The sequence below is a fragment of the Qiania dongpingensis genome, from assembly GCF_014337195.1.
Lineage (GTDB): Bacteria > Bacillota > Clostridia > Lachnospirales > Lachnospiraceae > Lientehia > Lientehia dongpingensis.
The window spans coordinates 1,038,090-1,499,462 of record NZ_CP060634.1 but is presented as its reverse complement, the minus strand read 5'-3'; the positions used below and the strand labels follow the sequence as shown (position 1 = coordinate 1,499,462).

Here is a 461,373-nt window from a genome sequence, read left to right as displayed (position 1 = left end):
TTTTATGGCATCATGAGAGCCGTGAGCGGAACTGGAAATTTTGAATGGATAGGCATGACATATGCCTTAGACTATTTGGATATGTCGGTTACTCCCGGGGAGTCGTATGATTACAAAGTATATGCGACTAATTTTATAGATGGCCAATGGTTTAACGGAGAAATGTCATCTCCTGTTTCGGGAAGAGCGAGATCCGAGTCGGACGGGCCGGTCATCAGCAATGTTACCGTGGTGGATGTATCCGGGCGGGGATATACCGTGGTGTGTAATGTTGCTTCCAGCAGTCCTATAACACAAGTTATATTCCCTTCCTGGACAGATAAAAACGGACAGGATGATATCGTCTGGTCCGCTGGATATGTGAGCGGAAATACGGCCATCTTTCAGGTTTGGACAAAAGACCATAATTATGAGATCGGCAAGTATCTGACATGTATATATGCATATGACAGTACAGGAAAAATGACGGGAGTTTCGTGCGAAGTAAACGTTCCGGTATTTAGCAAAGGCAGCGGAACAGGCTGGTATGATACGGATGGAGAAAACGGAGAGAGATATTATCTGCTGAATGGCACTGCAGTTACAGGATGGCAATATGTCGGAGGATTGAAATATTATTTTTATTCAAATGGCGCTTTGTGCCAGGATGTTGATAATTTGATCGGAGTCCAGAGCAATTATGTAATTAAAGTAAACAAACAGATGAACTGTGTTACCATATATGCTTCCGACGGAGCCCATGGTTATGTAATACCTGTGAAATCTATGTTATGTTCCACCGGCGATGATACTCCTCTGGGAACCTTCTATACTCCACAAAAATACCGGTGGAAAGCAATGTTTAATGGGACCTGGGCGCAGTTTGCCACACGTCTGACGGCCGGGGAGGGATTTTTATTCCACTCTATTACTTATGAAACGACTAATAACAGAACATTATTGACAGATGGATACAATGGCCTTGGCGTTACAAGGTCAGCAGGATGTATCAGGCTTTTATGTAAAAACGCTTATTGGATTTATAGCCGCTGCTCTTTGGGAACTAAGGTTATTGTATATAACAGTAGTACCTCCGGCCCGTTTTACCGGCCCGTATTAGTTCCCATCCCTTCTACACAGAGATATGATCCTACCGACCCGTTTTTATGATGCGACAGATCAATTCAGAGGACACCCAGGATATGGGTGTCCTCATTTTATTTAATAATTGTTTTATTTATAAAGAATTGGAATATTGATTGTAAAAAAAGTTGCTTATGCTAGAATATTTATAGAATGGTTTGGCCTAAAAAACGCGTGGAGGAGGATTCGTTATGGTTAGAAAAAGTAAAGTAATTGTGTCGTGTTTTATTGCCTGCTTTGTTTTTTTAATGTTGCCATGTTCTGTAATGGCACAGCCGGAGGAAGGAGACCAGCAGTTTGAGTGGAAGCTTGAGATTGAAGTTCCTGCTGCGGATGAGGCGGATGGAGGAATTACCCCGACGGCAATGGACCAGGCTTATTTTGATTATGATGCAGACCGGCCTGTATATTATGATATGCTGCCGGCTCAATTTGATTTAAGAAAGACAGGAGCATCTACGGTCATTAAGAATCAGAGTATCTGGGGCAGCTGTTGGGCATTTGGAGCATTGTCATCACTCGAGAGCAGTGCATTGAACGAGCATGGAACATCAGGGACAGCGGAGGCAGCTAAACCGGATTATTCGGAACATCAGCTGGCGTGGTTTTCCTATGAGCCACAGTCGGAGTATACGCAAGATTCAGGTCAGGCCGGAGAAGGTTCTCAATATACCGGAATGTACCGAATGGACGCGGGCGGTAATATGCTTATGGCGATTGCCGAGCTGGCTGCGTGGCATGGGTCTGCCTCGGAGGAAAATATCCCGTATTCGAACAGTGCGGGACAGGTGACAAGAAGCGGAGACTGGAGCTTGGAGCAGGGCGCACGCAGCTGGTCCGATGTTCATCTTCAAAATGCGGACGAATTGCCCAGCCCTGTTAATGAAACCTCCAGTTTGAATGGCTATGTCTATAATCAGGCTGCTGTAAACGCGATAAAACAGGCGGTCATGAATCACGGCGCAGTAGCGATAGCCTATTATGCCGATCAGTCTTCGTCTGGGGGAGGGCAGGATGGAACCTATTTTAATTATTCTAATTGGGCCCAGTATGTGGATGAGTACATTAATCCCAACCATGGTGTCTCAATTGTTGGATGGGATGATACGTATGCAGTCGAAAATTTTAACGAAGGAAAACAGCCTCCTGGACCAGGCGCTTGGTTGGTGAAGAATAGTTGGGGAACTAATTGGGGAATTGATAACACTGGATACTTTTATTTATCTTATTATGACCGCACGGTAAAACAAGTGACCAGTTTCCAGGCAGATGTTCCGGACGCGAATGGCGGCTATAAGTATGATAATATTTACCAATATGATTATCTGGGATTGTCCAGCAATTCTTATATGAAGCCGATGAACCAAGCGGTATCGTTGGCCAATGTTTTTACTGCGCAGGCAGGAGAACAGCTGGAAGCAGTTTCTGCTGTTACATTGACACCGGATTCTACAGTGTCTATAAAAGTATATAAGCTTGATGAGAATGCGGATGGACCGTTTGGAACAAAAATAGCATGTGAAAAAACAATGTATATTCCGTATGCCGGTTATCATACAGTCGAATTAGATCAGCCTGTATTATTGCATAAGGGGGAACGGTTTTCTATTATCGAAACAATCCAGTGTGATGATGGAACCTTTTATCTTCCACTGGAGGTTGCTTCTAACAGCAGATCGGTATATCAGACGGCTGTCTGCAATAATCAGGAAAGCTATCTGATTGCAGAGGGTTCCTATACAGATGTGGCGGAAATGAGGCCGTCTTATTCAAATAAGCTTGGAAATGCAATGATTAAGGCTTTTACTACAAATTTGTCAGAAGATGCGGCTCCGGTGCTTCAGAGCTTTTCCTATGAAGCGTACGACAAGGCGGATTCTAAGCTAGGTGGAACTTTAAAGCTGGAGGTGGTTTCAGAAGAAGGTGTACCCAATATTGCACTGCCTCAGTATACCTCTTATATCAGAATTACTAATATTGAGCTGTCCGGAGGTGCTCAAGAGTCCCAAGTTTTAATTCAAATAAATGGAAAAACATATAGGATAGGTGAAAATATAAGCAGAGAATTTTTAACTGCAGACAGCAATGGAAATATGCCGATGAGAATTATCACAAATTCATTGCCTTTGGGAGTTAATATAAAGACATATGCCTTTAGTTTTGCAGTGCCAGACACCAGAATCGTAAGCGCAGACGGCAATGTGTCAGTGATAGATAAGCATAGCTTCTTGACTTCTAGGGTGAGGATGGAATGTAATCAGATAACAAATAGCAGCGATATAAAAGCGATGGATGAACTCATGAGGCAATATGGGGCGGACAGAGAATTTGTCATTTATGATGTGAGTTTATCTGAATATAGTGAAGCTGGAGAGACGTTCAGTATTGAGGTGAAAATTCCGGACGAATTTGCAAAGAATGAAGAAACAAAATTGTTTATGGTTTCAAATGGGGCGCTGGTTGAGATAGCTAAATGTATTGGTGATTCAGATATGCTAAGCGCAGAAGTGAGTCAATTTGGAAGATTTGTGGTTTCTGCTGTGAATAGAGAAAAGCTGAAATCTGCCGGTATTTATTTGGCCCAGTATGGTGGGAGCACTGTGGTGGCCGGCCTAGTGGCCGATGCGGAGGCACCTCAGGGTCTGTGGTACAGATGGCAGGTGTATTCCTATGAGACGCAGAGCTGGTATCTGCTTTCTGACTGGAATGCCAGCGAGTGGGTAAACTGGAAGCCCGGAAAAACGGGAGCATATCTTTTATATGGGGAAATAAAGGACAGAAAAGGAAATATTGTTTACGATTGCATCGGATATAATCACAAGGAAGCTTACATTACTGGTATCTGTCAGATGCCGAATCCGTACGGGCCGGGTTTCATGCTGGGAGTCAGCAGCAATGTGAATCCCAATAATGAATTATATTACGAACTTTCGATTCTGGACTGTACCTTATATGCCCAAGGGAAGCCCGCATGGATCTGGACTACGGGGAGAACACAGATAAAGGGGGACACCTTCTGGGCTGTATGGCAGCCGAAATATGGATATTACTGGACATATTTCCGTGTGTATGATAAATATGGAAATATGCTGGATGATAAGTGCTTTGGATTTTCCAATATTTAAAATCTTTTGTTTGATTTAAAAAGAAATAATAAGTCTTATATTTTACAAAGTAAAAAAATAATTACGATGTATACAAAGAAGGATGAAAATTTAAGAGGGAAATTATGAATTGCGGGACAAAATATTGACAAATTAATTGAAAAATGTTATAAAAAATATATGTAAATTTATTTTATAGTTAGGAGGGGGTAAGATGAAAAAAGTAACGAGCGTTGTTTTAGCAATGATTATGGTAGTATTTTGCGGGATTGAGGCATTCGCAATGCCTGAGCAGGAGGGAACGCCGGCGCTAGAAACGGAAGAAAGTACGGCTCCTCAGTTAGGAGAGGCATTGCCATCGGATGACGAACAAGAGGAATTCGTCTCTGCAGTGCCTGAGCAAGTAGAGGAAATACCGGATGCACTGAAGCAGAAAATAGACTCAGCTGAGACCTTGGAATACGGAAATGATTTGTATGCAGAACAGGGGAACCAGGATTATTTGACGGCATTGCCTGAGACGGGTGAAAATGATTTTTCAACTTTAAACACTATTCTATATGAAATAGAACCCAATGATACAAGGGAAACGGCACAACGAATAGAAGACAGCGTGGGAGTATTAGGAGTGGCGAATAACAGCAGAGAACACTTTGATGACGACTGGTATGCCATAGAACTTGATGTCGGAGGATATTTTGCGACAGCATTGACATTAACTCCATGTGCCAGAAAAATGTATGTGACGGAATCAGGATCGTATTTTTATAATGACTGGCATCTTGCTCTTTATACATCTGATGGGGATTACAAGGGAGGTTTAAATGCAGTTAGCAGTGCCAGTTCAGTTCGCTCCAATGTTATATATTTAAGTGCGGGGACCTACTATGTAAACGTATTTAATTTGGGTCTCGACCGAATGGACTATGGGTTTATAAATACCTTTAACGGAGTGGGCCTGGCATCGGCTGGCATTTATCTGGCTCAGTATGGCGGGGACACGGTAGTGGCTGGTCTGGTAGCGAATAAGCATGCTCCGAAAAATCTGACTTATAGATGGCAGGTATATTCGTACGAAACCCAGAGCTGGTATCTGCTCTCTGACTGGAATACTAGTGAATGGGTAAACTGGCAGCCGGGAAAAACAGGAGCGTACCTTTTATACGGAGAGATAAAAGACTTGAATGGCAATACGGTTCAGGCGTGCATTGGCTATAATCATAAGGAGGCATCTATAACGGGAATTTGTCAGATGCCGAATCCATACGGGCCGGGCTTCATGCTGGGAGTCAGCAGTAATGTGAACCCTAATAATGAATTATATTATGAGCTTTCGATTTTGGATTGTACCCTGTATGCTCAGGGAAAGCCTGCATGGATTTGGACTACGGGAAAGAACAGGATAGACGGTAATACTTTTTGGGCCGTATGGCAGCCAAAATACGGTTATTATTGGACATACTTTAGGGTGTACAGTAAAGATGGAAGATTACTGGATGACAAATGCTTTGGATTTTCTAATATCTGAGAGATGGTTTGCGCAGAATAGGTAAGAATACTAAAAGGGTCCTCTGACTCATATGGGCAGAGGACTCTTAAAATTATTATTCTATACTTTTGGCGTTACGGAAGGATGCCAGATTTTGAATGGTTTTCATAATACGGGCATGCAGATGATAAAGAGTCCAGGAGGCAATTATTGTCAAACAGCAGCAGACAAGGAATAAGATGTAACTGTCGAAGGTGCTGATTTCAGCCATGGGAAAACGATTTGCCATTTCATCAATGATAATATGGTGTGTCAAAAAAATTGCATATGAATATTTACTGATACTCTTGCAGATGGATTGAAGTATGGCTGTATCAGCCAGATAAGAAATCAAAACCAGGATTAAGAAAACACTTATGCCAATATAGGTGGTTTGAAAACTGACAGGAAGTTCAGGTTTGAATATGGTATTTAAGATAAGTATCAAAATACCAGCGGCTGCCATCCATATCCTGGATCTTTTAATGTATAGAACAAAAAGCATACCGAATACAAACTCTGGAAAACGTACAAATAATATTTTAGAAGAAGGAAACATTGGAACAATATTATAAAATGTAAAAGGAATATATAATAGTACAATGCCTATGCAAAAAGTTTTAGGATAGGTGGTCAGTAATTTACGCAATAGCGGAAAGATTAGATATAGAAGAATAATACAGCCTAAGAACCATTCACCTAGAATATAGAAGTTTGGAAAGACTCCTGACAGATAACCGTCCATTCCAAAAATAGTGAGTAATATATTTATTTTAGGAACATCTGGATTCACAATATGCTTCAGCTGACAAAAGAGGTATAAAAAAGCAACGAAATACGCAATCCAAAACATAGGATATATGGAAAGAAAACGTTTGGTATAGAATTCTTTAATGCTGCATTTCTTTTGATATACATACATTAAGGCGGCGCCTGAAATAATAAAAAATAGAGAGACTCCTAAATCTCCAATATAAAGATTAAAAGGATATAACCCTAGAATGGCTTTTTCCGGCATTGCCGGCAGCATATACCATTCTGTAAAGCGGGCATTATAATGTGTTAATAATATTATGATGACTGCTATAGCACGTATAAAGTCCAAATAGAATAGTCTTTCTTTTTTCATGATGACCTCTTTCCAAATGAATTCCTGAAAAATTTGTTTAAAAACCGAATTGGTTTCGTTATCTTCCAGCTGGCTGAACTATACAGTTTTGAAAGTTGAGCTTTTAAATGTTCAGACTCTGTTACTGTTTGGTTTAAAGTGTCTTGTAAAATATTTACATGGGCAAACAAAGCGGCGATTTCTTCCCTAGCCCTACTCTCTTTCTGCTTGAAAGAGTCAATTTGTGAAGAAATAATTTTGTCTTGTTTTTCTATATGAACTTGCTGAATTAATAGTTCATCCCGCTGAGAGTTAATAATATTTTCTAATTCTGAGATACGATCTTTACTATAAAATAATACGGTTTTATTTAATTCATAATAATCCTTTGGTGTGAAGTTATATCCTGTTTTTAATGCCTGAAAGGTGGCTGGTACTTGAAGAAGTTCTGCCAGTTTATAAAGTCCCCATATCGGATATGCTTCGGTGCCATGAACACATTTTTGAAGCAAAAATGCTTTTTCGCATTCCAATTCTTCTTTAGAAGATGCAGATTTATTTATGAAACAGCATTGAAAGGCCCTGGTAAATAACTCTTGTGGCATGTTATCAAAAAAATGGGCTCGAATCATCATATACTCATTAAAAAATCGGGTATCTTGTGCAGGACTTTCGCCAGAGGCATTACGGTCAGGGTTTTTGAAGCGTCTCATTTGTATTAGCGGTTCTTCTATTACGGCAAATGAATGATTCATAGTTAAGCGGATCCACCAGTCAAAGTCATGGGCCTGTACATAGGCTAGTGTATGACAGCCAGTTTCTTTGGCGGCATTTATTTCGACTAATGCGGAAGGCTTACTAAGGCGATTGCCTTCAAAGAAAAAATATCGCAGCCATTCTTCGCGGCTGGATGTCGTGCTTGCATACAAATCATGCAAAGCTTTTTCCGATGAATTAATACATTGCCCCTGTTCATCGATTAAGTCGACCCAGGTAAAACAGGCTTTGTAATGAGGATTTTTTTGCAGAAAAGTAAGCTGTTTTTCTAATTTATCGACAGACCATATGTCATCGCTGTCCATATATGCTAAATAGTCTCCCGCCAGTTTTTGCAGTCCATAATTGGTAGCATAGCTGATGTGATGATTTTCCTTAAGTTTATAAAAATGTATCCGGGAGTCATGATATTTATCTATAACAGAGACAGAATTGTCAGAGGAGCCATCATCAATTATAACAAATTCCAAATTGCGATAAGTTTGATTTAAAACACTTTCTATACAATATGGAAGATATTGTTCCCGATTATAATTGGTAAGCAATACAGAAATCAAAGGTTGTTCTGGCAATATTACTGCCCCCTTTCATTATTTTTATTATTATTGGACACGGCAGGCTAATTATACCATGCAGGCAATGATAAGTAAATATTTTGAGCTGGAACTTGGTTTCGGCAGGATTTGTTCTGAGCATCGGTTGTGCTGGGCTGGAAGCAATGGTATAATAAAATATGATTTGTTTTAATGTATGGAATGTTGGTGTGGCCAGAAGGGACAGAAATGATGAGAAAGAAGTACATGAAGTGCTTTTTATTCTTTTTTTTACTTTCTTTTATAAGATGGGGCGGAATGGCCGCCGCGGCTTCTGAAGAAGAAAAAAGTGCAGCACAAGAGGCGGCGTATTATTCAGGAGACATATATCTGCCGCCTTATACAGATGGAGGAGATATCGTAGCCGGTATGGTGGCAGAGCCGAAAACAGAAGGAATGAAATATCAGTGGCTTTACTTTGACTTTGATATCAACACCTGGAATGTAATACAAGACTGGAACAGCAGCGAGCTTGTACGCTGGATACCGCCAAAAACAGGAAATTATATGCTGCATTGCTATGCAATGGCACCGTCGGGAGAATTGATAGAAGCAAATACTTTGCTATATTATTCAAACGAGCAATTGCATGCCGCAGGTATATATATGCCTCCCTACGGCGAGGGAGAGGATATAATCGCCGGTATGGTGATTGAACCGGAGCTAAAAGGGATTCAGTTTCAATGGCTGTTTTACGATTTTCAGACCGGGAGCTGGAATATGATACAGGATTGGAAAGAGATGAATTGTCTGCGCTGGACGCCTCCCCATAGCGGAGATTACATGCTGCATTGCTATGCGAAAGGGCCCTCTGAAGATATAGTTTCGAGTACTACATTGTTAAATTATCGCTATCCTGGATTTTCTTCTGCCAATTTGCAAGTTTTGTCAGTGACTGCATCTTCTGTAAAAGCAGAAATGGAGGCTGAGCCTCTTTTTGATGGAGTCCAATATCAATGGCTATATTATGATTTTGCTGAAGAGGGATGGCATTCTCTGACGGATTGGGGAAGCTTTAAAAATATAGAATGGATACCAGAATATACGGGAGATTATTTATTATTTTGTTATGCAAGATCAGCAACAGGGGATATAATATCAGATGCAAAGCTGCTGCATGCGGATACAGATATGATTAGTAAGATGGAAGCCGCAAAGTATACGGATCAAATAATTACAGTGGTTGGAAACGGAACAACGTCTGGTGCGGATCTGCACTTTTTTGAGAAATCAGAAACAGGATGGACAGAGATTATCAAAACAGAAGCTCAATTGGGAGAAAACGGTTTTTCTGTTCACACATTAGAGGGGGATAAGACTACGCCGCTTGGTTGTTATGATCTTGGAATTGCTTTTGGTAATAAAGAAAATCCTGGAACGGCACTGGAATGGATAGATATAAACCCATATATGTATTGGATAGATGATCTGAACAGTGTTTATTACAATCTGCTGATTGATTCTCGGAGGGTCCCGGATGGCTGGTTGTCAGGTGAACATCTGTTTGATTATGTTCCATCGTATAACTACGCTGTAAATATAGACGTGAATCCCGAATGCAGAAAAGATTCTACATCAGCAATATTCCTGCATTGTAAAGGGAGCAGTAACACAACGCTTGGATGCGTTGCTATAAATGAAGATAAGATGAGGTATTTGCTTCAATTATTAAATCCAGGGGCCAAAATTGTGATGGTCAAATCTGAAAGAGAACTTATGAACTATTGAACAGATAACAAAGATAGGAAATAAATGGGAAAATTTATTGAGGGACTGAGCTGATTATGAAATATTATATTGACAATATTAAGGTACAGGGTTCTACAATGGTGGTTTTAGGATGGGCCGCCAGCTCCAGGCCGGATGTTGCGGTTAAAATCAGAGTTATAGATCAGAAGGGGGCACCTGTATCAATAAACAGAACAGACACGAGCCGCTATGACGTAAACCAGGATGTTTTTCATGGGGAAAGTAAGCTTAAGCTGGGTTTTTGTATTCTGATAGATTACCTGCCGGATAATACGTACTATATGATTTTTGAGGCGGATGAAAAGAAAAAAAAGGAAAAATTAGTACCAGGAGACAAACAAAAGGATAAGAGAGACAGAATTTTAAAAATACAGGAAATCTTTAGGGCCGATACAGTCGAGCGAGGATTCTCCTTTTTGAAGCAATACGGGCTTAAAGCGTTTATGAAGAAGCTGAACAGAAAAATCAAGGGTAATAAAATTGATTATAATGGATGGAGAAAACTTGTACTGCCCCCTGCCGATCAATTGGAAGTGCAGAGGCAGAAAAAATTTGATTTAATGCCGTGTTTTAGCATAATAGTGCCACTTTACCGGACGCCTCAGAAATTTTTGTGTGATATGATTGAATCTGTGATGTCACAGACTTATCAAAACTGGGAGTTATGTATGGCGGACGGGAGCGGAGACAGAGGGGAAACTGACTTTGATAGTTACGGCATCACGGAAGTTCTCAAAAACTATCAGAAAGAGGATGCGAGGATCCGGTTTCTCACTTTACAGGAAAACGAGGGGATAGCAGGAAATACGAATGCAGCCCTGTCTATCGCCACAGGAGATTATATTGTCCTTTTGGATCATGACGATTTGCTGACAGAAGACGCTTTGTTTGAATGTGCCCGGAGAATCAACCAAGAAGCGGCAGCAGGAAAAAATGCAGACGTGTTATATTCTGATGAGGATAAGCTCACTTATAAGAATAAAAAGGAGTTTTATATTGATCCACATTTTAAGCCGGATTTTAATCCTGACTTGCTCAGGAGTATGAATTATATCTCTCATTTGTTTGTAGCAAAACGAGATTTGATAGAGGGAGTAGGAGGATTCCGGCAGGAATTTGACGGGGCTCAAGATTATGATTTTATTTTTCGCTGTGTGGAGCAGGCTTCAAATGTTTGCCATATTCCCCGCGTACTTTATCATTGGAGAATCAGCGCCCAGTCTACTGCGGAAGACCCCCAAAAAAAGATGTATGCCTTTGAGGCCGGAGCCAGGGCTATCAAAGCGCATTGCCTGAGAGTGGGGATAGGTGAGGTAAAGGTAAAGCAAAATGAAGTTTTAGGGGCTTACCGTGTAGTTTATCCGGTAAAAGGAAGGCCAAAGGTATCTGTAATAATACCAAACAAAGATCATTCAGATGATCTGCGGGTCTGCGTTCAATCGGTTTTGGAAAAAGCTTCCTATAAAAATGTAGAAGTGATCGTAGCGGAGAACAACAGTACAGAGGAAAAAACATTTCAGTGTTACCGGGAGTTTGAAACACGTTATGATAATATAAAGATAGTGATCTGGAAGAGTGATAAGGGTTTTAATTTTTCCGCAATTAATAATTATGCAGCCTCCTTTGCCGAAGGAGAATATCTTCTGTTTCTTAATAACGATACGGAATTTATTAATGAAGACTGCATAGAAGAAATGCTCGGATTCTGCCAGCGGGATGATGTAGGAATTGTCGGCGCAAAGCTGTTTTATGCAGATGATACGATTCAGCATGCGGGAGTAGTTGTTGGATATGGAGGCATTGCCGGTCATACCTTCATAGGATTTCATAAGAGCGAGAAAACCTATTTCCTGCGCGCTTTTTGTGCACAAGATTATAGTGCGGTCACGGCGGCTTGCATGATGACAAAAAGAAGTATATTTGAAGAGGTGGGGGGCTTTTACGAAGGCCTTGCCGTTGCCTTTAATGATATTGATTATTGTATGAAGGTAAGAAGCCTGGACAAGCTGGTGGTTTTCAATCCCTTTGCACAACTATATCACTATGAGTCGAAATCCAGAGGTATAGAAGATACGCCGGAAAAGGTTATTCGTTTCGAACATGAGGTTGAGACGTTCAGAGAGAGATGGGCTGAAATATTGGAGAAAGGAGATCCTTATTATAATCCTAACCTGACTCTTTTGAATTCAGACTTCTCATTGAGGAATTTTGAAAAAGAGCCTGATGAAGGAATTACGAGAAAAGTTCAGAATGGTTGCTAAATTAAAAGAAGTATATTTTAGCTTATCTGGTGAAGTATCGGGGAATTCATTTGTTGATATAAGCATTAAACTATGCTAGAATGGTGAAGAATTTATAGATAATTAAAAGTTAACGCTGATTACATTGGTATAACCATGTATGTGAGTTAGTTAAGGAGACAAAAGAGTATGATAAGCTTTAATGTACCGCCTTGTGTGGGAAAAGAAAATCAGTATGTTGGGGAAGCAATTCAGAATCACAAAATCTGCGGGGATGGAGAATTCACTAAACGTTGTAATCAATGGCTGGAAAAGAAGACGGGGACGGCAAAGGCACTTCTTACTACTTCTTGTACCCATGCGACAGAGCTGGCTGCTCTTTTGGCAGATATAAAACCTGGTGATGAAGTGATAATGCCATCTTATACTTTTGTATCAACGGCCAATGCTTTTGTACTCCGTGGAGCAATTCCGGTGTTTGTGGATATCAGACCGGATACGATGAATATAGATGAAACACTAATTGAAGATGCGATTACGGAAAAAACACGTGCGATAGCACCGGTGCATTACGCAGGTGTCGGGTGTGAGATGGACGTGATTTGTGACATCGCCAAAAGATATAATTTGATAATCATAGAAGATGCTGCACAGGGAATAATGGCCACATATAAAGGAAAGGCCCTGGGAACATTTGGGGATTATGGATGCTATAGCTTTCATGAGACGAAGAATTATAGTATGGGTGAGGGCGGTGCTCTTTTAATTAATAAACCGGATGCAGTTGAGAGAGCTGAAATATTACGGGAGAAAGGAACTAACAGGAGCCAGTTTTTTCGGGGACAGATAGATAAATATACATGGATGGATTACGGGTCCTCCTATTTGCCGAGTGATATTAATGCGGCTTATTTATGGGCTCAACTGGAAATGGCGGATGAGGTGAATGAATCCCGTTTAAAGATTTGGAGACGGTATCATAAAGAATTTGATGTTCTGGAAAAATCGGGTTATATTCAAAGGCCGACTGTTCCAGAAGGGTGCATACATAATGGTCATATGTATTATATTAAAGCGAAAAATTTAGCTGATAGAACAAATCTGATTCTGAGTTTAAAAGAACAGGATGTCAATGCGGTTTTTCATTATATTCCTTTACATAGTGCACCTGCGGGGAAGGCTTATGGGAGATTTCACGGACAGGACAAGTTTACAACGAGAGAAAGCGAACGCCTGTTAAGACTGCCGATGTATTATGGATTGGCAGAGGAAGATCAAACAAAGGTAATTGAAGCAGTTTTTAAATATTATTACGGTAAATGCTAATAGCTCGGGAGGAACTGATGAAGAAGATTATGTCATTGGGCGGTAATTATTATCAGATGACGGCGGTAAAAGCGGCAAAGAGATTGGGATATCATGTTATTGATGTTGACTATTTACCAGACAATCCGGCCCATAAATATGCGGATGAATATTATAATATCAGCACCCTGGATAAAAAGGCTGTGCTTGAATTGGCGAGAAAACTTCAAATAGATGGTATTATGTCATATGGTTCAGATGTATCTGCTCCTACGGCGGCATATGTAGCGGAAATATTAGGCCTTCCGACGAATCCGCTGACTTCGGTTGAAATCCTTACTCGAAAAGACCGATTTAGGGATTTTTTGAAAGAAAACGATTTTAGAGTGCCGAAGTCAATGGATATTATAGATGTTAAAGAAGCAAAAGACTTTTTATGTGAGCTTGGCAGACCGATTATGATTAAACCGGTGGATGCTTCAGGAAGTAAAGGCGTCAGTAAAGTTATTTCAATAGGTGAAGTTGAGGATGCCTTTAGAGAGGCGAAGTCTTATTCAAAATGTGGAAATATTATAGCAGAGGAGTTTGTACAGAGAAGCAATTATCAGATTGCGGGAGATGCGTTTCTAGTTGATGGTGAAATTAGAATTTTTGGTCTTGCCAATGAGCATTTTGACAGATTATGTAATCCATTAGTACCAATTGGTGAAAGTTTTCCTGCTAAGATTTCGACAAAGAAGACAGAGATTGCAAGATCAGAGATACAAAGAGTAATGTCTTTGTTGAATATGAAACAAGGCGCTATAAATCTTGATTTTATGTTTGATGAAAATGGGGAATTATTTATATTAGAGTTGGGTCCACGTAATGGTGGGAATTTAATTACAGATGCCATTAAAGAAGCATGTGGTGTGGACTTGGGTGAATATACGGTTAAAGCTGCTGTTGGAGAGAATATCAGTGATTTGATGGAGAAACCATATCATAATTTTATTACATCATATGTAATTCATAGCCAGAAATCTGGAAATTTTACAGGTTTAAAGTATAGCAACGGAATACAATCCAAAATTATCAGAAATGATTTATTTATTTCACCAGGTGATCATGTGGAGCGTTTTAATAATGGAGGATTTGGAATTGGTGCAATGCTGATAAAGTTTGACTCACAAGAGGAAATGATGCAGACTATGGATCATATGGAAGACTTTATAACAGTTTGTGTAGAATGATCATGTTTGGAGATGGTAATGGAAAAAGTTAATATCATTTTGTCTACCTATAATGGAGGCAAGTATTTGTCCGAACAGCTGGACAGCTTATTTGGCCAGACGTATCACAATATAGATATTTATATCAGGGATGACGGATCTGTTGATAATACAAAGGAAATTATAAAAACGTATGAAAAGAAAGAAGTTCAGGGTATTAAGATTTACTATTTGGAAGACGAAGAAGGAAATTTGGGCTATGTAAAGAGTTTTCTAAAGATTATTCGCGCTTCTGGTAAGGCGGATTTCTATGCTTTTTGTGATCAAGATGATATATGGTGTCCGGATAAAATAGAAAGAGCAGTCTGCTGTTTGAGCAGATACGACAATCAGAAATGTTTGTTGTATTCCTCTGCATATGATGTTTGCGACAGCAGGATGAATGTTATAAAAAGCGGACATATACCAAGTATGTTTGAAAAATTGAATGTTGGAAAGGCCCTATCATTGTATGATGGAGGATGCCTGTTAGGATTTACTTGTGTTTTTAATTATACTTTAAAAAAGATTGCTTTTGATAATGATGCTGATGACATGTACAGTCATGATATATGGGTTCAGGCAGTGGCAGTTGGTATGGGCGGGAAATTTTACTATGATGAAAAAGTAACAGCTCATTTTAGAAGACATGATAATACGACCTCAATTGCGGAATCAGAAGTTGACAGTTCTTTTGTCAATGCCTGGAAATATCGTTGGAATGAGATGTTTGGAAATGGACAGGTGTTCAACAGGATACGCGGGAGTATAGATTCATATTTTAGGTTGTTTTATGAAAGCGTTTCCGGCAAGGAGGATAAAGAGTTTCTTTTAAAATTTGGTCAGAATAAGAAAGGAGCAGCTTCTGTATTTGGCAAGCTGTTTTATAGATATAGATTAAAGCAAAGTTTATTAACAGAAATAGCCTGGCGGATTGCTATTTTGTTCGGGAAAATATAGTCAGGAGCTTTAAACAAATGAGACAAGATATCAAGAAACTGAATGAAGAAAGCTTGAAAAATAATCTGGCGTTAAAATCCGGGATTGTATATTTAATAGCCGAACTGATAACAAGAGGCATTTCTTTTTTTGTAACTCCGATTTTTACTCGTTTATTGCCGACTTCTGTTTACGCCGATGTGAAAATATTTGAGTCGTGGGCATATCTGTTTGCTCCAATCATATCACTCAGCTTATATCAGAGCGTGGCGAGAGCAAAGTTTGATTTTAAGAATAATTATTCTTCTTATATATCATCAATTATCGGCTTGATGTCTTTGATATCATTAGCCGTTGGCGCGTTGCTCTTTCCGTTTAGAAGTCCTATATCGAATTTATTAGGGTTCTCTAAATGGATGATGTTGCTGATGCTGTTATATTGCTTGGCGTATAATAGTATTCAATGTTTTCAAATGGGAGAACGGCAGTTAATGCATTATAAAAGCAATATTGCGTTGACTGTGCTGGCTGTAGTACCAGGCGTTATAATTTCTGTGATCTGCGTAATTAAATACAGGGCTGTAGTGTCACCAGAAGAATTGACGAGTATTAGATTATTAAGTTTTTATGGCCCTACTACAGTTATTGGATTTGGGGTAATGATAATTTCCTTTTTGAAAGGAAAGCTTTTTTATAGCAGAAAAATGTGGAAGTATGGAGTTTTGTATTCCGTTCCGATGATGATTTTTTCTGTTTCAACTCAAATTTTATATCAATCGGATAAAATCATGGTCAAGTGGCTGTGTGGTGCAGAGGTAACCGCCATAATAGCTTTAGCCACTACGGTTGGATATATATTGGACATATTGATTCATGCTGTAGATAATGCATGGAGGCCATGGCTTTTTGAAAAATTGTATTCCGAAGATTATACTCAAATTAAAAAAGTATGGTTGGTCTTGGTTGGATTATTGAGTGTGCTGACATGGATTATGGTAATATTAGCTCCAGAGTTAGTGCTTTTTTTAGGAGGTAGAAAGTACGAAACAGCTATTTGGCTTATGTGTCCGATTATATGCGGCGTTCTTGCCAATTTTGTAATGATTGGTTATACGGCGGTCGAGCAGTTTTATAAGAAGACACGTTATTCTGGATATGCTAGCGCTTTAATAGCTGTGTTGAATTTATTGCTGAATTATATATTTATAAAACGGTTTGGATACATGGCCGCAGCCTACACGACAGCAGCATCTTATTTATTAGCAGCTTTGTTGCATTGTTATTTTGCCAAGCGTTTTGATAAGACGGATGTTTTATCCTATAAAAAAACTTTTTTTATATGGGGGATTACATTTATTGTTTGTCTGGTTTCTATGACTTTGTATAGTGTTTCATTTTGGATAAGGTGGATAATAAGTTTAGGAATTTTATTTCTCTTAATGTGTTTTTTCAGACAACAGTTAAAGCATTTGATAAAGTCGATATTTCAAAAATGATTCAAGATAAAATCTGGAGGTGTGAAGGGTGACTTGCAAAGACAAAAACTATTTGATTATTGGGGGATCTTCGGGTATTGGCTATGCAGTTGCAGAAGCCATAACTCAAAGCGGTGGGAATGTGATTATTGTCTCAAAAAACATGGATAAACTCACATCTGCAGTAAAAAAATTAAAGAATGGAAATAATTTGTGCTATTCGTATGACCTTAATGACATAGAAAACATAAAGGATATTTTTGAATTTTGCAGCTCCAAACATATTATGTTAGATGGTATGATATACTGTGCCGGTATTTCTCCTTTATGTCTAATAAAAGAAAATTCCGCGGAATTGATGCGAAAAGTATTTAATATAAATTATTTTTCTTTTGTAGAGGCAGTTAAATACTTTCAAATTGAAGCATATTCAAAAGAAAAGAGTAAAATAGTCGCCATCTCATCTATTACTTCAAAGGGGGCTGGATATAGGCAAGTCTTATATGGCTCTTCAAAAGCGGCAATCAGTTCGTCAATTAAATTGATGGCTAAAGAGCTGCTTAATCGGGGAATCTGCATAAATGCCGTTTCTCCTGGAGTAGTGGAAACAGATATGCTGACTGAACTGAGAAGGGAATCAATGAATTTGGATGATAAGATCAAACAAAACCAGCCATTGGGAATTATCCCGGCTGCTAAAGTGGCAAAAATCATATTATTTCTTTTATCGGATACTGCCGATTATATAACGGGTACAGAATTACTGTATGATGCAGGCGCTAAACTCAAATAAGGAGAGAGCAGAGAGATGAAAGTATCAGATTATATTGCCGGGTTTTTAAGAGAAAAAGGCGTCGATACTGTTTTTGGGTATCAAGGCTCTTCTATATCTCATACGATTGACTCTATTTCCAGGCAGCCGAATATACATTACATTCAGACTATACACGAACAAGGAGCGGCGTTTGCTGCAAATGGATACGCGCTTGCTAAAAAAAGGTTTGGAGTGGCAGTTGCCTGCAGCGGACCTGGTGCGATTAATTTGATCACGGGTATAGCAAATGCCTATTATGATTCTATTCCCTGCATGTTTATTGTGGGACAGGTAAGTACACCGGAGATTCGGAAGAATAAGTCCATGAGACAGCTAGGCTTTCAAGAAACGGATATTACAGAAATGGTAGAACCTATTACGAAGTATGCGGCGACTGTAATGGAACCGTTACAGATAGCCTATCATCTGGAAAAAGCGTATTTTGAAATGTTAGACGGAAGAAAAGGACCGGTTTTATTAAATGTTCCGCATAATATACAAACGGGAATGATTGAAGAAGATACTGTCAGGCATTTTACTGCGTTGCAAAAAAAGATAGAAGGAGATTTTGAAAAGATTTCAGAAAGCTGGAAAATTATCAGTAAAAGTAAACGGCCTCTGATTTTACTAGGTGGAGGGGCGGAAGGAATAAATGAAGTAAAAGAGTTTATTGAATTTTGCAGTGAGAGCAAAATACCGGTAGTTTCATCCTATAGAGGAAAAGATGTTTTAGATAATACGTTTGATAATTATGTGGGCACTATAGGGGCCTATGGCAATCGCTGTGCAAATTTAGCCGTTAAATATTGTGACGTGTTGCTTGTTCTTGGATCACGGATTGATGGCAGGCAGACAGGCGGAGATTTTAAGCGCTTTGCACCAAATGCATCAGTAATATGTGTGGATATTGATGAAATAGAATTAACGGAAAAACCTGAGGAGTACTGTAAGGTACTTTGTGAAGCGCATGAATATGTTAGGAAGATTTATTCGTTTTTTAGCAAGGAAGGAATGAGAACGGGCTGGTTATTAAATATTAAAGAATGGGAACAACGATACAAAATTGAAGAGGAGTATGAAATAAATGAATTTGTCAATCCCAATAAGCTGATATATGAGTTGACAATCTCATTAGACAATGCGGTCATAAGTACAGATGTTGGGCAGAATCAAATTTGGACAAACGCTTCTTCTATTATTAAGAAAAATTGCCTGTTGATACAGTCCGCCGGTTTGGGTTCGATGGGGTATGCTCTTCCTGCTTCTATCGGAGCATATTTTGCAAACCAGAACAGACAAATAATCTGTATATGCGGAGACGGCGGTTTTCAAATGAATATACAAGAGCTGCAAACGATAGTTACGAACAAAATACCTGTAAAGATATTTTTAATGAATAACAAGTCTCTTGGACTGATACGCATATATCAAGATAAAGCTTTAGGAGCTAATTATGAAGGATCAGTGAGAGGATTTGAATCACCAGACTATAATATGATTGCGCAAGCTTATGGTATGCGTTATATTAAAATTTCGGATAATGAGTATAAAGATAGTTTAAAGGAGATTTTAGATTTAAAAACCTCTTGTATTGTTGAAATAATAATAAGTGATAAATCGACATGTTTTCCAGAACCTACTTATCGTTCAACGGTAGATAAGCAGTCACCTGTCTTGAGTGATGCAGAGATTATGAGAATTGAGGAAGAGATATATGGTAGATAGAAAATATAATATTCTTGTTACAGGTGTTGGAGCGATTATTGGATATGGAATTATCAAATCCTTACGTTCCTCCGGAATTTCGGCAAATATAGTAGGCATGGATATTTATGATGACGCTGTGGGCCAGGCATGGTGTGATAAATTCATTCAGGCAAAGTATGCAAAGGACCCCCTTTATTTGGATTTTCTAAAAGGGATAATCGATGAGCACCAAATAGATTTAGTCTTTTTTGGCACAGAACAAGAAATATATAGAGTTGGATTGAGCGGAGATGAATTCAAGGGGTATAGAAATAAATTTGTACTCAACAAGAAAGAGCTCTTGATTTTATCTCAGGATAAATGGAAGACCTATCAATTTTTGCTGGAACATGGGGGAACCCAATTTGCAATACCCAGCAGGATAGAAGGAGAGTATGATGAGCTGGCGAAAAAATTTGGTGTTCCTTTTATGTTAAAGCCTCGTTCTTCTTATGCTTCTAAAGGAATTAATGTTGTGAAAAATAAGGAGGAATTTGATTTTTATAAAGTTAGGATGAGAGGCAATTTTATGGCACAGCCGGTGATCGGCGATTCTGAACATGAATATACAGTCGGCGTGTTTGGACTGGGTGATGGTACATATTCAGGTATGATTGCGATGCGAAGGAAATTGAGCCAAGAGGGAGCTACTGCGAAAGCAGAAGTGGTTTTAGACACAAAACTGGAGAATACGGTGCAGGCTTTGGTTTCTGTTTTTAAACCAAATGGGCCGACAAATTTACAGTTCAGATATCACGAGGGCAGATATTTGTTATTGGAGATAAATCCAAGAATTTCTTCTTCTACCTCTATGCGGATGGCTTTAGGGTATAACGAGGCTGAAATGTGTATTAGATATTACCTGGAGAGTCAAATAATGGTGCCACAAATCAGTAAAGGAAAAGCGATACGTTACATAGATGAGGTGGTAGTCATATCATGATAGGAATCATATCAGATATACATGGCAATTATCCTGCACTAGAGGCTGTTATAGAAGAACTGGACAAATACGGATGTGATGAAATTTATTGTCTTGGGGACGTGTGCGGTTATTACTGTATGGTAAACGAATGTATAGACTTACTAAGAGAGAGAAACATAACTACCATTAGGGGAAATCATGACAGTTATTTATTAGGAGAGAGTCTATGCCCCCGATCGAACACAGTAAATTTGTGCATAAAATATCAGAAATCTGTTATTAAAGAAGAAAATTATCAATGGATAAAGGGACTTCCTTTATATTTGAATGAAAACAAATTTTGCGCAGTCCATGGCGGATGGGACGATTACTTGGATGAGTATATAGAGGATTTTAATTTTAATGATGAAAAAATAATGAAATTCAATAAAAATATATTTTTTTCTGGTCATACTCATATTCAAAAGTTGCAGTTCCAGAATCAGATGACATACTGTAATCCGGGTTCTGTGGGCCAACCCAGAGATTATATATCATCTGCAGCTTTTGCGGTTTTAGATCATGAAAAAATCCGGATGAAAAGGAAGGAGTATGACATTGACAGAATCAAATATGCAATGATTCAAGAAGGATTTGATGAATATTTTTACTCAAATCTGTACCGAGGATGTAGAATAGGGGAAAAGAGCGGAGCGGAGAAAAGCGTATGAAAAAAATAAAATTGTCCTTTGTGATTCCATGCTATAATTCCGAAAAAACTATTTCTTATGTGGTAGATCGTATTAAGAATGCATTTGTTAACCATAATGAATATTTTTATGAAATTATTTTAGTAAATGATGGATCTAAGGATAATACATTCCATGTTATTAAAAATTTAGCCAAAGAAAATTATAATGTTACAGCGATTGATTTGTCTAAAAATTTTGGCCAGCATTCTGCTCTAATGGCGGGATATGCCAGTGTATCCGGAGATTATATTATCGGCATGGATGATGATGGAGAGCACGATCCACAAGACCTGTTTAAGTTGGTTGAGAAATTAGAAGAAGGTTATGATTATGTTTGCGCAGATTTTGAAAATGATAATAGGTCCAAATTGAAGCATTTGGGTTCAAAGATAAATGATTGGATGGCAACGAAATTAGTTGGAAAGCCACCAAAAGCAATTTTTTCAAGTTATTATATCATGAAAAGATTTATTATTGATGAAATTATAAAATGTAAAAATCCTTTTCCTTATGTAGGAGGTATGATTGTTTCTATAACGAAGAGATTATCTAGTGTTCCTATGGAACGACATACCAGAAAAGCCGGCCGAAGTGGATATAATTTGAGAAATTCTTTTTCCCTGTGGTTGAATGGAGTCACTGCGTTTTCAATAAAGCCGTTAAGATTTGCGGCATTAACCGGAAGTGTGATGGCTATTTGGGGCTTTTTATATGGTTTATATCTAGTTATAAAAAAGCTGTTTTTTCCTGATTTGTTAGTTGGATATGCTTCACTTATGGTCGCTTTATTGGTCATTGGAGGTATATTAATGATAACCTTAGGAATGATTGGTGAATACATTGGAAGGATTTATATTTCATTGAATAATATACCTCAGTATGTTGTGAGAGAAATAATTACAAAGGAAAGTGAAGAAAAAGGGAAAAATGAAGGGGAATAAAATTAAAGATAAACTATATTCCATATTGAAAAGACCAATTAGTACAGCATTAATATCCAGTATTTTTTTTATGATTGTAATGATATTTTTAAAACCGGCTTTTGAGAGTTCAAATGATTGGAATATTATGGTCCAATTGGCTAGGGGAGACAATGCGGTTACTCTTTTTTTATCTCCATTACTTGTGCCTGTTTTTAATCAGTTGTTTGTTTTGAATTCTTCCATACCCTGGTGGACAGTTTTTACATTGTCCGGAATATGGATGTTTTTAATAGCCATTCTTTTTGTGACAGCAAAAAGATATAAAGGGAAGCAAAGGGTGATTTTTTTCATCTTTTGGTTTTTTGCCGTATGGCTGGGATGCGCTCGGAGAATAGATATAGTCCGTACTGCCGCGGCTTTTAGTTCTGCAGGATGGATAAGCATATTATATTCTATATATGAGGAACGGCGGAAGGGTAAAAAAATATTTGAATTTTTATTAGGAGAGGTAATAATTATTTTAGGAGCAATGTTGAATCTAAAGGCTTCTTTATATGTATTACCTTTTATTGTTTTTTGCTTTATATATAAAATATGCAGAAAAAAAATATCAGAAGATAAAAAAAAGAATGGTATCCGCCTCATATTTCTGCTTATTCCTTTATTAAGTGTCGGTGGGCTGCATTTAATGGACAACTATATGATGCCGGATTCGGCAGAGTGGAAAACGTACAGTGAAAAAGCCGCGTTGCTGGATACTATTTGGAGTTGTTCACAAAGCTCTTTGACTTGGGATAACATGGAGGAAATATACCGTGATTTAGGATGGGAAAAGGGAGATGAAGAATTATTAGTATATAAAAAGATTTCAACGGATTCTAATATCTATACGGAAGAGAATTTAGAAAGATTAGCTTCGATAAGTACTTATAATAAATCAGATCAGTTTATGAATGAATTATTTAATTATCTTAAAACAAGTAATATATTGCTACTGTTTATTCTGGAATCCGTTATTTTTTTGTGGCTGGTGGGAAAGGATAGTTGGCTAGCAGCATTTATAACATTTATTGAAGGTGTTATTTTAACCGCTGTTTTGGCAGGTGGAAATACAGCAAATCTTTATAACAGTGAAATTACATTATTATACGGGCTGGTTTTTCTTTTCTTAATTTTGTGTCACGAGGAGAAAAGAAGATCAAGCATATTTGAAGATTTATATCTTTCTGTAAAAATAAAACGCGGAGTAAACAAAGTTAAAAAAGTTTCATTTGCGGTAATTTTGATGGTTCTAGTTTTTATTACATTTTTTTCCGGGTTGATAAAACATAAAGTTTATCAAGGGATTGAGGTTCCCAATAAAGCGGCGGGCGTAGAGACAGTATCGAGAAATCGGCTGAATTATATAAATGATAATAAAGATAAGGTTTACTTGTTACCGTCTTCAGAAGATGAATGGTACAGGACCTTTAGTATATGGGAAACCCCGGATTCAGACTATTGCATCAATTTGTTTTTATTGGGAGGAAAATATTCCGAAACACCATTTAATGTCAATAGACTAAAACAATATGGCTACAGTGACCCATTGAGGAATCTAGTACAGAAATCTAATGCGTATTCTTTATTTGATACAGCAGTATTAAACTTTTTGAAGCGCAACTATGGAGATGATATTACTTGCAGCGGGATAGACTTTTTTCCTGGAGAGGAAAGTACTTATATTGTGAAGTATCTTCTTCCTATTGATGAGCCGATAGACAGATTGGATACCAGTATTGAAATTGATACGAAATCTTTTCAAAATTTAGGAATGTATGGGGAAAGAACCATGTCTGGATCGGTCTCCGGCTTAGGACTGGATGAGATTCAAACGGTTTTTTGCAATGTTGAGTCCGATGAAAAGATATATACTTATCAATTGTCAATGGATGATGAGGGAGAACTGTTCGGCGTGCTATATGGCTTTGCTGATCTGGAGAAAGAGATAACAGACTGCTACTTAGTAGGAGAAAAGACAACGGGAGAAAAAATCTATTTGGGAAATATTATGGATGACATAGCAGCAGAAAAAGAAAGCACTAATGGAGAGTGAAATGCAGAAACGAGAAATTGAAACGCTGAAAAGTGATAAATTGAAGAAAACTGTAATACCTCTTGGACTTGCAACACTTTTTGTTTTTGTCATGATCTTAATGGGGCCTTCTCAGGATACGGGGGATGATGCTTTTATTGCATGGCAATTATCAAGGGGATTTGGATCCATTGCGTCTTTTATCTCGCCATATTTATCTTTGGCTATCAGCACATTATATTCTACTATACCCCAATTGGCATGGTGGAGTATATTTCATGTTTTCAGCGCATGGGTATTACTCTGGGTATGCCTATATATTATTATTAAAAAGTTCAAAGGAATACAGCGGTGGGGAATAAGTATAATAATTATTGCCGCAACGTGGATTGGTATAGTCAAAAATGTGAATTTTACAAGAACTGCGGCAGCCTTTGCAATGGCGGGCGGAATGCTGATTTTGGATTTCTTGCTGGAGAACAGAGTATCATTGAAAATTAATAAAGTGGGCAGTTTTATTTTAGGGCTTATTTTAATTTGCTTAGGTTCTATGACTAGATTTCAGGCGGCATTGCTGGTATTTCCATTTCTTGGGATATGCATTGTTTGGATTGAATTTTATGAAAAGGATTATTGCTTTAAAAGTCTCATAAATAAAAAACTAGTTAAAACTTTAGGATGGTTAGCGGTTCCGGTCATTTCAATTTTTGTTCTGGCATTATTAAACGTTTTGTTTTGGAATACCCATGCTGAATGGAAGGAATATAATGAGTATAATAAAGCGCGGTCAGAAATTTTGGATTATGTAGACTTGTATCCAGCTTGGGAAGAGGCGGAAGAACAGTACAAACAATGTGGATTAAACGATAAAAATGATTTGAATTTATTATTTATGACGGCATTTATAGGGGACAGTGATGTTTATAGTTTAGAAACGCTGCAAAATATTGGAAAGTTGAAAGATGAAAACATACCTCTTTCAGAAAAAATTCAGGGGATGAAAACGCGAGTGGCCTCTATGCTTAAGGAAGGTAAGGTCTTGATATGTGTCTTCTTTTTGGCGTTCATTTTGTATTATGGTTTTAATAAGAAAGCGTTTTTGCCCATAGGTATAAATCTGTTCTGTGCATTTGGATTTTTAATTGTATTCTCTTATTTGGGAAGAATGATGCTGAGAGTTTGGGAGCCTACTTTGTTATGCATGATGGGAGCAATCATAGTATTATTTGGAAATATGAGAGCAAATGATATAGAGCGTGAATATGAAATACAACTCATATATAATCCAAGGGATCGTAAAAAAACGAGATATCGGTCATTTCTCAAATTCACAGTTTCGGATTTATTCTTAGGATTACTGTGCTGTATTATTTTCCTGGGTTCAATAAATGTTTTTAGCGATTTAAAATCATTGAGTTTGCCCACATATGATGTTGACAGGGATGAGATAACGAGAGCAAGAGCGGAATTTATTGATGCTTCTCGAGACGAAATTTATCTTCTGTTTTTCCCCTTGATTCATCATCCGCCTCAGCCAGGAACATTTGGCTTATGGGAGCCGCTGCCTGCGGATTATTGTCCGAATTATTTTGCATTGACTAACTGGGATGCTACAACTCCGACAAATATAAATAGATTAAAAGCGTATGGAATCGGCAATCCGGTAAAAGCACTTTTTGAGAGGGATGATACTTACAGTGATTATGATAGAAATGTCTTTGATTTCATAAGACACCATTATGGAGAGAACATTACCTGCAGCAAGGTGAAAAACTTTAAAGATGAAGGCCTTATTGTACAATATTCGCAGCCAATTCTAAAAGAGAATATAAAAGAGAATGTAAAAAGCAAAGTCGAAATAGTAAAAGATGAATATCTTGTTTACGGGGGTGAGAATGGTTTTCATATTAAGGGCTCATTAGATGTAAAAGAGGATATGGATATAAAAGCGCTTTATTGTAATGTGCAATCAGAAGATGGTATACTATCATATAGACTGAATTGGTCTGAGGAACGATTCGAGGGTATATTTCTCGATGTTGAGGATGGCTCTTTGGATAACCAAGAATTATATTTAGTTGGAAAAACGGAGAACGGCGAATATTTTCAACTTGGAGATATAGAATTAGAAAGTCGCGAGTAAGGTCTGAAATATTTAGGTACTTGTTCAGGAATAGTTTTGGGGGCGTTCTATTTTGGACTGATTGAGTATAGTGATTTGCACTTTCTAATATGTTTAAGCGTATTTAGGATGAGAAGTTTCACATAGCCTTTCTCCATCTCATCGCACCCTTCCAGCAGCTCCGGAATTCCGCTTCTGTATATAGGCGGAATTTGTTCCGGAGCTTCTGATTTGAGCCGGGTGCCCAATATGAGCTCATCCAGGGAAACATGGAATTCTAAACAAAATTTTATCAGGACGCTTGTGGAAAGTGTTTCCTTTCCGCGCTCTGCTTTTCCCATATGTCCCACCCCAACGCTCAGTATCTCACTGAGCTTTTCTTGTGTCAGTCCCTCTGACTTTCGGACCGCGCGGATTCTCCGGCCAATCGCCTCCGCGTCTTCTTTTGTATTGTACGGCTTCATGAAACATCCTCCCTGATTATTGCTTCGGCTTTATGTAAACAGTGATAAGCTTTTGCAACGTAGTGTTCAACTGTTCAATAATCTGATAGAGCTGTTCGTTTTCTGCTTCCAGTGTAGATACTCTTAACCGCAGTGACTTGTCAGTCCTGGGAACCTTTTTCATTATATTACTACCCCCGTTTTTATTATCATTCTGGATGCAAAGGTCCACTCCCAGTATAATGGAAAAAGCTGAGAATGTATAGATTAAATGGTCGACAAATTGTAACAAAGAGAGGGGAAAGCCGGCAGAATTTGCAGAACTTGCATTTTTCCCTCTTTTCCGCTATAATAGATGAGCTGCGTAATTGACGGTCCTTTCTATAAGCGTTTGATACTGAAATGGAGATGCGGTTTTATATGGAAAAAGTGACGATTATCATCCCCAATTACAATGGAAAAAAGTTTATGGAAGGCTGTATGGCGGCATTGGAGGGACAGGCTGGTCTGGACTTTAAGGTGCTGCTGGTAGATAATGGGTCCGCTGACGGAAGCCTGGAGTATATCAGGGAACACTATCCGGAGCTTGAGGTGATTGCTTTGGATAAGAACTATGGGTTCAGCCGGGCGGTGAACGAAGGGATACGGGCGGCGGAGACTCCGTATGTGATTTTGCTGAATAATGATACAAAGGTCAGGCCTGGATATGTGGCGGCTTTAGTCCGGATGATGGACGAGCATCCGGAAGCTTTTTCGGCCAGTGCAAGAATGATCCAGATGCATCACCCAGAACTTTTAGATGATGCCGGGGATCAATACACCATTTTGGGCTGGGCCTTTCAGCGCGGAGTGGCACATTCCACAAAGCGGTACCGGAAACCGGCGAGGGTGTTTTCCGCCTGCGCGGGAGCAGCGATTTATCGGCGCAGTGTGTTTGAAAAAATCGGTTATTTTGATGAAAAACATTTTGCGTATTTGGAAGATTTGGATGTGGGATATAGAGCGAGGATACATGGCTGGCAGAATCTGTACTGCCCGGATGCTGAAGTGGAGCATGTGGGGAGCGGGACCAGCGGTTCCAAATATAATAAATTCAAGGTCAGGCTGGCAGCACGCAACAATGTATATCTGAATTATAAAAATATGCCGGTCCTTCAGTTCGCGCTTAATTTTCCGACACTTCTTATCGGCTGTCTGATAAAAATGCGGTTCTTTAAAAAAAGAGGATTTGGAGAAGACTATAAAGAGGGCCTCCTTGAAGGCTGGTCAACCAGAAAGGAATGCAGAAAAGTGCCGTTTTCTTTCAGGCATTTATGGAATTATTTTTGCATTCAGGCAAGGCTGGCCGCGGGGACCTTTATATATGCCTATGAGTTTCTCCATAGGAAGCTTATAAAACCTGCTGAGAAATGACCGGTACATGCCGCCGGTTAAGAAAACATTAAGAATAGTTCTTAATTTTTCTGTTGCCCTTTGACGACAGATAATGTATGATATAAAACGATAAATACCAATGTCTTTTTCTTTGTTTTATGGGAGATTTTGGCGGGTGACACTGTATTATCGGGGAAGGTCATATAGGTGAAGCGCCTTGATTAAAGACAATCAGAAGCATCTGAACCGCATCCATGTGGTGATCGATGCTGTTATCATAGTTATTTCCTATCTCATAGCGTATTGGCTGATATTCGGATATATGGGAAAGTATCCGGGAATCCCCAAGGGGGTTTATTTCAGCGCTTTGTTCTTTATCGTGCCTGGAGGTCTGGGGTTATATTGGTTCTTTCATTTATATGAACCGATGAGGGTTATGGGCAGACGCCTTGAGCTTTTCAATGTATTAAAAGCGAATCTGGTGGGGCTTTTGACGATCACTTTGGTCCTGTATTTGGCAAAGGAACGGCTTCAGCATTTTTCGCGGCCGATGGTTTTCTTATTTATCGGGTTTAATTTTGTTTTTGAGGCAGTTTTCCGTCTGACACTGAGAAGTATTTTACGTTCGTTCCGAAGAAAAGGATATAATCAAAAACATGTATTGCTGATCGGTTACAGCCGGGCGGCACAGGGCTATATTGACAGAGTTCTTGCAAACCCCGACTGGGGCTATATCATCCGCGGTATTCTGGACGATCATGCAGAACGCGGGACGGAATACAAAGGGGTCCGCGTGCTGGGGCATATCGCGAATCTGGATGAGATTCTTCCGATGAACCGTTTAGACGAAATAGCGATTACGCTCAGTATCAATGAATACGATAAACTGGAGCGGATCGTGAATGCCTGTGAGAAATCGGGCGTGCATACGAAATTCATTCCGGATTACAATAAGGTTATACCGACTAAGCCGTATACAGAAGATTTGCTGGGACTTCCTGTGATCAATATCCGCAATGTTCCGCTTACAGATTCTTTCAATGCGGCGCTTAAGCGGACCATGGACATTCTGGGAGGGACTTTCGCTTTGATCTTATTTTCGCCGGTCATGCTGGTGGTAGCGATAGCTGTAAAGCTGACGTCCCCCGGACCGGTCATCTTCAGCCAAGAGCGGGTTGGCCTTCATAATCGGTCTTTTAAAATGTATAAATTCCGTTCCATGGAGGTACAAAAGCCTACGGATGAGAAGACGGCCTGGACGACGAAAGGCGATCCCCGCGTTACCTCCATAGGAAGATTCATCAGGAAAACGAGTATTGATGAGCTGCCGCAGCTTTGGAATATCGTCAAAGGTGATATGAGCCTTGTGGGACCGAGGCCGGAGCGCCCTCACTTTGTGGAAAAGTTCCGTGAAGAGATTCCCAGATATATGGTCAAGCATCAGGTGCGGCCGGGCTTGACCGGCTGGGCGCAGGTAAATGGGTACCGTGGCGACACATCGATTACTAAGCGGATTGAATATGATTTATATTATATAGAGAACTGGAGCCTAGGACTGGATTTTAAGATTATTTTTCTGACGTTTTTTAGAGGGTTCGTCAACAAGAACGCATATTAAGGGTGGTTACACGTGCGGAAAGGAAATAAAGGATGAAGTACAGAGACGAAGATTATGAATATGAAAAACGCAGACGGGAGCTGGAGCAAAGGAAAAGGACCCGTCCCGATGCGGAGATGACCTCCCAGAGAAGAAGAAATTCTTCACAGCAGGCGGGGAGCCGTTCCGCGGGAGGGCAGGACAGCTATGCCAGGAGATGTTCCCAGTCCTATGGAACCAGCCCCAAAAGGACTGGACAGAGTTACAGCAGTGCGGAGTCTTATGGAGGCCGCCGTCCGTCTGGGACAGCGAACTCGTCTGCCAGGCGCGCTCCTCAGGGAAGCAGCGCGGGGAGGAACGCATCCGTCTCCGGTGTGAGACAGCCGTCCAGGACCGCCAGGCCCATAGGAGTTGATCCTTATGACAGAAGTTATTCGTCATCTAATAGGAGTGGGGGAGACGGTTATTATTCTGATATGTCAGCCCGAAAGCGCCAGAGACCGGTGGAGGAGCCGGTTGAAAGGAGAGGGAAAAAACAGCTTTCAGCCAAGGCCAAGAAAAGGAAACGTACCAGGAAGGTCTTGTTTGCGGTAGAGGGCGTTTTGCTCTGTTTAGTATTGGCGTGTCTGTTTGTATTGTCCAAATGGGATTTGATCCAGAAGGCGTCTTTTGGGAAAAAAGATGTCCACGTCAATGATCTGTCGCAGAATGTAATAGAGAGTATGGAAGGCTTTTCCACGATTGCTGTGTTTGGCGTAGATACCAGAACTCTGGAGACGGGGCGGAGCGACGTCATCATGATAATCAACGTGAACAATGCCACGAAAGAGGTAAAGCTGGCATCGGTTCTCCGTGACACGTATTGGAATGTTCCGGATGCCACAACAGGCAATGAGGATAAATATGCCAAGGCAAATAACGCCTATCATACAGGCGGCGCGGAGAATGCACTCAAAGCGCTGAATAAAAACCTGGATCTACAGATCACCGATTATGTGACGGTGAACTGGTACGCGGTCTCTTTGGCTATCGATCATCTGGGAGGTATTGATATTGATGTGCCGGAGAGTATGATGGGAGAAATCAACGGTTATATTACAGAGACGGTGGAGTCCACCGGGAGAGGTTCCCATCATTTGACGGAGTCCGGATATCAGCATCTGGATGGCATCCAGGCTGTGGCGTTTTGCCGAATCCGGCACAATAATGGCGGTGATGACGGACGAGCAGACCGCCAGCGCCAGGTGGTCGGACTGATGCTGGAGCAGGCTAAGAAAGCCGGGCCTACTACTTTATTGAAAATTTGCGAGACGGTATTCCCTGAGGTGAGTACAAACCTTACATTGGCCCAGGTGATTTCTCTGGCAGGCAGTGCCAATGACTACCAGATCACCCAGAATATCGCGTTCCCTTATCACCAGGTCGACGCTTTGGTGGGAAGCGCGTCGGTCAAAGTTCCGCTGGGGCTGGCAGAGGATGTGACGCAGCTTCATAACGACTTGTTTGGAGATACCGGTTATACGCCTTCTGAGACTGTAAAGCAGATCAGCAATAAGATTGAATCCCAGACGGGATATGGCCTGAGTGACAGAAATGATTGATTAAAAATGATATAGGCGTATGTTAAAGCGGGCGCAGGAATGCGGCCGCTTTTATACTGTGTGAAATACAAAGTTTTTTCACGGGGATGACACAGTTTTATCACAATTAACTGTTATTCTATGGTCATAAAAGAAATCAAGACAGGATCAAGATAAAATAATTAAGAAGAAAGGAAATGATAGTATGAGTGAATATTATGAAAACGGTGGTTTTCAGTATGGAGATGGCTCAGACGAGAATCAGCAGTCTTCTGTTTACACATATATTCCCACAGAGCCAATTGAACCGGAGACCATAAAAAAACCGGAAAAAAAGAAAAAGAAAAAAGGCGGAAACGTCTGGAAGAAGCTGGGGGTATTTCTTCTCTGCGGCATCATGCTCGGCGGAGCAGGTGCGGGAACCTTCATCGGTGTGATGAAAGCGAGCGGATATGAAGCTAAAATGCAGAAAGCCATTGACGCGGCAAATCAGACTAACACGCCTAAGGTGGCGACAGCGGAGACGACTCCTACCAGCGCCAACAACGGGGGAGAAAGTTCTTCCGGTTCGGTGGCGGATGTGGCGGAAAGTGCCATGCCTTCCATTGTTGCCATTACCAATACGCAGATTTATCAGAACAATAACTGGAATTATTTCTTTGGGGGAGGCAGCCAGGAAGTGACCGGCAGCGGATCCGGTATCATAATCGGACAGAATGATAAAGAGCTGCTCGTGCTGACGAATTATCATGTGATCGATGGAGCCAGCTCCCTTAAAGTTACTTTTATTGATGACAGCGTGGTGGATGCCAATATCAAGGGCACAGCAGAAAGCAATGATCTGGCTGTGATCTCAATTCCTCTTGAGTCTCTGAGCAGTGACACTCTGAATGCGATAAAGATCGCAAAGATGGGAGATTCCAACAGTCTCAGAGTCGGCGATGAAGTGATCGCCATCGGGAATGCCCTTGGATATGGACAGTCACTGACCTACGGACATGTCAGCGCCCTGAGCCGTGATGTGACAATCGACAACAAGACTCTGACCCTTCTCCAGACAGACGCGGCGATCAACCCCGGCAACAGCGGAGGCGCGCTTCTGAATATGAATGGTGAAGTGATCGGCATCAATTCCGCGAAATATTCCAGTGAAGATGTGGAAGGAATGGGATTTGCTATCCCGATTTCTGAGGCAGAGGATATCATAAACGACCTGATGTCTAAGGAAACAAGAACAGCGGTGGGAGAGGACGAGGCTTCCTATCTGGGCATCGAGGGAGTAGCGATGGACGCTTCCAATGCTAAAGTCTATAATATGCCGCAGGGTATATACGTATATGGCCTCGTGGAAAATGGTCCGGCCTACGTCTCAGGCCTGAAGGAAAAGGATATCATAACTGCTATTGAAGGAACCAATGTTACTACGATGGATGAACTGAAGGAGCAGCTCACCTATTATGCTGGAGGAACCACTGTTGAACTGACCGTTCAGAGGCTGGTGGATGGAGAATATCAGGAACAGAAAATTTCTGTTACCTTAGGATATAAGAAAGATTATCAGAATCAGAACAGCCAGCAGTCGAATACACAGCAGCCGGGTATTCAGATACCAGGGCAGAATCAGTAAATAAGCCCTTTCTGGCTTTAAGATGCCGGAACGAAAATAAGACTGCAAGACAATGCCCCAGGGACTGCGCGGAGTAAACTCCGCATAGTTCCCGGGGCGTTTTTATCTTTTAAGAAAATCTTGGAAGCCAGAGCTAATCAACGCGCACTGCCTTCAGGCGTATACGGACGTAATCTGCGTGCCAGATACCGCCACGGAAAAGGGCTGGCCGTGTTTCCTCAGCAGCTTCTTTGATAATATCCAGAGATGTTTCCGGAGAAAGGCTGCTGAATGGTTCTTTTATAAACATCCGTATCCAGTCGGCGACGCCGTCCGGTCCCTCCAAAGGCGTGAAACGGTCAAAAAGAGAAGCATACACAGTCCGGAGGCCGTGGCGTTCCAGTATGGGCGTATATTCTCCGATGGTGGGAAAATAAAAGGTGTTTGCGTAAGGGATGCCACGGCGGGAAAAGGCCTTTGCCAGAGCGTCATGAATAATCCCGGCGCACCCATGCCCTCCGAATTCACAGACCAGCTGTCCGCCGGGTTTTAAAGACTTACGGATACAGGAAAGCAGGGCATCCTGATCGTCGATCCAATGGAATACGGCGTTGGAGAAGACTGCATCCGCCGGTTCCTCCAGGGAAAAGTCAGTGGCATCCGCCTGTAAGAAAGTCAGATCAGGATGAAGTGCTCTGGCGGTCTTTAACATTTCTGCAGAAGCGTCCATTCCGATGACCTTTGCGCCTGCCAAATCAAGCTTTTCCGTGAGGGCGCCGTTGCCGCAGCCGAGATCCAGGACTGTCTGTCCGGGAGTCAGATCCAGGAGCTTCAGGACGTCTTCTCCATAGTGATGGACAAATCCGAACTGTTCCGTGTATTTGTCGGCATTCCAGTTTATGTTCATGGCCATATCCTCCGGTTTCAATATATTTTCTTGTGTTTTTTATTATACTGCGGTATGATGACAGCGTCCAGAATAATAGGATTTATTCATATTTGGTTAATAAAAAGTTTACTTGTCCGTGCCATTGTTCTCATATATAATGGAGAAAGAGAAAAGAGGAGAGATATATGTCAGAAGAATATAATAAAAACGATAAGAATGATAATATAGAAACAGAATTTACGGAAGAGAACCATACGGATATTCAAAAAGAGGATGTGTCTGACACGGCGGCGGCAGAAGAAGCCGCGCAGGACAGCGACGACGATGACGATTATGAGATGATATGCTGTATGTGCCACAGGCCGGAGAGTAAAGCCGGGAAAATGATCACCATGCCCGGCGGCATCGTCATTTGTTCTGATTGCATGCAGAAAGCCTTTGATACCTTTGACAAAAATGGTTCCCCGTACGGCGTAAATGTCAATATTCCCGGCAATGGACAGGGCGGTCTCGACCTTTCCGGCCTTTCCAATATGCCGGGGGTGGGCGTCATAAATCTGGCGGATCTTGGCCTGGGTGAGAGGGAAATTCCCAAAAACCAGAAGGTGAAGAAAAAGAAGGCCAAAGATGAGAAACCGAAGTTTGACCGTCGGGTGATTCCCGCGCCTCATAAAATCAAAAAGATGCTGGATGAGTATGTGGTCGGGCAGGAAAAGGCGAAGAAAGCCATATCCGTGGCGGTGTACAATCACTATAAGCGGGTCGGCTCTGATAACGCCGACGGCGTAGAGATTGAAAAGTCCAACATGCTGCTCCTGGGGCCCACGGGCAGCGGAAAAACGTACCTGGTAAAGACGCTGGCGAGGCTTTTGGATGTGCCCCTGGCCATTGCGGATGCCACCTCTCTTACGGAGGCAGGATATATCGGGGATGACATTGAGAGCGTGGTCTCCAAGCTCCTGGCGGCGGCCGGGAACGATGTGGAGAAGGCAGAGCGCGGAATCATCTATATTGATGAGATCGATAAGATCGCCAAGAAACGTAACACGAATACGAGGGATGTCAGCGGAGAATCCGTTCAGCAGGAGCTTCTGAAGATGCTGGAGGGAAGCGAGGTTGAAGTACCGGTGGGGGCCAACAGCAAGAATGCGATGGTTCCTATGACAACGGTGAATACGACGAACATCCTGTTCATCTGCGGCGGAGCGTTTCCGGACCTGGAGGAGATCATCAAGGAGCGGCTGACGAAAGAATCCTCCATAGGCTTTAAGGCGGAGCTGAAGGATAAATACGATAAAGAAGAGAACCTGCTCTGCAAGGCAGAGATCGACGATCTGAGAAAATTCGGAATGATCCCGGAGTTCTTGGGACGGCTTCCTGTTCTGGTATCTTTGGAGGCACTGACGAAGGAATTCATGGTACGTATCCTGAAGGAGCCGAGGAACGCCATCCTGAAGCAGTATGAAAAGCTCCTTCAGATGGATGAGGTACAGCTTTTGTTTGAAGATGAGGCGCTGGAAGCCATTGCGGAAAAGGCGATGGAGAAGCATACCGGCGCCAGAGCGCTCCGGGCAATCCTGGAGGAGTACATGCTGGACATCATGTACGAGATACCGAAAGATGACAACATCGGCCGCGTGACGATCACGAGAGCCTATATTGAAAAGACCGGCGGTCCCATAATCGATATGAGAGGAGTCATGAGACTGGGAGTTCATGCATAGCATAATACGATGAATAGAGTGGGAATGTGTCAGCCATATGGAAGACGGCCGAAAGATAGACACCCGAATAGTTGGATTGGAAGGACAAGAGCTGCCGGAGGATGAAAGTCCTTTAAATGATACCGCCGAGGCGTGCCGAGAGCGTATACTGTCGGATGATTATGAAGATTTCATCTATCCTCTGGATCAGTGGAATCCCATTGATGAGCTGGGCAGTTCCTTTTGTGTGGAGAGAGCTTCAGAGTATCAGGGAATCTTACATATAAGCAAAAGATACCTGCCTCCTTTGTCGGTTCAGTTTTATGATTACGCGACGATCCCCAAGCTCTATGGGCTCACGGATACGACCAGCATGGAAGCGTCGGGAATCCTGCGTACAAAGAATCAGCCGGTCCTGAACCTGACGGGGAGAGGGGTGCTGGTGGGGCTGATCGACACCGGGATCGATTATCAGAACCAGGTATTCCGGAATGCGTCGGGAAGGACCAGGATACTTCGGATCTGGGATCAGACCATTCAGACGGGAAAGCTGCCTGCCGGAATCCAGTACGGTTCCGAATATACAGAGGACGATATCAATGAGGCTCTGGCATCCGGCGACGCCCTTTCCATCGTCCCCTCTGTGGACCAGGAAGGGCACGGAACTTTTTTGGCTTCCATAGCGGCGGGGAGCGAGCTCCGGGAAGAAGAGTTCACAGGAGCCGCTTCCGCAGCGTCCATAGCTATGGTGAAGCTGAAGCCGGCCAAAGCGTATCTCCGGCAGTATTATTTGGTCAAAGAGTCGGCAGAAGCCTATCAGGAAACGGATCTTATGATGGGGGTGCGGTATCTGCTGGAAATCAGCCGGGAGCTTGGGATGCCCCTCGTGATCCTCATTGGCGTGGGGACTAACTGGGGGGATCACGCAGGAAACGCGCCTCTCAGCCAGACTCTGAATAATGCGGCGGTCCAGCTTGGCACGGCGGTGGCGATAGCGGCCGGGAATGAGTCCAACAGATCGCATCATTATTTCGGAACGATTGCAACCAGAGGCGGAAATGACTTTGTAGAGATCCGAGTGCCTCAGAATGAAAATGGGATAACCATGGAGCTTTGGGCGGAGGCGCCGGAGGTCTATGGGATACAGATTCTTTCTCCCACGGGTGAAGGCACCGCGCGGGTGGTGCCGAGGCTCAACCAGAACAGTGTGTTCCAGTTTACCATGGAAAGAACAGTGATCTATGTGGACTATCAGCTGATCGAGAAGGGCTCAGGCAGCAGTGTGATCCGGATACGAATGGCAGACCCGACGCCTGGAATCTGGACGCTGGCTGTATACAATGAGCAGTTTTCCAATGGGCAGTTCCACATCTGGCTGCCGATGGAGGAGTTCGTAGAGGAGGATACCGTATTCTTGAGGCCGAATCCTGATACGACACTGACGGTCCCGTCGGGGGCACAGTACCCGATAACCTTCGGGGCGTATAACCACAGGCTGAACAGCCTCTATATCCATTCCGGGCGCGGTTACAGCAGGACGGGGGACGTCAAGCCGGATCTGGTGGCGCCGGGAGTTGATGTATACGGAGCTTTTCCGGGCGGCAGATTCGGGACAAAAAGCGGTACCAGCATAGCCGCCGCCCATGGGGCAGGAGCCGCTGCTCTTCTTCTGGAATGGGGGATCATACAGGGGAATTATCCGGCGATGAGGACCCGGGATATTAAAAGCCTGATGATCAGAGGGGCCGACCGTTCGGCCAATGTGTCCTACCCCAACAGGGCAACCGGTTACGGAGGGCTGAACCTGTTCCGGGTATTTCAGACGATATCTTTGTGAAAAACATTTATATATGATCTATTGTGAATTATCTTATGATAAGGAGGCTTGCCTATGGGAAACGAAAAATATGTGCCTGTCATTGAAGGAAACCTTAGGAAACATATGGTGCTGCTGCCGGAGATCGTGGAAGAAGCCAGCGGCATACGGATTTTTGGAAAACTGATCAAGTCACTGGTGTTCACCACAGATATCGCAATCATCCGAAACTGCAACGCCAATGCGGTCATGGCGGTTTATCCGTTCACGCCCCAGCCCATCATCACCCACGCCTTGATCACGGCTTCTGATCTGCCGGTACTCTGCGGGGTCGGAGGGGGAACAACAACGGGAAAACGTGTGACAAATCTGGCGGAAGATGCGGAATTTCAGGGAGCCCAGGGTGTGGTGGTGAATGCGCCGACCCCCAATGAGACACTGGAATATCTGCGGAAAAAAGTGGAGATCCCAATCGTCATAACGGTAGTATCGGAAAAGACGGATATCGCGAAGCGTCTGGAGAGCGGCGCTTCCATCCTGAATGTGTCAGGAGCAGAAAAGACACCGGAGATTGTGGCGAAGATACGGGAAGAATTCCCCCATGTGCCGATCATCGCTACGGGAGGCAATACGAGCGACAGCATCCGACGCACCATTAACGCGGGCGCCAACGCTATCACCTATACTCCTCCTTCCAACGGCGAGATTTTTAAAGAAATGATGAACAAATACAGAATGGAAAAATATATCATTTAGAGAATAAACCATAGACAGCCGACAGGGCGGCGCCTAAAAAGAGGAAGAAATCCGCGATATTGAATATGATATGGCGGATTTTTTTAATGGGAAGACGAATGTAATCCACCACATAGCCGCGGAACAGACGGTCGCAGAGGTTGGAAGCGGCTCCTCCGAGTAAAAAGGAGGCGCCGACCTTACCGAGGCTTCCAGCTTTTTTAGCAAAAAGCCAGAGAGTCCACAGGAGGAGCGGGATCAAGGTAAGGACGGAAACCTTCTTTACCAGCTCCGGCTTGTCTTCCAGCTTATTTAAGAGGAAGCCTCTGTTGTGATGCTTTTCCAGACGGATCCCGTTGTCAAGGCGGATGGGGAAAGCGTCATCCTGCTGGGCCTCGATTCGGTTTTTGAGAAATTGATCCAGGCCGAAGATGAACGCGGCCAGAATGAGGTATACCATGAACAGCTCCTCCTTTTCTTATGAAAAGCCGGTCTATAATCGTTCAGCCAGCTCTTTGATATATGCCGCCACGGGCTCCTGAAGCTCCTCTCTTTTCAGAGCGAAATCCAGGGTGGCCTGAATGAAGCCGAATTTGTCGCCTACATCATAACGGTGTCCTTCAAAATCGTAGGCATAAACCGCCTGGGTATACATGAGTCTTTTGATGGCGTCGGTCAGCTGGATTTCTCCTCCCGCCCCGACTCCCTGAGTCTCCAGGTAATCAAAGATTTCCGGCTTCAGGACATAACGTCCCAGGACGGCCAGATTACTGGGAGCATCCTCCAGCTTGGGCTTTTCTACCATATCATAGAGCTTTTTAAGGCGGGAATCACAGGCGGGCTGATGAACCGACGGCGCGACAATGCCATATTTATGGACCTGGCTGTCCGCTACCTGCTGGACGCCTACCACGGAAGCGCCGATGAGGTTATAGGCGTCTATCAGCTGCTGAAGCGCCGGCCGGCCCTCTTCGTTGATGACGACGTCGTCCCCCAAAAGCACGGCAAAGGGATCGTTTCCAATGAAGGATTTGGCGCATAAAATGGCATGTCCCAGCCCGCGGGGCTCCTTTTGACGGACATAGTAGATATTGGCCAGTCCGGCGATACTGTTGATCAGGTCAGCCTCACACTGCTTGCCGGATTCCAGAAGCCGGGCCTCCAGCTCGTAATTTTTATCAAAATGATTTTCCATACAGTGCTTGTTGGAATTGGTGATGATGAGGATCTCTTCAATTCCGCTCTGTACGGCTTCTTCGACGATATACTGAATGGTGGGAATGTCTACGATAGGCAGCATTTCCTTGGGGATCGCCTTGGTGGCGGGGAGGAAACGCGTGCCCAGGCCGGCGGCCGGAATGACAGCTTTTTTCACAGGTTTTTTCTGCATAATGAATTCTCCTTCTGTCCATGATAAAATCAGGACTTTAATAACTTTATCATATCAGCACCGGCCGAAAAAGTAAAGATATCTTCGCATTACGGTCCATTGCAGCATTGCAAAAGAAGGTGGATTATGATATATTATAAATACTTGTGCAATGATATGATCTTTGCAAATCTTACCAATTCAGGAGGTTTCCCATGAAAGGTATTATTCTTGCCGGAGGAAGCGGCACACGTCTGTATCCCCTGACAAAAGTGACATCGAAACAGCTGCTGCCCATTTATGATAAACCGATGATCTATTATCCGTTATCTGTACTGATGAATGCCGGGATCCGGGAGATCCTCATCATCTCCACGCCGGATGATACGCCGCGTTTTGAGTCCCTGTTGGGGGACGGGAATCAGTTCGGCATCGAGCTGTCTTATGCGGTACAGCCCAGTCCTGACGGATTGGCTCAGGCATTTATCATCGGCGAGGAGTTTATCGGCAGTGATTCGGTCGCCATGGTGCTCGGAGACAATATTTTTCATGGACATGGCCTTACGAAGCGCCTGCAGGAAGCGGCGGCAAAGGATAAGGGAGCGACTGTGTTCGGATATTATGTGGACGATCCGGAGCGGTTCGGCATTGTGGAATTCGACGAGGACGGGAAAGCAATCTCCCTGGAGGAGAAGCCGGCCCATCCCAAATCCAACTATTGTGTGACTGGACTTTATTTTTACGACAACCGGGTCGTGGAATACGCAAAGAATCTGAAACCTTCCGCCCGGGGAGAGCTGGAGATCACCGATCTGAATAAGATTTATCTGGAAGCCGGCGAACTGGAAGTGACTCTTTTAGGACAGGGCTTCACCTGGCTGGATACGGGGACTCATGAATCCCTGGTGGACGCTACCAATTTCGTGAAGACGGTGGAGACTCATCAGCACCGCAAAATAGCCTGCCTGGAGGAGATTGCGTATCTGCGCGGATGGATCAGCAAGGGTGAGCTTATGAAGACCTATGAGGTCCTAAAGAAGAACCAGTATGGAGCCTATCTGAAGGATGTCATGGATGGGAAATATATTGATAAGAAATTTGACTGACGGCAGTTCCAATGCGGAAAGCAAGATAGAAAAAGTGAGGAAATGACATGAAGATTTTAGTGACGGGTGGAGCCGGCTTCATCGGCGGGAATTTTGTGCATTACATGGTTAATAAATATCCGGAGGATCAGATCGTGAATCTGGACCTTCTGACTTACGCCGGAAATTTGGAGACGCTTAAGCCGGTGGAGGACAAGCCCAATTATTCGTTTGTCAAGGGTGACATTGCCGACAGGCCTTTTATCATGGATCTGTTCGAAAAAGAAAAATTTGATGTGGTGGTGAACTTTGCGGCGGAGAGCCACGTGGACCGGTCCATCACGAATCCGGGGCTTTTTGTGCAGACCAATGTGCTCGGTACCCAGGTACTGCTGGATGCTTCCAGGGCATATGGAGTGAAGCGGTATCATCAGGTGTCCACCGATGAAGTATACGGAGATCTGCCCCTGGACAGGCCGGACCTCTTCTTTACGGAGGAGACTCCGATACACACCTCCAGTCCCTATTCAGCCAGCAAGGCGAGCGCCGATCTTTTTGTCCTTGCGTATTACAGGACCTTCGGAATGCCGGTGACGGTATCGAGATGTTCCAATAACTATGGCCCGTACCATTTCCCGGAGAAGCTGATTCCCCTGATGATCAGCCGGGCTCTGGCAGATGAAAGTCTTCCGGTATATGGAAAAGGAGAAAATGTCCGCGACTGGCTTCATGTTTCCGATCACTGCGCGGCCATCGACCTGATTATCCGGAAGGGGACGGTAGGAGAAGTCTATAATATCGGCGGGCACAATGAACGCACGAATCTGGAAGTAGTGAAGACCATCTTAAAAGCCCTTGGCAAGCCTGAAAGCCTCATTCAATATGTGACGGACAGGCCCGGCCATGACCGCCGCTATGCCATCGATCCCACGAAGATTGAATCGCAGCTCGGTTGGAAGCCCCAGTATACCTTTGATACGGGAATTGAAATGACCATTCAGTGGTATCTGGACAATCAGGACTGGTGGAAGCACATCCTGAGCGGAGAATACAGCAATTATTTTGAAAAAATGTACGGCGGCCGCCTGCAAGGCGGAGAACGCGGATAATAGGGGAGGCAGGAACATGAAGGTTCTGGTAACAGGCGTAAAGGGTCAGCTGGGTTATGATGTGATGAATGAGCTGGCCAAAAGGAATATAGAAGCGGTTGGAGTGGACATTGAAGAGATGGACATTACCGACGCGGAAGCAGTGAGGCGCGTCATCACGGCAGCCGGAGTGGACGCGGTGATTCACTGCGCTGCTTATACGGCGGTGGATGCGGCGGAGGACAATATGGAACTCTGCCGGAGAATCAATGCCGGAGGTACGGAAAATATTGCCGTGGTCTGCAGAGAGCTGGATATAAAGATGATATATATCAGCACGGACTACGTGTTTGACGGCCAGGGCACCAGGCCCTGGGAGCCGGACGACAGCAGGAACCCGCTCAATGCATACGGCGTAGCGAAATACGAGGGCGAGCTGGCGGTGGAGAAGCATCTGACAAAATATTTCATCGTCCGCATAGCTTGGGTATTTGGAGTGAACGGTAAGAACTTCATTAAGACCATGCTGCGCCTCGGCGAAGAAAAAGGAGCCGTGAGCGTAGTGGACGACCAGATCGGTTCTCCCACCTACACCTATGATCTGGCCCGGCTGCTGGTGGACATGGTGCAGACAGAGAAATACGGGAGATACCATGCCACCAATGAGGGACTTTGCAGCTGGTATGAGTTCGCCTGTGAGATATTCAGGCAGGCAGGCATGGACGTGAAAGTAACCCCGGTCAGCAGCAGCGAATTCCCGGCGAAGGCGAAAAGGCCTCAGAACAGCCGGATGTCGAAGGATAAACTGGAGGAAAATGGATTTGAAAGGCTTCCTTCCTGGCAGGATGCCCTGAAAAGATACCTGAAGGTTCTCGGAAAATAAGCATGAGGAGCCGGACGGCGGCCATAGAATATATGGAGAAGAGGTTTCGAGACAGCTGTCCTGGAACCTTTTCCTGCTCTAAGAAAGGCCTTTTTCGCTGAGGATGGGCCTGGGGACTTGGAAACTCCGGCCGTTAAAGGCCGGGAGAATCAAATGACTGGAAGATAGGAGAATGATATGGGTAAGTATTTTGGCACGGATGGCTTCCGCGGAGAGGCCAATAAAGTACTGACGGTGGAACACGCATATAAGGTAGGACGGTTTCTTGGCTGGTATTACAGTCAGGAAAACGGCAGAAAATGCCGGGTGGTGATCGGCAAGGATACCAGGAGAAGCAGCTATATGTTTGAATATTCTCTCGTGGCGGGCCTGACTGCCTCAGGGGCAGACGCTTATCTGCTTCATGTGACTACCACTCCCAGCGTGTCTTATGTGGTGCGGACCGAGGACTTCGACTGCGGCATCATGATCTCCGCCAGTCACAATCCTTTTTATGACAACGGGATCAAGGTCTTAAACGGCAGAGGAGAAAAACTGGAAGAAGAAGTGAGCGATAAGATCGAGGCATATATAGACGGGGAGACAGGCGAGATCCCGTTTGCTGTCCGGGAGGAAATCGGAAGGGCTGAGGACTATTCTCAAGGAAGAAACCGGTATGTCGGATATTTGATCTCTCTTGCCACACGCTCCTATAAAGGCATGAAGGTGGGCCTGGACTGTTCCAACGGCAGCGCATTTTCCATAGCCAAGAACGTTTTTGACGCGCTGGGCGCCAAGACGTATGTGATAAACAATGAGCCGGACGGCACGAACATTAACCTGAACTGCGGTTCCACTCATATTGAGGTCCTGCAGGAGTATGTGGTGGAGAACCAGCTGGATGTGGGATTTGCCTATGACGGAGATGCCGACCGGTGTATCGCGGTGGATGAAAACGGACGCGTAGTGGACGGAGACCTGATCCTTTATATCTGCGGCCTGTATATGAAGGAGAGGGGAATGCTGGATACGAATACGGTGGTGACGACGGTCATGTCCAACATTGGCCTTTATAAAGCGCTGGATATTGCGGGTATCCGTTATGAGAAGACGAATGTGGGCGACCGGTTCGTATACGAAAATATGGTGAGCAACGGGCACCGTCTGGGCGGCGAACAGTCCGGACATATCATTTTCAGCAAGTATGCTTCTACGGGAGACGGCATTCTGACCTCTCTGAAGTTAATGGAAGTGATGCTGGAAAAAAAGGAGAAGCTCGGAAAGCTGACCTCACCGGTGGACATCTATCCTCAGCTCCTTAAAAATATCCGGGTGAAGAGTAAGCCGGAAGCAAGGGAAGATGCCGATGTGAAGAAAGCGGTGGAAAAAGTGGCGGACGCTCTTGGAAATGACGGTAGGATATTGGTCCGGGAGAGTGGGACAGAGCCGTTAATTCGTGTCATGGTGGAAGCGAAGACAGATGAACTGTGCGAAAAATATGTTTCGGATGTACTCGAAGTCATAAAGGCAAAGGGACATGAAGCATAGGAGAAGCTCATCCGGCAGGCGCTGGATCTTTCTGGCGCTGTCGATACTTTGGATGCTGGTTATTTTTACGTTTTCCGTTCAGGACGGAGAAGCCTCCGGGTCGATCAGCATTACCGTGTCGTCGGCTCTTCATCTGCCGGAATGGCTGATACGAAAAGGGGCCCATATGGCGGAATATGCAGTCCTGGCCGTTCTTTTGTCCGGGCTCTTTTCCACATTTCCATCCATGGGGAGGCGAAAGCAGGGAGTAGCAGCATGGCTTTTTTCTATTCTGTATGCAGCGACCGATGAATTTCATCAGATGTTCTCCGGAGGCCGGACGCCGGCAGTCCGCGACGTGCTGATAGACGGAGCGGGGGCGGCCCTGGGAGCAGCTTTGTTTTTCTGGGCTGTCTGGATGAAAGAGAAGCGGCGGAGAAAGACACAGGAGCAGATTGACTGGAAGGATCTAACGAAAAAAGGAAGAGGATAACATGAGACCCTGGGAAGCAAATATCAGAAAAGTAGTACCATATGTGCCCGGTGAACAGCCGAAAAAAGAGCGGATGATCAAGCTGAACACCAATGAGAACCCTTATGACCCGGCTCCGGCAGTGCGGAGGGCGGCGAGGAGCTTCGAAACGGGGGAGCTTCGGCTTTATCCAGACCCATCGGCGGCTGTCTTGGCGGATGCCCTGGCGGAGAGGTACGGTCTGGATTCCGACCAGGTATTTGTGGGAGTCGGTTCCGATGACGTTCTGGCAATGGCGTTTCTTACTTTTTTTAATTCTGAGAAACCGATCCTGTTTCCCGACATTTCCTATTCTTTTTACAGTGTGTGGGCAGATCTGTACAGAATTCCATATGAGAGGCCGGCCTTGGATGAAGAATTCCGGATCCGGAAGGAAGATTATTATAAGGAGAACGGCGGAGTGATCTTCCCGAATCCCAATGCTCCTACGTCCCTTGCCATGGAAATCGGCGACGTGGAGGACATCATTGCCCACAACCAGGATGTGGTTGTGATCGTGGATGAGGCGTATATAGATTTTGGCGGAGAATCTGCTCTCGGGCTGCTCTCCAAATATGAGAACCTTCTGGTCGTCCAGACCTTTTCCAAATCCCGTTCCATGGCCGGCATGCGGATTGGCTATGCGATGGGGAACAAGACGCTGATAAAGGCGCTGAACGACGTAAAGTATTCCTTTAACTCTTATACGATGAACCAGACCTCCCTCTGCCTGGGGACGGAAGCCGTTAAAGCGGAGGATTATTTTCAGGAGGTCATCGGTAAGATTAAGGCCACGAGAGAACGGTCAAAGGAACGCCTGTCCCGCCTGGGGTTCGTCTATCCCGAGCCGAGCGCAAACTTTATATTTGCCAGACATCCTGGCGCCGATGCGAGGAAGTTATTTGAGGCATTGAAAAAGGAAGACATCTATGTAAGGTATTTTGACGCGCCGAGGATCGACCAGTATCTGCGGATCACCATCGGTACGGATGAACAGATGGACATACTTTTTGATTTCCTTGAAAGATATCTGCAGCGTTGACAAATAGGAAATGCCCTGTTATCATTTAAGGAGAACAAGGGCGTTTCTTCTATATGAAGGAGTACGCCCGTTTTTAGTATAAAAAAGGAGCGGTGTCATATGAGTGAAAACAGATATAGCAAAGAGGATATCCTCCGCATGGCAGAGGAAGAGGATGTGGAGTTTGTCCGCCTTCAGTTCCCGGATATCTTCGGCGTACTGAAAAATATGGCGATCACAGCCAGCCAGCTGGAGAAGGCCCTGAACAATGAATGCAGCTTTGACGGCGTATCAATAAACGGATATGGAGAGCTGTCAAAAACAGATCTGTTCCTTTCACCGGATCTGAACACATTTGAGATTTTTCCCTGGCGTCCTCAGCAGGGGAAGGTAGCCCGCCTGATCTGCAATGTCTACAATGCCGACGGTACCCCATATGCGGCGGATACCCGTATGGTCCTTAAGCGGGTCGTGGAAAAGGCGAGGAAGATGGGGTATGTCTTTAAGGTGGAGCCGGAGTGTGAATTCTTTTTGTTCCACATTGACGACGGAGGGATGCCGACTACCGTCACTCATGAGCACGCCGGATATTTCGACGTCGGCCCGGTGGATTTTGCCGAAAATGTGCGGCGCGATATTGTACTAAATCTGGAGGAGATGGGATTTGAAGTGAAATCTTCCCATCATGAGAAAGCGCCCGGCCAGCATGAGGTGGACTTTAAATACAGCGATGTCCTGAATACGGCGGACAATCTGCTCACCTTTAAGATGACGGTAAAGTCCATAGCAAAGCGGCACGGTCTTCATGCCACCTTCATGCCGAAGCCGAAATCAGATGTGGACGGGTCGGGGATGCATATCAACATGTCCCTCTGGGATGAAAAAGGAAATGATGTATTTTATGATGAGGACGATGCATATAAAATCAGTGGGACCGCACGCTGTTTCATGGCAGGCATCCTGAGACACATCGGCGCCATTACGGCGCTTACCAATCCTCTTGTCAACTCTTATAAACGTCTTACCCCCGGATTTGAGGCGCCGGTATACGCCACCTGGTCCGCTGAGACCACCTTTGCCCTTCTCCGTGTGCCGTCGGTCATCGGAACACATGCGAAGCTGGAGCTGCGCTCCCCTGACCCGACCGCCAATCCGTATCTGGCGTTTGCCGCCTGTCTGGCGGCAGGGCTTCAGGGAATCGAGGAGAAGCTGGAGCTTGCTCCAAGCGTGGATACCAACGTATCCGCCTGGACGGATGAAGAGCGAAGGAATCTGGACATCGAACGGCTTCCTAAAAACATGTGCGATGCGATAAACGCGCTGGAGGATGACAAGTTTATTGTAGAAGTGATAGGAGAGGCAGTCGCAGGACAGTATATCCGTGCCAAGAGACAGGAATGGAACACATATCGCAGACAAGTGACTGAATGGGAGATCAAGGAGTACCTGAACCGTTATTAGATCAGATCAGACCCATAAGTTGACTTGGAGGTGACAGCGTGGCTAATATTATAGTGGTCTTTCCCAAGGCGGAGGATGCGAAGAACGTCCGGAATATCCTGACCCGGAATGGTTTCAACGTCACGGCTGTCTGTACCACGGGCGCTCAGGTCCTGAACTATGCGGACAGCCTGGATGACGGGGTAGTGGTATGCGGATACCGGTTTGCGGACATGAGATATGCAGAGCTTCACGATTATCTCCCGGATGGTTTTCAGATGCTATTGGTGGCGTCCCAGCAGTACTGGGGAGAATGCACAGCCGACAATCTGGTGTGTGTCAGCATGCCGCTCCGCCTTCATGATCTCATTGACACCCTGGCCATGATGGAGGAAGCACTGGTAAGAAGGCGCAGAAAACTGAAAGAGCGCCCGAGGCAGAGAAGCGCAGAAGACAAAGAGGCTATCCTGAAAGCAAAAGAGGTCCTGATGGAGCGCAATAATATGACAGAAACGGAAGCGCATCGCTACATACAAAAATGCAGCATGGACAGCGGCACCAATATGGCGGAAACCGCTCAGATGATCCTAAGCATTATGAAACAGTGATGGGCTGGAAAGGTGGTATGGATTGCGGTTTACGAAGATGCACGGTCTTGGCAATGACTATGTATATGTAAACTGTTATGAGGAAAGCATTGAGGCGCCTGCTCTGGTGGCGAAAGCGGTCAGCGACAGGCACTTTGGCATCGGGGCCGACGGGCTGATCTTGATTCAGCCGTCGGAAAAGGCCGACTGCCGGATGGTGATGTACAATGCGGACGGTTCCAGAGGCGCGATGTGCGGCAATGGAATCCGGTGCGTGGCAAAATATGTGTACGAGAGCGGACGGGTGCAGTCCCCCCGTATGAACATTGAGACTGACAGCGGGATACGGAGGCTTTTTTGCAGGACCAGAAATGGAAAAATAAATCTGGTGGATGTGGAGATGGGAATTCCTGTGGTGGAGAAACGAGAGGTGCTGGAAGCCGGAGGCAGGAGTTTTTCTTTCACTCCGGTGAACATGGGAAATCCCCATGCGGTCCTTTTCTATACAGACGTGGAAAGCCTGGACCTTATGGATCTGGGACCGCTCCTGGAACGACATGAGAGGTTTCCTGACCGGACAAATGTGGAATTTGCCCAGGTGCTGGACGCCCAGAATATCAGGCTGAGGGTTTGGGAACGAGGCACCGGCGAGACCATGGCATGCGGTACAGGGGCCTGTGCGGCCTGTGCGGCCGCCATATCCATGGGGCTTGTGAAGCGGAAGGTCGTGATGCACCTGACGGGAGGCCGCCTGGATATCACCTGGGCGAACCCGGGAGGGCCGATGGTCATGACAGGCCCCGCGGCGGAGGTGTTCCGCGGCGAGATCTCACTTAAAGACTTTTTGAAAAACTAGGACAGAATAAACGGAGGATGTGAATTATGTACAAGATCAATGAAAATTATCTGAAGCTGCCGGGGAGCTATCTGTTCTCCACCATTGGAAAGAAGGTCAGAGAGTATTCGGAGGCCAATCCGGACAGAGAGATCATCCGGCTGGGGATCGGCGATGTCACGCAGCCGATCGCGCCTGCCATCATTCAGGCTATGCATAAAGCTGTGGATGAGATGGGGGTTCAGGAGAGCTTTCGCGGATATGCTCCGGATCTCGGATATGAATTCCTGCGGAATGCGATTTCGGAATGCGATTATAAAGCCAGAGGATGTGAGATCGCGGCAGATGAGATATTCGTCAGCGACGGCGCAAAATGTGATTCCGGGAATATCCAGGAAATTTTCAGCGTGGACAATAAGATTGCGGTCTGCGATCCGGTATATCCTGTTTATGTGGATACCAATGTCATGGCAGGACGGACAGGGACCTATAATCCGGACACTGGAATGTGGAGCGATGTGATCTACATGCCCTGTACGATGGAGAACGGCTTTTCTCCCGATCTGCCCGCTGAGACACCGGACATCATCTACCTTTGCTTTCCCAATAACCCTACCGGTTCCACGATCACGAAGGACCGGCTTCAGGAATGGGTGGACTATGCCAATCAATCCGGCGCTGTGATCATTTACGATGCGGCATATGAGGCCTATATCGCAGAAGACGACGTGCCTCATTCGATATATGAATGTGAAGGCGCCAGGACCTGTGCCATTGAGCTGAAAAGCTTTTCTAAAAACGCCGGCTTTACAGGTGTCCGCCTCGGGTATACCGTGATTCCGAAAGAGCTTAAATGCGGGGATGTTTCCCTTCATGCCCTGTGGGCCAGACGGCATGGGACTAAATATAATGGCGCTCCTTATATCGTACAAAGAGCGGGGGAGGCCGTGTATTCAGCGGAAGGAAAGAAGCAGCTGAAAGCGCAGGTGGCTTATTACATGAACAACGCGAAGGTCATCTACGAAGGGCTTAAATCCGCCGGCTATACGGTATCAGGAGGTGTGAACGCTCCTTATATCTGGCTTAAGACTCCAGAGAAGATGACATCCTGGGAGTTTTTTGATTTCCTGCTGGAGAGAGCAAACGTGGTGGGGACGCCAGGATCCGGCTTTGGACCCAGCGGAGAAGGATACTTCCGGCTGACTGCGTTTGGCACTTATGAGAACACGGCGAAAGCCATTGAACGGATAAAAGCTCTGTAAAGGGGCCGCCGGTGTTCCGGATCCGTTCTGCATCATGAGGCTGTACTTGACGGTCTCCTCTGATTCTGGAGGAGAAGTTAAGTATAGCCTTTTATATTAGTTCTGTAAGAATTCGACAGTTTTTTACATGCGCTTTACTCGGTTAAATGTTTAAAGTGTACAAAGGAATTTGCTGTTATTATAAGCTAAAATAATTTAAAAGTGTGAAAGTTTTTTTCAGGGCGGTGGTGAATTTCCATAAAAATGTCGACAATATTTGGTAATAAAGCACGAAATCCAAAGGAAATCCGGAAAATTATTAAAAAAAATTTCACGGGAGGGTTATTTTACATGTATATCCGATTGACAAAGCTGTGCAATTATCCTATAATCAGTATCATAAAGTTAATGAAATTGTTCAATAGGACGAACAGATTATCGGCATGGCTTTGGGGGAAATGAGATGGGGATGAATGATTTGGTAATTGATACAATTAAAGAAAACTACCAGCAGATGTTCTCCGCAGAAAAAAAGGTGGCCGATTTTATCCTTCAGAATCCGGAGCGGACAGTTTCTGCCAATGTCTCTGAACTGGCGGAATTGAGCGGAGTCAGCGACGCTACGGTCATCCGTATGTGCAAGCATCTGGGATACCAGGGGTTCTACCAGATGAAACTGAATCTGGCCAGGGATCTGGGACAGCATCAGCTGGTGGGCTACTGCGGCGATCAGGATAACCCTGACACGGCGAAAGCCATTCTGCAGGGAATTGCCCGGAATCTTCTGAATACGGCTTCTAAGCTCGATATGAATGTGATACTTGGCTGTGCAAAAATGATTCGGGAGAGCGAGATGGTGCATGCGGTTGCGGTCGGAAATACGAGTCCGGTCGCTATTGACCTGGGATTCCGGCTTGGCCGTCTGGGGATTCGTACCAGCAGCGCATTGGTGCCGGAATATTTTTTGAGCAATATCAGCCTGGGAAGCAAAAAAGACGTCATAGTGGCGATCTCCCATTCCGGGAGCTCCAGACAAGTAATACAAGCTTTGGAGCTGGGACGGGATAAGGGGATGAAGAGCATCGCGATAACGGGATCCGCCAGGAGTCCGGTTTCCCAGATTGCGGATTATACGCTCAATATACCCGTGGAAGATCCTTTGTTCAGCGAGTTCGGAGCGATTTCCCACGTATACGCCATGGCGGTCATTGATGCCCTTTTGTATTTTGTGGCCAACGCGGAAAGAGGGCCGAGGGATGTGGACAGGCTGGAGATGCTGCTCGCGGAATATAAGCTTTGACGGGCAGAAAAAGAAAGTTATCATATTTTAAATTTATATAAAAAGGTGGAAAAAATGGCATATCAGGATAAATACGAGGAGTATCTGAACCAGATCCCGGCCGATATCGAGAAGTGCAGGGCAGATGGAAAGCGTCATGTGTTCGGGTATACCAGCAATTATGATGTGGTCCTTAAATGGGATGTGGCTGTTTACAATCAGATTCTGAAAGAATATCTGAAAGATGAACCCAGCGCCAAAGCAGGCGACACGATGGATACTATGGAGGATTTTGCCAGGATCAGCAGCTATTGTCTGATGAAAGGGATCGGGGCGAATTTCGATATAACGAGTGTGGAGATCTGCGAATACCTGCAGAGCCATTTTGAATCGGAACCGGCTCTGGGAGGAACCTGCGCACAGGGGGCCGCGGCTCTGGCGGCGATGGGATTTCCCATGGTTGCGCAGCTCACAGATAAATGCAAAGAGGTTTGTAAGATGATGGACGCTTCTGATATGAGGGTCGTGAAGGGCGAAAACCTGGTGCCCATCATGGAAGGCGCATCCGACGAACCGCCTGTGTATCATATGATCCTTCAGTTCTCGAAGGATGACAAGATCGTCGTTCATGGAAAGGAATATGCGGTGCCTCTGTCGAACCGCCTGATTCTGTTCTATGATAAGATACATAAAACGGTGCCGATCGATCAGTGCTTTTTTGACTATTGGAATGCCCATGCGGATGACATTTCATCTTATCTGGCTGCCGGCTTTGATGCGGTGATCGATAAGGGGATCATGGAAGAGCGGCTGGATCAGCTCTGCAGGCACTTTGAGATTATGAGGGAGAAGAATCCGGATTTCATCTTTTACTTCGAGGGGGCGTTTTACATGAACCCTGAGGTAAAGGAGATGATCTTCAGGCGTCTGGCTCCGTATGCGAATATCTTTGGGAGCAATGAAGAAGAGCTGGTCGCACAGAATGAGAAATATGGAATAGAGACAGATATCACGGATATAGAATCGGTGATCGATGGAATCGAGGCTCTCCTTACACGCTACGGTATAAGGGGCATGGTGCTTCACACAAAGGACTATTCTCTGTATTATGGAGAAGAACTTGCCGGAATCGATATTGAAAAAGGGCTGACCATTGGAAATCTGATGTCAGGCACCAGAGCGCGGATCGGTAAATATGGCAGTCAGGATGAATGCCGTGAGAGCCTGGCACTTGGACTCAGTCCCACAGGCCTTGCTTTCCACGAGAGGTTGAGGGAACTGAAGCCTGCAAAGCAGGCGGTACTCGTACCGTCCAGATATCTGGAGCATCCGAAATACACCATTGGCCTGGGAGATACTTTTGTGGCAGGGGTGCATACTTGCTTTGAATAATAAAAAAGATAAAGTGAGGAAAAGCCATGGCATATTTAATGGGAATTGATCTGGGGACATCCAGCCTGAAAACGATTATCATCGATGAAGCTGGAAATGTAAAGGCAGTGAGCGCCAGACCGTATCAATTTGCTTCTCCCTGCGGCGGGTATGCGGAACATGACCCGAGGGAATGGTGGAAGGCCTGCTGCGAAACGGTAAAAGAGGCACTGGCAGCGTGTGGTGCGCCGGCCTCTTCGGTGAAAGGAGTGAGCTTCTCCGGCCAGATGCACGGAGCAGTGCTCCTGGATAAGGACTATCAGGTGATTCGTCCTGCGATTCTTCACTGTGACGCCCGTTCTGCCGTACAGGTGGAAGAGATCAAGGCTGCTCTCGGCATGGATAGGGTTCGGGAGCTCATCATGAATCCGGTGTATACGGGATTCCTGCTTCCGTCTTTGATGTGGGTGCGGGATAATGAACCGGAGAATTATGAAAAAGTCCGGCATGTGTTTTTGCCTAAGGATTATCTTAAGTTCAGGATGACAGGAGAGGTTTCCTCGGACTATTCCGATGCTTCTGCCACTCTGGCATTTGACATAAAGAGAAACTGCTGGTCGGAAGAGATCCTGAGCGCGGTGGACGTACCGATGGACTTCTTCCCCAGATGCTACGGGACCGATGAGGCTGCGGGAACTGTCTGTGAAGCGGCTTCCAGAGAAACGGGGCTTTCAACATCAACGGTAGTGGTGGCCGGAGGCGGCGACCAGGTGATGCAGGGGATCGGAAACGGGATCACCCAGGCGGGCTCCGCGACATCCAACATCGGGACCAGCGGACAAGTTTCTTTTCAGAGCGATGTGCCGATCATGAATCCGGCGCTCAGTACCAATACATTCTGCGGATATAAAAAAGGCAGATGGTTCACGATGGGAGCCATCATGAACGCAGGATTATCCCTTAAGTGGTTTAACAGCCTCTTTGAGACGGCTGATTTCAACCAGATAAATGAACAAGTTGCAAAAGTGAGACCGGGAAGCGGAGGCGTTATTTTCCTTCCATACCTCAATGGAGAGAGAACCCCTCACGTAAATCCCAACCTGAGCGGGATGTTCTTGGGCGTGAACCTGAATACGGGGCGTCCGGAAATGACCCGGGCGGTTATGGAAGGCGTGGCCTTTGCACTTTATCAGTGTATTGAGGTCTGCGGCAATCTGGGGCTGAAGGCTGATAATATGGTGGCCTCCGGCGGAGGCGCCAGAAGCGGTCCATGGCTGCAGATTCAGGCAGACATTTTCAACATCCCCCTGAAGGTGGCCGATACGGAAGAGCAGGCAGGACTTGGCTCCGCCATTGCGGCCGGAGTCGGGGCAGGCGTCTACCGCGATATTGAGGAAGGATGCAGAGCAGTGGTGAAATACAAGGATATGCTTGTAGTTCCCAATGCTGCGGCTCATGAGGCTTACGAAGAGTATTATCAGCTTTATAAGGATACTTATGAGGCCGGCAGGGATGTTTTGCAGCGAGTAACATTGATGGGGCGGAGACAGTGATGTCGTGCCAAAAAAGAAAGCATAGAGGTGAGAAAAGTTGGGAGAAAACATGAATAACAAAGAAGGGTACATCTTTGAATGTGAAGGCATTTATAAAGCATTCGGCGGTACTCAGGCGTTGGCGGACGTCCAGCTTCATGTCAAGAAAGGCGAGGTTCTTGCACTGCTGGGTGAAAACGGCGCTGGAAAATCCACCCTGATGAAAGCCGTGATCGGCCTCCATCAGCCCGATGCAGGGACCATGACCTTCGAGGGCAGGCCTTATACGGCGAAAGGCCCTGTAGACGCCATGCGTGCAGGTATTTCCATGATTCACCAGGAGCTGAATCCCGAACCGCATCTGACCATTGCGGAGAGTATCTTCCTTAACAGGGAAGACGTACACGGGGGCATTTTCCTGAATAAGAAGCTTCAGAATAAGAGAGCTCAGGAAATTCTGGACCAGTTTGATTTCCCTTATCCTGCGACGACTGTGATGGGGAAACTTACATTGGCTCAGATGCAGATGATAGAGATCATCAAGGCCGTTTCCTGTGACGCGCGTATGATCATCATGGATGAGCCTACCTCCTCTCTGGACAGTGAGGAGACCAACCATCTGTTCCGGGTAATCCGTGATCTGAAGAAAAAAGGTGTGGCGATCATTTATATCTCGCACCGTATGGACGAGATTTTTGAGATCTGCGACAGCGTGGCCGTGTTCCGAGACGGTACGTATGTAGGGGCCCGTTCCATGGACGGCGTAACAAAGGATGAGCTGATTTCCATGATGGTCGGCCGGGAAGTGAAGAACGTATTCCCGAAGGTTGACTGCGAGATCGGTGAAACGGTATTTAAAGTAGAGGGTCTGACCGGCGATGGTTTTGAGAACATCAGCTTTGAAGTCCATAAGGGAGAGATCCTGGGTCTGACCGGGCTGGTAGGTTCCGGACGAAGTGAGACTATGAGGGCGATTTTTGGCCTGGATAAGCTGAAAAGCGGTAAAATATATTTGAACGGAGAAGAGATTGCCATCAAAAGTCCCAGATCTGCGATAAAAAAGGGAATCTGTATGGTGAATGAAGACAGAAAGAACTATGGTCTCTGTCTGTTCCGTTCCATCAGAGAGAACATCTCTCTTCCGAATCTTCCTGAAAAACAGAGCGGCATTCTTATCAACCAGAGGCGGGAGAAAAAAGAATGTGCCGAGGTCGCAAAAAAACTGACGGTCAAGGCGGCCAGCATTGAACATAACGCGTTTTCCCTTTCCGGCGGCAATCAGCAGAAGGTCGTAATCGCAAAATGGGTCATGGCGAATCCGAAGGTCCTTATCCTGGATGAACCTACCCGAGGCGTGGACGTAGGCGCGAAATCGGAAATTCATACATTAATGTGTGAGTTCGCGGCGAAGGGAATGGCGATTATCATGATTTCCTCCGAGCTTCCGGAAGTCATGGGCATGAGTGACAGGGTGCTGATTTACCATGAAGGTAAGCTGAATGGTGAAGTTAGCCGTGAGGAGATTCAGAGTGGTGTGGCAACTCAGGAAGTCATCCTGGCAAAAGAGTTTGGTGGAAAATAGGAGGAGAGAAAAATGGCTGCAAAAAGCGAAAAGAAGATTTTAGGAATGGAGCGGGAAACGTTCCGTCAGTTCATGGGTAAATACGGCATCAGTGTCATCATGGTCATCATGATCATCGCGATCGCGATTTACCGGCCCGTATTCTTAAGCGGTACTAATATCGTAAACATTATCACACAGATTTCCATTAACGGTATGCTGGCATTCGGTATGTGCCTTGCCATCACCACCGGCGGTATCGACCTGACTGTAGGCGCGCAGCTGGCAGTCGTGGGCGTTATCATGGGACAGATGATCACCAATAACGGGCTGCCGATCGCTGTCGGTATTCTGATCGGTGTTGCAGTGTCCACGTTGTTTGGATTTATCAACGGTTTCCTGATCGCCAGATTCAATATGTTCCCCTTCGTTGTTACCTTGTCCATGCAGCTGATCATCCGAGGCGCTGCTCAGGTCATCAGCGGCGGTAAGGCGATCACCTTCGGCGCCGGTGTGAAGAATCTTTACTACGGCAAGCTTTTCGGAGTGATTCCTTATCCCATCGTTGCCCTGTTTGTAGTCTTTGTCATCATGTACATCATGTTCCATTGGACGAAGCTCGGCCGTTATATCCTGGCTGTCGGCGGCAATGCCAATGCGGCTGTTGCTTCTGGTGTCAGTGAGTTCCGGATTAAGGTCATCTGCTATACCATCAGTGGTTTCCTGGCTGGTATCGCAGCTGTGATCATGGCGGCAAAGACAGGGTCCGGCCAGTCCAACCTGGGTGTTGGCTATGAGACGGATGCCGTTGCCGCCAGCGTAATCGGCGGCACCTCTTTCGCGGGCGGTATCGCCACGATGCCCGGTGTGCTCATGGGTATCTTTATCGTAGGCTTTATCTATAACGGCATCAACCTGATCGGTATCAATGCGAACTGGCAGTCCATCATCCGAGGCGCCATCATCATCGGCACGGTTATGCTGGATATGGCCATCAACGGAAGAAACCGTAAATAAGAATCATTTTAGCAGCAGAAAAATGAAGATTTTGCCGCGGCGGAGATATTTCTTCTGCCGCGGCGGAATTATAGGATTCCATGAAATAAAACAACACGAAATTGACGGATTGCGCACAAGCATGGCGAAATAATTGGTAATTGTGCTGGTTTTGGAAAAAATTCTCGATAATATCGGGAAAAATGTCTGGAATCCATTGGTAATAAGTTATAAAACCACGTTGACTTAATAGGATAAATGTGGTAATATAAACAAAGAGCCTGATATGTTCAGGCGAACAAAAAAGGAGGAAAAAGAAATGAAAAAAGTGTTGGCAGTACTTTTAGCGTCAATGATGGTACTCAGTCTGGCGGCTTGTGGAGACAAGAAGACAGAAGAGACCACGAAGGCAGCTGAGAAGACGACCGCTGCAAAGGAAGAGACGACAAAAGCAGCAGAAGAGAAAACGACCGCTGCAAAGGAAGAGACAACAAAAGCGGCAGAAGGAAAAGCAGTGGCTGATGTGAACGGCGACGGCAAGATCATCGTTGGTTATATCTCAAAGAACCTGACTGACCCCTTCCATGGCCCCATCAATGAATATGCAAAAACAACCTTCGATGGCCTGGTAGCAGATGGAACCATTGATGAGTGGACAGGCATCCTGGACGGCAATACCGATGCTCCTACACAGATTAACTGTGCACAGGACTGTATCGCTAAGAAATGTGACTTTGTTATCATCCTGCCCGCAGAGGCAGAAGCTTCTGACCCCGCTGTAGTTCAGATGTCTGAAGCAGGAATCAACGTAGTAGTTGTAAACTCCAAGACCACGAGCACCGACGACCTTGCTCTTGCATACTGCGGTTCTGATGACGTATATGCAGGTACTCTGCTTGGACAGTGGGTACTGGATAACTGCCCCGAAGGCGGCAAGTACATTCACTGCAACGGTATCTTAGGAAACTCCGCACAGATTCAGCGTACAGAAGGTATGCACAAGGTTCTGGATCCTCATCCGGAATTCGAGATGGTTGCTGATGAAGATACGCAGTGGAAGGGCGACCTGGCTGCAAACGCTGCAACTAATGCAATTGCTAAATACGGCGATGAGCTGGTAGCTGTTATCTGCGATAATGATGATATGTCTTCCGCTGCACAGTCTGCTTGTAACGCAGCTGGCAGAAGCGACATCATCTGCGTAGGTGTAGATGGAAACCAGACTCCTCTTGAAATGATCAAAGCTGGTGAGCTTGGCGCTACCGTTCTTCAGGACGGCGTTGGCCAGATGACAGCAGCTGTTAAGGTTATCACAGACATGGTTGCAGGAACTGCTCCCGCAAGCAAAGAAGTTATGGTTGACTTCGTTCTGGTAACCAAGGACAATGTAGACGAATTCCTGAAATAATCCTGAGGGTTGTTCGGTATCTGAATACATAAAGTTAGGGCATGTGCTTTCCGCACATGCCCTTCTTGTTTCAATGCAAGATAATTTAGAGATTTGTCATAGAATATAATATAAAGGAGCGGGTCCTTGTGGATGAGGACCCGCTCCCTATGCGTATTCATCTTATAAAATATGGTTCAATATTATTTCATCAGCGCCTGCATGGAATCTGCCAGCGAAGTCAGCATCAGGTATGAGCTGGTAGCGCCGGCATCCAGAACACCGCGGCTTCTTTCGCCCAGACGGCTGGCGCGGCCAATCTTGGCGATCATGCCTTCGGTTGACTGCCATCCTTCTTTAGCGGCCACTTTCAGATCATCCAGAGCGGCGCTGAAATCCTTGCCGGCTTCCAGAGCGGCACAGAATGCGTCTCTTGCGGGGACCATGGCATCCAATAGGCATTTATCGCCGGGCTTTGCTCCGCCGATGTCCATTACGCCATCCACGGCGTTGCAGATCATATCCTTGAATACATCTGCGTCGATCTCTTCTTTATCTTCACATGCCATGGACATCTCATCAAAGAATACGCCGTACAGAGGGCCCATGGAACCGCCGATATCCTCCAGAAGGGTAGCGCCCAGTATGCTTAAACCTTCGGACATGTTAAACTCTTTGCCGGCTAATTTTTCTCCGGTCATCGTGAAGCCTTTGTTCATATTGATGCCGTGATCGCCATCGCCGATCTTGCCGTCTACTTCACTTAAAAAATCTTTGTTGTCCTGAATCGTCTTGATCAGTCCAAGGACTACAGAACCAGCCTCGCTGTTTTTGAAATTCATGATGATTTCTCCTTTTTATCATTGTATCGTGGAATCTTAACGGAAGGATTATAACTGCTTAAGGCCTACGGAATCAGCGGGCATATCAATGCATTCCTTCAGTTCATCGTCCAGCTTCATAACGGTTAATGTGACTCCCATCATCTCCAGGGAAGTAAAGTAGTTGCCTACATACGCTTTATATACCTTGATGCCTTTTTCAGCCAGCACTTCTTCTACCTTGTTGTATACGATGTACTGCTCCATGACGGGAGTAGCGCCAAGGCCTGAGAGGAGAACGACAACTTCATCTCCGGAAGCGAAAGGCAGGTCGGGAAGGATGATATCCAGCATCTCAACTGCCATTTCATCTGCTGTTTTGATGGGCTCAACCTTAATGCCGGGTTCGCCGTGATGGCCGATGCCGACTTCCATAGTTCCGTCTTCAATCGTGAAGTTGGGATGTCCAACGGCGGGGATGGTACAAGGAGCTGTGCCGATGCCCACAGAACGCGTGTTATCAATGGCTTTCTGAGCAGCTGCTATAACCTCATCCAGGTCTGCTCCCATGGAAGCCTTTGCGCCGCCGACTTTCCACATCAATACCTCGCCGGCAACACCGCGGCGCTTTTCCAGCTCTGTCTTAGGAGCGGATGCACAGTCGTCGTTGGCCACGACGGTCTTAACGGTGATTCCTTCTTTTTTGGCGCTTCTCACGGCCATCTTTACGTTCATATTGTCGCCGGCGTAATTGCCGTAAAGGCAGGCAACGCCTTTTCCGGAATCAGCGGCTCTCATCGCGTCCAGAAACGCTTTTGCGGTAGGTGAGGAGAAAATCTCCCCGGCAGCTACGGCATCGCACATATTCTTTCCGATATAACCGATGAAAGCGGGCTTATGGCCGGAACCGCCTCCGGTCACGATACCTACCTTGCCTTCTACCGGCGCGTTTACGTATTTTAACACACGGGAATTTTCAGTTGCTGCGACGATGTCGGAATTGGCTTTTACAAAGCCCTTTAACATGTCCTCTACTACATAATTCGGATCATTGACGATTCTATTCATGGAATGATTCTCCCTTCAAAAATTAAGTGAGTTGTAATCCGGATGAAGCCGGAATTTATTTACGATAGGAGGCTTCGACCTCCATAATGCGTTCTACTTTAGGGGTGGAGCCGCCGCCGGAAAAATCGCATTTCAGCCAGATATCCACCAGGTATTTCGCCAGTTCAACACCGATGACACGTTCGCCCATGCACATGATCTGAGCGTTGTTGCTCTTTCTGGAGCGTTCGGTGGAGAAGGGATCGTGGCATACAGCAGCGCGGATGCCAGGTACCTTGTTAGCGGTGATGCACATTCCGATGCCGGTGCCGCAGACCAGGATGCCTCTGTCGAATTCTCCCCTTGCCACAGCTTCAGCTACTTTCTGGGCCACATCGGGATAGAGGATCACTTCGCCGGCCTCGGCGCCGAAATCTTTATACTCCACATCCTCTTTTGTGTCCAGATGTTTCATGACGGCTACTTTTAAAGAATAAGCAGCTTCATCACAACCAATCGCAATCTTCATAACATTTACCTCTTTCTTTAAAATAGCCCGCAGGACAGGTTACATTCTGCGGGCCATATTACCTTGATCGGGAATATAAGGAACCCCTACTTTTCCATATTGGTATTAGCTCAGTTTACAGTTCGGCAGCGATGGCCTTTAAATTTGCCAGGCCGTCGCGGGCCAGGTCCTCGCCTGTAGGAGCGAAGGAACGCCAGATCGCGCAGTTGCCGGACAGTTCTTCAAAGCTGGGGTCAAAGGATTCGATGACCAGCGGTCCGTCATATCCAACTTCGTGTACGGCCTGGAAGAATTCCTTAAACGGTACAAGGCCGGTTCCGGGGATGCCCCTGTCGTTTTCATTCACATGAATATAACCCAGATATTCCTTGCCGCAGGTCTTTACGGCTCCGGCAAAGCTCTTCTCCTCGCGGATCATGTGGAAGCAGTCGAGATGGACCTTCATGTTGCCGGTTCCCACATCCTTGCAGAATTTAACAGCGTCTTCCGCGATGTTCAGGAAATGAGTCTCAAAACGGTTTACACACTCTACGCAAATGGTCACATTGCCGGTAGCTTTGGCGTATTCCGCATTTTCTTTCATGCATTCCACAGCCCAGGACCATTCCTGTTCGGTGCGGGGTTTCTTAGTCAGATATCCCCACCCGGCGTAGTTTACGCCGCCCAGGATGGGAGCTCCCAGGTAATTGCAGATGTCGATGCATTTTTTCATGGCTGCTACGGAAGCCTTGCGAATCTCCGGATCGGGGGAGATCGGGTTGGTCTCCGGAGTCAGGGTCGTCGTGCATACGCAGTCGATGCCGACCTTGTCGAGCTCTTTCTTTACGGCCTCTGTCGGGAACGTAAAAGGGTTGGAGATAGCGAAGTCGATGACCTCAAATCCCATCTCTTTTGCTTTGGGGATGATCCATAAATCTTTTTCACTGAAGCTTTCAGCCCAAATAAAGCTGTCTACGCCAAATTTAAAATACATTGGTTGCCCTCCAAATATCATTTTTCACAGTTTAGATTAAACGGTTTCCGGTACTTCGGGGTTGTTGTTTGCGAAGTTCTGAAGGATCACAAGGGGCTCATAGGAGCTTCCGTTTGTGATTTTGATTCCCTTTTTCGCAGCAGCTTCCGATACGAAGAATTCATCCGCGGTCAGGTCCTCATAACGTACCAGCTCAGGAGCCTGGCATTCGAATTTGCCGAAGGTACCGTGACCCTGGGATACCAGCGCGCAGTAGCAGGCGGCATCTTTCAACACATAGCTCTGGCCGGGAAGTACGGTGACTTCTTTGGCAGCAACCCATTCGTTCGCATAAGCGACCCACTTTTCAACGGCTTCATCAGATTCACATCTTGTCTTAGGCGCGCGGAAATAAGTTTCTTTATAGTCGGGACGAGTACTCTCTTCCCAGTCGATCTGAGCGAAGATTGCATCCAGATCGTCTTTTTCTTCTTCAGGAGCGCAGTCTGTCAGGAGGTTATGAGGATTTACCTCACCCATGGTGACATTCTCCATGATGGTGTTTACATCGCTGTTCCACTGAGGCTCATATGTAACAAGAGACGCGGGTGCGTGGATAACGCCTGCGGGGGTATACCAGCCGGTTCCGAGCTGAATCCGGTATGCGCGGGAAAGCTCCGTGATCCTTGTGTCCTTCACGTCATAATTCTTCAGGCATTCCATAACCTCTTCCTTTGTGGTGGAAGGATCGAAACCGAAATAGGTGAGAGGGAATCTGCCAAGATAAGAGCAGTTATACTGAGGCGGGAAATAATATGCCTCGGGCTTGCCGTGCATACCAATTTTATTCGCCTTCTCCTCGGTCAGATGCAGATGATGGAACAAGGGCTTGTCATAATCATACAGTTTAGCAAACGTAGGCCATGTGCCGTACTTGTCCATGAGACTGTCGCCGATCAGATCAGCTCCCAGCTCGTCCACAAAATCCTTGAAAAGTTCAGTGGCTTTGGAAGCTTTATCCGTCAGGACATAACTCATGCCTTCTGTTTCACCGGTCTTGGGACCGTTCAGAGCCTTAGCCAGGGAACCCAGCCATCTTTCACAAATGCCGCCGCGGTCCATGCCGAGTGCATAATAATCATCGGGATGCAGTCTTAATCTGCGGCCGGGTTCGTTGAATCCCCTCGGCACCCAGGTAGGTGTTAACTGTAAAACGCCCTCACCGTCTTCAAATACTTTTCTGATCATTTCTTTTGACAAAACAATACGCCTCCTTAAAATAAGTTTTATATCAGTTTAATCATTGCCGACAAAAACAGGTCTACTGTGCAATATGACAATACTTCCCAGTAACCTAACTATAGATTACACGCAAGAACGGAAATTGTCAAGAGAAAACGGTCATTTTTCACATGAAAGACATAATAAATTTGTTAATAATTACTAATGAGTTTTAAAGTACAATAAGAAAACCCCTGTAAATTATGATGAATAAGAAAAACGAATAAAAATTTTAGACGTTTCTGTGAAAATATTATAAAAAGATTGCCTTTTCCCTATACTTAATGATAAAATAAATAACTATGATGCAGTGATATAAAATGTGCCCCCGGCAGGAATTCCCCGGGAGGATATTTGGGAAGGCGGTATGATTTGGAAGAAGAAAAGAAAACAGAAGAAACAATAGAGGCAGCGGAAACGGAGGAGCTGGAACAAGCGTCTCTGTCCGGAGGAGAAGAAGCCCCGGAGGAAGAAGAAAAAGAGGAGAAGAGAGGACTCTTCGGCAGAAAGAAAAGGGAACGAAATGAAAAGATGGTCCTCATGTTCCGGGTCGTGGCGGCTTTCTATCTGCTCTATACCTCGTATTCCATTGGAAAAGAATTGACCTACGACGGTGTGGTGGTGGGAGTCCATCGGATAATCAGCATCGTGTGTATTGTGATTTTCGCAGTCACGGCTATTTGGGTGCTTTATACTTCTTATAAGGGATACAAGATTTTGAATGAAAAAGAAAAGGAAGAGGCGGAGAAGGCGGCTCTTGAGAATGGAGAAGAGGCTCCCGCTCCCAGAAGAGGACTGTTCGGCGCGGCCGTACAGCAGGAACAGCCCAGGATGTCCATTGCGTCAAAAGCGGCGGTTTATAAGAATCCTGCCGACGATGAAGACGCAGATGAGGAGGAAACAGACACCGCGGATTCCGATGAAGAAAAGGCAGGGGAAGAAGGGGAAGAATCGTGAAACTCCCCCTTGTCATATGAGAAAAACTGTGGTACGATAAGAGCAATTTCCGGGAACCGGAAATGCTGTATATAATAGGAAGACAGAGAAAGACAAAGAACGGGACTTTATCCTTTGGAACATGACAGGAAGGCAGCGCCGCCGACTGAGAGCGCCGTCAGGTGGAATGAGGATGAGGAACACCCGGGAGCCGGTATTCTGAACAGAGTAGGTTTACCCGTGACACGCGTTAAGTGAAGAGTGAGAGCGGCAGCATGCAGACTGTGCTTTAATTCGGGTGGTACCACGGAGTCAATTCGTCCCGGAATATACATTACGTATGTTCCGGGATTTTTTACGCGAAGGCAACGAGCCATGCGCCGGAGCTGCTCTTTCCGGCCGTGCTTGCACGAGGACGAAAAGAGCGGCTCCGGCATAGGGCGACGCCCGCGACCGACAGGGCGAAGCCCTGGAGGAAAAGGGAGTCGGCATGGCGAGAGAGCCTAAGGCGCCGGAAGCGTAGGCAGAAGAATCCCGCGACCGACAGGGCGAAGCCCTGGAGGAAAAGGGAGTCGGCATGGCGAGAGAGTCTAAGGCGCCGGAAATTTTTAGAATAATTGAGTGAGAATAAATGCAGGACAGTGGAAAGAAAGGAGTATGGTATGGCAAAGAACGTGATTACGGACGAGACGATTGAATATGTGGGGATTTTGGCCAAGCTGGAGCTTTCCGAGGAGGAAAAGGAAAATGCCAAAAAGGATATGGCGAATATGCTGGACTATATCGATATGCTGAACGAGCTGGATACGGAGGGCGTGGAGCCGATGTCCCATGTGTTTCCGGTCAATAATGTGTTCCGGGAAGACGTTGTGACGAACGGCGACGACAGGGAGCAGATGCTGGCCAACGCGCCCGACAAAAAAGACGGCTGCTATAAGGTGCCGAAGACTGTGGAATGAGTCTGCGGCCTTGTGCAGTGGCACTGAAGCCGGATGAAATAGATTCGGGAGTCATGAGGATGCCGGGAAAGATTGGGATAAAGGAGGAAATATTGTGAATCTGATGAGTCTGACAGCCGTTGAGCTGGGAAAAAAGATAAAGGCGAAGGAAGTCACCGTAAGAGAAGCGGCGGAAGCCTCTTTGGCGGCCATTGAGGCGAGGGAAGGGGAAATCCACAGCTTCGTGACTGTGGCGGATAAAGAAGCTGTTCTCAAACGTGCCGATGAGGTGCAAAAACAGATTGACGGCGGAATACTTGACGGCCCCTTGGCCGGGGTGCCCGTTGCCATTAAGGACAATATGTGCACGGAGGGGCTTCTCACCACCTGCAGCTCTAAAATACTGGGAAATTTCAAGCCGACCTATTCGGCAGAAGCAGTCTTAAATCTGGAAAAAGCCGGCGCGGTGATCGTTGGGAAGACAAACATGGATGAGTTTGCCATGGGGAGTACTACGGAGACTTCGCATTTTGGAGTCACCAAAAATCCCTGGAATACGGAGCATGTACCCGGCGGTTCTTCCGGCGGTTCCTGCGCGGCTGTGGCGGCGGAAGAATGTCCGTATGCGCTGGGATCGGATACCGGCGGATCCATCCGGCAGCCCAGTTCTTTCTGCGGCGTGACCGGGATCAAACCCACCTACGGCACAGTATCCCGTTACGGATTGATTGCTTATGGTTCTTCCTTGGACCAGATCGGACCGATAGCGAAGGATGTATCGGATTGTGCGGCAATCCTGGAAGTGATTGCATCCCATGATAAAAAAGACAGCACCAGTGTGGCGAGGGAGGATTATCATTTCTCGGAGGCCCTGGTGGACGATGTGAAAGGTATGAAGATCGGCATTCCGAAGGACTATTTTGGAGAAGGACTGGACAGCGAAGTGAAGGAAGCAGTCCTGAAAGCGGCAAAGGCGCTGGAAGCAAAGGGAGCGGTCCTGGAGGAATTCGACCTGAGCCTGGTGGAATATGCGATCCCTGCCTATTATATCATTGCTTCCGCGGAGGCCAGCTCCAATCTGGCGCGGTTTGACGGGGTAAAGTATGCTTACCGCACAGAAGACTATGCGGGACTCCATCAGATGTACAAAAAGACCCGTTCCGAAGGGTTCGGAGAAGAAGTGAAGCGGAGGATCATGCTCGGATCCTTCGTCCTGAGCAGCGGATACTATGATGCGTATTATCTGAAAGCGCTCCGCACAAAAGCGCTGATCAAGAAAGCCTTTGATAAGGCTTTTGAAAAATATGATCTGATCCTGGGACCGGCGGCGCCCACCGCGGCTCCGCGGCTGGGAGAAAGCCTGAGCGACCCCATCAAAATGTATTTGGGAGATATCTATACTATATCGGTAAATCTGGCGGGCCTGCCCGGCATCAGCGTGCCCTGCGGCGCCGGCAGAAATGGACTGCCTATAGGAATGCAGCTGATCGGAGACTGCTTCCAGGAGAAGAAGCTTTTCCGGGCGGCGTACGCGTATGAATGTACGAGGAATTATGAAAGATGCCCGCTGGCGCAGAAAGGAGCTGGAAAAGATGAGTAAACAGTACGAAACAGTCATCGGACTGGAAGTCCATGTAGAACTGGCCACTAAGACGAAGATTTTCTGCTCCTGCAGTACCGAGTTCGGCGGCGAACCAAACACTCATACGTGTCCGGTATGCACAGGTATGCCCGGCTCCCTGCCGGTTCTGAATAAACAGGTGGTGGAATATGCTGCCGCGGTAGGGCTGGCGACCAACTGCGCCATTACCCAATATTGTAAATTTGACCGAAAGAACTATTTTTACCCGGACAATCCCCAGAACTACCAGATTTCTCAGCTGTACCTGCCGATATGCAGAGACGGCGGCATAGAGATTGAGACGGCGGAAGGAAAGAAAACCATCCGGATCCATGAGATCCATATGGAAGAGGATGCCGGAAAGCTCATTCATGACGAGTGGGAGGACTGCACTCTGGTCGATTTCAACAGAAGCGGGGTACCGCTGATCGAGATCGTGTCCGAGCCGGATATGCGCTCCGCGGAGGAAGTGATCGCATATCTGGATAAACTGAGGCTGATCATCCAGTATTTGGGAGCCTCCGACTGTAAGCTCCAGGAGGGCTCCATGAGGGCGGATGTAAACCTGTCGGTCCGCGAGGCGGGAACAGAGGAATTTGGCACCAGGACAGAGATGAAGAACCTGAATTCATTTAAGGCCATTGCAAGGGCCATAGAAGGAGAGCGAAGCCGCCAGATCGATATACTGGAGGACGGGGGTAAAGTGATCCAGGAAACCAGGAGATGGGACGACAGCAAAGAATGCTCTTATGCCATGCGCTCCAAGGAGGACGCCCAGGACTACCGGTATTTTCCGGAGCCGGATCTGGTGCCGGTGGTCATAAGTGATGAGTGGCTGGCGGAAATTAGAGCAAAGCAGCCGGAGCTTCGGGACGAAAAACGGAAACGCTACAAGGAGGAGTATGGAATTCCGGAATACGATATCGATATCCTGACCTCCTCCAAACGAATGGCAGATATCTTTGAGGAGACTATCGCACTGGGCTGTAAGCCGAAGGAAGTCTCCAACTGGCTCATGGTTGAGACCATGAGACTGCTGAAGGAGACAGATACGGAGCCTGAGGATATCTGTTTCAGCCCGTCCCATCTGGCCGCACTTATCGGTCTGGTGGAACAGGGGAAGATCAACCGCACCGTGGCGAAAGAAGTATTCGAGATCATGTTTGGGGAAGATATCGATCCTGTCAGCTATGTGGAAGAAAAAGGGCTGTCCATGGTACAGGATGAGGGCGCGCTCAGGATGACCATTGAAGAGATCGTGAAAGGCAACCCCCAGTCCGTGGAAGATTATCGGAATGGCAAGAAAAAAGCCATAGGGTTCCTCGTGGGACAGACGATGAAAGCCATGAAGGGGAAAGCGGATCCTGCCATGGTGAATAAGATCCTTCTGGAAATTTTAAAATAATATTCATAGAAAAGCTATGGTAAAACAGAACGAAGTATGGTAAAGTGGGTAATGCAATGAAGAAACTATAAAGATTCTTAAAAAAGTCTAAAGAGAGGAGCTCATTTATGTGGGATGCCCCGTTTTTGACAACTGATTTTTACCACTTTGCCAACTGGTTTCTGATCTACAGTGTCCTCGGATGGATCGTGGAGTCCATCTATATGTCCCTCTGTAACCGGAAGCTGACCAACCGCGGATTTGTAAGGGGGCCGATCTGCCCGATCTATGGAGTGGGAGCGCTGGCCGCATACTTCATCCTCAGTCCGGTATCCGGGAACTACGTAGCCGTATATTTTCTGGGAACCCTGATGGCGACGACTCTGGAGTTCATCACCGCTCATGTTATGCTGAAGGTGTTTGGCGCGGTCTGGTGGGACTACAAGGAAAAACCCTTCAATTATAAGGGAATCATCTGCCTGGAGAGCACGATCGCGTGGGGATTTTATGCGGTGTTCCTGTTCGCATTCCTCCACAAGGCTGTGGTACGCCTGGCTGACAGCTACAGCATGGCGTTGGGTAAGGTCCTGATCGTAGCAGCGCTTCTGTATTACGTATCGGACTTTGTGTACTGTATCATGAGAGCCAGGCGGAATGAAGGCCTGGATAAAGACGGAATTTTAGTGAAAACTGAATAAAGGATAAAAAAGCCCCTGCGCTGCCGGTTTTACAGTCAGCACAGGGGCTTTTATCGTATCATAAGGTCTCTTCTTTATCGTCAGTGGGTTCTGTATGATCTTCTTCATCTTCTGTTTTTTCGGGAAGATACATCTTCACCCATTCAATTCTGTTTTTGTCCATGGTTTCCACCACAAAGCGGATGCCGTCTTCGGTGATGCTTTCACCGGCCACAGGAACATGATCCAATCCTCCGATGATGAGGCCTCCCACGGAATCATAGTCTTCAGAAGATAAGTCAAGCCCCAGGGCTTCATTGATGTCGTCCAGCTTCATGGAACCTTCCACCCGGTATTCCAGGTCGTTGATCTTCTGGAGACTTTCAAGCTCGTCCTCGTCGTATTCATCACGAATCTCCCCGACTATCTCCTCCAGGAGGTCTTCCAGTGTCACCAGACCTGCGGTAGCGCCGTATTCATCCAGAACAATGGCCAGGCTCACGGAATTCTGACGCATTTCAATGAAAAGCTCAGAGGTCTTTTTAAATTCATAGGTAAAGTAGGCTTCCCTAAGGTAATCCTGTACGTTGAAGGGCGTATCTTCTTTATAAAACAGCAAGTCCTTCATGTTGATGATGCCGATGACATTGTCGGTGGTGTCCCGATAGATCGGGACACGGGTGAACATATTTTCACGGAAGATTTCCAGGAGCTCCTGGTAAGTGGCGTCTTCACTGGCGAACACCATGTCGATGCGCGGTACCATGATATCCTTGGCCTGGGCGTCGCCGAAATCCACCACATTGTTTATCATCCACCGCTCTTCACTCTCGATGACGCCCTCCTCGTGGCTTACATCCACGATGGTACGCAGCTCATTTTCGGTGATGGTGTCAGATTTGGCGTTTGGATCTATGCCCATGAGGCGGAGAAAGCCGCCTGCCAGCAGGTTCACGATAAAGATTACAGGTGTCAGAATCTTCATTAATACAGAAATGATCCCGGCAAATTTAAGCGCGATATTCTCTGCCTTTAAAGTAGCCATAGTCTTCGGTGATATTTCTCCGAAGATCAGAATCAGCAGGGTGATCACGCCGGTGGCAGCGCCGACATAAGCATTGCCGAATTTTTTGATCACCAGCGAGGTGATCAAGGAAGAGGCGCTCAGGTTCACCACATTATTGCCGATCAGGATGGCACTCAGCATCTTGCCTTTGTTATGCACTACTTTTTCCAGGGTCACTGCCTTCTGATTTCCTTCATCGACCAGAGTACGGATCCGTACATTGCTCATGGACAGAAGGGCTGTTTCCGCAGAAGAAAAAAACGCAGACAGAAACAACAGCACGAGAAGAACGACAATCTGTATGACGTCACTTGGGTCCAAAAATCATCACTCCATTTTCTATAAATAATGTATTGCCAGGCACAGAGGGAAAATATTCCCAGTCTATGGATGGTAAGGATGATTTTACACTAAGGACGTCCATATGTCAAGACAGGTCAGCTGAACATGCCCCCCAGTGTGCCGCAGCCGGCGCAGAGGCAGAAACAGATGAGAATTCCGGGAATCCCTGTCTGGATGCCCCGATGAAGGACCAGAGAGATCAGGAACAATACGGCGAAATAGAGGATGCCGGAGAGGCCTCCCCACATGAAACGCCTGGCCTTTGTCTGTTTTCCGGCCAGGAAGCCTCCGAACAGACAGGAAAGGACATAGATGACGTAGATTCCTATGTGGATTTGGTTTTTGGAAAGCTTCATCTTATAAAGCAGAAAGGACAGGAGCAGTAAAAGGACTCCTGTGAGCACATAGGAAGACAGCAGGGAACGGATGAGAGACAGAGGTTTGCTCTTGGGAACGGAAGCCATGGGATTACCTTCTTTCTGATAGAATTTATAGTGGATTTAAGACAAGATATGAAGGAATATTTGGAAAAAGACCTTTTCTTATGGAAGATTATATGCTATAATGACTCAAATCAGGTTTAGATAGGAGGATAGGACAATGAAGAGAATCAAGACATTAACTTCCAGTACGTTAAAGGAGTCCATGAAAAAAGGCGGCTGCGGCGAATGCCAGACATCCTGCCAGTCTGCATGCAAGACATCCTGTACGGTAGGGAACCAGTCCTGCGAAAATCATAAATAATGTTAGGATGGGAGCGGTCGCGCTCCCTCATTATCGTAATACGGCATGTAGGGGGCACTTTGCATATGCGAAGTGTCTTTCTTCTGTCAACAGGAAAGCACAGCCCGCGGACAAGGCCTTCTGGAAACAGGGAGTAGCGCGAGAGGGCTGTTTTGCGGTACAACGTATACAGAGAGGGGAAATCCGGCAGTGATTCACCAGTATAAAAGCAATGGATACAATATTGTTATGGATGTGTGCAGCGGCGCCGTCCATGTAGTGGATGACGTGGTATATGATGCCATTGCCGTTTATGAAAAAGAAAATCCGGAGGCTGCGGCGGAAAAGCTTCGGGGGAAGTATCCGGAGGAGGATATTCGGGAAGCGGTCAGTGAGATCAAGGAGCTCTCGGAAGAAGGGCTTTTGTTCACGGAGGACATCTATGAGCAGTATGTAACAGACTTTAAAAGCAGAAAGACTGTGGTCAAGGCTCTGTGTCTGCATGTGGCCCATGACTGCAATCTTGGCTGCAAGTACTGCTTTGCAGAGGAAGGAGAATATCACGGGCGCCGGGCTATCATGAGCTATGAGGTGGGTCGGAAGGCTTTGGACTTCCTCATAGAGAATTCCGGGAACCGGAAGAACCTGGAAGTGGACTTTTTCGGCGGCGAGCCGCTGATGAACTGGGAAGTGGTCAAGAAGCTGGTGTCATACGGCCGTTCCAAGGAGAAAGAATTTAATAAGAACTTCCGATTTACGATGACGACCAACGGAATGCTTCTCGACGACGAAGTCACGGAATTCCTGAATAAGGAAATGGCAAACGTGGTTCTGAGCGTTGATGGGCGCAAGGAAGTCAACGACAGGATGCGTCCCACAAGAAACGGAAAAGGGAGCAGCTACGACATCATCATGCCCAAGTTTAAAAAATTTGCCAAAGCCCGCGGCAGCAAAAGTTATTATATCAGAGGGACTTTTACAAGGCATAATCTGGACTTTTCGGAGGACGTGCTTCATTTTGCCGATGAAGGGTTTGACCAGATTTCCGTGGAACCGGTGGTGGCGCCTCCTGAGGCAGATTATTCCATACGAGAAGAGGACCTGCCCAGGATACTTTCTGAATATGATAAGCTGGCCGGGGAATACATAAAAAGGAAACAAGATGGGAGAGGCTTCAATTTCTTTCATTTCATGATAGATTTGAGCCAGGGGCCCTGTGTGGCAAAGCGTCTTTCCGGATGCGGATCAGGGACAGAATACCTGGCTGTCACTCCATGGGGAGACCTGTACCCGTGCCACCAGTTCGTCGGGCAGGAGGAATTCCTTCTGGGAAATGTGGATACTGGAGTGGTGAACACGGAGGTCCGGGATGAATTTAAGCTCTGCAATGTGTATGCAAAAGAAAAGTGCAGGAATTGTTTTGCCAGATTTTATTGCAGCGGGGGCTGCGCCGCCAATTCCTACAATTTTCACGGCTCCATCACAGACGCTTATGATATCGGCTGTGAGATGCAGAAAAAACGCATCGAATGTGCGATCATGATAAAGGCCGCTCTGGCGGATGAGAATTAGAAGGAGATTGACCATGAAGAATGCAAGGAAAAATTCAACTCGCGGAAAGGGCATTGCCTGCCTGATCGTTCTGCTGGCCGTGATCGGTGGATTCATCTATACGGCGGTAATGGGACTTGGCAAGGACGGTTCCGGAAGCATGAGTGACATCAAGCTGGGCCTTGATCTGGCGGGCGGCGTCAGCATCACATATCAGACAGTGGATGAGAATCCCTCTGATACGGACATGAAAGATACCATTTATAAGCTCAAATTGAGGGTGGATACTTACAGCCCTGAGGCGGAAGTATACCAGGAGGGCTCCAACCGGATCAATGTGGACATCCCCGGCGTATCCGATGCTAACGCGATCCTGGAAGAACTCGGCCAGCCCGGATCTTTGTCCTTTCAGGACGCGGACGGCAATGTGGTGCTTACGGGCGACGACGTGAAGACGGCCCAGCCGGCGAGCAAGAAAAATTCGACCACAGGTGTTACAGAATATTACGTATCCCTTCAGCTGACCGATGAAGGCAGTGGAAAGTTCGCGACCGCTACGGAAAATATGATCGGCAAGACGATTTCCATCGTATATGACGGCAAGACCGTGAGCAGCCCCAGCGTGAAAGAGAAAATTACAGGAGGACAATGCAGCATTGACGGGATGAGCTCTTACGAAGCGGCCAATAATCTGGCCTCCACCATCCGGATCGGTTCTCTTCCTCTGGAGCTTAAAGAGCTGCGGTCCAACGTGGTTGGAGCGAAGCTGGGAGAAGAAGCGATTTCCACAAGCTTAAAAGCCGGGCTTATCGGCTTTATCATAGTGGCCGCGCTTATGGTGTTCCTCTACTGGATTCCCGGTGTGGCGGCAGCCATTGCCCTGGCGTTTTATGTGGCTCTGGTCATCGTGTTCCTGAGCGCTTTTGATATCACCCTTACTCTTCCGGGAATCGCAGGTATCATTTTGTCCATCGGTATGGCGGTGGATGCCAATGTCATCATCTTTGCCAGAATCCGTGAGGAGCTGGCGGCCGGGCGTAAAGTCCAGGCGGCCATCAAGGAAGGCTTTTCCAAAGCGCTGTCTGCTATCATCGACGGCAATGTCACCACGCTGATCGCGGCGGCGGTGCTTCTGTGGAGAGGCTCCGGTACGGTAAAAGGCTTTGCCCAGACGCTGGCGCTCGGTATCGTACTTTCGATGTTCACGGCCCTGGTCGTGACGAAGTTCGCGCTGAGGTCCCTGTATAATATAGGCTTCCAGTCGGAGAAGCTGTATGGCAAGGCAAAAGCGCCTAGGAAGATTAATTTTGTCAAGAAAAAATATATATGCATCATCTGTTCATTGGTGGTGATCGCTGCCGGTTTTGTGGCCATGGGCGTTTACGCGGGAGGAGAACAGGGAAGCATCCTCAACTACAGCCTGGAGTTCCAGGGCGGCACTTCCACTAACGTTACCTTTAATGAAGATTTATCCATGGAGACCATCCACAGCGATGTGGTTCCTCTTGTGGAGGAAGTGACCGGCGATGCCAATGTTGAGACGCAGAAGGTGAGCGGCACCAATGAGGTCATCATAAAGACCAGGACCTTGTCGGTGGATGAAAGAGAGCAGCTGAACAGCAAGCTGGAGGAAGCGTACGGGGTTGATACGGAGAGCATCAAGGCGGACAGCATCAGCGCGACTGTAAGTTCAGAGATGAAACGAGACGCGATTCTCTCTGTGGTGGTAGCTACCATATTCATGCTGATCTATATCTGGTTCCGGTTTAAGGATATCCGGTTCGCGACCAGCGCAGTCCTGGCACTGGTCCATGACGTGCTGATCGTCCTGGCCTTTTATGCCATCACCAAGTGGAGCGTCGGCAATACCTTTATCGCTTGTATGCTGACCATTGTGGGATACTCCATCAATGCCACCATCGTGATCTTTGACCGTATCCGTGAGAACCAGAAGGCCATGGGCGCCAGGGCTGAACTGAGCGAGGTGGTGAACTTGAGCATCAACCAGACGCTGACCAGGAGTATTTATACTTCCCTGACCACCTTTATCATGGTATTCGTGCTATTTCTGATGGGCGTGTCCTCGATCCGGGAATTTGCACTGCCGCTGATCGTGGGCATTGTGTGCGGAGCGTATTCTTCCGTATTCCTGACGGGCCCTATCTGGTACTTAATGAAGACTAAGATGAGAAAAAAAGAAACGAAATAACAGGCGGTATTTATGTATAAAATATTGACGAAGGACGGAAGGGCCAAAAGAGCCCGGCTCGAAACGGTGCACGGTGTGATAGAGACTCCGGTCTTTATGAATGTCGGGACTGCGGCTGCCATTAAGGGAGCCGTGGCCACCTCGGATCTGGAGCAGATCGGCACACAGGTGGAGCTGTCCAATACCTATCATCTGCATGTCCGGCCCGGAGATGAGACGGTGAAAAAGCTGGGCGGTCTTCATAAGTTCATGTCCTGGGACAAGCCGATCCTGACGGATTCCGGCGGATTTCAGGTGTTTTCCCTGGCAGGGCTTCGGAAGATCAAAGAAGAGGGCGTGTATTTCAACTCTCATGTGGACGGACGGAAGATTTTTATGGGACCGGAGGAAAGCATGAGGATCCAGTCCAATCTGGCTTCTACCATCGCCATGGCGTTTGATGAATGTGCGCCGGCCAAGGCGGAGAGGGAATATATTCAGAACTCTGTGGAGAGGACTACCAGATGGCTGGCCAGATGTAAGGCGGAGATGGAGAGGCTGAACGGCCTGCCGGATACCATAAACCGCCATCAGCTTTTATTCGGGATCAATCAGGGGGGAACTCTGGAGGACATACGGATCCGGCACGCGGATATCATTTCCGAAATGGATCTGGACGGGTATGCCGTAGGAGGACTGGCTGTGGGAGAGACTCATGAAGAGATGTACCGGATACTGGATGTAACGGTGCCGCATCTTCCGGAGGACAAGCCCACGTATTTAATGGGAGTCGGCACTCCTGCCAATATCCTGGAAGCGGTGGAACGGGGCGTGGACTTCTTTGACTGCGTATATCCTACGAGAAACGGGCGTCACGGCCATGTCTATACTGACCATGGAAAGATGAATCTGTTCAACGCCAAATACGAGCTGGATGACAGACCCATAGAAGAAGGATGCGGCTGCCCGGTGTGCCGGCGGTACAGCAGGGCTTATATCCGCCATCTTTTGAAAGCCAAAGAAATGCTGGGGATGCGTTTTTGCGTCTTGCATAATCTATATTTTTATAATACAATGATGAAAGAGATTCGGGAAGCGATTGAAGAGCATCGTTTTGCGGAATATAAAAAAGAAAAACTGGGGCGCATGAGCCGTCCTGAAATGGAAAAAGGAGAATGAATATGAATTTTGTGACAGCCAGCGGTATGGGCGGTGTAGGTTTTTGGGTTATTTATATTGTGGTCATCATCGGTTTCATGTATTTTATCGCGATCAGGCCCCAGAAAAAACAGCAGAAAAAACTGCAGTCCCTGATTTCCAGCCTGGAGATTGGAGACAGTGTGGTGACAACAAGCGGTTTCTACGGCGTTATCATCGATATCACAGATGATGTGGTGATCGTAGAGTTCGGAAGCAACAAGAACTGCCGTATCCCCATGGAGAAGACTGCGATTGCCAATGTGGAAAAAGCAGAAGTTGCAGAATAATCGGTAAAAGAGGTTGACGTATTTTGGAAGGTGTGTTATATTATTAACATAGAACGAAGGTTTCGATTGCTGACGGGCAAACGTGAGAAACACGGTGCAGTCGAAGCCCATATGAGCCGACCGTCTGGGCAGCATTTGTAGATCACGGATGCTGTCCTTTTTTGTATCCTGGAGGGATATGCAGGCCTTTGGCAGACGGAGTTTCCGGAGTGGAGGCAGAGGGGGCGGGGGCTGGACAAAGTGGGTGCCCACATCACACAGGCCATGTGCGGAAGGTATAAAATGGGGTTTCTGCAGGATGGCGCGTTTAAAGGAGGAGCAGTATTATGTTTAAAGACGAGTTTCAAGCAGTGGCGAATGCGGGAAAGAACAAGCTGAATTTTATGAAAAATAACCCGCTCGGTTATTTCATCTCTGCCATGGTGGCCGGTATGTTCATTGGTCTTGGCGGTCTCATAAGCTTTACCATGGGCGGTATCATGACGGCGGCAGGGGCCACCGGCGCGGTGAAGATCACCACCAGTTTCCTGTTTGCATCCGCACTGAGCCTTGTTATCATGGCCGGTGCCGAGCTTTTTACCGGCAATAACTTTGTGATGTCTTCCGCGGCCATGAAAAAAGAGATCAGCTGGGGCGGAGCCATCAAACTCTGGATATTCTGCTATATCGGAAACCTGGTGGGTTCTGTTTTGATTTCCGTCTTGTTTCATTTTACGAAGGTTCCTACCGGTGATGTCGGTACATATTTCGCAACAGCTGCCGCGGCAAAAGCTTCTGCGCCGGCGCTTGTGCTTTTCTTTAAAGGAATCATCTGCAACATCTGCGTATGTCTGGCTGTATGGTGCGGGATCAAAATGAAATCCGAATCCGGCAAGCTGATCATGACCGTATGGTGTATCATGATCTTCATGGTGTGCAGCTGTGAGCATAGTGTTGCAAACATGACATTCTTCAGCGTTGGACTCCTTGACCCCAACGGCGTGGCGATCTCCATTGGCGGCGTTTTGAATAATCTGCTGTTCGTTACCCTGGGCAATATGGTAGGAGGCATCGTATTCACCGCACTTCCTTACTACCTGATCAGCAGAAAATAAACGATAATAGATATAGAAGGTATCAAAAAAAGAGCAGCGTGCCGTGGGTAGACGGCACGCTGTTTTGCATCCGTACACCACATAAATCTTTAAAAGTGGACTTCTCTCTGCTTTTTCAGCTCTTTTGTGAGCAGGACTCCGGCATATACGGCTGTGAGCGCTTCTGATACAGGCAGGGCAGTCCAGACGCCGTCCAGGCCGAATGCCCGGGAAAGAAGGAAAGCCAGAGGAAGAACAAAGACCAGCTGGCGAAGCAGCGTGACACTCAGGCTGGGCAGGCCTTTTCCGATGGACTCAAATACCGCTGAGGTAATGATTCCGAGGGCCGAGGGGATAAAACCGATGCTGATGATCCGGAGGGCTGTTTCTCCCATGGACAGCATGCTTTTATCCGAGTTGAAGATCTGCAGAATGGGGACCGGTATGGCCTGCGACAGGAGAGTGCCGGCAGCCATCACTGCTACGGAGATCATCAGAGAGATCCGGATGGCGTCCGTTTCCCGTTTGATGTTTCCGGCTCCGTAATTGAATGATATGACCGGGCGTATGCCCTGCACCAGGCCGTTGGCCGGCATATAGACAAAGGTCTGCAGTTTATAATAGACGCCGAATACGGTGACTGCCATCTGAGAGAAGCCGGAAAGAATCCGGTTCAGGCCGGCGACCAGAACAGAGGGCAGCGCCATGATCATGGTGGAGGGAATGGCCACACTATAGATCTGCTTCAGGATGTTTCTGGTGATCATGCCCCGGTGGGGGCGGCGCAGGGGAAGCCCTGCCTTTCCCTTGGCTACCATGAGAAGGCCGATGGCTCCGGAGATGATCTGACCGGTCACGGTGGCGATGGCGGCGCCTGCCACCCCGAGGGCAGGGAAGCCCAGGAGGCCGAAGATCATGATCGGGTCCAAAATGATATTGATGATGCAGCCGATTCCCACAAGGACGAGAGGAGCTGTCATGTTTCCGGTGGACTGCAGGATCTTTTCTGCCGTGATATGGAACAGCTGGCCGAAGGAAAAGATCATGACGATATATCCGTAAGAATAGCACATGGACCGGATGGAGGCATCCTGCGTATACATGCCGACAAAGGGGCGGATGAGAAGGCTTGCCAGAAGGGCCAGGATCACATAGTGGATGCCGGTCAGAACCATGCCGACAGCGGGAGCGTCTTCTGCGGCAGAGGTGCGGCCGGCCCCCATATTCCGGGCAATGTAGGAATTGAGGCCGACCCCGGTCCCGACGGCCAGCGCCAGGGAAAGATTCTGTATGGGGTAAATAATGGAAACGGCGGAAAGGGCATCGCTGCTCAGACGGGCCACAAAGATGCTGTCCACGATATTGTATAGAGACTGGATGAGCATGGACAGCATGGGAGGGACGGCCATCTTGAGGAGGAGCGGGAACATGTTCGCGCTGCCGAGTGGATTGGAAGAGGGAGTATTCCCAGTGGTAGCTGAAGCTTTCATTGGTATTTTCCTTTCTGTATTTAAAGTAATAGAAAGAGGCTATATATCCCTTTGTTTTGAATCAGAAAACAAAGAAAATATATAGCCCCTTGAGCAATCTTTTTAAGTTGCAGTCTGTCAATGTTCGTGTTCTTCGGCTCACTTTTTCCGGAAACGGGCAAACAAGCCTTTCTTCTTGGGCGGCGCCACGATAGAACCGCGCACGCTTTTGACACTGGTGATGTAAATGCCGCTGATGACTACTTTGGCTTCCTGTTTAATAGGAAGAACGGCGAACGCCTGCTCGTCGCACATCAGAGTCATGATCTTCGGCCCGACCTTTGCCTTGACCACAGGGACCTTCGCCCTTCGTAAGTATTTCGGGGTCTGTTCATACACCATTTTCGGGAATCCGGCATCCTTGATCTTCAGCCGCTTCTTGTCAATGACGAGCATGGACACCGTCTGGGCCATGGCTTCCATCATGGACTGCTGTTCAGCCTGCTTCTTCTGCATTTTGGTTCCCAGGATGTAAAGAGCGACCAGAGCGGCAACGACAATCACCAGAACGATGATTACGATCTTTAACCACAAAGCCATAAAGGGTACCTCCTGAAATTTTTTCGCGCACCTTGCATTATACCATTAATTTGGACGAGTTGCAAGCAAATAAGGCAGGAAAAACGCATAAACCATGTAAAATATGGCAATTATTAAGAAAAAATCAATTGACAGCTTGACTTCGAGATGTTAAGATGGAATGTGCACTATTGTGGTCTCATGTGCCCTGAGATTGGAATGGTTAAATGATTACTTGTAGTTGATTATAAAGAAAACAGGGGTGAAACGTCAATGGAAAATTGCAGAATACGCCCGGTGAAAGCCGGTAAAGGCGTAAGAATGAGTTACTCAAGACAGAAAGAAGTCCTTGAGATGCCGAACCTGATCGAGATCCAGAAGGATTCTTATCAGTGGTTTCTCGATGAGGGGCTGAAGGAAGTCTTTGAGGATATTTCTCCCATCGCAGACTTCGGCGGACACTTGAGTTTGGAGTTTGTCGATTTTACCTTATGTAAGGACGACATTAAATATACCATCGAAGAGTGTAAGGAAAGGGATGCCACATATGCGGCCCCGCTGAAGGTACGTGTCAGATTGATGAATAAAGAAACTGATGAAATCAGTGAGCATGAGATCTTCATGGGCGATCTGCCCCTCATGACCGACACCGGTTCTTTTGTGATAAACGGCGCGGAGCGGGTCATCGTCAGCCAGCTGGTACGTTCCCCTGGTATCTATTACGGAATTGCCCATGATAAAGTAGGTAAGACCCTGTACTCCTGTACTGTTATCCCCAACCGAGGCGCATGGCTTGAATATGAGACGGATTCCAATGATGTGTTCTTTGCCCGTGTTGACAGAACAAGAAAGGTGCCGGTGACAGTCCTCATCCGTGCGCTGGGTATCGGAACCAATGCAGAGATCCGCGAGCTTTTCGGCGACGAACCGAAGATTGAAGCGAGTATTATGAAGGACACTTCAGACAATTATGAAGATGGCCTTTTGGAATTGTACAAAAAAATCCGTCCCGGTGAACCGCTGTCCGTTGACAGTGCGGAGAGCCTGCTTAATAGTATGTTCTTTGACCCCAGAAGATACGATTTGGCGAAGGTCGGACGTTATAAATTTAATAAGAAGCTCCATTTTAAAAATCGGATCGCGGGCCATATCCTGGCGGAGGATGTGGTGAATCAGGAGACTGGTGAGATCATAGCGGAAGCAGGAGTCAAGGTATCCAAGGCCCTGGCCGTGGAGATTCAGGACGCCGCGGTTCCCTCTGTCTATATCCAGACGGAAGCCAGGAAGGTGAAAGTCCTTTCCAACCTGATGGTGGACCTTTCCAAATATGTGGATTTCGATCCCAGGGAAGCCGGTATTACAGAATCAGTATTCTACCCTGTGCTGAAACCTATACTGGAAGAATATGCCGAAGCGCCGGCAGAGGATTTAAAAGAGGCTCTTCACAAACATGTGCATGAGCTGATTCCCAAGCATATCACAAAAGAAGACATCATTGCTTCTATTAATTATAATATGCATCTGGAAGAAGGCATCGGAAACGACGACGATATCGATCATTTGGGCAACCGAAGGATACGCGCCGTGGGAGAGCTTCTTCAGAATCAATACCGCATCGGCCTTTCCAGAATGGAACGTGTCGTTCGTGAGAGGATGACGACTCAGGATATTGAGGGGATCACCCCCCAGTCGCTGATCAATATCAAGCCCGTGACGGCGGCGGTGAAGGAATTCTTCGGAAGCTCCCAGCTGTCCCAGTTCATGGACCAGAACAATCCTCTGGCTGAGCTGACTCATAAGCGCCGTCTGTCTGCGCTGGGGCCCGGCGGATTGTCCAGAGACCGCGCCGGCTTCGAAGTCCGTGACGTACATTATTCCCACTATGGAAGAATGTGCCCCATCGAGACTCCAGAAGGTCCCAACATCGGTCTGATCAACTCCCTGGCCACTTACGCCAGAGTAAATCAGTACGGTTTCGTGGAAGCCCCCTACCGGGTGGTGGACAAAACCACAAATCCGAAGAATCCTGTGGTAACGGATGACGTGGTCTATCTGACTGCCGATGAAGAGGACAATTATATTGTTGCACAGGCGAATGAAGCCCTTGATGATGAGGGCCATTTTGTGCGTAATAATGTTTCCGGACGTTTTCGTGAGGAAACTTCCGAATTTGAGAAGAGAAAAATAGATTTGATGGACGTTTCGCCTAAAATGGTATTTTCCGTGGCGACGGCCATGATTCCGTTCCTGGAGAACGACGATGCCAACCGTGCCCTGATGGGGTCCAACATGCAGAGACAGGCCGTGCCGCTTTTGAGCACCGAGGCCCCGGCTGTGGGAACCGGTATGGAAGGCAAGGCTGCGGTCGATTCCGGCGTATGTATGGTGGCAAAAAATGCAGGCGTGGTAGAGCGCTCCGCATCCAATGAGATCGTCATCCGGAATGAGAACGGAGGACGGGATGTTTATCATCTGACGAAATTCAAGAGAAGCAACCAGAGCAACTGCTACAATCAGAAGCCGATCGTGTTTAAAGGCGACAAGGTTGCCGCCGGGGAAGTGATCGCGGACGGTCCTTCCACCAGCAACGGAGAAATTGCCCTGGGCAAAAACCCGCTGATCGGGTTCATGACCTGGGAAGGTTATAATTATGAGGATGCAGTTCTCCTCAGTGAGCGTCTCGTACAGGATGATGTCTATACTTCTGTCCATATTGAGGAATATGAGGCAGAGGCCAGGGACACTAAGCTCGGGCCGGAAGAGATCACAAGAGATGTCCCCGGCGTTGGCGAGGATGCTCTCAAGGATCTGGATGAGAGAGGTATCATACGTATCGGCGCGGAGGTGCGCGCGGGAGACATCCTGGTGGGCAAAGTCACTCCAAAGGGCGAGACAGAGCTGACCGCGGAGGAGAGACTGCTCCGGGCTATTTTCGGTGAGAAAGCCAGAGAAGTCCGTGACACATCCCTCAAGGTGCCCCACGGCGCGTATGGGATCGTGGTGGATGCCAAGGTATTTACCAGAGAAAATGGAGATGAGCTGTCTCCGGGCGTGAACCAGACCGTGCGTATTTATATTGCCCAGAAGAGGAAAATTTCCGTGGGCGATAAGATGGCGGGCCGTCACGGAAACAAGGGTGTTGTTTCCCGCGTGCTTCCCGTGGAGGATATGCCGTTCCTGCCCAACGGACGTCCCTTGGATATTGTTTTGAATCCTCTGGGCGTACCTTCCCGTATGAACATCGGGCAGGTGCTGGAGATCCATCTTTCTCTCGCGGCAAAGGCTCTCGGCTTTAATATTTCCACGCCGGTATTCGACGGCGCCAATGAAGACGACATCATGGACACCCTGGATCTGGCGAATGATTACGTCAATATGGAGTGGGATGAATTTAAGAAGAAATATACAGATGAACTGAATCCGGGCGTGATGGAATTCCTGGAAGAGAACAAAGACCACAGAGAACTGTGGAAGGGTGTTCCGATACGGCGAGACGGTAAGGTGAGACTGCGTGACGGACGTACCGGTGAATTTTTTGACAGCCCTGTTACCATCGGCCACATGCACTATCTGAAGCTGCATCATCTGGTAGACGATAAGATTCATGCACGTTCTACCGGCCCCTATTCCCTGGTCACCCAGCAGCCCCTCGGCGGCAAAGCCCAGTTCGGCGGACAGCGTTTCGGCGAGATGGAGGTTTGGGCGCTGGAGGCATATGGCGCCGCCTATACGCTGCAGGAAATTCTGACAGTGAAGTCCGATGATGTGGTAGGGCGTGTGAAGACTTACGAGGCCATCATAAAAGGGGAGAATATCCCGGAGCCGGGCGTACCGGAATCCTTCAAGGTGCTTTTGAAAGAGCTCCAGTCCCTGGGGCTTGACGTGAAGCTTCTCCGCGATGACAACACGGAGGTAGAGATCACTGAGAGCACTGATTATGGGAATACAGACATCAACGCACTGCTCAACAGCGACCGGGTGTTCAATGACTATGAAGAGTCTTATAGCTCCATGGGTTATCAGAAGCAGGAGTTTGAAGGCGGCGAGCTGGTAAGCGTGAAAGCGAATGTGGATGAGAAGGATGATTATGCCGAGGATTCCGTAGAGGATTCTTCCGAAGAATCGGAAGAATAAATCCTTAATAATTCGTGGATGTATACCGAGACATGGATATAGATAGAAGGGAGAACCACTCATGCCTGAAACAACGAATGAAACCTATCAGCCGTTGACTTTTGACGCGATCAAAATCGGCCTGGCATCTCCGGAGAAGATCCTGGAATGGTCAAGAGGCGAAGTGAAAAAGCCGGAGACCATCAATTACAGGACGCTGAAACCGGAAAAGGACGGCCTGTTCTGTGAGCGTATTTTCGGGCCCAGCAAGGACTGGGAGTGCCACTGCGGTAAATATAAGAAAATCAGATACAAAGGAGTCATCTGCGACCGATGCGGCGTGGAGGTGACGAAAGCCAGCGTCCGGAGGGAGCGTATGGGCCATATCGCCCTGGCGGCTCCGGTGTCCCACATTTGGTATTTTAAGGGAATCCCCAGCCGTATGGGACTGATTCTGGACCTGTCGCCCCGTACTTTGGAGAAGGTGCTGTATTTCGCATCTTATATCGTTCTGGATAAAGGCGAGACAGATTTACAGTATAAGCAGGTGCTTTCGGAAAAAGAATTCCGGGAGGCTTATGATAAATGGGGTAATACGTTCCGGGTGGGAATGGGAGCCGAAGCGATACAGGAGCTTCTGCGTTCCATCGACCTGGAGAAGGATTCCGCTGAACTGCGGAAGGGCCTCAAGGAATCCAGCGGACAGAAACGGGCCAGGATCATCAAGCGTCTGGAAGTTGTGGAGGCGTTCCGCGCATCCGGAAACAAGCCGGAATGGATGATCATGGATGTGATTCCGGTGATTCCACCCGATCTGCGTCCCATGGTACAGCTGGACGGAGGCCGGTTCGCTACGTCTGACCTGAATGACCTGTACAGAAGGATCATCAATAGAAACAATCGTCTGGCAAGGCTTCTGGAGCTGGGCGCGCCGGATATCATTGTGCGTAATGAAAAGCGTATGCTGCAGGAAGCGGTAGACGCTTTGATCGATAACGGCAGAAGAGGCCGCCCCGTGACTGGGCCGGGGAACCGCCCGTTAAAGTCTCTTTCTGATATGCTAAAGGGAAAACAGGGGCGTTTCCGTCAGAATCTGCTCGGCAAGCGTGTTGACTATTCCGGCCGTTCCGTTATCGTGGTAGGCCCGGAACTTAAGATTTATCAGTGCGGTCTTCCCAAGGAGATGGCAATTGAGCTTTTCAAACCCTTCGTGATGAAGGAGCTGGTGGCCAACGGCACCACTCATAATATAAAAAGCGCGAAGAAAATGGTAGAGAGACTTCAGCCGGAGGTTTGGGACGTTCTGGAAGATGTCATCAAGGAACATCCGGTCATGCTGAACCGTGCTCCTACCCTTCATAGACTGGGAATCCAGGCATTTGAGCCGATTCTCGTGGAAGGGAAAGCGATTAAGCTTCATCCCTTGGTTTGTACGGCGTTCAACGCTGACTTCGACGGGGATCAGATGGCGGTCCATCTTCCTCTTTCCGTAGAGGCTCAGGCAGAATGCCGGTTCATGCTTTTGTCGCCTAACAACCTTCTTAAGCCCTCCGACGGCGGCCCTGTGGCGGTTCCGTCTCAGGATATGGTGCTGGGAATTTATTACCTGACCCAGGAGCGTCCCGGCTCCACAGGCGAAGGGATGATATTCAAGAATATCAACGAGGCGATTCTCGCCTATGAGAATAAAGCAGTTACACTTCATTCCCGTGTTAAGGTCCGCGTGAGCAAGACCATGGAGGATGGAAGCGTAAAGAGCGGGATCGTGGAGTCCACTGTGGGCCGTTTTATCTTCAATGAGATTATTCCTCAGGATCTGGGCTTTGTAGACAGAAGCGTGCCGGAAAATGAGCTGAGCCTGGAAATTGATTTCCATGTGGGAAAGAAGGGGCTGAAGCAGATTCTTGAGAAGGTCATCAATACGCATGGCCCCATCAAGACGGCGGAGACCCTGGACAGCATCAAGGCGATGGGCTACAAGTATTCCACCAGAGCGGCCATGACCGTATCCATTTCCGATATGACCGTGCCGGAGACGAAGAAGAAGCTGGTGGCTGACGCACAGGCTACGGTAGACCGGATTGCCATGAACTTCCGGCGTGGTCTGATCACCGAGGAAGAGCGTTATAAAGAGGTTATCGAGACCTGGAAGAATACCGATGACATCCTGACTCACGACCTGCTGTCCGGCCTGGATAAATATAATAACATCTATATGATGGCTGACTCCGGGGCCCGTGGTTCTGATAAGCAGATCAAACAGCTGGCCGGAATGCGTGGTCTGATGGCGGATACGACGGGACGTACCATTGAGCTGCCCATCAAGTCCAACTTCCGTGAGGGACTGGACGTTTTGGAGTATTTCATTTCCGCCCACGGCGCTCGTAAGGGACTTTCTGATACGGCGCTCCGTACAGCCGACTCCGGTTATCTGACAAGGCGTCTTGTAGACGTGTCCCAGGACCTGATCATCCGTGAGATCGACTGCTGTGAAGGCAAGGCGATTCCCTGCATGGAGATCCGCGCATTTACGGACGGACGGGAAGTGATCGAGGGCCTGGAGGAACGTTTGACAGGCAGATATATCGCAGAGACCATTACAGATCCGGATACAGGAGAAGTGGTAGTAAAAGAAAATCACATTTGTACGCCCAGGCGTGCGGCGGCAGTTGTAAAGGTGCTGGAAAAACTGGGACGGGATTCTGTGAAGATCCGTACCATACTCACCTGCAAATCCCATCTGGGAATCTGTGCGAAGTGCTACGGCGCCAACATGGCTACCGGACAGCCGGTGCAGGTAGGCGAAGCGGTCGGCATCATTGCGGCACAGTCCATCGGAGAACCTGGTACTCAGCTGACGATGAGAACATTCCATACCGGCGGTGTGGCAGGAAACGATATTACACAAGGTCTTCCTCGTGTGGAGGAGCTTTTTGAGGCGAGAAAGCCCAAAGGACTTGCGATTATTGCAGAGTTCGGCGGCGTTGCCACGATCAAGGATACGAAAAAGAAACGTGAGATCATCATCACGGATAATGAAACTGGAAATTCGAAAACCTATCTGATTCCTTACGGTTCCAGAATCAAGATTCAGGATGGCCAGGTGCTGGAAGCAGGCGACGAGCTGACGGAAGGCAGTGTGAATCCTCATGATATCCTGAAGATCAAAGGCGTTCGCGCCGTGCAGGATTATATGATCCAGGAAGTACAGAGAGTTTACCGCCTGCAGGGTGTGGAAATCAACGATAAGCACGTGGAGGTAATCGTCCGCCAGATGCTTAAGAAGGTGCGGATAGAGAACAGCGGTGACAGCGATGTGCTGCCGGGCGCTTCCATGGAGGTTCTGGATTTTGACGACATGAACGAACAGCTGATCGCGGAGGATAAAAAGCCGGCTGAGGGCAAGCAGGTCCTTCTGGGTATCACCAAAGCTTCCCTGGCTACCAATTCCTTCTTGTCGGCGGCATCTTTCCAGGAGACAACAAAGGTGTTGACGGAGGCGGCTATCAATGGTAAGGTCGATCCGCTTATCGGCCTGAAGGAAAACGTCATCATCGGTAAGCTGATACCGGCAGGCACCGGTATGAAGCGGTATCGTTCTGTGAAGCTGAATACAGATATAGAAGAAAATGATGAAATTGTATTGTCCGAGGATTTTGGAGGAGACTTTGGAGAAGAGATGACCTTCGCCGAGGAGCCGGATGATGAGGTCTTAGACGACATAGACGCAGAGGAAGAAGGCGGCTATGATGAGGATTTCGATGATTTTGTGGAAGAAGACGAAGTATTGGAAGTGTCTTTGGACGAAGAATAAAAACCGCGTCAGGTGCGGAATATGAAAAAAGGGCTGGATTCCAGGGGAGAATCCGGCCCTTTTTTCATTCTTAAGGGAAGTTCTTTGGACTTCCTGCAGAATAAATACCTCCGGAAAGTTGAGGAATTGTATATGAAAAAATGGATGAGATATGCGGCTGGGGCTGCAGGGATACTGACGGCGGCGGATCTTTTGAGTTCCTGGTTTATTTTCCAGGGGCTTTTGGGGAGCCAAAAGTCAGGCGGCCTGCGGGACAGCTGCGATAGGCAGACCAATGGCTGTCTTTTAAGAGAGGTGGAGATACATGCCTTTGACGGGACAAAACTCCGCGGGCTTCTGACCGGCCGGGAGGCATCAGATAAGACGGTGATTTTTGTCCACGGCTACAGAGGAGACGGCATGCGGGACGGATGTGCGTTTGTGCCCATGTATGAGAGACTTGGTTTTCAGGTTCTTCTCGTGGATGACAGGTGTCATGGCAAGAGTGAGGGAACCTACATGGGCTTTGGATGCCTGGACAGGCTCGACTGCCAGAGCTGGTGCCGTTATCTGGCGGGACGGTTTGGTGAGAATCATAAAATCATCCTTCATGGAGTCTCCATGGGTGCGGCTGCAGTCCTTTCATCCTTGGGAGAGAAGCTGCCTTCCCAGGTGAAATGCGCGGTATCGGACTGCAGCTTTGCCAGCGGCTGGGAAGAACTGCGGCATCAGCTTAGAAAACGCTATCACCTGCCGGCATTTCCGATTCTTTATACGGTTGAACTGTTTTGCAGGTGGAAAGCAGGATACAGCCTGAAGGGATACAGTCCTGTGACCCAGGTGGAGAAATCTGAGATTCCGGTTCTGTTCATACATGGCGATGCCGATGAGCTGGTCCCGGTCTCTATGGTATATCAGCTTTATCACGCATGCGCCTCAGAAAAGCGTATATATATTGCCAGCGGTGCGGCACATGCCAAGAGTTACGAATCGGATGAGGCGGTGTATGAGAAGATGGTACGGCAGTTCTTGAAAGACAGTGGAGTTATGTGAAGGTCCTTTTTTATTCTAATATTTTCTTACTGATATGATTAATCATAATGGATTTATCCTATTAAATAAGAGATATTGAATTTCTCTTTTCGTTTTGTACAATATGTGATATGATTAGTTTGGCTGAAACAGACCGTCTGTTTTCGGACAAACGAAAGCTGATTGGATAAGAGACGGAGAATCTTTGTACAGATGAAAAGAGGAAAGTGGGATGAAGGGAGCAGAGATGGAAGAGCAGCTGGCAAAGGGGAAGATATTGCCGCTGCTCCTTAAATTGGCAATACCGAGCACGATCGCGCAAGTCGTGAATGCGCTTTACAGCATGGTGGACCGAATCTATATCGGGCATATGGAAGGTGTTGGAACCATCGCTTTGACGGGCCTTGGGCTGACCCTGCCTATCATACTGATCATTACGGCATTCAGCTATCTGGTCGGGATGGGCGGAGCTCCTCTGCTTTCCATCAGGCTTGGAGAGAAGGATTATGAAGGTGCGGCGGTGCTGCAGGGGAATTCCTTTTCCATGCTGCTGGCGCTGGGAGTGCTGCTGACCGTCTTGTTTTACTTTTTCTGCGGTCCGATACTCCGGATATTCGGCGCCAGCGAGGAAGCGCTTCCCTATGCCGCGTCCTACCTGCGCATTTATGTTCTGGGGACGATTCCTGTCATGATCAGCATGGGGATGAATTCCTTCCTGAATGCCCAGGGATATACTACGCTGGGGACTCTGACCGTGGTGATCGGCGCAGTCCTCAATCTGATACTGGACCCTATCTTCATCTATACGTTCCATATGGGAATCGCGGGAGCGGCGATTGCAACTGTCATCGCACAGCTGGTGTCAGCAGTCTGGGTCCTTATCTTACTCCTTTTTTCTAAGAAGATCATTATCCGTATCCGCCTGAAGGATATGGCGGTAAAATGGTACAATGTGAAAAAGATCTGTGCACTTGGAGTGTCAAATTTTGCGTTTTTGGCAAATGACAGCCTGGTTCAGATTCTCATGAACCTGCTTTTGAGAAAATGGTGTGTGGATATTGCCACAGGTGATATGTATATTGGATGCCTGACCATCATTTACAGCATGTATCAGATATTCTTTATGCCTTTAAAGGGCATCACCCAGGGAACGCAGCCCATCGCGGGCTATTGCTTTGGGGCCGGAGATTACGGCAGACTGAAGAAAACGGTCCACTATGCCAGGATCTGTTCCATGGTCTGCGCGACCACCATGTGGGCGTTTTTTATGCTGTTTCCGAAACAGGTGGCGGGCCTGTTCACGACGGACGCTACCCTGCTTGATACTTGTACGTCGTCCATAAGGATTGCCTTCTGCTTTAACTTTGTGCTTGGAATGCAGATGGTGAATCAGCATATGTTCGTGGCCATGGGAAATGCAAAGCTTTCCCTGATCTTTGCCCTGATGAGGAAGGTATTCGTGATGATTCCGCTGGTACTCTTGTTTCCGTACTTTATGGGAGCGTATGGTGTATTCCTGGCAGAACCGGTGTCCAATATCATCACAGTCGTTGTTACGTATATATGCTTCAGCAGATATATGAAAGGGCTGCTGCAGGGCCAGAGCAGAAGAGAAAGAGTCGTATAGAAGAATAGAAGAGAGGAAGTCCGGCGGCGATGCGCCGGATTTTTTTTGTTAAAAGCATTCTGCGATCACTTTCAGCAAATTTCGATTAAGTTCTAGTCTGGCGCCGGCAGACCGCCCCAATAGCTTTTGAGGCAAACGGAAGATACGTTGGTGCGGGAGGAGGAACAGGAGGAACAATCTGATTCCATCGTAAGGTGAGCGCCGCAGAGCCGTTAGCAGGATCTTCCCGGCCGCAGGGAGGTAAAAACCGAATTTCATGCAGGTTTTTATTGGAATCTGACATGGAAAAATATCGATTTATCCATGTCAGTTGGAAAGGACCGATCGGAGGCCGCAAAGATCGTGGTTACGGCTGCCAGCGAGCCGCCTGGATGGAAGCGGATTTCCTCCTGCTTTGCAATCACACAAAAAAAGTTTGTTTGAAAGATGTTTAAAGGTATACTTTCCAAAAGATACTAGTAAAAACCTATTGACATCATAATGTAAATATTGTATATATTATATATATACAATATTGTAAGCCCATGGGAGAAATCATATGAACATTTACATAAGCAATGCCAGCGGCGAGCCGATCTATAACCAGATTGTGACGCAGATCAAAACGCAGATAATAGCCGGAGAGCTGAAGGAAGGAGATCCGCTTCCTTCCATGAGACTTTTGGCGAAGGAGCTCCGCATCAGTGTGATCACCACGAAGCGGGCATATGAAGAGCTGGAGAGGGAAGGATTCATCGTCTCCTATACCGGGAAAGGCAGCTTTGTGGCCGCGCCGAACAGAGAATTCATCAAGGAACAGAAACTGCGGGAGGTGGAAGAATATCTTGAGAAAGCGGTGAAGGCCTCCAAGGACTGCGGGCTGAGCGGCAGAGAACTGGCGGAGATGCTTCGTCTGATGATGGAATAACAGGCCAGAAAAGAGGAGAATGATTATGCAGGATGCATTGAGATTAGAACAAGTATCGAAACAGTATAATGGCTTTAAGCTGGAGGATGTGAACATCACTTTACCTTCAGGGTGTATCATGGGATTCATCGGAGAGAATGGGGCAGGAAAGACGACCACGATCAAACTGATCCTGGATTTGATCAAACGGGACAGCGGAAGCATTCAGATACTAGGCCAGGAATGCCGGGATATGCCGAGGGCGCTGAAGGATTCCATAGGCGTGGTCATGGACACCTGCTGCTTTTCCGAAGAACTTACGGCAAAGCATGTGGGGAAGATTATGAAAGGATTTTATGCAAGCTGGAATCAGGAGAAATACGAAGGACTGCTCCGGCAGTACCGCATAGATTCGATGAAGAAGGTCAAGGAGTGCTCCAGGGGGATGAAGATGAAGTTGTCCATGGCTGTGGCGCTCTCCCATGATACCAGGATTCTGATTCTGGATGAGGCGACCAGCGGGCTGGACCCGGTGGCAAGAGAAGAGCTTCTGGAGACTTTCCAGGACTTTATTCAGGATGAGGAGCATAGTATTTTTATTTCTTCCCATATCATAAGTGACCTGGAAAAAATATGTGATTATATCACATTTATACACAAAGGTAAAATCCTGTTTTCGGAAGAAAAGGACGCACTTTTGGAGAGCTATGGAATATTGCACTGTTCCAGACGGGAACTGGAAGAATTGAGCAAAAGCGCTGTAGCAGGCGTGCGGGAAGGCGCTTTTGGTGTGGAAGCTTTAGTGAAAAGAAAAAAGATACCGGGCGGGATGCACGTGGACCCGGCGAACCTGGAAGACATCATGCTCTATTACAGCAGGGAGGAATAATGCCATGAAAGGACTTTTATTAAATGAGTTTTTGACCATGCGGAAAGTCATTGCGATGTATTTAGGAATCCTGATATTATATTATGCCTTTGGAGTATTTGGAAGAGGAATGGCGGGAGTTCAGATATTTGCGGTTTTTTTCAGCGCCATGCTGGTGATCTATTCTTTTTCTTACGAGGAAAAAAGCGGCTGGATCAGTTATGTGAACGTGCTGCCTGTATCGAGGGCGCAGGTGGTCCTAAGTAAATATATCCTGTCTCTGATTGCCATGGGGGCGGCGGCCGGAGGCGGGGCCCTGATTCAGACGATCATGAATCTGAAAAGCCATGTACGGCTGGATAACGGATTGTGGGTATCCATAATGGCTTTTTGTGTGGCATCCTTTTTTCTGTCCCTCATTATCCCGATCCTTTTTAAAATGGGAGCTGAAAAATGCCGAATCATCCTGGTGGTTATTTTCCTGATTCCTTTCATGACAATTATGTTAATTGAAAAGACAGGAGTGGAGCCGGCCTTTACCATACAGGACTTGATAGCGATGACCCCGCTTATAGTATTATGCGCCGTGATATTTATGATTCTGTCTTGTATGCTGACTCTGCGGATATACAGTAAAAAAGAATTTTAAATTTTATGCTTAGAACAACAGGGCTGCCGGACGCCACGGCGGCCTTGTCTCTTATTTCATAATGTATTTTTTAGTTAACAGAATTGTAATTGACTTTGCAATATCGGGGTGGTAGTATCTAGATAATATCAAAATGATATCAACTTATAAGTGAAAAAGCTTGAAAGCGTTTAAAGGGCGCGGATAGGAGGGTAATGATGAAAGGTGATTTTTCGAAGGAGAAGGAACTGGCTCCGGTGAGCGGTATGGTCGGGCTTTTGCTGGCATTCCTTTTTCTGGCCGGAGGTACGGCTGCTATCATATGCAGCGCGTTATTCTTGAAAGGTCCGGCATTCGGTATTCTGCTCGTGGTGGGTATCCTGCTCGTCTGCGCGGTGTCTCTTCCAGTGATGGGACTCAAAGTGGTGGCGCCGAAGGAAGCGCTGGTGCTGGTACTGTTCGGCACTTACTACGGTACAATCCGGCAGGAAGGATTTTATCTTGTAAATCCATTTTGTACGGGAGTGAATCCGTCAGTAAAATCCACTCCGACCACGATTGCCGGCGGCAACATCCAGCTGTGCACTACCTTCAGCAAAAAGGTTTCCTTAAAGACCATGACTCTGAATAATGAGAAGCAGAAGGTCAATGATCAGCTGGGGAATCCGGTTATCGTAGGAGCCGTAGTCATTTGGAGGGTGGTAAATCCGACGAAAGCGGTATTTAATGTCAATAATTATAAGACCTTTCTGTCCATCCAATGTGATTCTGTTATCCGGAACGTAGCCCGCCTGTATCCTTATGATATAGGGGACGATGGGAGCGGAAGCAGCGACGCGGATGAAAAGACGCTCCGAGGGAGCACCCGGGAAGTCGCTGACAAAATGTGCTACGAGCTTCAGGAGAGGGTAAAGGATGCCGGTCTGGAGGTCAGCGACGTACAGATCACCCACTTATCCTATGCGCCGGAAATCGCATCGGCCATGCTCCAGAGACAGCAGGCGGTGGCCATCATTGCGGCACGGCAGAAGATTGTAGAAGGCGCAGTGGGAATGGTCGAGATGGCGTTGGAGAAATTAAACGAAAACGATGTGGTGGAACTGGACGAAGAGAGAAAAGCGGCCATGGTCAGCAATCTCCTGGTGGTACTCTGCGGAAACAAAGATGCCCAGCCAATCGTGAACAGCGGAAGTATTTACTAAAAATAGATTAGGAGAGGACTGCCCGGGGACGGGACAGCAAGAGGTGAAAGACAATGATTCAATTGGAGCACGTATCAAAGGTTTACAACGGGATGCACAAAGCGGTGGATGATTGTTCCTTTTCCGTGGAGGATGGAAAGATCACCGGTTTTATCGGGCCCAACGGCGCGGGAAAAACGACTACGCTCAAGATGATCACAGGGATCCTGGAAGCGACGGAAGGGAGCATTACCCTGGATGGCGTCGATATCAAAAGGAATGGAGTAGAGGCTAAGAAAAAGATTGGGTTTGTATCTGACAATCCGGACAGCTTCCTGCGGCTCAAGGGGCTGGAGTATCTGAATTTCATGGCGGATATCTATGACGTCCCCACGGAAGGAAGAAGTGAGAAGATAAAGGAGATGGCGGAGCGGTTCGAGATGGCGGACGCGCTGGGAGATAAAATCCTCAGCTATTCCCATGGCATGAGGCAGAAGATCATGGTAATGGGCGCTCTGCTCCACAGCCCGTCTCTGTGGATATTGGATGAGCCTCTGACCGGACTGGATCCTAAGGCGGCTTTTGAGCTGAAGGATATGATGCGGGAGCATGCGGACAGCGGATGTGCGGTTCTGTTTTCCACCCATGTTCTGGAGGTGGCGGAGAAACTTTGTGACAAGGTAGTGATCATCAACAAGGGCCGAATCGTATTCCAGGGTACGCTGGACCAGCTGAGACATGGCTACCCGGAGGGAACGAGTCTTGAGGAAATATTCCTGGCGGTGACGGAACATGCGTAAATATCTGATACTGACAAGGAAGCTGTTAAAATCCGGCCTGGGAGGATTCGCTGCTTCCGGAAAAAATAAAAAGAAAAAACGCAATCTCAGCCAGGGAGCCATGTGGCTCATACTCCTCGTCTGTCTGATTCCCATGATCGGTATGTTATATAAGGCAGGAGGAGGTGCGTACGGACTTCTGGCCCCCATAGGACAGGAAGGAGTGGCGCTGGAGCTGGCTTTCTTCGCAGGCTCGATCATGAACCTGATGCTGGGATTTCCGATGATCATCTCCGTATTTTATATGACAGGAGATATTGAAAAGCTGCTTTATCTGCCGCTCCATCCCTGGCAGATAGTGGGAGCGAAATTTACCGTTTCGCTTTTGTATACGTACCTGACATCCTTGTACTTTCTCTGTCCGTTCCTGGTGGGATATGGAATCGCGTCAGGGGCCGGGGCGATGTTTTGGATCTTCATTGTGATAGCCGTAATCCTGCTCCCCGTTATGCCGCTGGTATACAGCGCCATACTCTCCATGATTATCATGAGAGTGTTTAAAAAGGCAAAAAACAAGGACTTTCTCAGCGTTATCAGTGTGATCCTGAGCCTTGTCCTTGCGTTTGGGATCAGCAGCTTCACCTCCAGCATGGGCAATATGGGAAATCAACAGCTGATGGATATGCTGATGAAGGGAAGGAATTCTCTGATGGGGCTTATGAACGGGATTTTTCCGTCCCTTCGTTTCCTGGAAAAGGGGGTGGCGGAGGGAAGTATCCTGTCCATGCTGATATTTCTGGGGATCACGGCTCTTGCGCTGGTGGTTTTCTTCCTGATAGCCCAAAGACTGTATTTTGCGGGCGCCATGGGAATGCGGGAGACGACAGCCAGGAGGAAAGCGGTTTCTTCCAAAGAAAGCAATAAGCTGAACAGGAGGCGCAGCCCGAGACAGGCATATCTGTTAAAGGAGCTGAGGCTTTTGATACGGACGCCCATTTATTTTATGAATTGTGTGATGCTGGTATTTTTATGGCCGCTCTTTTTCCTGATCCCGCTTGTACTGCAGTTCAGTAAATCGGGAGGAATCGATATCGGCGGTCTGCTTTCCGCATTGAATTTGGGAAGCACAGGAGCCAGCGCTGTTGTCCTGTTTGGTGTCCTGTGTATATCGCTGGGAGCGGGTCTCTTCAATTATGTGGCTGGCACCGCGATTTCCAGGGAGGGAAAGAACTTCCAGTTTATGAAAGCGATTCCCGTATCTTTCCGTACACAGCTTCAGGCGAAGCTGCTCTCAGGCCTTTATATCGGGGTCGGCGGTACGACCTTATACTGCCTGATCATCCTCCTTGTGCTGATGGGAGGCTTTGGGCTTCCCGTATGGATTCTGCCGTTTGCCTTAATTGGGAGTGTCCTAGCCAATCTGATCCAGTGCCTGATCCAGCTGTTTATGGATCTGTTCCATCCCAAGCTGACCTGGGAGAGCGAGCAGCAGGCCGTGAAACAGAATATGAACGTTATGGTCGGAATGCTTCTGAACCTGATCGCAGGGGTTGGCATAGGAATGTTGATCTTCTGGCTGTATAAAATCCTCAGTATACCTCTGATTGCGTATGCCGCTGCGGCATGTGTGCTTTTGGCGGCAATCTCCTTCGCTTTGTACAAGGGAGTCATGGCCTATGGGATCAGGCGGATCGAAAATTTGGAATAAAGGAATACCGGAAAACATCGGCGGCTCTTGTAAACAGGGCGGGATTCCGTTAGAATGGTAGGTGAGAAGATGCCCGTACAGAACAACGAAAAGGATAAAAATAAAAAACAAGTGCTCCTCCGGCTGTCGCCGGCTCTCTGGAATGAGCTGGCTCAGTGGGCAGAGGACGATTTTCGTTCCATCAACGGGCAGATTGAATACCTTTTGACGGAAGCCGTGAGGGGGCGGAAAAAGGGGAGTAAAGGGGAGGAGCTGTGATGAAACCATATCGCAGTATCAATTACAGGATTGCAACCTGGCTCATTCATCTGAGCGTCTGGTTTACCACTATTTTTCTGTTCGTGTTCTGGAGCAGGATTCCAGATCAGATTCCCAGCCACTATAATGGCGCGGGAGCGGTGGACAAATGGGGAGGGAAAGAAGTCCTGTTCATGCTGATCTTTGTGATGTTCTTTGTCTATGGATGCCATTTTATCGCGGTTCTTATCTGTAAGAACGGTACGACCAGAGAAGGTCTCTATTCAAAGAAGCTCAAAGATTTTGTGACAGATGAGGATGTACAGACCGCGGTCAGGATCACCCTGGATTTTCTGGCGTGGATGGACGCGTCCCTGATGGCAATGTTTGTGTATATCACCGTCTGCTCGGCTTCCTGTGTTCCCATAGGCCCCTGGTTTGTAGCGGCGGTCTTCCTGGTGATGGGCTTGGAACTCACTTGGTACACGGTCCGGATGCTGAAGCAGAGAAAGATCATACGGATCAGGGCGGCCGGGGGGCTTGAGGCATGGAACGAGGAAGCCGGAAAGGGCTCACGGAAGCGGATATACGGAGATGTGGAAAACGTGCCGGAGGAGAAGTGCGTAGGAGATATAACCGGAGGACAGGAAGAATTTACCTATGACGACGTGACCGGAAGTTTTGGAGCGAAGACTCTCGGCGACATCGGCTGTGCTCCGGAAGAAAAGACCTATGGCGATATTTCCGGCGAGTATGGCAGTGAAAAAGAAGATGATATGTAGGAAAATGTCCGGAAACGGCGGCTGCCCCTTTACAAATGAAGCCGGATATAGTATAATCTGGGCATGATTTTTAAGAGAACACTTTAAATGAGCAGCAGATACAGGCTGTGAAGAAGAGGAGTACCCCAACGGCACATCCAGAGAGGACGGTTCACCGGCTGAAAGGCTGTCCATGAACGCATTGGAGGAAGGTAGCTTCTGAGCTGGGCCGCTGAAAACGTCCGATATTGGACGGAAAAAGTAAGCAGCCGCGGTTTGCCCCCGTTACCGGGCCAGAGATGACTGCGGCAGTTTTCCGCAGCCAACCAGAGGTGGTACCGCGATGATTCGCCCTCTGCCGTCGGAAGACGGCGGAGGGTATTTTTTTGTTTCATAGGAAAGTGGGTCCTATGAGACAGAAAACTCTCCGGGTTTGAAGTGGGCTTGCCCACTTTGTTCTTCTACAATAAGAAAGGATAATTACGACTATGAGCAAGGAACTGGAAAAAACCTATAATCCCCAATCCATTGAGGAGAGGCTGTATGAAAAGTGGATGGATAAGAAATATTTCCACGCGGAGGTGGATAAGAGCAAAAAACCGTTTACCATTGTCATGCCTCCGCCCAATATCACAGGGCAGCTGCATATGGGACATGCCCTCGACAATACCATGCAGGATATTTTGATCCGTTATAAGAGAATGCAGGGATATTCGGCCCTGTGGCAGCCGGGCACCGACCATGCGGCGATCGCCACGGAAGTCAAGGTCATCGACAAGCTCCGCAGCGAGGGGATTCAGAAGGAAGACCTCACCCGGGAAGAATTCATGAAATATGCCTGGGAATGGAAAGAGGAATACGGCGGCAGGATTGTCAACCAGCTGAAAAAGCTGGGTTCTTCGGCAGACTGGGACAGAGAACGCTTTACCATGGATGAAGGCTGCTCCGAGGCCGTTCTGGAAGTTTTTATCCGCCTGTATGAAAAGGGATATATTTATAAAGGCTCGAGGATCATCAATTGGTGCCCCGAATGTCAGACCTCCATTTCGGATGCAGAGGTAGTGCATGAGGAGCAGGCAGGCCATTTCTGGCACATCAACTATCCGGTGAAGGATGAACCCGGACGCTTCGTGGAGATCGCTACGACCAGGCCGGAAACGATGCTGGGAGACACTGCCGTAGCCGTTCATCCCGATGATGAACGGTACAAGGATCTGGTGGGGAAGATGCTGATCCTGCCCATTGTGAACCGGGAGATCCCAGTCGTCGCCGACTCCTATGTAGACAAGGAATTCGGTACAGGCTGTGTGAAGATCACTCCCGCCCATGACCCCAACGATTTCGAAGTGGGAAAACGCTGCGGGCTGAACGAAATCAATATATTGAATGACGACGCCACCATCAATGAAAACGGCGGAAAATATGAAGGCATGGACCGTTATGAGGCACGGAAAGCCATTGTGAAAGAGCTGGAAGAGCTGGGGCTTCTCGTGAAGGTGGCGGATCATTCTCATAATGTGGGGACACATGACCGGTGCAAGACTACCATTGAGCCCATGGTGAAGCAGCAGTGGTTTGTAAAGATGGATGAGATGGCGAAGCCGGCCATCGAAGCGCTTAAATCCGGACGTCTTAAATTTGTGCCGGAAAGCTTTGGAAAGACGTACCTCCACTGGCTGGAGAACATCAGGGACTGGTGTATTTCCAGACAGCTTTGGTGGGGACATCGTATTCCCGCGTATTACTGCGAGAAATGCGGAGAGATGGTCGTAGCGAAGGAGGCTCCCCATACCTGTCCGAAATGCGGATGTACGCATATGGTTCAGGATGAGGATACGCTGGATACCTGGTTCAGTTCGGCCCTGTGGCCTTTTTCAACCCTTGGATGGCCGGAAAAGACGCCGGAGATGGATTATTTTTATCCTACGGACGTATTGGTTACCGGTTATGACATTATCTTCTTTTGGGTGATCCGTATGGTGTTCTCGGGCATCGAGCAGACCGGGAAGGAACCCTTCCACACGGTGCTGATTCACGGGCTGGTGAGGGATTCCCAGGGAAGGAAGATGAGCAAATCCCTTGGAAACGGCATTGATCCTCTGGAGGTTGTTGAGAAATTCGGAGCTGATGCCCTCCGCATGACGCTGATCACAGGAAACGCTCCCGGGAACGATATGCGGTTTTACTGGGAGCGCGTGGAAGCCAGCAGGAATTTTGCCAACAAGGTCTGGAATGCCTCACGGTTTATCATGATGAACCTGGAAAAGGCGGAGGACCAGCAGGCTGAGGTGAAGAATCTGACCAGCGCCGACAAGTGGATCTTGTCCAAGGTGAACACCCTGACGAAGGATGTGACGGAGAACCTGGATAAATATGAGCTGGGAATCGCCCTCCAGAAGGTATACGATTTTATCTGGGAGGAATTCTGCGACTGGTATATCGAGATGGTGAAGCCCAGGCTTTACAGCGATACAGATGAAACAAAAGCGGCGGCGATCTGGACTCTTAAGACGGTGCTGATTCAGTCTCTGAAGCTTCTGCATCCCTATATGCCGTTTATCACAGAGGAGATTTTCTGCAACCTGCAGGAGGAAGAGGAGTCTATCATGATCTCCAAATGGCCGGAATATAAGCCGGAATGGAATTTCGCCGGCGAGGAGAATTCGGTGGAGACCATTAAAGAAGCGGTGCGCAGCATCCGGAATGTCCGTACCTCTATGAATGTGCCGCCCAGCAAAAAGGCAAAGGTGATCGTGGTATCAGAGGACGCTTCTGTCCGCGAGATTTTTGAAAACGGCAGGATCTTCTTTGCAACGTTAGGTTATGCCAGCGAAGTGTCCGTCCGGGCGGATAAAGCGGGAATCGCAGAGGATGCAGTGTCGGCGGTGACGGCCAAAGCGGTCATCTATATGCCTTTTGCGGAGCTGGTGGATATCTCCAAGGAGATGGAACGCCTTGAGAAAGAGAAAGAACGGCTTGAAAAGGAACTGAGCCGCTCCAGAGGCATGCTGAATAATGAGAAGTTCGTAAGCCGTGCGCCGGAGGACAAAATCCAGGCGGAAAAAGAGAAGCTGGCGAAATACGAGCAGATGATGGAACAGGTGCAGGAGCGCCTGAGCCAGCTGAAAAAACAGTGATACGGTCATAAGAATACGGCGGGGAGTTTTCTGGCGGGCCTATAACGGCTCCGCCAGCAGCTCCAGAAACTGCATTCCGGCCAGGGAGACCGGATGGGAGCTGTCGCTCACCACACAGATGTGTCGGGGCGGCAGTTCTTCTTTTATGGGGATCTGAAAGACGGAACCGTCTGCCAGGGCCTCTGCGGCAAAGCCCTCAGGCACGATGCCGATGCCGAGATCGTGGATGACAAACGGCGTGACCAGATCGGTGGTGGCGGGTTCCACATCCGGATCCAGCACTGCCCCGCAGCTTAGGAAATGCTGCTCCAGGAAGCGGCGGGTGGCGGTTCCCTGGCTGGTACAGATCAAAGGATACTGTACCAGTTCATGAATGCTTAAGACGCGGCCCTTAAGCTCCTGGAAGCTTTTGCCGGCGATCACGATATCCTGAAAGGAAGTCAGAGGTGTCATTTCCAGTCCCTCGGCGTTTTCCAGAGGAGAAATGACGATAGCAAAGTCGGTAGTGCCGTCCCGGAGAGAAGCCAGTGTCCCGGGAGTGGTGCTGCAGGAAATCTTAAGCTTTAGAGTTGGGTAGAGATTCCGGAATTTTTCCAGATAGGGCAGCAGGAAATTGTGGAGAGTCATTTCACTGGCCCCGATTCGGACAGCGCCGGCAGCGAGAGACTTGCTGGCGGCCAGAGCCTCTTCTGCTTCCCAAAGATGGCAGCAGGCTTTTTCCACATGATTAAAAAGCAGCTCCGCCTCCGGCGTCAGAGTCACGCCTTTTTTGGAGCGGAGAAACAGGGAGCAGTCCAGCTCCGTTTCCAGGCAGCGGATATAGTGGCTGACGGTGGGCTGGGACAGGAAAAGGGCTTTTGCGGCTCTTGTAATGCTTTTATATTTGGCGACAAAGTAGAAGATTCTGTAATATTCAAAATTTACGGACATATCGGCTCCTGTAGTCAGATGAGTTATCAATAGAAATTTTCTATGGATTAGCGATAAAAAAAGAATTATTCAAATGGATGCAAAAGTAGTATAATTCCATGCGGGTTTAAAATCAAGAGGAAAGCAGAGGAGTTTGAGATGATAAAAGACCTGACAGAAGGAAAACCGTCATCGGTGCTGTGGAGATTTTCCATTCCGATGTTCGTCAGTGTGATTTTCCAGCAGCTTTATAATATAGCAGACAGCGCCATAGCGGGGAAATTCGCTGGGGAGTCCGCTCTTGCGGCAGTGGGCGCTTCCTATCCGATCACGATGATCTTTATGGCCATTGCGGTGGGCAGCAACATTGGATGTTCTGTGGTCATATCCCAGCTGTTCGGCGCCAAGAAATTCGAAGAGATGAAGACGGCGGTTTATACGACCTTAATCGCTTCCGTGGTCCTGTCCGCGGTCCTGACGGTGTTCGGACTCTGGGGCACGGGGCTTTTGATGAAGATGATCAACACGCCGGCGAATGTGTTTGACGACGGCGCTTTGTATCTGAGAATTTACATAGGCGGTTTTCTGTTCTTATTTTTATATAATATCTGCACCGGCATTTTCACCTCCCTGGGAGATTCCAAGACGCCGCTGTACTTTTTGATCGGTTCTTCCTTAAGCAATATTTTCCTGGACTACTGGTTTGTGACCGGATTCCATATGGGAGTGGCGGGAGTGGCCTGGGCGACCTTTTTAGCCCAGGGAGCGGCCTGTATCCTGGCATTTTTTACCCTGCTCTTTCGCCTTAAGAAAGTAAAGACAGAAAAAAGGCCGGCGATGTTCTCTGCCAATATGCTGAAACACGTCGGGGCGATCGCGGTCCCCAGTATTTTGCAGCAGAGCTTTATTTCCATAGGGAATATTTTCATACAGTGGAGGGTAAACGGGTTTGGATCTTCGGTCATCGCCGGATATTCGGCGGCGATCAAATTGAATACCTTTACCATTACGTCCTTCACGACGCTCGCCAATGGACTGTCCAGCTATACGGCGCAGAATATGGGAGCCGGGAAGGAAGAGCGGGTCAGCCAGGGATTCCGGGCGGGAACGGCCATGGCGTTTCTGGTTGCTGTGCCGTTCGCGGCGGTATTTTTTCTGTTCGGAAAGGAAATGATCTTTTTATTCCTTCCTTCAGGCGCAGATGTGGGAACCGCACTTTCCACCGGCACGACGTTTTTGAAAATTGTTTCGCCCTTCTATTTTGTGGTTTCGCTGAAGCTTATGGCCGACGGAGTGCTGCGGGGGGCTGGGGCAATGAGTTACTTTATGGTGGCGACGTTTACGGATCTTTTACTCCGGGTGATACTTTCGTTCCTGCTTTCCGTGCCTTTTCGTTCCACGGGGATCTGGCTGTCCTGGCCCATCGGCTGGACGATCTCCACGATTCTTTCTTATCTGTTCTACCGGCAGGGAAAATGGAAGAGAGAGGTTTTGTAGTGTGTTTTTATGGTTTCCTTGGATAAAATGTTTGCATATCGAGAAATCTGTATTATAATCAAAGAAAAATAATGCAGACAGAGGAAACGATCATGGGATATAGAATGAATATAAAAGAAGCGGAGGATTATCTGAATGATATCCCCCGCTTTTCTAAGAAGACCACAATGGAGAATGAAAGACGAATCCTGGAGCTTCTCGGGCACCCGGAAAGAGGGCAGAAGTTCATCCATGTGGCGGGGACCAATGGGAAGGGCTCCGTTTGTGCGTTTATAAGCAGTATCCTGAGGGAAAACAAGTACCGGGTGGGGACATTCACCTCTCCCCATCTGGTGGACATTACAGAGCGTTTTTTGATTGACGGGGAACAGGTCGGCGAAGAGCTGTTTCTGGACGCCTTTCACCGCCTTTATGATCTGTGTGAGGAAAGAAAGGATGAGATTGTCCATCCTTCTTATTTTGAATATCTGTTTCTGATCGGCATGCTGATCTTCCGGGAAATGAAGGTGGATATCACGGTGCTGGAGGTGGGGCTCGGCGGGCGGCTGGATGCCACCAATGTAATCGATTCTCCCCTGGTCTGTGTGATCGCGTCGATCGGGCTGGATCATACGGAGATCCTTGGTGATACGATCTCCCAGATTGCCTGGGAAAAAGCCGGCATCATAAAAGAGGGAAGGCCTGTAGTCTATGACGACAGCAGGGAAGAGGCTTCTCACGTGATAAGAAAAGCCGCGGCGGAGAAGCAGGCACCGGCCTGGCCTGTGAATCCTGAGGATTTTGAGATTACAAAGAGAGACAAGACGGGGATTGAATTCCGGATGACAAAAGGAGCGCTGGCCGGAAGTGTGTTCCGCGTGCCTTTTGTGGCGGATTATCAGGCGATGAACGCGTCGCTGGCCTTGACTGCCGTTCATATTCTGGAGGGGAAGAAGCCGGACAGGCTGGAAGAAGCCCTCCTTCATACCTCCTGGCCCGGACGGATGGAACCGGTGCTTCCCGGCGTTTATATGGACGGCGCCCACAACGACGACGGGATTCGGGTGTTTATTGAGACTGTGACGAAAATCCCGTGCGCCGGGAAAAAGTATCTGCTTTTTTCGGCGGTGGCGGATAAGGATTATGAGACAATGATCGATGAGATCTGCCGGGGCGCCGACTTTGACGGGTTTATCCTGACAGAGCTTAACAGCTACAGGGCTCTGCCGTTAAAGAATATCCTGGAGACGTTCCAGAAAAAGACGGACAGGCGGGTTTGGAGCTTCGGAAATATCCAGGAGGCGTTTGCTTTTGCTATGGAAAAGAAATCGGAGGAGGATCTTGTCTTTATCGCGGGCTCCCTGTATTTGGCGGGAAGTATCAAAGAGCTTCTGAGGGAAAAGTCCGGCTCATAATCGTGAAAAGGTCCGGAGAACTGAAAAGTATGGCGATTTCTGTCGGCCTTTTCCAATTGTAAAAAATGGTAATTTGTAGTAGAATACTTCTTGCACATATAGAAAATTTTAAGAATTTTGAAGGTGTGCATTCATGGAAACTATGATATACTTTTTGTATCTGTGATTTTAGAGAGGATGAGTCTGTATGCTGAATTTTGAGGAAGAGCTGGCCAAATTCAAGCCCAGTCGGGATATTGACCAGGTGGAGGATACCATCGTGAACCGGGACATCACAGATGTGACGGATATCATGGTGGAGTTTTTGAAAGAACAGTACGAACAGGACGGCAGAGAGTAGGAATTTTATGGAATGTTTATATTGCCATCATCAGATGGGCACCGGAAAATACTGCCCTGTCTGCGGACGAGATGTGTCCCTGTACAGGAAAGTGGTCAAGGCCTCCAACACGTACTATAATGTGGGGCTGGAAAAGGCGAAGGTGCGGGATTTGAGCGGCGCGGCCGTTTATCTCAGAAAAAGTCTTGATCTATATAAAAAGAATACGGATGCCAGGAACCTCCTGGGCCTCATTTATTATGAAATGGGTGAGACGGTGGATGCGCTGGCAGAATGGGTCATCAGCAAGAATCTCCAGCCGGATGACAATCTGGCGGCAGAGTATCTTAGAAAGCTCCAGTCCAGGCAGTCCAGGCTGAATCAGATGAATCAGACCTTGAAGAAGTTCAACCAGGCCTTGTACTATGCCCGCCATGACAGTGAGGATCTGGCGCTCCTGCAGGCCAAAAAGGTCATCAGTATGAATCCCAGGTTTGTGAAAGCGTATCAGCTTCTGGGGCTCCTCTACCTGAAAAAGGAGGAGTATGCAAAAGCTGAAAAGACCATCCGGGCGATTCTGACCATCGACGTGAACAACACGGCGGCTCTTTCTTATTTGGACGAGCTCAAGGATATCGCGAAAAATAAAAAGGCGATCGCAAAGGAAAAGAGCAGGAAGCAGGCCAAAAAGAATGTGGAGCGGGATCTGTTCGAGGATGCGGTCCGGGATGAGGCTATTGTGCCCACCTACCGGGAGGGTACAGGGAGCTGGGCCACGGTGCTTTTGCTGGCGGTGGGGCTTGTAGTCGGTGTGCTGTTTACGTATTTCCTGATTCTGCCAGTAAAGGAAAAGGCGTTAAATACCAGCTTCAATGAGAACATCCTGACTTATAATGAAAAGATCGCGGAGCGGGATACGAACATCACCGGTCTCCAGGGGCAGATTGACAGCCTGAATGAGGAAAAGGGCAATCTGCAGAATGAGCTGGCCGCTTATACCGGGGAGGGCGGCATCATCAACGAATACAATAAGCTTCTGAATGTGCTGACGCTGAAAGCCAGCGGGGATTATATCGGGGCCATGGACTCCATTTCCTCCATAGATCCCAGCCTGGTGACCAACGAAATCTTCCAGAATGTATACAATTCCCTGAATTCAGAGTTCAAGGACAGCGGTGTGCAGAACCTGTTTAACCTGGGAAAAGCGGCATATGACGCCAGGAACTGGGAGACGGCCAGGGTGTATTTTGCAAAGTGTCTGGAGCTTCAGCCGGACTATCCGGAGGTGATCTTCTATATAGGCGTATGCTATCAGAACCTCAGTGACTGGGGAACGGCCGTGAGTTATTATAACCAGCTCATTGACAATCCTGCGTATTCGGGGACGGCATGGGGCGCTCAGGCGCTCCAGCAGAGAGGCTATTAGGAAAAAAGACGGACATGCTGTCTGCCGTGCAGGCGGACAGGGCCGGAAAACAGAAAGTATAAGGAACACATACAAAGGAAAAATGATTTGTATGTGTTCCTTTTTTTGCAGAAAATCTGAGGAATTCCGGCATAAAACGCCGGCAGTCGGTGAGAAATGTAAAAACAATGTGAAATATCTGCAGAGCAGGAGGTATAGAAAAGTGGAAAATGGGGCAAACTATAAGGTCAGAGGTACGGTGCTCTATGCGCTGATGCCGAAGGAGGTAGACCATCACAGCAGCCAGGAGATGAAATTGGGAATTGCCGAAGCGCGGGGGAAGCGAAAGGTCACAAGACTGGTCTTTGATTTTTCCAAAACGGATTTCATGGACAGTTCAGGAATTGGGATGATCCTGGGCCGCTATAAAGAAATGGCGGCTGTGGGCGGGGAGGTATTTGTGAAAGACGCAAGTCCCAGGGTAAAGAAGATTCTGGAGATGTCAGGAATCTACCGCATCGTTCAGAGCTGGGACGGCCAGAATGAGGAAAGGGGAAGATAAAATGAAGAACGCTGTGGAAACAGAAAGGACAGAAGCTGCGAAAACGGAAAGAGACCGGAAGGAGGATGAGGGGCCGGATATGGACAGAAAACTAGAGGGAAATAGGAATATGGAATCTAAAAAGAAAGACAGAGCCGGTGAGACCGTCCATCTGGAATTTGAAAGTCATTCCCACAATGAGCAGTTTGCCAGAGTGGTGTCGGCGGTGTTCGCGGCCAGACTGGATCCCACGGTAGAGGAAATAGAGGACATCAAGACGGCAGTTTCCGAGGCGGTGACCAATGCCATCATTCATGGATACGAGAAGGAGATAGGGGTGGTCCATTTGGATCTTACCATAGAGGACAAGAGCCTGACCATTGTTGTAAGAGACGAAGGAGCAGGCATTGCCAATGTGAAGCAGGCGATGGAGCCGCTCTATACATCCAAGCCTTCTAAGGAACGGTCGGGCATGGGATTTTCATTCATGGAGGCCTTCATGGATGAGGTAACGGTAGAATCGGAGCTGGGAAAAGGGACAGAGGTCCGGATGGTAAAACGAATAGGCTCGATTTTTCCGCTGTGATACATAAGGAGGCGTGTATGGACGAGACAATGGAATTGATCCAATCGGCACACGCAGGGGATAAAGAAGCGAGAGACAGGCTGGTATCGGAAAACATGGGGCTTATCTGGAGTGTCGTACGGAGATTTCTGGGCCGCGGCCATGAACCGGAGGACTTGTTCCAGATAGGAAGCATAGGGCTTATAAAGGCCATTGATAAATTCGATATGTCGTTTGATGTCAGGTTCTCCACTTATGCGATACCAATGATAACTGGGGAGATCAAGCGTTTCCTCCGGGATGACGGAATGATTAAGATCAGCCGGTCACTGAAAGAAATGGCGACAAAGGCAAGGGCAGAAAAGGAAAAGCTGGGAGTGTCCCTGGGAAGGGAGCCTACGCTGGACGAGCTGGCTGGAGCGCTTCAAGTGGAGCCGACGGAGCTGGCTGCGGCCATGGAGTCCGGCGCTGAGGTAGAATCTCTCTACAAGACCATTTATCACGGCGACGGAAACGCTATATATCTGATAGACAAGCTGGAGGATGGAAGAGAAGAGGACGAAGGTGTCTTAAATAAAATTGTGATCACGAGGCTGCTAAAGGAACTGGCGCCGCAGGAGCAGCGGCTCATTGTCATGCGTTATTATATGGATAAGACACAGACACAGGTGGCGGAGGAGCTGGGGATATCTCAGGTGCAGGTGTCCCGCCTGGAAAAGAAGATTCTGCAGTCCATGAGGAGGCGTCTGTGAACATGAGGGTATATGGACGTATAAAACACCCCCTGAGAAGTGTACTCTTCTCCGGAGGTGTAGATTTTCCATTATCGAAACCGGTCTTTTTCTTCACCTAGACTGTTTACAAACCGTTCCATATCCTGCCTTGTGTGCATCTGACGGCTTTTTTCCACGGCGTTCTCTTTTTCCGCGTCTGACATGTTGGCAAAAGCCTTCATGGATTTTGAATTTGCCGCCAGGGACAGGCCAAAACCGATGGGCATGTCTCCGCCCTCGCCGATATTCCATTTGTTTTCCAAATCGTCCGCTCCCTTCCTGTTGCTTTGTATAGGATTTATTAATGCTGTTTCCGTTTCTTGACCTTTTATGCCCAGTACACTCCGGCCAGGTTTAGAATCCAGTACAGGATTCCGGCGATCCAGGAGGCAAATATTCCATAGAGGATCACAGGACCCGCGATCGTGAATATTTTACATCCAATACCGAAAACATGTCCTTCTTTTTTGTATTCGATTGCCGGCGCAACCACGGAGTTGGCAAACCCGGTTATCGGTACGAGGGCTCCCGCGCCGCCGAAGGTGACGATTTTGGGGAAAATATTAAGCCCGGTTAAAATGATCGCGCTTCCGATCAGGATAAGAAGCGTCCATGCGTTTGCCGCGTCTTTTTCCAGTCCATTGTTCAGGAAAATGTTGGTGAACCATTGGCCGATCGTGCAGATGATCCCGCCGGTCAGAAATGCCTTGCACATATTGAGCGGAGTATTGTGCGTCGGCGTCACCTTTTTCACATACTGCTCATACTCCTTTGGCTGCATTGTCTCATCGGGAAGGGGGATTTCCCCATTTTCCGCATTTCCCCGGTTCTTTACACCCTGTTCTTCTTTCATAATTCCAGTTCCTCTCTGTCAATGAATATTTAAGATAAAATAGACGGCAGCTCCAAGCCCTTTTCCGACCGCGATACTCAGTATCACATATTGCAGTCCTGTGGTCAGGTGGATTCTCCTGCTTAGTACAGGAAGCGCGTTGAGCGTTTCCGCCAGGGACATGATCAGGCATCCTACAAATACTCCGGCTCCGATGCCGAACAGCAGAAGGACCGGATAACCGCCTGGAACCGCGATCTCATAAAGATTCACGATATTGCCCAGTGTCCCTCCGGCCACGATAAAGTCCTCGATCAGCCGGATATGCTTGCCGGTGTGCGTCTTGCCGATCAGGCGGATCACTACGCCTATGGTGACGATAAAGGCGAAGATACCGGCCGCGATCACTCCGCCGGCACATAGGCCCACCAGGCCTAAAAACAGATATTTAAGAAACATCAATGCCTGATTCCTCCCTGCTCGCATTTTGGATCAAGGTAGTATTTACATCCGTCTCATAAGTTCGCATCTGAACCTCGATGGGAGTCGGATCCTTGGAAAGCGCCGCTTTGGAAAAGTGATTGAAGAATACGATGATTCCCAGAGGCAGGCCGATGGAATAGGTGAATTCCAATATCGTCGGCCCGCCGGCCTGTACTCCCATGACCTGATAATAGAGATGGCCGAATACATTGGAAACATCTCCGTCATTATTAAAGGTCATGATGGCAAAAGCCGCTCCGAAAAACGCGACAATACATACTGCCGCCGCCTTCAGCCAGTCCCAGACGGGGCTTGGCTTGACATTCGGCTGGTAATCGATGATGCAGTCTGTTTCACCTATATTATTGATTTCTACCCGGCTGTCCAGCTTTTCCATCTGTTTGATCAGGTCCATTACGGACAAAACATACCGCTCTTTCTTGTCTGCCTGAATGTTTATTACCTTGATGGCCTTGCATTTACTTTCGATTGCCTTGTCCCTGCACCAGATGCTTCCCAGCTGTCCTAAGAATACATCTCTTTCGTGGACCTCTGTGTTCTGATTCAGTTTCAGATAGAGGACTTCGCTCATATCTTTCTCGCCGCCTTACTGATCTTTTCGCACAGGAACATGCTCCCGTCTTTGAGCTTTTCCTGAAGAAGCTCGCCGCCGTCCTTTACTGACTGGACCAGCGTTCCTTTATTCTGGCTGGTTCCTTCCTTCATGGAAACCACATAGCAGATTACCGCAACGACAGCCGCCAGAAGAAGCAGTCCTATAATCCATTTCTTTGTTTTTGAGCAACACATATCATCAGCTCCTTTTCTGTCATTATCTGGTGATAGTATGATTGAAATGTTCCGTTTTTATTCCTTTAAAGTTTAGAAACAGATTTTATTTTAAACGTGGAGCGGCTGTGCGGATTGACGCTTTTTTCAAAGAATGGTATGATATAAAAAATTGTATTTTTATAAGTACAATGTGACGGATGAACGTACACGGTTATCCATCACTTTGTCGGATACAGGATTCCTTAGGGGAAGGGGGAGGGGTATCATGAAGCTCAATGCAGATATTCTTTATCAGAGTCTGTCCGAATATTTTGAGGTGATATGCTGCGGAAAGGAAATTTATTCCCTGACTCTGGAGCCCCCGGTCTTTTTTCGGGAGGGAATGGAGTACCGGACCGGAATGATCTGTGTAGGGAGGGCAGGGGAACTGCCGGAGCCGCAGAAGGTATCTGGATGCCTTCTGATCTGCGTAGGAGGGCGGATGCCCGCTTCTTGGAATCCGCGGGGATGCCGTCTGTTTTCCATTCCAGAGGAGGCAGATCTTCTCCTGGTGTTCAATGTACTTCAGGATACGTTTGCCAAATATGAAAGCTGGCGGGACAAATTGCGGCGGATTTTAGATAAGACGGCGGATATCGGGGAAATGATACGGATTACAGCTCCTTTGTTGAACGATTCCATCTCTTTTTGCAATAAACATTTGGAAATTGTGGCTCAGGCAGATCCGGATGGGGGAAACTCCCAACTCATTGGCGCTGCCTTAAGCGCCGACCGGGTCAGGAGTTTTTCAGATTCTCATGCCAGGAATGTCGCCATGAGAGAACCGTTTATTTATCATTCAGGTGAAAACGATATTTATTGTATCAACATTTATAAGCAGGGCAGTTATCAGGGGCTGCTCACACTGTCCAATGCCCATTCTCCTCATACGCGTGGGCAGCTGGAGTTATTTAAATTTTTTTTCCAGTATGCGAGCGCAGCTGTAGGCAAGCAGGCGGAAAGCGGAAAGAGCAGCCTTGTCACGCTGAAAACAGTTTTCCGGGATCTTTTGAGCTGTATGCCGGTCAGTGACTCCCGCCTTCTAAAAGCTCTCAGTATGGTCCCGAGGGAAAGAAGCAGCTGGGTATGCCTGGCGGCGAAGCCTTCCGGCATCATGGAAAGTCTTCCGATTGAATACCTCTGCGAGCAGGTGGAGACTTCATTTCCCGGAAGTCTGGCACTTCATGCTGAGCCCTACGTGGCGATGCTCATTCCGATGGAGTCCGCAGGTGTTCTTATGGGAGGACTGCCGGAGAGTCTGGAGCAGACCGCGGAGAAATTATTCTGTCATGCGGGGGTGAGCGGCCGGTTCACCAATATGCGGAAGGCAAGATTCTATTTTCGACAGGCTGTGGCCGCGCTTGAGACGGCAGACAATATGGAGCGGAAAGAGGTCCTGTATCTGTTTACAGATTACGCATTGTACTATGGGCTCAATAACAGCGTCGGGGAATTTCCATTGGAATACATGATGCCGGAGGGCCTGCTGCATTTGCGGAATGAGGAAGGGCAGGGAGAGTATGACGGCTGGAAAACGCTTAAGGTCTATCTGGACAATGAAATGAACGGCACACAGACAGCCAGAGACCTGTTCATCCACAGGACGACGCTTCAAAACAGGCTGCGGCGGATTGAACAATTGGTAGATTTAGCCACAGCAGAGAAGAGAATGTATATCAGGTATTGCATGTATTTACAGGAGATGTATGAGGAGATGCAAAAATAAGAATAGAAGAAAAACACCGGGCTGAGAAGTCCGGTGTTTTTTTATTTCACACCTTTCAGTATCATTCAAACAAATTTTTTTGCCTTATTTAAAAGGCATGAGGAAATCCGATTCCATCCAGGCGGCCCGCTGCCATAAGGCGCTTAACTGGAGCTTAATCGGAGGTTTCTAAAAATGATCTCAAAAAATATTTTGTCAGCTATTATGCCACACAAAGTGCTGAATTTTCTGCTTAAATATAGATTCAGTTTGTCGGATTTACAATTATAGGGGTATTCAGATAAGATAAAAGAAAGATTTTGCGAGAATTATGAGTTTTCTGAAAGGAGAGGGTATTATGAGCAAAAAAATTGATGAACGGATACCGAGGGAAGTCGGGAAGGGGGCGCTGCCGGATCATCCGGCCATCAAGACACCTTGGGAGAAACTGATCTCATACCATGATGCGGCACACTTTTGTTCCCGATATGGGGCGACGGTGGCGGCCAGTATGATGCAGGTGTACAGAATATTAGTCCCGGATTATGAGAAACGGTGCGAAGCGATCTGTAAAAATGCGTATGCGAGGTTATATCCTCTATTTTCGGGTCCGTATGGTCCGGTGATCGGAATCGATAAGCACAACGCACATCCGTTCTGCCGAGGTAATTTTACAGGTTCTTTGAACGGCGATTCCGGGGACGACCGGTATCTCATGTGCGGGCGCGTGACGGATTTTGGTACCTATCGTGTGGAAAAAGAACTGGATGTCTGTGACTGGGATATCGTCGGATCCGAGCTTTGCCGCGCCACGACTCAATCTCTGCAGGGGGTAGCAGACGGATATGCGGTTCATATGAAAGAAGGTCCCAGAGTGGAGTTTCATATGGTCGAGGCCAGAGGCTGCGGTGACCGGCATTGTCGTATCGTGGCGGAAAGCCGCGAGAAGTTTCCGATGCCGGAACATAAACAGTGGGAATGCTTCGGCCCTATCGCTACCTCCGACCAGATTAAAGATACGGCGGAGGAATATACCGTAAAGGAATCTATGATCTTCCGTGAAGAGACCAATTATAAATTCTGTAACGGGACCTGCATGGAAGAAGATCCCAATACGGCTCTGGCAGGCTGCGCGTCGGCGACAGGTACGGATTATCTGATTCCTGTCCTTGAGGAGCTGATCAAAGACGGTACACTGGACGAAAAATTCGTAGATCATGTCATCCGCTGCGTATTTGAAGCGGCCGGAAAGACAGCCTTTGGCGATTTTTATACAAAGGACGCGGTGCGAAGCTGGCTGGGAGCGCCGGCAGACGTAAATGACGGACGCCTGATGGGAGCCTATCTGGAAACGGTAATGCAGTGTCTTACGGTTCCTTATGAGATTGAAGCATTTAATAAAGAGGAAGTCATTTATCTTGTTGACCGCGCAAAACTTCAGAGAAGGATGCCCAGGCTGGTCACTGCATATCTGGCCCTGTGGGGCGGCGAGGTAAGGACACTGGCAGGCGCACAATGGTTTTTATGGGAGGAGCCTGGTGATGCAGGTGATGACAAGGTACGCATCGTGATCAAAAAGAAGATTGATAAGTACTGTTGATCTCGCAGTCAAGGATAGGAAAGGAGCATTCGGATATGTATCAAAATGTATATAAATATGACGAAATGAAGCGGTCGGAGCACATGGCCGTGAGGCAGACTGCCGGCTGGTATTATTGGACCCATCAGCTCCTTGAGGTGACGGGTAAAGATGCAGCCGCGTTCTTAGATAGGATGTTTGCCAATCCTGTTGCCAATCTGAAGGTTGGAAGAGACCGTTATACTGCCATGCTGAATGAAAAAGCGGAGATTATCGACGATGTAGTCGTCCTGAGGCTGGAAGAGGATAAATTCTGGGTATCTACTCTGTTTGTAAAAAAACTGACAGCCTGGTTCGACGCCCATCGTAACGGGGAAGAAACCGCTTATGAGGATGTGACCAAGAAATGGGATATGTACGCCGTTCAGGGCCCCAGGTCCAGAGATCTGGTGAATGCCTTGACGGATACTCCTGTGGATGAGCAGAAATTCTTCTCCATAGCGGATAATTCCATAGAGGGAATCCCTGTAAAGATCAATCGCGGCGGTTTTACCGGTGAGAAGCTTGGCTATGAGATATATGTGTCCCCGGAGCAGGGCGCGGCCATTGAGGAAAAATTAAGAGAAAAAGGGGAAGCCTTTGACGCAAAAGAGGTGACAGATTTTCAGATCATGGCGATCTCCCTTCCTACAGAGGCAGGCTTTTATTATATGCGCGATCTGATGTATACCAATCCTTTTGAGGTCGGCCTGGAACGGGGAATCGGCTGGGATAGAGATTTCATCGGAAGAGAGGCGCTGGAGAAGATCCGGGAGCAGGGACCGGCCCGTGAAATGCTGGGATTTACCGTAGAAGAAGCCGATGTCCATATTCAGCATAAAGGATTTGGCGGCCCCGGCGACCCTGTGCTCTTGGGCGGGAGAGAGGTTGGACGCGTTTCAAAGTTTACATACAGCTTTGTAAAGGATATCAATATCGGCTATATACTGGCGGAAAAGGGAACGCTGAAAGTCGGCGACCATGTGAGCGTCCATGGCTTTGACGGTGTGATCACGGAAAAACCGTTTATTTAGATGAGGGAGGAAATGATATGGCATTTGATCCAAAAGCGGCGGCAGCCGCTATGCTGAACAGCTATCTTGAAGATACATTATCTCTGGAAGAAATGCTTTCTGTAAAGGGGCAGGCGGCCATTGTAACAGGCGGCACCTCCGGACTCGGATTCTGCGCCGCCCAGCGCCTGTGCCAGGGCGGAGCGAAGGTGGTTATCGCCGGCTCTACGCAGGAAAAGGGCGATGTGGCCGTCGAGCTGCTCAGAACCAAGGGTTATGAAGTCTCATTCTGCAGGACAGACGTGCGGATTGAATCAGATGTGGAACGTCTGGTGGCATTTACGGCAGAAACCTATGGAAGCGTGGATATCCTTGTAACATCGGCGGGCGTGTGGAGCTTTGCCCATGTCTATGATATGCCGGAAGAGGAATTCCAGAGGATTATTGATGTCAATCTGGTCGGCGCGTTCCGTTGCGCAAAGCATGTGAGCAGATATATGACAGAGCATCAGGTCCGGGGCAAAATGGTATTGGTTTCTTCCAACAGCGCGTATTTGAGCCAGCCTCTTTTTGGCGGCTACTGCCATTATACTGCCTCTAAGGGCGGCGTAATAGCCATGACCCAGGAACTGGGAAAGGAACTGAAGCGTTTTGGCATCATGGTAAACACCGTGGCGCCCGGCGGCATGAAGACGCCCGGCTGTCTCACAAACGGGCCGGTTCGAACTCTTTCTCCTGAAAAGCAGAAAGAGATAGGGATTGAAATGCGTGCGGCTACTTTGGCGGAGGTTCCGACGGCGGACAGTGTCGCGATCGTGATCTATGGTTTCTGCACAAAGATGGCAGACGGCGTGACCGGAGAATGTATTGTTGCGGACAGCGGCATGCTGCGGAATATCGTGACTCACCAGCCGAAATGTGCGGAGTATCCTCCCCGTCAGGAATAAAGGCAGGCGTAGGGGGTATTGAGTATGAAAGGAGGAAATATGACGGAAAATAAAGCAGCTACCGGAAATGGATTTACCGGAAAGAAAAGATTGCTGTTGATCGTTGGCGTGCTTCTGACAACTGTAACATCTCAGGCGGCCAACTATGGAAACAATCTGGTCCTGCCGAGCAAATTGGTCCAGTTCAATATTACGGAAATGTACTCTCTGTATGCGACGCTGGGCGGCATGGGCATGATGATCTCGCTGCCCCTGGTGGGCATGCTCTGCAGCAAGTTCAGTGTGAAGAGAGTGACTCTGGCCGGTGTGATCTCCCATTTTGCAATCCGCTTCCTTTTGATGTTCGCGCCGAATGTGGGGATCTTTACAGCGCTCTGGGCAATGATGGGACTGGCGGCAGGATTGTACATATCGGCGCCGTACACCATGATGGCGACTATCGTTTCGCCGGAGGAGCGGCCGAAATTCTACGGTTTTATCGCTACGGCCTCAGCGGTCGGCTCGCTGGTCGGGCCGGGGCTTACAGGCGCTGTTATCGATGCCGTGTCCTCCAACGCGGGGCTGATCATCTATGGCGTTTTTGCGGTGATTCCTCTGATTACTCTGGGCCTGTTGTATCCATACCAAAAACGGCCTGGAAATGGAAAGAAGTTTGATTTTGGGGGCATTGCTCTTTTAATCGTCTTCGTATGCTGCCTGATCTTGTGGCTTTGTATGGTGGGATCGTATTTTGCGCTTCTCAGCGTGCCGGGAATCATTTTGCCTCTGGCGGCAGTCATAGCTCTTGTACTTTTAATAAAACTGGAACTGAGATCAGACAATCCTTCGGTGCCGGTGGAAATGTTCATAAAGAAGCGGTTCCGCGCCACATTCAGCGTGCAGGCTCTGATGGTCGCATATTCCACTTGTATAACGGCTTATGCGGTCCGTTACGTGACATATGTGATGCAGGGAACTTCATTTCAGAGCTCGACTGTGACCATGCCGCAGACCATCGTCCAGGCGATTGTCGGCCTGGCTATCGGGACTATTATCGGAAAGAACTTTAAAAAGCGGTTCCGTCCCATGGCCCTTTTGGCTCTCAGCATTTACGTGATAGCGCTGGTGATCCTTTCCACACTAAAGCCGGATTCCTCCATGCTGGTGATCTATGTGGCGACGGCGATCGGAGGTATCAGCCAGGCGATCACTCAGTCCATCCACGCTCCGTTTTTCCAGTCAGAGCTTAAACCGGATGAAATCCCGAAAGCGCAGGGGATGTATCAGTTCAGCAGCACCGGCGGCGCCAGTATTTTTGGAGCTATCTGCGGCGCGTGTATCAACTTTGGAGCGACCTTTAATCAGGTATTTCTGGTGGGGGCAGGGTTTGTTGCAGTGGCGCTGATCATTGCCATCTTTACATTCCGCTTCCCGAAGGAAGAACTGACAGAGGAATAGGAGGTTTATGTGGAAAAACGATTAGACGGAAAAGTGTTTCTGATCACAGGAGCCAGCAGCGGCATGGGTAAGGCTGTCACGGCCCGGTTCCTGGAGGAGGGGGCGAGGGCCGTCGCTGTAGGCAGAGATGAAAAGCGGATGGAACAGTGGAAAAAGGATCCCAGAGTGCGTCCGGTGATAGGGGATATCACGGAAAACGGAATGGCGGAAAGGATGGCAGGAGCTGCCAAAGAGACTTTCGGCCGCCTGGATGGAATCTGCAATGCCGCAGGAATCAATGACCTGAGCTATCCCCTTCTGGAGACGGATGATGAACGGTGGGACAGAGTCTTGGAGACGGATCTAAAGGCTCCCTTCCGTATTATCCGGGCCGCAGTCCCGCTTCTCGTGGAGAGCGGCGGAGGGAGCATTGTCAATATTGGTTCTTACGCAGCTCTCAGGGGGAATCACGGGCCCAGCTATACGGCGGCCAAGGCCGGTCTGGAGGGGCTGACTAAAAGCGTCGCGTTCGGCTTTGCGAAACAGAATATCAGATGTAATATCATCCATCCGGGAGGGACGAGGACAAATATCGGAGTGACCTCCGGAGGAAAATATCACGAGGCTCAGGGAGCGCTGTCCAAGCTTATTATGGATATGCCGGTCAACTGGTTTGGTTATCCTGAGGATATCGCAAATGTGTGTTTATTTTTATGCAGTGAGGAGGCAAAGTGGATCAACGGCGCCGTGATCTCTGTGGACGGCGGCATGTCTGTCTGCTGACGATGAAGAAAGAGAGGAAAGAAATGAGGAAAAAGCTTTCAGTGATCACTGGAGGAAGCAGCGGGCTCGGCCTTGCGGCAGCCAGATGTCTGGCATCCGAAACATCAGTCCTGCTCTGTGCCCGCGGGGCGGCAGGACTTGAAAAAGCGAAGGCCGGATTGCTGACCTTTGGCGCTGATGTCCATATATTCCAAATGGACGCCGCAGATGCAGAGGCGGCAAAGGCCTGTGCGGAGTACGCGGCGGGCCTGGGAGACGTGGTAAATGTCATCCATACGGCCGGAGTCTCGCCTGCCAATACAAAGGCAGAGGATATTTTGAGGATCAATACTCTTGGGCCTATCAACATTGTGCAGGCATTTTATCCGGTCATGGAAGAGGGCGGAGTGGTGATCTGCTTCGGATCGACGGCCGGTTATGTGATGGATACCAACGAGAAGATGGCCCCTTTGGCGCCGCTTGCCAAGCAGGTCTATGAAAAATGGAAGGAGCCTGGATTTCCCGCCCTGATGATGGATTTTTTGGCGGATGTGATGCATCTTCCGGAAAATGCCAGGGCCGGTTCTGCGTATTGCCTGTCCAAAAATTTTGTTAAATATTTTGTCTATGCCAATACATGGCGGTTTGCGAAAAAAGGCTGCCGGATTCTTTCCGTATCTCCCGGTTCTTATCTGACCCCGATGCATCAGGCTCTGATCGACAACGCGCCGGAGTCTGCCGAAAGGAATCTGCAGGGTATCCCTCTGCAGAGATGGGGACACCCTTATGAAATGGGGAAGCTGGTGGCGTTCCTTTGCAGTAAAGGCGCCGGATACATCACCGGAGTGGATATTCTTGCCGACGGAGGCTGTACCTTCGCAGGCACAGTCAACCAGATCGGAGAGTAAAAAAACAGGACCAGATCTATTTCTCAATTCGAAATTCCCATAAAAGAAAGCAGGGGCAAATGCAGTCGGCCCCTGCTTTCTTTATGATTTTTTTCCTTTTTTAATGCCGGGATTTCTTACAGAATAGCCGGGAAGAAAAATGCACATACTGAAAATAAAAACCGGCGCTGCATGGAAATGGCTTGCTATCGGCAAAAATGGAGACGCGGCGTGAAGAAGTGGAAAGGATGGATGACAGGATGCAGAGTGGAGGACAACAGGTAGGAAAAGCCAGTATTCAATTTAAGGAAGGGCCCAGGATCATAGGAGCGGCTTCCGTAGTGGGACAAAAGGAGGGGGAAGGCCCGCTGGGTTCCTTTTTTGACGTGATAGAGCCGGATCCCATGCTGGGATGTGACAACTGGGAGGAGGCAGAAAGCGCTCTTCAAAAGGAAGCGGCGGATTTGGCCATCGAACATTCGGGGATCGTAAGAAATCAGATCCGTTATCTTTTTGCAGGAGATCTGCTCGGGCAGCTGATCGCCACGTCATTTGGCACCGTAGATCTGGAGATTCCATTGTTTGGGCTTTACGGAGCCTGTTCCACCATGGGAGAAGCCCTGTGCCTTGGTGCGATGGCGGTGGATGCGGGGTATGCGGATTATGTCATGTCCATGGCCTCCAGCCACTTTGCCAGTGCGGAAAAGCAGTTTCGTTTTCCGCTTGAATATGGTAACCAGAGACCGCTGTCCACCACCTGGACGGTCACCGGATGCGGCTCTTTTGTTCTGGGGAAGAAGGGCGGAAATGTCCGTGTGGCGGGGATCACCCCGGGAAAGATCGTGGATATGGGGCTTAAGGATTCCATGAACATGGGAGCGTGTATGGCGCCGGCAGCCAGCGATACCATCTGCCGTCATCTGGAGGATTTTGGAAGACGGCCGGAGGAATATGACAAAATCATCACGGGAGATCTGGGTGAGGTCGGGCATACCATCCTGGTCGATTTTATGAAGAGCAACGGATATGATATCAACAGTCTCCATATGGACTGCGGTATGGAGATTTTTGACAATGAGTCTCAGGACACTCATTCCGGAGGAAGCGGATGCGGATGTTCCGCGGTGGTATTGGCAGGATATATTCTGCCCAAGCTCCAGTCCGGAGAATGGAAGCGGGTCCTGTTCGTGCCGACAGGTGCGCTCCTTTCCAGCACCAGCTATAATGAAGGACAGAGCGTGCCTGGAATAGCCCACGGGGTAGTTCTGGAACACTGCTAAAAAAACAAAAAACAGCCGGCTGCGGCCTCCTCGAATTAGGTATCCTTTCTGGAGAAGCCGCAGCTTATACATAAAATGGTTGACATAAGTCATACCGGGACCTAAACTGATGTCAGGTGACGAAAAGCGGCCGGTAAATTTAAAGCAGGCAGACTAACGGAGGATATCATGGCAATTTCGAATATTAAAGCGACATTTTCTTGTGATGCTGAGAAGGTATGGAACCTGGTGGTTTCATTAAAGGATGTTTCCTGGCGCAGCGACCTGGACAGGATCGAGGTAGAGGAAGAAGGAAAGCGGTTTGTGGAGTATACAAAGGAAGGATATGCCACCACCTTTACCATAACAGACTTCCGGCCCTTTGAACGATATGAGTTTGATATGGAAAACAGTAATATGAAGGGACATTGGACCGGCTTGTTTACCCACGAGAACGGTGTGACCACGATTGACTTCACGGAAGACGTGACAGCTAAAAAATGGGTGATGAAGCCATTCGTGAGCATGTATTTGAAAAAGCAGCAGGCGTCTTACATAGAGGACCTGAAGAAAGCTCTGGATAAATAAGGCTGTCACTCCCAGCGGAAGAATTTCAAAGAAATACCGGTGCAGACCACGGTGAGAGTCAGCAAAAGAATGATAGGCATAATGATTTTATCCACGGGAAGCCCAAGGGAAGCTGCTTTCAGAAGCTTGATCCCCTGAGTGAGCGGCAAAACGTCCGCAGCTCTGGCAAATGCAGGCGGTATGATCTCGTATGGCAGTGTGGCGCCGGAAAATATCAGCATCGGAAAATACAGGATTGTTCTGGTTTGGGTATCAGTTCCAGCTCCTCGTAGAGCCGGACCGTATTGGGATGTATGCCGATGGCGGCGGCGATCTCGGACGTTCTGTATGTGTTCATGGGTGCCTCCTGTCTGTTGGAATAGAAGCCGGCGGCGTTACCATTGCATTATATCCGCTGCAGATGTACAGGGCAAGTTTTAAACATAATATTTTTTAGTTGACATCTGATGAGAAGTGTTATACAATCTTGTTACCGTCGATTCCGGCGGTGATTCTTACAGGGATATCCCCTGGAAATTTTCCATATAAGTGATCAACAGAATATGAGGAGGCATGTGTATGTCGTGTTCACCCGGTACGGTTCTGGGCGGAACATATCGAATTTTAGACGTACTCGGGAGAGGCGGAAGCGCTGCCGTTTATTTGGCGCGCCATGAAAGGACCGGGAGACTTTGGGCTGTAAAGGAAATCCCGGAGAAAAGGAACAGTCTGGTCATGGAGGCGGAGCTGCTAAAGAAGCTGAGCCATCCCGGCCTTCCGTCCATCGGTGATATCCTGAAGGAAAAAGGAATGTTTTATCTCGTGATGGATTATATCGAAGGGCGTTCCCTTTCCAGACTTCTGAAAGAAGAAGGGGCCCAACCTCAGGAGAAGGTGGCCGACTGGGGCAGGCAGCTGTGCGAGGTTCTGGAATACCTCCATACGAGGACACCGCCGGTCATATACCGGGACATGAAGCCTTCCAATGTGATGCTGAAGGAGGACGGAGCCGTTGTACTGGTAGATTTCGGGACGGCGAGGGAAAGAAAAGAAGAGGGAAATGAAGATACGGTATGCCTGGGAACGAGAGGGTATGCCGCACCGGAGCAGTACGGAGGAAGAGGACAGACGGGGCCGGAAACAGACATTTACGGGCTGGGCGCGGTGATGTATCATCTGCTGACGGGCCGCAGCCCGGCAGAGCCTCCCTATGGCTGCCGGCCTGTCCGGGATTTCCGGCCGGATCTGTCTGGGGGATTGGAAAAGATCCTGTTGATCTGTACAAAAAATGATCCGAAAGAACGGTATGGCTCCTGCAGAGAGCTCGCCTTTGCCCTGGAACGCTATCGGGAGCTTGACGATGCGGAAATCAAGAGGAGGAACCGACGGCTTCGGTCTTTTGCGGGAATCTGTATGCTTACGGCAGCCACCGGATTGGGAAGCCTGTTTCTGCACAGAGCAGAATGCCGGGCCATATCCGGCACTTATAAAGCATATCTGGAGGAAGCGGCAGGAAGCGTAGAAAAGGAAAGAAAATTGGACTTCTGCCGGAAAGCAGTTGACCTGGAACCGGGCAGGGCGGAAGCTTACCTGCTTTTGGTGCAGACATTTCTGGAGGATGACGGGAAGTTTACTGACGAAGAAGAGCGCCTGCTACGCGGGATTTTAGATAAGAAGAACCAAGGAGGGAAAAGCAACCGGGAGCAGCTTGGGCGGAACAAGGGGGAGCAGGTACGGGCCGCGTACGAAATTGGACAAGCGTATTTTTATTACTATGAGGGAAGCGGCGGAAAGGGAGCATCGGCCATATGGCTGTCCCTTGCAGCCGGCGCAGAGCCTGGAAAAGAGCTGCCGGAAAAAGCCGTCACACGCGCAGGATGTCTGAGCCGGATCGCGGGGTATTATGATAAGCTTAGTATCCAGAGGAAGACTGGCGATATGGAAATATCATATGCAGAGTATTGGGAGGACCTGACGGCGCTTATGGAGGGAGGGATGGAAGAAGACAACCGGGTAACGGCCTTGATCATGTATAGGGAAATCATTTCCCAGATCATTTTTCACGCAGGGACGTTCCGTCAGGCAGGAGTGGGAATGGAGGAGATGAGGGGACAGCTGGAACAGATCAGGAAGAAGCTGACAGGATGGGACGGAGGCAGAGAGACAGATTATGTGCGGACGCTCATGGAAGAGGCGGAGGAAGGGCTAATCACGGCGGAGACTGCGGTGGAAGCGGCATTTCAGACGATACCGGACAGCCAAGAAGTGAGGAAGACGGATAAACGTTTAAGAAGGGGGTATGAAGATGGAACAGGGACAGCAGAAGATTATGGAGTACCATAGATGGTCCTGGATTTTGGGAGTCATATTTCTGTGCGGGATGCTGATGTCCGCGGTCTTGTTTCGCAGGCTTTCCATTCGAAAGGCATGGAGGGAAAAGAAACGGTGGACAAAGCGAAGGGGAGGAACACGGAAACGGGCAGCATTCCTGATAACGGCCGGGCTGCTCGCATCGGGAACTTTTGATGACGGGACGTTGATACAGGCGCGGGAAACAGAAGCGCCAGTGCCGGAGATCACCGTTTCGGTCATAGGGGCGGCAGGACAGAACAACTGTTATCAGGATACGGCAGAGGCTGTAATAACGTTTCATGAACGGAATTTTGATCCGGGGCAGGTATCCGTCACCGTTCAGGACGAGACCGGAAGGGAAACACAAATTACATATGATACCGGGCGAGAACAATGGAACGGGCTGGACGGATTGGGCGCCGGAGTACTGGCAGCGGTGCCGTATGGGACGGAAGGAGAAAAGGAACGTTGGTTTTACGACAGCGAAGAGGAGAGGACGGAACACACGCAGGATCGGGAGGTGGAGATGCGCCTTCGTTTTCAGGCGGAACGAAAATATGAGATGCGGAAGATTGTCTGCGGAGACTTGGCGGGAAATCAGACGGTCTTGGAGAACGCTGCTGTCATAGAGGTCGACAGAACGGATCCGGAGTTCATGATGGTATTTCCGGAGGAAGATGAGAGCGCGGTGCATGAAGGATATTACAGCCGTCCTGTCACGGCCTGGCTCTATCTGAAGGAGCACAATTTCGACCCAGAGGAGGAAGCAGGCTGGCCGCAGATAATCGTCAGCGAGGAGCCGAGGGGCGAAAAGGCTTCTTATACCATGGGAAGCCGCTGGACAAAAGCTCCGGAAAAAGGGACGGATTGGTATAAGGCTTCCTTTTGCTTTGCCGGCGACGCCTTGTATCATCTGGAGGCATCTTACCAGGATCCTTCAGGGAGGAATCTTACAGAACGAAGTGAAAAGGAGAAAAATTTCACCGTGGACACGACGCCGCCGGAATATGGGAGTATCACGATTTTGAGACAGACCTGGACAGAATTTATGGATTATGTGACCTTTGGACTCTTTTCAAATGAAAAAGAACTGGTGCTTTTGGACGGAAGGGACAGCGTATCCCCGATAGAGCCTTTGCAGTATCTGTGTGCAGGGGAGGGGCTGCCCAGGGAATACCTGGAGCAGGCAGATGATGCCGCGTGGGATACGGGCAGCAGCTTCTTTTTGACGCCGGACTCCAGGAATGTCGTCTATATGAAGACGACCAATTATGCCGGGCTCTCGGAATATTACAGCTCCAATGGCATTCTCGTTGAGGACAAAGGCCCGCGGCTGGCATTGAATATCCAAAACAAAGAAGAGCCGGTAAATGGGATATACAGGCGGACCGTGAAAGTCGGTATATCGGCAGAGGAACCGTCGGAGAGCGGCATTTACTCAGGACTTAAAAGAATCACATACCGTATGGAGGGAAAAAGTCCGGGGGAAGAGGATCAGATTTTGGAAGGAGTATTAATGGAAGAAGCAGAAGGGAATTCTTCCATGCGGAGGGAGTGGCAGGGAGAGCTGGAGATATCACCGGAGAAATATGACGGCAGAAAAGTATGCCTGACTGTACAGGCAGAGGATTTTGCCGGAAACCGGTCCGAGGAATCCCTCTGGACGGCCGTCGACACGTCAGCTCCGGAGATTTCCATACAATACAACGATGTCCGGCCCGCCAATGAAATCTATTATAATCAAATCCGGACGGCAGTGGTGAGCATACGGGAAAGAAATTTCTCGGCAGAACAGGTACAATTTCAAATTTCCAATACGGATGGTCCTATGCCGGCCGTCAGCGAATGGAGCCATGACGGTGATTTGCATCGGTGCCATATGGAATTTACGGAGGACGGGGAATATACGGTGCTCTTGGGTTGTGAGGATATGGCGGGAAACGTTTCATGGAGCAAAACGGAAAAATTTATCATAGACCGGACGCCGCCGGAGATATTTGTGACCTTTGAAGATATTGAAGCTGGGAGAGGAAAACTCTGGAAGAATCCCAGAAAAGCAGAGATCACAGTCGTAGAGCACAATTTTTACAGGGAGGGAGTGAAAGGAGATGTGACAGCTTTCCTGGAAGGGCGCCAGAGCAGGGCTGATCTAGGAGAGTTTATTCATAACGGCGATGTCCATACCGCAATGTGTACGTTTGAGAAGGACGGCGACTATTTGCTTCAGGTGAGCTGTACAGATCTGGCTGCAAACGACTGCGGGGAGGAAAACCACATTTTAGAGGAATTCACTATAGACCGCACCCCTCCTGAAATTCTGATCACAGGAGTGGCGGACGCTACGGGCAACCGCGGAACAGTGGCTCCGGCTGTCACCGTCCGGGACATTCATCTGCTCAAGGAGAGCGTATCCGTGGAAATCTGGCGGGAAGAGGGAAAACAGGCGGAGGGAGAAAGGAAGAGGGCGGCTGCTGAAAAGAAGGAAGAAGAAATGGCGGCGGGAGAAAGACGTTTTGTATTTGAAGACTTTTCTTATGATGCCGAAACTGACGGTTTATATTCTTTACAGGTATCCTGTGAAGATGGAGCGGGTAACCGGACAGAAAAGCAGATCAGGTTTTCTGTAAACCGTTTTGGCTCCGTCTATGTTGTGGATGAAGGGACCGCCGCCTGGCTGTATCCGGCGTCGGGATCGTATCCGTATCTGAAGGAGGAGAAGCCTGTAATAGTATGGGAATATAATGTAGACCCGGTGGTAAGCCACCAGGTCATCCTGAGCTGCGATGGAGAAGTCAGAAGTCTTTTGGAAAAGGAAGACTATACAAGAGAAGAGAAGGAAGAGTCAGAGGTCGCAAAAGAAAAGCCTCTCGGAAAGGAACCAGGAGATCAGTGGAGGGTTTACAAGTATACCATTGCAAAGGAAAATTTTGAGGCAGAAGGAAATTATGAGGTTGTCCTGTACTCTGAGGACATGGCGGGGAACCAGATGGGGAATGTACTGATGAAAAGAATGGGAGGAGTGGGTTCCATTGAATTTGCCATCGACAAGACAGGGCCGGATGCCGTTTTATCAGGCGCGGAGGACGGCGGACATTATAAAATGGATGAGCTGCGTCTGTTTCTTTCCGTCTGGGACAATATGGCGCTTAAGCAGGTAGAGATTCAAAGCGGGGATGAAAAGAAGATTTATGTGGGAAACAGCCTGCAGGATGAACTGAGAAAAAACGGAGGAATCCTTGCCATATGTCTGAAGGAAGACGATGACTGGCAGTATTTGAGCATTACGGCTGAAGATGAGGCGGGGAACCGGATGGGGACATCAAAGGAAGGAGGAGGGAAAGAAGAGAGAATTGAGTGGAAGCTTCTGGTGACTTCTGATCCGTGGATACAGCTTTGGCGGAATCCGGTCCGAATGGCGGGATATTTGGCAGGGACAGGGACCAGCGCAGTGTTTATGGCGTACTTTTTCCGGCGGAGGAGGAGAAGACTTGTGAAAAAGGGAAAGCGCTGATATGATGAGAGAAAGAATCGGCAAAAGACAGGAGGAAAGTATATGATCGTCAGTGCCAGCCGCCGGACGGATATTCCGGCATATTATCTCCCGTGGTTTCTGGAACGGCTGAAAAAGGGGGAGGTGCTGGTGAGGAATCCAATGAATTTTCACCAGGTCAGCCGGGTGCTTTTAAACAGGGAGTCGGTGGACGGAATTGTGTTTTGGAGCAAATATCCTGCTCCGATGCTTAAACGTCTGCCCGAGCTGGATCCTTATCCTTATTATATTCAGTATACTCTGAACGGCTATGGAAAGGAGATGGAAGGCGGGCTTCCGGATTTCCGACAGAGGATTGGCGTCTTTCATGCCCTGACAGAACGTCTGGGAGCAGAACGGATAATATGGCGTTATGATCCGATTCTTTTTAGCCGGGATTACACGCCTGCGTGGCACAGAGAGAAATTTAAAATTCTGGCAGATGCCCTGGCCGGCTCCGCGGTCCGCTGCGTGATCAGCTTTATGGATATGTACCGGAGAATCCAAAAGAAGATGGAAGAATTGGAAGTCCGTGTCCCCACGCAGGAGGAAATGCTGTGGATAGGAGAAGAGTTTGGACGGATAGCGGCGGAAAACGGAATGGAAATTCAGACATGTGCGGAGGAGACCAGACTGGAGCAGTTCGGGATTCAGAAGGGAGCGTGCATAGACCAGGAGCTGCTGTCGCGGCTGGCAGGCAGACCGCTGCGGTTCAAAAAGGATAAAAATCAGAGAAAAGCCTGCGGCTGCGCGGCCAGTGTGGATATTGGATGCTATGATACCTGCCGGTCCCAATGTGCGTACTGTTATGCCGTATGCGGAAAAAAGGCAAGGACGGGGAGACTTCTTTTGTACGATAAGGACAGCCCTTTCCTGTGCGGCAGGAAGGCGCCGGAAGATGTGGTCAAAACCAGACTTTTATGATAAAATCAGATTAAATTCAGGTGTAAGAAGCCTGCGGTAAAAGAATCATAAATTTGGAGGAAATGTGATGAATTATTTGATTGGAATTGATTTGGGTACTTCTGCGACGAAGACAGTGCTGTTTGATGAAGACGGCAATGTGATCGCTTCCGCGTCGAAGGAGTACCCCATGTATCAGCCTCAGAACGGATGGGCGGAGCAGAAGCCGGAGGACTGGAAGGACGCGGCGCTGGAAACCATCACGAAGGTTGTGAAGGAGTCTGGCGTGTCCGGTGAGGACATCAAGGGGTTAGGCATTTCCGGACAGATGCACGGCCTGGTCATGCTGGATGAGGACAACAGGGTAATCCGTCCGTCCATAATCTGGTGTGACCAGAGGACGGCCAAGGAATGTGAAGAAATGACGCAGAAGGTGGGAGCGGAGCGCATGATCGAGATCACGGCGAATCCTGCGCTGACCGGTTTTACTGCTTCGAAGATTCTGTGGGTGAGGAACCATGAGCCGGAGAACTATGCAAAATGCCGGCATATCTTGCTTCCCAAAGATTATGTTCGTCTGATTCTTACCGGTGAATACGCGACAGAGGTTTCCGATGCTTCAGGAATGCAGCTCCTGGATGTGCCCAATCGCTGCTGGTCCGACGAAGTCCTGGAAAAACTGGAAATCGACAAGGCCCTGCTGGCAAAGGTCTGTGAGTCGCCGGAGGTGACGGGGACTATTCTGCCTGAAATCGCGGAGATGACGGGACTTTCGGAAAAAACGGTCGTAGTCGGCGGAGCGGGAGACAACGCCGCGGCGGCTGTGGGAACAGGAGTGGTCAAGGATGGCAAGGCGTTTACTACCATTGGAACCAGCGGCGTAGTGTTCGCGCACAGCAAGAATGTGACCATTGATCCAAAGGGCAGAGTCCATACCTTCTGCTGCGCCGTCCCCGGCTGCTGGCATGTAATGGGAGTGACTCAGGGCGCGGGTCTTTCCCTGCAGTGGTTCCGGAATAATTTCTGCCAGGACTATATGAAAAAGGCGGAGGAAGAGGGCTGTGATGCTTACGATTATATCAACCAGGATGTTGAAAGTGTGCCTCTGGGAGCGAACAGGCTGATTTATCTGCCGTATCTGATGGGAGAGAGGACCCCTCATCTGGATCCTGATTGCAGAGGCGTTTTCTTTGGTCTGTCTGCCATCCATACAAGAAAGGATATGCTCCGCGCGGTGATGGAGGGAGTATCCTATTCCATGAAGGACTGCAATGATATCCTGCAGGAAATGGGAGTCACCGTGGATGACATGATGGCCTGCGGAGGCGGTGGAAGGAGCGCCGTTTGGAGACAGATGCTGGCTGATATGTACGGGTGTACCGTTAAGACAGTAGCTGCGAAGGAAGGACCGGCTCTTGGGGTTGCCATATTGGCCGGGGTAGGAGCAGGCATCTATGAGAGCGTGGAAGCGGCCTGCGAGAAAATGATCCATACGGACAAGTCCTGTGATCCGATTCCCGGAAACACAGAACAGTATGAAAAATATCATGAGATTTATAAGAGTCTCTATGGATGCCTGAAAGAGCAGTATAAAGAACTGGCCAAATTATAAAAGGCGGCCTGACATTCGGGCAATATGCAGATAAAGTGATTCGGAGGGCTGTGATGGCGTTCCACCGCAGCCCTCCGGACCATTGCTCATCTTTCTATTTTTCTGTAAGTATTTTTTGATAGCTCTCGATGACCTGTTCCATGACAGACGGGCCGGGCGCTCCCAATGTGGTCCGCTTTTCCACGCAGGTCCTCAGGCTGATGGCGTCATAAATATCTTTTTCAAAGACAGGGCTGATTGCCTTGTATTCTTCCAGACTCATATCATCCAGAGAAATTCCCTTATCCAGACAATATAAGACCAATCGGCCTACAATTCCGTGGGCATCCCGAAAGGGTATCCCGTGGTTCACCAGATAATCGGCGGCGTCCGTGGCGTTGGTAAAGCCTTTTACAGCGCTTTTTTTCATGATGTCTTTGTGGAATTTCATCGTGGAGATCATACCCGTGAAGAGGCCCAGACAGCCCTTTGTGGTATCGATCGCATCGAAGATCATTTCCTTGTCTTCCTGCATGTCTTTGTTATAAGCGAGGGGAATCCCCTTCATCGTGGTCAGGATGGATGTCAGCGCGCCGTACACGCGGCCGGTTTTCCCCCGGACCAGTTCGGCGATGTCCGGATTTTTTTTCTGCGGCATTATGCTGCTTCCGGTGCTGTATGCGTCATCCAGTTCTACAAACTGATATTCATTGGAATTCCAGAGGATAATCTCCTCAGAGAAACGGCTCAGATGCATCATGACGGTCGCCATGGCGCTGGCCAGCTCAATGAGATAATCCCGGTCTGATACAGAATCCATACTGTTTCTGGTGGCGCAGTCAAAGTCCAGAAGAGCTGCGGTGTATTCCCGGTCCAGAGGATAAGTGGTGCCCGCCAGGGCTCCGGCGCCGAGGGGGCAGGTGTTCATCCGTTTCCGTATATCGGAAAGGCGGCTTCTGTCACGGAGGAACATTTCAAAATATGCTCCGAAGTGATGGGCTATGGTCACAGGCTGCGCTTTCTGAAGATGGGTGAAGCCGGGCATGTAGGTTGTGAGATTCTCCTCCATGATCTTAAGGATGGCTTGAAGAAGCTCTTTTACCAGAAGGTCCAGTTCTTCAATCTCGTCCCGTACATAGAGCTTCATGTCCAGAGCAACCTGGTCATTGCGACTTCGGCCTGTGTGGAGTTTTTTTCCCACGTCGCCGATTCTTTCAATGAGAGTGGCTTCTACGAAGCTGTGAATATCTTCAGCGGCAGGGTCAATGGAGAGGAGCCCGTTTTCCACATCAGAGAGGATTTGCTCAAGCCCCTCCACAATCTGCGCTTTCTCTTCGTCCGTCAGAATTTTCTGTTTAGCCAGCATGGTCACGTGAGCGATGCTGCCGCGGATATCCTGCCTATAGAATCTTTGGTCAAATGAGATAGATGCGTTGAAGTGATTGACCAATTCATTTTCTTCTTTCGTGAAACGTCCTCCCCATAACTTCATGGTGAAATCCATCCTTTCTTACTTTTCCGGGGTATCTCCCGTATCTTTTGTCTCTTTCTTTTTATTTTCCGTTTCTGTCACGAGATCTGCTGCCTTTTCGGCTGCCGCACGGTGCATTTCCTGCTTCACCGGTATTTGTGCAGCGGCAGATGCGGCCCGCTTTCTCCTTACCGCGTAGGTTCCGGCGGTCAAAATGCATAGGAGGATCAAGGATACAAGAGAAATCAGGATTCCCTTTGTCAGACCGTCCGGCTCATAGGTAAATTCCAGAGAATGAGTGCCCTCCGTCAGAGGTACCGCGATCATGGTATCGGCAAACAGCTGCGGCTCCACTTCCACACCGTCCACCTTTACGGTCCATCCCTTTTCATATGCGATGGAAGTATAGAGAAGACCGTCCTCCTTAGCCGTTACCCGGCCGGACAGATAGGTATCCGTGTATTGGTCGGTGATGAAGGGCTGGCTGTTCAGCGCATTCATACAGTTATTCAGCTGATTGATATCCAGACGGTATGCTGCCGCGGTAAAATTCTGCTCATCCTGTTCTGTGGTCAGCGTGATGGTGGTCCCTGCCGTGCATTTTCCGAGATCCAGCAGATAGCCTCTGTCCACATTGGAAAAGTCTTTGGTATTCGTGCCCACTGTAACGCTTACGTCTTTAATGGAAGAGTTGGTCACGTCAATATAATAGAAACCGCTCTCTTCGACGGTCAGGGTGTATTGCCCGATGGAGGAGGAACCGCCCTGGGCCGAGACAAAGATGCTGCCGCACCTGGTGGCGGCGGTTGCAAAGGAATTTTGCACCTCCACCGGATTCAGGATCTTGTAATCCCAGCGGTCCAGCATGTCGGACGGAAGCATAAAGCCGATGGGAAGAGAATACCGGTTTTTATAGAGATTTACATTTCCGTCCTCGTCCTGAAGAGTATATAAGTCACTGTCAAGCTCTTTGAGGGACAGCGTGTATTTGATACCCAAAAGCGACGAAGAAAGAGGGGTGGCGCCGGTATAGCTGTATGCGTTGGTGTTTCCTTCCAGACCAAGGGCTTTATACAGATCGCTGATGTGGGCATTGGCCGTGGAGGAAAACAAGGAAGCCGAATGATAGTCCGCCAGCGCGGCATCATTTTTTGTCTTCCTACTGTCTTTTTCAATGCGGAACAGGCTGGTATCTTCTTTTTCTATCTTTTGCGCCAACGTCCGGAAAGAATCCTGGTTCTCCAGATAAGAGACCCGGCTTGTGGTGGTGACGCTGGTGAGAGCGGTATTCATGCTGGCTTCCACCGAAATGACGGCAACCGCTAAAATTGCGAGAGTAGGTGCCCACGATTTGCCTTTTTTGTAGTAATATAGAAGTAAGGCATAGAGACATATGAAAAATAAGGTCACATAGTATTCTTTGAAGGAGAAGGTCTCCTCCGTGATGATGGCTTCGCAGAGAAAAATGAAGATGACTACTCCCCAGAAGCTCCCGAAAAACTGAGCTGAGGTATTTGCTTTGATGTTCCGATAGCCTTCATAGCACATTGTCAGCAGTATGGCGATATACAGGAAGGACTGGCGGGCGGGCAGGCTGTTGGGGAAATGGAAGCCATGCCATATGAAGTTCGGAATGTTGAGGGAGAAGCCGATGAGCATGATGAACAGCAGTACGCCTTTTACCGCTTTTTCCTTTTTGGGAATCTTTTTGTTCATCATGTACAGCGGGAAAAATAAGAGCACGGCGACTCCGCAGTATATATTAGGCCAGTGATCGAGGCCGATCTCTACCTTTACATTGACAAAATGGCGGGCTATCATCTCAAAACAGGAGAAATAAGACGTCAGTGTCTTTGGGATATTTATATCTCCGGATGCCGTCATCTTCAGCGCGAACAGGACGGGTATCAGGAGAAAAGCGGCCAGCCCTCCTGCCAGCAGAGAATATACGCCGAAGTTGACGCACTTCTTTAAATAGGGCGTCCTCTTCTTTACCATGGTCACAGAGCCGTCGGCAGCCACGGATCTCACATCCTGACGAGCCGGTTCCATGATCATCAAGGCGATGAAATAAAGAACCATGAAAATGCATATCATAATTGAAATATAGTAGTTAGAAATGATAGACAGTCCCAGTGTAATGCAGTACAATAAGCAATTATCTTCTTTTACCAGACGTTCCAGCCCCAGGAGTACAAGAGGGGCGAGTATCAGACAGTCCAGCCACATGATATTCCAGCTGTAGGCGGCCATATAGGCGGATAACGCGTAAAAGATAGAAAAAAAGGAAATGCCCAGATCTCTTGTCTTAAAATGCCTGCTCAGATAATAGCAGAAGGTGAAGCCACAGAGACCAATCTTCAAAACAATCATATAGGACATGAATTCGATCATCAGGCTTTGCGGCACTAAGATGGCAAGCCAATTGACGGGACTGGCCAGGTAGTAAGCATAAAGGGCCGTGAAATTGGAGCCCATGCCGATGTTCCAGGAATAGCTCAGGCTGCCGCCCGTTTTCAGCTTTTCCATGAATTCATTCATGAAGGGGGCATATTGATGATACATATCCGTTCGAAGAAAACTGTTGTCTCCGAAAGGGAAGATCTGCCTCTGGATGAAAATCCCCAGCATGATCAGAACCGGAATGAAAAAGGAAAGGAGAAAAGGAGCTTTCTCCAGCATTGTGGTCTTTTGGCGGGATTTACGTCTTGTCATGTCGAAACTGCCTTTCTTTCATTATGAGAATGCGGAAGGGACGGGGTCACTGGCCGTTTCCGCGTTCCTTGCTGTCTTCTATGTTGCTCTGTTTGACGATGTATATGGGCCTGTCCTTGGCTTCCATATAAATGTGGGCGATATATTCGCCCAGAATGCCGATAGACAGCTCGATGATGCCGCCTAAAAACAAGACGGCGCACAAGGTCGTCACATAGCCCGGCACATCAATTCCAAAGATGAGGGTTTGGATCAGGGTAACGATGATATAAACGAACGCAACGATGGAAATCAGAAACCCCATTCCGGAAACCAGACGGAGAGGAGAAATAGAAAAGGAGGTGATTCCGTCGATGGCATATTTGAAAAGGCCCTTGAAGCTCCATTTGGTAGTCCCCATGGTCCGTTCCACATTTTCATATGGATACCATTTGGTCTCATAACCGACCCAGGCAAAAATCCCCTTGGAAAACCGTTCCACTTCTGACAGCTTCAAAATGGAATTGACCATCTGCCTGGTCATGATACGGAAGTCCACGGCAGCCTGAGGCATTTTGACATCGGACATCTTGTTGCTTATTTTATAGAAGAGATTAGAAAAGACACTTCGAAACCGCGATTCTCCCTGTCTGGTGGAGCGCATAGCGGCAGCGCAGTCATATCCCTCCTCGATGCCCTTCATCATTTCCGGGATCATGGCGGGAGGATGCTGCAGGTCGGCATCCATGACGATGACCAGGTCTCCGAAAGAGTGCTGAAGACCGGCAAACATAGCGGCTTCCTTTCCAAAATTCCTGGAAAAAGAGAGATAGCGGACATTGGCGTGTGCCTTTGCCAAACTGTGTATTTTGGCCAGTGTAGTGTCCCGGCTGCCGTCATCCACAAAGATATAAGTAAACTGGTACCCTGCCATGGCAGAAACGGTCTCTTCGGTGACTTTGTAAAAGGTCTCCAATACCTCTTCTTCGTTATAACAGGGAACAATGATATCGACAGAAATCATAAGTTCTCCTCAATTAAAACAGATAGTTTGAAATTTTCCAAAACGCTACCATATATTGTAGTATACCCAGTGATAAAAGTAAATGAAGAAAAATTTAAAAATTTATGTATAAAATCCCCAGTTAAGGAATACACATAATATTAGCCTGAATTACCAGGTAATCAAAAGGACGAAACAGTGTTGAAAGGAGAAATACTAATGCCAGAGAAAATCATGGAGAACAACAAAGTCACCGTAATCGGAGAGATCATATCGGGGTTCACCTTCAGCCACGAAGTGTTTGGTGAGGGCTTTTACCTGACGGAGATCTCGATCAACCGTCTGAGCGATCAGACAGATGTCATCCCGCTTCTTATTTCGGAACGCCTGATCGACATCACGGGGGACTACGCTGGGATGCTGGTGGAGGCCACCGGGCAGTTCCGTTCCTATAACAGACATGAGGGAACAAAGAACCGTCTGGTCTTATCCGTATTTGTAAGAGAGATCGCTTTTTTGGAAGAATTCAACGATTATACGAAAACGAATCAGATTTTTCTCGATGGATACATATGCAAGGCGCCGATTTATAGAAAAACGCCTTTGGGACGTGAAATAGCAGATCTTTTGGTGGCTGTGAACCGTCCGTATGGAAAATCCGATTATATTCCCTGCATTGCCTGGGGACGGAATGCGAGATATGCGTCAGGCTTTGAAGTCGGAAGCCGGATCTGCGTATGGGGCCGTGTACAGAGCCGGGAGTACGTAAAACGGATCAATGAAACGGAAAGCGAGAAGAGGGTGGCTTATGAGGTATCCGTCAGCAAGCTGGAATGGGTAGAATAAAGTTGCAATATCTGGCAAACGGTGGTAAAATATAAGGGATATACGACGAGTGGAACCTGGAGGGGGACCCATGAAAAAAGGAATCGTTCATGTTTTATGCGGGGAAGGAAGCGGAAAAAGCGCCTGTGCCATAGGTCTGGCAGTGAAAGCCGCCGGACGCAATAAGAATATCGTGATTATTCAGTTCCTGAAAGGCAGGAACGAGGAAAATGAGATGAGCAAGCGCCTGGAACCGGAGATCAAGGTCTTTTCCTTTGAGAAATCCGATAAGCCTTTTTCTGAACTTTCTTCGGAAGAGAGAAAAGAGGAAGCGACAAACATGCGCAATGGCGTGAACTTTGCCAAAAAGGTGCTTTCCACCAGGGATTGTGATGTGCTCATCCTGGATGAGATTCTGGGGTTGGTGGATTACGGTATTATTGAGGCGGCCGATATCGCGAAGCTTCTGGAGGCGAAGGATGACGATGTGGATGTCATTATGACGGGAATCGTATTCCCCGATGAGCTTTATGGCTGCGTGGACAGCATTTCCAGGATTGATTCAGAGGATATTAAGAAATCCTGCTGCTGACAGGTTGACAATGCCATATTTTGGTGTTATGATGACCAAAACCAATAAATTGAATAACAAATGTAGAGGTTGCGTTTTTCATCAGTATGCTGGCTGATATGTACAGGCATAGAAGAGGCCGGGAGAAAGGGAAGAACGCCGAAGGAACGAATAGCCTGAATAGGAGTTCCTGGGCGTATGGTTAAGAGCTATATGACTGTCATCCAGCCGGATGGAGCGCTACTTAAAGGATTTCAGCATGGAATATTTTACGTGCTGGTCATAGAATCTTTAGAGCTGGCCTTCTGGTCAGCTCTGTTTTGTGCTATGGGGAAATTCATTAATGTGAAGGAGGAAATGAGATGGCAATATTCAAAGGAGCAGGTGTAGCGATTGTAACCCCTTTTCATGAAGACGGAAGTGTGAATTATGAAAAACTGACAGAACTTTTGGAAGAACAGATCGCAGGCGGCGTGGACAGTATCATAATCTGCGGGACGACAGGCGAGGCATCCACTTTGAGCCACGAGGAGCATTTGGATGTAGTCGGACATACGGTAAAGGTGGTAGACGGACGGGTGCCGGTAGTCGCGGGCACCGGTTCCAACTGCACGGAGACTGCGATCTACCTGTCTGTGGAGGCCGAGAAACTGGGGGCTGACGGGCTTCTGCAGGTAACCCCTTATTACAATAAGGCGACACAGAAAGGGCTGATCGCTCATTTCACCGCAGTGGCGGAGGCAGTGAAGATTCCGATCATCCTTTATAACGTACCCAGCCGCACCGGCTGCAATATTCTGCCGGAGACTGCGGTTTACCTGGCGAAACATGTGCCGAACATCGTAGGGATCAAAGAGGCCTGCGGAAATATTTCCCAGATCGCGAAGCTGGCTCATCTGGCAGACGGCTGTCTGGATATTTATTCGGGAAATGACGATCAGATCGTGCCGCTTCTGTCACTGGGAGGAATCGGCGTGATTTCAGTCCTGGCCAATGTCGCTCCCAGGCAGACTCATGATATTGTCATGAACTTTTTGGAAGGGCGGGTAATGGAAAGTGCGAAAATGCAGCTGGAGGCCCTTCCTCTGATTGACGCGCTTTTCTGCGAGGTGAATCCGATTCCGGTGAAAACGGCCATGAATCTGATGGGAAAAGAATGCGGGCCGCTCCGCGGACCTTTGTCCCCCATGGAGCCGGAGAACGTGGAGAAACTGAAGAAAGCCATGACGGATTATGGCCTTTTGCTGAAAGCATAAGACAGACAGGAAGACAAACGCCGGCAGACCTTAAGATATGGTGGGATGCCGGCGCATCCGTTCATAAAGGAGAGAGAATATGATAAGAATCATCATGCATGGCTGCAACGGCCATATGGGACAAGTGATCACCGGACTTTTGGCCGCGGATGCGGATGCACAGATCGTCGCCGGTGTCGATCTGTCGGATCATATACAGAATACTTATCCTGTATATGCTTCTTTGGAAGCGTGCAGGGAAGAAGCAGATGTCATCATTGATTTCTGTTCCGCGAAAGCAATCGAGAGTCTTTTGGATTACAGTGTGAAAAGGCAGATTCCTGTGGTGATCTGTACTACGGGGATATCCGAGGAACAGATGGAGAAAATCCGGGAGGCGGGCAGGTCGGTGGCCGTTCTTAAATCGGCGAATATGTCCCTGGGGGTCAACATGCTTTTGAAGCTTTTAAAAGAGGCGGCCCAGACGCTGGCTCCGGCAGGCTTTGACATTGAAATTGTGGAAAAGCATCACAACCAGAAAGTGGATGCGCCCAGCGGCACAGCGCTTGCGCTGGCGGATTCCATAAATGAGGCTTTGGACAATGAATATGCTTATAAGTATGACCGTTCAAATGAACGGGTAAAGCGTCCGAAAAAAGAGATTGGGATCAGCGCTGTACGGGGCGGGAACATTGTTGGAGAGCATGAGGTGATATTTGCCGGTACCGACGAGGTAGTCGAATTTAAGCATACGGCTTATTCCAAGGCCGTATTTGCGAAGGGGGCCATAGAAGCCGCAAAATTTCTGGCGGGAAAACCGGCCGGATTTTACGATATGAGCGATGTTATCGGGTGACCGGCAAAGCTTTTTTGACTGATTATAAAATTGGAAATTTTTAACGTAGTATTTTTCTCCAAGATGCGCATATTAACAGTAGAAAATGCGTAAAAAGGAGAAATAGTTATGAAGACAAAACGATTTTTCATGATGACGGCGCTGGTTCTTCTGTCTGCTTTTTTAGCGGTCGGATGTGGTACCAAGAAAAACGATAATAAGGAGACGACCAACGGGGCAGAGACCCACGGCTCCGAAAGCGCCGGGGAGAACAGTTCCGACAAAAACAGCGGTACGAGCGAGGGAAGTACAGATAAGACTGGTACGAGCCCTGCAGAAACAAGCGGCACAAACGGTACGGATACCACGGGCGGCACCACCTCCGGAACAAAGAGCTCAGAAGGTCTTTTGGACGATGTGGGCGACGATGTGAAGGATGCCCTGGATGACATGAGCTCAGACGCAAGCAGTGATGTATCACGCGCCACGGAATAATTGAAAGAATACCACACCAATTGAAATAAAGAGTCCTGAAATCAGGATTCTTTATTTCTTTTTTGGTGAATTTTGCGGTTGCGTTATTAATAGCGTTATATTATAATTTGCTTGATAGTGGGCGTTTTTGTTGATTAAACTTTAGAAGAGGAGACAAAGAATGGAAAAACTGGATTTACTGTATGAAGGAAAAGCAAAAAAGGTTTATGCTACCAATGAGCCGGATGTCCTGATCGTAGACTACAAAGATGATGCGACAGCCTTCAACGGTCTGAAAAAGGGTACTATCGTAGGAAAGGGCGTCATCAACAACCGCATGACTAACCATGTGTTCAAGATGTTTGAAAAAGAAGGTATCCCTACCCATTACATCGAAGAGCTCAGCGATAGGGAGACAGCAGTAAAGAAGGTTGAGATCGTTCCCCTGGAAGTGATCATCAGGAATGTGGCCGCAGGAAGCTTTTCTAAGAAGCTGGGAATCGAAGAGGGACGTGTCCTTGCGTGCCCTACCCTGGAGTTCAGCTATAAGAACGATGATCTGGGAGATCCCTTCATTAATAAATACTATGCCTTGGCTTTGGAGCTGGCAACGGAAGAAGAGATTGAAAAGATCACCAAAATGGCGTTCCGGATCAATGAGATCATGGTGGATTTCTTCAAAAAAGCCGATATCCAGCTGGTCGATTTTAAGATTGAATTCGGCAGATATAAAGGCGACATCATCCTGGCGGACGAAGTATCTCCCGATACCTGCAGGCTGTGGGACATCAATACCCATGCGAAGCTTGACAAGGACCGCTTCAGAAGAGACATGGGCGGCGTAGAGGATGCTTATCAGGAAGTCTTCCGTCGTCTGGGCCTGTAAAGCCGGCCTGGTCATCCCGGATATACAGACGGCCGTTTTGGATTGGAAAGGACAGGATTCATGCAGGAGCAGCCATATATGACATGCGATGATTCAGATGGGCTTCATGAGGAATGTGGAGTCTTTGGAGTTTATGATTTTGACGGAAACGATGTTGCGCCTACAATTTATTATGGCCTTCTGGCCCTCCAGCACCGCGGGCAGGAAAGCTGCGGCATTGCAGTGAGCGATACGGAGGGCCCGAAGGGCAAAGTAAAGGTTTATAAGGGAATGGGCCTTGCCGGCGAGGTCTTTACTCCGGACGTCTTGGAGGAACTGCGCCAGGGGGATATCGGTGTGGGACATGTCCGTTATTCGACCGCAGGAGGAAGCACCAGGGAAAACGCACAGCCTCTGGTGCTGAATTACATTAAGGGCACTTTGGCGCTGGCTCATAACGGAAACCTGGTGAACGCGCCGGAGCTTCGGCGGGAACTGGAGTACGGCGGCGCGATTTTTCAGACGACGATAGATTCTGAAGTGGTGGCCTATCATATTGCGAGAGAGCGTGTGAAGTCTGGAACTGTGGAAGAGGCCGTCAGGCTGGCCATGAAAAAGATCGCAGGCGCTTATTCCCTGGTGGTTATGAGCCCCAGAAAGCTGATCGGAGCCCGCGATCCCTTTGGATTTAAGCCCCTTTGTATCGGAAAACGGGATAACGCTTATATTTTGGCGTCGGAAACCTGTGCTCTGGATACGGTCGGAGCCGAATTTGTACGGGATGTGAAGCCCGGTGAGATCGTGACAATCACAAAAGAAGGGATCAAGTCTGACAGGAGTCTCTGTCTTGCGCCCGAAAAAGAAGCAAGATGTATTTTTGAATATATTTATTTTGCGAGGCCAGATACAAGGATTGACGGCGTGAGCGTATACCATGCCAGGCTCGCAGCGGGCCGTTTCTTGGCTGAGGACCATCCGGTGGAGGCTGATTTGGTAGTCGGAGTTCCGGAGTCAGGTAACGCGGCGGCTCAGGGCTATGCCCAGGAGTCCGGCATCCCCTATGGGACGGCCTTTGTGAAGAACAGCTATGTGGGACGAACGTTCATAAAGCCCAAGCAGAAAAACAGGGAGTCCAGCGTACAGGTGAAGCTGAATGTCCTGAAAGAGTCTGTGGCGGGAAAAAGGATCGTCATGGTGGACGATTCTATCGTACGCGGTACTACCTGCGGCAGAATTGTCGGCATGCTGAGAGAAGCTGGGGCAAAAGAAGTTCATGTGAGGATTTCCGCGCCGCCTTTTCTTTATCCATGCTATTTCGGCACGGATATCCCTTCAGAAGACCAGCTGATCGCCCATGGCCGGACGACAGAGGAAATCTGCAGGGAGATTGGCGCCGACAGCTTGGGATATCTGGGATTGGAGCGGCTGCCGCAGATGGCAGAGGGGCTGCCCATATGCTCGGCCTGTTTCAGCGGCAGATATCCCATTGCCCCGCCCGCGGAGGACATCCGCGGCGAATATATACGATGAATATATACGATAAATGAGCGGTTTAGGAAAGGAATACGGATATGTACGATAGATACCAGAGCCCTTTGTCAGAGCGTTATGCCAGCAGGGAGATGCAGTATATTTTTTCTCCGGACAAGAAGTTCCGGACCTGGAGGAGGCTGTGGATCGCGCTGGCGGAAACGGAGCGTGAGCTGGGACTTAATATCACCAAGGAGCAGATAGAAGAGCTGAAAGAGCACCAGGATGATATTAATTATGAGGTGGCAAAGCAGAGAGAAAAGGAAGTGCGCCACGATGTGATGTCCCATGTGTACGCGTATGGAGTACAGTGCCCCAAAGCAAAGGGGATCATTCACCTTGGGGCTACCTCTTGCTATGTGGGAGACAATACGGATATCATCATCATGACGGAGGCTCTTAAACTGGTACGCAGGAAGCTCATCAATGTGATAGATGAGCTGGCCGGATTCGCGGATAAGTATAAGGCGCAGCCCACTCTTGCCTTTACTCATTTCCAGCCGGCGCAGCCGACGACTGTAGGGAAGCGCGCCACGCTGTGGCTTCAGGATCTGATCTTGGATCTGGAGGATGTGGAATATGTGATCGGCACCATGAAGCTTCTTGGCTCCAAAGGGACCACGGGTACCCAGGCCAGCTTCCTGGAACTGTTTGACGGGGACCACGAAAAGGTGAAGCAGGTCGATAAAAGGATAGCGGAGAAAATGGGATTTGCCGGCTGCTATGCTGTTTCAGGCCAGACATATTCCAGAAAGGTGGACAGCCGCGTGGTGAACGTCCTCGCGGGGATTGCCCAAAGCGCGCATAAATTTTCAAATGATATCCGCCTGCTCCAGCATCTGAAAGAGGTGGAAGAACCCTTTGAAAAGAGTCAGATCGGCTCATCGGCGATGGCATATAAAAGAAATCCCATGCGAAGCGAGCGTATGGCTTCTCTGGCGGACTACGTGATGGCAGATGCCATGAATCCCATGCTGGTGGCTTCTACCCAGTGGTTTGAGCGTACTTTGGATGATTCCGCCAACAAACGGCTGAGCGTGCCGGAAGGTTTCCTGGCTGTGGACGGTATTCTGGATCTGTATCTGAATGTGGTGGACGGCCTGGTGGTATATCCCAAGGTGATTGAGAAACGCCTGATGTCTGAGCTTCCTTTTATGGCGACGGAGAATATCATGATGGACGCGGTGAAAGCCGGAGGAGACAGACAGGAACTTCATGAAAGGATTCGGACGCTTTCCATGGAGGCCGGCAGAAACGTGAAGGAGAACGGCGGAGATAATAACCTTCTGGAACTGATCGCTGCCGATCCTGCTTTCAATATGACGCTTGAAGAACTGAAAACTACCATGGAGCCGTCCCGATATGTCGGAAGGTCCAGGGAACAGGTGGAAGAGTTCCTGCAGGAAGTCATTAAGCCGGTACTGGATGCAAATGCAGAGCTTCTGGGCGTAAAAGCGGAGATCAACGTTTAAAAATAGATGATAACCTCTTATTGATTTTACAATGGTTTTCATATATACTGTATGAGGCGGCAGTTTTGTCTGCCGCCTGTTTCATGCTATCAGGAAGTATTGTTTTGAGAGTGACCTAATCTCAGGTTCTTAGGAGGACAAAAGAATGGTAAGAGCGATTGTAGGAGCCAACTGGGGCGACGAAGGAAAGGGTAAAATAACAGATATGCTGGCTGAAAAATCGGATATCATCATCCGGTTCCAGGGCGGCAGCAACGCGGGCCATACCATTATCAACAATTATGGAAAATTTGCGCTGCACCTGCTTCCTTCCGGTGTATTCTATGACCATACCACCAGCATCATCGGAAACGGCGTGGCTCTGAATATTCCCTATCTGCTTAAAGAAATCAAGGCGTTGGAGGAGAAGGGCGTGCCCACTCCGAAAATTTTGGTTTCCGACAGGGCCCAGATCATGATGCCCTATCATATGCTGCTGGATGCCTGCGAGGAGGCCCGCCTTGCGGGTAAATCCTTCGGTTCCACCAAATCCGGCATCGCGCCGTTCTATTCCGATAAATATGCGAAGATCGGCTTCCAGGTCAGCGAGCTGTTCGGCTGCCCCGATGAGCTGATGGATAAAGTAAAGAATGTCTGTGTTTTGAAAAATGTGCTTCTGGAGAACCTGTATCATCAGCCGCCGCTGGTACCGGAAGAGGTATTTGCGACTCTGATGGAATATAAGGACATGATTGCACCATACGTATGCGACACTTCCGCGTATCTCCATGAAGCTCTGAAGGAAGGAAAGAATATCCTGCTGGAGGGCCAGCTTGGCTCTCTCAAGGATCCTGATCACGGAATCTATCCCATGGTCACTTCGTCTTCTACCCTGGCTGCCTATGGAGCCATCGGCGCCGGTATTCCTCCATATGAGATCAAGAATATCACCACGGTGGTGAAGGCATATTCCAGCGCGGTAGGCGCGGGAGCCTTTGTCAGCGAGATTTTTGGAGATGAAGCAGATGAACTCCGCAACAGAGGCGGTGATGGCGGTGAATACGGTGCGACCACAGGCCGCCCCAGGAGAATGGGATGGTTCGATGCGGTGGCCAGCCGTTACGGATGCCGGGTACAGGGAGCTACTGAAGTCGCCCTGACGGTCCTGGATGTGCTGGGATATCTGGATGAGATTCCCATCTGCGTAGGATATGAATATGACGGAAAAGTGGAAAAAGAATTCCCCACCACGGCCAAACTCGAGCATGCGAAGCCAATCTACAAAAAGCTTCCCGGATGGAAATGTGATATCCGCGGTATTCGTGATTATGAGAAGCTGCCGGAGAACTGCAGGAATTATATAGACGAGATCGAAAAAGAGATCGGCGTACCGATCACCCTTGTTTCCAATGGACCCGGCAGGAGTGAGGTGATCGAGAGAAAACCTCTCATATAGGAGGCGGATCATGATTCGTTCATTGATCTTTGATATTGGAAATGTTCTCGCCGATTTCAACTGGCGGGATTACCTGGACGGTTTTTCCCTTTCGAAGGAAGAGGACCAAGCCGTGACGGAAGCCCTTTTCCTGAGCCCTAAATGGAAAGAGGTGGACAGAGGGAGGCTTCCCGACGAGGAGCTGCTGGCTTCTATTTGTGAAGATGCGCCCGGGTATGTAGAGCAGGTCCGCAGAGTGTATGCGGAAGCAGCGGCGGCGGTGGAGCAGAACAGCTACGCGGCAGGTCTTTTAAAAGGGCTGAAAGAACAGGGATACCGGATTTATATCCTGTCCAATTATGGAAAGACCTTTTTTGAAGAACGATTGTCGCGCTTTGAGTTCCTTCAGTATGCGGATGGTCAGGTGATTTCCTATCAGGTACAGTCTGTCAAGCCGGAGCCGGAAATTTATGAGGCCTTGATATCCAGATATCAGATATGTCCGGAGGAAGCAGTGTTTTTCGATGACCTGCCTCAGAATCTGGAAACGGCCAGGCAGTTTGGCCTGCATACCGTTCTCGTGACGGGCTACGAATCAATCGTCGAAGGGCTTAAGAAATTTGATATAGAAATATAAATAGTAAAAGACTGTATTCACCGGTTCAAACGAATCGGAGGATACAGTCTTTTTTGTTATGCAAGCAATTGTGACAGCTCGGAACTTTTGCCGGTATTAGAGAAGTTTTACTTTGCGGCTTCCCAGTCGGCCTCTTTGTCAAAGAACTCCACTTCCAGTTCAAAGCTGCGGATTTCTCCCGGCTTGATGAACTGCAGGGCGCCGTTTTTGCGAAGCTCCGCACGGCCTTCCAGCTTGCTGATGGTGGGTTCAAGACCGAGGACATAGTCTCTCTCGCCCATCATCTTCCATTCTGTCATATAAGGAATCTGCTTTTGATCCCAGCGGATGGCGAGGCCGACGCCGGCATCGGGATTAAAGATTTTCGCGCAGGGTTTATTCTCCTCAAATTCATGGTAATAGCACTGTTCCTGGAAGTTGGGCGTGGGCGCGAGCATCTTATCCCAGGTATCGAGATCCTTCGCTGCGTGGTCGTCCCGGGGGATGACGTTCTTGGAAGAGACGGCTACCCTGGAAGTTTCACTGAGCAGCGGATATCCCATATTCATGTGGTACAGGAGCATGAAAGGCTCATCTGCGGAACCGGCGTTTTTCACACTGTCGGTTATCTTCAGTTTGTTGACGCCGTATTCACAGGAAATCGTCCTCGTGAGGATCAGCTTCTGCTTGAAGATTTCTGTATCACTGACCTTGGCATGGATCTCAATCTTGCCGTCCTCTTCCGTATAATAAATATGATCCGTCGGAATGTTGGAAATGGTTCCATGGAGTGGGCAGGGGATATCGCCGTCCACACTGGGAGTTCCGATGGCCTGGAGTCCGCAGGTGGTGAGAAAGCCACAGGTGAAGGATTTCAGGAAACCGAATCCGGGTTCGTCGTAATAGGCAGGAGCCACGTATCCGGCGGGCCCCATATAATTTAAATTTACGCCATTGAAAGAGATTCGGGAGATGTCTGCGGCGCGGTCCGCGGAAACCGTGAACTCCAGGCCGCTTCCGTTCCGAACCTGGAACAGGCGCATGCCGTTTCCCTTCCCTCCTGCCAGCCGGTGTTCTTCTACACCATAAAACTGCGTGTCGTGTCCGTAATAGCTTCTGTTTACCATAGTGTAAACCCCTCCTTGCCTTTTATAAAAGCCTTTATGATACTGCTATTATAATGCTGGAAGGAGGACAGGTCAATAACATTCTGGGTTGGCATCACGGGGCAGGCCTGCCTGGGAGGCGCTCAGATGAATCCGAACAGCCGGACAACGGCGGTGAACAGCATACAGGCCAGCACACCGAATACAGTGGGCAATAGGAAAGCGGTGACTGTCCATTTGATGCTGCCGGTTTCTTTTTTTATGGTCAGGCAGGTGGTGGAACAGGGCCAGTGCATCAAAGAGAACAGTATCATGGATACAGATGTGGCCCAGGTCCATCCGTGGGAGACCAGGAGAGCATGTAGCTCTGCCAAATTTCCGGATTCCACGAGAGTTCCCGTGGAGAGGTAGCTCATGAGGATGATGGGAATCACGATCTCATTTGCAGGAAAGCCCAGGATGAACGCCAGGAGGATCACACCATCCAGACCCATCAGGAGCCCCAGCGGATTCAGGAAGGAAGAGGTCCACTGGAGCAGGGACAGACCTTCCAGGCGGACATTGGCGATGAGCCAGATGACCAGCCCTGCCGGGATGGCTACGATTACCGCGCGGCCCAGAACGAATAAGGTGCGGTCCAGGACAGAGCGGATGAGCACTTTTTTAATCTGCGGTTTTCGGTACGGCGGCATTTCCAATATAAACGAAGAAGGTTCCCCTTTTAATATGGTAACAGACAGCAGCCGGGACGCGGCGAAGGTCATCAGGATGGAAAACGCGATAACTCCCGTGAGGATGAGCGCGGCCTGGAGGCTGCCAAGAAGCCCGTTTCCCGTGCCGACGAAAAACATGGTGATCAGGGCGATCAACGTGGGAAACCGTCCGTTGCAGGGAATGAAGGCGTTTGTCAGGATGGCGATGAGCCGTTCTCTGGGAGAATGGATGATCCGGCATCCGGTGACGCCTGCAGCGTTACACCCGAGCCCCATGCACATGGGCAGTTGGTATTTGGATGCAAAGAATATAGATTTGTTAATTGCATTTTTATATATGCGAATCAGAATAAATAATAGAATAACACAATATGAATAAATATCTAAAATAAATAGATAAAATACCCGCAAACAATTGAATATTTAATGATTATATAGTATTATAGTAAGTGAGATTATAAAATTTGTACAGATTAAGGATGATTATAATAATGTTAAGTGAAATCTTGCAAATAAATGATAAAATTGCAGAAAAAGAGTGAATTAGCAAATAATACAGGGGGGGGGAGGGCGCGGGTTATGAAATTAAAAAAATATTTGTTCAGTATAATGGTAGCGTCACTGCTGTTTTCTATTTCCTGCGCTAAAACAGAGAAAAGTACAAATCAGGCCGAGGGGAGCCAAGAGGAGCCCTTAATTTCCGATAGATCTATTTGTGTGGCAGAAAAAGGAGTTTTATTATCAGGAGCCGGAGGTATGCTGCAGTTTTATGATTATCAAGCCGATACAACTTACCCGCTTTGTGCCCGGCCAAATTGTACCCACGAATCGGATGACTGTACGGCAAATTTATTCCGAAATGGGGCGGCGTTTCCTGTGATTTACCGTGACAGGCTTTACTATATCAGATCGGCAATAGAGGAGAAGCCGGTTACTTTTTGTCAGGCGGATGTTACTGGAGAGCAGGAAAAGGAGCTGGCTATTCTGGGGGATGTACAGTTAACTGCGTCTAGGATGCTATATTACGGGGAAAAGGCATATTTTTCTGTGATTCAGGTGGAGACAGAAGAATACGGGGGTGCTGTTGAGGTCTTGAAACAAAGTACCAGTATTTTATCCATTGACTTGGAAGATGGAAAAATAGAGGTGCTCCTAAGGAAAGAATACGGAACGGATGAGAGTCTGTTTTACGATTTGCTGTACATATATGAGGATCAGATGTATTTGGATTTAATGGGAGTGCAGGACCTAAGTCAAAACACTTATTTTGTCATGAGGCTGGACACAGGGGAAGTAACACAGCTTGAAGATGGTGCAGGTGTTTCCCTTACAGATTGGAGTCATGGGAAAGTTGTTTGTCAAAGGGGAGGAACAGATCAGGACAACAAAGAGGTAGAGGGAAGGTTTTCGATATGGGATTTGAAGACTGGGGAGAAAAAACAAGTCGGCAGCTTCATCGGAGGCCCCATGGCCATTTTAAAAGATGGATTGGTTTATGTAAACTGGGAGGAAGGCTTTAAGGAAGGAGAATGGAAGTATTATAAGTTTGACAGTGGGGAGACAGAAACATTTTTGAAGATCCAGGACGGCATAATGAATTTCAATCCCCAGAATTCGTTCAATAAAGATGGTAAGGAGATGATCGTTGGACATCGAACGGTCGTTAAAGATGGCAAAAGTGTGGATGGCTGGTATACTATTTCCACAGAAGATTTCCTGGAGAGAAAGGAAAACTACAAATTTTTGTGCTGGTCAAAAGAATAGTGCTGAGCAAGGGGGCATCCTCATGAGGACTGCCCTTTTCCTGTATATCGTACAAGCTCTTCCACATAGAGTGAATCAAAGAAAAATCGAAGAAAGGGCAGCTCTATGAAGGGAGAAAATAAGGAAAAAGTCAAATATGAAGTGGAACTTTTCTATTCCGACAAATGGGATTTAAAGGAACTACTGGAGGAAATAACAGATCAGGCGGCATTGCCATTATCAGAGTCCGATGCTGCTTCGGCGGAATGAGGGGATAGCATGGCGGTTCGGGAAAAATATTCAGCAGCCCTGTATATGCGTCTTTCAAAGGATGACAGCGGCTTCGGGGAAAGTGCCAGCATCTCCTCTCAGAGGAAAATACTCAGAAGATATGCGTTGGAGAACGGGTTCTGTGTCCATAAAGAATATGTGGATGACGGAATCTCCGGATTGACCTTTAACCGCCCCGGTTTTAAACGTATGATACAGGATATTGAGAATAAACAAATAAACCTGGTCATTACGAAAGATTTGTCCCGTCTGGGCCGCAATTATATTATGACCGGGCGGTATACGGAGTTCTATTTTCCTTCTAAAAAAGTGCGATGTATAGCGGTCAATGACAATTACGATTCTGATGATCTGTATTCTGATATGGTTCCATTCCGGAATGTGATCAATGAGATGTATGCCCGGGATACCAGCCGAAAAATTCGTTCCGCTTTATTGGCGCGGATGCAGGAGGGGGCCTTTATGGGCGCGCATGCACCGTATGGTTATGAGCGGGACGCCGGGGATAAACATCATTTAGTCGTCGATGAAGTGACCGGAACTATCGTAAAAGGGATATTTCAAAAAGCCGCTGCGGGAGTCCTGCCGATACAGATAGCCAGGGAACTGAATGAATGTAAAATACCGACGCCGTCGGAATACCGCTGCATGAGCAACCCTTCCCTCCGCATAGAAAACTTTTCCAAACGGCGGGAATGGACGTCTGCTACCATAATCAAGATATTGAGAAATCCAGTTTATCTAGGGCATATGGCACAGAGAAAGACGTCAAAATTGTCATTCAAATGTCCTGCGGCCATATCCCTGCCTGCGTCTGACTGGATAATTGTGGAGAATACCCACGCCCCCCTGGTGACGAATTTGACGTTTGAGCTTGCCGCACGCCGGAGCCGGCAGCGGACCTGTATCCAAGGAAACGGGTTCAACAACTTATTTTCAGGGATTGCCAGATGCGGGGACTGCGGGAGAAGGATGTCGGCGGTCAGTTCCCGGAAAAAGGGGGCGGAGGCGAATCTGGCCTGCGGCGCGTATAAGCAGAAGGGAACCCGGGGATGCTCCAATCATTTTATTGCCTATGATGATTTATATGAGGTGGTACTTTGCAGAATACAATCGCTCATGCGGCGGTGCGGATTTTCAGAACCGGAAAAACTCACGCAGGATCTCCTTTTTCATTTGGTAGACCATATTGAGATCTGCCAGGGGCATTTTGGTAAAACGCCGAGCGGCAGAGTAAAATTCCAGACCATAAAGATCTTTTTTCGTTTCAGACCGCCGGAATAAGAATGAAGCATTTGAGCCGTCTGCTCCCAAATACTGTTTATTTATATGAAGAAGGTCTGCCGTCTTGTTCTGCGGCGGCGGTGGATCTTCTGGAATCCAGGAAAACGCCTGCCTGTAAAAAGATGTCGGCGGACACCAGGGCCTGATGGGTGTTTTCCACCCGTATCCAGGCTTCCGGAGGGTTTTTCACGGTGAGAGTGGATTTGAAGGAAATCTTCCTGGAGCGCCCTTGGGCCATATGTCCTAAATATACAGGGTTTCGCAGAAGCTTCGTAATGGTCCTGGCAGACCATGAGCTCACAGGCGAAGCTTCTTTGGAACTGGCGCTTCTGGAATCGCGGTAGGCCTTTGGAGAGAGGATTCCCCGGCGGTTCAGATCGGCGGCAATGGAAGCTGGCCGCATACCGCCGGCCGCCATGGAGAAGATGTCTTTTACCACGCCGGATACTTCATCGTCTGGGAGCAGATGATGCTTATCCTCCGGGTCCTTCCGATAGCCGTAAGGAGCCAGGCTGCCCACATAGCTGCCTTCCTGCATCCGTACCAGGAAGGCAGAACGGATTTTGCGGCTGGTGTCCCGGGCATACATTTCATTGACCACATTTTTAAAAGGCGCGATGTCTGAGTCGGGAGAGTCGGAATCAAAGTTATCGTTGACGGCGATGAAACGCACCCGTCTGGAAGGAAAATAGACCTCCGTATATTGTCCGGTCATGATATAGTCACGGCCCAGTCGGGACAAGTCTTTGGCAAGGATCATATTGATCTTTCTGGCCTCAATGTCTTTAAGCATACGGCGGAAAGCGGGCCGGTTGAAGTTTGTGCCGCTGAATCCATCATCCACATATTCATCAAAGACGGAAAGCCCATGGCTTTTGGCAAACGAAAGAAGAAGCTTCCTTTGATTTGTAATGCTGGAGCTCTCTAAGGATTCTCCGTCATCTTTGGAAAGCCGCATATATAATCCGACAGAATAATTTTTATTCCGCTCTTTTCTGTCGTTGTCTGCTAAAAATTTCCATTTATTTCCACATGTAGACAAATCACTCTCATAAATCATATATAATCCCCCATAAAATCAGAATATAGCCTTCCAAATGAAATATATGATTGCTTTTACTGGCGAAAAAAGGTATAAATATAAGTGGACAATAATGCGAAAGGGGGCCAGAGACTTTGAATATGGAGAGTAAGGGACATCGGTTTCCGTTGTCTCTGAGCCAGCGTAATATTTGGGATTTGGAACGTACCTTTGACGGTACCTCTGTGAATAATATAAGTACGACAATACGCCTGCAGGGTCGAATGGATTTTGTAATACTGCAGGAAAGTATCCGCATGGTGCTGAAAGCGGATCCGTCTCTTCGGACTCGAATCCTTTGGGAAGACGGGGAGCTGGTCCAATACCATGCCCCTTTTTCTGAAGAAGATTTTCCTGTCTTTGATTTTTCCCACACCAGCAGCGAAGGCATAGAGAGCTGGGAGGCCGCTATGACCAGAGAGACGATTCCGCTGACCGGCGGGCCGTTGTACCGTTTTATGCTGTTTCGGGCCGGTGAGAACGCGGGAGGCGTGCTGGTGAAAATTCACCATATGATTTCGGACGGATGGTCGCAGGTCCTCATTTGTAACCGGATTGGCCAGACTTATCTGGATCTCCTGGCCGGTAAGGAACCGCTCCTTGAAGAGGCGCCTAGCTATGAGCTCCATGTGGAGGAGGAACGGGATTACCTGACTTCCAAAGCGTATGGCAGAGATGAGAGATATTGGAGAGACATTCTGGAAAAGTCAGGCGAACCTTCTGTTTTAAAGAGTGTGAAAAGCGCGGCGGTCAGCCCTGTTGGCAGGAGGCTCAGCTGCGATCTGCCCCAAGTGCTGAATCATGCGATCTATTCCTACTGCCTGGAAAAAAGAGTGGCTCCTTTTGCCGTATTCTATATGGCGCTGGCAATCTATTTCAAGCGGATAGGAGGGGCCGACCGGTTCACGATCGGCGTGCCGATATTCAATCGGACGAATTTCCTGTTTAAGCAGAGCACGGGTATGTTTGTGACGACTCTGCCTTTCTATAATAAAATAAATGATGAGTGGACTCTTGACCAGTTCAATGAGGAGCTGGCGGAGGCCTGGTTCGAGATGCTTCGCCACCAGCGTTTTCCCTTTTCTCATATTGAAAAGCTGGCGGGAGAGAACAAAGGGCAGGAAGGCCGCCTGTTCCACATTGCTTTATCCTATCAGGACAGCAAGATAGTGGAGAGCAGGGATGCGTCGGTAATGTTATCAGGGCGGTGGCATTACAGCGGCTATCAGTCGGAGCAGCTCTGCATCCATCTTACGAATCTTCTGGATAATAAATGCTATTCGGTAGACTATGATTATTTGACACAGTTTTTTGCGGAGGCGGAGATTGTACAGCTCCACAAAAGCCTGTGCAATATCCTCATGGAAGCTCTTTCCAATCCGGGGAAACCCATATACCAGCTGGCGGTTCTGACAGCGGAGGAAAGAGAGCGCGTATTGTATACATTTAACAGAACGGACCGGCTTTTGGAGGAACGTTCTGTCTACAAGGCTTTGGAGGAATCGGCGTCGGATTATCCGTCAAGGGCCGCAGCCATATATGGAGGTGAGCGGATGACTTACGAGGCTCTGCTTGGCCGCGCCTCTGATATCGCCTGCGCTGTGAAGAACCGTATGGGAGAGGGCAGAGAGCTGGCAGCTGTTCTGCTGCCGAGGGGGTTCACTCTTCTGGAGTCCATGGCGGCGATTTTGAAAGCCGGATTTGGATATCTGCTGCTGTCACCGGAGCTTCCCGAGGGGAGAATCCGAAACATATTGGAGCGGAGCGGAGCAGGAATCCTTTTGACAGACAGAGAAAACAGGGAGAATTTTGGACAGCCGGAAAGTCCCGTGCCGGTAATCTGTGTGGAAGATATCGGAAGAGGGACAGTGAGCTGTTCAGATCCGTCGCTTAAAGAAGAACTGAGAGATCCGGATAGGCTGGCCTATGTAGTCTATACCTCCGGGAGCACTGGAGAACCCAAGGGGGTGGAGATCACCCAGAGGAACCTGCTGAATCTTTCCCAGGCGATGCGCCATGTCTACGGAAAAGGGGCGGTTCTTTCCGTGTGCAATGTGGGATTTGACGCCTTTATGCTGGAAAGCATTGTGGCGCTGTTAAACGGAAAAACCATTGTGCTTCCGGAAGAAGAGGAGCTTGAGTCGCCCCGCCGCCTGGCCGGCTTGATAACAGGCTATGCAGTGGGATTCTTTTCCATGACACCGTCCCGCCTTTCCGTGCTTTTAAAGGATTCTGCGTTCTGCGGAGCCATGCGCCGCATGGAAAGTATCGTCTGTGGCGGAGAAGCGTTTCCCGCGGATTTATTGAAGAAACTTAAAAATGTCAGTCACGCCAGGATATATAACCAATACGGTCCTTCTGAAACCACAGTGGGAGTGAGCATCAAGGAACTGTCCCATGCGGCACGGATCACAGCAGGGCGTCCTATGGACAACTGTAGACTATATGTGCTGGATAAGTGGATGAATCCTCTTCCCGCGGGAGTATACGGGCAGCTCTATGTCGGCGGGACATGCGTGGGCCGCGGATACCGGAATCAGCCGGAGCTGACAAAAGAGAGTTTTTTGGACAATCCCTTTGAGAATGGGGAGAAGATGTATTATACCGGAGATTCGGCCTGCTGGACGGCGGACGGGGAGATCGTCCTGTCCGGAAGGCTGGATAAACAGGTGAAGCTGCGGGGACTCCGAATCGAGCCGCAGGAAGTGGCGGCGTGCATCGCGTCCTATCCTGGGGTGAAGACGGCGGCCTCCCGTGTATGTGAGATAAACGGGCAGATGGTGCTGCTGGCATATTATTGTTCAGAAGAGCGGATTCCGGAGACGGAGCTGCTGGCATTTGCTGCGACGTACCTTCCCCGATACATGATACCTTCTTATGTTATGCGTCTGGAGGAGATACCCACGAATGGGAATGGGAAGGTGGAGGAAGAAAAACTGCCGCTTCCGGGGGAGAGAGGGGAGGAGAGCTTTACGGCTCCGGTTTCTGCTGCTCTTCTCCAGGATATTGTGGATATATTCAGGGAGGTCCTGTCTCGGGAGGAGATGGGGCCTGACAGTGATTATTTCTTATCAGGAGGAAATTCCTTAAATGCCATGGAGACCATTACTGCCATGGAGGATAAAACCGGATTTACAATACGCGTTGCGGATCTTTACGCGTGCAGGACAGCCAGACGTCTGACGGCATATCTGAATAAGACAGACGGACGCAGTGAAGGATACATTCTTCCGGCCGAGGGAAAACGGATTGAAAAGGCGCCGGACAGGGAATGGTATCCGCTGTCTCCGATGCAGCAAGGGATTTATGTCCAGTCTTATCTGGATTCCACTGGTCTGTCTTATAATATGCCCGGGGCGTTCCGCCTGTCTGAGAAGCCGGATCTGGAACGGCTGGAAAAAGCGTTCCGGCAGCTGATCCGGCAGGATGCGGTCTTTCGCACTTCCTTTATACAGGAGGCCGGAGGAGTCCATGCGCACATAGAAAAGGAAGTGCCCTTTTCTCTGACAAAAATAGAAGCTCTCTGTTTTGAGGAAGCCTGCGGGGGATTTTTAAAGCCTTTTGACCTGAGCCGCGCTCCTCTCCTTCGTGCCGGCGTCTGGAAAAGTCAGGAACAGGAGTGGTTTCTTTTGCTGGACAGCCATCATATCATCGGAGACGGGCTTAGCACGCCGCTTGTGCTGAAGCGTCTGAATGAAGCTTATTGCGGGAAAGAAACGAAGATGTCTCTCAGCTATCACGATTATGCTTATGCTCTCTCGGCTGAAACGGAAGAAGAGAGTCGGGAGGAACAGGAATACTGGAAGGAACATCTGCAAAACCTGCCGGAGCCGCTCACGCTGCCTGCCGATTTTGTCCGTTCCCGTGAGTTTGATTTCCGGGGCAGAGAATATCAGATGGAAATGCCGGAGCCGGACAGTCTTGCCTGTGAGAACTATTGTATGCGGCACGGGATTTCCGTGTTTACTCTGTTTCTTGCGGCCTATGGGCTGCTGTTGTCGCGGATATCCGGACGTGAGGATTTCACGGTGGGAGCGCCGGTGGCAGGCCGGGTCCGTCCTGGCACACAGGATATCTGCGGACCGTTTATCAATACGCTTCCCCTGCGGCTCAGGCCGGAGAAGAAGAAGGCAGTATCGACTTATCTGGAGGAGATACGGACAGAGGTGGCCGGGATGCTGGATCACCAGCAGATTTCTCTGGAAGAGATCATCACGATGCTCGGCCTGCCCCGCGGTACTCAGAATCCCCTTTATCAGCTGATGCTCACGCAAAGCCCTGTGGATGAATCCGCCTTTGTGCTGGACGGGAAGTCTATGGAATTCCGGCCCATTTCTACTGGAGCGGTGAAAATGGACATGGTGGTGGAACTGTCGAAAAAGAGAGATGCCTATATCCTCCGGTTTTCCTATGCTTCCAGTCTGTTTCTGGAGGAAACTGTCCGGTATTATGGAAGGTGTTTGAAGCGGATACTGCAGGAACTTTGTTCGGAACGGGATCTGCCTCTGGGAGAGGTGCCGGTGCTGTCAGCGGAGGATTATGAGAAGTATGTGGAGACCCCCAACTATTTGGCGACCCCCTTTGTGAACCTGCCGATTCACCGAATGATAGAAAACAAAATAAAGACCATGCCCGATTCGCCTGCCGTATGGTATCACGGGACCGCAGTCACGATGCGGGAGATAGAACGCCGCGCCTGCGGCCTGGCGGCCATGCTGCGGGAAGAAGGAGCAGAGCCGGGGCAGCGAATTGGACTTTGTATGGGACGGACGCCGGATATGATCGCGGCGATGTTTGGCATCCTGAAAGCGGGATGTGCGTATGTGCCGATGCTTCCTTCTTTTCCGGAAGCCAGATTGGTTTATATGCTGGAGACTTCCGGCGCCGTCTGTGTGCTCTGCGATGAAGAAGCCCTTCGCTGTCTGCCCGGACAGCTTCCGTGCCGGAAGCTGCTGGCTTCGGAGAGAACCGAAGAGCAGTTTACGGATGCTCCTGTGAGCAGCGAGGATCTGGTCAATGTTCTGTTCACCTCCGGATCCACAGGAAAGCCAAAAGGCGTGATGCTCCGGCACCGTTCTATTTCCAACTTATATGGTCAAATGAGAGAGCTTCTGGAACCGATCACCGGACCGGTGCTCTGTTCGACGAATTCTATATTTGACTGTTTTATTGTGGAGACTCTGTTCCCGCTGGCGATGGGGAAGCTGGTAGTTCTTGCCGATGAGGAGGAAATGATGCTTCCCTGGAAGCTGGCAGAGCTGATTAACAGGAACGGAGTAGAAATATTTGAAATGACTCCTTCCCGGCTTCAGATGTGTCTCGGCAACGAGGCGTTCTGCCGCGCCGCTTCCGGGCTTCGGATCGTGCTCCTGGGCGGTGAGGTCCTTACGAAGCGGCTCCTTGCGAAGTTCTATGAGGTCAGTGAGGGAACCCTCATGAATATGTACGGTCCGACGGAGGCGACAGTTTTCACTACCATGGCGGCTGTGAGGCCGGGAGATACGATTACCGTGGGACGCCCCCTTAACAATACAAGGGTATACGTGCTGGATGAGGATATGCGGCCGGTCATGCCCACTGGGTGCGGAGAATTATATATTGCCGGTGAATGTCTCGCAGGAGGCTATATTTCCAGACCGGATCTTACGGAAGCGTCTTTCCTGCCGGATTTGTATTTTCCGGGAGAAAGGATGTATCGGAGCGGAGATATTGTACGGCTTCGTCTGGACGGTACTTATGATTTCATCGGAAGGGCGGATGCCCAGGTGAAGCTTAACGGACAGCGGGTGGAGCTGGACGAGATCACAGGAGCGCTTTTGGATTCCGGCTTTGCCGGACAGGCGGCGACCGTCGCGGTGCGGAAAGACGACGGTTCCATGGAGCTTTGTTCCTTTTACCAGCCGGCTGCGGGGAAAACGGACGTCCACGGCCCGCTGATGGAATATCTGCGGCATATGCTGCCGTCTTATATGGTGCCTTCCAGGGTGATCCCTCTGGAAACGCTGCCCATGACCGCTACCAGCAAGACAGACATGCAGACTCTTAAGAAAATGGCTTTGGAGGGACTGGAGCACGTACAGGCGGACGTTCCGGAGGCCCCGAAAGCTTTTGAGGCACGCGGGGAAAAAACGCCTCCTTCACCGGAGATCAATGAAGAATTTGTGCTGGCTATCTGGAACCAGGTGCTGAGTAAAAAAGCGGAGGAGCCGGATGTGTCTTTCTTTGAACAGGGAGGGACTTCCCTGGCGGCACTTAGCGTGCTCAGCAGTTATTTTAACTGTCATTTGGAAATGTCCCTGGCGGAGTTCTATGCGAATCCCACAGCGCGCCAGCAGGCCGAGCTGTTAAGGGGAAGCGTGGGCGGAGGCAAAGAAAGAACGCAGCTCTCTTCGGAGGCGGAAGCATCCGATCAGGAGGCTGAATTTGCAAGGGTAGTGTTCCCTGTTCGAGAACCGGAAAAACGTTTTGCGCTAATTACCGGCGCAACGGGTTTCTTTGGCGTACATCTTTTAAAGGCCCTTCTGGACAGAGGAGAAGAGGAAATCATCTGCCTGATGCGGGACGGAGACAAGGAGCGGCTCCTGGAATGTCTTTCCTGGTATTTTGGGAGAGGCGTGATCATGCGGGAGCGCAGGCGGATTTCTGTTGTAAAGGGAGATTTGTCCAAGGAGAGGCTGGGCCTTTCGGACAGGGATTACCGGGAACTGGCGGGAAGAGTCGGCGAGATTTTTCATGGAGCGGCAGATGTGCGCCATTATGCGGCGGATGCAGAGGCGTTCCTTAAAACGAATGTGGGAGGCACAGAGCAGATGCTGGCTCTTGCCAGAGAAGCCGGAGCCAGATTTTATCATATGTCCACCTGCAGCGTGAGCGGTGAATATCTGAAGGATGGACGGAAAGAGGCGGTCTTTACAGAAAATGATTATGACATCGGCCAGATCTGGGAAGATAATATCTATGTGAAGAGTAAATTCCTGGCGGAAGGACTGGTCCTGGAGGCCATCCATCATGGGCTTCCGGCCAAGATATTCCGGCTGGGCCGCCTGGTGGGACGGGCATCGGACGGTGTATTTCAGAGAAATCCTGACACCAACGCCTTTTATCTGCTGATGCGTGCGTTCCATCTGGTGGGAGCGATTCCGAGAACTGTGGCAAAGACGGAAGTGGACCTTACTCCCATTGATTATTGCGCGGAAGCGGTGCTGGCCCTTCTGGACAGTGAAGGAAGCATTTTTCATATCATGAATCCGGATCCGCCTTTGGTAGAAGCGGCCGCGAAGGCGCTGGAGGAAGAAATCTACATAGTTCCTGACGAGACTTTTACCCATATGCTGGCGGAGACCGTAAAGGGACCTTACCGGGAATTGGTTTCCACGCTCATCGATTTCTGGCATCATGTCCGGCTTGAACCGCCGGTCATCCAGGTTTCTAATAAGAAAACGAAGGAACAGCTTGATAAGGCCGGTTTCCGCTTTGAGATACCGGAGCCGGGCCGGCTGCTCAGCGGTTTTACGCTGCAGGATTCCTGGGTGGGGAAAGGGGAATAATCCATGGTATCAAATTTATCAATGGTTATTTTCATATGTGCCCTTGTGGCGATCATAGCTTTTGTGATCTGGAGCGTCCGTTCCAAGCGGATGCACCTGCTCCACAAGCTGTATTTATGCCTGGCTGTCTGCTATGCCATATGGATTATTCCGCTGATTGGGATACGGTTTACAAGTCCGGATAATAAAGCCATGATGTTCTTCTGGGACTGCCTGATGCAGCCTGGAGGGGTGCTCTCCCCGCCCATTTATCTGTGTATCGCCATCGTCTTTATATACGGATATGAAAAAATGACGAGGGGATTAAAGGCGCTGTTCATCGTGCCGGTTCTGACGATACTGATCTCATGGACGAATCCACTGCACCATTTACAGTATCAGGTGTTTTCCACGGTCAGAAGTGAGATTGTCTTCGGCCCTTATGTGATCGTGGGGGGCATCTGCAGTTATGCGTGTCTGATGGCAGCGATCATAGTCGTGGCCCGGTTCGCGCTTAAAAACCGAAGTGTCTTGTATTTGAAACAGAGTTTATTGCTGGCAGTGAGCGGCCTTTGTCCTCTGGTGGTCAGCATCATCGCCACCTTCAGCCGGATGGAGATTCCCATAACGGCGACGCCCATGAGCTTTATGATACCGCTGATACTGAACGGGATCGCGATCTACCAGCTGCACCTGCTGGATATCCGTCCCATAGCAAACCGCCATATTCTGGACTGGATCTCGGACGGGTATCTGGTGGTGAGCGACAAGGGTCTTGTGATCAGCTATAACAGGCGATTTGCTTCCTTATTCGCGTCTGAATACGGTATTGCGGAAAACAGGTATCTGGGCGACTGTGTGAGAGAGGAAGATATTTCCAAAAAAACAGCGATTTATAATATGATCACGGCAATAGAAGCGAGTCGGGAAGCGAATTCCACCATATCCTATGAACAGGCTGTGACATCCCAGGAAGAAGACGGAGTGCAGAAAAGCTATTATGTTACCGATGTGTCGCCATTGGTGCTGAATGATAAGATTGCCGGTTTTGTGGTACTTTTTAAGGATGTGACACAGCTTAAAAAGAGCATGAGACAGCTGCAGGACAGCCAGGAACGGATGATGGAACAGGAACGGCTGGCTTTTCTGGGGCAGATGATAGGCGGGCTGGCGCACAACCTAAAGACTCCCATTATGGGCATCTCCGGATGCATTTCCGCCGTGGAGGCTCTTGTGGACGAGTGCGAGGAGAGTCTGACGGACAGCCAGGTGACCGAGGAAGACTATCGGGAAATCTATGGCGAGATGAGAGAATGGTTCCAGAAAATGAGGGAATCGTCGGCCTATATGTCGGATATCATCACTGCCATCAAAGGCCAGGCGGCCAATGTGAATACCGATGAGGACTCTACCTTTACCATAGATGAAATGCTGAAGCGGAGTATGCTCCTGATGCGCCATGAGCTCTTGAGCGGAGGATGCCGTATGGTCACGGAATACGACCAAACGAAGGAAATCACCCTCCGGGGCGATATCAATAACCTGATCCAGGTGCTGGACAACCTGTTATCCAACGCTATTTATGCCCAGAAGCAGGCAGGAGGCGGAGATATAACGGTAAAGATAGATTACGACGAAGAAAGTCTGCATATATCCGTGAAGGACAGGGGGCCAGGCGTCAGTCCCAATGTGAAGGACCGTCTGTTCAAGGCCATGGTCACGAGCAAGGGGACCATGGGGACCGGACTGGGGCTGTACATTTCCAGCGCCGTAGTGCGCGGGAAATTTGGAGGAATTATGTGGCATGAAGATAACCCGGAGGGGGGAGCCGTATTCGGCATCTCCATCCCGCGGAATCTGGTTCATATCAGCAATGTAGTAAAGAAAAAAGAGGGGGGCGCCAATTGAGAAGGAACAGAGAAACAGCTCAGAAGCAGATTTCCATATTGACTTTAGATGATGACTCCATTATGACGTCTACCATTCAGGCATATTTTCAGCGTTCCGGCTATCAGGTGGATGTGGAGAATGATCCGTATGCCGCCATTGAACGCGTCAGGAAAAACGGATATGATATCCTTCTTCTGGATTTTCTCATGAGCCCCATCTGCGGGGATCAGGTCGTAGAGGAGATCCGCAAGTTCAATCCGGAGATATTTATCGTTCTGCTCACCGGACATAAAAGTATGGCTCCGCCCATCAAGACCATCCGGCAGCTGGACATCCAGGGATATTACGAAAAGAGCGACCGGTTTGATCAGCTGGAGCTTTTGGTGGAATCCTGCGTTAAATCCATCCGTCAGATGCGGACCATCCGGGGTTATCAGAAAGGCCTGTCGGTAGTGGTGGACGCACTGCCGAGAATCTACAATCTCCAGAGCATGGAGCATATATCGGACGGGATTCTGGAGATGGCGGAGGAGCTTCTTCCGGCAAAAGGAAGCTTCCTGGCCTTTGAGACGGAACAGAAAGGAAAACGGGTTCCTTTTTTGCGGACGCGGGGAGAGCTTCCTGACTGTGATCATTATCGGCTGCTTTCGGATGTGGAATGGGGAGGAGCAGACGCGGTTCAGAAGGACGGCTATCTTCTGCTTCCCGTCAGCGATGAAACCCACAGGGCTGTGGGAGGGATTGGGATCCTTCCGAAGTCAGAGCCCCAAAAGGAGCAGATCCAACTCGTAAAGATCTTTTCCAGACAAGCTTCGGCAGCCATTTATAACAGCCAGCTCCACCAGCGGGTGAATGAACAGAATGAAGAGCTGACACAGGCTTATCAGTATTTGGAGGACGGATATATACAGACCATCGATACCCTCCGTTTTGTGGTTGAGACCAGAGACATTGAGACAAAAGGACACTCGGAACGGGTATCCTGCCTTGCCGCAACTTTGGCTGGGGAGATGGGATTGGGAAAAGAGGATGTGGAGAGGATACGTGTGGCAGGTCTTTTCCATGATATTGGCAAGGTCGGGGTACCGGACGGAATCCTCTTAAAGCCGGGGAAATTGACAGACAGTGAGTACGATGAGATAAAGAAGCATCCAGACGCCGGAGCCAAGATTCTTTCGGTTTTCCGCCCGTTTTCGGATATGATCCCCATCGTGCGCGGGCACCATGAACGGATAGACGGCCGGGGATATCCCGACGGGCTGCAGGGGGAAGAGATTCCTCTGGGGGCCCGCATCATAGCGGTGGCAGATTCCTTTGACGCGATGATCTCAAACCGGCAGTACAGGAGCGGGCTTGGAATTGACAGAGCCATAGCAGAGATTCAGGCCGGCCGTGAGACGCAGTTTGACGGCCGGGTGGTTGACAGCTTCCTATCTCTGGTGGAACGGGAAGGAAAAGAGGGATTTTTGAAACGGTTCAGTTCTCATGTATAGAGGCAGAGCTTATAATTCAAGATCGGGAGGACGTGTAGATGAAGAAATATCCGCTGTATCCCATAGATTATTATACGGATTTTGCAGGTTTTATAGAGGGGATCCGGGAAAAATTCGGGGATAAGCCGGCTGTGTCCTGGTTTACCAGGAAGCAGGAAGAGAAAGGAGTATCCTACAGGGAAATGTGCGGCCATGTGGAGGCGCTCCGTGAAGTGATGAGAGAGATGGGACTTCCCGGCAGACATGTAGCCATCATTGGAGAAAATTGCTACGAATGGCTTTTGGTTTATTTCGCGGCGGCTTCCTGCGGAGCCGTGGCAGTCTGTATTGATACAGAGCAGTCGGAGGAGACGATCCGGCAGATGCTGGATATGTCCGATGCGGAGGCGGTATTTGCGTCTTACGCCTGCCTGGAGATCTGCCAGAGGGCGGCGGACGAAAGCGGCCGGCTGAAAACCGTGGCGTTATTGAATGGGAAGCCGGCCACGGATATTCCAAACGTATTGCAGCTTCTGGAAAAGGGGGAAGAGATAAAAAGGAGCGGAAGGTCAGAGAAACGAGAGACGATTTCCCCCGGCCAGACGGCGGCCATTGTTTTTACCTCCGGGACTACCAGCATATCAAAGCCGGTCATGCTGAGCCATGAAGCGCTTCTCACAAATGCCAGCGATGCCGATGCCTGCGTATTGGTGGGGGAACGGGTATTTACCGGACTTCCCTTTTATCACACCTACGGAATGACTTGCTCGGTCCTGGCTATGCTCATAAAAGGGGTCCATCTGTATATAAACGGAAATCTGCGGACGGTGGCGCGGGATATGCGTCTTGCCAGGCCTCATACTATGCTGACTGTCCCGCTGCTTTTGGAAGCGATCCACAATCAGATCTGGCTTGCGGCGGAGCAGGCAGGAAAAACAGAAGGATTGAAAAAGCTTCTGAAGCTTCAGAAAATCTGCAGGAAATTCGGGATTAAGAGGCAGAATAAGATTTTGTCCGATGTCCGGGAAAAGAGTATGGGCACCCTGGAGCTCATCATCTGCGGAGGAGCCCATATGGGAAAGGAAATCATGGAGGAATTCAAACTGCTGGGCGTGACAGTGCTTCAGGGCTATGGAATCACAGAATGTTCTCCCCTTGTAACGGTCAATCGGAACCGCGAAAACAAGCTGGATTCCGTAGGCGTGCTTCTTCCCCACTGTGAAGTGAAGATAGAGGATGAGGAGATTCTGGTCAGAGGAAAAAATATCATGAGCGGTTATTACAGATCGCCGGAGCTTACGGCGGAGGCCATGAGCGGGGAGTGGTTCCGTACCGGAGACGTGGGAAAGATAGATAAGGATGGTTTCCTCTACATCACAGGCAGAAAGAAGAATCTGGTAGTATTCAAAAATGGGAAAAAGGTTTCTCCGGAAAAGCTGGAAGAAAAGATAAAGCAGATTCCGCTGGTAAAGGACGTGGTGGTCTATGGGGCCGCCAGCGGAGTGTCGGCAGACGATGTGAAGCTGGCTGCCAGCGTCTATCCGAATCCTGAGCGGGCAGGCGGAATGTCTTCTTATGAGATATTAGAGGAGCTTCAGCGGGAAATCAACCAAATCAACGACGGCCTTCCTTTTTATCAGCAGATCCAGATGATAAACATCAGAGAGCAGGAATTCAAAAAGACGGCCATGCAGAAGATAAAAAGGCATCTGGCGTAGGGAGATCGAAACATTTTGGAATCATTTTTAGTTAGCTCCGCTTAAGCTTAAGTTTAGCACGGGCAGAAGTTCCGGGCCGTCATGATTTCGGTTCGCTGGCGATGCAGGGGCCGCTTTATCCCCGCTCCGGAAGTACCGCTCACATGTCGACTGTAAATCCTGATGATTTCCAGTCTCCGGTTCGCTCAGAAACGGAATCGGTATTTCCGTTTCTGTCTTCTTCCGCCTGGAGAACACCGGCCGCTGCCCTGCGGCGCTCGCCTTTAGGCCGGCCCGGAATCTTTCTGCCGGTGCTCTGCCTGCCGCACCATACTGGATAATTTCCGTTCCATTGATTCCAGAAAAGGATTGGATATCCACACGGCCCGCGCGCCTTACGGCAGCGGGCTGCGGTGAACCGCCCCAATGGCTTTTACAACAAATGAGAGCTTATTTCGGTGCGGGAAGAAGAGCAAGAAGAATAATCTGATTCCATCGTAAGGCGAGCGCCGCAAGGCGTTAGCAGGATCTTCCCGGCCGCAGGGAGGTAAAAACCGAATCTCATGCAGGTTTTTATTGGAACCTGACATGGAAAAATATCGATTTATCCATGTCAGTTGGAAAGGACCGACTGGAGGCCGTAAAAATCCTGGTTACGGCTGCCAGCGAGCCGCTTGGATGGAATCGGATTTCCTCTTGCCTTGCAAATCTGACAGAGAAAAATTTGTTTAAATAGTATTAAAGGATTCCATATTATAAAAAAATTAGGAGTGATGTACATGGAAGATAAGATTTTAGAGTTTATCCGAAAAATCATATATCAGGTGACCGGGAAAAGCACTCTTACTTATGACACGGATTTTGTGCAGGACCTGGGGCTTAATTCTCTTGATATCATGAACGTGGTCGGCGCGTTTGAGGAATATTTTGACGTGGAGATACCCAACCGGGACGTGTGGCAGATGCGCCAGGTGAAGGATGTAATTGCATATATGGAAAAAAATGGGATCACAGAGGTATGAAAGAGGTGTATCTATGACGATGCCGGATGCAGGTATCTATATTTTCTGCCTGGACGACGGAAGAACGACAGAGGACAGACTGCGTATGTCGGCAGAGGCATTCCAGTATATGCACGGATTACCGGCTGAATACGGGGCAGAGACTCCGGATATATGGAAGACGGCCAGAACGGAAAAGGGAAAGCCATATTTTCCCTTCTGCCCGGGCCTGCAGTTTTCCATCAGCCACAGCGGTTCGTACTGGGTCTGCGCTTTTGCGGAGGAACCGGTGGGGATAGACCTTCAGGAGCATACGAAAAAGAACGATGAGACCACGGAAGCCGCCGCTTCCAGATACCGGAAATTGGCGGGACGGTTTCTCCATCCGGATGAAGCGTCGTATGTAAGAGAGCAGACGGAGAATTCCTATGACCGGTTTTTTCGCATTTGGGCGGCAAAAGAAAGCTATGTAAAGTATACAGGAAGCGGAATTGACGGACGTTTCGGGGAAATGTCCGTGTTGCCGGAGGCCGGGCCTATTGAAGGTTTGCCAGAGGAGAACGGCATCCGTGTATGGAAGGCGGCGGGGGCATGGTTCCATGAGGTGCCGTTCCGGGAAAATTATTCTCTGTGTGTGTGTATGGGGAGACGGGCGGGGCAGGCCCTCTTCACATGCACAGGGCCTGCTTTCCACATGCAGAGCACTTTTTAAACTGATGATCCAGATTAAAGGCGACCCTTGGCAGGTAACCGAGATCCTCAAGCAGGGTGAACAAAGGAAAGAAGATCGCCATGGGAGGCAGCATCACGGCTATTACCCAGGTGGAAACCTTGTATACTCCGGATATCAGCATACCCTGGATCCATCCGGGGACATGAACCATGCCGGCCAGGAGATAGAGCTTATCTTCCAGCCATCCAAAGCCGTTGCTCAAAAGCTGGCTTGGATAATTGGCGCCGCTGAGGCTGAGCCAGAATAAGAGGAATAAAAGGGCGAGCATCAGCAGGGTCCCTGTTACGGGGCCAGTTACGGCGCGGTCGATGCGGAAATCCCGTTTCCGGTATTCCGGCCGGTGATAGACAGTCACCTGTCGGGAAACCTCTTCAGCTTTCTGCATAAAATGCTCCGGCGGGGCTTCACAGGACTGGAAAGTCTCAGGGGAATCATCGCAGTATTTCTCCGCTGTTTTAAGGAGTTTATCAAGTCCTTCTCCTTTGGCGGCGCTGATAGATACGACGGGGATGCCGAGGAGTTCTTCGAGATGGGGAAAGTCTATGACGATCCCCTTTTTTTTTGCTTCGTCGCAGAGATTTACACAGAGAATCACATGGGGGGTCAGGGCCATGATCTGGAATACCAGGGCCAGGCTTCTTTCCAGGCTGGTGGCGTCGCAGATGGCCATGATGACATGGAAGCAGCCCTGGCAGACAGCTTCTCTGGCTACTTCCTCCTCGGGGGAATCGCTGCATAGAGAATAGGTCCCCGGCAGGTCTGTAAGTTCAAAGGAGGTTTTTCCATACCGGCAGAAGCCAGTGGCGCAGGCTACCGTTTTTCCGGTCCAGTTTCCGACATGCTGATGCAGGCCGGTAAGGGCGTTGAATAAAGTGCTTTTTCCCACATTGGGGTTTCCAGCGAGGGCAGCCCGGCAGACAGCGGGCCGGCAGCTGCAGCATGTGCAGCCGGTACAGTCGGTGTTTTCACAATCGGCGCAGGAAAGCTCGCAGCCTGGGAAGGGAGTATAAGGTTCTGTTAAGGAATTTTTCTTGAAATGGCGGAATAGGCGGTCAATGGTCATGGCGGCAGTTATCTCCTTCCAGAAGGTGTATGGCTATCTGGGAGGAATCCTCCTTCCTCAGGGCGATCATGGTGCCCCGAAGGTCAAAGGCAGAAGTCTCTCCGCTTTTTTTACTCAGGACGCAGGTAATCTTTGTACCGGGAAGAAACCCGAGCTCCGCCAGTCGGCGGGCGGTGGAGATGGTATCAGATATCTTTATGAGAACCGCTTCTTCGCCGGGTTTGAGCTGATTTAAGAAAACGTCAGATGACATGTGAGTCTCCTTTATGAACGGAAGAATCATGTTATTACATGATATGAAGGTGTATAACAGGAAGTGCGGAACAGGAGAAAAGAAGCATGGCATGAAAAATGTCTGGACTTATGAAAAAGAGCGGGGATGGGGAAAATGTATGGAGAAAAAGAAAAATATTGTCAAAATAAGATCGCGATTTAATCAAATTGAAAAACAGATGAAATAATATTTTTTATACTTGTGTAATGTATACAATTTAAGCATAGAGCATCGCAATATATTTCCTAAAATATACAAGTAATACTTGACACTGTGATATATTTGATATACTATGAACACATAAGGTAACTAGTACAAGCCAATAGAAAAGCAAATTTAGGAGGAAGTATTCAATGTTAATGAACATGGCTGATTTATTAGCGGTAGCTAATAAGCACAACTTCGCAGTTCCTGCTTTCAATGTAAGCAGCAGTATGATCCTGAAGGGCGTTATGCATACATGTGAGGAGATGCAGGCACCTGTTATTATTGCCATCCATCCCGACGAGCTGGAGTTCGTAGAGGACAGCTTTGTGAAATCTGTTATCGACGAAGCGAATAAGACGACCGTACCCGTTTGCATCCATCTGGATCACGGCGCAAAGTTTGAGCAGATTCTGCGTGCGATCAGAGACGGCTTTACTTCCGTTATGATTGATGCTTCCAGCCTTCCTTTAGAAGAGAATATCGCCATCACGAAGAAAGTCATCGAAGTTGCCCATCCTTTGGGAGTATCCGTAGAAGCTGAGCTGGGTACCATCGGTACTGCTGATGATTACGGTGAGGCAGGATCCAAGAAGATCATTTATACAGAAGTGGATGACGCTGTTAAGTTTGTAAAGGAAACCGGCGTTGACTGTCTGGCTATCGCCATTGGTACTGCACACGGCCTGTATCCGAAGGACAGGATTCCTGAGCTGAAGCTTGACAGATTGAAAGAAATCAAAGCAAATGTCAGCATTCCGCTTGTACTTCACGGCGGATCCGGAAATCCCGACAAAGAAATCGGTGAGTCCGTTAAGCTTGGCGTGAACAAGATCAACATCTCCAGCGATATCAAAGACGCGTTTTATCAGGAATGCCGTAAGGTTCTGGAGGACAAAGGCCTTCGTGAGCCCATGGCTATCTACCCTAAATGTATCGACGCTATGAATGAAGTAGTTCGTCATAAGATTAATTTGTTTGACGATGCGGACAAGGTAAAATACTACTACGAATAATCGGGAAAGTCGGTTTTTAGACTTTAAACTGTTTTAATCATTGCGTAATATGCACCCCTGCGGGACTTTCTCGCAAGGGTGTTTTTGCATCTGCGGGAAACGGCCTTGCTGAGGAGAGAAGGAAACATGAAATATGAGAATATGATGCCAGGCATTTTTATAAGCCGTCCCAATCGGTTTGTGGCGAAGGCAGAGATAAAAGGGAAAGAGGAAATATGCCATGTAAAGAACACCGGACGGCTGAAAGAGCTTTTATACCCTGGTGTACCCATATGGGTGCAGCATCGGGATGATCCGGCCCGGAAGACTCGATATTCCCTGATTCTGGCAGAAAAAACGCTGGAAAATGGAAAAAAGATATTGGTTAATTTGGATTCACAGGCTCCCAATCAGGCGGCAGAGGAGTGGGTGAAGAGCGGAGCGGACGGTCTTTTTAAAGATGTTTCGTTGGTGAAGAGGGAGACAAGGTTTGGAAATTCCAGGTTTGATCTCTATATAGAAGCGGATGGAAAACGGATTTTTATGGAAGTAAAGGGGGTCACTCTGGAGGAGGGAGGGATCGCGCGTTTTCCCGATGCGCCAACTCTGAGAGGACTGAAGCATGTGGAAGAGCTGGCAGCCTGCCGGGAAGCAGGTTATGAAGCATACCTGCTTTTTGTGATTCAGATGAAAGGCGTCCGGCTCTTTGAACCAAATGAGAACCCCCATCCTGCATTTGGCGAGGCCCTTAGGGCCGCCGCAGGGATGGGTGTCCATATCCTTGCTTATGATTGCCTGGTCACAGAGGACAGCATGACCATCGGGAAACCGATAAAAATACGTTTGAGCTTATAGCTTGCTGATTCTCATCATGTCGATGGCGCTGTTCTTTTCGTGAGGGCCTCCTGAGATCACGATGGTATCTCCTTCCTCTACGATGCCGGAACGGAGGGCGATATCCTCAGCATGGCGGAACAGGCTGTCGGCGCTGGACTGCTCCTCCGCCTGGAAGGGATAAACTCCCCAGGCGAGACTTAGCTGGCGCAGAGCTTTTCTGTCCACGGTTGGAGCGATGATCGGGGCGGCAGGCCGGTAATCGGCTATCATACGGGCGCTGCGGCCGGTTCTGGTCACCGCGACGATGGCCTTGGCATCCAGATAATTTGCGGATGTGATCGCGGAGATGCCGACTGCTACCGCGGGAATCCGCTCCAGACATAGGGAATCGTGAAGCTCTGAGAATCGTTTTTTATAATTGATATCTTTTTCTGTCGCTTCCGCGATATCGGCCATGGTACGGACTGCTTCGGTCGGGTAATCTCCGGCGGCCGTCTCGCCGGACAGCATGATGGCGGAGGTACCGTCGTAAATGGCGTTGGCTACATCCGATACCTCAGCTCTGGTGGGGCGCGGGCTGTAGGTCATGGATTCCAGCATCTGGGTGGCGGTCACTACGTGCTTGCCGGCCCGATAACATTTTTTGATGATGGTTTTCTGGATACCCGGCAGCTCTCGGAACGGAATCTCCACGCCCAGGTCTCCTCTGGCCACCATGACGCCGTCGCTGAGTTTGAGGATTTCATCCAGATTTTCAATCCCCTGAGTGTTTTCTATTTTTGCGATGATCTGAATACGTTTTCCTCCGTTGTCGTCCAAAAGCTTTCGGAGCTTCCGGATGTCATCTGCGGTCCTTGTGAAAGAGGCGGCTACGAAATCCACATCCTGAGAGATGCCGAAGAGAATATCGCTCCTGTCTGCTTCGCTGATGTAAGGCATAGGAATATCCAGGTTTGGGATATTAATGCTTTTGTGGTTGCTGATCTTGCCTCCGTTGATGACACGGCATATGACAGAGGTTCCGTCGATCTTTTCGACAAACATGGCGATTTTGCCGTCATCGATCAGGATTCTTGTACCTATGCTCACGCAGGAGGAGAGCCCGCAGAAGGTGAGACCGATGCCTTCTTCTGTTCCAGGCTCGTCAGAGGCGCTTAAGGTAAAGGCCTGTCCGGGTTTCAGGATGACAGAACCCTCTTCAAAATCCCGGAGCCTTATTTCAGGTCCCTTGGTATCCAGAAGCAGGGCGACGGGGCGGCCCAGCTCGGCGCTCACACGCTTTACCCGATCCATCCGGGTCTTTTGTTCTTCATGGGAACCATGGGAGAAATTGAACCTCGCGCAGTCCATTCCATTGCTTATAAGTGAGCGGATAGCCTCGTCGGTATCCACGGCAGGCCCCATAGTGCAGATGATCTTGGTCTTTCTCATAAATTGTCTACTCCTTTTCTTGCTTTCCTGCATGTGCCATGATTTTATTAAAATTCAATAGGAACAAAGTGGTGGTGGTGATAACGGCTATTACATCGGAAATCGGTTCTGCCAGATACAGCCCCAGTGTGCCGAGTCCGCCAATCTTCGGCAGAAGGAGGGCCAGGGGTATCAGCAGGATCACTTTTCTCAGCAGTGACAGGAATAGAGATATCTTAGCCTGTCCCAACGCCAGAAAAGTCTGCTGGCAGGCGGTCTGCGCACCGAAAATAGTCATACCTGCAATATAAATCCTAAGGCCGAAACTGCCTATGCGGATGATCTCCGGGTCATTGCTGAAGAGACGCACAAAAAATTCCGGAAAAATGATCAGGGAGCCTGCGCCAATCAGAGAATAGAGGAGCGAGGTGATAAAAGTCATGCGGAAGGTCTTTCTCACCCGTTCCACATTGCCGGCCCCGAAGTTGTAGCTGATAATAGGCTGCGCGCCCTGCGTCAGTCCATGTAATGGAAAAGACAACATTTGACACAGACTGAAAAGGATGGTCACCGCTCCGACATAGTTATCGTTTCCGTAAGTCTGCATTCCCCGGTTGAACGTGAGCTGTACTAGACATTCCGTCGCCTGCATGATGAAAGGAGACAGTCCGAGGGCGAGGACCGGCAGGAGGATGCTTGCACGAAGCCGGAGGTTTTGAGGACGTATTTTTAAAAAAGAATGTTTGCTCATCAGAAATACGGTGACCCAGACTGCGGATACTCCCTGGCTTATGATGGTGGCGAGGGCGGCCCCGCTGACGCCCATCTGGAGGCCATAGATGAAGATTGGGTCCAGAATGATATTTAAGACAGCTCCTATGAGGACTGTGATCATACTGGTCTTTGCAAAACCCTGAGTGGAGATGAACTGATTGAGGCCCAAGGAAAACTGTACAAAGATGGTCCCGCATAAATAGATGGTCAAATACCGGTCCGCGTAAGGAAGCGTGTCCAGGCTGGCTCCGAAGGCCAGAAGAATAGGCTCTTTGGCAGCCATGAATATCACAGTCAGGGCGACCGAGAGGATGAGAAGGAAACAGACAGAATTTCCCAGTATCCGTTCGGCTCCGTCTTTATTCTTCTGCCCCATCATGATGGCGGCCCGGGGCGCGCCTCCCATACCAATGAGGGCGGCAAAAGCGGAGATCAATATGATGATGGGGAAGGAGACCCCCAAACCTGCCAGGGCCAAAGAACCGGTGCCCGGTATCCGTCCCACAAAAATCCGGTCTACCATATTATATAGAAGATTCACGATCTGGGCGAACACGGTAGGAAGGGCCAGAGAAAACAGAAGTTTTCCGAGGGGCGCCGTCTCCAGCGGGCTGTTTTTCGAAACGGATCGATCGGACACGTAAGTCGCCTTCTTTCTTCACTGGTTTATTTTTATCATCTGGATATAGTCCAGATTTTCATAGCCATATTTTCGGTAAATATCCATGACATAAGCATTGTCCGGAGCAACCTCCAAACGGAAACCGGCAGCCCTGCCCTCATATTCCTCAAAGAACCACTGGAAAAAAAACTTGGCGCCGCCTTTTCCCCGGGCATCCGGGATAAAGTATAATTCTTCCAGGATGATCATGGGGCCTCCGGCTTCCGTACTCCAGGAGTGGGCGACCAGCGCATAGCCGACTGGAGCGTTGCCGGAAGGCGACTCTGATTCGAGCATCAGACAGCGCACATAAGGAGAGCCGTCCAAGAATGCGTCCAGGTTCTGTGCCTGAAGTTTTTTTTGAAAGCCATGTAAAGTAGCTTCTGAATTGTAAAAATCCTGGGACATGTCCAGGAATACGTCTTTGTCAGAAGATATCATATTTCGTATAATCATAAAAATTCCTTTCTGGGAAAATAATTGTCCGTCCGGATAAAAAATCCCCTTCTATCATAGATGATATTGGCAAAAATATCAAGTAAATAGCTCGTTAAGAAGCTTGCCAAAGAGGAGGCGGTTCTTCTATAATAGAAGAGACACATAGTGAAACGCGGAGGATAAAACCATGGACAAAAAGAAAAAAAGAGGAAATCTCATAAGGAGCATTATTTTTGCGGCGGCATTGGTGGTTTTTGCCGTTTCAGCGTACCAGTTGTTCATGATCTATATGGAATATAAAAAAGGATCCGATGAATATAAGGGCCTGGCAGGCAAGGCGGAGAAAATCCTGGTTTCCGCGGAAGAAACGGAAGAAGCGGAGAGCGGGGAGAACAATGAAAGTGCGGCCGGTCCCTGGATGGACCTCTATAATGCCATGATAAAGGAAAATGAGGACTATATAGGCTGGATAACCATAGAGGATACCAATATCAATTATCCCATTGTCCAGTGTGAGGACAATGACTATTATCTGACCCATACCTTTGAACGGGAAGAGAATGCGTCGGGCGCCCTGTTTGTGGACAGCGGGATCCAGGACAGGATGGAGGGGAAAAATGTCATCGTCTACGGACACAATATGAAAAATGGCTCCATGTTTGCCAATCTGAAAAAATACCGGGAGGATGAATTTTTTGATGATCACAGGCGTTTTGAGGTATACACGTCGACAGGCCATTATACCTACGAAGTGTTTTCCGTATGCACTGTCTCTCCGGACAGCGATACCTATACCATAGGCTTTGCAGATGACGCGGATTTTATGAATTATATTCAGAAAATGCAGAGCCGTTCCATTCATAAAACGGGAGTTACGGTGAGTGCGGAGGATAAGATCATCACCCTTTCCACTTGTGTGAACCATAACGTGGACAGGTTGATCGTACAGGCCAAACGTTTAGAATCTTAAGTGAGGGGGCCCTGCGTACTGAAAAAAGTGCTTGCAATTCTGAATAAAATGAGGTATCGTATAATGCAGATGGAGCCAGAACTCCAGTAATATGGTTTGACGATTGAACGAAGGCGTTCCACAAGGGCGTCTTTTCTTTTTTGTCAGGCCCGAGGACAGAAAAAGCAGGATGGAGGAAATATCTATGTGCGAGAAATTTGTGAACGTCGAAAAGATTTTCGGTGAGAATGTGTTCACTCTTGGCAAGATGAAAGAGCGTCTGCCGAAAAAGATTTATGCGGAAGTGAAGAATATCATCGATCATGGCGGCGAGATGTCTCTGGCGACGGCTGATGTGGTGGCGAAGGCCATGAAGGACTGGGCTGTGGAACACGGAGCGACCCATTACACCCATTGGTTCCAGCCGCTGACCGGCATCACCGCAGAAAAGCACGATTCTTTTATCATGAATCCGGACGAAGAAGGCCACATGCTGATGGAGTTTTCCGGAAAAGAACTGATCAAGGGCGAGCCTGACGCCTCCTCCTTCCCTTCCGGCGGGCTCCGCGCCACATTTGAAGCCAGAGGCTATACGGCATGGGACTGTACTTCTCCCGCATTTTTAAAAGAAGACGCGACGGGAGCGATTCTTTGCATCCCCACGGCTTTCTGTTCCTATAAAGGCGAGGCACTGGACAAAAAGACTCCGCTGCTGCGTTCATTGGAGGCGCTCAGCGAACAGGCACTTCGTATCGCCAGACTTTTTGGAAATACAGAGGCGACCAAGGTGACTGCTTCGGTCGGACCGGAGCAGGAATATTTCCTGGTGGACCGGGGACTGTATCTGCAGAGGAAAGACCTGATCTATGCGGGAAGGACGCTGTTCGGCGCTCCGGCTCCCAAGGGACAGGAAATGGACGACCATTATTTCGGCGTCATCAAAGAGCGTATCGGTTCCTTTATGAAGGACTTAAATGTAGAATTGTGGAAATTGGGGATTTCTGCCAAGACACAGCACAATGAGGTGGCTCCCGCGCAGCATGAGCTGGCTCCTATCTTTAATAATGCCAATATTGCCGTCGACCACAACCAGCTGGTCATGGAAACCATGAAAAAAGTGGCTCAGCGCCACGGGCTCGCCTGCCTTCTCCATGAGAAGCCCTTTGCCGGCGTGAATGGCTCCGGCAAGCATGACAACTGGTCCATCTGCACAGACAACGGCGTGAATATGCTGGATCCCGGCGAAACGCCGAACCAGAATATCCAGTTTCTTCTGGTTCTGGCCTGCATTATTAAGGGTGTGGACATCCACGCGGATTTGCTGCGACAATCCGCGGCCAATGTAGGGAACGATCACAGGCTGGGCGCCAATGAGGCTCCGCCGGCGATTATTTCCATGTTCCTTGGAGAGCAGCTGGAGGACGTGGTCAAGCAGCTGATTGAAACGGGCGAGGCCGCTTCCTGTAAGGAAGGCGGAAGATTATACACCGGTGTGAGTACTCTGCCCGATCTCGCGAAGGACGCTACCGACCGGAACAGGACTTCTCCCTTTGCTTTTACCGGCAATAAATTTGAGTTCCGCATGGTCGGATCATCAGATTCCATCGCGAGTCCCAATACAACGCTGAACGCGATTGTAGCGGAGGCATTCTGTGAGGCGGCGGATATTCTGGAGAAAGCGGATGACTTCGATATGGCGGTCCATGATCTGATCAAGGAATATCTGACGGAGCATCAGAGGATTATTTTTAACGGAAACGGCTATTCGGAAGAATGGGTGACCGAGGCAGAAAGAAGAGGGCTTCCAAATATCAAATCCATGGTGGATTCTGTACCGAGCCTGACCACAGACAAGGCGGTGAAGCTTTTCGAGAAATTCCATATCTTTACGAAAGCGGAGCTGGAGTCCAGGGCGGAGATCCTTTATGAGACTTATGCGAAGGCAATCAATATCGAGGCGCTGACCATGGCAGATATGGCCGGAAAGCAGCTGATTCCCGCTGTTATCACATATACGACGGAGCTGGCGGCTTCTTTGAGCGCCGTTTCCGAGGCCTGCCCGGAAGCGGATGTCAGTGTTCAGAAGGAACTTTTGATAGAGACCTCCTCTCTTCTTGCGGAATCTCAGAAGGCTTTTAAGAAATTAAAAGAAGTGACGGCGGAGTCCGCGGCCATTGAGAATGTAGAAGCACAGGCGAAATCATATCATGACAAGGTGATGCCTGCAATGACAGCCTTGAGGGCGCCTCTCGACAAGCTGGAGATGATCGTGGATAAGGAAATCTGGCCGATTCCTTCCTATGGCGATCTGACCTTTGAGGTTTGATGAGACGATAAAAACCGCGGCTCCCAGAGCCGCGGTTTTTCCAATAAAAAACCCCTGTTTTGACGAGGAACAGGGGTTTTTTATATAGTAGTAAAAAGGGAGGAGAGCTGAAGACAGCTCATGTTATGAAAAAAATATTGAGGCATTAGCATTGGCTTTTGCTCCGAATATTGGAAAATGTCTTTTGTGAACCGTTTTGTTTTATCTCTTTCTTATGATTATAGTATATGTGGTAATCGTGAAGAAATCGTGTTGCTCATGTAAAAAGATTTTGAATGATATTTGAACAAAATATGAACGGTCGGAAGTTATGGACATCTGACAGCGGCTTTGTTAAAATGAAAGTAGAATGATTTTAAAAGGAGAACAACATGGTAGTGACTTATAAATGTCCCGGCTGCGGGGCCCCTATGGTATTTGATCCGGAAAGTCAGAAGCTTTCCTGCGACCATTGCCAGATGGCGATGACGGTGAAAGAATATGAAGACAAATATGGCGCGCCGTCTATGAGGGAAGAAACGGAAGAAGAGAAAAATCTGCATAAAGCGGCTGGTCCTGTGGAGACAGAGGAAGAAGGCAGCCATGTGTCTATGGAAGACGGACCGACCATGGATGTGAAAAAATATCACTGTTCTTCCTGCGGCGCGGAAGTGATCACCGATGATACCACGGCGGCCGCCATATGCAGTTTCTGCGGAAGTCCGGCCCTTATTGAAGAGCGGATGGACGGAGCCAAAAGGCCTGTCGAGGTGCTGCCCTTCCGCATTACCAGAGAGCAGGCGGTGGAAAAATTCAAGGCCTGGACGAAAAAGGGCTTGTTCACACCTAAGAGCTTCACCAGCCAGAGCACGATCGATAAGATCACGGGAATCTATGTACCTTACTGGCTGGTGGACTATGATGCCAACGTCAAACTGAGAGCCCACTGCACCAGGACTAGGACCACCAGGAGCGGGGATACGGAGTACATATATACGGATCATTTCAACGTGACGCGGGATGTGGATGCAAAATATGAACGCCTTCCGCTGGATGCGTCCGCCAAAATGGATGATTCGACCATGGATCTGCTGGAGCCTTTTAATTACCAGGAGCTTAAGCCTTTTGAGATGCCATATCTGTCAGGATATTTGGCGGAGGTCTATTCCTATACGGATAAAGACATGGAAGGGCGAGGGAAGCATAGGATTCGGGAATACGCACTGAAGGCGGCCAGGAACACCATCACCGGTTACAGCGGGGTCAGTGTGACGGAACAGAAGCTCCGCATTGACGAGACGAAGGCAGAATATGTCATGCTGCCGGTCTGGATGCTTAACTACCGGTATAATGGGAAGGATTATTCTTTCACTCTCAACGGGCAGAGCGGAAAGCTTGTGGGAGCCCTGCCAATCTGCAGAGGAAAGATCGCCGGATGGATGGCAGGGATGACCGTTGGTATTTTTGCGCTTCTTACGGTGCTTGGAGGGCTGTTTGGATGAAAAGAAAAAGATTATTTGGAAAAAGTATGCTGTGTATCCTGCTCCTTCTCGTATTTTTCAGCCTATGCGGCTTTGACAGCGAAGAGCAGAAGGTATACGATGGAGCCGGGCTTTTATCCGATCAGGAGGAAGCGCAGCTTCAAGAGCTTCTTGTGAAAAAAGCCCAGGAGACGGAACAGGACTTCGTTATTGTGACGACAGATGACAATGAGGGGAAAAGTGCAAGACGCTATGCGGATGACTTTTATGATACTCATAAATTCGGATATGAGAAAGAAAATGGATCCGGTGTGCTGCTGCTTTTAGACATGGACGGAAGAGAGGTCTATATCAGTACGGCAGGGACCGCCATACAAAATTATACGGATGCGGAAATAGACAGTACGCTGGATGCTCTTATTCCTTTGATGAAGGATAAGGATTATATGGGGGTGTGCCGGACCTTCATTGAGGATGCAGGAAGGCGTCTGACCGGAGGAGACGAGGCGCAGAACGGATATTATGATGCGGATTCAGACCGGTTTGTCTCCACAGAACTCACCGGGTGGCAGAAGGTATTCGCACCTTCCAGAATCCTTCTCCATCTTGTGGTGGCTTTTGTCCTTTCGGGCATTATCGTGATGTGCATAGCCCACAACCGGAAAACGAAGATGAGTGTTGGGAGCGGGACCTATTTGAAGGACGGACAGCTTGGATTCCGAGAACGAAGCGATCATTTCACTCACACAACGGTGGTGACCAGGCATATTCCACGTAGCGATGATAGCCATTCCTCAGGGGGAGGATACAGCTCATCTCATACCAGCAGCGGCGGCCACAGCCACGGGGGAGGAGGAAGAAGCTTCTGAAACCGGCCGTTTGCCCGGTTTAAACGCTGACAATATGAAGGAACAAGGATAAAGGGGAAAAGATATTTATGATAGTGATATATAAGTGTCCTGGCTGCGGGGCTCCTATGAAGTTTGATCCGGAGTGTCAGACATTGGCCTGCGAGCATTGCGGGACCCAGATGGGAGTAGTGGATTATCAAGAAAAATACGGCGCTCCTGCCATGAGGGAGGAAACAGAGCAGGAAAAATCCTCCTTAGCACAAGGGAAAACCGTTGAGACTGAAGTGCAGGGAAGCCGTGTGGAGAGAAAGAGCGGGGAAACCATGCAGGTGAAGAAATACCGCTGTTCTTCCTGCGGCGCCGAGGTGATGACAGACGAGACCTCTGTGGCTGCCATATGCAGCTTCTGTGGTAATTCCACATTGATTGAAGAGCGTCTGGAGGGCGAGAAGAAACCGGAACAGCTTATTCCCTTTAGGATAACGAAGGAACAGGCCGTGGAGTCTTTTCGGGAATGGACGAAGACAGGACGCTTGACGCCTAAAGGCTTTAAGGATGAAAATAAACTGGATCAGATCACAGGAATCTATGTTCCGTTTTGGCTGGTGGATTATAATGCCAATATTCGGGTAGATGCTCACTGCACGAAAAAAAGAAAAGAGAGGAGCGGGGGCACGGAATATTTCTATACCGACCATTTTTGTGTCTGCCGGGATGTGGAGGCCCGCTATGAGCGGGTACCATTGGACGCTTCTGAAAAAATGGATGACGCTTCTATGGATTTGCTGGAGCCCTTTGACTATAAAGAGCTGAAGCCTTTTGACGTCTCCTATCTTTCCGGGTATACGGCGGAAAGCTATTCCTTGACGGAAGAAAATATGGAGGAGCGGGGAAAGAAAAGGATACGGGAATATGCCGATGCGGCGACAAAAAATATCATAACCGGCTATGACAAGGTTGAGATCACAGAGAGGACGATGCAGATAGATGAGATCGGAGCAGAATATGTGCTGCTTCCCGTATGGGTGCTGAATTACAGCTATAAAGGTAAAAACCAGCAGTTTTTTATCAATGGACAAACGGGAAAAGTCGTGGGCAGTCTGCCGGTCAGCAAGGCAAAAAAAAGAATCTGGTTCGCTTCCTGGACGGCGGTGATATTTGCGCTTCTTTGGCTGGTCATGGAGGTGATATGATGGAGAGAAGACCGAATTATAAAAAGAAATTTTCTTTCTGCATAGGGATGATTTTTCTGGTTTTCTGCCTGTTTGGATTTGACAGCCAGCAGCAGAAGATATACGATCAGGCAGATTTGCTTACGGAGGATGAAGAAGCGGAATTGCAGGAACTGCTGGTGGCATCGGCTCAGGTACTGGAGCAGGATTTAGTGATTGTTACGATTCAGGATAACGAAGGCAAGAGCGCGAAAGAATTTTCGGACAGTTTTTATGAAGAACATGGATTCGGGTATGACAAAACATCCGGAGATGGGGTCCTTCTTCTTTTGGATATGGATGGACGTGAGATTTATATCAGCACGGCCGGGCAGGCTGTATCCTATTATGACGATGCGGCGGTTGAGAAAACCCTGGATAGATTGGTTCCGCTTATGCAGCAGGAGAATTATGCGGAAGTTTGCAGAGAATTTATAAAAGAGACGTCTGCGTCCATAACGGCCAGTCTGCCATCCGAAAGCACGAAATCTGTGGAGGGTGGATCAGCGGAAGAGACGAAAGCGGAAATGAGTTCTGGCGAATCTAAAGAAAAAGAACCGGAGAGTACTGTGGAAAAGGACACGCAGTCCCATAAAGAGTCGGAATCAGGTAATGAAAAGCAGGAAGAAAATTCCGGTTTGAATCCAACTCAAATTGTAGTATATCTGGGGATTGCCATGATCGCAGCATGGCTGATCACCAAGAAACAGATGAAAAAAGTCCATATGCCGGCAGGAAACGAGACGTACTTGAAAGATGGAGTCATCAGTTATCGGGAAAAGACGGACGAATATATCAATACAACGGTAGTGATAAAAGAGAAAGTGAAAAACGCACCGCCGCCCGTCTATCATGAGAGACGAAAAGAAGATGACCGATATGACAGGCAGAGAGAAGAGGATGAGAAACGGCGAAGAGAGGATGAGAAAAGAAGAAGGGAAGAGGACCGGAGAAGAAAAGAAGATAAAAGAAGAGAAGAACAAAGAAGAGAAGAAGACAGAAGAAGAGAAGAAGAGGAAAGAAGAAGGCGGGAGAACAGAAAAAGAGAAGAGGAAGAAAGAGAACGTGCCAGAAAAAACAGCAATCTGGACAGGGGAGGAAGCGGGAAAGGCTTTTCATCAGGAAAAAGCGGCTCATCCGGTCAGAAACATGGGGGGAGCGGAAGAAGCTTCTGATTTGTGATGTTTAGACGTAGACAGAACATAGAATAGGGTGTTATGATAAACCGTACAGAATATTGAAGGAGAATAAAAATGGAAGAGAAGAAAAATCCGATCGTAACGATTGAAATGGAAGACGGCGGCGTCATCAAGGCAGAACTTTATCCGGAAATCGCCCCGAACACGGTCAATAATTTCATCAGTCTTGTGAAAAAAGGCTTTTATGATGATTTGATTTTCCACAGAGTGATCCGTGGATTTATGATTCAGGGCGGATGCCCTCTGGGACAGGGGACCGGCGGTCCCGGATACCAGATCAAAGGAGAATTTGCCGATAACGGAGTGGAGAACTCACTGGCCCATGAGCCTGGCGTGCTGTCCATGGCGAGAGCTATGCACCCGGATTCCGCAGGCTCCCAGTTTTTTATCATGCACAAAAAATCCCCCCATCTCGACGGACAGTATGCGGCGTTTGGAAAAGTAATTGAAGGAATGGATGTGGTAAACGCCATTGCGGAGACAGCCACTTCCTACGGTGACAGGCCGGTCAAACCCCAGAGGATGAAGTCAGTGACGGTGGAAACCTTTGACGTGGAATATCCGGAGCCGGAGAAATGTGAAGAATAGACATCGGGATTTTCTGAAATCACCTGTGGTAGAATAAACATGAAGAACCGCTCCGGATATTCCAGAGCGGCTCTCCATGTCATAAAATATTTTAATGTGAGGGAAAACAAAATGCCGGCAGTCAATGCCGATTTTATACAAAAAAATAAAGCATGCCTCTTATACGAGCACGCCTTTGTTCTGTATGACTATATTATAGCTTAGTATGCTGAATTGTCAATATTTCCATCAAAAAAAGATTGTTTTTTCTCATATACAATTTTATACTGTAATATATACCTTGCCGCACGGAGTGCGCCTGCCCGGAGGGCATGAATTAAGGGGTGCCCTTGGGTATACGATAAACAACGATATGGAAGGAGGCGCCGGATGAATATAGAAATCAGGCAGGAAACGGAACAGATCCGCAACTATGTTGTGAATCTTAGAAAACATTTCCATCAGAATCCGGAGCTTTCCCTGGAAGAATGGGAAACATCAAAACGCATCAAGACGGAGCTGGAGGAAATGGACATCCCCTTTATCGAGACGGCGGGAACGGGAGTGATAGGCATTCTCGGGCATGGAGAACCGGTGATCGCTCTGCGGGCGGATATGGACGCTCTCAAGGTGGATGAAAAGACAGACGTGGGCTATAAATCCTGCACGCCGGGGGTCATGCATGCCTGCGGGCATGATGCTCATACGGCGGCGCTCCTGGGAGCCGCCAGGATCCTTAAGACTCATGAGGAAGAGCTGAACTGTACGATCAAGCTGGTGTTTCAGCCGGGGGAAGAAGTCTGCAAGGGCGCAAAGATGATGATGGATGCCGGATATATGGATCATGTGGAGCAGATCTTCGGACTGCATGTGTTCGCAGATATCCCGGTAGGATATATTAACATAGAGCCGGGGCCCCGCATGGCGGAGTCCGACCTTTTTAAGATCACGATCAAAGGCCGTCAGGGCCATGCAGGCAAACCGCAGCAATGCGTGGATGCGACTGTGGCAGCGGCGGCGACTGTCATGAACCTGCAGCAGATTGTCAGCAGAGAGACGAATCCGATCGATGCGGCGGTTGTAAACATTGGGCATATGGTTTGCGGGACGGTGCGGAATGTGGTGGCCGGCTCCGCCGTCATGGAGGGGACTGTCCGCACCTTTTCCCGGGCAGAGGGAAAACGGATAGAGAACGCCGTGAAGCGTGTGGCCATGGGGACAGCCGCTACCTATCACGCTACGGCCGATGTGGAATATATTTTGTCTGCTCATCCGGCTGTGGACAACGATCCGGACGTGTCGGAGATCGTGTTTTCCGGGGCGCAGAGGGTATTCAAGGAAGATGCGTTCATTGAGGTTCCGAAAATGATGCTGGGGGAGGATTTTTCTGTATACCAGCAGCGGATTCCGGGGGCATTCGCTTTCATCGGCGCAGGAAATGAAGAAATGGGCAGAGCTTATCCCAATCACCATGAGAAATTTAATATTGATGAAAGAGCTGTGACGAATTCTGTGATGATGTACTTAGCCTATGTTCAGGAATATGTGAACAGGAGAAACGAGGCGGCGAAGGGCATCAAGCCGAAGGAGCGTCAGCTCTCGCAGGATCATGGCCTGAGAGGAAGGTTTCAAAAACTCAGGAAAGAAAAAGAAAAGGAAAATGCCGCGAAATTGTCCGTAAAACAGTGAAACGGCTCGTATTTAGAAAAAAGACAAGACAGAAGAATTGTATTTTTGAAGAAAATTGTGTATACTATGTATACAAAATACGATGGAGAAAATCATGAGCGATCAGATAAATCTTCGGGCGTATGGAAAGATCAACCTGGGGCTCGATGTGGTAGGAAAACGGCCTGACGGATATCATGAGGTCAAGATGGTCATGCAGACGGTAGGCCTGTATGACAGCCTGAAGCTGGAACGGAAGAAAGAACCGGGAATCCATGTGGCGACGAATCTCTATTTTCTCCCCACGGGAGAAGATAACCTGGTCTATCGGGCCGCAGATATGTTAATGAAGGAATTCGGAGTGAAGGAGGGGCTGTCCATTGGCCTTCACAAGAGGATACCTGTGGCGGCGGGGATGGGCGGAGGCAGCAGCGATGCGGCGGCGGTATTGGTCGGAGTGAATAAGATGTTTCGTCTGGGTCTTTCCAGAAAGGCTCTTATGGAGCGCGGAGTGAACCTTGGAGCAGATGTACCTTACTGCGTCATGAGAGGGACCGCCCTGGCAGAGGGAATCGGAGAAAAACTGAGGCGCCTGCCTCCCATGCCGGATTGTTTTATACTTTTGGCAAAGCCGCCGGTCAGTGTGTCTACACGATTTGTTTACGGGAATCTGAAAGTGGACAGCCTCCCCTTTCACCCAGACCTGGACGGCATGATAAAGGCGCTGGAAAAAAACAATCTCGATGGAGTGACGGCTTGTATGGGAAATGTGCTTGAGATGGTGACGATACCGGCATATCCCCAGGTACAGAAGCTCAAGGACATCATGATGGATGCGGGCGCCAGGATGGCTCTGATGAGCGGGAGCGGGCCAACAGTATTCGGAATTTTTGACAAAAAGGAAGCGGCGGACAGAATCTGCCGGATGCTTCGGAGAGAGGGACTCGCGAAGCAGGCATATACGGTAAAGCCCTACAACAGCAAAGAATAAAGGCGGAGGTGTCAGATGGACGGTTGGAAAGTGAACGAAAATGAATATCTTCCACTGCGGGATGTAGTGTTCAACACGCTGCGGCGCGCGATTCTGAGGGGAGAGCTGACACCTGGTCAGAGGCTGATGGAGATACAGCTGGCGGAGAGAATGGGGGTCAGCCGGACACCGGTCCGGGAAGCCATTCGGAAGCTGGAGCTGGAAGGGCTGGTCGTCATGGTCCCGAGGAAAGGCGCTGAGGTAGCGCATATTTCCGGAAAAAATCTCAGAGATGTCTTAGAGGTACGCCGCGCCTTGGAAGAGCTGGCCGGAGAGCTGGCTTGTGAAAGGATGACGGAGGAAGAATTCCGGCTTCTGGAGCAGGCCAATCATAAGTTTGCGGCAGTGATAAGCAGTGACGACATCACAGTGATCGCCCAGGCGGATGAGGAATTTCACTCTCTGATCTATCAGGCGACGGATAACGAGCGTCTCGTGCAGATGGTAAACCATTTGAGAGAACAGATGTACCGATACCGGATCGAGCATATAAAGGACAAGTCACAGAGAAAGATTCTCGTCCAGGAGCATCAGGATATCATGCGGGCACTGTCCGGCCGGGATGTGGATTTGACCAGGAGGACAATCCGGAATCATATAAACAAGCAGGAAGTGACGGTCGCCAGGAGCATTAAGGAGCAGGAGAGATGACATTTAAAGAACGGTATCTGGCCGGAGAAATTGAATTCGAAGAGATAGACGGGTATATCAGCCGCTGGAACAACAGCGATGATATGCGGACGCTGCGGGAATATCTGGGATTAAACGCAGAAGAAGAGGACGTCTGGATAGAGGAAAGTGACGAGGCTCTGCAGGAAATGCTGGATAAACAGAAAAAATAATATTAACAATGGCCAGAACAGTTGATTGTTCTGGCCATTCTTTATTTTCGTATTAACGATGATAATTATTGCTTCGGAATTACGACAGCGCTACGGATCATTGAGAATCAAAATAAGGAAGATAAGAATTCCACCAGCCGAAATGAAATCTGTGGTTTTTCATTTCCGGCTTCTTTTTTGTCTTCGTCCACCAGAGAAGCATAGGTGTCCGGACGCAGGTCATCTTTTAATTCCTGCTTGGAATCCTCCGGCACAACGCCATAGGCAGCGTCCACAAAACAAAGGGAAGGATAGAGGACACACCACCAGTTTTTTCCGTTTCCTTCTCCGATCACCACCCGGAATGCATCGTAAGTGCCGCAGGGAAAGGTCAGATCGCCATAAGACTTAGTGGGAAAATACCAGGGTTCCAGGAACAGAGATACAGGATAGTCGTAGCCCTCTTCACTGATCACGCTGCTGGCGATCTTGTGGATTTCCCCCTCATGGTTTTCAATAAAAGTTTTGGTCTCCTCCAGGCCGGCGTCTTCCGGGAGGGCTTCTTCTAAGTATTCCAGGACAGATGCTTTTACCTTTAGCTTAAGGGCCTGGTCTTCCTCTGAATCACTGTTTGCCAAAACGTGAAAGCGGAGGATATGAGAAGACAGATCTTCATGGACCGTCTGGACAGAGCGGGAGGCAGAAAGCCAGAGGGCCAGGGATATCAGGCAGAGAAGCGCCAGGAGAAAGGTCAGTGCCAGTCGTTCTTTTTTCATAATTTGCAGCTCCTTTATGTAAAATATAAAATGATGAATAGAATCTTCTATTGGGAGTCTTGCCCGTTTTTCCGGATTTATTACAATTAGGCGTTGAAGAAATGGCAAAAGAAGGGTAAAATGAGAAAGAAAGATTCTTGATCTGTTGTGAAGACGCCAAGGCATTTTTGAATATAGAAGAAAAGAGGGAGTTCTTATGACAAAACAGACAGTGGCGGTACTTTTTGGGGGACAGTCATCCGAGCATGAAATTTCCTGCATTTCCGCGGTAACAGTCATTGAGAATATTAATACGGATAAATATGATACCATACTGATCGGCATCACTCAGGACGGGAAATGGATCCATACGGAATCGGTGGAGGAAATCCGCTCCGGCGCGTGGGTAAAGGGCAAGACACGGGCGGTGCTGTCGCCCGACGCGGATATGGGCGGAGTCCTGCTGATAGAAAACGGGAAAGCCGCCTGCCGGAAGGTGGACGTGATCTTCCCTGTGCTGCACGGCCTTTATGGAGAGGACGGAACCGTACAGGGGATATTCGAGCTGTCCCAGATTCCCTATGTGGGCTGCGGAGTTCTGGCGTCGTCCGTCTCCATGGATAAGCTCTATACTAAGATCATTGTGGATACGCTGGGCATCCGTCAGGCTAAATATGCGGCTGTCAGAAAAGAAGACCTGCAGGATATGGACGCAGTGGTGAAAAGAGTAGAAGAGACAGTTCCTTATCCGGTGTTCATCAAACCGTGCAATGCGGGTTCATCCAGGGGAGTCTCCAAAGCGGAGAACCGGGAAATGCTGACAGACGGCCTTTTGGAGGCGGTGAAGCACGACCGTAAGATCCTGGTGGAAGAGACTATTGTAGGCAGAGAGATAGAATGTGCCGTGCTGGGAGGAAACGAAGTAAAAGCCTCCGGTGTGGGAGAGATTTTGGCTGCCGCCGAATTTTATGATTATGAGGCGAAGTATCACAATGCAGAATCGAAGACTGTCATGGATCCGGAACTGCCGGCTGAAACCGTGGAAGAGCTGAGGAGAGACGCTGTCGCAATCTTCAAGGCAGTGGACGGTTTCGGTCTTTCCCGTGTGGATTTCTTTGTCACGAAGGACACCGGCGAGGTAGTGTTCAATGAGCTCAATACGCTTCCGGGCTTTACGTCCATCAGTATGTATCCCATGCTTTGGGAGAACCGCGGAATCGCGAAGCCGCAGCTGATCGAGAAGCTGATTCAGATGGCTTTTTCCAGAAAGGAGAAATAAATGGGTATCAACGCACCCATCGGAGTGTTTGATTCCGGCGTGGGCGGGCTCACGGTGGCCAGAGAGATCATGCGCCAGATTCCGGATGAGCGCATGGTCTACTTTGGCGATACGGCCCGCCTTCCCTATGGGACAAAATCCAAAGAGACCGTAATACGGTATTCCAAACAGATCATCCGGTTTTTGAAGACAAAACAGGTGAAAGCTATCGTGGTGGCGTGTAATACGGCCACGGCTCAGGCGCTGGAGGAAATAAAGAATGGCCTGGATATTCCGGTGATCGGAGTGATAGACGCAGCGGCGCGGGTAGCCAGCGAAGTCAGCCGGAATGGGAGGATCGGGGTGATCGGCACCACAGGTACCATTGAGAGCGGTATGTATGAGAAAGCGCTGAAAGAATACAACCCGCAGGTGCAGGTTTATGGAAAGGCCTGCCCACTGCTCGTTTCATTGGTAGAAGAGGGGTGGCTGCACGATTCCGTGACCGAGGAAGTGGTCGGCCGTTATATGAAGGATCTGGAATATAAATCCATTGATACGCTGATCCTGGGATGTACCCACTATCCTCTTCTGCGCTCCATTTTCCGGAAAGTGGCTGGAGAGGGTGTCACGCTGGTGAACCCGGCGTATGAGACGGCCATGGAGCTCAGCAGCCTGCTGGACAGCGAGAGGCTCCGATGTGGTCAGGATGTGGAGCAGGCCGGCAGAAAATATGAATTTTATGTCAGCGACGCGGCGGAAAAGTTCTGTGATTTTGCCAATTCCATCCTGCCCTATGATATTGAAAAGGTACAGCAGCTGAATGTGGAATGCTATGAAGCTGACTGACAGAGAAAGACCGGCCTGGGTGGCCGGAGGGGAGAGCACATGCAGAGAGAGGTATTGATATTTCTGGTAAGCGATCAGACCGGAGGCGCTGTGGAACAGGACCGGATCGAGGTGATCACTGCCGGCCAGTATTTTTATAAGAATGGCAAGCATTACGTCATCTACGATGAGATTTCAGAGGAGAGCGGCCAGACTGTAAAAAATATCATCAAGATCTACGACGGAGGAACGGAGATAATCAAAAGCGGTGATTCCAGCGTTCATATGGTTTTTGAGGAACACAAGAAGGATTTTTCCTATTACGATATGCCATATGGGAAGATGTTTGTGAGTCTGGAAACAAACCGGTTGGATATCCGGGAAGAAGAGGACCGCATTTCCGTGAGGATCGACTACCGGCTGGAGATCGATTATCAGCACATGGCGGACTGCCTGGTGGAAATCCGGATAGAATCCAAAGAGAACTGCAAAATGAATTTAGGCCGATAAAGCGGCGGATAATAGGGAGTGAACGTCTTATGTGTGTTCACTCCTTTTTTAATGCCGCTGTTTCTTCCGACGTGAGAGGGCGGTAGCTTCCCTCGGTCAGAGAAGCATCCAGCTCAAGGGTGCCCATGGAAATACGTTTTAAGTACAGCACAGGCATACCGATGGCCTGGAACATGCGTTTTACCTGATGAAATTTTCCTTCATGGATGGTCAGTTCCACCTCCGAGACAGGACCCTCCGATCCCTGAGGGGGAAGAACAGAGATAAGACGGGCTTTAGCCGGGAGCGTGAGAGATTGTTCTCCGATATCCAGTCCGGTCTCCAAAAGCTGAAGCTCCTCTGAGGCGACGATACCAGATACCCGGACAAAATATGTTTTGTCCACATGATTTTTGGGGGACAGGAGGCGGTGGGCCAGAGGACCGTCGTTGGTGATCAGCAGAAGGCCTGTCGTATCCTTATCCAAACGGCCGACGGGAAAGAGGTCTTTTCCTGGAGCGTCTTTTAGGAGTGAGAGGACGGTAGGCGCGGTATTGTCATCGGTGGCAGAGACATAGCCTGCCGGTTTGTTTAACATATAATAATAGAAGGAACCCGTATATGATACAGGCTTGCCCTGGCAGAAAATCCTGTCAAATTCTGCATCGATCTTCTGTTCCGGCTTTCTTGCGGCTTCACCGTTTATGGAAATAAGCCCTTTTTTAATAAGCAGTTTTACCTGGCTTCGGGTGCCAAGGCCAGAATCGGACAGAAATTTGTCGAGACGCATGATCTTCATCGCCGGCTCCTTTCAGGAAAGTTTATAGATTAGACAAACTCACTATAGCAACAGGCGGACGGGATGTCAAGCGAGGTCCGGACCGACCTTTTGATTGACGGAGATGGAGGATTAGAGTAAAATGGGATAGCAGGTAAAGTTCCGGAGCATAGGCTCTGGGAGCCGTCAGGAGAGGAGACAGAACGGATATGGCAGAAAGAATACCGAAACCGGGAGAGTTTTACAGGCATTTTAAAAATAAGATGTATCAGATCGTGGCAATCGCGGAACACTCTGAAACGGGAGAGACGTTGGTGGTCTACCAGGCTTTGTACGGAGATTTCCGTATATTTGCGAGACCGCTTGATATGTTTGTCGGCGAAGTGGACTCTGATAAATATCCCAAGGTATCTCAGAAGTACAGATTTGAATTGGTCACTTCACCGGAAAAAACGGACAAGGGCGGACGCAGAGATGCGGGACAGGAGATTTTAAGGGAAAAAGAAAGAGAATCCAGGCTGGAGACGTGGAAAGCCGGGAACACAAGAGAAGGCGGCTTTGGTGCTGAATCAGAGGACGGAATCTGTGATCTGGAGGACTACGGAGAGGCGGAACTGCTCTCAGATCAGGAAAGCGTCGTGATACCCAGAGCGGGGCGCGCGGAAAAGGAAGAGGACGAGCTGTGGGAATCTCTGACTGACGAGGTAGCCCAGGCGGCGGGCCATCAGGACGAGGCGGAGAGCGTAAGCCCCAGATTCCTGGATTTCCTGGAGGCGCGTACCTTTGAATCCAAAGCAGTGATCCTGGAATCGATGAGGGAGGAGCTGGACGACGAGCTGATCGACGGCCTGGCCCTGGCAGTCGATGTGGAAATACCGGAGGGGCCGCTGGAAGGGCGGTACCGTCAGCTCAGGCAATGCCTTCAGACCATGGCCCGATATGAGGACGAAAGACTCCGATAAGTATGGATTACCTTGATTTTACGAGGGATTTCCCATATTTATCTTGACAATCCGAACTTCCCTATATATAATAATATGGCGTGCATAAAAACGTATGCAGTTTTTGTGTACGAAAATCAGAAATTTACCAATATTACAGGAGGTGAAAAACATGCCCACATTCAACCAGTTAGTAAGAAAGGGTAGACAGACATCCGCAAAGAAGGCAACCGCTCCCGCATTGTTAAAGGGATATAACTCTTTAAAGAAGAGAGCGACTGATGAGGCGGCTCCTCAGAAAAGAGGCGTCTGCACAGCAGTTAAGACGGCTACCCCCAAGAAGCCTAACTCAGCACTGAGAAAGATCGCCAGAGTACGTCTTTCCAATGGTATCGAAGTTACAAGCTATATCCCCGGAGAAGGCCACAACCTTCAGGAGCATAGCGTTGTGCTTATCAGAGGCGGCAGGGTAAAGGATTTACCCGGTACCAGATACCATATCGTAAGAGGAACACTTGATACGGCAGGCGTTGCAAACAGACGTCAGGCCCGTTCCAAATACGGCGCGAAGAGACCGAAAAAGTAAGGTGATCAAAGTCAGCATTGATTTGTATTAGTGCACGGAATGTAGCATATTTTTCCCTGTAAGACGGGTTTGAAATAGTTATCCAGACCGAGCGCGGACATACAAAACGTGTGAGTACCGAGGATTTAATTTATTAATTAAGGAGGGAAGTAACGTGCCACGTAAAGGACATACCCAAAAAAGAGATGTGTTAGCAGACCCGCTTTACAACAACAAGGTTGTTACGAAATTGATCAACAATATGATGTTAGACGGCAAGAAGGGTGTTGCTCAGAAGATCGTATACGGAGCATTTGACAAGGTTGCCGAAAAGACCGGCAAGCCTGCGATCGAAATATTTGAAGAGGCAATGAACAATATTATGCCTGTGCTCGAAGTGAAGGCAAAGCGTATCGGCGGCGCTACCTATCAGGTGCCCATCGAAGTTAAGCCGGAAAGACGCCAGGCGCTGGCTCTGCGCTGGATCACTCTCTATTCCCGCAAGAGAGGCGAGAAGACTCAGATGGAGAGACTGGCAAATGAGCTTATGGATGCTGCCAACAACACAGGCGCAGCCGTAAAGAAAAAAGAAGACATGCACAAGATGGCAGAAGCGAACAAAGCATTTGCGCATTACAGATTCTAAAAGGAGGAAAATCCCTTGGCTGGAAGAGAATATCCATTGGAGAGGACCAGGAACATTGGTATCATGGCTCATATCGATGCGGGTAAGACCACTCTGACAGAACGTATCCTGTACTATACGGGCGTAAACTACAAGATTGGCGATACCCACGAGGGCACAGCTACCATGGACTGGATGGAGCAGGAACAGGAGAGAGGTATCACCATTACCTCCGCAGCCACCACCTGCCACTGGACTCTGGAAAAAGAAAACAATAAGATGCCGGGTGCTCTGGAGCACCGTATCAATATCATTGATACTCCCGGACATGTTGACTTTACCGTTGAGGTAGAGCGTTCCCTGCGTGTGCTGGACGGCGCCGTAGGCGTGTTCTGTGCAAAGGGCGGTGTGGAACCTCAGTCAGAAACTGTATGGCGTCAGGCTGATAAGTATAACGTGCCCCGAATGGCATTCATCAATAAAATGGATATCATGGGTGCGAATTTCTACAATGCGGTAGAGATGATCAAGACCCGTCTCGGCCACAACGCAGTGCCGGTTCAGCTTCCCATCGGGAAAGAAGATGACTTCAAGGGAGTTATCGACCTGTTTGAAATGCAGGCTTATATTTATAATGACGATAAGGGCGAAGATGTCGCGGTTGAGGCGATTCCTGAAGATATGAAGGAAAAGGCCGCGGAATACAGGATCGCCATGGTGGAAGCCATCTGTGAGACAGACGACGACCTGATGATGGAATACCTGGAGGGTGAAGAGCCGTCCAACGAGGATTTGAAAAAAGCTTTGAGAAAAGCCACGATTTCCGTGGAGATCATCCCCGTTCTTTGCGGAACAGCGTATCGGAACAAGGGTGTACAGAAGCTTCTGGATGCCGTTGTTGAGTATATGCCCGCTCCTACGGACATTCCCGCTATCAAGGGAACCGACATGGAAGGCAATGAAATCGAAAGACATTCTTCTGACGAAGAGCCTTTTGCCGCGCTGGCATTTAAAATCATGGCTGATCCCTTTGTGGGCAAGCTGGCCTTCTTCCGTGTGTATTCCGGCACCATGAATTCCGGTTCTTATGTGCTCAATGCTACCAAAGGCAAAAAAGAGCGCGTGGGCCGTATCCTGCAGATGCACGCGAACAAGAGAATGGAGCTGGAGAAGGTGTATTCCGGTGACATTGCCGCAGCGGTGGGATTCAAAATAACTTCTACAGGTGATACGATCTGTGACGAACAGCATCCGGTCATCCTGGAATCCATGGAATTCCCCGAGCCCGTTATCGATATCGCCATTGAACCTAAGACGAAAGCCGGTCAGGATAAGATGGGCGAAGCTCTTGCAAAGCTTGCAGAGGAGGATCCCACCTTCCGCGTTTCCACTAATAAGGAAACGGGCCAGACGATCATCGCAGGTATGGGCGAGCTGCATCTAGAGATTATCGTTGACCGTCTGCTTCGTGAATTCAAAGTAGAGGCGAACGTAGGTAAACCCCAGGTTGCTTATAAAGAAGGATTTACAAAGACCGTTGAAGTTGACAGCAAATATGCGAAGCAGTCCGGCGGCCGCGGCCAGTACGGTCATTGTAAGGTCCGTTTCGAGCCCATGGACGCCAACTCTGAGAAAACTTATGAGTTTGCTTCTGAGGTTGTTGGCGGCGCAATTCCCAAGGAATATATTCCCGCTGTTGACGCGGGTATCCGGGAGGCTTCCAAGTCCGGTATCTTAGGCGGATTTGAAGTGCTGGGCATCAAGGCTACCGTATATGACGGGTCCTATCATGAGGTCGACTCTTCCGAGATGGCGTTCAAGATCGCAGGTTCCATGGCGTTCAAGGATGCGATGCAGAAAGGCGGAGCGGTGCTCCTCGAACCCATCATGAGAGTAGAGGTTACCACACCGGAAGATTATATGGGTGACGTAATCGGCGACATCAACTCCCGCCGCGGACGTATCGAAGCGTTTGAAGATGTCAACGGTTCCAAGCTGATCAAGGGCTTTGTTCCTCTGGCCGAGATGTTCGGCTACGCGACGGACCTCCGTTCCAAGACTCAGGGACGCGCGGCTTACTCCATGTTCTTTGAAAAATATGAGCAGGTTCCGAAGAGCGTACAGGAAAAAGTTCTTGCCGAAAGAGGCAAATAAGGCTTGAAAAACCTATGGTTTTGCAATATAATGATATTCAGCTATGAAACACTGAAACGAGATAGAAAATAAAATGAGAGGCCCGTCAGGGCAAATTTTAAGGAGGACTTTTAAAATGGCTAAAGCAAAATTTGACAGATCAAAGCCCCATTGTAACATTGGTACGATCGGACATGTTGACCATGGTAAAACCACTCTGACTGCTGCGATCACAAGAGTTCTGGCAGAGAGAGTTGACGGTAATGAGAAAGTGGATTTTGAGAATATTGATAAAGCTCCCGAAGAGAGAGAGCGTGGTATCACAATTTCTACCGCTCATGTAGAGTATCAGACAGCAAAAAGGCATTATGCGCACGTTGACTGCCCCGGACATGCCGACTATGTAAAGAACATGATCACCGGTGCTGCTCAGATGGACGGCGCTATCCTGGTTGTAGCTGCAACCGACGGCGTTATGGCTCAGACAAAGGAGCACATCCTTCTGTCCCGTCAGGTAGGCGTACCTTATATCATCGTATTCCTGAACAAATGCGATATGGTAGATGACGAAGAGCTGATCGAGCTGGTTGAGATGGAAGTTACCGAGCAGCTTGAAGAGTATGATTTCACAGACTGCCCGATCATCAAGGGTTCCGCTCTGAAAGCTCTGGAAGATCCCATGGGACCTTGGGGCGACAAGATTATGGAGCTGATGGATACAGTAGACAGCTACATTCCCGATCCTCAGCGTGAGACTGACAAGCCTTTCCTGATGCCTGTTGAGGATATCTTCTCCATCACAGGCCGTGGTACGGTTGCTACCGGCAGAGTAGAGCGTGGTGTGATTCATGTGTCTGACGAAGTAGAAATCGTTGGTCTGAAGGATGAGAATAGAAAAGTAGTTTGTACCGGTGTTGAGATGTTCCACAAGCTTCTGGACGAAGGCCAGGCTGGCGACAACATTGGCGCTCTGCTTCGTGGCGTTCAGAGAAACGAAATCGAAAGAGGCCAGGTATTGGCTAAACCCGGTTCCGTAACCTGCCACAAGAAATTTACCGCTCAGGTATACGTACTGACCAAAGATGAAGGCGGCCGTCATACCCCCTTCTTCAATAACTACAGACCTCAGTTCTATTTCAGAACGACCGATGTGACCGGCGTCTGCAACCTTCCTGAAGGTGTTGAGATGTGTATGCCTGGCGACAACGTGGAGATGACCATCGAACTGATTCATCCCATCGCTATGGAGCAGGGTCTTACCTTCGCTATCCGTGAAGGCGGACGTACCGTTGGTTCAGGCCGTGTTGCTACCATCATTGAGTAATTGAGATTTATTAGATTATATATGTGAGATTGAAGCCTCGGAAATTCATATTTCCGAGGCTTTTGTTTTGTGATTTTTATTTACACAACTATGAATTTATGAATGGATATATCATAATTATTGTGATATTATATTATTAATATAGTCGTATTTTGTATGATGTTTGAGAAAAATGTATGAGATATAAAATTAATTAATAATATTGGGTGAGGAAATAAAATATGAGTGAACGTTATACAAGGCTTTTTAGCCTTCCAGAAAATCTTTATGTACAGAGTTCTCCAGTTATAATAGCCGCGGGAGCACTGCTGAAGGATAATAAAACTGGAAGAGTATTGGTGCAGTTAAAATTGCGGAGCATTGTTTCCATAAAAATAAAAGCAGTGAAAGTAAAAATAATACCATTTGATGTAGTCATGAGACCTTTAGGAGGCGAAGCCGTATATCAGTATCTTGATTTAGACGTTTGCCGTGATACTGAATTTGGACAGAAGACCCCAATCATATTGTCTGAGGCATCTGCGAGATCTTTCTCTGCTTCAGTTGATGAAGTGGCATTTATGGATAACAGTGTCTGGAATTCTTCAAAAGAGGATTGGAGAGCACTTCCTGTACCTTCTCTTCTTATAGAAGAATTGGGGGATATTGAGCTCGTCAAACAGTATCGGTTGGAGACAAATACCGATGGATTTACTTGTCCGGCCGAATTTGAGGATTTATGGCAATGTGTTTGCGGTACCTATAATTATATGGATGAGCCGATGTGTCACCGTTGTGGCCATTCTTTGGAAGAACTGCAAAAAGCGTTGAATCTTGATAATCTGGTAAGGCTAAAGGAACTTCGGCTGGCAGAGGAAAAACAGCTTTTAATTGAGAAAAGAGCAGCTGATGAGAAGGCAGCCCAGGAAAAAGCGGCAGTTGAAAAAGCTCGGATCAGAAAAAGAAAAAAAGTCATAGTAGTATCTGCAATAACAGTATGTTTTATAATTGCGGCAGTGATTATTATTAATAGAGTAGTGGTTCCTTCTGTAAAGAATGATAGAGCATATAAAGAAGCCTGTATGCTTATGGAGGAGGGTAAATATTCAGAAGCTCAGGAGGCGTTTTTAGCATTGGATGGCTATAAAGATGCAGAGGAGCAGGCGGAAAATGCACATATCAGTCAGCTTGAAGAAGAATATGACAGGGCCAAAGCATTTTATGATAAGGGACAATATATAGAGGCTCGGAAGGCGTTTCTTGAACTGGGAAATTATAAGGACTCTGCAAGAGCTGCAGAGGAAGCAGAAACTGCGGGTAAAGAGGAAAAATACAACAATGCTAAAAAAATGAGTGAGGCGGGAAACTATGCAGAAGCTCATGAGATCTTTTTGGAATTAAATGATTATAAAAATTCTGCGGAAGAGGCAGAGCTCGCACAGAAAGGTATGGATTATGACAAGGCATTGAGTTTGTGCGGAGAGGGGAACTTTGTGGAAGCACAGCAGCTCCTTTTGTCATTGGGAGACTATAAAGACGCCGAAAAACTTGCGTATGGAAAAGATTTTTTACAGGTGGGGTGCCATGTTCAATTTGGTCATTATGAGCAGGATAATGATTTAAACAATGGGCCGGAGATTATTGAGTGGAGAATATTAGACAGAGATCACGATAAGATTTTTGTTATTAGTGAGTATGTGCTGGACTTTAAGCAAATTGATAGCGTTTACCATGAAATAGAATATTGGGGAAATAGCACTCTCCGAAGCTGGCTGAATCAAGACTTTCTGGATGTTGCTTTTGCGGATTATGAGAAAGAAATGATATTGTCAGTATCCGTGAAGAATCAAGTTAATAGAGGATATGTTACTGAGGCAGGAGAAAATACAACGGATAAGTTATTTTTACTGAGTGTAGATGAGGCAAAAAAATATTTCCTTACAAAAGAAGAAAGAATATCCAAAGCGACAGCTTATACAAATAAACAAGGCATGTATCCATATTCAGACGGTTCCTGTTTGTGGTGGCTGCGTTCTCCAATTAATGTTGGTTATGTTTATGTTTCTGCGGATGGGTCTATCTATGAACGTGGAACGTATAGTAGAAGTACCTCAGGAGTCCGTCCGGCTTTATGGATTGATTTGAATCAATTTTCAGGAATGTGAATGTCCATTTATCGATAAGACTCCAATCCTGCGGAAACAATTCCGTGATGGAGATCAGACCGTCTTTGATAAGCATGGATTTTGACAAATATTCGTATGGTTAAAATAAGGGGGAGTAGAAAATGGTTATAGTAATAAGTGCATTGGCGGCAGCTGTAATTATTGATATCATAATGGCAAATTTAATGCAGAATGTGGCATTTGCGAAGGGCTATGATACCAGTATCCATTCTTTTGCAATTTGTCTTTTGCTTAATTTTGCAGGGTATATTTATGTACTCGCGCTGCCTGATCTTATAGCCAGAAAAAACCAAGAGGAAATTTTAGAGGCCTTGAAAAATCAGGGAACTTCCCTGGAGGAAAATTTTCAGATTACAAAAATAACAGATGAAGAATTACCGCCGCTGTAAAATCAAGGTGATTAAGATAGCTACGATCTTTGCGGCGCTCGCCTTATGATGGAATCGTGACGGTCCGGAACTTCTGCCGGTGTCTAACTGGAGCTTAATCGGAACTTATTATGAATGATTCCAAAAAGTATTTTGTATTATACCCAAGGGCACCCCTTAATTCATGCCCTACGGGCAGGCGCACTTCGTGCGGCAAGGTATATTTAGAAATACTCGGGACCTTTAGGGTTTCCGAGTATTTTATTATCTGTAAAGATATTTAAAGCATACATAAAACTCCCATATTGGCGGCACACTTACTTTGTAGGAACAGCAGAGGACAAAAATGTGTACACTCATCCTTTTTGTCCAAGCCTGCGGCCATAGCATCGGAGATGAAATACAGTTAGAATAGGAGGAGATAGCTGGCATGGCTATTGATTATCGGAAAACAGCAAAGGCGCTGGTAGAGGAGCTGGGCGGTGACGGGAACATTAGGAACGTCACGCACTGTGCGACCCGCCTGCGATTTATTTTGAAGGATGAATCCGCCGTGGACGCGGGAAAGATATCGAAGATCCCTGGGGTGATCACGACTGTGGAAGCCGGAGGGCAGTTCCAGGTGGTGATCGGAAATCATGTGAAGGACGCGTATCAATACGTGATGGAACTGGTCTCTATTGAAGAAAACCAGGGAAATGGACCGGCCAAGAAGGTTGGGATATTCAGCCGGATCATAGATATTATATCCAGTATTTTTGCGCCGTTTTTATATACGCTGGCGGCGTGTGGTATCCTTCAGGGAATATTAGGGATTTTTGTGGCCCTCGACGCAATCGATACGGCCGGCGGGACTTATCAGGTCCTGAATTTCATATCCTGGACAGCGTTTACCTTTTTGCCAGTTCTGATCGCCGTCACGGCTGCGAAGAAATTCGGCGTCAACGTCTTTATTGCAGTCGTGATTGCCTGTGCGCTGGTTTCACCGGACTATATAAATATGGTGAATGCAGGAGAGACCATTTATTTTCTGGGCATGAGAGTTCAGCTTCTCAGCTATACTTCTTCCGTGATTCCCATCATTCTGTCCATATGGATCGCCTCCTATATACAGAAATTTTTTGACCGGTATCTGCCGGTCGTGGTGAGGAATCTGTTCACCCCCATGTTTACCATTGTGATCATGGTACCCCTGACCCTTCTCGCTTTCGGTCCCATTGGAAATGCCATTGGAGGGGCCATTGGCGGAGTATATAATTATCTGTACCGATTGAGCCCCATTGTGGCCGGAATCATAGTCGGCGGCTTATGGGAGGTACTCGTGATATTCGGCGTACACTGGGGGATTACTCCTGTGACCGTCGGAAACTATGCGAGTTTGGGATACGATACGTTTACGGGTTTGCAGGCGTCCGCAGTTTTCTCTCAGGCAGGCGCGGCTCTCGGAGTATTCCTTAAGACTAAGGACAAGGAAATGAAGGGCGTTGCCCTCTCCGCATCCGTCACCGGTCTGTTTGGCATCACGGAACCGGCCATTTATGGAGTGAACCTGCGGCTGAAAAGACCGATGGTCTGCGGCTGTATAGCCGGAGCGGTGGGCGGGGCGGTAGCCGGAGCATTCAATGCCGTCTCCTGGAGCTACAATATGCCGGGTATCGCGACAATGCCCGCGTATTTTAAAGCCGGTCATATGATGCAGTTTGCCGGGTTTGTGCTTTCCATTGTGATCGCATTTTTGCTCAGTACGGTTCTCACCTATGTGGTGGGATTTGAAGAAGTGTCTGCCGCCGGCGCGGAAATCGCGGAGGAGCCGTCACAAACAGGGACCGTTTTTCAGGAAGAGACGGAAACAGAATCGTGGATCAAAATCGGAAGCCCTGCGAAAGGAAGCGTGATATCCGTAAAAGAAGTGAGGGATGAAGTATTCGCGTCGGGAGCAATGGGCGGGGGCGTGGGAATCCTCCCTGAAGAAGGAAAGATATATGCGCCCTTTGACGGAAGGGCGGAGACGGTGTTTCCCACAGGCCATGCGGTGGGCCTGGTGGCCGACAATGGGCTGGAGGCCTTGATCCACATCGGGATCGATACGGTTAAGCTGGACGGAAAGGGCTTCCACACCTACGTGAAGCCGGGTGATACCGTAAGAAAAGGAGACCTTTTAGTTGAATTTGACAGAAGGCAGATAGAAAAAGCCGGCTATGATTCCACCGTGATCTTTATCATCACGAATATGGATGATGTAAAGAAGCTGGAAATATGGGCCAACAGACAGGCAGAAGCGCTGGAAACAGTCATGACTGCCGCACTTTTGGAGGGCGCAGATGAAGAGTGAAAGTAAGCTGCCGGAGGATTTTCTCTGGGGCGGGGCCGTGGCGGCCCATCAGGTGGAGGGCGCCTGGAATGAGGGCGGCAAAGGCCCCAGTGTGGTGGATGTCCTGACGGCCGGCGCTCATGGTGTGGACCGGAAGATAACAGAAGAAGTGAAGGAAGAATTTTATTATCCCAATCATGTGGCGTCTGATTTTTACCATCATTACAAAGAAGATATCAAGCTGTTCGCGGAAATGGGCTTCAAATGCTTCCGCACCTCGATCGCCTGGACGAGAATTTTTCCGAAAGGGGATGAACAGGAGCCGAATGAGGCAGGGCTTCAGTTTTATGACGATCTGTTTGATGAACTCTTAAAATATGGAATCCAGCCGGTCGTGACCTTATCCCATTTTGAGATGCCGTATTATCTCGTCAAACAGTATGGCGGATGGAAGGACAGGAAGCTGGTGGATTTTTTTGTCCGGTATTCTGTGACGGTCATGGAGCGGTACAAGCATAAGGTCAAGTACTGGATGACGTTTAATGAGATCAACAATCAGAAAAATTATCTCTATCCCTTGTTTGGATACAGTTGTTCCGGAGTGATTTTCACGGATGAAGAAAACCCGGAGGAATGTATGTACCAGGTGGTTCACCATCAATTGGTGGCGAGTGCGCTGGCAGTCAAGAAGGGTCACGAGATCAACCCGGATTTTCAGATCGGCTGTATGATAGCGTTCGTTCCTCTCTATCCCTTTTCCTGCCGGCCAGAGGATATGATGTACTCTGTGGAAGCCATGCACGACCGGTATCTGTTCGGAGATGTGCAGGTCAGAGGAGAGTATCCGTCATATATTTATAAAGAATGGGAACGCAAAGGATTTCATATCCACATGGAAAAAGAGGATGAAAAGATCCTGAAGGAAGGGGCCGTGGATTATGTCGGCTTCAGCTATTATATGACGAACGCGGTGGAAGCGGGAAAAGCAGGGGAAGGGAACGGCCTGGACGGATTCCCGGGCAGCGTGAGCAATCCATTCGTGCCGAAAAGCGACTGGGGTTGGCAGATCGACCCTGTAGGTCTTCGGTATGCGCTGAACCTTTTATATGAACGCTATCAAAAGCCGCTGTTCATTGTGGAAAATGGGTTCGGCGCCGTGGATGAGGTGAACGATGACGGGATTATTGAGGATGATTACAGGATCGCGTATCTGAAAGCGCATGTGGAGGAAATGAAAAAGGCCGTTCTTTTAGACGGCGTGGACCTGATCGGCTATACCCCCTGGGGCTGCCTTGACTGTGTTTCCTTCACTACGGGAGAGATGAAGAAACGATATGGGTTTATTTATGTGGACCGGGACAACGAAGGAAACGGGACGCTGGAAAGAAAGCGGAAGAAATCGTTCTTCTGGTATAAAAAGGTCATTGAATCAGGCGGAGAAGTCCTTTAGACAGAGAAAAAGCAGGCGGATACTGCAAAGTCTCCGGAAATGATGTATGATAGGATACAGAAAATACTGGAGAATTTGATCATGAACCGTACTTTGACTTATACGATCGCCGCCGAAGAGGCGGAGCTTAAAATAGAACAATATCTGAAACGCAGGGGTTATTCCAGGCAGAATCTCATCCGGCTAAAAAAAATGCAGGACGGAGTGATGCTGAATGGATCCTGCTGTCATATGAACAGCCGGCTGGCCGCGGGAGATGAGCTCATGGTCCACATCCGCGAGACGGAATCCTCTGAAAAAATCGTACCGGTGCCGCTTCCCGTGGAACTGGTCTACGAAGATGAGGATATTCTGGTGGTGAACAAGTCGGCCGGCATGCCCACCCATCCTTCCATGAATAATTACACGAATTCAATGGCGAACGCTTTGGCCTGGTATTACAAAGAGCAGGGAAAGCCATTTATCTTCCGGTGCACCAACCGGCTGGACCGCGATACTTCAGGGCTGACGGTGATAGCCAAGCATATGCTCAGCTCGGGCATACTGTCTTCCATGGCTGTCCGGCGGGAGATACACCGGGAATATCTGGCGCTTGTGCGCGGCCGGGTGGACCCCCCGGAGGGTACCATCGTAGCTCCTCTCTCACGTAAACCGGGTTCCATCATAGAACGAGAAGTGGATTTTAAAAACGGGGAAACGGCAGTTACCCACTACCGGCTGCTGGAGGTGAGAAACGGACACAGTCTGGTTTCCCTGCGGCTGGAGACCGGAAGGACACATCAGATCCGAATCCATATGAAGTATCTGGGTTTTCCGCTGATCGGGGATTATCTTTATAACCCGGATATGGAACATATCGGCAGGCAGGCGCTCCATTCGGCCCGTCTGGCTTTTAGGCATCCCATCACCGGAGAGGAGATGGATTTTTCCGCTCCGCTGCCGGAGGATATGCGGCGCGTGCTGGGTGGAATGTCAGGCGCCGGCCGGCTATGAACATAGGAAATCAAACGGCCGTCCGGGAAGGGGCGGCCGTTCTGACGGATTTATCATGAACAGTTTTTGAGATCAAAGGAGATCCACATGATAATATTTTTCCAAAGCTTCCTTTAATGAGCCGATTTCTGGCTTAATGACGGGAACCTCCGGAAGATATCCGGCTGTAGTGGCCGGGTCTTTTAGCCCGCTGGAGGTGATGATAGCGACTATTTTCGCGTTGGGATCGATTTTGCCTTCATCGACCAGTTTTTTTATCACCACAAGGGAAGTGACCGAGGAAGCCTCTGCATAGATGCCTTCATGCCTGCCGAGGAGAAGCTGCATTTCCATAGTTTCCGGATCGCTGCTGTAGTGGGCGAGGCCCTTGGATTCTTTTAAAGCCATGTAGCCCTGATGGGTGGCTTTCCCGCCTCCGATGGAGAAGGATACGCTCCAGCCGTCCGTCGGTACGGCGACGGTGCCTTCGGAATGGAGCTCCAGGGATTTTTTCAGGGAACCGTAGACCTCCGCGGCGACCATGCGCGTCTGTTTTTCCGTGATTCCGGTTTCCACCAGATCTTTGGCGCCTTTCCAGATTCCATATAGTCCGTCAGAGTGGGCGCACGGCACGGAAATGTAGTCGGGCAGTTCTCCCAGCTCATCAAAGATCTCAAAGGTTATGGTCTTGTAGCCGTCGACGCCATAAGGATTGCTGCCGATGGAAGGGTTCAGGAATCCGGTCAGCGGATACCAGTTCTTTTCTTTTACACATTTTTTGCTGAGAATCCAGCGGTCCTCCATGGTAGGAGTGACGATGACACTGGCTCCATAGGACTGCATCAGAGTCTTCATGGTCTGGGGGACCTGGGCTACAGTGAATACAACACATGGGATGCCCGCGGCGGCGCACATGGCGGCTGTGGCGGCACCGTGATTTCCGGTGGAAGAAACTGTGACGGCCACGGCCTTTTCCTGCTTTGCCCTGGTCACACCTACCGCAGCCAGACGGTCCTTATAGGACCAGGTGGGGTTCTGCGATTCATTTTTTATGTACAGGTTTTTAAGTCCGAGTGCTTTTCCGAGGGACTTGCAGTGGATTAACGGCGTATTGCCCTCTCCGATGGAGACAGGTTCTATATCGTCGTCAATGGGGAGGAACGCGCGGTGAGTCCACAGCCCTTTCGCTTTCGGCGCATTGTAGTAGATATCTTTTAGTTCTTTCTGGCTGTAGCCGCTGAAGTCATATTTGGTGGAGAGATTGGCAGAGATGCCCCTCTCCTTGCATTTGGGGCAGCCCTCGAAGATCTCGTCTCCGGAAACCTCGTGCCCACAGGCTACACATACGGTTTTCTTTGTGAAAAATGTCATTTTTATACCTCCACATAGATTAATTCACGGGACGATTCTGTCAGATACTCGGCGCTCTCTCCCGTCACAAGGACAGTATCTTCCACTTGGACGCCGCCCCAGCCGAGTTCGTAGTATGGGGTCTCAATGCACAGCACCATGTCCTTTTCGATCGGGACGTCACTTCCGGGACATATCGAAGGCAGATCATAACAGGCCAGCCCGATACCGTGCCCGCAGTGGTGCCGGTCATAGTGGGGGATGGTCTTACGGACGGCCGCTACGGCCGTATCAAAGATTTCACCGGCTGTAACGCCCGGGTGAAGGGCGGAAATGGCCGCTTCTTCCCCTTCCAGAATACCGCTGTAATAGCGGGCGGCTTTTTCGTTTTCTCCGGCTACGACCGTTCGGGCGATATCGGAACGGAATCCCTTATAAATACATCCAAAGTCAAACCGGATGACAGAGCCTTCCTTCACCGTGGAAAGAGGATGGTTATAGGTATCCACAAAAGCGGAACGCCTGTCGACCGTGGCCGTACAGAAATAAGGCACTGCTCCTTGGGCCATGACCCCTTCATAAAAGGCCTGGCACATTTCTTCTTCGCTGATCCCCCGCCGGATGAGCGGCAGAAGTCTTTGAAAGGAAGTCTCCGTGATATTGGTGGATTTTTTTATCAGTGCGACTTCGTCCGGATGCTTGATATATTTAATCTGACGGAAGACGGGGGCGCCTTCTATAAAATCTGCGTTCGGAAAAGCTTTTCTGACTTGGTTCCAGGTGCCGATCGGCATTCGGCTTTCGTCCATCGCGATCCGCCCTCTGGAAAACCCAAGTGCGGTGATCGCGGATGCCAGTGCGTCGGAGACCGAGGCATAGCGGGTCTTCAGCTGTTCCCTGACAAAATCAGAGACAGGATCTCCGTCTTCATAGCGGAAGCAGAAGCTCCCGACGGGAAACAGGGTTCCTTCGAAACCAAGCTCCGTTAAGGTAGGAGCGTCCGCCGCGGAGGTTATCAGCGCCTTTTCACCGGTGGACGGCTTAAATACCAGATAGGCCTCAGCGGAATACAGCGCGGATACACTGACTGGGAAAAAACCGGACAGGTATTCCACGTTCTCAGGGAGGGAAGCGACCAGAAGCTCCAGAGAATGAAGACTACATACGGACACGGCTCTCTGGAGGCGGAAAGCGGACAAGGAAACGTTTGGATTCATTGAGAATCAACTCCTTTCAGTAAAGAAATTCAGACCGATATCTTATGGTTTGAATGTATCATATGCCGGTAAAGAAATCAATAAAAAATTACTGATTTACAATAAAAAATTATTAATTTTCGGATAAATCCGTTGACGGTGCTGGTATAGTATTATAAACTATAATAAATATAATACGTTTGAAAGAAAGGTCAAGATGAACGGGACAGTGGAACAATATATACCAATGGTGGAATATATCGCGCAGGTCATCGGAAGGAACTGCGAGGTCATCCTGCACGATCTGAGCGATCTGAACCATTCAGTCGTCGCAGTCAGCAGCCATACCCTCACGGGACGAAAGGCGGGAGACGCGATCACAGATATGGCGTTGATGGTCCTGCACAATAAATCCTATGTGGACCAGCCTTTTGTAGTCAACTATGTGGGCAGGACGAAAGGAAGTCCGGCCACATACCGGAGCAGCACTTATTTTATCCGGGAAGGCCGTGAGATTGTCGGGATGCTTTGTATCAATATTGATGTCTCGGCGTTCTTATCCGCCCGGGAGGCACTGGACGCCTTGATCATGATAGAAGGAGAAACAGGAGCCGAACCAGCTTCTGTGCCCTGCGTGTCGGAAAATTTCACCGTATCCAGGGAAGCATTGTTAGCGCAGACCTTTGAGAATGTCAGCGAACAGTTCCCGCTTCCGCCGGAGCGGCTGAAAGCCGCTGAGAAGCGCAGGTTCGTAAAAGAGCTTTATGACAGAGGATGCTTTGGGCTGAAAGGAAGCGTACCGGTCGTTTCCGAGTGGCTGCAGATTTCCGAGTCATCGGTGTACCGGTATTTGAATGAAGTGATGCGGGATGGCCAATGAGCCCCGGTTTTATAAAAAACAGGAGGAGAGAAAGATGAAAATGATGGATGTGAGGAGCGACACGGTGACCGTGCCGACAGAAGAGATGAGGAAAGCCATGGCGGAGTGCCCGGTGGGCGACGATGTATATGGCGACGATCCGACCGTGAATGAACTGGAGCGGACGGCGGCTGAGATCCTGGGCAAGGAGGCGGCTTTGTTTTTTCCAAGCGGGACCCAGTGTAATCAGGCGGCGATCATGAGCTGGACGAATCGGGGAAATGAGATCATCGTCAGTGATATGGCGCATATCTATGAGCATGAGGTGGGAGCGGTCGCAGTGCTTTCCGGGGCTAACATGCGTACGCTGCATTTTAAGGACGGGATTCCGGACTGCGGCCAAATCGAGAGGGCCATCCGCGGAGAGGATATCCACTGTCCAGAGACGGCATTGATCTGTCTGGAAAATGCTCTGGCAAATGGCAGGGCAGTGCCGGTGGAGAATATGAGGCAGATTTATGAGATGGCAGGACGCCATGGGATACCGGTCCATATGGACGGTGCCCGGTGCTTCAACGCGGCTGTGGCTCTGAAGGTCGATGTAAAGGAAATCACGCAGTATGTGGATTCTGTATCCTGCTGTCTTTCCAAAGGACTCTGCGCTCCGATAGGGAGTGTCCTGGCGGGTAAGAAAGAGTTAATCGCCAAAGCCAGGAAGAACCGGAAACTGCTGGGCGGCGGCATGCGGCAGGCGGGGGTGCTGGCGGCCCCGGGCCTGATCGCGATTCGGGAAATGCCGAAACGCCTGCATTTTGATCACGAGAACGCCAGATATCTGGCAGAGGGACTGAACAAAATTCCGGGCATCCACTGTGAAAAGGATGCGGTGCAGATCAACATGGTCTTTTTCCGGATAGACAGGGAAGAGGAAATCAGGAAAGGGCTTCCGTCATGGCTTCTGCAAAGGGGAATAAAGACCAACCCGGAGGACGGAGGGCTTTTCCGGATGGTGACCAACGCCGGTGTGGAACGGGAAGACATAGACGTGATCCTTGAGTTATTAAAGGAATATCTGGCATAGAATAAAAGAAGGCTTCTGGCATCGCAGATTATGTGCCGGAAGCTTCTTTATTCCATAGGAAGGCTTTCCTGAACTTCCAATGGAATGAAAACCATCCGTGTGGAGACACACAAAGTTGACAAATATTTTAATATGGGTATAATTGTCCTTATAGTTCTTTTTTGAACCATGAGGTGATGCTTATGCAGTCTGCGATTGAAATACTAATGGCCAGCCGTTACCGGAAAAAAGTATATGAGAAAATGATGGGCGGTCTGTGCCGAAAATATAGGCTTACGGTCAGGGAAATGGATATCATCATGTTCCTGGCGAATTATCCGGATTTTGACACGGCCCGGGACATAGCAGAGATTGGAATGTTTCCCAAATCCCATGTGTCCATCGCCATAGAAGCTTTATGCAGGAGAGGATTTTTGGAAAAGCAGCCCGGCCGGAAGCGGAATGTCCATCTGCGCCTGACAAAGGAAGGGCAGAGTGTTGTAGAACGGGGACATCTTGTGCAGGCCGAGTTTGTCCGGGTGATGTTTGAGGGGGTGTCCTCGGAGGAATTCGCAGATCTGATGAACAGCCAGGAAAAAATCTCAAAAAATCTGAAAGCAGCATATGAAGGGATGGAGTGAATATGTATTTTTTGAGGAATCTGCTGGTGGGAAGTTATCTGTACCGGCAGCTTACCGTGTTGATGTATACGGCCCCGGCAATCCTATTGGCGATATCATTCCATGAATTCGCTCATGGATATATGTCGGTGCGCCTGGGAGATTCGACGCCGAGGCGGGACGGCCGCCTTACACTGAACCCGTTCCGGCACCTGGATCTGTGGGGGACCCTCTGCCTGCTTCTATTTCATGTGGGATGGGCAAAGCCCATACGGGTAAACGTGAGAAATTATAAGAAACCCAGAAGAGATATGGTGCTGGTGGCGCTGGCAGGCCCAGTCATGAATTTTGTACTGGCCTTTCTGGCAATGCTTCTTTACGGCCTGCTCTTTAAGCAGGGCAGCCTGTCGGGTGTACTGGGATATCTGCGGCAGCTTTTTTACTATTCGGCGGTCATCAATGTGGGCCTGGGGCTGTTCAACCTGATTCCGCTTCCGCCCCTGGACGGCTCTGTGGTCCTGGCGGAACTTGCGCCGGCGGCCGGGAAGTTTTTTGCCCGTATCAGGAGATACAGCGTATGGATCCTGGCAGGACTGCTGTTCTTGGGGATATTAAGTGTGCCCCTAAGCGCCGGCAGCGATCTGATCCTGAACGGCTTCTGGAAAATGGTACGGAGAATTCTGGGAATTGATATGTTCAGAATGAATGGTGGGATGACAATATGAGTGGAAAGTGGATACGGAGACTTATCATGTGGCTGATCATATGCATTATTCTTTACCTGGTCATTGGGGCGGTCGCTCCTTTCGGACACTATCCGAAGCCGGTGCTTTCAGCCGGACAGAGGGAAAAGCTGGATGCGTTTATGGATTCGGACACATCTGCGGACCGGGCCGCCATCGTGGAATCTAACCGGGAAGCGCTGGCGGAGAGGCTGCGCCTGATGGAGGGGGCAAAGGAAGAGGTCATACTTTCGACCTTTGACATGAGGCCGGGAGAGAGTACTGAGGACTTGGCCGCCATGATGTTACATAAAGCCGACGAAGGAGTGAAGATCAGGATCCTGGTGGACGGCATCAGCTCCGTGCTCCGTATGGAGGGAAAAGAGACCTTCTATGCGCTGTCCTCCCATCCCAATATTGAGCTGAAAGCCTACAACCCCTTGAATCTTCTGCTTCCCTGGAAGACACAGGGAAGAATGCACGATAAATATGTGATCGCGGATCATACGGCTTACATCATGGGAGGCAGAAATACCTTTGACTATTTTCTGGGGGACTACCATACGGCCAATAAGAGCCTGGACCGGGAGATCCTGATCTATAATACGGAATGGGAACAGGCCGGTGCGAAAGACAGTTCCGTGTTTGAACTGAGGGAATATTTTGAGGGAGTATGGGGGCTTAAGGCCTGCAAGTATTTCCATGAGGATGAAAAGCTGGCGGATAAAGAGAAGGTGAAAGAGAAGAGAGAAGAGCTGGCAAAGCGTTACGACGGGCTTCGGGAGGCCTATCCGGAGGCTTTCGACGGAAGCCGTCTGGAGGAGAAAACAGTCGCCGCCAAGGGAGTCCTTTTGATGACGGGGGAGACCGGGATATACGAAAAACAGCCTCTTGTCTTCCAGCAGGTATGCGAGCTGATGAAACGCGGGAAAGAGAGAGTCCTGATCCATACTCCTTATGTAGTCTGCAATAAATATATGTATGGCGAGCTGGGAAAGGTCGCGTCCTCTGTGGAAGACGTGAAGATGATGATTAATTCCGTCGACAACGGGGACAATTTCTTTGGCTCCGCCGATTATCTGTGGAATAAAAAGAAGGTGATGGGCACAGGAATGGAGATTTTAGAATACGACGGCGGAATCTCCACCCACGGAAAGTCCGTGATCATTGACGATAATATCAGCGTGGTAGGCTCATTCAATTTTGATCTGAGAAGCGCTTATATGGATACGGAGATGATGGTGGCAGTCAAAAGCGAGGAGCTTACGAGGCAGCTGTCGGCCAATATGGAAGAGCTGCATCAGGACTGCCGGAAGGCAGCAGACGCGGATACTTATGAAGGAGAGCGGCCGGAAGAGGCAAGGTCCCTGCCCTGGTGGAAGAAACCGGCCATGTGGACAGTTGGACTCATCATGCAGCTGTTCCGTTTCCTTGTCTGAAAAGAGCCCCTTGGAAAAAGAAGGAATTTGACAGTTCGGGCGGTTGGGATTAGACTGTAAACAGAATCCCCTGCTTTGAGAAAGTATAAAAGAGGAGTAAAAACATGAAAGAAAACAAATATGATAATGATATATTTTTTGAAAAATACAGTGGGATGGAACGCTCCAAACAGGGGCTTGCCGGCGCGGGAGAATGGGAGATACTGGAACCGCTCCTGCCTGATTTTCACGGTAAACGCGTGCTCGATCTGGGCTGCGGCTATGGATGGCACTGTATCTATGCCATGGAACACGGAGCGGCGTCGGTGACCGGAATCGATCTGTCAGAAAAGATGCTGGAGGTGGCTAGGAAAAAGACGGCTTATTCCCAGGTCCGGTATATCCAAATGCCCATAGAAGAGATTGATTTTGAAAAGGACAGCTTTGATGTGGTCCTGAGCTCCCTGGCGTTTCATTATGTCAAGTCATTTCCTGAGACCTTGGATAAGGTGAGTTCCTGCCTGGTGAGCGGCGGTGATTTCATTTTTTCGGCGGAACATCCAATCTTTACCTCGTATGGAACTCAGGATTGGTATTATGGAGCGTCGGGGGAAATCCTTCATTTTCCTGTGGACCGCTATTTTTATGAAGGAGAGAGAAAGGCCCGGTTCCTTGGTGAAGAGGTCACCAAGTATCATAAGACGCTGACCACTTATCTGGAAACTCTGCTGACAGGCGGATATGAGCTGCTGCACGTGGTGGAGCCTCAGCCGCCGGCCCGCATGATGTCCATGGAAGGAATGAAAGACGAAATGCGCCGCCCCATGATGCTCATTGTATCGGCACGGAAAAAATAATCTTTTTCACCAATGAAAAGTACTTTTCAATTTTGCCCAATGGAGGTATGATGTATGAGTATGCGAAAATTGGGAGGAATTGGAGATGGCGGATATATTTATACGGGCAGGATCGTTTATCTTGATCATTGCATTGGGATATTTTCTCAAAAGGATCGGTTTTTTTAAGAAGGAAGATTACCGTCTGATTTCTAAGATCGTTCTGAATGTGACGCTTCCGGCGGCAGTGATCGTAAATTTCACGTCGACTGACGTGCCGCCTTATCTGTTGTCGGCAGTGCTTCTGGGAGTCCTTGGAAATCTGGTCATGCTGGGCGCGGCCAGGATATTCAGCGGAGGAGCGCCCTGGAAGATTCAGATGTTTCGGATGTTAAACTATTCCGGATACAGCATCGGCTGCTTTACCCTTCCGTTTATCCAGAGCTTTTTGGGGCCTGCAGGCGTGGTTACGACGTGCCTGTTCGACGCCGGAAATTCTGTGATGTGCAGCGGAAGTACATATGCCATCGTGTCTGAGATGGACAGCAAAAGGCAGGAGGGCGGCATAAAGATCAGTGTGGGCAGGCAGCTTAAGGATATTGGGATGAAAGTGGTCCGGTCTGTACCGCTGATGACGTATGTGGTCATGCTGATACTGTCCCTGTTCCATCTGTCGCTGCCGTCGCCGGCCATCACTCTGGCGGGGATCATAGGCAGCGCCAATTCTTTTTTAGCCATGTTCATGATCGGCATGATGTTTGAAATACGGCTGGTCCCGGACAAGCTTCGGGAGATGGCGAGACTCCTGATCTTTCGGTACGGGATCAGCATCCTGGTGGCGGTATGCTTCTATTTTCTTCTGCCGCTGCCGTTGGAGATCAGGCAAACACTGGTGCTGATCGTCTTTTCTCCGTTGTCGGCCCTGGCGCTTGTCTATACGGACAGGCTGGGATGCGATACGGAATTGGCAAGCGCGTGCAATTCGTGTACCATCGTCATCAGCCTGGTGGTGATGACGGCGTTAGTCATGGTATTTGCGGTGTAAGAGAGGGAAAGAGGAGAGGTTCAATATCGTAGGATGAGGGCGTCGGTTTTTAACGGCGTGAGGTACGAGATGGGAGGTTAATGCGGATGCTGGATGTGGAATTGGCTGAGAAGATCATAGAAAAGCTGACAGAGTGCACCGATTATAACATTAACATTATGAATGAAAGAGGGATCATTGTCGCCAGCACGGATAAAAGCCGGGTGGGGACGTTTCATGAGGTTGCGTTTGAGATCATCAATAAAAAGCTGGATTTTAAGGAAGTAGAGGCAGAGGATACCTTCCTTGGGACAAAGGCCGGGATCAACATGGCTTTGGAGTATAAGCGAAATGTAATCGGCGTTCTGGGGCTGACCGGAGAGATTGAGAAGATACGTCCTGTGGTGATCGTCATCAAGAAGATGGTGGAAACCATGCTGGAATATGAGACTCAGAAAGAAGACGCTTTGAAAAGAAGGACGGACAAAGAGCATTTTATCAACTGCCTGCTTTATGAGGACATTAATAAACGGGAGCTCCATAATATGGCCCAGGCCTTGGGATATTCCGAAGTGACCAGGGTTCCCATTCTAATATCCTTCAGCGACAGTGTAAACCTGAAAGAGATGTCTGAGAAGATTAAAGGCGGAGTCGGGAGAAGCGGCAGAGAGGATATCTTTGTCACCAGCAGGGATGGGAAGATTCTCATATTTAAAAGCTATACGGAGCCCATCGAAGGGTTTTTTGAGAATTATAAATATGTGATCGGGGAATACCTGGGACGGTTTCTTCGCCATGTGGCGGAAAATGAGATAGACTGCAAGATCTGTGTCGGCTCCCTGCAGGCCAGCATGGCACATTATAAATACGGCTATCAGCATTGCCTGTGGCTGGAAAAATCGGTTTCCGTGCCTAAGAGAAGTATCTTTTTCTATGACTATCTGGACGAGTATTTAAAGCACCAGCTGCCGTTCATGGAGCTGCACAAGGTGTTTGACGTGTTCGCGGAACGCTATACCGATGAATTCAAGAAAATGTACACGGAGCATATCGGCGCGCTGTATGAGAATAACTACAGCATGCAGGAGAGCAGTAAGCGTTTGTATATCCACAAGAATACCCTGGCATTCCGGCTGGACAAGATAAAAAACCAGCTGGGCCTGAATCCCATGCAGAACGCACGGGACAGGGAGCTGGTCAATTATTTTTACTATTATCTGAGACAGCTGTCCTGACGGATAAAATCAAGTATAGATTGATGGAATCTATAAAGTGGAATAAATAATTATAAAATAACAGCAGCTTAAAGAAGCTTCGGTACTTATCTAAACACTATAAATTGTCTATAATTGTATATTAAAAAAGCCTTGAGATATCAAGGCTTTTTTAATATACAATTATGAGCTGATAGAATGTGGAATTGATTGAGTATAAGTTGATAAAATGATCATAATCTGGAATTTATGGCTGAAATCAGGAGATTGGTAATGTATTATAAAAGATGACTTGAAGAATATTGACTAAGTTGATAGAATATTGTATCCTTGATTTAATAAAAGTATGAATAATGAAAAAAATAGAGGGGATGGGTAAAGTTGAAAGCATTTTTAAGTAAAATGATAGTAGTAATTTTATTTATAAACATTATATGTGTATTATCAAGCTGTGCAGATGCAGATGCCCCTGTAAAAATGTCTGAGAATGAGTTAGATAATACAGTGTCTGTGGGCGAATCAATACAAGATAAAGAGGCTTCGTCCTCTGATACAGGGGAGATAGTAAAAGATGACGGTAAATTGCAGGATATAATTGGAAATGGTATTGAAGTAGAAATAGAGTTGCCTAAGGTCGATTTGTTTTCACGCTCATCAGTTAAAGCGGATTTTAAGGAATTTTCTTTAGAAGAGATATTAAGGGGTTTGTCATTGGGCAAACCAATGGAGTGGAGTCAAAATACAGAATCAGCAGAAGGAGATCTAATTGTACGAGCAGAAAATGAAAACGGAGATCAAATTACAATAAACAAGAATTCATTTGGTTTTAATACGAATAGAGCAAATGAATTAGGGGCTGCTTATGGGATTAAAACGGATGTGTTTGAACAGCAGAAAAATAATGAACTTCCTTTTTTAAGTCGAGAAAAGCTAAAAGAGCAGGTCAGTGATATTGCCATGGAATTTTTTCCGGATTTATCAGTTGAACAGATATCGATAGAGGCCTATACGGCAGATGTCATGGAAGCTGCTAAAGAGGAAATGGTTAGGCTTTTTGGGGAAGAGGGGACTGGAGATTCAAAATCTCCATTTAAGGAAACCTATTCGGAAGAAGATGAATATTATTATTTTGAAGTATTTTTTTCTCTGGAGGAGATATCGGTTTGTTCAGACAATTTTGTGTTTTTAGATGACACCAATAATATAGGAGCAAGTATTACCGGAATGATTGATAAATATGGGCTGGAATCTTTTTATTTAAACGGAGCATTTGAAAATTTGTCAAAGGAGCCCATAAGAAAACCGTTGGCTTTTGAGGAGGCATATCAGGAATTAAAAGACAAATATGAATTCGTTTATTTGACGGGAAAAGCATCAATTATAAAGGCTGAATGCTCCTGGATTATGCTGGCGGATGATTCCAGTAATATTTTGAAGCTAGAGCCTGTTTGGATTTTTGTAATGGAGCAGGAGCGGGAAGGCATTCATAGAAAGATAAAAGAAGAAACTATTATTCAGATCAAAAATGGAGAGATTTTGCTATAAAGGAAAGGGATATTGTATGAGAAAGCCCTGGATAAAACGATTTATTTTATGCGTGGTCGCGATGGCTTTTTGTTTGTTTGCAGATTGTGGATTAGATCTCTCTCTTTTTTCTGATTCATCGATTCAAGAAGCGCAAATAGATATGGTGTATTTTTTTCAGCTGATTTTAAGGTATGGACTTTATATAAATGTTTATCTGATTCTTAGCTTAGTTCCGTTTACGATTGGTTATTGCGAAGAAAAAAATGATGGAGTATATCCATATGCTGTATCAAGAATTGGATATGGTAAATACACGGCAGTCACATTTCTTCGAGGAACAATAGGTGCGGGATTAGCTGCTGGTTTAGGATTTCTTTTATTTACTATTTGTCTTTCTTTTTTTAAAATACCATTTTTCAATGTTAATGCAGTAAATGCCGGCAGCTGGATACAAGGTGCTTTTGGTGAATTATTGGCAAGAAAGCAGTTTGGAGCGTATCTGATTTCAATTATGATCTGTATGATAGCTGGACATGCTTTTTGGGCCGGCGTGGTTCTCTGCTTTTCCACAATGGCTGCTAATGTGCAGGTTATCATGGTATCTGGACTGGTTTTGTCATATGTGGTAAATAGTGTGGGTGAAATCTTGAATATTCCGGTACAATTTCGTTTGGATCATCTATTTCATGCACAGAGTAAGTTTGGCGGTCCTTTGATGAGTCTGCTGGTTCCTTTGGCAGTTATGTTTTTAGGGCTTATTTGTTTTGGTGTTTTGTTTTTCTATCGAATAAAGAAAGAATGCGGGAAGAAGGTGCATCTATGAAGGTATGCAGGAGTATGTCATATCATATCCATAGTAATTTTATTTCTGGCAAAACCTTTCTTGTTTTCTTGTTATTATTTTTATATGTCAGAATATTGACTGGACCCATAAAAGCGGCGTCAGTTCTCCTGGGGGTGCCGGTGGCCCCCTGGCTGTTTCCGTTTTTGAATAACCGGTGGAATCATCAGCTGATATTTGTGATTTTGGCTATGTTTTTGTTTTCAGAAGCTCCATATCGGAACAGAAATGCAGAATATGTAATCTCGAGAGCCGGCCGTATTTCCTATACGGTGGGACAGTATTTTTATATTATTTTTTTAGCGTTTATATTTACAATTGCTATTTATATTTTCAGTATTATCAGTGTACTTCCTCATATAGGGTGGTCATCCGGCTGGGGAACCGTGATCCGAACCTTGTGTGCCACTGATTTTGGAAGACAGACCGGGCTGTCGCTTGAAATGACACAGTCAATAGTTGTTGGAACGGAAGCTGTTTTCACCACATTAAAAGCAATGGTTTTACAGTGGGGATGTATCGGCCTGGTTGGGATGCTAATACGTACTTTGAACAGCTTTAGCCCCAAATATCCGCTGGGAATCATATGTATGCTCGTTATCAGCCTTTTGGATTTTTTGACGGCAAATTTGTTGAATTATAAATTTTATTATTTTTCACCTGTTTCTTTAGCGCGGTTATCTGCTTTGGGGAAGCGTGCAGGAAAAAATCCTACTTTGACGTATGCGCTGCTTTTTTATCTGTTTTCTTGTATGGCTTGTGTTGTAATCGGGGTTGTCTATGCTAAATGGGAGGGGGGACGGTATCTGTGGAAAAGAAATTTGAAATTGTTGTAACGGATTTGTCAAAGCATTTTCGCGAGACCCAGGCGCTAAAGCATATTAATTTGAGGTTTGAAGGCGGCAGGATTTATGGCCTTGTAGGCCGAAACGGATCTGGAAAGACAGTATTACTAAAGTGTATATGTGGTTTGCTCTATCCCTCGGAAGGGTATGTATCGGTAAATGGAAAAATCATTGGAAAAGAGATTGATTTTAGTGAAAACATAGGCTTTATCATTGAACAGCCGGGTTTTCTGCACCAATATTCAGGTCTTAAAAATCTAAAATTACTTTCTGGTCTGAGAAGAAAAGCAGATAAAGAAGTGCTGAAAATGTGGATGAAGAAGGTTGGCCTGAACCCGAATAGCCGCAAGCCGGTGGGGAAATATTCTATGGGGATGAAGCAGCGGCTGGGCTGGGCACAAGTTTTAATGGAGGAGCCTGACATTATTATTTTGGATGAACCTTTTAATGGCCTGGATGAAAGGGGAGTGGAGGAATTTCGAAAACTTTTGCTGGATTTCAAAGCAGAGGGAAAACTAGTCATACTTAGTAGTCATTCAAAGGAAGATATTCAGATTTTATGTGATGAAATTGTACGATTGGATCAGGGGGAACTAATGCTGCTGGAGTAAGTAATAAGTCTTTCATTGGTTGATTATTACAAAAAAATGGCTCCATGGATATTGGTATCTATCTATGGAGTCATTTTAAATATTTAATATAATATTGATATTTATTTTACAGTTTTTGGAACTTCCGGGTTGTTGTTGGAGAAATGCTGAAGGAATACGAGAGGCTCGTATTCGCTCTCATTCGTCACGACAATTCCTTTCTTTGCGGCGGACTCGCTGACGAAATACTCGTCGCCTGAAAACTGGCCGTACCGGAGGAGCCCCGGGGCCTCACAGTTGTAGACTCCGAACTTTCCGTGTCCCTGCACGAATATGGCGTCATAGCAGGCGGCGTCTTTTACGACCACAGAAGACTGAGGCGCGATCGTGACTTCCTTGGCGGCCACCCAATCGTTGGCATAAGTGATCCACTTTTCCGAGAGTCCGGTCTGGTGGCTTTCCTTTTCCTTGGGAGCGCGGAAATAGGTTTCTTTATAGTCGGGCCGTACACACTCCTCCCAATCCAGGCAGTCCATGAGGGCGTCCAAGTCGCCTTTTTTCTCTTCCGGCTGGCATCCGGTCAGAAGGTCGTAGGAGTTCACCTCTCCCATGGTGACATTTTCCATGATGACATTGCAGTCCGCGTTCCACTGAGGTTCATAGGTGACTACGGAAGCCGGTGCGTGGATGACGCCGGCCGGAGTATACCAGCCCGTGCCGAGCTGAATCTGATAGCCTCTGGAAAGCTCCAGGATATGAGTGTCCCGGACACTGTAATCGGCCAGGCACTGCCTTACCTGTTCTTTGGTGGTAGAAGGATCAAAACCGAAATAGGTGGAAGGACGGCGGCCCAGCTGGCTGCAGTTATACTGAGGCGGGAAATAATAGGCCTCCGGCTTTCCGTTGGTCCCAATGAGGCTGGCGTCCTTGTCCATCAGATGGAGATGATGGAACAGGGGCTTGTCGTAATCAAAAAATTTGGAATAGGAGGGCCAGGTTCCGTATTTTCCGTATAATTCCTGACCGATGATCTCTGCGCCCAGTTCTTCGATGACCTCTTTTAAGAGTGCCTTTTCACCGGTAGACTTATCCAGGACCACGTAACTCATGCCCTCGTCCGGCTTGGTGAGGGGACCGTTGTCCGCGTGGGCGACAGAGCCGATCCAGCGCTCACAGATGCCGCCCCGGTCCATTCCCAGCGCGAAATAATCGTCGGGATGCAGCTTTAAGCGCCTGCCCGGTTCATTAAAGGGGCGGGGCACCCAGGTGGGCATCAGCTGCAGGACGCCATGCCCCTTTTCCAGGGCTTCTTTTATTTTACTCATGTAATGTTTCCTCCTTTGGCTATAGTACCTTTTCTTTCACATAATCGGAAATGGTCTTTAAATAGTCGGTGATGGGCAGATGCTGGGGGCAGTGGCTTTCGCAGGACCTGCATTCGATACAGTCCCAGGGAGAGCCATGGCCGTGGGATGTTCTCCGGAACAGGACATCAATAAAATTATCCTGCTGGGAAGCGGAATTGTAAAAAGAGAAATATCCCGGGATATTGATGTTCATCGGGCATTCGTCCATACAGTATTTGCAGTTGGTACACTGGATGGCCTGGGACTTTTTCAGGATATCCACCACTTTGGCGATTTGGTCCAGTCCGTTCTTGTCAAGCTTTCGGAAATCCTTCATATAGGCCGTATTGTCCTTCACCTGTTCCAGAGTGGACATGCCGCTTAAGACCATACGGACGCCGTCCAGAGAAGCCGCGTAGCGTATGGCCCATGAAGCGCTTGAAGAGTCCGGCTCGCAGTCCTTGAGAATCTTTTCCGCCTCGGGAACCAGACGCGCCAGCGCGCCGCCCTTGACCGGTTCCATGACTGTGACCGGCTTGCCGTGCTTTTTGGCCACCTCATAGCACTTGCGTGACTGGATGACCTCGCTCTCCCAGTCTATGTAATTCAACTGAAGCTGGACGAAATCCATTTCCGGATGCTCCGTCAGGATGCGGTCCAGTACGTCTGCGGTATCGTGGAAGGAGAAACCGATCTCCTTTGCTTTTCCTTCGGCTTTGACTTTTCTCATAAATTCAAACGCTCCGAGACGCTCCATGTTTCCATAGCGTTCCTTGCCCAGATTGTGCAGCAGGTAAAAGTCAAAGAAATCCACGCCGCAGCGGGCGAGCTGCTCAGCGAAGAACCGCTCGAAATCCTCGGTCTTTGTCACCAGGAAGGTGGGCATCTTGTCCGCCAGCAGGAATGCCTCCCGGGGATGGCGTTTGACGACAGCCTCCCGAATGGCAATTTCAGAAAATTCTTTGTGGTAGTTGTAAGCAGTGTCGAAATAGCGGAATCCCTGGGACAGAAAGTAGTCTGCCATCTGTCCGGTCAGTTCATAGTCAATGGCGGCGGGGTCATCCTCATCCGTCTGGGGCAGCCGAAGGAAACCAAAGCCCAGCTTTCTGTCGGTGGAAAGTTCCGTCATAAGCGTGTCCTCCTTTTGCAGTCTGTATTATTTCATGGAGTCTAAATAAGCGATAAGCACTTTACGGCATTCTGCCTTTTCCTTTTCGCCGGGGCGTACGCCGAAGCAGAAATCAAAGATTTCAGTCATCTGAGAAATCATCATGTGCATGCCGGGGATGACCGTCAGACCGCAGGACTGGGCCTTTTTCAAAAGCTCCGTGTATTCCGGGTTCACGATGGCGTCCAGCACGAAACAGGATTTCGGCATTTTTTCGATGTAGCCCAGATAGGAATGGGTTGCGGGAAAGCCGTGCATGCCCACCGGTGAGCTGTGAATGAATATGTCGGCGCAGCTGCAGTATTTGTCGAGCAGCTCCGGCGTGGCTTCATAAGCTTCCACAGGATGGCTCCAGTTGTCTTCAATGGTCTTTGCGATGGATTCTGCGTGGGCCAGGGTACGGTTCATCAGGATGATCCTTCCGGCTTTATGCTGGATCAGTTCATAGATAATGGCGCCGCTGATGCTCCCGGCTCCCACTAACACGACGGTTTTTCCTTCAATGGATGCGCCGGCTGCCAAAAGCGCGCCTACGCAGCCTTTTCCGTCCATTCCGGCGCCGTAGGTCTTTCCGTTGACCGTTTTTACGATATTTACGGAATTGAAGACTCTGGAGCAGGGATCCACATCGTCCAGATACGGGATGATAGCTGCCTTGAGAGGCATGGTCAGGCTGTATGTATCAATGTTCAGGGTCTTGGCTGCCGCCACATAGTCCGCCAGTCCTTCCGGCTGGATCTCGATGGGGAACATGACCCGGTTGATGTTGTAAATCTCAAACAGTTTGTTATAGACCTGGGATGCGCTGCTGTGGTCCATGGGATACCCGATGATGGGCATCAAGCGAGTCTCAACGTTGCAGATTAAATTAGAATGTGCCATAAAAACCTCCCTAAATGTTAGATGTTTTACTGTTATTACATAACAGTAAAGGGGACAAAAATTACTTATTTAATCATAGCACAGATAAAATTGCCAACAATTGTATGCAGGACTAAAAAAAGCCTGCATTTTTGTGTGACGGCACAATGTGCGATTCCGCGGAAGAATGATACTATTTTCTTAATGGTGGAGGCTGTGGGTTTCTGTCAGGAGACGAGCCGCAGGATTGCGGCAGATTATGAAGGAGGATAAAGGATGCTGGAGAATAAGCTTTATGGGTGTGTAGTTCCCATTGTGACGCCTTTGGATGAGAATCAGAAGGTGGACGTGGAATCATTGGAGAAACTGACGGAATTTCTGATCGGAAAGGGGATTCCCTGCCTGTATCCCAACGGGACGACAGGAGAGATGCTGATGTTTTCCGTTGAGGACAGAAAACTGATAGCGGAAACCGTGGTGAAGAAATCGGCAGGCAGAGCCAGAGTCTATGTACAAACCGGCGCGATGAGCCTGGATGATACGGTAGAGCTGTCAAAACATGCGGCTGCCATCGGAGCTGACGGAATCGGCGTTGTGACTCCGTCCTACTTTAAGATGTCTGACGACGCGATCATCGCTTTTTATCAGAAGGTATCCAAGAGCGTGCCCGCAGATTTCCCGATTTATCTGTACGGGATCCCTCAGTGCTCTGTGAACGACATCAATGTATATGTGGCAGAAAAAGTAGCGGAGACATGCCCGAATGTGATCGGCATCAAATACAGCTATCCGAACCTGTCCAGGATGCTTGAAATGACCAATATCAGGAACAATACGTTTTCTGTACTCTGTGGTCCTGACGAGCTCTACCATGTGCTGATGTGCGGCGGAGGCGACGGGACTGTATCCGGGAACGCACAGATTATTCCGGAGCACTATGTGGCGCTGGGAAAAGCCATTGAGGCCGGAGACATGGAGAAGGCAAGGATGATTCAGAAGAGGACCACCATGCTCAATAATATCCTTTGTGCACAGAACAACATTTCCTGTTATAAGGTGATGTTAAAATATATGGGAATCATCTCCTGCACAGCGATGAAAGAGCCCCTTATGGGAATCAGTGATGAATATGCAAAGCAGCTGATTGAGACATTGGAGAAGAACAATTTCAGAGAAGTGATTTTATAGGCCGGACGGGAGGCAGCTGTAATGAAAAATAAGATATTAATTTCTGTACCCCATTATGAAGAGCGGTGTACAGAGGGCGTTAAGATACTGGAAGACAACAATTGTGAGCTCATCATCACGCAGAACGGGCGTCCCTATACCTTTGAGGAACTGAAGGAGATCATCGGGGATATTGACGCGGTGATTGCCGGCGTGGATACCTGGGATGCCGCTGTGTTTGAACATGCGAAGAAGCTCAAAGGCATCGCGCGGTTTGGAATCGGCGTGGACAACTTTAATCTGGAGGATATGAAAAAATATGGAATCCATGCTTCCAACACACCGGGGATCAACCGGAATTCCGTGGCGGAGCATGCGGTCACGCTTATGCTGAGTGTGATCCGAAATGTCCCCCAGCTCAACAGGACCACGCGGGAAGGCGCATGGGCGCGGTTTATCACCCATGAACTGAAAGGCCAGACGGTAGGTCTCCTCGGATTCGGCGGAATCGCCAGGAGTGTTGCTGAGAAGCTGAAACCTTTTGGCGTGGAAATCATCGCGTTTGATACATATCCCAACTATGAAGAAGCGGAAAGACTGGGCGTTACCTTGTGCTCTATGGACGATGTGATTGAGAAGAGCGATATCATCTCCATTCATGTGCCCTGTACTGATGAAACAAGGGGCCTGATCAACAAGGATACTATTTCCCGCATGAAGGACGGCGTTTACCTGATCAATACGGCCCGCGGCCCCATCGTCAGGGAAGACGACCTGTATGAAGCGCTCAAGTCTGGAAAGATAGCCGGACATGGTACGGATGTGTTTGAAAAAGAACCTGTGGATCTGAACCATCCTTTATTTAGCCTGGATAATTATATCTGCACTCCCCATACGGCGGCAGAATCCTATGAAAACTATGCTCTGACCGGCGTGGCCACGGCGAAAGCCGTAGTTGCCATGTTAAATGGCGAGGCGCCGGAGCATCAGCTCGTATAATGGAAAAATAGTAAAAATGCAGGCTTTGTGTTTTGAACACAAAACCTGCGTTTTAATTTGGAATGTTAGCTAGTGAATATATATCCGCCTGATTGTACCATTATACTAGGCGTTGACTGAAAGAATTATCATAAGTTTAAGGGGCGTTGAATCGTATGAAAATAATACTGGCACCGGACTCGTTTAAGGGTTCCCTGACGTCAGCTCAGGTTATAGAAAAGATAGAAGCGGCCGCCATGCGGAATTTTCCGGGCTGTGAGGTCGTGAAGTTTCCCATTGCGGACGGCGGGGAAGGTACTGTGGATGCCCTGGTCGGAGTGGCAAAGGGAGAATTCCGCTCCGTGACGGTAAAAGGCCCATTGGGAAGCCCCGTAGAAGCAAAGTATGGAATCATACATAAGGATACGGCTGTGATCGAGATGGCCGCCGCTGACGGACTGCCTTTGATACCGGAGAAAGAGAGAGATCTGCTCCGGGCTTCGTCCTTTGGGACCGGGCAGGTGATCCGGGAGGCTTTGGAGACGGGATATCGTAAGATCATCATCGCGGTAGGAGGAAGCGCCACCAATGACGGGGGCATAGGAGCCATGACTGCCTTGGGGATGGAATTCCTGGATAAAGAGGGGAATGTTCTGGAGCCCATTGGAGGAAATCTGGCGTTGATCGCGGATTATCGGACGGACAGCCTCTGTCCGGAGCTTGCGGAAGCAGAGATCACGGTGATGTGCGATGTGGACAATCCGCTCATAGGACCCCATGGGGCGACTTATGTCTATGGCCCTCAAAAGGGCGGGACAGAAGAGATTCTCGCGGCATTGGAAGCAGGGATGATAAATTACGCAGATGTCATCAGAAAAAAATCGGGTATGGCTTTCCACGAGATGCCGGGAGCCGGCGCAGCCGGCGGGATCAGCACTGCATTGGTGGCCTTTGCAGGAGCAAAGCTGCGTTCTGGGATTTCCGTGGTGCTGGAAGCCAGCGAATTTGAAAAGAGTCTGGACGGCGCAGATCTGGTGGTGACCGGAGAAGGAAGGCTTGATACGCAGTCTGTCCGGGGGAAGGTGATCCACGGCATAGGAAGCGCATGTAAGCCGAAGGGCGTGCCGGTTGTCGCGCTTGTGGGGGGGATGACCGACGGCGCGGACGCCATATATCAGTTTGGTGTCAATTCTGTCATGGTGATCGTAAACGGCGTGATGGATCTGGAACAGGCCATTGCGGACGCCGGAAAACTTCTGGAGGACGCCGCGGACAGGATGTTCCGTATGATAAAGATTGGAAAAACTCTGTAAACGAGAGTTTCAGATGTTTTTACATAAATAACTAATAATTTAAGGAAAAAGGAAACAGGAGGGCTTTAAAAATGAAGGAGAACAAGCTGCGTTATTTGTTGGACAATAATCTTCCGTCCGTTGCGACCAGAGTGGAGAGCGTATGGCCGACAATCGTGGAAATCGTAGGAAGCACAGGAAAATATGACTACATTGAGTTTGTAGCGGAATATGCACCCTATAACTTGTCCGATTTTGAAAATATCTGCCGTGCTACAGAGCTTTACAACATGTCATCCATGATCAAAGTGGATTTCCAGAACCGCGCTTTTGTGGCACAGAAGGCAATGGCTTCCGGATTCCAGTCCGTACTGCTGGTAGACCACAAGACTCCCGACGAGGTGAGAGAGTCTCTGCATGTTCTGAAACCCGACAGGCCTCAGGATATGGGCAGATTCGGATATCCCAACAGCCGCTGGATTGGATATCAGCCTCATAATGCACAGATGGATTATGCTGACATGGTAAAAAATACCGTAGTTGCTCTGATGATCGAGAAGAAAGAGGCGATGGATAACATCGAGGAAATCTGCTCCATCCCCGGAGTTGACATGGTACAGTTCGGACCTTCCGATTATTCCATGAGCTGCGGCTATAATATGAAGGATCACCTTGACGAGTGCAAGGCTGCTGAGAGAAAGATGATCGAAGTTGCCCTGAAGCATGGCGTTCAGCCCAGATGTGAGATTTATACGGCTGAAGACGCACAGTACTACATTGACCTGGGCGTTAAGCATTTCTGCATCGGCGACGAGCTGAAGATTGTCACCACTTACTGGTCACAGACCGGCGAGGCTATGCGCGCGGCGGCAGATAAACTGAAATAATGAATTAGATAAACGAAAGCAGAGGCAGGCCGGGGGCGGTATCATTCCGGCCGGCCGGCTTCTTTTATTTATAAGAGGGAAATGAAAAGGAGATTGGATTATGAAAATTGTTGTATTAGATGGTTATACAGAAAATCCTGGTGATCTGAGCTGGAGCGGCCTTGAGGCGCTGGGTGAATTAAAGGTATATGACAGGACTCCTGAGGAAGAGATTGTAAAGAGAATCGGAAACGCAGAAATCGTGATCACCAACAAAACGCCTGTTTCTGCGGATACCATGGAGAAATGCCCTTCCATCCGTTATATCGGAGTTCTGGCGACTGGTTACAATGTGATCGATACCGATACGGCAAAAGCAAAGGGGATTGTGGTCAGCAATATCCCTACCTACGGAACGGATGCGGTAGGCCAGTTCGCCATCGCACTCCTTTTGGAGATCTGCCACCATATCGGGCATCACAGTGAAGCCGTACATAAGGGACGCTGGGAAAACAACAAGGACTGGTGTTTCTGGGATTATCCGCTGATTGAGCTGGCAGGCAAAACCATGGGTATCGTAGGTTATGGAAGGATTGGCCAGACTACCGGCAGGATCGCACAGTCCATGGGGATGAAGGTCCTGGCATATGACGCGTATAAGAATCCCGCTTTGGAAAATGAGAACTGCCGTTACGCAGAACTGGACGAGGTTCTTTCCCAGTCGGATGTGATCGCCCTCCACTGCCCGCTGTTCCCTTCCACAGAAGGAATGATCAATAAAGATACCATTGCGAAGATGAAAGACGGCGTGATCATCCTGAACAATTCCAGAGGACCGCTCATCGTAGAGCAGGATCTGGCTGACGCGCTGGTAAACCGTAAGGTATACGCTGCCGGCCTGGATGTGGTCTCCACAGAACCTATCCGCGGCGACAATCCGCTTCTGAACGCACCAAACTGCATTATCACGCCTCATATCTCATGGGCGCCCAAGGAGTCCAGACAGAGGCTTATGGATATTGCTGTAAATAATGTAAAGGCATTTTTGGACGGAGAGCCGGTCAACGTAGTGAACAAATAAACAAAAGGGGGTTTTACAATGGCGGACAAGGAACTTATCAAAAAAACCTTTGAGGAAGGCCAGGGGGTATTTCGCCTGATGCCGACCTTCGTACCCAGACGGTTCGGAAAAGCCGGGCACCGTCTGAAGCTGCATCCGGACGATTATTATGCGCTGGGCATCGAGAGAGGCTCCATCAAAGAGCGCTGGTTTTCTTCCACAATAGCAGCGAACAACGGACCTTTGGCCGCACCGGATGAAGGAATGAGCTATGTGGCTGTGTCGCCTGATTCCGATGAGAAATTCACCTTGAAGGAAGCAATCGACCTTCTGGGCGAGGAAGTAGTGGGCAAAAAGCTTATGGAAGAGTACGGCGGCTGGCCGATGTATTCCAAGTTTTTCGACTTTGAGAATCCGCTTTTCCACCATGTGCATCTTACCTTTGAGGATGCCGCGCGGGTAGGAAAGCTGGGAAAGCCGGAATCCTATTATTTCCCCAGGCAGTTGAACAACTATTCCGGTGAGAATAACGCCACTTATTTTGGATTTGATCCGGATACAAAGCCGGAAGATGTAAAAGAGCGCCTTCGCAATTACAATTCTGCGGACACCAGGATCACAGAGCTGTCCAGAGCATATAGAGTGGAGCTTGGCACGGGCTGGTATACGCCTGCCGGAGTGATCCATGCGCCTGCGTCCTGGCTGACCTATGAGCCCCAGTGGAATTCCGATGTGAATTCCGTAGAGGAAAATGTGGTCTCCGGCGAGATTTATCCCCGCGAGATGCTGGTGGAAGAGTGTCCGGAAGACAAAAAAGACGATATCGATTATATTTTTGGTCTCTTAGACTGGGAGAAGAATACGGATCCTCATTATAGGAAGACATATTTCCGTCCCCCTGTAGTGGATAAGGAGACCGATCAGTATGTGGAGAAATGGGTTTCCTATGCCAACGACTATTTCTGCGCGAAGGAACTGACGGTATATCCAGGTCAGAAGGTGACCATCAAAGATCCCGCCGCGTATGGCTGCATCTTCGTACAGGGCCACGGAACATTTGGCTGCTTTGACGCGGAGACCGCGACTATGCTGAGATTTGGACAGCAGAGCGCAGACGAGTATTTTGTATCGGAAAAGGCTGCGAAAGCAGGGATTGTGATTGAAAACAAGAGCAAATATGAACCTATTGTAATCTTGAAGCATTTCGGACCCAACAATCCGGATATGCCGAAGAGTGTTCCTGAGGAGGACTAAAAGCTATGGACAGATGGAAACAGAAGATTGCGGACGGAGAGGTGCTGTTCGGCACCCATATCACCAACGCGGACATGCACAACGCGGAGATCCTGGGCCACTGCGGCTATGACTATTTCTGGATCGACATGGAGCATACCCAGATCACAAAACATGATGTGTGCAATATCCTACTGGCGGCCAGAGCGGTGGGACCGCAGCTGGCGACCTTTGTCCGGGTGCCGATCTTAGACCCGGCCCAGGTGAAGCCGATCCTGGAGATGGGCCCCACGGGGATCATCTTCCCGATGATCTTCACAAAGGAGGATGTGGAGCTGGCGATTCAGTCCTGCTGCTATCCGCCGAAGGGAATCCGCGGGTTCAGCCCGAGGGCAGCGGTGCGCTATGGGATCGACAGCGTGGATGAGTATGTGAATACGGTGAATGACAAGGTTTGGAAGCTGATCCAAATCGAGACGAAGGCCGCATATGAGAATATAGACGATCTGCTGGCGAATACGGATGTTGACATGTTCATCCTGGGCCCCTGTGATTTCTCGGGAGCGTTCGGCCATCTTCCGGATTTCAAGCATCCGGAGGTGATGGAGAAGATCGATTACGTGTTCGAGAAGGTGAAGAAGGCAGGCCGTCATATCGGCGTGTCCATCGGAGCGTATGATTATGAATCCGTAAAGATGTGGATTGATAAAGGCGTGAGCATGATATCTGTGGGCAGTGAGCCTGCCTATATGATCGACGGCTCCATGAAAGCCTTATCAAATATGCGTCAGGCATACGCCGACTCCAGAAAATAGGAGTTGCTGCTTGAGGCTCTCCCAAGAAAAGCCCCCCGGCTTCGGCCGGAGGGCTTTTCTTTTTCATATAATAGGAGAAAAACGAAATGTTTTCTTATCAGCGTACTAAATAACCGCCGTCTATGGGGATAACGGTACCATTGAGATAATCGGAAGCGGGTGAGGCCAGGAAAACGGCGATTCCCTTCATATCCTCCGGAGTTCCCCAGCGGCCGGCCGGTATGCGACCGGATATTTCTTTATATCTGGGAGTGGACGGATCGGTGAGCGCGTCATTCATATCGGTATCCATGAAACCGGGAGCGACGCAGTTGACATTTATGCCGCGGGAAGCCCATTCATTGCAGAGAGATTTGCTCATCTGGGTAATGCCTCCCTTGGAAGCGGCGTATGCAGGAGCAACGGTGGCTCCGAAGAACGCGAGCATGGAAGAGACATTGATGATCTTTCCATAATTCTTTTGGAAAAAGACCTCGGCTGCCATTTGAGACAGCTCAAAAGGAGCGGTGAGATTGACTTCCAGGATTTCCTCCCAGCTTTCACGGGGATACCCCGCGCTGGGATGGCGGAAGGTGATGCCTGCCGCGTTTACCAGGATATCCAGATCGCCGAGAATCTCCATGGAACGGGAAAAAGCCCTTTTTCTGGCGGAGGGATTCTGGATGTCGGCCTGTACCGCGTCGCAGCTAAGACCAGCATTCCGGAACTGTTCAGCCGTCTGGGCAGCTCTTTCCGATTTCCCGATGATCACTGTGTGGGCGCCGGCTTCCAGCAGCCCTTCTGCCATACCCATGCCCAGTCCCCTGGAACCGCCGGTGACGATGGCTTTCTTTCCGGTCAGATCAAAAAGCTTCATGCAGAGTCCTCCTTGTTTTCAGTAGAGAAATACTTTATTTCATATATAAAACTAACGTTTATCCCTATTGTATAATATTTACCTAAAAGAAGATTGTGTTTACGACACAAGAATTGGGGGCGTTTTCTGTAGTCATATATTATGAGTATGAGGGAGGATTACGTTATAATGATACCGTAGCAATCGTTACGGGGTTTCAAAATTATGTAAAACAGGAGGATGAAAAAAATGAAACTGAAAAAATTAGTAGCAGTTTCTCTGGCGGCAGTGATGGCACTTAGCTTGGCTGCTTGTGGGAAAAAAGACGACAAGCCCGCAGACAGCACCACAAAAGCTGCAGGCACTGAAGCAGGGAAGACCGACGAAAGCAAAAAAGAAGAAGGCGGAAGCGAAGCGGCATCCGGCGAAACCTTCAAACTGGGCGCGTTCTTACAGCTGACCGGGAACAACTCTGTTGCTGGTATCGAGTCAAAGAACACCCTTGAGATCATGATTGATTATATCAATGACAACGGCGGATTCAACGGACAGAAGATTGAACTTGTCTGCTATGACAGCCAGGGCTCACCTGAGGAAGCTGTAAAGATCGCTTCCAAGCTGGTTCAGAACGACAAGGTTGACGCGATTGTAGGCTCCGTAAACTCCAGTGAGATCCTTGCAGCTGGAAAGACCATCAATGATTCCAAAACCTTCATGATGGGCCTTGGTACTGCAAACACCTGGATGGCTGAGGACTGGCCTTACGTATTCCGTGCTACCGTAAACAATGCGAACCTGGCTACCAACACCGTAGACATGATCGTAGAAGCCGGATTCAAAAATGTATCCATATTCAACGGACAGGATGACGCTTCCTTATCTACAGCAGATGCTTTTGAGAAAATCTGCGGTGAGAAGGGTATTGAAGTCCTTGCAAGAGAAATGTACGATGTAGGCGATACTGACTACTCTGCACAGATCGCAAAGCTGATCAAGGGCGACCCTCAGTGTGTATACATGACCACCAGCGGAAACGATATCGGCGCATTTGTTAAGCAGCTCCGTCAGGGCGGCTACAAAGGCATCCTTTTCAGCAAAGAGATCATGTCCATGAGAGATGCGAACATCGCAGGCAATGAGAACGCAATCTACACTGCCGCTTCTTATCCTTATGTAATCTACCCCAACATTGACGCATGTGACGATGCTAAGATCAAAGAAGTTCTTCAGATGTACCAGGATGTATACGGCGAGATCCCCACAACAGAAGTTATCTATCGTGTGTATGACACTATGATGGTTATGTGGGAAGCGACAAAGATCGCTGGATCCAACGATTCTACCGCTATCAAAGACGCTATGCCTGAAGTTTCCATCGAAGGCCTCGGCGGACCTCTTACATATGATGACGGAACACGTGAAGGATACCATACTTCCAAGAACTGGATTTACGTTGGCGACGGAAAGAATAAAGACTTTACTACTTGGCTTGCAGAAGATTACGACGCATATAAGTCAGCGACCGGAAGAGAATATTAATTCAATTGTTCTGAATATGGGGGCCTGACAAAGGCCCCCATAGTTTTAACTGTTTGGAAGGGAGAGTAACGGCGTATGAGCATGTTAACACAATTGATTATTTCGGGCCTGGTGCTCGGAAGTATCTATAGCTTGATTGCCATGGGCTACAGCTTAATTTACAAAGCTTCCGGTCTGATGACATTCGTACAGGGAGATATCCTGACAATCGGTGCGTTTGTCGGCCTGACCTTTTACCGGTTCTTAAAGCTGCCCTACATAGTATCTGTGCTTTTGACCATGGTGATCGCATTCGGTATCGGCTTCCTTCTGGAGAAGGGCGTTATCCGGAAGCTGCTTAATAAAAACGTAATGGCTATCTACATCATATTGGCGACTATAGCAATTTCTTATATTTTCCAGAATGGCGCACAGGCGATCTGGAGTTCCAAGATCGAGTATTTCCCGTCCATCTTCCCGGTGGATTCTGTGACGATTTTTGGAGCGGGCGTACAGCCGGAGGCACTCCTCTGTCTGGGGGCTGCGGCAGTATGTATGGTAATACTGCATATCTTTATGACTAAGACGAAAATCGGTACTTCCATGAGAGCGGCGGCCATGGACCCCATGGCGGCAGAGTCCTGTGGAATCAACGTTTCTTTAAATACAGGCATTACCTGGGGCCTGGCTGCAGGAATCGCAGCGATCGCAGGTATCTTCATCGGGCCGATGTACGGCGTATATGTAACACTTGGCGCTACGATCGGACGTAAAGGTTTTTCCAGTGCGGTTATGGGCGGTTACGGAAATATGTACGGTGCAATGGTCGGCGGCCTGATTCTGGGACTTTCCGAGACACTGGTGGCCGGATATATTTCATCGGCTTACAAGAACATGTTCGCATACATTCTGCTGATTGTATTCCTGTTCGTGAAGCCTACCGGTATCTTCAATGAAAGAGCAATTCAGGATGTATAAATTCAGCGGTATGGGCAGGAGGATAATATGAAAGAAAAAATAAGATCAAACAATTTGATTAAATGCCTGATCGCTGTTGTGGTTGCCTTATTGGTTCCGGCGATTCTGGGCTTTTCGGAATATCTGTGCTTGATTGCATGTTTTGCGACGATTTACATAGTAGCTGTTTCCGGTCTGGATGTCCTGTTTGGATACAGCGGCCAGATTTCCATGGGCCACGCGGCGTTTTATGCGATCGGCGCTTACGGCGCAGGCATCTTGTATAAGCATTTGGGTGTGCCTCAGATTCCGGCGATGCTGATCGCATCGGTGATTGCATGCGGCATCGGCGCGCTGCTGGCGCTGCCGGCTTCAAAACTGAAATTCCATTTCCTTTCCCTGGCAACAATAGCATTCGGCGAGATTGTATATCAGATTGCATCTCATTCCCCGAATAACATTACCGGGAACTTCAATGGATTTTTCACGGACAAGTTACATATTTTTGGACTTCAAATCAATACAAACGTTAAATTCTACTTCTTTGGCGTCCTGTGCGTGGTGGTCTTCCTGATCATCAAGAATTTCATCGTGAAATCCAGGACGGGCCGTGCCCTGATCGCCATCCGCGAGAATACGCAGGCGGCAGAAGGCATGGGCGTAAATGTACGGAAGTATAAGGTCATCGCTTTTGCGGTAAGCGCTTTCTTTGTTGCCTTCGCGGGCGGCATGTATGTGAACCTGGTAGGTTACCTGCATCCCGATATGTATCAGCAGAAGCAGTCCGTGCTTTTCGTTACGATGATGCTGTTCGGCGGCAGCGGTTCTCTTACAGGTCCTGTCATCGGCGCGGTAGCAGTGGAAGTGATTCTGGAAAGCCTCCGTATGTTTGAAGAATATCAGATGCTTATCTACGGTATCCTGCTGCTGCTCGTAATCCTGGCTATGCCGGGCGGCCTGGTAGGTGCGGCTAAGGATCTCAAGCGGAACATCCTCAGGAGAAAAGCACTGAAGCAAGCGGGCAAGGAGGTAAAATAATATGCTGAAAACTGAAGGAGTAACAATCCGGTTTGGCGGCCTGGTCGCTGTGAATAAAGTCAGCATACATGTGCGTAAAGGACAGATCACCGGTCTGATCGGCCCCAACGGCGCCGGTAAGACCACGTTTTTCAACTGCATCAGCGGCGTTTATACACCGGCGGAAGGCAGTGTGATCTTTGACGGCAAGCATGTTGAGGGGCTGAAGCCCCATAAGATCAATGAAGTCGGTATGGCGAGGACCTATCAGGTAATCAACCTGTTCCGCCAGATGACGGTACAGGAAAATATCATGGTAGGTATGCATACCAGGCTGAAATCCAATTTCTGGAGTGATATGCTTCACCTTCCCAGCGAAAGAAAAGAAGAGAAGTTTGTACGCGAAGAGACAGAAAAGTGGATGGAATTCGTAGGCCTTCAGGATATGGCGAACCAGCAGGCTGGAAGCTTGTCCTACGGCAAACAGAGGCTTCTGGAGATTGTCAGAGGGCTGGCCAGCGGGCCGAAGCTGATTCTTCTGGATGAGCCGGTCGCAGGTATGAACTCCAAGGAAAAGGAAGAATTCGACGCACTGCTCCGGAGAATCCTTGATCTGGATGTGACGATCCTGATGATCGAGCATGATATGAAGCTGGTGATGGGCGTATGTGATTATGTGTACTGTCTGGAGCACGGCACACTTTTGGCCGAAGGTGTTCCGGAAGTGGTACAGAACCATCCGGATGTAATTGCCGCATACTTAGGAGGTGACGAATAATGGCACCGTTATTGGAATTGCAGGATTTCCATTATTACTATGGGAACATCCATACAGTAAAAGGCATTAACATGCAGGTGAATGAAGGAGAGATGGTCACCATTATCGGGGCGAACGGCGCCGGAAAGACCACCACCCTTCAGACGATTTCCGGTCTGACAAACTCCAAGGGCGTGAGAGGAAAGATTATTTTCGATGGAAAAGAGATTCAGGGATTCCATGGCCATAAGGTCGCTTCCCTTGGCCTGTGCCAGGTATTGGAAGGGCGTCATGTGTTTTCCAAGCTGACCGTGGAGGAGAACCTTCTTACAGGAGCTTATCTGAGGAAAGATACAAAGAATATCAAAGAAGATTTAAAGGGAATTTACAAACGGTTCCCCAGATTGGAAGAACGGCGCACACAGCTGGGCGGCACTCTGTCCGGCGGCGAGCAGCAGATGCTGGCCATTGGCCGCGCCCTGATCAACAAGCCGAAGATGATTCTGCTTGACGAGCCTTCCCTTGGTCTGGCGCCGGTTATTGTAAAAGAAGTGTTCAAGGCGATTCGGGAGATCAACAGTGAAGGCGTGACCGTCCTCTTTGTTGAACAGAACTCCAAGATTGCGCTGAATACCGCTCACAGAGGTTATGTAATGCAGGTCGGCGAGGTTGCCATGGAAGGCTTCTGCAAGGATCTGCTGGTAGATGAAGAAGTTAAGAAAGCATATTTAGGAGGTTGAAAGACGTGGATAAGAAGAAGATACTTGTGGGTGTCAGCAATTATAAAAAGAACTGCCCCAAGGCGAGACAGATGCTCCTGGACAAAGGCTATGAACTGATCGAGCTTGACAGAGAAGATCCTTATACAAAAGAAGAACTGATGCAGATATCCGGCGATATCGACGGCGTTATCGCAGGTATGGAGCCTTGGTGTGAAGAAGTGTTCCAGACTGCTCCGAAGCTTAAAGTAGTTGCCAGATTCGGCGTTGGCTTTGATACAGTAGATCTTGACGCAGCGAAGAAACACGGCGTGATCGCCTGCAACGTGAGAAGCTTTATGCTTTCCAACAGTGTGGCGGAGTATGCGCTGACACTGATGCTTACAGCCATGAAGAATATCATCCCCATGGACAAGGTAATGCATGAGAATAAATGGGACCGCTTCACCGGAAACCAGCTTTACGGAAAAACCGTGGGCATCATGGGCTTCGGTGCGATCGGACAGTGCTTCGCAAGGACAATCCAGGGCTTCAATGTGAAAATTCTGGCTTATGACCCCTTCCCCAATGAGAAGGCGGCGAAAGAGCTGAATGTGACCTTTGCCAGCAAGGAAGAGGTACTTAAGCAGTGTGACTGCATCACGCTCCACATTCCCAACACTCCTGAAAATTACCATTTCATCGATAAAGCGGAGCTGGACATCATGAAAGACGGCGTAGTCATCGTAAATACGGCGAGAGGTCCCGCATGGAATCTGGATGCCGTTTACGAGGCTGTGAAGTCCGGCAAGGTCGGCGCCGCCGGCGTTGACGTATACGAGCAGGAACCGCCTGAAAAGGATATGCCGATTCTTCAGTGCCCGAATGTGGTATTCCAGCCTCATTCTTCCTCTGAAACATGGGAGTCCAAAGAAGCAGTCAGCATGGACTGCGCGCAGTGTGTAATTGACGCTTTGGAAGGCCGTATTCCGAAAACCGCATTGAACGTTTAATAATGAGACAGGGCGCTGTAAGGTATAATTTACATCGCCCTGTTTTTTTCGTTTTGCAATAAATCTGCAAAAAAGGACAGGAGGGCAATGGTTTGAAATATTTGATGGGGATTGATAATGGAGGGACGTTCGTCAAGGCCGGGCTGTCCGATGAAAACGGGCGGCTGGCAGCCGTGGCGAGAGAGTCTATCCATAACCTGACCCCCAAGCCCGGCTATACAGAGCGGGATATGGGGGAGCTTTGGAAACAGAATGCCAAAGTGATCAGGGAAGCAGTGAAAAAGAGCGGTATAGACGCGAAGGATATAGCCGGCGTATCGTTTTCCGGGCATGGGAAAGGCCTGTATCTGGTAGGGCAGGATGGAAAGCCCTCCTATAAGGGGATTTTATCCACGGATACCAGGGCGTGGAAGTACGTAAAGCAGTGGAAGAGCGACGGGACGGCAGATAAAGTGTATAAAAAGACGTACCAGGACATTCTGGCGTGCCAGCCGGTCAGCCTGCTTGCATGGCTGCGGGATCATGAGCCGGAGGTGCTTGAGAATACCAAATACATATTTTCTGTAAAAGATTATATCCGGTACTGCCTGACGGGAATAGCGAACGGGGAATATACTGATTTTTCCGGGGCCAATCTGATAAACCTGGACACGGCTGCCTATGACCGGGAGCTGATGGGATATTTTGGCCTGGACATGGTATATGATAAGCTTCCTCCTCTCAAATTTTCCGCCGATGTGTGCGGGACTGTCACGGAACAAGCGGCAGAAGAGACCGGTTTGGTTCCCGGAACACCGGTGATGGCCGGAATGTTCGATGTGGATGCCTGCGGCATTGCGTCCGGTATATATGACGAGGCGCCTATGTGTATGATCGCCGGGACTTGGAGCATAAACGAGTATATCACGAAGAAGCCGGTGGTGAACGGAACCGTGGCTTTGAATTCCATGTTCTGTATACCGGGATATTATCTGATAGAGGAGAGCAGCCCTACGTCCGCGGGAAATATGCAGTGGTTCATTGACCAGCTGATGGCGGAGAAAAAGGAGGAGCTTGCCAAAGAAGGAAAAAGTATTTATGATCTGACCAATGAGATGGCGGCTTCCATAGAACCGGAGGACAGCAATGTGGTTTTCCTTCCTTTCTTGAACGGTTCCAATGAGGACCCGCTTGCAAAGGGCTGCTTTATTGGCCTTACGGATTTTCATGACAGGCGGCACATGCTGAGGGCAGTCTATGAGGGGATCGTGTTCTCTCATCTGACCCATGTGAAACGGCTTCTGCGCAACAGAGAAGAACCGGAGGCCATCCGATTGGCCGGAGGGGCCGCGAATTCGGACGTCTGGGTTCAGATTTTCGCAGACGCCCTGCAGATACCTGTAGAAACGGTGGAATGTCAGGAGCAGGGGATCATGGGCGCGGCCATGGCGGCGGGAATCGGCGCCGGGGTGTATGGCGGATATGCCGATGCGGCGGCTAAGCTGGTGCATGTGTCCAAAAAGGTGATGCCGCGGGCAGAATATAAAGAGATCTATGAAAAGAAATATAAGACCTACCGTCAGATGATAGATGCCCTGTCAGGCGTATGGGAGAACCTGCGGGAGGGAGGAGAAGGCGATGTTTGACCTGAATAAGACGCCGCTTGGCATATATGAAAAAGCTCTTCCCAATGCTTTTTCCTGGCGGGAAAAGATGACTGCCGCAAGAATGGCCGGCTATGATTTCATGGAGCTGTCGGTGGATGAGTCAGACGAGCGGCTGGCCCGCCTTGACTGGGGGACGGAAGAGATCCGGGAGCTCAGAAGTCTGATGGACGAAACAGGCATCCTGTTTCCCAGCATGTGCCTCAGCGCCCATCGCAGATTTCCGTTCGGGAGCAAGAACCCGGAAACGAGAAAGCGGGCCTTTGAGGTGATGGAAAAGGGACTTTTATTGGCACAGAGACTGGGTATCGGATGTATCCAGCTGGCCACCTATGATGTATATTATGAGAAATCCGACGAGGAAACAAAGGCATATTTCCTGGATGGGATGAAACGTTCTGTGGAGATGGCGGCCAAAGCGGGAGTGATCCTGGCCATGGAGATCATGGATACGCCGTTTGTCGGGACGATCCTGCGGGCTACCCATTATTTACGGGAGATACCTTCGCCGTATTTTAAGATATATCCGGACCTCGGGAACCTGAGCCAGTTCAGCAGCGATCCGGAAAGCGAGCTGGAGCTGGGGATCGCGGAGACTGTGGCGATCCATGTAAAGGAAACGGAGCCGGGAGTTTTCAAGAATGTTCCGTTTGGAAGCGGAACGGTTCAATTTGAAAAGCTGTTTAAAAAACTGCACGGGCTTGGATACGCCGGACGGTTTATGGTAGAAATGTGGGCGGACAACAATTACCGCCAGACCGTGGAAGAAGCGGCGGAACAAATAGGTGAAGCGCGGAAATTCGTCATCTCAAAAATGAGACAGGGCGGATATCTCATAGCGGAGTGACGCGGCCGGGATTCCGGCTGCACGAGCAAGCGAAAAAAGGAGGAACAAGATGGATCTAAACCTGAAGAACAAGAGCGTAGTCATCACAGGCGGGGCAACAGGCATTGGGAAAGCGGCGGCCATTGAATTTGCGAGAGAAGGCGCGCTGGTGTCGGTCTGCGGACGTACCCTGAAGAAGCTGGAAGCGATGCAGGCAGACTGCGCTGAAATGGGATTTAACGTTGACATTTACCAGGTAGACGTGGCGGATGCAGAGAGCGTGGCGGCGATGGCAGATGCCGTGGCGGAGAAACAGGGCGGAATCGACATCTGGGTGAATAACGCGGGAATCGCTATCAACAGACCCGTGATGGAATTTACCAAGGAGGAATATGACAGCATTATGAGAATCGACCTGGACGGAGTTTTTGAAGGCTCCAGAATCGCCGGCCGGCACATGATCAGCCAGGGAAGAGGCGGCGTGATCATCAACGCGTCCTCCTTTGCCTCGAAGATTCCCCATTCTGAGGGAGCCGTATATGCGGCGGCGAAGTCCGGAGTATCCAGTTTTACAAAGACCTTCGCGGCAAATTTTGCACCCTATGGTATCCGCGTGGTAGGGTATATCCCGGGAATGATCGAGACAGAGATCAGCCGGGAATCCATTAAAGAAAACAGAGGGCTGTATACTCAGAATGTGGCGCTTCAGAGATTGGGCGTGCCGGAGGATCTGGCAAAGCCTATCGTGTTCCTGGCTTCTGACGCGTGCAGCTACATAACCGGGGTGGATGTGGAGATAGCCGGAGGAAAATACATCGTTCAGAACCCGAAATTCAGCTGGGAGCACAAAGGAGAGTAAGATGGACTACAGGAGATTCGGTAATACCATTATTGCAAGAGTGGATAAAGGGGAAGATATCCTGGAGCAGATCAAGGTGATCGCCCTGAGGGAAAAAATCCTCCTGGCTGATGTGAACGCACTGGGAGCCGTAGGGGATTTTACCGTGGGTGTGTTCAAGACCGGAGAGAAGAAATATTATTCCAATCATTTCAGCGGAGATTTTGAGATTGTATCCCTGCTCGGGACCATCAATACAATGGATGGGGAGTTTTATGCCCATCTGCACATGAGCGCCGGAGACGCTGATGGAAAAGTCTTTGGAGGGCACTTGAACCAGGCGGTTGTCAGCGCTACCTGCGAGGTCGTGATTCATGTGGTCGACGGAAAAGTGGACAGGACCTTCAGCGAAGAAATCGGCCTGAATCTGTACGATTTTGAGAAATAATCAAATTTCTTTGATAATACAGTAGGATATGTTATAATGAAACGGCCGCAGGACACCCGTTCGGGCATCCTGCGGCCGTTTCATGCTGTCAGATACATACCTATCAATTATATTAGGGGGAGTAAAGCTATGAATCAAAAAAAACATGTGAATGGAGGATTTTCCAGCTCTGTCGGCTTTGTGCTGGCTTGCGTCGGATCAGCCGTGGGTTTGGGAAATATTTGGATGTTTCCATACCGCCTGGGACAATACGGTGGTGGAGCTTTCCTGATTCCCTATCTCCTGTTCGTCGTGCTTTTTGGCCTGGTGGGGCTGTCAGCGGAATTTGCCATAGGCAGGAGAGCCGGGACCGGAACTTTGGGGGCTTATGAACACTGCTGGCAGAGGATAAAAAAGGGCAGGCTGGGAAAGGTACTCGGATGGATACCGCTTATGGGCTCTTTGGGCATTGCCATCGGCTACTCTATCATCATCGGCTGGGTCCTCCGTTCCATAGCGGGTTCTCTGAGCGGAGCAATCCTTAATACAGATTCGGCGGCTTATTTTGCTCAGGCGACAGGCCATCTGGGAAGTGTTCCCTGGCATGTGCTGGTCATTGTGATAACCGTAGTGATTCTGCTGGCGAACGCGGCGTCTGGAATTGAAAAGGCCAATAAGATCCTGATGCCGGTATTTTTCCTGCTGTTTGCCGTGCTGGCGGTCCGCGTGGCCTTTTTGGACGGTTCCGCGGCGGGATATGAATTTTTATTTGTGCCGAAATGGGAATATCTGGCGAAGGCGGACACCTGGGTTATGGCCATGGGACAGGCCTTTTTCTCCCTGTCTATCACAGGCTCCGGCATGATCGTCTATGGATCTTATCTGAGTAAAAAAGAGAATATCCCCAAGGCGTCTGTGCGTACTGCCGTGTTTGATACTCTGGCGGCGCTGCTGGCAGCCTTGGCCATCATGCCGGCCGTATTTGCTTTTGGGATAGAGCCGGGACGGGGCCCGTCCCTGATGTTCATCACCCTGCCGAATATTTTTCGTCAGATGCCCATGGGACGTCTGTTCGCGGTGATATTCTTCCTGTCGGTATCCTTCGCGGGCATCACATCGCTGATGAATATGTTTGAGGCTGTCGTGGAAAGCTGGCAGACCCGCTTTTCTCTAAAAAGGAGGAACGCGGTCCTCCTCTGCGGAGCGATCACTCTGGCGGTGGGACTGTTCCTGGAGAACGAGGCATATGTGGGTTCCTGGATGGATTTTGTCACGATCGTGATCGTGCCCTTCGGAGCCGTATTGGGAGCGGTATCCATCTATTACATTCTGGGTTACAAAAGGATTAAGGAAGAGATGGACATGGGAAGAAAGAAGCCTTTGCCGGCCGCTTTCGGTTTCCTGGCGAAATATATTTATGTGCCGCTGGCAGTCATTGTCCTGATCCTGGGCTTCCTGTACAAGGGGATCGGCTGAGGCAAAGAGGCTTTATTGACATTCCAGGGCCTGTGTTGTAGAATTATACATACGTATTTTGGGAAGGCCATTCCGCCGGTGAACAGGCGGCCGGGACGGCCGGTCTAATGTGGAGGATAAAAAAATGGTATTTGGTGTATTGAAAGACATTAAGAACGGCGAATACCGCGTGATCGCGACACCGTCAGAGATCGCGACGATCGTCGCAGACGGCCATACTGCGCTGGTGCAGAAGGGCGCGGGCGAGAAAGCCGGCTTTGAGGACGCGGCATACGCGGAGGCCGGAGCGGAAATCGTGGATACGGCGGAGGAGATGTACGCGAGAAGCGAGCTGCTGGCAAAAGTAAAGGAATTTGAACCCTGCGAGTATGAGCTGCTTCGGGAAAACCAGATCGTGTTTACCTGTATTCATCCGGCGGCTCATCCGGAGGAAGTACAGGCTCTTTTGGACAAAAAGGTGATTGCATTCACCGCGGAGGATTCCCACCGGTATGGTTCACCCAACTGTGAAGCCGCCGGTAAACAGGGGGCTCTGATGGGGCTGGAGTCCATGCTTTCTATCAACGGAGGAAAAGGGAAGTTTGTCAGCGGGCTGGGCGGAGCGCCTGGCATGAAAGTCCTGATCCTCGGCGGAGGGACCGTAGGCCAAGCCGCTCTTTCGGTGCTGCATGCCCTTGGGGCCTGGGTGACGATCATGGACATCAATATCGGTACCCTGAGAAGCATCAGCCGCCAGTACCATGAGCAGGTGAACACCATGATCTCCACAAAGCAGAACATCGCGAAGCTCCTGCCGGAGACCGACATGGTGTTAAACTGTGTGAAATGGCCTAAAGGCTGCAAGGATTATCTGATCGACCGAAGCATGCTGAAGCTGATGGAAAAGGGCTCTGTCATTGTGGATATCAGCAATGATGACCAGGGAGCCATTGAATCATTCCATGAGACAACCCATGAAAATCCCAGATATATAGAAGAAGGAGTCGTGCATTACTGTGTGAGCAATATTCCCGGAGCGATTGCCAATTCCACTTCGGTCGCATACGCAGCTTCTGTGCTGCCCCATTTCAGAGGCATCCTGAATCAGGGAGTAGCGGAGGCCTGTGCAAAGGACGGATTTTTGAGACGGAGCCTCACGGCTTATAAAGGATATCTGACCCATGAAGAGACCAGCGCCCTTCAGAACCGCCCCTGGGTCCGCCCGGAGGATATCCTCGGGATTTCGGATAAGAAATTGGATGCAGCGCCGCCTGCAACGGTGACTCGTTCCGAAAATTTTATCCCGCTTGAGGACATCAGACTGCAGTAACAGCAGAGTTTGTTTATGTTTCGTATTCAGGAGGAAATCCCTTTCCGGCGGCACTCGTTTTAGCCGGATGGGGGTTCCCTCTTTCTTTCTGTATTGCTTATATAAATATAAAAAAGACGGGAGAACCGGACCGCCGGTTTTCCGAGAAAGAGGAGAGAGATGGAAGAAATCATCAACATGGGATTCATATCCATAATCCCGGCCATTCTTGCGATCGTACTGTCCTTTGTGACGCGGAATACCATCGTGTCCCTTGCCATTGCGTGTATCACCGGTACGCTGCTGGCCGGACAGGGGCTTTTGGGCTTTCCCACGCTTCTTAAAGAAAGTCTCGGCACCACAAGCTTTTCCTGGGTGATGCTATTGAATACCTTCATCGGTATCCTGGTAGCCTATTTTCAAAAGACCGGCGCCATACAAGGTTTTTCTCAGTGGGTGCACGACAAGCATCTGAGCCGGCGCGGCGCCCAATTGATGGCGTGGGTTCTCGGTATGTTCGTATACTTCAGCGATTCCTTCAGCCCGCTGTTTGTCGGCTGCACCATGAGGAGCATCACAGACAAAGCACGGGTATCCAGGGAAAAGCTGGCGTACATAGCGGATTCTACATCCGCGCCGGTCAGCGTGCTGGTGCCCATCACCGGATGGGCTGCTTATTTAAGCGGCCTGGCGGTAGGCGTAGGCTGTATTGCTACGGATGCGGACGGTGCGGCGCTGTTCCTGAAAGCGATTCCTTTCAATTTCTACGCGCTGATCGCCGTTGTATTTGTGGGACTGATCGGTTCGGGAATCATCAAGGACTTCGGCCCCATGAAGAAAGCAGAGAAGCGCGCCATGGAAGAGGGGAAGGTCATCGCGGACGGCGCGACGCCGCTGATCGGCAAGGAGCTGACTGAAATGGAGCCGTATCCCGGATTTAAACCCAGGGTGTTTTTAAACTTCCTGCTGCCGGTCCTGATGATCATTACCATGGCCTTGGGGACCTACATTGCGTTCAAATCGGCGAAGACAATGGAAGCGTTTTTGTTTGTGGTCATCTTTATGACTGTCAGTATGATGATACAGGGGATTCCGTTTAAGGAGGTCATGGATACTTTTATGAACGGCATTAAAGGCGCGCTTCCTGCCATCGTTCTCCTTGCGCTGGCCTATTCGGTGAATTCCCTGAGCAAGCAGATGGGAACGGCAAATTATATCATTTCCCTGTGCGAAGGTTTTATGACGCCTCATCTTCTGCCGGCGATCATCTTTATCGTGGCATCTGTGATGGCATTTGCCACCGGCTCCTCCTGGGGGACGTTTGCCATCTGCATGCCGATCGCGCTTCCTCTGGCTTTCAGCATCACAGGAGGAGAGCTGAACACCATTGTGGCAGCGGTATTCGCGGCAGTGGCAGGCGGCGGAGTGTTTGGGGACCATTGTTCTCCCCTTTCTGATACGACGATCCTTTCGTCCATGGGCTCTGCGTCCGACCACCTGGATCATGTGAAGACACAGCTGCCTTATTCCCTGATCTGCGGAACCCTGGCTGTGATCGCGTATCTGATCGTAGGATTCGCAGCCGGATAAGAATAGTATACCTTTGAATATCGTTGAAACAAATTTATCTTAATCAATTAGATGGAACAAGAAGAAATCCGATTCCATCCAGGCGGCTCGCTGGCAGCCGTAACCAGGATTTTTACGGCCTCCGGTCGGTCCTTTCCAACTGACATGGATAAATCGATATTTTTCCATGTCAGATTCCAATAAAAACCTGCATGAAATTCGGTTTTTACCTCCCTGCGGCCGGGAAGATCCTGCTAACGCCTTTGCGGCGCTCACCTTACGATGGAATCGGATCCTTCCTCTTGTTCTTTCTTCCGCACCGAAATAAGCGCTCATTTGTTTCCAAGGCCATTGGGGCGGCCCACCACAGCCCGCAGCCTTTAGGCGCGCGGGCTGTGTGGATGTCCAATTCTTTTCTGGAATCTAAGTAATAAAGTTTATCCAATGTGATGCGGCATGCAGGACGCCGGCGGGAAGATTACGGACCGGCCTAAAGGTGAGCGCTGCAGGGCAGAGACCGGTGTTCCCCAGACGGAGGGGGGCAGAAACGAAAAATACCGATTTCGTTTCTGAGCGAACCGGAGACGGAAAATCATCAGGATTTTCGGTCGACATGTGAGCGGTACTTCTGGAGCGGGGATAAAGCGGTCCCTGCATCGCCAGCGAACCGAAATCGTGACGGTCCGGAACTTCTGCCGGCGTTTAACTGGAGTTTGATCGGAGCTTACAAAGAATGATTCCAAAAAGTATTTTGTATCATGATTATCTTTCCTATCCTGTCAGTACGTAATATGAGAGGAAAGTATGATGTTTAAATGGTAGAATAAGCACATACTAGATGAGAGGAGCTGGCCATGGAATGGAATGAAAAACTACAGATGATCGTCGATTATGTGGAACACTATCTGCAGAGGAAAGAAGAATCCGTTGATAAGGAAGAGATCGCGCGGATCGCCGGCTGTTCTTTTGATTTTTTCCAGAAGGTTTTTTCGTATATGAATGGCATCAGCTTTGCCGAATATGTTCGATTCCGGAAGCTGACTTTAGCCGGATATGATCTGAAAAGCACAAATATGAAAATAATCGATCTGAGCTATAAATATGGATATGATTCTCCTACCTCGTTCACAAAAGCTTTTCAGCAGTTTCACGGAATTACTCCAAAGGAAGCCAGGGCCATATCCGCGGAGCTGCGAGTGCATCCTAAGCTGCGGATTTCAGTGAAACAGAAATATTCCTGGAGGATTGAACAAAAACCGGAACTTCGGCTGGTAGGGAAGAGGATTCGGCTTTCTGGAGATGATGAAGAAAATGGAAGAAGAATTCTGAAGTTCTGGAGTGAATGCCAAAGAGAAGGGACCTTTTCAGATTTGATCGCTATAGACACAGGTACCCCAAAAGGGATATTTGGATTGTTCGGCGGAGCCGGGAGAGAGAAGGGGGCGGCGGTGTATTCCATAATGGTGAATACGGTTCACGCTGTTCCGGAAGGATTTGCAGAAACCGTGCTTCCCCAAAATACGTGGGCTGTATTTGACTGCAGAGGCGCCGTCCCGCAGGCGGTCCGGAACGGCTGGAAGTACCTGGAGGAAGAGTGGATTTCTCAATATCCGTTTAAACATGCCGACTGCCCCGAGCTGGAATGGTACAGCGACGGGGTCTCTTACTGTGAGGACTATATCAGCCAGATATGGATACCGATCGTAGAGGAGGACTGACAAAGGTTACTGAAAATACCAAAAAGAATCGAACTGCAACAGGCAAAAGGAGGAGCCAGATGGAAACGCCATTCAGAATTGAAGAAAGAGACAGTTTTCGTGTGATCGGATACGCGGTAAGGACTACCAACAGAAAGAAAGAAGGAAGAAAAACGATTCCGCTTCAGTGGGCGGAATTCCATAATGGAAATCAAAAGGACACGCTGCTGCCCTTGATGGACCGGGAGCCGTACGGGCTTTTCGGTATCAGCATATATAATACGGATGAGGAAGACTCCCGGACATTCATACATTTTATAGCAGTTTCAAGCGGCAAAGAGATAACGGGAGACTTGGAGGAATATATGGTGCCGGCCATGACCTGGGCTGTATTTCCCTGTACAATAGAAACCATCGGTAAAACAGAAGCCCAGGCAATCACGAAATGGCTTCCCAGATCCGGCTATCGGCCGCTTAACTCAGGATATCTGACGGGCAGGATGAAATCCGGCGCGCCAGATATCGAGTATTATGGAGAAGACGGACTGGCTGAAGTATGGATTGGGGTTAAGAAAAAGCAGGCCTGAAAATGTTATTCCTCAATGGAGAAAGTTTCTGATTTGAAATGACTGTAATAGCGTCCTTTGGAAGCGGTGAACCGGAGAACACAGTAATCCGGATCTGTAACGCCCTTTGGATAATACATCGTGTCTCCTTCTCTCCATATCATTTCCTTACTCCTGCTGTCCTCCAGGACTTCCATGTTTCCGATCAGCATGACTCCTCTGAAAAATCGTTTGTCACAGAAATAAATACACGCTTTTGGATTTTTTCGAAATTGTGCCGCACGCATGGATGAAGTATTGGTAGTAAAATAAAAGGTCTTTATGTTTTCCCGTTTCCTGGGCGGGAGCATGGCTTTTGTATTTGGAAATCCATCATCATCTATGGAGCTTATATATGCTACACTCTGTTTGTCGATCAGATTCCCGATCGTTTTTTCTGCATCTCTCATATCGATCCCCTCTTATTCCGCATTTTATCACGTCCAAAGCGGTTTGGCCATTCTTTTAGTCAGAATCAAAGAATCCTTTAAATTTATGTAACGAATGTAACAGGAAAGTCTTTTTTTAATTTGTGATACCGAAAAATGTCATAATAGAAAATTTCAAGGGGAAATATATCATATGCTGAGAAATTATTACAAAATTATTGACATAGTATATAATAATTGGTATAATCTATGTCATGTGGGGTATATTATAAACTTCACAAAAATATAACGAAGATGTTACAAAAATGCTGGAAATGCCGGCGGACAGGAAAGATTTGGCAATATCTTTTCCGGAATATGGTTGACATGGACAAGCATAAAAGCTATAATGATTACAGTTGTAACAAATTTGTAACAAATGGGACAGTTGAAAAACACTGGAGGTTAAGTATATGAGAAAAAACAGGATTGTGGTCACAATCGGTTGTATGTGCGCATCCGTGTTGATAGCGGGGACGTCTTCCATCAATGCTGCGAATAAAGTAGAAATTGATTCTGCAGTGGCAGGCATTTCCGTAGCAATGAATAATTTTTATGCGGGAACGGCAAATCCGGAGGTAGAGCTTAAGGATTATCTGAAAAATCCTGTTGAAGCGGCATCCGCTCCGACAGTTCCGCAGACAGCGGCAGCTGAGACTGAGGCTCCTGAGACGGAAGCTCAGCCGAAGGAAGTTTCTCCTTATGCAAATATTGCAGTATCTCAGGTGGGCACCGATGAGGGATATGTAAATATCAGGTCCGATGCCAATACCGATGCGGAGATTGTAGGAAAGATTTATAACAACTGCGCCGCTACCATTGAAGAGACGGTAGAACGGGAGGACGGTACCTGGTATAAGATTCAGTCCGGCAGTGTGGAAGGATACATAAAAGCAGATTACTTTGTGACTGGAGATGAAGCTGAGCAGGTGGCCATGAAGATTGGCAAGAGCTTCTGTGAAGTATCCGAAGGCGGCCTGAGGCTCCGTTCGGAGGCGAATACCGACAGTGAGGTGATCGATACCCTGTGGCAGGGCGATACATATACCGTTGTTGATCAGGAAGGGGATTTCGTAAAGCTTTCCCTTGGGCAGGATGACGATGGAAATTATATCACCGGTTATGTGGCGAAACAGTATGTAAATACATATGTGAAGTTTGATAAAGCGATTTCCCTGGAAGAAGAAAAAGCAAAGCTGGAAGAAGAAGCCAGACTGGCGGAAGAAGCCAGAAAAGCAGAGGAAGCGCTTGAAAAAGCAGAGACCGAGGCACAGACAGAAAGGGAAACCGAAAAGAAGGATACCCAGAAAGCAACGGAAACAGAGAAGAAGACCGAGGAAGAGACGACTAAGAAGGAGACAAAAGCTCCCGAGAAAGAAGCTCCCACGGAGGCGGTTTCCAATGCTACCAGAAGTGCAGTCGTTGCATATGCGAAGCAGTTTGTCGGCAACCCTTATGTATATGGAGGAAACAGTCTGACAGGCGGTACGGATTGCTCTGGTTTTACCAGAGGAGTGTACGCTCACTTTGGTATCAGCCTTCCCAGAACGTCCCGTTCTCAGGCAGGCGCAGGAAGACAGATTTCCGTTGGCGATTTGCAGCCCGGCGATTTGATCTTCTACGCAAACGGCGGAAGCATTTATCATGTGGCTATGTATATCGGCGGAGGCCAGATTATCCACGCAATCGATGAGCAGCACGGTATCGGAATCTCCGGCCTGAACACCGGCAGAGTGTATTGTGCAGTGTCAGTTCTGTAAATGATAACCTGAGCGGTACAGCAAGAAGCTGTACCGCTTTTTTATTTTAAGAAAAGTCTTTGGTATGATGTACAAGATGTATCCTTGTTTCTTTTTTTGTTCCGTGGTAGAATGAATCAACATGCCGTGTCTCAAATATCGCCGTCTGTAATTTATTTGAGACATAAAACACTACTGTTTTATGTTTTTTGGAAAATCATAACCAAAACAGAAGGAGGTAATCATGTCTGGTTATCAGTTCAACAAAAAACAGTTCAAACAAGAAGTGACCGGCAATGTGAAAAAGCTTTATCGCAGGACCATCGAGGAGGCCTCGCCCAAACAGGTCTTTCAGGCTGTGGCCTATGCGGTAAAGGACGTGATCATCGATGAATGGATCGCGACACACAGAGAGTACGAAAAGCAGGACGCGAAGACTCTGTATTATCTGTCCATGGAATTTCTGATGGGCCGCGCTCTCGGCAACAATATCATCAATATCCGCGCTGAAAAAGAAATCCGTGAGGTCCTGGACGAATTGGGGTTTGATCTCAATGTGATCGAGGACCAGGAGTCGGATTATGCCCTCGGAAACGGAGGCCTGGGACGCCTTGCCGCCTGTTTCTTAGATTCTCTGGCTACCATGGGATATCCGGCCTATGGCTGCGGAATCCGCTATAAGTACGGATTGTTCAAGCAGAAAATAGAAAACGGCTATCAGGTCGAGGTTCCCGATAATTGGCTGAAGGACGGGAATCCTTTTGAAGTACGCAGAGAGGAATATGCTGCCCTTATTAAATTCGGCGGAAACGTACGGGTTGAATGCGACGGAAATGGCAGGAATCATTTTATCCAGGAAAATTATCAGTCTGTCCGCGCCGTGCCGTATGATCTGCCTGTGGTGGGCTACGGCAACAATGTCGTAAATACGCTGATGGTGTGGGATGCGGAGCCGGTCAATACGTTTAATCTGGATGCCTTCGATAAGGGAGAATACCACAATGCCGTAGAACAAGAGAATCTGGCCAAGACCATTGTGGAGGTGCTTTATCCCAATGACAACCACTACGCCGGCAAGGAGCTTCGCTTAAAACAGCAGTATTTCTTTATATCCGCCAGCATTCAGAGGGCAGTCGGCAAATATAAGGCAAAACATTCTGATCTGCATAAGCTGCCGGAAAAGGTGGTGTTCCAGCTCAACGATACCCATCCGACCGTGGCGATTCCGGAGCTCATGCGTATTCTGATCGATGAGGAGGAATTCTCCTGGGATGATGCCTGGGCTGTGGTGACGAAATGCTGTGCTTATACGAATCACACCGTCATGGCAGAGGCGCTGGAAAAATGGCCCATTGAGCTGTTTTCCCGTCTGCTTCCCAGAATCTATCAGATCGTGGAGGAGATCAACAGACGTTTTGTGGAAGAGGTCCGCCGCACCTATCCTGGCGCTGAGGATAAGGTGAGGAGCATGTCCATCATTTATGACGGGCAGGTGAGAATGGCAAACCTGGCGGTCGTGGGAAGCTTTTCTGTCAACGGCGTCGCGGCGCTCCACACGGAAATCCTCAAGAAACGGGTATTGAAGGATTTTTACGGCATGACGCCCTGGAAATTCAATAATAAGACAAACGGAATCACCCAGAGGCGTTTTCTGCTCCACGGAAATGAACTTCTTGCGGACTGGGTGACCGGCAAAATCGGTGATGAGTGGATCACTGATCTGTCTCATATCAAAAAACTGGCCCTTTATGCCGGCGATGAGAAATGCCAGCAGGAGTTCAGAAATATCAAGTATCAGAATAAACTGCGCCTTGTCCGGTATATTAAGGAAAACAATGGGATTGACGTGGATCCCCGCTCTCTTTTTGATGTGCAGGTAAAACGTCTCCATGAGTACAAAAGACAGCTGTTGAATATTCTGCATATTATGTATCTTTACAATATGCTGAAGGATGACCCGGATCTGGATATGGTGCCCAGAACCTATATTTTTGGTGCGAAGGCGGCGGCCGGCTACAGGATCGCAAAGCTGACGATCAAACTGATCAATTCTGTTGCCGATGTCATCAACAATGATCCATCCATCAAAGGGAAGATCAAGGTGGTGTTCATAGAAGACTATCGGGTATCCAATGCAGAATGGATCTATGCGGCAGCCGATCTCAGCGAGCAAATTTCCACGGCCAGCCGCGAGGGCTCCGGCACGAGCAACATGAAGCTGATGTTGAACGGCGCGCTGACCATAGGCACCATGGACGGAGCCAATGTGGAGATCGTGGAAGAGGCCGGAAGGGAAAACGCCTTTATTTTCGGCATGTCTGCCGATGAGGTTATCGCTTATGAGACAAATGGGGGTTACAATCCTATGGACATTTTCAATAACGACCAGGATATCCGGCGCGTGCTGATGCAGCTGATCAACGGCTCCTATGCACCGGAGAACCCCGAGCTTTTCCGGGATATCTACAATTCCCTGCTCAACACCCAAAGCACCGATAAAGCCGATACCTACTTTAATCTGAAGGACTTCCGCGCCTATGATGAGGCGCAGTGGCAGGTAGATAAGGCATACCGGGACGAAGCATGGTGGGCGAAAGCCGCCATCTTGAATGTCGCAAATTCCGGAAAATTCAGTTCTGACAGGACAGTCCGCCAGTATATTGATGATATCTGGCATTTGGATAAGGTGGAAGTAAGCCTGTAGCCCTGCTTTTGTTAGATTCACACCCCTTTTCTGTTGGGGCCGCCGCCTTGTGGAAGTATAGGCGCCATATTACAATTATGGTGATTACAGATGGCGGTTTTGGGACGGCATTTTATACAGAAAAGGAGTGTGAACTATGAATTATATTTCCGAACAGGAAGCAAAAGAGATGATCTGCAGCATTGGTCAGAAAATGTATCAGAGAGGTTTTGTATCGGCCAATGACGGCAATATTACGATCAGAGTGGGTGACAATACAGTCATTGCGACGCCGACGGGCGTGAGCAAAGGCGACTTGAAGCCGGATATGCTTTTAAAGGTGGACTTTGACGGCAACATCCTGGAGGGTACCTGGAAGGCGACCTCGGAGCTGCCGATGCACCTTAGAATCTATAAAGAGAACAATGAGGTGATGTCCACGGCGCACGCCCATCCGACCTTCCTGAACCTGTTCGCAAACCTGGGAATGGAACTGGACATGTCCCTTACGCCGGCTACGGCTGCTATTTCCGGCAGGATTCCCGTTGCTCCTTATCAGAATCCCGGCTCTGAGGATCTGGCGGCTTCTGTCGCACCCTATTGCAAGGATTTCAACGTGGTCATGCTTGCAAACCATGGTCCTATTTCCTGGGGGAAGAATCCCATTGAGGCCTGGTACATACTTGAGGATGCCGAGGCCTATGCAAAGATGGCCCTGCTTCATAAATTTGTCGTAAAGGCAGACTACCGTCCTATTTCCATGGAACAGATCAAGCTTTTGGCGGATACCCACGATCTTGTGATAAATCCCAGAAGACTGGTGAACGCTCCTGAAAAGACCGGCAACCAGGAACCGGCGGTTTCATTGGACGCTTTTGATCCTGACTGCGCATGGATGGAGAAACTGGTAGAAAAGACTGCGGACGCAGTCGTGGCAAGACTAAAATCATAGAATAATGGAATGGAGATAAAGCCGCTGGCGATTTTAAGCCGGCGGTTTTTTTATTTTATTATAAAGATCGAGTGGAAGGGGAATTTGAGGCGGGCGTGCCCGTTTTGTTCTCATGCGAGAGGGTGTGATTCCAATATACTGGGGGTGCTGTTGAGTGAATATGACCAAAAACTCTTTAAATTTTCGAAAAAATATGGTTGAGTTATACATAAGAAATGACCAGAAAATGGTTGGAGGGAGGCAAAATGATGGAACGGACAGCGTTGTTGGAAATGAAAAACATTTCTAAATCTTTTCCAGGCGTCCGGGCGCTGGATCATGTCAATCTGAAAGTGGAAAAAGGAGAAGTCCATATTCTGGTAGGTGAAAACGGCGCGGGAAAATCAACCTTGATAAAAATTCTTTGCGGACTTCATACAGACTATGAAGGCGAAATTGTCATAGAGGGCGAAAAGGTAAGCCTGAAGGATCCGCATGACGCTCTGAAGTATGGGATTGCAACGATCCATCAGGAACTGAATCAGGTTCCTACTATGACGATCGCGGAAAATCTGTTTCTGGGACGAGAACCTTTGGGCAGGGGAAACATGCTGATCGACGACAGGAGGATTTACAAAGAAGCGAAGGCGATCTTGGAAGCCCAGGGGCTTACTTATGATCCGCATATGCTGGTGCGGAATCTGACGGTATCCCAGATGCAAATGATCGAGATCGCGAAATCTGTGTCTCAGAACGCCAGGATCATCATCATGGATGAGCCGACCTCGGCCATCACCGACGCGGAGGTAAAAGTACTCTTTCAATGTATTAAGAGGCTGAAATCGGAAGGCGTAGGCATTATTTATATATCCCATCGCCTGGAGGAAATGTTTGAGATCGGAGATAAGGTGACGATCCTGCGCGACGGCCAATACATAGACACAAAGGATGTTAAAGATGTTACCCGGGGCGATATCATCAAGATGATGGTCGGACGTGAGCTGAACAATATTTATCCCGAAAAGAAACACAAGGTGACGGACAAGGTGGTTCTCGAGGTGAAGAACCTCACCGGACATAAACGGTTTGAAAATATAAGCTTTAAGCTTCACGCCGGAGAAATTCTGGGCTTGGCGGGCCTGATGGGCGCGGGGAGAACGGAAATCGCAAGAGCGCTTTTCGGTCTGGACCCCATTCATTCCGGAGAGGTCTATCTGGAAGGTAAAAAAATAGCCATAAAGAACACCTCCGACGCGATGAAACACGGCATCATGATGGCCACTGAGGACAGGAAGCGGTACGGGCTGGTACTTAAGGCGACCATCGGCGAAAACATCGGGCTTCCCAATTTAAAGCAGTTCCTTGGAAAAAGCGGATTCCTTTTAAGCGATAAAAAGGAACGGGAAAAGGAGAGGGAGGTATTCGATGAGCTGGGTGTAAAGGCGCCCAGTATGCATACAAGGGCCAGCGCGCTGTCCGGCGGCAACCAGCAGAAGGTCGTGCTGGCAAAATGGATTCTGGCAAACCCTAAGGTATTTATTTTGGATGAACCGACCAGGGGCATCGATGTCGGGGCAAAATATGAGATCTACAAGATCATGACGGAGCTGGCCTCCAAGGGGATGGCGATCATCATGATCTCATCAGAGCTTCCGGAAGTCATCGGCATGTGTGACAGAGTGATCGTTATGCGTGAGCACTATCTGTCCGGAGAGGTGAGCGGAGAGGAAATCAACCAGGAATATATCATGGAATTTGCATCTGCCAATGTGGAGGAACTGAGGAAGGCAAATGCGAGGTAGGAGGATAAGATGAACAAGACAGTCGATATGAGGGCTAATAAAAAAACGCATATTATTCAAACAATATTTAAAAAATATATGATCTATATTCTGTTTATCGCGATTTTCGCTATCAGCTCCTTTGCGAGTCCGGCCTTCTTAAAGGTCAGCAATCTGGTGAATATTCTGCGTCAGACGGCAATTTACGCGATCATCGCATTTCCCATCACCATGCTGATCATTTCCGGCGTGACCGACCTCTCCCCCGGGTCCGTAGCGGCCTTTACCGGTGTCGCCGGTATCGTCGCATATGTGGATATGACAACAAAAATGGGAGTGAATCCGGTCCTGGCGGGACTTATGGCAGTCGCCTATTCTATTCTTCTGGGCATTATCATCGGATTTGTGAACGGGATCATCATCACGAAATTTAAGGTCCCGGCTTTCATGGCGACTCTGGCAATGATGACCTCGATCCGCGGCGCCGCTCTCTTGTACACAGGCGGGAACGTGATCTACCAGATCGGCGATATCGCGGTTTTGGGCAAAGGCTCCGTCCTCGGGATTCCCATTCCCGTGTTGATCATGCTGATTTTGTTCGTGATTTTCACGATCCTTTTAAAGAAGACCATGTATGGCCGGTATATCTACGCCATCGGAGGCAATGAAGAGGCGGCGGTGGCCTCCGGCATCAATGTGAATAAGATTCGTATGATTTCTTATATCGTTCAGGGAGCGATGGGAGGCCTGGCCGGAATCCTTCTGATGTGCCGTCTGAACACAGGACAGCCTACAGCAGGAGAGGGTTACGAGTTTGACGCGATCACCGGCGCGGTGCTTGGAGGCACAAGCTTCACCGGAGGCGAGGGCACGATGTTTGGCACCCTGGTCGGTATTTTGATCGTGGGTATGATCAATAATATCTTCAATCTCTTGTCCGTGCAGTCTTATTATCATCAGATTTTAAAAGGCGTTTTAATCGTGGTGGCCGTTATCATCGATATGCGGGGAAAGAATTCCAAGGTTACAGCTTAACGGAAGAGGGATATATGCGGCAGGACTCATGTTTCTGTCCGCTTATATAAAAAAATTCCTAAAGGAGGAAATGGTATGAAGAAATTTTTGTCACTGGTGTTAGCAGCAGTCATGGTATTGTCTCTGGCAGCCTGCGGAGGCGGAAAAAAGGACAAGGCCACAGATGCGGCAGGGACCACCAAAGCAGCCGAAACGACCAAGGCGGCCGAGACGACGAAAGCAGCTGAGTCAAAGACGGAATCCAAAGAGACAACGACAGCGGCTGATTCTGGGAAGACCTTTAAGATTGGTTTTGCGGCCAAAGGCCTTTCCGATGCGTTCACGTCCATGGAGGCCTCAGAGTACATGAGACAGGCCAAGGAAAACTGGGCGGGAAAGCTTGAAGTGCTCCAGGTGGACTGCGAGTTTGACACAAATAAGCAGATTGAGGTCCTTGAAAACTTCATCGCACAGGACGTTGACGCGATCATCTGCCAGACAGACGATCCCGAAGCGATTCTTCCTATTGTAGAGGAGTGTAAAGCGAAAGGAATCCACTTTATCAATGACTTGGCGGTTGACTGTGACTGGGCGTACGAGGTGGAGTCGGATCCTCAGGACGACGGCGAGCTTCTTGGCGAATACGCGGTGAAGTGGCTGGATGAAAAGAAGATCGAGAATCCTACGATCCTGTTCATGCAGGGAGAAGTTGGAAACCAGCACGCGAATGCCCGCGAAAAATACTGTAAAGAAAAACTGGAAGCCGCCGGTTATAAGGTGACAGATACTAATACGGCCAACTGGCAGAGAGACGAGGCTATTGCCCTCATGGAAAACTGGTGCCAGGTATATGACAAGATCGACGCCGTCATCTGCGCGAACGATGAGATGAGCCTTGGCGTTGTTCAGGTCCTTGAGCAGGAAGGAAGGCTCGACGGTACTATGGTCATTTCCGTGGATGCCCTGGCCGGCGCTGTTAAGTCCGTAGCGGACGGCAAGCTGACCATGACCATTGGCAAAGATATCGTAGCCGGCTGTGACATGTCCTTACAGCTTGCATATGACCTCTGCAGCGGTGTTGACCGGTCCGCAGATAAGCTTCAGAAGGTTCCTAAGGATATCATCACTCTCGACGATCAGAAGACTCTCCAGAAATGGATCGATATCCATACAGCGGCCGGTACCTATCAGTAAGGCTTGATCCACAACTAAAAATGCAGCACATATGAAAGAAAATAGTGGAGAAGTCTTGTACTTCTTCACTATTTTCGCTCTTATAAGGAGGCCAGGCATGGCGGCAGAAAAACATTTTATTGCAGTAGACTGCGGCTCCAGCAATGGAAAGATGGTGGATATTGCATACGACGGCAATAAGATCCGCATTGCGGGTTCAAAGCCGTTTTCTTACGAGCCGGTGACAATTTTGGGATGTATGTATACGGATATCATGCACATTTATAACCAGGTGATGTACAGGTTTAAGGAATTTGTACTGGAAAGGGGAAAAGGGGCCGTCGAATCCATCGGTGTGACGACCTGGGGCGGAGATTATGGGCTGTTCGGGGAGAACGGCCAGCTTTTATCCAACATGTTCCAGCACAGGGACAAAAGAACGATCCAAATAAAAAAAGAGTTTTTTTCCCTCCTGTCTCATAAAGAACTGTATTATGGGACTGGAAGCATATATTTTCTGGGGCTTGGTTCCTCCCAGCTTCTGGCAGATAAAAGGTTTTCTCCGGTTTATGAAAAGACAAAATTTCTCCTGGGAACAGCCGGAGTCCTTACTTATTTCCTTTCGGGATGTCCGGTCATGGACGATACGATGGCCTCTACCCTGGGATTTACCAATTTGGAAACGACGGCCTATAATACGGAACTGCTTTATAAATTGGGACTCAGGACAGATATTTTCCGTGAGTTTAAAGCGGCAGGAAGTATAATAGGGGAAGTGGCTCCGGGTGTGGGAGATTACATAGGCGACGGAAGCATCAAAGTGGTGCTGGACACAGGACACGACACGCCGGCGGCGCTTCCCGCTGTTTCAGGCCTGGATGAAAGAACGATGTTCATCAGCATGGGAACCATGATGCTGGCGGGTGTCGAGACAGAACATCCCAGGGTGAACGACAAACTGTTCGAGGGAGGATTCCGAACGGTGAAGTGTGCCTTTGGAAAATACACCACTTATCGGGATGTCCAGGGCTTCTGGATCATGAATCAATGTATGAAGGGCTTCCAGGACAGGGGATATGCGTATTCCTTCGATGATCTGGAGGCCATGGCCAGGAGGCTTCCTGCGGCGAAATGTGCCGTCAACCCCAATGATCCCATGTTTTATCACAGGAGCTCTGACATGGTGGGCAGAGTGCAGGACTATTGCCGGGAGACAGGACAGTATGTTCCCGGACGGCCGGAGGAGGTTTACCGTTGTCTCATCGACAGCTATGCGCTTGCGGCCCGAAACTGTGCCGAGGAAATGGAGGCCGGGCTGGGGACAAAATTCGAGAGGATCAGGCTTTTTAACGGCGGATGCCAGTGCGATCTTCTGGGGGAAACAATCTCAGCCTGCACAGGGCTTCCTTTGGATTCAGGCATCCGTTATGCCACCGCCGCCGGAAATGCGCTGATGCAGATCTACGCCGCCGGAGAAGCAGGTTCAGAGGACGAGATGAAAGAGTTATCCGGCAGATCGTTCGGAATGAAGGATCTAACCTGCGATGACAAGGATTTCTGGGATGAGATGTATGCGAAATATACAGATTTATGGGAGGGACATTAAAATCAAACTTAAGGTACTGATCGTAGACGATGAGATTTATATTTGTAAGCTGATCCGCTCCTTGATTGAATGGGAGAGACTGAACCTGACTTGTCTGACTCCATGCCAGTCGGCGGATGAAGCTATGGTAGCAATTGAGTACCAGATGCCGAATATTGTTATCACGGACATTCGATTGGGCGATAAGGACGGAAAAGACGGGCTGGAGCTTGCCAGGCTTTTATCAGAGCAATATTCGGATATCCGCTGTATCCTGATCAGCGGCTATCAGCGTTTTGAGTACGCGCAGAATGCCATCAAATATGGTGTGAAGGATTATCTGCTGAAGCCGGTCAACAAAGAAGAACTGAATCATTGTCTGGAAACGGCGGCCCGGGATGTCCGGTCCCATCTGTTCCAGATCGAGGAGGTTCCCTCCAGCAAAAGCGCGCGCGAGTATTTTCTTTTAAAGCTGGCATATAAGAATCAGGATTTTATCACCTGCACTCTTACGGAGGTCAATGAAAAATACGCGTACCATTTTTCGGATTCCTGTTTCCTTCTGGGGATTCTAAAGCTGGACGACGTGGGACGCGTCTGCAGGAGGTCGGAGGCGGCTTTTGAAAAGATCAAAAAATTATTCAGAAGGGTATTCGAAGAGATTTGCAGCGATCTGGAGATTGTACTGGAAAACGCGGACCTGGAAAAGTTTATTTTCCTCTTAAATTATTCCAGGGCAAACCGTTCCAAGGCCGCATCCCGCCTTGTGCGGTTCCGGGAGCTGGTCTCGCTGATGGCGAAGCGCCGAAGAGAAATCTGCGTGACGATCTCCAAGTATGAACTGCCATTTTCTGTGGATGGATTTGTGCAGGCCTACAGCGCCTGTACCGCATTGGCGGCTGGAAGGATCATGCTGGGAACGGACAGGATACTGGAGGCCAATGAAAGCGCAGGCCTTCCGGAGGACGAGAAGATAGGGCTGGAGCCGGAAAAGTATAATTTGTCCCATTATATTGATATTTTAGATCTGGACGGAATCAGAGAATCGTGTATATCAGTCTTCCGGGAGGCCTATTCCAGATTTGAAAGAAGTCCCCATAAGGTCACAGACTGGTTTTATGAATTTTTCACGTTTTTTATAAGCTGCATGAAGCGGCACCACGCCGATTTTGAGATAAAGGCGCCGGAGGAATACTCCTATATTCAGGGAATTCGGCATTATCCGTCCTTGAAAATATTGGAGGAAAAATTTCTGGAGGAGGTTTCTAGAGTTGTCCGCGGTTATTTGGATAACAAGCAGAAGCCGGCAAATCAGATGATACAGGAGATCAACAAATATATTTATAACAATTATCCTCTGAAGATTTCTCTGGACAGCATTGCCCGCCATGTCCATCTCAGCAGCGCGTATTTGGGGATTCTTTATAAGAAAGAAACAAAGACTAATATCACAGATGCTATCGCAATGGTGAGAATTGAAAAAGCGAAGGAAAAGATTTCTCAAAGCGATGACAGTATCGCAGAGATCGCCATATCGGTGGGATATAAAGATATCAAGAGCTTTCGCAGGCAGTTCCTGAAAAATGTAGGCGTCACTCCGTCGGAATACCGCGAGTTCCATCGTTGACAGGGGAGAAAAATGAAGGGCTTAATTGTATTGGTGATCCTGGAAACTCTGTGCATTTTTTTTCTGATCCTGGCTCTGTTTCATGCAGCAAAGGCTGTCAAAAGATTTATAGAGACCCATCATTACGATATGGAATCGGATACGAAAAAGCGTCTTCCTATATCGGCATTGGTGACAGGGCTTTTGGAACACATTGTTGAAAATTCCAAGAAGCAGGTAAATTATTCCCTGCTTCAAAAGCAGGCGGAGCTGGCGGCAATGCAGAATCAGATCGGCCCCCATTTTCTCTACAATACGCTGGACTCCATCAGAGGGCTTGCATTGGACGAAAACGCGCTCCAGACGACATCAGTGATTGAGGCGCTGTCTTCCATGCTGCGGTACAGCATCAGTCAGAATGGAAACTTTTCAACCGTGCAGAAGGAACTGGACAACCTTAAGGACTATACGGATATTATGAAATACAGATTAAAGGTCCCTTTTTCCATCGAGATTGACGAGAGCCTGGATGACGAAGCCATTAAGTCCTATATTATACCAAAGCTGGTTTTTCAGCCCATAGTGGAGAACGCGATCTATCATGGGTTTGATAAGAGCAGAGAAAATAACAGTATTTATCTTTCCGCCAGATGTACCGATGTCCATTTGATCCTCATTATCAGGGATAATGGAACAGGAATGGACGAGGAGGAGCTTATTAAGTACAGTCGGAGACTTTTGGAAAGCACCGGGGAAATACAGAATTACCAGGTGGACAGCGGAGAAAAATCCATCGGCCTTATCAATATCAATCAAAGAATCCAGCTAATGTTCGGAAGCCGCTATGGATTGACTGTGTACAGCCTGAAAAATTTTGGGACAGAGGTGCAGATCAAGCTGCCCATAGTCCCATCGGAGGAGTCTCTGCGGTTTCTCGGTGACGGGCTATGAAAAAAACGCAGAGGGAAGCGCTGGAGCTTCGGAATTTGTGCTTTTCCTGTGAGGCGGGAGAGTATTTCAATATAAATCTGGACGCTTACCGGGGGGAGATCCATGGAATTTCGATGCCTGGTGTACCGGTCAAAAGTCCTTTTTATGATCTTTTTAAAGGAAAAGCCCTTTTAAGATCCGGTTCTGTATATATCGGAGGGACAGCTGCGGGGACGAAAACCGTGAAAAAGCTGCTGAGTCAGAATATTTATGTGATTGGATATGACAGCAGCCTGATCTCTTCGCTGACATTGGCGGAAAATCTGTATCTGGTGGACCATAGGCAGCCCTTATTCCGTCCTCTGGAGAAAAGTGATCTGTATACAAAGGCAGAGGCAGTCTTCCGGAAGTTCGAGATGGAAAAGATCTTGAATCCCCATGGATATCCTGATCGGCTTACTCCGGCCCAGAAACATATTGTCGAGCTGATGCGGGCCTATGTTCAGAATCCCTGGGTAATATACATGGAAAATATCACGCTGATCTATTCCCGGGAGGAAATGGAACTCTGGGGAAAAATCGTAAGGGACTTGGCAAAGAGAGGGGAGTTTGCCGTTTTGCTTGCGCTGAATACAGAGCAGGAACTGAAGCCGGATATTTTGGACCGCGTTACGGTCATGAGGAGCAAAACGACGGTGATGGAGCTCTCGGAACGGCCTTTTCGCGTATCTCAGCCTTTGCCAGTGCTGGTCGGCGGTCCCCAACTGGAAAAAAAAGAGGGACTGCGGAGAAAGCTGCTGTTCTCTGTTTCTCATCTGACGGGAGGATACCGGATAAAGGACCTCAGTTTTTCACTGCTGGCAGGGGAAACGGTGGGGGTCTTTAATCCATCCGTATTCGATGGACAGGAGCTTATGGATATTCTGCTGTCCAAAATCCCGGACTTACCGGCGGGTGTCATCCCCTACGGGGGAAATATGCTCTTTTATAATTGTTCCTTATTCCAAAATGTCGTATTGCGGCTGCCGGACAGCATCAGGCGGGCAGGATTTCGTTCTCGGAAACGTGTAACGAAATTTCTCTATGATAATGTATTGAAGGCGATTCACGGAAGAGACCTTTTGGAGCTTTATGGAGACTGCAGGCGTTTGCCCGAGGGGAGGGTGACAAAAGAGCAGAGCGTTCGTATCCAGACGGCGAGGTGGCTGTTTTATGGGGTCAAGCTTCTGATATTTGTTTCACCGGAAAGCCATTATGATACCCAGAACTTTTACAAGTTCAGCCTGCTCTTAGAGGATATCCGGGAACAGGAAGTGACTGTCCTTATTTTTTCTGAAAATCTGGAATTTTTGAGGAAATGCAGTGAAAGGATCATCGAGGTGCGGGATGGGATACTTAAGGAACTTACGTAAGGAGGAAAAGGAAATGTCGAAGTACGACAGCTATTTTTTAATGGGTGTGGAGGATGCAGCCGACTATGTGAAGGAAAAACTTCCTTCTTTCCAGAAAGGGGCGGTCTTGAGCTGCCAGGAGATTGGAGACGGAAATCTCAATTATGTGTTCCGGGTGAAGGATGCAAGGACGGGGACCACCGTTATTGTCAAACAGGCAGGGGAAGAAACGAGGATTTCCAGAGAAATGAAGCTTTCCACTGACAGAGGGAGGATAGAGTCCAGGATCCTGCGGCTCCAGGCACAAAGCGCGCCGGGGATGGTGCCGGCGGTTTATCTGTATGACAGCGTCATGTGCGCGATGCTGATGGAGGATATGGACGGCCATACAATGATGAGGACAGGCCTGATGAATCATGAGATATATCCCATGTTCGGGGAGCAGATCACGAATTTTCTTGTCAATTCCCTGCTGGATTCCACGGATGTGGTGATGGATCATAAAGCCAAAAAGGAAAGAGTCAGAGAATTTATCAATCCTGATCTTTGCGAGATCAGTGAGAATTTAGTCTATGGCGAACCATACGTGGACTATAACCACAGAAATAATGTTTTCCCCCCTAATGCAGAATTTGTTGAAAGGGAAATATACCAAGATAAGGAACTGCGGCTGGAGGCGGCCAAGCTTAAATTTGAATTCATGAACCACGCCCAGGCGCTGATTCATGGCGATCTGCATACAGGTTCCATATTTATCAATCAAGAGCATCTTTTTGTTTTTGACCCGGAGTTCGCCTTCTACGGACCCATGGGCTATGATGTGGGAAACGTTATCGCCAATCTGTTTTTTGCCTGGTGCAACGGCGACGCCGTCATTGAGGGCGAAGAGGAACGGGAGAAATTCTGTGGATGGGTAAAGCAGACTATTGAGGAGATCGTGGATAAATTTATCATCAAGTTTAAAAAAGCTTTTATGGAAAGGGTAACGGACATCATGGCGAAGACCGAAGGATTTTTGGATTATTATCTGGATTCAGTGCTGTCCGATACAGCGGCGGCGGCTGGTCTGGAAAGTATCCGGCGCATCGTGGGGATGGCCAATGTAAAGGATATTACGGCCATAGCGGATGAGAGAAAACGAGTGAGAGCGGAGCGGATCATACTTACGCTGGCGAAAGACTATGTAAAGAACCGGTCTTCTTTTAAATGTGGAAAAGATTATCTGGAAGCGATAGAAAAAGCGGTTTCACAGTTTGGGTAGGAGGAGAAGGGGATGAACAAAGGACACAGTATCATGGAGTATGAAACGGTGGAGCTGGACGATGAAAACGGCGAGCTGGTCATTATTGACCAGACAAAACTTCCGTTTAAAACAGAAATCCTGAGACTGAAGACACAGCAGGAAATTTGGAACGCCATTTATCTGCTGCAGGTACGGGGAGCGCCGGCCATAGGTGTTGCTGCGGCTTTTGGAATTTATCTGGCGGCAAAGGAAATCGGAAGTGAGGACTACAGGGCCTTTTACAAAGAATTTCAAAAGGCAAAGGATTATCTGGATTCGGCCAGGCCGACGGCGGTAAACCTTTCGTGGGCATTGAAGCGGATGGAAGCTGTCTGTAATAGAAATAAGGATAAGCCGGTAAAAGAGATAAAGAAAGCGCTTCTTAAAGAAGCGGAAGAGATTCGCGACAGGGATGTTTCCGTGTGCAGGCAGATGGGGGAATATGGACTCAGCCTCGTGAAGCCGGGAGACGGGCTCCTGACCCACTGCAATGCGGGAAAGCTGGCTGCCGTCAGGTACGGAACGGCGACGGCCCCAATGTACCTGGGAGCCGAACGCGGATATGGATTCCGCATTTTTGTCGATGAAACAAGGCCGCTTTTGCAGGGAGCCCGCCTGACAGCCTTTGAACTCCATGAATCGGGCCTTGAGGTTATCCTGATCTGTGATAATATGTCGGCTTCGGTAATGCGCAGCGGCTGGGTCAATGCAGTCTTTGTCGGCTGTGACCGGGTGGCGGCCAATGGGGATACGGCCAATAAGATCGGCACATCCATGGCGGCTCTTGCGGCCAAGAGGTATGGGGTTCCTTTTTATGTGTGCGCGCCGACCTCTACCATTGACATGGAGATGAAGACTGGGGACGACATAATAATAGAAGAAAGACCCGGCGAAGAAATCACGGAAATGTGGTTTAAAGAAAGAATGGCGCCGGAGGGAATCAATACCTATAATCCCAGCTTTGATGTCACAGATAACGATTTGATAACGGGAATTGTCACAGAATATGGAATTGCGTATCCGCCTTACACAGAATCATTAAAAAAAATCCTGGCCGAAAGCTTATATGGATATGTGCCGCAGCTATAAAATATGTGGAAAAGGTTGACAAGCCCTCCGCAAATTGTTATAATCGGTTACATGAGTTGTAATAAATTCGTAACAAATGAAGAAAATATGTAATATAAGAATCGGTTTGGAGGAATTTAATGAGCAGAACAAGGAAGTTGATCGCGGCGGGGTGCCTGTGCGCTGCCATGACTATAGGCAGTACAGCATATGCGATGCCCGGTGCGACAAGCCTGGTGACGGTTACGCCGAAGACGACGGCTGCCGCCTCCTCAAATATAACGGAAGAGAAACATGATATCAAAGAGACAGGAGCGGTTGCAGGCGGAGCCGCGGCGCTGACCGTGGCTTCTAAAGTGAGCGTAGCTACCGGGACATCCGGTAATGGCGCTGGTTCTGCGGATCAAGGACAAAATTCTCAGAATATAAAGGATACATCAGATACATCTCAGAGCCAGCCGGCGGAGATTACGGCAAACACAGCGGATCAGCCTGGCACAGAGGCAGCGCCCGAGACAGCTCCCGCCAAAGATCCTTCTCCTTATGCAGACGTGGCCGTTTCGAAGGTGGGGGATGACGAGGACTATGTGAATATCCGTGATGCCGCCAGCACAGAAGGTGAGATAGTAGGAAAGATTTACAACAACAGCGCGGCTACGATTGAAGAGACAGTAGAGGCGGAAGACGGAACCTGGTACAAGATTCACTCTGGCTCTGTGGACGGTTATATCAAGGCAGATTACTTTGTGACAGGCGATGAAGCGGAAGCTTTGGCGATTCAGATCGGAAAGATGTTCGGATATGTGGAAGAAGGCGGCCTGAGGGTTCGAACGGAGCCGAACACGGAGAGCGAAGTGATCACCAAGCTTTACAGTGGTGAGACTTATACTGTTCTGGAAGAGGCGGACGGTTTTGTGAAGCTGTCACTGGGAGATGATGAAAACGGTGAGGCGATCACAGGATATGTGTCGGAACAGTTTGTAGATGTCTATGTAAAGTTTGACAAGGCCATTTCTTTAGAAGAAGAGAAGGCCAAGATTGAAGAAGAGAAGCAGCGCGCGGCTGAAGCGCAGGCAGCAGAAGAAGCGGCCAAGAAGGCAGAAGCGGCAGAGGCACAGTCTTCTACCAGAAGCGCTGTGGTGGCATATGCGAAGCAGTTTATCGGAAATCCCTATGTATGGGGCGGCTCCAGCCTGACAAATGGTACTGACTGCTCTGGTTTCACAAAGGGAGTTATGGCTCACTTTGGGGTATCCATATCCAGGACCTCCAGGTCCCAGGCGGGAGACGGATATCAGGTTTCCATCAACAGTGTGGAGCCTGGCGATTTGATTTTCTACGCCAGCGGCGGAAGTATCTACCATGTGGCAATCTATATCGGAGGCGGAAAGATTGTCCATGCCATAGATGAAGCGCATGGAATCGGTATTTCCTCCATGTATTTCACGACACCGTACTGCGCGGTGGACGTGCTCGGATGACAATAGCTGAAAGATATAAGCGGGTATGCGGTGAGCATACCCGCTTTTTTGATTTTAATATTAAGGGATGCCCTTGGGTATACCTTCGAATACCTTTCAAGCAAACTTTCTATATATGATTGAAAGACAGGAGGAAATCTGCTTCCATCCAGGCGGCTCGCTGGCAGCCGTAACCAGCATCTTTACGGCCTCCGGTCGGTCCTTTCCAACTGCCATGGATAAATCGATATTTTTCCATGGCAGATTCCAATAAAAACCTGCATGAAATTCGGTTTTTACCTCCCTGCGGCCGGGAAGATCCTGCTAACGGCTCTGCGGCTCTCACCTTACGATGGAATCAGATCCTTCCTCCTGCTCTTCCTCCCGCACCTAAATAGATTTTTGTTTGTTATGAAAGCTTTTGGGGCGGCCAACCACGGCCCGCTGCCGTTAGGCGCGCGGGCCGTGTGGATACCTGATACTTTTCTGGAATCAAGGGAACGGAAATCATCCGAAAAGGTGCGGCAGAAAGAATACCGGCAGAATGATTCCGGGCCGGCCGACATGTGAGTGGTACTACCAGAGCGGGGATAAAGCGGCCCCTGCATCGCCAGCGAACCGAAATCGTGACGGTCCGGAACTTCTGCCGGCGCTTAACTGGAGCTTAATCGGAATTAACCAAAAATGATTCTAAAAAGCATTTCGTATCATTCCTGCTCGGACCAAGACTGCAGGTATTCGATAAATATCCGGGCGATGGCTGATAAATAGGCATTTTTGCTCCGGATAACGGAGATACTGGAGGTGAGGCGTTCATCGTCGATCTGTTTCCAGATGATATCCTCATGGCGGAACAAGGTCATGGTGGAAGCAGGCAGGATGCCGACGCCCAATCCGGCGTCAGTCCAGAACGCGGTAGTTCTGGCATCGTCATTTTTACAGAAGGGGGACAGCTCCAGGTCGGCGGAATGAAACGCTTCTTCCAGGATGCCCTCCCACCGGCGGTAGAGAATCAGCGGCAGGCGGGATAATTCCTGCAGGGTGATCTTGTCAGAGGATATCTGTTCGAGAAAACTGCGGTGCCCGGCTGCCAGAATGGGCTCTTTCTTGAGAGGGATGCAATGAAAATCACCTGCAGGAAAAGGCGTCCTCACAATGGCCAGTTCAATGAGGCCCCCGCGGAGCTTTTCCAGAAGCTGATACGTGTCGGCTTCTGAAATTTCAAATCGGATATCAGGATGGCTTTCATGAAATTCGCGGAACCATTGACAAAAAAGCGTGCTGCCCACAGAGGAGACGATGCCCAGGCGCAGGGTACCGTGGGAGCCGTGTCTGTATTCCTGCAGCTCATCCTTCATCAGGGATGACATATGGAGCAGAGTGGAGGCGCGGCTGTACATCATACGGCCGGCGTCGGTCAATTGGATGGAGCGGGGGCCGCGTTCGAAGAGCAGACAGCCGACCTCATCTTCCAGAAGACGGAGCTGAGTACTGAGAGGCGGCTGTGTCATGTGAAGCTTTTTGGCCGCGGCGGAGATGGTCCCCTCGTTGACCACGGTAATGAAATAAGTCAATTGTTTAAAATCCATTTAATCCTCCATTCAGATAAACCATACGAATAAAATATGGGAACCATATAAATTAAATAATATTCATATATCATGTTTTATGATAGTATAGGGAACAGAAAAATGCAAGAATACTGAGGTGAACTTATGAAAAAGCTTCTCGTTTATCTGAAGGATTATAAAAAGGAGAGCATCCTGGGTCCGTTTTTTAAACTCCTGGAAGCATCCTTTGAGCTGCTGGTTCCGCTTGTAATGGCGGCTGTGATTGACACCGGCATTGCCAACCGGGATTCCGGATATGTGATCCGTATGTGCCTCATTATGGTTGGACTGGGAATCGTCGGGCTTGCCAGCTCGGTCACAGCCCAGTACTTCGCGGCAAAGGCGGCGGTGGGATTTGCCACAGGGGTGCGCCGCGCGCTGTTTTCCCATATTCAGGGGCTGTCATATACGGAAATGGATACGCTTGGTACATCGACGATGATCACCAGGATGACGAGTGACGTCAATCAGGCCCAGTCGGGTGTCAATATGACGCTGCGCCTGTTCCTTCGCTCTCCGTTCATCGTATTTGGAGCCATGTTCATGGCATTTACCATCAATGCGAAAGCGGCCATGGTCTTCGTGGTCACGATTCCTCTTCTGTCGGTGGTAGTGTTCGGCATTATGCTGGCCACAATCCCACTGTACCGCAAGGTACAAGCGGGACTTGATAAGGTGCTGGGAACTACCAGGGAGAACTTGACCGGTGTGCGTGTGCTGCGGGCGTTTAATAAGGAAGAGGAAGAACGGGCGCGTTTTTCTGAGCGGAACGAATCTCTGACCAAGATGCAGATTTTTGCTGGGAGGATATCTGCTCTCATGAATCCTGTCACATATGTGATCATCAACGGCGCGGTGGTGGTACTCATCTGGACGGGAGCCATACAGGTGGACAACGGGATCATCACGCAGGGCGAAGTCGTGGCGCTTGTGAATTATATGTCTCAGATACTGGTGGAGCTCATCAAGCTTGCAAACCTGATCATCACTATCACGAAAGCTCTGGCCTGCGCCAACCGGATCTCCGCCGTTCTGGATACGGGATCCAGCATGGAGAGCCCCAGGCTGGAGGAATGGCTTCGTACCGGTAAAGAGGAAAAAGCCGGTTTTGAGCGGGGTACAGTGGAATTCGATCATGCCTCTCTTATTTATAAAAATGCCGGTGCAGAGTCGCTCACTAATATCCATTTCCGCGCGGAACGGGGGCAGACCATCGGAATCATCGGGGGGACCGGTTCCGGGAAGTCTTCCCTGGTAAACTTGATCCCGCGATTCTACGATGTAAGCGGCGGCGAAGTGCTGGTGGACGGCGTGGATGTGAGGGAATATCCAATCGAAGTGCTGAGGAGTAAGATAGGAGTAGTGCCTCAGAAAGCAGTATTATTTCGCGGAAGCATACGGGACAATCTGCGGTGGGGCAAAAAGGACGCGACGGACAGCGAGATGTGGGAAGCGCTGGAGCTCTCCCAGGCGAAGGAATTTGTGGAAAAGAAAGAGGATGGACTGGATGTTCACATAGCCCAGGGAGGAAAAAATCTTTCAGGCGGTCAACGGCAGCGCCTGACGATCGCCAGGGCGCTGGTGAAAAAGCCGGAGATCTTGATCCTTGACGACAGCGCTTCCGCTCTGGATTTTGCCACAGACGCAAAGCTGCGGGGAGCCATTCGGGCTATGAAGGAAAGGCTTACCGTGTTTATCGTTTCTCAGAGAGCTTCTTCCATCCAGTATGCGGATCAGATTGTGGTATTGGACGATGGGGAAGTGGCCGGCATCGGCACCCACAAAAGCCTTTTGGAAAGCTGCCCGGTATATCAGGAAATTTATTATTCTCAGTTTCCGAAGGAGGACAGACAGAATGGATGACAAATGGAAAAAGAAAACCGTCAAAAAGGATACCTATCGAAAGATACTGAAATATATTCGGAAACACTGGTTTTTTGTCGGGCTGTCTCTGATCTTCGCGGCGGTGACGGTGGCTTTGACTTTATATATTCCGATTTTGACCGGCCGGGCCATTGACGGTATCCTGGGCCCTGGAGCGGTGGACTTTAACGGAGTGCGGAATGTACTGCAGACGATCGTTGTTGTGATCATTTTGACCTCGTTGGCCCAGTGGGTGATGAATGTATGCAACAACAGGATCACTTATCATGTGATCCGGGATATCCGAAGGGATGCCTTTGCCAAAATAGAGATTCTTCCGTTAAAGTATATTGACAGCCATTCCTACGGAGAAATCGTGAGCCGCGTGATCGCCGATGTGGACCAGTTTGCCGACGGACTTCTCATGGGGTTTACCCAGCTGTTCACAGGAGTCATGACAATATTCGGTACACTCGGCTTTATGTTGCTGGTGAATGTGAAGATCACGCTGGTCGTGGTGCTGATTACGCCGGTCTCTCTGTTTGCGGCCAGCTTTATCGCCAAAAGAACCTATTCTATGTTTAAACTCCAGTCAGAGACGAGAGGAGAGCAGACCGCGCTCATTGAAGAGGCGATTGGAAATCAGAAGGTTGTGCAGGCCTTTGGACATGAGGAAGAGAGCCAGAAGCAGTTTGACGAGATCAACGGCCGCCTGGAAAAATGCTCCCTTCGGGCAACTTTCTTTTCTTCTCTGGTGAACCCATGTACTCGATTTGTGAATAGTCTCGTGTACACCGGAGTCGGCATAACAGGGGCGCTGTCTGCCATAGCCGGCGGAATCAGTGTCGGACAGCTGGCCTGTTTTCTGACCTATGCCAATCAATATACGAAGCCTTTCAATGAGATATCAGGGGTGGTGACGGAGCTTCAAAATGCCGTTGCCTGCGCGGCGAGGATTTTTGAGCTTATAGAGGAGGAGCCCCAGGTTCCCGATAGAGCAGACGCCATAGAGCTGAAGCACGCAGACGGAAATGTCTCATTGGATCATGTGCGTTTTTCCTATAGCCCAGAGCAGAAGCTGATCGAGGATTTCAACCTGAATGTGAAGCCCGGACAGAGAGTGGCCATCGTGGGACCGACCGGATGCGGAAAGACCACAGTGATCAATCTTCTGATGCGTTTTTACGACGTGGACAGCGGAGAGATCCGGGTGGACGGGACGGAGATCCGGGACATGACCAGAAAGAGCCTTCGGAGCAGTTATGGCATGGTACTTCAGGATACCTGGCTGAGAAACGGCACCATACGGGAGAATATCGCAATGGGCCGGCCGGACGCTGCAGAGGAGGAGATCATAGAAGCAGCCAGGGCGTCTCATGCCCACAGTTTCATAAAGCGTTTGCCTCAGGGCTATGATACTGTGATCGCTGAGGACGGCGATAACCTGTCCCAGGGACAGAAACAGCTCCTCTGCATTACGAGAGTCATGCTCTGCCTGCCTCCGATGCTGATTCTGGATGAGGCCACCTCTTCCATAGATACCCGGACAGAGATCCGGATACAGAAGGCCTTTGCCAAGATGATGGAGGGAAGGACCAGCTTCATCGTGGCCCACAGGCTCTCTACGATCCGGGAGGCGGATATCATACTGGTGATGAAGGACGGGAATATAGTAGAGCAGGGAAACCACGCCGGCCTGCTGGAGAAAGATGGGTTCTATGCGAAGCTGTATAACAGCCAGTTCTCGGTGTGATACCTTGCCGCACCCCTTAATACATGCCCTTGAATACCGACGGTATTTTGTCTGTCCCAATGACTTTGGAGGCAAATGAAAGCTTATTTCCTCTTGTCTCATCTGGTTATGGAGATAAGTTAGTTTTAGAGGTATCCAAGGGTATAAAGCCTTAAGTAATTTTTGCATACCTCGCTTCTTTCTTTTATTTACCCATATACTTGTGCAAATATTCTTCGACCTTCGCCATATATTCGGCATACAACTTATTGTCATTTTGCAGACCGTGACCCGAATGGGGAAGGACGATATATTCATGCGGCACACCATTTTCTTTTAAGGCTTTATCAAGACGAACAGAGGCTTCATAAGGCTGGAATTTGTCGTGCAGACCGTATGCCATTACGGTGGGAACAGTATTCTCATCCACCCATAAAAGGGCTGAAGTATCTTTGACGAGTGCGTCATATTCTGCTGTACCGAACATTTCGGGGTTGATATCTTTGCCTGTCATTACGCTGAACATTGCTGCCGCAGCATTCTTGTTCTGGTCGAAACCATAGCATTTCCAATCTTCCGGATAGAAAGAGGTTGGTCCTACTCCCTCAAATGCCATCTTTACAGGTATGGGAGAAGAGGAGGCATCACGGTAAGCGTAGATCAGCGCAAGACATCCGCCTGCCGAACCGCCTGCCGCAGCCATACGGTCAATATTGTATCCGTACTTATTTGCTTCCTCTGCCACAATTGGAATACTTGCTTTTATTTCGTTCGACTGAGAAAGAACATTCGCTTCGGGATGAGCGTCGTCACGCAAGGTATAGTTAATTCCCGCTGCGACATAACCTTTGGAACAGAGCCATTGTAATATTTCTCTATCGTCTGTTTTATCACCGCTTGTAAATCCGCCTGCGTGCAGATACACAACTAAACCGTAGCTTTCCTTGCTGTTGTCCGCCGGGAGATATAAGTCGAATTTATTTGCCGGTTTCTCTCCGTATATAAGGTCTGTTTGGACTGTTCCAATCTCATCGCTCCATTGTACTGAATATTTCTTTATCTCGGGAGATTTATAGCTTATTTTAATTACTATGGATGCTACAAATGTAACGATAAAAATCACGATACACAGAAAAACAAACGCTCCTGATTTCATATCTTTTTTTACACCCTCTCTCATAGAAAATTACCTCCGAACATCGTCCCACCGAGCAGTAAGTTCATAACTGCACGCACGGCAAGCCTTCCGAGTATAAAAGCAATTACTATGATAGCCCATATGATAATAGTCCGTTTCATTGTAAGTGACATTCCCTTTCCTCCTGATATTATTAGCTTTGTTATTGACAGCTGCTCTCTTTTATATTAAAATGATAATACATTTGTTTCGACGAGATTATCGTATCATCATGTGTTTGGAAAATCAAGAGGTGTATTGAAAATGAGACGAAACAGTAAAAAAGTATCACCGATGAGCAACGAGGGACGAAATGCGTATGTTATAAAACATTTGACGGACGCCTTTCTTTCACTGCTTGCCGAGAAGCCACTGGAAGATATTTCTATCAGCGAATTGGTTGATACAGCAGGGGTTGGAAGAGCCTCTTTCTACCGCAATTACGAACGTAAAGAAGATATTCTGAGATCACATTTAGACACTCTATTCCGTGAGTGGACGGATGAATGGGAAGAAAAAGACGGTGCGCCCTTAAGTGAACAAGTGTGTACAATGATTGCTCATTTTGAAAAGCACCGTTCCTTTTACCAGCTTTTGAATGAAAGAGGTCTTATCTATATGTTGAAAGATGCTATTATTGGTATTTGCGGACCCAAACCAGAGTATGAAAAGACCCAAGCCTATGCTACGGCATTTGTTGCTTATTCTCTGTATGGCTGGATTGACGTATGGTTTCAAAGGGGGATGCTGGAAACTGCTGATGAAATTGCCGAACTGTTTAAGGCACAGGAGCTTTAGTGTATTTTGGGGATTATAAAACGGGAGGCGGTATGTAACACACCGCCTCCCGTCTGTATTATGCGAATATCAAACTTGAGTGCCTGTCTCTGCTGCACTTTCTCTTTTGGTGATTTGTTTTACCAGCCAGGCGATAACCTCATATAAAATTGATATTTTCAAACTGAAATTTATCATTCGCACAAATATGATTGCTATCTTCTGCTTCGAGTCAAAAGAGCTCCGATGATTCCAGCTAAAAGCGCGGCTGGTGCGATTCTAATAAACAGCCACTCAAAGATATGAATTCCAACTCCCATAACCGCGGTTTCTGAATTGCCGTAATCCCAATTTAGATAAACACTATTTGAGAAAAATAAAAGCACAAAAGTCACTGCCAATAATGTACTCAATGCCATAAAGGACCAATGCAAGACCTTTCGTCTAGTTTCCTTCCTTTGTGTAAGCTGCAAATTGATAACTTCAAGCTTTTCTGAAATCGCTTTTAAATCATCTGATTCTTGCTCAATAACCGGTTCGCCAAGTAATACACTAACCGAGGTTTCAAGGACTTCCGAAATGGAGATGAGCATATCTGAATCAGGAACAGATAATCCATTTTCCCACTTTGATATAGTTTGTCGGACAACATTTAATTTGACTGCAAACTCTTCTTGTGAAAGCCCCTTTGATTTTCTGATTGCCTTAATATTTTCGCTTAACATTTCCAGGCTCCTTTCTTGTTTTCTAATAATACTATAAGAAATCAGCCCCGTTGCTGCAAGCAACGCATTTTAACATTGTAGGCAAATTCAAATTGGTAAGGATATTATACCGTCATTCGATACCGTCTGCAAGTAAGCAGTTACTGCCATTTAAGAATAGGTTCTGCTTGACGAGTCCGCTGTTTTATTATAAAATGATGTCGTTGAGCGTATATATATTCATAGCATGGATGAATGTTTCTACCAACTGCCGTTTCAGTTGACTATAGGTTCTCACTAAGGAGAAGCTGTAGCCGCAGGACGGCAGTTTTTGATTTTTATCTTTCAATACCTTACAAACAAATTTTCTTTGACTAGTAATGGGGCAGGATGGGATTTCAAAGGCCCTACATCGCCAGTGAACCAAAATCGTGACGGTCCGGAACTTCTGCCGGTGACTAACTGAAGCTTGATCGGAGCTTATTATGAATGATTCCAAAAAGTATTTTGTATGATGCCCTTGGGTATACCTTTAAAGATCTTTCAAACTAGCTTTCTTAATCTAGTTTACAAGGCAAGAGGAAACCCACTTCCATCCAGGCGGCTCGCTGGCAGTCATAACCAGCATCTTTACGGCCTCCAGTCGGTCCTTTCCAACTGACATGGATAAACCTTAATTTTTCCATGTCAGATTCCAATAAAAACCTGCATGAAATTCGGTTTTTACCTCCCTGCGGCCGGGAAGAGCCTGCTAACGGCTTTGCGGCGCTCGCCTTACGATGGAATCGAATCCTTCCTCTTGCTCTTCCTCCTGCACTGAAATAAGCGCTCATTTGTTTTGAAAGTCATTGGGGCGGTCCGCCGCAGCCAGCTGCCATTAGGCGCGCGGGCGTATGGATGTTCAATCTTTTTCTGGAATCTAAGAAATGAAATTCGTCCAACGTGGTGCGGCAGGCAGGGCACCGGCAGAAAGATTCCGGGCCGGCCTAAAGGTGAGCGCCGCAGGGCAACGGCCGGTGTTCCCCAGGCGGAGGGAGGCAGAAACGAAAAATACCGATTTCGTTTCTGAGCGAACCGGAGACGAAAAATTATCCGGATTTTCCGTCGACATGTGAGCGGTACTGCCGGAGCGGGGTTAAAGCGGCCCCTGCATCGTCAGTGAACCGAAATCGTGACGGTCCGGAACTTCTGCCGGTGCCTAACTGGAGCGTAATCGGAATTTACTAAAATGATTCCAAAAAGTATTTTATAGTATACCCAAGAGTTTTTAAGAAAGGGGTTTTAATGATGAAGTATGATGTAGTGATTATCGGCGCGGGGCCGGCCGGAATTTTTACGGCCTTGGAGATGCTCAGAAAGGGCAGCAGTAAGAAGATTTTGATGGTGGAGCAGGGTCGGCCGGTGGAAAAGCGGAAATGTCCTAAGGGAGAGGCCGGCCGGTGTATCGGCTGCGAGCCCTGCAGCATTACGACGGGGTTTTCCGGAGCCGGAGCTTTTTCCGACGGAAAGCTTTCTTTGAGCTGTGAGGTAGGCGGAGATCTGCCGGAGCTCATCGGAGAAGAATTCGCCCAGGAAACCATAGATTATGCAGACAGCATTTATCTGGAGTTCGGAGCGGACAAAAAGGTCGAGGGGGTCGGCCAGGGAGAAAAGATTAAAGGAATCCGGAAGAGGGCAATACAGGCAGGGCTAAAACTGGTCGACTGTCCAATCCGTCATTTGGGCACGGAAAAAGCTCAGGCCCTTTATCGGTCCATAGAAGAATATCTGCTGGAGCACGGCGTGGAAATATGGTTTGGTCACCGGTGCGAGGACATCCGGATAGAAGACAATGTCTGCCGCAGCGTCCTGCTTAAAAAGAATGGAGCGCAGGATGAGGGAGAATATGTGGATGCGGACAGCATCGTTCTCGCAACCGGCCGGCGGGGAGCCGACTGGCTGGAGGGAATCTGCTTCAAATATGGAATTGCCCATAAGCCGGGCACCGTGGATATCGGAGTTCGGGTAGAGGTGCGGAATGAAATCATGGAGGATGTCAACAATGTGCTGTATGAATCCAAGCTGATCGGTTATCCGAAGCCTTTTAAGAATAAGGTCCGTACCTTCTGCCAGAATCCCGGCGGCTTTGTCAGCCAGGAAAACTATGAAGGCAATTTAGCGGTGGTGAATGGACACTCCTTCAAGGAACTCAAATCAGGCAACACGAATCTGGCCATTCTGTGTTCCCATAATTTTGCGGAACCGTTCAGCCAGCCCATCGCCTATGCCAGAAAAATGGGAGAGCTCACCAATATGCTGGGAGACGGCCATATCCTGGTACAGCGTTATGGGGATATCCTGGATGGAAAGCGGACCTGGCAGAAGGAATTGTCTCGCTCCAACGTAAAGCCCACACTTCCCGACGCGGTGGCGGGAGATATTACGTCCGCTATGCCGTACCGGGCTATGACGAATATCATAAACTTTATTCAGGCCGTGGACATGGTAGTGCCGGGCTTCGCCAGTACCGAGACTCTGCTCTATTCTCCGGAGATTAAATTCTACAGCAACCGGGTAAAGATGGATAAAGAGCTCACTACCAGCGTACAGAACCTGTTCTGCCTGGGAGACTCCAGCGGATGGACCAGAGGGCTTATGATGGCCTCCGCCATGGGAATCCTTTTGGGACGCCGGCTGGCGTGACCGAAGCCGCGGGATTATGCGTAATTAGATCATACGGTTGACAGAAAAGCACAGAACCGGTATAATGTAAAACATATGTTGCAAAACAAACGTTTTATATTGAGAGGGGGGAAGTGACGTTATGCCGCCGAAACAGAAGTATACGAAAGAAGAGATGATCGCGGCCGCAGTGGAGATCATCAGGAGAAACGGCAGAGACGGTCTGACAGCCAGAGGCCTGGGAGAGGAACTGGGCAGCTCTTCCAGGCCGGTCTTTACTATATTCCAGAATATGGAAGAAGTATATCAGGAGACAGTGGATGCGGTAAAGGGTATCTATAACAGATACATTCAGGAAGGATTATCGAAAGAAGCCGCTTTTGAAGGAGTGGGGATACAGTACATACGCTTTGCCAGGGAGGAACCGAATCTGTTTAAACTACTGTTCATGACAGGGAGAGAAGTCTCTCCGCGATTGCCGGATGTCCTGTCCGCCATCGATGAAAACAGCGGCCGAATCTTGGAAGCTGTAAAGGAAGAATACGGCATGGACGAGGAGAATTCTCGGAGACTCTATCAGTGCCTGTGGATTTTCACCCATGGGATCGCCACCTTGTGTGCGAATGGAGTATGCCGTTTTACAGAACCCGAGATAGGGGGAATGCTGACGGATATATGCGAAGGAATGTTGATAAAGCTGGGAGGCGTCAGGAGGAGAAAAGATGATTGAGATCAGCGAAGTCAGAAAGTCCTATGGAAACGGTAAAAGCTCTTTTATGGCGCTTCGCGGCATATCCCTGAAGATTGAGAATGGGACGTTTACAGTCATTTTGGGCCCTTCCGGTTCTGGAAAATCTACGCTTCTGAACGTGGCCTCCGGCCTGGAACGCCCTGACAGCGGGAGCGTCCGTTATGGCGAGACGGATATCAGCGCTTTGGGAGATAAGCAGCTTACAAAGTTCCGGAAAGAAAACGTAGGTTTTATTTTTCAGCAGTATTATCTGCTGCCGAATCTGGATGTGGACCGGAATGTGAAGATGGGCGCCAATCTGGCCGGAAATAAAGAATACAGTCATATCATTGAAGCCGTTGGATTGGGAGGGAAGGAAAAAAAATATCCGGATGAGCTGAGCGGAGGAGAACAGCAGCGGGTGTCTATAGCCAGAGCTCTGGCAAAGAATCCGAAAGTGCTGTATCTGGATGAACCGACAGGAGCGCTGGATGAAGAAACAGGAAGGCTTGTTCTGGATTATATTGACCGGCTTCAGCGGCGGCTTCGATTTACGGTTGTCATGGTCACGCATAACGTCAATATAGCGGAGATGGCGGATACGGTCATCCGGATGAACAGCGGAAAGATCGTGGAAAGCTACACAGGCCAGGCGCGCAGGACCGCCTACGAGATAGGATGGTGACCATATGATCGTCAGGACCAAGGATGCGCTGAGGCTTGCCGGTATCTCCGTCATCGCCTTTTGTGCAGTATTTGTATGTACTCTGTTTTTGAACTTCAATCTTGACATGGCGGGGGTAGAGTCTCTCGTTCCTTCCGGTGAAGCGATGGCATTTTATGATGCCCAGGTGCTGATGGGGAATGTGATCAGTTCCGTCAGCGGAGGATGTCTTTTGCTGACTTCCGTCGTCATGCTGTTCTTTTATATCAAGCACTACATAGACGCCCATAAAAAAGAATTGGGAATCTTAAAGGCGCTGGGATATTCCAACTGGAAAACCGCGAAAGGCTTCTGGATCTTCGGACTGAGTATCCTCATCGGTACAGTTTCAGGTTTTGCCGGTTCTCATTTACTGATGCCGATTTTTTACGACGCGATGAACGGAGGCGGAATCCTGCCGGATGTCACGCCTCACTTTCATATTATTCTGGCAGTGTGCCTGGCCATTTTGCCCGCGGTGTTTTTTGGAGCACTGGCCGTCTTATATGGCTGTTATAAGATGAAATGTCCTCCGCTGGATCTGATACGGGAAAGGCCGGAGGCATCCAAAAGGCGGAGAAGAAAAAGGAGTCGGGCGCCGGAGGAGAGCCATTTCCTGCGGGAGCTCAGGAGGAGCACCGTGAGGAGCCGGCCCGCCCTCGTTTTCTTTATTGCGTTTTCCTCTTTTTGCTATGCGTCGATGATGCAGATGTCCGTAAGTATCACAAAGGATGAGCTGGCCGGGCCCATGTTTACAGCGATCGTTTTCGGCATCGGTATTCTCCTATCCTTGGTCACCCTGCTCCTGGCTGTCACGACGGTCGTGAATGCCAACGCCAAAAGTATTTCCCTTATGAAGGTGTTCGGTTATTCCTATCAGGAATGCAGGGGGGCGGTACTGAATGGATATAGGCCTGCGGCATATCTTGGCTTTGCGGTTGGGACCGCTTACCAGTATATGCTGATCAAGATCATGGTCGGATTTTTTGCTTCAACTGAAAAAGCTGTGCCGGAAACCAGTTTCAATTTTACGGGCTTTGCGGCGGTACTCGTTTCTTTTATCCTGGTATATGAAGCAGTCATGGGCTTCTATGCCTTGAAGATAAGACGGATTTCTGTGAAAGGTATTATGTTGGAATAAATAAAAAGAAGGGGCGGTTCCATGCGCGGAACGCCCCTTCTTTGCCGTTTTATAAGGTTTCGTACAGCGCCGCCAGTGTGGTGATAATTTGTTTCTCGCTTAAGCGGCTGCTGTCCAGGCAGATGTCATACTGGCTTAAATCCAGCCAATTCTGTCCGGTGTAATGTTCGTAGTAATCTCTTCGTTGCTTGTCCGTTTTTTTCACCAGGGACGCGGCCTTGGATCTGTCAATATCGGCCCGTTCCATGATGGCGTCCACACGGTACGCGTACGGAGCGCTGATGCAGACACGGAGTACATGAGGCACATCGGAAAGGATGTGGTTGGCACAGCGTCCGACGATCAGGCAGTCTTCCTTTTCAGAAAGCGCCCGGATGATATCCTCCTGGGTGTGGAACAGCACGTCATTCATCGGATAAAACCGGTACTGCCCTTCCATTAACGTGGGATCATCCACAGGATAACGCCACGGATTGGGCCTTTGTTCATCTACTTTAACCAGTTCTTCATATGGGATGTTTTTCTGCTCCTGAGCCAGCTTGAGAAGCTCCTTGTCATAGAAATGGATACCCAATGCTTCCGCCAGCCGGATACCGACGACTCTTCCGTTGCTTCCATAGGTACGGTTGATGGTAACTACGCGTTTGGCCATTGGAAATCCTCCTTCCTGTTTGCAGATTCCTATTTTTCAGACAGGCATCAGAAATCCGGTTCTATGAGACCGTAGGTGTTGCCCTTCCTTTTATATACCACATTGACTTCATCCGTATCTGCGTTCCGGAAAACAAAAAAGCTGTGTCCCAGAAGCTCCATCTGTACGCAGGCCTCCTCCGGGTCCATGGGTTTTACCGCGAACCGCTTGGTACGTTCGATTTTTATGGTTTCGGCTTCTTCGGCCTCTTCTTCCATATACGCTTCTGAGAAAGACGCAGCATTCTGCTTCTGGTCGATCAATTTCGTTTTATAGCGTTTTAACTGCCGCTCAATAATTTCCTCCACAAGATCGATGGACACATACATGTCGCTGCTGACCTGTTCGGAACGGATAATAGAGCCTTTTACGGGAATGGTGACTTCGATTTTCTGACGGTCCTTTTCAACGCTGAGTGTAACATGGACTTCGGTGGCGGGACTGAAATACCGCTCCAGCTTACCGATCTTTTCATGGACGGCCGATTTAAGACCCTCTGTAATGTCGATATTTCTTCCTGTAATGATGTACTGCATAACATCAACTCCTTTTCTGCGTATTCTTGGAGGTCCTGTAAAAAGACTTCCTAAATCCACGGAAAACCTCAGATGGATTATATAGAAATTATATCATAAAGCAAAATATATACAAGGCAAAAGATGAAAAGAAGGCGAATTGTTTGACAACAAAATGTGAAAAAATGTAGGAACGTGGTGACGGAAAAAGTCAAGGGAAAAAGGAAAGAAAAGGTCGAAAAAATGAAAAATTGGTTAAGTTCACAAAACAAGTGTTTTTTTTCGACGAAGGGGGTAGTCCACACAAAACAAGGGTAAAATTGTGGATAGTGTGGATAAGTCCGTGGACAACTATAAAACCTTGTAAAATCAACGAATAAGATTGTGTATAACTTTTGTGGATAATGTGGATAACTTTTTACATCACATGTCGAAAGCCGCAAATCGATTTGTCGAATTGTGCAACATGTATAAAAAGCAAAATTTGTGTCAAAAACGCTCCTTGAGGGTAAAAGAAGAGAGGAGGGGGGGAAGAGTTCCGGAAAAACAGTTGAACTGAGATGAGGTTGGTGATACAATAAGAAAGATTTATCGTAGATTATCATTGGATAGCTGTGTACTTTTGACGGGACCGGGTCCCAGATTAGTAAAGAAGCAGGAGCGTACAGATATGGGTTTAGTACAAAAATTATTTGGAACACACAGTGAGCGCGAGATAAAGCTCATTAAGCCGACCGCGGACAAGGTGGTGGCCCTCCGCCCGGAGATGATGAAGCTTTCCGACGAGGAGCTCCGCGGAAAGACCAAGGAATTCAAAGGAAGGCTGGAAAAGGGGGAGACCCTGGACGATATCATGCCGGAGGCTTACGCAGTGGTCCGTGAGGCGGCCAGGAGAGTCCTTAACATGGAGCACTATCCGGTGCAGATCCTGGGCGGCATTATCCTACATCAGGGACGTATCGCTGAGATGAAGACCGGTGAAGGAAAGACCCTGGTGGCTACTCTTCCGGCTTATTTGAATGCTCTGGAGGGAAAGGGCGTCCATATCGTGACGGTCAATGATTATCTGGCCCACCGTGATGCGGAATGGATGGGGCAGGTCCATGAGTTTCTCGGGCTGACCGTCGGAGTCGTGTTAAACAGCATGAACAGTGATGAGCGGCGCGCCGCTTATAATTGTGATATCACTTACGTGACCAACAACGAACTGGGATTTGACTACCTCAGGGACAATATGGTCATTTATAAGGAACAGCTGGTGCTCCGGGAGCTCCATTACGCCATTGTCGACGAGGTGGACTCGGTGCTCATCGACGAGGCCAGGACCCCTCTTATCATTTCCGGGCAGAGCGGGAAGTCCACGAAGCTTTATGAAATCTGTGACAGCCTTGCGAAGAGGCTTCAGCGGGGAGAAGAAAGCGGAGAGATGACCAAGATGGCGGCCATCATGAAGGAGGAGATCACTGAGACCGGAGATTTCATTGTCAATGAAAAGGAAAAGGTCGTGAACCTGACGGCTCAGGGCGTGGAGAAGGTGGAGCAGTTCTTTCATATTGAAAACCTGGCCGATCCGGAGAATCTCGAGATCCAGCATAATATTATCCTGGCTCTCCGCGCTAACTATCTGATGTTTCGGGACCAGGACTATGTGGTCAAGGACGACCAGGTGCTCATTGTAGATGAGTTCACAGGGCGTATCATGCCGGGCCGGCGCTATTCCGACGGCCTGCATCAGGCGATCGAGGCAAAAGAGCATGTGAAGGTAAAACGGGAGAGCAAGACCCTCGCCACGATCACATTCCAGAACTTTTTCAATAAATTTGACAAGAAAGCCGGCATGACCGGAACGGCTCTTACGGAGGAAAAGGAATTCCGTGATATCTATGGGATGGATGTCATCGAGATCCCGACCAATAAGCCGGTCATCCGTGACGACAGGCAGGACGGCGTATATAAGACGAAGAGAGAAAAGCTGGCCGCCGTTGTGGAAGCGGTCATGGAAGCGCACCGGAAGGGACAGCCTGTGCTGGTCGGCACCATTAATATCGATTCCTCGGAGGAAATCAGCAACCTGCTTCGGAAAAAGGGGATTCCCCATAAGGTGCTGAACGCCAAGTTCCATGAGATGGAAGCGGAGATTGTCGCGGAAGCCGGTGTGCACGGAGCGGTGACCATCGCTACCAACATGGCCGGCAGAGGTACCGACATCAAGCTGGATGATGAAGCGCGCGCCGCAGGCGGGCTGAAGATCATCGGTACGGAGCGGCATGAGTCCAGGCGTATTGACAATCAGCTGCGCGGGCGTTCCGGCCGTCAGGGGGACCCCGGCGAGTCCAGGTTCTATATCAGCCTGGAGGACGATTTGATGCGTCTCTTCGGCTCAGAGCGCCTGATGTCCGTGTTCAATACACTGGGAGTGGAGGACGGAGAGGAGATTGAGCATAAGATGCTCTCCAGCGCCATTGAAAAAGCCCAGAAAAAGATAGAGGGAAATAACTTTGGCATCCGTAAGAGGCTGCTGGATTACGACGAGGTCATGAACGAACAGCGCGAGGTGATCTATAAGGAGCGCCGGCGTGTGCTGGACGGGGAAAGCATGCGGGATGTCATTTACAAGATGATCACCGATACGGTGGAGAACGCGGTGGACGGCACCATCTCCGACGATCAGGCGCCGGAGGACTGGGATATCGTAGGGCTTAATGACCTGATCTCCCCCATTATCCCGATCAAGCCCATCGTGATACCGGAAGAGGAATACAAGAATTATAATAAGAGCCAGCTGAAGCACATGCTGAAGGAAGAGGCCGTGAAGCTTTATGAGGAGAAGGAAGCCCAGTTCCCTGAAGCGGAGCAGGTCCGTGAGCTGGAGCGGGTGATACTCTTGAAAGTGATCGACCGGAAGTGGATGGACCACATCGACGATATGGACCAGCTTCGCCAGGGTATCGGTTTGCAGGCCTACGGCCAGAGAGATCCTCTGGTGGAATACAAAATGGCCGGTTACGAGATGTTTGACGCCATGACGGCCAATATCCAGGAGGATACGGTCAAGCTCCTGTTCCATGTACGTGTGGAGCAGAAGGTAGAGCGTGAACAGGTCGCCAAGGTGACCGGGACCAACAAGGATGATTCGGCTGTCAATACACCCAAGAAGAGAGAAAATAAGAAAATCTATCCCAACGATCCATGCCCCTGCGGTTCTGGAAAGAAATATAAGCAGTGCTGCGGAAGGCTGGAGAAATAAAAATGAAAGAAGGTGAAGCTATTGGTAGAACTTGATCAGTTTAAAGTCGATCTCGCAGCTCTGGCAAAACCTTTAGTGGAAGTGAGGGATTCACTTTAACCTGGCTGGGAAAAGTGAACGGATCGCGGAGCTGGAGAAGTATCTGGAGGAGCCGGATTTCTGGAATGATACGGCGCGCTCTACGAAGATCATGCAAGAGCTTAAAAATCTGAAGGATACCGTGGAAGAATTCCACGAGCTGGAAGAAAAGAAAGAAGAAATACAGATCCTCATCGATATGGGATACGAAGAAAATGACGCTTCCGTTATCCCGGAGATCGAGGAGAGTCTGACTGCGCTCAGGGATAAATTGGAGGAGCTCCGTCTGTCCACGCTTTTGTCCGGGGAATACGACCGCGACGGCGCCATCCTGACGCTCCACGCGGGAGCCGGCGGCACCGAATCCTGCGACTGGGCCGGCATGCTGTACCGGATGTATACCCGCTGGGCGGAACGGAAGGGATTTTCCATTGAAGTCCTTGACTATCTGGACGGTGAAGAAGCGGGCATTAAATCCGTTACTGTGCAGATAAACGGGCTGAACGCCTTTGGATATCTGAAATCGGAGCGGGGAGTCCACCGCCTGGTCCGCATCTCGCCCTTCAATGCGGCGGGAAAAAGGCAGACCTCCTTTGTGTCCTGCGACGTGATGCCGGATATAGAAGAGGATATCGATATCGATATCAATCCCGACGATCTGCGAGTGGATACGTACCGTTCCAGCGGGGCCGGCGGGCAGCATATCAATAAGACATCCTCGGCCATCCGGATTACCCATATACCCACTGGGATTGTCGTACAGTGCCAGAATGAGCGTTCTCAGCATATGAATAAGGACAAAGCCATGCAGATGCTGAAAGCGAAGCTGCTGCTTTTGAAGCAGCAGGAAAATGCGGAAAAGATTTCTGATATCCGCGGGGATGTGAAGGAGATCGGCTGGGGGAACCAGATCCGCTCTTATGTCATGCAGCCCTACACCATGGTGAAGGACCACAGGACCAATGAGGAGAGCGGAAATGTGGCCAGCGTCCTGGACGGGAACCTGGACAACTTCATCAGCGCGTATTTGAAGTATATTCAGCTGGGCAAGGAATAAAAGAGATAATAAGGGGTATCTGCTCTGCGCGGATATCCCTTAAAATTGCGGGAAATTGTCTTTTGTAAAAAAAGTAGTTGCATCTTTGGTACAAATGTGCTAAGATTCTTCGTGGTGAAAACACTTGTATCTGATGGGCGGACGCCTAGAGGAAACGGAGGATGTATGGCAGAAGATAATCAATATTATGTGGTGAGGAACAAAGCGGTACCGGAGGTGCTTCTTAAAGTGGTGGAAGCAAAACGGCTTTTAGACTCGGAAAAAGTGATCACGGTGCAGGAAGCCACCGAGCGGGTCGGCATCAGCAGAAGCTCCTTTTATAAATATAAAGATGATATCTTTCCGTTCCATGATAATTCCAGGGGAAAGACCATTACCTTCGTGCTCCAGATGGATGATGTGCCAGGGCTTCTGTCTACGGTATTAAAGACCATAGCGGACTACAATGGGAACATTCTGACCATTCATCAGACGATTCCCATCAACAGTGTGGCTTCCCTGACACTTAGCGTGGACGTATTGCCCACTACCGGCGACACTTCAGCCATGCTGGCCGAGATCGAGAAGCTGGACGGGATACATTATTTGAAAATATTAGGCAGAGAGTGAGAGGAAAACCAATGAAGATTGCAATTATGGGATACGGTACCATAGGCTCCGGAGTGGCGGCAGTCGTGGAAGAAAACAGAGAGAGCATTTCCAGGAAGGTCGGAGAGCCTTTAGAAGTAAAATACGTTCTGGATCTGAGAGAATTTCCGGGGGATCCCATACAGGAAAAAATCGTGCATGATGTGGATGTCATCATGAATGACCCCGAGGTGGCCATAGTGGTCGAGACCATGGGCGGTGTGGAACCTGCCAGGACCTTTGTAAAAAAAGCGCTGTCCGCTGGAAAATCCGTGGCGACTTCCAATAAAGAGCTGGTAGCCAAGTGCGGGACGGAGCTTCTGGATCTGGCAAAGGAGAACCAGGTCAGCTTCCTGTTTGAAGCAAGCGTAGGCGGAGGAATTCCGATCATCCGGCCGCTGAACCAGTGCCTGACGGCGGACGAGATCATGGAGATCACGGGGATTTTAAACGGAACGACCAATTATATGCTGACGAAGATGGACAAAGAAGGGATGACCTTTGACGCGGTCCTCAAGGAAGCTCAGGAAAAAGGATATGCGGAGAAAAATCCCTCTGCCGATATCGACGGCTTTGACGCGTGCAGGAAAATTGCGATCCTGTCTTCTCTCGCATACGGGAGCCAGGTAGACTATGAGGATATCTATACGGAGGGGATCACAAAGATTACCGATACGGATTTTAAATACGCCAATAAAATGGGGACCTCGATCAAATTATTCGGCACCAGCCGCCGGGTGGGAGAACAGTTCTACGCGATGGTGGCTCCCGTGATGATCGACTCCAGCCATCCTCTGTACGCAGTGAACGATGTGTTCAACGGTATCATGGTCGAGGGCAATATGGTGGATAAGCTGATGTTCTACGGACGCGGCGCAGGGAGCCTTCCCACTGCCAGCGCGGTGGTGGCAGATGTGATCGAGGAAGCGAAAAATCTTCATACGACGCTGCTGACCAGCTGGAGCACGAAGAAGCTTGCGCTGGCTGATATGGGAACCTATTCCAGGAAGTTTTTTGTCCGGATGGCCGGAAAACGGTCGGAAAAGGCCGCCCAGGCGGAAGCAGCCTTCGGCAAGGTGACATATATTGAATTAGAGGGACTGGATGAATTCGCGTTTGTGACTCCGGAGATGAAGGAATCTGACTATATGGAGAAGGCGGCGAAGCTTTGCGGCGTGCTGCAGATGATCCGTATGGATATGTAGGAAACGGAATCCGGAAGGCAGCAGTTCTATAGCATGGATAGCAGGAGGATAATATGTTAATTGTTAAGAAATTCGGCGGCAGCTCGGTGGCCGACAAGGAAAGAATCTTCAATGTGGCGAAGCGCTGCGCCGAGGATTACAAGAAAGGGGACGATGTGGTCGTGGTTTTGTCCGCCATGGGCAAGACGACAGACGGTCTGATTGCTCAGGCCCACGACATCAATCCCAACCCGCCCAAAAGAGAAATGGACATGCTCCTAGCGACCGGCGAACAGATGTCGGTGGCATATATGGCCATGGCGCTTTCGTCTATGGATATTCCCGCGGTTTCTCTTAACGCGTTCCAGGTGGCGATGCATACCAGCTCTGCTTATATGAATGCCAGGCTGAAACGGATCGACACAGAGCGCATCCGCAATGAACTGGATGCCAGGAAGATCGTGATCGTGACGGGATTCCAGGGGGTCAACCGGCACGACGATTTCACGACTCTGGGAAGGGGCGGTTCCGACACGACAGCGGTTGCGCTGGCCGCCGCGCTTCACGCAGACGCCTGTGAAATCTATACGGACGTGGAGGGCGTTTATACCGCGGACCCGAGGATCGTGCCCAACGCAAGGAAGATGAGCGAGGTGACCTATGATGAGATGCTGGAATTCGCATCTCTGGGCGCCAAGGTGCTTCATAACCGTTCGGTGGAGATGGCAAAACGGTACGGTGTTCAGCTGGTGGTGCGTTCCAGTTTGAGCTATGCGGAAGGAACTGTTGTTAAGGAGGAGACAAAAATGGAGAAAATGATCGTAAGCGGCGTCGCTTCGGATTTGAATACGGCAAGAATTTCAGTAATCGGTGTAAATGATGAGCCTGGTATCGCTTTTAAGCTGTTTAACTACCTGGCGGCGAAGAATATCAACATTGATATCATCCTCCAGTCCGTGGCGAGGGACGGAAGAAGGGATATTGCGTTTACGGTCCCGAAGACAGAGCTTCATGAGGCGCTGGCCATTATCGATGAGCATAAGGATACGTTTACTGCCCGTTCTTTCCAGTACGATGAAAATGTGGCGAAGGTATCCATCATCGGAGCGGGTATGACCTCCAACCCCGGAGTGGCGGCCAAAATGTTTGAAGCGCTTTACAACGCGGATATCAACATCCAGATGATCTCCACTTCCGAGATCCGTATCACTGTGCTGATCGACGAGAACGATGTCGCGCGCGCCATGAGAGCGATCCATGACAAGTTCGATCTGGGCGATGACTGAGAAAAAAGGCGGAGCGGGCGGCGGAGGACAGACAGAACGGACTTTGTACGTATTGGGACTGGCGGCTATCCTTGTGGTAGCCGCCGCCTCTTTTATCATCCGGTATTTTCATATTCCTCTTGGAGGTCCGCTCATGGCCTGTCCCATATATTCCCTGACTGGATTTTTCTGCCCGGGGTGCGGGGGGACGAGGGCTTTCCGCCTCTTGTTTCAGGGGAAAATAACAGCGAGTATCATTTGCCATCCTCTGGTGATCTACGGGATGGCTGTTTTTGGTATTTTTATGGTAAGCCATACTTTCAGGATTTTCACCAAAGGGAAAATAGGGGGGATGACTTATCGGCACATTTATATTAAAATAGCAGTAGTGCTTTTGATCTTAAATGTGATCGTCAAGAATCTGGCCTGGATTTTCTGGCACGTGAATCTCATAGAATGGGCGTCCGCCCTATAGGCCGGATACACCGATTGATTTGGAGGATGGTTTAAAAAAATGGACATTATAAAGATGCTTTCCGAAGAGCTGGGGATAAAAAGGAGTCAGGCAGAGGCCGCCGTGCAGCTGATCGACGAGGGGAATACCATTCCGTTTATCGCCCGCTACCGGAAGGAGATGACGGGCTCTCTGAATGACGAGGTGCTGAGGGAACTGGATGAAAGGCTCAGATACCTCCGGAACCTGGAGGAGAGGAAGACCCAGGTGCTGGGGACCATAAAGGAACAGGGAGCCCTGACTAAAGAGCTGGAAAGGCAGCTTTTGGAAGCGCAGACTCTGGTGCTTTTGGAGGATTTGTACCGCCCTTATAAGCCGAAGCGCCGGACCAGAGCGACCATCGCTAAGGAAAAGGGTCTTGAGCCTCTGGCGGATATTCTGATGCTGCAGATGCTCAAGGTTCCGGCTTTCTCGGAAGCGGCCGGGTATGTGTCGGAAGAAAAAGGGGTGGAATCGGCAGAAGCGGCTTTGGAAGGCGCCGGAGACATCCTGGCAGAAAGAATTTCCGACGAGGCGGATTACCGTACTTATATCCGGAATCTGACAGTGGAGAAGGGGCTTTTGCAGTCGTCTGCCAAAAATGAAAACGAAAAATCTGTTTATGAAATGTATTATAATTTTGAGGAGCCTGTGAAAAAGACCGCGGGACACAGGATTCTCGCAATTAACCGCGGGGAAAAGGAAAAATTCCTGACTGTGAAGATAGCCGCCCCGGAGGAGGATATTTTGAGGTATCTGGAGCGGAAGATCATTGTCAGAGATAATCCGTATACAGCTCCGGTATTAAAAGACGTGATAGCAGACAGCTATAAAAGGCTGATTGCTCCTGCCATAGAGCGGGAGGTGAGAAACAGCCTGACCGAAACGGCCGAAGCCGGGGCCATCAAGGTTTTTGGCAAAAATCTAGAGCAGCTTCTGATGCAGCCTCCCATTGTGGGACAGGTGGTGCTTGGCTGGGATCCGGCTTTCCGAACAGGCTGTAAGCTGGCCGTGGTGGACGCTACAGGGAAAGTGCTGGATACGGTGGTCATCTATCCGACGGCGCCTCAGAATAAGGTGAAAGAAGCGAAAGCAGTGCTTAAGAAGCTCATTGAGAAATATGACGTGACCTTAATATCCGTGGGAAACGGGACCGCATCCCGGGAGTCGGAGCAGGTGATCGTGGAGCTTTTAAAGGAGATTCCAAAACGGGTCCAGTATATCATCGTCAACGAGGCCGGAGCATCGGTCTATTCTGCCAGTAAACTGGCAACGGAGGAATTTCCTGATTTTGACGTGGCGCAGAGGAGCGCGGTCTCCATTGCGAGACGTCTGCAGGATCCGCTGGCGGAGCTGGTGAAGATTGATCCGAAATCCATCGGAGTAGGGCAGTATCAGCATGATATGAACCAGAAGAACCTGGACGAGGCTCTGAAAGCGGTAGTAGAAGATTGTGTGAATAAGGTCGGGGTGGATCTCAACACAGCTTCGGCCTCCCTGCTGGAATATATATCAGGCATCAGCAAGGCGGTCTCCAAAAATATTGTGGCCTATCGGGAGGAAAACGGGAGGTTCACAGACCGCAGGCAGCTTTTGAAGGTGGCGAAGCTGGGACCGAAGGCCTATGAGCAGTGCGCCGGCTTCATGAGGATACAGGGAGGGAAGAACCCGCTTGACGCCACCGCCGTCCATCCGGAGAGCTATCCGGCGGTGGACGCTCTCCTTGACAAGCTGGGATACGATAAGACGCAGATAACCGCGGGAGGACTTTCCGGCATCAGCAGAAAGGTGATAAGGCCGAAGGAGCTTGCCGGAGAGCTGGGGATCGGGGAGATCACACTGTCCGATATCCTGAAGGAGCTGGAGAAGCCGGCCAGGGATCCGAGGGATGAGATGCCTAAGCCGATCCTCCGGACCGATGTCCTGGACATGAAGGACCTTAAGCCGGGGATGGTCCTTAAGGGTACGGTGCGGAATGTCATTGATTTCGGAGCATTCGTGGATATCGGCGTTCATCAGGACGGCCTTGTACATATCTCCCAGATGAGCGACCGCTTTATTAAGCATCCGCTGGAGGCGGTCAGCGTGGGAGATATCGTGGAGGTACAGGTATTAAGCGTGGATCTGGACAGAAAGCGGATACAGCTGACAATGAAGATAAAATAGTGCCGGAGGCTTTAAGACCCGCCGGAGAATTGACGGAGGAAGGAACATAGAATGGAAAAAATCAGAGTCACAACGGAGATCAAACCAAAGTACTTATTCCGATTTCAGGTATATCACACCTATTTCGGGCTGACCGGAGTCCTGCTTGTCCTGCTGTCTGTGATGGCATTGGTGGATTTGATCGGGAATTTTGGCAGCATGGCGGTATGGGCCAAGATATTCTGCATATTTATCCTGATATGGGGACTTGTTTTAAATCCTCTGAATCTGTATTATAAGTCCAAAAAGCAGGCGGCTAGTACCGAGCTTTTCCAGCATCCCATCGATGTGGAGATATCAAAGGACGGCCTTGGGATCTTTCAGGGCGACAAGGGCGGCCTGGTGGAGTGGAAGGATATCACAAAGATCGTCATTCTCAAAAATGTCGTTCTGTTTTATATGGGAAAGGTGAGGGCGCATCTGCTTCCTCTGGATCAGAATCCCGAGCAGGCCGACGATGTCGTGGAGCTCATCCGGAAGTCGGCCAAGGGCAGGAGAGTCATTGTCCACAGAAGGAAACGGAGGAAACGCAAAAGTGCTTGAGCAGGTTGAGACTTACGGCCCGGAAGAGACATTTTCCTTTGGGAAGCGCCTGGGAGAGAACGCGGGACCGGGCACGATATTCTGTCTGGACGGCGATCTGGGAGTGGGAAAGACCGTTTTCACCCAGGGATTTGCCGCGGGGCTCGGTATCACAGAGCCGGTGAACAGTCCTACCTTTACCATTGTGCAGGTCTATGAGGAGGGACGCCTTCCCCTGTATCATTTTGATGTATACCGGATCGGCGATGTGGAAGAGATGGAGGAGATCGGATATGAGGATTACTTTTTCGGGGCCGGGGTGTGCCTCATAGAGTGGGCCTCCCTGATAGGGGAGCTGATACCGGAATCAGCGGAATGGATCACCATCGAGAAGGATATGGAAAAAGGGTTTGATTACCGGAAAATAACCATAGGACGGGAAAGGCAATGAAAATATTAGGAATCGAAAGCGCTTCTTTGACAGCCTCGGCCGCAGTTTGGGAAGACGAGAGGCTGACGGCAGAATATACGGTGGATTATAAGAAGACCCATTCTCAGACCCTGCTGCCCATGATCGACGAGATCGTGAGGATGACGGAAACGGACCTGGAGACGATCGATGCCATAGCGGTGTCCGGCGGGCCTGGTTCCTTTACTGGATTAAGGATTGGCTCGGCCACGGCAAAGGGGCTGGGGCTGGCTCTCGAAAAGCCGCTCATCCATGTGCCGACTCTGGACGCCATGGCGTACCAGCATTTTGGAACGGATCGTCTCATATGCCCGATCATGGATGCCAGAAGGGGACAGGTATATTGTGGTCTGTATGAGTTCCATTCGGAATTCCGGGTTCTGAAGCCGCAGGCGGCTATGGATCTTAAAGAGCTCCTGGAAGAAATCAATGAAAGGAAGAGACCTGTGGTTTTTTTGGGCGACGGAGTGCCTGTGGGAAGAGCGGTGATTGAAGAAAGAACCCGCGTTCCCTTCGTGTTTGCCCCTTCGTTTTCATGCCGTCAGAGGGCAGGAGCCGTAGCGGCTCTGGGAGCAGAGTACCTGAAAGAAGGGAAGACAGAGAAAGCCGGGGACCATGCGCCGGAGTATCTGCGTGTCTCTCAGGCGGAGCGGGAGATGCTGGAAAGGAAAAAACGGGCGGAGGATCCGGCGAAGGAGACCATATCGTGAACGGAATCCTGATAAGAAACCTGGAGCCGGAGGACGCCTTGGAAGCGGCCGCCCTGGAGCAGAGGGTTTTCGGCACACCCTGGTCGGAGAAGCTTATTTCTGAGTCGATACGGCAGGCTATGGAAAGCAGGAGGAAGGAGCTTGAGGCCGGGAAGCCTTTGAAGCTGTCCTTTGGCGCCATTGGAGCGTGGAAGGGAACACGTCTGGCGGGATATCTGTTTGCCATGATCGTGTCCGGAGAAGGAGAGCTTCACCGGATTGCCGTTTTGCCGGAATTTCGCAGAATGGGAATCGCCGGCCTTCTCATGGAAGCATTTCTGTCCTGGATGAAAGAGCGGGGGACAGGGGCTGCCACTCTGGAGGTGCGGGAAGGAAATACTGCCGCCGTTTCCCTGTATGAGAAGTACGGATTCCGGGAAGAAGGGCGGAGAAAGGACTATTATCGGAATCCTGCGGAGGATGCGAGGATCTTCTGGCTCAGAGAGCTTTAGAGGAAGACAACGGCAGGAATTCCATGGATTACCGCTTTCTTATTCCGGCTCATGATTTTATAATGATAAAGAAGGATAACAATAAAAGAACGAGCTTTTGGAAAGGCTGTGAGAATTGCATGGAGACAAAACAGGAATTCCGAATCTGCAACCAATGCGGAAAGACGGTTAAGACAGATGGCGCACCTCCTTATGGGGAGGGCCTGTCCGTGTCGAAGACCTGGGGATATTTTTCCGGGAAGGACGGCGAACGGCACCATTTCTTTCTCTGCGAGGACTGCTATGATAAGCTTGTAAAAGGGTTTTCCGTGCCTGTGGATATAGAGGAGGAGACTGAGCTTCTTTGAAATGAAAACAAATTACAGACCGCCCCGGGATATGAGAGAGAATACTCTTGTATCAGCGGGGCGGTTTATGTTATGATAAGGCAATGTGAGGACAGGTTGAAGAAACTGGATATGAATTTCGGAAGGAAGGATCGCCATGCTTGATATATGTTTATTGGGAACCGGAGGAATGATGCCGCTTCCCTACCGGTGGCTGACCTCTCTTATGACGCGGTGCGGAGGCAGTCATCTGCTCATCGACTGCGGAGAAGGGACACAGATCGCCTTGAAAAAGAAAGGATGGAGTGCGAAGCCCATCGATGTGATATGCTTTACCCATTACCACGCGGACCACATCAGCGGCCTTCCTGGCCTGCTTTTGACCATGGGAAACGCGGAACGGACGGAACCGCTTAAGATGGTCGGCCCCAGGGGGCTTGAGCGTGTCGTGACCGCTCTGAGGACCATAGCTCCGGAGCTTCCCTTTCCCATTGAATTTCATGAGCTGTCGGAACGGGAGCAGGATCTGACTGTGGGTCCGTACTCGATCCACGCGTTTCGGGTAAACCATAATATTCCCTGCTATGGATACTCCGTTTCTTTAAAGCGGGCGGGGAAATTTCAGGTGGAGAAGGCAAAGGCGCTTGAACTTCCGGTGCGTTTTTGGGGTGTTCTTCAGAGAGGTGAAAATGTGGAACTTGACGGCCGGCTTTATACGCCGGACATGGTGATGGGAGAAGAGCGGAAGGGCATCAAGGTGACCTACTGTACGGATACCCGGCCGACGCCCGGCATCGCAGAGGAGGCGAAAACAGCGGACCTGTTTATCTGCGAGGGTATGTATGGAGACCGGGAAAAAGCGGCCAAGGCGCGGGAGAATAAACATATGACCATGTATGAGGCGGCGAGGCTGGCCAGAGACGCGGATGTGCCGGAGCTTTGGCTGACCCATTACAGTCCGTCCCTGATGTGGCCGGAGGACTATATGGACGAGGTGCGGAAGATTTTCCCCAGGGCTTTGGCGGCAAAGGATGGACAGTCGGCGGAGCTTAAATTTGAAGAAGACGATTAGCGGTTTTGGCAGAGGCGGAGACGGATGATAGGGATGGATGATAAAATGGCAGCAGAAAAAAAGGAACAGGATGTATATATTTTAGCCATCGAGAGCTCATGCGACGAAACAGCGGCGGCGGTGGTCAAGAACGGTAGGGAGGTTTTGTCCAATGTGATATCGTCACAGATCGCACTCCATACGCTGTTCGGGGGCGTAGTGCCGGAGATCGCTTCCAGGAAGCATATTGAAAAGATCAATCAGGTGATCCAGGAAGCCTTGGATGAAGCGGGTATGACTCTGGATGAAATGACCGCTGTGGGAGTCACCTATGGCCCCGGCCTGGTGGGCGCTCTGCTGGTGGGCGTATCCGCGGCAAAAGCAATCGCGTATGCGAAGAAGCTGCCGCTTATCGGCGTACATCATATAGAGGGCCATGTCAGCGCCAACTTTATTGAGAACAAAGACCTGAAGCCGCCTTTTTTGTGCCTGATCGTCTCCGGCGGCCATACGCATCTGGTGAAGATGAAGGACTACGGAGAATTTGAGATCATCGGAAGGACCAGGGACGATGCCGCGGGAGAAGCCTTTGACAAGGTGGCGCGGGCAATCGGGCTCGGGTATCCGGGAGGACCGAAGATAGACAAGGCCGCAAAGGAGGGAAATCCCCACGCGATGGAGTTTCCGCGGGCGAAAATAGAGGGAGCGCCTTATGATTTCAGCTTCAGCGGTTTGAAGTCGGCGGTGCTCAATTACCTGAACCACGAAAAGATGCGGGGAGAAAAGGTCAGCCAAAGCGACTTGGCCGCTTCCTTTCAGAATGCGGTGGTGGAATCTTTGGTTAGCCGCACAGTCCTGGCGGCCAGAGAGTTTGGGATTCGGGATGTGGTCATTGCCGGCGGCGTAGCCTCGAATTCGGCTCTCCGGGCAGCTATGAAAGAGGCCTGTGAGAAGGAAGGATTTCGTTTCTATCACCCGTCACCCGCCCTTTGCACCGACAATGCGGCGATGATCGGCGCAGCGGCTTACTATGAGTATCAAAAAGGGACGAGAAGCGGATGGGATCTGAACGCGGTCCCCAATCTGAAGCTGGGAGAGCGATAAAAGGCTTTTGCAGTTTAATCTGCTAATTATTAATAAAATATTTGATTTAATGAAAAGCTCTTGCCAAAATGGTAAGAGCTTATTCTATTACTTTGTATAAATTGATCTTTTGGAAAATTCAGTTGAAAAACTTGATTATAATATAAAAAAGTGATAAAATGCAAGTAAGTAAAATGAAGTAATAAATTGAAATTATAAGGAGAAAAAGGTGTTGGCAAAAGCAAGATTGACAGCGACTGAACTGGATCTGATGAGAATGATCTGGGAGGTGGAGGAAGACGGACAGGAAACGAGTACTTCCAATATCCGAAAAAAATATCAGGAATATCTAAACGAGCAGGTACTGCCGCAGACTGTAAATACATATGCGGGACATTTAGAAAAGAAAGGTTATATTCAGATCTTAAAGTCGGAGAACGGACGCCGGACTCACATTCCTCTTGTAAGCAAAAAAGATTACATGGAAGAACAGACGAGATACTGGAGGAAGTTCTGGAATCAAAGCAGTGCTGCATATGCGATGATGGCATTAAAAGGTGACGAAGAGGGTCTTTCTAAAGAAGATTTAGCGGAATTCAGGAGATTTTTGGATGAATTTGATTAGTGTATTTCTGATGATATTCATGACTACATTGACTGGTACGATTGTATTTGGCGGATGGAAGATTCTCAGCAGCAGATTGGACAGGAGAGAACAATTTAGGGGAATTAGGGCCTGTCTGCTGGCTGTGATTGTTTTTTATGTTGTTCCGGTAGCGTTTTTTTATATGGCGTTCCGGACCAATCTGTTTTATGGGTCTATGAATACGCCGTTTTCACAGCAGACTCCGTTTTTGAGAACTGCATTCAGAGTTATGGCTGTTATCTGGTTATTGGGCGCTGTTTGGAAAGTTATAAAATATGTACAGTGTGAATCCGCAGTCAGAGGTATTATCCGGCACAGCATGCGGGCAGAAAAGAAAATACAGGATGCTGCGGACGCTGTGTGCAGTGATATGAGGTTATCAAGAAAAGTTCCTGTATATATGACGGTGAGCCAGAAAACACCGCTGATCGTTGGTTTTTGGCATAAGAAAATCTTATTGCCCCAAAAACAATATGATGACGATGAGCTGCATGCAATCCTGGAGCATGAGCTTTGGCATTACAGGCAAGGAGATTTACTGTTAAAAAAGGCGTGCAGCTGGATAGTCAGGATTCAGTGGTTTAACCCGCTCACACGGTATCTTCAAAAGGAGGTCGATAAATGGGGCGATATATGCTGTGATAAATATGTATGTTTTGAAGGGAGCGGCGGATGGGATATTAAACAGTATTTTGATATTGTAGCTCGTAATTCCGGTAAAATGGAATTGGAATTACTGTCTGGTATGAGCTTGCAGAAAACGTTAGAATCATTGAAAGGGAGGGTGAACAGGATGATGAAGTATAATCCAAAAAAAGAGTTGAAAAAAGCAGGGATATTGCTGTTGGTGGCGGGCTTTGCTATGGCCTCAGCGGTTACCTCTCTGGCAGCGGGGCAGGGAATAGCGGCATTATATGATACAGCATATGAAGCTACTAAGGTGATCATTGAAGAAGATTTGCAGCCGCAGTTAACAGGTCTGGAAGAGGTGGAATGGCTCCCTGATGAAAGCAAAAGTATAATAGAAATGCCGGATGATCTTTTGACGAGAGCGAATAACAGTTATACATGGGATATACCTGCCGGAAAATCCCAGCTGACAGGGCAGTTCTACGCTTCCAATGGAAGTAAGGTAGTTGTAACAGTATCACCGGACCCGGCAAATGCCAAGGTTGGAGTCGGTTTGAGTCAGCCCAATGGATATTGGAGAGGCGTATCCGGAACGGGAGCGTATTCTCACACATTCACTGTGAACCAAAACGGCTACCATCGCGTGTATGTAGAAAATCTTGCCGGTAAAGATATTACAGTTGGATTGTTTGTTGTAAGATAGGGATTGGTAAGGGCGTCGGGACGGCGCCCTTTTTATATTTTGAGAAAGTCCTTTGAATATGGTGTATATGAATGTGCAAGAAGCTTAAACTATTTTTACAAAAAAAGAATTTTACAAATCAAAAGGGCTTTGTAGAAAATAAAATATAAAATACACTGAAAAATAATTGGTTATATAAAACTTTATGTAATATCAAATGACATATCATAAAATAAATACTAATAAAATAAATTGACAAAATATGAGTGTACATGTATACTAGAATAAGTAAGTAAAATAATTTACATATAATATATTAGAATTAGAAAAAAATGCTTTGACAGAGAAATAATAAGAAATATTAAGTGTCACTTAATATAAATGAATTTGGCCAAAATTCATAATAAAAACGAAAGGGGTTTTGAGATATGAAAAGAAAAATCTTGATACTATTAATGTCAGCAATGACACTCATGTTATTTAGTGTTACATCTTTTGCGGCGAGCTATAACAAAACAAGCGGTACGATTAGCGGAACACTGAAGACTTATTCAACGTATGCAAGTGCAGGAACAACAAACACGAACGGAAACGCGTATGTATCTGTCAGGGTTAAATACAATACTTCCAGCGGTGGTACATATTGGTCTTCAAAAGCTGAAAATTCTGGATCATCATATGCTAATACATCAAGGAGCATATCTGGTACTGTAATAGGTGCGGAGAGTGGTCACGGAGCAAGTAAAAGTAGTGTTTCTTTCAATTTACCGTAAATATATTTGAACTAATGAAAGGGATAGACTATTTTTATAGTCTATCCCATTTGCTATATAATTGGGAGGCAGCATATGAAAAGATATATATGGATAGTGGTTCTTGTAATATCGGTATTAAACATTTGCGGATGCGGATTGGATAAACCAAAAGAAAAGGACACTCTGCCTTTAGAAACAAGCAGCTTAGAAAGTTTTGAAAAAGACAGTAAGACAGAAGAACAGAGTTCAGAGAAATTTGATATGGAGCAGGACATAGAGCCGGGAACGCTGACATGGGCAGTTTTTGATATGGGAACAGATTTGGAGATTTATGAGGATAGTCTGAATGAGCTGCTGCGAAATAAAGGAATAGAAAATAAAATAAAATTTGTGGATATTAAGGTTCCTTTTGAGGAGGACTATGAGGCTTATGTACAGACCTATATCGATGCGGTTCAAACCGGCGGTTATGATATTGTTACATGTCCGGGAGTTTTGAATTGCTATGATGTATATGCGATTATGGCGCAAAAGGGTATGCTGGAACCATTGGATATTGAACCAGATCAGACAGAAAATGGCACAGAGCTGCAAAGGGCATATCCTGCAGTCGTATGGAAATCACTCCGGTATGAAGGAGAAATATATGGTGTTTTAACGCCATATACCAATTTTAAGTATTACGCAGTGTTTAATCAGAAATATGCGCAGGAATTTGGGCTCGATGTAGAACGGGTGTCATTTTCCGATATGGAAAATCTTATGGAAAAGGTAATAGACAGTGGAATAAAGAAGGAAAATCCGGCATTTGTAATATCTACAATGTGGCCGTATTTTTTAAGCGCCTCTTATGAAAATACAATTTGCGAGCTGCTTGCTGTGTCTGTGGGAGATGGTGCTCCCGTTGTGGAAAATATTCTAAAAAATGAGGAGTTTTTAGATCACATGGAACTTTTAAACCGATGGGGTGAAAAAGGTATGATCTGCTATGACAATTACTGGGAAGCCTTGGGAGCAGGAGAATTTTTTGTCACTGGTATATATTCGTACAGTGCGGAGAGTGCGGAAATGTATTGCAGAAACGCGTATGAGATGGACGAAAGTATACAGCTTCTAGCGGTTGAACTTCCAGAATTTAACCAGTCATTTTCGGGTAAAGGGAATAAAGCTTGTGTACTGGAAGGAAGTAAGAATAAGGAAGAAGCTATCCATATTTTGAGTTTGATCTATTCTGAAAAGGACTTTTCGGATGCTCTGGCGGGTTCTGCTTTTGGGAATCCGTTCCTGACTTCGCCGGGAGAAGGTGAATCGGAATCTATAAATAAAGAATTGTGGGATACGGTAGAGACAATACATCCATCTGAACTGAATGGATTTTTCTTTGATATGACGGAGATTGGGATGACGGTCAGCGAAGTAAATACGTTGATACAAGATGATTACATGTGGAAGTTTTCCGGAAACAGCGAAGATTGGAAAGCTGAATTAAAAAAAATAGAGGAAACGTTAGAGAGAATGGGAATACAGGAGGTGGTCGATAACATGAATCAGCAGCTGAATACGAAAAATTAGGGAGGGGTGAGGGCTTGTGAAAATGTTCCGGATATTTTTATTTTTTAGCGCCAGTGTTCTGATCTTAGCAGGATGTGGAAAGAAGAAAAAAACAGATAATGCAGAAGAATCTGTATGGCGGATGAATTCCTGCTTTACGAAAACAGGTATTTTATATAAGAAGTCGGATATAAACGGGAAAATTAAATATTATGATTATGAGACGAAAGAGTATTTGACACTCTGCGCAAAGGCTAATTGCAGACATGATTCTTCTGAATGTATGGCGGTTTATCTTTATCAGAACATTGATTTTATGGGAAAATTGGGAGATAAATGGTATTATCATGTGATGAAAACGGATGAAGACGAGGGAGCTTTCTATTCTTGTGATTTAGACGGCGGCAATGAAAAGAAAATTGGATCGTTCTCCCATGGAAATGGTTATGCGATTGGGACGGTGAATCTGTTTTATGGTGATGTTTGTGTGCTGGAAACAGAAGACGATCATTTTGATGATGCAACGGGCGAATGGACAGGTACGGCCAGTGGGATTTATCGTTATCATTTTGATACGGGAGAGGCGGAAGTACTTTGCGAGGAAAAGGAGTATATGCGTCCAGCGTATTCTGTTTTTGGAAAATACAAAAACAAACTGATTTACACAGAATGGGATGGAGAGAAGAATTTGTTGAGACAGATGGATCTTGACACCAGGGAGATCACCTCTCCTTTAGGAAATGTAAATATCGTTACAGGATCTGTGCAGGGAGACACATTGTTATGCAGTGCTATGGAAGATGAAAAATATGAACTTGTCATTGCAGACCTGGAAACAGGGGATCAGGAAAATATTTGGACGAAGGGAATCGCCTCAGATTTTTTTTGGGACGAGGAGCTTAAATTATTTATGATTTATGGAGAGGAATCAGTGGTAACAGAGGACGGATATACCCGCCAGATCTTTGAACTGTATCAGTATATGGAAGACGGCACATGCCGGCTTATGAGAACGGGAGATACTGCAAAATGCTTCATACCGTATGTAAGGGTGGAAGATCAGCTGATTGGAAGAGATTCTAAAAAAGGAGAGCTGGCCCGAATAAAGGCAGAGGATTTCATTCAGGGATCTGGAAATTGGGAAATTTTAAATGAATAAATATAGATGTGATAAACGGTGATTTTTGATATAATGAACTTAGATATATGAAAAGCGAATTTTGAACAGCGGGGCAGGAGAAAGAAGAGGAATATGAAGCTTGAAATTAAGGGACTCACAAAGGCCTATGGAAAGAAGCAGGCACTTAAAGGCTTGAATATTACCCTGACTGAGGGAGTATATGGTTTTCTCGGACCCAACGGGGCGGGAAAAAGTACCTTTATGAATATTTTGACAGGGAACTTGCAGGCGACTTCCGGTCAGATTTTATACGATGAGGAGGATATCGTAAAACTGGGACGGAATTTTCGTGGGATCCTGGGTTATATGCCCCAGCAGCAGGCGCTCTATCCCAATTTTTCGGCGACAGGTTTTTTGTCTTATGTGGCGGCGCTCCGGGATATGAAAAAGAGCAGGGCGAAGGAGCGGATTCCAAAGGTACTTTCCCAGGTGGGACTTTCCGATGTAGCCGAGGAAAAAATCTGCTCTTTTTCCGGAGGTATGAAGCAGAGGCTCTTGATTGCCCAGGCGGTTTTAGATGAACCGAAAATTTTGGTTCTGGATGAGCCGACGGCAGGTTTGGATCCGAAGCAGAGAATCGCTATCAGAAATCTGATTTCGGAAATTTCAGCGGGAAAGATTGTCATTATCGCTACCCATGTGGTGACAGATGTGGAATCGGTGGCAAACCGGATACTCCTCATCAGAGAAGGGGAGATGCTGGCGGATTCCACAAGAGAGGAGCTTAATGCTTCTCTTTCAGGTCATGTCTGGGAGCTTCAGGTGCCGGAAGAACAACTGGAAAGAGTCGTTGGAAGAGAGGATTATTTAATTGGAAATATTTCCAGAGAGGGAAAAATTCTTTTCGTGCGGGTGATTTCGGATAAAGAGCCGGATGATTATGTTTTTATGTCTGTTAGGCCGGGTCTCGAGGATGTGTATCTTTACTATTTTAAAGAATAGGAGGAAGGGGGATGACGAGGCTTTTTTATTTTGAATTTAAAAAATTATTTTCCAAAAAAGCAGTGCCCTTTTTCTTTCTTTTCCTCCTTCTTTTTAATGGAATAATGATCTACAGAGAGAGCCGGGGAAGGTATCAAGGCTATTTGAAGGCGGATGTGAGCAAGGTTTATGAGAGCCTTGACAGTATGACCGCTTTGGAGGCAGAGGAGACTATAACAGAAAGAGTCAAACTTTTGGAAGCTGTGGATGTCTGGAGACAGTGGGCTGACGGCTTTGAGGCTTGGACGGAGGAAGACAAACAAAGCTTTCGAAATGTACATAAAGAAGTCATGAATCAGTATCCGGATCTGGATATTGAGGACAGCTATCTTCTATACTTAAAGAATTTTTATGATGAACAAAGTTTGCTTTCTGATGTATTGGAACAGGTTTCGGCAGTGGCTCATTATGAAGAATACCTAGAGGGAATAGAGGAAGAAGCCAGAATTATGACAGCCTCTTCCCTCTTTGGAGATCCGGGGACGTTTTCCTATCGCAATATTGAGAAAACGCCGCCGGCTTATGAGCATTTAGAAGGAACTGTGCTTCCGGCCGCGAGTTCGGAAGGAATTATCTTGGCCACAGAATCAAAAGTGACAGATATCCTGCTTCTTTTTTTGCTGGCAGTACTGGGGATTTCCATACTTATCGGCGAGAGAGAAGAAGGAACATTGCTTCTCATCAGACCTATGAAAAAGGGGTATTTGGAGACCATTACGGCAAAGCTTTTATTGGTCTTGATTTTGTCTGCACTGGCCTCTCTTATATTTTACGGTATGGATTTTTTGATCAGTCATATCGTTTTCGGGATGGGAGATCTGGGACGGCCGATTCAAAGCGTAAAAGGCTTTTTGACTTCTCCCTACGAGATGACAGCGGGGCAGTATCTTGCCGGCTTTTTAGCTGCTAAGACGGCGGCGGCTCTTGTGTGGAGTATATTGATTTTCTGTCTCTGCACGGTATTTAAAAATGGGATTAGTGCCTGCCTCGCCATGGGGGTTACCTTTTCCATAGAGTTTCTTTTGTATTTGACCATAGGGATCCATTCTTACCTAAGCCCGCTGAAAATACTGAATCTTGTCTGCCTTGCAGATGCTCCGTGGTTTTTCGGAGATTATCTCAATATGAACCTGTTTGGATGGCCGGTAAATGTGGTACCTGTTTGCATCGGAACGGGTATCCTGGCCTTTTTTCTATCCTGTACATTTTCTATTCAATGTTATCTGACAGAGAGTTCATCTTCAGGTATCGAAAATAGAATGATATCTTTTTTGCAGGCGAAAATCAGGAAGAAAAGGAATAAGAAACGAAATATAAGGATTTCTCTGTTCTTAAAAGAGTTTTACAAGATTTTTATTATGGAGAAAGCGTGGATTTTGCTGGTGCTCTTTTGCTTTTTACAGTGGAATACATATAAGGGATTTGAGGTATATACGGATTCGGATGATAAATTTTATCAGTATTATATCGATCAGGCAGAAGGGCTTCCGCTGCAGGAAACGGCATTTAAGTACCAAGAGGAATATAACAGGTTTGAAACACTTGCCAAAGAAAACAAAAGTGCTTCAGATTTATATGCGTCGGGGAAGCTTCCCTATATGGAGTGGCAGGAGATCAATACGAAATATATGGCTGTAACTCGCGGAATGATCGGGTTTGATAGGGCGGTCAGCCAGTATGAGCATGTCTTAAATGAGAAGAGGGCAGGGCGGGATGCGGAGCTTTTCTATGATACTGGCTGGCAGGCTCTTTTTGACAGGAGTGGACAGCGAGAAGATGTGATGAATGTCGGAAAACTTAGTTTCTTTCTGATTCTCGGCCTGTCGGCAGTCTTTTCCGTGGAGAAAAGCTCCAAAGTGGAGATGTTACAGAAGGCATATTTAAGAGGCGGCGGAAGTGTTTGTATCAGAAAGTACGTTTCTTGTTTTATTTATGGAACGGCCGCTTATCTTATCGCCTACCTTCCGAGATACCTGTCTGTATTTTCAGAATATGGGACGGCGGGATTTTCAGCCCCTTTAAAGAGCTTGAATGTTTTATCTGAGATACCTTTTAATATTCCGCTGTGGGCTTATCTTCTCGCTGTGGGGATTTCCAGATATCTTGGTATGCTGGCAGCTGTGGGCCTGATTTTATGGCTATCCAAACGGTGCGGGAACATGGTGCATACGATTCTGATTGCCATGCTTGTACTGGAACTTCCTGTATTTTTATATTTGATGGGAATTATAGGAGAAACTTATTTTTCGCTGCTTCCGATGATGACTGGATTTTCCATGTACCGGCTGACTGCGGTGCGGATCGTTTACTGGTGTGTAGCCCTGGCTGTAGGGTGTTGGCTTTATTTTCGGACCTATGAGGAGGGCGGTATATGAAGAACAAGAAAAAATGGGTGATATTCGGTATCGTACTCTTGTTTTTAGGAGCGGCGGGGATTGGTATTTATCTGGGTACGCCGTCCATACCGAAGGAGAATAAGAAACAGGAAGCGCCGGTGCAGTCTGTGGCTTCCATCACAGGGTATATCGAGGAAATGACGGCGAGGAGCCGCTTTTTGGGCGTCCTAGCACCGAAGAATAAAGTGGAAGTATATCTGGACGAGGGCAGGGAATCAAACGGGCTGCTGGTAGAAGCGGGAGCGCAGGTTGAGCAGGGGACAGCTCTTGCGTCTTATGATAATTCCTTATTGGCTCTTGACAGGGAGCAGGCAGTTCTGGATATGGAGCAGGAAGAACTTACCATTGACAGCTTGGAAAGCCAGGTAAGGATACTTCAAAATGACAGAAAACAGGCGCATGATTCAGAGAAAGGAAGCTATGATCTGCAGATTTTAGACTTGAATACGCAGATTGAGCAGGCAAGATACAATCTGGGACTTAAAGAAAAAGAAATCTTAAGGCTTGATGCGAAGCTGGAAGTGACCCAGGTGGTTTCTCCCTGCACAGGGATTGTCACCGAGATAGGGGCAGACGAACGAAGTCTGACCATTGTATCAGAAGGCGCCTATGAATTGACGTTTTATGTCGGTGAGGGAGAGCTTAAGGACTTTCAGACAGGTATGACAGTGGCGGCGGAAGACCGGGACGGGGCGGCATCATGCCAGGGAGTGATAAACAGGATAGAGGCAGGTGCGCCGGAAGGAAATGAAGCGAAGGCGGAAGGCATGAAAGAAACTTCTTATCCCGTTCATGCGGTGATTGAGAATGCGGAAGGATTCTTTCCAGGACAACATGTCTATGCAGAACTGATAAAGCCGGGAGAGTCCTTGGGGACCTCCGGAGGAACAGCTATCCTTCTGCCAGAGAGCTATATTATAGGCGGAGAGGGAAAACCCTATGTGTGGGCCGTAGATAAAGAAGGAAAGTTGGAAAAGCGGAAAGTGACTTTGGGAGCTTATAACGACAGGCACAGCGCTTATGAGATAAAAGAGGGATTATCCTACACGGATTATCTTGCATGGCCTATGGATTCTTTGAGGGAAGGACAGAAGGCGGCCTTTGGAGAGTAAGAGGAGGTATAGCAGATGGAGAAGAAACAAAAACTGGCTGTCTTACTGGCGTTTATTGCGATAATCGTTATGGCCACAGGCCTTTTGACGGGTATGTCTATCCGCAGGATCATGGGAACGGGAGAAGAAGCAGTCCCGGTATATTCAGTGGAGGGTCTTCGAAAAAAAGAATGGTCCTTATCTGTCTCTGTTCCGGTTACCATAGAGGCAGGCGGCAGCTCTGCTTATTACTATGACAGTGATCGTCCTGTAGAGGTGATCTATGTAGAAAAGGGGCAGGAAGTTGAAGCCGGGACACCTCTTTTTAAATATGACTCCTCTGCTCCGGAGGGAGAGCTTCAGGGAGCAGAACTTTCTCTGGAAAATGAAAAGTTCTATCTTGAGGAGCTTGGAGGCTATCTTGAGGAGCTTAAGCAGATGAAACCAGTCTCGGACGGACTCGGACGGGGAGAAGGGGACGTCCATTATGCTTCTGAAAAAGGCCATTCCCCGATGGCCGGAGGGCTTTTGTATATTGGAAAAGCAGAAAAAAGCTTGGAGAATCAGATAAACCAGGAAAGAAAAACGGAATCTGAGGGCAGTACAGAACCCGGGGATCATGAGTCTGAAGGGGGGGAGACGACGGACACTTTTTTTCCTGAGGGGACCGTCTTATATGATAAGATAGATAAAGACAGCATTCCCTTTCAAGGTGATGGGACAATAGATACTCCATATTGCTACTGTTTGAAAAAGGGCGGGGAGGTATCATCCGAGGTCCTTGTTTTGCTGATGCGTATTCAAGGATGCGGGCGGTTTTATATTATGGAATCGGAAGACTTGATGAAGGAACCGCTTTTTATTTGGAATTTTGATGGAAAAGCATATGAAGATCAGGTGCAGAAGGAGACAGAATCTGAAGATGAAAGCAGCCTCGCAGGTACAGAGGAGAGCAGCTCTTTAAAAGCAGAGGAAAGTACCGGCAGTTCTGAAGGAACGGACGAACAATCCCGACCGGATTTTGAGGGAGAATTTGATGAGGGAATGCTGGAGGAGGCACTGGGAAATCTGGACAGTGCGGTTCAGGGATTTACAAAGGAAGAGCTGGCTCAGATGGTGAGAGAACGTTCGATGGAGTATGAGAAGCTGGAGCTTGCTATTCGAAAAAAGGAAAAGCAGATCTTAAATCTGAAGGAAACAATTGAAGAATGTACTGTGATAGCAAAAGGAGATGGTACGGTACAGGAGGTTTTAGGGATTGAAGAGGCCGTCTTATATGGGCAGCCCATGCTGATAATAAAAGAAGATTCTGGATATCACCTGGAAGGACAGCTGAATGAGATTCTTGCAGCTAAGCTAAAGGAGGGAGATAAAATCTCCTTGCCAGCTACTGCCGATGGAAAAGAAATCTCCGTTTCTGCAGAGATTCTTTCCATTGATAAAGAGCCGGAGGAAGAAATAACTATTGTTGGAAATCCCAATTTGAGCTATTATAGATTTACGGCTAATCTGGAGAACACGGGAAAAGTAAAGGCAGAGGAGCTTTCGGAGGCTCTTGTTCCCATGGGAGAAAAGGGAGAGGGAGCGATTGTCCTGCCCAGCAGTTTGATCGCTTATGAAAATGGGACGTCCTATGTCTATGCCATGGACCAGGAGGGACGGTTAAAGAAACGATCTGTTGAGACGGGCAGAAGCATTTTGGGGACTGATGTGGAGGTGCTTTCGGGAATCTCTTTGGGCGATTATCTGGCGGAGCCGAAAGCGGACGGCGTAGAAGAAGGGAAAAAAGCCAAAGTCGTCTATGGAGAAGAAATGGAGATTGGAACGAAAGAATCGGCGGAATAACAGGCAAAAGGAGGAGGCTGTGAAAAAGAAATCGAAGTTTGCTGCCGGAATTTTTGCCGGCGCATTTGTACTGGCTGTGTCCTGCTTTATAGCCTTTGAATTCGGAAAAGGTAGTGATAAGGGCAAAAGCGGGGAACTCGAAGAGGTACAGAATGAAAGTATCCTTGGGGAAGAGACCGCAGTGATAGCCCTGTCGGAAGGAGAGGTTCGATGTGATTTTTCTTCAGCGGCAGCCGTTCCTTCCCTGGTGCCTCTGGCAGATTTCCTGATAAAGGAGATAAAGGAAGAAGAAAACGTTTCGGAAGCGGCGGCCTTTTATTTGAGAAAAGAGGAGATTTCGGTTTATCGTGGATTGGATGGATTGGCGGGTGGAAGTGTTCTTGGGGTAGGGACAGATTTCTTTCCGGCAGCGGGACTTATGGTAGAAAAAGGACGGGGGATTACAGAGAAGGATATTCTGGAACAGAAGCGAGTGGCCGTTTTAAACGACAGGGCGGCGATGCAGCTCTTTTATGAAAAAGAAGCCATAGGGGAAGCTTTGGAAATTGAGGGGAAACTTTTCCAAGTGGTGGGTATCGTCGGAACATATGATGAGACACAGTTGGGAGGACTTGTTTTGGTGCCGGACAGTACGTGGCCGCAGCTTTATCAGTATGAGGAGCCGAAGGCAGTCGCACTTCAAAGTAAGAATGAACTGCAGAAAGCGGCAGATCATGCAGAAAGAATATTGAACAGTATGATTTCTGAGGAAAGTACGGTTTGGTATAAAATACAATAAACTATTTATAAATGATAGAAGATATGAAATATATAACACCCCGCAGGGAGTGTGCGGTATCGGCAGCCCGGCTGCCAGAGAGAAACGAAAGGGACAATGGATATGGGATACGAAAAGGTGACGGCTGTTATTCTGGCCGCGGGGCAGGGAAAACGGATGGGGACCGATGTGCCGAAACAATATCTGAGGATCAGAGGGCATGAGGTGCTTTATTATTCTCTGAAGGCTTTTGAGGAAAGCTGTGTGGATGAGATCATCTTGGTGGCGGGGGAACAGGATATGGAATACTGCCAGCGCCAGATTGTAGAAAAGTATGGATTTCAAAAGGTGGCCAAGATCATTTCCGGGGGACAGGAACGATACGATTCCGTTTATGCGGGCCTGCTTGCGGCGGATGACTGCAGTTATGTGCTGATTCATGACGGAGCGAGGCCGATGGTGACGCCGGAGATCATTTCCCGGGTCCTGGACGGAGCGATGACCTATGACAGCTGTACGACAGGGATGCCGGTGAAGGATACCATTAAGATTTCAGATGAGAGCGGGATGGCCGTGGATACGCCGGAGCGGGGAAGTCTCTGGACCATCCATACGCCCCAGGGATTTTCGTATCCGGTCATTTTGGAAGCACACAGGAGGTTCAGACAGGGCAGTTACCGCATTTCGGTGACGGATGATACCATGCTGGCGGAGATCTTTCTCAGAAAAAGAGCGAAGCTGGTGGAAGGAGATTACCGAAACATAAAGGTGACGACTCCGGAGGACATCGCGGCGGCCGAGGCGTTTTTGAGGGAACGGGACGTGAGTGAAAACACGCAGGCAGGCCTGCGACAAAACGGAGTAGTGCTATAGAGGGGGAAGGAATATGATTCGGCTCAGACCTTGGAAAAAAGAAGAATTAAAAGAACTCTTGGGATGGTTTTCGGACGAAGAGGAGTTTTCCAGATGGAGCGCCGGAAAATTCACATATCCGCTGACGCAGGAGCAGCTTCTGGACTATTATGAGCGTTTTGAAAAGGACAGCTGCGGATGGATCATGGCGGCTCTGGATGATAGAGGGCGTTTGGCAGGACATATCATGATGCGGAAGGCAGATTATGAAAGAAACAGTGTCCACTTTGGCTTTATCGTGGTCTCCCCGGAGTTTCGGGGAAAGGGGATCGGGCGCCTCATGGTGTCCCAGGGGCTTAAGTACGCTGGCGAGATCCTGGGTATGAAAAGTGTCACCCTGGGAGTTTTTGAGAACAATCCGGCGGCCAGGCATTGCTATGAGAGCGCCGGCTTTCGGACGGAGGAAATTCTAAAAGATGAATTTGATTATCACGGAGAAAAGTGGACGCTAGTGAATATGGCGGCGTCGATATAACAAAAAAAGGATATTTCAGGACCACGGCGATGGTCTGAAATATCCTTTTTCCATTTATTCTCTGCCGTCCCAGCAATAGGTGCACAGCTTCTCACGGTCGATGCCGACGGACTCTATCATATCATCCAGGCGGTGATAGCGGAGAGAAGTAAAGGACAGCCGTTCTCCGATGTGCTTCACCATTTCTTTATGTTCGCTGGTTTCCGGATTGGAATACAGATCCAGATGGGCGAACTTGTCATTGCCTTCCATTTCCCGGATGACCTGTCTTGTGATCAGATCCATCTCAGAGGTTGAGCGGGAAAAATTCAGATATTTACATCCATATAAAAGGGGCGGACAGGCAGGACGGATATGGACCTCCTTTGCGCCGCTCTGGTATAGGAACTGGGTAGTCTCCCGCATCTGTGTTCCGCGGACAATGGAATCGTCGATCAGCAGCAGACGCCTGTCCTGGATCAGGTTGTGCACCGGGATCAGCTTCATCTTTGCTATCAGATTTCTCTGAGTCTGGATGGTAGGCATGAAAGAACGAGGCCAGGTGGGAGTGTATTTGATAAAGGGGCGGGAAAAGGGGATTCCCGATTCATTGGCGTATCCGATGGCATGGGCGATACCGGAGTCTGGTACGCCGGCCACGATATCCGGGTGGACATCATCCCGTTTTGCAAGCTTGGCTCCGCAGTGATAACGCATCTCCTCTACGCTGATTCCCTCATAGGAGGAGGAAGGGTATCCGTAATACACCCACAGGAAGGTACAGATTTTCATGTCCTTTCCAGGCTGGATGAGAGTTCTGACATATTCGGGAGTGACGATGACGATCTCGCCGGGGCCGAGCTCTTTATATTCGGAATAGCCGAGATTCAAGTACGCAAAACTTTCAAAAGAAATGCAGAAGGAATCTTCTTTTCTGCCGATGGCGACGGGGGTCCTTCCCAGCTTGTCCCTGGCGGCGTAGATTCCCTTCGGGGTCATGATCAGCATGGTCATGGAGCCGTCGATCAGTTCCTGGGCGTACTGGATTCCCTCAATCAGATTTTCCTTCTGGTTTATGATGGCGGCGACCAGCTCTGTGGCATTTATAAGACCGCCCCGCATTTCAAAAAAATGAGAATGGGACGCCTGTAGGAGCTTTTCTACAATAGCGTCAGAATTATTGATCTTTCCCACCGTAGTGATGGCGTATGTGCCGTGATGGGAATGGATGACAAGGGGCTGAGGCTCGTAATCGGAGATGCAGCCAATGCCGAAACAGCCGTGCATGGAGTTGGCGTCGCCGTCGAACTTAGTCCGGAACGGCGTGTTCTCTATGTTGTGGATGGCCCGGTCAAACCCTTTTTCTTTATCATAGGTTGCCATACCGGCCCGCCTTGTTCCAAGATGAGAATGATAATCGGTGCCAAAAAATAAGTCAAATACACAATCGCTTTTGGAAGCGACACCAAAAAAACCTCCCATAGTATCCTCCGCATAAAAATATTTTATAACTATAGTACGACATTATATGACAGTAACAGTATACCCGAAAAGCCCTCCGGTCACAAGGGGGGAATCAAATAAAAGAAGTCACACCTCTTTTTCTATAAAATGGACGGCAGAATTATCCCAGTATTTTTTGTATACCCTGTCCTTTTTATGATCCAGATTCAACTGATACATACGAAAGATGACAAAAATGTCTTTGGGCTGCCATTGCTCCTCATATGAATATTGATAGCTCATACCCGACTGGATCATCACACCTCCGCTTCGGGGATTATTTTTGTCATGTGTGGCGGTGATGTAGGGGATTCCATCTGCCTTAACTCGTTCAATAACTGTCCTAGCTGCTTCGGTCACGATACCTTTGTGCCAAAACTCCTCACATAATCCATAACCCAGGTCATGACTATCGTCCATGCTTACGTGTATATATCCGATTGGGATATTATTATCTTTCAAACAAATCGCATATTTATAAGCGCGGTCCAGTCTGTAAGCACTGACGTATTGTTTCTGCCAAAAACAACTGGCTTCTTCCATTGTCTTCAGCGGAAACCACGGCAGGTATTGATTTACTTTTTCATCTTTGTAAATTGCAAATAGAGCATTCAGGTCTTCTTCAACAAATCTTCGCAGTATCAGCCTTTCTGTTTCCAATCTGGGGGTGTTTTTAAAATTCATACTCATTATCTCCGAAATCCATAATTGATTGTGTGATGGCATATCGTTCGAATTATCTATTTTCTGAATATATCCACCGCGTGGCTAGTAACGCCAAGCAGGTCTTCGCGTTCGCAGGTGGCAAGGTGATATTTTAAATATAACTCAAATTCTTCTCTATTCATTGCGTCCACCGCTTCACGCATAAATAAGGCACATCCATCTGACGCGGCGTAATGCAGACGGGATACAGGGAAGACAGACATCAGTTCATCAATATCTTCTTTGCGGACGAGCTCGAAAAGATCCTTTGGCTCGGATTTGGCCGCAAAGGTCTGAGGGTCGATCAATCCATTTTCAATATATTCCGATACATTGATATTGCCGCGTTTGAATCCCTCATCAAGGAGACAACCGTCCGATATGACATAGGCGGCAAAGATCACGCCTCCCGGTTTTGTTACGCGGATTGCTTCATTAAGAGCCTGCCGTTTATCTTCTTTATTATATAGATGATACAGCGGGCCCAACAGCAGCGTGATGTCGTATTTATTATCCGGAAAAATAGACAGATCTAAAGCGTTTCCTTGTACGACAGATATTGTTTCTTCCGGCCGGATATTTCGGCGGAATATTTCTATATTATGTTCGACCAACTCAACAGCGTCAACCTTATATCCCTGACGCGCCAGCGCATGGGAATATCGTCCGGTCCCTGCGCCAATCTCCAGCACACGGTCGCCGGGTTTTATATAGTTGGAAATATAATGCATTGTTGTGAGGAACTCAACTGAGCCATGCCTTGATTCAAGACGGCTGTCTTCATCGTAATGATTGCTGTAGTGTTCAATTAGATATTGGTTCGTTTCCATATTAACCTCCCTTATTATTTCAATATAAATACCGTGGTAAAATTTATTTCAAAAAGTAATTAATTGCGGGGTAACTTTCATTTATTCTAATATCTGATGACAGAATTGTCAAACAGCTATAATATGCCTAAATACTTTTGTTTTTTGGATTGACAGATTGGAATATTAATGGTAAAATCAACTCTGTTGCGTAGGCATGAGAACGGAAATGAACGAATTCTTGAAATTCTTTAAAAATATCGAAGACTTTCTATTGACAAGCCTTTTCTGGTGTGGTAAAGTAGTTGAGCACACTTTTGGAGAGGTATCGAAGTGGTCATAACGAGGCGGTCTTGAAAACCGTTTGTCCGCAAGGGCGCGTGGGTTCGAATCCCACCCTCTCCGCGCAGGATTTTTCATAAGTCCAGGAACTAAAACTACAAAAGATTTTATGATATTAAATGGATTCAGGCTGATGGAGAAGTACCCAAGAGGCTGAAGGGGCTCCCCTGGAAAGGGAGTAGGTCGTTAATAGCGGCGCGAGGGTTCAAATCCCTCCTTCTCCGCTCGGTTTTCTATCATAATGGAGAACCGGCAAGAGAACCTTGATAACTGAACAGTATATTCCAACCCCTGAAAATTCTTAAAAAAGAAGTTTCAGAGAACCGATGCGAGAGCATCGACCTTAAAAGTAAGTAAATGGGATAAAGAAAAAGCTAGAGCTTATCTTAAGACCAAGAGATCAGAACATGAGAGTTCGATCCTGGCTCAGGATGAACGCTGGCGGCGTGCTTAACACATGCAAGTCGAGCGAAGCACAGAGAGGAGAATCTTTCGGGAGGACCCATTCTGTGACTGAGCGGCGGACGGGTGAGTAACGCGTGGGTAACCTGCCTCATACAGGGGAATAACAGCTAGAAATGGCTGCTAATGCCGCATGAGCGCACATGGCCGCATGGCCGAGTGTGAAAAACCGAGGTGGTATGAGATGGACCCGCGTCCGATTAGCTAGTTGGTGAGGTAAAGGCCCACCAAGGCGACGATCGGTAGCCGACCTGAGAGGGTGACCGGCCACATTGGGACTGAGACACGGCCCAAACTCCTACGGGAGGCAGCAGTGGGGAATATTGCACAATGGGGGAAACCCTGATGCAGCGACGCCGCGTGGGTGAAGAAGTATTTCGGTACGTAAAGCCCTATCAGCAGGGAAGAAGATGACAGTACCTGACTAAGAAGCCCCGGCTAACTACGTGCCAGCAGCCGCGGTAATACGTAGGGGGCAAGCGTTATCCGGATTTACTGGGTGTAAAGGGAGCGTAGGTGGCATGGCAAGCCAGAAGTGAAAACCCGGGGCTTAACCCCGCGGATTGCTTTTGGAACTGCCAGGCTGGAGTGCAGGAGAGGCAGGCGGAATTCCTAGTGTAGCGGTGAAATGCGTAGATATTAGGAGGAACACCGGTGGCGAAGGCGGCCTGCTGGACTGTAACTGACACTGAGGCTCGAAAGCGTGGGGAGCAAACAGGATTAGATACCCTGGTAGTCCACGCCGTAAACGATGAATACTAGGTGTCGGGGGGCAAAGCCCCTCGGTGCCGCAGCAAACGCAGTAAGTATTCCACCTGGGGAGTACGTTCGCAAGAATGAAACTCAAAGGAATTGACGGGGACCCGCACAAGCGGTGGAGCATGTGGTTTAATTCGAAGCAACGCGAAGAACCTTACCAAGTCTTGACATCCCTCTGACCGGGAAGTAACGTTCCCTTTCCTTCGGGACAGAGGAGACAGGTGGTGCATGGTTGTCGTCAGCTCGTGTCGTGAGATGTTGGGTTAAGTCCCGCAACGAGCGCAACCCTTGTCCTTAGTAGCCAGCAGGTGAAGCTGGGCACTCTAGGGAGACTGCCGGGGATAACCCGGAGGAAGGTGGGGATGACGTCAAATCATCATGCCCCTTATGATTTGGGCTACACACGTGCTACAATGGCGTAAACAGAGGGAAGCGAAGCCGCGAGGTGGAGCGAATCCCAAAAATAACGTCTCAGTTCGGATTGTAGTCTGCAACTCGACTACATGAAGCTGGAATCGCTAGTAATCGCGGATCAGAATGCCGCGGTGAATACGTTCCCGGGTCTTGTACACACCGCCCGTCACACCATGGGAGTCAGTAACGCCCGAAGTCAGTGACCCAACCGAGAGGAGGGAGCTGCCGAAGGCGGGACCGATAACTGGGGTGAAGTCGTAACAAGGTAGCCGTATCGGAAGGTGCGGCTGGATCACCTCCTTTCTAAGGAAGAAGAAGTAAGGGAGTTGGAATATGCTGTTGAGTTATCGGGGAAAGTGCACCTCGAGGGCGCAGCCCTCTCGTTCGCGGCAGAGCCGCGTATACAGGTGAGGAGCCCATCCTCAGGAAGCGAGCTTCCTGGTCAGGCCATCCTGCCTGTGCACTTACAACTGGATAACGGAATTTCTGGTGCCGATACGTTCAGGGGAAACACCCGTACCCATCCCGAACACGAAGGTTAAGACTTGAACGGCCGATGGTACTATGCTGGAGACGGCATGGGAGAGCAGGTGGGTGCCAGAATTTTGGGCTTATAGCTCAGCTGGTTAGAGCGCACGCCTGATAAGCGTGAGGTCGGTGGTTCGAGTCCACTTAAGCCCATGTAGGAAAGACCAAGGAAAGATGAGCTTGAGGAGGTAAGGCCCGCTTAAGCCCATGCAAGAAGGAACCAAGGAAAGATCAAAGAAAGACCAAAAGAGAAAAAACGATAGAGATGACCAGAAGCCCGTATGGGGGTGTAGCTCAGTTGGGAGAGCACCTGCCTTGCAAGCAGGGGGTCAAGGGTTCGAATCCCTTCATCTCCAGGAAAGCCTTTTTTCAAGCAGAAAAGAGAGCTTTTAGAAACGCCGTACCTTGAAAACTGCACATTGGAAAAGACATCAAAAATTGAAATGATTTAAACCAATTCAATTTCAAAACAAAGCAAAAACCTAAGCCAGGCTCACGGGACGCTACCTGTGAGGGAAAACCTGGTCAAGCGAAAAAGAGCGCAGGGTGGATGCCTTGGCACTAAGAGCCGAAGAAAGACGCGATAAGCTGCGAAAAGCCATGGGGAGGAGCAAATATCCATTGATCCATGGATGTCTGAATGGGGAGACCCACTGGAGGAGCCCTCCAGTATCCATACGCCAATCCATAACGTATGGAGGGGAACCCGGCGAACTGAAACATCTAAGTAGCCGGAGGAAAAGAAAGAAAAGTCGATTCCGGGAGTAGCGGCGAGCGAAACCGGAGGAGCCTAAACCTGGGTGCGTGCACCTGGGGGTTACGGACCGCGATAAGTGAGGAGGATCTATAGCAGAATGGTTTTGGGAAAGCCAGCCAGAGAGGGTGAAAGCCCCGTATGCGAAATAGGAATCCAGCGAGCGGGATCCAAAGTACCACGAGACACGAGAAACCTTGTGGGAAGTCGGGGGGACCACCCCCCAAGGCTAAATACTCCTTAGTGACCGATAGCGCATAGTACTGTGAAGGAAAGGTGAAAAGGACCCCGGGAGGGGAGTGAAAGAGAACCTGAAACCCTGTGTTTACAAGCTGTGGGAGTGCCATATGAGCACGACCGCGTACTTTTTGTAGAACGGTCCGGCGAGTTGCCGGTGCTGGCGAGGTTAAGCGCGGGGAGCGCGGAGCCGAAGGGAGACCAAGTCTTAATAGGGCGTTGAGTCAGCACAGGCAGACCCGAAACCGGGTGATCTATCCATGTCCAGGTTGAAGCGGGAGTAAAATCCCGTGGAGGACCGAACCCACATCCGTTGAAAAGGGTGGGGATGAGGTGTGGATAGGGGAGAAATTCCAATCGAACCCGGAGATAGCTGGTTCTCCTCGAAATAGCTTTAGGGCTAGCCTCGTGTTAGTCTCATGGAGGTAGAGCACTGAATTCCCGCGGGGGCGTCAAAGCTTACCAAAGGATATCAAACTCCGAATGCCATAGAGATGCTGCACGGGAGTCAGACTGCACGAGATAAGTTGGGCAGTCAAAAGGGAAAGAGCCCAGACCTCCGGCTAAGGTCCCAAAGTGTGTGTTAAGTGGAAAAGGATGTGAGGTTTCAAAGACAACTAGGATGTTGGCTCAGAAGCAGCCATACATTGAAAGAGTGCGTAATAGCTCACTAGTCGAGAGGCCTTGCGCCGAAAATGTCCGGGGCTGAAACACACCACCGAAGCCGAGGACCCTTTAAGAGGGTGGTAGAGGAGCATTCTTGATAGGAAGAAGCAGTACCGGAAGGAGCTGTGGACGATCAAGAAGAGAGAATGCCGGAATGAGTAGCGAGAGGTAGGTGAGAATCCTACCGGCCGAATATCTAAGGTTTCCAGGGTAAAGCTGATCTGCCCTGGGTGAGTCGGGACCTAAGGCGAGGCTTAACGGCGTAGCCGATGGACAACAGGTTGAGATTCCTGTACTGCAGTATGACAGAACTGTGGGGACACAGAGGGGAAGGAAGAGCCGGGAATGAGAAGACCGGTGCAAGCGGAAGAGGAGTCGGATAGGAAAAACCGTCCGGCAATCCAAAGCCGTAACGCGGACCGAAAATAAGTAGGGAAGCTTCCATACCAGCTGTCGAGAAAAGCCGCTATGGCTCATACTGCACCCGTACCGTAAACCGACACAGGTGGATGAGGAGAGAATCCTAAGGCCGACGGGAGAAGCATTGTTAAGGAACTCGGCAAAATGACCCCGTAACTTCGGGAGAAGGGGTGCCTCGAGAGAGGCCGCAGAGAATTGGCCCAAGCAACTGTTTAGCAAAAACACAGGTCTATGCGAAACCGAAAGGTGAGGTATATGGGCTGACGCCTGCCCGGTGCTGGAAGGTTAAGGGGAGATGTTAGCGAATGCGAAGCATTGAACTTAAGCCCCAGTAAACGGCGGCCGTAACTATAACGGTCCTAAGGTAGCGAAATTCCTTGTCGGGTAAGTTCCGACCCGCACGAAAGGCGTAATGATTTGGGCACTGTCTCAACAATGCACCCGGTGAAATTGAAGTACCAGTGAAGATGCTGGTTACCTGCGCCAGGACGGAAAGACCCCATGGAGCTTTACTCCAGCTTGGCACTGGGATCCGGTATTGCATGTACAGGATAGGTGGGAGGCGAAGAAGGGAGGACGCCAGTCCTTCTGGAGCCGTTGTTGGGATACCACCCTTGCGATATTGGGTTTCTAACCAGCCGCCGTTAGCCGGCGGTGGGACAATGCCAGGCGGGGAGTTTGACTGGGGCGGTCGCCTCCGAAAGAGTATCGGAGGCGCCCAAAGGTTCCCTCAGGATGGACGGAAACCATCCGAAGAGTGCAAAGGCAGAAGGGAGCTTGACTGCGACACCGACGGGTGGAGCAGGTACGAAAGTAGGGCTTAGTGATCCGGTGGTGTTAAGTGGGAACGCCATCGCTCAACGGATAAAAGCTACCCTGGGGATAACAGGCTTATCACTCCCAAGAGTTCACATCGACGGAGTGGTTTGGCACCTCGATGTCGGCTCATCGCATCCTGGGGCTGAAGTAGGTCCCAAGGGTTGGGCTGTTCGCCCATTAAAGCGGTACGCGAGCTGGGTTCAGAACGTCGTGAGACAGTTCGGTCCCTATCCGGCGCGGGCGAAAGATATTTGAGAGGAGCTGTCCTTAGTACGAGAGGACCGGGATGGACTGACCTCTGGTGCACCGGTTGCGCATCAAGCGCATGGCCGGGTAGCCAAGTCGGGAAGGGATAAACGCTGAAGGCATCTAAGCGTGAAGCCCCCCTCAAGATGAGATATCTCATAGCGAGAGCTAGTAAGGCCCCTTGAAGACGACGAGGTAGATAGGCTGGAGGTGGAAGTGCAGCAATGTATGGAGCTGACCAGTACTAATCGGCCGAGGGCTTGTCCAGGCGGTTTAGGAAGGCTTTGACAGATGGATGACAATGTGCAGTTTTGAAGGTATGGGAAGGCCGGAAGGCGGGCAGACTAACCTTCAGAGATGATCCTCGATAGCTCAATGGTAGAGCACTCGGCTGTTAACCGAGTTGTTGTAGGTTCGAGCCCTACTCGGGGAGCTTTAGAAGTCCTGTAAACGTTATGGTTTTTAGTTATAAGGAAGTAATTTCAAATTAGGCGGTATGGCCCCACCTACAAGGGCTGTACCGTCTTTTCACGTTATTATGCACCTTTCAAACATATTTAGAATGATGTAAGGAAGCAAGAAAACTTTTAGCCGGGGGATAACTGTATGTTTGGAAATTTTGGATTTTCATATATAGGATTACTTTTTTTGTTGATGTTATTTATTCCCAATGTAATGTGGTCAAAAAGAATACCACAGGGATATACAGCTAAAAAGGAAAATAAAATCTTACTGGTTTTTGAAAGATTGGGAGAAATATTGACTTGTTGCTGTTCATTGGTGTTTTCCAGTTTTAATATTCATAAATGGACGCTCTGGTCTTTATGGCTGATCGTAGCTTTCATTTTAATGATAATGTATGAAGCATGGTGGATTCGTTATTTTCTGAGCGAACGCACATTATCAGACTTTTACAGTAGCTTTTTAGGTATACCACTTGCCGGGGCGGCTCTGCCGGTTATCGCATTTTTTATGTTGGGAATCTATGGAAAGGTCATATATATGTTGATAGCAACGTTTATCTTAGGGATCGGTCATATTGGTATACATATTCAACACAAAAAGAGTATTGATATTGAAAATTAGAAAGTGGTTCAGTATGGAACATACAGAATGGGTACATTGTCCTGTTTGCGGAGATAAGACAAGGTCGCAGTACAGAGCTAAAATATTTTCCTCATCACCGTAAAACGTTATGGTTTAAGGGACTTTTTTCAAACCGACCTCCGCTTCACCAAGTTGATGCCCACTTCCAGCTTCACAGGGACAAACTGACGGGCGTTCAGCAGATGAATTAAATGCTCCGCCCCCATCTCTCCCATATAGCGCTTTGGTACATTGATGGTGGTCAGAGAGGGCTCCACGTAGCTGCTCATAGGCAGGTTATCGAATCCGATGATGGCGATATCATCCGGGATACGGTAGCCTGCCTTTTGCAGTGCCTTCATGGCTCCGATGGCGATCAGATCATTGTCTGCAAAATAGCATTCCGCCAGTTCCTCCTGTCTCTGGATGATCTCGGACATGTCAGCGAAGGCTCCCTCAATGGAAGGGGTGAGGGAATGGACAATGGATTTGGAGGAGGACATGCCGTGTGCCCTGACCGCTTTGTAGAAGCCGTCGGCCCGCTCTTCAAAATTGCTGATGGAATAGGAGGAGCGCAGATATCCGGGCTGCTTTTTGGTGCGGGAGATCAGATAGTCACAGGCTCGGTAGGCGCCCTGGAGGTTATTGATCAGCACGCAGTCACGTTGGACATTGTCCAGGTATACGTCTAAAAGCACCAATGGAAGCTTCAGGCTGGAAAAGGGCGCAAAATCCTCCGGGTGCATTTCGGTGCCTAGAAGAATCAGGCCGATACAGTCGGAATACTGAATATCCTCAATTTGATTTTCTATGGTTTCATCTCCATAAAGATAAATGATATTAAGCTTATACCCCTCTTCCTTGCATTTCTGCTGGATACCCTCTGACAATTCGGAAAAAAAAGGCGTGTCTGCAACAATTGCCCCATGTTTCCGGTATAGTGCGAAGGTGATGGAACCGCAGTTTTTGGTACGGCCGGAAATTCGGGTAAAATCATAGCCGTATTTTTCCGCGGCTTCTATCACAGTCCTGCGGGTTTCAGTGCTGACCCCGGATTTCCCGTTTAAGGCCATGGAAATGGCGGCTTCTGATAATTTCAATTTTTTCGCAAGCTCCTTTGCAGTGATTCCCATAGTGTCCTCCTGTAAATTCTAAAAATGAAAAACGTATTTTCTATGAGGATAATTATCCATGATTTGGTTGTAAAATGCAAGAATTAAGCTACTAATTAAGTAAAAAATACTTAATTTTAAAATGAAATTAAGCTATGCCAATTTTATAATAGAGACATGGAATAAAGGCTGAATATATGGAGGAGAAAGAAATGGCTAAGATCAAGATCGGACTTGCGCCGACCAGGAGAAGTATTTTTTCTGCGCCGGATGCGGTAAAGTATGCCAATTTAACAAGGCATAAATTAAGGGAGCTGGGCGTGGAATTTGTAGATATTGACGATATCTCAGAGGATGGATTGCTGCACGATGACAATGACAGAATTCGGATCGCAGTAAAGTTCAAGAGAGAAAAGATCGACGGATTGTTTATTCCTCATGTGAATTTCGGCACGGAGTATGAGGCTGCGCGTTTGGCGAAGGAGCTGCATGTGCCGGTACTGCTGTGGGGACCTCGGGATGAGCGTCCGGATGAGAATGGAATCCGTCTTCGGGACAGCCAATGCGGGCTCTTCGCTACCGGAAAGGTTTTACGCAGGTTCCAGGTACCCTTTACCTATTTGTGTAACTGCTGCCTGGAGGATGCAGAGTTTGAACGAGGGGTGAAGAATTTCCTGGCTGTCTGTAACGTGGTGAAGGCCTTCCAGAATACCAGGATTTTGCAGATTGGTCCCAGGCCCTTTGACTTCTGGTCCACCATGTGTAACGAAGGAGAATTACTGGAGAAGTACAACATTCAGCTGTCTCCCATTCCTTTGCCGGAGCTGACAGCAGAGATGCGTCTGGCTAAAGCGGAAGGCACTGAGGCAGCCAAGGTTGTTGCATACTGCAGGGCAAACTTCAACATTGCCATCCAGGAAGAGGAGCTTCTCAACGTAGCGGCTCTCAAGGCAGCGATCCGCAGGCTGGCAGAAAAATATGGGTGCAATGCCGCAGCCATCCAGTGCTGGAATGCGCTGCAGGGAGAGATCGGAATCATGCCCTGCGCCGCCAACAGCCTGCTGAACGAGGAAGGCTTCCCGGTGGTCTGCGAGACGGATATCCACGGAGCTGTAACAGCGGTTCTCTGCGAGGCGGCAGGCATGGACGAGGCCCGAACTTTTTTTGCAGATTGGACAGTGCGACACCCGGACAATGAAAATGGAGAGCTGCTGCAGCATTGCGGTCCGTGGCCCATCAGCTGTGCCTCCTGCCGCCCCACCATCGGCTATCCTCTGGCTTTTGATCATCCGGGCGCTGTGGAAGCTGAGGCAAAGCACGGCGAAATGACACTGTGCCGGTTTGATGGAGACAACGGTGAATATTCGCTGCTTCTGGGCAGTGCCAAAGGAGTGGACGGCCCCTATACCAAGGGCACCTATGTATGGGTTGAGGTGGAGAACTGGAAACGGCTGGAGGCAAAAATCGTGGAAGGTCCCTATATACACCACTGTGTGGGCATCCACAAGAATGTGGTCCCGGTGCTTTATGAAGCGTGTAAATACATTGGCATCACACCGGATCTGTACGATGATAATGAGGCAGAGGTTCAAGATTACATTCATGGAGTTTAAGGGAGGGTCTATGAAAAAGAAAATGAATGCGGCGGAGCTGGCCGGAAAGGCCCATCAGCTGCGCAGAGATATTATTGAAATGGTCTATCAGTCTAAATCCGGCCATGTGGGCGGCGACCTGAGCGTGATCGATATACTGACTGTCTTATACTATGGCGTGATGAATCTATCGCCGGAGCGGAGCGGGGACGCGAACCGTGACCGTTTCCTTTTGTCCAAGGGCCACTGTGCCGACGCCCTGTACTGTGTGCTGGGGGATATGGGCTATTACGAGAAGCAGGAGGCGGTTACTACCTTCAGCAAATACGGTTCCCGCTTTATCGGCCATCCCAATATGGATGTTCCGGGGATCGAATTAAACGGCGGTTCCCTGGGCCACGGTATTTCTGTGGGCATGGGCATGGCCTTAGCGGCGCGAATGAACAGCCAGGAATACCGCACCTATGTGGTGTGCGGGGACGGTGAGATGGCCGAGGGCTCCAATTATGAGGGCATGATGGCGGCGGGCCATTATGGGCTGGACAATTTTTGCGTAACAGTGGATGTAAACGGACTGCAGATTTCCGGTCCAACGAAGGAGATTATGGACAGCTCCGAGCTTAGCCGAAAGTTTGAGGATTTTGGGTTTTATGTGATCGAGGTGGCTGATGGAAATGACTGCGGTCAGCTGCTGGCAGCTTATGATAAAGCGAAAATCTTAAAGGGAAAGCCGACGGCGGTGATTGCCCATACAGTGAAGGGAAAGGGCATTTCCTATATGGAAAATAATGTGTCATGGCATCATGGCGTGATGAGCGGGGAGCAGTATCGGCAGGCGCTTGCAGATCTAAGGGTACAGGCGGCGGCCATGGGCCTGATACTGGATGAGACACAATACGGAAAGGAGGAGCAGACAGATGGAAGCAATCAGCAACAGACAAGTAATTTGTGAGGTACTGCTGGAGGCGGCAGAAGAGGACAGGGAGATTGTGGTGGTCTGCAGCGATTCCAGGGATTCTGCATCCTTAGCGCCCTTTGCCAGAGAATTTCCGGAGCAGTTTGTTGAGACGGGCATTGCAGAGCAGAATCTGGTGGCAATGTCGGCAGGACTTGCTGCCTGCGGGAAAAAGGTATTTGCGGCGTCTCCGGCCAGTTTCCTGTCCACCAGGAGCTACGAGCAGGCCAAGGTAGATGTGGCCTACTCCAAAACAAATGTAACTCTTCTAGGAATCAGCGGCGGTGTCAGCTACGGCGCTCTGGGCATGACCCATCATTCCTGCCAGGATATTGCGGCATTCTGTGCGCTGCCGGATATGCGTGTATATCTGCCCTGTGATCGGTTTGAAACAAAAAAGCTGATTCAGGCTCTATTAAAGGACATGGATCCGGCTTATGTGCGTGTGAGCCGCTCCGCTTCTGAGGATGTGTACAGAGAGGATATGAAGTTTATCCTGGACAAGGCACAGGTGCTGAAAAAGGGTATTGACGTGACCATTATTGCATGCGGGGAGATGGTCAGCCCTGGGGTGAGAGCCGCACATATGCTGGATCAGGAGGGCATTTCGGCAGGGATCATTGATATGTACTGCTTAAAACCCATGGATGAGGAGGCTGTGATCGCGGCAGCGAAGAACAGCAAATGTATCCTTACGGTGGAGGAACATTCTCCTTACGGTGGCCTGGGGAGCATGGTGGCACAGATCGTATCGGCCAACTGCCCGAAACAAGTCGTAAATATGGCGTTGCCGGACCGCCATTTAATTGGAGGGAGCGGTTCCGAGGTGCTGCGGGAGTACGGATTGACGGCAGAGGGAATCGCAGCCAGAGTAAAACAGATGCTTTTGATGGACGGAGAGCTTTGATGATGGGGATCAGTGGATGGAGAAAGACGGTATGACATATATCATAGGAATCGACCAGAGTACTCAGGGAAGCAAGGCGGTACTTGTGGACGAGCAGGGAAATATTGCCGGACGGGCGGATCGGAGGCATGTCCAGCTTGTGAACGGTCTGGGCTGGGTTTCCCATGACCCGGAGGAAATCTATCAAAATGTGGTACTGGCGGTGCGGGATGTGATGGAACAGCACCAGGTTCCTAAGAAAGCCATTCGTGCTGTCGGCATCAGCAATCAGAGAGAGACGACGGTTATGTGGGATAAAAGCGGCCGTGCTTTGGAAAATGCGGTGGTGTGGCAGTGCGGCCGCGCCAGAGAGATCACAGAGCGGCTTGCAGAATATGGAGAGCAGATTCGCCAGAAGACGGGGATTCCCCTGTCACCCTTCTTTCCTGCGGCAAAGATGGCATGGCTGCTGGAAAACCATGAGCATTGGGGGGCTAAAGGCCATAAAGGAATCTGCCTTGGAACGGTGGACAGCTGGCTGCTCTACCGGCTCACCGGCGGAAAATCCTTTAAGACCGATTATTCGAATGCTTCCCGTACCCAGCTTTTCAATCTTCATACCCTTGAGTGGGATCAGGAACTGTGCGGTTTTTTTGGAGTGCCGCTAGAGATACTGCCTGAAATATGCGACAGTAACAGTGTGTTCGGGGAGACGGATTTGGACGGATATTTTGATGCGCCCGTTCCGATTCTTTCGGCTATGGGAGATTCTCACGCGTCGTTGTTTGCTCACGGCTGCCATCGGAAAGGGATGAGCAAGACCACCTATGGCACCGGCTCCTCCGTCATGATGAATATCGGGACCAGCTTTAAAGAAAGCCGGTACGGTCTTGCCACTTCCCTTGCCTGGGGGATAGACGGTGTGGTGAATTATGTGCTGGAGGGAAACATCAATTACACCGGAGCAGTAATCACCTGGCTGAAGGATGACCTGAAATTGCTCTCGGAGCTGGGAGAACTGGAACCGGCAGCAGCGGATGCCAATCCCATAGATACCACGGTACTGGTGCCTGCCTTTACCGGGTTGTCGGCTCCCTATTGGGACAATGACGCCAGAGGAATGCTTTATGGTATGAGCCGCACCACAGGAAGGAATGAAATTATCCGGGCGGCGGTGGAAAGTATTGCATTTCAGATCACGGATGTAATGAGAGCAATGGAGAAAGACAGCGGCCTTGCCATTGAAGAGCTTCATGTGGACGGCGGTCCTACACGCAACCGTTATCTGATGCAGTTTCAGAGTGATATGGCGGGGAGCCGTGTCCTGGCGCCGGAGATGGAGGAATATTCTGCATTGGGGGCCGCCTATATGGCAGGGCTGAAATGTGGGATGTATGAGGCGAGGACCTTGTGGGCAGGCCGTCCCGTGACCATATATGAGCGTCAGATGGAGGATGGAGAAAGGCTCAAGAAGCTGGAGCTGTGGCAGCAGGCCCTGAAGGCCTGCCGCGGAAAATAGAACTGCAAAGCTGCGTATCATAGCAAATTGAGATAATAACGCTGAAATCTAGGAGGGCAGATTATTCAGGGAATCGAAATGATAGCCCATTTCCTCCCATTTGCTCAGGAGTTCATCCAGGATTTGCGCATTGGTGGAGGAGGTGCTGTGGAGGAGAACGACCGCTCCTGGATGGATACGTCCCAGAAGCTTTTCAAAGGCGGCTTCTTTTGTGGGCTGATCGTCCTGATACCAGTCTACGTAAGCCAGGCTCCAGAAAAAGGTCCGGTAGCCCATTTCATTGGCCATCTGAAGATTGCTCTCGCTGTATTTTCCCTGAGGCGGCCGGTAAAATTTAGTCATAGTCTGACCGGTGGTTTCCTCAAAGAGCTTTTCCAGGTCTCCCAGTTCCTTTTGAAAGGCTTCCTTTGTGGAGATCTGGGACATATTCGGATGATGGTACGTATGGTTTCCGACGGTGTGGCCTTCTTCTACCATGCGTTTGACCAGATCCGGGCTTGTTTCTATGTAATTCCCCACCACAAAGAAGGTGGCCGGCGCCTGATGCTTCTTCAGCGCATCCAAAATGGCGGCCGTATTGCCGTTTTCGTATCCGGCGTCAAAGGTCAGATAGATCACTTTATCTTCGGTCTCCTGGACGAAATAGGCGTTGAATTTCTTCAGATAATCGGCGGTAGCATTGCCGACAGGCGCTTTTCCTTCCTGTTGGAAGCTGAGTCCCCAGTTACTTTCCGCAGAAGAGGATACGGCTTTGGAGGGGGCCGGCCGGGTAAAACGGGCGGCCGCATATCCCACCAGATAGGCCAGGGCAAAAATAAAGATCCGTGTGATGATTTTTTTTCTTTGAGAGGATTTGTTCATGGCACTCACCAGAGGCAGTATTGCTAAAATATATGAGTAAGACATCCGGGATAGTACCTTGGAGACTTATGCCCTAAAAGAAAAAGTGTTAATTTTTCAGATAAAAGAAAAAAGTTCTTGCAAACCCCCCGAGTTTATGGTATTATCGTTTCGTTGAGTATAAGAGAATGAGATAGTTTCCCCGTGTGGTGTTTTGAGCTGTGCACGGGAAGTCAGCAGGCTCCACGGAGTTTTTTAGCAGACATGAGGCTCCATGGTCAAGCGGTTAAGACACCGCCCTTTCACGGCGGTAACAGGGGTTCAAATCCCCTTGGAGTCACTTGAATGATTTTGCCGATGTGGCTCAATTGGCAGAGCAGCTGATTTGTAATCAGCAGGTTATCGGTTCGAGTCCGATCATCGGCTTTGCTTCTTATTTGGACCTTTAGCTCAGTTGGTTAGAGCAACCGGCTCATAACCGGTCGGTCCTGGGTTCGAGTCCCCGAAGGTCCACTCTTTTCCCACAAAAGCAGATAAATCATATCATCAGTTTTATAGTGTCAGATTTTGGCCCGGTGGCTCAGCTGGTTAGAGCGCCGCCCTGTCACGGCGGAGGTCGTGGGTTCGAACCCCATCCGGGTCGTTTTACAAGTTTTGTTCCGTTGTTTTAACAAGACATCATGCCGGCGTGGCGGAACTGGCAGACGCACAGGACTTAAAATCCTGCGGCCTTTAAAGCCGTACCGGTTCGATTCCGGTCGCCGGCACTGTTTTAAAAAATTAAACGGAAAGCTTGTAATTTTTGGAAATATGTATTATAATAGGTTTTTGGAATGACGTGCGGCAGTAGCTCAGCTGGATAGAGCACTTGGCTACGGACCAAGGTGTCGGGAGTTCGAATCTTCTCTGCCGCGTGAAAAAAGAAACGTGTTGTTCAGGCAATGGTTTTAAGCAGCACAGGCAAAGCGGTCATGCAAAGGTGAGAGTACTTTGGCATGGCTGTTTTTTTAGTCAGATAATAGTGTCCGACACGGTTTCTCAACAAGGGGAGTCAGACAGACCTGGCAAACCGGTTGAATTTATAGATTGTAAAACATAATGTATTCTTCTTCGTTTTCGTCAATAACTTCAAACCCTAACTTTTGATACATTTTTACAGCATAATTTGTTTTTTGAACGGCAAGCGATGCTCGCTCATATCCACTGCTTTTTAGTAAGGCCAGCATTTCTTTTATTAGCTTTGTACCTATTCCGAGTCCTCGATATTCCTTGTAAAGCGAGATTGCGAATGATGGTGTTTTATAATCGATATGCCCGTAGTCTTTCATTATACGAACCCAAACGGCGCCTATGACTTTTCCGCCCGTTTCCGCGACTAATCCCATATCATCTTTCTTTTCTCCAAAACAGTCGATATACACCTGCAATTCAGGGGCGTATATAATAGATTTTGGGGGTGGTTCTATACCGTCTGGCAGAAAAATAGCTTCATATAAAAAATCAGCCAGTAAAGGATATTTCGTTATTCTGATCCATTTTACCATAAAATCGGATAAAAAGTATATTTTGAAAGGCATATTGATCGGCAGCGCCGTAGGAGCAGGGTTCTCCGCCACAGAATCTCTGGGCTACGCGTTTGACCATGCGGCTGTGGGAGGCGAAGTCTATGGCACGGCTACAGTCGTGCTGCGGGGTGTGCTGCCTCCGGGCGGCCATGTGGTGTGGGCGGTCATCTATGATCTGTCCAATGTACTTCTGACGGTGGCCGCACGGGAGACGGAAAATGTATAAATCCCGGGGAACAAGTGCTTTTACAGAGCGGCCAGCGGTTTTATATGGGGCATGAGGTGTTTGAGGTGAGGAACTAAACGGGGAATATGGGCATGAGAGCTAGGGCGTCAGGATGCTCCTTTCAGGGGAGCCGGAAATATAATGAAGATACGATCTTTTATGAAAAAACGGAGACAGGATTTCGGGAGTCCCCTCAGATTACCGAGGCGAACCTCCGCAGTTTTTTGGAAGAGACAAACCGGGTCATACGGGACAGACAGACTGAGCGGCAGGAAATGCTGACAGATCTTTTAAAATCGGGTACGCCAAAGACATGGCTTTCTTATATGCTGGCGCGCATTGGGAGAAGAATGGATGAAAAAAGCGACAACCTGTCGGCTGTCGCTGTGTTTATTCCAGAATGATGGTGAACGGCCCGTCATTGGTGAGGGATACGTCCATGTGGGCGCCGAAGGTGCCGTGGGCCACAAGGGATACGGTTTCACGGCATTTGGCTATGAAATATTCATACAGTTCACATGCCAGTTCCGGCTTTGCCGCGAGAGTGAAGCCGGGTCTGTTGCCGTGACGGCAGTCCGCATACAAAGTGAACTGAGATACGACGAGGAGAGAACCCTGCACATCCAGAAGAGATAAATTGATCTTGCCGTTTTCATCGGAGAAGATCCGAAGATTAATCATTTTTTTTACAATTCTGTCCACATCTGCACGGCTGTCTTCCTGTCCTACTCCCAGCAGCACGAGATAGCCTTTTCCAATCTGTCCGACGATTTCACCTTCTACGGTGACAGAAGCGTCCGAAACACGCTGAATCACTGCCTTCATAACTTGTCCTTTCTTACGAGATTCATACTGGTCACTTTCGCTTAGATAAGGAAAAGATGATAATCAGTATGATGATCCAAAACCAGATTCCATGGAAAGAAAACAAAAGCTTAAATATGGTCTTAAACATGAAAAAGAGAACACTCAGGATAATAAATAAAACCAGGAACAGAATTCCAAAAACGACCCATTTATTAACGTGGAAGCTTTTCTGATGGAAAGTGCTGCGAGTCTCCTTTTCTAAAATATCGCTGTCAGAGACATCAGGATCGCTGTAGGAATAACCATAGCTGTCATAGCTGGGACCGCGGCCCGATTCGTAGGAAGACGGTCCGCCTTCGGCATCTATAATAGTCCTGGCGATTAGCCTCGGGTCGCCCAGCTCGTCCAATATGTCCTGTTCGCTTCGGCCTTTGCGGGTTTCGCCTGAAATATAAGAATCATAATAGTTGAGATTCTCTGCAATCACGCCAGGAGATACCTGGCCGTTAAGAGCTTTTCTCAAGGTATCTAAAAACTCGGCTTTTGTCATGTCATTCCTTTCTATATACAATAACGGCAGCAATAATTCAGTCTGCCTTATACGCGTTATCATTAGAATCTCATATTTTGACAAATAAATCAAGTATGCTCATAAAAAATTCAGAAAGATTAAAAAATAAAAAAGAAAGAGAAAACCAAAGGGGAGCAATGGTTTTCTCTTTGAGGGGAGTATAAATAATTAATAAGGGGTTGAATCAGGAAAATGATTTGAAGGAAAATCATCATTCCTAGTTCGATTATAATAAGCGCCTATAAAAAAGTCAAGAAATTTCTAGCCTAAAAAGCATAAAAACTCAAAATCAAGAGATACTAAGTACGCAAGATAAATTTATTTTAGGAGGGATGTCACCATGGCAAATACCAAAAATTATTCCAATAACCAGGAAAATTGCTCTCAGAACAGTTCTCAGAACAACAACCAGAACAATTCTCAGAACAGCCAGAACAACAGCCAGAAGAACAATTCTCAGAACAATTCCCAGAACAATTCTCAGAGAAACAGCTCTCAGAATAGCTCTCAGAGAAACAGCTCTCAGAACAGCTCTCAGAGAAACAGCTCTCAGAACAATTCTCAGAACTGCAGCCAGAGGAACTCTGACTACTAAGAACCTGGATGCCCTCGGGCATCCATACATAGTTTGCGAGTGTCATTTTGGGAAAAATGGAATATCTTATATTGTAGGATGGGGAGAAAGTAAAATATGGTGAAAAAAGATGAAAGAGCTAGAAACGATAGCTTTTCGTGAAATAGAAAAGTATAAAAATGACAGAAATTGTATAATTATAGATCTTCGAAGCGGAGAACAGTTCCGTGAAGGGCACGTAGACGGAGCATGGAATATACCATATGAGTATTTGGAGGAAGCACGCTCTATGCTCCCCCGGCAAAAACTGCTGCTGCTTTATTGCGAAAGAGGCGGCACGGCGATGCTGGCGGGTAAAGAACTGATGGAAAAAGGCTATCGTGTCAAAGCGGCAGTAGGCGGATTTGAGCATTGACAGCAGACGGGGAAGGCTTTAAAATGGTACTATGAATTTTGGGCACACGACCCATACAGAGGAGTACCGTATGAAGACTTATGAATTGATCGCCCCGTGTCACTTTGGCCTGGAATCTGTCTTGAAAAAAGAGATTATTGATCTGGGATATGAAATCAGTCAGGTGGAAGATGGCCGTGTGACTTTTATCGGAGATGCGGAAGCCGTCTGCCGGGCCAATATCGGCTTAAGGACGGCCGAAAGAGTACTTCTCAAAGTGGGAAGCTTCCGGGCGTTCACCTTTGAAGAGCTGTTTGATGAGACAAAGAAGCTTCCATGGGAGGAGTATATTCCCGTAAATGGAAAATTCTGGGTCACAAAGGCCACTTCCATCAAGAGTAAGCTGTTTAGCCCGTCCGATATCCAGTCCCTTGTGAAAAAGGCGATTGTGGAACGGCTTAAGGCTACCTATCATATAAATTGGTTTGGAGAAAGCGGGGCCGCCTATCCCATTCGTGTGTTTTTGATGAAGGATGTGGTCACGGTCACTTTGGATACCAGCGGAGATTCTCTTCACAAACGCGGATATAGGAAGCTTGCCAGCAAGGCCCCGATTACGGAGACGCTGGCAGCATCCCTGATTCTTTTGACCCCGTGGAAGAAAGACAGAATCCTGGTGGATCCTTTTTGCGGATGCGGCACATTCCCCATAGAAGCTGCTCTTATGGCGGCACATATCGCTCCCGGCCTTAACAGGACCTTTTGCGCGGAAGAATGGGAGAATCTGATTCAAAAGCAGGAGTGGACAAGCGCCAGGGAGGAAGCCAGGGAGGCCGTGGATCTGACTGTGGAAACCGATATTCAGGGATATGACATAGATGGGGAAATTATTAAAGCGGCCAGAGAGAACGCCCAGTTGGCAGGAGTGGATCATCTGATCCACTTTCAGCAGAGGGATGTGGCATCACTGAGCCATCCTAAAAAATATGGTTTTTTGATCACGAATCCTCCATACGGAGAGAGAATGGAAGAAAAAGAAAGTCTCCCCGGTCTTTACCGTACGATCGGCGAGAGGATTTCTCTGCTGGATTCTTGGTCGGCCTATATCATAACGGCTTATGGGGACGCAGAGAAATATATTGGGAAAAAGGCGGATAAAAACAGGAAGATATATAATGGGATGATGAAGACATATTTTTATCAGTTCCTTGGGCCGAAACCGCCCAGGCGGAACAGGCCGGCTGAGTCTGGAGAATAAAATTGAAATTAAAATATAAATGGATATGCAGACTGCTTTCTGTCTGCGTTTTGTCCGTGGCACTGACAGGATGCGCGGTGCCATGGCCGGCTTTGGATATACAGCAGACAGAAGAGTCTGCGGAAACACGAAAGGAGACAGAACCTGAAAGCGAAGAACTGCCGTCTGTGCCGCGTACGGAAGAAACAGAGAAAACGACTCAGGCCAGAGTGAACGCGGCAGCAGTGCCATCCAGATATGATTATCGGGAGCACGGCCGGTGCCCGGCCGCCGGAAGTCAGGGGGAACTGGGAACATGCTGGGCTTTCGCCACAATGATAGCGCTGGAGTCCTCTTTGCTTCCGCAGGAATCCTTTGATTTCAGCGAGGATCATATTTCTCTGCAAAACAGCTTTGGAATGTCCCAGGACATGGGAGGAGATTACACCATGTCCATGGCTTACCTGCTGGCTTGGCAGGGCCCCGTATTGGAAGAAGACGATCCGTATGGAGACGGAGAATCTCCCGATGGACTGGAGCCAGTTAAGCATGTACAGGAGATCCAGCTTCTTGATAATAAAGACTATGCCGGAATAAAACAGGCGGTCTATTTTCACGGCGGCGTACAGACTTCCCTGTTTACGGCGCTTGAGGATGAAAGCAGCCAGTCCGAATACTATAACGAGGATACATACTCCTATTATTATACAGGGAATCAGATTTCCAATCATGATATCGTGATCGTGGGCTGGGATGACTCTTATTCCAGGGAAAACTTCAATCAAGACCCAGGAATGGACGGAGCGTTTCTTTGTATGAACAGCTGGGGTACGGAGTTCGGAGACGGCGGGTTGTTTTATGTTTCCTATGCAGATACCAATATTGGGATACACAGCCTGGCCTATACAGGGATAGCTCCTCCGGATAACTATGAAAATATTTATCAGGCAGATCTGTGCGGCTGGCTTGGCCAGCTGGGCTATGGTGATGAGGAAGCGTATTTCGCGAATGTTTATAGAGCAAGAAGCGACGAGAGGATTGAAGCCGCCGGTTTCTATGCTACGGGGGCCGATACGGAATATGAAGTGTATGTTTTGCGCGGCGCTCCGGAAAATGGAAAACTGGTTTTGAATGAATCTGTGGCTTCCGGGAGATTTGAACAAGCCGGTTATTATACGGTCGATCTGAAACGACCGGTGGATGTAAAATCGGGAGAGCGTTTTGCCATGGCAGTGCGTATCAGGACTCCGGAAGCAGTTCATCCGGTGGCCATCGAATACCAGGATGACAGCAGTGAGATTATGACGTATGTAGATTTGAGCGACGGGGAAGGATATATCAGCGCCGATGGGCGCAACTGGGCGAATACAGAGAAGGAGCAGGACAGCAATATCTGTCTGAAAGCTTATACGAGCGCCAGGTAGAAGAAATGGAGGAACTATGGACGCACATAGGATAATTTTTGCCACTTCAAATGAAGGGAAGATGAAAGAGGTACGGATGATCCTGGCGGATCTGGGAATGGAAATTCTTTCCATGAAGGAAGCCGGGATTCAGGCGGATATTGTGGAGGATGGAAAATCTTTTGAGGAAAACGCCTGCATCAAGGCGACTGTTATTCAGAAAATGGCGGGAGGAATCGTTCTGGCCGATGATTCCGGCCTCGAAGTGGATTTTCTGGGCGGCGCTCCCGGCATTTATTCCGCCCGGTATATGGGAGAAGACACTTCTTATGACATCAAGAATCAGGCGATCATTGATAAACTGAAAGACGCGGAGGGAGAGGAACGGAGCGCCAGATTCGTCTGTGCCATCGCTGCGGCTCTGCCGGATGGAAGTGTATTGACGACGAGAGGGACCATTGAGGGACAGATTGGATATGAAATAGTCGGAGACGGCGGTTTTGGATATGATCCGATCTTCTACCTGCCGGAAAGAAAGAAGTCGACGGCGCAGCTGACTGCGGAAGAGAAAAATGAGATCAGCCACAGAGGTAAGGCCCTGCGGGCGATGAAAGGAAAGCTGACGGAATACCTGGGGGATTCTCAATGAGGATATTGGTAGTGAGTGACACCCATAGGCAGAATGGAAACCTGTGTAAAGTCCTGGCGAAGGTTGGAAAACCGGACATGCTGATTCATCTGGGAGACGCGGAGGGCAGCGAGGACTATATCCGGGAGATCGCAGGATGTCATTTGGAGATCATCGCAGGAAACAATGACTTTTTTTCCAGCCTGCCGAGGGAAAAAGAAATAGAGATTGGCAGCTATCATGTACTGCTGACTCACGGACACTTTTATAATGTATCTTTTACACTGGAACGGCTTCGGGAGGAGACTAGGGAAAGAGGGATGCAGATTGCGATGTTCGGGCATACTCACAGGCCGGTTATAGATCAGGGCGGCGCCGTGACTCTGATAAATCCGGGCAGTCTCTCCTATCCCCGGCAGGAGGGACGGAGGCCTTCTTATATCATGATGGAGCTGGACCGGGAAGGCGTGGCGCATTATACAATCAATTATTTATGATTTGCTCAGTTTCTGAAAATAATGGTTGACAAGAAACGGTCCCTACGATATAATGTTTCTTGCGTCGAGTTGAATCAGTTTGAATCAGACGCCATGCGCGGGTGTAGTTCAATGGTAGAACACTAGCCTTCCAAGCTAGATACGTGGGTTCGATTCCCATCACCCGCTTTTCCTGTGTCTGTAGCTCAGTTGGATAGAGCAACGGCCTTCTAAGCCGTGGGTCTAGGGTTCGAATCCCTACAGGCACGTTCATCCATTGCCGCAGCGCCGGACAGATGAAAAATTTTATATGGTGGGTATAGCGTAGTTGGTTAACGCGTCAGATTGTGGCTCTGAAGACCCAGGGTTCGAGTCCCTGTATCCACCCTCTTATGTATGGCCAAGTGCCGTGCACATCATTAACAGCAAAATGATGGGCTATCGCCAAGCGGTAAGGCACAGGACTTTGACTCCTGCACTCGCTGGTTCGAATCCAGCTAGCCCAGTGCAGATACAGTCTGATGCTGTACATCTGGTTTTTTCATACGGGCCACTAGCTCAGGTGGTAGAGCACTTGACTTTTAATCAAGTTGTCTGGGGTTCGAATCCCCAGTGGCTCAGGACTTTATAATAGCGGAAAATCCTTATTTTACGAGGGTTTTCGCTATTTTTTGTTTGGACGGTTTTAGCGGAAAATGATGTTTTTAAATGTCTCTTTTGTGTCTCATTTGGGCCTTTTTTGATCAACATGTCTCATTTTTGTCCCCCATTTTATCCACAGATATCCAGTGCTTTTTCCACGGTTTTTTTGATATCTTGCTGCTCCTCCATCAAATGATTGTAGACTGTCATCACCATCTGCAGGGTATCGCCCATCAAAGCTGCAATCCGCTTTAAGCTGATATCCGGGACCTGATAGCATAAGCTGGTGCAGTAATTGTGCCGGAACACATGGGCGGTCAGATCATGGATCACTTTTATGCTGTCTGTGCCTCCGGCAGCTTTATTTAATTCTCGGACGATGGAAGCCCACATTTTGTCATAGGCGGATTTTGTCATTCTCCCGCCGTCCCGTCTTGCGAATAACCAGGGGGCCTTAAGATTTTTGATGTACGTCGCAAGGTATGCGGATAGGTAGGCCGGCATCGGGACGATACGTTCCCCATTCTCGCTTTTTGTGGACTTGATATAATAATCATTACCATCAAAAGCCAAAGACTTGTTTACGGCGATGCTATGGGCCTTAAAATTGATGTCTACAGGATCAAGTGCCAGCGCTTCCCCACGGCGGAGCCCGCAGCCGTATATGATGAACACAAATGCCTTTTCCCGGTCTGTGAAATCTGCCTTTAAGATCGCTTCCTTTTCGGCCTTGGTCAGCGGCCTTTTTTCGGACGCCCGGTAATTAGGAACAGTCACGCCGTCACAGATATCCATAATGGATGTGGACGGGAGGTATTTATCCGACATAGCCGCTTTTATGATCTGTCGGAAGGTAAGGACTAACTGTTGGCAGGTCCGTGGCATATTGGCAGCTTCATTGATAACAAACTGGTAATGAGACCTCCGGATGTCTGTAAGCTGGTAGTCCGCGATCTCGTAAAGATGCTTGTCTATGATGTTTCGATACATGTTCCGTGTATTTGGCGCGCAGATGCTTTTATAGGTATCAAGCCAGTGCTGGGCGTATTCCCCGAATGTGTAAGTGGTCCTGACTAGATTCAGGCCCTCGGCTACCAGGCGCCGGAATTCATTGACCTTTCTTTCCAGGTCCCCGCTTGATTTTTTAGACCGTAGATTGATGCGGTGCTTACTCCCGTCAGCGTTGTAGGTCCCATCCCAGACCTTTGCGGAATAGGTCCCATCTTTACCTGGTTTGTACTTTCTCGTTGCCATTGTATCTTCCTCCTTTTTTGGGTATAAAAATAACAGCCAGCGACTATTATTTCGCTTGCGTGGCTGCCCCGAAGATGATACAATATGATTGATTAGGGCGTACCATCTTCGGATTGTATGCTTGCCGGTCTCTGTTGGCGCAGGGGCCGGTTTTATATTGTTAAGATTTTAATCTAAAGTTTTGTCATCATATAGGACATCAGAATCTCGTTCTATAAAGTGATATGTATATTGTTTTTTTGAATCGTCATTAAAAGAGTATGCCACCCTAAATCTAATGTCATTTCCGCTTTTGTCATGAGCAATTGCAACAATATCCTGAACGTCATTGCCTAAATCCCGAAGAGTATAATCGTCCTTATCATTTGAGAAGTCTAAATCAGTTTGTTTGAATTTTTCAGCCGCTTTTTTAGCAATAGTGATGTTCAAGACCAGAGAGTCGTCATCGGCATTCGTATCCTTTGATTTGCCACAAGAGCCAAACAAAATTATCATAGTTAATGCAAGAAAAATAATAATAACTCCTTTTTTCATCCTCATATCCTCCTATATCAAATAATTTTTTCATCTCATATATAACCGCATTGCGAATTATACACATCCATTAAGCTCCCACTTTTGAAAGTCTGGAAAAATCAATATAGATTTCTTCTGCAATCTCCACCCGTTTTCCGTATGTATTTATGAAATCTGAATACTGTGACAAAAGGCGATTTTCTGACCGGCTATTTTTGCTGCTAAACATCATTCTGGTTTCGGCAGTATCTGCAAAATAATCCACCTTTTGTTTGGCCTTGTCTCTTGGGACGTAACATATTAGCGCAGTATGTTCGACGTTATCTATTCGGTGCATGGCATCCAGCACAGTATCAGGACATAATGCAATACTGGTAAAATATTCAGCAGCTTGTTCTTTTTCGGAATACTTAAATTTATCTACGTAACTTTCTCCAATAAATTGTCCATCCCATTTCACATGTCCCAAACGTATGTGCGCTATTTCGTGCATGATAGTCCAATTTACATTAAATAGTCCGGCATATTCATTGTAAAAAATATTGTATATTCCACAAATGTTGACTACAAAAGCATTACCAAAACAATGATACATCCAGCGTCGAGTAACTCCTCCATCACCATATTGTTTTTCTGCTTCCGTATATGTTTCCAGGTGGTAGTGTAAATCAGCGGCCATTTGAAGAGATCTGATTGGAAAACTGCTACATTTTTGTTTTATTAAAAGCTGATAAGCCTTTTTCTTAATTTTATCTTGGTTTTTCATCTTTACGTGTACTATATTTTTCTAATAATTTTTTGCTCAAGATATCTGCTAGTCTACGCTGATCGTCATTATCTTTGCCCATGCCTTTTTCAGCAGCAAAACCAACGCCGTTTATTATATAAGGTTCGTCGTCTACAATATCATCTTCGTCAAGTATCCCGAGTACACGCCCTAAGCACTGACTACTTTCGGTCAATGGAATTGCCTTGTGCTTTTTATTTAAGGGGACAAGCTCACCATTTCCTAATTTTTTTACAAAAGTTTCTCCGTCGACCAGGAATATTCCTATTTCCCCGATACTTATTTGACTTATGGATTCAATTAAAAGGATATTTCCAAAATGGAATTTTGGTTCCATAGAATCCCCATTAACACCGATTGCATAGCTTACGTTCTTATACTTCGGAAGATCAGGAAGCTCAATGTAGTGTGATGGAGGAGAGGACTCAAATATGATTTGTCCTGATCCGGCAGAAGCCAGATAAGGATAATAGGGAATAATATGATTATTCGCCTCTATGGTATCATCTTTCTGTAATTCTAAAATAATACGGTCTTTCTCAGAGTCTCTTTTAATTCTATCCGATTCCCATTTTAACACTTCATCAATGTGATTTTTGCCGATATCGTCAAGGCTACGATATTTTTTTATAATGTCAAATTCTGAAAAGGTTATATCATTTAATTTCTCGGGAATTTTAACGACATCTTGAAATAAATAATTTGCATCCACATTTAATACTTCAAATAGTTTATACATAATTGGCTCTTTAGGATGGCTGGTTTCGTTTTCATAATTTGCAACAGCACCTTTTGTTATGCCTAATTTTTTTGCGAGCTCTTCCTGAGTTAAGCTTAAGGCATTTCTGGCTTCTTTTATTCTTTTTCCTATTCCCATGTTGTTCTCCATTTCTATATCTATATATTACCCGTAAGATTATAAACTGTCAAGAAAAAAGTTCAAGAAATTTGAGAATTTAGTATTGACAGTAAAAGAAACTTATATTAAAATATAAGCAAGTTCAAGAATCTTATACGAGCATGAAAGGAGGATTCATTGTGAGATCAGTGACCGCAGAAAATATTAAGGCAATTATAAAGAGAAAATGTTATGCGCAAGGTGCAATAGGAAAAAAAGCTGGATACAATGACAAGGTTTTTAGTAATATGCTCAACGGCAGGAGACTTATTACTGACATTGATGTTATCAAAATTGCTAATGCACTTGAAGTTGAACCAAATGAATTATATGGAATAAGCAGCGGCAAAAGTTTACCAAGAAATTAACTAAAGAGAAAGGGTATAAAAAAGACAGGGTAAGAAGGTGGGCGCTATGGAACCTAAAAATAATCAAGATATGTTAGCAAGGGAAGAAAAAGCAGCAGAAGACTATGGGAGAAAAATTATACGAAGAAGAAAGTACATACAGATTGCTGTCACATCTATTAGTGTCATGGCACTGATAATATCCCTGATTAGTTTAGTAATGCAAATATTGAAATTATAATTGTGATTATGGACAGCAAGGAGGTGTATGAAATGCTTAAATATCCAAAACCGATCATGAAAAAGACAGAGCTACAGGCAATGGGATTCCCGGAAGAGTGCCTGATGACAGCATACCGGAGCCGCGGCCAGGATTTTGCCCACAAGATTAATCCAACAAAGCCACACAGTACGATCGTGTTTGATACAGAAGGCTTTGAACGGTATCGGCAGAACCTGATAAAAAAGGAATCTGGGAGACTTTGAGATGGTACATATTTTACACGGCAGCAGGAATGGAGGAGGTGAGACCGATGGAAGCGCAGGCAAGGGAGCAGGTACGGAAGTTGTTATTCCGGACAAAAAAAGATATCCAGAAGGCAAAAGACCTGGAGACTATAGCTTATCTTTATGCGATGACCGAGGGTTTTCTACAGGGGCTGGTCCTGGCGCACACAATAGACCGCCAGGAATATAAGAGGTGCCGCATGGAAATGGAATCATTCCGGAAAGGGACGGAAACAATGAAAAAAGCCCCCAGCAGCGGGAACTGCTAAGGGGCCGATAAAAAAATAACCTACCCCCATTATGGGGGATACGAAAGGAAAAGTCAAGATGTATCAATACCGATGTGATCAATGCGGCTGCTACCTGGACCCGGAAGAGGGGGAGACCTGTGAGGAATGCAGAGCAGAGAGCAGGAAAAGGACCAGGGATGCGGCAGCTTTGCGGATGGAACTATACGGGGAGCCGGACGGCCGGCAGATAGGAGGACAAGATGAACGATACCTTACATACCTTAACGGAACAATATAATCATTTGCTGGATTGCCTTTATGACGAGGATTACGATGAGGAGACTCTCTTGGACACGTTGGAGGGCTTGGAAGGGGAGATAGAAGAAAAAGCGGACGGATATGCCAAAGTCATGCAGCGTCTGTCGGCTGACGCCAGGGCGCTGAAAGAAGAGGAAGATCGCCTGAGAGCCCGAAGGACAACCCTTGAAAATAGGGAGAAGTGGCTAAAAGGTCAGCTGTATCTTGCCATGAAATCCACCGGAAAGATCAAATTCAAGACCCTGTTGTTTTCTTTTGGCATCCAGAAGAACGGAGGGAAACAGCCGATCGTGATCGACGATCCTGAGGCAGTACCGGACGCTTACATGGTCCCTCAGCCGCCAGTCGTGGACAAGGATGCGGTGAGAAAGACACTGGAGGACGGCGTGTCCATCACCTGGGCACATCTGGAACCGAGGGGGGAATCCCTCCGGATCCGATAGGAGGGCAGGATGGATCATCTGACCTTATATAATAAAGTCCGCACGGTACCAGAGGAAGCAAAGAAAGAGATCAAGGGCGGCAGGATAAACGGATTTACCGATATCAATCCCATGTGGCGGATCAAAGTGCTGACAGAACAGTTCGGCCCGTGCGGGATCGGATGGTACTACGAGATCAAGGACCGGTGGATGGAACGCTGCGGAGAAGAGGCAGCGGCATTTGTTGAGATCTTACTATACATAAAGCAAGGCGAGGAATGGTCAAAGCCGATCTTCGGTACAGGCGGCAGCATGTTCGCCAAAAAAGAGAGAGCAGGTATCAACGTGTCGGATGAATGTTATAAGATGGCGACAACCGATGCGATATCGGTCGCCTGTAAGCAGCTGGGTATCGGGGCGGATGTCTATTGGGGAAACGACAAGACAAAGTATGACGCAAAAGAGAAAAAAAGGGAAGAGCTGATGCCCGCAAAAGAGGAAAAAAAGGAAGGGCTGACGCCTGCAATGGTGAATAGTCTGTACCTGCAGCTCAAACGCACCGGCGTGGGAAAAAAGAGCCTGCTGGATAAATACGGAGTGGCTGATATCCACGAGATGACGCTGAAAGATTACAAGGACGCGATGGACAAGCTCTCCCGGAAGCCGGATAAAGATACGCCTCCGCCGGCACCGAAGGAAGTCATCCCGGATGAGATACCGGAGGAAGAAACCTTTGGTCTTCCATTCCGATAGGAGGTGATCCGAATGGTGGGAAGATTTGACGGGATCACGCAGGATGTCATGACAGGGAGGGCAACGGTCCGCTTTGAGATCGAGGCCCCCGCGAAGGCCGCAAAAGAGATGGGACCATTCGCGGGACACCGGCTGCGGATCGAAGTAAAAAGATACCGGGAGAAACGCAGCCTTGACGCGAACGCTTATTACTGGACCCTGGTGACAAAGCTGGCGGATGCGTTGGGCGTATCCAATCCATGTATGCACAACTGCCTCCTCCGCCGGTACGGTCAGCTGGAGGATATAGACGGTAAGCTGATCTATCTGGTGCTTCCGGACACGGAGGAGGCAGAGGATAAGGCCCTGGAGGCGGAGACCTACCACATCAAGCCGACATCAGAAGTGAAGATCGGGGAAAAAGGAGAGGCATACCGGACCTATGTCATGATGCGGGGCTCCAGCACCTATGATACAAAGGAGATGTCCAGGCTGATAGAGGGCCTTGTCTCGGAGTGCAGAGAGGCCGGGATCGAGACCATCACGCCGGATGAGATCGAGAGGATGATGACAGCATATGAAAAGAAGCATCCTTCAGACGGATGAACACAGCTGTTTTTTATGCGAGAGGAACGGAAACGGAGACCCGCTGGAAAAGCATCATGCGTTCGGGGCATCCAACCGCTGGAAATCGGAGGAGGATGGACTATTTGTTTACCTGTGCGGATGCCGCTGCCACCGGGACGGTCCCTTTTCCGCCCATCAGAACGCAGATACAGCCAGATACCTGCATGAGATAGCGCAGGAGGCATGGGAAAGAGAGTACGGGAGCAGGGAAGGATTCCTTGCGAGGTACGGAAAGAATTATCTGACGGCTCCATGACCTGTCTGGTCATGTTGTCATAGAACTATTGTCACGTTTTGTCACACACAGTAACCAAAGTAAGCCGGTTAAGACCTCCGGGGCCCTCCCCGGAGGGAAAGGAGGCAGGATGAGGGCACGAGATCATTTTGAACGTATCTCCTATGGATATGAGGGCGGCGTTTCGCGCCCCAGCAATAAATATGCGGACAGACGGCTGAGGGACTTGATCAATCAGGCGAACAAAAAAGGTGATTGTATCATAAGTGCCAGAGGACGGTATTACCGGCTAAGACATTATATCCCTGCCGAGGCGTTTGAATACCGGGCTTACATGAGGAGCGATGCCAGCAGGGCAAAGGATATCATGTACAAGGATAGCAGGATGAAGCGTGCATATGAAAGGCGGAGACGGGAATGGGAAAAGCAGAACGAGAGAAGGGGAAGCGCGGAGAGCGCGAACTCGCCGGGATCCTCCGGGATTATGGATATCCGTGTCGAAGAGGACAGCAGTTTTCCGGGGCAAATGGTGATGCGGATGTAGTCGGGCTCCCGGGGATCCATATCGAATGCAAGAGGGTGGAACGGTTGGACCTGCAGGGTGCGGTAGACCAGGCGGTACGGGACAGTGATGCAGAGTCCTTACCGTTTGACTATGATCTGCCAACAGTCTTTCACCGGAAGAACGATCATGGATGGCTGGTGACGATGCGCCTGGAGGACTGGATAGAGCTATACCGGGAATGGCAGTCCGGAAAGGAGCTGGGATGCCGAACAGGATCATAAAAGAATCCATCCGCACAAGCGACAGTATCAATGATCTGACCTGGTTTGAAGAGGTCTTGTTTTATCGGCTCATAGTGAGCTGCGATGATTACGGACGTTTTGACGGAAGGATAGCGATCATAAAAGGAACTTGTTTTCCGCTGAAAGATATGCGGAACAGCGAGATTGAAAAGGCCCTCCATAGACTTTCCGCTCTTGGGATGGTGACCCTGTACGAAGTCGACAGGAAACCCTTCCTCCAGCTGACAGCATGGGAGCGCCATCAGCAGATCCGCGCACACAAGAGTAAGTATCCGAAACCGGATGACGGGCACCCGATATCATCTGATATCAATTGCAGTCAGGCGCAAGCAGATGTTCCCGTAATCCAATCCGAATCCAAATCCGAATCGGAATCCGAATCCTATTCGGAAGACGCGCGTCTGAACGCGGTATTCCAGGATTACATAAGGCATCGCAAGAAACTGAAGAGGCCTATGACGGACAAAGCGGTAGAACTGGCCTTAAAAAAGCTTGAGAGACTGGCTCCTGGAGATACTGACAGACAGATCCGCATAATCGAGCAATCCATTGAGAGCGGATGGTCAGGGCTTTTTCCCTTGAGCGAGGAGAGGCAGAGCAAGAGAGAGAACGGAGCTTTTTATGACGACATGAAGGAGTGGGTGGATGGTCATGACGATACAGGAGTTTGCAACGATAGCGGCGGCCATTAAGGCGGCCTATCCGGCAGCTAATATCATGCCGGACAAGCAGAGCAAGGATGTCTGGTACACCATGCTTGCCGATCTGGAGTACCGGGTATGCCTGAACGCCCTGAAAAAGCATATCAGCACGAACCGTTTTCCTCCGACGATCGCAGAGCTGAGGCGGGGATGCGCGGATATCCTGGCCGGGCCGGATGTGGACTGGTCGGAGGCGTGGGGCAGAGTGCTCCTGGCCGTGAGGAGAGATGGGATGTACAATGAGCCGGCGGCGCTGGAGAGGATGGGACCGGAGGCGGCAAAGATCGTAAAACGGCTTGGGTTCAAAAACATCTGTATGAGCGAGAACATCGAAGTGGAACGGGCAAATTTCCGCATGGCCTGGGAAACGGAACAGAGGCGGAGGAAAGAGGATCTGGCGATCCCGGGAAAGGTCATGCAGGAGATCCAGACGACTTATCGCCTGCAGCGGGAGAACCTGATCGGAACAGGAGGAGATCATGAGGAGAAGCAGGACGTGGAGCATGTTTGACCGATACCGTCCCCTTATCGAAGAATGTGCGGCGGCTGGATGCGGTGCGAAGGATATCGCGGGGATGTTGGGAGAGGGGTACGATCACAGGAGCCTTTATGACTATATGGGGCGCCGGGGGATCCGAACGTCGCCAAAGAAATGCGGAGAGTGTCAGTACAGGACCACGGTCAAAAATATCAGCCACACGGGGGATATCTGGGTGTGCCAGAAATACAGGATGCAGATAAGCAAGCGGGGCGGGACGCCGGTCCAGTGCCGAAAGGATACCGTAGATCAGATACACAAAATCTTGGAGACCAAATATGAGCAGGCCGATCACTGACGCCCAGGCAGCAGAGATACACCGCCTGCGGAATGAAGGATACAGCCCGTACCAGGTGGCGAAGATGACCGGGCACACCAGCGATACCATAAACAACCACTGGTACGATGTGGAATATCTGGAGTGGGTGGAGAGCTTTAAAAGACAGTGGGATCATATTTTTCCAGGGAGAGCCAGAAGAGAAAGACAATAAAACTTTCCTGCAAGCGAGTGAGAAAAATTTTTCAATTCAGTCATATTTAATGTGAAGGACCTTCAGACCAAGGAAAAGCACATGATATATGACTATGTGATAGGAGTGTTGGCGAGCCTGACTGCCGCATGGATCGTATGGATGATAAATAAACATAAGTAGGATTTAAGAAAGGAGGCCGGAGCCGCGCGCGCAAAAGGTACCTGGCTCCTTTCAAAGATGAAAAAGACAAAGAAGACCAATAAGGCAATGTATCATTCAAGGATATACACGGATCGCCCAGATTACGCTGATTTTGATGCACCGGGTAAATTTCAGGCGATTCAGTCAATCATAGCGAAGCGATTGCGGGAGCATCCAAATGCGATATGTTCGTACAGCGGCGGAAGTGACAGCGACATTATGTTGGATTTGGTGGAGCGTACAAGAATAATGTTCGGCTTGCCGGAAATAAAATACTGTTTTTTTAATACCGGGCTTGAAATGGAGGCTACAAAGCGCCATGTGAAAGAAGTTGCAGATAAATATGGCGTTGAGATAACGGAATATAGGCCGAAGAAAAACATCGTGCAGTCTACGAGAGAACACGGTATCCCGTTCATGTCTAAAATAGTATCAGCCGCAATGGAGACAGTACAGAAGAAAGGACTTCCATTCTCTATCAGGGAAGAATATGACAATGCGGAAGATAAAGCGAAGATAAGACAGGAACTCCGGGAACGGTATCCAAAATCCGAACAGGGGATCAATTTCCTGTGTTGCTGCAATCGGGACGGGGAACCGAGACCGAACATTCAGCTTGTGATAGATTCATCAAAATATTTATACGAGTTTATGAAAGAGAATCCGTGTGACTTCAAGATCAGTGCAAAGTGTTGTGATTATTGTAAAAAGCAGGTAGCACATAAAGTCCAGAAAGACTATGAAATGATCATCACGGGCGAACGCCGGGATGAAGGCGGTATGCGCTCCGTTCCGAAATCCGAAGATGCGAACGGAACTATGTGCTTCTCGGAAACAAGCAGCGGGCAGTTTCGGCTGAAGCCACTGTATTATGTATCGGATGCGGACAAGGCGTGGTACAAAGAGCGGTACGGAATCCGGTATTCAGATGCCTACGAGGTATACGGGCTGAAAAGAACGGGCTGTTGCGGTTGCAGTATATCATCAAAAGCAGTAGAGGATTTGGAGAAGATAAGACCTTATGAGCCGAATGTAGTAAAGGCGGCATGGAATATCTTCGGAGATAGCTATAGGTACAGACAGAAATATAATGATTTCAGGAGAATGAAACAGGCGGAGGCAAAGAAGGGCGGCCAGATGTCCATTGAAGACATACCGGGGGTGATGCCATGACAAACGGAAATAGGATACGCTACAAAGACAACACTCATCTGGCAGCAGTCATAAGGTGCCCGTATCCGGAAGATAAAAGGCCATGTGACAGGCTGCGGGAAGAACGGGACTGCCAGAGGTGCAAAGAGGAATGGTTGGAGGAGGAAGAGGAATGAGTAAAGCAGTATTGGTTATGGATCTGCCGGAATGTTGTGGTGATTGTAAGCTGGGTGATCTTGACCCAAGCGGATTGTACTGTATTCCAGCAGATAATTACTTTGATGGTAATGATAGCTCTGAGGAGAAAGCAGCATGGTGTCCTCTTCGGGAATTGCCTGAACGAAAGAAATTATCCGGCAATGTGAGTAATATAGAATCTCTCGGGAAAGAAATTGCGGCGGCAAGCTGGAATGAGTGCTTGGATGCCATAGAAGGGAGCGCGGAGCATGAGTAGGGTATTACCGATATTATTCAACACCGACATGGTTCGGGCGATACTGGACGGGAGAAAGACGGTTACAAGGCGGGTAATTAAACCGCAACCGACAGGTAAGGTTGAACATCACACTGGCTATCAAATTGACGAATGGTACGAAATGAAAGAATCTGAATCTGGATGCAAATGTCTTTCGCAAATGAATCCACCCTATCAGCCGTTAGATATCATGTATGTGCGGGAAACGTGGTGGAAAAATGGAGATACATATTTCTATAAAGCAGGTTGTTCTAAAGGATTAATAGATAACATGTACGTAAAGTGGCGCCCATCCATCCACATGCCGAAAGAAGCCGCCCGTATATGGCTCAAGGTTACGGATGTCCGGGCGGAGCGGTTACAGGAGATAACTGATGAACAGGCCGCACGAGAAGGAATAAGAGCATATACAAAAGATGATAAGTTGTTCAAATACGCTGTTACTGATGATTGGTGGATTGATTTTCACAAAAAACACAGAAAGCTATTCAGTGGTACATTTTGGCAAGATATGCCTAAAACAGCGAAAGAAGCATTATCGTATTTATGGGACTCCACCATCCAAAAATCCGACCTTGACCTCTACGGATGGGAGGCAAACCCGTGGGTATGGCGGATAGAATTTGAACGGTGCGAGAAGCCGGATAATTGGAATTGAAGGAGGTTTATTGGGATGAGTGATACAGAATTAAAGCCTATCTATTGCCCCTGCTGCGGCAGCGGAAAAACGGGAACAGTTATGCTTTGCAGCGGTACGCTATATTCCGTAAAATGCGAACATTGCGGGTTGATATCAGACGGAAAATCAACAGAAATAGAAGCAGTCAAAGCATGGAACACCCGCAAGCCTATGGAGCGGATTGTGGAGCAGCTAAATGAAATGATTGATCCCAACGTAGACATAGATACAGGAGAAGCTTGTAATAACTGGGTGTTGGATTTGGAAAACGCTGTTGTGGAAGAATGTATAAAAACGGTATTAAAAGGTGGTAAGGAATAACCGGAAACGAGCAGCTTGACATGAGGGGAGGAGAAATCCATTGGACAAAGGAATACTGGTCCAGTATTGCGAAATGAAAGAGGAGATAAAGGATATTCGGAGGCGGATCGAGAAGCTGAGAAAGGAAATAGATAAGTTGGATATCGTGTCTGATTCCGTGAAAGGGACCAGGAAAGACGGGACTTATGGCAGTATCAGGATATCAGGGTATCCGGCGCCGGAGTATTATCGGAAGAAAACGGCGCTTGAACGCAATAAGGCCCTGTTGGAATTCAAAGAAGCGGAGCTGCTGGAGCTGATGACGGAGGCAGAGAAGTTCATAGAGGGGATAGAAAAAAGCGAAGTACGCATTATGTTCCGGCTGTATTACATAGACGGGCTCCCTTGGTGGAAGGTGGCTATGAAAATGAATAATTTATTCCCGCGACGTAGGATAGAATTTACGGAGGATAGCTGCCGGATGCGGAATACAAGATTTCTTGAAGAAAAATAAGAAATGTTCGGCCATGTTCGTTGCAGAAGTGCTAATATGGTATCATGCGGAAGGAATGAAGAACAGATGACCTCCCCCTCCTTTTAACGGCTGCCGGGCATCAAAACCCGGTGGCTGGATCAAGTCGGCAGTGCATAGACTTTAAGCTGCAGGTCCCGGGCGCCGGGATGACAGAGCACTTGGCTGCGGCCGGGTGCTTTTTATATTCAATTCATTATACATGGAGAGATGATATAGATGCTAAAGTCGTGTAAATATTGCGGACGGATTCATGATAGCCGATATGATTGCGGTAAGAAGCCGACGCGGCAGAAGAAGCTGACGTATATAGACAAGTTCCGCAGCTCCAGGCGTTGGAGAGAAAAGCGTGAACAGATCAGGCGAAGGGACAAGAACCTATGCCAGATATGTATACGGAATCTTTATAGAACAGACAGGCAGTATAATTACGAGAACCTTTCAGTCCATCATGCCATACCGATAGAGGCAGACTATGACCGGCGCCTGGATGATGACAACCTACTGACAGTATGCGGGATGCATCACGAGATGGCGGAATCGGGACAGATACCATATGAAATCATCAAGAGGATTATTGATGAACAGGAGGAAAACCAATGAGGAAGAAAAGGAAAGAGTGTTCCGGTGGAATGGCGGACCACGGCAGGATACTTTATGATTGTGACCGTATATGCAAAAAATTTTACGGAGGAGCATGGATTTTACGTTGAGCAAAGGGATATCCCCCGGGGAGTCGTGTGAAAAATAGACGATTTTCAGGACACCGACGCCCCACATCAAAGCACACAAAATCTTAGAAATGATAATTTTAGACCAGAAGGAAGATGATTAGATGGCAAGGCCAGCAAAGTCAGCCAGGGTAAAGACTGGCACAATCAAAAAAGAAGAGGAGGTCCAGCGCCTGGAAATTGAGGATAAGCTCCGCGGTAAGAATGACAAACTGGTGCCTCCGCTGTACCTGACGGAATCCCAGATGGCCATATTTAACTACATCATGGAGGAACTGCAGGAGGCGGACATCCTGGGAAATCTTGACCTGTTCATCCTCGCTCAGACAGCCATAGCCGTAGACCGTATCCAGGAGTTGGACCGGAAAGCCAATGATAACAAGGATATCCTGTTTGAGAATTTCTTCCGGCAAGCCAGGGCGGAGGCGTCAAAGGAATACTTTCGATGCTGTAACGAACTATGCCTATCCCCCCAGAGCCGGGCAAAGCTATCCATTGCGAAGGTTAAGCCGGGCGAGAAGAAAAAGACCATTATGGACCTGATCAATGAGGACGAAGGTTAAACACCCGGCGGTTGCATATGCTGAGGGGGTATGCCGTGGAAAGATAAAAGCGCCGAGATATGTTATCCTTCAGTGTGTGGATTTCCTTCAGACGTACAAGGGCAAGAATAAGAAGTATGTCATCAACGAAAATCTACTGGAGAAGATATATAAAATCCTTAAGGTGCTTAAGATGGCAAAGGGACCGAAGGCCGGACAGTCTATTTATTCGGCGCTGGCCGGATATCAGTGGATGCTGATTACGGCGGTACTGTGTACGGTTCACCGAAAGGATCAGAGGCTACGTCGGTATCAGACGGCGGTTTTAGAGATATGCAGAAAGAATGGTAAGACTTTTGTGGTTGCTGTTCTTTTTATTTTGCTTTTTTATCTGGAACCGGCATACTCACGTTTCTTCTCTGTTGCGCCCGATGGAGCACTGGCCCGCGAGATCAAGGAGGCTCTGGAGCCGTTGATCGCTACCAATATTGATCTATTTGCGGAGAACGAGTTTAAGGTTTTGCGGGATTACATTCTACACAATCCCACGAAAACAAAATATACGCCGCTCAACTATTCCACAAGCCGTATGGACGGAAAAGAGCCATCGGTGTTTATTGCTGATGAGGTAGGGGCGCTTCCTATTTCGTATCCAGTGGAGGCAATGCGATCAGGTCAGTTACTGATTCAAAATAAACTGGGGTTTATCATCTCTACCAAATACCCGACGGCTGATAATCCACTGGAGGACGAGGTAGACAATGCCAAAAAGATATTGGACGGCTTGATTAATGATGAAACTGTCTTTGCGTTGCTCTATGAGCCGGACAATACCAAGGATTGGGCAACTGATGATACCATTCTGGCGCATGGCAATCCACTGGCTCTCGAAATTCCGGAAGTGTGGGACGAGTTGCTGCTGAAACGGCAGCGTGCCATCAACCGGGAGAAACTGCGGGAGAACTTCCTGACAAAGCATTGCAACATCATCTATCAGGGAGCTGGGACAGAGACATATATCCCAATCGATCAGGTGAAAGCATGCAGAGAAAAACATATAGACTGGACCGGACGCGAGGTGTATGTCGGCGTGGATTTAGCTATGACGAATGATAACTGCTCCGTAACCATGTCAGCCGAGGAAGACGGAGAAATCTTAAGCCATACCATGACATTTATTCCGGAGGGAAGGATTGATGAGAAGAGTGAGTTTGAGAAGTTTGACTACCGGGCGGCCATTGCCGCGGGAACCTGCATTGCCTGCGGTGATATGACGGTGGATTATGGGGTGATTGAAGATTACGTGTTTAATCTTGAAGAATCAAAAGGTGTAGTCGTCCACGCCATCGGATACGACCGATATAACGCCCTGTCAAGCGCCCAGAAATGGAATAAGAAGTATACCACGGTGGAGATCCGGCAGCATTCGGATACGTTGCATCCACCCACAAAGTTATTGGCAGAAAAAGTCGCAAACCGGGAATGGCATTATGAGGAGAACCGGCTGCTGGAGACCAATTTCGAGAATGCGAAGTGTACCTATGATACCAATATGAACCGGTATGTCAACAAGAAGAAATCTAATGGGAAGGTAGATGGAGTGGTGAGTACCATTAATTCGGTCTATCTGCTTCAGCAGGATATTATTTTTGATGATAGTGGCTTTACCGTGCAAGTATGTTGAATACGATACAAAAATAGAAAGGAGTGACTGCCCATGTGGCCCTTTAGGATGAGGGCGGATCCGGATTCGGAAAAGACGGATATAGAATCTAATGAGGACGCATTATTGCGCGCCAGTCTGACAGATAACTATATGACCAGGGAACAGGCCATGAACGTGCCGGCTTTTGCAGCCTGTGTGAATAAGATAGCGGAAACGGTATCGACCATCCCAATTAGGTTATATAAGTTGGTGGATGGAAAGCTGGAAGAAGTCGAGGATGATGTAAGAGCCAGGCTGATCAATGATGACACCGGGGATACTCTGGACGGAGTACAGTTCAAACGAGCGCTAGTCAGGGATTATCTGACTGGAAAAGGGGGATATGCCTTTATAAACCGGAGTGGTACTCGGATAATCTCCCTGCATTATGTCAAAGAGAATGAAATTTCTTTCCTGTTCACATCAGACCCTATATTCAAGGATTATGACATCATGATCCAGGGTATCAAATACAAGCCGTTTGAGTTCCTAAAGATTCTACGCAATACGGAAGATGGACGTTCCGGAAAGAGCGTAGTGGATGAAAACAGCGAAGTTTTGAGCGTAGCATACTATTCCCTGAAATATGAGAAAGGGCTGGTGAAAACAGGCGGGAACAAAAAAGGATTCATAAAGTCTCCTAAAAAATTGGCAGAATCTGCGATCAAAGCATTAAAGGACGCCTGGCATCGGCTTTATCAGAACAATACAGAAAATGTGGTCATCCTGAATGAAGGTTTGGAGTTTCAGGAGGCCAGCAACACATCCGTAGAGATGCAGCTTAACGAGAATAAGAAAACGAACAGTGACGAGATCTGCAAGCTGTTCAATATGCCCCCCGCAATGATAAATGGCGGAGCCACGGAGCAGGATAAGACGAACTTCGTCCAGTATTGCCTGAATGCGATTTTAAAAGAAGTGGAATGCGCCTTAAACCGGGACCTTCTTCTTGAATCAGAGAAAGGGGTCTATTATTTTGCTGCGGATACATCGGAGCTGACCAAAGGAGATATCGAAAAGCGGTTCCGGGCTTATGAGACGGCCAGCAAAAACGGATTTATGCAGATTGATGAAATCCGTCTGAAAGAAAACTTACCTCCGCTGGGATTGGACTTTGTCCGTCTTGGACTGCAGGATGTGCTGTATGACCCGGAGACGAAACAGTTTTACATGCCAAACATGAATCAGACCGGTGGACTTGGGCAGAAAGAGCCAGATTCGGTGCAGAAAGAAGGTGGAAAGAACAATGAGGATTGAGTTAAGGTCAGACAGTGTGGTGATCGAAGGTTATGTCAATGCTGTTGCCAGAGACTCGCGGCCCATGAGGGACCGTAAGACTGGGAAGCGTTTTGTGGAACAAATTGTACCTGGGGTGTTTGAACGGGCGATTAGACATAACGAGGTGCAGCTGCTTTTAAACCATGACAAGACCAGGAACCTGGGATCCACAAGTACCAACCTGGAACTATATGAAGATAGTATCGGACTCCATGCCAGGGCGGAAGTTACGGACCCGGAAGTCATTGACAAAGCCAGAAAGAAAAAGCTTCGGGGCTGGTCCTTCGGATTCCGGGAACGGGATACCAGCAAGGAGGATATCCATGACGCTCTGGAGCGTCGTTTTGTGGAGGACATGGACCTCGTGGAGGTATCCATCATAGACGAGAGGAAGCAGCCGTGTTATGAAGGGACCAGTGTCGAGGTAAGGGCAGAGGGAGAAACAGTCTTGACACCGGAGCCGCTGGAGGTCCGAGCGGACTACGTAGAAGCCGAGAAATTAAAGAAACCTGCTGACTTAAGCAGATATCAGAACAGGATCAAAGAATTAGAAAAGGAGAAAACAGAATGAGAAAGAAAGTAGTTGTAAGACAGTACATGCAGTACCGTGCAGAGGACTTGAAGTCACTTACGGAACAGAGGGCAGACCTGGTCCAGCAGATGAAGGACCTGACATCCACGGCCGAGACAGAAAAAAGGGCGTTTTCGGAGGAGGAGGATCAGAAATTTGACAACCTGGACAAACAGGTAAAGGCGCTGGATTCCACTATCGAGAAGCTGGAACGCGCCAGGGATTTGAAACTTAATGTTACCAGTACGGAGAAACATGAGGAACTGAAACAGGAGGAATTGGAGGAACGGGCTTTTGCGGCATACATCCGCGGTGAGGTCCTGCAGGAGAGAGCGGACGTCAATCTGACCGCAGGAGATAATGGAGCTGTGATCCCTACCTCAATTGCCCAGAAGATCATCAAGAAGGTGTATGATATCTGCCCGATCTACCAGTTAGCAAACCGGTATAACGTGGGCGGCACTCTGTCCATTCCCTACTATGATGAGGATACCCAGACCATTGAAATGGCCTATGCTACCGAATTTCAGGAATTAGAATCCACCTCTGGAAAATTCGGAAGTATTGAACTGAAAGGTTTCCTGGCTGGAGCACTTTCCAAAGTATCAAAATCTCTGATCAACAACAGTCAGTTCGATATCGTCTCTTTTGTGGTCACGGCGATGGCAGGGGCAATCAGTAAGTGGATTGAAAAGGAGCTGCTAAACGGAACTGCTGATAAGGTAGCGGGACTTAGTACAGTGAAGAAGACTGTCACAGCAGCAGCGGCTGCGGTCATCACGGCGGACGAGCTCATCGACGTTCAGGAAGCGATTCCCGATGTTTACCAGGCTGGCGCTATCTGGATCATGAATAAGGCCACCAGGACGGCGATCCGGAAGCTGAAAGATAATGACGGAAATTATATCCTGAATAAAGACGCGACGGCAAGATGGGGCTATACACTGTTTGGGAAGGATGTCTATACATCAGGCAATATGCCAGAGATGGCAGCAGGAAAGACTGCCATCTATTACGGCGATATGTCCGGTCTGGCCGTGAAGTTATCCGAGGACGTATCCATCGAGGTTTTGAGAGAGAAGTTTGCCACTCAGCACGCAATCGGAGTGGTTGGATGGATCGAGATTGACTCTAAGGTGGAAAATGCTCAAAAGATTGCGAGACTGGTCATGAAAGCTTCTGCTTAAGGAGGATATCATGAAAGTTCGGGCATTGAGATCATTTGCAGGTGTCGTATCAATGTACGCAGGGGAGATCAAGGATGTCACAGACAAAATCATATTAAAAGACCTTGCTGCCGCCGGATACATAGAACCTGTTGCGCCAAAAAGAGGTGTGAAAAATGAAAGTAAGTGAGATTACACCAAAAGAGATATGCCTGCAGATTCGAGAGGAAGAAGCGTACCTGACAGAGGATGATAAGAAATATCTTGCTATCCTCCAAAGGGCGGCAGTAGAATATGTGAAATCCTATACCAAACTTGACGAGACAGCGATCGATTCCCATGAGGATATCACGATCGCTGTCTTAGTCCTGATCTCTGACATGTATGATAACCGGCAAATGTATGTTGATAAGACGAATGTCAACCGGGTGGTGGATACCATACTGGGAATGTATAGCGAGAATCTTCTGTGAGGTGGTGATGAGATGAACGCAGGAGCGTACCGTGAGCCGGTACTGATCGAGAAGAATGGATATACAGTGGATGAGATCGGGAATCAAGTGGCGTCCTGGGCTGAATATTTCCGTGGATACGCCTATATGAACAATCTATCGGGTTCTGAATATTGGGAAGCGGCACAGACACAGTCACAAAATACGGTGATGTTCATCTTCCGATACCATCCTTTGATTGCAAAAATGAACACAAGAGAATACAGGTTGGTCCATCGCGGAGAAGCGTATAATATCACCAGCATCGATAATGTCCAGTTTAAAAACGAGACCATCAAGATCCGGGCTGTCCGAAAGGAGTAGAGATGTCGAAAAGGACGAATACGAACAGTTTGGCGATCACGATCAGATCGTTGATGGAGGACTACGCGGCAGATGTGGCGGAAGACATGAAAAAAGAAGCAAAGGAAGTTTCGAAAGGGACGGTAAAGACGTTAAAAACGACGTCACCCAAAGGAACAGGAAAGGTAGGACATTATAAAGATGGGTGGGCCTCTAAAGTAGAGCGCGAGAATGCAGTCTCGATCGAGATCAAAGTTCACAATCGAAAAAAGCCTTGGCTCACTCACCTTTTAGAAAAGGGCCATGCAAAACGCGGGGGAGGAAGAGTGGAAGGCATCCCGCATATTGCTCCGGCAGAAAAGAGAGCGATAGAAGATTACGAAAGGCGGCTGAAAGAGAGGTTGTCACGATGATGGAAAAAGAAGTGTATCAAATGGTAAAAGAAGCGGGATATCCGGTGGCATATGACCATTTTGAAGAAGGCCAGTCACCTGATCCGCCATTTATCGTATACCGGTATCCAGAAACCCACGATTTTGCAGCAGACGGAGTTGTCTATCACAGGATCAACAAACTGGATATAGAATTGTATACAGATAAAAAGGACTTAGAAGCAGAAAAAAAGGTGGAGACCGTGCTCAAGCAGCATGGTATTTTTTATGAAAAGACAGAAAGTTATCTCGCATCTGAAAAAATGTACGAGGTACTTTATGAAATGGAGGTTTGAATATGCCAGATAAGGTGAAATTTAATATTAAAAATGTGCATTATGCTCCGATGACGACACAGGGGGAGATACCGGGATGGGGAACTCCCGTCAAGATCCCGGGAGCGGTAGCTTTTTCGATGGAGCCAGAGGGTGATGTCACACCATTTTACGCAGACGGGATCACTTATTACCAGAGCGTTGCGAACAATGGATACTCAGGCGATCTGGAGATGGCTTTATTCCCGGCGGAATTTTTAAAGTCCATTTATGGGATCAAGGAAGGAGATACCAGTAAGGTACTGACGGAAAATGCGAGGGTAGAGCCGGTCCCGTTTGCTCTTTTGTTTGAAGAAGACGGGGATGCCAGCGGGACGAAATTTGTTCTGTACAATTGCACGGCGACAAGGCCGAGCCGATCTTTTGCCACGACTACAGAATCGAAAGAAGTGCAGACACAGAGCATCACCATTACAGCGAGCCCGATGGAAGACGGGAACATATTGGCTATGACGGGCGATGAAACGCCAGATGCTACAAGTAAAGCATGGTATACCGCTGTTTATGTAGAAGATAAAAAGGAAGCAGGTGCGTGATGGAAAAGATCATCGAGATAGACGGAAAGAAAGTAGGGTTTAAGGCCACGGCTCTAACGCCTAGGATCTATCGACACAGGATCGGGCGCGATATGGTATCGGATATGGCATCATTAAGAAAGGCATATGAAAAGGCAGAGAAAATGCCAATGGATGCGCCGGAAGAAGAACGGACGGAAGCACAGCTTTCCGTTGTCAACCTGGAGATATTTGAAAACGCAGCCTGGGTGATGGCACGGCAGTATGATCCGAATATCAAGGATTCTCCGGATGAATGGCTGGATACATTCGAGACATTCTCCATTTATGAGATCATGCCCCATATTTTGGAACTTTGGGCACTGAACAATAGGACCACGGCAATCCCTAAAAAAAAATAGCTCCGCGTGACCGAGAAGGCACCGGGGCCATTTTTATGCTCCGGTGTGCGGAACTGGGACTTCATCAAGACGATCTGGACGGTATGACGATGGGAATGGTATACGACATGCTGATCGAACAAGGCAACGATCAGGAAAAGTATGCGATCAAAGGGACGCCTGGAACACTTAAGAACTTTTTTGGAGGTGGAAGGTAATGGCAGATAGGATAAAAGGGATCACAATTGAGATTGGTGGTGACACGACCGGCCTGTCTAAAGCACTTTCCGGGACCAACAAGGAAATAGGCAACACACAGAAACAGTTAAAAGACGTGGAACGGCTTTTAAAGCTGGATCCAAAAAACACGGAATTGCTGCAGCAAAAACAAAAGCTGTTGTCTCAGGAAGTGGGCGAGACTAAAACGAAGCTTGACGCTTTGAAGGATGCTGAGAAACAGGTACAACAGCAATTCGAAGAAGGAAAGGTGAGTCAGGAGCAGTACGACGCGTTGAAACGTGAAATCGCAGCCACAGAACAACAGCTAAAGGATCTGAAGACTCAGGCAGATAATGCCTCAACCGCCCTGTCTAGGATTGGACAGGCGGGAGAGACGATGAAGAATATAGGCGATAAGATAACAGGAGTTGGAAAGAAGCTATTGCCTGTGACAGGAGCGGTGGCGGCGGTTGGGACAGCATCTGTGGCGGCTATGGACGCGGTAGACGAGGGGCTTGACATCGTGGTCAAAAAGACTGGGGCAACTGGAGATTCTGCAAAAGAATTACAAAAGGTCTATAACGATGTGGCGACGGCTATCCCTGCGGATTTCAGTGATATAGGGTCCGCCGTAGGAGAAATTAATACCAGGCTTGGTTTTACAGGCGACAAGCTTACCGAAGCATCAAAACGATTTCTGGAATTTGCTAAAGTAAATGACGTTGACGTGAACACATCTGTACAGCTGGTGACCAGAGCTATGGGAGATGCCGGGATACAGGCGGAGGATTATGCTGACGTTTTAGACATGTTAACAGTTGCTGGACAACAATCGGGAATTTCCATAGATACGCTGGCAACGAATCTCGCAAAATATGGAGCCCCCATGAGGGCACTTGGAATAGACACGAAAGATGCTATTGCTTTGTTTGCAGGATGGGAGAAAGCCGGAGTCAATACAGAGATAGCTTTTTCGGGGATGAAAAAAGCAATATCCAATTGGGGGAAAGAAGGAAAAGATGCGGGCGCAGAATTTTCTAAGGTAATGAAGGAGATAGAAGATGCTCCCGATATTGCATCGGCGACTTCAATAGCTATCGATACTTTTGGGGCAAAAGCAGGGCCTGACCTTGCAGATGCTATACAAGGCGGACGATTTGAGGTAGAGGAATATGTAAAGGCATTGGAAAATGCCGGAGGGACGGTAGAAGATACCTATGGAGGAATTATCGATGAGGTAGATGATACGCAGCTTGCCATGCAGACGGCACAAGTAGCTCTCCACGACATTGGAGAGGCCATTATGAAGACCATCGGCCCGATATTGCTTGAGCTGGCGAAGAAATTACAAGGGGTAGGAGACTGGTTTTCTAACTTGGATGACAAAGGGAAAAATACTGTTCTTATGATTGCAGGAATTGTGGCAGGGATAGGGCCTTTTCTAATCATTTTGGGAAAAGTGGCGGGAGGCATAGGAGCCATTATGACAGTGGTTTCAAAATTATCGGGGGCGATATCCTTTGTTACTGGAACGATCATACCCGCACTCGGGAGTGCGATTTCTTTCCTGGCAGCGAATCCAATTGTATTGATAATCGGAGCCGTCGTCGGACTTGTGGCACTGATAGCAACCAAAGGCGACGAGATACAAGCTATCTTGCAGAAAGTAGATGATTTTCTCCAGAACATTTTTGTTACAGACTGGACGGAGATATTCGGCCCAGGACTTGGAGACGGGTTGAATGCTTTTTTTGCCAATGTAAAGAACATATGGGATTCTGTAAAGCAGATCTTTGACGGGATCATCGATTTTATTGCTGGCGTTTTCAGTGGAGACTGGGAAAGGGCCTGGAAAGGTGTACAAGAAATCTTTGGAGGTATCTTTGACGGATTGATTGCTATTGTTAAAGCCCCCATAAATGGAATCATAGGTATCTTAAACGGAGCAATCGGCGGTATTAATATGCTGATACGGGGACTTAATAAGATCAAGATTGATGTCCCGGACTGGGTTCCGTTTGGATGGGGCGGAAAGACATTCGGATTTAACATAGGAGAGATTGGAAAGATACCATACATGGCAAAGGGCGGAATCCTATCTCAGGGGTCTGCGGTTGTCGGAGAGGCAGGACCGGAGTTGCTTACCATGATGGGTAACCGTGCTATGGTACAGCCGCTTACTGGACAGTCGAACAATACTACGAACGTCGGAGGCGTGAACGTTTTTGTATATGGCGCACCTGGGCAGGACGTGAATGAACTGGCTGACATCATAGCGGACAAGATCGATGCTGCCGTGCAGAGGAAAGGGGCTGTATTTGCATGAATTATTTTTGCTATGGGGGAAAGTGCAGCCGAGATTATGGTATATACATATCGGGGTCTGGAACTTATAACGTGCCGGAGAGGGATATCACAAAGGTAGAAGTGCCGGGGAAAAACGGGAGCGTTACCATTGACAATAAACGATTTAGGAATATTGATGTTACGTATCCGGCATTTATTCGGGAGAAATTCCGGGAGTATTCGGACCACACAAAACGCTGGTTGATGGGTGACGCTGGATACAGAAGGCTGGAGGACAGCTATCACCCTGATGTATTCCGGATGGCGAGATTCTCCGGACCGATGGATTTCGACACCAGGGCCTGGAACCGCTCTGCGGAATTTGAACTCTTGTTTGACTGTAAGCCACAAAGATTTTATAAGTACGGAGAAACGCCGGTCATATTTGATGGACCTGGAAACCTTTATAACGATACGCCATACGATGCGCTTCCTATGATCCGGGTTTATGGAGTATCCGGGAGCTTATATGTTGGAAATATCATCGTTAAGCTAAAGAGCATTGACGGATATGTAGACATTGACTGTGATTCTCAAAATGCCTTTAAAGGGACAAAAAACTGCAACGGAGAGATAGAAGCGCCTGGATTTCCTTATCTTCCGGAAGGGAAAACGGGTGTGACGTTTGAAGGAAGCATAGACAGGGTGGAAATAATGCCGAGGTGGTGGACGATATGATACCTATTTTATACGAACAGAATACGAGGAAATTTGATACAAACGGCATTGGAGGCTTGTCCGGTGCCGTTTCCTGCATGGTGACGGAAGAAAGGAACGGATCATACGAACTTGTCATGGAATATCCGGTCAAAGGAATCCATTTTTCAGAGATCCGATTATCCGCTATCATCTTAGCAGTACCAGGAGACGGCAGGAACCCGCAGCCATTCCGGATCTATAAGATATCAAAGCCACTAAATGGTATCGTGACGATCAATGCAGAACATATAAGTTACTGGCTGTCACATATTCCGTGTTCTCCGTTCTCGGCCAACAGTGTGAACAGCGCACTGGCGGGGTTAAAAAACAATGCAGCAGAAGAATGTCCGTTTGGATTTTGGACAGATAAAAGTACACTTGCGGGTTTTTCGGTCACGGTGCCATCAAGCATCCGGTCAAGGCTTGGAGGAGCGGAAGGGTCTATTCTTGATGTATACGGAGGAGAATATGAATTTGATAACTATACGGTAAAGCTTCATAATCAACGCGGAACTGATTCTGGCGTTTCTCTGCGATACGGGAAAAATATCACAGACCTAACGCAGGAGGAGAATATCCAGAACACAATAACAGGCGTATATCCGTATTGGTCAGGAAGCGATGGAGAACTGGTGATTTTAAGCGAGAAAACAGTAGATGCGGACAGCGCCGATCAATTTCCTTATCGTCGGACGGTTCCACTTGACTGTTCCCAGGACTTCGAGGAGAAGCCCACAGAGGAAGAGCTGAGAAAGCGGGCAAAGGATTATATCAAGGGGGAAGGAATCGGGATTCCAGCGGTAAGTATCACGGTGTCATTCGTGGCACTTTGGCAGACAGAAGAGTATAAGGATATCGCACCGCTTGAAAGGGTGCGCCTGTGCGATACGGTAGCGGTAGAATTCTCGGAACTTGGGGTATCTGCAAAAGCGAAGGTGATCAAGACGGTATATGACGTATTGCTAGACCGGTACGAGAGTGTCGAGCTTGGTGAAGCAAAAAGCAGTTTGGCGGGAACGATCGTAAGGCAGGAACAGACGATATCAGATAAACCGTCAACATCATTCCTGCAGCAGGCCATAGAACATGCAACGGAACTTATTACTGGTGCAAGTGGAGGATATGTGGTCCTTCATGCTGACGGAAATGGACAGCCGTTTGAGATTCTGGTCATGGATACCCCGGATATCAATACGGCCCAGAACGTATGGAGATGGAATAAAAACGGGTGGGGACATAGCTCAAACGGATACAATGGACCATATGCTCTGGCTGCGACGCTTGAAAATGGGATAGTGGCAGATTTTATAAAAGCTGGAACCCTACAGGGTGTGGAAGTGATCGCGGATGAAGGGCGTATCGGTGGATGGATCATCAACGGGCAAGCGATCTATCGGGACGTTAGAGTCGGAGACAAGGTATACAGGGTATATTTCCAGCCCCCGTTATCGTCCGCCCCAGAAAAGACGTGGGTCTTATCCTGTCAGGAATCCACCAATGGGGGAACAACATTCGGCGGGAATTTTATCCTGTTTTCAGACGGAAGCATGAAGAACGGAAACACAACCATTAGTAAGGTAGGGGAGATTACAAGTTCATATGGCGGCGTTACGGCGGAGATGGACTGGCGGGGATTCACACTGTCACAAAATAATACGATCGTGGCGCAGATCAGTACGGTAGGGGGAAAATCAAATGCAATCTTTGATAATGTACAATACGATACCCTGAACGGATATGCCGGATATACAGGAAGGGCAGTAGCACAAAATACATCTGGCGGGACGATAGTATTTACGATCAAGAACGGAATCATCACAGGAGTAAATTAAGGAGAGATAAGATGGTATTAATGGACCAGATAACTGTGGATCTAAAGAATCCATATCCTCTGGCTGGACTCAGGGCCCACCAGGGGGACACAGGAAGAGGGGTGCTCATATCCCTCTTTTATAATGGCCAGATAGTAGAACCAACAACAGAGACTGTCAGAATTTTTATTAAAAAGCCGGATAAGACCCAAATTTATAATGACTGTCGAATTGAGAATGGTAAGGTCAAGGCCATTTTTACCAACCAGGCCCTGGCAGCAGCGGGCAGGGCTGAAGTGGAGATTGAGATAACTGGGGAGGAAAACAGAGTCAGCACTCCAATCTTTGCGCTGGAGATTTTACCGACCAATATCGACGCATCAGCCATAGAATCCACAAACGAATTCACAGTGCTTGAACAGGCCGTGAACGATGCTATGGACGATGCACTTCAGCACATGGAGACAACGACTCGGGCAGCAGTAGACCGGGCGGATACCGCAGCAGCTACCGCCAATGAAGCGGCAGATCGAGCCAGTGCGGCGGCGGGAGGAGAGATCACCGATAAAACCGTCACCTTTGCTACCGGAACGGGGACGGTAATACCGGAATCTGGTGAAACTCTCGGCGACATAACAGGTAAACTGGCGGGAAGCGTGTCCGATCTGGATACCCGCCTTAAGAACACGGCAGAATCAATGGGAAATGGTGTATTCACATCAGATGACACAGTAGAAGGTTCCACCTTCGAGACGCAGCTGGACGCCGATACTCTGGGAGGTCAGGCACCGGGGTATTATGCAAAGCAAGCGGACTTTACCCTAGAAGCGGTAACTTTTACCCCCGCGGAAGGGGTTGGCGTCTATGATTCGGACTGCCTATATATTCCGGCGACAAAAAGTGTTTACCTAAATTTACAATTAGGGGTGACGATAGGGACAGATGATGTACTATTGGGGACGATACCGGATAGATATGCGCCCCGGAAGAACATACCATTGGTTGGACGGTCAGATGCAATTGCGGCTATGAATGTGTATGTAGCGCCAGATGGAAACATATATGCGTCAGCATCAAGCACGCAATACTCCATCCGTTTCAGCGCCTGCTATATCGCGAAATAAGGAGGACAAGACATGTCAATCATAACTGGGGTAATAAAGACCCTGACATCCAAATTCGGAACGACGCTGCCGGTCACCGTGACAAAAGCCGTGTACGATGAAACAACAGGCGAAAAGCTGGATGCCACCATAGGCGGGATAAAGGGTAGCATCGGAGATACCTCCACGCTTCCGACGGAAAGCAAAGAAGCTGTGGGGGCCATAACGGAACTTTTTAATGGGGTGACGTATAATCATAATTTTTTAAGCGGGATGGAATTTGGATACGACGGGGCAAACGCCTTTTTTATTGATTTTAAAGTCAAAACAGGCAATATTGCCCGATTGATCATCCGCGATACCGGTCTGACCTATGCGTATTTTAATAACGGGGAATGGCTTACAGTCTGGACGAAATAAATGGAGGCATGATGTGAACAACGAAGAAGTGGCAGTAAAGATAGCAGAACACAACAAGGAAATTGGTTCTTTAAAGCACCGGGTAGGGGACCTGGAAGAACAGACCCAGACCATTCAGTCTCTTGCGTTATCCATTGACCGCCTGGCCAATAACATGGAGCGGATGGCAAAGGAACAGGAAAAACAGGGAGAGAGGTTGAAGAAACTGGAAGACGAACCGGCCGAAAGGTGGAACAGCGCAAAGAAGACGGCTTTTACCACCATCGTGTCGGTGGTAGCAGGGGCATTGGCAACGGGACTTATCATGGTGCTGGTACAATATATCTGAAAGGAAGGAATAAAATATGGAATTTGGAACGATAGGAAGTGTAGTAGGGATCACGGTCATCTGTTATCTGGCGGCTGTGGCCGTCAAAGCAACGCCCTTAGATAATAAGTGGCTGCCCGTCATCTGTGGCGTCCTGGGCGGCATCTTGGGCGTCGTGGGGATGCGTGTCATCCCGGATTATCCGGCAGGTGATTACATAACGGCCATTGCGGTGGGAATCGTGTCCGGCCTGGCTGCCACCGGGAGCAATCAGGTGTTCAAGCAGCTTAAAAATAAGACGGAAGAGGATAAGGCATGAAAAAACTATTTATCAGCCAGCCGATGAAAAATAAGACGGACGAAGAAATTCTTGCTGTCAGAGAAAAGGCGATTCAGAGTGCAAAGGATTTTCTTGGGGAAGATGTGGAAGTAATTGATTCTTTTTTTCAGCTTGATGCGCCGGAAAATGCGAATAGTGGATTATGGTTTCTTGGTAAGGCGCTGGAACTGCTTGCAACTGCTGATGTGGCATATTTTGCGTCTGGATGGGAAAATGCCAGAGGATGTTATGGGATTGATATCATCGAAGATTACAAAGAAAGGAAATGAGGATAAGGCATGAGTACAAACCTTTACTGTACAAAAAATGACTGCTTCAAGGAAAATAAAAAGCTTGGCAGCGTGGAGTATCTGATCGTCCACAGCCCCGCGGTCTATCCGGTCATCATCCGGGCGCAGTCCGGCGCCGGAGGCGGATGGTACAAACGCTGGAACAAGCCGGGAGTAGAAAAGCTGGTCCACGGCTTCATCGACGATACCGGCGTCTATAATTTTGCCCCCTTTACCATGTCATGCTGGCATATCGGGAATGGATGGGGAAACGCCCACTGTATCGGATATGAATTATGTGAACTGGAAACAGCGGCGGAGTTTGATAGGGTGTGGGACAATGCCGTGGCCCATTATGCGGCCCTGTGTAAACAGTTTGGCCTTACGGCAGATAAGGTCATCGGACACTATGAGGCACACAAGAAAGGGATTGCTTCCAACCACAGCGATCCGGAGCCATATTTCAGGCGGTTTGGAAAGTCCATGACGGATTTCCGGGCAGCGGTCCAGACAAGGCTATCCGGACAGGCCAACGATAAGCCGGCGCCGGCAGTCACAAAGACCTACAATCCCTGGGCGCATGGGACTGTGTGCAACCTGACGCCGGGGGATACCTTAAATGTCCGCACAAAGCCGGATGCGGATGCGGCCAGGGCGTCCATCTGGCCGGAGCTGGGCGCCGGGAATGAGGTAGATGTGATCGAGGCATATGAGAATGGCTGGGTAAAGATAAACATCCAGGGAACGATTGCTTATGTCAATGCCACCTACCTTAAAATTACGGGTCAGGCTACAGCAGAACCGGCCGGCTATACTGAATGGGCCGGCATGGCTTCTGGGTTGGGCGGTAGCCGGCTGAATGTCCGGACAGGCCCTGGAACTGGTCATGGGCTGCTGAGTGCCTGTTCGAAGCTGGGAGAGGGGAACATGGTGTCCGTCATCGGGGAGTCCGGTGGATGGTATCAGGTCCGGATCAGTAATCCCACGATAGGGACACATATCGGCTGGGTTTCAAAGAATTATATCAAAGAAGTATGATTTTAAGGGTCTCTGCGGAGGCCCTTTTTTATTTGGGTACAAAAGGAGAAGGCTAACATATATAATATTTCATATAAAAAGAAATATAATTTAACATTATGAAAAATGTATCTTTTTAAATAACTTTGATGTAAAATAATATAAGGAGGGATAAATATGTACAATGTATTAGATGTATCAAGATATATTATAAATTATTCGATTGACAAACATTGCGGAATGAGCAATTTAAAACTTCAAAAGATCTTATATTATGTTCAAGCAGCATTCCTGGTTGAATTAAACAGAAAGTGCTTTTCTTCAGATATAATAGCTTGGGAATTAGGTCCTGTCATTCCGGAAGTATATTATGAATATAAGATGTATGGTAGGGATAACATACCAGCACAAGAAAGCAGAGAAGAAGTATCATTTGATTCAAATAAAATGAGGATGATTAAAAAAGAAATCAATGAAAGCATAAAAGAGGTGGATTGTGAATTAATAAAAAGAGTGGTGGATTCCTATATGAATGTGACCAATCCTTTTTTACTTGTGCAAAAGACGCATTCCGAGACTCCTTGGATAAACACTTGCAACAATGGAGTGATAAAATGCGAACTAATGAAAGAATATTATGCAAATAATAGAAATAAATTATATAACGATTAGGAAGAGCACAGATGAAAGTAACAGAAGATAAGTTTTTGGATATGTTTACGAGTGATACATTTTCAATTGATTCTGAAACAGCTGATGAGATCCTTAGATATATAGCGAGATTTTATGAAAGCACAGGGCGACACCGATATCACATTATATCTAGATACGTCAACAAGAAAATGGAACAAGGCCAGGATATAATTGAATATTTATTATATAATATCCACGACACTATTTTATATTTAGATATCGTTATTGCACATAGTCCCGACAGCTTCAAAGATATATTTGAAGAAAATGAGTCTTCTGTAGCGGAAATAAAATTGAAATTAGAAAAGTTATACGACCATATTGCTTTAGAAGAAGAAAGATTAATAAAAAACAGCCAGATAATGGGTTTTAGTAAAATGGAAATCCAAAATAATGTAATGAATGAGTTCAACGTAAGCATAGATAAATTTCAAAAGAAAACAGATGAGATATCTAATACTTTAAATGCAAATATTATTACAGTAGTTGGTCTGTTTTCAGCAATTATTTTCGTGTTTTTTGGTGGGATCACAGGTATGTCATCAGTCATCAAGGGGATATTTGACCTAAAAACAAAAGATGATATTATCATTCCGCTGATTGTGCTGACATTTATAGGGTTCGTTATATTCAATGTTATTTTTTTGTTATTATATTCGATTGCAAAGATTGTCAATAAAAACATTGGCCTTACAATAGCTTTGCCACGTGCCAACTTTTATTCTATACATGATGATATTGGAAATGAGACATATGCAGTATGCGAAGATGATAGACTATTAAAGGCATTTGATGATATTAAAAAAGCTAGAAGATATCAGAAAAGGAAACGTTTTTTATCTGTAACTTTTAGTTGGTTATGCAGATGTATAAAACGTGTCCTATTAAGATATCCATATGTTGCTTTAATGAATGTGGTGTTTGTTTCAATTTTTTTGATCTTGTATAGTCAGCTTTAGTGTTAAGTTATATTTTTATGGCGGTCAGGGTAAAACCTGGCCGCTTTTTTGTTTGTATTTATCACCAATCTACCTTTTACCCGGCATTACCCGGCCGGGGCGGGATGCCTATAATAGCTGTTTCTAATCCTTGTGACTATTTCTTCGGCTTTTTTAAAATCACCCTTGCCAATGTGGAATAAATAGCCGCCGACTTTGTATTCTTCATATTTCAATTTCATTTTGGGTTCCTCCGTTTCTTTATCTTATGATTACATTATACACATATAAACGTGTAATTACAATAGCAATTATACACAAAAATGTGTAATCCATTGTGCAATATACACATTTATATGTGTTGACTTATAAAAATAAATATGTTACATTTATATAAGAGGAGGTGCGATATGATCATATACAAAAATGTATTTGAAAAAATGAAAAATGCCGGTTACAGCACCGCAGCGATCAGAAAGGAAAAACTGATACCAGAAGGGACCATGCAGAATATAAGAGACGGGAAACTTGTGAATTTGAAAACGATCGATACTATATGCAGGCTATCGGGGTGTAAGATAGAGGAATTGATCGAATATATACCAGATGAAAATACACAAAAAAATGTGTAAAACCTATTGACAATACACATATAAATGTGTATAATAAAGATAGTTAAGAAAGGCAAGCAACCTTAACAATATCGGAGAGGAGAATATATGGAGGAAATGACAAGACTGGAATTACTCACACTCCTGTACTCCATACAAGCATTGATGGATACAGGGAACACAGAAAAAGCAAAAGAAATCATCGAGAAGGTGATAAAAGAAGCCGAGAGGCAAGAAAAGCAGTAAAGCAGGTTATCAGAGGAGGGCGGGCTTGCCACCGCTCCCCCGATAAAAAAATTATAACAAAGAACAATAGGAAATGTCAACGGGTGACTGGCGGGGGCTCCGCCAGATAAGGAGAAGGATATGAACAGAGAGTATGCAGTATATACAGAAGACGCTAAGATAGATGGGATCTATGACAATGACCAGATGGATTGGTTCACAGACTACAAAGAAGCGAAAGACTTTGCGATTACAAAGGCAAAGGAAGAAGGCACAGCAGTCTATCTATCCGAAGTGGATGACGGGGATTTTTCAGACAGACCAGAAGTTTATTAAGTTGGGAGAAGCTTAAAGCGGAGAGGGATATAGATGAAAAGGACGCAGAGGGTCTGCAAACAATGTGAGAAGCTCTTTTATGGTGATCCGGATTGCCTGCTATGTCCGGAGTGCGCCAAAAAAGCCAGAGCCAGTAGTGTGATGAGAGACCGGGCGTGTATCGATTGCGGTACGGTCTTTCAGGGCGGGCCGAGGGCAAAAAGGTGTCCGGACTGCAGGCGCGCGGCAGCAGCGGAAGCCACGAAACGATGCAGACGGAAAGGAGCGATGCGTCCGATCGGGAGTGTGGACATTTGCCAGATATGCGGACAAGAATATACAGTCGTATCTGGCCGTCAGAAATATTGCTCGGAGGCCTGTCAGCGGATCGCTGTGCTGGAATGGCAGAGGGAAAGAAAAAAAGAGTATAATAAAACCCCGGAGATGGAGCGGGCAAGGGCGGAGCGCCGGGCAGAGAGAAAAAAAGTCTGCGCGTATTGTCTGCGGGAATTTTGGACCAGCACCTCAAGCAATGTATGTTCGGAGTATTGCCGGGAGCAGCATAGGCGGTTAAAGCAATGCGAAGCGGATGTCAGGCGTGGATATGATCGGAGCCTGGAAGAATATCTTGAAAAAAGAAAAGCGTACCGGGAAAATGTGAAAGATAAGTCCGGGACATTATCGGACAGCCATAAGGATTGAAATGGAAGGGCTATGGATGGTATAATGATGATATCATATAAAACTCCCTTTTATATGGTAACGGAGATATCGGGGAGGGGCAGGAAGAGATTCCTGCCTTTTCCCGTTCTATGCCTCTTCGCATTCCTCCGGGGACTTATCCTCCCGGAGTCCCTTAAAGACGGGCTGCCGCATCCCACCGTTTTTGGTCTTGTGCATGTATTTGACCACGCAGACCAGGGCAGGTGTCACCCACACAGCATTTTCATTCCCGGCTGGGACATCAAAAACCGGTCTGTCTATACGCGGGAGCATCTTGATCTGTGCAAAGGCATTTCCTCCCACGCCTAGAGTGACATGTCCCTTGTAGATAAGTTCCTTGTCCCGATATTGCCCTAATACGATACTGATCATGTGGTTGTCCTTGTAGATGTATCCGCACACCACAAAATCCTCATCCATGAGGTTCTTAATCTTGATCCATGTCTTGGTCCGTTTGCCCTGGAAATATAGACTGTCTTTCCGTTTGGCGACGATCCCTTCTAGGCGTTGTTGCTTGGAAACGTTAAATAAGACAATCCCATAATCCGCTTCAAAGATGCGCGAGACGGCCAGCCGGTCCGATTCTCTGACCGCTTGCTGAAGATACTTTTTTCGTTCCATCAATGGCAGCATGGTCAGGTCCTTGCCATCATAATATAGACAATCAAAGGCGACAAAGGTTGCAGGGCGTTTCTGGGATTCCAGTTCGATCCGATACCGATTTCCCAGCAAGCTGCGGCGCTGAATAGCAGCAAAATCTGGCTTCCCGTCAATCAGGCACATCAGTTCCCCGTCTAAGATACACTTTTTCGATGCCTGCAGGTGAAGCCCTTCCAGCTCCGGTACCTTTGGAAGCATCTTCACGTTGCGCTTGTTCCGCAGCTCTGTGCCGGCTCCTGGGTCCAGATAGGCGATACACCTTTCTCCATCCCATTTTAATTCATACAGAAAATCATCATCTTCAAAAGGCTCCGCGTTATCTGCGATCAGCATAGGCCGGATATCTTTGGTGTCGAATAGATCGGTCATGACGCGGTCACTTTCCTTCGCGTCCGGGGCCGCTTCGGCTTATTCCCTTCCGCTTGTTTTAGCATCTGCTCCAGGGCGTCCATCATGTTGATGACATTGGCAGGCTGTTCATCTGGCGCCGCGGTGATCTCTTGATTATTCGCTTTAGCCTGGATGATCTCCCATAAGCGTTCCCGGTATTCATCATGATATTTCTCCGGGGCGAATTCTTCTTTCATAGATGCAATGATGGTCTTTCCCATCGAGATTTCTTGATCGGTAAGTTCCGGCCGGACCGGTTCTTTGGGCATAGAACGGACCTCGTCGTTATAATATAGGGTTTCCGTCAATATTCCCTTGTCGGTTGGGATGAGCACCATCAAATGTTCCGACTGCCCGATGACGCCTTTGGCGATCGCTACGGTGTGTTCTTCCAGCATACAGCGGCGTAGAAGTTCATAAGCTTTATCTCCGCCGGCTTCTGGTATGGTGTGATAGGTCCGGTCAAAAAAGATAGGCCGGATACTGCCCAGGTCTGCAAAGTGCAATATCTGGATGGTCTTATCCTTTTTGACCTTGGCTTTTTCAAAATCCTCATCGGTCAGGGTGACATAGTGGCCGGGTTCAATCTCAAAGCCTTTTATGATGTCACCAGTCCCAACCTCTTTTCCGCAGTTGGCACAAACTTTTTTATATTTGACGCGCGAACCGTCTTCCTTACAAAGCTGGTTAAATCTGATATCATTATCCTGGGTGGCGGTATGCAGGGATATGGGGATGTGGACCAGCCCAAAGGATATCGCCCCTTTCATTGTAGTAGCCATGTTTGTTCCTCCTATTCGTTTTTCGCTTTTAAGAATAGGGTTCCCATCTTTTACAGGAAATACAACATTTTGGCCGCATGTCCACGAGATGTCTCAAACACTCTTACGATGACATATATAATAGGAAGAAACAACTTGACTTTTAATCAAGTTGTCTGGGGTTCGAATCCCCAGTGGCTCAGGACTTTATAATAGCGGAAAATCCTTGTTTTATGAGGGTTTCCGCTGTTTTTTGTTTAGACGCTTTTAGCATGAGACATCTTTATGTTTGTTATTTCTTGACTTTGCATTGTTTTTTCTATTCAATAGAAATGCTATTATTGAAAAATTTGATGCAAAAAAATCTAATGCGTATCGATTGATTTTTTCTTCTCGGATCCTTTTTAAAATATCCACTTTCAACGAATCTTCGTTTAGTATTTCAAGGTATTCATATTGATTTGAAATTTCAAATTTTTTATCGTTTGTATTTTCGCCTACTTTAAATCTGTCTTTAACCCAGAAGTTTCGATTGAAAACCAAAGTGCATTTTTCGCCATTTTGGTTATTGTAGCTATAGACATAGGAGCCATCAGTTTCGATGTAATCATTTATAATACCATATTGCTTTTCAATATAGTTATTCAGATTTCGTTCATTCAATGGATATAGTGAAATGGAAACTATAAAAATTATAGTTATAATAATTACTTCACTCATAATGAAAATCAAAATATTTTTCATTTTATAATTCTCCTCCGAAAAGACTTCATGCATTTCCCCCTTTATTGTTTTATATCCAATAAAAAACTAATAAATTCTAGTATATCATTTTCTGAAACCTTATAATTTTTGGAAATTATGCCTTCGTAAATCATTGTATTCCCTAAAATACGAATGCTTTTATTGTCATATGTGATCAATACTCTCCATCCTTTTCCGGGCGATATAATACCGGTGAATCTTTTTTCTAACTTATTCAGTTTATCACATATTTGGTGAATATCTTTTGAGGATGGGACTATTTCTTTCAGGCCGCTATCACTTGTTATACTTATTTTCATATATGTAATAGACTCTCCGTTTAGAGTTTCGTTTGCTGTAATGAAAGCAGTAAGTAATGCAATTAAAATAACTAGGATGGACAAAATCATAACTAATTGTTTTTTGCGCATAATCTCACTCCATGGATATTTAAAAAAGACAAATATTACTTTTGTATAACTGTTCTCTGGAATCCATTCCCTTCCTATGTACAATATACTATACCTTGCCGCACGAAGTGCGCCCGCCCGTAGGGCATGAATTAAGGGGTGCCCTTGGGTATACCTTTGAATATCTATCAAACAAACGAATCTTTATAACCAGATAGGGCAGGAGGAAATCCGATTCCATCCAGGCGGCTCGCTGGCAGCCGTAACCAGGATCTTTACGGCCTCCAGTCGGTCCTTTCCAACTGACATGGATAAATCGATATTTATCCATGTCAGATTCCAATAAAAACCTGCATGAGATTCGGTTTTTACCTCCCTGCGGCCAGGAAAATCCTGCTAACGGCTTTGCGGCGCTCGCCTTACGATGGTATCGGATTGTTCCTCCTGCTCCTTCTCCCGCACCGAAATAGGCTTCTGTTTGTTGTAAAAACTATTGGGGCGGTCCACCGCGGCCCGCTGCTATAAGGCGCGCGGGCCATGTGGATATCCGCTCCTTTTCTGGAATCTAAGAAATGAAATTTAATCAATATGATGCGGCAAGCAGGGAACCGGCAGAAAGATTCCGGGCCGGCCTAAAGGTGAGCGCCGCAGGGCAAAGGCCGGTGTTCCCCAGACGGAGGGAGGCAGAAACGGAAATACCGATTCCGTTTCTGAGCGAACCGGAGACGAAAAATCATCCAGATTTTCCGTCGACATGTGAGCGGTACTCCCAGAGCGGGGATAAAGCGGCCCCTGCATCGCCAGCGAACCGAAATCGTGACGGTCCGGAACTTCTGTCGGTGTCTAACTGGAGTTTAATCGAAGCTCAAACTGGTGGCAAAAGCTCAGTCCTTTCGGAACGAGACCTGGATTTCTACGATTTCACTGTCGGTTCCGACACGCATGTCCGGTCCCCAGACGCCGACGCCGGAGGTGACGATGGAATACATGCTGCCCTTTTTCTCCAATCCGTAAGGATTTTCCCACAGGAGCCCGATGGTCAGGTTTCCGGGGAACAGCTGGCCGTTGTGGGTGTGGCCGCAGAGATGGGCGTCCACACCGGCTTCTGACAGCTCGGAGAGCTGTTTGGGCTGGTGTTCCAGCACAATGATAGGTTTGCTTTTATCAAGCCCTGAGGTTAGCTCCTCGGGGCTTTTTCTGGTATGTTCGATCTTACGCACTCTTGCGATGTCTTTACGCCCGATCAGATAGAAGGAATCATCGATACACACGGTCTCGTCGTTTAGCAGGGTGACGCCGGCATCCTGCAGAAGGCTGCTCATCCTGTCGTCATCGGTCAGAGACTTTTTAGAGCCGAAGGTGAATCCGGCCAGTATTTTTTCTGATATATCGTGATTCCCCCAGCAGGCATAGGCGCCGTAAGTGCTCTTCATGCTCTTTAACGCGGCTGTGATGGCGGCCGGGTCGTCCAGGGCGTCATATTCGTTGTCGAAAATATCTCCGGCGATACAGATCAGATCCGGTTCCATATCATTGATCTTCCGGGCCATTTTTTCGATGTAGCTGTGGCCGATGCTGTAGCCCATATGCAGGTCGGCAATGAGCACCACCTTCATATCGCCGGTCTCACAGGTCTTGTCTATGGTTATTTCATATTCTTTTGTTTTCAGATCTCTGGCGTGAATGATTCCGTATGTGCTGACAGCAACGATGCAGAAGGTGACAATGGCCCCGCTGATGATGAACGTTTTCCTTGAGTGAAGCTTGACTTTGTTGACACGGTTTATATGCAGAAGGATAAAACGGATGATGTCGCCGATTACCACGGTTAGTATGATATAGAGCAGAGTACCGAGCCAGTAATTGCTGAGATGTTTAAAAAACCATTTTAGGGATGGCTCCCGTATGAAAAATGCGATGATGAGTGACAAAGAGATAAAAAGAAAGACAAAGGAATAGATGATCCGAAAGGCTTTTTTGCGGAAAATGGAGCTGCAGGCGGAAAGCCACCATAAATTCCAGCGGAGTATATACAGAATAAGAAGGATATAAATCGGAGATAAAAGTACGGCAACCATTTGTACGGTGTCCTTTCCTGCACTATATTTATATCATTCCAGTATAGCATAGGGGGAGAAAATGTGTATATCATTTTTCTTATGATTATATTATAATTGAGGAAATATGAGAGGAAGGGAAAAGCAAATGAAAGTGTTGTTTGTAGAAGACGACCACAGCATTGCCATGGGGCTTGAATATTCGCTGAAACAGGAGAATTATGAAGTGCGTACCTGCCATTTTGTTTCGGAGGCCTTGAAAGCTTTGGACGAGGAACGTTTCGATCTGTGCCTTCTTGATGTTTCTCTGCCCGACGGAAATGGCTACGATATATGCAGAAAAGCAAAAAAGCGGGAAGAGACGGCGGTAATCTTTCTGACTGCATGTGATGATGAGGGAAACGTGGTAATGGGTTTGGATATGGGGGCAGATGACTATATTACCAAACCTTTCCGCATTCGGGAGCTTCTGTCCAGAATGAAGTCTGTACTCAGGCGATATCAGAAAGCGGATAATTCTGAAAAAGTCTTCCTCATTGGAGATATTTCCATCCATCCTCTCCAGGCGAAGGTGTACAAAAATGGCGAGGAGCTGTTTCTGACCACGATGGAATACCGGCTTTTGCTGGCGCTTGCCATGGCAGAGGGACAAGTGCTGACCAGAAACCAGCTTTTAGAGAGCCTGTGGGATATCGGCGGTGATTATGTCAGCGACAATACGCTGACGGTTTATATCAAACGGCTCAGAGAAAAGCTGGGCGGAGAAGACGGAGAGACGGATTTGATCAAGACTGTGCGCGGGCTGGGCTACCGCTTGGGGGAATGATATGTTTCGGAACCGGGAAGTGAAATATGGATTTTGGGTGCTGCTTGCGGCGGGGGTGCTGGCGGGAAGCGCTATATTCGCGGAGTCAGGAGAGGGATTCCGGTATTTCCTTCTTTTTTTGCTGGTCTCAGTTATCGTTTACTTGTTGGTAAACCATATCAGGTATCGTAAGATATCTGGTCTTTCCCTGTATTTGAAGAAAGTGCTGAACGGTGATAAAAAGCTGGATATACCGGATAATGCAGAAGGGGAACTCAGCCTCCTTAGAAATGATATATACAAAATGGTGACGAGGCTGGAAACGCAGGCGGAGCTGTTATCAGAGGACAAGGCCTATTTGGCTGGTTCTCTTTCGGATATTTCCCATCAGCTGAAAACTCCGATGACATCCATGATGGTCATGACCGATATTCTGAGGGATGAGAGCCTGCCTGCAGAAAAAAGGGAAGAATTCATTGATTCTATCCGTTCTCAGCTGAAACGGATGGAATGGCTGCTGAGCTCCCTTTTAAAGATGTCAAAGCTGGATGCGGGAGCTATCCAGTTCAAACAGGAGCCCGTGCAGGTATCGGAGCTGGTGAGAAAGGCGGTGGAGCACCTGCTGATTCCGATGGAATTGAAAAACCAGACGCTTGCGGTGGAGATACCGGAATCTCAGTATATCGGCTGCGACGTTGCCTGGACCTCAGAGGCCATTTCCAACATTGTGAAAAACTGTATGGAACACACGCCTGAGAATGGAAAAATTACCATATACAGTGAAGAAAGGGGAGTATATCTGCAGCTGGTGGTAGAGGACAGCGGGGAAGGGATTGCGCCTGAGGACTTGCCTCATATTTTTGAACGGTTTTATAAAGGGAAGAATGCAGGAAGAGACAGCGTGGGAATCGGCCTGGCCATGGCCAAATATATTTTGAATATCCAGAACGGCCAGGTGGAGGTGGAGAGCACACCGGGCGCGGGCAGCCGGTTTTTCATACGCCTGTACCGAAAAGTGATATAGGTGCGGAATAAATAGGAAAAAAGAGGAAATACTATGACAAACCCATTAAGATTGAAAGGAAAGGAAGAATTTCATGAAAGCAGGTTTTGTCATAGGATTAGGTCTTTGCCTCATGGCGTCGCCCGTAAAAAGCTACGGGCCGGCGCAGGTAGGAAATCATATGGCTGGCTTTAACAGCCAGTGGGTAAGAAATTATGAGCCGGCGAAGGAGGACGGCGTTTCCAGAGTCGGAGAACCGGACTGGGAAGCCTCCGAGACAGTGGAAGCGGCGCAGGTCCAGACGGACGCAGGCTCTGCAGAGACGGAACCGGCCATTCCGACGGAAGTGCCGGAGAGGACGGAAGCGGCGCAGGAAGAAGACTATGAGGCGGGCCAGGAGCCCGATGAAGAGGCCGGCGGAGAATGGATCAGCCTGGGAGATGACTGGGTCATAACTTATTATTGTCCGCTGGAATGCTGCAATGACCAATGGGCTTGGCAGACCAGCACCCAGGCTCCCATGCAGCTCCATCACACCATTGCCGTGGATCCTTCCGTGATCCCATATTACAGCCACGTAAGGATTGGCGGACTGGACTATGAATATGTGGCCGAGGACTGCGGAGGAGGGATCAAAGGGAAACGGATCGATGTGCTGGTCGCAAATTGCACCATAGCCAATGAAATGGGCGTGGACAGGAACGTGGAGGTCTGGGTACAGAAGTAAAGAGAAGACGTTGACAAAAAATATTATTGTATATACAATATTAGAATAAACCTGAAAAGGAAAAGTACCGTAACAGCGTAAGAGAGGGAAAGAGAATGGATTTCTTAGAAGCAATGCAGAAAATCGTACCGGACGTAAACAGGACGCTTTGCAGGTTTTCCGGCAATCAGAAATTGTGGGAACGTTTTGTAAAGAAATTCGGAGATGATCCCAGCTATTCAGATTTGGGAAAGGCCGTTGAAGAAAACGACGAAGAGGGAATCGAACGCATGGCTCATACGCTGAAAGGAGTCGCGGCCAATATGGGCTTTGACCCGCTGAGCGAGGCATGTGCAAAGCTGGTATCCGCGGTCAGGAGTAAGAAGACAGAAGAATATGCCGAGGACTGGACAGTGATCCAGGAGCAGCATGGGAAAATCATGGACGTGATCAAAGATCTTTAGTAGGACAGAGGGTATTTGAGACTACGGGGGCCAGAAGTCTGAGGGAGAAATTGATGAAATCCAAGTCCAGCGGAACGATTCTGATCGTAGACGATTCAGAACTGAACAGAGCGATACTGAAAGAAATTTTTTATGATGAATATTCCATAGAAGAAGCGGAGAACGGCAGGGCAGCCATTGAGATTATTGAAAATTCCAAGACTCTGCCGGAAGCGCTTCTTCTGGATATTGTGATGCCCGAGCTGGATGGGTTCGGGGTTTTGGAGCAATTGTCGGAAAAGGGGCTTATAAAAAGCCTTCCGGTGTTTCTGATAACTTCAGATACGTCGTCTGAAGTAGCCGTTCAGGGATACGAGAGCGGTGTGGTCGATGTCATCAATAAGCCGATCGTGGATCCGGTCATTGTGAGGAAGCGTGTGAACAACGCCATTGAACTGTACCGGAGTCGGAACCATCTGGCGAGCCTGGTGGATGAACAGGTCAAGACCATTAAAAAGCAGGCGGAGCGCCTTCGCTTTACCAATGTGACGATCATCGATATGCTCAGCTCCGTCATCGAGTTTCGGAGCGGAGAATCAGGACAGCACGTACGGCGGATCCGCCGCGCGACGAAGACCATGCTTGAGTGGTTCGGAAAGAGCTATCCGGAATATGAGCTGACTCCGGAGAAGATTGAAGTGATTTCCAACGCATCCGCCATGCACGATATCGGGAAGATTTCAATTCCCGATTACATATTGAATAAACCTGGAAGGCTGACAGCGGAAGAGTTTGAAATCATGAAAAAACACACCTTGTATGGCTGTGAGATCCTGCAGAGCATACCATTTTTTCATGATGAAGAGATATTTGAATATTGCTATGAAATCTGCCGCCATCACCATGAGAGATGGGATGGCAAGGGATATCCCGACGGACTGAGAGGCGAGGACATCAGCATATGGGCCCAGGTGGTTTCCATGGCAGATGTCTACGACGCGCTGGTCAGTGAACGGTGTTATAAAAATGCCTATCCTCATAAAACAGCTGTGAAAATGGTTATGGAAGGGGAATGCGGGGCGTTTAACCCCAGACTTCTTCAGTGCTTTTCTGAAGTGGCGGAATATCTTCACGAGACTCTTTATATGGACGGCGGGGGAGAAAAATTCCCTACGGAAGCGCAGAGTGACTGGCAGGCCGGCGCCAATAAAAAAACGCAGGAAAGGAATGTTTCCGAGGCGACGCTTGCACTTTTGGAAAGAGAAAGGCAAAAATATCATTGGCTGTCGGAGATGGCTGATGAAATTCTTTTTACCTTCGATAAAAATGCGGATACCATTGAATTCACCGGTAAGTTCACCGAGGTATTCCGGGAGGGGCCCCATGTTCTGCATGCGGCTGACTATCTTGCCCACGATGAGCGGATCGAAGCGAAAGATTTGGCGGAGATCATGAAGGATGTGCAGAAGATAACGCCGGAATCCCCAGTCTATTCCACGGAGGTCAATCTTCTGAACGGAGATGGGTCCAAAGAGTGGTATGAGCTCTATCTGAGGGCGATGTGGGATGATGGGGGAGACGAAAAGCCCAGCGGTTATATCGGAAAGCTGAGCAGCATCAACGTACTGAAAGAAGAGGCGCTTCGCTGGAAGCGTCAGGCGCTGCATGATTACCTGACAGGGCTGTATAACAGGCAGGCCCTGGAGGGGATGGTACAGGAGATGATCGAGGAGGGCGAGGAAGCCTTTATCATGCTATTTGTGGATGTGGATGATTTTAAAAAGGTCAACAGTACCATGGGACATCTGGCAGGCGATGTGCTCTTGAAAAAGATTGCCAAAGAGATCCCGGCTCATCTGCGCTCCACTGATTTTGTCGCCCGTATAGGCGGCGATGAGTTCGCTATAATCGTAAAGGGCAGCATGCCGGACCGGCTTTTGCAGCAGAAAGCAGAGGAGATCTGCTGGTTTTACCGCGAGGAGGAATTTTCTGAATATGAGATTCCCATATCCGGAAGCATGGGCGCCGCCAGATATCCGGAGGACGGAGGCAGTTATCAGGCGCTGATGTCAAAGGCGAATTGTGCTCTTTGCGAGGCTAAAAAAAGAGGCGCGGGTTCCTATGTGCTATATCATGAAAATATGGCGCCTCCTGTATGTGAATCGGCGCTGTCAAGCGTAGATAAGATAGAAGAATAGCAGGAAAAAGCAGCAGGACATACGGGAGTATGTCCTGTTTTTTGTACCTTGTCGCACGAAGTGCACCCGCCCGGAGGGTATGAATTAAGGGGTGCCCATAGGTGTACCTTTGAATACTTTTCATGTAAATTTTCAAAACTGCTTTATAGACCAAGAGGAAATCGGATTCCATCCAGGCGGCTCGCTGGCAGCCGTAACCAGGATCTTTACGGCCTTCGGTCGGTCCTTTCCAACTGACATGGATAAATCGATATTTTTCCATGTCAGATTCCAATAAAAACCTGCATGAAATTCGGTTTTTATCTCCCTGCGGCCGGGAAGATCCTGCTAACGCCTTTGCGGCGCTCGCCTTACGATGGAATCCGATTGTTCCTCTTGTTTCTCCTCCCGCACCAAAGTAAACTTTTGTTTGTTATGAAAGCTATTGGGGCGGACACGAGGGCCCGCTGCTTTATGCGCGCGGGCCGTTGGCGGGCTACAATCCTTTAAGGGAACCAGATTCCTAAACAGCAGCCAATGCGGTGAGGTACGAGGATAACGGCAGAAAGATTCCGGGCCGGCCTAAAGGCGAGCGCCGCAGAGCAGAGGCCGGTGTTCCCCAAGCGAGGGGAGGCAGAAACGGAGATACCAATTCCGTTTCTGAGCGAACAGGAGGCAGGAAATCATCAGGATTTCCTGCCGACATGTGAGCGGTACTGCCGGAGCGGGGATAAAGCGGCCCCTGAATCGCCAGCGAACCGACATCGTGACGGTTCGGAACTTCTGCCGTATTCAACTATAGAGTGTTTTGAATAAATCCTTAAAGTGTTTTAAGGTACATTAATAGAAGCCTGCATTTCCCTGGAAGATGCATTTCATAAAGACATAAAATTTACCAACTGGAAAAAAGAAAGAATAGTATACAAGCAGATGAATTAATGATACAATTACTATAATTATTGCCTGAATGGAGTTTTTACTATAGGAGGAAAAAAGAATGGCGGATTATGTGATTGTGACTGACAGCACTGCAGACCTGCCCAGTGAAGTGTACAGCAGGATGGGTGTGGAGGTCGTGCCCATGGAATTCATCATGGGAGACACGGTCTATCAGCATTACGCCGATGCCAGAGAGATGGGATTCGAGGAGTTTTATACCCGGGTCAAGGCTGGTGAAAAGGTCAGCACTACACAGATAAATTATTACACGTATGAACAGGTGTTTCTGCCGATTCTGGAGGCAGGAAAGGATATTATATATATTTGTTTTTCATCCGGCCTGAGCGGGACCTATCAGGGTTCCAGGCTTGCCGCGGAAGATCTGCTGGAGAAATTCCCAGAAAGAAAAATCTCATGTATCGATTCTCTCTGCGCATCGATCGGGGAAGGGCTGCTGGTGTACAGGGCTGCGCTCCTCCAAAAGTCCGGGATGGAATTTGAGGAGCTGGAAAAATGGGTGTATGACAACCGGCTTCACTCATGCCACTGGTTTGTAGTGGATGATCTGGAGCATCTGCGCCAGGGCGGAAGGATATCTGCAGCTCAGGCTATTCTTGGGACTGCGCTGAATGTAAAGCCCATGCTCAGTGTGGACGATGACGGCCAGCTGGTCCCGGTCATAAAGCTGAGAGGAACCAGAAAGATCATGGACACCTTCTGCAGGAAAATTGAAACAGACGGGGATCACGTAGAGGAACAGACTGTGATCATCGGTCATGCCGGGGCCCCCGGGATGGCGGCGCAGCTGGAGACAGTGCTGAAGGAGCGCGGCCTAATAAAGGATGCGATCATTACGGATATCGGGCCGATCATCGGCGCGCACGTGGGAGCGGGTATGTTTGCTCTGGTATTTATGGGAAAGAGAAACCTGGGACGGTAATTGGACATTCCAGAGTGCCGAGGGGCAGATCGGGACAGGAGTAAATCATGAAATTTTATGAAGTGGTGTGGGAGATATTCAACCAGTGTTCGAACAATCAGATGCGGGATGTCCTGTTTGATGAGGTAGAGCTGGATGACCCGGAGGATTATGTCAAAAAGAAATTTAAAGGAAAAGAAGTATCCTATGAAAAGGAGATTCTGGAGGATGGGACTGTGATTTTTCATATTGATGCGTCCGGGATCAAAGAGCGGTGTACTTTTACGGAGATTTGAGGAGATGCGTGTCCCCGCTGCTTGACATTTCAGATAATTTCTTCTATACTGGATTTAAGTTAATATTTATCAGGAGATGAGAGCGATACAAAAATGCTTTTTTTGTATTGCTTTTTTTATTTTATAGAAAGGTTCTCTGAACTCTCCTATAAAATAAAAGTCTTTTTGGGCGGATGTCCGCTTTGTTCATAGGAGGAAAAATAATGTATGATGTTTTGATCATAGGAACGGGTATCGTAGGATGCTTTCTTGCACATGAATTATCCCAATATGAGCTGTCTTTAGCGGCGGTGGACAGGGAAAACGATGTTGCCTGCGGCGCTACCATGGCCAACAGCGCGATAATCCACGCGGGGAACGATCCGGAAGACGGAACCTTGAAATCCAGGCTGAACCTGGAAGGCTCCAGACAGTACGAAGATATCTGCAAGAGCCTGCATGTGCCCTATGAAAAGGTCGGCTCTTTTACCGCGGCCACAGGAGAAGAGGAAGAGAAAACGCTTTTTGAGCTTTACCGAAAAGCGAAAGAACGGGGAATATCTGCCAGTATATTGGACGGAACAGAAGCGAGAAAAATGGAACCGCTGTTGAGCAGCCATGTGACTAAAGTCCTGGCACTTCCGGACACGGCGGTCGTCTGCCCTTGGGAGACAGCGGAAGCTCTGATGGAAGAAGCAGTCTTAAACGGGACAGAGCTGCTTTTGAATCATCAGGTAACCGGCATAGAAAGAACGGAAGAGAAGGGAGGCCGGTTCCGGGTACATATGGAAATTCATAGAGACGGGAAGGAAAACAGGGGTATCGAAAAGGCAGTGGTCGAAGCAAAGGTAATCCTCAATGCGGCTGGAGTGTTCGGTGATGATATTTATGGTATGGTCTGTCCGGAACGCACCTTGAAGGGTGACAGCAAGATAAGGATGAAGATCGGTCCCAGAAGAGGAGAGTATTTTGTTTTGGACCGGCAGGAGAAGCCGGCAGTGTCCAAAGTCCTCTATCCGGTGCCGGGCAAGAATGGAAAAGGCGTTCTGGCCGTTCCCACTGTTCACGGAAACGTCCTGCTGGGGCCGGATTCCCGGGATACAAGTGACAAGGAGGGAATCGATAATACAGCGGAAGGCCTTGAATATGTGAAAGAGCAGATTGGAAGAATCTTGGAGACGGTGCCTTGGCTGAAGGTCATAAGGAGCTTTGCGGGGCTGAGGGCCAAAGGGAATACGGGGGACTTCATCATAGAAGAGTCTTCGGAGACGCCCGGTTTCGTCAATGTGGCGGGAATCGAATCGCCGGGGCTGTCTTCGGCGCCAGCCATTGCTTCTTATGTCAGAAAGGAAATCCTTAAAGAAAGGATGTTCGGAGAAGACTTTACGTGGAGAAAAAAGGTGGAATACCGACGCAGAAAACCTCCTGTTATCATGGAACGATTATCCAGAGAAGAAAAAAACCGTATGATCGCAGCCAATCCCGCATATGGAAAAATAGTCTGCCGATGCGAACGAATCTCGGAAGGAGAGATCATAGATTCGATACGTAAGCCGGTGGGAGCCAGGAGCATAAAAGGGGTCAAAAAACGGGTGAGGCCCGGCATGGGACGGTGCCAGGGCGGTTTCTGTGAGCCGGAAATCGTGCGGATATTGGCGCGGGAACTGGGGATCAGAGAAGAGGAAGTGGTATATGACCGGGAAGGAGTGAGGCTTTTTGAGGCAATGGAAAAAAGTCTGACGGAAGGGAGAAGGACTGATGAAGCATTATGAGCTTGTAATAGTCGGCGGGGGCAGCGCCGGCATGGCGGCAGCTCTGGAGGCCAGAAGAGAAGGCGTATCCAGTATCCTCATCCTGGAACAGGGAAAAGAGCTGGGGGGAGTCCTGCTCCAGTGCATCCATAACGGGTTTGGCCTGCATACGTTCGGAGAAGAGCTGACAGGGCCGGCATATGCAGAGCGGTATATTCGCATGGTTGAGAAAGAACAGATAGAAACTAAGACCGAGACAACAGTCCTTCATATAGGAAAGGACAGAAGTGTGACTTATGTGAATTCACAGGATGGTTATAGGACAGTGCAGGCTGGAGCGGTCATTTTGGCGATGGGATGCAGGGAGCGGCCCAGAGGGGCACTTTCCATTCCAGGATACCGGCCGGCCGGTATCTGGACGGCCGGGACTGCACAGAGATATATGAACCTGGAGGGCTGTCTGGTTGGCCGCAGGGTATGGATTCTAGGAAGCGGGGATATTGGCATGATCATGGCGAGAAGAATGACGCTGGAGGGGGCGGAGGTCCTGGGAGTGGCAGAAGTAATGCCTTATTCCAACGGGCTACCCAGGAACCGGAGACAGTGTTTGGAGGATTTTGAAATTCCCCTCTATCTAAGCCATACTGTCACCAGGATAAAAGGAAAAGAACGGGTGGAAGCTGTGGTGATCTCCAGGGTAGATGAGAACAGAAGGCCCATACCCGGTACAGAACAGGAATTTGCCGTAGATACGCTGCTGTTGTCCGTGGGGCTGATTCCGGAAAATGCTCTTTCGGAGGAGACGGGCATCCTCCTTGACGGCAGGACGAAGGGACCGTCTGTAAATTCCTCGTACGAATCCAAGATCGCTGGCATTTTTGCCTGCGGTAATGTGCTCCATGTCCACGATCTGGTGGATCATGTAAGCATGGAAGGGGAACAGGCCGGGAAGGCTGCTGCGGCTTATCTGTCCGGGATGCAGGCCGGAGAGACGGAGAAAGCCATAGAAGTGCCGGCAGAAGCAGGAGAAGGTCTGTCTTATGTACTGCCTCAGCGTATCCGTCCGGGAGACGCAGAACGTGACGGAGGCATAGAGTTCAAATTTCGGGTCAGAAGAAGCTTCAGACGGGCAGTCCTCGAGGTGAGAGCGGGAGAGGTCTTGATTAAATCTGTCCGGAAAAAATACCTGGAGCCGTCGGTCATGGAAACCGTGCAAGTAAAGTGGGGGGAACTGTCCCATATGGGATTGTTCCACAAGGAGGACGAAATGCCCGCACTTAGGTTCTTTTTGAGGGAGGAGGCAGGGAGAGATGAAGGTAATGCTTGACTGTATTGTCTGCCCGGCCAGCTGTCATATTCAGGTGGAGCTTTATGGAGACGGAACTATAAAGGAGATTACAGGGAACACCTGCCGCCGCGGTATGGATTATGCAAAGAGCGAGATCACGGCGCCCGTTCGTATGGTCACCAGCACAGTGGCTGTGGAAGGAGGAATTTCAAAGCGGCTTCCGGTGGTCACTTCTTCTCCGGTGCCGAAGGATCAAATATTTGCGGTCATGGAGAAAATTCACAAGATTATGGTTTGCGCTCCTATATCAGTTGATGATATAATCATTTCAGATGTGTGTGGGCTGGGAGTGGATGTCGTCGCCAGCAGGAGCATACGGAGGCGGAAGGAAGAAGAGGCCTGAGAGAACGGGGACGAAGCATGAAAAAGAATGAGGAATGGAACGGACAGGTAGTGCTGGCTATTTCCACCATGAAGGAGTTTGAAGGTTTTCTGGACAGCAGGTTCACCTGGGGCGTTTTGATGGAATTTCATATAGCCCTTCTGTCCGGTATGGTGAACGCGGCCCACAGGCAGGGCAAGAAGATTCTGTTCCATCTGGACCTTCTCCGGGGAATCTCCACGGATGAATATGGATGCGAGTACGCCTGTCAGAAGCTGGGGGCCGACGGAATCATATCTACGCGTCCCAAAGTGCTGGAAACGGCTAAGAAAAATAAATGTCTGGCAATTCTGCGTCTGTTTTTAATCGATACCAGGTCTCTGGAACGGGGAATCGGGCTCTGTAATGCTCTGGAGCCGGATTATGTGGAAGTGCTCCCGGGCATTGCCTGCGGGATACTCAGCTATATCAGGGAACGGACCGGAGTGCCGCTCATGTGCGGAGGACTCATACGGAAACCGGAAGAGATAGAAAACTGTTTTCGGGCCGGAGCCTGTGCCGTTACCATTTCCAACAGGAAAGCGGCAGAAGAATTTTCAGAAAATAATGATACACGGGAGGAGTAATTTATGGAGCGGTATATTATGGCGATCGACCAGGGGACGACCAGCAGCAGGGCTATTCTTTTTGACCGGCATACGAAGATCGCGGCCAGCGCCCAAAAGGAATTCACTCAGTTTTTTCCGAAGGCCGGCTGGGTGGAGCATGACGCCACGGAAATATGGCTGAGCGTACAGGCCGTGATGACGGAGGTGCTGATGTCATCGGGCATTGGGCCGGAACAGGTGGAGGCCATTGGCATAACGAACCAGAGGGAGACTGCGGTCGTTTGGGATAAAAATACAGGGATTCCCATTTACCATGCCGTTGTGTGGCAGTCACGGCAGACAGTGGACATATGCGACGAGCTCCGGCAGCAGGGAATGGAAGAGACCATACGAAATAAAACAGGGCTTTTGATCGATCCTTATTTTTCAGGGACCAAGATTAAATGGATCCTGGACCATGTGGAAGGAGCAAGAGAACGGGCGGAAAGAGGAGAACTGCTCTTCGGAACCATCGATACGTGGCTAGTGTGGAATCTGTCGGGCGGGGCGGTCCATATCACCGACTATTCCAATGCCTCCAGAACGCTGCTCTATAACATCCATGAGTTAAAATGGGACAGGGATTTGCTCGCCATGCTGGATGTACCGGAGGCCATGCTGCCTCAGGTGAAGCCGTCCTCCCATATATATACCAAGACGGCGCCTACTCATTTTTTCAACTGTGAGGTGCCCATCGCGGGTATCGCCGGAGATCAGCAGGCAGCTCTTTTCGGCCATGCCTGTTTCCAGCCGGGAATGGCGAAAAATACTTATGGCACGGGCTGTTTTATGCTGATGAATACAGGGGAAAAGCCCATCCGGTCGGAGCATGGGATGCTGACTACCATTGCCTGGGGCGTGGAAGGCCGGGTGGAGTACGCGCTGGAAGGAAGTATCTTTGTGGCGGGCAGCGCCATCCAGTGGCTCAGGGATGGCCTGGAGATGATACATACGGCTCCGGAGAGCGAGGAGGTGGCGAAGGGAGCAGAGGACGCGGGAGGGCTTTATGTGGTGCCTGCGTTTGTGGGATTGGGAGCTCCTTACTGGGACGACAAAGCGAGGGGAGCGATCTTCGGGATAACGAGGGGCACTACGAAGGCGCACTTCGTTCGCGCGACGCTGGAATCCCTGGCTTATCAGACAAAGGATATCATAGACGCCATGTCCAGAGACAGCGGCATTCGTCTGACGGAGCTTAAAGTGGACGGCGGGGCTGTGGCGAATAACCTGCTGATGCAGTTCCAGAGCGATCTCCTGGATGTGCCGGTAGAGCGTCCGGCCGTGAATGAGGTAACGGCGCTCGGAGCGGCCTGTCTGGCCGGCTTGGCTGTCGGATTTTGGAACAACAAGGGTGAGGTCATCCAGAACTATCAGGTTGATCGGATATTCCGCCCCGGCATTTCAGAAGAGAAAAGGCGGCGCCTGTATGCGGGGTGGGAAGCCGCGGTAAAGGCCACCTGTGCCTTTCATCCGGAGCAGGACTGAGTAAAAAACCTCTTGACAACCGCATAAAGTAATGATATAACACTATTCAACATCAGTGTGATAACAAAATGACAAGTGTTATTGCCCATATTGTTAGTGTTTTATATTTGCGGAAAGGATGTTAGTGATGAACAAGAGGCAGATAAAGATATCAAAAGTTGAGGACGCGAAGGCCTTGGTGTCTACCGCGGGTAAATGCAATTTTGACATCGACGTATACTATAACCGGATGGTTGTAGATGCGAAATCCATTTTGGGCGTGATGAGCCTGGATTTTGGCCAGCCTTTGACTGTGGAGTACAGTGGAAAGGATGCAAAATGGGAGCGTCTGCTGGACCGTTTTGCCCTTTGCTGACGGTTTGCTTCGAAAGATATGACGTAGATATGAACGAAGATGACGAAGAACAATAAAGCAGGACGAGGAGAACCGCCGCCGGGCAGAACCGGCGGCGGTTTTTTATTTGATACCTTATCGCACGAAGTGCGCCCGCCTGGAGGGCATGAATTAAGGGGTGCCCTTGGGTATACCTTTGAATACCTTTTAAACATGTTTTTTTGTCTGCTTTACAAGACAAGAGGAAATCCGATTCCATCCAGGCGGCTCGCTGGCAGCCGTAACCAGGATCTTTGCGGCCTCCAGTCGGTCCTTTCCAACTGACATGGATAAATCAATATTTTTCCATGTCAGATTCCAATAAAAACCTGCATGAGATTCGGTTTTTACCTCCCTGCGGCCGGGAAGATCCTGCTAACGCCTTTGCGGCGCTCGCCTTACGATGGAATCGGATTGTTCCTCTTGCTCTTCCTCCCGCACCGAAATAAGCTTTCATTCGTTTTAAAAGCCATTGGGGCGGTTCACCGCGGCCCGCTGCCGTAAGGCGCGCGGGCCGTGTGGATATCCAATCCTTTTCTGGAATCAAGGGAACGGAAGTCGTCTGAAGCGGTGCGACAGAAAGAATACCGGCAGAAAGATTCCGGGCCGGCCTAAAGGCGAGCGCCGCAGGGCAGCGGACGGTGTTCCCCAGACGGAGGGAGGCAGAAACGAAAAATACCGATTCCGTTTCTGAGCGAACCGGAGACGGGAAATCATCCGGATTTCCCGCCGACATGTGAGCGGTACTCCCGGAGCGGGGATAAAGCGGCCTCTGCATCGCCAGCGAACCGAAATCGTGACGGTCCGGAACTTCTGCCGATGACTAACTGGAGCTTAATCAGAGTTGGACTAAAATGATTCTAAAAAGTATTTTGTATCTTGATTCTGAAGATTCATCAAGGATTATATAAAATCATATGTAATGCAATTTTTTCATTTCCAACATTTCGATAAGAATGTATGGTATCTCCTTTAAACCGAATGCTATCATCCTTGGTTACAATGAAAGATTTATCATCAGATTGTATTTCGAGTTTGCCGCAAAAAATGGTAATAAACTCGATGGTTCCCCGCAAATGCGGCTCGGATCTCCAATAACTCCCGGGAGCCAGCTCTAAATAATATACGGCAAATCTACGGTTTTCATCATCTGGGAAAAGAGAATAATTTTTGACTTTTCCTTCATCTTCCAGCAAAGGCTGTATCTCAGATAGTTTTACAATTTCATAGGGGGATTTTTGGCGTACTGTCAAAGCATCAAAGGGAACTTTCATGCCGTTAGAGATCTTCCACAATGTGGAAACGGTAGGATTGCCATCCCCCCGTTCAATCTGTGCCAGCATACTTTTACTGACGCCGCTTAGTTTTGACAGTTCATCTATACTTAATTTGTTTTTTTCTCTTAGCAATTTTATATTGTGAGCTACGATCTGATTCATTGTATGCAAGTTTTTCTCCTCCTACCTATTGACAATATATCGAACAAGATATATCATTATATTGCAGACGATATAATGTTCTTTTTATTCTATTATATTGTTTTGACCCCTGGCTGTAAAGAGGAAAATCAAATGAAACAAATAAATTTACATAATAAGGAGTGTATTTAGATGAAAATCATATCTTATCAGGAAATTTACAAGGAAGATTTTATAAGGCTGAATCTGATTTGGATAAAAAAGTATTTTAAGGTAGAGCCTCAAGATATTGAAATGCTGAATGATGTAGAAGATTTCCTTGCAAAAGGTGCAGCAGTATATTTTGCTGTGGAGCAGGATAGAGCAATCGCCACTTGTATGGTAGTTCCAAGAGAGGGGCAGGTATGGGAAATATGCAAACTTGCCGCGGATGAAAACTATATGGGAAGAGGAGCTGGTTCTGCGGTATTAAAGGCATGTATAGACTATGCGAAAGAGCATGGCGCTGAAAAGCTGATGATTGTCTCAAATACCGTTTTATCCGCAGCCATGCATTTATATGCTAAGGCCGGCTTTAAAGAAGTACCTATTGACAATATGGAGTATGAACGAGTGAATATACAACTTGAATTGAATGTTTGATTTTTCTTTTATATAGTTCTCTTATTTTAATTCTGGATTACTCTTGGGAAAGACATACCGCGGCAGCCCTTTGCTGTGTCTGCCGTATTCGATCGCCTCAGTTGGGCAGCGGCTGATGCATGCCATGCAGTGAGTGCAGTTTTTACCCCATATGGGTTTTCCATCTTTGAGTCGGATATTGTTCAGCGGGCAGACATTGACGCATTTTCCGCAGGAGACGCAGGCGTCGGTGGCATAAAACTTTTTTGCGTGGACAAAGATCGGATAGAAAGCGGTATTGATAATGCCGCTGCTCCTTTTATCCTGAAAGGACACGGCAGGCTGCGAAAATGCTTTGCCGTTTTTTATCTCAAGGGCGATCTTATCTATTACAGGATCTGCCTGCCGGATGATTTCCAAGGCTTCTTTCTGTGCTGGTGTGGTAAACATCGCAATGTAGTTTTCCGGCATCAAAACCGCGGCGCATCCCAGATAGTTGAGTTTCTTGGCGGCGCATAGTTCTTTCAGATATTTGCCCGCGTTTCCGATGCTTCCGCCGCAGGTCATTACAAAATAAATATCTTTATTTCCGACAAGACCGCTATTCTCCAGCCATTCCTGAACAATGCGTGGAATTCTCCATGCATAAGTAGGAGTGACGATGACCCACGGGCTGCCTGACTTGATTTCAGAATAGTTGTGGCCGCGGATTCTACTAAATAAATCGATTATTTTATCGCCGGTCACTTTGGCGATTTTTTCCGCGGCATACGCGCTGTTTCCGGTTCCTGAAAAATATAAGATCATAATTCTTCCTCCTGACGTGCTATTTATGATCGTGAGCCGATGTGCCGGATCCCTTCATAGATCAGGCTGACGAAATCGGCAAGCTCTTTCCATTGTGTTTCGTCCGCACTTAAATAATAATAATTTTTAGTCCCCTCTTTTCGCATGGCAGCAATACCGGATTCTTTTAAGATCTGCAGATGATGGGAAACAGAAGGTCTTGTCAGATGTGCCCTTTTCGCAATCTCTCCGACACGGATTCCCGACGGATCGCTCTCTAATAGCACCAGCAATATCAACTGCCTTGTTTCATCGCCGATGGCGGTAAACGCATTTCGGTATTTCTGAAACCCGTCTACGATTTTTTGGAGCCGTTCTTTACATTCTTTTTCCATGATCAGTCCCTTTACATATATATGGCATCTAATTTTTTTCGCGGAGCGGAACGGAGAAATTTAACATCAGGGTAACCAAGTACCAATGTCATCGCCGCCTTTTTTCCTTTTGACACTTTGAGCGCCTTTTTGATTTTAAGTGAAGTGTTGGCTGCTGCTGTAAAATATCCGCTGTACAGTACGCCGAGGCCAAGCGCTTCTGCAACAAATTCCATATTCTGCGCGGCGAGAATGCCGTTCGTTTTTTCTTTTGCCAAGATTACCACCGCAATGGGGGCTTTGAAAAAGAAAAAGTGATCGTCTATCTTATTATTCTTAGCCATCGGACTGAACAGATCCGCAAACGGCTTTACTTTTCTAAACAGGCGGACCGCCATTTTCTCGATGCAGTCTTTTTCCTGGTCAAGTACGATAAAAGAGACATCCTGCATGTTCTTGGCCGTATGAGTAAGCCTGCCCGCCTCCAAAATCTGCTCGATCACTTCTTTAGGGATTTTTTTCTGCTTGAATTTACGGATGCTCCGGCGGAAACGGATGACTTCCAAAATATCCTCCGGCTTCAAGCGAACGTCGTCTTTCTTGTCAACTTGTCCGGTATCATATCCGCTGATGGAAACAGCTTTCTTTGGACAGACTGCGGAACATTGCCCGCACATCAGACAGTCATCTAATACTGTTTCCGCTTTTTTGTGATTTAACGCAATATTGTGCGCGACGCACACTTCGGCGCACATGCCGCAGCCAATGCAGCTACTTGTATCGATCAATACGTGATGCTGCTTCATATTCCGGCCTCCTTCTGTTAATATATATTAACCATTATACGGAAAACGATTAATACATACAACATCGGTAAAGAAATTCGTTACCGATCATTGTCCTGCCGCTGTTTGAGCGGAGAACCGACAAAAATAATTTTAAAAAGTATTTTGGACCGTAGTAATTGACACAGTACCATGCTATAATAATTTATTGAGAACAAATGTTTGCCGGAATGAAAATCTGTCCGGAGGGAGGCTGCGCCATGACCAGGCTGGAGGAAAACAAAATACGGATTTCTGTCAGGAACCTGGTGGAGTTTCTGCTGAGAGACGGCGATATCGACAACCGGCGGAAGGGGAAAAAGGACCTGGACGCCATGGCGGCGGGCGCGAAGATCCACAGAAAGATCCAGGGCAGGATGGGAATCGGATACAAGGCGGAGGTAGCGCTTAAGGCGGATTTTGAGATGGAGGATATTGTCATCTGCCTGGAAGGGCGTGCCGACGGCGTTTTTGAGAAAGACGGAATTCTCAATGTAGATGAGATAAAAGGGGTCTATTGGGATATTGAAAAACTGGAGGAGCCGGTGCCCGTCCATCGGGCCCAGGCACTCTGTTATGCCTATATGGCCTTGCTTTTACGAGAAAGGGAAACCGTAGGAACGGATGGGGAGAAAAAAGCAGGAGGGGAAGGATTGCGCGCCGGGATCCAGCTGACTTACTGTCATTTGGAGACAGAGGAGATACGAAGATTTCGGGAGGTTCTGAATTTTGCAGAGATAGAGGGATATGTGCGTCATCTTTTAGAGGAATACGCCAATTGGGGAAGGTATCAGTATTATCATCGTCAGATGAGGAATGTATCGATCCGGGAGCTGAATTTTCCCTTTCCGTACAGACAGGGGCAGAGAGAGCTGGCTGTTTCCACATACCGGGCTATCCAGAGAGGAAAGCCTTTGTTCATCCAGGCGCCAACGGGTATTGGAAAAACCATGTCTGTTCTGTTTCCTTCGGTCAAGGCTGTGGGGGAAGGGCTGGGGGACAAGATTTTTTACTTGACGGCAAAGACGATTACCAGAACAGTCGCAGAGGAGGCGATGGAGATTCTGCGGGAGAATGGCCTTCGCGCGTCCTCCATTACCTTGACGGCGAAAGAAAAGCTCTGTCCCCTGGTTTCTGAAGGAGGGAAGGCAGAGTGCAATCCTGTGGCTTGTCCGTATGCGAGGGGGCATTATGACCGGGTGAATGAAGCCGTTTTCGACTATATCCATCAGAAGGAAACGGCCGGGAGAGAGGATATCCTCGCGTGGTCCGAGCGGTACCAGGTGTGCCCGCACGAGTTTTCTCTGGATCTGAGCGTCTGGCTGGATGTGATCATCTGCGATTATAATTATGTATTTGACCCGAACGTTCAGCTGAAGCGGTATTTTGGTGAAGGGATGGGAGGAGATTATCTTTTTCTGGTGGATGAAGCGCACAATCTGGTGGAACGGGCCAGGGAAATGTACAGCGCTTCCCTGTATAAGGAATCGTTTCTGACCGTCAGGAATCTGGTGAAGCCCCACAGCCCGCGCCTGGAGAGAAAGCTGTCCAGATGCAACAAGCTGCTCCTGGAGATGAAGCGGGAGAGTGACGAACCCATGGTGCGGGATTCCATTGACCAGTTTGCGCTGGCGCTTACCGGCGCGTTCAGTGAGATGGAGAAGTTCCAGGAGGAGTTCCGGGTAATGGACGGAAATGAGGAGTTCGGGAATCTCTATCTGCAGGTCCGCCATTTTCTCAATATGTACGACAGGCTGGATGATTCCTACTGTATCTACACAGAGCACGTGAGCCGGGAATCCTTCCTTCTTAAGCTTCTTTGTGTGAACCCGGCGGAAAATCTTTCGCTCTGTCTGGAGAAGGGAAACAGTACGGTATTTTTTTCAGCGACACTTCTGCCGGTCCAATATTATAAAGAGCTGCTCTGCGGGAGCACGGAGGAATATGCGGTCTATGCGCCGTCGCCTTTTGACGCTTCCAAGCGCCTTCTCGCCATCGGAAAGGATGTGAGCAGCCGGTATAAAAGGAGAAACAGCCGGGAATACTTAAAAGTGCTGGATTATGTATTGACTGCAGTGAGGCAGAAGAAAGGGAATTACCTGGTGTATTTCCCTTCCTATGCTTACATGCACGGCGTATATGAGGCGGCACAGGATAGAGGGCTTGCAGGAGAACTTTCGGGAATGGAAGCAGGAACGGGGCAGACAGACGGTCCGGATATCATCCTTCAGTCCGGCCATATGACAGAACAGGACAGAGAGTTGTTTTTGGCGGAATTCAGCCGGGACAGAGAACATTCTTTGGCCGCATTTTGCGTCATGGGCGGCGTCTTTTCGGAGGGAATCGACCTGAAGGGCGAGAAGCTGATCGGGGTGATCATCGTGGGAACCGGATTGGCGCAGATTTGTACAGAACGGGAGATTCTGAAAGGCTGGTATGAAAAGCGGGGCAAGGACGGCTTCGCCTACGCGTATCGGTATCCGGGGATGAATAAAGTTCTGCAGGCAGCTGGGCGGGTGATCCGCACGGATACAGACGAAGGTATCATTTTACTGCTGGATGACCGGTTTCTTTATGGTGAATATCAACGACTGTTTCCGAGAGAATGGTCGGACTACTATGTAATAAATTACGAAAGCCTGCCGGGTATTTTATGTTCATTCTGGGAGAATGGTAGAAAATGACAGAACTTATTTACAAATAATGGCTGATGTGCTATGATGGGGCCAAAATAGAGAAACAGATAGAAAGGAGATAATAGGATGAAGATTAAAAATGTCAAAGACGTTGAGAAATTTTTCAAGGTGATCGACGAATGTAAGGGCAAAGTGGAACTGGTGACAGACGAAGGCGACCGGCTGAATCTGAAATCTAAGCTCACGCAGTATGTAGCTCTTTCCAGCGTATTTGCGGATGCGACGATCGGTGAAATGGAGCTTATCGCCCATGAGCCCGAAGATGTGCAGAGGCTGGTGATGTTTATGTACGATGGCGAGGTCTAAAGAGCAATACGCATATCAAATCTTTAAATTCTTTTTACGACATTATTGCTGTTCTGATAAAATGATTCCAAACGATTACCTGTTATAATGAAAAAATCCGCGGCGTATGCCGTCAGCGGAGGAAAGGCGCTCAGATCGCTTGGGCGTCTTTTTAACGTCCTTTAACAGGACGGCATTTTATGCTTGCATTTTCCATGTGTTTATGCTATTTTTATAAAGTCGACTTGATGCGACACTCTGGAGAGTCTTTCCGCCGGCCGAAAGCATGTGCAGGAAAGCGCCGAAGGTGTACAACAGCCCGGACATTTCCGGCGGGGCTGTCTATCTCTCAGGCAAACGGACAGGGCATATTTCATATGTTATGAGAAAGGCAATGTTCTACTCTTTGGAGGGCTGATAAGATATCGGCTCTTCTTTTATTATACAGAATAAGCGAGGGAAAAAATATGTTACCGATTGTTGACAAGGCCAATGATTTTTTATGGAATGTGCTGCTGATCCTGCTTCTTTGCGGTACCGGCGTTTTTTTTACTATCCGGCTAAAATTTATTCAGGTGAGAAAATTCGGAGAGGGCTGCCGGCTGGTCTTCGGTCACTTTAGCTTCAAGGGTAAAAAAGGAAAAAAGGGGGAGATGACCCCGTTCCAGTCGCTGGCCACGGCGATCGCGGCGCAGGTGGGCACCGGCAATTTGGCCGGCGCGGCCACCGCTCTGATTGGCGGCGGCCCGGGCGCGATTTTTTGGATGTGGCTATCTGCGTTTTTCGGTATGGCTACTATTTATGCGGAGGCATCGCTGGCGCAGGAATATAAAACTACGGTGGACGGAGAAGTGACAGGAGGTCCCATCTATTACATAAAAGCGGCGTTTAAAGGTAAACTGGGAAAATTCCTGGCTGCTCTGTTTGCCGTATTTATCATCCTTGCTCTGGGCTTTATGGGAAATATGGTCCAGTCCAACTCCATAGGCGCGGCTTTTTCCGAAGTGTTTGCCGCGCGGAACATCAACATTCCCCCCATTGCCATAGGAGCAGTCCTGGCAGTGCTGGCCGCTTTTATCTTCATCGGGGGGACATCCAGACTGGCTGCAGTGGTGGAGAAAATCGTTCCGTTCATGGCAGGCATTTATATCCTGGGAAGCCTGGCGCTGATCCTCATGAATATTGCCCAGGTACCGGCAGCGTTTAAAATGATCTTTACGGGAGCCTTCAGCCCGCAGGCGGTTTTGGGGGCCGGGGCCGGAATCACGGTGAGGGAAGCGGTTCGTTTTGGTGTGGCGAGAGGACTCTTTTCCAATGAAGCAGGTATGGGCTCCACCCCTCATGCCCATGCCCGGGCGACAGCCAGGAATCCCCATGAGCAGGGCCTGACCGCGATGATCAGCGTATTTATTGATACGTTTGTGATCCTGAATCTGACCGTGCTGTCCATCCTTACTTCAGGCGTTCTGGGGAGCGGAAAGGAAGGAACTGCGCTGACACAGGCGGCGTTCTCTGCCGGATTCGGAAGCTTCGGTGATATTTTTGTGGCTGTCTGCCTCTTGTTTTTTGCATTTTCCACGATACTCGGCTGGCACTTTTTTGGAGAGATCAATGCTAAATATCTGTTTGGAAAAAATGCGGCTAAGGTGTATTCCCTCCTGGTGGTAGTATTCATCATCATTGGATCGACCCTGAAGGTGAAGTTAGTCTGGTCCCTGGCTGATTTTTTCAATGGCCTTATGGTCATTCCCAATGCGCTGGCGCTGCTGGCGCTCAGCGGTGTCGTGGTGAAGATATGCAGGACCTTTTCTGGGAAAAAGAAGAACGAATAAAACTGAGAAAAAGAGATGGAACAGAGATTTAACAGAAATGCCGGCTCTCATGAGGAGAACCGGCATTTCCTTTGACTTTGGAAAAGAATATCAGCTTTTTTTCTTTATAAGATTTCCGATGATGAATACTGCGGCGAACAGAAAGCAGACGACTGACCAGAGAATCAGATCTCCATAAGAGCCGGCATTTGTAAGCCCCAGGATTCCTCCCAGCGCGTAGAATGCGCCGGCTACGAAGGGGCCTTTGCCGCCGTTTCTGGTGACGATGCCGATGATGCCTGCTACCAGCAGGATGACAGCCACCATCAGTCCGGCGCTCCCGCTGACTTCTTCATTGGCCTGCAGCGCATTTCCGATTCCCACCGCGCAGGACTGAAAGAGTACGATGACGGCCAGGACAATGGAAAGGATGCCGATGACGAGCCTGGATGTTTTCATGAAATTTCCTCCCTTGTAATATAAAGTTCTGACCTTATTTTACCGTAAACGGAGAGACTTTTGGTATGCGGGCAGCATACAGGCCGCCGCATATAAAGCTCACTGGAAAAGATAGAGGACGATGGAAGAGATCAGAACTTCGGCCAGGAGCACAAGAAATCCATACAGGATGTAACCGGCGGCCCGCAGATACCAGCGTGGACTTTTACAGGGAGGAAAATACGCGGCCATCCCTCTGTAGTTTCCAATCAGGAATACCAGGAAGAACAGGAAAATACCCGTACAGATCCGATCGGTGACAAGCAAAAAACCGCTGGCGGGGACTCCGTCTCTGGTATAAACAATGGTACAGCAGATATAGAGGAGGAACAGATAGCCGCATGCGGACAAAAGCGTTTTCCATACGATGCCGGAGCGAAAGCCCGGAGGAGCCCAGGAGCGGACAGGTATTCTGCCGGAAGCTTCCTCCGGAAGAATTGCGGCAGGATAAAGGGAGTTCAGAGCCCGGAGCAGGGAAGAAGCAGATTGATATCGCTTATCCGGGTCGATGCTCATACATTTTTCAATGAGTCGGGCCAGACGGGAGGATGGAAGATGATCTCCCATCATCTCTTTCATCAACACTCCCACGGCATAAAGATCGGTCCTGCCGTCACTCTGGGAAAATCCAAACTGCTCCGGGGCGGCATAGGAGGCGGTTCCCATGATCCTGGTATCTTTATCCTTGTCCGGAGAGAATTCCCGGGAGATATTGAAGTCGATCAGGCGGAGTGTGCGGTCGGGAGTGATCATAATGTTGGAGGGTTTGATATCCCGGTGAATGATGGGCGGCTGACTGCCGTGGAGCCTGTCCAGAATCCGGCAGAGGGACACGGCGGCACGGACGGTCTCTTCTTCCGTGAAAGCGCGGTATTTGAGGATATCCGCCAGATTCTCCCCGTGGATATATTCTTCGATCAGGACCAGCTTCTCTTCCTTCCGGCATATTTCATAGATGACGGGCACTCCCGGAATCGGATGCTCCTTGAGGAAATAATAGATTCTGGGACTGTATTCAGTCAGCGTTTTTTTTATGTAAAGACGTCCGTCGTTCTGGCTCTGCGCCAGACATACATTTGGGTTCCCGGAAACCGGGGCCAGTTCTTTGTACATGGATAAAATACATTCAGACTTGATATCCATCGATGTCCTCCGCGTGTTTTATTTGCTCTTTTAGACAAATTATACTATAATTGGCGTCGATGCACAAAGGGCAGCATGCGATACCATTGTAAAATAAGAAATTCTTTCTGACAGGAGGCGGCATGGACAGGAAAACAACGGATGAATTGCTGAAAATACTGGAGAATGTATCCAGTGAGCGGGCTTTGGAAAAATATGTGGAGGAGCATACGGAAAAACCGGAAGGTTCTCTGGCTGCTTATCTGGAAAAAATACTTGCGGAGAAGCATCTGGAAAAAAGCAGCGTGATCCAGGCCTCAGGACTGCAGCGAAATTACGGATATCAGATTTTTTCCGGCACGAGGGGAGCAGGGCGTGATAAACTGCTCGCACTCTGTATTGCGATGAAGATGACGGCGAAAGAAATACAAAGAGCCTTGCAGCTGGCCGGACTGAACGGGCTGTATGCAAGAGTGCGCCGGGACGCGGTTATAATCTTCGCCGTCAATAAGGGGCTGTCGGTTCTGGATACCAATGAGCTTTTGGATGAAATGGGAGAGCGTATACTGGAATAAACAGGCGCTTAGCTATTTATACGCGGGGAAGAGAATTTCTCATGGATTCCGAGAGAAGATCGAGAAACCGCATCATTTCCTTGGAAAGCACACGGTCATATTTTTTGAGATATCCCACATGGATCTGCCAGGGCACATCCAGAGGGACAGCGGTGATCTCAGGGTTAAGAAATCCGTCCCTTACACAACCGGTGCCTAAATTGTAGCCGTCGGTATGTACGAGAAGGTCGTCCATGGTGCCTCGGTCCTGTACAAAAACAAGCTGTGACGTTTTTCGGATATTGAAATCGTCCTCTGTGAAACTCATCGGCGTATCGTTTTTCCGGTAAGTGAGGCAGGGGTATCCGGAAAGCTCCTCCGGCCGGATTAACGTAGATGATGCCAGGGGATGATGGCGGCCGAGGAAGACATGAGCGGTCAAAGTCGCCATTGCTGTAAAAGCAAGGGATTGTTCCATGAAATTCCGTTCCAGCAGTTCCCGGCTCAGAGAGGAAACGGAAAGGACTCCCAGCGCGGAGACGCCTGCTGCCACATGCTCGATGACATCGGAGGCTTTTCCCTCCAGGAAAGAGAACTCGTACTTTTGTCCCTCCAGATAACGGATCATCTGCGCGGCCGCTTCTGCGGCAAAATTAAAATGCTGGGATGAAACGGAAAGATTTAAAATGCGGGATCCTTTGTTTGGATCAAAATGATATCGGATATTTTCTTCCTGTTCGACCAACATTTTTGCGTAAGACAGCAGCTCCAGCCCTTCTTTTGTAAAAGTGACTCCGCGGTTGCTGCGCTCAAATACCGTGATCTTCAGATCGGATTCCAGTTCATGGATGGCTTTGCTGATGCTCGGCTGGGTGACGAATAGCTCATCGGCGGCTTTTGTGATAGAATGATATTTAGCAACTGCGATTAAATAGCGGCATTGCTGTAAGGTCATATATTTCCTCCTGGGGCTTTTCTGCCATAACCTAATTCTATGGCTGAGGATAGAAAAAGTCAAGTTTTGTTTCGGAATGTTGTGTGGTATTCTCTTCTTATCAAATGGTTTCCGGGTTTAAGGAGGGGATATATATGATATTATTTTTCAAATGTGCCGTGGCGTGCCTGATCATGACGGGGATTCATTTTGTTTCAAAGACAGAGAATTATTTTATATCAGGTCTGATGCTGAGCTTTCCCGGACTCAGCATGATAGCTTATTATTTTATGTATCTGGAGCAGGGAGCGGGAAAGGTAAGGAATACGCTTAAGTTTGCCACGTTATCGACGGTTCCGTTTGCCATGTTTCTGGTATCTCTTAATTTTCTCCTGAAAAAGCATGGAATTGTATTTTCGCTGCTGACCGCCGGGGCTGTCTGGCTGTGCCTGGCGTTTGCGCTGACGCTTATCTGGAAAAAAGGTGTTCATTGAATGGGAAAGTGAGGTAGAAGATATGGAAGAACGAGGAGTGAAGATCCGCACCGCGAAAATAGAGGATGCGGAGAAATTGCTGGAGATATACGTCCCCTATGTGGAACGTACCGCCATAACTTTTGAATATGATGTTCCGTCTGTGGAGGAATTTGCGGGGAGAATCCGTCATGTTTTGAAAAGGTATCCCTACCTGGTGGCAGAGCAGAATGGAGAGGTTCTGGGGTATGCATACGCGGAATGTTTCAAAGATCGGGCGGCTTATGACTGGGCAGTGGAAACTTCGATCTATGTGGATCAGGGAAAAAAGCACAAAGGGACCGGCGGCAGTCTGCATCGTGCGCTTGAACAGATCCTGAAGGAGCAGGGAATCTTAAACATGAACGCCTGTATTGCTTATCCACAGGAAGAGGACGAGTATCTGACCAAAAACAGTGTTGAGTTCCACGAACATCTGGGCTACCGTCTGGTGGGAGAATTCCGGCAGTGCGGATATAAGTTCGGCCGGTGGTATAACATGGTCTGGATGGAGAAGCACATCGGAGAGCACCGCCAGGGACAGGCCGCGCCTAAAAGCTTTGAGGAGGTCAGAGAAATCATAAAAGAAAAATATCAGATCGTATGATACCGGCTGCGGCTCTGACAAATTACGGTATAGTCATTCGTGGCTATGCCGTTTTTTTATTCGGTGGTTTTATCCTGCCTATTGTTATATAAAAGAAAGAGCCGACAAACTGTGATTACTCACAAGTTCATCGGCTCTGCGTCTGTGCCTCCGGTTCTTTGATAATTGTTAATGGGGAAAGTTTTTCAGCTCTGTATCTTCCCGCATCTGTACCCTCGTTTTGTTTCCGCAGACAGGCAGCGTATCCATTCAGTTGTATCCATAGGCACACCTTCAGACATATAAAATCATTTCCACGGTCTGACGCTGCCAAGCCAGCCCTGTTCAGCCCAATATTTACCATCAAGATATTCAGCGTCCGCTTTATGTAAAGATTTCTGCATAAGCCTACAAAATGAAAACTTTACTTTTGTAATGAAATTTGTATGTGCTGCTTTTGCATAATTAATGCAGGCAAATTTTTGTGACAATCTCTTTACCTTGCTTGTAAGCTCGGACTGCTTCTTTTGCGGTAGTTTGTCCCAAACGATATTGCCCATCAGCTTACCCGTAAACACACCAATTTGGGAAATGCCCCACCAAGACAAACTGTGCTTTATATCCTTAGCTGCAGATACCGCTCCGCTACCTAAGCATTGCGTTATGATAACTGCTCTCTTTCCAAACATTGCAGGGGCAGGGCGGTGCGGCATCCAACGATAACCAAGATGGTCGAGAAATGCTTTCATTGCACCTGTGGTATGAAACACATAGGCAGGCGATGTCATTACAATCAAGTCTGCTTCCAAGAGTGATTTTTCTATATTTCCGATTTTGTCAGCATCTTTACAGGTATGCTCGCCCTTTAAAAAACAGTTTGTGCAGCCAATGCAAAAGTCTGGGCAATCCTTTGGAAGATAGTACTCATTAATAACTGCTTCCCCTTTAAATTTCGATAAAAATATTTCTTTTAACCGATAGGTTATACCGAGTTTTTCTGTACCGTTTATAACTGTAATTTTCATTGTTTATACCTCTAAAATATCGTGAAGTATCTGTGTATGAAACTTTCTTCGATTGTCTTTTTGACTTAAATCAATATCCAACATCTTCGATATTGTTTCGTACCGCAAAAATATCTGCTGCATAATTGTAATCAGACAGAAAGTTTTTCGCTTTACAGTTGGCTTATCCCAATCGGGGCGGCAGGCTGCAACAAGGGGCAAATATGCCGCATAGGTTCTGTGGGTGTTATCATTGGATTTTGGGGTCCGCATATCGGTAAGAACTGAAATTTTGGATACAACGAAATGTTCAAATAGAAAATCCAGCGTCATATTGCCGAGATATTCTAATTGTTCAAAAGACGGAAGGTTTTCTGTTTCCTCCCGTATATTCTGGAAGCGTTCTACGATTCCGTTTATAATGCATTCTACACACATTTCTATCAGTTTCTCTTTGCTCCCAAAATGATAATTTACAAGCCCTAAACCAACGCCTGCATTTTTGCATATATCACGGACGGTTATTTCCTCTAAATGTTCTCCTTTTTCTTCGATAAGCGTAATCGTTGCCTGTATGATTGCTTCTTTGCTATCCATAGTAACATCTCCTTTTTGAACGGCGTTCAATCATATTATACTGAACGATGTTCAAAATTTCAAGAAGTATACCTTTGTATATCTTTCAAACAAGCTTTCTTTGTCTGGTTCACAAAGCAAGAGGAAATCCGCTTCCATCCAGGCGGCTCGCTGGCAGCCGTAACCACGATCTTTGCGGCCTCCAGTCGGTCCTTTCCAACTGACATGGATAAATCGATATTTTTCCATGTCAGATTCCAACAAAAACCCGTATGATATACGGTTTTTGCCTCCCTGCGGCCGGGAAGATCCTGCTAACGGCTTTGCGGTGCTCGCCTTACGATGGAATCGGATCCTTCCTCCTGCTCCTCCTCCCGCATCAAAGTATCTTCCGTTTGCCTCAAAAGCTATTGGGACGGTCTGCCGCAGCCCGCTGCCGTTAGGCACGCGGGCTGTGTGGATATCCGATTCTTTTCTGGAATCATGAAATGGAAGTCATCCGAAAAGGTGCGGCAGAAAAGACGCCGGCAGAAAGATTCCGGGCCGGCCTAAAGGTGAGTGCCGCAGGGCAGAGGCCGGTGTTCCCCAGGAGGAGGGAGGCAGAAACGAAAAATACCGATTCCGTTTCTGAGCGAATGGGAGACGGGAAATCATCCAGATTTCCCGCCGACATGTGAGCGGTACTCCCGGAGCGGGGATAAAGCGGCCCCTGTATCGCCAGCGAACCGAAATCGTGACGGCCCGGAACTTCTGCTGGTGTCAGTCTGGATTCTGGTTGGAGCTAACGAAAAATGATTCTAAAAAGTATTTTGTATCATACCTTGCCGCATGAAGTGCGCCCGCCTGGAGGGCATGAATTAAGGGGTGCCCTTGGGTATACTTAATCACATCACAAAGCAGTTCTTCAAGTATTTTTCCATTCTCGGCAAAATGCTCATAGACCTTAATTCTGGTTTTGCCAAAAATGAAATATTCTCGTCCATAACAATCAATCCTTTTTCTCACCATACGGAACTGGTTCTTCGGCAACCAACTGATAAGCCGGCCGGAAAATCTTATCGCATAAATGTTTCAATTTAAAACAAAATATTACATATAGATCCAAGAAAAGTTCAAAATGTAAAATGGAAAATTCTGGAAAATGAAAAAATGTTTTAAAATAAAACAAAAATCGTGTTTTATATCATTGCCGGAGAATTCTATAAAATGTATAATTTGAATCATAAATACACAAAGAATCATGCAGATCATATAAAACGATCGGACAGGAGGGCAAAAAATGCGGGCATTATGCAAAACGGAAGAAAAACCGGGCGCGTGCTATTGTGAAAATATACCAGTACCGGAAATCAAGGAAAATGAGGTACTGGTGAAAGTACATGCCACGGCAATCTGCGGAACGGACATGCACATTTATGACTGGACGGCTTATGCACAGGAAAGATTGAAACTGCCGATGGTATTCGGCCATGAATTTGCCGGAGAGATTGTCAGTCTGGGAAGCCAGGTGAGCGGATATGCCATCGGTGACCGGGTGGCCGGGGAAACACATATCCCCTGCAATCACTGCATTCAGTGCAGAACAGGGAACCAGCACATCTGTGAGAATATGAAGATCATCGGTGTTCAGGCGCCGGGAGCCTTTGCGGAATATATTCCTGTACATAAAGACTGTCTGTGGAAACTGGATGATTCTATGGATTATGAGACGGGAGCACTTCTGGAACCGATGGGAGTAGGGGTCCACGGTGTTTTGTCCGGTGAGATCGGCGGAAAGACAGCCGTTATCCTGGGCTGCGGCCCCATTGGTCTCTGCGCCGTGGGAGCGGCTAAGGCGTCAGGAGCAAGTCTGGTCATTGCTACCGATGTTATTGACAGAAAGCTGGAGGAAGCGAAGAAACTGGGAGCTGACTATGCTGTCAACACTGGAAAACAGGATCTGAAGGCTCTGGTCATGGAACTGACCGGCGGCTGCGGCGTGGATGTGGTCGTGGACTATACTGGAAACGGCCGGGCGATTCAGGGCGGTTTTGAGGCACTGAAGAAGGGCGGGCGATTTACCTTCGTAGGGCTTGCAAACGGCCCCCTCAGCCTGGACATCAATAATGCTGTTATATATAAAGAAGCGAAGGTGAACGGCGTTACGGGCAGACTGATGTACCAGACATGGTACGACTGTGAAGCGCTGATAAAGAGCGGCCGGTTTGATGTAAAGAAAATCATAGGCGGTGTTTTTGACCTGAAGGATTACGAGGAGGCGTTTGCGGCATTGAAGGGTGGAGCCCCGGGGAAGATGCTGTTGATTCCGTGAAAGCAGAGGTGCGTCTGATTGATTGAATTATTGGTAATAGCCGACGATTTTACGGGTGCGATGGATACCGGCGTACAATTTTCAAAATTCGGGATTTCGACTTTGGTGGTGCTTGCAAATGGCCTTCCCGGGTGCTTCGGAGAATTCGACGAGGATGTGGAGGTTCTTGTGGTGGACACAGAGAGCCGTCATATTGAAGCAGAGAAAGCATACCAAGCTGTCAGAGGGGTGACAGAACTGGCCGTGAAAAATGGGATTCACTACATATATAAGAAGGTGGATTCCACCATGAGAGGAAATGTGGGCAGTGAGCTGGAAGCGGTCAGAGACGGAAGCGGTTTTACAGATTCTCCCCTTCTTTTCATTCCGGCATTCCCAGCTTTGGGAAGGTTCACCCGAAACGGAATCCAATATATCGGCGAGGTGCCTGTCGGAATGACAGAATTTGCGGAGGATCCTTTCACTCCCGTGGCAGAAAGCAGTATACCTGCTATTATCAGCGGACAGTCGTCTCTTCCGACAATACTTGCCGGTCCGGAGGATATTGAACGGATCTTTCGGGAAGAAAAGGGAAAGGCAGCCATCATTGATGCCCAGACCGACGAGGAATTGGGACTAATCGCGAAGCAGATCAGGCGCCAGGGAAAAGAACAGCTTTTATTGGCGGGGAATGCCGGTTTTGCCGCGAAGCTTCCCCAGATCATAAGATTCCACGTGGAGGAGCTGGGAAGGGACAGAGGTGTGGATGAGCTCCTGGTCGTATGCGGCAGCCTGAATAAAGCTTCTTTTGAGCAGCTTTACCAGGCGGAACAAGCAGGAATTCCCAGCGTGACTCTTACCAGGGAGCAAAAAAAACTCTCAGGATATTTTGAGACGGTCTGCGGAGCCAGAGATATGCGGGAATGGGAGCGGGTCCTTCGGGAGACGGGAAGTCTTATCATCAAACTGTCAAACGAAACGGAGCTTCCTGAGATCAGAAAGGAAGAACAGGAAGAGAGCAGGGAGCATCTGAGGATCGCGGGAAATGTCGGCCAGATGGTGGCGAAGCTTATACGCGAAACGAAACTGGAGGCCGTAGCAGTCTTCGGCGGAGATACCCTTTATGGAATCGTATCTGGCATGGATGGATTTCGCATCAAACCGCAGAAGGAGATCCTTCCCGGAGTGGTGCAGTCGGAACTGGATTTTGAGGGTAGACGCCTTCTGGCAGTCACAAAAGCAGGCGGATTTGGAGAAAAGGATACCTTATTGAAAATTTTCAGGCATTACAGGTTAAGGGAGGGTAATCATGGAAGCGGAACGGATACTGAGGATTGGGGAAGAGGAATTAATTGGGCTTAGCACGAAAATATTCGAGGCCTGCGGTATGAATGAGGAGGATGCGGCGGCGCTGTCCAGATCTCTGGTCTATGCGGATATGCGGGGGGTAAAGAGTCACGGTCTCGTGAGAATTCCCAGCTATGTGGAGCAGCTGGAAGAGGGGACCTTCTCTCCGGTGACAAAACTGGACGTGATAAAGGAGACCGCTTTTTCCACGGTACTGGAGGGGAATAACGGCCTGGGCGCGGTGGTCAGCTATAAAGCGGTGGAACTGACCAAAAAGAAAGCCAGAGAAAACGGAATCGCCTTTACGGCGGTGAGAGGGAGCAACCACTACGGCGCGGCGGGGCTGTGGTCCTATCTTCTGTCCCAGGATAAAGATCTGATCGGATTTACGGCGACAAATGCCATTCCGATTGTCGCCGCCGTAGGCGGAAGCGGACGCGGAATCGGAAGCAATCCATTTTCATTTGCAATTCCCGCCGGAAAATATGCCAATATGTGCCTGGACATTTCCGTAGGACATATGGCGCAGGGAAAGATATGGGAATATAAGCGGCTTGGCAGACCGCTTCCGGAGGGCGCCTGGATGGGGCCGGACGGAGCCGTGACTACAGATCCTGATAAATTTGATATCAATGAATATATTATGATGCCCTTTGGCGGACATAAAGGCTTTGGCCTGGGTGTCATCATGGAGATGTTTACGTCGGCTCTGGCCGGAGGGGAGTTCCACCGAATGTTCGGCGGTCTCACGAAGGACATGCCAAAGACAAGCCACTGCTTCATGGCAATGCGGCTGGATGCTTTTACAGATGCGGCTGATTACAGAAAGGACGTGGACGATTACATTGATTACCTTCATGCGCTTCCTGTAAAAGAAGGCTTTCAGGCGCCGAAATATCCTGGCGAGATCGAGGCGGCCTGTGAGTCGGACAGCGTGAGGAACGGCGTTCCTGTCCCTTATAAGGTACTGGAGGATATGAAGAGAACAGCGGAGGGGAAATGCCTGGATGTTTCCGGATATGGAAAGTATCTGGATTAAAGGAGGAGAAAAATATGGGAGCACATTATTTGTCACATGCGGATATTCTGGAGCTTCGGCGTTTCAATACACCGACCATTTATAACGGATGGGAGGCTGTTGCCGATAGAGACAGGCTGGAGTGCAACTGCAGCTGGGGAGAAATTACCGATTTTACACCGCAGATGGGGCCGATGACCGGATTTGCCGTGACAGTGGAATATGTATGCGGGGATAAAGCGGAGAGACTTTCCAGAAAGAATCCTTTTGGCGATCTGTATGAATATCTGGCGGGAATTCCCGGCCCCAAGATTTTGATCGCCAAAGACCTGGAGGCGCCGGACAGCAAGGGTTCTATTTTCGGGGAAGTGACGGGGAACGCTTATCGGGCACTGGGCTGCTCCGGCGGCATTACCGACGGATACGTCAGAGATGTAGATGAGGGGGCTTACGGAGGATTTAAAATGCTGGCGAAACGCCTGGGCGTGGGACACGCCTACTCCTGTCCCGTCCGGTTCGGCACAGCAGTAGAAATGTACGGGACTACCATCGAGCCCGGCATGTTTGTTCATGCGGATAAGTATGGCTTTATCGCCATCCCCGATGAAGAGACGAAATATCTTCTGGAAGCGGTCAGGGGCTTAGACGGAGCGGAGTGCAAAACGACCATTCCTACAGGCAGGGAGGCGGGCGGCAAGCCTCTTATGCAGGTGGCGAAGGAGCTCGCGGCAGCGAGTATCGAGCAGGCGAGAATATCAGAGGAATTTATAAGAAAGCTGAAATCAGGCCGATAACGGCTGATGATAAAAGTATAAAAGGAGGAAGAAGATGAGAAGGTATCGAAAATTTATGGCAGTCATGTGTGTGGTTCTGACAATGGCGTTAATCTTTGCGGGCTGCGGAAGCAAGGAGACAGAAGGGACGAAGGCAGAAACCAAGACGGAAGAGACTAAGGCGAAAGAAACTACAGAGGCAGACAAGGAGGAGACGACAACTGTTGCCAAGACTACTGAAGAGGAGGCGGGTTCCGAAGTGCTGGACGAGATTATTTCGGCATTTGAAAAAGAAACCGGTGCCTGGACGGAATGGACGGGTCCCACAGACGGCCCTAAGATCGCAGAAGGCAAGACAATCGCGATTATAAATCAGGATTCTTCCAATGGCGGAGAGGCACTTTGGGGAGATGCAGTTGCGGAGGCCTGTGAAGTTGCCGGCTGGGAATATGTGATCATGGACGGACAGGGAGATGTGACGACGGAGATGTCCTGCTTTTCTCAGGCGATCGCCTTAGGCGTTGACGGAATTGTAACCTCGGCCAATACGTCAAACCTTCAGGCATCTATTGAAGAGGCAAAGGAAAAAGGTATTCCAACAGTGGGAATCCATGCCTCTGCTACCGTAGGTCCGGATGAAAAAGAAAATTTATTGTATAACAATACCTCAGACCCTAAATCCATTGGCCATGCCATTGCTGATTATGCGATTGCAGACAGTCAGGGAAAAGGAAAGGTGGTTATCATCTACAATGCAAACCATTCGATTGCCAGTGTAAAAGGCGAAGCCATGAAAGAGCGCGTAGAACAAGCAGGAATGGAGGTTCTGGAATTCTATACCATCGGAGACGATTGGGCCACCACCCTGCCCTCTAAGATGGCAAGCTGGATATCAACATATGGGGATGATTTTTATGTGCTTTGTATAGCAGACGCGTTTTTTGATTATCTGATCCCTACGATTAGAAATGCAGGAGCGGAGAATATTCAGCTGATTGGGTCCGACGGTGAGAACGCTGCTTATGAACGGATCCGAAAGGGAGAATACCAGGTGGCGACAGTTCCAGAGCCCGGTCTACTGTTTGGATATATGTGCGTGGATGAATTAAACCGTTATTTCAACGGTGAGGAACAATATGTGTGGTCTCCTCAGATGCATATCGTAACAAAAGATAATGTCGATTCTGAGGGAGGCACTGACAGTGTATGGACTCCCGGAAATAATTTCCAGGATCACTATAAAGAAATATGGGGTGTGCAGTGAGGTTTGACATTTAAGCAGCAGACAGGTGCGGAGGAAGATGGACGCCGGATTCCTCCGTGCCTTACTGAAAGGAGAAACAGGCATGGCGGTAGACAAGACGATAGAAGACCCTTTGTTAAAAGTTCGGAATATATCCAAAACCTTCGGAGGGACCAAAGCCTTGGATAATGTTTCCCTGGATTTTTATCGGGGTGAGGTTCATGCCCTCCTCGGAGAAAATGGGGCGGGAAAGTCCACCTTGATTAAAATATTGAGTGGAGTATACAGCTGTCAGGAAGGTAAGCTCTTTTATGGCGGGGAAGATATTGGCCTGGAAGTCGGTAGATTGCGTTTGGCAGTTATTCATCAGGATCTTGGTCTTGCGGAAGATATGAGTGTAACTGAAAATATTGCTTCTATTGCAGGGTATGTAAAAAAGGGAATATTTATAAACTGGAAGGAGACGCGCAGGAGAGCGGCAGCCCTTTTGCAGAAGATGGACTGCGTTCTGAATCCCGACGCATTGGTTTCGACTTTATCGGCGGCGGATCGTTCACTGGTTGCTATCTCCAGAGCATTATACCGGGAAGTCGATCTGTTGATCCTGGATGAACCGACAGCCACTTTGCCGCAAAAAGAGGTTGAGCGCCTGTTCCAGATGATCGAAACATTACGAAAACAGAATATCGCGATTATTTATGTATCTCATCGAATGGATGAGGTATTCCGGATATCGCAGAGAGTTTCGGTGCTGAGAAACGGAGGCTTTATCAGTTCCTATTCTGCTTCAGAGGTGAAAGCGGAAAATGTGATTGCGGACATTATCGGGAGACCGCTTACGGATGTTTTTGTGAAATCAAAGAAGGAGAACAGGGACAGTCATGTTGTACTGAAAGTCAGAGATATGAATACTGGCTTTGTCGGTCCTGTATCTTTTGAACTTCACAGGGGAGAGATTCTTGCATTATTTGGTCTGAAAGGGGCCGGACATAATGAGGCGGGCAGATGTATTTGGGGAGCTGAGCCTTTGGACAGCGGCTTTGTTTATGTGGAAGGAAAAGAAGCCAGACTGAATAAGCCCAGAAAAGCGATGGAACAGAGTATCGGCTTTATCTCCAGTAAACGGCAGGAAGAAGGAATTGCCCCGATGTTTACGGTCCGGGAAAATATTTATATAAATCCGACAGTCAATGGAAAAGGGATGTGTCAGCTGCTGAAGGAAAAGGAAGAGGATGAGCGGTGTGAACAGGCAATCCAAAAATATAAAATAAAGGCGAACAGCGGCAATGACCTGATGGGCACCCTGAGCGGAGGAAATCAGCAGAAGGTAATGATCGCCAGATGGTTTGAAACGGAGAGCAAGATCCTTATTTTGGAAGATCCGACGATCGGTGTAGATGTTGGTGCGAAAGCGGACATCTATAATATGATGAAAACCGGGTTAGAAGATGGGCGTTCCATTTTACTGGTATCTTCGGACTGTGAAGAGGTGAGCCGGATAGCGGACAGGGTGCTGGTTTTTGACAAAGGGGTAATTATTGGAGAAGTTACTGGAGAAAAGATCAGCATGGATTATCTGACTGCGCTTTCTACCGGTGTCGCTGATTTATAATATATGCTATTTATGGAGGCGTGTTCTATGAAATCGAAGGGAAAATTTTTAAGCGGTGTCTCAAATGTATTCGCAAAGTATAATCTGCCGCTTATTCTGGTAATTGTATTCTGTATTTTCTCACTGCTTCTGCCAAAATCGTTTCCAACCTGGTTTAATATTAAATCCATGTTGAATAACCAATCGGTGATTATAATGCTGACGCTGGCTGTTCTGGTCACGATCGCTACCAATAATTATAATCTCTCCGTGGGTTACCAGGTGGGTCTGATGCATATTTTGGTGGTTGGACTTCAGGTCAACCAGGGGCTGTCCTGGCCGCTGGCCTGCCTGGCCGTTATGGCGATCGGCTGCTTCATCGGTCTTATAAACGGACTTCTGGTATCAAGAGTAGGCGTAAGCGACTTTATTACAACGCTTGGCATGGGAGAAGTAATCTATGGCATCTCTTTCCTCTATACGGGAGGCAGACAGGTAGTTGGAGATCTGCCAAAGGCGTTCATGAACATTGCCAGTAATCTGGGCAATGTTCCTACACTTATTCTGATTGTACTCGTCGTTGCCATTGTTATCTTTATAGTAATGGAATATCTGCCGTTTGGAAGATTCCTATATTTTATTGGGGCCAATAAAAAGGCGGCAGATCTGTCGGGAATTGATCCGAAACGGTATATTACTTATGCTTATGTAATCTCTGGATTTATTACATCGCTGGCCGGGATTATGCTGGGTGCGATGATGCGAGTGGGACAGACCTCGGTAGGGCCGGATTATCTGATGAGTGCTAATGCGGGAGCACTTTTAGGCGCGGTTTGTTTCAAGGTCGGCAAGGTCAATGTGTGGGGCTCCGTTTGTGCAACGCTGCTTCTTGCAACTGTGATCTCCGGCCTCCAGCAGATGGGAGCCGCATACTGGGTGGAACCTCTGTTTAACGGGGCAACCTTGGTCCTGGCAGTAGCGGTCTCTTTAACCGCTGCTAAAAACAGAATCAGCAAATCCAAAAGGCTTAAAGACCGTTCAATCCGGGAAAGCCGGCAGGGAGGATGAAAATGAAGGAAAGATTTCGGGCGATAGATGCCCATGTACATGTAATTGAGCAGTTAAAGGGAATAGGATACCGAGGAGAGCTGAGGCCTATCGGCAAAGGGAAAGGAAGGTGGGCGAACGGAGAGGAGCTGCGGATAATTCCGGAAGGATGGGGAGAGAGCAGCTTTTCCTATGAAGAACTATTGCGGCGAATGGACGCGAATGGAGTTGAAAAAGCAGTTTTGCTTCAGGGGAGTTTATATGGCCTGCAAAATGAGTATTCTGTGGAAGCGGTTGAAAAATATCCGGGGCGATTTGCGGCAATGGGGTCTTTCGACCCGTATTGCCTTGATGCGGAGGAGATTATGCATCGGCTGATCGAGGAATGCGGCTGTAAAGGATTAAAATTTGAGATGAGTTCTCTGGGCGGTTTTATGGGATATCATAGTGAGTTTAAGATAGACGGCCCTCAGATGAAAGAAGTCTGGAAATATGCGCAGGAGCGGGGACTTGTGATCAGCCTGGATATCGGTGACAGGAAGTCCCCCAGCTTTCAGCTGGATTCCATTGTAAAACTCGCAGAGAAATATTCTAATATAAAAATCGTGATCGAGCATATGTTCTGTGCAGGCAAAGGCGAGAGAAATTATGTGGAAAGATATCTGGATAAGATATCTTCTCATTCCAATATTTATGTTACCTTGGCTTCTGTTGTTACAAATTGTCTCCAGGGGCCGCCTTATCGGGATGCAATTTTTTACCTCAATGCAGCGTGTGAACGGATAGGCTCAGAGCGGATCATGTGGGGGAGCGATCTGCCGATAACGGCTTCCGTTTTACCTTATGAAGTGCTGAAAAATTATATTGCGGATTATTCCGGATTAAAGGAAAAAGATCTGGAAAATGTTTATTACAATACGGCGAAGCTTGTATACGGGCTTTGAAACAGGAGGCTTTATGGTTAGATATAAGGAAAAACTGATTTCTTCACCCCGGCCGAACATGTTGGGAGGGGAGGGAACGGCAATGGTAACTCCTCTTTTTGAAAAGGGTGAATATAGGGGCCATGCACGGCTGATGTCGGTACTTACGCTGGAACCAGGCTGTACAGTCGGTGAACATAAACACGAGGGAGAAGAAGAATTTGTCTATATTCTTTCCGGAAACGCCATTTACTATGACAATGGTGTGCAAAAGGAGATGAAAGCCGGCGACACAGCAATTACGATTTCAGGTCAGACTCACCGTATTGACAATAAAGGGACAGAATCGCTTAAGTATCTGGCGATGGTCCTGACCTATGACGAGGCTTGAGAAAGGGCGGGAGTATGAAGCATATTATTACCATAACTATGGGCGATGCGGCGGGGATCGGCCCGGAAATTGCGGTCAAGGCTCTTTCCGACAAGAAGGTTTATGACAGCTGCATCCCGGTCGTGATCGGGGACAGGATCCCCCTGGAGGAGGCCCTGGGGTATACAAACAGCGCTTTAAAGCTCCGGGAGATCAAAGCGCCGGAGGAAGCAGCAGGAGAATTTGGAACCATCGACTTTATCAACCTGAACCTTTTGAAGAAAGGAGACTGGACTTACAAAACCGTATGCAAAAGCTCAGGTGAGGCATCTTTTCAGTACGTTTTAAAAGGCATTGAACTCGCCATGGAGGGGAGAAGCCACGCGGTGGTGACCGGACCGATAAATAAAGAAGCCATTAACTTGGCAGGCCATCATTATTCCGGCCATACGGAGATTTTTGCGGAATATACCGGTACGGGTACCTACGGCATGCTGCTGACCTCTAAAAAACTGCGGGTGATTCATGTGACGACACATATTTCTATGAGGGATGCCTGTGATATGATCCGGGAGCACCCGGAAAAGGTGGAGCATGCAATTTATCTGGCGAAGGACGCCATGGAGCAGCTTGGAATCGAGCAGCCGCGGATCGCGGTCGCCGGATTAAACGCTCACAGTTCAGAGAATGGACTTTTTGGCGATGAGGAGGAAAAGTCCATTATTCCGGCCATTGAAAAGTGCCGGAAGGAGGGGATCCGCGCAGACGGTCCTGTGCCGCCGGATACGGTGTTTGTAAAGGCCATGGCCGGCCAGTATGATGTAGTGGTGGCGATGTACCATGACCAGGGTCATATCCCTCTTAAGCTGTCCGGTTTTCAGATGGACTACGAGAACAATCGCTATACGGCCATGTCGGGAGTCAATTCCACCATTGGGCTTCCCATCATAAGGACTTCTGTCGATCACGGGACAGCCTTTGGAAAAGCGGGCGAAGGGCGCGCCAATGAAGAAAGCCTGGTGGAAGCCATCGCGGTCGCCGTACAGATGGCAAATAAAAGATTCCCATTGACAGAATGAAGGGTGTAGTATTAACCGCTGTTTTATAGGCTTGATATTTTGTTTACTGCAGAGCGCTCCGGCTTAAGCCGGAGCGCTCTGAGATGTTCGGGGGTGTATGTTGAAAAGAGATATTATTTTAATTTCGTTGCTGTTGCTTTGATAAAAAGGTATACTAAAATATAGAAGTGAGCACAGATTACATAGATGTATTGCGATAAAAGATAATAACTATACACGCAGATGAAGGAGCAGCGATATGAAACATATTTGTGAATTACGGAGTGGATTAGAAACTGCATTTTTAAACCAGAACATCAATTCTAATCTTGCTTATCGTCCGGAGTTTGTGTCGAATGATTACAGGCAAGGGAAGAGAGTAATATCTTCTATTGAACAAGAGCTTCGTGATTGCGAAGAATTCTTTATTAGCGTCGCGTTTATTACTCTGGGCGGAATAACTCCTTTGTTACAGATATTCAAAGAACTGAATCTAAAAGGAATTAAAGGAAAAATTCTTACAACGGATTATTTGGCCTTTAATGACCCAGCGGCTCTGGATAAACTAAGTTCCTTGCCTAATATAGAATTGAAAATGTTTTGCTGCAATGAAGATAAGGATGGCTTCCATACAAAAGGATATATTTTCAAAAAGGAAGAAATATATCGAATAATTGTTGGAAGTGCCAATATGACCGCAGGTGCTCTGAAAATAAATCGTGAGTGGAATACAAAGCTTGTTGGGTATGAGTCGGGAGAAGTGATAGGCGATATTCTGCGGGAGTTCCATTTATTATGGAATGACCAGCACTGCTTGGGTTATGATGATTTTATTGAAAGCTATCGTATTAGATATGAATTGATCAAAAAGCAGAAAAAGATCGCAATGGAGGCATTTCCTGTTTCTCTCGAGCAATATAAGTTGCAGCCCAATGCTATGCAGATTGCATTTGTGAAAAATATTAAAGAGTTGATTGATAAAAAAGAGCATAAAGCACTTCTGATATCTGCCACAGGAACTGGTAAGACTTATGCTTCGGCTTTTGCATTACGGGAAATGAATCCGAGAAAGGTATTGTTTCTTGTACATAGAGAACAAATTGCAAAACAAGCTTTGGACAGCTATCATAGAGTATTTGGTGACCGACGTATTAATGGTTCTGCCTATAGATACGCACTACTTTCCGGAAATACTTCTGGAAATATTAAAAATATAAAGGAATCAGATTTGATTTTTGCAACTATGCAGATGATGAGTAAAGACAATATACTAAATGAGTTTCCCAAAGATGCATTTTCCGTCATCTGCTTAGATGAAGCGCATCATTCTGGAGCGGGCAGTTATCAAAAAATCATGAATTATTTTCAACCAGATTTTTGGCTGGGTATGACAGCAAGTCCAGAAACTAAACGGTTTGATGTTTATGAAATATTTGATCATAACATTGCATATGAAATACGATTGCAGCAAGCGTTGGAGGAAGACCTGCTTTGTCCATTCCATTATTTTGGCATTACAGATTTAAGCATTGATGGAGAGATTATCGGAGATGAGGATTCCTTTGCCGGACTTCGCAGCTTTAACCGTTTGGTAAGTGACGACAGAGTAAATTATATAATCGAACAAGCACAGTATTATGGCTATAGCGGAGAACGTGTTAAAGGTTTGATTTTTTGCAGCCGTAGAGAAGAGGCAAAGGTGCTTTCTCAAAAATTTAATGAGCGAGGATTTCGAACGGAGGTTTTGACTGGAGAAGATAATGAGGCAAGAAGAGAAAATGTTATAGAACGTCTTGTGCAGAGTGTTACAAAAGAAATGATGCCAACGTCTGATTATTTGGACTACATATTTACAGTGGATATTTTTTCAGAAGGTGTTGATATACCTGAAGTTAATCAAGTTATTATGCTTCGGCCCACGCAATCTGCGATCGTGTTTGTACAGCAGCTGGGAAGAGGGCTTAGAAAGGCAAAAAACAAAGACTTTGTTGTCATTTTGGATTTTATCGGCAATTATAAAAACAATTTCTTGATTCCGATTGCTCTTTCTGGTGACCGCAGCTATAACAAAGATAATATTCGAAAATATGTTATGGAAGGAGATCGAGTGATTCCAGGTGTATCGACGATACACTTTGATGAAATCAGCCGTAAACAAATATTTTCTGCGATAGATTCCGCAAATTTCAGCGATATAAAACTGATAAAAGAAAATTATACTTATTTGAAATATAAGCTAGGAAAAATTCCTGCTCTAAAAGATTTTGATAAATATGGAGAGATGGATATATGCCGTGTTTTTGATAATAACAGCCTTGGTTCATATTATAGGTTTTTGGTAAAATATGAAAAAGAGTATACCATACGTTTATCGGAAAAAGAAGAAAGAATAGTAGAATTTATATCAAAAAAGTTGGCATCAGGTAAACGGATTTATGAATTGGAATTGCTGAGGCGTCTTTTAAAATATCAACATGGAATCCTAGGGTTATTAGAAAAGAGTCTTCGGAAAGACTATGGAATCGGCATGGACAGAAGTATTCAAAAAAATGTTATAAATATCATGACTAATGAATTTTCAACCGGTTCCGGCAAAAAGACATATGCATCTTGTATATTTATTAAGAAAGAAGGGTCAGAGTATGGGATTTCTGATAGCTTTAGTGAAATGCTGAGAAATCAAGATTTTTATGATATTGTTGAGGAATTAGTTGATTTTGGTATCTCCAGATATAATAGGAATTTTAGCAAGAAGTATCAGGATACGGATTTTGTATTGTATCAAAAATATACATACGAGGATGTATGCCGTATTCTGAATTGGGAAAGTAATGAAGTACCTTTAAACATTGGAGGATATAAATATGATAAAAAGACTAAGACATTTCCGGTATTTATAAATTATGATAAATCAGATGACATCAGTGAAAGTACAAAATATGAAGATCATTTTATAAATGCGAATACATTAATTGGCATATCTAAATCCGGCAGAACAATGGATTCAGATGACGTGCAAAACTTATTGCATGCAAAAGATAGGGGGATTGATGTACATTTGTTTGTCCGGAAAAACAAGGATGATAAGATTTCGAAGGAATTCTATTATCTAGGACGTATGTATGCATCTGGAAATGCTGAAGAGGTTTGCATGATTAATACAACAAAAACAGCAGTTGAAATTGAATGGACGTTGGACACTCCGGTGAGAGACGATATTTACCAATATATTATTGGATAGAAGACATTTAGGGGAAGGAACAGACTATGAAGACAGTAAAAGTGGTAGCGGCAGTCATACAGGATAATAAAAAGATATTTGCAACTCAAAGAGGCTATGGTGATTTTAAAGATGGATGGGAGTTTCCGGGAGGCAAGGTCGAGATAGGAGAGACGCCAGAATGTGCACTGGTCCGGGAAATTCAAGAAGAGCTTGATACAAAAATTTCAGTAGGAAAAAAAATAGATTGTGTTGAATATGATTATCCGACGTTTCATTTGTCAATGGAATGTTATTGGGCTGAAATTATTTCTGGTGATTTAGTATTAAAGGAACACGAAGCTTCAAGGTGGCTTTCAAAAGAGGAATTGAATAGTGTGAATTGGCTGCCGGCAGATCTTGAACTGATTGAGAAAATAAAAGAAAAGATGTAGTGTGATGATAGATTCTCTTTTGTGATATGGGACAGATATGAACTGGCTATTAAAAATTGTGATTGAAGATTTAATTACAAAAGTTTATGGCAAAGCTGAGGAAAAATCATATGGGAATATTTGATAAATACAAGGAACCAGTATTTTTAAAGGAGTCTAGCAATGCGGCTGAAGAAATCGAGCTGTTACAGTCTTTGCTGGAAAAGGCTCCAGAAGATATACAAAAACAAATACAACAAGATATACGATGCCTGCAGGCCGGAAAAGCAGGAGAGGATCGCATTGCATTTGAACTTAAGAACAGCCATATGCCGATGTTTATTTTGCATGATCTATATCTTGTACATGGAGAATACACGGCACAGATTGATTATTTGATCATTACTCGTAAGAGATGTTTTGTTCTTGAATGTAAGAATTTATATGGTGATATCGAAGTGAATTCTGCTGGGGATTTTATTCGTACGATGAAATATGGCAATCGATATGTAAAAGAGGGAATTTACTCGCCAATCACACAGAATCAGCGCCATATGGAAGTAATCAAGGCAGTTCGAGGTGAATCAAAAAGCAATATCGTCACAAAGACCCTATTTGAAAGGTACTTCGAGCAAAACTACCGCAGCGTGGTTGTATTGGCGAATCCACAGACGGTTCTCAATTCACGGTATGCCAAAAAAGAAGTGAAGGACAAGATCATTCGCGCCGATCAACTTATTACATATATTAAGCGAGTTAATAATGAACGTGGCGCTGAAGATAACGGCGAAAAACACATGGAAGAAATTGCTAGATGGTTTCTGGGAAAACATCAGGAGAATCCAAAGAATTATTTTGCGAAGTATGAAAGTCTGGTCAATGTTGAACAATCAGATAATAAAGTTGAAGCTGTAACAGAAGAACCAGCAGAAGTAATTCCAGAGAATACTGTGGTTACAAAAGGAACTGACTCAGACAATACGATTATATGCCCCAGATGCGGCGCACATATGGTAAAAAGAAAAGCTACAAAAGGAGCAAATGCAGGAAATGAGTTTTATGGTTGCTCCAGATATCCAAAGTGCAGAGGGATTGTAAATATAAAGTAGTAAACTTTGAGTGGTAAAACATGCTGACTTATACTGGCTTTTGCTAAAACAGAAAAATATACAAGGTTGTAAAAAGCCCATGAAATCAAGGAAAATCAAAGATATAAGGAGTTAAGCGAACATGATAAAAATACGATTCGTCTGCCACGGCAGTATCTTGAAAAGTCCCGAAAAAGCCTGTAAAATCAATGGTTCTGTGGCAGATAAAGGCGTTTACTACACCACTACTACACCATTTTTGAAAGAACCTTGATGTGACGAGTTTTAATAGACGAAAATGCAAGCGGCGGTATTCCTAAGCAGGAGTGCCGCTGCTTGCCGTATACAGCGAATGTGCATCAGAGCAAACGCTCTTGGTTAGTAAAGAAGCAACGTACAACAAAGAACAGTTGTCTGCTATTCCATCATTTTGTTATATGATATAATCAAATTGTTTTTAGAAATGGAGGTATACAATGAAAAATGGATATTTTCAAATCGGAGAAGTCAGTCAGATAACAGGGTTATCAAAAGATACGCTCCACTTTTATGAAAAAGCAGGTATACTTGTACCGGATTATATTGATTCTAAAAATCAATATAGGTATTATTCACGCTGGAATTTGTGGCAAATAGATATTATCTCAACTTGTCGTAAACTAAGCATTCCACTGGAAAAAGTAAAGCAAATTTTGTCTTTCAGGGACAATGAAAAAATAGTCAATCTTCTAATGGAGTACAGAGACGAAGCATTGCGGCTAAGTGCATATTATCAGCAGGTGGCAAATGACATTTTATGGTATAGCAAAGAAAACCAGAATATTTTACAGCAAAAGCAACATGGTATGGTTAATAAAAAAATATTTGGCGAGGAAACGGTTATTGTTGGAAGCATGAAACGCGATACAAAGTCATATCATGCAAATTTACAGGAAGTTGTAAAAGAAGAATTGTATCAGTTACCGTCAATCAGGAAAAAGTATGGCTACGTTCTGAATTTACAGGAAATTGACAACAAACAGTTTGTGAAAGAACGGGAATACTTAAAAATCGAAAACAGCGATTACCAAAATATTCCGCCGGAAAATTTGTTTACACTTCCTGCTGGAGCATATGCCGTGTTCATTCTTCATATCAAGAATGAAACGGCAGACTTTTCCCCACTATTAAACTGGTTGCGGGAAAATAAAGCGGAAGTAGATATAATCTTTGCGGAAGAAGTAGGATTGCAGCTTTTTGATTATCTTCCGGATTATTATTGTGAAATTAAGGCGCACTTAAAAAGCGAATAAAAAATGCTTGACCGTGTAGTAACTCCATGCTCTATCATATTACGGAAAGGATGTGAGGAACATGGAAGATACACCTATCGTCAAGTTGTTATGGAAGTTATCACCGCCGGTTATGCTGGCGCTCTTAATACAATCAGTTTATAACATCGTTGACAGCTATTTTGTTTCCCGGTATTCAGAAGCCGGATTGACCGCCCTCTCTATTATTTTCCCAATCCAGCTTTTAATGACCGCTCTTGCAACTGGAACCGGAACAGGTATTAACATTCTAATTTCAAGAATGGACGGAACGGGAGAAACAAAATCACAGACGGACTTTGTAAAAAGTGGATTGTTTTTAGGGCTTTTGAACTATTTGATTTTTGCTTTCTTGGGATTGCTTTTCATCAAAAGTTATTATTCTGTTTCATCAGACCAAACACTTGTACAAGAACAGGGAATCCAATATGCACAAATTGTTTTTGTAGGCTCTTTCGGGTTATTTATCGAATCAAATTGCACAAAAATTTTGCAGGCTAAGGGAAACATGGTCACCCCTATGATTGCCCAAGTGACAGGCGCAGTTATCAATGTAATCTTTGACCCTATTCTGATTTTTGGTATGTTCGGTATGCCGGAGTTAGGCGTTGCGGGAGCCGCCATTGCAACAATCGCAGGGCAGATTGTTGCAATGATGATTACCTTCGCTGCGGTTTGCCAGATTTACCATTTTCAGGGGAAAGTACAAGTCCAAAACTGTATTCAGATTTACCGGGCGGGAATCCCATCTATTATCATGCAGTCCTTATACACACTTTATATTGCGGGTTTGAATTTGATGCTGAAACTATTTACAGAGGACGCTGTCACCGTTCTGGGCATCTATTACAAATTGCAGACATTTTTCTTTATTCCCTTAATGGGGTTACAACAAGTGATTTTGCCAATTATCAGTTTTAACTATGGAGCTGGAAGAAAAGAAAGAGTGCGTGATACATTAAAATATTCAACACTTTTTTCCTGTGGAATTATGTTTGTTGCTGTTGTGATTTTTATGGCAATTCCGGAGCGGCTACTGTCCATATTTTCTGACCGTGATTCCATTATCCATATAGGGTGTCCTGCTTTGAGAATCATATCTGGAAGTTTTATCCCGGCAGGTTTGGTAATGATGTTTACTGTCTATTTTCAAGGAATTGACCGTGGAAAAGCAAGTATTTTCATTACGGTTCTCAGGCAAATAGTATTATTGGTTCCCCTTGCGTGGATTTTCCATTATGCAGGTTTGCGTTATGTATGGTTTACTTTTGTGGTAACGGAGCTAATTGCAACGATTGCGAGTTTGATTCTTTATAAAAAAAACAAAGCCAGCCGAGCCAGTCAACGATCAAGATGAACGGCACATAAGTATTGCCGTTGACAGTTTCGCCTGGTTCGCAAATGGATAATCATGAGGAGATGGTATAAATGGGAAATTAGCTGTATTTGACATATCTGAATCCGGTAGACAGATTGGAGAAAAGTTACTACTTCTGCTTGATGAAAGGCAACGGAAAGAACTTGCACAGTATCTTCTTGAAAGTCCAGAGAAAATAAAAGTTGAAACCATGTGTTCCGGCTTAAAGCATAGATGGCAACAACAACTTCCGCTCACAGAGTTTCGTGAGGGTTATTTATACATCTGTCTGGAATACAGGCGTGTAATAGTCCATGAGCAGGAAATCGCCCTGACTGTAAAAGAGTTCGACATCCTGCTCCTGCTCATTATGAATCCCGGACGGGTATTTACTTATGAACTTATCATGGAGTTGGTCTGGAATGAGGATTATACCTACTATTCCCGGAAAGCCATCAATAACCATGTATGCAATCTGCGAAAAAAGTTAAAGACAGAACCGGGCGATCCTGATTATATTAAAAGCGTTACCGGCATCGGATATAAATTTGCACTGCCATAAAGCTGACGAACATTCTTCAATAATCCGTCAGCTCCACAATTACATTACTCTGCTGATACAGCCAGTCCGTAAACTCTTTTGGGCTGGCTGTTCCTGTTTTCACAGCCTTTTTTCTCTGCAACGCTTCTTTCTTGAAATCAGCAAAGGCAGCCTGTATTCTTTCCAGACGGTCAGCCGGAAAACCGGTGGTATTCTTTGCCCGGTTTATTTTGTTGCGCCAGTTCTGACATTCATTTTTATAAAGCAAATCATAGTTATTTTCTCTGGCTCTTTCGTCAAACTCCCGCTTGTTTTGAAGTGCCTGCGCCTTGCGGCACTTGTCGCTGCACAGCTCATACCGCTGGCTCTTTGCCAGAAAATATTTCCCGCAGACCTTGCACTGTCGGAAGCACAGCCCCCAGTCATTTAGCCGGTTCAGATAGTAGGTAATAAGCGGATAAAGGGACGCATAGGCAGACACACATTCCTCTGTGCGCCGGTTGTCCGGAAACCAAAGGTCAAGCCGGGTATCTTCGGACGGTGCGCCTTTGAAATAAAGACTGCCAGCTTGAAAGCGTTTCGGTTTTCCTGTCTCCTTATCAAAACTCATGGCTCTGTCATGGAATGCCCCTGTCAGACTGCTCATTTTGTCCATGAAGCGGTCACAGGCAGCATTGCGGTCACGGGGTTCTCTGGCAAGCAGATAGCTGTTCCAGATACGGAACGCCACATACATTTTCAAAGGGTCATTGCTAAGATATTTCTTCCAGAGAAATTCACTTGCCGCCTGTTCCAGCTCCGGCTGTTTCCACCGGTTGGAGTGGAGAGCTTGCCGCAGCGGAGAAAGCCCATATAAGTTCCATTCCCTGTCCGTGTCCTGCTCAAAATTTATCAGAAAAGTTCCCAGCGGGCGTGTCACATCACAAAGCACCTCTGCATATTTGCTCCCGTCCAGCCGGAAGCGAATCTGCTGTTCTTCCCCAATCAAAATCCGCTCTTTCATTTTCTTTCTGTCCAGCGTCAGGACAAACAAAATCCGCTCAAAACACGGTTCATGCCGCACAAACTTGTTTTCCATTCCTATCCCCTGCCTTTTCTTATGGTAATTATATAATTCAATCATATCCGTTACACTCATGGTATCGCAGAAGTATTGTTTTGTCAAGGACAGTCCGTTATGATGATTGCGGTTGGTAATTTCGTGCCACGCAGTATCTTGACAAGTGCATGACCGTCCAAAAGGGATATGACCGGCAGGAGAAGTGGGCTAAACGGGGGTCCCCGCAAATCATAGATTTGTGGGGGAAGGAGGAGCAGCGGCGTGAGTGAGTTTTCGCATATATGCGGAAACGAACGATACAAAGCTTGCGACGACGTGCGCACCAATGCCGGGAAACGCCGCAGGAATGGGGCAGGATAACGGCTTTTGGGGAGAACGGCAACAGGAAGCATTTTAACTTATTTGATTTATGGGAGGAACAGAATGAACGATAAAAAGAGATTGAGCAGCTATGATGATTTACCGCTGGTTCTGGATGTGGCAGACATCCAGCGGATTATGGGAATTTCAAGAGTGAGCGCTTATGAGCTGGTACACACACCCGGCTTTCCGGCGTTCCGCAGGGGCAGACTTATCAAGGTCAGTAAGATTGCTTTCTTTGAATGGATGGCAAAAGGCTTCGAAACCGTACCGGGAAGCAACAAATAAAGGGAAAGTATCATTCCCTATCTGCAATACTGCCGCCTTTCTCAAAGGCGCATACAGAGGGAAAAAACCTTGAAAATGATACCGAAACGCTACACTAAAACCGACTATCTGCGTACAGCGGATAGAAACGGAGAAAGGAGCCGGTTATGGCGAGAATGAGCAACAAGCGGCGGCTGGAATGGTCTTTCTTCTTAAATGACCGCAGCCGTATCACTTACAACGAACTGTGCCGGAAATGCCAGCACCAATGTAAGCAGAGCTTCCGGGCGGTTGTGGTTGACTGCCCGAAGTATCTTTCCAAACGTTCAGCTAGAAAGGCAGACCGGGAAAAGGATTGATTTTTTTCAGGGGAAGCCCGGAAACGGGCAGGCTTTTCGTGGGCGCAGCGCAGGAAGCCTAAAATCCCTTAAAACTTAAGGGCGCACTTCTATACAGATCTTTCAGACCCGTATCGTGCGTCCTGCGGAGCTGCTTCTCTGACCGCCAGCTTTTGCAGTCAGAGGAAGTCTGCGTTCGCTTCGCTCCGACAAGGGGGCTACACCCACCTTGCGCCGCTAAAGCGGCTATCCCCTGTGTACCCGCCGAAAAGAGAAATCCGCTTTGCGTCTTTCACTTTTCATCGGGTTTTATAGAAGTACCGACATACTGACCGTCTGCGGATGGTCTTTCTTTATCTGAAAGAAAGGATGTGAGAACATGGGAAAATCTTTAGAACAGTTAAAAAGAAAATATGAAAAAACCACCGCTCTGCTGGAACAGGAAAAACGGAAAATGCAGCGTCTGAAAAACCGGCAGGCGTATCTGGAAAGCGGCTCCCGAAAACAGCGGACACACCGGCTGATTACCCACAGGGCAGCCATTGAGAGCATTGTGCCGCAGACAAAGGAGCTGACCGAAACAGAATTTTATTCCCTGATGGATAATCTTCTGAACCTACCGCAATCGGTGCAGCTCATTCAATCCGCTATGGAGAGCCACAGCCGAAGTACAGCGCAGGAGAAAGGCGGTGACTAAGAATAGCACTGTATCATTTTTCAATCGACCAGATAAAACGCAGTGCCGGTCAGAGTGCCATTGCCAGCGCAGCCTACCGAGCCGGAGAGCGTCTTTTCAGCAGCTACTATGGAGAGGTCAGCGACTACACGAAAAAAGGCGGTGTGATTGCTTCGGAAATCATGCTGCCGCCCCATGCCCCGGAAGCATATCTTGACCGGGCAGCCCTCTGGAACGCCGTGGAGAAATGCGAGAAGCACCCCAAAGCCCAGCTTGCCTATTCCTTTGACATTGCCATGCAGAATGAATTGACGCTGGAAGAAAATATGGAGCTGGCGAGGAAATTTGTGCAGGAGCAGTTTGTGGCAAAGGGTATGATTGCCGACCTTGCCTTTCACACCCCGGACAAGGAAAAGGGCGGTATCCCCAACCCGCATTTTCATGTAATGACAACTATGCGCCCCTTGAATCCCGATGGTACATGGGGACAGAAACAGCGGCGGGAATATATCCTTGATGAAGATGGAAAACGTGTCCGGGATAAAAACGGCGATTATGTGTTTAACGCTGTCCATACCACCGACTGGCACGAGCCGGAAACGCTGGAACGCTGGCGGGAAGCATGGAGCATGTTATGCAATGGGAAGTTTGAAGAAAAGGGGCTGGATGTACGTATCGACCACCGCTCCTATGTGCGGCAGGGGGTTGACCTGATACCTACTGTCCATGAGGGAGCCAACGTCCGGCAGATGGAAGCAAAAGGCATCCGCACCGAGAAAGGGGAACTGAACCGCTGGATTAAAGCCACCAACCGGCTCATGCAGGATGTACGCAAGAAAATCAAAGCCCTGTTCGGCTGGATGGCAGAAGTAAAAGAAGAACTTTCCAAACCCCAGACACCCAGCCTTGCCGACCTGCTGATCGCTTACTATGATGAACGAAATACCGGGGCATGGAGCAATAAAGCCAGAACCGGCAACTTAAAACAGTTTGCGGAAGCAGTCAATTACCTGACGGAAAACAAGCTGTTCACGCTGGAAGATTTGCAGGAACGCCTTTCCTCTGTCAGCGGGGAATTTGAAACGCTGGGCGGCTCTATGAAAGAGAAGTCTGCCCGGATGAAAGAATTAGAGGAATTGATACGGCAGGGCGAGAATTACCAGCGTCTAAAGCCGGTTCATACGGAACTAAATACTATCAAGTTCAAGAAGCAGAGGGAGAAATTTGAAGAAGCCCACGGCGCAGATTTGCGGCTGTTTTATGCTGCCCGCCGCATTCTGAAAGAAAAGCTGGACGGAGAACCCATTGCCCTGAAAGCATGGAAACAGGAATATGCACAATTAAAAACAGAGTATGCCGAACTGTCCCCGCAGCACAAGCCGCTCCGTGAAGAAGTCATACGGCTCCGGCAGGTGCAAAATGCCGTAGACACCGCACTGCGTCACAAAGAACAGCCAAAGGACATACAGCGAAAGAAACAAGATATGGAATTATGATTTTGGAGGTGAGACGATTTTGTATTATTCGCAGGAACAGATAGACCGGGCAAATCAGACCAACATGGAAGATTTCTTACGGTCACAGGGGGAAACCCTCATACGCAGCGGAAAAGAATACCGCTGGAAATGCCATGACAGCCTGACGGTGCGGGGAAATAAATGGTTCCGGCACAGCCGGAGCAGGGGCGGCTACCCGGTGGATTTTGTGATGGAGTTTTACGGCAAGTCCTTCTCGGAAGCGGTGCAGCTGCTGACCGGCGAAGCAGGCGCAGGCAAGCCGGACGCTTGCCCCGCCCCATCGCCTGACTTCCGGCTTCCATTGCACAATGCCACCAACACAAAAGCGATAACATATCTGACAGAGGAACGAAAGATTGACCGGGGCATTGTCGATACCTTTATCGCTGCCGGGGATATTTACGAGGACACCCGCCACAATGTGGTTTTTGTAGGACGGGGCAGCGGAACGCAGAACGCACCCGGTATTCCCAGATACGCCCACTGCCGGGGAACATCCGATAAATTCCGTCAAGACATGAGCGGTTCGGATAAAGCCTGTAATTTCAGTTATCAAGGAGACAGCGACCAGCTCTTTATCTTTGAAGCTCCCATTGATATGCTGTCCTTTATCTGCCTTTATCCCAAAGACTGGACAAAACGCAGCTACCTTTCGCTGGGCGGTGTGGCAGGGAAAGCATTGACGCATTTCCTTTCTGAACGCCCGGACATCCGCAGGATATTTCTGTGTCTGGATAACGACAACGCTGGGAACGAGGGCTGCACCCGCCTTTTTTCTGAACTGCCGGAGGGCTTGACCGTCCTGCGACTGCTTCCGGCTATGAAAGACTGGAATGAAGTGTTGCAGCACAGAGAAGAAATAGCAAACCGCAAATATATAGCGGAAACAATCACGCTGAAAGAACCGGCAGCGGAGCCGCCCGTCCCCATGATACGCATGAGCGAGGTGCAGGAGGTGGCGGTGGAATGGCTGTGGGAGCCGTACCTGCCTTTTGGGAAGCTGACGATTTTACAGGGCAACCCCGGCGAGGGCAAGACCTATTTCGCCATGCAGCTTGCGGCTGCCTGTACCAACCGCCGTCCTCTCCCCAACATGGAACCGCTGGAGCCTTTCAACGTGATTTACCAGACCGCCGAGGACGGGCTGGGCGATACCGTAAAGCCCCGTCTTTTGAAAGCTGGCGCAGACCTTGACCGGGTGATGGTCATTGACGATGGCGATAAACCGCTGACGCTTTCTGATAAAAGGCTTGAGAGGGCTATCAGGGAGAATCATGCAAGACTGCTGATTATCGACCCGGTGCAGGCGTTTTTAGGGGCTGATGTGGATATGAACCGGGCAAATGAGGTACGCCCCATTTTCCGAAAGCTGGGAGAAATCGCACAGGAAACAGGCTGTGCCATTATCCTCATCGGACATCTGAACAAAGCCGCCGGAAGCCAAAGTACCTACCGAGGGTTAGGCTCCATTGACATCACAGCAGTTGTCCGCAGCCTGCTTTTTATCGGCAAAGTAAAGAATGACCCTACCACAAGGGTGCTGATACAGGAGAAAAGCTCCCTTGCCCCGCCGGGGAAGTCGCTGGCGTTTTCTTTGGGGGACGGCAATGGTTTTCAATGGATAGGCGAATACGATATGACCGCCGATGAGCTGCTTGCCGGTGTGGAGCATACGGAAACCAAAGCGGAACAGGCGGAAAAGCTGATACTTGACCTGCTGGCAGACGGAAAGCAGATGTTAAGTGCAGACATAGACAAAGCAGCAGCCCAGCGTGGCATTTCTGCCCGGACAGTCCGTACCGCAAAGCAGAGTTTGGGAAACAAACTGATTTCCGAGCGGAGCGGCACACAATGGCTGCTGTCTCTGAAAGCCTAATGAAGTGGAAAAGAAAATCCAAGTGGCAGGATTTTTATAGATTGCCAGTATTGCCACTTCGCCACTTGAACCGAATACACAACGATTTTTTCATTCCGGCAGGGCTGCTCCCGTCGGATAAACTAATTTATGGAGGTAACTGCCTATGAAGGAAATTCCCATTTGGGAAAAAAGTAATTTAACGCTGGAAGAAGCTGCGGCTTATTCTGGTGTGGGAATCAATAAGCTAAGAGATATAACCAATGATGATAACTGCAAGTTTGTCTTGTGGGTTGGGAATAAGAGATTGATTAAGCGACGCCTGTTCGACCAGTACATTGAGCAGGCGTATTCGATTTAATGCTATCTAATGCAAATAAGTGATGTAAAAGGCAGCCCTGATGTGATACAATGAACGTGTCATATCAAGGCTCTTTCCATCACGGAAAGGAGTTTGACAATGTCCGAAAAACGCAAAGACAATAAAGGACGAATCCTGCGGACAGGAGAGAGCCAGAGAAAAGACCTGATTTATCAATATCGGTACACAGATATTCGAGGAAAGCGGCAGACAGTTTATTCCTCTGACCTGAAAGAACTTCGGGAAAAGGAAAAAGAAATTCAGAAGCAGCTTGACGAGGGTATTGATTATGCGGCAGGTAAGGTAACCGTAATAGCACTTTTGGAACGCTATATCAGTTTGAAACAAGGTGTTCGTTACAACACCAAAGTAGGATACAATTTTGTATTGAATCTGGTTAAGAAAGAAGATTTTGGAAACCAACAGATAAGGGATATTAAGGTATCGGATGCCCAGCAGTGGGTGATGAAGCTCCACCAAGACGGCAAAGGCTACAGCACTCTTACAAGCGTCAGGGGCGTTGTCAAACCGGCATTCCAGATGTCATATAATGAAGATGTTATCCGAAGGAATCCCTTTGATTTCAAACTGACAGATGTTGTTCCAAATGATTCACAAAAACGTATTGCTATGACTGACGAGCAGCAGAAATTGTGGATGGATTTTATCCGGGAGGATAAGACCTACTGCAAATATTTTGATGAATTTGTTGTTCTGTTACAAACGGGAATGCGTGTCAGTGAATTTTGCGGATTGACAAAAAGCGATTTGGATTTTGAAAAGAGAAGAATCCGGGTTGACCATCAGTTAGTCCGTGAGCGTGGCGGGAAATATTATGTGGAGAAAACCAAAACCGAAAGCGGCTGCCGGTTTATCCCTATGACGGATGAAGTGTACCAGAGCTTGTTAAACATTCTTGCAAACCGCAGAAAAGTGAAAACGGAAATGATTGTGGATGGGTATAGCAAGTTCATTCTGATTGATAAAGACGAGCATCCAAAGGTTGCGCTGCATATCGAGAATGAAATGCGCTGGGCGATGAAGAAATACAAGAAGCTCCATATAGAGCAGCCTTTACCGAATATCACCCCTCACGGTTTCCGACATACGTTCTGTACGAATATGGCAAATGCCGGTATGGATGTGAAAACACTGCAATATCTGATGGGACATTCAGATGTGGGAGTTACACTGAACATTTATACCCATGCAAGCTATGACCGAGCTGCCGAGCAGATGGCGAAAATCGTAGACTTCAAGCAGGCTGACAAGCCGGAGCAGAGGAGAAAATCAGGTTGATTGTACACCAGTTTACTACACCACTTACTACACCATTTGCCCGGTAATTTACGCAGATTTATGTAGATATGCGTAGAGAGAGGCAAAAACAGAAAATCAAGAAAACGCCGGAAAGCCGGCAATTATAGGCATTTGAAGGCTTATGAAGGGATATAATCAAGATGATAAAAATACTATTTATTTGCCACGGCAATATTTGCCGTTCTCCTATGGCAGAATATATTTTAAAGGATATGGTTAGGAAGCGCGGCCTCGAGGATTGTTTTGTGATTGAATCTGCAGCAACCAGTTATGAAGAGATTGGGAATCCGGTGCACAGGGGGACCCGTAACAAGCTCAGGGCCTGCGGCATCCCTGTGGGAGACCACCGGGCAGTCCGGATGGAGAGAACGGATTATGATAAGTACGATTATCTGATCGGTATGGAACAAAGGAATATTTCAAACATGTACCGGATCCTCGGCATGAGGCCGGAAGAGGACACAGAACATAAGGTGAGGCGTCTTTTGGATTTTGGAAGCAGGCCGAGAGACATTGCCGATCCCTGGTATACGGGTAATTTCGACCTGACCTACGAAGATATCCTGGAAGGCTGCGAAGCATTCCTGAAATATGTGTTGAAGAAAAATTAAGAAAATTGTAAGAAAAACATGGGATTCCAAACCGGAAAAGCTCAGTGAAAACAAGGTTCCGGCACTGTAAAAAATAACAGTGCATGGAATCTTTCTTTTTTGGGAAAATAACAGTAAGAAACAAAGGAAAATTTAAAGGAAAATTTAAACCTTTAGACACAAATTAGACACAGGTTTTTCTGTATACTGGTGCAAGTAGTAATGAAAGTGTTATTGAAAGAATATTGTGTTTTTGACGGGATGAGAGTATAACGGGAAAAAATCGAGAGGAAATGACGTGTTATGACCATATGGATTCGAAATTTTAATTTTCTGATCTTATTGCTTTTCAGCGTCTGTTATTTATATCAGATAGTGTTTGTTTTTATTCGACTGTTTTCCAAAAGGAAGCACTATGATGCGGATAAGCTCCATAAATTTGCGGTGGTGATTTCCGCCAGAAATGAGGGGACGGTCATAGGAGAGCTGCTGGACAGTATCCATAGGCAGAATTACCCCTCGAATTTGATAGACATTTATGTGGTAGCGGATAACTGCACAGACGATACGGCGCGGGTGGCCAGGGAGCACCGCGCGATTGTTTACGAGCGTTTTGACCATATTCAAGTGGGAAAAGGGTATGCGCTTAATTATTTGTTTTCTAAGATCGATACAAAGGTAGGCCTGGAGGCTTATGACGGATATATGGTCTTTGACGCGGACAATGTTCTGGACGAGAATTATGTGGCAGAGATGAATAAGGTGTTTGGAAGCGGTTATTCGGTGGTCACCAGCTATCGGAATTCGAAGAATTACGGTTCCAATTGGATCTCGGCCGGCTATGCTCTGTGGTTTTTGAGGGAATCCAAATATCTGAACGGCGCGAGGATGCAGTGCGGGACCAGCTGTGCCATATCGGGTACGGGCTTCCTGGTATCCAACGAAATCATCCGTGAAAACAATGGATGGAAGCATCATCTTCTCACTGAAGATATTGAGTTTTCCACCGACAGTATCATCCAGGGCCGGATCATCGGGTATTGTGAAGACGCCATTCTTTATGATGAACAGCCTATCCGCTTTAAAGAATCTTGGAACCAGAGGCTTCGCTGGGCGAAAGGATTTTACCAGGTACTCGGGAATTATGGCGGGAGACTCATGAGAGGGATGGCCACGAAGCACAGTTTTCAGTGCTACGATATGATGATGACCCTTGCTCCGGCTACTTTATTGACCATGGTGACGCTGGTGATCAACGGCGTGTTTGGAACAGCCGGACTGCTGCTCGGCCATTTGAGCTGGGTTGAGATGACGATAGAAGCGATTATCGGAAATCTCGTTGGAATATACATTTCCTTGTTTTTCTTTGGCCTTGTGACCACGATCACGGAGTGGAAGCAGATTCACTGCAGTGGACGGAAGAAGATACTGTATATGTTCAGCTTTCCCATTTTTATATTCACATATGTACCCATTGCGATTGCGGCATTGTTTAAAAAGGTAACATGGGTGCCCATCCGTCATACGGTTGTAAAAAGCGTACAGGAAATCCGAGGCTGACGAAAAAACTGCCGTCCGCCGGCGGGTATCATTAGAACTGAAATGATCAACAGCGTCCGGATAAATGCCGGACGCTGTTTTGCAATAAATGGTAACAGCAAATTATTATTGACATATGCCAATAAAGATGATATATTATTTTTAAGGGCAATGAAAATAATAGAATGTCAGAAAGGATGCACGCCATGCCAAGACCAAGCAAATGCAAATGCGTAGGCAGGATGCCCCGATTCAGCAGCTTTGGGCCGGTAGAAAGGGAGGACTCATGCCGTGGAAACCGGATCATCCTCAGTGTGGAAGAATATGAGGTGCTTCGCCTTATTGATTATGAAGGACTTACACAGGAGGCCTGCGCTGCGAGGATGGATGTAAAGCGGGCAACCGTTCAGGCGCTTTATGCGGAAGCGCGGAAAAAGACAGCCAGATTTCTGGTAGAGGGTTCTTCCCTTCATATTGAAGGAGGAAGTTACCGGATTGTGGAAACACATTTGTCTGAGGCAGGGGTGCAGAAAGGTGGAAAGAAAATGAAACTTGCAGTGACCTATGAAAACGGCCAGATATTTCAGCATTTTGGCCATACGGAGCAGTTCAAGATTTATGAGACAGAAGATGGAAAAATCTTGTCTTCGGAAGTTGTAGATACCAATGGAACCGGCCATGGAGCCCTGGCAGGCTTTTTAAAGGAGCGGGGAGTAGAGGTGCTCATCTGCGGAAACATCGGCGGCGGAGCCAGAAATGCCCTGGCAGAAGCCGGTATTCGCCTGTTCCCTGGCGCGGCTGGGGAAGCGGATACTCAGGTCGGGTCATTCTTGGCCGGCTCCCTGTCTTATGATCCCGATGCTATGTGCACTCACCATGGACATGAAGAAGGACATTCCTGCGGCCACGGAGATGGACACGAGGGTCACGGCGGCTGCGGCGGACATGATCATCATGGCTGCGGAGGAAATCACTAAAGCAGCAGGTCACCGATTCTTTAGTCGGTATTGATAAAAGCGTCTCACAAGCCAAACAGAAGCTTGTGAGACGCCTTTTTGCTGTCTTAAGAGGTATCCGTATAGAATGTCTTTCATTATGACGCTTGCCTTGATTGCCTCCCGGATTGTGCGTATTGCTTCTGCCAGCATATGAGAATCTCCCATTAGTTCAAAGCCAGTTGGCGGCTATTGTCTCCATTGCGTTTTGAACTGCGCCGCTTGCTACACTCGTTTTTCTTTGCCTTTTTATGATATCTCTAGTATCTCAACAGATAATCGGTTGGGAGCAGAAGCTCTTTTCTGTTCGCGGATCCAATGCTCTGCCTGATGGCCGGCCTTTTGAAACGCAAATCCATAGGCGGTTCTGATCACACCTAACCCTAAAATACAAATCCTCATTCTACATTGACCTTTCGGGTTAGACTAAATAAAGGTTTCAGTGGTTCAGTTTCCTCCACAAGGTACTGCGGCTTATCCCGAGGCGTTCTGCGGCTTTTGTCTGGTGCATATTTTCTTCCATCAGGACGAGATTAATGACATCCTTTTCAATCTCATCCAGAGTTTTGGACAGATCCAGGTTCTGCAGCTGTACCGTATCGGAGCTCCGCTCATTCAGCGCGTATTTCACTTCCTTTAAGGTGATATAAAAAGAAGTGGAGGAAATGGCCAGCTGTTTGACGACATTGTGCAGCTGAAACAGATTCAGCTTCCAGCTGCAGTTCTTAAGGTATTCCAATGCGTCCTGTTCAAATCCAATGATCTCCCGGCCAAGGAGACTGTTATAATAGTTCAGGCACAGGGTGGAGAGGACAGGAATATCTTCTCTTCTTTCCGCGAGGGAAGGGACATGAAGGATGAGTCCAGCCAGCTGCTTGTAAAGACTGGTGTTGTATTCTCGTCCGGCGATTAGATCTTCCATCGTCAGAGCGGAAGAAGAAAGAATCAGACAGCGGGAGGAGAGCGCGGTATCCTTCAGATACTCATTCAGGATCTCCTGCATGGCCGAAGACAGAAGATGGACATCCTGGAAAAATATCGTGTAGCCGTTTCCGTTCAGAGGCGAAGCAGAGTTCTCCACCAGAGAATTCCAGGTGGACGGGGTGATCAGCTGGCAGTTGATGGAGATCATGCTGGAGCTTTTGCTCTCTCCTGTTTTATGGATGTACTGGGCGATGGTTTCCGTGCCGGAGCCATATTCTCCGTGGATGAAGACAGGAAACTGCCGGGGTCCAAGTTGACCGATCTTCTTCATGAGGAGAGACATGGAGTCGCAGCCGGTGGAGAGGAGCATCAGGTCATCTTTGTAGGTGTCAAAGGAATCAAAAAGGAGGGCGGGGGCAGAGTAGGATTTTGCAACAATTCGGGTCATATAAAATGCATAATAAACTTGGGAACGGAGAGGAATCCTTTTCCCATATATCTGGAACAGCACTTTTTTCTGGCGTTTGATCATTCGCAGTTCTTGTTCCTCATCCAGCCGGGGTATGGAAGAACGAAGTGTATCTTCCAGGGAGAGGAAAGAGGAATCCTGAGAAAAGATATTGTCATAAAACAGTCCGCCTGTCTGGTCAAAGAGCATGACGCAGATATTTCCGCTGTCGATCACAGAGCGGAAAATGCTGCTGTCAACCTGCGTCAGGACGATATTCTGATAGTAGTCGATGGCCTTTTGATACGCTTTTTCCACGCTTTCTCTGCCGGAAGTAATGAGGATATTCAGAAGTCCGAGCCGGGAAGCCGTCTTGACGGTAATGGAATCCCCCAGAACGAGGGAAACTCCGGACGCCTTCAGATCCGACAGCTTCTGCTGGACATCTTCCTCGGAGGTGATCTCCAGTATTTCAAAATCCAGCTTCAGGATATTTCTAAGGAGAGAAGCAGAGGTGGTGATGCTGGAAAAACCGACCACTGCAAAGGGCATCTGGTACTGTTTGGCGGCTGTGATGGTGCGCAGCATATCATAGGCGGAGGTCTCAACCTCCACAATGGGTACGCTGGCTGTCTTCTGAAGCAGCTTTGCCGTGCCTCCTCTGGAGATGATGACATCATACTTGGATGCGGGGAACTGATGAAGATAATGGAGTCCCTGCTCCAGGTCCCCAACAAAGACATCAATATCGGCAGATTTTGAAAAAGAAAGAGAAACAGCCTGAAGAGTCTCCTTCAGGCTGTCGTAAGGAGCGATGGCTAAAACCGATGCTTTTTTCATATAATGGTCACCTCATGTTTCATTTTTAAACAGTTAAACCATATCATAAAAAAGCAAATCTTTCAATCTCACTCCAGTTCAAACTGTCCGGTATAGAGCTTGTAATACCGGCCTTTCTGCTCCAGCAGCTCTTCGTGGCTGCCCCGTTCGATGATTTCTCCGTGTTCGAGGACCAAAATGGCCTTGGAGTTGCGTACTGTGGAAAGTCGGTGGGCGATGACAAATACGGTCCTTCCCTCCATCAGGAAATCCATCCCGCGTTCAATGAGCCGCTCTGTACCGGTATCGATGGAACTGGTCGCTTCATCCAGAATGAGGACAGGCGGCTGGGATACGGCTGCCCTGGCGATGGCTAGGAGCTGACGCTGGCCCTGTGAGAGATTTCCCCCGTCGCTGTGGAGCAGGGTGTCATAGCCATTGGGCAGACGGCGGATAAAGGAGTCGGCGCCCGCAAGGACGGCGGCCTCCCGGACTTCATCATCGGTGGCAGACAGGCGTCCGTAGCGGATATTGTCCGCGATGGTCCCGGTGAAAAGATGGGTATCCTGGATGACGAGGGACAGAGAACGGCGCAGGTCATCTTTTTTTATGTCCCGGATATCCAGGCCGTCATAGGTGATGGATCCCCGGTCGATTTCATAAAACCGGTTTATAAGGTTAATGATGGTGGTCTTGCCCGCTCCGGTGGAACCGACGAAGGCAATTTTCTGTCCGGGCTTTGCGTAGAGGTCAATATGGGACAGGATGGTCTTTTCCGGAATATATCCAAAGGAGACATCATGGAAGCGCACGTCTCCCCGGAGAGGGATCAGGGTATGACCGCCTTCGGGAAGCGGCTGCTTCCAGACATAGCGTCCTTTGCGGCCGGAGCATTCCCGGAGCGTGCCGTCCTCCGCCTCTTCCGCGCGGCAGAGAGTGACCGTGCCTTCGTCTGTTTCCGGCGTCACATCCATCATTTCAAAAATCCGTTCTGCGCCTGAAAGGGCGGCCAGAAGGAAATTCACCTGCTGGGTAAACTGGTTCATGGGCATGGCGCTCTGCCTTACATATACCAGATAGGAAGCCAGGCTTCCCAGGTCGATCAGGCCGGACAGGGCGAAAAGTCCGCCGACACAGGCAGAGACCGCGTAATTGAAATAAGAAAGGCTTACAATGACCGGTATCATCATGCCGGAATAGGTCAGGGCTTTTGTGGAGGATTTTCTCAGAGCCTCATTCCGACGGCAGAATTCTTCAAAATCCTTTTCTTCATGGTTGAACACTTTTTCCACTTTCTGGCCGGTGACCATCTCTTCCGCGAAACCGCCGATGCTTCCCAGCCATTTTTGCTGTTCGGCAAAATATTTCTTGCTCCGCCTGCCGTTGTATTGAATGAACAGAAACATGAGGGCCATGAACACCAGGACGATCATGGACAGACGCCAGTTGAGGACCAGCAGCATGGTGACGGTGCCTGTGACTACGATGGCGCTTTGTATCAGCATGGTGAAGCTTCCGTTTAAAGCCTCGGTGATGGTATCCACGTCATTGGTAAAACGGCTCATCAGCTCTCCATGGGTGTGGGCGTCGAAATAGGACAGCGGAAGGGATTGAGTGTGTACAAATAAGTCGCGGCGGATCTCACTCACCACTTTTTGAGACATCCGGACCATCAGCTGATTATAGCCCCAGGTGGCAAGGACGCCGGTGAGATACATGACTGCCATAAGGAGAAGCATCCGGAGAAGGCCGGATACATCGCCGGGCAGGATATAGTTGTTGATGACCGGCTTCAGGAGATAAGTCCCCATGATATTGGCCAGGCTGCCGACGGCGGTCAGGAAGACGACAAGGGCCAGAAGGGCTTTGTGGCCGCCCAGATAATGGAACAGGCGGCGTATGGTCTTTTTTGTGTCCTTGGGTTTTTTATATCCGACGTATCGCGCCATTAGAGACCAACTCCTTCCTGCTGGGAATAATAAAGTTCCTGATAGGTTTTATTGGAAGCCAGAAGTGTTTCATGAGTGCCGGCAGCCTGAATTTCGCCGTGCTCCAGGATAAAGATCTGGTCGGCGTGCATCACTGAAGTGATCCTCTGGGCGATGATGATCTTGGTGGTACCCTTCAAATACCCGGAAAGGCCTTCCCGGATCTTTGCTTCCGTAGCGGTGTCCACGGCGCTGGTGGAGTCATCCAGAATCAGGATCTTTGGATGCTTTAAAAGAGCCCTGGCAATACAGAGGCGCTGTTTTTGTCCGCCGGATATGTTGACGCCCCCCTGGCCGAGCTCTGTATCGTAACCCTTGGGAAGCTGGTTTATGAATTCGTCGGCACACGCTATCCGGCAGGCCTGGCGGATCTCTTCTTCTGTGGCGTCTCCCTTCCCCCAGCGCAGGTTATCCACGATGGTCCCGGAAAACAAGGTGTTTTTCTGAAGGACCATGGCTACGGCATCTCTCAGGTGAGAAAGCGGATATTCACAAACGGGATGTCCGTCGATGGAAAGAGTTCCGGAGGTGACATCGTACAGTCTGGGTATCAGCTGGACGAGCGTACTTTTGGCGGAACCGGTGCCGCCAAGGATTCCGATAGTCTGGCCGGCTTTTATGGAACACGTTACGTCGGACAGGACATATTCCTTGGCCTCGGGGCGGTATTTGAAGGAAACGTGCTCAAAGGAGACGGAGCCGTCCGTTATCTGGATTTCCCTGGCATTTTCTTCTGTGATGTCGATCTCCTCATCCAATACCTCCACGATACGGCGGCAGGAGGCGAGAGAACGAGTCATCATCATGAATACGTTGGATATCATCATCAGAGAATTAAGTACCTGGAGTACATAGCTCAAAAAGCCGGTCAGCTGTCCGACCTGCATGTCGCCGACGAAGATCAGGTTGCCGCCTATCCAGAGGATGCTGAGGATCGTTGCGTACATGACCAGCTGCATGGCCGGCATGTTGAGGGCGGCCAGGCCGAAAGCTTTTTCCGAGGTGGTGCGGAGGGCCATATTCCCTTCGTTGAATTTTCCAATCTCATATTCTCCGCGGACGTAGGATTTGACTACGCGCACGGCAGTCAGATTTTCCTGGACGATCCGGTTCACCAGGTCGATGGAGCCCTGCATTTTGGAATAGAGGGGTCGTACATTCTTGATGATAAAAAAAAGGAGAGTTCCAAGAATGGGAGACGCCACACAGAACACCAGCGCCAGCTTCCAGTTCATTAAGAACGCCATGATCAAAGAGATGAGCATCATGATGGGCGCTCTGCAGCCGGGCCTCATGCCGGTTGACACGGAGTTTTGGATGGTGGTGACGTCGCTGGTAAGCCTTGTCACCAGGGAAGACGTCCGGAAATGGTCGATGTTGGAAAAGGAGAAGCTCTGCAGCTTTTTATACTCCGCTTTCCGCAGCTCTGCTCCCAGCCCCTGGCCGCAGGTGGCGGAAAATTTGGCGCTGCCGATTCCGAGAAACAGGGAGAGGAGCGCGCAGAAGATCATGAGAATTCCCTTCTGGAAAATGATAGCCTTGTTTCCGGTGGCCACGCCGACATCAATGATATCCGCCATAATCAGAGGGATGATCAGCTCAAACGTGCCTTCCAGAGTGATACAGATGACAGCCAGGACAGCGTATGCTTTATAAGGCCTCATATAGGAAAAAAGTCGTTTTAACATGATAATCGTTCCCTTCTAAGGTGTCTTTTCTGAGTAATAGATCAGAACTCCCGTCATTCATTATATTGTAGGACGAAAGCAGAAAGACTTCAAGATTAAAATGCCGGAAAGTCAGATACGCCGCGGCATGAAAGGCCGCGGCGTCCGGATTCTGTTTTATTTATTATTTCAGCTCTGAAATCCAGGTCCTTCCCGGTACGTTCTCCATTTCACAGAACATTTCCCAGACGAGACCGAAGGGCATAGCTTTGAGTTCCTCATAGTAGGCCAGCCGTTTGGTCAGATTTCCTTCTCTTTCTATCTGGATCAGTTCCTCCGTCGGCTGGAGCAGGGCCAGAAGCAGGGCCTTTCTTGCGTTTCTCGCGCCGATGGCTGTGGCGGCGATCCGATTGATGCTGGCGTCAAAATAATCCGTACCGATATGGATCCTGTCCAGGGCGTCGTAGCGGACGATTTCTTCCATGATGGCTTTTGTCTCATCATCCAGCATGACTACGTGGTCGCTGTCCCAGCGGACCGGACGGCTCACATGCAGCATGAGTTCCTGACCGAAGGCCAGGTAGGAAGAAAACTTCGCGGCAATGCTTTCCGTAGGGTGGAAATGTCCGGCGTCCATGCAGACGATGCAGTTCTTTTTGGTCAGGGCGTAGTTGGTATAAAATTCATGGGAGCCTGGTACGTAGCTTTCGCTGCCAAGCCCGAATACCTTGCTCTCTACGGAGTCGATATTGTATCGAGGATCGATGGGTTCGGCAAATATCTGATCCAGGGAGTCCTTTAAGATCAGGCGGGGAGTCAGCTTGTCAATGGTGTAATCTTTGTTGCCGTCGCCAATCCAGTGATTGGTGATGCAGACCTGACCCAGCTCTTTTCCAAAATATTCACCGATGCGCCTGCAGCATTTTCCATGGTTGATCCAGAACTCTCTGACAGACTCATCGCGGCTGGTCAGAGTATAGCCGCTGTCGGACATGGGATGGGAAAAGTAAGTGGGATTAAAATCCAGACCGATGTTCCGGCTCTTGGCAAAATCCACCCACTCGGAGAATTCCTCAGGGCCGATCTCATCCCGGTCGATGTCTTTTCCGTGCTTGTCCAGGTAGATGGCGTGGAGCGCCAGTTTAGTGGCGCCAGGGATCAGATCCAGCGCCTGGTTCAGATTTGCCATATATTCTTCCCGGCTCTCCGGCTTGCCGGGAGCGTTCCCGGTGGCAGCGATACCGCCGGTCAGGACGGCGTCGGGATTTTCAAAACCCTGCAGGTCGTCAATCTGCCAGCAGTGTACGGAAATAGGTGTTTTTTTCAGGGTTTCCAGAGCCTTGTCGGTGTCTACACCGATGGAAGCGTAAAGCTCCCTCGCGGCCTGATAATTTTTTTCTGTCTGACTCATAAGAAATACCTCCATAATTATGTAGTGAAATTAAGATTTTGTGAAGTAAAGCCATCCCCACAATTAAAGTATCACAGGAACATTTGAAAGTAAATGAAAATATGGAAAAACCATGGAAAAGGCCCGCCTGCATTTGATTGACAAATGAGAAACCTCCGGTTATAATACACGGAGATAAGGGAGTAATTGGCACCTTTGGTGTAATGAAGTCAACATACTGATGAGCCTGGGACGCGGGCTGTCTGGCTTTGTTTTAAATGATGAGACTTATCTGTACATGTGTACAGATAGGTCTTTTTTATTTCATAGGAAAGTGGATCCTATGAAATGAAAAATCCACCGGCAGGATGCATACGATGCGCAGAGGAAGGCTTATTTGCGGGATTCTTTGGCGTCCCGGGATTCTTTATCCTGTCAGTCGTACGTATATTTAAGATAGTATGGCTGCGGGCGAACAGGAAGGAGAACAATACATATGGCTGTTTGGGAATTGTTTTTGATCGCGGTGGGACTGTCCATGGACGCGTTTGCGGTATCTGTCTGTAAGGGGCTTACAATGCAGAAAATGTGCTGGAAGAATGCACTGCTGGCCGGCGTCTATTTTGGAGGTTTTCAGATGTTTATGCCGCTCATAGGGTATTTTCTCGGAACCGGATTTCAAAATGAAATCGTCCATATCGACCATTGGATCGCTTTTATCCTTCTGGGAGCCATCGGAGCCAATATGATCAAGGAATCCTTTTCCAAGGAAGAAGAAATGGACTGTTCCTTTGGGGTTCGGACCATGCTTTTACTGGCAGTTGCCACCAGCATTGACGCTCTGGCTGTGGGCGTGACCTTTGCCTTTCTGAAAGTAAACATCCTGATGTCGGTATCCCTGATCGGGATCACCACCTTTTGTCTGTCGGTGGTGGGTGTGCTGGTGGGAAATGTATTTGGGAGCAAGTATAAATCCAGGGCAGAACTCGCAGGCGGGATCATCCTGATACTGATGGGGACAAAGATACTGCTGGAGCATTTGGGGATTCTATAGTCATACAACCAAATACTTTTTGGAATCATTCCTGAAAGGCCTTTACCAAGACACCGGCAGAAGTTCCGGACCGTCACGATTTCGGTTCGCTGGCGATGCAGGGACCGTTTTATCCCCACTCCGGGAGTACCGCTCACATGTCGGTGGGAAATCTTTATGATTTCCCATCTCCGGTTCGCTCAGAAACGGAATTGGATTTTCCGTTTCTGCCTCCCTCCGCCTGGGGAACACCGGCCGCTGCCCTGCAGCGCTCACCTTTAGGCCGGCCCAGAATCTTTCTGCCGGTGCTCTGCCTGCCGCACCATACTGGATGATTTCTGTTTTATTGATTCCAGAAAAGGATTGGATATCCACACGGCCCGCGCGCCTTATGGCAGCGGGCTGCGGTAGACCGCCCTGATGACTTTCAAAATAAATGAGCGCTTATTTCGGTGCGGAAGAAAGAGCGAGAGGAAGAATCCGATTTCATCGTAAGGCGAGCGCCGCAAAGGCGTTAGCAGGATCTTCCCGGCCGCAGGGAGGTAAAAACCGAATTTCATGCAGGTTTTTATTGGAATCTGACATGGAAAAATATCGATTTATCCATGTCAGTTGGAAAGGACCGACTGGAGGCCGCAAAGATCCTGGTTACGGCTGCCAGCGAGCCGCCTGGATGGAATCGGATTTCCTCTTGCCTTATAAACCAGATTAAGAAAGTTTATTTGAAAGGTATTTAAAGGTATGATTCCAAAAAGTATCTTATAGGATAGGAAAGGAACGCTTATTATGGAATGGATCTATGCCAGGGCGGCAGGCGGAATCCGCATATGCGGAGCTTTTGGGGAAAAGGATACGCTGAAGGTCCCGGAGGAGATCGGGGGATGTCCGGTGACAGAGATTGGCCCATATGCTTTTTCCGCCTCAGAGACGCCGCGGAGGTTTCTAACGGAGAAAACGGCCCGCTTCCGGGAAAAGGACGAGGGTGTCTTTGAGAAGACGGATGCGAAGGAAGAGGAAACAGAGGCAAAGAGAGCGGTGAAAGGAGACAGGCTGTTGGCTGTTTCTCTGCCGGATACAGTAAAGGTGATTGGAGATTACGCTTTCTATGGGTGCGGGAATCTGGAGACCATATCATTTACGGACTCCCTGGAACGGATTGGAAGCGGCGCGTTTATGGGCTGCAGCATGGTGAGAGAGCTTAGATTTATCAGGAAAAGAGAGAAGTCAAGGAGCCTCTGTCAAATGCTTTCGGAGCTTCGGTATGCCCTGGCCGTGACGATACAGGAACGGGACGGAGAAAGCTGTCTGATATTTCCGGAATATTATGAGGTTTCTGTGGAGAATATTCCCGCCAGGATTCTTGAAACGCATGTTCATGGAACCGGCTACCGCTACCGCCAGTGTTTTCAGGAGGGAGAAATTGATTATCGTGCATACGACGGGCTGTTTCACCTAGCGGTGAGCCAGGAACCGGCACAGGTGCTGGCGGAGCTGGCTCTGAGCCGTCTCCGCTGTCCGAAAGGGCTGTCGGCAGAGGCGAAGACTGGATATCTCTCGTATTTCAGCTCCCATGTCCGGGAAGCAGGAGAATATCTTTTAAAACAGGATGATCTGGATTCCATCCGTTTGGTAGCGGAGGCGGGAGGCATTGGAATGGACGCCGGGGAAACACAAGAGGTTTCTTTTCCGGCTTATGAGACAGAGGACGAGCCGCCTGCAGACGGCGCTGGAGACTTTTACATGGCTTCCCTCGGAGAAGGCGGGTTCGGCGGAAGTCCGGTAAATAAGACAGAGTCTCACAGGCTGACGGGAAAACGTAAGGCCGCCATAGACGCGATGATGGAAATGGCAGGGCAGATGGGGAGGACGGAATGCCTGGGATTTTTAATGGATTTTAAGCACAGAAAAGAAACGGCTGATGGGGCGAAGAAGGTATTTGAATTATGACCGCCTTTTGACGGTCTGACTTGAAAGCGAAGAGGAAATAAGGCATAATAGATGCAGACGCCAGAATCATACTGCGGACAGAAAGAGGAGGAAGATGCTAAAAGAGCTGAGAGAAACGCTGCTTGATAAAGCGGACGGCGGATATAAAGAATTCAATGACAGGCTGGTTCCGGGCACGGGGAAGACCATCGGGGTCCGGGTGCCGGATGTGCGGAGCGCGGCCAGGGCCATCGCCAGAGAAGATTACAGCCGTTTTTTGACGGAGATCGAGGAGGCGCAGCCGGAAAGCTTATACCAGGAAGAGCTGATGGTGCAGGGAATGGTGATCGGATACGCCAAAATGCCTCTGGAGGAGCGCTTTTTGCATCTGGATGCCTATGTTCCGCGGATCAACAGCTGGGCGGTATGTGACTGCGGGAACAGCACTCTTAAATTCATGACGAAATATCCGGAGGAGAGCTTTGCCTATGTCTGCAAATATCTGGAAAGCCAGAAAGAATATGAGGTCAGATTCGCCGTCGTGACATTAATGCAGTATTTTATCACAGAACCCTATATTGATAAGGTTCTGGAAATATATTGCCGGATCAGCCATGAGGGCTATTATGTAAAAATGGCGGCGGCCTGGGCGGTCTCCGTCTGTTATGTGCGGTTTCCGGAAAAGACCCGGGTGATTCTGGAACGGCAGGAGCTGGAGCCCTGGACTCACAATAAAGCGATCCAGAAGATCAGAGAGTCGAGGAGAGTCTCTCCGGAGGAAAAGGAAATACTGAACCGGCTGAAAGTAAAATGACGCCCTGCAAAGCGGTGTACTGGTGTGACCAGTACACTGTTTTAAACTAGGAATGAATCCTGTAATGTCTGGAATTGTCTGGAGGTAAAACGATGTCGAAGGAGCTTACGGAGAAATGGGACCGCATTGGAAAAGAGATTCTGGGAACGGCCAGAAATGAGCTGTATCTGAACATGCGATTTCTGGATCTGGCTCTTTGCAGTCTGTCCTTTCTTTTGGATACGGAAGCAAAGAGAGCCGGGACCGACGGCTATTCCGTTCATTTTGAACCATACGCCCTGGCGGAGCTTTTTCAGAGCGACAGGCGTTATGTAAACCGCTTGTATCTGCACATGGTATTTCACTGCTTATTCCGTCATCTGACCAGGAGAGGGAAACGGAGGGAGGATTATTGGAATCTGTCCTGTGATATTGCCATGGAATCCATCATTGACGGACTTTTCAAACGCAGCGTCCGGAGGGCCGTAGGTCCGGTGCGGAAAGAGACCTACGAAATGCTTGGAAGGCGGCTTAAGGTATTAACGGCGGAAGGAATTTACCAGGTGTTAATGGAGCAGAGGCTTACAGAGAAGCAGCTGGAGCGCTTGGAGCAGGCATTCTGGGTGGATGATCACAGCTTCTGGCCACAGGGGGAAAACGGGGAGCCGCCGGAGTTGGAAGAGCAGCTGGAGCAGAAGTGGCAGGATATCGCAGAGCGGACAGAGACCAGGATGGAGACGATCGGAAGAGACCAGTCGGAGGAGTCCGGGAATCTTTTGGAGCAGATTCGGGCTAAAAACCGAAAACGCTGTGATTACCGGGCATTTTTAAAAAAGTTTGCCGTGCTGCGCGAGGAGATGCAGGTGGACACGGATTCCTTTGATTATGGATTTTACAGCTATGGTCTGAGACTTTACGGCAATATGCCGCTGATCGAACCTCAGGAATTTAAAGAGGTGAAAAAGATTCAGGACTTTATAATCGCGGTCGATACTTCCATGTCCTGTTCCGGCGGGCTGATAAAAAGCTTCCTTTCTGAGACCTATGGGATTCTGTCTGAGACGTCCAGCTTTTTTAAAAAGGTAAACGTCCATATCATACAGTGCGATGAAGCGGTTCGCTCGGATGTGCGGATCACCTGCGGGGAAGAGCTTAAGGATTATATGGAAGAGTTTGAGATCCGGGGAGGAGGAGGCACGGATTTCCGCCCTGTGTTTTCCTATGTGGAAGAACAGAAGGAAAAAGGCGGGTTTGGCAGTCTGAAGGGCCTTCTGTATTTTACGGACGGCCATGGGATATTCCCGAAGAAGAGGCCGGACTATGACGTGGCATTCCTGTTTATGGAAGAGGACTACAGTGACGCCGCCGTACCTCCCTGGGCCATCAAGCTGATCCTGGAGCCTGAGGATCTTAAGCCGGAAGGGAAACGGCTGGACAAACATATCAGATTTGTATAAAATGAAACTGTAAAGGATAAAAATACGCATTTAAGAGCAGAAAAAAAGAGGCAGAAATGTGAATATCAAGCGGGCAAAGGAAGAGATCAAGAACACCATCAAAGCGTATCTTTTAAAGGATGAGTTCGGAGAATATGTGATTCCGTCCATCAGACAGCGGCCTGTTCTTTTGATGGGTCCTCCCGGCGTCGGGAAGACTCAGATCATGGAACAGACGGCCAGAGAATGTCATGTGGGCCTGGTAGCATATACGATCACCCATCATACAAGGCAGAGCGCGGTGGGACTTCCATTCATAAAAGAAAAAGAATACGGCGGAAAGGTCTGTTCTGTGACGGAATATACCATGAGTGAGATCATTGCGGCCATATACGATAAAATGGAAAGGACAGGCCTTAAGGAGGGGATTTTGTTCATCGACGAGATCAACTGTGTTTCAGAGACGATGGCGCCTATGATGCTCCAGTTTTTACAGTGCAAGACCTTTGGAAACCAGAGAGTGCCGGAGGGATGGATCATCGTGGCGGCCGGGAATCCTCCGGAGTACAATAAATCGGTCAGGGATTTTGACGTGGTAACGCTGGACCGGGTGAAACGGCTGGATGTGGAAGCAGATTATGGAGTATGGAAAGAATATGCCTACAGGGAAAAGCTTCACGGGGCTATTCTATCCTACCTGGACATCCGCAAGGATCATTTTTATCGGATAGAAACGACAGTGGACGGCGTGATCTTTGCTACGGCGAGAGGATGGGAGGACCTGTCACAGTTTCTTTCCGTATATGAGAAGCTGGGTCAGCCGGTGGATGCCCAGGTGATCGGACAGTATATCCAGCATCCGAAGATCGCCAAGGATTTTGCCAATTATCTGGAGCTCTATCATAAGTATCACAGGGATTATCAGATAGACGAGGTGCTCGCCGGGCGTGTACAGCCGTCGGCCATTTCCAAGCTTCATTTTGCGGAATTTGATGAAAGGCTCAGCGTTATGGGACTTCTTCTGGACAGGCTGGGAGAGGAATTCCGAAAAGCATACCTGCAGGACTGTGTGGTGACGGAGTTGTTCGGTCATCTGAAATCGGTCAGAGGCAGGCTTGAGAAAATAGAAGCAGATAGGGGAAAGCCGGCGGAGGCGGACAGTGAGCTCCTGGATACTGTGCGGTGTCTGGAAGAGGAACGGCAGCAGGCGGAGAAAGCGTTTCAGAGGGACCGGGATGCGGGGCAGCTTGACAAACTGTCGGAGATCACAGCTTTTAAAGTCCAGGAGAAGCTGGAATATATGAAGAAGTATGTGAGGAACACAGCAGAGGACGCGGAGACAGATTCGGGATTTTCGCTTGTCAGAGAGGTATTTGCAAAGGAGACCCAGGGGCGGCAGGAGCTGTTTGATAAAACAGCGGAAAAGCTTGACTATGCGTTCGATTTCCTGGAGGCAGCCTTTGGTCAGGGTCAGGAACTGGTGGTTTTCGTGACCGAGCTCACGGCGGGATATTACAGCGCCTGGTATATTCAGGAAAACGGCTGCGACCGGTATTACAAATACAATAAGGGACTTCTGTTTGCGGAAAGGCAGCAGGAGATCAGCAGCCAGATAGAAGAGGCGAAGGATTGGATGACGGGGGCGAATCTCACATGACGGAGGCAGTTATTTTTGATATGGACGGTCTGATGTTCGACTCAGAACGTCTGGTGCAGCTATCCTGGACTCTGAGCGGCCGGGCCCTGGGCTATGAGGAAGAAGATCTGGGGCAGAACATCTACCATACCCTGGGGATGGGGGTGGCCAGCAGGAGGGCTTATTTTCTGGAGCATTACGGGGAAGCGTTTCCCTTTGACACATTCCGCCAGTATACCAAGCGGTTTTTCTGGGAGAAGGCAGAGGAGGAAGGAATCGGCGTTAAGCCGGGCCTTTATGAGCTGCTGACGTATCTGAAGGAAAACGGTTATAAAATCGGTATGGCCACTTCTTCCAGCTATGATTATGCGGTGGGAAATCTGGAACGCGCGGGGATTCGGGGATATTTTGACGCCATAGTCTGTGGAAATATGATTGAAAAGACGAAACCGGCGCCGGATATCTATCAGAAAGCGGCCGGCATGCTGATGGAACCGCCGTCCTGCTGCCTGGCTCTGGAGGATGCCCCGAACGGGGTGCTTTCGGCTGTCCGGGCCGGCATGCCCGTGGTCATGATCCCGGATCTTCTGGAGCCGAAGCCGGAAATAGAGAGACTATTGTATGCCAGGTGCGGCAGCCTGTCGGAGGTGATACCTCTTCTTGAGGAGAAGAGGTGCAGTGCGGAGGCGCGTCCGGTTACATATTGACCTTGCTCATGGAGATTATGGGAGAAGGAGGAGATTGCATGGAGAAATCCAAGGTGTATTTTACAAATATGAGGGCGAAGGTGGGGGAAAACCTGCAGATGAAGCTTCAAAGGCTTCTGCAAAAGGCAGGGATTGAGACCATAGATTTTCAGGACAAATATGTGGCGATAAAGATACATTTCGGAGAAAGAGGAAACCTTTCTTATCTGCGCCCCAATTATGCCAGGACCGTCGTAGATATGGTAAAGGAGCTGGGAGGCCGTCCGTTTCTGACCGACTGCAACACGCTTTACATAGGCGGGAGGAAGAACGCGCTGGATCATATTGAAACGGCTTACATAAACGGATTCTCCCCATTTTCCACAGGATGCCATATTCTCATCGGGGACGGACTGAAAGGGGCAGATGATGTGGAGGTGCCGGTAAATGGGGACTGGGTGAAGAAGGCCAAGATTGGAAGAGCAATCATGGACGCGGATATCATCATCTCTCTGACTCACTTTAAGGGGCATGAAATGACCGGTTTTGGAGGAACCCTGAAAAATCTGGGGATGGGCTGCGGCTCCCGCGCCGGAAAAATGGACATGCACAGCACGGGGAAGCCATATGTGGATCAGGAGCGCTGCATTGGATGCCATCAGTGTGAAAAGATCTGTGCCCACGGCGCGCCTGAGTTCCAGGAAGGAAAAGCATCCATTAATCATGAAAAATGCGTAGGCTGCGGCCGCTGTATCGGCGTTTGTCCGAAGGATGCAGTCTGTGCGGCGAAGGATGCCACCAATGAGATCGTGAATCAGAAAATCGCGGAATACAGTCTGGCGGTCGTACAGGGAAGACCCCAGTTTCATATTAGTTTGGTGGTGGACGTTTCGCCTTACTGCGACTGCCACGGTGAAAACGACAGGGCCATCGTGCCAAACGTAGGGATGTTCGCCTCCTTTGATCCAGTGGCCCTGGATGTGGCCTGCGCGGATGCGGTAAACGCACAGCCTGTCATTGCGGACAGCATCCTCGGTGAAAGCCATGGGCATGAGGATAGGGACCACTTTGGGAAAGTCAGCCCCAACACCAACTGGAAGGTGGGAATCGACCATGGGGTAAAGATAGGACTTGGCAGCAAAGACTATGAATTGATCGAGGTATGAGAGGATGCTATATTTAGAATGTTATTCCGGAATCAGCGGAGATATGGCGGTGGCGGCTCTTCTGGATCTGGGGGCCAGCAGGGAAAAGCTGGAGCAGGGGCTTGCCAGCCTCAAAGTGGACGGATATGAGGTAAGGATTGGGCGCCGGATCAAATGCGGCATTGATGCCTGCAGCTTCGATGTGATACTTTCTGGAAAAGAAGACGGTCACAGCCATGATTATGTGGAACACATTCATGGAGAACATGGCCATGAAGGAGAACATATCCACGGGGAACATGACAGCCATAGCCATGGGGAAGAGCACAGCCATGACGGCCACGGTGCCCATGCCCATGTTCACCGGAATCTGGAGGAAATCGCCGGGATCATAAACGGATCCGATATGACGGAAAGAGCGAAGAAGACGGCGCTCCGAATCTTTCAGATTGTGGCGGAAGCGGAAGGAAAGGTGCATGGAAAGCCGGTGGAGGAAGTACATTTCCATGAAGTAGGAGCGGTGGATTCTATTGTGGATATCGCGGCGGCGGCAATCTGCCTGGATGACCTGGATATCACAGAAGCGGTGGTTTCCGAGGTCAGTGAAGGAAACGGGCATGTTCATTGTCAGCACGGGATTCTTCCGGTGCCGGTGCCGGCGGTGACAGCCATTGCTGAGCGGTACGGATTATTCCTTAGACCTACGGATACGCGGGGGGAGATGGTGACGCCGACAGGCGCGGCCATTGCGTCGGGCATCCGTACCAGAGAGGAGCTTCCCTCCTCCTATCGGATCGTGAAGACAGGCATGGGCGCAGGAAAGAAGGATTTTGCAAAAGCGAATATCCTCCGGGCGTATCTGATTGAAGAGAAAGAGCAGCCGGAAGCCATGTGGATGCTGGAGACTAATATAGATGATGTAACAGGAGAAGCTTTGGGATATGTGATGGAGAAGCTTTTCCGCGCCGGGGCCAGGGATGTATGCTATGTTCCTGTCTTTATGAAGAAAAACAGGCCGGCGTATCTGATGAAGGTCGTATGTGATGAAAAAGACAGAGAGCCGCTGGAGGAGCTGATCTTCCTGCATACTACCACCATAGGGATCCGCAGATACCGGCTGGAAAGAACGGTGCTGTCCCGAAAGCTTTTGACAGTGGAGACACCGTATGGCCGGGCAAGGGTAAAACAAGTATCGAGAGGGGAAATGACGTTTTACTATCCGGAGTACGAAGACGCAGCCCGGTATGCAGACGTTTCTGGCATTTCCTTTCAGGAAGCATATGAAGAGATCCGGAGAGCAGCCGGCTGCCTGTGACCGGGAAGGCCCTGAAAATGCAGAGGGAGCCAAGCCGGAGGAAAGGAAGGGAACAAGAGAAAATGGATGAATACGAACAAAAAAAGCAAGTGCTGACCAACATGATACAGGATGCGGTAAAGAAAGGTGCATGTATCGCATTTTCCGGGGGGGTCGACAGCAGCCTGCTTCTTACGGCGGCCTGCCGGGAACAAAAGAAGACTGGCGGAGTGGTTTTTGGCGTGCTGTTCGATACCTTTCTCCATTCGAAGCGGGACGAGGAGGCGGCAGAAAAGGTGGCTCTTGAATGTGGAGCGGATTTTGCCGTGATTCCTGTCAATGAGCTGGATAATCCGGCGATCCTCGATAATCCGGTGGACAGGTGCTACCAATGCAAAAAATTTCTATTTGCCAGACTGAAGGAGTTTGCGGCAGAACACCAATGCAGCGTTGTGATGGACGGAACCAACAAAGATGATGGAACGGCATACAGGCCAGGGCTGCGCGCACTCTCTGAGCTGGGAATCCTGAGTCCTCTTAAGGAAGCTGGCTTCAGCAAAGAAGAAGTGCGGCGCTTGGCCGCTGAGTATGGAGTTTCAGTGGCGGAAAGGCCGTCGAACTCCTGTCTGGCCACTAGGCTTCCCTACGGGACCAGGCTGGAGACAGAGCTTCTGGAGCGCATAGCCGCGGGAGAAAATTATCTGGCGGAGCTTGGATTCCGAAGTGTCAGGATTCGGGTCCATGGGAAGATCGCAAGGATAGAGATAGACCTGAACCAAATGTCTTCTTTTGTCACATTGAGAGAGGATATTGTCGCCCGTTTAAAGGACTTGGGCTTCACTTATATTACGCTGGACGCCGAAGGATTCCGTTCCGGAAGCATGGATTTACTGTGAATGGCGGCCCGTATGAGCTGGACAGGAGTGAGAATATGGAAATAAGAGAAGTGCTGGAACAGGTGAAAAGCGGGGAGCTTCCTTTGGAGGAAGCGGAGATCATGCTGGGCGGCCAGGAGTACGAAGACATCGGCTGCGCGAAGATTGATTTTCACAGAAACAAACGAAGAGGCTTCGGGGAAGTGATCTTCTGCAGGGGGAAAAAGCTCCCTCATCTGGTCCATATCTACGAGACCTTCCGTGACAGGCAGGTGAATGTCATGGGGACGAGAGCCTCAAAGGAACAGTATGACGCGGTGCGGCTTGTGGTTCCCGAGGTGGTATATGATGAAATTTCCGGAGTATTGAAATATGAACCGTTCCCCATGGAAAAGAAGGGGCTTGTAGCCGTATGCACTGGCGGAACTGCCGATATACCCGTGGCGGAGGAGGCGGCACAGACAGCAGAATTTCACGGAAGTGAGGTCCTCCGGGTATTTGATGTGGGAGTAGCGGGGATACACAGGCTTTTTTCTAAAATAGAGGAGATACGGAAAGCAAACTGCATTGTCGCGGTTGCCGGAATGGAGGGCGCGCTGGGAGGCGTCATCACGGGACTGGTGGATAAGCCGGTGATCGCCGTGCCGACCTCCATTGGATATGGCGCCAGCTTCGAAGGAGTGGCCCCGTTACTCAGTATGCTCAATTCCTGTGCAGAAGGGATGGCGGTGGTGAATATTGACAATGGCTTTGGCGCAGGATATATGGGTGCGCAGATCAACAGGCTGATCGCAGAAGGAAATGAATAATTTAGCCGGACAACGAGGGCGGCAAAAGGAAGAGGTGCGCGGCAATGGCAGAAGAGACTGCATTTTTAAGAGAGCAGAAGGTAGATGAAGGGCTGATAGCCGATCTGGAGGCTTTCCGGAAACTATATGATGTGGCAGAGAGTGAAAAGCAGAGGCTGGTGATACCGATGATTCCCTTCTATGGAAAGGACATCCTGGAACAGGCGATCGCCGCGCTTTTGCAGGGGGAGAATCTGCTTCTTTCCGGATCTAAGGCTACCGGGAAAAATGTACTGGCAGAAAATCTGGCGTATCTGTTTGGACGCCCCACCTATAATATTTCGTTTCATGTGAATACGGACAGCAGTTCCCTGATCGGTACGGATACCTTTAAGGACAATGAAGTGACTCTGAGGAGAGGGCCTGTTTATCAGTGCGCCGAATACGGCGGGTTCGGGGTGCTGGATGAGATCAATATGGCAAAGAACGACGCGGTCTCGGTGCTGCATGCCACGCTGGATTACCGGAGGATCATTGATGTTCCAGGGTATGAAAAGATATCGCTTCACCCGGCTGCGAGATTCATCGGCACGATGAATTATGGATATGCGGGGACGAAAGAGCTCAATGAAGCCCTCGTCTCCAGATTCCAGGTCATTGATATGCCGCCGGTGGATGAAGCTACTTTGATGAAAATACTGAAGGTGACGTTTCCCGACGGAAAAGACAAGGCGCTGGAACAGTTCTGCGGCCTCTTTTTGGACCTGCAGCTAAAGGCATTTAACGGGGAGATCACGACCCGGCCGTTGGATCTGAGAGGGCTTCTGGCATCCATGAAAACCATGAGGAGCGGTCTGCGTCCAGCCTTGGCCGTAAAAATGGGGATCACCAATAAGACCTTTGATATTTTTGAAAAAGAGATCATCGGCGATGTGGTCATGACAAGGATTCCCGACAGCTGGACGGCGGCAGACGTATTTGAGTCCTAGACGCGGTCAGGAGCGGCAGAAAACAGGAAGAGGTACGGGAAATGAAGGAATATTGGGAAAATGAGCATCAGATGGAAGTGGAAAACCGTATCCGGAACCTGATGTGGACCGTCAGCGGCGATTATGATCTGGATGTTTCTTTGGATGTGGACTCTTTTCAGAAATCCAGATATATTTCTTTATATGATGCGGTCAAACAGGGGGCCTTTGCCAGATATTTTGACAAGGACGCCCTGGCCCTTTATGTGTTGAAAAAGACGTTTTTAGGGGCGGAGCAGAAAAATCTGATGAGGCTGGCCCAAACTTGCGTAGACGCGGCAGTCCACAAAAAAGTTGAGGAAGAGCGAAGCGGAGTGCAGGAAATCCGCCGGCAGGCGTTTTCCGATATTCTGGAATATGACGACAGAAGGCTGGCGGAATCCATGACCGGTATGCTGAGGATGGCGTATATGAAAAAGGCTCTGGCGCCGGGGTACCGGGCGACCAGGAAGCTTGAGCAGGCGCTGACAGATGTGCTAAGTCTTGAGGAATCCTCTGAGACCATGGACATCATACGGGTGGTAGATGACCTGTATAATCGTCTTCTTGACAGAAGCTTTGAGGAAAAACAAGGCGGTCTGGACGAGGTGCTGGCGGTGACTCTGGAGGAGCTTGCAGAGTTTGGCTGGAGGGACTTTCTGAAGGAGAACGCTTCCGAGGAGAGCTTTGACGATTATATGAGGCGGGTTTCCCAGGCCATGACGAGGACGGCCCAGGAGGACGAGCAGGAGAAGAAGGAAAAAAGAGAAGGGAACACCCATATAGTCCGGGTAAAAGAAGAGGATCTGCAGAAGGTGTATTCGTATGTGGAGCTTAACTTCGGAAGGTCCTATTTGAGCCGCCTGGAGGGAAAGCGGCTGGATTATCAGCTGTGCCGGGGGGCGCATGGAGACTGCAGCCTGTATTTTACGGAGGGGATCCTGAGAAGCCCGGTAAAAAATAATTACCAGTACCAATATGCTCTGCGGCAGGCGGAGCAGAACAAAAGAGTATATTATCAGAACCATAATCTGGCCAGGAAGAATATAACGATCCTGACGGGAGTCCTGAAGCAGGCGCTTATGCGGCGGAGTGAAATGGAATATGTCAGAGATGATCACGGGCATGTGACGCCGAACCTGCTCTGGAAGGTGGGAAGGACAGAAGACAAGAGGCTGTTCACCAGGACGATCAGCCGGAATTCGACGGATTTTGTCGTGGATGTGCTGATTGACGCCAGCGGTTCTCAGAGAGTAAGGCAGCCTAAGGTAGCCCTGCAGGGGTATATCATCAGCAGGGCGCTGAGCAGCGTGGAGATTCCTCACCGGGTCATGAGCTTCTGTACCTTTTGGGATTATACGGTGCTGCACCGGTTTCGGGACTATGACGACGATAAATCTGCGGATAAGAATATCATGGAATATACGACTTCGTCCAACAATCGGGATGGACTGGCCATCCGGGCGGCCGCGGACGGGCTTTTAAAGCGGCAGGAGGAAAATAAGATTCTGATCGTACTGAGTGACGGAAGGCCCAACGACATAATCGTGAACAGGCCGAACAGCAAGAACCCTCACACCTACGGCGGAGAATACGCGGTCACCGATACGGCCAGGGAAGTGCGGCATGCCAGGAACATGGGGATATCTGTCCTCGGAGTATTTGCGGGAAAAGAAATTGACCTGAGCGCGGAGAAAAAGATATTTGGAAAGGATTTCGCCTACATCCGGGATATCGCCAATTTCTCCAACGTGGTGGGAACTTATTTAAAACGGCAGCTGGACGCGGACGGCTGAAACAGAGCCTACAAGAGGAAGATGACAGAAACAGTACAGAAAGAGAGGAACAAAAAAAGTGAAAAACAGACTGGAGTTTCGTTTTGCGGAGGAGAAGGATACGCCGCTGATCTTATATTTTATCAAGGAGCTGGCGATATATGAGAAGATGCTGGAGGAGGTAGCGGCTACCGAAGAGACGCTTGAGGAATGGATTTTCCGGAAGAAAAAGGCGGAAGTGTTTTTCGCCGTGGCGGATGGAAAAGAAGTGGGATTCGCCCTGTTTTTCCATAACTTCTCTACCTTCGTCGGGAAAGCGGGACTTTATCTGGAGGATCTGTTCATTCTGCCGGAATACCGGGGAAAAGGATATGGAAAGGCGATTTTTAGAAAGCTGGCACAGATCGCGGTGGAGCGGGGCTGCGGAAGGATGGAATGGTCCTGCCTGGACTGGAACAGCCCCAGCATTTATTTTTACCGTTCCCTGGGAGCGGTGTCCATGGATGAATGGACGACGTACCGGCTGGCGGGAGACGCCCTGGAAAAAATGGCAGAGTAATATCGGGGCTGCCGTAAACTTGTTTGAAAGAGATTCAAAGGTATATACAGCGAAATCTTGGTGCATACTGGAAATGAAGCGAATATTCCATCCGCCGCAGGCGGAGAAAACATTATTTCCAGGAGGTTTTGCAATGGCAAACATGAATTTAAAAGACAGTGAAACGAAACGGAATCTGCTCCGGGCTTTTGCGGGTGAGAGCCAGGCGAGAAACCGCTATACCATCGCAGCGGGAAAGGCAAAAAAGCAGAAACTGCAGGTTGTAGAACAGGTTTTCCGGTTTACGGCCGATCAGGAAAAAGAGCATGCAGAGATCTTTTATAATCATTTGAAGGAACTCACAGGAGAGAATCTGGAAATTGACGGAACGTACCCGATTGAGGTCTACGACGATGCGGAGAGTCTTTTGAATGCGGCCAGACATGATGAATACGAGGAATATGAAAATGTGTACCCCGCTTTTGCCGACGTGGCGGAAAAGGAAGGATTTCAGGAAGTGGCGGCCAGCTTCCGCCAGATTGCAAAAATTGAGAAGATTCATGGTGACCGGTTCGGAAAGTTCGAAGAGCTTCTGAAAAAGAACGAGATGTTCGAATCCAAAGAAGAAGCCAGCTATATGTGCCTCAACTGCGGTTACATTTACAGCGGAACAAAAGTACCGGAGATCTGCCCCGTGTGCAAGCACGACAAGGGATATTTCATCAATGTAGAAATGGCTCCGTATTTATGATATACTGATAAGCGGATTGAGCGTGGATTCCACAAGGAATACGCCATGCTTGCATGAGCGTAAGCCTTGCGGAATCCATGTGAGAGCGCAACAGAACGAAGGGCGTGAGCCCTGAGTGAGGAGGCGCAGCGCAATCCGCGAATAGAAAAGCGAGGCAGAACGAAGGGCGTGAGCCCTGAGTGAGGAGGCGCAGCGCAATCCGCGAATAGAAAAGCGAGGCAGAACGAAGGGCGTGAGCCCTGAGTGAGGAGGCGCAGCGCAATCCGCGAATAGAAAAGCGAGGCAGAACGAAGGGCGTGAGCCCTGAGTGAGGAGGCGCAGCGCAATCCGCCCAGTTAACGGATGAAGAAGAGGAAGAGAGCCGCGGGCTCTTATATTAAGGGAGAATAAGGATATCATGGAACAGGGATTTATTCGGGTAGGGGCGGCCACCCCCCAGATTTGTGTGGCGGACCCGGTTTATAACAGAGGACAGATTGAGGCTTTGGCCAGAGAGGCTGCGGCCAGACAGGTGAAGGTGATCGTATTTCCAGAGCTGTGCCTGACTGGATATACCTGCGGCGATTTGTTTCTCCAGGATACTCTCCTGGCCGCGGCAAAGGAAGAATTGGCAGTATTGGCAGACCATACAAAGGACTGGGATATCCTGATATTTGTGGGGCTTCCCTGGGCAAAGGATGGTCAGCTTTATAATGTGATGGCCGCGGTAAAGGACGGACAGGTACTGGGACTGGTCCCCAAAACTTTTATTCCCAACTATTCTGAATTTTACGAGGCGCGTCATTTCAGAAGCGGAAGCAGGGCGGTGACCATGGAACGTTTGCGTATGGCCAGCGGCATCGAGGATTTTGTACCGATGGGCTCAGATATTTTGTTTCAGTGTGCCAATATGGAGGGTCTGGTGATCGGCGCTGAGGTGTGCGAGGACGTATGGGTGCCGAATCCTCCCAGCGGACGTCATGCCCTGGCAGGGGCGACTCTTATCGTGAATTCTTCAGCCAGTGACGAGACCACCGGGAAAGGCGATTATAGACGGAGCCTGATTGGAAATCAGTCGGCCAAGCTGGTCTGCGGCTATGTATATGCGGATGCCGGCGAAGGAGAATCTTCCACGGATCTGGTGTTTGCCGGACATAATGTCATATATGAAAATGGAACGCTTTTGAAGGAGTCCGGACGTTTTACCACAGGCCTTATCTGTGCAGATATGGATTTGGAGCGGCTGCAGAGTGACAGAAGGCGTCTCACCACATTTGGCCCCATAGACGCCGGTGGTTATATGAAGGTATCCTTCAGCCTCAGGAAGTCCAGTCTGGACTTGGAACGCCCGGTGGACCCGGCGCCTTTCGTACCGGGAAGGAAAGAGGACAGGGACCGGCGGTGTGAAGAGATATTGTCGATACAGGCCATGGGGCTTAAAAAAAGGCTTTCTCATACCGGCTGCAAAAACGCGGTGGTGGGGATATCGGGAGGCCTTGATTCCACACTTGCCCTTTTGATAACAGCCAAAGCCTTTGACCTGATGGGCCTTTCCAGGAACCATATTACCGCGGTCACCATGCCCTGCTTTGGGACCACAGACAGGACCTATCACAACGCATGTGAGCTGACCAGAATGCTTGGCGCAGATCTCGTCGAAGTTGACATAAAAGAGTCAGTCATGCTTCATTTCCGTGATATCGGGCACGACCCGGAGGACAGATCAGTGGCGTACGAAAACAGCCAGGCGAGGGAGCGGACGCAGGTCCTGATGGATATCGCCAACCGAAGCGGCGGGATGGTCATTGGCACCGGTGATATGTCGGAGCTGGCACTAGGGTGGGCCACTTACAATGGGGACCATATGTCCATGTACGGCGTGAATGCGTCGGTGCCGAAGACATTGGTGCGGCATCTGGTGCGGTATTATGCGGAGACCTGTGAAGATGAAAAGCTGGCAGGGATTCTTATGGATGTGCTGGATACGCCCGTGAGCCCGGAGCTTCTGCCGCCGGAGGAGGGAAAGATTTCCCAGAAGACAGAGGATATTGTCGGGCCATATGAACTCCATGATTTCTTCTTGTACTATATCCTGCGTTTCGGATACCGGCCGGCGAAGATTTTCCGCCTGGCAGAGAAAGCCTTTGGCGGAACGTACCAGAAAGAAACGATTCTGAAATGGCTGACCACATTTTACCGGAGATTCTTCTCCCAGCAGTTCAAGCGTTCTTGCCTGCCTGACGGACCGAAGGTAGGAAGCGTAGCGGTTTCCCCCAGAGGAGATCTGAGAATGCCCAGCGATGCCAGCGCAAGGCTTTGGCTCTCTGAGGTGGAGAAGCTGGCAGGATCAGATGAGCTTAAATAGAAGAGATGCCTGCGGCACGGCTGCAGCAGATTGTCAGCACAAAAGCCTGTGGTAACATGGGCTTTTGTTTATATAACGCAGGAGGCATAGGATTCGCAAAAGAGGGCTGCTTCGCAGCGGGTGCACTGCCCTGGCGGAAACTGCTGCTTGTGGCGGCCGGAGTGTCAGGATGGACGGGCCTGGAAGAGTATGATATACTGAGTACAAAAGATTAAATTGATTAAGGGGGCATACATACGTTGGTTTCTCTTAGAAAATGGAAGGAAGAGGATACAGAGGCTCTGGCTTTTTACGCTAACGATGCGGATGTGTCCCGATATATGAGAGATTCTTTTTCATATCCTTATACAAAAGAGGCTGCAGCGGATTTTATCTGTAAATGCCGGGAATACGAAGGCCGAGACTGCTTTTTTGCGGTGGATCACGATGGAGAAGCCATTGGAGGCGCTAATGTTGGATTTCGGACTGATGTGAACTGCCGTACCGCCGGACTGGGCTACTGGCTGGGAAAGAGGTACTGGGGCTTTGGAATCGGCTCGCAGATAGTGAAAATGCTCTGTGACGAGGCATTCAGCCGGCCGGAGATCCTGCGCGTGGATGCGGAGATCGTAAGGGGGAATGGAGGATCCAGGCGGGTTTTGGAAAAGAACGGGTTTCGGCTGGAGGGAATCCTCAGGAAGAACATCTGTAAACGCGGTGAAATCCTGGATTCCTGTATTTACAGCCTTCTCCGGGAGGAATACGAATCTATGGAGGGGAGAAAGTACGGTGAAACAGGAATCAGGGTGTGAATACTGCGCCAATTATACTTATGAAGAAGAATATGGTTACTACGTATGTGACTCCGATCTGGATGAAGACGAGATGGAGCGGTTTTTGAGGAACGATTTTGCGGGATGTCCTTACTTTCAGTCGAATGATGAATATAAGATAGTCAGAAAACAGATATAGGAAGAAAAGGAGAATGAACGATGGAAAATGTGTTTGTGATGGATCATCCGCTGATTCAGCATAAGATATCGATGCTGAGGGACTGCCGGACCGGCACCAATGAATTCCGGAAGCTGGTGGAAGAAATTGCGGTATTGATGGGATATGAAGCATTCCGGGACCTTCCGTTAATGGAAGTAGAGGTGCGGACTCCCATTGAGTCCTGCAGGACGCCGATGATCTCCGGAAAAAAGCTGGCGGTCGTACCTATCCTGCGGGCCGGACTCGGCATGGTGAGCGGTATCCTGACGCTGGTCCCTTCCGCAAAGGTGGGGCATATCGGGCTTTACAGAGATCCGGTCACCCATGAGCCGAAGGAATATTACTGCAAGCTTCCGGAATCCATAGAACAGCGGGTGGTGACGGTCGTCGATCCCATGCTGGCGACGGGAGGGTCGGCGGAGGCCGCCGTTAATTTCATTAAGGAAAAAGGCGGAAAGCAGATTAAGTTCCTCTGCATTATCGCTGCGCCGGAAGGCCTGGAACGCCTGCACCGGTCGCACCCGGACATTCAGATCTACTGCGGCCATCTGGACAGGGGGCTGGATGAAAATGCCTATATCTGCCCCGGGCTGGGAGATGCGGGAGACAGGATATTCGGGACCAAGTAAACGGAAAGGAAGCGTCAGAGCATGTTCGGAGAATGTCACGGACATATATTCATGAACGGAGTCAATTATAAAGACGCCGTAGCCCGCCATAAAAACGGAGTGGATAAAGATGAAGTTAAGAAACGCCTGGAGGAGTACCGCAGGTCAGGAATAAGCTTCTTCCGGGAGGGCGGAGATTATCTGGGAGTCTCTTCTTATGCGGCGGAGATTGCGGAGGATTACGGGATTGATTACCGGACGCCTGTCTTTGCAATCCATAAAAGGGGACACTATGGGAGCATCGTAGGCTTGGAATACGATACCCTTTCGGAATTCGCGGCGCTGGTGAAAAAAGCTGGCCGGGAGGGCGCGGACTTTATCAAGATCATGTTTTCCGGACTGCTGGATTTTAATACATATGGCCGGATCACCGGCGCCGGCCTGGAGCTTTCGGAGATGAAAGAGCTGGTGCACATCTGTCATGAGGAAGGGTTTTCCGTAATGGTGCATGTGAACGGTGCGCAGACAGTACATGACGCCATTGTGAGCGGCGCGGACAGTATTGAGCACGGAGCCTATATGACGGACAGAGAGCTGGAGTTTTTAGCCGGCCGGGAAACCGTATGGGTTCCGACGGTAGCACCGGCTGGGAACCTGAGAGGAACGGGCCGGTTTGATGAAAGATCGGTGGATGCCATTGTCCGGATGCAGATAAATAATGTGAGAAAGGCCATTGCCCTTGGCGTCCATGTGGCGTTGGGGAGCGACGCGGGCGCCGTCACGGTGCCGCACTGCACCGGGCTTTTTGACGAATATGAATATCTTTTGGAAGCGGCGGACGGTGATAAAGAGAGACTGGACCAGGTGCTTGCCCAGTCAGAGGATATTGTGAAAAGAAAGTTCAGAAAAGACGATTAAACAGACCAGGAGACGGTGACAGCGTTTCTCGGCAGCAGCGAGATTGGAAGTAATAGGAAGGAAACAGGAATATGAACAGCCAGGCAGAATTTAAAGAGGCTTTAGGGAATCTGCTTTTGATCGCGGAAGCGTCCGGGCACCAGGTGACGGAGCAGCAGATAAAAGACTGTTTTTCCGGGTGGGATTTGACGGAGGAACAGTGGAAACTAATATACAGCTACCTGGAATTGAATCAGATCAAGGTGGAAGCCCATGAAATGGACGCGGCGAGCCTCTCCTATCTGAAGGGAAGGAAAATACCAGAAGAAAGCGCCGATGAATCGGACGGCAGACGGAAAAAGGACTCTGGGCTGACCGGAGAGGATTCTCGCTGCTATCAGATGTACCTGGAAGAATTGGAAGCGGTGGAAGCCATAGGGAGAGAGGAGCTGGAAATGCTCTTAGACAGGCTGGGAGACGGTGACAGACACGTAAGAGACCGTCTGGCGGAAGGCCATCTCAGACGGGTGGTGGAGCTGGCGAAGGAATATGCCGGGAGAGGCGTCCTGATGGCGGATCTGATACAGGAAGGGAATATGGCGCTTTTAATGGCCATGGAGTCTTTTTCCGGCGGAGATTTCGGCGTCCATATCACGAAAGAGATCTGCAGCGCCATGGATGCAGCGATCGCGGAGCAGACGGGGCAGGAGGATACCGGGAGCTATCTGGCTTCCCAGGCAAATGCGATGATGAACGTGACAGAAGAGCTGGTGGAAGAATTGGGGCGCGAGGCAACTTTGGCAGAAGTGGCAAAGAGGATGAACCTGAGCGAGGAGATGACGAAGGATATCATGAAAATATCCATGGACGCCCTGTCTCTTGTGGAAGCGAACGGAAGCGGGGAAGTCTTCGTTGGAGGAGCTTTTTCAGGTGCGGAAGATCTCGGAGGACATTCGGAATCCTGCGGCCATGACCATGACTGCGGCCACAGCCACGACTGAAAAATGGAAGGCCGGGACAGACCGTCTCAGTCCCTGCGGATATCCCGTATTTTATGATAGAGCCATGCGGCGGCGATGCCGGATAAGCCCAGAACGGGGACGGAGAAAATCAGCTCCTTTTGGGCTGTCGTGCCTAAAAAGGCGAAAGAGGTCAGATTAGCCGCGCAGTGAAAGAGAACTGCAGCAAGAAGGGTCCTGTAGTGCTCGGCCGTATGGGTCAGGAGCAGACCCATACAGAAACCATAGAAAATCTGCGGCGCGTTTCCATGGAATAAAGCGAATGCAGCGGAAGTAAGCAGAGCCGTTGACAAATATCCCATATACTTACGCAGTAACAGAAATCCCATGCCCCGGAAGATGAGTTCTTCTGCCACCGGGATCAGCAGACAGGTGCAAAGGGCTGTCAGGAGCCGGTGAGACTGGGCGGTGGCTGCTTCTATAGATTCACTGGCGGGAAGCAGCTCCGGAAGTCTGGAGAATTCCATGAGAAGGTTGAAGAATATGGCTCCGGCGGCTCCAAAAAAGACGGCATATCTGTATTGGGTCCCCCGGAGTTTTTGTCCGTCTGCCGGTTTGAGAGAACGTTTCTTTAAAACATGGTAAATAATTCCGAGCACAGAGCTTATGAAGACAGCGCCGATACTGGAATAGAGGATGGCCATATTTTCTTTTAGAAAGGAAATGGCCGGAGAGCCTGGAGTGGTGTTCTCCAGGGATGTGCGGATGCTGTTCAGGATTTTGGCAGCAACAAACACAGCCTGTTCATAAAATAGAATAGGAAGTGCCAGACAGCAGAGGACTGCTGTCAGTTTTTTTATGGTTTTGTCCATATGATTCCCCCGGAATGAAAATTTGCCGTTTGTCCGCCGGACTGCGGTCTGAGCCCCTTACCTCTCAGACCGTATCCACGTTGGGACACAGAATATTCTCTTGCGTTTATCATATCGGACTTAAAGCGGCGTGTCAACGGAGGGGCGCATTTTCTGTGAGTGGAAATTGACTTTCACAGGAAAATGAAATATGATATTAAGAAGAAAAATGCAATACGTAGTATGTGAATTGATAAAACACAAGAAGGCATGGAGGTACCTATGAGCGTAAGACGTATTTATGTGGAAAAAAAGAAGCCTTTTGCGGTCCAGGCGAAGGAGCTTAAAGAAGAGATCGGCAGTTATCTGGGAATCCGTACGGTAAAGGATGTTCGCATCCTTATCCGGTATGATGTGGAGAACCTGTCTGAAGACACCTATGCGAAATCAAAGGGGACGATTTTTTCCGAGCCGCCGGTGGACATCCTTTATGAAGGGGATTTTGAAAAAAAGCCGGGGGATACTGTGTTTTCTGTGGAATATCTGCCGGGACAGTTTGACCAAAGAGCGGACTCCGCGGAACAGTGTGTGAAGCTGCTCAATGAAAACGAAGAGCCTGTTATCAAAAGCGCGACTACGTACGTAATAGAAGGTGCCCTTTCGGAGGAAGAAAAGGAAGCGATAAAGGAACACTGCATCAATCCTGTCGACAGCCGTGAGGCGTCAGACGTGCTTCCTGAGACTTTGATCACGAAATTCAATGAGCCTGCCGATGTGACCATTCTGGGAGGTTTTCGGGAAATGGGTGAGGCAGAGTTTAAGACGCTCTATGATTCACTGAATCTGGCCATGACATTTAAGGATTTTCTTCATATCCAGCATTATTTCCGGACGGAGGAGAAGCGGGAGCCTTCCATGACGGAGATCCGCGTTCTGGACACGTATTGGTCGGACCACTGCCGCCATACCACATTTCAGACGGAGCTCAAACACGTGGCGTTTGGAGAGGGAGATTACAAAGAGCCCATTGTAGCTTCTTATGAAAAATATATGTCTGACCGGGCAGAGATCTTTAAAGGCAGGGATGATAAATTTGTCTGCCTTATGGATCTGGCCCTTATGGCCATGCGCAAGCTGAAAAAGGAAGGGAAGCTCGACGATCAGGAGGAATCTGACGAGATCAACGCGTGCAGCATCGTGGTTCCCGTGGAGATTGACGGCATTACCGAAGAATGGCTTGTGAATTTTAAGAACGAGACACATAACCATCCTACGGAGATAGAGCCTTTCGGAGGGGCGGCTACCTGCCTGGGCGGAGCGATCCGTGATCCGCTGTCTGGGCGTACCTACGTGTACCAGGCGATGCGCGTGACCGGTGCGGCGGATCCGACCGTCCCGGTTTCTGAAACGATGAACGGGAAGCTGCCCCAGAAGAAGCTGGTACGGGGGGCGGCCCATGGGTACAGCTCATACGGAAACCAGATCGGACTGGCGACCGGCCTTGTGAAGGAAATCTACCATCCCAACTATGCGGCAAAGCGTATGGAGATCGGTGCGGTCATGGGAGCAGCGCCGAGGCGCGCGGTCATCCGGGAGACTTCCGATCCGGGAGACATCATCATCCTTTTGGGCGGCCGTACCGGGCGTGACGGCTGCGGCGGAGCCACTGGCTCCTCCAAAGTCCACACGGAGAAATCCATAGAGACCTGCGGTGCGGAGGTACAGAAGGGAAATGCGCCCACAGAGCGTAAGATCCAGAGACTGTTCCGCAGAGAAGAGGTCAGCAGGATCATTAAGAAATGCAATGACTTTGGCGCGGGCGGCGTTTCGGTGGCCATCGGCGAGCTGGCGGACGGACTGATCATAGATTTGGACAAAGTGCCGAAGAAGTATGCCGGCCTGGATGGTACGGAGATTGCCATTTCCGAATCTCAGGAGCGCATGGCAGTTGTGGTGGATAAGAAAGATGTGGACAAGTTTCTGGACTTTGCGGCTGAGGAAAATCTGGAAGCGGTCCCTGTTGCAGAAGTGACGAAGTCTCCCCGCCTTAAGATGTCATGGAGAGGGGAAACCATCGTGGACATCAGCCGTGCATTTCTGGATACAAACGGAGCGCATCAGGAGACGGATGTGGAGGTGAAGATACCGGCACGGGCAGGAAACCCGTTTGATAAAAAAGAAGCAGGAGATGTGAAGGCAAAATGGCTTGACATGCTTAAGGATCTGAATGTCTGCTCTCAGAAGGGATTGGTGGAGATGTTTGACAGCTCCATCGGAGCAGGTTCTGTATATATGCCCTACGGCGGAAAATATCAGATGACAGAGACACAGGCCATGGTGGCGAAGCTGCCTGTCCTGAAGGGAAAAACCGATACGGTGACAATGATGAGCTATGGCTTCGATCCGTACCTGTCTTCCTGGAGTCCTTACCACGGGGCGGTTTATGCGGTGGTGTCTTCCGTTGCGAAGATTGTTGCCGCCGGCGGAGATTATAAGAAGATCCGCTTTACTTTCCAGGAATATTTCCGCAGGATGACAGAAGATCCCTCCAGATGGGGAGAGCCTTTTTCCGCGCTTCTGGGAGCCTATGATGCCCAGCTCGGCTTCGGACTGCCTTCTATCGGAGGAAAGGACAGTATGTCCGGCTCCTTCAATGAACTGGATGTACCTCCTACTCTGGTCTCGTTTGCGGTGGATGTGGCCAGCGACAAGACGATCATTACCCCGGAACTGAAACAAGCGGGAGACAAGCTGGTCCTGTTCACCATTGACAGAGACGAATATGATATGCCTGTATACGCTCAGGCCATGGATCAGTACGGCAGGATATTCTCAGATATTAAAGAAGGAAAGATCACGGCGGCTTATGAGGTGGAGCGCCACGGCGCAGCGGAGGCGGTCAGCAAGATGGCTTTCGGAAACAGGATGGGCGTGAAGATCGAGCACCATATATCGCCGGAGGATCTGTTTGCCGCAGGCTGGGGCAGTATTGTGGCGGAAGTACCGGCGGATAAGGTATCCGCTCTGTCCGGCCGCTATACGGTCATCGGAGAAGTGACGGATTCAGGAGCCATCGAATACGGCAGCATGAAGCTAAGCCTGGAGGAGGCTCAGAAGGCATGGGAAGCGCCGCTGGAAAAAGTATTCCCGACGGTATCCGGCGTGGAAAAGAAAAAGGTGGACGATTCTCTGTATAAAGCGGGCAGTATCCATGTGTGCAGACACAAGGTGGCCAGGCCCACGGTATTCATTCCTGTATTTCCAGGTACGAACTGTGAATATGACAGCACGAAAGCATTTGAGCGCGCGGGCGCGGAGGTGATCACCAAGGTGTTCCGGAATATCACGGCAGAGAATATCCGGGATTCGGTGGAGGTGTTTGAAAAGGCCATCGCGCAGGCTCAGATCGTGATGTTCCCCGGAGGCTTTTCTGCAGGTGACGAACCAGAAGGCTCCGCGAAATTCTTCGCTACAGTTTTCCGGAATGCACGGATGAAGGAATCCATAGAAAAGCTTCTGAATGAACGGGACGGCCTGATGCTGGGAATCTGCAACGGTTTCCAGGCTCTGATCAAGCTGGGCCTAGTGCCGTATGGAGAAATCCGGGAGCAGAAGGAGGATTCTCCGACTCTGACTTATAATACCATTGGGCGCCATGTATCAAAGATGGTCTATACGAAGGTGGTATCCAATAAATCTCCATGGCTGCAGAATGCGGAGCTGGGCGGCGTATATTGTACGCCTGCTTCCCATGGAGAAGGCCGCTTCGTGGCGGGAAATGAGTGGCTGAAGAAGCTGTTTGAAAACGGCCAGGTGGCGACTCAGTATGTGGATGACATGGGAAAAGCGACCATGGACGAGGCATGGAATCCCAACGGCTCTTACTGTGCGGTAGAAGGCATCACCAGTCCCGACGGACGGGTCCTGGGCAAGATGGCTCATATTGAACGGCGCGGGGAATCCGTTGCGGTCAATATCTATGGAGAACAGGATATACGGATATTTGAATCCGGAGTGGAATATTTCAAATAGAGATACAAAAAAGCAGAGAGCCTCCCTTAGCCGAGGTGCGATAACGAAGTATTTATGTAAGGTGGCGGTGCAGCCGAAAAGCTGTGCCGCCGCTTTGCGTCTTTAGGCTGTTTTCTTCTTTCGGTTTTGCATACCAAGTCTGCCATCAAGGGCAACGCAGTCCTCGTCGGCAATATTGATAATGCCCGCAGCCTTGTAGTAAATTTCAATCTTCTGCTTTCTGTGTCCGCTACTCTTGTCGGGAGCGTGGACTATGATTTTGTCAACCAAATCATTCAGAATTTCAGCGGTTAATTCTTCGGGATCGGTGTATTTGCGAACATTCTTCAGAAATTGCTGAAGGTCGTGCTGTTCCTGTTCGCCGCTGTCAATCAATTCCTGCAAATTAAGAATTGCCGCCTTGACATTCTTCTGTTCTGTTTCGTACTCGGAAGAAAGCTTGTCAAACCGTTCCGCCGAAAGCCTGCCCGACACCATATCCTCGTAGATTCGCTTGAAAAGCGTATCCAAGTCCTCGTCTCTGCGTTTGAGCGTTACGATGTCCACCTTTGCTTTTTCCACCAACATCAGGCGTTCAGCGTTGGCTTTTTCCATTTCTTTTTTGACAAAGACTGCTTCAAACTGCTGAATATACGAGAGTACTCTTTGAATATGCTGAAATACAAGCCGATTTAAGGTAACTGCCCGAATATAGTGAATCGTACAACTACCTGTATTGCTTCGGTAATTTGCACAAGTGAAACTTTCCTGCCGTTCCTCGTGCGAATGAGAGGTGTGGAAATGCAGCTTTGCTCCGCAATCCGCACAGAATACCTTTCCAGAAAATATACTGATTTTCCCTGTTGCGGTCGGTCGGCATTTATGCTTGCGAATTTCCTGTACCGTTTCAAAGATATGCTTGTCTACAATAGCAGGGTGGGTATCTTCAAATACCCGGCGTTTTTCCTTGTCATTCCACACACGCTTTTTGCTTCTGTAGTTTTTAGAGGTGGTCTTGAAGTTTTCGGTATTCCCGATATACTCCAATTTCTCTAAAATTCCTGCAACGGTTTTCTGTGCCCATTTATACGGCTCGGCGGGAAGTAATTTTCCGTCCTTCTGCGCCTTGTACGCCATGGGAGTCAGCACCTTTTCCGCTTTCAGCTTCTTTGCAATCTGCGTAGGTCCAAACCCGTCATAGCACAGTTTGAAGATATACCGCAACGTATCTGCCGCTTCTTCGTCTATCAGCCATTTATCCTTATCTTCGGTATCTTTGATAAATCCGAAAGGTGGATTGGTTGTCAGGTGCTTTCCGCTTTCACCTTTCATTCGGAAGGTGGACTTGATTTTCTTAGCGGTGTCTCTGGCATATAGCTCGTTGCAGAAATTGCGGATCGGCGTCATATCAAATTCCGTCTGTACGGCGGAATCCACATTGTCGTTGACAGCGATAAACCGCACATCGTTTTCAGGAAATACAATATCGGTATACATTCCCACTTGCAGATAATTTCGCCCTAACCGTGACATATCCTTTACTATAACCGTACTCACTCTGCCGCTTTCAATCAACTGTTCCATTTCCCTGAAAGACGGACGATCGAAGCTCGTACCCGAATACCCGTCGTCCACAAAGAATCTCAGATGTTTGAAGCCGTGCTTTCTTGCATATTCTTTTAACAATGCTTTTTGGTTGACGATTGAATTGCTTTCACCCTCACGCCCGTCGTCTTGACTTAACCGGCAGTAAAGGGTGGTAATTTTGTTCTGTTCTGATTGTCTGTTATTCAAAGTAACTCCTTTCCGACAATCGGATACAGCATATTGCGTGTCCGTATTATACCATATCCGAAGTCTTAATTCAACGCTTTAAAGCGGTAGCTTTTAATCTTGCTCGTAATCATATCCAAGTTTGCGGATAATTGTATTTAGCAGAAATTCGTCTGTGTGAGAGCAGAAATGTCCCGCAACTTCGTATTCCGTGTTTCCGTCCCTTGTCGTAAAGTCTGCGTCGGCAGGAATACGGCGTAATTCTTTCGGTTTCCTGTCCGTATCAATAATGGCGGGGCGGTTTAAGATACGGTCTATTTCGGGACGGTCTCTCTCTAATTTTGCAAGAATTTCCGCCAAATCCTTTTCTTTTTCTGTCATCGTTCCAAATCCTCCTTCTTTTTCGGTTTTGATTTTCGTGTAGAAATTGTTAAATCCCACGGAGAAGGCTCGTAGGCTTTCTTTTCGGGCGGTTTATGGAAAATACTCTTTTCCTGTTCAGGTACGGTTTTGCGGAGAGATTTCAGAATACCGTCAATGAAATCCTTAACCTTTTGTGGAGCAACCTTCAACGCTTCCAAATACGGTCTGCATTTTTCTTTTAAGGCTGTCAGTTCTGCTTGCAAACGCTTGACTTTATCCGATAACACTCGGTTGCTGCTTTCGTAGATTTGCACCGTTCGCCTGTTTACAAGACATTCCTTTGCCAAGTTTGAAAGATAACCGTAATCCTCAGCGGACATTTGAATTTTGCCCGTCAGCGTTTTCTTTCCCATACTGTCAATAATTTCTGCGTTTGCCTGTACGGGCAGTACAGAGGACAGTTTTTCGTCAGCCGCCGCAATCTTTTCTTCAATCCCCGCAAGGCGCTCTTTGTCTTTTTCAATCTGATATTGCAGACTGCTTTTGTATTCGGCGGTACTGCCACGCTCGCCACGGAGAAAATCGTTAAAGCCTGCATTCTGCATATGTTCGTAAAATTCATCCTGCAAAATGCTGTATGAAGGGACAAGCATAGGCTTGCCGTTTTTATCGAATACAGGCTGATTGTTTTCGTCCACCGCCTGCGGAGATTTCCATTTCTTTGAATGGCTGACCTGCTGAATAACCTCCTTGACCGTGCCGACCAATTCTGGATTTTTGCACCGTTTCGTCCACAGTACTTGTTTTTCAACGACGGGCAATGCTACAATGTGCATATGATAGTGATAGATGGGTTTTCCGTAATCATCGGATAGAGCAAGGTTGATTTCATCGGCGTGCAGTACGGCGGACAAAATATTATCTTCGCCGTACAGTTTGACTGCAAAGCGGTATGCTTCTTCATAAAATCGCTTGGCATATTCATAGCCGCCGTAGGTTTCAAAGTAGTCGGTATTGACATCGAAAATAACTTCATCGTACACTTTTGCGTCCTTTTTCAAACCTCGGAGGGATACCTTCCCGTCAGCGACCAGTTTATCAAGGTACTCGTTATAGGTCAGACCGCCGCAGTCTTTGAAATGCACATTGAAGGGTGCGCGGGACAGGTCTAC

General features: G+C 48.3%; 428 protein-coding genes, 17 tRNA genes, 3 rRNA genes, 3 pseudogenes, 4 riboswitches and 1 other annotated feature (2 of these 456 running past the window's edge). Of the genes and pseudogenes, 364 read left to right on the top strand and 87 right to left on the bottom strand.

Features of this window, described 5'->3' with window-relative positions; all coding sequences use genetic code 11:
- The 3 genes from H9Q78_RS07090 to H9Q78_RS07080 form a co-directional block, all read left to right on the top strand.
- A protein-coding gene (locus H9Q78_RS07090; protein ID WP_249304624.1) for a GBS Bsp-like repeat-containing protein crosses the window boundary here: on the top strand, positions 1 to 1,149 show its end. Its footprint begins 1,170 nt before the window's first position; only the last 1,149 of its 2,319 coding nucleotides appear in the window; the start codon falls outside the window, past its left edge; its stop codon occupies positions 1,147 to 1,149.
- A gap of 164 nt (positions 1,150 to 1,313) precedes the next feature.
- Positions 1,314 to 4,247, top strand: coding sequence for a lectin like domain-containing protein (locus tag H9Q78_RS07085; RefSeq protein WP_249304622.1), 2,934 nt, complete (start codon positions 1,314 to 1,316; stop codon positions 4,245 to 4,247).
- 193 nt (positions 4,248 to 4,440) lie between these two features.
- On the top strand, positions 4,441 to 5,754 hold the full coding sequence (locus H9Q78_RS07080; protein WP_249304619.1) for a hypothetical protein: 1,314 nt from the start codon (positions 4,441 to 4,443) through the stop codon (positions 5,752 to 5,754).
- Between the two features lie 76 nt (positions 5,755 to 5,830).
- Here H9Q78_RS07080 and H9Q78_RS07075 read toward each other — a convergent pair whose 3' ends face one another.
- Both H9Q78_RS07075 and H9Q78_RS07070 read right to left on the bottom strand, forming a co-directional pair.
- Positions 5,831 to 6,883, bottom strand: coding sequence for an acyltransferase family protein (locus H9Q78_RS07075; RefSeq protein WP_249304617.1), 1,053 nt, complete (start codon positions 6,881 to 6,883; stop codon positions 5,831 to 5,833).
- Positions 6,880 to 8,211, bottom strand: a complete 1,332-nt coding sequence (locus H9Q78_RS07070; RefSeq protein WP_249304616.1) for a glycosyltransferase family 2 protein — start codon at positions 8,209 to 8,211, stop codon at positions 6,880 to 6,882. Before H9Q78_RS07070 ends, H9Q78_RS07075 begins: the two co-directional genes overlap by 4 nt.
- A 210-nt stretch (positions 8,212 to 8,421) precedes the next feature.
- Here H9Q78_RS07070 and H9Q78_RS07065 point away from each other — a divergent pair, with 210 nt between their 5' ends.
- The 13 genes from H9Q78_RS07065 to H9Q78_RS07005 all read left to right on the top strand — a co-directional run bounded on the left by H9Q78_RS07065 (position 8,422) and on the right by H9Q78_RS07005 (position 26,546).
- Positions 8,422 to 9,960 carry a L,D-transpeptidase family protein gene (locus H9Q78_RS07065; protein ID WP_249304614.1) on the top strand — a complete coding sequence of 513 codons (1,539 nt, stop codon included), beginning with the start codon at positions 8,422 to 8,424 and terminating at the stop codon, positions 9,958 to 9,960.
- A gap of 56 nt (positions 9,961 to 10,016) precedes the next feature.
- Positions 10,017 to 12,242, top strand: a complete 2,226-nt coding sequence (locus H9Q78_RS07060; protein WP_330595285.1) for a glycosyltransferase family 2 protein — start codon at positions 10,017 to 10,019, stop codon at positions 12,240 to 12,242.
- Between the two features lie 168 nt (positions 12,243 to 12,410).
- The gene (gene rffA, locus H9Q78_RS07055) at positions 12,411 to 13,547 is read left to right on the top strand and encodes a dTDP-4-amino-4,6-dideoxygalactose transaminase (RefSeq protein WP_249304613.1); all 1,137 of its coding nucleotides are present in this window, start codon (positions 12,411 to 12,413) and stop codon (positions 13,545 to 13,547) included.
- 17 nt (positions 13,548 to 13,564) lie between these two features.
- Positions 13,565 to 14,758, top strand: a complete 1,194-nt coding sequence (locus tag H9Q78_RS07050; RefSeq protein ID WP_249304611.1) for an ATP-grasp domain-containing protein — start codon at positions 13,565 to 13,567, stop codon at positions 14,756 to 14,758.
- An 18-nt stretch (positions 14,759 to 14,776) separates the two neighbouring features.
- A complete protein-coding gene (locus H9Q78_RS07045; RefSeq protein ID WP_249304610.1) occupies positions 14,777 to 15,736 on the top strand; it encodes a glycosyltransferase in 960 nt (319 codons plus the stop codon).
- 17 nt (positions 15,737 to 15,753) lie between these two features.
- On the top strand, positions 15,754 to 17,211 hold the full coding sequence (locus tag H9Q78_RS07040; RefSeq protein ID WP_249304607.1) for a lipopolysaccharide biosynthesis protein: 1,458 nt from the start codon (positions 15,754 to 15,756) through the stop codon (positions 17,209 to 17,211).
- Positions 17,212 to 17,239: 28 nt separating this feature from the next.
- Positions 17,240 to 17,983 (top strand): SDR family NAD(P)-dependent oxidoreductase, encoded by a 744-nt coding sequence (locus H9Q78_RS07035; protein ID WP_249304605.1) that lies wholly within the window; start codon positions 17,240 to 17,242, stop codon positions 17,981 to 17,983.
- Between the two features lie 15 nt (positions 17,984 to 17,998).
- Positions 17,999 to 19,729, top strand: a complete 1,731-nt coding sequence (locus H9Q78_RS07030) for a thiamine pyrophosphate-binding protein (RefSeq protein WP_249304604.1) — start codon at positions 17,999 to 18,001, stop codon at positions 19,727 to 19,729.
- The gene (locus H9Q78_RS07025) at positions 19,719 to 20,693 is read left to right on the top strand and encodes an ATP-grasp domain-containing protein (RefSeq protein WP_249304601.1); all 975 of its coding nucleotides are present in this window, start codon (positions 19,719 to 19,721) and stop codon (positions 20,691 to 20,693) included. The genes H9Q78_RS07030 and H9Q78_RS07025 overlap by 11 nt, the downstream gene beginning before the upstream one ends.
- Entirely contained in the window at positions 20,690 to 21,385 is a 696-nt protein-coding gene (locus H9Q78_RS07020) for a metallophosphoesterase family protein (protein WP_249304599.1), read from the top strand. Before H9Q78_RS07025 ends, H9Q78_RS07020 begins: the two co-directional genes overlap by 4 nt.
- Positions 21,382 to 22,347, top strand: a complete 966-nt coding sequence (locus tag H9Q78_RS07015) for a glycosyltransferase family 2 protein (protein ID WP_249304598.1) — start codon at positions 21,382 to 21,384, stop codon at positions 22,345 to 22,347. Before H9Q78_RS07020 ends, H9Q78_RS07015 begins: the two co-directional genes overlap by 4 nt.
- The gene (locus H9Q78_RS07010) at positions 22,334 to 24,424 is read left to right on the top strand and encodes a hypothetical protein (protein ID WP_249304596.1); all 2,091 of its coding nucleotides are present in this window, start codon (positions 22,334 to 22,336) and stop codon (positions 24,422 to 24,424) included. Before H9Q78_RS07015 ends, H9Q78_RS07010 begins: the two co-directional genes overlap by 14 nt.
- A gap of 1 nt (position 24,425) precedes the next feature.
- Positions 24,426 to 26,546: a hypothetical protein gene (locus H9Q78_RS07005; RefSeq protein WP_249304594.1), complete on the top strand. Its 2,121-nt coding sequence runs from the start codon at positions 24,426 to 24,428 to the stop codon at positions 26,544 to 26,546.
- 47 nt (positions 26,547 to 26,593) lie between these two features.
- Here H9Q78_RS07005 and H9Q78_RS07000 read toward each other — a convergent pair whose 3' ends face one another.
- Positions 26,594 to 26,989, bottom strand: a complete 396-nt coding sequence (locus H9Q78_RS07000; protein ID WP_249304593.1) for a helix-turn-helix domain-containing protein — start codon at positions 26,987 to 26,989, stop codon at positions 26,594 to 26,596.
- A gap of 399 nt (positions 26,990 to 27,388) precedes the next feature.
- Here H9Q78_RS07000 and H9Q78_RS06995 point away from each other — a divergent pair, with 399 nt between their 5' ends.
- The 4 genes from H9Q78_RS06995 to H9Q78_RS06980 all read left to right on the top strand — a co-directional run bounded on the left by H9Q78_RS06995 (position 27,389) and on the right by H9Q78_RS06980 (position 33,146).
- Positions 27,389 to 28,381, top strand: a complete 993-nt coding sequence (locus H9Q78_RS06995; protein WP_249304591.1) for a glycosyltransferase family 2 protein — start codon at positions 27,389 to 27,391, stop codon at positions 28,379 to 28,381.
- A 178-nt stretch (positions 28,382 to 28,559) separates the two neighbouring features.
- On the top strand, positions 28,560 to 29,960 hold the full coding sequence (locus H9Q78_RS06990; protein ID WP_249304589.1) for an undecaprenyl-phosphate glucose phosphotransferase: 1,401 nt from the start codon (positions 28,560 to 28,562) through the stop codon (positions 29,958 to 29,960).
- A 32-nt stretch (positions 29,961 to 29,992) separates the two neighbouring features.
- Entirely contained in the window at positions 29,993 to 31,540 is a 1,548-nt protein-coding gene (locus H9Q78_RS06985; protein ID WP_249304588.1) for an LCP family protein, read from the top strand.
- Positions 31,541 to 31,724: 184 nt separating this feature from the next.
- Entirely contained in the window at positions 31,725 to 33,146 is a 1,422-nt protein-coding gene (locus H9Q78_RS06980; RefSeq protein ID WP_249304586.1) for a S1C family serine protease, read from the top strand.
- A 133-nt stretch (positions 33,147 to 33,279) separates the two neighbouring features.
- Here the strand turns inward: H9Q78_RS06980 and H9Q78_RS06975 are convergent, their stop codons facing one another.
- Complete coding sequence (locus tag H9Q78_RS06975) at positions 33,280 to 34,032, bottom strand: class I SAM-dependent methyltransferase (RefSeq protein WP_249304584.1); 753 nt, start codon at positions 34,030 to 34,032, stop codon at positions 33,280 to 33,282.
- A 167-nt stretch (positions 34,033 to 34,199) separates the two neighbouring features.
- Between H9Q78_RS06975 and clpX the strand changes: the two genes are divergently transcribed.
- From clpX to H9Q78_RS06960, 3 genes are read left to right on the top strand one after another with little or no spacing between them, the layout of a single operon-like run.
- The gene (clpX, locus tag H9Q78_RS06970; protein WP_249304582.1) at positions 34,200 to 35,738 is read left to right on the top strand and encodes an ATP-dependent Clp protease ATP-binding subunit ClpX; all 1,539 of its coding nucleotides are present in this window, start codon (positions 34,200 to 34,202) and stop codon (positions 35,736 to 35,738) included.
- A gap of 37 nt (positions 35,739 to 35,775) precedes the next feature.
- Positions 35,776 to 37,554: a S8 family peptidase gene (locus H9Q78_RS06965; protein WP_249304580.1), complete on the top strand. Its 1,779-nt coding sequence runs from the start codon at positions 35,776 to 35,778 to the stop codon at positions 37,552 to 37,554.
- A 54-nt stretch (positions 37,555 to 37,608) separates the two neighbouring features.
- Complete coding sequence (locus H9Q78_RS06960) at positions 37,609 to 38,289, top strand: beta/alpha barrel domain-containing protein (protein WP_249304578.1); 681 nt, start codon at positions 37,609 to 37,611, stop codon at positions 38,287 to 38,289.
- Here the strand turns inward: H9Q78_RS06960 and H9Q78_RS06955 are convergent.
- Complete coding sequence (locus tag H9Q78_RS06955; RefSeq protein ID WP_249304576.1) at positions 38,282 to 38,728, bottom strand: signal peptidase II; 447 nt, start codon at positions 38,726 to 38,728, stop codon at positions 38,282 to 38,284. The genes H9Q78_RS06960 and H9Q78_RS06955 overlap by 8 nt on opposite strands.
- 33 nt (positions 38,729 to 38,761) lie before the next feature.
- On the bottom strand, positions 38,762 to 39,658 hold the full coding sequence (galU, locus tag H9Q78_RS06950; protein WP_249304575.1) for a UTP--glucose-1-phosphate uridylyltransferase GalU: 897 nt from the start codon (positions 39,656 to 39,658) through the stop codon (positions 38,762 to 38,764).
- Between the two features lie 194 nt (positions 39,659 to 39,852).
- Here galU and rfbA point away from each other — a divergent pair, with 194 nt between their 5' ends.
- The 16 genes from rfbA to H9Q78_RS06870 all read left to right on the top strand — a co-directional run bounded on the left by rfbA (position 39,853) and on the right by H9Q78_RS06870 (position 57,981).
- Positions 39,853 to 40,743, top strand: coding sequence for a glucose-1-phosphate thymidylyltransferase RfbA (gene rfbA, locus H9Q78_RS06945; protein WP_249304573.1), 891 nt, complete (start codon positions 39,853 to 39,855; stop codon positions 40,741 to 40,743).
- A 47-nt stretch (positions 40,744 to 40,790) separates the two neighbouring features.
- Positions 40,791 to 41,831 carry a dTDP-glucose 4,6-dehydratase gene (gene rfbB, locus H9Q78_RS06940; RefSeq protein ID WP_249304570.1) on the top strand — a complete coding sequence of 347 codons (1,041 nt, stop codon included), beginning with the start codon at positions 40,791 to 40,793 and terminating at the stop codon, positions 41,829 to 41,831.
- A 16-nt stretch (positions 41,832 to 41,847) separates the two neighbouring features.
- The gene (gene rfbD / locus H9Q78_RS06935; RefSeq protein WP_249304569.1) at positions 41,848 to 42,693 is read left to right on the top strand and encodes a dTDP-4-dehydrorhamnose reductase; all 846 of its coding nucleotides are present in this window, start codon (positions 41,848 to 41,850) and stop codon (positions 42,691 to 42,693) included.
- Positions 42,694 to 42,870: 177 nt separating this feature from the next.
- Entirely contained in the window at positions 42,871 to 44,220 is a 1,350-nt protein-coding gene (gene glmM / locus H9Q78_RS06930; protein WP_249304567.1) for a phosphoglucosamine mutase, read from the top strand.
- Complete coding sequence (locus tag H9Q78_RS06925) at positions 44,210 to 44,692, top strand: VanZ family protein (protein WP_249304565.1); 483 nt, start codon at positions 44,210 to 44,212, stop codon at positions 44,690 to 44,692. The genes glmM and H9Q78_RS06925 overlap by 11 nt, the downstream gene beginning before the upstream one ends.
- A gap of 1 nt (position 44,693) precedes the next feature.
- Positions 44,694 to 45,752 (top strand): histidinol-phosphate transaminase, encoded by a 1,059-nt coding sequence (gene hisC / locus H9Q78_RS06920; protein WP_249304563.1) that lies wholly within the window; start codon positions 44,694 to 44,696, stop codon positions 45,750 to 45,752.
- A gap of 99 nt (positions 45,753 to 45,851) precedes the next feature.
- The gene (locus tag H9Q78_RS06915) at positions 45,852 to 47,192 is read left to right on the top strand and encodes a glutamine synthetase family protein (RefSeq protein WP_249304560.1); all 1,341 of its coding nucleotides are present in this window, start codon (positions 45,852 to 45,854) and stop codon (positions 47,190 to 47,192) included.
- A gap of 38 nt (positions 47,193 to 47,230) precedes the next feature.
- Positions 47,231 to 47,779 carry an ANTAR domain-containing response regulator gene (locus H9Q78_RS06910; RefSeq protein WP_249304558.1) on the top strand — a complete coding sequence of 183 codons (549 nt, stop codon included), beginning with the start codon at positions 47,231 to 47,233 and terminating at the stop codon, positions 47,777 to 47,779.
- Between the two features lie 22 nt (positions 47,780 to 47,801).
- Positions 47,802 to 48,614: a diaminopimelate epimerase gene (dapF, locus tag H9Q78_RS06905; RefSeq protein ID WP_283245066.1), complete on the top strand. Its 813-nt coding sequence runs from the start codon at positions 47,802 to 47,804 to the stop codon at positions 48,612 to 48,614.
- Positions 48,615 to 48,640: 26 nt separating this feature from the next.
- The gene (locus tag H9Q78_RS06900) at positions 48,641 to 49,855 is read left to right on the top strand and encodes an LL-diaminopimelate aminotransferase (protein ID WP_249304557.1); all 1,215 of its coding nucleotides are present in this window, start codon (positions 48,641 to 48,643) and stop codon (positions 49,853 to 49,855) included.
- Positions 49,856 to 50,303: 448 nt separating this feature from the next.
- Positions 50,304 to 51,134: a MurR/RpiR family transcriptional regulator gene (locus tag H9Q78_RS06895; protein ID WP_249304555.1), complete on the top strand. Its 831-nt coding sequence runs from the start codon at positions 50,304 to 50,306 to the stop codon at positions 51,132 to 51,134.
- Between the two features lie 54 nt (positions 51,135 to 51,188).
- Positions 51,189 to 52,505 carry an ADP-dependent glucokinase/phosphofructokinase gene (locus H9Q78_RS06890; RefSeq protein ID WP_249304554.1) on the top strand — a complete coding sequence of 439 codons (1,317 nt, stop codon included), beginning with the start codon at positions 51,189 to 51,191 and terminating at the stop codon, positions 52,503 to 52,505.
- Between the two features lie 26 nt (positions 52,506 to 52,531).
- Positions 52,532 to 54,037, top strand: a complete 1,506-nt coding sequence (gene xylB / locus H9Q78_RS06885; RefSeq protein ID WP_249304553.1) for a xylulokinase — start codon at positions 52,532 to 52,534, stop codon at positions 54,035 to 54,037.
- A 49-nt stretch (positions 54,038 to 54,086) separates the two neighbouring features.
- Complete coding sequence (locus H9Q78_RS06880) at positions 54,087 to 55,598, top strand: sugar ABC transporter ATP-binding protein (protein WP_249304551.1); 1,512 nt, start codon at positions 54,087 to 54,089, stop codon at positions 55,596 to 55,598.
- A 12-nt stretch (positions 55,599 to 55,610) separates the two neighbouring features.
- Positions 55,611 to 56,594, top strand: a complete 984-nt coding sequence (locus tag H9Q78_RS06875; RefSeq protein ID WP_147596143.1) for an ABC transporter permease — start codon at positions 55,611 to 55,613, stop codon at positions 56,592 to 56,594.
- A gap of 265 nt (positions 56,595 to 56,859) precedes the next feature.
- On the top strand, positions 56,860 to 57,981 hold the full coding sequence (locus H9Q78_RS06870; protein WP_249304550.1) for a substrate-binding domain-containing protein: 1,122 nt from the start codon (positions 56,860 to 56,862) through the stop codon (positions 57,979 to 57,981).
- A 182-nt stretch (positions 57,982 to 58,163) separates the two neighbouring features.
- On the opposite strand, the gene dhaL is transcribed toward H9Q78_RS06870, so the two are convergent.
- From dhaL to H9Q78_RS06845, 5 genes are all read right to left on the bottom strand, one after another.
- A complete protein-coding gene (gene dhaL, locus H9Q78_RS06865; RefSeq protein ID WP_249304764.1) occupies positions 58,164 to 58,805 on the bottom strand; it encodes a dihydroxyacetone kinase subunit DhaL in 642 nt (213 codons plus the stop codon).
- Between the two features lie 45 nt (positions 58,806 to 58,850).
- Positions 58,851 to 59,849, bottom strand: coding sequence for a dihydroxyacetone kinase subunit DhaK (locus H9Q78_RS06860; protein WP_249304549.1), 999 nt, complete (start codon positions 59,847 to 59,849; stop codon positions 58,851 to 58,853).
- Between the two features lie 55 nt (positions 59,850 to 59,904).
- Positions 59,905 to 60,357 (bottom strand): ribose 5-phosphate isomerase B, encoded by a 453-nt coding sequence (gene rpiB, locus H9Q78_RS06855; protein WP_147596139.1) that lies wholly within the window; start codon positions 60,355 to 60,357, stop codon positions 59,905 to 59,907.
- Between the two features lie 115 nt (positions 60,358 to 60,472).
- A complete protein-coding gene (locus tag H9Q78_RS06850; RefSeq protein WP_147596138.1) occupies positions 60,473 to 61,330 on the bottom strand; it encodes a sugar phosphate isomerase/epimerase family protein in 858 nt (285 codons plus the stop codon).
- 36 nt (positions 61,331 to 61,366) lie between these two features.
- Positions 61,367 to 62,569 (bottom strand): cupin domain-containing protein, encoded by a 1,203-nt coding sequence (locus H9Q78_RS06845; RefSeq protein WP_249304547.1) that lies wholly within the window; start codon positions 62,567 to 62,569, stop codon positions 61,367 to 61,369.
- Positions 62,570 to 62,962: 393 nt separating this feature from the next.
- On the opposite strand from H9Q78_RS06845, the gene H9Q78_RS06840 reads away from it, so the two are divergent.
- The 5 genes from H9Q78_RS06840 to H9Q78_RS06820 all read left to right on the top strand — a co-directional run bounded on the left by H9Q78_RS06840 (position 62,963) and on the right by H9Q78_RS06820 (position 68,167).
- Positions 62,963 to 63,547 carry a hypothetical protein gene (locus H9Q78_RS06840; protein WP_249304545.1) on the top strand — a complete coding sequence of 195 codons (585 nt, stop codon included), beginning with the start codon at positions 62,963 to 62,965 and terminating at the stop codon, positions 63,545 to 63,547.
- A 641-nt stretch (positions 63,548 to 64,188) separates the two neighbouring features.
- Positions 64,189 to 64,485 carry an Asp-tRNA(Asn)/Glu-tRNA(Gln) amidotransferase subunit GatC gene (gene gatC / locus H9Q78_RS06835; RefSeq protein ID WP_249304543.1) on the top strand — a complete coding sequence of 99 codons (297 nt, stop codon included), beginning with the start codon at positions 64,189 to 64,191 and terminating at the stop codon, positions 64,483 to 64,485.
- Positions 64,486 to 64,588: 103 nt separating this feature from the next.
- Entirely contained in the window at positions 64,589 to 66,064 is a 1,476-nt protein-coding gene (gene gatA, locus H9Q78_RS06830; RefSeq protein WP_330595291.1) for an Asp-tRNA(Asn)/Glu-tRNA(Gln) amidotransferase subunit GatA, read from the top strand.
- A complete protein-coding gene (gene gatB, locus H9Q78_RS06825; RefSeq protein ID WP_249304538.1) occupies positions 66,057 to 67,490 on the top strand; it encodes an Asp-tRNA(Asn)/Glu-tRNA(Gln) amidotransferase subunit GatB in 1,434 nt (477 codons plus the stop codon). The genes gatA and gatB overlap by 8 nt, the downstream gene beginning before the upstream one ends.
- A gap of 125 nt (positions 67,491 to 67,615) precedes the next feature.
- Positions 67,616 to 68,167, top strand: a complete 552-nt coding sequence (locus H9Q78_RS06820) for a putative ABC transporter permease (protein WP_249304536.1) — start codon at positions 67,616 to 67,618, stop codon at positions 68,165 to 68,167.
- A gap of 58 nt (positions 68,168 to 68,225) precedes the next feature.
- Here H9Q78_RS06820 and H9Q78_RS06815 read toward each other — a convergent pair whose 3' ends face one another.
- A complete protein-coding gene (locus H9Q78_RS06815) occupies positions 68,226 to 69,533 on the bottom strand; it encodes an HlyC/CorC family transporter (RefSeq protein ID WP_249304534.1) in 1,308 nt (435 codons plus the stop codon).
- 116 nt (positions 69,534 to 69,649) lie between these two features.
- Positions 69,650 to 70,018 (bottom strand): TIGR04086 family membrane protein, encoded by a 369-nt coding sequence (locus H9Q78_RS06810; RefSeq protein ID WP_249304533.1) that lies wholly within the window; start codon positions 70,016 to 70,018, stop codon positions 69,650 to 69,652.
- A 136-nt stretch (positions 70,019 to 70,154) separates the two neighbouring features.
- On the opposite strand from H9Q78_RS06810, the gene scfA reads away from it, so the two are divergent.
- From scfA to H9Q78_RS06780, 6 genes are all read left to right on the top strand, one after another.
- Positions 70,155 to 70,298, top strand: a complete 144-nt coding sequence (scfA, locus tag H9Q78_RS06805) for a six-cysteine ranthipeptide SCIFF (RefSeq protein ID WP_147596131.1) — start codon at positions 70,155 to 70,157, stop codon at positions 70,296 to 70,298.
- Between the two features lie 189 nt (positions 70,299 to 70,487).
- Positions 70,488 to 71,849 carry a thioether cross-link-forming SCIFF peptide maturase gene (scfB, locus tag H9Q78_RS06800; protein ID WP_249304531.1) on the top strand — a complete coding sequence of 454 codons (1,362 nt, stop codon included), beginning with the start codon at positions 70,488 to 70,490 and terminating at the stop codon, positions 71,847 to 71,849.
- Positions 71,850 to 71,862: 13 nt separating this feature from the next.
- Complete coding sequence (secD, locus tag H9Q78_RS06795) at positions 71,863 to 74,037, top strand: protein translocase subunit SecD (protein WP_249304529.1); 2,175 nt, start codon at positions 71,863 to 71,865, stop codon at positions 74,035 to 74,037.
- A gap of 12 nt (positions 74,038 to 74,049) precedes the next feature.
- Positions 74,050 to 75,195: a tRNA guanosine(34) transglycosylase Tgt gene (gene tgt / locus H9Q78_RS06790; protein WP_249304527.1), complete on the top strand. Its 1,146-nt coding sequence runs from the start codon at positions 74,050 to 74,052 to the stop codon at positions 75,193 to 75,195.
- A 26-nt stretch (positions 75,196 to 75,221) separates the two neighbouring features.
- Complete coding sequence (gene yajC / locus H9Q78_RS06785; protein ID WP_408635200.1) at positions 75,222 to 75,503, top strand: preprotein translocase subunit YajC; 282 nt, start codon at positions 75,222 to 75,224, stop codon at positions 75,501 to 75,503.
- A 55-nt stretch (positions 75,504 to 75,558) separates the two neighbouring features.
- Positions 75,559 to 75,640: riboswitch (ZMP/ZTP riboswitch) on the top strand.
- A 189-nt stretch (positions 75,641 to 75,829) separates the two neighbouring features.
- Positions 75,830 to 76,597 carry a formate/nitrite transporter family protein gene (locus tag H9Q78_RS06780; RefSeq protein WP_249304523.1) on the top strand — a complete coding sequence of 256 codons (768 nt, stop codon included), beginning with the start codon at positions 75,830 to 75,832 and terminating at the stop codon, positions 76,595 to 76,597.
- An 89-nt stretch (positions 76,598 to 76,686) separates the two neighbouring features.
- On the opposite strand, the gene H9Q78_RS06775 is transcribed toward H9Q78_RS06780, so the two are convergent.
- Positions 76,687 to 78,066, bottom strand: coding sequence for an MATE family efflux transporter (locus H9Q78_RS06775; protein ID WP_249304522.1), 1,380 nt, complete (start codon positions 78,064 to 78,066; stop codon positions 76,687 to 76,689).
- Between the two features lie 138 nt (positions 78,067 to 78,204).
- Positions 78,205 to 78,645 carry a hypothetical protein gene (locus H9Q78_RS06770; protein ID WP_147596126.1) on the bottom strand — a complete coding sequence of 147 codons (441 nt, stop codon included), beginning with the start codon at positions 78,643 to 78,645 and terminating at the stop codon, positions 78,205 to 78,207.
- A gap of 252 nt (positions 78,646 to 78,897) precedes the next feature.
- On the opposite strand from H9Q78_RS06770, the gene rpoB reads away from it, so the two are divergent.
- The 13 genes from rpoB (at position 78,898) to H9Q78_RS06705 (ending at position 99,374) form a co-directional block, all read left to right on the top strand.
- Positions 78,898 to 82,758, top strand: a complete 3,861-nt coding sequence (rpoB, locus tag H9Q78_RS06765) for a DNA-directed RNA polymerase subunit beta (RefSeq protein WP_249304520.1) — start codon at positions 78,898 to 78,900, stop codon at positions 82,756 to 82,758.
- A 61-nt stretch (positions 82,759 to 82,819) separates the two neighbouring features.
- Entirely contained in the window at positions 82,820 to 86,551 is a 3,732-nt protein-coding gene (gene rpoC / locus H9Q78_RS06760) for a DNA-directed RNA polymerase subunit beta' (RefSeq protein WP_249304518.1), read from the top strand.
- 132 nt (positions 86,552 to 86,683) lie between these two features.
- Positions 86,684 to 87,583 (top strand): alpha/beta hydrolase, encoded by a 900-nt coding sequence (locus tag H9Q78_RS06755; protein ID WP_249304516.1) that lies wholly within the window; start codon positions 86,684 to 86,686, stop codon positions 87,581 to 87,583.
- Between the two features lie 211 nt (positions 87,584 to 87,794).
- On the top strand, positions 87,795 to 89,189 hold the full coding sequence (locus tag H9Q78_RS06750; RefSeq protein ID WP_249304515.1) for an MATE family efflux transporter: 1,395 nt from the start codon (positions 87,795 to 87,797) through the stop codon (positions 89,187 to 89,189).
- A gap of 538 nt (positions 89,190 to 89,727) precedes the next feature.
- Complete coding sequence (locus H9Q78_RS06745; protein WP_249304513.1) at positions 89,728 to 90,096, top strand: GntR family transcriptional regulator; 369 nt, start codon at positions 89,728 to 89,730, stop codon at positions 90,094 to 90,096.
- Positions 90,097 to 90,121: 25 nt separating this feature from the next.
- Positions 90,122 to 90,964 (top strand): ABC transporter ATP-binding protein, encoded by an 843-nt coding sequence (locus H9Q78_RS06740; protein WP_249304511.1) that lies wholly within the window; start codon positions 90,122 to 90,124, stop codon positions 90,962 to 90,964.
- A gap of 4 nt (positions 90,965 to 90,968) precedes the next feature.
- Positions 90,969 to 91,592 (top strand): ABC-2 transporter permease, encoded by a 624-nt coding sequence (locus tag H9Q78_RS06735; protein WP_249304509.1) that lies wholly within the window; start codon positions 90,969 to 90,971, stop codon positions 91,590 to 91,592.
- Between the two features lie 197 nt (positions 91,593 to 91,789).
- Positions 91,790 to 92,773 carry an SPFH domain-containing protein gene (locus H9Q78_RS06730; protein ID WP_330595283.1) on the top strand — a complete coding sequence of 328 codons (984 nt, stop codon included), beginning with the start codon at positions 91,790 to 91,792 and terminating at the stop codon, positions 92,771 to 92,773.
- 53 nt (positions 92,774 to 92,826) lie between these two features.
- Positions 92,827 to 93,552, top strand: a complete 726-nt coding sequence (locus tag H9Q78_RS06725; RefSeq protein ID WP_249304504.1) for an ABC transporter ATP-binding protein — start codon at positions 92,827 to 92,829, stop codon at positions 93,550 to 93,552.
- Complete coding sequence (locus tag H9Q78_RS06720; protein WP_249304502.1) at positions 93,545 to 95,239, top strand: putative ABC transporter permease subunit; 1,695 nt, start codon at positions 93,545 to 93,547, stop codon at positions 95,237 to 95,239. The genes H9Q78_RS06725 and H9Q78_RS06720 overlap by 8 nt, the downstream gene beginning before the upstream one ends.
- 54 nt (positions 95,240 to 95,293) lie before the next feature.
- On the top strand, positions 95,294 to 95,497 hold the full coding sequence (locus tag H9Q78_RS06715) for an Arc family DNA-binding protein (RefSeq protein WP_249304500.1): 204 nt from the start codon (positions 95,294 to 95,296) through the stop codon (positions 95,495 to 95,497).
- A complete protein-coding gene (locus H9Q78_RS06710; protein ID WP_249304498.1) occupies positions 95,497 to 96,258 on the top strand; it encodes a DUF1648 domain-containing protein in 762 nt (253 codons plus the stop codon). Before H9Q78_RS06715 ends, H9Q78_RS06710 begins: the two co-directional genes overlap by 1 nt.
- A 98-nt stretch (positions 96,259 to 96,356) precedes the next feature.
- Positions 96,357 to 96,596, top strand: a binding site (T-box leader).
- 129 nt (positions 96,597 to 96,725) lie between these two features.
- Positions 96,726 to 99,374, top strand: coding sequence for a valine--tRNA ligase (locus tag H9Q78_RS06705; protein WP_249304496.1), 2,649 nt, complete (start codon positions 96,726 to 96,728; stop codon positions 99,372 to 99,374).
- A 39-nt stretch (positions 99,375 to 99,413) separates the two neighbouring features.
- On the opposite strand, the gene H9Q78_RS06700 is transcribed toward H9Q78_RS06705, so the two are convergent.
- On the bottom strand, positions 99,414 to 100,304 hold the full coding sequence (locus H9Q78_RS06700; RefSeq protein ID WP_249304494.1) for a LysR family transcriptional regulator: 891 nt from the start codon (positions 100,302 to 100,304) through the stop codon (positions 99,414 to 99,416).
- Between the two features lie 138 nt (positions 100,305 to 100,442).
- Between H9Q78_RS06700 and H9Q78_RS06695 the strand changes: the two genes are divergently transcribed.
- The 7 genes from H9Q78_RS06695 to sigF all read left to right on the top strand — a co-directional run bounded on the left by H9Q78_RS06695 (position 100,443) and on the right by sigF (position 106,756).
- A complete protein-coding gene (locus H9Q78_RS06695; protein ID WP_249304493.1) occupies positions 100,443 to 101,780 on the top strand; it encodes an MATE family efflux transporter in 1,338 nt (445 codons plus the stop codon).
- A 92-nt stretch (positions 101,781 to 101,872) separates the two neighbouring features.
- Positions 101,873 to 103,174, top strand: coding sequence for a bifunctional folylpolyglutamate synthase/dihydrofolate synthase (locus H9Q78_RS06690; RefSeq protein ID WP_249304491.1), 1,302 nt, complete (start codon positions 101,873 to 101,875; stop codon positions 103,172 to 103,174).
- 187 nt (positions 103,175 to 103,361) lie between these two features.
- Positions 103,362 to 103,514: a hypothetical protein gene (locus H9Q78_RS06685; RefSeq protein ID WP_231061983.1), complete on the top strand. Its 153-nt coding sequence runs from the start codon at positions 103,362 to 103,364 to the stop codon at positions 103,512 to 103,514.
- A 7-nt stretch (positions 103,515 to 103,521) separates the two neighbouring features.
- Positions 103,522 to 104,919, top strand: coding sequence for a tetratricopeptide repeat protein (locus H9Q78_RS06680; protein WP_249304490.1), 1,398 nt, complete (start codon positions 103,522 to 103,524; stop codon positions 104,917 to 104,919).
- A gap of 202 nt (positions 104,920 to 105,121) precedes the next feature.
- Entirely contained in the window at positions 105,122 to 105,460 is a 339-nt protein-coding gene (locus H9Q78_RS06675; RefSeq protein ID WP_249304488.1) for an STAS domain-containing protein, read from the top strand.
- A gap of 79 nt (positions 105,461 to 105,539) precedes the next feature.
- A complete protein-coding gene (spoIIAB, locus tag H9Q78_RS06670) occupies positions 105,540 to 106,025 on the top strand; it encodes an anti-sigma F factor (RefSeq protein ID WP_408635199.1) in 486 nt (161 codons plus the stop codon).
- A gap of 17 nt (positions 106,026 to 106,042) precedes the next feature.
- Complete coding sequence (sigF, locus tag H9Q78_RS06665; protein ID WP_249304486.1) at positions 106,043 to 106,756, top strand: RNA polymerase sporulation sigma factor SigF; 714 nt, start codon at positions 106,043 to 106,045, stop codon at positions 106,754 to 106,756.
- Between the two features lie 71 nt (positions 106,757 to 106,827).
- Here the strand turns inward: sigF and H9Q78_RS06660 are convergent, their stop codons facing one another.
- The 5 genes from H9Q78_RS06660 to H9Q78_RS06640 form a co-directional block, all read right to left on the bottom strand.
- Positions 106,828 to 107,040, bottom strand: a complete 213-nt coding sequence (locus H9Q78_RS06660; protein ID WP_249304484.1) for a hypothetical protein — start codon at positions 107,038 to 107,040, stop codon at positions 106,828 to 106,830.
- Positions 107,041 to 107,105: 65 nt separating this feature from the next.
- Positions 107,106 to 107,558 (bottom strand): SpoVA/SpoVAEb family sporulation membrane protein, encoded by a 453-nt coding sequence (locus tag H9Q78_RS06655; RefSeq protein WP_249304761.1) that lies wholly within the window; start codon positions 107,556 to 107,558, stop codon positions 107,106 to 107,108.
- Positions 107,559 to 107,648: 90 nt separating this feature from the next.
- Positions 107,649 to 108,068, bottom strand: a complete 420-nt coding sequence (locus H9Q78_RS06650; protein WP_249304482.1) for a stage V sporulation protein AB — start codon at positions 108,066 to 108,068, stop codon at positions 107,649 to 107,651.
- Positions 108,058 to 108,684, bottom strand: coding sequence for a stage V sporulation protein AA (locus H9Q78_RS06645; protein WP_249304481.1), 627 nt, complete (start codon positions 108,682 to 108,684; stop codon positions 108,058 to 108,060). The genes H9Q78_RS06650 and H9Q78_RS06645 overlap by 11 nt, the downstream gene beginning before the upstream one ends.
- The gene (locus H9Q78_RS06640; RefSeq protein WP_249304479.1) at positions 108,681 to 108,902 is read right to left on the bottom strand and encodes a hypothetical protein; all 222 of its coding nucleotides are present in this window, start codon (positions 108,900 to 108,902) and stop codon (positions 108,681 to 108,683) included. The genes H9Q78_RS06645 and H9Q78_RS06640 overlap by 4 nt, the downstream gene beginning before the upstream one ends.
- A 247-nt stretch (positions 108,903 to 109,149) precedes the next feature.
- Here H9Q78_RS06640 and H9Q78_RS06635 point away from each other — a divergent pair, with 247 nt between their 5' ends.
- From H9Q78_RS06635 to H9Q78_RS06595, 9 genes are all read left to right on the top strand, one after another.
- Positions 109,150 to 110,649, top strand: coding sequence for a PucR family transcriptional regulator (locus H9Q78_RS06635; RefSeq protein ID WP_249304477.1), 1,500 nt, complete (start codon positions 109,150 to 109,152; stop codon positions 110,647 to 110,649).
- Between the two features lie 337 nt (positions 110,650 to 110,986).
- On the top strand, positions 110,987 to 112,228 hold the full coding sequence (locus tag H9Q78_RS06630; RefSeq protein WP_249304475.1) for a hypothetical protein: 1,242 nt from the start codon (positions 110,987 to 110,989) through the stop codon (positions 112,226 to 112,228).
- Between the two features lie 35 nt (positions 112,229 to 112,263).
- Positions 112,264 to 113,280, top strand: coding sequence for an aminomethyltransferase family protein (locus tag H9Q78_RS06625; protein WP_249304474.1), 1,017 nt, complete (start codon positions 112,264 to 112,266; stop codon positions 113,278 to 113,280).
- 17 nt (positions 113,281 to 113,297) lie between these two features.
- A complete protein-coding gene (locus H9Q78_RS06620; RefSeq protein WP_249304472.1) occupies positions 113,298 to 114,206 on the top strand; it encodes an SDR family NAD(P)-dependent oxidoreductase in 909 nt (302 codons plus the stop codon).
- A gap of 24 nt (positions 114,207 to 114,230) precedes the next feature.
- Entirely contained in the window at positions 114,231 to 115,643 is a 1,413-nt protein-coding gene (locus H9Q78_RS06615; protein ID WP_249304471.1) for an MFS transporter, read from the top strand.
- A 9-nt stretch (positions 115,644 to 115,652) separates the two neighbouring features.
- The gene (locus H9Q78_RS06610; protein WP_249304469.1) at positions 115,653 to 116,405 is read left to right on the top strand and encodes an SDR family NAD(P)-dependent oxidoreductase; all 753 of its coding nucleotides are present in this window, start codon (positions 115,653 to 115,655) and stop codon (positions 116,403 to 116,405) included.
- On the top strand, positions 116,354 to 117,292 hold the full coding sequence (locus tag H9Q78_RS06605; protein ID WP_249304467.1) for an SDR family NAD(P)-dependent oxidoreductase: 939 nt from the start codon (positions 116,354 to 116,356) through the stop codon (positions 117,290 to 117,292). The genes H9Q78_RS06610 and H9Q78_RS06605 overlap by 52 nt, the downstream gene beginning before the upstream one ends.
- Before the next feature lie 227 nt (positions 117,293 to 117,519).
- On the top strand, positions 117,520 to 118,551 hold the full coding sequence (gene spoVAD, locus H9Q78_RS06600) for a stage V sporulation protein AD (protein WP_249304465.1): 1,032 nt from the start codon (positions 117,520 to 117,522) through the stop codon (positions 118,549 to 118,551).
- Positions 118,552 to 118,719: 168 nt separating this feature from the next.
- On the top strand, positions 118,720 to 119,118 hold the full coding sequence (locus H9Q78_RS06595; RefSeq protein ID WP_249304464.1) for an SRPBCC family protein: 399 nt from the start codon (positions 118,720 to 118,722) through the stop codon (positions 119,116 to 119,118).
- A 5-nt stretch (positions 119,119 to 119,123) separates the two neighbouring features.
- On the opposite strand, the gene H9Q78_RS06590 is transcribed toward H9Q78_RS06595, so the two are convergent.
- Both H9Q78_RS06590 and H9Q78_RS06585 read right to left on the bottom strand, forming a co-directional pair.
- Entirely contained in the window at positions 119,124 to 119,339 is a 216-nt protein-coding gene (locus tag H9Q78_RS06590; RefSeq protein ID WP_330595280.1) for a hypothetical protein, read from the bottom strand.
- A gap of 14 nt (positions 119,340 to 119,353) precedes the next feature.
- A pseudogene (locus H9Q78_RS06585) lies at positions 119,354 to 119,455 on the bottom strand (MerR family DNA-binding transcriptional regulator); the annotation flags it as partial.
- A gap of 221 nt (positions 119,456 to 119,676) precedes the next feature.
- On the opposite strand from H9Q78_RS06585, the gene H9Q78_RS06580 reads away from it, so the two are divergent.
- The 4 genes from H9Q78_RS06580 to xylB (H9Q78_RS06565) all read left to right on the top strand — a co-directional run bounded on the left by H9Q78_RS06580 (position 119,677) and on the right by xylB (H9Q78_RS06565) (position 127,493).
- Complete coding sequence (locus tag H9Q78_RS06580) at positions 119,677 to 121,440, top strand: serine/threonine protein kinase (protein ID WP_249304463.1); 1,764 nt, start codon at positions 119,677 to 119,679, stop codon at positions 121,438 to 121,440.
- Positions 121,403 to 124,960, top strand: a complete 3,558-nt coding sequence (locus H9Q78_RS06575; RefSeq protein WP_249304461.1) for a hypothetical protein — start codon at positions 121,403 to 121,405, stop codon at positions 124,958 to 124,960. Before H9Q78_RS06580 ends, H9Q78_RS06575 begins: the two co-directional genes overlap by 38 nt.
- Before the next feature lie 42 nt (positions 124,961 to 125,002).
- Complete coding sequence (locus H9Q78_RS06570; RefSeq protein WP_249304459.1) at positions 125,003 to 125,902, top strand: DUF1848 domain-containing protein; 900 nt, start codon at positions 125,003 to 125,005, stop codon at positions 125,900 to 125,902.
- Positions 125,903 to 125,969: 67 nt separating this feature from the next.
- On the top strand, positions 125,970 to 127,493 hold the full coding sequence (gene xylB, locus H9Q78_RS06565; protein WP_249304458.1) for a xylulokinase: 1,524 nt from the start codon (positions 125,970 to 125,972) through the stop codon (positions 127,491 to 127,493).
- Positions 127,494 to 127,587: 94 nt separating this feature from the next.
- Here the strand turns inward: xylB (H9Q78_RS06565) and argH are convergent, their stop codons facing one another.
- The 3 genes from argH to H9Q78_RS06550 are packed head-to-tail and all read right to left on the bottom strand — an operon-like array spanning position 127,588 to position 132,661.
- Positions 127,588 to 128,964 carry an argininosuccinate lyase gene (argH, locus tag H9Q78_RS06560; RefSeq protein ID WP_249304456.1) on the bottom strand — a complete coding sequence of 459 codons (1,377 nt, stop codon included), beginning with the start codon at positions 128,962 to 128,964 and terminating at the stop codon, positions 127,588 to 127,590.
- Between the two features lie 18 nt (positions 128,965 to 128,982).
- On the bottom strand, positions 128,983 to 131,658 hold the full coding sequence (locus H9Q78_RS06555; RefSeq protein ID WP_249304454.1) for a YfhO family protein: 2,676 nt from the start codon (positions 131,656 to 131,658) through the stop codon (positions 128,983 to 128,985).
- A 46-nt stretch (positions 131,659 to 131,704) separates the two neighbouring features.
- Positions 131,705 to 132,661 carry a glycosyltransferase family 2 protein gene (locus tag H9Q78_RS06550; RefSeq protein ID WP_249304452.1) on the bottom strand — a complete coding sequence of 319 codons (957 nt, stop codon included), beginning with the start codon at positions 132,659 to 132,661 and terminating at the stop codon, positions 131,705 to 131,707.
- Positions 132,662 to 132,859: 198 nt separating this feature from the next.
- On the opposite strand from H9Q78_RS06550, the gene H9Q78_RS06545 reads away from it, so the two are divergent.
- The 10 genes from H9Q78_RS06545 (at position 132,860) to H9Q78_RS06500 (ending at position 142,498) form a co-directional block, all read left to right on the top strand.
- Positions 132,860 to 133,486: a single-stranded DNA-binding protein gene (locus tag H9Q78_RS06545; protein ID WP_147596082.1), complete on the top strand. Its 627-nt coding sequence runs from the start codon at positions 132,860 to 132,862 to the stop codon at positions 133,484 to 133,486.
- A gap of 70 nt (positions 133,487 to 133,556) precedes the next feature.
- Complete coding sequence (locus H9Q78_RS06540; protein WP_249304451.1) at positions 133,557 to 134,057, top strand: cob(I)yrinic acid a,c-diamide adenosyltransferase; 501 nt, start codon at positions 133,557 to 133,559, stop codon at positions 134,055 to 134,057.
- A gap of 55 nt (positions 134,058 to 134,112) precedes the next feature.
- Positions 134,113 to 134,287: riboswitch (Lysine riboswitch) on the top strand.
- Between the two features lie 111 nt (positions 134,288 to 134,398).
- Positions 134,399 to 135,292 carry a 4-hydroxy-tetrahydrodipicolinate synthase gene (gene dapA / locus H9Q78_RS06535; RefSeq protein ID WP_249304449.1) on the top strand — a complete coding sequence of 298 codons (894 nt, stop codon included), beginning with the start codon at positions 134,399 to 134,401 and terminating at the stop codon, positions 135,290 to 135,292.
- Positions 135,293 to 135,371: 79 nt separating this feature from the next.
- Positions 135,372 to 136,127 carry a 4-hydroxy-tetrahydrodipicolinate reductase gene (gene dapB, locus H9Q78_RS06530; protein WP_249304447.1) on the top strand — a complete coding sequence of 252 codons (756 nt, stop codon included), beginning with the start codon at positions 135,372 to 135,374 and terminating at the stop codon, positions 136,125 to 136,127.
- A 108-nt stretch (positions 136,128 to 136,235) separates the two neighbouring features.
- On the top strand, positions 136,236 to 136,601 hold the full coding sequence (locus H9Q78_RS06525; RefSeq protein ID WP_249304445.1) for a hypothetical protein: 366 nt from the start codon (positions 136,236 to 136,238) through the stop codon (positions 136,599 to 136,601).
- A 160-nt stretch (positions 136,602 to 136,761) separates the two neighbouring features.
- A complete protein-coding gene (gene purC / locus H9Q78_RS06520; protein ID WP_147596076.1) occupies positions 136,762 to 137,466 on the top strand; it encodes a phosphoribosylaminoimidazolesuccinocarboxamide synthase in 705 nt (234 codons plus the stop codon).
- Between the two features lie 78 nt (positions 137,467 to 137,544).
- Positions 137,545 to 138,975 (top strand): amidophosphoribosyltransferase, encoded by a 1,431-nt coding sequence (purF, locus tag H9Q78_RS06515; protein ID WP_249304443.1) that lies wholly within the window; start codon positions 137,545 to 137,547, stop codon positions 138,973 to 138,975.
- Between the two features lie 41 nt (positions 138,976 to 139,016).
- Positions 139,017 to 140,447 carry an adenylosuccinate lyase gene (purB, locus tag H9Q78_RS06510; protein WP_249304441.1) on the top strand — a complete coding sequence of 477 codons (1,431 nt, stop codon included), beginning with the start codon at positions 139,017 to 139,019 and terminating at the stop codon, positions 140,445 to 140,447.
- A gap of 145 nt (positions 140,448 to 140,592) precedes the next feature.
- A complete protein-coding gene (locus tag H9Q78_RS06505; RefSeq protein WP_249304439.1) occupies positions 140,593 to 141,882 on the top strand; it encodes an adenylosuccinate synthase in 1,290 nt (429 codons plus the stop codon).
- A gap of 10 nt (positions 141,883 to 141,892) precedes the next feature.
- Positions 141,893 to 142,498 carry an HAD family hydrolase gene (locus tag H9Q78_RS06500; protein WP_249304437.1) on the top strand — a complete coding sequence of 202 codons (606 nt, stop codon included), beginning with the start codon at positions 141,893 to 141,895 and terminating at the stop codon, positions 142,496 to 142,498.
- A gap of 107 nt (positions 142,499 to 142,605) precedes the next feature.
- Here H9Q78_RS06500 and H9Q78_RS06495 read toward each other — a convergent pair whose 3' ends face one another.
- Both H9Q78_RS06495 and H9Q78_RS06490 read right to left on the bottom strand, forming a co-directional pair.
- Positions 142,606 to 143,604: an aldose 1-epimerase family protein gene (locus tag H9Q78_RS06495; protein ID WP_249304435.1), complete on the bottom strand. Its 999-nt coding sequence runs from the start codon at positions 143,602 to 143,604 to the stop codon at positions 142,606 to 142,608.
- A 122-nt stretch (positions 143,605 to 143,726) separates the two neighbouring features.
- Positions 143,727 to 144,593: pseudogene (locus tag H9Q78_RS06490) on the bottom strand (nucleoside recognition domain-containing protein); the annotation flags it as partial.
- A gap of 282 nt (positions 144,594 to 144,875) precedes the next feature.
- Here H9Q78_RS06490 and H9Q78_RS06485 point away from each other — a divergent pair.
- The 3 genes from H9Q78_RS06485 (at position 144,876) to H9Q78_RS06475 (ending at position 147,614) form a co-directional block, all read left to right on the top strand.
- Positions 144,876 to 146,060: a hypothetical protein gene (locus tag H9Q78_RS06485; protein ID WP_249304433.1), complete on the top strand. Its 1,185-nt coding sequence runs from the start codon at positions 144,876 to 144,878 to the stop codon at positions 146,058 to 146,060.
- Positions 146,061 to 146,165: 105 nt separating this feature from the next.
- Positions 146,166 to 146,309 (top strand): hypothetical protein, encoded by a 144-nt coding sequence (locus tag H9Q78_RS06480; RefSeq protein WP_249304431.1) that lies wholly within the window; start codon positions 146,166 to 146,168, stop codon positions 146,307 to 146,309.
- Positions 146,310 to 146,318: 9 nt separating this feature from the next.
- The gene (locus H9Q78_RS06475; protein ID WP_249304430.1) at positions 146,319 to 147,614 is read left to right on the top strand and encodes a recombinase family protein; all 1,296 of its coding nucleotides are present in this window, start codon (positions 146,319 to 146,321) and stop codon (positions 147,612 to 147,614) included.
- Between the two features lie 37 nt (positions 147,615 to 147,651).
- Here H9Q78_RS06475 and H9Q78_RS06470 read toward each other — a convergent pair whose 3' ends face one another.
- Positions 147,652 to 148,674, bottom strand: coding sequence for a recombinase family protein (locus H9Q78_RS06470; protein WP_249304428.1), 1,023 nt, complete (start codon positions 148,672 to 148,674; stop codon positions 147,652 to 147,654).
- Between the two features lie 122 nt (positions 148,675 to 148,796).
- Between H9Q78_RS06470 and H9Q78_RS06465 the strand changes: the two genes are divergently transcribed.
- The 4 genes from H9Q78_RS06465 to H9Q78_RS06450 are packed head-to-tail and all read left to right on the top strand — an operon-like array spanning position 148,797 to position 161,301.
- The gene (locus H9Q78_RS06465; RefSeq protein ID WP_249304759.1) at positions 148,797 to 156,242 is read left to right on the top strand and encodes a non-ribosomal peptide synthetase; all 7,446 of its coding nucleotides are present in this window, start codon (positions 148,797 to 148,799) and stop codon (positions 156,240 to 156,242) included.
- Positions 156,243 to 156,245: 3 nt separating this feature from the next.
- A complete protein-coding gene (locus tag H9Q78_RS06460) occupies positions 156,246 to 158,129 on the top strand; it encodes a sensor histidine kinase (protein ID WP_249304426.1) in 1,884 nt (627 codons plus the stop codon).
- Complete coding sequence (locus H9Q78_RS06455) at positions 158,126 to 159,604, top strand: response regulator (protein ID WP_249304423.1); 1,479 nt, start codon at positions 158,126 to 158,128, stop codon at positions 159,602 to 159,604. The genes H9Q78_RS06460 and H9Q78_RS06455 overlap by 4 nt, the downstream gene beginning before the upstream one ends.
- Positions 159,605 to 159,642: 38 nt before the next feature.
- A complete protein-coding gene (locus H9Q78_RS06450; RefSeq protein WP_249304421.1) occupies positions 159,643 to 161,301 on the top strand; it encodes an AMP-dependent synthetase/ligase in 1,659 nt (552 codons plus the stop codon).
- A gap of 27 nt (positions 161,302 to 161,328) precedes the next feature.
- Here the strand turns inward: H9Q78_RS06450 and H9Q78_RS06445 are convergent, their stop codons facing one another.
- Positions 161,329 to 161,661 (bottom strand): hypothetical protein, encoded by a 333-nt coding sequence (locus tag H9Q78_RS06445; RefSeq protein ID WP_249304419.1) that lies wholly within the window; start codon positions 161,659 to 161,661, stop codon positions 161,329 to 161,331.
- Between the two features lie 398 nt (positions 161,662 to 162,059).
- Here H9Q78_RS06445 and H9Q78_RS06440 point away from each other — a divergent pair, with 398 nt between their 5' ends.
- Both H9Q78_RS06440 and H9Q78_RS06435 read left to right on the top strand, forming a co-directional pair.
- Positions 162,060 to 162,302, top strand: a complete 243-nt coding sequence (locus tag H9Q78_RS06440; RefSeq protein WP_249304417.1) for an acyl carrier protein — start codon at positions 162,060 to 162,062, stop codon at positions 162,300 to 162,302.
- A gap of 13 nt (positions 162,303 to 162,315) precedes the next feature.
- Positions 162,316 to 162,993, top strand: coding sequence for a 4'-phosphopantetheinyl transferase family protein (locus tag H9Q78_RS06435; RefSeq protein ID WP_249304415.1), 678 nt, complete (start codon positions 162,316 to 162,318; stop codon positions 162,991 to 162,993).
- Here H9Q78_RS06435 and H9Q78_RS06430 read toward each other — a convergent pair.
- Complete coding sequence (locus H9Q78_RS06430) at positions 162,950 to 164,077, bottom strand: FeoB small GTPase domain-containing protein (protein WP_249304414.1); 1,128 nt, start codon at positions 164,075 to 164,077, stop codon at positions 162,950 to 162,952. The genes H9Q78_RS06435 and H9Q78_RS06430 overlap by 44 nt on opposite strands.
- Positions 164,067 to 164,330, bottom strand: coding sequence for a FeoA family protein (locus tag H9Q78_RS06425; RefSeq protein ID WP_249304412.1), 264 nt, complete (start codon positions 164,328 to 164,330; stop codon positions 164,067 to 164,069). The genes H9Q78_RS06430 and H9Q78_RS06425 overlap by 11 nt, the downstream gene beginning before the upstream one ends.
- Before the next feature lie 13 nt (positions 164,331 to 164,343).
- Here H9Q78_RS06425 and H9Q78_RS06420 point away from each other — a divergent pair, with 13 nt between their 5' ends.
- The 3 genes from H9Q78_RS06420 to sfsA all read left to right on the top strand — a co-directional run bounded on the left by H9Q78_RS06420 (position 164,344) and on the right by sfsA (position 166,405).
- Complete coding sequence (locus tag H9Q78_RS06420) at positions 164,344 to 164,538, top strand: hypothetical protein (protein ID WP_249304411.1); 195 nt, start codon at positions 164,344 to 164,346, stop codon at positions 164,536 to 164,538.
- A gap of 166 nt (positions 164,539 to 164,704) precedes the next feature.
- Positions 164,705 to 165,571 carry a ketose-bisphosphate aldolase gene (locus H9Q78_RS06415; RefSeq protein ID WP_249304409.1) on the top strand — a complete coding sequence of 289 codons (867 nt, stop codon included), beginning with the start codon at positions 164,705 to 164,707 and terminating at the stop codon, positions 165,569 to 165,571.
- Between the two features lie 126 nt (positions 165,572 to 165,697).
- Positions 165,698 to 166,405: a DNA/RNA nuclease SfsA gene (sfsA, locus tag H9Q78_RS06410; protein ID WP_249304406.1), complete on the top strand. Its 708-nt coding sequence runs from the start codon at positions 165,698 to 165,700 to the stop codon at positions 166,403 to 166,405.
- Here the strand turns inward: sfsA and pyk are convergent.
- Genes pyk through H9Q78_RS06395 form a run of 3 tightly spaced genes read right to left on the bottom strand, consistent with a single transcriptional unit; the run spans position 166,400 to position 169,688 of the window.
- Entirely contained in the window at positions 166,400 to 167,818 is a 1,419-nt protein-coding gene (gene pyk, locus H9Q78_RS06405) for a pyruvate kinase (RefSeq protein WP_249304404.1), read from the bottom strand. The two genes, sfsA and pyk, sit on opposite strands and share 6 nt — an antisense overlap.
- 7 nt (positions 167,819 to 167,825) lie before the next feature.
- The gene (locus H9Q78_RS06400) at positions 167,826 to 169,211 is read right to left on the bottom strand and encodes an MATE family efflux transporter (protein ID WP_249304402.1); all 1,386 of its coding nucleotides are present in this window, start codon (positions 169,209 to 169,211) and stop codon (positions 167,826 to 167,828) included.
- Between the two features lie 18 nt (positions 169,212 to 169,229).
- Positions 169,230 to 169,688 (bottom strand): GNAT family N-acetyltransferase, encoded by a 459-nt coding sequence (locus H9Q78_RS06395; RefSeq protein WP_249304400.1) that lies wholly within the window; start codon positions 169,686 to 169,688, stop codon positions 169,230 to 169,232.
- Positions 169,689 to 169,857: 169 nt separating this feature from the next.
- Between H9Q78_RS06395 and srtB the strand changes: the two genes are divergently transcribed.
- From srtB to H9Q78_RS06340, 11 genes are all read left to right on the top strand, one after another.
- A complete protein-coding gene (gene srtB, locus H9Q78_RS06390; protein ID WP_249304398.1) occupies positions 169,858 to 170,640 on the top strand; it encodes a class B sortase in 783 nt (260 codons plus the stop codon).
- A gap of 184 nt (positions 170,641 to 170,824) precedes the next feature.
- A complete protein-coding gene (locus tag H9Q78_RS06385; protein ID WP_249304396.1) occupies positions 170,825 to 172,945 on the top strand; it encodes a glutamine synthetase III family protein in 2,121 nt (706 codons plus the stop codon).
- Between the two features lie 371 nt (positions 172,946 to 173,316).
- Positions 173,317 to 174,426 (top strand): hypothetical protein, encoded by a 1,110-nt coding sequence (locus tag H9Q78_RS06380; RefSeq protein WP_249304395.1) that lies wholly within the window; start codon positions 173,317 to 173,319, stop codon positions 174,424 to 174,426.
- Entirely contained in the window at positions 174,423 to 175,274 is an 852-nt protein-coding gene (locus tag H9Q78_RS06375; RefSeq protein ID WP_249304393.1) for a TPM domain-containing protein, read from the top strand. Before H9Q78_RS06380 ends, H9Q78_RS06375 begins: the two co-directional genes overlap by 4 nt.
- Before the next feature lie 68 nt (positions 175,275 to 175,342).
- Entirely contained in the window at positions 175,343 to 176,449 is a 1,107-nt protein-coding gene (locus H9Q78_RS06370; RefSeq protein WP_249304391.1) for a hypothetical protein, read from the top strand.
- Positions 176,446 to 177,642 carry a TPM domain-containing protein gene (locus tag H9Q78_RS06365; protein WP_249304389.1) on the top strand — a complete coding sequence of 399 codons (1,197 nt, stop codon included), beginning with the start codon at positions 176,446 to 176,448 and terminating at the stop codon, positions 177,640 to 177,642. The genes H9Q78_RS06370 and H9Q78_RS06365 overlap by 4 nt, the downstream gene beginning before the upstream one ends.
- Before the next feature lie 78 nt (positions 177,643 to 177,720).
- Positions 177,721 to 178,254: a peptidylprolyl isomerase gene (locus tag H9Q78_RS06360; RefSeq protein WP_249304387.1), complete on the top strand. Its 534-nt coding sequence runs from the start codon at positions 177,721 to 177,723 to the stop codon at positions 178,252 to 178,254.
- A 369-nt stretch (positions 178,255 to 178,623) separates the two neighbouring features.
- The gene (locus H9Q78_RS06355; RefSeq protein ID WP_249304385.1) at positions 178,624 to 179,922 is read left to right on the top strand and encodes an amidohydrolase; all 1,299 of its coding nucleotides are present in this window, start codon (positions 178,624 to 178,626) and stop codon (positions 179,920 to 179,922) included.
- Positions 179,923 to 180,016: 94 nt separating this feature from the next.
- Complete coding sequence (gene ispE / locus H9Q78_RS06350) at positions 180,017 to 180,892, top strand: 4-(cytidine 5'-diphospho)-2-C-methyl-D-erythritol kinase (protein WP_249304383.1); 876 nt, start codon at positions 180,017 to 180,019, stop codon at positions 180,890 to 180,892.
- 15 nt (positions 180,893 to 180,907) lie between these two features.
- The gene (locus tag H9Q78_RS06345; RefSeq protein WP_147596047.1) at positions 180,908 to 181,582 is read left to right on the top strand and encodes a GntR family transcriptional regulator; all 675 of its coding nucleotides are present in this window, start codon (positions 180,908 to 180,910) and stop codon (positions 181,580 to 181,582) included.
- Positions 181,579 to 181,773 carry a hypothetical protein gene (locus tag H9Q78_RS06340; RefSeq protein WP_147596046.1) on the top strand — a complete coding sequence of 65 codons (195 nt, stop codon included), beginning with the start codon at positions 181,579 to 181,581 and terminating at the stop codon, positions 181,771 to 181,773. The genes H9Q78_RS06345 and H9Q78_RS06340 overlap by 4 nt, the downstream gene beginning before the upstream one ends.
- Before the next feature lie 107 nt (positions 181,774 to 181,880).
- Here the strand turns inward: H9Q78_RS06340 and spoIIR are convergent, their stop codons facing one another.
- Positions 181,881 to 182,528: a stage II sporulation protein R gene (spoIIR, locus tag H9Q78_RS06335; protein ID WP_249304381.1), complete on the bottom strand. Its 648-nt coding sequence runs from the start codon at positions 182,526 to 182,528 to the stop codon at positions 181,881 to 181,883.
- A 196-nt stretch (positions 182,529 to 182,724) separates the two neighbouring features.
- Between spoIIR and H9Q78_RS06330 the strand changes: the two genes are divergently transcribed.
- From H9Q78_RS06330 to H9Q78_RS06320, 3 genes are read left to right on the top strand one after another with little or no spacing between them, the layout of a single operon-like run.
- Positions 182,725 to 183,786 (top strand): D-alanine--D-alanine ligase family protein, encoded by a 1,062-nt coding sequence (locus H9Q78_RS06330; protein ID WP_249304379.1) that lies wholly within the window; start codon positions 182,725 to 182,727, stop codon positions 183,784 to 183,786.
- Positions 183,787 to 184,614: a glutamate racemase gene (gene murI, locus H9Q78_RS06325; protein WP_249304377.1), complete on the top strand. Its 828-nt coding sequence runs from the start codon at positions 183,787 to 183,789 to the stop codon at positions 184,612 to 184,614.
- 39 nt (positions 184,615 to 184,653) lie between these two features.
- Positions 184,654 to 185,103, top strand: coding sequence for a DUF1934 domain-containing protein (locus tag H9Q78_RS06320; protein WP_249304375.1), 450 nt, complete (start codon positions 184,654 to 184,656; stop codon positions 185,101 to 185,103).
- A gap of 37 nt (positions 185,104 to 185,140) precedes the next feature.
- Here the strand turns inward: H9Q78_RS06320 and H9Q78_RS06315 are convergent, their stop codons facing one another.
- Positions 185,141 to 185,881, bottom strand: coding sequence for a pseudouridine synthase (locus H9Q78_RS06315; protein ID WP_249304374.1), 741 nt, complete (start codon positions 185,879 to 185,881; stop codon positions 185,141 to 185,143).
- 188 nt (positions 185,882 to 186,069) lie between these two features.
- Here H9Q78_RS06315 and H9Q78_RS14575 point away from each other — a divergent pair.
- From H9Q78_RS14575 to H9Q78_RS06265, 10 genes and pseudogenes are all read left to right on the top strand, one after another.
- Positions 186,070 to 186,318 (top strand): annotated as a pseudogene (locus H9Q78_RS14575) (DUF1653 domain-containing protein); the annotation flags it as partial.
- 655 nt (positions 186,319 to 186,973) lie between these two features.
- Positions 186,974 to 187,387: a 30S ribosomal protein S12 gene (gene rpsL, locus H9Q78_RS06305; protein WP_147596027.1), complete on the top strand. Its 414-nt coding sequence runs from the start codon at positions 186,974 to 186,976 to the stop codon at positions 187,385 to 187,387.
- A gap of 154 nt (positions 187,388 to 187,541) precedes the next feature.
- Positions 187,542 to 188,012 carry a 30S ribosomal protein S7 gene (gene rpsG / locus H9Q78_RS06300; RefSeq protein WP_147596026.1) on the top strand — a complete coding sequence of 157 codons (471 nt, stop codon included), beginning with the start codon at positions 187,542 to 187,544 and terminating at the stop codon, positions 188,010 to 188,012.
- 15 nt (positions 188,013 to 188,027) lie between these two features.
- A complete protein-coding gene (gene fusA / locus H9Q78_RS06295; RefSeq protein WP_249304372.1) occupies positions 188,028 to 190,145 on the top strand; it encodes an elongation factor G in 2,118 nt (705 codons plus the stop codon).
- Positions 190,146 to 190,260: 115 nt separating this feature from the next.
- A complete protein-coding gene (gene tuf, locus H9Q78_RS06290; RefSeq protein ID WP_249304370.1) occupies positions 190,261 to 191,448 on the top strand; it encodes an elongation factor Tu in 1,188 nt (395 codons plus the stop codon).
- Positions 191,449 to 191,669: 221 nt separating this feature from the next.
- Positions 191,670 to 193,592, top strand: a complete 1,923-nt coding sequence (locus H9Q78_RS06285) for a DUF6273 domain-containing protein (protein WP_249304368.1) — start codon at positions 191,670 to 191,672, stop codon at positions 193,590 to 193,592.
- Positions 193,593 to 193,714: 122 nt separating this feature from the next.
- Positions 193,715 to 194,002, top strand: a complete 288-nt coding sequence (locus H9Q78_RS06280) for a hypothetical protein (protein WP_249304366.1) — start codon at positions 193,715 to 193,717, stop codon at positions 194,000 to 194,002.
- A 409-nt stretch (positions 194,003 to 194,411) separates the two neighbouring features.
- A complete protein-coding gene (locus H9Q78_RS06275) occupies positions 194,412 to 196,313 on the top strand; it encodes a beta-glucoside-specific PTS transporter subunit IIABC (protein WP_249304364.1) in 1,902 nt (633 codons plus the stop codon).
- On the top strand, positions 196,303 to 197,742 hold the full coding sequence (locus H9Q78_RS06270) for a 6-phospho-beta-glucosidase (RefSeq protein ID WP_249304361.1): 1,440 nt from the start codon (positions 196,303 to 196,305) through the stop codon (positions 197,740 to 197,742). Before H9Q78_RS06275 ends, H9Q78_RS06270 begins: the two co-directional genes overlap by 11 nt.
- Before the next feature lie 81 nt (positions 197,743 to 197,823).
- Entirely contained in the window at positions 197,824 to 198,735 is a 912-nt protein-coding gene (locus H9Q78_RS06265) for an RluA family pseudouridine synthase (RefSeq protein WP_249304359.1), read from the top strand.
- Positions 198,736 to 198,807: 72 nt separating this feature from the next.
- Here the strand turns inward: H9Q78_RS06265 and H9Q78_RS06260 are convergent, their stop codons facing one another.
- Together H9Q78_RS06260 and H9Q78_RS06255 are read right to left on the bottom strand one after the other, a co-directional pair.
- Positions 198,808 to 200,085 (bottom strand): threonine synthase, encoded by a 1,278-nt coding sequence (locus tag H9Q78_RS06260; RefSeq protein ID WP_249304357.1) that lies wholly within the window; start codon positions 200,083 to 200,085, stop codon positions 198,808 to 198,810.
- A gap of 2 nt (positions 200,086 to 200,087) precedes the next feature.
- Positions 200,088 to 201,281 (bottom strand): M24 family metallopeptidase, encoded by a 1,194-nt coding sequence (locus H9Q78_RS06255; RefSeq protein ID WP_249304354.1) that lies wholly within the window; start codon positions 201,279 to 201,281, stop codon positions 200,088 to 200,090.
- Between the two features lie 196 nt (positions 201,282 to 201,477).
- Between H9Q78_RS06255 and H9Q78_RS06250 the strand changes: the two genes are divergently transcribed.
- The 12 genes from H9Q78_RS06250 to H9Q78_RS06195 all read left to right on the top strand — a co-directional run bounded on the left by H9Q78_RS06250 (position 201,478) and on the right by H9Q78_RS06195 (position 212,837).
- Entirely contained in the window at positions 201,478 to 202,140 is a 663-nt protein-coding gene (locus H9Q78_RS06250) for a helix-turn-helix transcriptional regulator (RefSeq protein ID WP_249304352.1), read from the top strand.
- A 34-nt stretch (positions 202,141 to 202,174) separates the two neighbouring features.
- Entirely contained in the window at positions 202,175 to 203,200 is a 1,026-nt protein-coding gene (gene ltaE, locus H9Q78_RS06245; RefSeq protein ID WP_249304350.1) for a low-specificity L-threonine aldolase, read from the top strand.
- A gap of 182 nt (positions 203,201 to 203,382) precedes the next feature.
- Entirely contained in the window at positions 203,383 to 203,820 is a 438-nt protein-coding gene (locus H9Q78_RS06240; protein WP_249304348.1) for a MarR family winged helix-turn-helix transcriptional regulator, read from the top strand.
- 2 nt (positions 203,821 to 203,822) lie between these two features.
- Positions 203,823 to 204,524, top strand: coding sequence for a site-2 protease family protein (locus tag H9Q78_RS06235; RefSeq protein ID WP_249304346.1), 702 nt, complete (start codon positions 203,823 to 203,825; stop codon positions 204,522 to 204,524).
- A 26-nt stretch (positions 204,525 to 204,550) separates the two neighbouring features.
- Positions 204,551 to 205,960, top strand: a complete 1,410-nt coding sequence (locus tag H9Q78_RS06230; RefSeq protein WP_249304344.1) for a phospholipase D family protein — start codon at positions 204,551 to 204,553, stop codon at positions 205,958 to 205,960.
- Between the two features lie 104 nt (positions 205,961 to 206,064).
- Positions 206,065 to 206,796, top strand: coding sequence for a class I SAM-dependent methyltransferase (locus tag H9Q78_RS06225; protein ID WP_249304342.1), 732 nt, complete (start codon positions 206,065 to 206,067; stop codon positions 206,794 to 206,796).
- Positions 206,797 to 206,881: 85 nt separating this feature from the next.
- Positions 206,882 to 207,820, top strand: a complete 939-nt coding sequence (locus H9Q78_RS06220; RefSeq protein ID WP_249304341.1) for an AEC family transporter — start codon at positions 206,882 to 206,884, stop codon at positions 207,818 to 207,820.
- An 86-nt stretch (positions 207,821 to 207,906) separates the two neighbouring features.
- A complete protein-coding gene (locus tag H9Q78_RS06215; RefSeq protein WP_249304338.1) occupies positions 207,907 to 209,034 on the top strand; it encodes a CdaR family transcriptional regulator in 1,128 nt (375 codons plus the stop codon).
- 360 nt (positions 209,035 to 209,394) lie between these two features.
- The gene (locus tag H9Q78_RS06210) at positions 209,395 to 210,558 is read left to right on the top strand and encodes a hypothetical protein (RefSeq protein ID WP_249304336.1); all 1,164 of its coding nucleotides are present in this window, start codon (positions 209,395 to 209,397) and stop codon (positions 210,556 to 210,558) included.
- 16 nt (positions 210,559 to 210,574) lie between these two features.
- Complete coding sequence (locus H9Q78_RS06205; RefSeq protein ID WP_249304334.1) at positions 210,575 to 211,363, top strand: hypothetical protein; 789 nt, start codon at positions 210,575 to 210,577, stop codon at positions 211,361 to 211,363.
- A gap of 14 nt (positions 211,364 to 211,377) precedes the next feature.
- Positions 211,378 to 212,217, top strand: coding sequence for a hypothetical protein (locus H9Q78_RS06200; protein WP_249304332.1), 840 nt, complete (start codon positions 211,378 to 211,380; stop codon positions 212,215 to 212,217).
- Positions 212,190 to 212,837 carry an ABC transporter ATP-binding protein gene (locus H9Q78_RS06195; RefSeq protein WP_249304330.1) on the top strand — a complete coding sequence of 216 codons (648 nt, stop codon included), beginning with the start codon at positions 212,190 to 212,192 and terminating at the stop codon, positions 212,835 to 212,837. Before H9Q78_RS06200 ends, H9Q78_RS06195 begins: the two co-directional genes overlap by 28 nt.
- 101 nt (positions 212,838 to 212,938) lie before the next feature.
- Here H9Q78_RS06195 and H9Q78_RS06190 read toward each other — a convergent pair whose 3' ends face one another.
- From H9Q78_RS06190 to H9Q78_RS06180, 3 genes are read right to left on the bottom strand one after another with little or no spacing between them, the layout of a single operon-like run.
- Complete coding sequence (locus H9Q78_RS06190) at positions 212,939 to 214,141, bottom strand: hypothetical protein (protein WP_249304328.1); 1,203 nt, start codon at positions 214,139 to 214,141, stop codon at positions 212,939 to 212,941.
- A gap of 19 nt (positions 214,142 to 214,160) precedes the next feature.
- A complete protein-coding gene (locus tag H9Q78_RS06185; protein ID WP_249304326.1) occupies positions 214,161 to 215,291 on the bottom strand; it encodes an aldo/keto reductase in 1,131 nt (376 codons plus the stop codon).
- Positions 215,292 to 215,318: 27 nt separating this feature from the next.
- Positions 215,319 to 216,212: a shikimate dehydrogenase family protein gene (locus H9Q78_RS06180; RefSeq protein WP_249304325.1), complete on the bottom strand. Its 894-nt coding sequence runs from the start codon at positions 216,210 to 216,212 to the stop codon at positions 215,319 to 215,321.
- A gap of 255 nt (positions 216,213 to 216,467) precedes the next feature.
- On the opposite strand from H9Q78_RS06180, the gene H9Q78_RS06175 reads away from it, so the two are divergent.
- The 7 genes from H9Q78_RS06175 (at position 216,468) to H9Q78_RS06145 (ending at position 223,602) form a co-directional block, all read left to right on the top strand.
- Positions 216,468 to 217,379 carry a dihydrodipicolinate synthase family protein gene (locus H9Q78_RS06175; RefSeq protein ID WP_249304323.1) on the top strand — a complete coding sequence of 304 codons (912 nt, stop codon included), beginning with the start codon at positions 216,468 to 216,470 and terminating at the stop codon, positions 217,377 to 217,379.
- Positions 217,380 to 217,400: 21 nt separating this feature from the next.
- Positions 217,401 to 218,357 carry a phosphoglycerate dehydrogenase gene (locus tag H9Q78_RS06170; protein WP_249304321.1) on the top strand — a complete coding sequence of 319 codons (957 nt, stop codon included), beginning with the start codon at positions 217,401 to 217,403 and terminating at the stop codon, positions 218,355 to 218,357.
- A gap of 155 nt (positions 218,358 to 218,512) precedes the next feature.
- Positions 218,513 to 219,649, top strand: a complete 1,137-nt coding sequence (locus H9Q78_RS06165; protein ID WP_249304320.1) for a glycerate kinase — start codon at positions 218,513 to 218,515, stop codon at positions 219,647 to 219,649.
- A 71-nt stretch (positions 219,650 to 219,720) separates the two neighbouring features.
- Positions 219,721 to 220,515: an HpcH/HpaI aldolase family protein gene (locus H9Q78_RS06160; protein WP_249304318.1), complete on the top strand. Its 795-nt coding sequence runs from the start codon at positions 219,721 to 219,723 to the stop codon at positions 220,513 to 220,515.
- A gap of 100 nt (positions 220,516 to 220,615) precedes the next feature.
- Complete coding sequence (locus H9Q78_RS06155) at positions 220,616 to 221,575, top strand: D-2-hydroxyacid dehydrogenase (RefSeq protein WP_249304317.1); 960 nt, start codon at positions 220,616 to 220,618, stop codon at positions 221,573 to 221,575.
- An 18-nt stretch (positions 221,576 to 221,593) separates the two neighbouring features.
- Positions 221,594 to 222,808, top strand: coding sequence for a hypothetical protein (locus H9Q78_RS06150; protein WP_249304315.1), 1,215 nt, complete (start codon positions 221,594 to 221,596; stop codon positions 222,806 to 222,808).
- A gap of 5 nt (positions 222,809 to 222,813) precedes the next feature.
- Positions 222,814 to 223,602: an HpcH/HpaI aldolase family protein gene (locus H9Q78_RS06145; protein WP_249304313.1), complete on the top strand. Its 789-nt coding sequence runs from the start codon at positions 222,814 to 222,816 to the stop codon at positions 223,600 to 223,602.
- Between the two features lie 97 nt (positions 223,603 to 223,699).
- On the opposite strand, the gene H9Q78_RS06140 is transcribed toward H9Q78_RS06145, so the two are convergent.
- A complete protein-coding gene (locus H9Q78_RS06140; RefSeq protein ID WP_249304312.1) occupies positions 223,700 to 224,458 on the bottom strand; it encodes an SDR family NAD(P)-dependent oxidoreductase in 759 nt (252 codons plus the stop codon).
- A gap of 228 nt (positions 224,459 to 224,686) precedes the next feature.
- Here H9Q78_RS06140 and H9Q78_RS06135 point away from each other — a divergent pair, with 228 nt between their 5' ends.
- From H9Q78_RS06135 to H9Q78_RS06065, 15 genes are all read left to right on the top strand, one after another.
- Positions 224,687 to 225,976 (top strand): ABC transporter substrate-binding protein, encoded by a 1,290-nt coding sequence (locus tag H9Q78_RS06135; RefSeq protein ID WP_249304310.1) that lies wholly within the window; start codon positions 224,687 to 224,689, stop codon positions 225,974 to 225,976.
- A gap of 75 nt (positions 225,977 to 226,051) precedes the next feature.
- Positions 226,052 to 226,933 (top strand): branched-chain amino acid ABC transporter permease, encoded by an 882-nt coding sequence (locus H9Q78_RS06130; protein WP_147595993.1) that lies wholly within the window; start codon positions 226,052 to 226,054, stop codon positions 226,931 to 226,933.
- Positions 226,934 to 226,960: 27 nt separating this feature from the next.
- A complete protein-coding gene (locus tag H9Q78_RS06125; RefSeq protein ID WP_249304308.1) occupies positions 226,961 to 227,950 on the top strand; it encodes a branched-chain amino acid ABC transporter permease in 990 nt (329 codons plus the stop codon).
- A gap of 1 nt (position 227,951) precedes the next feature.
- Positions 227,952 to 228,707: an ABC transporter ATP-binding protein gene (locus H9Q78_RS06120; RefSeq protein WP_249304307.1), complete on the top strand. Its 756-nt coding sequence runs from the start codon at positions 227,952 to 227,954 to the stop codon at positions 228,705 to 228,707.
- Positions 228,707 to 229,426 (top strand): ABC transporter ATP-binding protein, encoded by a 720-nt coding sequence (locus H9Q78_RS06115; protein ID WP_249304305.1) that lies wholly within the window; start codon positions 228,707 to 228,709, stop codon positions 229,424 to 229,426. Before H9Q78_RS06120 ends, H9Q78_RS06115 begins: the two co-directional genes overlap by 1 nt.
- A gap of 5 nt (positions 229,427 to 229,431) precedes the next feature.
- Positions 229,432 to 230,397 carry a phosphoglycerate dehydrogenase gene (locus H9Q78_RS06110; RefSeq protein WP_249304303.1) on the top strand — a complete coding sequence of 322 codons (966 nt, stop codon included), beginning with the start codon at positions 229,432 to 229,434 and terminating at the stop codon, positions 230,395 to 230,397.
- A 92-nt stretch (positions 230,398 to 230,489) separates the two neighbouring features.
- The gene (locus H9Q78_RS06105; RefSeq protein ID WP_249304301.1) at positions 230,490 to 232,022 is read left to right on the top strand and encodes an FGGY-family carbohydrate kinase; all 1,533 of its coding nucleotides are present in this window, start codon (positions 230,490 to 230,492) and stop codon (positions 232,020 to 232,022) included.
- The gene (locus H9Q78_RS06100; protein WP_249304299.1) at positions 232,015 to 232,887 is read left to right on the top strand and encodes an L-ribulose-5-phosphate 3-epimerase; all 873 of its coding nucleotides are present in this window, start codon (positions 232,015 to 232,017) and stop codon (positions 232,885 to 232,887) included. The genes H9Q78_RS06105 and H9Q78_RS06100 overlap by 8 nt, the downstream gene beginning before the upstream one ends.
- A 49-nt stretch (positions 232,888 to 232,936) precedes the next feature.
- A complete protein-coding gene (locus H9Q78_RS06095; RefSeq protein WP_249304297.1) occupies positions 232,937 to 233,725 on the top strand; it encodes an SDR family NAD(P)-dependent oxidoreductase in 789 nt (262 codons plus the stop codon).
- Position 233,726: 1 nt separating this feature from the next.
- A complete protein-coding gene (locus H9Q78_RS06090) occupies positions 233,727 to 234,152 on the top strand; it encodes a PPC domain-containing DNA-binding protein (RefSeq protein ID WP_249304295.1) in 426 nt (141 codons plus the stop codon).
- 129 nt (positions 234,153 to 234,281) lie between these two features.
- Complete coding sequence (locus H9Q78_RS06085) at positions 234,282 to 235,607, top strand: sodium-dependent transporter (RefSeq protein ID WP_249304294.1); 1,326 nt, start codon at positions 234,282 to 234,284, stop codon at positions 235,605 to 235,607.
- 124 nt (positions 235,608 to 235,731) lie between these two features.
- Entirely contained in the window at positions 235,732 to 236,916 is a 1,185-nt protein-coding gene (locus H9Q78_RS06080) for an alanine dehydrogenase (protein WP_249304292.1), read from the top strand.
- A gap of 159 nt (positions 236,917 to 237,075) precedes the next feature.
- Complete coding sequence (locus tag H9Q78_RS06075) at positions 237,076 to 238,485, top strand: Na+/H+ antiporter NhaC family protein (protein WP_249304290.1); 1,410 nt, start codon at positions 237,076 to 237,078, stop codon at positions 238,483 to 238,485.
- A gap of 833 nt (positions 238,486 to 239,318) precedes the next feature.
- On the top strand, positions 239,319 to 240,182 hold the full coding sequence (locus H9Q78_RS06070; protein WP_249304288.1) for an AraC family transcriptional regulator: 864 nt from the start codon (positions 239,319 to 239,321) through the stop codon (positions 240,180 to 240,182).
- Positions 240,183 to 240,241: 59 nt separating this feature from the next.
- Positions 240,242 to 240,748: a GyrI-like domain-containing protein gene (locus H9Q78_RS06065; RefSeq protein WP_249304286.1), complete on the top strand. Its 507-nt coding sequence runs from the start codon at positions 240,242 to 240,244 to the stop codon at positions 240,746 to 240,748.
- 5 nt (positions 240,749 to 240,753) lie between these two features.
- On the opposite strand, the gene H9Q78_RS06060 is transcribed toward H9Q78_RS06065, so the two are convergent.
- Positions 240,754 to 241,176: a pyridoxamine 5'-phosphate oxidase family protein gene (locus tag H9Q78_RS06060; protein WP_249304284.1), complete on the bottom strand. Its 423-nt coding sequence runs from the start codon at positions 241,174 to 241,176 to the stop codon at positions 240,754 to 240,756.
- A 431-nt stretch (positions 241,177 to 241,607) separates the two neighbouring features.
- Here H9Q78_RS06060 and H9Q78_RS06055 point away from each other — a divergent pair, with 431 nt between their 5' ends.
- From H9Q78_RS06055 to H9Q78_RS05995, 13 genes are all read left to right on the top strand, one after another.
- Positions 241,608 to 242,954: a C40 family peptidase gene (locus tag H9Q78_RS06055; protein WP_249304281.1), complete on the top strand. Its 1,347-nt coding sequence runs from the start codon at positions 241,608 to 241,610 to the stop codon at positions 242,952 to 242,954.
- A 223-nt stretch (positions 242,955 to 243,177) separates the two neighbouring features.
- On the top strand, positions 243,178 to 245,637 hold the full coding sequence (locus H9Q78_RS06050; protein WP_249304279.1) for a glycogen/starch/alpha-glucan phosphorylase: 2,460 nt from the start codon (positions 243,178 to 243,180) through the stop codon (positions 245,635 to 245,637).
- Positions 245,638 to 245,773: 136 nt separating this feature from the next.
- Positions 245,774 to 246,568 (top strand): class II aldolase/adducin family protein, encoded by a 795-nt coding sequence (locus H9Q78_RS06045; protein ID WP_249304277.1) that lies wholly within the window; start codon positions 245,774 to 245,776, stop codon positions 246,566 to 246,568.
- A 245-nt stretch (positions 246,569 to 246,813) separates the two neighbouring features.
- Complete coding sequence (locus H9Q78_RS06040) at positions 246,814 to 248,349, top strand: sugar ABC transporter ATP-binding protein (protein ID WP_249304276.1); 1,536 nt, start codon at positions 246,814 to 246,816, stop codon at positions 248,347 to 248,349.
- 9 nt (positions 248,350 to 248,358) lie between these two features.
- Positions 248,359 to 249,363, top strand: a complete 1,005-nt coding sequence (locus tag H9Q78_RS06035) for an ABC transporter permease (protein ID WP_249304275.1) — start codon at positions 248,359 to 248,361, stop codon at positions 249,361 to 249,363.
- Positions 249,364 to 249,438: 75 nt separating this feature from the next.
- The gene (locus H9Q78_RS06030; protein WP_249304273.1) at positions 249,439 to 250,536 is read left to right on the top strand and encodes a sugar ABC transporter substrate-binding protein; all 1,098 of its coding nucleotides are present in this window, start codon (positions 249,439 to 249,441) and stop codon (positions 250,534 to 250,536) included.
- Between the two features lie 97 nt (positions 250,537 to 250,633).
- Positions 250,634 to 252,121 carry a rhamnulokinase gene (locus H9Q78_RS06025; protein ID WP_249304272.1) on the top strand — a complete coding sequence of 496 codons (1,488 nt, stop codon included), beginning with the start codon at positions 250,634 to 250,636 and terminating at the stop codon, positions 252,119 to 252,121.
- Positions 252,087 to 253,727 (top strand): response regulator transcription factor, encoded by a 1,641-nt coding sequence (locus tag H9Q78_RS06020; protein WP_249304271.1) that lies wholly within the window; start codon positions 252,087 to 252,089, stop codon positions 253,725 to 253,727. Before H9Q78_RS06025 ends, H9Q78_RS06020 begins: the two co-directional genes overlap by 35 nt.
- A 12-nt stretch (positions 253,728 to 253,739) precedes the next feature.
- A complete protein-coding gene (locus tag H9Q78_RS06015; RefSeq protein WP_249304270.1) occupies positions 253,740 to 254,657 on the top strand; it encodes a sensor histidine kinase in 918 nt (305 codons plus the stop codon).
- The gene (locus H9Q78_RS06010) at positions 254,654 to 256,048 is read left to right on the top strand and encodes a sugar ABC transporter ATP-binding protein (RefSeq protein WP_249304268.1); all 1,395 of its coding nucleotides are present in this window, start codon (positions 254,654 to 254,656) and stop codon (positions 256,046 to 256,048) included. The genes H9Q78_RS06015 and H9Q78_RS06010 overlap by 4 nt, the downstream gene beginning before the upstream one ends.
- 13 nt (positions 256,049 to 256,061) lie before the next feature.
- Entirely contained in the window at positions 256,062 to 257,288 is a 1,227-nt protein-coding gene (gene mtnK, locus H9Q78_RS06005) for an S-methyl-5-thioribose kinase (RefSeq protein ID WP_249304267.1), read from the top strand.
- Between the two features lie 12 nt (positions 257,289 to 257,300).
- Positions 257,301 to 258,398, top strand: coding sequence for an S-methyl-5-thioribose-1-phosphate isomerase (mtnA, locus tag H9Q78_RS06000; RefSeq protein WP_249304265.1), 1,098 nt, complete (start codon positions 257,301 to 257,303; stop codon positions 258,396 to 258,398).
- A gap of 119 nt (positions 258,399 to 258,517) precedes the next feature.
- The gene (locus tag H9Q78_RS05995) at positions 258,518 to 259,858 is read left to right on the top strand and encodes a C40 family peptidase (RefSeq protein WP_249304263.1); all 1,341 of its coding nucleotides are present in this window, start codon (positions 258,518 to 258,520) and stop codon (positions 259,856 to 259,858) included.
- Between the two features lie 686 nt (positions 259,859 to 260,544).
- On the opposite strand, the gene H9Q78_RS05990 is transcribed toward H9Q78_RS05995, so the two are convergent.
- The gene (locus tag H9Q78_RS05990; protein ID WP_249304261.1) at positions 260,545 to 261,426 is read right to left on the bottom strand and encodes a LysR family transcriptional regulator; all 882 of its coding nucleotides are present in this window, start codon (positions 261,424 to 261,426) and stop codon (positions 260,545 to 260,547) included.
- A 126-nt stretch (positions 261,427 to 261,552) separates the two neighbouring features.
- Here H9Q78_RS05990 and H9Q78_RS05985 point away from each other — a divergent pair, with 126 nt between their 5' ends.
- Both H9Q78_RS05985 and H9Q78_RS05980 read left to right on the top strand, forming a co-directional pair.
- A complete protein-coding gene (locus H9Q78_RS05985) occupies positions 261,553 to 263,310 on the top strand; it encodes an ABC transporter ATP-binding protein (RefSeq protein WP_249304259.1) in 1,758 nt (585 codons plus the stop codon).
- Positions 263,303 to 265,063 carry an ABC transporter ATP-binding protein gene (locus H9Q78_RS05980; RefSeq protein WP_249304258.1) on the top strand — a complete coding sequence of 587 codons (1,761 nt, stop codon included), beginning with the start codon at positions 263,303 to 263,305 and terminating at the stop codon, positions 265,061 to 265,063. Before H9Q78_RS05985 ends, H9Q78_RS05980 begins: the two co-directional genes overlap by 8 nt.
- A gap of 184 nt (positions 265,064 to 265,247) precedes the next feature.
- Here the strand turns inward: H9Q78_RS05980 and H9Q78_RS05975 are convergent, their stop codons facing one another.
- Complete coding sequence (locus H9Q78_RS05975; protein WP_249304256.1) at positions 265,248 to 266,222, bottom strand: alpha/beta hydrolase; 975 nt, start codon at positions 266,220 to 266,222, stop codon at positions 265,248 to 265,250.
- Between the two features lie 261 nt (positions 266,223 to 266,483).
- On the opposite strand from H9Q78_RS05975, the gene H9Q78_RS05970 reads away from it, so the two are divergent.
- Positions 266,484 to 267,017 carry a TetR/AcrR family transcriptional regulator gene (locus tag H9Q78_RS05970; protein WP_249304255.1) on the top strand — a complete coding sequence of 178 codons (534 nt, stop codon included), beginning with the start codon at positions 266,484 to 266,486 and terminating at the stop codon, positions 267,015 to 267,017.
- Positions 267,018 to 267,211: 194 nt separating this feature from the next.
- Here H9Q78_RS05970 and H9Q78_RS05965 read toward each other — a convergent pair whose 3' ends face one another.
- Complete coding sequence (locus H9Q78_RS05965) at positions 267,212 to 267,721, bottom strand: helix-turn-helix domain-containing protein (RefSeq protein WP_249304253.1); 510 nt, start codon at positions 267,719 to 267,721, stop codon at positions 267,212 to 267,214.
- Between the two features lie 189 nt (positions 267,722 to 267,910).
- Positions 267,911 to 268,007: riboswitch (purine riboswitch) on the top strand.
- A gap of 619 nt (positions 268,008 to 268,626) precedes the next feature.
- Between H9Q78_RS05965 and H9Q78_RS05960 the strand changes: the two genes are divergently transcribed.
- From H9Q78_RS05960 to H9Q78_RS05940, 5 genes are all read left to right on the top strand, one after another.
- Positions 268,627 to 268,815: a hypothetical protein gene (locus H9Q78_RS05960; RefSeq protein ID WP_249304252.1), complete on the top strand. Its 189-nt coding sequence runs from the start codon at positions 268,627 to 268,629 to the stop codon at positions 268,813 to 268,815.
- Between the two features lie 169 nt (positions 268,816 to 268,984).
- Positions 268,985 to 270,382, top strand: a complete 1,398-nt coding sequence (locus H9Q78_RS05955) for an NAD(P)/FAD-dependent oxidoreductase (protein WP_249304251.1) — start codon at positions 268,985 to 268,987, stop codon at positions 270,380 to 270,382.
- Positions 270,383 to 270,503: 121 nt separating this feature from the next.
- The gene (locus tag H9Q78_RS05950) at positions 270,504 to 271,091 is read left to right on the top strand and encodes a TetR-like C-terminal domain-containing protein (RefSeq protein ID WP_249304249.1); all 588 of its coding nucleotides are present in this window, start codon (positions 270,504 to 270,506) and stop codon (positions 271,089 to 271,091) included.
- Positions 271,084 to 271,776: an ABC transporter ATP-binding protein gene (locus tag H9Q78_RS05945; protein WP_249304247.1), complete on the top strand. Its 693-nt coding sequence runs from the start codon at positions 271,084 to 271,086 to the stop codon at positions 271,774 to 271,776. Before H9Q78_RS05950 ends, H9Q78_RS05945 begins: the two co-directional genes overlap by 8 nt.
- A gap of 4 nt (positions 271,777 to 271,780) precedes the next feature.
- Positions 271,781 to 272,935: an FtsX-like permease family protein gene (locus H9Q78_RS05940; protein ID WP_249304245.1), complete on the top strand. Its 1,155-nt coding sequence runs from the start codon at positions 271,781 to 271,783 to the stop codon at positions 272,933 to 272,935.
- 49 nt (positions 272,936 to 272,984) lie between these two features.
- Here H9Q78_RS05940 and H9Q78_RS05935 read toward each other — a convergent pair whose 3' ends face one another.
- Both H9Q78_RS05935 and hpf read right to left on the bottom strand, forming a co-directional pair.
- Positions 272,985 to 273,587, bottom strand: a complete 603-nt coding sequence (locus H9Q78_RS05935; RefSeq protein ID WP_249304244.1) for a cytidylate kinase-like family protein — start codon at positions 273,585 to 273,587, stop codon at positions 272,985 to 272,987.
- Positions 273,588 to 273,634: 47 nt separating this feature from the next.
- Positions 273,635 to 274,162 (bottom strand): ribosome hibernation-promoting factor, HPF/YfiA family, encoded by a 528-nt coding sequence (gene hpf, locus H9Q78_RS05930; protein ID WP_249304242.1) that lies wholly within the window; start codon positions 274,160 to 274,162, stop codon positions 273,635 to 273,637.
- A gap of 649 nt (positions 274,163 to 274,811) precedes the next feature.
- Here hpf and secA point away from each other — a divergent pair.
- The 26 genes from secA to H9Q78_RS05800 all read left to right on the top strand — a co-directional run bounded on the left by secA (position 274,812) and on the right by H9Q78_RS05800 (position 302,850).
- Positions 274,812 to 277,388: a preprotein translocase subunit SecA gene (secA, locus tag H9Q78_RS05925; RefSeq protein ID WP_249304240.1), complete on the top strand. Its 2,577-nt coding sequence runs from the start codon at positions 274,812 to 274,814 to the stop codon at positions 277,386 to 277,388.
- 21 nt (positions 277,389 to 277,409) lie between these two features.
- Positions 277,410 to 278,523, top strand: a protein-coding gene (gene prfB, locus H9Q78_RS05920) for a peptide chain release factor 2 (RefSeq protein WP_249304237.1) whose coding sequence is annotated in 2 segments (ribosomal slippage) — positions 277,410 to 277,484 and positions 277,486 to 278,523 — 1,113 coding nt in all. Because the reading frame shifts where the segments join, the coding sequence is not laid out codon by codon here.
- A gap of 165 nt (positions 278,524 to 278,688) precedes the next feature.
- Complete coding sequence (locus H9Q78_RS05915) at positions 278,689 to 279,132, top strand: ACT domain-containing protein (protein WP_249304235.1); 444 nt, start codon at positions 278,689 to 278,691, stop codon at positions 279,130 to 279,132.
- 11 nt (positions 279,133 to 279,143) lie between these two features.
- Positions 279,144 to 280,355, top strand: coding sequence for a homoserine dehydrogenase (locus H9Q78_RS05910; RefSeq protein WP_249304234.1), 1,212 nt, complete (start codon positions 279,144 to 279,146; stop codon positions 280,353 to 280,355).
- Positions 280,356 to 280,408: 53 nt separating this feature from the next.
- On the top strand, positions 280,409 to 281,620 hold the full coding sequence (locus tag H9Q78_RS05905) for an aspartate kinase (RefSeq protein ID WP_249304233.1): 1,212 nt from the start codon (positions 280,409 to 280,411) through the stop codon (positions 281,618 to 281,620).
- Entirely contained in the window at positions 281,592 to 282,074 is a 483-nt protein-coding gene (locus tag H9Q78_RS05900; protein ID WP_249304231.1) for a DUF2752 domain-containing protein, read from the top strand. The genes H9Q78_RS05905 and H9Q78_RS05900 overlap by 29 nt, the downstream gene beginning before the upstream one ends.
- 39 nt (positions 282,075 to 282,113) lie before the next feature.
- Positions 282,114 to 284,258, top strand: a complete 2,145-nt coding sequence (locus H9Q78_RS05895) for a Tex family protein (protein WP_249304230.1) — start codon at positions 282,114 to 282,116, stop codon at positions 284,256 to 284,258.
- A gap of 51 nt (positions 284,259 to 284,309) precedes the next feature.
- Positions 284,310 to 284,840 (top strand): YcxB family protein, encoded by a 531-nt coding sequence (locus tag H9Q78_RS05890; protein ID WP_249304228.1) that lies wholly within the window; start codon positions 284,310 to 284,312, stop codon positions 284,838 to 284,840.
- Positions 284,833 to 285,270: a tRNA (adenosine(37)-N6)-threonylcarbamoyltransferase complex ATPase subunit type 1 TsaE gene (gene tsaE, locus H9Q78_RS05885; protein ID WP_249304226.1), complete on the top strand. Its 438-nt coding sequence runs from the start codon at positions 284,833 to 284,835 to the stop codon at positions 285,268 to 285,270. Before H9Q78_RS05890 ends, tsaE begins: the two co-directional genes overlap by 8 nt.
- Positions 285,267 to 285,998, top strand: coding sequence for a tRNA (adenosine(37)-N6)-threonylcarbamoyltransferase complex dimerization subunit type 1 TsaB (gene tsaB / locus H9Q78_RS05880; protein ID WP_249304224.1), 732 nt, complete (start codon positions 285,267 to 285,269; stop codon positions 285,996 to 285,998). The genes tsaE and tsaB overlap by 4 nt, the downstream gene beginning before the upstream one ends.
- Complete coding sequence (rimI, locus tag H9Q78_RS05875; protein WP_249304222.1) at positions 285,995 to 286,489, top strand: ribosomal protein S18-alanine N-acetyltransferase; 495 nt, start codon at positions 285,995 to 285,997, stop codon at positions 286,487 to 286,489. Before tsaB ends, rimI begins: the two co-directional genes overlap by 4 nt.
- Before the next feature lie 119 nt (positions 286,490 to 286,608).
- Positions 286,609 to 286,836 (top strand): hypothetical protein, encoded by a 228-nt coding sequence (locus tag H9Q78_RS05870; protein WP_249304220.1) that lies wholly within the window; start codon positions 286,609 to 286,611, stop codon positions 286,834 to 286,836.
- Between the two features lie 136 nt (positions 286,837 to 286,972).
- On the top strand, positions 286,973 to 287,887 hold the full coding sequence (locus H9Q78_RS05865) for a ribonuclease Z (RefSeq protein WP_249304219.1): 915 nt from the start codon (positions 286,973 to 286,975) through the stop codon (positions 287,885 to 287,887).
- 33 nt (positions 287,888 to 287,920) lie between these two features.
- Positions 287,921 to 288,970, top strand: coding sequence for a tRNA (adenosine(37)-N6)-threonylcarbamoyltransferase complex transferase subunit TsaD (gene tsaD, locus H9Q78_RS05860; protein WP_249304757.1), 1,050 nt, complete (start codon positions 287,921 to 287,923; stop codon positions 288,968 to 288,970).
- A 211-nt stretch (positions 288,971 to 289,181) separates the two neighbouring features.
- Positions 289,182 to 289,574 carry a BlaI/MecI/CopY family transcriptional regulator gene (locus H9Q78_RS05855; RefSeq protein WP_249304217.1) on the top strand — a complete coding sequence of 131 codons (393 nt, stop codon included), beginning with the start codon at positions 289,182 to 289,184 and terminating at the stop codon, positions 289,572 to 289,574.
- Positions 289,561 to 290,928, top strand: coding sequence for a M56 family metallopeptidase (locus tag H9Q78_RS05850; RefSeq protein ID WP_330595275.1), 1,368 nt, complete (start codon positions 289,561 to 289,563; stop codon positions 290,926 to 290,928). Before H9Q78_RS05855 ends, H9Q78_RS05850 begins: the two co-directional genes overlap by 14 nt.
- 407 nt (positions 290,929 to 291,335) lie before the next feature.
- Positions 291,336 to 291,680 carry a hypothetical protein gene (locus H9Q78_RS05845; protein ID WP_249304215.1) on the top strand — a complete coding sequence of 115 codons (345 nt, stop codon included), beginning with the start codon at positions 291,336 to 291,338 and terminating at the stop codon, positions 291,678 to 291,680.
- A 75-nt stretch (positions 291,681 to 291,755) separates the two neighbouring features.
- Complete coding sequence (locus tag H9Q78_RS05840) at positions 291,756 to 293,234, top strand: ABC transporter substrate-binding protein (RefSeq protein ID WP_249304214.1); 1,479 nt, start codon at positions 291,756 to 291,758, stop codon at positions 293,232 to 293,234.
- Between the two features lie 16 nt (positions 293,235 to 293,250).
- Positions 293,251 to 294,372, top strand: coding sequence for a TolB-like translocation protein (locus tag H9Q78_RS05835; protein ID WP_249304212.1), 1,122 nt, complete (start codon positions 293,251 to 293,253; stop codon positions 294,370 to 294,372).
- 93 nt (positions 294,373 to 294,465) lie between these two features.
- Positions 294,466 to 295,335: an ATP-binding cassette domain-containing protein gene (locus H9Q78_RS05830; RefSeq protein WP_249304211.1), complete on the top strand. Its 870-nt coding sequence runs from the start codon at positions 294,466 to 294,468 to the stop codon at positions 295,333 to 295,335.
- Positions 295,336 to 295,346: 11 nt separating this feature from the next.
- Positions 295,347 to 297,749 carry a hypothetical protein gene (locus H9Q78_RS05825; RefSeq protein WP_249304209.1) on the top strand — a complete coding sequence of 801 codons (2,403 nt, stop codon included), beginning with the start codon at positions 295,347 to 295,349 and terminating at the stop codon, positions 297,747 to 297,749.
- The gene (locus H9Q78_RS05820; protein WP_249304208.1) at positions 297,746 to 298,882 is read left to right on the top strand and encodes an efflux RND transporter periplasmic adaptor subunit; all 1,137 of its coding nucleotides are present in this window, start codon (positions 297,746 to 297,748) and stop codon (positions 298,880 to 298,882) included. The genes H9Q78_RS05825 and H9Q78_RS05820 overlap by 4 nt, the downstream gene beginning before the upstream one ends.
- A 15-nt stretch (positions 298,883 to 298,897) precedes the next feature.
- A complete protein-coding gene (locus tag H9Q78_RS05815; protein ID WP_249304207.1) occupies positions 298,898 to 300,706 on the top strand; it encodes an efflux RND transporter periplasmic adaptor subunit in 1,809 nt (602 codons plus the stop codon).
- Between the two features lie 19 nt (positions 300,707 to 300,725).
- On the top strand, positions 300,726 to 301,484 hold the full coding sequence (locus H9Q78_RS05810) for an ABC transporter permease (RefSeq protein ID WP_249304205.1): 759 nt from the start codon (positions 300,726 to 300,728) through the stop codon (positions 301,482 to 301,484).
- Between the two features lie 102 nt (positions 301,485 to 301,586).
- Positions 301,587 to 302,336, top strand: a complete 750-nt coding sequence (ispD, locus tag H9Q78_RS05805; RefSeq protein WP_249304203.1) for a 2-C-methyl-D-erythritol 4-phosphate cytidylyltransferase — start codon at positions 301,587 to 301,589, stop codon at positions 302,334 to 302,336.
- A 13-nt stretch (positions 302,337 to 302,349) separates the two neighbouring features.
- On the top strand, positions 302,350 to 302,850 hold the full coding sequence (locus tag H9Q78_RS05800) for a GNAT family N-acetyltransferase (RefSeq protein ID WP_249304196.1): 501 nt from the start codon (positions 302,350 to 302,352) through the stop codon (positions 302,848 to 302,850).
- Positions 302,851 to 302,904: 54 nt separating this feature from the next.
- Here H9Q78_RS05800 and H9Q78_RS05795 read toward each other — a convergent pair whose 3' ends face one another.
- The 3 genes from H9Q78_RS05795 to H9Q78_RS05785 form a co-directional block, all read right to left on the bottom strand.
- The gene (locus H9Q78_RS05795; protein ID WP_249304195.1) at positions 302,905 to 304,311 is read right to left on the bottom strand and encodes an amidophosphoribosyltransferase; all 1,407 of its coding nucleotides are present in this window, start codon (positions 304,309 to 304,311) and stop codon (positions 302,905 to 302,907) included.
- A 108-nt stretch (positions 304,312 to 304,419) separates the two neighbouring features.
- Entirely contained in the window at positions 304,420 to 305,016 is a 597-nt protein-coding gene (locus H9Q78_RS05790) for a GNAT family N-acetyltransferase (RefSeq protein WP_249304193.1), read from the bottom strand.
- 56 nt (positions 305,017 to 305,072) lie between these two features.
- Positions 305,073 to 305,867: a class I SAM-dependent methyltransferase gene (locus H9Q78_RS05785; protein WP_249304191.1), complete on the bottom strand. Its 795-nt coding sequence runs from the start codon at positions 305,865 to 305,867 to the stop codon at positions 305,073 to 305,075.
- 298 nt (positions 305,868 to 306,165) lie between these two features.
- Between H9Q78_RS05785 and H9Q78_RS05780 the strand changes: the two genes are divergently transcribed.
- The 10 genes from H9Q78_RS05780 to H9Q78_RS14620 all read left to right on the top strand — a co-directional run bounded on the left by H9Q78_RS05780 (position 306,166) and on the right by H9Q78_RS14620 (position 312,682).
- Positions 306,166 to 306,251 (top strand) — tRNA-Ser (locus H9Q78_RS05780).
- 72 nt (positions 306,252 to 306,323) lie between these two features.
- Positions 306,324 to 306,412, top strand: a tRNA-Ser gene (locus H9Q78_RS05775).
- A 179-nt stretch (positions 306,413 to 306,591) separates the two neighbouring features.
- Positions 306,592 to 308,126: ribosomal RNA gene (locus H9Q78_RS05770) — 16S ribosomal RNA — on the top strand.
- A 182-nt stretch (positions 308,127 to 308,308) separates the two neighbouring features.
- Positions 308,309 to 308,426 (top strand): 5S ribosomal RNA (gene rrf / locus H9Q78_RS05765).
- Between the two features lie 4 nt (positions 308,427 to 308,430).
- Positions 308,431 to 308,504, top strand: a tRNA-Ile gene (locus H9Q78_RS05760).
- Between the two features lie 130 nt (positions 308,505 to 308,634).
- Positions 308,635 to 308,707: transfer RNA gene (locus tag H9Q78_RS05755), tRNA-Ala, on the top strand.
- 167 nt (positions 308,708 to 308,874) lie between these two features.
- Positions 308,875 to 311,761: ribosomal RNA gene (locus tag H9Q78_RS05750) — 23S ribosomal RNA — on the top strand.
- The 16S, 23S and 5S rRNA genes sit together here with 5 tRNA genes alongside, the layout of an rRNA operon.
- Before the next feature lie 93 nt (positions 311,762 to 311,854).
- A tRNA-Asn gene (locus H9Q78_RS05745) sits at positions 311,855 to 311,926 on the top strand.
- Positions 311,927 to 312,099: 173 nt separating this feature from the next.
- A complete protein-coding gene (locus H9Q78_RS05740) occupies positions 312,100 to 312,579 on the top strand; it encodes a hypothetical protein (protein ID WP_249304189.1) in 480 nt (159 codons plus the stop codon).
- Positions 312,580 to 312,592: 13 nt separating this feature from the next.
- Entirely contained in the window at positions 312,593 to 312,682 is a 90-nt protein-coding gene (locus tag H9Q78_RS14620) for a cysteine-rich KTR domain-containing protein (RefSeq protein WP_408635191.1), read from the top strand.
- 25 nt (positions 312,683 to 312,707) lie between these two features.
- Here the strand turns inward: H9Q78_RS14620 and H9Q78_RS05735 are convergent, their stop codons facing one another.
- Positions 312,708 to 313,712 (bottom strand): LacI family DNA-binding transcriptional regulator, encoded by a 1,005-nt coding sequence (locus tag H9Q78_RS05735; protein ID WP_249304188.1) that lies wholly within the window; start codon positions 313,710 to 313,712, stop codon positions 312,708 to 312,710.
- A gap of 191 nt (positions 313,713 to 313,903) precedes the next feature.
- Here H9Q78_RS05735 and H9Q78_RS05730 point away from each other — a divergent pair, with 191 nt between their 5' ends.
- From H9Q78_RS05730 to H9Q78_RS05715, 4 genes are read left to right on the top strand one after another with little or no spacing between them, the layout of a single operon-like run.
- Positions 313,904 to 315,304 (top strand): L-fucose/L-arabinose isomerase family protein, encoded by a 1,401-nt coding sequence (locus tag H9Q78_RS05730; RefSeq protein ID WP_249304186.1) that lies wholly within the window; start codon positions 313,904 to 313,906, stop codon positions 315,302 to 315,304.
- A 10-nt stretch (positions 315,305 to 315,314) separates the two neighbouring features.
- On the top strand, positions 315,315 to 316,235 hold the full coding sequence (locus tag H9Q78_RS05725) for a transketolase (protein WP_330595274.1): 921 nt from the start codon (positions 315,315 to 315,317) through the stop codon (positions 316,233 to 316,235).
- Complete coding sequence (locus tag H9Q78_RS05720) at positions 316,201 to 317,145, top strand: transketolase family protein (protein ID WP_249304185.1); 945 nt, start codon at positions 316,201 to 316,203, stop codon at positions 317,143 to 317,145. Before H9Q78_RS05725 ends, H9Q78_RS05720 begins: the two co-directional genes overlap by 35 nt.
- 31 nt (positions 317,146 to 317,176) lie before the next feature.
- Positions 317,177 to 318,643, top strand: a complete 1,467-nt coding sequence (locus H9Q78_RS05715) for an FGGY-family carbohydrate kinase (RefSeq protein ID WP_330595273.1) — start codon at positions 317,177 to 317,179, stop codon at positions 318,641 to 318,643.
- A gap of 48 nt (positions 318,644 to 318,691) precedes the next feature.
- Here the strand turns inward: H9Q78_RS05715 and pdaA are convergent, their stop codons facing one another.
- Positions 318,692 to 319,504, bottom strand: a complete 813-nt coding sequence (pdaA, locus tag H9Q78_RS05710) for a delta-lactam-biosynthetic de-N-acetylase (protein WP_249304181.1) — start codon at positions 319,502 to 319,504, stop codon at positions 318,692 to 318,694.
- Positions 319,505 to 319,751: 247 nt separating this feature from the next.
- On the opposite strand from pdaA, the gene H9Q78_RS05705 reads away from it, so the two are divergent.
- The 6 genes from H9Q78_RS05705 (at position 319,752) to H9Q78_RS05680 (ending at position 320,397) form a co-directional block, all read left to right on the top strand.
- Positions 319,752 to 319,823: transfer RNA gene (locus H9Q78_RS05705), tRNA-Glu, on the top strand.
- 13 nt (positions 319,824 to 319,836) lie between these two features.
- Positions 319,837 to 319,909 (top strand) — tRNA-Thr (locus H9Q78_RS05700).
- A gap of 13 nt (positions 319,910 to 319,922) precedes the next feature.
- Positions 319,923 to 319,996, top strand: a tRNA-Ile gene (locus H9Q78_RS05695).
- A gap of 56 nt (positions 319,997 to 320,052) precedes the next feature.
- A tRNA-Asp gene (locus H9Q78_RS05690) sits at positions 320,053 to 320,126 on the top strand.
- 39 nt (positions 320,127 to 320,165) lie between these two features.
- Positions 320,166 to 320,250 (top strand) — tRNA-Leu (locus H9Q78_RS05685).
- A gap of 73 nt (positions 320,251 to 320,323) precedes the next feature.
- Positions 320,324 to 320,397: transfer RNA gene (locus H9Q78_RS05680), tRNA-Arg, on the top strand.
- A 165-nt stretch (positions 320,398 to 320,562) separates the two neighbouring features.
- Here the strand turns inward: H9Q78_RS05680 and H9Q78_RS05675 are convergent.
- Positions 320,563 to 321,027: a GNAT family N-acetyltransferase gene (locus tag H9Q78_RS05675; RefSeq protein ID WP_249304751.1), complete on the bottom strand. Its 465-nt coding sequence runs from the start codon at positions 321,025 to 321,027 to the stop codon at positions 320,563 to 320,565.
- 22 nt (positions 321,028 to 321,049) lie between these two features.
- Between H9Q78_RS05675 and H9Q78_RS05670 the strand changes: the two genes are divergently transcribed.
- A complete protein-coding gene (locus H9Q78_RS05670) occupies positions 321,050 to 321,274 on the top strand; it encodes a PrsW family glutamic-type intramembrane protease (protein ID WP_249304180.1) in 225 nt (74 codons plus the stop codon).
- Between the two features lie 92 nt (positions 321,275 to 321,366).
- Positions 321,367 to 321,678 carry a hypothetical protein gene (locus tag H9Q78_RS05665; protein ID WP_249304178.1) on the top strand — a complete coding sequence of 104 codons (312 nt, stop codon included), beginning with the start codon at positions 321,367 to 321,369 and terminating at the stop codon, positions 321,676 to 321,678.
- Here H9Q78_RS05665 and dtd read toward each other — a convergent pair.
- Together dtd and H9Q78_RS05655 are read right to left on the bottom strand one after the other, a co-directional pair.
- A complete protein-coding gene (gene dtd / locus H9Q78_RS05660; RefSeq protein ID WP_249304176.1) occupies positions 321,665 to 322,099 on the bottom strand; it encodes a D-aminoacyl-tRNA deacylase in 435 nt (144 codons plus the stop codon). The genes H9Q78_RS05665 and dtd overlap by 14 nt on opposite strands.
- Positions 322,100 to 322,130: 31 nt before the next feature.
- Positions 322,131 to 322,631 carry a DUF1700 domain-containing protein gene (locus tag H9Q78_RS05655; RefSeq protein ID WP_249304174.1) on the bottom strand — a complete coding sequence of 167 codons (501 nt, stop codon included), beginning with the start codon at positions 322,629 to 322,631 and terminating at the stop codon, positions 322,131 to 322,133.
- 361 nt (positions 322,632 to 322,992) lie between these two features.
- Between H9Q78_RS05655 and H9Q78_RS05650 the strand changes: the two genes are divergently transcribed.
- The 11 genes from H9Q78_RS05650 to H9Q78_RS05600 all read left to right on the top strand — a co-directional run bounded on the left by H9Q78_RS05650 (position 322,993) and on the right by H9Q78_RS05600 (position 327,984).
- Entirely contained in the window at positions 322,993 to 323,247 is a 255-nt protein-coding gene (locus tag H9Q78_RS05650) for a hypothetical protein (RefSeq protein ID WP_249304173.1), read from the top strand.
- Between the two features lie 109 nt (positions 323,248 to 323,356).
- Positions 323,357 to 323,641, top strand: a complete 285-nt coding sequence (locus H9Q78_RS05645; protein ID WP_249304171.1) for a rhodanese-like domain-containing protein — start codon at positions 323,357 to 323,359, stop codon at positions 323,639 to 323,641.
- 70 nt (positions 323,642 to 323,711) lie between these two features.
- Complete coding sequence (locus H9Q78_RS05640) at positions 323,712 to 324,878, top strand: THUMP domain-containing class I SAM-dependent RNA methyltransferase (protein WP_249304170.1); 1,167 nt, start codon at positions 323,712 to 323,714, stop codon at positions 324,876 to 324,878.
- Positions 324,879 to 324,880: 2 nt separating this feature from the next.
- Entirely contained in the window at positions 324,881 to 326,281 is a 1,401-nt protein-coding gene (locus H9Q78_RS05635) for a lectin like domain-containing protein (RefSeq protein ID WP_249304169.1), read from the top strand.
- A 16-nt stretch (positions 326,282 to 326,297) separates the two neighbouring features.
- Positions 326,298 to 326,909, top strand: a complete 612-nt coding sequence (locus H9Q78_RS05630) for an XTP/dITP diphosphatase (protein ID WP_147596800.1) — start codon at positions 326,298 to 326,300, stop codon at positions 326,907 to 326,909.
- The gene (locus tag H9Q78_RS05625; protein ID WP_249304167.1) at positions 326,906 to 327,385 is read left to right on the top strand and encodes a metallophosphoesterase family protein; all 480 of its coding nucleotides are present in this window, start codon (positions 326,906 to 326,908) and stop codon (positions 327,383 to 327,385) included. Before H9Q78_RS05630 ends, H9Q78_RS05625 begins: the two co-directional genes overlap by 4 nt.
- Positions 327,386 to 327,482: 97 nt before the next feature.
- Positions 327,483 to 327,553 (top strand) — tRNA-Gly (locus H9Q78_RS05620).
- Positions 327,554 to 327,559: 6 nt separating this feature from the next.
- Positions 327,560 to 327,633: transfer RNA gene (locus tag H9Q78_RS05615), tRNA-Arg, on the top strand.
- 44 nt (positions 327,634 to 327,677) lie between these two features.
- A tRNA-His gene (locus H9Q78_RS05610) sits at positions 327,678 to 327,751 on the top strand.
- Between the two features lie 47 nt (positions 327,752 to 327,798).
- Positions 327,799 to 327,870: transfer RNA gene (locus H9Q78_RS05605), tRNA-Gln, on the top strand.
- A 41-nt stretch (positions 327,871 to 327,911) separates the two neighbouring features.
- Positions 327,912 to 327,984 (top strand) — tRNA-Lys (locus tag H9Q78_RS05600).
- A gap of 151 nt (positions 327,985 to 328,135) precedes the next feature.
- Here H9Q78_RS05600 and H9Q78_RS05595 read toward each other — a convergent pair.
- The 4 genes from H9Q78_RS05595 to H9Q78_RS05580 all read right to left on the bottom strand — a co-directional run bounded on the left by H9Q78_RS05595 (position 328,136) and on the right by H9Q78_RS05580 (position 331,440).
- Positions 328,136 to 329,260, bottom strand: coding sequence for a tyrosine-type recombinase/integrase (locus tag H9Q78_RS05595; RefSeq protein WP_249304165.1), 1,125 nt, complete (start codon positions 329,258 to 329,260; stop codon positions 328,136 to 328,138).
- A 168-nt stretch (positions 329,261 to 329,428) separates the two neighbouring features.
- Positions 329,429 to 329,794, bottom strand: a complete 366-nt coding sequence (locus tag H9Q78_RS05590; RefSeq protein WP_249304163.1) for a hypothetical protein — start codon at positions 329,792 to 329,794, stop codon at positions 329,429 to 329,431.
- A gap of 70 nt (positions 329,795 to 329,864) precedes the next feature.
- Positions 329,865 to 330,542, bottom strand: a complete 678-nt coding sequence (locus H9Q78_RS05585) for an ImmA/IrrE family metallo-endopeptidase (RefSeq protein WP_249304161.1) — start codon at positions 330,540 to 330,542, stop codon at positions 329,865 to 329,867.
- Positions 330,526 to 331,440 (bottom strand): helix-turn-helix domain-containing protein, encoded by a 915-nt coding sequence (locus tag H9Q78_RS05580; RefSeq protein ID WP_249304159.1) that lies wholly within the window; start codon positions 331,438 to 331,440, stop codon positions 330,526 to 330,528. Before H9Q78_RS05580 ends, H9Q78_RS05585 begins: the two co-directional genes overlap by 17 nt.
- A gap of 161 nt (positions 331,441 to 331,601) precedes the next feature.
- On the opposite strand from H9Q78_RS05580, the gene H9Q78_RS05575 reads away from it, so the two are divergent.
- The 46 genes from H9Q78_RS05575 to H9Q78_RS05350 all read left to right on the top strand — a co-directional run bounded on the left by H9Q78_RS05575 (position 331,602) and on the right by H9Q78_RS05350 (position 359,368).
- Positions 331,602 to 331,829 carry a helix-turn-helix domain-containing protein gene (locus tag H9Q78_RS05575; protein ID WP_249304157.1) on the top strand — a complete coding sequence of 76 codons (228 nt, stop codon included), beginning with the start codon at positions 331,602 to 331,604 and terminating at the stop codon, positions 331,827 to 331,829.
- A 46-nt stretch (positions 331,830 to 331,875) separates the two neighbouring features.
- Positions 331,876 to 332,049, top strand: a complete 174-nt coding sequence (locus H9Q78_RS05570; RefSeq protein WP_249304155.1) for a hypothetical protein — start codon at positions 331,876 to 331,878, stop codon at positions 332,047 to 332,049.
- A gap of 32 nt (positions 332,050 to 332,081) precedes the next feature.
- Positions 332,082 to 332,294, top strand: coding sequence for a hypothetical protein (locus H9Q78_RS05565; protein WP_249304153.1), 213 nt, complete (start codon positions 332,082 to 332,084; stop codon positions 332,292 to 332,294).
- 47 nt (positions 332,295 to 332,341) lie between these two features.
- The gene (locus H9Q78_RS05560; protein ID WP_249304152.1) at positions 332,342 to 332,584 is read left to right on the top strand and encodes a hypothetical protein; all 243 of its coding nucleotides are present in this window, start codon (positions 332,342 to 332,344) and stop codon (positions 332,582 to 332,584) included.
- Between the two features lie 58 nt (positions 332,585 to 332,642).
- Positions 332,643 to 332,843 carry a hypothetical protein gene (locus H9Q78_RS05555; RefSeq protein WP_147597200.1) on the top strand — a complete coding sequence of 67 codons (201 nt, stop codon included), beginning with the start codon at positions 332,643 to 332,645 and terminating at the stop codon, positions 332,841 to 332,843.
- Complete coding sequence (locus H9Q78_RS05550) at positions 332,806 to 333,306, top strand: siphovirus Gp157 family protein (protein WP_249304149.1); 501 nt, start codon at positions 332,806 to 332,808, stop codon at positions 333,304 to 333,306. Before H9Q78_RS05555 ends, H9Q78_RS05550 begins: the two co-directional genes overlap by 38 nt.
- Positions 333,307 to 333,315: 9 nt before the next feature.
- The gene (locus H9Q78_RS05545; protein WP_249304147.1) at positions 333,316 to 334,038 is read left to right on the top strand and encodes a hypothetical protein; all 723 of its coding nucleotides are present in this window, start codon (positions 333,316 to 333,318) and stop codon (positions 334,036 to 334,038) included.
- A gap of 12 nt (positions 334,039 to 334,050) precedes the next feature.
- A complete protein-coding gene (locus H9Q78_RS05540) occupies positions 334,051 to 334,623 on the top strand; it encodes a hypothetical protein (protein ID WP_249304146.1) in 573 nt (190 codons plus the stop codon).
- Positions 334,595 to 334,900 carry a hypothetical protein gene (locus tag H9Q78_RS05535; RefSeq protein WP_249304144.1) on the top strand — a complete coding sequence of 102 codons (306 nt, stop codon included), beginning with the start codon at positions 334,595 to 334,597 and terminating at the stop codon, positions 334,898 to 334,900. Before H9Q78_RS05540 ends, H9Q78_RS05535 begins: the two co-directional genes overlap by 29 nt.
- A gap of 109 nt (positions 334,901 to 335,009) precedes the next feature.
- A complete protein-coding gene (locus H9Q78_RS05530) occupies positions 335,010 to 335,423 on the top strand; it encodes a hypothetical protein (RefSeq protein WP_249304858.1) in 414 nt (137 codons plus the stop codon).
- Between the two features lie 35 nt (positions 335,424 to 335,458).
- Positions 335,459 to 335,665 carry a hypothetical protein gene (locus H9Q78_RS05525; protein ID WP_330595271.1) on the top strand — a complete coding sequence of 69 codons (207 nt, stop codon included), beginning with the start codon at positions 335,459 to 335,461 and terminating at the stop codon, positions 335,663 to 335,665.
- Positions 335,647 to 336,378 (top strand): hypothetical protein, encoded by a 732-nt coding sequence (locus tag H9Q78_RS05520; protein ID WP_249304142.1) that lies wholly within the window; start codon positions 335,647 to 335,649, stop codon positions 336,376 to 336,378. Before H9Q78_RS05525 ends, H9Q78_RS05520 begins: the two co-directional genes overlap by 19 nt.
- A complete protein-coding gene (locus tag H9Q78_RS05515; protein WP_249304140.1) occupies positions 336,332 to 336,898 on the top strand; it encodes a replicative helicase loader/inhibitor in 567 nt (188 codons plus the stop codon). The genes H9Q78_RS05520 and H9Q78_RS05515 overlap by 47 nt, the downstream gene beginning before the upstream one ends.
- Positions 336,867 to 337,223, top strand: coding sequence for a hypothetical protein (locus tag H9Q78_RS05510; RefSeq protein ID WP_249304138.1), 357 nt, complete (start codon positions 336,867 to 336,869; stop codon positions 337,221 to 337,223). Before H9Q78_RS05515 ends, H9Q78_RS05510 begins: the two co-directional genes overlap by 32 nt.
- Positions 337,204 to 337,416, top strand: coding sequence for a hypothetical protein (locus H9Q78_RS05505; RefSeq protein WP_249304137.1), 213 nt, complete (start codon positions 337,204 to 337,206; stop codon positions 337,414 to 337,416). Before H9Q78_RS05510 ends, H9Q78_RS05505 begins: the two co-directional genes overlap by 20 nt.
- 219 nt (positions 337,417 to 337,635) lie before the next feature.
- Positions 337,636 to 338,772, top strand: a complete 1,137-nt coding sequence (locus H9Q78_RS05500) for a phosphoadenosine phosphosulfate reductase domain-containing protein (RefSeq protein ID WP_330595270.1) — start codon at positions 337,636 to 337,638, stop codon at positions 338,770 to 338,772.
- Positions 338,769 to 338,927, top strand: a complete 159-nt coding sequence (locus H9Q78_RS05495; protein ID WP_249304134.1) for a hypothetical protein — start codon at positions 338,769 to 338,771, stop codon at positions 338,925 to 338,927. The genes H9Q78_RS05500 and H9Q78_RS05495 overlap by 4 nt, the downstream gene beginning before the upstream one ends.
- Complete coding sequence (locus H9Q78_RS05490) at positions 338,924 to 339,205, top strand: hypothetical protein (protein WP_249304132.1); 282 nt, start codon at positions 338,924 to 338,926, stop codon at positions 339,203 to 339,205. Before H9Q78_RS05495 ends, H9Q78_RS05490 begins: the two co-directional genes overlap by 4 nt.
- Positions 339,198 to 339,884: a hypothetical protein gene (locus H9Q78_RS05485; protein WP_249304131.1), complete on the top strand. Its 687-nt coding sequence runs from the start codon at positions 339,198 to 339,200 to the stop codon at positions 339,882 to 339,884. The genes H9Q78_RS05490 and H9Q78_RS05485 overlap by 8 nt, the downstream gene beginning before the upstream one ends.
- A 15-nt stretch (positions 339,885 to 339,899) precedes the next feature.
- Entirely contained in the window at positions 339,900 to 340,226 is a 327-nt protein-coding gene (locus tag H9Q78_RS05480) for a Lar family restriction alleviation protein (RefSeq protein WP_249304129.1), read from the top strand.
- Between the two features lie 40 nt (positions 340,227 to 340,266).
- The gene (locus tag H9Q78_RS05475; RefSeq protein WP_249304128.1) at positions 340,267 to 340,719 is read left to right on the top strand and encodes a hypothetical protein; all 453 of its coding nucleotides are present in this window, start codon (positions 340,267 to 340,269) and stop codon (positions 340,717 to 340,719) included.
- 237 nt (positions 340,720 to 340,956) lie between these two features.
- A complete protein-coding gene (locus tag H9Q78_RS05470; RefSeq protein WP_249304127.1) occupies positions 340,957 to 341,340 on the top strand; it encodes an HNH endonuclease in 384 nt (127 codons plus the stop codon).
- A 232-nt stretch (positions 341,341 to 341,572) separates the two neighbouring features.
- Positions 341,573 to 342,031, top strand: coding sequence for a P27 family phage terminase small subunit (locus tag H9Q78_RS05465; RefSeq protein ID WP_249304125.1), 459 nt, complete (start codon positions 341,573 to 341,575; stop codon positions 342,029 to 342,031).
- The gene (locus tag H9Q78_RS05460; RefSeq protein WP_249304124.1) at positions 342,015 to 343,694 is read left to right on the top strand and encodes a terminase TerL endonuclease subunit; all 1,680 of its coding nucleotides are present in this window, start codon (positions 342,015 to 342,017) and stop codon (positions 343,692 to 343,694) included. The genes H9Q78_RS05465 and H9Q78_RS05460 overlap by 17 nt, the downstream gene beginning before the upstream one ends.
- A gap of 33 nt (positions 343,695 to 343,727) precedes the next feature.
- Complete coding sequence (locus tag H9Q78_RS05455; RefSeq protein ID WP_249304122.1) at positions 343,728 to 344,972, top strand: phage portal protein; 1,245 nt, start codon at positions 343,728 to 343,730, stop codon at positions 344,970 to 344,972.
- Positions 344,962 to 345,564, top strand: a complete 603-nt coding sequence (locus H9Q78_RS05450; protein ID WP_249304120.1) for an HK97 family phage prohead protease — start codon at positions 344,962 to 344,964, stop codon at positions 345,562 to 345,564. The genes H9Q78_RS05455 and H9Q78_RS05450 overlap by 11 nt, the downstream gene beginning before the upstream one ends.
- Entirely contained in the window at positions 345,561 to 346,751 is a 1,191-nt protein-coding gene (locus tag H9Q78_RS05445) for a phage major capsid protein (protein WP_249304119.1), read from the top strand. Before H9Q78_RS05450 ends, H9Q78_RS05445 begins: the two co-directional genes overlap by 4 nt.
- A gap of 10 nt (positions 346,752 to 346,761) precedes the next feature.
- The gene (locus H9Q78_RS05440) at positions 346,762 to 346,920 is read left to right on the top strand and encodes a hypothetical protein (RefSeq protein ID WP_249304117.1); all 159 of its coding nucleotides are present in this window, start codon (positions 346,762 to 346,764) and stop codon (positions 346,918 to 346,920) included.
- The gene (locus H9Q78_RS05435; protein WP_249304115.1) at positions 346,907 to 347,203 is read left to right on the top strand and encodes a head-tail connector protein; all 297 of its coding nucleotides are present in this window, start codon (positions 346,907 to 346,909) and stop codon (positions 347,201 to 347,203) included. Before H9Q78_RS05440 ends, H9Q78_RS05435 begins: the two co-directional genes overlap by 14 nt.
- Before the next feature lie 12 nt (positions 347,204 to 347,215).
- The gene (locus H9Q78_RS05430; RefSeq protein ID WP_249304114.1) at positions 347,216 to 347,545 is read left to right on the top strand and encodes a phage head closure protein; all 330 of its coding nucleotides are present in this window, start codon (positions 347,216 to 347,218) and stop codon (positions 347,543 to 347,545) included.
- A gap of 2 nt (positions 347,546 to 347,547) precedes the next feature.
- Positions 347,548 to 347,937, top strand: a complete 390-nt coding sequence (locus H9Q78_RS05425) for an HK97 gp10 family phage protein (RefSeq protein ID WP_249304112.1) — start codon at positions 347,548 to 347,550, stop codon at positions 347,935 to 347,937.
- Complete coding sequence (locus tag H9Q78_RS05420; protein WP_249304110.1) at positions 347,934 to 348,251, top strand: hypothetical protein; 318 nt, start codon at positions 347,934 to 347,936, stop codon at positions 348,249 to 348,251. Before H9Q78_RS05425 ends, H9Q78_RS05420 begins: the two co-directional genes overlap by 4 nt.
- Before the next feature lie 2 nt (positions 348,252 to 348,253).
- Positions 348,254 to 348,826 carry a major tail protein gene (locus H9Q78_RS05415; RefSeq protein ID WP_249304108.1) on the top strand — a complete coding sequence of 191 codons (573 nt, stop codon included), beginning with the start codon at positions 348,254 to 348,256 and terminating at the stop codon, positions 348,824 to 348,826.
- Positions 348,826 to 349,206, top strand: a complete 381-nt coding sequence (locus tag H9Q78_RS05410) for a hypothetical protein (RefSeq protein WP_249304748.1) — start codon at positions 348,826 to 348,828, stop codon at positions 349,204 to 349,206. Before H9Q78_RS05415 ends, H9Q78_RS05410 begins: the two co-directional genes overlap by 1 nt.
- Positions 349,207 to 349,241: 35 nt before the next feature.
- Positions 349,242 to 349,403: a hypothetical protein gene (locus tag H9Q78_RS05405; RefSeq protein ID WP_249304106.1), complete on the top strand. Its 162-nt coding sequence runs from the start codon at positions 349,242 to 349,244 to the stop codon at positions 349,401 to 349,403.
- Positions 349,403 to 351,730, top strand: a complete 2,328-nt coding sequence (locus tag H9Q78_RS05400) for a phage tail tape measure protein (protein WP_249304104.1) — start codon at positions 349,403 to 349,405, stop codon at positions 351,728 to 351,730. The genes H9Q78_RS05405 and H9Q78_RS05400 overlap by 1 nt, the downstream gene beginning before the upstream one ends.
- A complete protein-coding gene (locus H9Q78_RS05395) occupies positions 351,727 to 352,428 on the top strand; it encodes a hypothetical protein (protein WP_249304102.1) in 702 nt (233 codons plus the stop codon). The genes H9Q78_RS05400 and H9Q78_RS05395 overlap by 4 nt, the downstream gene beginning before the upstream one ends.
- The gene (locus H9Q78_RS05390; protein WP_249304100.1) at positions 352,425 to 354,281 is read left to right on the top strand and encodes a phage tail spike protein; all 1,857 of its coding nucleotides are present in this window, start codon (positions 352,425 to 352,427) and stop codon (positions 354,279 to 354,281) included. Before H9Q78_RS05395 ends, H9Q78_RS05390 begins: the two co-directional genes overlap by 4 nt.
- 11 nt (positions 354,282 to 354,292) lie before the next feature.
- The gene (locus H9Q78_RS05385; RefSeq protein ID WP_249304098.1) at positions 354,293 to 355,384 is read left to right on the top strand and encodes a BppU family phage baseplate upper protein; all 1,092 of its coding nucleotides are present in this window, start codon (positions 354,293 to 354,295) and stop codon (positions 355,382 to 355,384) included.
- 12 nt (positions 355,385 to 355,396) lie between these two features.
- Positions 355,397 to 355,783: a hypothetical protein gene (locus H9Q78_RS05380; protein WP_249304097.1), complete on the top strand. Its 387-nt coding sequence runs from the start codon at positions 355,397 to 355,399 to the stop codon at positions 355,781 to 355,783.
- A gap of 13 nt (positions 355,784 to 355,796) precedes the next feature.
- Positions 355,797 to 356,111: a hypothetical protein gene (locus tag H9Q78_RS05375; protein ID WP_249304095.1), complete on the top strand. Its 315-nt coding sequence runs from the start codon at positions 355,797 to 355,799 to the stop codon at positions 356,109 to 356,111.
- Positions 356,112 to 356,127: 16 nt separating this feature from the next.
- Positions 356,128 to 356,409: a phage holin family protein gene (locus H9Q78_RS05370; RefSeq protein WP_249304094.1), complete on the top strand. Its 282-nt coding sequence runs from the start codon at positions 356,128 to 356,130 to the stop codon at positions 356,407 to 356,409.
- Positions 356,406 to 356,699, top strand: coding sequence for a hypothetical protein (locus H9Q78_RS05365; protein ID WP_249304093.1), 294 nt, complete (start codon positions 356,406 to 356,408; stop codon positions 356,697 to 356,699). Before H9Q78_RS05370 ends, H9Q78_RS05365 begins: the two co-directional genes overlap by 4 nt.
- A gap of 9 nt (positions 356,700 to 356,708) precedes the next feature.
- Complete coding sequence (locus tag H9Q78_RS05360; RefSeq protein ID WP_249304091.1) at positions 356,709 to 357,737, top strand: SH3 domain-containing protein; 1,029 nt, start codon at positions 356,709 to 356,711, stop codon at positions 357,735 to 357,737.
- A gap of 156 nt (positions 357,738 to 357,893) precedes the next feature.
- Positions 357,894 to 358,388, top strand: a complete 495-nt coding sequence (locus H9Q78_RS05355) for a Panacea domain-containing protein (RefSeq protein WP_249304089.1) — start codon at positions 357,894 to 357,896, stop codon at positions 358,386 to 358,388.
- An 11-nt stretch (positions 358,389 to 358,399) separates the two neighbouring features.
- Positions 358,400 to 359,368 (top strand): hypothetical protein, encoded by a 969-nt coding sequence (locus tag H9Q78_RS05350; protein WP_249304088.1) that lies wholly within the window; start codon positions 358,400 to 358,402, stop codon positions 359,366 to 359,368.
- 86 nt (positions 359,369 to 359,454) lie between these two features.
- Here H9Q78_RS05350 and H9Q78_RS14485 read toward each other — a convergent pair whose 3' ends face one another.
- Positions 359,455 to 359,589: a hypothetical protein gene (locus H9Q78_RS14485; RefSeq protein WP_283245064.1), complete on the bottom strand. Its 135-nt coding sequence runs from the start codon at positions 359,587 to 359,589 to the stop codon at positions 359,455 to 359,457.
- Positions 359,590 to 359,757: 168 nt separating this feature from the next.
- Here H9Q78_RS14485 and H9Q78_RS05345 point away from each other — a divergent pair, with 168 nt between their 5' ends.
- The 4 genes from H9Q78_RS05345 (at position 359,758) to H9Q78_RS05330 (ending at position 361,200) form a co-directional block, all read left to right on the top strand.
- On the top strand, positions 359,758 to 359,979 hold the full coding sequence (locus H9Q78_RS05345) for a helix-turn-helix domain-containing protein (protein ID WP_249304086.1): 222 nt from the start codon (positions 359,758 to 359,760) through the stop codon (positions 359,977 to 359,979).
- An 87-nt stretch (positions 359,980 to 360,066) separates the two neighbouring features.
- A complete protein-coding gene (locus H9Q78_RS05340; RefSeq protein WP_249304085.1) occupies positions 360,067 to 360,204 on the top strand; it encodes a hypothetical protein in 138 nt (45 codons plus the stop codon).
- 120 nt (positions 360,205 to 360,324) lie between these two features.
- Positions 360,325 to 360,519 carry a hypothetical protein gene (locus tag H9Q78_RS05335; RefSeq protein WP_249304083.1) on the top strand — a complete coding sequence of 65 codons (195 nt, stop codon included), beginning with the start codon at positions 360,325 to 360,327 and terminating at the stop codon, positions 360,517 to 360,519.
- Positions 360,520 to 360,552: 33 nt separating this feature from the next.
- Complete coding sequence (locus tag H9Q78_RS05330; RefSeq protein ID WP_249304082.1) at positions 360,553 to 361,200, top strand: hypothetical protein; 648 nt, start codon at positions 360,553 to 360,555, stop codon at positions 361,198 to 361,200.
- A 108-nt stretch (positions 361,201 to 361,308) separates the two neighbouring features.
- Here H9Q78_RS05330 and H9Q78_RS05325 read toward each other — a convergent pair whose 3' ends face one another.
- Both H9Q78_RS05325 and ku read right to left on the bottom strand, forming a co-directional pair.
- Positions 361,309 to 362,250 carry an ATP-dependent DNA ligase gene (locus tag H9Q78_RS05325; protein ID WP_249304080.1) on the bottom strand — a complete coding sequence of 314 codons (942 nt, stop codon included), beginning with the start codon at positions 362,248 to 362,250 and terminating at the stop codon, positions 361,309 to 361,311.
- On the bottom strand, positions 362,247 to 363,053 hold the full coding sequence (ku, locus tag H9Q78_RS05320; RefSeq protein ID WP_249304078.1) for a non-homologous end joining protein Ku: 807 nt from the start codon (positions 363,051 to 363,053) through the stop codon (positions 362,247 to 362,249). The genes H9Q78_RS05325 and ku overlap by 4 nt, the downstream gene beginning before the upstream one ends.
- Positions 363,054 to 363,162: 109 nt before the next feature.
- Here ku and H9Q78_RS05315 point away from each other — a divergent pair.
- Positions 363,163 to 363,235, top strand: a tRNA-Lys gene (locus tag H9Q78_RS05315).
- A 64-nt stretch (positions 363,236 to 363,299) separates the two neighbouring features.
- On the opposite strand, the gene H9Q78_RS05310 is transcribed toward H9Q78_RS05315, so the two are convergent.
- From H9Q78_RS05310 to H9Q78_RS05300, 3 genes are all read right to left on the bottom strand, one after another.
- Positions 363,300 to 363,776, bottom strand: coding sequence for a hypothetical protein (locus H9Q78_RS05310; RefSeq protein ID WP_249304077.1), 477 nt, complete (start codon positions 363,774 to 363,776; stop codon positions 363,300 to 363,302).
- A 41-nt stretch (positions 363,777 to 363,817) separates the two neighbouring features.
- Positions 363,818 to 364,378, bottom strand: a complete 561-nt coding sequence (locus H9Q78_RS05305; protein ID WP_249304075.1) for a hypothetical protein — start codon at positions 364,376 to 364,378, stop codon at positions 363,818 to 363,820.
- A gap of 692 nt (positions 364,379 to 365,070) precedes the next feature.
- Positions 365,071 to 366,264: a metallophosphoesterase gene (locus H9Q78_RS05300; RefSeq protein ID WP_249304073.1), complete on the bottom strand. Its 1,194-nt coding sequence runs from the start codon at positions 366,262 to 366,264 to the stop codon at positions 365,071 to 365,073.
- A gap of 127 nt (positions 366,265 to 366,391) precedes the next feature.
- Between H9Q78_RS05300 and H9Q78_RS05295 the strand changes: the two genes are divergently transcribed.
- From H9Q78_RS05295 to H9Q78_RS05230, 14 genes are all read left to right on the top strand, one after another.
- On the top strand, positions 366,392 to 367,069 hold the full coding sequence (locus tag H9Q78_RS05295) for a response regulator transcription factor (RefSeq protein ID WP_249304071.1): 678 nt from the start codon (positions 366,392 to 366,394) through the stop codon (positions 367,067 to 367,069).
- A gap of 1 nt (position 367,070) precedes the next feature.
- On the top strand, positions 367,071 to 368,072 hold the full coding sequence (locus H9Q78_RS05290) for a sensor histidine kinase (protein ID WP_249304069.1): 1,002 nt from the start codon (positions 367,071 to 367,073) through the stop codon (positions 368,070 to 368,072).
- 73 nt (positions 368,073 to 368,145) lie between these two features.
- Positions 368,146 to 368,778: a 3D domain-containing protein gene (locus H9Q78_RS05285; RefSeq protein WP_249304067.1), complete on the top strand. Its 633-nt coding sequence runs from the start codon at positions 368,146 to 368,148 to the stop codon at positions 368,776 to 368,778.
- Positions 368,779 to 368,873: 95 nt separating this feature from the next.
- The gene (locus H9Q78_RS05280) at positions 368,874 to 369,221 is read left to right on the top strand and encodes an Hpt domain-containing protein (RefSeq protein WP_249304065.1); all 348 of its coding nucleotides are present in this window, start codon (positions 368,874 to 368,876) and stop codon (positions 369,219 to 369,221) included.
- 53 nt (positions 369,222 to 369,274) lie between these two features.
- Positions 369,275 to 371,398 (top strand): bifunctional diguanylate cyclase/phosphohydrolase, encoded by a 2,124-nt coding sequence (locus H9Q78_RS05275; protein ID WP_249304064.1) that lies wholly within the window; start codon positions 369,275 to 369,277, stop codon positions 371,396 to 371,398.
- A gap of 591 nt (positions 371,399 to 371,989) precedes the next feature.
- The gene (locus H9Q78_RS05270; RefSeq protein WP_249304062.1) at positions 371,990 to 372,193 is read left to right on the top strand and encodes a hypothetical protein; all 204 of its coding nucleotides are present in this window, start codon (positions 371,990 to 371,992) and stop codon (positions 372,191 to 372,193) included.
- Positions 372,194 to 372,374: 181 nt separating this feature from the next.
- Complete coding sequence (locus H9Q78_RS05265) at positions 372,375 to 373,256, top strand: DegV family protein (RefSeq protein ID WP_249304060.1); 882 nt, start codon at positions 372,375 to 372,377, stop codon at positions 373,254 to 373,256.
- 47 nt (positions 373,257 to 373,303) lie between these two features.
- Positions 373,304 to 373,531, top strand: a complete 228-nt coding sequence (locus tag H9Q78_RS05260; protein WP_249304058.1) for a hypothetical protein — start codon at positions 373,304 to 373,306, stop codon at positions 373,529 to 373,531.
- Between the two features lie 203 nt (positions 373,532 to 373,734).
- Positions 373,735 to 375,282, top strand: a complete 1,548-nt coding sequence (locus tag H9Q78_RS05255; RefSeq protein ID WP_249304057.1) for an NAD(P)/FAD-dependent oxidoreductase — start codon at positions 373,735 to 373,737, stop codon at positions 375,280 to 375,282.
- Positions 375,269 to 376,588, top strand: a complete 1,320-nt coding sequence (locus H9Q78_RS05250) for an NAD(P)/FAD-dependent oxidoreductase (RefSeq protein ID WP_249304055.1) — start codon at positions 375,269 to 375,271, stop codon at positions 376,586 to 376,588. The genes H9Q78_RS05255 and H9Q78_RS05250 overlap by 14 nt, the downstream gene beginning before the upstream one ends.
- Complete coding sequence (locus H9Q78_RS05245) at positions 376,572 to 376,952, top strand: DUF1667 domain-containing protein (protein ID WP_249304054.1); 381 nt, start codon at positions 376,572 to 376,574, stop codon at positions 376,950 to 376,952. Before H9Q78_RS05250 ends, H9Q78_RS05245 begins: the two co-directional genes overlap by 17 nt.
- A 17-nt stretch (positions 376,953 to 376,969) precedes the next feature.
- Positions 376,970 to 377,557, top strand: a complete 588-nt coding sequence (locus H9Q78_RS05240; protein ID WP_249304052.1) for a glycerol-3-phosphate responsive antiterminator — start codon at positions 376,970 to 376,972, stop codon at positions 377,555 to 377,557.
- Positions 377,558 to 377,560: 3 nt separating this feature from the next.
- Entirely contained in the window at positions 377,561 to 379,063 is a 1,503-nt protein-coding gene (gene glpK / locus H9Q78_RS05235; RefSeq protein ID WP_249304050.1) for a glycerol kinase GlpK, read from the top strand.
- A 127-nt stretch (positions 379,064 to 379,190) separates the two neighbouring features.
- Positions 379,191 to 379,418 carry an HPr family phosphocarrier protein gene (locus H9Q78_RS05230; RefSeq protein ID WP_249304047.1) on the top strand — a complete coding sequence of 76 codons (228 nt, stop codon included), beginning with the start codon at positions 379,191 to 379,193 and terminating at the stop codon, positions 379,416 to 379,418.
- 914 nt (positions 379,419 to 380,332) lie between these two features.
- Here the strand turns inward: H9Q78_RS05230 and H9Q78_RS05225 are convergent.
- On the bottom strand, positions 380,333 to 380,875 hold the full coding sequence (locus H9Q78_RS05225) for a helix-turn-helix domain-containing protein (RefSeq protein ID WP_249304045.1): 543 nt from the start codon (positions 380,873 to 380,875) through the stop codon (positions 380,333 to 380,335).
- Positions 380,876 to 381,046: 171 nt separating this feature from the next.
- On the opposite strand from H9Q78_RS05225, the gene H9Q78_RS05220 reads away from it, so the two are divergent.
- A complete protein-coding gene (locus H9Q78_RS05220) occupies positions 381,047 to 381,496 on the top strand; it encodes a GNAT family N-acetyltransferase (protein ID WP_249304042.1) in 450 nt (149 codons plus the stop codon).
- Between the two features lie 21 nt (positions 381,497 to 381,517).
- Here the strand turns inward: H9Q78_RS05220 and H9Q78_RS05215 are convergent, their stop codons facing one another.
- The 3 genes from H9Q78_RS05215 to H9Q78_RS05205 are packed head-to-tail and all read right to left on the bottom strand — an operon-like array spanning position 381,518 to position 383,441.
- Positions 381,518 to 382,282: an EFR1 family ferrodoxin gene (locus tag H9Q78_RS05215; protein ID WP_249304041.1), complete on the bottom strand. Its 765-nt coding sequence runs from the start codon at positions 382,280 to 382,282 to the stop codon at positions 381,518 to 381,520.
- Between the two features lie 23 nt (positions 382,283 to 382,305).
- Positions 382,306 to 382,656: an ArsR/SmtB family transcription factor gene (locus H9Q78_RS05210; protein ID WP_249304040.1), complete on the bottom strand. Its 351-nt coding sequence runs from the start codon at positions 382,654 to 382,656 to the stop codon at positions 382,306 to 382,308.
- Positions 382,657 to 382,667: 11 nt separating this feature from the next.
- On the bottom strand, positions 382,668 to 383,441 hold the full coding sequence (locus tag H9Q78_RS05205; RefSeq protein WP_249304038.1) for a nitroreductase family protein: 774 nt from the start codon (positions 383,439 to 383,441) through the stop codon (positions 382,668 to 382,670).
- A 239-nt stretch (positions 383,442 to 383,680) separates the two neighbouring features.
- Between H9Q78_RS05205 and H9Q78_RS05200 the strand changes: the two genes are divergently transcribed.
- The 3 genes from H9Q78_RS05200 (at position 383,681) to H9Q78_RS05190 (ending at position 388,272) form a co-directional block, all read left to right on the top strand.
- On the top strand, positions 383,681 to 386,143 hold the full coding sequence (locus H9Q78_RS05200; protein WP_249304036.1) for an ATP-dependent DNA helicase: 2,463 nt from the start codon (positions 383,681 to 383,683) through the stop codon (positions 386,141 to 386,143).
- Positions 386,144 to 386,221: 78 nt separating this feature from the next.
- Complete coding sequence (locus tag H9Q78_RS05195) at positions 386,222 to 386,461, top strand: polya polymerase (RefSeq protein WP_147596824.1); 240 nt, start codon at positions 386,222 to 386,224, stop codon at positions 386,459 to 386,461.
- A gap of 227 nt (positions 386,462 to 386,688) precedes the next feature.
- Positions 386,689 to 386,815, top strand: a riboswitch (glycine riboswitch).
- A gap of 92 nt (positions 386,816 to 386,907) precedes the next feature.
- The gene (locus H9Q78_RS05190) at positions 386,908 to 388,272 is read left to right on the top strand and encodes an alanine/glycine:cation symporter family protein (RefSeq protein WP_249304034.1); all 1,365 of its coding nucleotides are present in this window, start codon (positions 386,908 to 386,910) and stop codon (positions 388,270 to 388,272) included.
- A 90-nt stretch (positions 388,273 to 388,362) separates the two neighbouring features.
- On the opposite strand, the gene H9Q78_RS05185 is transcribed toward H9Q78_RS05190, so the two are convergent.
- Complete coding sequence (locus tag H9Q78_RS05185) at positions 388,363 to 388,710, bottom strand: hypothetical protein (protein WP_249304031.1); 348 nt, start codon at positions 388,708 to 388,710, stop codon at positions 388,363 to 388,365.
- Positions 388,711 to 388,809: 99 nt separating this feature from the next.
- A complete protein-coding gene (locus tag H9Q78_RS05180) occupies positions 388,810 to 389,892 on the bottom strand; it encodes a serine/threonine protein kinase (protein WP_249304029.1) in 1,083 nt (360 codons plus the stop codon).
- A 122-nt stretch (positions 389,893 to 390,014) separates the two neighbouring features.
- Here H9Q78_RS05180 and H9Q78_RS05175 point away from each other — a divergent pair, with 122 nt between their 5' ends.
- Positions 390,015 to 390,446, top strand: coding sequence for an XRE family transcriptional regulator (locus tag H9Q78_RS05175; RefSeq protein WP_249304027.1), 432 nt, complete (start codon positions 390,015 to 390,017; stop codon positions 390,444 to 390,446).
- A gap of 16 nt (positions 390,447 to 390,462) precedes the next feature.
- Here the strand turns inward: H9Q78_RS05175 and H9Q78_RS05170 are convergent, their stop codons facing one another.
- Positions 390,463 to 391,380: a LysR family transcriptional regulator gene (locus H9Q78_RS05170; protein ID WP_249304025.1), complete on the bottom strand. Its 918-nt coding sequence runs from the start codon at positions 391,378 to 391,380 to the stop codon at positions 390,463 to 390,465.
- Positions 391,381 to 391,514: 134 nt separating this feature from the next.
- Here H9Q78_RS05170 and H9Q78_RS05165 point away from each other — a divergent pair, with 134 nt between their 5' ends.
- Both H9Q78_RS05165 and H9Q78_RS05160 read left to right on the top strand, forming a co-directional pair.
- Positions 391,515 to 391,853 (top strand): GlpM family protein, encoded by a 339-nt coding sequence (locus H9Q78_RS05165; protein WP_249304023.1) that lies wholly within the window; start codon positions 391,515 to 391,517, stop codon positions 391,851 to 391,853.
- 22 nt (positions 391,854 to 391,875) lie between these two features.
- Positions 391,876 to 392,478: a GNAT family N-acetyltransferase gene (locus H9Q78_RS05160; RefSeq protein ID WP_249304022.1), complete on the top strand. Its 603-nt coding sequence runs from the start codon at positions 391,876 to 391,878 to the stop codon at positions 392,476 to 392,478.
- Between the two features lie 168 nt (positions 392,479 to 392,646).
- Here H9Q78_RS05160 and H9Q78_RS05155 read toward each other — a convergent pair whose 3' ends face one another.
- The 3 genes from H9Q78_RS05155 to H9Q78_RS05145 are packed head-to-tail and all read right to left on the bottom strand — an operon-like array spanning position 392,647 to position 394,058.
- A complete protein-coding gene (locus tag H9Q78_RS05155; protein ID WP_456300203.1) occupies positions 392,647 to 392,727 on the bottom strand; it encodes a cysteine-rich KTR domain-containing protein in 81 nt (26 codons plus the stop codon).
- Between the two features lie 38 nt (positions 392,728 to 392,765).
- Positions 392,766 to 393,482: a flavodoxin family protein gene (locus tag H9Q78_RS05150; RefSeq protein WP_249304020.1), complete on the bottom strand. Its 717-nt coding sequence runs from the start codon at positions 393,480 to 393,482 to the stop codon at positions 392,766 to 392,768.
- A 3-nt stretch (positions 393,483 to 393,485) separates the two neighbouring features.
- A complete protein-coding gene (locus H9Q78_RS05145; protein WP_249304018.1) occupies positions 393,486 to 394,058 on the bottom strand; it encodes a TetR/AcrR family transcriptional regulator in 573 nt (190 codons plus the stop codon).
- Positions 394,059 to 394,525: 467 nt separating this feature from the next.
- On the opposite strand from H9Q78_RS05145, the gene H9Q78_RS05140 reads away from it, so the two are divergent.
- The 18 genes from H9Q78_RS05140 (at position 394,526) to H9Q78_RS05060 (ending at position 413,647) form a co-directional block, all read left to right on the top strand.
- Entirely contained in the window at positions 394,526 to 394,714 is a 189-nt protein-coding gene (locus H9Q78_RS05140) for a hypothetical protein (protein WP_249304016.1), read from the top strand.
- A 602-nt stretch (positions 394,715 to 395,316) separates the two neighbouring features.
- Positions 395,317 to 396,348, top strand: coding sequence for an L-threonine 3-dehydrogenase (gene tdh / locus H9Q78_RS05135; protein WP_249304014.1), 1,032 nt, complete (start codon positions 395,317 to 395,319; stop codon positions 396,346 to 396,348).
- A gap of 18 nt (positions 396,349 to 396,366) precedes the next feature.
- Entirely contained in the window at positions 396,367 to 397,689 is a 1,323-nt protein-coding gene (locus tag H9Q78_RS05130; RefSeq protein WP_249304012.1) for a four-carbon acid sugar kinase family protein, read from the top strand.
- Positions 397,637 to 398,713, top strand: a complete 1,077-nt coding sequence (locus H9Q78_RS05125) for an Ldh family oxidoreductase (protein WP_249304010.1) — start codon at positions 397,637 to 397,639, stop codon at positions 398,711 to 398,713. Before H9Q78_RS05130 ends, H9Q78_RS05125 begins: the two co-directional genes overlap by 53 nt.
- 14 nt (positions 398,714 to 398,727) lie before the next feature.
- On the top strand, positions 398,728 to 399,486 hold the full coding sequence (locus H9Q78_RS05120; RefSeq protein WP_249304008.1) for an RraA family protein: 759 nt from the start codon (positions 398,728 to 398,730) through the stop codon (positions 399,484 to 399,486).
- Between the two features lie 34 nt (positions 399,487 to 399,520).
- Positions 399,521 to 400,729 carry a substrate-binding domain-containing protein gene (locus tag H9Q78_RS05115; protein WP_249304006.1) on the top strand — a complete coding sequence of 403 codons (1,209 nt, stop codon included), beginning with the start codon at positions 399,521 to 399,523 and terminating at the stop codon, positions 400,727 to 400,729.
- An 82-nt stretch (positions 400,730 to 400,811) separates the two neighbouring features.
- Entirely contained in the window at positions 400,812 to 402,320 is a 1,509-nt protein-coding gene (locus H9Q78_RS05110; RefSeq protein WP_249304004.1) for a sugar ABC transporter ATP-binding protein, read from the top strand.
- 27 nt (positions 402,321 to 402,347) lie between these two features.
- A complete protein-coding gene (locus tag H9Q78_RS05105) occupies positions 402,348 to 403,367 on the top strand; it encodes an ABC transporter permease (protein ID WP_249304003.1) in 1,020 nt (339 codons plus the stop codon).
- Positions 403,368 to 403,369: 2 nt separating this feature from the next.
- Positions 403,370 to 404,290 (top strand): amidohydrolase family protein, encoded by a 921-nt coding sequence (locus H9Q78_RS05100; protein ID WP_249304001.1) that lies wholly within the window; start codon positions 403,370 to 403,372, stop codon positions 404,288 to 404,290.
- A gap of 13 nt (positions 404,291 to 404,303) precedes the next feature.
- A complete protein-coding gene (locus H9Q78_RS05095) occupies positions 404,304 to 404,660 on the top strand; it encodes a cupin domain-containing protein (RefSeq protein WP_249303999.1) in 357 nt (118 codons plus the stop codon).
- Positions 404,661 to 404,698: 38 nt separating this feature from the next.
- Entirely contained in the window at positions 404,699 to 405,718 is a 1,020-nt protein-coding gene (gene pdxA, locus H9Q78_RS05090) for a 4-hydroxythreonine-4-phosphate dehydrogenase PdxA (RefSeq protein ID WP_334298679.1), read from the top strand.
- Positions 405,719 to 405,956: 238 nt separating this feature from the next.
- The gene (locus tag H9Q78_RS05085; protein ID WP_249303996.1) at positions 405,957 to 408,938 is read left to right on the top strand and encodes a DUF3427 domain-containing protein; all 2,982 of its coding nucleotides are present in this window, start codon (positions 405,957 to 405,959) and stop codon (positions 408,936 to 408,938) included.
- 26 nt (positions 408,939 to 408,964) lie between these two features.
- Positions 408,965 to 409,351: a (deoxy)nucleoside triphosphate pyrophosphohydrolase gene (locus H9Q78_RS05080; RefSeq protein WP_249303994.1), complete on the top strand. Its 387-nt coding sequence runs from the start codon at positions 408,965 to 408,967 to the stop codon at positions 409,349 to 409,351.
- A 110-nt stretch (positions 409,352 to 409,461) separates the two neighbouring features.
- Positions 409,462 to 410,439, top strand: a complete 978-nt coding sequence (locus tag H9Q78_RS05075) for an NERD domain-containing protein (protein ID WP_249303992.1) — start codon at positions 409,462 to 409,464, stop codon at positions 410,437 to 410,439.
- Between the two features lie 121 nt (positions 410,440 to 410,560).
- Positions 410,561 to 410,692 (top strand): hypothetical protein, encoded by a 132-nt coding sequence (locus H9Q78_RS14480; protein ID WP_283245063.1) that lies wholly within the window; start codon positions 410,561 to 410,563, stop codon positions 410,690 to 410,692.
- A 202-nt stretch (positions 410,693 to 410,894) separates the two neighbouring features.
- A complete protein-coding gene (locus H9Q78_RS05070; RefSeq protein ID WP_249303991.1) occupies positions 410,895 to 411,710 on the top strand; it encodes a MerR family transcriptional regulator in 816 nt (271 codons plus the stop codon).
- A gap of 61 nt (positions 411,711 to 411,771) precedes the next feature.
- The gene (locus tag H9Q78_RS05065; protein ID WP_249303988.1) at positions 411,772 to 413,085 is read left to right on the top strand and encodes an MATE family efflux transporter; all 1,314 of its coding nucleotides are present in this window, start codon (positions 411,772 to 411,774) and stop codon (positions 413,083 to 413,085) included.
- 211 nt (positions 413,086 to 413,296) lie between these two features.
- Entirely contained in the window at positions 413,297 to 413,647 is a 351-nt protein-coding gene (locus tag H9Q78_RS05060; protein ID WP_249303986.1) for a winged helix-turn-helix domain-containing protein, read from the top strand.
- A gap of 16 nt (positions 413,648 to 413,663) precedes the next feature.
- On the opposite strand, the gene H9Q78_RS05055 is transcribed toward H9Q78_RS05060, so the two are convergent.
- Positions 413,664 to 414,704, bottom strand: a complete 1,041-nt coding sequence (locus H9Q78_RS05055; RefSeq protein WP_249303984.1) for a DUF6076 domain-containing protein — start codon at positions 414,702 to 414,704, stop codon at positions 413,664 to 413,666.
- A gap of 405 nt (positions 414,705 to 415,109) precedes the next feature.
- On the opposite strand from H9Q78_RS05055, the gene H9Q78_RS05050 reads away from it, so the two are divergent.
- From H9Q78_RS05050 to H9Q78_RS05005, 10 genes are all read left to right on the top strand, one after another.
- Positions 415,110 to 415,334 (top strand): helix-turn-helix domain-containing protein, encoded by a 225-nt coding sequence (locus H9Q78_RS05050; RefSeq protein ID WP_249303982.1) that lies wholly within the window; start codon positions 415,110 to 415,112, stop codon positions 415,332 to 415,334.
- A 146-nt stretch (positions 415,335 to 415,480) separates the two neighbouring features.
- Entirely contained in the window at positions 415,481 to 415,672 is a 192-nt protein-coding gene (locus H9Q78_RS05045; RefSeq protein ID WP_249303980.1) for a hypothetical protein, read from the top strand.
- Between the two features lie 358 nt (positions 415,673 to 416,030).
- Positions 416,031 to 416,348, top strand: coding sequence for a DUF3847 domain-containing protein (locus tag H9Q78_RS05040; RefSeq protein ID WP_249303978.1), 318 nt, complete (start codon positions 416,031 to 416,033; stop codon positions 416,346 to 416,348).
- Between the two features lie 2 nt (positions 416,349 to 416,350).
- Positions 416,351 to 417,823 (top strand): MobQ family relaxase, encoded by a 1,473-nt coding sequence (gene mobQ / locus H9Q78_RS05035; RefSeq protein ID WP_249304746.1) that lies wholly within the window; start codon positions 416,351 to 416,353, stop codon positions 417,821 to 417,823.
- Positions 417,824 to 417,842: 19 nt separating this feature from the next.
- A complete protein-coding gene (locus tag H9Q78_RS05030) occupies positions 417,843 to 419,720 on the top strand; it encodes an AAA family ATPase (protein ID WP_249303977.1) in 1,878 nt (625 codons plus the stop codon).
- A gap of 145 nt (positions 419,721 to 419,865) precedes the next feature.
- On the top strand, positions 419,866 to 420,060 hold the full coding sequence (locus H9Q78_RS05025) for an excisionase (RefSeq protein ID WP_249303975.1): 195 nt from the start codon (positions 419,866 to 419,868) through the stop codon (positions 420,058 to 420,060).
- Between the two features lie 99 nt (positions 420,061 to 420,159).
- On the top strand, positions 420,160 to 421,359 hold the full coding sequence (locus H9Q78_RS05020) for a tyrosine-type recombinase/integrase (RefSeq protein ID WP_249303973.1): 1,200 nt from the start codon (positions 420,160 to 420,162) through the stop codon (positions 421,357 to 421,359).
- A 161-nt stretch (positions 421,360 to 421,520) separates the two neighbouring features.
- Complete coding sequence (locus H9Q78_RS05015) at positions 421,521 to 421,991, top strand: low molecular weight protein-tyrosine-phosphatase (protein WP_249303971.1); 471 nt, start codon at positions 421,521 to 421,523, stop codon at positions 421,989 to 421,991.
- 282 nt (positions 421,992 to 422,273) lie between these two features.
- Positions 422,274 to 423,530, top strand: a complete 1,257-nt coding sequence (locus H9Q78_RS05010; RefSeq protein ID WP_249303969.1) for a glycosyltransferase family 2 protein — start codon at positions 422,274 to 422,276, stop codon at positions 423,528 to 423,530.
- A 185-nt stretch (positions 423,531 to 423,715) separates the two neighbouring features.
- On the top strand, positions 423,716 to 424,486 hold the full coding sequence (locus H9Q78_RS05005; RefSeq protein WP_249303968.1) for a NifB/NifX family molybdenum-iron cluster-binding protein: 771 nt from the start codon (positions 423,716 to 423,718) through the stop codon (positions 424,484 to 424,486).
- Positions 424,487 to 424,943: 457 nt separating this feature from the next.
- Here H9Q78_RS05005 and H9Q78_RS05000 read toward each other — a convergent pair whose 3' ends face one another.
- From H9Q78_RS05000 to H9Q78_RS04985, 4 genes are all read right to left on the bottom strand, one after another.
- Positions 424,944 to 426,716, bottom strand: a complete 1,773-nt coding sequence (locus H9Q78_RS05000) for a sigma-54-dependent transcriptional regulator (protein ID WP_249303966.1) — start codon at positions 426,714 to 426,716, stop codon at positions 424,944 to 424,946.
- A gap of 68 nt (positions 426,717 to 426,784) precedes the next feature.
- A complete protein-coding gene (locus tag H9Q78_RS04995; protein ID WP_249303964.1) occupies positions 426,785 to 428,644 on the bottom strand; it encodes an ABC transporter ATP-binding protein in 1,860 nt (619 codons plus the stop codon).
- Positions 428,644 to 430,371: an ABC transporter ATP-binding protein gene (locus tag H9Q78_RS04990; protein ID WP_249303963.1), complete on the bottom strand. Its 1,728-nt coding sequence runs from the start codon at positions 430,369 to 430,371 to the stop codon at positions 428,644 to 428,646. The genes H9Q78_RS04995 and H9Q78_RS04990 overlap by 1 nt, the downstream gene beginning before the upstream one ends.
- Positions 430,372 to 430,534: 163 nt before the next feature.
- Positions 430,535 to 431,761 carry an L-rhamnose isomerase gene (locus tag H9Q78_RS04985; RefSeq protein ID WP_249303961.1) on the bottom strand — a complete coding sequence of 409 codons (1,227 nt, stop codon included), beginning with the start codon at positions 431,759 to 431,761 and terminating at the stop codon, positions 430,535 to 430,537.
- Positions 431,762 to 432,236: 475 nt separating this feature from the next.
- On the opposite strand from H9Q78_RS04985, the gene H9Q78_RS04980 reads away from it, so the two are divergent.
- A complete protein-coding gene (locus H9Q78_RS04980; protein WP_249303960.1) occupies positions 432,237 to 432,794 on the top strand; it encodes a manganese efflux pump MntP in 558 nt (185 codons plus the stop codon).
- A 42-nt stretch (positions 432,795 to 432,836) separates the two neighbouring features.
- Here the strand turns inward: H9Q78_RS04980 and H9Q78_RS04975 are convergent, their stop codons facing one another.
- A complete protein-coding gene (locus H9Q78_RS04975; RefSeq protein WP_249303958.1) occupies positions 432,837 to 433,148 on the bottom strand; it encodes a hypothetical protein in 312 nt (103 codons plus the stop codon).
- A gap of 411 nt (positions 433,149 to 433,559) precedes the next feature.
- Here H9Q78_RS04975 and H9Q78_RS04970 point away from each other — a divergent pair, with 411 nt between their 5' ends.
- The 19 genes from H9Q78_RS04970 (at position 433,560) to H9Q78_RS04880 (ending at position 453,245) form a co-directional block, all read left to right on the top strand.
- On the top strand, positions 433,560 to 434,720 hold the full coding sequence (locus H9Q78_RS04970) for a leucine-rich repeat domain-containing protein (RefSeq protein WP_249303957.1): 1,161 nt from the start codon (positions 433,560 to 433,562) through the stop codon (positions 434,718 to 434,720).
- Positions 434,721 to 434,814: 94 nt separating this feature from the next.
- The gene (locus H9Q78_RS04965; RefSeq protein WP_249303956.1) at positions 434,815 to 435,513 is read left to right on the top strand and encodes a DNA alkylation repair protein; all 699 of its coding nucleotides are present in this window, start codon (positions 434,815 to 434,817) and stop codon (positions 435,511 to 435,513) included.
- A 92-nt stretch (positions 435,514 to 435,605) separates the two neighbouring features.
- On the top strand, positions 435,606 to 436,949 hold the full coding sequence (locus tag H9Q78_RS04960; RefSeq protein WP_249303955.1) for a vWA domain-containing protein: 1,344 nt from the start codon (positions 435,606 to 435,608) through the stop codon (positions 436,947 to 436,949).
- A 58-nt stretch (positions 436,950 to 437,007) separates the two neighbouring features.
- Positions 437,008 to 438,585 carry an AAA family ATPase gene (locus tag H9Q78_RS04955; protein ID WP_249303954.1) on the top strand — a complete coding sequence of 526 codons (1,578 nt, stop codon included), beginning with the start codon at positions 437,008 to 437,010 and terminating at the stop codon, positions 438,583 to 438,585.
- Positions 438,558 to 439,271: an HAD family hydrolase gene (locus H9Q78_RS04950; RefSeq protein WP_249303953.1), complete on the top strand. Its 714-nt coding sequence runs from the start codon at positions 438,558 to 438,560 to the stop codon at positions 439,269 to 439,271. Before H9Q78_RS04955 ends, H9Q78_RS04950 begins: the two co-directional genes overlap by 28 nt.
- A gap of 38 nt (positions 439,272 to 439,309) precedes the next feature.
- Positions 439,310 to 440,416 (top strand): DUF362 domain-containing protein, encoded by a 1,107-nt coding sequence (locus H9Q78_RS04945; RefSeq protein ID WP_249303952.1) that lies wholly within the window; start codon positions 439,310 to 439,312, stop codon positions 440,414 to 440,416.
- 4 nt (positions 440,417 to 440,420) lie between these two features.
- Positions 440,421 to 441,710 carry a nickel pincer cofactor biosynthesis protein LarC gene (gene larC / locus H9Q78_RS04940; RefSeq protein WP_283245062.1) on the top strand — a complete coding sequence of 430 codons (1,290 nt, stop codon included), beginning with the start codon at positions 440,421 to 440,423 and terminating at the stop codon, positions 441,708 to 441,710.
- A gap of 17 nt (positions 441,711 to 441,727) precedes the next feature.
- Positions 441,728 to 442,585, top strand: coding sequence for an ATP-dependent sacrificial sulfur transferase LarE (gene larE / locus H9Q78_RS04935; protein ID WP_249303951.1), 858 nt, complete (start codon positions 441,728 to 441,730; stop codon positions 442,583 to 442,585).
- 35 nt (positions 442,586 to 442,620) lie between these two features.
- Positions 442,621 to 443,373 carry a nickel pincer cofactor biosynthesis protein LarB gene (gene larB, locus H9Q78_RS04930; RefSeq protein WP_249303948.1) on the top strand — a complete coding sequence of 251 codons (753 nt, stop codon included), beginning with the start codon at positions 442,621 to 442,623 and terminating at the stop codon, positions 443,371 to 443,373.
- 44 nt (positions 443,374 to 443,417) lie between these two features.
- Entirely contained in the window at positions 443,418 to 444,341 is a 924-nt protein-coding gene (locus tag H9Q78_RS04925; RefSeq protein ID WP_249303946.1) for an AAA family ATPase, read from the top strand.
- A gap of 41 nt (positions 444,342 to 444,382) precedes the next feature.
- Positions 444,383 to 446,155, top strand: coding sequence for a cobaltochelatase CobT-related protein (locus H9Q78_RS04920; RefSeq protein WP_249303944.1), 1,773 nt, complete (start codon positions 444,383 to 444,385; stop codon positions 446,153 to 446,155).
- A 70-nt stretch (positions 446,156 to 446,225) separates the two neighbouring features.
- On the top strand, positions 446,226 to 446,693 hold the full coding sequence (locus tag H9Q78_RS04915) for a GNAT family N-acetyltransferase (RefSeq protein ID WP_408635198.1): 468 nt from the start codon (positions 446,226 to 446,228) through the stop codon (positions 446,691 to 446,693).
- Positions 446,694 to 446,826: 133 nt separating this feature from the next.
- Positions 446,827 to 447,423 carry a rubrerythrin gene (rbr, locus tag H9Q78_RS04910; protein WP_249303940.1) on the top strand — a complete coding sequence of 199 codons (597 nt, stop codon included), beginning with the start codon at positions 446,827 to 446,829 and terminating at the stop codon, positions 447,421 to 447,423.
- Positions 447,424 to 447,820: 397 nt separating this feature from the next.
- Positions 447,821 to 449,767 carry an NAD(+) synthase gene (locus H9Q78_RS04905; protein WP_249303938.1) on the top strand — a complete coding sequence of 649 codons (1,947 nt, stop codon included), beginning with the start codon at positions 447,821 to 447,823 and terminating at the stop codon, positions 449,765 to 449,767.
- Between the two features lie 239 nt (positions 449,768 to 450,006).
- Positions 450,007 to 450,558: a GNAT family N-acetyltransferase gene (locus H9Q78_RS04900; protein WP_249303936.1), complete on the top strand. Its 552-nt coding sequence runs from the start codon at positions 450,007 to 450,009 to the stop codon at positions 450,556 to 450,558.
- Complete coding sequence (locus H9Q78_RS04895; RefSeq protein ID WP_249303935.1) at positions 450,536 to 450,718, top strand: DUF6472 family protein; 183 nt, start codon at positions 450,536 to 450,538, stop codon at positions 450,716 to 450,718. The genes H9Q78_RS04900 and H9Q78_RS04895 overlap by 23 nt, the downstream gene beginning before the upstream one ends.
- Before the next feature lie 20 nt (positions 450,719 to 450,738).
- Entirely contained in the window at positions 450,739 to 451,368 is a 630-nt protein-coding gene (gene upp, locus H9Q78_RS04890) for a uracil phosphoribosyltransferase (protein WP_249303933.1), read from the top strand.
- Between the two features lie 21 nt (positions 451,369 to 451,389).
- Positions 451,390 to 452,265, top strand: a complete 876-nt coding sequence (locus tag H9Q78_RS04885; protein ID WP_249303932.1) for an amidohydrolase family protein — start codon at positions 451,390 to 451,392, stop codon at positions 452,263 to 452,265.
- Positions 452,266 to 452,336: 71 nt separating this feature from the next.
- Positions 452,337 to 453,245: a sigma-70 domain-containing protein gene (locus H9Q78_RS04880; RefSeq protein WP_249303930.1), complete on the top strand. Its 909-nt coding sequence runs from the start codon at positions 452,337 to 452,339 to the stop codon at positions 453,243 to 453,245.
- Positions 453,246 to 453,271: 26 nt separating this feature from the next.
- On the opposite strand, the gene H9Q78_RS04875 is transcribed toward H9Q78_RS04880, so the two are convergent.
- Positions 453,272 to 454,075 (bottom strand): CPBP family intramembrane glutamic endopeptidase, encoded by an 804-nt coding sequence (locus H9Q78_RS04875; RefSeq protein WP_249303928.1) that lies wholly within the window; start codon positions 454,073 to 454,075, stop codon positions 453,272 to 453,274.
- A 261-nt stretch (positions 454,076 to 454,336) separates the two neighbouring features.
- Between H9Q78_RS04875 and H9Q78_RS04870 the strand changes: the two genes are divergently transcribed.
- Complete coding sequence (locus tag H9Q78_RS04870) at positions 454,337 to 458,086, top strand: phosphoribosylformylglycinamidine synthase (RefSeq protein ID WP_249303927.1); 3,750 nt, start codon at positions 454,337 to 454,339, stop codon at positions 458,084 to 458,086.
- 102 nt (positions 458,087 to 458,188) lie between these two features.
- On the opposite strand, the gene H9Q78_RS04865 is transcribed toward H9Q78_RS04870, so the two are convergent.
- The 3 genes from H9Q78_RS04865 to H9Q78_RS04855 form a co-directional block, all read right to left on the bottom strand.
- Positions 458,189 to 459,859: a DUF4368 domain-containing protein gene (locus tag H9Q78_RS04865; protein WP_249303925.1), complete on the bottom strand. Its 1,671-nt coding sequence runs from the start codon at positions 459,857 to 459,859 to the stop codon at positions 458,189 to 458,191.
- Positions 459,860 to 459,952: 93 nt separating this feature from the next.
- Positions 459,953 to 460,219: a hypothetical protein gene (locus H9Q78_RS04860; RefSeq protein ID WP_249303923.1), complete on the bottom strand. Its 267-nt coding sequence runs from the start codon at positions 460,217 to 460,219 to the stop codon at positions 459,953 to 459,955.
- Positions 460,216 to 461,373 carry the 3' portion of a plasmid recombination protein gene (locus tag H9Q78_RS04855; protein ID WP_249303922.1) on the bottom strand. 111 nt of this gene lie beyond the right edge of the window, so 1,158 of the gene's 1,269 nt are visible here — the last part of the coding sequence; its start codon lies beyond the right edge, outside the window; its stop codon occupies positions 460,216 to 460,218. The genes H9Q78_RS04860 and H9Q78_RS04855 overlap by 4 nt, the downstream gene beginning before the upstream one ends.

Excerpts from the sequence above, each read along its gene's own strand:
- H9Q78_RS07085 (WP_249304622.1), top strand. The coding sequence starts at position 1,314 with ATGGTTAGAAAAAGTAAAGTAATTGTGTCGTGTTTTATTGCCTGCTTT.
- H9Q78_RS07080 (WP_249304619.1), top strand. The coding sequence starts at position 4,441 with ATGAAAAAAGTAACGAGCGTTGTTTTAGCAATGATTATGGTAGTATTT.
- H9Q78_RS07075 (WP_249304617.1), bottom strand. The coding sequence starts at position 6,883 with ATGAAAAAAGAAAGACTATTCTATTTGGACTTTATACGTGCTATAGCA.
- H9Q78_RS07065 (WP_249304614.1), top strand. The coding sequence starts at position 8,422 with ATGATGAGAAAGAAGTACATGAAGTGCTTTTTATTCTTTTTTTTACTT.
- H9Q78_RS07060 (WP_330595285.1), top strand. The coding sequence starts at position 10,017 with ATGAAATATTATATTGACAATATTAAGGTACAGGGTTCTACAATGGTG.
- rffA (WP_249304613.1), top strand. The coding sequence starts at position 12,411 with ATGATAAGCTTTAATGTACCGCCTTGTGTGGGAAAAGAAAATCAGTAT.
- H9Q78_RS07050 (WP_249304611.1), top strand. The coding sequence starts at position 13,565 with ATGAAGAAGATTATGTCATTGGGCGGTAATTATTATCAGATGACGGCG.
- H9Q78_RS07045 (WP_249304610.1), top strand. The coding sequence starts at position 14,777 with ATGGAAAAAGTTAATATCATTTTGTCTACCTATAATGGAGGCAAGTAT.
- H9Q78_RS07040 (WP_249304607.1), top strand. The coding sequence starts at position 15,754 with ATGAGACAAGATATCAAGAAACTGAATGAAGAAAGCTTGAAAAATAAT.
- H9Q78_RS07030 (WP_249304604.1), top strand. The coding sequence starts at position 17,999 with ATGAAAGTATCAGATTATATTGCCGGGTTTTTAAGAGAAAAAGGCGTC.
- H9Q78_RS07025 (WP_249304601.1), top strand. The coding sequence starts at position 19,719 with ATGGTAGATAGAAAATATAATATTCTTGTTACAGGTGTTGGAGCGATT.
- H9Q78_RS07020 (WP_249304599.1), top strand. The coding sequence starts at position 20,690 with ATGATAGGAATCATATCAGATATACATGGCAATTATCCTGCACTAGAG.
- H9Q78_RS07015 (WP_249304598.1), top strand. The coding sequence starts at position 21,382 with ATGAAAAAAATAAAATTGTCCTTTGTGATTCCATGCTATAATTCCGAA.
- H9Q78_RS07010 (WP_249304596.1), top strand. The coding sequence starts at position 22,334 with ATGAAGGGGAATAAAATTAAAGATAAACTATATTCCATATTGAAAAGA.
- H9Q78_RS07005 (WP_249304594.1), top strand. The coding sequence starts at position 24,426 with ATGCAGAAACGAGAAATTGAAACGCTGAAAAGTGATAAATTGAAGAAA.
- H9Q78_RS07000 (WP_249304593.1), bottom strand. The coding sequence starts at position 26,989 with ATGAAGCCGTACAATACAAAAGAAGACGCGGAGGCGATTGGCCGGAGA.
- H9Q78_RS06995 (WP_249304591.1), top strand. The coding sequence starts at position 27,389 with ATGGAAAAAGTGACGATTATCATCCCCAATTACAATGGAAAAAAGTTT.
- H9Q78_RS06985 (WP_249304588.1), top strand. The coding sequence starts at position 29,993 with ATGAAGTACAGAGACGAAGATTATGAATATGAAAAACGCAGACGGGAG.
- H9Q78_RS06980 (WP_249304586.1), top strand. The coding sequence starts at position 31,725 with ATGAGTGAATATTATGAAAACGGTGGTTTTCAGTATGGAGATGGCTCA.
- H9Q78_RS06975 (WP_249304584.1), bottom strand. The coding sequence starts at position 34,032 with ATGAACATAAACTGGAATGCCGACAAATACACGGAACAGTTCGGATTT.
- clpX (WP_249304582.1), top strand. The coding sequence starts at position 34,200 with ATGTCAGAAGAATATAATAAAAACGATAAGAATGATAATATAGAAACA.
- H9Q78_RS06965 (WP_249304580.1), top strand. The coding sequence starts at position 35,776 with ATGGAAGACGGCCGAAAGATAGACACCCGAATAGTTGGATTGGAAGGA.
- H9Q78_RS06960 (WP_249304578.1), top strand. The coding sequence starts at position 37,609 with ATGGGAAACGAAAAATATGTGCCTGTCATTGAAGGAAACCTTAGGAAA.
- H9Q78_RS06955 (WP_249304576.1), bottom strand. The coding sequence starts at position 38,728 with ATGGTATACCTCATTCTGGCCGCGTTCATCTTCGGCCTGGATCAATTT.
- galU (WP_249304575.1), bottom strand. The coding sequence starts at position 39,658 with ATGCAGAAAAAACCTGTGAAAAAAGCTGTCATTCCGGCCGCCGGCCTG.
- rfbA (WP_249304573.1), top strand. The coding sequence starts at position 39,853 with ATGAAAGGTATTATTCTTGCCGGAGGAAGCGGCACACGTCTGTATCCC.
- rfbB (WP_249304570.1), top strand. The coding sequence starts at position 40,791 with ATGAAGATTTTAGTGACGGGTGGAGCCGGCTTCATCGGCGGGAATTTT.
- rfbD (WP_249304569.1), top strand. The coding sequence starts at position 41,848 with ATGAAGGTTCTGGTAACAGGCGTAAAGGGTCAGCTGGGTTATGATGTG.
- glmM (WP_249304567.1), top strand. The coding sequence starts at position 42,871 with ATGGGTAAGTATTTTGGCACGGATGGCTTCCGCGGAGAGGCCAATAAA.
- H9Q78_RS06925 (WP_249304565.1), top strand. The coding sequence starts at position 44,210 with ATGAAGCATAGGAGAAGCTCATCCGGCAGGCGCTGGATCTTTCTGGCG.
- hisC (WP_249304563.1), top strand. The coding sequence starts at position 44,694 with ATGAGACCCTGGGAAGCAAATATCAGAAAAGTAGTACCATATGTGCCC.
- H9Q78_RS06915 (WP_249304560.1), top strand. The coding sequence starts at position 45,852 with ATGAGTGAAAACAGATATAGCAAAGAGGATATCCTCCGCATGGCAGAG.
- H9Q78_RS06900 (WP_249304557.1), top strand. The coding sequence starts at position 48,641 with ATGTACAAGATCAATGAAAATTATCTGAAGCTGCCGGGGAGCTATCTG.
- H9Q78_RS06895 (WP_249304555.1), top strand. The coding sequence starts at position 50,304 with ATGAATGATTTGGTAATTGATACAATTAAAGAAAACTACCAGCAGATG.
- H9Q78_RS06890 (WP_249304554.1), top strand. The coding sequence starts at position 51,189 with ATGGCATATCAGGATAAATACGAGGAGTATCTGAACCAGATCCCGGCC.
- xylB (WP_249304553.1), top strand. The coding sequence starts at position 52,532 with ATGGCATATTTAATGGGAATTGATCTGGGGACATCCAGCCTGAAAACG.
- H9Q78_RS06880 (WP_249304551.1), top strand. The coding sequence starts at position 54,087 with ATGAATAACAAAGAAGGGTACATCTTTGAATGTGAAGGCATTTATAAA.
- H9Q78_RS06875 (WP_147596143.1), top strand. The coding sequence starts at position 55,611 with ATGGCTGCAAAAAGCGAAAAGAAGATTTTAGGAATGGAGCGGGAAACG.
- H9Q78_RS06870 (WP_249304550.1), top strand. The coding sequence starts at position 56,860 with ATGTTCAGGCGAACAAAAAAGGAGGAAAAAGAAATGAAAAAAGTGTTG.
- H9Q78_RS06860 (WP_249304549.1), bottom strand. The coding sequence starts at position 59,849 with ATGAATAGAATCGTCAATGATCCGAATTATGTAGTAGAGGACATGTTA.
- rpiB (WP_147596139.1), bottom strand. The coding sequence starts at position 60,357 with ATGAAGATTGCGATTGGTTGTGATGAAGCTGCTTATTCTTTAAAAGTA.
- H9Q78_RS06850 (WP_147596138.1), bottom strand. The coding sequence starts at position 61,330 with ATGTATTTTAAATTTGGCGTAGACAGCTTTATTTGGGCTGAAAGCTTC.
- gatC (WP_249304543.1), top strand. The coding sequence starts at position 64,189 with ATGGCAAAGAACGTGATTACGGACGAGACGATTGAATATGTGGGGATT.
- gatA (WP_330595291.1), top strand. The coding sequence starts at position 64,589 with ATGAGTCTGACAGCCGTTGAGCTGGGAAAAAAGATAAAGGCGAAGGAA.
- gatB (WP_249304538.1), top strand. The coding sequence starts at position 66,057 with ATGAGTAAACAGTACGAAACAGTCATCGGACTGGAAGTCCATGTAGAA.
- H9Q78_RS06810 (WP_249304533.1), bottom strand. The coding sequence starts at position 70,018 with ATGGCTTCCGTTCCCAAGAGCAAACCTCTGTCTCTCATCCGTTCCCTG.
- scfA (WP_147596131.1), top strand. The coding sequence starts at position 70,155 with ATGAAGAGAATCAAGACATTAACTTCCAGTACGTTAAAGGAGTCCATG.
- secD (WP_249304529.1), top strand. The coding sequence starts at position 71,863 with ATGAAGAATGCAAGGAAAAATTCAACTCGCGGAAAGGGCATTGCCTGC.
- tgt (WP_249304527.1), top strand. The coding sequence starts at position 74,050 with ATGTATAAAATATTGACGAAGGACGGAAGGGCCAAAAGAGCCCGGCTC.
- yajC (WP_408635200.1), top strand. The coding sequence starts at position 75,222 with ATGGGCGGTGTAGGTTTTTGGGTTATTTATATTGTGGTCATCATCGGT.
- H9Q78_RS06780 (WP_249304523.1), top strand. The coding sequence starts at position 75,830 with ATGTTTAAAGACGAGTTTCAAGCAGTGGCGAATGCGGGAAAGAACAAG.
- H9Q78_RS06775 (WP_249304522.1), bottom strand. The coding sequence starts at position 78,066 with ATGAAAGCTTCAGCTACCACTGGGAATACTCCCTCTTCCAATCCACTC.
- H9Q78_RS06770 (WP_147596126.1), bottom strand. The coding sequence starts at position 78,645 with ATGGCTTTGTGGTTAAAGATCGTAATCATCGTTCTGGTGATTGTCGTT.
- rpoB (WP_249304520.1), top strand. The coding sequence starts at position 78,898 with ATGGAAAATTGCAGAATACGCCCGGTGAAAGCCGGTAAAGGCGTAAGA.
- rpoC (WP_249304518.1), top strand. The coding sequence starts at position 82,820 with ATGCCTGAAACAACGAATGAAACCTATCAGCCGTTGACTTTTGACGCG.
- H9Q78_RS06755 (WP_249304516.1), top strand. The coding sequence starts at position 86,684 with ATGAAAAAATGGATGAGATATGCGGCTGGGGCTGCAGGGATACTGACG.
- H9Q78_RS06750 (WP_249304515.1), top strand. The coding sequence starts at position 87,795 with ATGAAGGGAGCAGAGATGGAAGAGCAGCTGGCAAAGGGGAAGATATTG.
- H9Q78_RS06745 (WP_249304513.1), top strand. The coding sequence starts at position 89,728 with ATGAACATTTACATAAGCAATGCCAGCGGCGAGCCGATCTATAACCAG.
- H9Q78_RS06740 (WP_249304511.1), top strand. The coding sequence starts at position 90,122 with ATGCAGGATGCATTGAGATTAGAACAAGTATCGAAACAGTATAATGGC.
- H9Q78_RS06735 (WP_249304509.1), top strand. The coding sequence starts at position 90,969 with ATGAAAGGACTTTTATTAAATGAGTTTTTGACCATGCGGAAAGTCATT.
- H9Q78_RS06730 (WP_330595283.1), top strand. The coding sequence starts at position 91,790 with ATGAAAGGTGATTTTTCGAAGGAGAAGGAACTGGCTCCGGTGAGCGGT.
- H9Q78_RS06725 (WP_249304504.1), top strand. The coding sequence starts at position 92,827 with ATGATTCAATTGGAGCACGTATCAAAGGTTTACAACGGGATGCACAAA.
- H9Q78_RS06720 (WP_249304502.1), top strand. The coding sequence starts at position 93,545 with ATGCGTAAATATCTGATACTGACAAGGAAGCTGTTAAAATCCGGCCTG.
- H9Q78_RS06715 (WP_249304500.1), top strand. The coding sequence starts at position 95,294 with ATGGTAGGTGAGAAGATGCCCGTACAGAACAACGAAAAGGATAAAAAT.
- H9Q78_RS06710 (WP_249304498.1), top strand. The coding sequence starts at position 95,497 with ATGAAACCATATCGCAGTATCAATTACAGGATTGCAACCTGGCTCATT.
- H9Q78_RS06705 (WP_249304496.1), top strand. The coding sequence starts at position 96,726 with ATGAGCAAGGAACTGGAAAAAACCTATAATCCCCAATCCATTGAGGAG.
- H9Q78_RS06700 (WP_249304494.1), bottom strand. The coding sequence starts at position 100,304 with ATGTCCGTAAATTTTGAATATTACAGAATCTTCTACTTTGTCGCCAAA.
- H9Q78_RS06695 (WP_249304493.1), top strand. The coding sequence starts at position 100,443 with ATGATAAAAGACCTGACAGAAGGAAAACCGTCATCGGTGCTGTGGAGA.
- H9Q78_RS06690 (WP_249304491.1), top strand. The coding sequence starts at position 101,873 with ATGGGATATAGAATGAATATAAAAGAAGCGGAGGATTATCTGAATGAT.
- H9Q78_RS06685 (WP_231061983.1), top strand. The coding sequence starts at position 103,362 with ATGCTGAATTTTGAGGAAGAGCTGGCCAAATTCAAGCCCAGTCGGGAT.
- H9Q78_RS06680 (WP_249304490.1), top strand. The coding sequence starts at position 103,522 with ATGGAATGTTTATATTGCCATCATCAGATGGGCACCGGAAAATACTGC.
- spoIIAB (WP_408635199.1), top strand. The coding sequence starts at position 105,540 with ATGGACAGAAAACTAGAGGGAAATAGGAATATGGAATCTAAAAAGAAA.
- sigF (WP_249304486.1), top strand. The coding sequence starts at position 106,043 with ATGGACGAGACAATGGAATTGATCCAATCGGCACACGCAGGGGATAAA.
- H9Q78_RS06655 (WP_249304761.1), bottom strand. The coding sequence starts at position 107,558 with ATGCAGCCAAAGGAGTATGAGCAGTATGTGAAAAAGGTGACGCCGACG.
- H9Q78_RS06650 (WP_249304482.1), bottom strand. The coding sequence starts at position 108,068 with ATGTTTCTTAAATATCTGTTTTTAGGCCTGGTGGGCCTATGTGCCGGC.
- H9Q78_RS06645 (WP_249304481.1), bottom strand. The coding sequence starts at position 108,684 with ATGAGCGAAGTCCTCTATCTGAAACTGAATCAGAACACAGAGGTCCAC.
- H9Q78_RS06640 (WP_249304479.1), bottom strand. The coding sequence starts at position 108,902 with ATGTGTTGCTCAAAAACAAAGAAATGGATTATAGGACTGCTTCTTCTG.
- H9Q78_RS06635 (WP_249304477.1), top strand. The coding sequence starts at position 109,150 with ATGAAGCTCAATGCAGATATTCTTTATCAGAGTCTGTCCGAATATTTT.
- H9Q78_RS06630 (WP_249304475.1), top strand. The coding sequence starts at position 110,987 with ATGAGCAAAAAAATTGATGAACGGATACCGAGGGAAGTCGGGAAGGGG.
- H9Q78_RS06625 (WP_249304474.1), top strand. The coding sequence starts at position 112,264 with ATGTATCAAAATGTATATAAATATGACGAAATGAAGCGGTCGGAGCAC.
- H9Q78_RS06620 (WP_249304472.1), top strand. The coding sequence starts at position 113,298 with ATGGCATTTGATCCAAAAGCGGCGGCAGCCGCTATGCTGAACAGCTAT.
- H9Q78_RS06615 (WP_249304471.1), top strand. The coding sequence starts at position 114,231 with ATGAAAGGAGGAAATATGACGGAAAATAAAGCAGCTACCGGAAATGGA.
- spoVAD (WP_249304465.1), top strand. The coding sequence starts at position 117,520 with ATGGATGACAGGATGCAGAGTGGAGGACAACAGGTAGGAAAAGCCAGT.
- H9Q78_RS06595 (WP_249304464.1), top strand. The coding sequence starts at position 118,720 with ATGGCAATTTCGAATATTAAAGCGACATTTTCTTGTGATGCTGAGAAG.
- H9Q78_RS06590 (WP_330595280.1), bottom strand. The coding sequence starts at position 119,339 with ATGCTGATATTTTCCGGCGCCACACTGCCATACGAGATCATACCGCCT.
- H9Q78_RS06580 (WP_249304463.1), top strand. The coding sequence starts at position 119,677 with ATGTCGTGTTCACCCGGTACGGTTCTGGGCGGAACATATCGAATTTTA.
- H9Q78_RS06575 (WP_249304461.1), top strand. The coding sequence starts at position 121,403 with ATGGAACAGGGACAGCAGAAGATTATGGAGTACCATAGATGGTCCTGG.
- H9Q78_RS06570 (WP_249304459.1), top strand. The coding sequence starts at position 125,003 with ATGATCGTCAGTGCCAGCCGCCGGACGGATATTCCGGCATATTATCTC.
- xylB (WP_249304458.1), top strand. The coding sequence starts at position 125,970 with ATGAATTATTTGATTGGAATTGATTTGGGTACTTCTGCGACGAAGACA.
- argH (WP_249304456.1), bottom strand. The coding sequence starts at position 128,964 with ATGAAGTTATGGGGAGGACGTTTCACGAAAGAAGAAAATGAATTGGTC.
- H9Q78_RS06555 (WP_249304454.1), bottom strand. The coding sequence starts at position 131,658 with ATGACAAGACGTAAATCCCGCCAAAAGACCACAATGCTGGAGAAAGCT.
- H9Q78_RS06550 (WP_249304452.1), bottom strand. The coding sequence starts at position 132,661 with ATGATTTCTGTCGATATCATTGTTCCCTGTTATAACGAAGAAGAGGTA.
- H9Q78_RS06545 (WP_147596082.1), top strand. The coding sequence starts at position 132,860 with ATGCCAGAGAAAATCATGGAGAACAACAAAGTCACCGTAATCGGAGAG.
- H9Q78_RS06540 (WP_249304451.1), top strand. The coding sequence starts at position 133,557 with ATGAAAAAAGGAATCGTTCATGTTTTATGCGGGGAAGGAAGCGGAAAA.
- dapA (WP_249304449.1), top strand. The coding sequence starts at position 134,399 with ATGGCAATATTCAAAGGAGCAGGTGTAGCGATTGTAACCCCTTTTCAT.
- dapB (WP_249304447.1), top strand. The coding sequence starts at position 135,372 with ATGATAAGAATCATCATGCATGGCTGCAACGGCCATATGGGACAAGTG.
- H9Q78_RS06525 (WP_249304445.1), top strand. The coding sequence starts at position 136,236 with ATGAAGACAAAACGATTTTTCATGATGACGGCGCTGGTTCTTCTGTCT.
- purC (WP_147596076.1), top strand. The coding sequence starts at position 136,762 with ATGGAAAAACTGGATTTACTGTATGAAGGAAAAGCAAAAAAGGTTTAT.
- purF (WP_249304443.1), top strand. The coding sequence starts at position 137,545 with ATGACATGCGATGATTCAGATGGGCTTCATGAGGAATGTGGAGTCTTT.
- purB (WP_249304441.1), top strand. The coding sequence starts at position 139,017 with ATGTACGATAGATACCAGAGCCCTTTGTCAGAGCGTTATGCCAGCAGG.
- H9Q78_RS06505 (WP_249304439.1), top strand. The coding sequence starts at position 140,593 with ATGGTAAGAGCGATTGTAGGAGCCAACTGGGGCGACGAAGGAAAGGGT.
- H9Q78_RS06500 (WP_249304437.1), top strand. The coding sequence starts at position 141,893 with ATGATTCGTTCATTGATCTTTGATATTGGAAATGTTCTCGCCGATTTC.
- H9Q78_RS06495 (WP_249304435.1), bottom strand. The coding sequence starts at position 143,604 with ATGGTAAACAGAAGCTATTACGGACACGACACGCAGTTTTATGGTGTA.
- H9Q78_RS06485 (WP_249304433.1), top strand. The coding sequence starts at position 144,876 with ATGAAATTAAAAAAATATTTGTTCAGTATAATGGTAGCGTCACTGCTG.
- H9Q78_RS06480 (WP_249304431.1), top strand. The coding sequence starts at position 146,166 with ATGAAGGGAGAAAATAAGGAAAAAGTCAAATATGAAGTGGAACTTTTC.
- H9Q78_RS06475 (WP_249304430.1), top strand. The coding sequence starts at position 146,319 with ATGGCGGTTCGGGAAAAATATTCAGCAGCCCTGTATATGCGTCTTTCA.
- H9Q78_RS06470 (WP_249304428.1), bottom strand. The coding sequence starts at position 148,674 with ATGATTTATGAGAGTGATTTGTCTACATGTGGAAATAAATGGAAATTT.
- H9Q78_RS06465 (WP_249304759.1), top strand. The coding sequence starts at position 148,797 with ATGGAGAGTAAGGGACATCGGTTTCCGTTGTCTCTGAGCCAGCGTAAT.
- H9Q78_RS06460 (WP_249304426.1), top strand. The coding sequence starts at position 156,246 with ATGGTATCAAATTTATCAATGGTTATTTTCATATGTGCCCTTGTGGCG.
- H9Q78_RS06450 (WP_249304421.1), top strand. The coding sequence starts at position 159,643 with ATGAAGAAATATCCGCTGTATCCCATAGATTATTATACGGATTTTGCA.
- H9Q78_RS06440 (WP_249304417.1), top strand. The coding sequence starts at position 162,060 with ATGGAAGATAAGATTTTAGAGTTTATCCGAAAAATCATATATCAGGTG.
- H9Q78_RS06435 (WP_249304415.1), top strand. The coding sequence starts at position 162,316 with ATGACGATGCCGGATGCAGGTATCTATATTTTCTGCCTGGACGACGGA.
- H9Q78_RS06430 (WP_249304414.1), bottom strand. The coding sequence starts at position 164,077 with ATGACCATTGACCGCCTATTCCGCCATTTCAAGAAAAATTCCTTAACA.
- H9Q78_RS06425 (WP_249304412.1), bottom strand. The coding sequence starts at position 164,330 with ATGTCATCTGACGTTTTCTTAAATCAGCTCAAACCCGGCGAAGAAGCG.
- H9Q78_RS06420 (WP_249304411.1), top strand. The coding sequence starts at position 164,344 with ATGAACGGAAGAATCATGTTATTACATGATATGAAGGTGTATAACAGG.
- H9Q78_RS06415 (WP_249304409.1), top strand. The coding sequence starts at position 164,705 with ATGTTAATGAACATGGCTGATTTATTAGCGGTAGCTAATAAGCACAAC.
- sfsA (WP_249304406.1), top strand. The coding sequence starts at position 165,698 with ATGAAATATGAGAATATGATGCCAGGCATTTTTATAAGCCGTCCCAAT.
- pyk (WP_249304404.1), bottom strand. The coding sequence starts at position 167,818 with ATGAGAAAGACCAAGATCATCTGCACTATGGGGCCTGCCGTGGATACC.
- H9Q78_RS06395 (WP_249304400.1), bottom strand. The coding sequence starts at position 169,688 with ATGATTATACGAAATATGATATCTTCTGACAAAGACGTATTCCTGGAC.
- srtB (WP_249304398.1), top strand. The coding sequence starts at position 169,858 with ATGGACAAAAAGAAAAAAAGAGGAAATCTCATAAGGAGCATTATTTTT.
- H9Q78_RS06385 (WP_249304396.1), top strand. The coding sequence starts at position 170,825 with ATGTGCGAGAAATTTGTGAACGTCGAAAAGATTTTCGGTGAGAATGTG.
- H9Q78_RS06380 (WP_249304395.1), top strand. The coding sequence starts at position 173,317 with ATGGTAGTGACTTATAAATGTCCCGGCTGCGGGGCCCCTATGGTATTT.
- H9Q78_RS06375 (WP_249304393.1), top strand. The coding sequence starts at position 174,423 with ATGAAAAGAAAAAGATTATTTGGAAAAAGTATGCTGTGTATCCTGCTC.
- H9Q78_RS06370 (WP_249304391.1), top strand. The coding sequence starts at position 175,343 with ATGATAGTGATATATAAGTGTCCTGGCTGCGGGGCTCCTATGAAGTTT.
- H9Q78_RS06365 (WP_249304389.1), top strand. The coding sequence starts at position 176,446 with ATGATGGAGAGAAGACCGAATTATAAAAAGAAATTTTCTTTCTGCATA.
- H9Q78_RS06360 (WP_249304387.1), top strand. The coding sequence starts at position 177,721 with ATGGAAGAGAAGAAAAATCCGATCGTAACGATTGAAATGGAAGACGGC.
- H9Q78_RS06355 (WP_249304385.1), top strand. The coding sequence starts at position 178,624 with ATGAATATAGAAATCAGGCAGGAAACGGAACAGATCCGCAACTATGTT.
- ispE (WP_249304383.1), top strand. The coding sequence starts at position 180,017 with ATGAGCGATCAGATAAATCTTCGGGCGTATGGAAAGATCAACCTGGGG.
- H9Q78_RS06345 (WP_147596047.1), top strand. The coding sequence starts at position 180,908 with ATGGACGGTTGGAAAGTGAACGAAAATGAATATCTTCCACTGCGGGAT.
- H9Q78_RS06340 (WP_147596046.1), top strand. The coding sequence starts at position 181,579 with ATGACATTTAAAGAACGGTATCTGGCCGGAGAAATTGAATTCGAAGAG.
- spoIIR (WP_249304381.1), bottom strand. The coding sequence starts at position 182,528 with ATGAAAAAAGAACGACTGGCACTGACCTTTCTCCTGGCGCTTCTCTGC.
- H9Q78_RS06330 (WP_249304379.1), top strand. The coding sequence starts at position 182,725 with ATGACAAAACAGACAGTGGCGGTACTTTTTGGGGGACAGTCATCCGAG.
- murI (WP_249304377.1), top strand. The coding sequence starts at position 183,787 with ATGGGTATCAACGCACCCATCGGAGTGTTTGATTCCGGCGTGGGCGGG.
- H9Q78_RS06320 (WP_249304375.1), top strand. The coding sequence starts at position 184,654 with ATGCAGAGAGAGGTATTGATATTTCTGGTAAGCGATCAGACCGGAGGC.
- H9Q78_RS06315 (WP_249304374.1), bottom strand. The coding sequence starts at position 185,881 with ATGAAGATCATGCGTCTCGACAAATTTCTGTCCGATTCTGGCCTTGGC.
- rpsL (WP_147596027.1), top strand. The coding sequence starts at position 186,974 with ATGCCCACATTCAACCAGTTAGTAAGAAAGGGTAGACAGACATCCGCA.
- tuf (WP_249304370.1), top strand. The coding sequence starts at position 190,261 with ATGGCTAAAGCAAAATTTGACAGATCAAAGCCCCATTGTAACATTGGT.
- H9Q78_RS06285 (WP_249304368.1), top strand. The coding sequence starts at position 191,670 with ATGAGTGAACGTTATACAAGGCTTTTTAGCCTTCCAGAAAATCTTTAT.
- H9Q78_RS06280 (WP_249304366.1), top strand. The coding sequence starts at position 193,715 with ATGGTTATAGTAATAAGTGCATTGGCGGCAGCTGTAATTATTGATATC.
- H9Q78_RS06275 (WP_249304364.1), top strand. The coding sequence starts at position 194,412 with ATGGCTATTGATTATCGGAAAACAGCAAAGGCGCTGGTAGAGGAGCTG.
- H9Q78_RS06270 (WP_249304361.1), top strand. The coding sequence starts at position 196,303 with ATGAAGAGTGAAAGTAAGCTGCCGGAGGATTTTCTCTGGGGCGGGGCC.
- H9Q78_RS06265 (WP_249304359.1), top strand. The coding sequence starts at position 197,824 with ATGAACCGTACTTTGACTTATACGATCGCCGCCGAAGAGGCGGAGCTT.
- H9Q78_RS06260 (WP_249304357.1), bottom strand. The coding sequence starts at position 200,085 with ATGACATTTTTCACAAAGAAAACCGTATGTGTAGCCTGTGGGCACGAG.
- H9Q78_RS06255 (WP_249304354.1), bottom strand. The coding sequence starts at position 201,281 with ATGAATCCAAACGTTTCCTTGTCCGCTTTCCGCCTCCAGAGAGCCGTG.
- H9Q78_RS06250 (WP_249304352.1), top strand. The coding sequence starts at position 201,478 with ATGAACGGGACAGTGGAACAATATATACCAATGGTGGAATATATCGCG.
- ltaE (WP_249304350.1), top strand. The coding sequence starts at position 202,175 with ATGAAAATGATGGATGTGAGGAGCGACACGGTGACCGTGCCGACAGAA.
- H9Q78_RS06240 (WP_249304348.1), top strand. The coding sequence starts at position 203,383 with ATGCAGTCTGCGATTGAAATACTAATGGCCAGCCGTTACCGGAAAAAA.
- H9Q78_RS06235 (WP_249304346.1), top strand. The coding sequence starts at position 203,823 with ATGTATTTTTTGAGGAATCTGCTGGTGGGAAGTTATCTGTACCGGCAG.
- H9Q78_RS06230 (WP_249304344.1), top strand. The coding sequence starts at position 204,551 with ATGTGGCTGATCATATGCATTATTCTTTACCTGGTCATTGGGGCGGTC.
- H9Q78_RS06225 (WP_249304342.1), top strand. The coding sequence starts at position 206,065 with ATGAAAGAAAACAAATATGATAATGATATATTTTTTGAAAAATACAGT.
- H9Q78_RS06220 (WP_249304341.1), top strand. The coding sequence starts at position 206,882 with ATGGCGGATATATTTATACGGGCAGGATCGTTTATCTTGATCATTGCA.
- H9Q78_RS06215 (WP_249304338.1), top strand. The coding sequence starts at position 207,907 with ATGCTGGATGTGGAATTGGCTGAGAAGATCATAGAAAAGCTGACAGAG.
- H9Q78_RS06205 (WP_249304334.1), top strand. The coding sequence starts at position 210,575 with ATGAGAAAGCCCTGGATAAAACGATTTATTTTATGCGTGGTCGCGATG.
- H9Q78_RS06200 (WP_249304332.1), top strand. The coding sequence starts at position 211,378 with ATGTCATATCATATCCATAGTAATTTTATTTCTGGCAAAACCTTTCTT.
- H9Q78_RS06190 (WP_249304328.1), bottom strand. The coding sequence starts at position 214,141 with ATGAGTAAAATAAAAGAAGCCCTGGAAAAGGGGCATGGCGTCCTGCAG.
- H9Q78_RS06185 (WP_249304326.1), bottom strand. The coding sequence starts at position 215,291 with ATGACGGAACTTTCCACCGACAGAAAGCTGGGCTTTGGTTTCCTTCGG.
- H9Q78_RS06180 (WP_249304325.1), bottom strand. The coding sequence starts at position 216,212 with ATGGCACATTCTAATTTAATCTGCAACGTTGAGACTCGCTTGATGCCC.
- H9Q78_RS06175 (WP_249304323.1), top strand. The coding sequence starts at position 216,468 with ATGCTGGAGAATAAGCTTTATGGGTGTGTAGTTCCCATTGTGACGCCT.
- H9Q78_RS06170 (WP_249304321.1), top strand. The coding sequence starts at position 217,401 with ATGAAAAATAAGATATTAATTTCTGTACCCCATTATGAAGAGCGGTGT.
- H9Q78_RS06165 (WP_249304320.1), top strand. The coding sequence starts at position 218,513 with ATGAAAATAATACTGGCACCGGACTCGTTTAAGGGTTCCCTGACGTCA.
- H9Q78_RS06160 (WP_249304318.1), top strand. The coding sequence starts at position 219,721 with ATGAAGGAGAACAAGCTGCGTTATTTGTTGGACAATAATCTTCCGTCC.
- H9Q78_RS06155 (WP_249304317.1), top strand. The coding sequence starts at position 220,616 with ATGAAAATTGTTGTATTAGATGGTTATACAGAAAATCCTGGTGATCTG.
- H9Q78_RS06150 (WP_249304315.1), top strand. The coding sequence starts at position 221,594 with ATGGCGGACAAGGAACTTATCAAAAAAACCTTTGAGGAAGGCCAGGGG.
- H9Q78_RS06145 (WP_249304313.1), top strand. The coding sequence starts at position 222,814 with ATGGACAGATGGAAACAGAAGATTGCGGACGGAGAGGTGCTGTTCGGC.
- H9Q78_RS06140 (WP_249304312.1), bottom strand. The coding sequence starts at position 224,458 with ATGAAGCTTTTTGATCTGACCGGAAAGAAAGCCATCGTCACCGGCGGT.
- H9Q78_RS06135 (WP_249304310.1), top strand. The coding sequence starts at position 224,687 with ATGAAACTGAAAAAATTAGTAGCAGTTTCTCTGGCGGCAGTGATGGCA.
- H9Q78_RS06130 (WP_147595993.1), top strand. The coding sequence starts at position 226,052 with ATGAGCATGTTAACACAATTGATTATTTCGGGCCTGGTGCTCGGAAGT.
- H9Q78_RS06125 (WP_249304308.1), top strand. The coding sequence starts at position 226,961 with ATGAAAGAAAAAATAAGATCAAACAATTTGATTAAATGCCTGATCGCT.
- H9Q78_RS06120 (WP_249304307.1), top strand. The coding sequence starts at position 227,952 with ATGCTGAAAACTGAAGGAGTAACAATCCGGTTTGGCGGCCTGGTCGCT.
- H9Q78_RS06115 (WP_249304305.1), top strand. The coding sequence starts at position 228,707 with ATGGCACCGTTATTGGAATTGCAGGATTTCCATTATTACTATGGGAAC.
- H9Q78_RS06100 (WP_249304299.1), top strand. The coding sequence starts at position 232,015 with ATGTTTGACCTGAATAAGACGCCGCTTGGCATATATGAAAAAGCTCTT.
- H9Q78_RS06095 (WP_249304297.1), top strand. The coding sequence starts at position 232,937 with ATGGATCTAAACCTGAAGAACAAGAGCGTAGTCATCACAGGCGGGGCA.
- H9Q78_RS06090 (WP_249304295.1), top strand. The coding sequence starts at position 233,727 with ATGGACTACAGGAGATTCGGTAATACCATTATTGCAAGAGTGGATAAA.
- H9Q78_RS06085 (WP_249304294.1), top strand. The coding sequence starts at position 234,282 with ATGAATCAAAAAAAACATGTGAATGGAGGATTTTCCAGCTCTGTCGGC.
- H9Q78_RS06080 (WP_249304292.1), top strand. The coding sequence starts at position 235,732 with ATGGTATTTGGTGTATTGAAAGACATTAAGAACGGCGAATACCGCGTG.
- H9Q78_RS06075 (WP_249304290.1), top strand. The coding sequence starts at position 237,076 with ATGGAAGAAATCATCAACATGGGATTCATATCCATAATCCCGGCCATT.
- H9Q78_RS06070 (WP_249304288.1), top strand. The coding sequence starts at position 239,319 with ATGGAATGGAATGAAAAACTACAGATGATCGTCGATTATGTGGAACAC.
- H9Q78_RS06065 (WP_249304286.1), top strand. The coding sequence starts at position 240,242 with ATGGAAACGCCATTCAGAATTGAAGAAAGAGACAGTTTTCGTGTGATC.
- H9Q78_RS06060 (WP_249304284.1), bottom strand. The coding sequence starts at position 241,176 with ATGAGAGATGCAGAAAAAACGATCGGGAATCTGATCGACAAACAGAGT.
- H9Q78_RS06055 (WP_249304281.1), top strand. The coding sequence starts at position 241,608 with ATGAGAAAAAACAGGATTGTGGTCACAATCGGTTGTATGTGCGCATCC.
- H9Q78_RS06050 (WP_249304279.1), top strand. The coding sequence starts at position 243,178 with ATGTCTGGTTATCAGTTCAACAAAAAACAGTTCAAACAAGAAGTGACC.
- H9Q78_RS06045 (WP_249304277.1), top strand. The coding sequence starts at position 245,774 with ATGAATTATATTTCCGAACAGGAAGCAAAAGAGATGATCTGCAGCATT.
- H9Q78_RS06040 (WP_249304276.1), top strand. The coding sequence starts at position 246,814 with ATGATGGAACGGACAGCGTTGTTGGAAATGAAAAACATTTCTAAATCT.
- H9Q78_RS06035 (WP_249304275.1), top strand. The coding sequence starts at position 248,359 with ATGAACAAGACAGTCGATATGAGGGCTAATAAAAAAACGCATATTATT.
- H9Q78_RS06030 (WP_249304273.1), top strand. The coding sequence starts at position 249,439 with ATGAAGAAATTTTTGTCACTGGTGTTAGCAGCAGTCATGGTATTGTCT.
- H9Q78_RS06025 (WP_249304272.1), top strand. The coding sequence starts at position 250,634 with ATGGCGGCAGAAAAACATTTTATTGCAGTAGACTGCGGCTCCAGCAAT.
- H9Q78_RS06020 (WP_249304271.1), top strand. The coding sequence starts at position 252,087 with ATGCGAAATATACAGATTTATGGGAGGGACATTAAAATCAAACTTAAG.
- H9Q78_RS06015 (WP_249304270.1), top strand. The coding sequence starts at position 253,740 with ATGAAGGGCTTAATTGTATTGGTGATCCTGGAAACTCTGTGCATTTTT.
- H9Q78_RS06010 (WP_249304268.1), top strand. The coding sequence starts at position 254,654 with ATGAAAAAAACGCAGAGGGAAGCGCTGGAGCTTCGGAATTTGTGCTTT.
- mtnK (WP_249304267.1), top strand. The coding sequence starts at position 256,062 with ATGTCGAAGTACGACAGCTATTTTTTAATGGGTGTGGAGGATGCAGCC.
- mtnA (WP_249304265.1), top strand. The coding sequence starts at position 257,301 with ATGAACAAAGGACACAGTATCATGGAGTATGAAACGGTGGAGCTGGAC.
- H9Q78_RS05995 (WP_249304263.1), top strand. The coding sequence starts at position 258,518 with ATGAGCAGAACAAGGAAGTTGATCGCGGCGGGGTGCCTGTGCGCTGCC.
- H9Q78_RS05990 (WP_249304261.1), bottom strand. The coding sequence starts at position 261,426 with ATGGATTTTAAACAATTGACTTATTTCATTACCGTGGTCAACGAGGGG.
- H9Q78_RS05985 (WP_249304259.1), top strand. The coding sequence starts at position 261,553 with ATGAAAAAGCTTCTCGTTTATCTGAAGGATTATAAAAAGGAGAGCATC.
- H9Q78_RS05980 (WP_249304258.1), top strand. The coding sequence starts at position 263,303 with ATGGATGACAAATGGAAAAAGAAAACCGTCAAAAAGGATACCTATCGA.
- H9Q78_RS05975 (WP_249304256.1), bottom strand. The coding sequence starts at position 266,222 with ATGAGAGAGGGTGTAAAAAAAGATATGAAATCAGGAGCGTTTGTTTTT.
- H9Q78_RS05970 (WP_249304255.1), top strand. The coding sequence starts at position 266,484 with ATGAGACGAAACAGTAAAAAAGTATCACCGATGAGCAACGAGGGACGA.
- H9Q78_RS05965 (WP_249304253.1), bottom strand. The coding sequence starts at position 267,721 with ATGTTAAGCGAAAATATTAAGGCAATCAGAAAATCAAAGGGGCTTTCA.
- H9Q78_RS05960 (WP_249304252.1), top strand. The coding sequence starts at position 268,627 with ATGAAATTCGTCCAACGTGGTGCGGCAGGCAGGGCACCGGCAGAAAGA.
- H9Q78_RS05955 (WP_249304251.1), top strand. The coding sequence starts at position 268,985 with ATGATGAAGTATGATGTAGTGATTATCGGCGCGGGGCCGGCCGGAATT.
- H9Q78_RS05950 (WP_249304249.1), top strand. The coding sequence starts at position 270,504 with ATGCCGCCGAAACAGAAGTATACGAAAGAAGAGATGATCGCGGCCGCA.
- H9Q78_RS05945 (WP_249304247.1), top strand. The coding sequence starts at position 271,084 with ATGATTGAGATCAGCGAAGTCAGAAAGTCCTATGGAAACGGTAAAAGC.
- H9Q78_RS05940 (WP_249304245.1), top strand. The coding sequence starts at position 271,781 with ATGATCGTCAGGACCAAGGATGCGCTGAGGCTTGCCGGTATCTCCGTC.
- H9Q78_RS05935 (WP_249304244.1), bottom strand. The coding sequence starts at position 273,587 with ATGGCCAAACGCGTAGTTACCATCAACCGTACCTATGGAAGCAACGGA.
- hpf (WP_249304242.1), bottom strand. The coding sequence starts at position 274,162 with ATGCAGTACATCATTACAGGAAGAAATATCGACATTACAGAGGGTCTT.
- secA (WP_249304240.1), top strand. The coding sequence starts at position 274,812 with ATGGGTTTAGTACAAAAATTATTTGGAACACACAGTGAGCGCGAGATA.
- H9Q78_RS05915 (WP_249304235.1), top strand. The coding sequence starts at position 278,689 with ATGGCAGAAGATAATCAATATTATGTGGTGAGGAACAAAGCGGTACCG.
- H9Q78_RS05910 (WP_249304234.1), top strand. The coding sequence starts at position 279,144 with ATGAAGATTGCAATTATGGGATACGGTACCATAGGCTCCGGAGTGGCG.
- H9Q78_RS05905 (WP_249304233.1), top strand. The coding sequence starts at position 280,409 with ATGTTAATTGTTAAGAAATTCGGCGGCAGCTCGGTGGCCGACAAGGAA.
- H9Q78_RS05900 (WP_249304231.1), top strand. The coding sequence starts at position 281,592 with ATGACAAGTTCGATCTGGGCGATGACTGAGAAAAAAGGCGGAGCGGGC.
- H9Q78_RS05895 (WP_249304230.1), top strand. The coding sequence starts at position 282,114 with ATGGACATTATAAAGATGCTTTCCGAAGAGCTGGGGATAAAAAGGAGT.
- H9Q78_RS05890 (WP_249304228.1), top strand. The coding sequence starts at position 284,310 with ATGGAAAAAATCAGAGTCACAACGGAGATCAAACCAAAGTACTTATTC.
- tsaB (WP_249304224.1), top strand. The coding sequence starts at position 285,267 with ATGAAAATATTAGGAATCGAAAGCGCTTCTTTGACAGCCTCGGCCGCA.
- H9Q78_RS05870 (WP_249304220.1), top strand. The coding sequence starts at position 286,609 with ATGGAGACAAAACAGGAATTCCGAATCTGCAACCAATGCGGAAAGACG.
- H9Q78_RS05865 (WP_249304219.1), top strand. The coding sequence starts at position 286,973 with ATGCTTGATATATGTTTATTGGGAACCGGAGGAATGATGCCGCTTCCC.
- tsaD (WP_249304757.1), top strand. The coding sequence starts at position 287,921 with ATGGATGATAAAATGGCAGCAGAAAAAAAGGAACAGGATGTATATATT.
- H9Q78_RS05850 (WP_330595275.1), top strand. The coding sequence starts at position 289,561 with ATGAATTTGATTAGTGTATTTCTGATGATATTCATGACTACATTGACT.
- H9Q78_RS05845 (WP_249304215.1), top strand. The coding sequence starts at position 291,336 with ATGAAAAGAAAAATCTTGATACTATTAATGTCAGCAATGACACTCATG.
- H9Q78_RS05840 (WP_249304214.1), top strand. The coding sequence starts at position 291,756 with ATGAAAAGATATATATGGATAGTGGTTCTTGTAATATCGGTATTAAAC.
- H9Q78_RS05830 (WP_249304211.1), top strand. The coding sequence starts at position 294,466 with ATGAAGCTTGAAATTAAGGGACTCACAAAGGCCTATGGAAAGAAGCAG.
- H9Q78_RS05825 (WP_249304209.1), top strand. The coding sequence starts at position 295,347 with ATGACGAGGCTTTTTTATTTTGAATTTAAAAAATTATTTTCCAAAAAA.
- H9Q78_RS05820 (WP_249304208.1), top strand. The coding sequence starts at position 297,746 with ATGAAGAACAAGAAAAAATGGGTGATATTCGGTATCGTACTCTTGTTT.
- H9Q78_RS05815 (WP_249304207.1), top strand. The coding sequence starts at position 298,898 with ATGGAGAAGAAACAAAAACTGGCTGTCTTACTGGCGTTTATTGCGATA.
- ispD (WP_249304203.1), top strand. The coding sequence starts at position 301,587 with ATGGGATACGAAAAGGTGACGGCTGTTATTCTGGCCGCGGGGCAGGGA.
- H9Q78_RS05800 (WP_249304196.1), top strand. The coding sequence starts at position 302,350 with ATGATTCGGCTCAGACCTTGGAAAAAAGAAGAATTAAAAGAACTCTTG.
- H9Q78_RS05795 (WP_249304195.1), bottom strand. The coding sequence starts at position 304,311 with ATGGGAGGTTTTTTTGGTGTCGCTTCCAAAAGCGATTGTGTATTTGAC.
- H9Q78_RS05790 (WP_249304193.1), bottom strand. The coding sequence starts at position 305,016 with ATGAATTTTAAAAACACCCCCAGATTGGAAACAGAAAGGCTGATACTG.
- H9Q78_RS05785 (WP_249304191.1), bottom strand. The coding sequence starts at position 305,867 with ATGGAAACGAACCAATATCTAATTGAACACTACAGCAATCATTACGAT.
- H9Q78_RS05740 (WP_249304189.1), top strand. The coding sequence starts at position 312,100 with ATGTTTGGAAATTTTGGATTTTCATATATAGGATTACTTTTTTTGTTG.
- H9Q78_RS14620 (WP_408635191.1), top strand. The coding sequence starts at position 312,593 with ATGGAACATACAGAATGGGTACATTGTCCTGTTTGCGGAGATAAGACA.
- H9Q78_RS05735 (WP_249304188.1), bottom strand. The coding sequence starts at position 313,712 with ATGGGAATCACTGCAAAGGAGCTTGCGAAAAAATTGAAATTATCAGAA.
- H9Q78_RS05730 (WP_249304186.1), top strand. The coding sequence starts at position 313,904 with ATGGCTAAGATCAAGATCGGACTTGCGCCGACCAGGAGAAGTATTTTT.
- H9Q78_RS05725 (WP_330595274.1), top strand. The coding sequence starts at position 315,315 with ATGAAAAAGAAAATGAATGCGGCGGAGCTGGCCGGAAAGGCCCATCAG.
- H9Q78_RS05720 (WP_249304185.1), top strand. The coding sequence starts at position 316,201 with ATGGAAGCAATCAGCAACAGACAAGTAATTTGTGAGGTACTGCTGGAG.
- H9Q78_RS05715 (WP_330595273.1), top strand. The coding sequence starts at position 317,177 with ATGACATATATCATAGGAATCGACCAGAGTACTCAGGGAAGCAAGGCG.
- pdaA (WP_249304181.1), bottom strand. The coding sequence starts at position 319,504 with ATGAACAAATCCTCTCAAAGAAAAAAAATCATCACACGGATCTTTATT.
- H9Q78_RS05675 (WP_249304751.1), bottom strand. The coding sequence starts at position 321,027 with ATGGTAAAATGGATCAGAATAACGAAATATCCTTTACTGGCTGATTTT.
- H9Q78_RS05665 (WP_249304178.1), top strand. The coding sequence starts at position 321,367 with ATGAGAGCTAGGGCGTCAGGATGCTCCTTTCAGGGGAGCCGGAAATAT.
- dtd (WP_249304176.1), bottom strand. The coding sequence starts at position 322,099 with ATGAAGGCAGTGATTCAGCGTGTTTCGGACGCTTCTGTCACCGTAGAA.
- H9Q78_RS05655 (WP_249304174.1), bottom strand. The coding sequence starts at position 322,631 with ATGACAAAAGCCGAGTTTTTAGATACCTTGAGAAAAGCTCTTAACGGC.
- H9Q78_RS05650 (WP_249304173.1), top strand. The coding sequence starts at position 322,993 with ATGGCAAATACCAAAAATTATTCCAATAACCAGGAAAATTGCTCTCAG.
- H9Q78_RS05645 (WP_249304171.1), top strand. The coding sequence starts at position 323,357 with ATGAAAGAGCTAGAAACGATAGCTTTTCGTGAAATAGAAAAGTATAAA.
- H9Q78_RS05640 (WP_249304170.1), top strand. The coding sequence starts at position 323,712 with ATGAAGACTTATGAATTGATCGCCCCGTGTCACTTTGGCCTGGAATCT.
- H9Q78_RS05630 (WP_147596800.1), top strand. The coding sequence starts at position 326,298 with ATGGACGCACATAGGATAATTTTTGCCACTTCAAATGAAGGGAAGATG.
- H9Q78_RS05625 (WP_249304167.1), top strand. The coding sequence starts at position 326,906 with ATGAGGATATTGGTAGTGAGTGACACCCATAGGCAGAATGGAAACCTG.
- H9Q78_RS05595 (WP_249304165.1), bottom strand. The coding sequence starts at position 329,260 with ATGGCAACGAGAAAGTACAAACCAGGTAAAGATGGGACCTATTCCGCA.
- H9Q78_RS05590 (WP_249304163.1), bottom strand. The coding sequence starts at position 329,794 with ATGAAAAAAGGAGTTATTATTATTTTTCTTGCATTAACTATGATAATT.
- H9Q78_RS05585 (WP_249304161.1), bottom strand. The coding sequence starts at position 330,542 with ATGAAAAACCAAGATAAAATTAAGAAAAAGGCTTATCAGCTTTTAATA.
- H9Q78_RS05580 (WP_249304159.1), bottom strand. The coding sequence starts at position 331,440 with ATGGGAATAGGAAAAAGAATAAAAGAAGCCAGAAATGCCTTAAGCTTA.
- H9Q78_RS05570 (WP_249304155.1), top strand. The coding sequence starts at position 331,876 with ATGGAACCTAAAAATAATCAAGATATGTTAGCAAGGGAAGAAAAAGCA.
- H9Q78_RS05565 (WP_249304153.1), top strand. The coding sequence starts at position 332,082 with ATGCTTAAATATCCAAAACCGATCATGAAAAAGACAGAGCTACAGGCA.
- H9Q78_RS05560 (WP_249304152.1), top strand. The coding sequence starts at position 332,342 with ATGGAAGCGCAGGCAAGGGAGCAGGTACGGAAGTTGTTATTCCGGACA.
- H9Q78_RS05555 (WP_147597200.1), top strand. The coding sequence starts at position 332,643 with ATGTATCAATACCGATGTGATCAATGCGGCTGCTACCTGGACCCGGAA.
- H9Q78_RS05550 (WP_249304149.1), top strand. The coding sequence starts at position 332,806 with ATGAACGATACCTTACATACCTTAACGGAACAATATAATCATTTGCTG.
- H9Q78_RS05545 (WP_249304147.1), top strand. The coding sequence starts at position 333,316 with ATGGATCATCTGACCTTATATAATAAAGTCCGCACGGTACCAGAGGAA.
- H9Q78_RS05540 (WP_249304146.1), top strand. The coding sequence starts at position 334,051 with ATGGTGGGAAGATTTGACGGGATCACGCAGGATGTCATGACAGGGAGG.
- H9Q78_RS05535 (WP_249304144.1), top strand. The coding sequence starts at position 334,595 with ATGAAAAGAAGCATCCTTCAGACGGATGAACACAGCTGTTTTTTATGC.
- H9Q78_RS05530 (WP_249304858.1), top strand. The coding sequence starts at position 335,010 with ATGAGGGCACGAGATCATTTTGAACGTATCTCCTATGGATATGAGGGC.
- H9Q78_RS05520 (WP_249304142.1), top strand. The coding sequence starts at position 335,647 with ATGCCGAACAGGATCATAAAAGAATCCATCCGCACAAGCGACAGTATC.
- H9Q78_RS05515 (WP_249304140.1), top strand. The coding sequence starts at position 336,332 with ATGGTCATGACGATACAGGAGTTTGCAACGATAGCGGCGGCCATTAAG.
- H9Q78_RS05510 (WP_249304138.1), top strand. The coding sequence starts at position 336,867 with ATGAGGAGAAGCAGGACGTGGAGCATGTTTGACCGATACCGTCCCCTT.
- H9Q78_RS05505 (WP_249304137.1), top strand. The coding sequence starts at position 337,204 with ATGAGCAGGCCGATCACTGACGCCCAGGCAGCAGAGATACACCGCCTG.
- H9Q78_RS05500 (WP_330595270.1), top strand. The coding sequence starts at position 337,636 with ATGAAAAAGACAAAGAAGACCAATAAGGCAATGTATCATTCAAGGATA.
- H9Q78_RS05495 (WP_249304134.1), top strand. The coding sequence starts at position 338,769 with ATGACAAACGGAAATAGGATACGCTACAAAGACAACACTCATCTGGCA.
- H9Q78_RS05490 (WP_249304132.1), top strand. The coding sequence starts at position 338,924 with ATGAGTAAAGCAGTATTGGTTATGGATCTGCCGGAATGTTGTGGTGAT.
- H9Q78_RS05485 (WP_249304131.1), top strand. The coding sequence starts at position 339,198 with ATGAGTAGGGTATTACCGATATTATTCAACACCGACATGGTTCGGGCG.
- H9Q78_RS05480 (WP_249304129.1), top strand. The coding sequence starts at position 339,900 with ATGAGTGATACAGAATTAAAGCCTATCTATTGCCCCTGCTGCGGCAGC.
- H9Q78_RS05470 (WP_249304127.1), top strand. The coding sequence starts at position 340,957 with ATGCTAAAGTCGTGTAAATATTGCGGACGGATTCATGATAGCCGATAT.
- H9Q78_RS05465 (WP_249304125.1), top strand. The coding sequence starts at position 341,573 with ATGGCAAGGCCAGCAAAGTCAGCCAGGGTAAAGACTGGCACAATCAAA.
- H9Q78_RS05460 (WP_249304124.1), top strand. The coding sequence starts at position 342,015 with ATGAGGACGAAGGTTAAACACCCGGCGGTTGCATATGCTGAGGGGGTA.
- H9Q78_RS05455 (WP_249304122.1), top strand. The coding sequence starts at position 343,728 with ATGTGGCCCTTTAGGATGAGGGCGGATCCGGATTCGGAAAAGACGGAT.
- H9Q78_RS05450 (WP_249304120.1), top strand. The coding sequence starts at position 344,962 with ATGAGGATTGAGTTAAGGTCAGACAGTGTGGTGATCGAAGGTTATGTC.
- H9Q78_RS05445 (WP_249304119.1), top strand. The coding sequence starts at position 345,561 with ATGAGAAAGAAAGTAGTTGTAAGACAGTACATGCAGTACCGTGCAGAG.
- H9Q78_RS05440 (WP_249304117.1), top strand. The coding sequence starts at position 346,762 with ATGAAAGTTCGGGCATTGAGATCATTTGCAGGTGTCGTATCAATGTAC.
- H9Q78_RS05435 (WP_249304115.1), top strand. The coding sequence starts at position 346,907 with ATGAAAGTAAGTGAGATTACACCAAAAGAGATATGCCTGCAGATTCGA.
- H9Q78_RS05430 (WP_249304114.1), top strand. The coding sequence starts at position 347,216 with ATGAACGCAGGAGCGTACCGTGAGCCGGTACTGATCGAGAAGAATGGA.
- H9Q78_RS05425 (WP_249304112.1), top strand. The coding sequence starts at position 347,548 with ATGTCGAAAAGGACGAATACGAACAGTTTGGCGATCACGATCAGATCG.
- H9Q78_RS05420 (WP_249304110.1), top strand. The coding sequence starts at position 347,934 with ATGATGGAAAAAGAAGTGTATCAAATGGTAAAAGAAGCGGGATATCCG.
- H9Q78_RS05415 (WP_249304108.1), top strand. The coding sequence starts at position 348,254 with ATGCCAGATAAGGTGAAATTTAATATTAAAAATGTGCATTATGCTCCG.
- H9Q78_RS05410 (WP_249304748.1), top strand. The coding sequence starts at position 348,826 with ATGGAAAAGATCATCGAGATAGACGGAAAGAAAGTAGGGTTTAAGGCC.
- H9Q78_RS05405 (WP_249304106.1), top strand. The coding sequence starts at position 349,242 with ATGCTCCGGTGTGCGGAACTGGGACTTCATCAAGACGATCTGGACGGT.
- H9Q78_RS05400 (WP_249304104.1), top strand. The coding sequence starts at position 349,403 with ATGGCAGATAGGATAAAAGGGATCACAATTGAGATTGGTGGTGACACG.
- H9Q78_RS05395 (WP_249304102.1), top strand. The coding sequence starts at position 351,727 with ATGAATTATTTTTGCTATGGGGGAAAGTGCAGCCGAGATTATGGTATA.
- H9Q78_RS05390 (WP_249304100.1), top strand. The coding sequence starts at position 352,425 with ATGATACCTATTTTATACGAACAGAATACGAGGAAATTTGATACAAAC.
- H9Q78_RS05385 (WP_249304098.1), top strand. The coding sequence starts at position 354,293 with ATGGTATTAATGGACCAGATAACTGTGGATCTAAAGAATCCATATCCT.
- H9Q78_RS05380 (WP_249304097.1), top strand. The coding sequence starts at position 355,397 with ATGTCAATCATAACTGGGGTAATAAAGACCCTGACATCCAAATTCGGA.
- H9Q78_RS05370 (WP_249304094.1), top strand. The coding sequence starts at position 356,128 with ATGGAATTTGGAACGATAGGAAGTGTAGTAGGGATCACGGTCATCTGT.
- H9Q78_RS05365 (WP_249304093.1), top strand. The coding sequence starts at position 356,406 with ATGAAAAAACTATTTATCAGCCAGCCGATGAAAAATAAGACGGACGAA.
- H9Q78_RS05360 (WP_249304091.1), top strand. The coding sequence starts at position 356,709 with ATGAGTACAAACCTTTACTGTACAAAAAATGACTGCTTCAAGGAAAAT.
- H9Q78_RS05355 (WP_249304089.1), top strand. The coding sequence starts at position 357,894 with ATGTACAATGTATTAGATGTATCAAGATATATTATAAATTATTCGATT.
- H9Q78_RS05350 (WP_249304088.1), top strand. The coding sequence starts at position 358,400 with ATGAAAGTAACAGAAGATAAGTTTTTGGATATGTTTACGAGTGATACA.
- H9Q78_RS14485 (WP_283245064.1), bottom strand. The coding sequence starts at position 359,589 with ATGAAATTGAAATATGAAGAATACAAAGTCGGCGGCTATTTATTCCAC.
- H9Q78_RS05345 (WP_249304086.1), top strand. The coding sequence starts at position 359,758 with ATGATCATATACAAAAATGTATTTGAAAAAATGAAAAATGCCGGTTAC.
- H9Q78_RS05340 (WP_249304085.1), top strand. The coding sequence starts at position 360,067 with ATGGAGGAAATGACAAGACTGGAATTACTCACACTCCTGTACTCCATA.
- H9Q78_RS05335 (WP_249304083.1), top strand. The coding sequence starts at position 360,325 with ATGAACAGAGAGTATGCAGTATATACAGAAGACGCTAAGATAGATGGG.
- H9Q78_RS05330 (WP_249304082.1), top strand. The coding sequence starts at position 360,553 with ATGAAAAGGACGCAGAGGGTCTGCAAACAATGTGAGAAGCTCTTTTAT.
- H9Q78_RS05325 (WP_249304080.1), bottom strand. The coding sequence starts at position 362,250 with ATGACCGATCTATTCGACACCAAAGATATCCGGCCTATGCTGATCGCA.
- ku (WP_249304078.1), bottom strand. The coding sequence starts at position 363,053 with ATGGCTACTACAATGAAAGGGGCGATATCCTTTGGGCTGGTCCACATC.
- H9Q78_RS05310 (WP_249304077.1), bottom strand. The coding sequence starts at position 363,776 with ATGAAAAATATTTTGATTTTCATTATGAGTGAAGTAATTATTATAACT.
- H9Q78_RS05300 (WP_249304073.1), bottom strand. The coding sequence starts at position 366,264 with ATGGTTGCCGTACTTTTATCTCCGATTTATATCCTTCTTATTCTGTAT.
- H9Q78_RS05295 (WP_249304071.1), top strand. The coding sequence starts at position 366,392 with ATGAAAGTGTTGTTTGTAGAAGACGACCACAGCATTGCCATGGGGCTT.
- H9Q78_RS05290 (WP_249304069.1), top strand. The coding sequence starts at position 367,071 with ATGTTTCGGAACCGGGAAGTGAAATATGGATTTTGGGTGCTGCTTGCG.
- H9Q78_RS05285 (WP_249304067.1), top strand. The coding sequence starts at position 368,146 with ATGAAAGCAGGTTTTGTCATAGGATTAGGTCTTTGCCTCATGGCGTCG.
- H9Q78_RS05280 (WP_249304065.1), top strand. The coding sequence starts at position 368,874 with ATGGATTTCTTAGAAGCAATGCAGAAAATCGTACCGGACGTAAACAGG.
- H9Q78_RS05275 (WP_249304064.1), top strand. The coding sequence starts at position 369,275 with ATGAAATCCAAGTCCAGCGGAACGATTCTGATCGTAGACGATTCAGAA.
- H9Q78_RS05265 (WP_249304060.1), top strand. The coding sequence starts at position 372,375 with ATGGCGGATTATGTGATTGTGACTGACAGCACTGCAGACCTGCCCAGT.
- H9Q78_RS05260 (WP_249304058.1), top strand. The coding sequence starts at position 373,304 with ATGAAATTTTATGAAGTGGTGTGGGAGATATTCAACCAGTGTTCGAAC.
- H9Q78_RS05255 (WP_249304057.1), top strand. The coding sequence starts at position 373,735 with ATGTATGATGTTTTGATCATAGGAACGGGTATCGTAGGATGCTTTCTT.
- H9Q78_RS05250 (WP_249304055.1), top strand. The coding sequence starts at position 375,269 with ATGAAGCATTATGAGCTTGTAATAGTCGGCGGGGGCAGCGCCGGCATG.
- H9Q78_RS05245 (WP_249304054.1), top strand. The coding sequence starts at position 376,572 with ATGAAGGTAATGCTTGACTGTATTGTCTGCCCGGCCAGCTGTCATATT.
- H9Q78_RS05240 (WP_249304052.1), top strand. The coding sequence starts at position 376,970 with ATGAAAAAGAATGAGGAATGGAACGGACAGGTAGTGCTGGCTATTTCC.
- glpK (WP_249304050.1), top strand. The coding sequence starts at position 377,561 with ATGGAGCGGTATATTATGGCGATCGACCAGGGGACGACCAGCAGCAGG.
- H9Q78_RS05230 (WP_249304047.1), top strand. The coding sequence starts at position 379,191 with ATGAACAAGAGGCAGATAAAGATATCAAAAGTTGAGGACGCGAAGGCC.
- H9Q78_RS05225 (WP_249304045.1), bottom strand. The coding sequence starts at position 380,875 with ATGAATCAGATCGTAGCTCACAATATAAAATTGCTAAGAGAAAAAAAC.
- H9Q78_RS05220 (WP_249304042.1), top strand. The coding sequence starts at position 381,047 with ATGAAAATCATATCTTATCAGGAAATTTACAAGGAAGATTTTATAAGG.
- H9Q78_RS05215 (WP_249304041.1), bottom strand. The coding sequence starts at position 382,282 with ATGATCTTATATTTTTCAGGAACCGGAAACAGCGCGTATGCCGCGGAA.
- H9Q78_RS05210 (WP_249304040.1), bottom strand. The coding sequence starts at position 382,656 with ATGGAAAAAGAATGTAAAGAACGGCTCCAAAAAATCGTAGACGGGTTT.
- H9Q78_RS05205 (WP_249304038.1), bottom strand. The coding sequence starts at position 383,441 with ATGAAGCAGCATCACGTATTGATCGATACAAGTAGCTGCATTGGCTGC.
- H9Q78_RS05200 (WP_249304036.1), top strand. The coding sequence starts at position 383,681 with ATGACCAGGCTGGAGGAAAACAAAATACGGATTTCTGTCAGGAACCTG.
- H9Q78_RS05195 (WP_147596824.1), top strand. The coding sequence starts at position 386,222 with ATGAAGATTAAAAATGTCAAAGACGTTGAGAAATTTTTCAAGGTGATC.
- H9Q78_RS05190 (WP_249304034.1), top strand. The coding sequence starts at position 386,908 with ATGTTACCGATTGTTGACAAGGCCAATGATTTTTTATGGAATGTGCTG.
- H9Q78_RS05185 (WP_249304031.1), bottom strand. The coding sequence starts at position 388,710 with ATGAAAACATCCAGGCTCGTCATCGGCATCCTTTCCATTGTCCTGGCC.
- H9Q78_RS05180 (WP_249304029.1), bottom strand. The coding sequence starts at position 389,892 with ATGGATATCAAGTCTGAATGTATTTTATCCATGTACAAAGAACTGGCC.
- H9Q78_RS05175 (WP_249304027.1), top strand. The coding sequence starts at position 390,015 with ATGGACAGGAAAACAACGGATGAATTGCTGAAAATACTGGAGAATGTA.
- H9Q78_RS05170 (WP_249304025.1), bottom strand. The coding sequence starts at position 391,380 with ATGACCTTACAGCAATGCCGCTATTTAATCGCAGTTGCTAAATATCAT.
- H9Q78_RS05165 (WP_249304023.1), top strand. The coding sequence starts at position 391,515 with ATGATATTATTTTTCAAATGTGCCGTGGCGTGCCTGATCATGACGGGG.
- H9Q78_RS05160 (WP_249304022.1), top strand. The coding sequence starts at position 391,876 with ATGGAAGAACGAGGAGTGAAGATCCGCACCGCGAAAATAGAGGATGCG.
- H9Q78_RS05155 (WP_456300203.1), bottom strand. The coding sequence starts at position 392,727 with ATGGATACGCTGCCTGTCTGCGGAAACAAAACGAGGGTACAGATGCGG.
- H9Q78_RS05150 (WP_249304020.1), bottom strand. The coding sequence starts at position 393,482 with ATGAAAATTACAGTTATAAACGGTACAGAAAAACTCGGTATAACCTAT.
- H9Q78_RS05145 (WP_249304018.1), bottom strand. The coding sequence starts at position 394,058 with ATGGATAGCAAAGAAGCAATCATACAGGCAACGATTACGCTTATCGAA.
- H9Q78_RS05140 (WP_249304016.1), top strand. The coding sequence starts at position 394,526 with ATGGAAGTCATCCGAAAAGGTGCGGCAGAAAAGACGCCGGCAGAAAGA.
- tdh (WP_249304014.1), top strand. The coding sequence starts at position 395,317 with ATGCGGGCATTATGCAAAACGGAAGAAAAACCGGGCGCGTGCTATTGT.
- H9Q78_RS05125 (WP_249304010.1), top strand. The coding sequence starts at position 397,637 with ATGGAAGCGGAACGGATACTGAGGATTGGGGAAGAGGAATTAATTGGG.
- H9Q78_RS05120 (WP_249304008.1), top strand. The coding sequence starts at position 398,728 with ATGGGAGCACATTATTTGTCACATGCGGATATTCTGGAGCTTCGGCGT.
- H9Q78_RS05115 (WP_249304006.1), top strand. The coding sequence starts at position 399,521 with ATGAGAAGGTATCGAAAATTTATGGCAGTCATGTGTGTGGTTCTGACA.
- H9Q78_RS05110 (WP_249304004.1), top strand. The coding sequence starts at position 400,812 with ATGGCGGTAGACAAGACGATAGAAGACCCTTTGTTAAAAGTTCGGAAT.
- H9Q78_RS05105 (WP_249304003.1), top strand. The coding sequence starts at position 402,348 with ATGAAATCGAAGGGAAAATTTTTAAGCGGTGTCTCAAATGTATTCGCA.
- H9Q78_RS05100 (WP_249304001.1), top strand. The coding sequence starts at position 403,370 with ATGAAGGAAAGATTTCGGGCGATAGATGCCCATGTACATGTAATTGAG.
- H9Q78_RS05095 (WP_249303999.1), top strand. The coding sequence starts at position 404,304 with ATGGTTAGATATAAGGAAAAACTGATTTCTTCACCCCGGCCGAACATG.
- pdxA (WP_334298679.1), top strand. The coding sequence starts at position 404,699 with ATGGGCGATGCGGCGGGGATCGGCCCGGAAATTGCGGTCAAGGCTCTT.
- H9Q78_RS05085 (WP_249303996.1), top strand. The coding sequence starts at position 405,957 with ATGAAACATATTTGTGAATTACGGAGTGGATTAGAAACTGCATTTTTA.
- H9Q78_RS05080 (WP_249303994.1), top strand. The coding sequence starts at position 408,965 with ATGAAGACAGTAAAAGTGGTAGCGGCAGTCATACAGGATAATAAAAAG.
- H9Q78_RS05075 (WP_249303992.1), top strand. The coding sequence starts at position 409,462 with ATGGGAATATTTGATAAATACAAGGAACCAGTATTTTTAAAGGAGTCT.
- H9Q78_RS14480 (WP_283245063.1), top strand. The coding sequence starts at position 410,561 with ATGATAAAAATACGATTCGTCTGCCACGGCAGTATCTTGAAAAGTCCC.
- H9Q78_RS05070 (WP_249303991.1), top strand. The coding sequence starts at position 410,895 with ATGAAAAATGGATATTTTCAAATCGGAGAAGTCAGTCAGATAACAGGG.
- H9Q78_RS05065 (WP_249303988.1), top strand. The coding sequence starts at position 411,772 with ATGGAAGATACACCTATCGTCAAGTTGTTATGGAAGTTATCACCGCCG.
- H9Q78_RS05060 (WP_249303986.1), top strand. The coding sequence starts at position 413,297 with ATGTGTTCCGGCTTAAAGCATAGATGGCAACAACAACTTCCGCTCACA.
- H9Q78_RS05055 (WP_249303984.1), bottom strand. The coding sequence starts at position 414,704 with ATGGAAAACAAGTTTGTGCGGCATGAACCGTGTTTTGAGCGGATTTTG.
- H9Q78_RS05050 (WP_249303982.1), top strand. The coding sequence starts at position 415,110 with ATGAACGATAAAAAGAGATTGAGCAGCTATGATGATTTACCGCTGGTT.
- H9Q78_RS05045 (WP_249303980.1), top strand. The coding sequence starts at position 415,481 with ATGGCGAGAATGAGCAACAAGCGGCGGCTGGAATGGTCTTTCTTCTTA.
- H9Q78_RS05040 (WP_249303978.1), top strand. The coding sequence starts at position 416,031 with ATGGGAAAATCTTTAGAACAGTTAAAAAGAAAATATGAAAAAACCACC.
- H9Q78_RS05025 (WP_249303975.1), top strand. The coding sequence starts at position 419,866 with ATGAAGGAAATTCCCATTTGGGAAAAAAGTAATTTAACGCTGGAAGAA.
- H9Q78_RS05020 (WP_249303973.1), top strand. The coding sequence starts at position 420,160 with ATGTCCGAAAAACGCAAAGACAATAAAGGACGAATCCTGCGGACAGGA.
- H9Q78_RS05015 (WP_249303971.1), top strand. The coding sequence starts at position 421,521 with ATGATAAAAATACTATTTATTTGCCACGGCAATATTTGCCGTTCTCCT.
- H9Q78_RS05010 (WP_249303969.1), top strand. The coding sequence starts at position 422,274 with ATGACCATATGGATTCGAAATTTTAATTTTCTGATCTTATTGCTTTTC.
- H9Q78_RS05005 (WP_249303968.1), top strand. The coding sequence starts at position 423,716 with ATGCCAAGACCAAGCAAATGCAAATGCGTAGGCAGGATGCCCCGATTC.
- H9Q78_RS05000 (WP_249303966.1), bottom strand. The coding sequence starts at position 426,716 with ATGAAAAAAGCATCGGTTTTAGCCATCGCTCCTTACGACAGCCTGAAG.
- H9Q78_RS04995 (WP_249303964.1), bottom strand. The coding sequence starts at position 428,644 with ATGGCGCGATACGTCGGATATAAAAAACCCAAGGACACAAAAAAGACC.
- H9Q78_RS04990 (WP_249303963.1), bottom strand. The coding sequence starts at position 430,371 with ATGTTAAAACGACTTTTTTCCTATATGAGGCCTTATAAAGCATACGCT.
- H9Q78_RS04985 (WP_249303961.1), bottom strand. The coding sequence starts at position 431,761 with ATGAGTCAGACAGAAAAAAATTATCAGGCCGCGAGGGAGCTTTACGCT.
- H9Q78_RS04980 (WP_249303960.1), top strand. The coding sequence starts at position 432,237 with ATGGCTGTTTGGGAATTGTTTTTGATCGCGGTGGGACTGTCCATGGAC.
- H9Q78_RS04970 (WP_249303957.1), top strand. The coding sequence starts at position 433,560 with ATGGAATGGATCTATGCCAGGGCGGCAGGCGGAATCCGCATATGCGGA.
- H9Q78_RS04965 (WP_249303956.1), top strand. The coding sequence starts at position 434,815 with ATGCTAAAAGAGCTGAGAGAAACGCTGCTTGATAAAGCGGACGGCGGA.
- H9Q78_RS04960 (WP_249303955.1), top strand. The coding sequence starts at position 435,606 with ATGTCGAAGGAGCTTACGGAGAAATGGGACCGCATTGGAAAAGAGATT.
- H9Q78_RS04945 (WP_249303952.1), top strand. The coding sequence starts at position 439,310 with ATGGAGAAATCCAAGGTGTATTTTACAAATATGAGGGCGAAGGTGGGG.
- larC (WP_283245062.1), top strand. The coding sequence starts at position 440,421 with ATGCTATATTTAGAATGTTATTCCGGAATCAGCGGAGATATGGCGGTG.
- larE (WP_249303951.1), top strand. The coding sequence starts at position 441,728 with ATGCAGAGGGAGCCAAGCCGGAGGAAAGGAAGGGAACAAGAGAAAATG.
- larB (WP_249303948.1), top strand. The coding sequence starts at position 442,621 with ATGGAAATAAGAGAAGTGCTGGAACAGGTGAAAAGCGGGGAGCTTCCT.
- H9Q78_RS04925 (WP_249303946.1), top strand. The coding sequence starts at position 443,418 with ATGGCAGAAGAGACTGCATTTTTAAGAGAGCAGAAGGTAGATGAAGGG.
- H9Q78_RS04920 (WP_249303944.1), top strand. The coding sequence starts at position 444,383 with ATGAAGGAATATTGGGAAAATGAGCATCAGATGGAAGTGGAAAACCGT.
- rbr (WP_249303940.1), top strand. The coding sequence starts at position 446,827 with ATGGCAAACATGAATTTAAAAGACAGTGAAACGAAACGGAATCTGCTC.
- H9Q78_RS04905 (WP_249303938.1), top strand. The coding sequence starts at position 447,821 with ATGGAACAGGGATTTATTCGGGTAGGGGCGGCCACCCCCCAGATTTGT.
- upp (WP_249303933.1), top strand. The coding sequence starts at position 450,739 with ATGGAAAATGTGTTTGTGATGGATCATCCGCTGATTCAGCATAAGATA.
- H9Q78_RS04885 (WP_249303932.1), top strand. The coding sequence starts at position 451,390 with ATGTTCGGAGAATGTCACGGACATATATTCATGAACGGAGTCAATTAT.
- H9Q78_RS04880 (WP_249303930.1), top strand. The coding sequence starts at position 452,337 with ATGAACAGCCAGGCAGAATTTAAAGAGGCTTTAGGGAATCTGCTTTTG.
- H9Q78_RS04875 (WP_249303928.1), bottom strand. The coding sequence starts at position 454,075 with ATGGACAAAACCATAAAAAAACTGACAGCAGTCCTCTGCTGTCTGGCA.
- H9Q78_RS04870 (WP_249303927.1), top strand. The coding sequence starts at position 454,337 with ATGAGCGTAAGACGTATTTATGTGGAAAAAAAGAAGCCTTTTGCGGTC.
- H9Q78_RS04860 (WP_249303923.1), bottom strand. The coding sequence starts at position 460,219 with ATGACAGAAAAAGAAAAGGATTTGGCGGAAATTCTTGCAAAATTAGAG.